The sequence below is a fragment of the Shewanella sp. Koi 1 genome (genome assembly GCF_052907445.1).
Map to the genome: position 1 here is coordinate 459,005 of NZ_JBREJM010000001.1, position 461,373 is coordinate 920,377.

At 48.7% G+C, this 461,373-nt stretch carries 374 protein-coding genes, 3 tRNA genes, 7 rRNA genes, 1 other RNA gene, 8 pseudogenes and 2 riboswitches; of the genes and pseudogenes, 223 read left to right on the plus strand and 170 right to left on the minus strand.

What is annotated here, in order from left to right; genetic code table 11:
• Positions 1-126: 126 nt before the first annotated feature.
• A complete protein-coding gene (locus ACUZ8J_RS02170) occupies positions 127-1,473 on the plus strand; it encodes an outer membrane protein transport protein (protein ID WP_374916443.1) in 1,347 nt (448 codons plus the stop codon).
• A 188-nt stretch (positions 1,474-1,661) separates the two neighbouring features.
• Positions 1,662-3,146 carry a glycerol kinase GlpK gene (gene glpK / locus ACUZ8J_RS02175; RefSeq protein ID WP_446692932.1) on the plus strand — a complete coding sequence of 495 codons (1,485 nt, stop codon included), beginning with the start codon at positions 1,662-1,664 and terminating at the stop codon, positions 3,144-3,146.
• 67 nt (positions 3,147-3,213) lie between these two features.
• On the opposite strand, the gene ACUZ8J_RS02180 is transcribed toward glpK, so the two are convergent.
• The 3 genes from ACUZ8J_RS02180 to ACUZ8J_RS02190 all read right to left on the minus strand — a co-directional run bounded on the left by ACUZ8J_RS02180 (position 3,214) and on the right by ACUZ8J_RS02190 (position 5,410).
• Positions 3,214-3,534 carry a hypothetical protein gene (locus ACUZ8J_RS02180; protein ID WP_086903071.1) on the minus strand — a complete coding sequence of 107 codons (321 nt, stop codon included), beginning with the start codon at positions 3,532-3,534 and terminating at the stop codon, positions 3,214-3,216.
• Between the two features lie 95 nt (positions 3,535-3,629).
• A complete protein-coding gene (locus ACUZ8J_RS02185; protein WP_446692933.1) occupies positions 3,630-4,709 on the minus strand; it encodes a PepSY domain-containing protein in 1,080 nt (359 codons plus the stop codon).
• Positions 4,706-5,410, minus strand: coding sequence for a peptidase (locus ACUZ8J_RS02190; protein ID WP_446692934.1), 705 nt, complete (start codon positions 5,408-5,410; stop codon positions 4,706-4,708). The genes ACUZ8J_RS02185 and ACUZ8J_RS02190 overlap by 4 nt, the downstream gene beginning before the upstream one ends.
• Positions 5,411-5,927: 517 nt before the next feature.
• On the opposite strand from ACUZ8J_RS02190, the pseudogene mraZ reads away from it, so the two are divergent.
• From mraZ to lpxC, 15 genes and pseudogenes are all read left to right on the plus strand, one after another.
• Positions 5,928-6,385: pseudogene (mraZ, locus tag ACUZ8J_RS02195) on the plus strand (division/cell wall cluster transcriptional repressor MraZ).
• A 30-nt stretch (positions 6,386-6,415) separates the two neighbouring features.
• The gene (rsmH, locus tag ACUZ8J_RS02200; protein ID WP_011624305.1) at positions 6,416-7,357 is read left to right on the plus strand and encodes a 16S rRNA (cytosine(1402)-N(4))-methyltransferase RsmH; all 942 of its coding nucleotides are present in this window, start codon (positions 6,416-6,418) and stop codon (positions 7,355-7,357) included.
• A gap of 12 nt (positions 7,358-7,369) precedes the next feature.
• Entirely contained in the window at positions 7,370-7,684 is a 315-nt protein-coding gene (gene ftsL, locus ACUZ8J_RS02205) for a cell division protein FtsL (RefSeq protein ID WP_011624304.1), read from the plus strand.
• Between the two features lie 13 nt (positions 7,685-7,697).
• Positions 7,698-9,449, plus strand: coding sequence for a peptidoglycan D,D-transpeptidase FtsI family protein (locus tag ACUZ8J_RS02210; RefSeq protein ID WP_089066795.1), 1,752 nt, complete (start codon positions 7,698-7,700; stop codon positions 9,447-9,449).
• Positions 9,446-10,927 carry a UDP-N-acetylmuramoyl-L-alanyl-D-glutamate--2,6-diaminopimelate ligase gene (gene murE, locus ACUZ8J_RS02215; protein WP_446692935.1) on the plus strand — a complete coding sequence of 494 codons (1,482 nt, stop codon included), beginning with the start codon at positions 9,446-9,448 and terminating at the stop codon, positions 10,925-10,927. Before ACUZ8J_RS02210 ends, murE begins: the two co-directional genes overlap by 4 nt.
• Positions 10,924-12,306 (plus strand): UDP-N-acetylmuramoyl-tripeptide--D-alanyl-D-alanine ligase, encoded by a 1,383-nt coding sequence (locus ACUZ8J_RS02220; RefSeq protein WP_446692936.1) that lies wholly within the window; start codon positions 10,924-10,926, stop codon positions 12,304-12,306. The genes murE and ACUZ8J_RS02220 overlap by 4 nt, the downstream gene beginning before the upstream one ends.
• A complete protein-coding gene (gene mraY, locus ACUZ8J_RS02225) occupies positions 12,307-13,389 on the plus strand; it encodes a phospho-N-acetylmuramoyl-pentapeptide-transferase (RefSeq protein ID WP_011624300.1) in 1,083 nt (360 codons plus the stop codon).
• A gap of 6 nt (positions 13,390-13,395) precedes the next feature.
• Positions 13,396-14,715 carry a UDP-N-acetylmuramoyl-L-alanine--D-glutamate ligase gene (murD, locus tag ACUZ8J_RS02230; protein WP_446692937.1) on the plus strand — a complete coding sequence of 440 codons (1,320 nt, stop codon included), beginning with the start codon at positions 13,396-13,398 and terminating at the stop codon, positions 14,713-14,715.
• Positions 14,705-15,916, plus strand: coding sequence for a cell division protein FtsW (gene ftsW, locus ACUZ8J_RS02235; protein ID WP_011624927.1), 1,212 nt, complete (start codon positions 14,705-14,707; stop codon positions 15,914-15,916). Before murD ends, ftsW begins: the two co-directional genes overlap by 11 nt.
• Positions 15,916-17,004: an undecaprenyldiphospho-muramoylpentapeptide beta-N-acetylglucosaminyltransferase gene (gene murG / locus ACUZ8J_RS02240; RefSeq protein ID WP_011624928.1), complete on the plus strand. Its 1,089-nt coding sequence runs from the start codon at positions 15,916-15,918 to the stop codon at positions 17,002-17,004. Before ftsW ends, murG begins: the two co-directional genes overlap by 1 nt.
• Positions 17,005-17,006: 2 nt before the next feature.
• Positions 17,007-18,473: a UDP-N-acetylmuramate--L-alanine ligase gene (gene murC, locus ACUZ8J_RS02245; protein WP_011624929.1), complete on the plus strand. Its 1,467-nt coding sequence runs from the start codon at positions 17,007-17,009 to the stop codon at positions 18,471-18,473.
• A gap of 151 nt (positions 18,474-18,624) precedes the next feature.
• Positions 18,625-19,374 (plus strand): cell division protein FtsQ/DivIB, encoded by a 750-nt coding sequence (locus ACUZ8J_RS02250; RefSeq protein WP_446692938.1) that lies wholly within the window; start codon positions 18,625-18,627, stop codon positions 19,372-19,374.
• Entirely contained in the window at positions 19,355-20,590 is a 1,236-nt protein-coding gene (ftsA, locus tag ACUZ8J_RS02255; RefSeq protein WP_011073897.1) for a cell division protein FtsA, read from the plus strand. Before ACUZ8J_RS02250 ends, ftsA begins: the two co-directional genes overlap by 20 nt.
• Before the next feature lie 27 nt (positions 20,591-20,617).
• The gene (gene ftsZ / locus ACUZ8J_RS02260; protein ID WP_086903078.1) at positions 20,618-21,805 is read left to right on the plus strand and encodes a cell division protein FtsZ; all 1,188 of its coding nucleotides are present in this window, start codon (positions 20,618-20,620) and stop codon (positions 21,803-21,805) included.
• Between the two features lie 180 nt (positions 21,806-21,985).
• Entirely contained in the window at positions 21,986-22,906 is a 921-nt protein-coding gene (lpxC, locus tag ACUZ8J_RS02265; protein ID WP_011624293.1) for a UDP-3-O-acyl-N-acetylglucosamine deacetylase, read from the plus strand.
• Between the two features lie 13 nt (positions 22,907-22,919).
• Here lpxC and ACUZ8J_RS02270 read toward each other — a convergent pair whose 3' ends face one another.
• The gene (locus ACUZ8J_RS02270; protein ID WP_011624931.1) at positions 22,920-23,366 is read right to left on the minus strand and encodes a DUF721 domain-containing protein; all 447 of its coding nucleotides are present in this window, start codon (positions 23,364-23,366) and stop codon (positions 22,920-22,922) included.
• A gap of 27 nt (positions 23,367-23,393) precedes the next feature.
• Here ACUZ8J_RS02270 and ACUZ8J_RS02275 point away from each other — a divergent pair, with 27 nt between their 5' ends.
• The 12 genes from ACUZ8J_RS02275 (at position 23,394) to rrf (ACUZ8J_RS02330) (ending at position 39,268) form a co-directional block, all read left to right on the plus strand.
• Entirely contained in the window at positions 23,394-24,293 is a 900-nt protein-coding gene (locus ACUZ8J_RS02275) for a M23 family metallopeptidase (protein ID WP_446692939.1), read from the plus strand.
• Positions 24,294-24,353: 60 nt separating this feature from the next.
• The gene (secA, locus tag ACUZ8J_RS02280; protein ID WP_011624291.1) at positions 24,354-27,080 is read left to right on the plus strand and encodes a preprotein translocase subunit SecA; all 2,727 of its coding nucleotides are present in this window, start codon (positions 24,354-24,356) and stop codon (positions 27,078-27,080) included.
• Positions 27,081-27,720: 640 nt separating this feature from the next.
• Positions 27,721-29,263, plus strand: a 16S ribosomal RNA gene (locus tag ACUZ8J_RS02285).
• Positions 29,264-29,333: 70 nt separating this feature from the next.
• Positions 29,334-29,410 (plus strand) — tRNA-Ile (locus ACUZ8J_RS02290).
• A 45-nt stretch (positions 29,411-29,455) separates the two neighbouring features.
• Positions 29,456-29,531 (plus strand) — tRNA-Ala (locus tag ACUZ8J_RS02295).
• Between the two features lie 274 nt (positions 29,532-29,805).
• Positions 29,806-32,699, plus strand: a 23S ribosomal RNA gene (locus ACUZ8J_RS02300).
• A 131-nt stretch (positions 32,700-32,830) separates the two neighbouring features.
• Positions 32,831-32,946, plus strand: a 5S ribosomal RNA gene (gene rrf / locus ACUZ8J_RS02305).
• Positions 32,947-32,979: 33 nt separating this feature from the next.
• Positions 32,980-33,055 (plus strand) — tRNA-Thr (locus ACUZ8J_RS02310).
• 34 nt (positions 33,056-33,089) lie between these two features.
• Positions 33,090-33,205: ribosomal RNA gene (rrf, locus tag ACUZ8J_RS02315) — 5S ribosomal RNA — on the plus strand.
• A 1,022-nt stretch (positions 33,206-34,227) separates the two neighbouring features.
• A 16S ribosomal RNA gene (locus ACUZ8J_RS02320) occupies positions 34,228-35,770 on the plus strand.
• 357 nt (positions 35,771-36,127) lie between these two features.
• Positions 36,128-39,021: ribosomal RNA gene (locus ACUZ8J_RS02325) — 23S ribosomal RNA — on the plus strand.
• Between the two features lie 131 nt (positions 39,022-39,152).
• Positions 39,153-39,268: ribosomal RNA gene (gene rrf / locus ACUZ8J_RS02330) — 5S ribosomal RNA — on the plus strand.
• The 16S, 23S and 5S rRNA genes sit together here with 3 tRNA genes alongside, the layout of an rRNA operon.
• 221 nt (positions 39,269-39,489) lie before the next feature.
• Here the strand turns inward: rrf (ACUZ8J_RS02330) and hemB are convergent.
• The 12 genes from hemB to rraA form a co-directional block, all read right to left on the minus strand.
• Positions 39,490-40,500, minus strand: coding sequence for a porphobilinogen synthase (gene hemB, locus ACUZ8J_RS02335; RefSeq protein ID WP_011624289.1), 1,011 nt, complete (start codon positions 40,498-40,500; stop codon positions 39,490-39,492).
• Positions 40,501-40,509: 9 nt separating this feature from the next.
• Positions 40,510-42,387 (minus strand): sensor domain-containing diguanylate cyclase, encoded by a 1,878-nt coding sequence (locus ACUZ8J_RS02340; protein WP_446692940.1) that lies wholly within the window; start codon positions 42,385-42,387, stop codon positions 40,510-40,512.
• The gene (locus ACUZ8J_RS02345) at positions 42,380-43,183 is read right to left on the minus strand and encodes a TatD family hydrolase (RefSeq protein ID WP_086902293.1); all 804 of its coding nucleotides are present in this window, start codon (positions 43,181-43,183) and stop codon (positions 42,380-42,382) included. Before ACUZ8J_RS02345 ends, ACUZ8J_RS02340 begins: the two co-directional genes overlap by 8 nt.
• Positions 43,183-43,713, minus strand: coding sequence for a hypothetical protein (locus ACUZ8J_RS02350; RefSeq protein ID WP_446692941.1), 531 nt, complete (start codon positions 43,711-43,713; stop codon positions 43,183-43,185). Before ACUZ8J_RS02350 ends, ACUZ8J_RS02345 begins: the two co-directional genes overlap by 1 nt.
• A 44-nt stretch (positions 43,714-43,757) precedes the next feature.
• A complete protein-coding gene (gene tatC, locus ACUZ8J_RS02355; protein ID WP_086902292.1) occupies positions 43,758-44,507 on the minus strand; it encodes a twin-arginine translocase subunit TatC in 750 nt (249 codons plus the stop codon).
• 3 nt (positions 44,508-44,510) lie between these two features.
• Entirely contained in the window at positions 44,511-44,954 is a 444-nt protein-coding gene (gene tatB, locus ACUZ8J_RS02360; RefSeq protein WP_086902291.1) for a Sec-independent protein translocase protein TatB, read from the minus strand.
• Between the two features lie 6 nt (positions 44,955-44,960).
• Positions 44,961-45,218 carry a Sec-independent protein translocase subunit TatA gene (gene tatA / locus ACUZ8J_RS02365; protein ID WP_086902290.1) on the minus strand — a complete coding sequence of 86 codons (258 nt, stop codon included), beginning with the start codon at positions 45,216-45,218 and terminating at the stop codon, positions 44,961-44,963.
• A 59-nt stretch (positions 45,219-45,277) separates the two neighbouring features.
• On the minus strand, positions 45,278-46,927 hold the full coding sequence (gene ubiB, locus ACUZ8J_RS02370) for a ubiquinone biosynthesis regulatory protein kinase UbiB (protein WP_086902289.1): 1,650 nt from the start codon (positions 46,925-46,927) through the stop codon (positions 45,278-45,280).
• Positions 46,924-47,544 (minus strand): ubiquinone biosynthesis accessory factor UbiJ, encoded by a 621-nt coding sequence (locus ACUZ8J_RS02375; protein WP_446692942.1) that lies wholly within the window; start codon positions 47,542-47,544, stop codon positions 46,924-46,926. Before ACUZ8J_RS02375 ends, ubiB begins: the two co-directional genes overlap by 4 nt.
• Positions 47,544-48,299, minus strand: coding sequence for a bifunctional demethylmenaquinone methyltransferase/2-methoxy-6-polyprenyl-1,4-benzoquinol methylase UbiE (ubiE, locus tag ACUZ8J_RS02380; RefSeq protein WP_086902287.1), 756 nt, complete (start codon positions 48,297-48,299; stop codon positions 47,544-47,546). Before ubiE ends, ACUZ8J_RS02375 begins: the two co-directional genes overlap by 1 nt.
• A 241-nt stretch (positions 48,300-48,540) precedes the next feature.
• The gene (locus ACUZ8J_RS02385) at positions 48,541-49,593 is read right to left on the minus strand and encodes a formimidoylglutamase (RefSeq protein WP_446692943.1); all 1,053 of its coding nucleotides are present in this window, start codon (positions 49,591-49,593) and stop codon (positions 48,541-48,543) included.
• Between the two features lie 129 nt (positions 49,594-49,722).
• Positions 49,723-50,208 carry a ribonuclease E activity regulator RraA gene (gene rraA / locus ACUZ8J_RS02390; protein WP_011624278.1) on the minus strand — a complete coding sequence of 162 codons (486 nt, stop codon included), beginning with the start codon at positions 50,206-50,208 and terminating at the stop codon, positions 49,723-49,725.
• A gap of 323 nt (positions 50,209-50,531) precedes the next feature.
• On the opposite strand from rraA, the gene ACUZ8J_RS02395 reads away from it, so the two are divergent.
• The 4 genes from ACUZ8J_RS02395 to ACUZ8J_RS02410 all read left to right on the plus strand — a co-directional run bounded on the left by ACUZ8J_RS02395 (position 50,532) and on the right by ACUZ8J_RS02410 (position 54,471).
• Positions 50,532-50,780, plus strand: coding sequence for a YgjV family protein (locus ACUZ8J_RS02395; protein ID WP_011073879.1), 249 nt, complete (start codon positions 50,532-50,534; stop codon positions 50,778-50,780).
• 355 nt (positions 50,781-51,135) lie between these two features.
• Positions 51,136-51,648, plus strand: coding sequence for a phosphatase PAP2 family protein (locus tag ACUZ8J_RS02400; protein WP_446692944.1), 513 nt, complete (start codon positions 51,136-51,138; stop codon positions 51,646-51,648).
• 73 nt (positions 51,649-51,721) lie between these two features.
• Positions 51,722-52,762 (plus strand): MJ1255/VC2487 family glycosyltransferase, encoded by a 1,041-nt coding sequence (locus tag ACUZ8J_RS02405; RefSeq protein ID WP_086902284.1) that lies wholly within the window; start codon positions 51,722-51,724, stop codon positions 52,760-52,762.
• A gap of 140 nt (positions 52,763-52,902) precedes the next feature.
• On the plus strand, positions 52,903-54,471 hold the full coding sequence (locus tag ACUZ8J_RS02410; RefSeq protein WP_446692945.1) for a thioesterase: 1,569 nt from the start codon (positions 52,903-52,905) through the stop codon (positions 54,469-54,471).
• Positions 54,472-54,534: 63 nt separating this feature from the next.
• Here the strand turns inward: ACUZ8J_RS02410 and ACUZ8J_RS02415 are convergent, their stop codons facing one another.
• The 4 genes from ACUZ8J_RS02415 to ACUZ8J_RS02430 all read right to left on the minus strand — a co-directional run bounded on the left by ACUZ8J_RS02415 (position 54,535) and on the right by ACUZ8J_RS02430 (position 59,364).
• Complete coding sequence (locus tag ACUZ8J_RS02415) at positions 54,535-55,146, minus strand: DedA family protein (protein WP_446692946.1); 612 nt, start codon at positions 55,144-55,146, stop codon at positions 54,535-54,537.
• Between the two features lie 171 nt (positions 55,147-55,317).
• Positions 55,318-56,238 (minus strand): manganese-dependent inorganic pyrophosphatase, encoded by a 921-nt coding sequence (locus tag ACUZ8J_RS02420; RefSeq protein ID WP_446692947.1) that lies wholly within the window; start codon positions 56,236-56,238, stop codon positions 55,318-55,320.
• 143 nt (positions 56,239-56,381) lie between these two features.
• Entirely contained in the window at positions 56,382-56,843 is a 462-nt protein-coding gene (locus tag ACUZ8J_RS02425) for a YhcH/YjgK/YiaL family protein (protein ID WP_011624946.1), read from the minus strand.
• 127 nt (positions 56,844-56,970) lie between these two features.
• Positions 56,971-59,364: a TonB-dependent receptor plug domain-containing protein gene (locus ACUZ8J_RS02430; protein ID WP_374918789.1), complete on the minus strand. Its 2,394-nt coding sequence runs from the start codon at positions 59,362-59,364 to the stop codon at positions 56,971-56,973.
• Between the two features lie 307 nt (positions 59,365-59,671).
• On the opposite strand from ACUZ8J_RS02430, the gene ACUZ8J_RS02435 reads away from it, so the two are divergent.
• The 4 genes from ACUZ8J_RS02435 to ACUZ8J_RS02450 all read left to right on the plus strand — a co-directional run bounded on the left by ACUZ8J_RS02435 (position 59,672) and on the right by ACUZ8J_RS02450 (position 62,921).
• Positions 59,672-60,730, plus strand: coding sequence for an alpha/beta hydrolase (locus ACUZ8J_RS02435; protein ID WP_446692948.1), 1,059 nt, complete (start codon positions 59,672-59,674; stop codon positions 60,728-60,730).
• A gap of 141 nt (positions 60,731-60,871) precedes the next feature.
• Complete coding sequence (locus tag ACUZ8J_RS02440; RefSeq protein WP_279751577.1) at positions 60,872-61,447, plus strand: LON peptidase substrate-binding domain-containing protein; 576 nt, start codon at positions 60,872-60,874, stop codon at positions 61,445-61,447.
• A 52-nt stretch (positions 61,448-61,499) separates the two neighbouring features.
• Entirely contained in the window at positions 61,500-62,417 is a 918-nt protein-coding gene (locus ACUZ8J_RS02445) for a pseudouridine synthase (protein ID WP_446692949.1), read from the plus strand.
• Positions 62,418-62,564: 147 nt separating this feature from the next.
• On the plus strand, positions 62,565-62,921 hold the full coding sequence (locus ACUZ8J_RS02450; RefSeq protein ID WP_140907884.1) for a hypothetical protein: 357 nt from the start codon (positions 62,565-62,567) through the stop codon (positions 62,919-62,921).
• A gap of 1 nt (position 62,922) precedes the next feature.
• Here ACUZ8J_RS02450 and ACUZ8J_RS02455 read toward each other — a convergent pair whose 3' ends face one another.
• A complete protein-coding gene (locus ACUZ8J_RS02455; RefSeq protein ID WP_446694892.1) occupies positions 62,923-64,770 on the minus strand; it encodes an alkaline phosphatase D family protein in 1,848 nt (615 codons plus the stop codon).
• A 180-nt stretch (positions 64,771-64,950) separates the two neighbouring features.
• Here ACUZ8J_RS02455 and ACUZ8J_RS02460 point away from each other — a divergent pair, with 180 nt between their 5' ends.
• From ACUZ8J_RS02460 to ACUZ8J_RS02475, 4 genes are read left to right on the plus strand one after another with little or no spacing between them, the layout of a single operon-like run.
• Positions 64,951-65,871 carry a dTDP-4-dehydrorhamnose reductase family protein gene (locus ACUZ8J_RS02460; RefSeq protein ID WP_446692950.1) on the plus strand — a complete coding sequence of 307 codons (921 nt, stop codon included), beginning with the start codon at positions 64,951-64,953 and terminating at the stop codon, positions 65,869-65,871.
• A 2-nt stretch (positions 65,872-65,873) separates the two neighbouring features.
• Entirely contained in the window at positions 65,874-67,157 is a 1,284-nt protein-coding gene (locus ACUZ8J_RS02465) for a sensor histidine kinase (RefSeq protein WP_037428971.1), read from the plus strand.
• A complete protein-coding gene (locus ACUZ8J_RS02470; RefSeq protein ID WP_446692951.1) occupies positions 67,154-67,705 on the plus strand; it encodes a response regulator transcription factor in 552 nt (183 codons plus the stop codon). The genes ACUZ8J_RS02465 and ACUZ8J_RS02470 overlap by 4 nt, the downstream gene beginning before the upstream one ends.
• Before the next feature lie 30 nt (positions 67,706-67,735).
• A complete protein-coding gene (locus ACUZ8J_RS02475; RefSeq protein WP_446692952.1) occupies positions 67,736-68,212 on the plus strand; it encodes a hypothetical protein in 477 nt (158 codons plus the stop codon).
• Positions 68,213-68,304: 92 nt separating this feature from the next.
• Here the strand turns inward: ACUZ8J_RS02475 and ACUZ8J_RS02480 are convergent, their stop codons facing one another.
• The 11 genes from ACUZ8J_RS02480 to ACUZ8J_RS02530 form a co-directional block, all read right to left on the minus strand.
• On the minus strand, positions 68,305-69,015 hold the full coding sequence (locus ACUZ8J_RS02480; protein ID WP_446692953.1) for an SDR family oxidoreductase: 711 nt from the start codon (positions 69,013-69,015) through the stop codon (positions 68,305-68,307).
• 25 nt (positions 69,016-69,040) lie between these two features.
• Positions 69,041-70,606, minus strand: a complete 1,566-nt coding sequence (locus ACUZ8J_RS02485) for a cryptochrome/photolyase family protein (protein WP_446692954.1) — start codon at positions 70,604-70,606, stop codon at positions 69,041-69,043.
• Positions 70,607-70,879: 273 nt separating this feature from the next.
• Complete coding sequence (locus tag ACUZ8J_RS02490; RefSeq protein WP_446692955.1) at positions 70,880-71,467, minus strand: DMP19 family protein; 588 nt, start codon at positions 71,465-71,467, stop codon at positions 70,880-70,882.
• 372 nt (positions 71,468-71,839) lie between these two features.
• Positions 71,840-72,226 (minus strand): gamma-butyrobetaine hydroxylase-like domain-containing protein, encoded by a 387-nt coding sequence (locus ACUZ8J_RS02495; protein WP_011624252.1) that lies wholly within the window; start codon positions 72,224-72,226, stop codon positions 71,840-71,842.
• A gap of 154 nt (positions 72,227-72,380) precedes the next feature.
• Positions 72,381-73,709 (minus strand): ATP-dependent protease ATPase subunit HslU, encoded by a 1,329-nt coding sequence (gene hslU, locus ACUZ8J_RS02500; protein ID WP_446692956.1) that lies wholly within the window; start codon positions 73,707-73,709, stop codon positions 72,381-72,383.
• An 18-nt stretch (positions 73,710-73,727) separates the two neighbouring features.
• Positions 73,728-74,252 (minus strand): ATP-dependent protease subunit HslV, encoded by a 525-nt coding sequence (gene hslV, locus ACUZ8J_RS02505; protein WP_011073856.1) that lies wholly within the window; start codon positions 74,250-74,252, stop codon positions 73,728-73,730.
• A 144-nt stretch (positions 74,253-74,396) separates the two neighbouring features.
• On the minus strand, positions 74,397-74,975 hold the full coding sequence (locus tag ACUZ8J_RS02510; protein WP_446692957.1) for a type II secretion system protein: 579 nt from the start codon (positions 74,973-74,975) through the stop codon (positions 74,397-74,399).
• 177 nt (positions 74,976-75,152) lie between these two features.
• Complete coding sequence (locus ACUZ8J_RS02515) at positions 75,153-75,563, minus strand: hypothetical protein (RefSeq protein ID WP_446692958.1); 411 nt, start codon at positions 75,561-75,563, stop codon at positions 75,153-75,155.
• 28 nt (positions 75,564-75,591) lie between these two features.
• Positions 75,592-75,972, minus strand: coding sequence for a hypothetical protein (locus tag ACUZ8J_RS02520; RefSeq protein WP_446692959.1), 381 nt, complete (start codon positions 75,970-75,972; stop codon positions 75,592-75,594).
• A gap of 186 nt (positions 75,973-76,158) precedes the next feature.
• Positions 76,159-76,704: a dihydrofolate reductase family protein gene (locus ACUZ8J_RS02525; RefSeq protein ID WP_446694893.1), complete on the minus strand. Its 546-nt coding sequence runs from the start codon at positions 76,702-76,704 to the stop codon at positions 76,159-76,161.
• A gap of 15 nt (positions 76,705-76,719) precedes the next feature.
• Positions 76,720-77,001: a hypothetical protein gene (locus ACUZ8J_RS02530; RefSeq protein ID WP_446692960.1), complete on the minus strand. Its 282-nt coding sequence runs from the start codon at positions 76,999-77,001 to the stop codon at positions 76,720-76,722.
• Positions 77,002-77,524: 523 nt separating this feature from the next.
• Between ACUZ8J_RS02530 and ACUZ8J_RS02535 the strand changes: the two genes are divergently transcribed.
• Positions 77,525-78,565 (plus strand): IS481-like element ISShes15 family transposase, encoded by a 1,041-nt coding sequence (locus tag ACUZ8J_RS02535; RefSeq protein WP_011625997.1) that lies wholly within the window; start codon positions 77,525-77,527, stop codon positions 78,563-78,565.
• A gap of 59 nt (positions 78,566-78,624) precedes the next feature.
• Here ACUZ8J_RS02535 and ACUZ8J_RS02540 read toward each other — a convergent pair whose 3' ends face one another.
• Entirely contained in the window at positions 78,625-79,230 is a 606-nt protein-coding gene (locus tag ACUZ8J_RS02540; protein ID WP_446692961.1) for a response regulator transcription factor, read from the minus strand.
• A gap of 206 nt (positions 79,231-79,436) precedes the next feature.
• Between ACUZ8J_RS02540 and ACUZ8J_RS02545 the strand changes: the two genes are divergently transcribed.
• Complete coding sequence (locus ACUZ8J_RS02545) at positions 79,437-81,242, plus strand: sensor histidine kinase (protein ID WP_446692962.1); 1,806 nt, start codon at positions 79,437-79,439, stop codon at positions 81,240-81,242.
• Between the two features lie 78 nt (positions 81,243-81,320).
• Here ACUZ8J_RS02545 and ACUZ8J_RS02550 read toward each other — a convergent pair whose 3' ends face one another.
• Positions 81,321-82,232: a LysR family transcriptional regulator gene (locus ACUZ8J_RS02550; RefSeq protein WP_446692963.1), complete on the minus strand. Its 912-nt coding sequence runs from the start codon at positions 82,230-82,232 to the stop codon at positions 81,321-81,323.
• A 110-nt stretch (positions 82,233-82,342) separates the two neighbouring features.
• Between ACUZ8J_RS02550 and ACUZ8J_RS02555 the strand changes: the two genes are divergently transcribed.
• The 3 genes and pseudogenes from ACUZ8J_RS02555 to ACUZ8J_RS02565 all read left to right on the plus strand — a co-directional run bounded on the left by ACUZ8J_RS02555 (position 82,343) and on the right by ACUZ8J_RS02565 (position 85,123).
• Positions 82,343-83,479 carry an alkene reductase gene (locus ACUZ8J_RS02555; RefSeq protein WP_446692964.1) on the plus strand — a complete coding sequence of 379 codons (1,137 nt, stop codon included), beginning with the start codon at positions 82,343-82,345 and terminating at the stop codon, positions 83,477-83,479.
• Positions 83,479-84,123: an ester cyclase gene (locus ACUZ8J_RS02560; RefSeq protein WP_023266899.1), complete on the plus strand. Its 645-nt coding sequence runs from the start codon at positions 83,479-83,481 to the stop codon at positions 84,121-84,123. The genes ACUZ8J_RS02555 and ACUZ8J_RS02560 overlap by 1 nt, the downstream gene beginning before the upstream one ends.
• Positions 84,120-85,123, plus strand: a pseudogene (locus ACUZ8J_RS02565) (polysaccharide deacetylase family protein). Before ACUZ8J_RS02560 ends, ACUZ8J_RS02565 begins: the two are co-directional and overlap by 4 nt.
• 60 nt (positions 85,124-85,183) lie before the next feature.
• On the opposite strand, the gene ACUZ8J_RS02570 reads toward ACUZ8J_RS02565, so the two are convergent.
• The 5 genes from ACUZ8J_RS02570 to ACUZ8J_RS02590 all read right to left on the minus strand — a co-directional run bounded on the left by ACUZ8J_RS02570 (position 85,184) and on the right by ACUZ8J_RS02590 (position 91,520).
• Positions 85,184-86,344, minus strand: coding sequence for a putative sulfate/molybdate transporter (locus ACUZ8J_RS02570; protein WP_446694894.1), 1,161 nt, complete (start codon positions 86,342-86,344; stop codon positions 85,184-85,186).
• A 277-nt stretch (positions 86,345-86,621) separates the two neighbouring features.
• Entirely contained in the window at positions 86,622-88,010 is a 1,389-nt protein-coding gene (locus ACUZ8J_RS02575) for a tetrathionate reductase family octaheme c-type cytochrome (protein WP_446692965.1), read from the minus strand.
• Between the two features lie 47 nt (positions 88,011-88,057).
• The gene (locus ACUZ8J_RS02580) at positions 88,058-89,788 is read right to left on the minus strand and encodes a DUF3373 domain-containing protein (protein WP_446692966.1); all 1,731 of its coding nucleotides are present in this window, start codon (positions 89,786-89,788) and stop codon (positions 88,058-88,060) included.
• A 178-nt stretch (positions 89,789-89,966) separates the two neighbouring features.
• Positions 89,967-90,296 (minus strand): c-type cytochrome, encoded by a 330-nt coding sequence (locus ACUZ8J_RS02585; RefSeq protein WP_446692967.1) that lies wholly within the window; start codon positions 90,294-90,296, stop codon positions 89,967-89,969.
• A 492-nt stretch (positions 90,297-90,788) separates the two neighbouring features.
• On the minus strand, positions 90,789-91,520 hold the full coding sequence (locus ACUZ8J_RS02590) for an SDR family oxidoreductase (protein ID WP_023266904.1): 732 nt from the start codon (positions 91,518-91,520) through the stop codon (positions 90,789-90,791).
• Between the two features lie 161 nt (positions 91,521-91,681).
• Between ACUZ8J_RS02590 and ACUZ8J_RS02595 the strand changes: the two genes are divergently transcribed.
• Entirely contained in the window at positions 91,682-92,521 is an 840-nt protein-coding gene (locus tag ACUZ8J_RS02595; protein WP_023266905.1) for a LysR family transcriptional regulator, read from the plus strand.
• A 64-nt stretch (positions 92,522-92,585) separates the two neighbouring features.
• Here the strand turns inward: ACUZ8J_RS02595 and ACUZ8J_RS02600 are convergent, their stop codons facing one another.
• Together ACUZ8J_RS02600 and ACUZ8J_RS02605 are read right to left on the minus strand one after the other, a co-directional pair.
• A complete protein-coding gene (locus ACUZ8J_RS02600; protein ID WP_446692968.1) occupies positions 92,586-94,124 on the minus strand; it encodes a tetratricopeptide repeat protein in 1,539 nt (512 codons plus the stop codon).
• A gap of 117 nt (positions 94,125-94,241) precedes the next feature.
• Positions 94,242-95,078 carry a mechanosensitive ion channel family protein gene (locus ACUZ8J_RS02605; RefSeq protein ID WP_446692969.1) on the minus strand — a complete coding sequence of 279 codons (837 nt, stop codon included), beginning with the start codon at positions 95,076-95,078 and terminating at the stop codon, positions 94,242-94,244.
• A gap of 167 nt (positions 95,079-95,245) precedes the next feature.
• Between ACUZ8J_RS02605 and ACUZ8J_RS02610 the strand changes: the two genes are divergently transcribed.
• Positions 95,246-95,728 (plus strand): hypothetical protein, encoded by a 483-nt coding sequence (locus tag ACUZ8J_RS02610; RefSeq protein ID WP_446692970.1) that lies wholly within the window; start codon positions 95,246-95,248, stop codon positions 95,726-95,728.
• Between the two features lie 411 nt (positions 95,729-96,139).
• The gene (locus ACUZ8J_RS02615) at positions 96,140-97,315 is read left to right on the plus strand and encodes a type III PLP-dependent enzyme (protein WP_208660275.1); all 1,176 of its coding nucleotides are present in this window, start codon (positions 96,140-96,142) and stop codon (positions 97,313-97,315) included.
• A 62-nt stretch (positions 97,316-97,377) separates the two neighbouring features.
• Here ACUZ8J_RS02615 and ACUZ8J_RS02620 read toward each other — a convergent pair whose 3' ends face one another.
• The gene (locus ACUZ8J_RS02620; protein ID WP_023266910.1) at positions 97,378-97,590 is read right to left on the minus strand and encodes a YdcH family protein; all 213 of its coding nucleotides are present in this window, start codon (positions 97,588-97,590) and stop codon (positions 97,378-97,380) included.
• A 412-nt stretch (positions 97,591-98,002) separates the two neighbouring features.
• Here ACUZ8J_RS02620 and udp point away from each other — a divergent pair, with 412 nt between their 5' ends.
• Positions 98,003-98,761: a uridine phosphorylase gene (udp, locus tag ACUZ8J_RS02625; protein ID WP_011073831.1), complete on the plus strand. Its 759-nt coding sequence runs from the start codon at positions 98,003-98,005 to the stop codon at positions 98,759-98,761.
• Positions 98,762-98,867: 106 nt separating this feature from the next.
• On the opposite strand, the gene ACUZ8J_RS02630 is transcribed toward udp, so the two are convergent.
• Positions 98,868-99,620 (minus strand): outer membrane protein OmpK, encoded by a 753-nt coding sequence (locus ACUZ8J_RS02630; RefSeq protein WP_011624235.1) that lies wholly within the window; start codon positions 99,618-99,620, stop codon positions 98,868-98,870.
• A gap of 487 nt (positions 99,621-100,107) precedes the next feature.
• Between ACUZ8J_RS02630 and ACUZ8J_RS02635 the strand changes: the two genes are divergently transcribed.
• The 3 genes and pseudogenes from ACUZ8J_RS02635 to ACUZ8J_RS02645 all read left to right on the plus strand — a co-directional run bounded on the left by ACUZ8J_RS02635 (position 100,108) and on the right by ACUZ8J_RS02645 (position 102,455).
• Complete coding sequence (locus ACUZ8J_RS02635; protein ID WP_446692971.1) at positions 100,108-100,578, plus strand: NfeD family protein; 471 nt, start codon at positions 100,108-100,110, stop codon at positions 100,576-100,578.
• Positions 100,579-100,589: 11 nt separating this feature from the next.
• Positions 100,590-101,523, plus strand: a pseudogene (locus tag ACUZ8J_RS02640) (SPFH domain-containing protein).
• The gene (locus tag ACUZ8J_RS02645) at positions 101,523-102,455 is read left to right on the plus strand and encodes an SPFH domain-containing protein (protein WP_023266914.1); all 933 of its coding nucleotides are present in this window, start codon (positions 101,523-101,525) and stop codon (positions 102,453-102,455) included. The pseudogene ACUZ8J_RS02640 and the gene ACUZ8J_RS02645 overlap by 1 nt, the downstream one beginning before the upstream one ends.
• Positions 102,456-102,662: 207 nt before the next feature.
• Here the strand turns inward: ACUZ8J_RS02645 and ACUZ8J_RS02650 are convergent, their stop codons facing one another.
• The 4 genes from ACUZ8J_RS02650 to priA all read right to left on the minus strand — a co-directional run bounded on the left by ACUZ8J_RS02650 (position 102,663) and on the right by priA (position 108,219).
• Entirely contained in the window at positions 102,663-102,887 is a 225-nt protein-coding gene (locus tag ACUZ8J_RS02650) for a hypothetical protein (RefSeq protein ID WP_446692972.1), read from the minus strand.
• Between the two features lie 565 nt (positions 102,888-103,452).
• Entirely contained in the window at positions 103,453-104,148 is a 696-nt protein-coding gene (locus ACUZ8J_RS02655; protein ID WP_446692973.1) for an SPOR domain-containing protein, read from the minus strand.
• A gap of 3 nt (positions 104,149-104,151) precedes the next feature.
• Positions 104,152-105,897, minus strand: coding sequence for an arginine--tRNA ligase (gene argS / locus ACUZ8J_RS02660; RefSeq protein WP_446692974.1), 1,746 nt, complete (start codon positions 105,895-105,897; stop codon positions 104,152-104,154).
• 111 nt (positions 105,898-106,008) lie between these two features.
• Positions 106,009-108,219 carry a primosomal protein N' gene (priA, locus tag ACUZ8J_RS02665; RefSeq protein ID WP_446692975.1) on the minus strand — a complete coding sequence of 737 codons (2,211 nt, stop codon included), beginning with the start codon at positions 108,217-108,219 and terminating at the stop codon, positions 106,009-106,011.
• Between the two features lie 103 nt (positions 108,220-108,322).
• Between priA and ACUZ8J_RS02670 the strand changes: the two genes are divergently transcribed.
• The 36 genes and pseudogenes from ACUZ8J_RS02670 to ACUZ8J_RS02845 all read left to right on the plus strand — a co-directional run bounded on the left by ACUZ8J_RS02670 (position 108,323) and on the right by ACUZ8J_RS02845 (position 154,867).
• Entirely contained in the window at positions 108,323-109,405 is a 1,083-nt protein-coding gene (locus tag ACUZ8J_RS02670; RefSeq protein ID WP_446692976.1) for a FimV/HubP family polar landmark protein, read from the plus strand.
• Between the two features lie 165 nt (positions 109,406-109,570).
• A complete protein-coding gene (gene rpmE / locus ACUZ8J_RS02675; protein ID WP_011073821.1) occupies positions 109,571-109,783 on the plus strand; it encodes a 50S ribosomal protein L31 in 213 nt (70 codons plus the stop codon).
• Positions 109,784-110,830: 1,047 nt separating this feature from the next.
• On the plus strand, positions 110,831-112,528 hold the full coding sequence (ltrA, locus tag ACUZ8J_RS02680; RefSeq protein ID WP_446692977.1) for a group II intron reverse transcriptase/maturase: 1,698 nt from the start codon (positions 110,831-110,833) through the stop codon (positions 112,526-112,528).
• A 1,128-nt stretch (positions 112,529-113,656) separates the two neighbouring features.
• Positions 113,657-114,901, plus strand: a complete 1,245-nt coding sequence (locus ACUZ8J_RS02685) for a malic enzyme-like NAD(P)-binding protein (RefSeq protein WP_446692978.1) — start codon at positions 113,657-113,659, stop codon at positions 114,899-114,901.
• A gap of 214 nt (positions 114,902-115,115) precedes the next feature.
• Entirely contained in the window at positions 115,116-117,026 is a 1,911-nt protein-coding gene (gene csrD / locus ACUZ8J_RS02690) for an RNase E specificity factor CsrD (RefSeq protein ID WP_446692979.1), read from the plus strand.
• A 234-nt stretch (positions 117,027-117,260) separates the two neighbouring features.
• Positions 117,261-118,139, plus strand: a complete 879-nt coding sequence (locus ACUZ8J_RS02695) for an MSHA biogenesis protein MshI (protein ID WP_446692980.1) — start codon at positions 117,261-117,263, stop codon at positions 118,137-118,139.
• Positions 118,136-118,738, plus strand: coding sequence for a PilN domain-containing protein (locus ACUZ8J_RS02700; protein WP_446692981.1), 603 nt, complete (start codon positions 118,136-118,138; stop codon positions 118,736-118,738). The genes ACUZ8J_RS02695 and ACUZ8J_RS02700 overlap by 4 nt, the downstream gene beginning before the upstream one ends.
• Positions 118,735-119,385, plus strand: coding sequence for an MSHA biogenesis protein MshJ (locus tag ACUZ8J_RS02705; protein WP_446692983.1), 651 nt, complete (start codon positions 118,735-118,737; stop codon positions 119,383-119,385). Before ACUZ8J_RS02700 ends, ACUZ8J_RS02705 begins: the two co-directional genes overlap by 4 nt.
• Positions 119,372-119,689, plus strand: coding sequence for an MSHA biogenesis protein MshK (locus ACUZ8J_RS02710; RefSeq protein ID WP_446692984.1), 318 nt, complete (start codon positions 119,372-119,374; stop codon positions 119,687-119,689). Before ACUZ8J_RS02705 ends, ACUZ8J_RS02710 begins: the two co-directional genes overlap by 14 nt.
• 14 nt (positions 119,690-119,703) lie before the next feature.
• Positions 119,704-121,389, plus strand: a complete 1,686-nt coding sequence (mshL, locus tag ACUZ8J_RS02715; protein ID WP_446692985.1) for a pilus (MSHA type) biogenesis protein MshL — start codon at positions 119,704-119,706, stop codon at positions 121,387-121,389.
• Positions 121,390-121,395: 6 nt separating this feature from the next.
• Positions 121,396-122,325, plus strand: a complete 930-nt coding sequence (locus ACUZ8J_RS02720) for an ExeA family protein (RefSeq protein WP_086902244.1) — start codon at positions 121,396-121,398, stop codon at positions 122,323-122,325.
• Complete coding sequence (locus ACUZ8J_RS02725; protein ID WP_446692986.1) at positions 122,322-123,656, plus strand: tetratricopeptide repeat protein; 1,335 nt, start codon at positions 122,322-122,324, stop codon at positions 123,654-123,656. Before ACUZ8J_RS02720 ends, ACUZ8J_RS02725 begins: the two co-directional genes overlap by 4 nt.
• The gene (locus ACUZ8J_RS02730; protein ID WP_446692987.1) at positions 123,653-125,413 is read left to right on the plus strand and encodes a GspE/PulE family protein; all 1,761 of its coding nucleotides are present in this window, start codon (positions 123,653-123,655) and stop codon (positions 125,411-125,413) included. Before ACUZ8J_RS02725 ends, ACUZ8J_RS02730 begins: the two co-directional genes overlap by 4 nt.
• A 2-nt stretch (positions 125,414-125,415) precedes the next feature.
• On the plus strand, positions 125,416-126,636 hold the full coding sequence (locus ACUZ8J_RS02735; RefSeq protein ID WP_446692989.1) for a type II secretion system F family protein: 1,221 nt from the start codon (positions 125,416-125,418) through the stop codon (positions 126,634-126,636).
• A gap of 38 nt (positions 126,637-126,674) precedes the next feature.
• Positions 126,675-127,169, plus strand: coding sequence for an MSHA biogenesis protein MshF (locus ACUZ8J_RS02740; RefSeq protein WP_446692990.1), 495 nt, complete (start codon positions 126,675-126,677; stop codon positions 127,167-127,169).
• Positions 127,170-127,245: 76 nt separating this feature from the next.
• On the plus strand, positions 127,246-127,863 hold the full coding sequence (locus ACUZ8J_RS02745) for a pilin (RefSeq protein ID WP_446692991.1): 618 nt from the start codon (positions 127,246-127,248) through the stop codon (positions 127,861-127,863).
• Positions 127,864-127,947: 84 nt separating this feature from the next.
• Positions 127,948-128,463 (plus strand): type II secretion system protein, encoded by a 516-nt coding sequence (locus tag ACUZ8J_RS02750; RefSeq protein WP_446692992.1) that lies wholly within the window; start codon positions 127,948-127,950, stop codon positions 128,461-128,463.
• A 306-nt stretch (positions 128,464-128,769) separates the two neighbouring features.
• Positions 128,770-129,258, plus strand: a complete 489-nt coding sequence (locus ACUZ8J_RS02755; protein WP_446692993.1) for a type II secretion system protein — start codon at positions 128,770-128,772, stop codon at positions 129,256-129,258.
• On the plus strand, positions 129,248-129,799 hold the full coding sequence (locus ACUZ8J_RS02760) for a type IV pilus modification PilV family protein (protein ID WP_446692994.1): 552 nt from the start codon (positions 129,248-129,250) through the stop codon (positions 129,797-129,799). The genes ACUZ8J_RS02755 and ACUZ8J_RS02760 overlap by 11 nt, the downstream gene beginning before the upstream one ends.
• Complete coding sequence (locus ACUZ8J_RS02765; RefSeq protein WP_446692995.1) at positions 129,799-130,662, plus strand: PilW family protein; 864 nt, start codon at positions 129,799-129,801, stop codon at positions 130,660-130,662. The genes ACUZ8J_RS02760 and ACUZ8J_RS02765 overlap by 1 nt, the downstream gene beginning before the upstream one ends.
• The gene (locus tag ACUZ8J_RS02770) at positions 130,652-131,107 is read left to right on the plus strand and encodes an MSHA biogenesis protein MshP (RefSeq protein ID WP_446692996.1); all 456 of its coding nucleotides are present in this window, start codon (positions 130,652-130,654) and stop codon (positions 131,105-131,107) included. The genes ACUZ8J_RS02765 and ACUZ8J_RS02770 overlap by 11 nt, the downstream gene beginning before the upstream one ends.
• A 1,096-nt stretch (positions 131,108-132,203) precedes the next feature.
• Positions 132,204-135,701 carry a DUF6701 domain-containing protein gene (locus tag ACUZ8J_RS02775; protein WP_446692997.1) on the plus strand — a complete coding sequence of 1,166 codons (3,498 nt, stop codon included), beginning with the start codon at positions 132,204-132,206 and terminating at the stop codon, positions 135,699-135,701.
• A gap of 342 nt (positions 135,702-136,043) precedes the next feature.
• Positions 136,044-137,093, plus strand: a complete 1,050-nt coding sequence (locus tag ACUZ8J_RS02780) for a rod shape-determining protein (protein WP_011624203.1) — start codon at positions 136,044-136,046, stop codon at positions 137,091-137,093.
• Between the two features lie 44 nt (positions 137,094-137,137).
• Positions 137,138-138,212 (plus strand): annotated as a pseudogene (gene mreC, locus ACUZ8J_RS02785) (rod shape-determining protein MreC).
• Positions 138,212-138,700 (plus strand): rod shape-determining protein MreD, encoded by a 489-nt coding sequence (mreD, locus tag ACUZ8J_RS02790; protein WP_446692998.1) that lies wholly within the window; start codon positions 138,212-138,214, stop codon positions 138,698-138,700. The pseudogene mreC and the gene mreD overlap by 1 nt, the downstream one beginning before the upstream one ends.
• Positions 138,701-138,702: 2 nt before the next feature.
• A complete protein-coding gene (locus ACUZ8J_RS02795) occupies positions 138,703-139,287 on the plus strand; it encodes a Maf family protein (protein WP_446692999.1) in 585 nt (194 codons plus the stop codon).
• A 177-nt stretch (positions 139,288-139,464) separates the two neighbouring features.
• Positions 139,465-140,931 (plus strand): ribonuclease G, encoded by a 1,467-nt coding sequence (rng, locus tag ACUZ8J_RS02800; protein ID WP_049764552.1) that lies wholly within the window; start codon positions 139,465-139,467, stop codon positions 140,929-140,931.
• Positions 140,931-145,184: a YhdP family protein gene (locus ACUZ8J_RS02805; RefSeq protein WP_446693000.1), complete on the plus strand. Its 4,254-nt coding sequence runs from the start codon at positions 140,931-140,933 to the stop codon at positions 145,182-145,184. The genes rng and ACUZ8J_RS02805 overlap by 1 nt, the downstream gene beginning before the upstream one ends.
• Positions 145,108-145,953 carry a carbon-nitrogen hydrolase family protein gene (locus ACUZ8J_RS02810; RefSeq protein ID WP_446693001.1) on the plus strand — a complete coding sequence of 282 codons (846 nt, stop codon included), beginning with the start codon at positions 145,108-145,110 and terminating at the stop codon, positions 145,951-145,953. The genes ACUZ8J_RS02805 and ACUZ8J_RS02810 overlap by 77 nt, the downstream gene beginning before the upstream one ends.
• A gap of 109 nt (positions 145,954-146,062) precedes the next feature.
• Positions 146,063-147,511 (plus strand): metalloprotease TldD, encoded by a 1,449-nt coding sequence (gene tldD, locus ACUZ8J_RS02815; RefSeq protein ID WP_446693002.1) that lies wholly within the window; start codon positions 146,063-146,065, stop codon positions 147,509-147,511.
• Between the two features lie 110 nt (positions 147,512-147,621).
• Complete coding sequence (locus tag ACUZ8J_RS02820) at positions 147,622-149,043, plus strand: TolC family protein (RefSeq protein ID WP_041416706.1); 1,422 nt, start codon at positions 147,622-147,624, stop codon at positions 149,041-149,043.
• Positions 149,033-150,007, plus strand: coding sequence for an HlyD family secretion protein (locus tag ACUZ8J_RS02825; RefSeq protein WP_446693003.1), 975 nt, complete (start codon positions 149,033-149,035; stop codon positions 150,005-150,007). The genes ACUZ8J_RS02820 and ACUZ8J_RS02825 overlap by 11 nt, the downstream gene beginning before the upstream one ends.
• Before the next feature lie 98 nt (positions 150,008-150,105).
• Positions 150,106-151,320 (plus strand): ABC transporter permease, encoded by a 1,215-nt coding sequence (locus ACUZ8J_RS02830; RefSeq protein ID WP_446694895.1) that lies wholly within the window; start codon positions 150,106-150,108, stop codon positions 151,318-151,320.
• 1 nt (position 151,321) lies between these two features.
• Positions 151,322-152,473: an ABC transporter permease gene (locus tag ACUZ8J_RS02835; RefSeq protein WP_446693004.1), complete on the plus strand. Its 1,152-nt coding sequence runs from the start codon at positions 151,322-151,324 to the stop codon at positions 152,471-152,473.
• Between the two features lie 167 nt (positions 152,474-152,640).
• Positions 152,641-153,042: a hypothetical protein gene (locus ACUZ8J_RS02840; protein ID WP_086902227.1), complete on the plus strand. Its 402-nt coding sequence runs from the start codon at positions 152,641-152,643 to the stop codon at positions 153,040-153,042.
• Positions 153,043-153,535: 493 nt separating this feature from the next.
• Positions 153,536-154,867 (plus strand): APC family permease, encoded by a 1,332-nt coding sequence (locus ACUZ8J_RS02845; protein WP_086902225.1) that lies wholly within the window; start codon positions 153,536-153,538, stop codon positions 154,865-154,867.
• Positions 154,868-154,920: 53 nt separating this feature from the next.
• On the opposite strand, the gene ACUZ8J_RS02850 is transcribed toward ACUZ8J_RS02845, so the two are convergent.
• Complete coding sequence (locus tag ACUZ8J_RS02850; RefSeq protein WP_446693005.1) at positions 154,921-157,434, minus strand: Ig-like domain-containing protein; 2,514 nt, start codon at positions 157,432-157,434, stop codon at positions 154,921-154,923.
• Positions 157,435-157,464: 30 nt separating this feature from the next.
• Positions 157,465-157,998, minus strand: a complete 534-nt coding sequence (gene yjgA / locus ACUZ8J_RS02855; RefSeq protein ID WP_011625015.1) for a ribosome biogenesis factor YjgA — start codon at positions 157,996-157,998, stop codon at positions 157,465-157,467.
• 175 nt (positions 157,999-158,173) lie between these two features.
• On the opposite strand from yjgA, the gene pmbA reads away from it, so the two are divergent.
• Entirely contained in the window at positions 158,174-159,517 is a 1,344-nt protein-coding gene (pmbA, locus tag ACUZ8J_RS02860; RefSeq protein ID WP_446693006.1) for a metalloprotease PmbA, read from the plus strand.
• 136 nt (positions 159,518-159,653) lie between these two features.
• Here pmbA and ACUZ8J_RS02865 read toward each other — a convergent pair whose 3' ends face one another.
• Positions 159,654-161,795: a TonB-dependent receptor plug domain-containing protein gene (locus ACUZ8J_RS02865; protein ID WP_446693007.1), complete on the minus strand. Its 2,142-nt coding sequence runs from the start codon at positions 161,793-161,795 to the stop codon at positions 159,654-159,656.
• Between the two features lie 204 nt (positions 161,796-161,999).
• The gene (locus ACUZ8J_RS02870) at positions 162,000-162,845 is read right to left on the minus strand and encodes a substrate-binding periplasmic protein (RefSeq protein ID WP_446693008.1); all 846 of its coding nucleotides are present in this window, start codon (positions 162,843-162,845) and stop codon (positions 162,000-162,002) included.
• A gap of 254 nt (positions 162,846-163,099) precedes the next feature.
• Between ACUZ8J_RS02870 and ACUZ8J_RS02875 the strand changes: the two genes are divergently transcribed.
• The gene (locus ACUZ8J_RS02875; RefSeq protein ID WP_086902221.1) at positions 163,100-163,327 is read left to right on the plus strand and encodes a ribosome alternative rescue factor ArfA; all 228 of its coding nucleotides are present in this window, start codon (positions 163,100-163,102) and stop codon (positions 163,325-163,327) included.
• 308 nt (positions 163,328-163,635) lie between these two features.
• On the opposite strand, the gene rimO is transcribed toward ACUZ8J_RS02875, so the two are convergent.
• Positions 163,636-165,066 (minus strand): 30S ribosomal protein S12 methylthiotransferase RimO, encoded by a 1,431-nt coding sequence (gene rimO / locus ACUZ8J_RS02880; protein ID WP_011624182.1) that lies wholly within the window; start codon positions 165,064-165,066, stop codon positions 163,636-163,638.
• A 434-nt stretch (positions 165,067-165,500) separates the two neighbouring features.
• Between rimO and ACUZ8J_RS02885 the strand changes: the two genes are divergently transcribed.
• A complete protein-coding gene (locus tag ACUZ8J_RS02885) occupies positions 165,501-166,211 on the plus strand; it encodes an oxidative stress defense protein (RefSeq protein ID WP_011624181.1) in 711 nt (236 codons plus the stop codon).
• A gap of 202 nt (positions 166,212-166,413) precedes the next feature.
• A complete protein-coding gene (locus ACUZ8J_RS02890) occupies positions 166,414-167,199 on the plus strand; it encodes a class I SAM-dependent DNA methyltransferase (protein ID WP_446693009.1) in 786 nt (261 codons plus the stop codon).
• Between the two features lie 617 nt (positions 167,200-167,816).
• Here the strand turns inward: ACUZ8J_RS02890 and ACUZ8J_RS02895 are convergent.
• The gene (locus ACUZ8J_RS02895; RefSeq protein ID WP_446693010.1) at positions 167,817-168,530 is read right to left on the minus strand and encodes a hypothetical protein; all 714 of its coding nucleotides are present in this window, start codon (positions 168,528-168,530) and stop codon (positions 167,817-167,819) included.
• A 505-nt stretch (positions 168,531-169,035) separates the two neighbouring features.
• Positions 169,036-170,139 carry a phosphoribosylaminoimidazolesuccinocarboxamide synthase gene (locus tag ACUZ8J_RS02900; protein WP_011625022.1) on the minus strand — a complete coding sequence of 368 codons (1,104 nt, stop codon included), beginning with the start codon at positions 170,137-170,139 and terminating at the stop codon, positions 169,036-169,038.
• A gap of 703 nt (positions 170,140-170,842) precedes the next feature.
• On the opposite strand from ACUZ8J_RS02900, the gene ACUZ8J_RS02905 reads away from it, so the two are divergent.
• The 4 genes from ACUZ8J_RS02905 (at position 170,843) to nrfD (ending at position 175,780) form a co-directional block, all read left to right on the plus strand.
• On the plus strand, positions 170,843-171,469 hold the full coding sequence (locus ACUZ8J_RS02905; RefSeq protein WP_446693011.1) for a pentapeptide repeat-containing protein: 627 nt from the start codon (positions 170,843-170,845) through the stop codon (positions 171,467-171,469).
• 502 nt (positions 171,470-171,971) lie between these two features.
• Entirely contained in the window at positions 171,972-174,254 is a 2,283-nt protein-coding gene (phsA, locus tag ACUZ8J_RS02910) for a thiosulfate reductase PhsA (RefSeq protein WP_224021578.1), read from the plus strand.
• A gap of 12 nt (positions 174,255-174,266) precedes the next feature.
• Positions 174,267-174,833 carry a 4Fe-4S dicluster domain-containing protein gene (locus ACUZ8J_RS02915; RefSeq protein WP_011073773.1) on the plus strand — a complete coding sequence of 189 codons (567 nt, stop codon included), beginning with the start codon at positions 174,267-174,269 and terminating at the stop codon, positions 174,831-174,833.
• Positions 174,834-174,835: 2 nt separating this feature from the next.
• Entirely contained in the window at positions 174,836-175,780 is a 945-nt protein-coding gene (gene nrfD, locus ACUZ8J_RS02920; protein WP_446693012.1) for an NrfD/PsrC family molybdoenzyme membrane anchor subunit, read from the plus strand.
• A 142-nt stretch (positions 175,781-175,922) separates the two neighbouring features.
• Here the strand turns inward: nrfD and ACUZ8J_RS02925 are convergent, their stop codons facing one another.
• Positions 175,923-176,666: a sulfite exporter TauE/SafE family protein gene (locus tag ACUZ8J_RS02925; RefSeq protein WP_047536325.1), complete on the minus strand. Its 744-nt coding sequence runs from the start codon at positions 176,664-176,666 to the stop codon at positions 175,923-175,925.
• 107 nt (positions 176,667-176,773) lie between these two features.
• Complete coding sequence (gene metJ / locus ACUZ8J_RS02930) at positions 176,774-177,088, minus strand: met regulon transcriptional regulator MetJ (RefSeq protein ID WP_011073770.1); 315 nt, start codon at positions 177,086-177,088, stop codon at positions 176,774-176,776.
• Between the two features lie 222 nt (positions 177,089-177,310).
• On the opposite strand from metJ, the gene metB reads away from it, so the two are divergent.
• The 10 genes from metB to ACUZ8J_RS02980 all read left to right on the plus strand — a co-directional run bounded on the left by metB (position 177,311) and on the right by ACUZ8J_RS02980 (position 188,891).
• Positions 177,311-178,474, plus strand: a complete 1,164-nt coding sequence (gene metB / locus ACUZ8J_RS02935) for a cystathionine gamma-synthase (protein ID WP_446694896.1) — start codon at positions 177,311-177,313, stop codon at positions 178,472-178,474.
• A gap of 11 nt (positions 178,475-178,485) precedes the next feature.
• On the plus strand, positions 178,486-180,879 hold the full coding sequence (locus ACUZ8J_RS02940) for a bifunctional aspartate kinase/homoserine dehydrogenase II (RefSeq protein WP_446693013.1): 2,394 nt from the start codon (positions 178,486-178,488) through the stop codon (positions 180,877-180,879).
• Between the two features lie 216 nt (positions 180,880-181,095).
• Positions 181,096-181,530 (plus strand): IS200/IS605-like element ISShes8 family transposase, encoded by a 435-nt coding sequence (tnpA, locus tag ACUZ8J_RS02945; RefSeq protein ID WP_039978090.1) that lies wholly within the window; start codon positions 181,096-181,098, stop codon positions 181,528-181,530.
• A gap of 262 nt (positions 181,531-181,792) precedes the next feature.
• Positions 181,793-182,686 carry a methylenetetrahydrofolate reductase gene (metF, locus tag ACUZ8J_RS02950; protein WP_011624168.1) on the plus strand — a complete coding sequence of 298 codons (894 nt, stop codon included), beginning with the start codon at positions 181,793-181,795 and terminating at the stop codon, positions 182,684-182,686.
• Between the two features lie 372 nt (positions 182,687-183,058).
• Positions 183,059-183,532, plus strand: coding sequence for a transcriptional regulator SlyA (slyA, locus tag ACUZ8J_RS02955; protein WP_086902296.1), 474 nt, complete (start codon positions 183,059-183,061; stop codon positions 183,530-183,532).
• A gap of 8 nt (positions 183,533-183,540) precedes the next feature.
• A complete protein-coding gene (locus ACUZ8J_RS02960; RefSeq protein WP_446693014.1) occupies positions 183,541-184,599 on the plus strand; it encodes an HlyD family secretion protein in 1,059 nt (352 codons plus the stop codon).
• A gap of 16 nt (positions 184,600-184,615) precedes the next feature.
• Complete coding sequence (locus ACUZ8J_RS02965) at positions 184,616-185,644, plus strand: DUF2955 domain-containing protein (RefSeq protein ID WP_086902211.1); 1,029 nt, start codon at positions 184,616-184,618, stop codon at positions 185,642-185,644.
• Positions 185,645-185,831: 187 nt separating this feature from the next.
• Positions 185,832-186,458, plus strand: a complete 627-nt coding sequence (locus tag ACUZ8J_RS02970) for a c-type cytochrome (protein WP_446693015.1) — start codon at positions 185,832-185,834, stop codon at positions 186,456-186,458.
• 10 nt (positions 186,459-186,468) lie between these two features.
• Positions 186,469-187,524, plus strand: coding sequence for a c-type cytochrome (locus tag ACUZ8J_RS02975; protein WP_446693016.1), 1,056 nt, complete (start codon positions 186,469-186,471; stop codon positions 187,522-187,524).
• Positions 187,525-188,111: 587 nt separating this feature from the next.
• Positions 188,112-188,891: a DUF2971 domain-containing protein gene (locus tag ACUZ8J_RS02980; RefSeq protein WP_446694897.1), complete on the plus strand. Its 780-nt coding sequence runs from the start codon at positions 188,112-188,114 to the stop codon at positions 188,889-188,891.
• A gap of 49 nt (positions 188,892-188,940) precedes the next feature.
• Here the strand turns inward: ACUZ8J_RS02980 and ACUZ8J_RS02985 are convergent, their stop codons facing one another.
• Together ACUZ8J_RS02985 and ACUZ8J_RS02990 are read right to left on the minus strand one after the other, a co-directional pair.
• Positions 188,941-189,981: an IS481-like element ISShes15 family transposase gene (locus tag ACUZ8J_RS02985; protein ID WP_011625997.1), complete on the minus strand. Its 1,041-nt coding sequence runs from the start codon at positions 189,979-189,981 to the stop codon at positions 188,941-188,943.
• A gap of 205 nt (positions 189,982-190,186) precedes the next feature.
• Positions 190,187-191,346, minus strand: a protein-coding gene (locus ACUZ8J_RS02990) for an IS3 family transposase (protein WP_446693017.1) whose coding sequence is annotated in 2 segments (ribosomal slippage) — positions 190,187-191,097 and positions 191,097-191,346 — 1,161 coding nt in all. Because the reading frame shifts where the segments join, the coding sequence is not laid out codon by codon here.
• Positions 191,347-191,676: 330 nt separating this feature from the next.
• Here ACUZ8J_RS02990 and ACUZ8J_RS02995 point away from each other — a divergent pair.
• The gene (locus ACUZ8J_RS02995; RefSeq protein ID WP_446693018.1) at positions 191,677-192,036 is read left to right on the plus strand and encodes a cysteine-rich CWC family protein; all 360 of its coding nucleotides are present in this window, start codon (positions 191,677-191,679) and stop codon (positions 192,034-192,036) included.
• A 4-nt stretch (positions 192,037-192,040) separates the two neighbouring features.
• Here ACUZ8J_RS02995 and ACUZ8J_RS03000 read toward each other — a convergent pair whose 3' ends face one another.
• Positions 192,041-193,156, minus strand: a complete 1,116-nt coding sequence (locus ACUZ8J_RS03000) for an energy transducer TonB (RefSeq protein WP_446693019.1) — start codon at positions 193,154-193,156, stop codon at positions 192,041-192,043.
• 157 nt (positions 193,157-193,313) lie between these two features.
• Positions 193,314-194,123 (minus strand): hydratase, encoded by an 810-nt coding sequence (locus ACUZ8J_RS03005; RefSeq protein WP_446693020.1) that lies wholly within the window; start codon positions 194,121-194,123, stop codon positions 193,314-193,316.
• 319 nt (positions 194,124-194,442) lie between these two features.
• Between ACUZ8J_RS03005 and ACUZ8J_RS03010 the strand changes: the two genes are divergently transcribed.
• Entirely contained in the window at positions 194,443-195,432 is a 990-nt protein-coding gene (locus ACUZ8J_RS03010; protein WP_446693021.1) for a DMT family transporter, read from the plus strand.
• Between the two features lie 8 nt (positions 195,433-195,440).
• Positions 195,441-196,061, plus strand: a complete 621-nt coding sequence (locus ACUZ8J_RS03015; RefSeq protein WP_446693022.1) for an HAD family hydrolase — start codon at positions 195,441-195,443, stop codon at positions 196,059-196,061.
• Between the two features lie 16 nt (positions 196,062-196,077).
• Here ACUZ8J_RS03015 and dkgB read toward each other — a convergent pair whose 3' ends face one another.
• Both dkgB and ACUZ8J_RS03025 read right to left on the minus strand, forming a co-directional pair.
• The gene (gene dkgB / locus ACUZ8J_RS03020) at positions 196,078-196,920 is read right to left on the minus strand and encodes a 2,5-didehydrogluconate reductase DkgB (protein ID WP_446693023.1); all 843 of its coding nucleotides are present in this window, start codon (positions 196,918-196,920) and stop codon (positions 196,078-196,080) included.
• A 132-nt stretch (positions 196,921-197,052) separates the two neighbouring features.
• On the minus strand, positions 197,053-197,934 hold the full coding sequence (locus tag ACUZ8J_RS03025) for a LysR substrate-binding domain-containing protein (protein ID WP_446693024.1): 882 nt from the start codon (positions 197,932-197,934) through the stop codon (positions 197,053-197,055).
• 182 nt (positions 197,935-198,116) lie between these two features.
• On the opposite strand from ACUZ8J_RS03025, the gene ACUZ8J_RS03030 reads away from it, so the two are divergent.
• Positions 198,117-199,313, plus strand: coding sequence for an MFS transporter (locus tag ACUZ8J_RS03030; RefSeq protein ID WP_446693025.1), 1,197 nt, complete (start codon positions 198,117-198,119; stop codon positions 199,311-199,313).
• A 60-nt stretch (positions 199,314-199,373) separates the two neighbouring features.
• Here the strand turns inward: ACUZ8J_RS03030 and ACUZ8J_RS03035 are convergent, their stop codons facing one another.
• The 6 genes from ACUZ8J_RS03035 to uvrA form a co-directional block, all read right to left on the minus strand.
• Positions 199,374-199,745, minus strand: a complete 372-nt coding sequence (locus ACUZ8J_RS03035; protein WP_446693026.1) for a hypothetical protein — start codon at positions 199,743-199,745, stop codon at positions 199,374-199,376.
• A 67-nt stretch (positions 199,746-199,812) separates the two neighbouring features.
• On the minus strand, positions 199,813-199,968 hold the full coding sequence (locus tag ACUZ8J_RS03040) for a hypothetical protein (RefSeq protein WP_023268736.1): 156 nt from the start codon (positions 199,966-199,968) through the stop codon (positions 199,813-199,815).
• Between the two features lie 168 nt (positions 199,969-200,136).
• Entirely contained in the window at positions 200,137-201,996 is a 1,860-nt protein-coding gene (locus ACUZ8J_RS03045) for a DEAD/DEAH box helicase (RefSeq protein WP_011718375.1), read from the minus strand.
• Between the two features lie 197 nt (positions 201,997-202,193).
• Positions 202,194-203,234 (minus strand): M28 family peptidase, encoded by a 1,041-nt coding sequence (locus tag ACUZ8J_RS03050; protein WP_446693027.1) that lies wholly within the window; start codon positions 203,232-203,234, stop codon positions 202,194-202,196.
• 83 nt (positions 203,235-203,317) lie between these two features.
• Positions 203,318-203,659 carry a hypothetical protein gene (locus ACUZ8J_RS03055; RefSeq protein WP_446693028.1) on the minus strand — a complete coding sequence of 114 codons (342 nt, stop codon included), beginning with the start codon at positions 203,657-203,659 and terminating at the stop codon, positions 203,318-203,320.
• A 109-nt stretch (positions 203,660-203,768) separates the two neighbouring features.
• Entirely contained in the window at positions 203,769-206,621 is a 2,853-nt protein-coding gene (gene uvrA / locus ACUZ8J_RS03060) for an excinuclease ABC subunit UvrA (protein WP_011718372.1), read from the minus strand.
• A gap of 409 nt (positions 206,622-207,030) precedes the next feature.
• On the opposite strand from uvrA, the gene ACUZ8J_RS03065 reads away from it, so the two are divergent.
• The 5 genes from ACUZ8J_RS03065 (at position 207,031) to ACUZ8J_RS03085 (ending at position 214,985) form a co-directional block, all read left to right on the plus strand.
• Positions 207,031-208,398, plus strand: a complete 1,368-nt coding sequence (locus ACUZ8J_RS03065; RefSeq protein WP_011624151.1) for an MFS transporter — start codon at positions 207,031-207,033, stop codon at positions 208,396-208,398.
• A 107-nt stretch (positions 208,399-208,505) separates the two neighbouring features.
• The gene (ssb, locus tag ACUZ8J_RS03070) at positions 208,506-209,207 is read left to right on the plus strand and encodes a single-stranded DNA-binding protein (protein WP_374918856.1); all 702 of its coding nucleotides are present in this window, start codon (positions 208,506-208,508) and stop codon (positions 209,205-209,207) included.
• A 221-nt stretch (positions 209,208-209,428) separates the two neighbouring features.
• Complete coding sequence (locus ACUZ8J_RS03075; RefSeq protein ID WP_126511988.1) at positions 209,429-210,022, plus strand: hypothetical protein; 594 nt, start codon at positions 209,429-209,431, stop codon at positions 210,020-210,022.
• Between the two features lie 289 nt (positions 210,023-210,311).
• The gene (locus ACUZ8J_RS03080; protein ID WP_446693029.1) at positions 210,312-213,143 is read left to right on the plus strand and encodes a M16 family metallopeptidase; all 2,832 of its coding nucleotides are present in this window, start codon (positions 210,312-210,314) and stop codon (positions 213,141-213,143) included.
• Between the two features lie 468 nt (positions 213,144-213,611).
• On the plus strand, positions 213,612-214,985 hold the full coding sequence (locus tag ACUZ8J_RS03085; protein ID WP_126511959.1) for a DUF4397 domain-containing protein: 1,374 nt from the start codon (positions 213,612-213,614) through the stop codon (positions 214,983-214,985).
• Positions 214,986-215,050: 65 nt separating this feature from the next.
• Here ACUZ8J_RS03085 and ACUZ8J_RS03090 read toward each other — a convergent pair whose 3' ends face one another.
• Positions 215,051-216,475 carry a LysM peptidoglycan-binding domain-containing protein gene (locus tag ACUZ8J_RS03090; protein ID WP_446693030.1) on the minus strand — a complete coding sequence of 475 codons (1,425 nt, stop codon included), beginning with the start codon at positions 216,473-216,475 and terminating at the stop codon, positions 215,051-215,053.
• A gap of 168 nt (positions 216,476-216,643) precedes the next feature.
• On the opposite strand from ACUZ8J_RS03090, the gene ACUZ8J_RS03095 reads away from it, so the two are divergent.
• The 4 genes from ACUZ8J_RS03095 to ACUZ8J_RS03110 all read left to right on the plus strand — a co-directional run bounded on the left by ACUZ8J_RS03095 (position 216,644) and on the right by ACUZ8J_RS03110 (position 221,773).
• On the plus strand, positions 216,644-217,972 hold the full coding sequence (locus tag ACUZ8J_RS03095) for a leucine-rich repeat-containing protein kinase family protein (protein WP_446693031.1): 1,329 nt from the start codon (positions 216,644-216,646) through the stop codon (positions 217,970-217,972).
• Between the two features lie 113 nt (positions 217,973-218,085).
• Positions 218,086-219,885 carry a tetratricopeptide repeat protein gene (locus tag ACUZ8J_RS03100; RefSeq protein ID WP_446693032.1) on the plus strand — a complete coding sequence of 600 codons (1,800 nt, stop codon included), beginning with the start codon at positions 218,086-218,088 and terminating at the stop codon, positions 219,883-219,885.
• A 162-nt stretch (positions 219,886-220,047) separates the two neighbouring features.
• Entirely contained in the window at positions 220,048-221,046 is a 999-nt protein-coding gene (locus tag ACUZ8J_RS03105; protein ID WP_446693033.1) for an NAD(P)H-quinone oxidoreductase, read from the plus strand.
• A gap of 322 nt (positions 221,047-221,368) precedes the next feature.
• Positions 221,369-221,773, plus strand: coding sequence for a hypothetical protein (locus ACUZ8J_RS03110; RefSeq protein ID WP_011718360.1), 405 nt, complete (start codon positions 221,369-221,371; stop codon positions 221,771-221,773).
• A gap of 109 nt (positions 221,774-221,882) precedes the next feature.
• Here the strand turns inward: ACUZ8J_RS03110 and ACUZ8J_RS03115 are convergent, their stop codons facing one another.
• The 5 genes from ACUZ8J_RS03115 to cutA all read right to left on the minus strand — a co-directional run bounded on the left by ACUZ8J_RS03115 (position 221,883) and on the right by cutA (position 228,440).
• A complete protein-coding gene (locus ACUZ8J_RS03115) occupies positions 221,883-222,914 on the minus strand; it encodes an aldose epimerase family protein (RefSeq protein ID WP_446693034.1) in 1,032 nt (343 codons plus the stop codon).
• Positions 222,915-223,039: 125 nt separating this feature from the next.
• Positions 223,040-224,185 (minus strand): galactokinase, encoded by a 1,146-nt coding sequence (gene galK / locus ACUZ8J_RS03120; RefSeq protein WP_011625059.1) that lies wholly within the window; start codon positions 224,183-224,185, stop codon positions 223,040-223,042.
• Positions 224,186-224,470: 285 nt separating this feature from the next.
• On the minus strand, positions 224,471-226,126 hold the full coding sequence (locus tag ACUZ8J_RS03125; RefSeq protein ID WP_086902167.1) for a cation:proton antiporter family protein: 1,656 nt from the start codon (positions 226,124-226,126) through the stop codon (positions 224,471-224,473).
• Between the two features lie 152 nt (positions 226,127-226,278).
• The gene (locus ACUZ8J_RS03130) at positions 226,279-228,120 is read right to left on the minus strand and encodes a protein-disulfide reductase DsbD (protein ID WP_446693035.1); all 1,842 of its coding nucleotides are present in this window, start codon (positions 228,118-228,120) and stop codon (positions 226,279-226,281) included.
• Positions 228,117-228,440 (minus strand): divalent-cation tolerance protein CutA, encoded by a 324-nt coding sequence (cutA, locus tag ACUZ8J_RS03135; RefSeq protein ID WP_088210103.1) that lies wholly within the window; start codon positions 228,438-228,440, stop codon positions 228,117-228,119. The genes ACUZ8J_RS03130 and cutA overlap by 4 nt, the downstream gene beginning before the upstream one ends.
• A 223-nt stretch (positions 228,441-228,663) precedes the next feature.
• On the opposite strand from cutA, the gene ACUZ8J_RS03140 reads away from it, so the two are divergent.
• Together ACUZ8J_RS03140 and ACUZ8J_RS03145 are read left to right on the plus strand one after the other, a co-directional pair.
• Positions 228,664-229,284, plus strand: coding sequence for an FxsA family protein (locus ACUZ8J_RS03140; RefSeq protein ID WP_109287670.1), 621 nt, complete (start codon positions 228,664-228,666; stop codon positions 229,282-229,284).
• Between the two features lie 187 nt (positions 229,285-229,471).
• Positions 229,472-229,924 (plus strand): hypothetical protein, encoded by a 453-nt coding sequence (locus tag ACUZ8J_RS03145; protein WP_446693036.1) that lies wholly within the window; start codon positions 229,472-229,474, stop codon positions 229,922-229,924.
• A 175-nt stretch (positions 229,925-230,099) separates the two neighbouring features.
• Here the strand turns inward: ACUZ8J_RS03145 and ACUZ8J_RS03150 are convergent, their stop codons facing one another.
• Positions 230,100-233,180, minus strand: coding sequence for an efflux RND transporter permease subunit (locus tag ACUZ8J_RS03150; RefSeq protein WP_446693037.1), 3,081 nt, complete (start codon positions 233,178-233,180; stop codon positions 230,100-230,102).
• 3 nt (positions 233,181-233,183) lie between these two features.
• The gene (locus ACUZ8J_RS03155) at positions 233,184-234,266 is read right to left on the minus strand and encodes an efflux RND transporter periplasmic adaptor subunit (RefSeq protein ID WP_446693038.1); all 1,083 of its coding nucleotides are present in this window, start codon (positions 234,264-234,266) and stop codon (positions 233,184-233,186) included.
• 129 nt (positions 234,267-234,395) lie between these two features.
• On the opposite strand from ACUZ8J_RS03155, the gene ACUZ8J_RS03160 reads away from it, so the two are divergent.
• The gene (locus ACUZ8J_RS03160; RefSeq protein ID WP_023268751.1) at positions 234,396-235,385 is read left to right on the plus strand and encodes a LysR family transcriptional regulator; all 990 of its coding nucleotides are present in this window, start codon (positions 234,396-234,398) and stop codon (positions 235,383-235,385) included.
• Here ACUZ8J_RS03160 and ACUZ8J_RS03165 read toward each other — a convergent pair.
• The gene (locus ACUZ8J_RS03165; RefSeq protein ID WP_446693039.1) at positions 235,382-236,740 is read right to left on the minus strand and encodes an MATE family efflux transporter; all 1,359 of its coding nucleotides are present in this window, start codon (positions 236,738-236,740) and stop codon (positions 235,382-235,384) included. The two genes, ACUZ8J_RS03160 and ACUZ8J_RS03165, sit on opposite strands and share 4 nt — an antisense overlap.
• Before the next feature lie 227 nt (positions 236,741-236,967).
• Here ACUZ8J_RS03165 and ACUZ8J_RS03170 point away from each other — a divergent pair, with 227 nt between their 5' ends.
• Both ACUZ8J_RS03170 and groL read left to right on the plus strand, forming a co-directional pair.
• Complete coding sequence (locus ACUZ8J_RS03170) at positions 236,968-237,258, plus strand: co-chaperone GroES (RefSeq protein WP_011071021.1); 291 nt, start codon at positions 236,968-236,970, stop codon at positions 237,256-237,258.
• Positions 237,259-237,315: 57 nt separating this feature from the next.
• Positions 237,316-238,953 (plus strand): chaperonin GroEL, encoded by a 1,638-nt coding sequence (groL, locus tag ACUZ8J_RS03175; RefSeq protein ID WP_011718348.1) that lies wholly within the window; start codon positions 237,316-237,318, stop codon positions 238,951-238,953.
• 554 nt (positions 238,954-239,507) lie between these two features.
• On the opposite strand, the gene ACUZ8J_RS03180 is transcribed toward groL, so the two are convergent.
• Complete coding sequence (locus tag ACUZ8J_RS03180) at positions 239,508-240,794, minus strand: hypothetical protein (RefSeq protein ID WP_446693040.1); 1,287 nt, start codon at positions 240,792-240,794, stop codon at positions 239,508-239,510.
• A 342-nt stretch (positions 240,795-241,136) separates the two neighbouring features.
• Complete coding sequence (locus ACUZ8J_RS03185) at positions 241,137-241,982, minus strand: LysR family transcriptional regulator (RefSeq protein WP_248967088.1); 846 nt, start codon at positions 241,980-241,982, stop codon at positions 241,137-241,139.
• Between the two features lie 154 nt (positions 241,983-242,136).
• Here ACUZ8J_RS03185 and ACUZ8J_RS03190 point away from each other — a divergent pair, with 154 nt between their 5' ends.
• The 10 genes from ACUZ8J_RS03190 (at position 242,137) to ACUZ8J_RS03235 (ending at position 253,271) form a co-directional block, all read left to right on the plus strand.
• Positions 242,137-243,654: an arylsulfatase gene (locus ACUZ8J_RS03190; RefSeq protein WP_446693041.1), complete on the plus strand. Its 1,518-nt coding sequence runs from the start codon at positions 242,137-242,139 to the stop codon at positions 243,652-243,654.
• Positions 243,655-243,722: 68 nt separating this feature from the next.
• Entirely contained in the window at positions 243,723-245,030 is a 1,308-nt protein-coding gene (locus tag ACUZ8J_RS03195) for an anaerobic sulfatase maturase (RefSeq protein WP_446693042.1), read from the plus strand.
• Positions 245,014-246,015 (plus strand): AAA family ATPase, encoded by a 1,002-nt coding sequence (locus ACUZ8J_RS03200; RefSeq protein ID WP_446693043.1) that lies wholly within the window; start codon positions 245,014-245,016, stop codon positions 246,013-246,015. Before ACUZ8J_RS03195 ends, ACUZ8J_RS03200 begins: the two co-directional genes overlap by 17 nt.
• A gap of 5 nt (positions 246,016-246,020) precedes the next feature.
• The gene (locus ACUZ8J_RS03205; protein WP_446693044.1) at positions 246,021-247,016 is read left to right on the plus strand and encodes a DUF58 domain-containing protein; all 996 of its coding nucleotides are present in this window, start codon (positions 246,021-246,023) and stop codon (positions 247,014-247,016) included.
• Positions 247,013-247,531 carry a DUF4381 domain-containing protein gene (locus ACUZ8J_RS03210; RefSeq protein WP_446693045.1) on the plus strand — a complete coding sequence of 173 codons (519 nt, stop codon included), beginning with the start codon at positions 247,013-247,015 and terminating at the stop codon, positions 247,529-247,531. The genes ACUZ8J_RS03205 and ACUZ8J_RS03210 overlap by 4 nt, the downstream gene beginning before the upstream one ends.
• On the plus strand, positions 247,518-248,525 hold the full coding sequence (locus ACUZ8J_RS03215; RefSeq protein WP_011624118.1) for a VWA domain-containing protein: 1,008 nt from the start codon (positions 247,518-247,520) through the stop codon (positions 248,523-248,525). Before ACUZ8J_RS03210 ends, ACUZ8J_RS03215 begins: the two co-directional genes overlap by 14 nt.
• A complete protein-coding gene (locus tag ACUZ8J_RS03220) occupies positions 248,518-250,239 on the plus strand; it encodes a VWA domain-containing protein (RefSeq protein ID WP_446693046.1) in 1,722 nt (573 codons plus the stop codon). Before ACUZ8J_RS03215 ends, ACUZ8J_RS03220 begins: the two co-directional genes overlap by 8 nt.
• On the plus strand, positions 250,236-251,660 hold the full coding sequence (locus ACUZ8J_RS03225) for a BatD family protein (RefSeq protein WP_446693047.1): 1,425 nt from the start codon (positions 250,236-250,238) through the stop codon (positions 251,658-251,660). Before ACUZ8J_RS03220 ends, ACUZ8J_RS03225 begins: the two co-directional genes overlap by 4 nt.
• A gap of 34 nt (positions 251,661-251,694) precedes the next feature.
• Complete coding sequence (locus ACUZ8J_RS03230) at positions 251,695-252,678, plus strand: HAD family hydrolase (protein WP_279770250.1); 984 nt, start codon at positions 251,695-251,697, stop codon at positions 252,676-252,678.
• A 188-nt stretch (positions 252,679-252,866) separates the two neighbouring features.
• A complete protein-coding gene (locus tag ACUZ8J_RS03235) occupies positions 252,867-253,271 on the plus strand; it encodes a carboxymuconolactone decarboxylase family protein (protein ID WP_089066927.1) in 405 nt (134 codons plus the stop codon).
• 204 nt (positions 253,272-253,475) lie between these two features.
• On the opposite strand, the gene ACUZ8J_RS03240 is transcribed toward ACUZ8J_RS03235, so the two are convergent.
• Positions 253,476-254,009: a hypothetical protein gene (locus tag ACUZ8J_RS03240; RefSeq protein WP_446693048.1), complete on the minus strand. Its 534-nt coding sequence runs from the start codon at positions 254,007-254,009 to the stop codon at positions 253,476-253,478.
• Between the two features lie 155 nt (positions 254,010-254,164).
• The gene (locus ACUZ8J_RS03245; protein WP_007650566.1) at positions 254,165-254,416 is read right to left on the minus strand and encodes a DUF2999 family protein; all 252 of its coding nucleotides are present in this window, start codon (positions 254,414-254,416) and stop codon (positions 254,165-254,167) included.
• A gap of 368 nt (positions 254,417-254,784) precedes the next feature.
• Between ACUZ8J_RS03245 and katG the strand changes: the two genes are divergently transcribed.
• From katG to ACUZ8J_RS03275, 6 genes are all read left to right on the plus strand, one after another.
• The gene (gene katG, locus ACUZ8J_RS03250) at positions 254,785-257,004 is read left to right on the plus strand and encodes a catalase/peroxidase HPI (RefSeq protein WP_086904760.1); all 2,220 of its coding nucleotides are present in this window, start codon (positions 254,785-254,787) and stop codon (positions 257,002-257,004) included.
• A gap of 205 nt (positions 257,005-257,209) precedes the next feature.
• Positions 257,210-257,950: an arginine N-succinyltransferase gene (locus ACUZ8J_RS03255; RefSeq protein WP_446693049.1), complete on the plus strand. Its 741-nt coding sequence runs from the start codon at positions 257,210-257,212 to the stop codon at positions 257,948-257,950.
• A 96-nt stretch (positions 257,951-258,046) separates the two neighbouring features.
• Positions 258,047-259,537, plus strand: coding sequence for an ATP-binding cassette domain-containing protein (locus ACUZ8J_RS03260; protein WP_446693050.1), 1,491 nt, complete (start codon positions 258,047-258,049; stop codon positions 259,535-259,537).
• A gap of 176 nt (positions 259,538-259,713) precedes the next feature.
• On the plus strand, positions 259,714-260,010 hold the full coding sequence (locus ACUZ8J_RS03265) for a DUF134 domain-containing protein (RefSeq protein ID WP_109286212.1): 297 nt from the start codon (positions 259,714-259,716) through the stop codon (positions 260,008-260,010).
• The gene (locus ACUZ8J_RS03270; RefSeq protein WP_446693051.1) at positions 260,007-260,510 is read left to right on the plus strand and encodes a NifB/NifX family molybdenum-iron cluster-binding protein; all 504 of its coding nucleotides are present in this window, start codon (positions 260,007-260,009) and stop codon (positions 260,508-260,510) included. The genes ACUZ8J_RS03265 and ACUZ8J_RS03270 overlap by 4 nt, the downstream gene beginning before the upstream one ends.
• A gap of 586 nt (positions 260,511-261,096) precedes the next feature.
• Positions 261,097-262,038, plus strand: coding sequence for an NYN domain-containing protein (locus tag ACUZ8J_RS03275; protein WP_243578441.1), 942 nt, complete (start codon positions 261,097-261,099; stop codon positions 262,036-262,038).
• Between the two features lie 271 nt (positions 262,039-262,309).
• Here the strand turns inward: ACUZ8J_RS03275 and ACUZ8J_RS03280 are convergent, their stop codons facing one another.
• From ACUZ8J_RS03280 to ACUZ8J_RS03300, 5 genes are all read right to left on the minus strand, one after another.
• Positions 262,310-263,287 (minus strand): transposase, encoded by a 978-nt coding sequence (locus tag ACUZ8J_RS03280; protein WP_446693052.1) that lies wholly within the window; start codon positions 263,285-263,287, stop codon positions 262,310-262,312.
• A 205-nt stretch (positions 263,288-263,492) separates the two neighbouring features.
• Positions 263,493-263,840: a thioredoxin family protein gene (locus ACUZ8J_RS03285; RefSeq protein ID WP_446693053.1), complete on the minus strand. Its 348-nt coding sequence runs from the start codon at positions 263,838-263,840 to the stop codon at positions 263,493-263,495.
• 185 nt (positions 263,841-264,025) lie between these two features.
• On the minus strand, positions 264,026-264,613 hold the full coding sequence (locus tag ACUZ8J_RS03290; RefSeq protein WP_446693054.1) for an excalibur calcium-binding domain-containing protein: 588 nt from the start codon (positions 264,611-264,613) through the stop codon (positions 264,026-264,028).
• Between the two features lie 73 nt (positions 264,614-264,686).
• Positions 264,687-266,678 carry a diguanylate cyclase domain-containing protein gene (locus ACUZ8J_RS03295; RefSeq protein WP_446693055.1) on the minus strand — a complete coding sequence of 664 codons (1,992 nt, stop codon included), beginning with the start codon at positions 266,676-266,678 and terminating at the stop codon, positions 264,687-264,689.
• A gap of 237 nt (positions 266,679-266,915) precedes the next feature.
• Entirely contained in the window at positions 266,916-267,764 is an 849-nt protein-coding gene (locus ACUZ8J_RS03300) for a hypothetical protein (RefSeq protein WP_446693056.1), read from the minus strand.
• A gap of 292 nt (positions 267,765-268,056) precedes the next feature.
• Between ACUZ8J_RS03300 and ACUZ8J_RS03305 the strand changes: the two genes are divergently transcribed.
• From ACUZ8J_RS03305 to ACUZ8J_RS03340, 8 genes are all read left to right on the plus strand, one after another.
• Positions 268,057-270,135, plus strand: a complete 2,079-nt coding sequence (locus ACUZ8J_RS03305) for a TonB-dependent receptor (RefSeq protein ID WP_446693057.1) — start codon at positions 268,057-268,059, stop codon at positions 270,133-270,135.
• 235 nt (positions 270,136-270,370) lie between these two features.
• Entirely contained in the window at positions 270,371-271,867 is a 1,497-nt protein-coding gene (locus ACUZ8J_RS03310; protein WP_086902838.1) for an alkaline phosphatase, read from the plus strand.
• A gap of 42 nt (positions 271,868-271,909) precedes the next feature.
• A complete protein-coding gene (locus ACUZ8J_RS03315; RefSeq protein WP_011624102.1) occupies positions 271,910-273,550 on the plus strand; it encodes an alkaline phosphatase in 1,641 nt (546 codons plus the stop codon).
• A gap of 108 nt (positions 273,551-273,658) precedes the next feature.
• A complete protein-coding gene (locus tag ACUZ8J_RS03320) occupies positions 273,659-274,405 on the plus strand; it encodes a hypothetical protein (RefSeq protein ID WP_446693058.1) in 747 nt (248 codons plus the stop codon).
• 153 nt (positions 274,406-274,558) lie between these two features.
• On the plus strand, positions 274,559-275,389 hold the full coding sequence (locus ACUZ8J_RS03325; protein ID WP_446693059.1) for an AraC family transcriptional regulator: 831 nt from the start codon (positions 274,559-274,561) through the stop codon (positions 275,387-275,389).
• A gap of 90 nt (positions 275,390-275,479) precedes the next feature.
• Complete coding sequence (locus ACUZ8J_RS03330; RefSeq protein ID WP_446693060.1) at positions 275,480-276,184, plus strand: LysE family translocator; 705 nt, start codon at positions 275,480-275,482, stop codon at positions 276,182-276,184.
• Between the two features lie 133 nt (positions 276,185-276,317).
• Positions 276,318-277,127, plus strand: coding sequence for a hypothetical protein (locus ACUZ8J_RS03335; protein WP_446693061.1), 810 nt, complete (start codon positions 276,318-276,320; stop codon positions 277,125-277,127).
• A 99-nt stretch (positions 277,128-277,226) separates the two neighbouring features.
• Positions 277,227-277,961 carry an Lcl domain-containing protein gene (locus ACUZ8J_RS03340; protein ID WP_446693062.1) on the plus strand — a complete coding sequence of 245 codons (735 nt, stop codon included), beginning with the start codon at positions 277,227-277,229 and terminating at the stop codon, positions 277,959-277,961.
• Between the two features lie 50 nt (positions 277,962-278,011).
• Here ACUZ8J_RS03340 and ACUZ8J_RS03345 read toward each other — a convergent pair whose 3' ends face one another.
• The gene (locus ACUZ8J_RS03345; protein ID WP_446693063.1) at positions 278,012-278,554 is read right to left on the minus strand and encodes a hydrolase; all 543 of its coding nucleotides are present in this window, start codon (positions 278,552-278,554) and stop codon (positions 278,012-278,014) included.
• A 324-nt stretch (positions 278,555-278,878) separates the two neighbouring features.
• Between ACUZ8J_RS03345 and ACUZ8J_RS03350 the strand changes: the two genes are divergently transcribed.
• The 5 genes from ACUZ8J_RS03350 to aroG all read left to right on the plus strand — a co-directional run bounded on the left by ACUZ8J_RS03350 (position 278,879) and on the right by aroG (position 283,613).
• On the plus strand, positions 278,879-279,217 hold the full coding sequence (locus tag ACUZ8J_RS03350; RefSeq protein ID WP_011624095.1) for a P-II family nitrogen regulator: 339 nt from the start codon (positions 278,879-278,881) through the stop codon (positions 279,215-279,217).
• 10 nt (positions 279,218-279,227) lie between these two features.
• Positions 279,228-280,478 carry an ammonium transporter gene (locus ACUZ8J_RS03355; protein WP_011624094.1) on the plus strand — a complete coding sequence of 417 codons (1,251 nt, stop codon included), beginning with the start codon at positions 279,228-279,230 and terminating at the stop codon, positions 280,476-280,478.
• A gap of 116 nt (positions 280,479-280,594) precedes the next feature.
• The gene (locus ACUZ8J_RS03360; RefSeq protein ID WP_109286224.1) at positions 280,595-280,942 is read left to right on the plus strand and encodes a hypothetical protein; all 348 of its coding nucleotides are present in this window, start codon (positions 280,595-280,597) and stop codon (positions 280,940-280,942) included.
• A gap of 117 nt (positions 280,943-281,059) precedes the next feature.
• Positions 281,060-282,247 (plus strand): tetratricopeptide repeat protein, encoded by a 1,188-nt coding sequence (locus tag ACUZ8J_RS03365; protein ID WP_446693064.1) that lies wholly within the window; start codon positions 281,060-281,062, stop codon positions 282,245-282,247.
• Between the two features lie 307 nt (positions 282,248-282,554).
• Complete coding sequence (aroG, locus tag ACUZ8J_RS03370; protein WP_446693065.1) at positions 282,555-283,613, plus strand: 3-deoxy-7-phosphoheptulonate synthase AroG; 1,059 nt, start codon at positions 282,555-282,557, stop codon at positions 283,611-283,613.
• Positions 283,614-283,663: 50 nt separating this feature from the next.
• On the opposite strand, the gene ACUZ8J_RS03375 is transcribed toward aroG, so the two are convergent.
• On the minus strand, positions 283,664-283,840 hold the full coding sequence (locus ACUZ8J_RS03375) for a hypothetical protein (RefSeq protein ID WP_011624090.1): 177 nt from the start codon (positions 283,838-283,840) through the stop codon (positions 283,664-283,666).
• 447 nt (positions 283,841-284,287) lie between these two features.
• Here ACUZ8J_RS03375 and ACUZ8J_RS03380 point away from each other — a divergent pair, with 447 nt between their 5' ends.
• Together ACUZ8J_RS03380 and ACUZ8J_RS03385 are read left to right on the plus strand one after the other, a co-directional pair.
• Positions 284,288-286,084 carry an ABCB family ABC transporter ATP-binding protein/permease gene (locus ACUZ8J_RS03380; RefSeq protein ID WP_086902749.1) on the plus strand — a complete coding sequence of 599 codons (1,797 nt, stop codon included), beginning with the start codon at positions 284,288-284,290 and terminating at the stop codon, positions 286,082-286,084.
• Between the two features lie 82 nt (positions 286,085-286,166).
• The gene (locus tag ACUZ8J_RS03385) at positions 286,167-286,424 is read left to right on the plus strand and encodes a hypothetical protein (protein ID WP_086902750.1); all 258 of its coding nucleotides are present in this window, start codon (positions 286,167-286,169) and stop codon (positions 286,422-286,424) included.
• A gap of 40 nt (positions 286,425-286,464) precedes the next feature.
• Here the strand turns inward: ACUZ8J_RS03385 and ACUZ8J_RS03390 are convergent, their stop codons facing one another.
• The 3 genes from ACUZ8J_RS03390 to ACUZ8J_RS03400 all read right to left on the minus strand — a co-directional run bounded on the left by ACUZ8J_RS03390 (position 286,465) and on the right by ACUZ8J_RS03400 (position 288,911).
• Positions 286,465-286,671, minus strand: coding sequence for a hypothetical protein (locus ACUZ8J_RS03390; protein ID WP_086902751.1), 207 nt, complete (start codon positions 286,669-286,671; stop codon positions 286,465-286,467).
• A gap of 144 nt (positions 286,672-286,815) precedes the next feature.
• Entirely contained in the window at positions 286,816-288,306 is a 1,491-nt protein-coding gene (locus ACUZ8J_RS03395; protein WP_089066948.1) for an FMN-binding glutamate synthase family protein, read from the minus strand.
• Positions 288,307-288,317: 11 nt separating this feature from the next.
• Positions 288,318-288,911 (minus strand): histidine phosphatase family protein, encoded by a 594-nt coding sequence (locus tag ACUZ8J_RS03400; RefSeq protein WP_446693066.1) that lies wholly within the window; start codon positions 288,909-288,911, stop codon positions 288,318-288,320.
• A gap of 169 nt (positions 288,912-289,080) precedes the next feature.
• Between ACUZ8J_RS03400 and ACUZ8J_RS03405 the strand changes: the two genes are divergently transcribed.
• The 3 genes from ACUZ8J_RS03405 (at position 289,081) to ACUZ8J_RS03415 (ending at position 291,235) form a co-directional block, all read left to right on the plus strand.
• Positions 289,081-289,689 carry a DUF5610 domain-containing protein gene (locus ACUZ8J_RS03405; RefSeq protein WP_374917405.1) on the plus strand — a complete coding sequence of 203 codons (609 nt, stop codon included), beginning with the start codon at positions 289,081-289,083 and terminating at the stop codon, positions 289,687-289,689.
• A gap of 129 nt (positions 289,690-289,818) precedes the next feature.
• On the plus strand, positions 289,819-290,568 hold the full coding sequence (locus tag ACUZ8J_RS03410; protein ID WP_446693067.1) for a ferredoxin--NADP reductase: 750 nt from the start codon (positions 289,819-289,821) through the stop codon (positions 290,566-290,568).
• Positions 290,569-290,638: 70 nt separating this feature from the next.
• Complete coding sequence (locus ACUZ8J_RS03415; RefSeq protein WP_446693068.1) at positions 290,639-291,235, plus strand: glutathione S-transferase; 597 nt, start codon at positions 290,639-290,641, stop codon at positions 291,233-291,235.
• Positions 291,236-291,242: 7 nt separating this feature from the next.
• Here ACUZ8J_RS03415 and ACUZ8J_RS03420 read toward each other — a convergent pair whose 3' ends face one another.
• Positions 291,243-291,665, minus strand: coding sequence for a hypothetical protein (locus tag ACUZ8J_RS03420; protein ID WP_446693069.1), 423 nt, complete (start codon positions 291,663-291,665; stop codon positions 291,243-291,245).
• A 218-nt stretch (positions 291,666-291,883) separates the two neighbouring features.
• Between ACUZ8J_RS03420 and ACUZ8J_RS03425 the strand changes: the two genes are divergently transcribed.
• From ACUZ8J_RS03425 to ACUZ8J_RS03445, 5 genes are all read left to right on the plus strand, one after another.
• The gene (locus tag ACUZ8J_RS03425) at positions 291,884-292,891 is read left to right on the plus strand and encodes a Fe(3+) ABC transporter substrate-binding protein (protein ID WP_109286235.1); all 1,008 of its coding nucleotides are present in this window, start codon (positions 291,884-291,886) and stop codon (positions 292,889-292,891) included.
• Between the two features lie 77 nt (positions 292,892-292,968).
• Positions 292,969-294,603, plus strand: a complete 1,635-nt coding sequence (locus ACUZ8J_RS03430; protein ID WP_109286236.1) for an ABC transporter permease — start codon at positions 292,969-292,971, stop codon at positions 294,601-294,603.
• A complete protein-coding gene (locus ACUZ8J_RS03435; RefSeq protein WP_109286237.1) occupies positions 294,600-295,649 on the plus strand; it encodes an ABC transporter ATP-binding protein in 1,050 nt (349 codons plus the stop codon). The genes ACUZ8J_RS03430 and ACUZ8J_RS03435 overlap by 4 nt, the downstream gene beginning before the upstream one ends.
• Positions 295,650-295,788: 139 nt before the next feature.
• The gene (gene ggt / locus ACUZ8J_RS03440) at positions 295,789-297,501 is read left to right on the plus strand and encodes a gamma-glutamyltransferase (RefSeq protein WP_446693070.1); all 1,713 of its coding nucleotides are present in this window, start codon (positions 295,789-295,791) and stop codon (positions 297,499-297,501) included.
• 206 nt (positions 297,502-297,707) lie between these two features.
• A complete protein-coding gene (locus tag ACUZ8J_RS03445) occupies positions 297,708-298,649 on the plus strand; it encodes a Dyp-type peroxidase (protein WP_011624076.1) in 942 nt (313 codons plus the stop codon).
• A gap of 64 nt (positions 298,650-298,713) precedes the next feature.
• Here ACUZ8J_RS03445 and ACUZ8J_RS03450 read toward each other — a convergent pair whose 3' ends face one another.
• On the minus strand, positions 298,714-299,616 hold the full coding sequence (locus ACUZ8J_RS03450; protein ID WP_446693071.1) for a LysR substrate-binding domain-containing protein: 903 nt from the start codon (positions 299,614-299,616) through the stop codon (positions 298,714-298,716).
• Positions 299,617-299,719: 103 nt separating this feature from the next.
• Between ACUZ8J_RS03450 and ACUZ8J_RS03455 the strand changes: the two genes are divergently transcribed.
• Positions 299,720-300,352 carry an NAD(P)-dependent oxidoreductase gene (locus ACUZ8J_RS03455; protein ID WP_446693072.1) on the plus strand — a complete coding sequence of 211 codons (633 nt, stop codon included), beginning with the start codon at positions 299,720-299,722 and terminating at the stop codon, positions 300,350-300,352.
• Positions 300,353-300,577: 225 nt separating this feature from the next.
• Here ACUZ8J_RS03455 and argR read toward each other — a convergent pair whose 3' ends face one another.
• Positions 300,578-301,048: a transcriptional regulator ArgR gene (gene argR, locus ACUZ8J_RS03460; RefSeq protein ID WP_011624073.1), complete on the minus strand. Its 471-nt coding sequence runs from the start codon at positions 301,046-301,048 to the stop codon at positions 300,578-300,580.
• A gap of 290 nt (positions 301,049-301,338) precedes the next feature.
• Here argR and mdh point away from each other — a divergent pair, with 290 nt between their 5' ends.
• Positions 301,339-302,274 (plus strand): malate dehydrogenase, encoded by a 936-nt coding sequence (mdh, locus tag ACUZ8J_RS03465; protein WP_446693073.1) that lies wholly within the window; start codon positions 301,339-301,341, stop codon positions 302,272-302,274.
• Between the two features lie 79 nt (positions 302,275-302,353).
• Here the strand turns inward: mdh and ACUZ8J_RS03470 are convergent, their stop codons facing one another.
• Entirely contained in the window at positions 302,354-302,743 is a 390-nt protein-coding gene (locus ACUZ8J_RS03470; protein WP_126511937.1) for a thiol-disulfide oxidoreductase DCC family protein, read from the minus strand.
• Positions 302,744-302,952: 209 nt separating this feature from the next.
• On the opposite strand from ACUZ8J_RS03470, the gene folM reads away from it, so the two are divergent.
• A complete protein-coding gene (gene folM / locus ACUZ8J_RS03475) occupies positions 302,953-303,672 on the plus strand; it encodes a dihydromonapterin reductase (protein ID WP_446693074.1) in 720 nt (239 codons plus the stop codon).
• 73 nt (positions 303,673-303,745) lie between these two features.
• On the opposite strand, the gene ACUZ8J_RS03480 is transcribed toward folM, so the two are convergent.
• The 3 genes from ACUZ8J_RS03480 to ACUZ8J_RS03490 form a co-directional block, all read right to left on the minus strand.
• Positions 303,746-304,423 carry a 5-formyltetrahydrofolate cyclo-ligase gene (locus ACUZ8J_RS03480; RefSeq protein WP_446693075.1) on the minus strand — a complete coding sequence of 226 codons (678 nt, stop codon included), beginning with the start codon at positions 304,421-304,423 and terminating at the stop codon, positions 303,746-303,748.
• Positions 304,424-304,430: 7 nt separating this feature from the next.
• A non-coding RNA gene (gene ssrS, locus ACUZ8J_RS03485) (6S RNA) lies at positions 304,431-304,611 on the minus strand.
• Between the two features lie 115 nt (positions 304,612-304,726).
• Positions 304,727-305,029, minus strand: a complete 303-nt coding sequence (locus tag ACUZ8J_RS03490) for a cell division protein ZapA (RefSeq protein ID WP_089066961.1) — start codon at positions 305,027-305,029, stop codon at positions 304,727-304,729.
• 225 nt (positions 305,030-305,254) lie between these two features.
• Here ACUZ8J_RS03490 and ACUZ8J_RS03495 point away from each other — a divergent pair, with 225 nt between their 5' ends.
• The 6 genes from ACUZ8J_RS03495 to gcvP all read left to right on the plus strand — a co-directional run bounded on the left by ACUZ8J_RS03495 (position 305,255) and on the right by gcvP (position 313,357).
• Positions 305,255-305,830, plus strand: coding sequence for a UPF0149 family protein (locus ACUZ8J_RS03495; RefSeq protein ID WP_089066962.1), 576 nt, complete (start codon positions 305,255-305,257; stop codon positions 305,828-305,830).
• Positions 305,831-305,952: 122 nt separating this feature from the next.
• On the plus strand, positions 305,953-307,176 hold the full coding sequence (gene ubiH / locus ACUZ8J_RS03500; protein WP_446693076.1) for a 2-octaprenyl-6-methoxyphenyl hydroxylase: 1,224 nt from the start codon (positions 305,953-305,955) through the stop codon (positions 307,174-307,176).
• Between the two features lie 36 nt (positions 307,177-307,212).
• A complete protein-coding gene (locus ACUZ8J_RS03505) occupies positions 307,213-308,436 on the plus strand; it encodes an FAD-dependent oxidoreductase (RefSeq protein ID WP_089066964.1) in 1,224 nt (407 codons plus the stop codon).
• Between the two features lie 400 nt (positions 308,437-308,836).
• Positions 308,837-309,931: a glycine cleavage system aminomethyltransferase GcvT gene (gcvT, locus tag ACUZ8J_RS03510; protein WP_088210157.1), complete on the plus strand. Its 1,095-nt coding sequence runs from the start codon at positions 308,837-308,839 to the stop codon at positions 309,929-309,931.
• Between the two features lie 25 nt (positions 309,932-309,956).
• Positions 309,957-310,346, plus strand: coding sequence for a glycine cleavage system protein GcvH (gene gcvH, locus ACUZ8J_RS03515; protein ID WP_011071083.1), 390 nt, complete (start codon positions 309,957-309,959; stop codon positions 310,344-310,346).
• Positions 310,347-310,468: 122 nt separating this feature from the next.
• Positions 310,469-313,357: an aminomethyl-transferring glycine dehydrogenase gene (gcvP, locus tag ACUZ8J_RS03520; RefSeq protein WP_446693077.1), complete on the plus strand. Its 2,889-nt coding sequence runs from the start codon at positions 310,469-310,471 to the stop codon at positions 313,355-313,357.
• Positions 313,358-313,762: 405 nt separating this feature from the next.
• Here gcvP and ACUZ8J_RS03525 read toward each other — a convergent pair whose 3' ends face one another.
• From ACUZ8J_RS03525 to ACUZ8J_RS03540, 4 genes are all read right to left on the minus strand, one after another.
• The gene (locus ACUZ8J_RS03525; RefSeq protein WP_446693078.1) at positions 313,763-315,898 is read right to left on the minus strand and encodes a UvrD-helicase domain-containing protein; all 2,136 of its coding nucleotides are present in this window, start codon (positions 315,896-315,898) and stop codon (positions 313,763-313,765) included.
• Positions 315,888-318,206 (minus strand): AAA family ATPase, encoded by a 2,319-nt coding sequence (locus ACUZ8J_RS03530; protein ID WP_446693079.1) that lies wholly within the window; start codon positions 318,204-318,206, stop codon positions 315,888-315,890. Before ACUZ8J_RS03530 ends, ACUZ8J_RS03525 begins: the two co-directional genes overlap by 11 nt.
• 49 nt (positions 318,207-318,255) lie before the next feature.
• Complete coding sequence (locus ACUZ8J_RS03535; RefSeq protein ID WP_446693080.1) at positions 318,256-319,182, minus strand: nuclease-related domain-containing protein; 927 nt, start codon at positions 319,180-319,182, stop codon at positions 318,256-318,258.
• A gap of 363 nt (positions 319,183-319,545) precedes the next feature.
• Entirely contained in the window at positions 319,546-319,791 is a 246-nt protein-coding gene (locus ACUZ8J_RS03540) for a DUF3297 family protein (protein WP_011624059.1), read from the minus strand.
• 396 nt (positions 319,792-320,187) lie between these two features.
• Here ACUZ8J_RS03540 and ACUZ8J_RS03545 point away from each other — a divergent pair, with 396 nt between their 5' ends.
• The gene (locus ACUZ8J_RS03545) at positions 320,188-320,577 is read left to right on the plus strand and encodes a ribosome recycling factor family protein (protein WP_446693081.1); all 390 of its coding nucleotides are present in this window, start codon (positions 320,188-320,190) and stop codon (positions 320,575-320,577) included.
• A gap of 224 nt (positions 320,578-320,801) precedes the next feature.
• Here the strand turns inward: ACUZ8J_RS03545 and ACUZ8J_RS03550 are convergent, their stop codons facing one another.
• The gene (locus ACUZ8J_RS03550) at positions 320,802-322,466 is read right to left on the minus strand and encodes a methyl-accepting chemotaxis protein (protein WP_011624057.1); all 1,665 of its coding nucleotides are present in this window, start codon (positions 322,464-322,466) and stop codon (positions 320,802-320,804) included.
• A 584-nt stretch (positions 322,467-323,050) separates the two neighbouring features.
• On the opposite strand from ACUZ8J_RS03550, the gene ACUZ8J_RS03555 reads away from it, so the two are divergent.
• Positions 323,051-323,248 carry a hypothetical protein gene (locus tag ACUZ8J_RS03555; RefSeq protein WP_446693082.1) on the plus strand — a complete coding sequence of 66 codons (198 nt, stop codon included), beginning with the start codon at positions 323,051-323,053 and terminating at the stop codon, positions 323,246-323,248.
• Between the two features lie 218 nt (positions 323,249-323,466).
• Positions 323,467-325,653 (plus strand): OsmC domain/YcaO domain-containing protein, encoded by a 2,187-nt coding sequence (locus ACUZ8J_RS03560; RefSeq protein WP_446693083.1) that lies wholly within the window; start codon positions 323,467-323,469, stop codon positions 325,651-325,653.
• Between the two features lie 83 nt (positions 325,654-325,736).
• Here the strand turns inward: ACUZ8J_RS03560 and ACUZ8J_RS03565 are convergent, their stop codons facing one another.
• The 3 genes from ACUZ8J_RS03565 to ACUZ8J_RS03575 all read right to left on the minus strand — a co-directional run bounded on the left by ACUZ8J_RS03565 (position 325,737) and on the right by ACUZ8J_RS03575 (position 329,565).
• Positions 325,737-326,645, minus strand: coding sequence for a GGDEF domain-containing protein (locus ACUZ8J_RS03565; RefSeq protein WP_446694898.1), 909 nt, complete (start codon positions 326,643-326,645; stop codon positions 325,737-325,739).
• A gap of 296 nt (positions 326,646-326,941) precedes the next feature.
• On the minus strand, positions 326,942-327,403 hold the full coding sequence (locus ACUZ8J_RS03570) for a TlpA family protein disulfide reductase (RefSeq protein WP_446693084.1): 462 nt from the start codon (positions 327,401-327,403) through the stop codon (positions 326,942-326,944).
• Positions 327,403-329,565 carry a TonB-dependent receptor plug domain-containing protein gene (locus tag ACUZ8J_RS03575; protein WP_446693085.1) on the minus strand — a complete coding sequence of 721 codons (2,163 nt, stop codon included), beginning with the start codon at positions 329,563-329,565 and terminating at the stop codon, positions 327,403-327,405. Before ACUZ8J_RS03575 ends, ACUZ8J_RS03570 begins: the two co-directional genes overlap by 1 nt.
• A 144-nt stretch (positions 329,566-329,709) precedes the next feature.
• Here ACUZ8J_RS03575 and ACUZ8J_RS03580 point away from each other — a divergent pair, with 144 nt between their 5' ends.
• Positions 329,710-330,192 (plus strand): cupin domain-containing protein, encoded by a 483-nt coding sequence (locus ACUZ8J_RS03580; RefSeq protein WP_446693086.1) that lies wholly within the window; start codon positions 329,710-329,712, stop codon positions 330,190-330,192.
• A gap of 93 nt (positions 330,193-330,285) precedes the next feature.
• Here the strand turns inward: ACUZ8J_RS03580 and ACUZ8J_RS03585 are convergent, their stop codons facing one another.
• On the minus strand, positions 330,286-331,200 hold the full coding sequence (locus ACUZ8J_RS03585) for an alpha/beta hydrolase (RefSeq protein ID WP_446693087.1): 915 nt from the start codon (positions 331,198-331,200) through the stop codon (positions 330,286-330,288).
• Between the two features lie 303 nt (positions 331,201-331,503).
• Here ACUZ8J_RS03585 and ACUZ8J_RS03590 point away from each other — a divergent pair, with 303 nt between their 5' ends.
• Positions 331,504-332,874, plus strand: coding sequence for an MATE family efflux transporter (locus ACUZ8J_RS03590; RefSeq protein WP_446693088.1), 1,371 nt, complete (start codon positions 331,504-331,506; stop codon positions 332,872-332,874).
• 44 nt (positions 332,875-332,918) lie between these two features.
• On the opposite strand, the gene ACUZ8J_RS03595 is transcribed toward ACUZ8J_RS03590, so the two are convergent.
• Together ACUZ8J_RS03595 and ACUZ8J_RS03600 are read right to left on the minus strand one after the other, a co-directional pair.
• Positions 332,919-333,521, minus strand: coding sequence for a DUF4274 domain-containing protein (locus ACUZ8J_RS03595; RefSeq protein WP_446693089.1), 603 nt, complete (start codon positions 333,519-333,521; stop codon positions 332,919-332,921).
• A gap of 83 nt (positions 333,522-333,604) precedes the next feature.
• Positions 333,605-334,030 carry a CBS domain-containing protein gene (locus ACUZ8J_RS03600; protein ID WP_446693090.1) on the minus strand — a complete coding sequence of 142 codons (426 nt, stop codon included), beginning with the start codon at positions 334,028-334,030 and terminating at the stop codon, positions 333,605-333,607.
• A gap of 270 nt (positions 334,031-334,300) precedes the next feature.
• Here ACUZ8J_RS03600 and ACUZ8J_RS03605 point away from each other — a divergent pair, with 270 nt between their 5' ends.
• Together ACUZ8J_RS03605 and ACUZ8J_RS03610 are read left to right on the plus strand one after the other, a co-directional pair.
• Entirely contained in the window at positions 334,301-336,067 is a 1,767-nt protein-coding gene (locus tag ACUZ8J_RS03605) for an alkaline phosphatase D family protein (RefSeq protein WP_446693091.1), read from the plus strand.
• 333 nt (positions 336,068-336,400) lie between these two features.
• Positions 336,401-336,967 carry a phosphoribosyltransferase gene (locus ACUZ8J_RS03610; protein WP_011624046.1) on the plus strand — a complete coding sequence of 189 codons (567 nt, stop codon included), beginning with the start codon at positions 336,401-336,403 and terminating at the stop codon, positions 336,965-336,967.
• 85 nt (positions 336,968-337,052) lie between these two features.
• Here ACUZ8J_RS03610 and ACUZ8J_RS03615 read toward each other — a convergent pair whose 3' ends face one another.
• Complete coding sequence (locus ACUZ8J_RS03615; RefSeq protein ID WP_446693092.1) at positions 337,053-338,321, minus strand: glycerophosphodiester phosphodiesterase family protein; 1,269 nt, start codon at positions 338,319-338,321, stop codon at positions 337,053-337,055.
• 352 nt (positions 338,322-338,673) lie between these two features.
• Between ACUZ8J_RS03615 and ACUZ8J_RS03620 the strand changes: the two genes are divergently transcribed.
• Positions 338,674-338,979, plus strand: a complete 306-nt coding sequence (locus ACUZ8J_RS03620; protein ID WP_011625141.1) for a DUF3622 domain-containing protein — start codon at positions 338,674-338,676, stop codon at positions 338,977-338,979.
• 148 nt (positions 338,980-339,127) lie between these two features.
• Here ACUZ8J_RS03620 and azu read toward each other — a convergent pair whose 3' ends face one another.
• The 3 genes from azu to rihA all read right to left on the minus strand — a co-directional run bounded on the left by azu (position 339,128) and on the right by rihA (position 341,662).
• A complete protein-coding gene (gene azu / locus ACUZ8J_RS03625) occupies positions 339,128-339,604 on the minus strand; it encodes an azurin (RefSeq protein ID WP_126511915.1) in 477 nt (158 codons plus the stop codon).
• 171 nt (positions 339,605-339,775) lie between these two features.
• Positions 339,776-340,687 carry a ribokinase gene (gene rbsK, locus ACUZ8J_RS03630; protein WP_446693093.1) on the minus strand — a complete coding sequence of 304 codons (912 nt, stop codon included), beginning with the start codon at positions 340,685-340,687 and terminating at the stop codon, positions 339,776-339,778.
• An 18-nt stretch (positions 340,688-340,705) separates the two neighbouring features.
• Positions 340,706-341,662: a pyrimidine-specific ribonucleoside hydrolase RihA gene (gene rihA / locus ACUZ8J_RS03635; RefSeq protein ID WP_446693094.1), complete on the minus strand. Its 957-nt coding sequence runs from the start codon at positions 341,660-341,662 to the stop codon at positions 340,706-340,708.
• 207 nt (positions 341,663-341,869) lie between these two features.
• Between rihA and ACUZ8J_RS03640 the strand changes: the two genes are divergently transcribed.
• The 5 genes from ACUZ8J_RS03640 to ACUZ8J_RS03660 all read left to right on the plus strand — a co-directional run bounded on the left by ACUZ8J_RS03640 (position 341,870) and on the right by ACUZ8J_RS03660 (position 349,013).
• Positions 341,870-343,231 (plus strand): hypothetical protein, encoded by a 1,362-nt coding sequence (locus ACUZ8J_RS03640; RefSeq protein WP_446693095.1) that lies wholly within the window; start codon positions 341,870-341,872, stop codon positions 343,229-343,231.
• 3 nt (positions 343,232-343,234) lie between these two features.
• A complete protein-coding gene (locus ACUZ8J_RS03645; RefSeq protein ID WP_446693096.1) occupies positions 343,235-344,671 on the plus strand; it encodes a hypothetical protein in 1,437 nt (478 codons plus the stop codon).
• Between the two features lie 237 nt (positions 344,672-344,908).
• The gene (locus ACUZ8J_RS03650) at positions 344,909-345,577 is read left to right on the plus strand and encodes a hypothetical protein (protein ID WP_446693097.1); all 669 of its coding nucleotides are present in this window, start codon (positions 344,909-344,911) and stop codon (positions 345,575-345,577) included.
• A 125-nt stretch (positions 345,578-345,702) separates the two neighbouring features.
• Positions 345,703-345,936: riboswitch (cobalamin riboswitch) on the plus strand.
• A 109-nt stretch (positions 345,937-346,045) separates the two neighbouring features.
• On the plus strand, positions 346,046-348,004 hold the full coding sequence (locus ACUZ8J_RS03655) for a TonB-dependent receptor (protein ID WP_446693098.1): 1,959 nt from the start codon (positions 346,046-346,048) through the stop codon (positions 348,002-348,004).
• A gap of 280 nt (positions 348,005-348,284) precedes the next feature.
• Positions 348,285-349,013: an HDOD domain-containing protein gene (locus ACUZ8J_RS03660; RefSeq protein ID WP_011624036.1), complete on the plus strand. Its 729-nt coding sequence runs from the start codon at positions 348,285-348,287 to the stop codon at positions 349,011-349,013.
• Between the two features lie 56 nt (positions 349,014-349,069).
• Here the strand turns inward: ACUZ8J_RS03660 and ACUZ8J_RS03665 are convergent, their stop codons facing one another.
• Complete coding sequence (locus ACUZ8J_RS03665) at positions 349,070-349,975, minus strand: LysR family transcriptional regulator (RefSeq protein ID WP_011624035.1); 906 nt, start codon at positions 349,973-349,975, stop codon at positions 349,070-349,072.
• Positions 349,976-350,175: 200 nt separating this feature from the next.
• On the opposite strand from ACUZ8J_RS03665, the gene metE reads away from it, so the two are divergent.
• Positions 350,176-352,446 carry a 5-methyltetrahydropteroyltriglutamate--homocysteine S-methyltransferase gene (gene metE, locus ACUZ8J_RS03670; RefSeq protein ID WP_446693099.1) on the plus strand — a complete coding sequence of 757 codons (2,271 nt, stop codon included), beginning with the start codon at positions 350,176-350,178 and terminating at the stop codon, positions 352,444-352,446.
• A 97-nt stretch (positions 352,447-352,543) separates the two neighbouring features.
• Here metE and ACUZ8J_RS03675 read toward each other — a convergent pair whose 3' ends face one another.
• Together ACUZ8J_RS03675 and ACUZ8J_RS03680 are read right to left on the minus strand one after the other, a co-directional pair.
• Entirely contained in the window at positions 352,544-353,290 is a 747-nt protein-coding gene (locus ACUZ8J_RS03675; RefSeq protein ID WP_446693100.1) for a CPBP family intramembrane glutamic endopeptidase, read from the minus strand.
• 31 nt (positions 353,291-353,321) lie between these two features.
• Positions 353,322-354,185 (minus strand): hypothetical protein, encoded by an 864-nt coding sequence (locus tag ACUZ8J_RS03680; RefSeq protein ID WP_446693101.1) that lies wholly within the window; start codon positions 354,183-354,185, stop codon positions 353,322-353,324.
• A gap of 326 nt (positions 354,186-354,511) precedes the next feature.
• Here ACUZ8J_RS03680 and ACUZ8J_RS03685 point away from each other — a divergent pair, with 326 nt between their 5' ends.
• From ACUZ8J_RS03685 to ACUZ8J_RS03705, 5 genes are all read left to right on the plus strand, one after another.
• Entirely contained in the window at positions 354,512-355,033 is a 522-nt protein-coding gene (locus ACUZ8J_RS03685) for a type II secretion system protein (protein WP_446693102.1), read from the plus strand.
• Positions 355,034-355,190: 157 nt separating this feature from the next.
• Positions 355,191-355,901, plus strand: a complete 711-nt coding sequence (locus ACUZ8J_RS03690; protein ID WP_446693103.1) for a hypothetical protein — start codon at positions 355,191-355,193, stop codon at positions 355,899-355,901.
• 530 nt (positions 355,902-356,431) lie between these two features.
• Complete coding sequence (locus ACUZ8J_RS03695; RefSeq protein ID WP_446693104.1) at positions 356,432-356,839, plus strand: hypothetical protein; 408 nt, start codon at positions 356,432-356,434, stop codon at positions 356,837-356,839.
• Between the two features lie 9 nt (positions 356,840-356,848).
• Complete coding sequence (locus ACUZ8J_RS03700; RefSeq protein ID WP_109286272.1) at positions 356,849-357,283, plus strand: hypothetical protein; 435 nt, start codon at positions 356,849-356,851, stop codon at positions 357,281-357,283.
• A gap of 146 nt (positions 357,284-357,429) precedes the next feature.
• The gene (locus ACUZ8J_RS03705) at positions 357,430-358,470 is read left to right on the plus strand and encodes an IS481-like element ISShes15 family transposase (RefSeq protein WP_011625997.1); all 1,041 of its coding nucleotides are present in this window, start codon (positions 357,430-357,432) and stop codon (positions 358,468-358,470) included.
• A 214-nt stretch (positions 358,471-358,684) separates the two neighbouring features.
• On the opposite strand, the gene ACUZ8J_RS03710 is transcribed toward ACUZ8J_RS03705, so the two are convergent.
• Both ACUZ8J_RS03710 and ACUZ8J_RS03715 read right to left on the minus strand, forming a co-directional pair.
• Positions 358,685-359,344 carry a 3-oxoacid CoA-transferase subunit B gene (locus tag ACUZ8J_RS03710; RefSeq protein WP_446693105.1) on the minus strand — a complete coding sequence of 220 codons (660 nt, stop codon included), beginning with the start codon at positions 359,342-359,344 and terminating at the stop codon, positions 358,685-358,687.
• 9 nt (positions 359,345-359,353) lie between these two features.
• Positions 359,354-360,061 (minus strand): CoA transferase subunit A, encoded by a 708-nt coding sequence (locus ACUZ8J_RS03715; RefSeq protein ID WP_089066992.1) that lies wholly within the window; start codon positions 360,059-360,061, stop codon positions 359,354-359,356.
• A gap of 28 nt (positions 360,062-360,089) precedes the next feature.
• Between ACUZ8J_RS03715 and ACUZ8J_RS03720 the strand changes: the two genes are divergently transcribed.
• From ACUZ8J_RS03720 to ACUZ8J_RS03740, 5 genes are all read left to right on the plus strand, one after another.
• A complete protein-coding gene (locus ACUZ8J_RS03720; RefSeq protein ID WP_446694974.1) occupies positions 360,090-360,248 on the plus strand; it encodes a hypothetical protein in 159 nt (52 codons plus the stop codon).
• Entirely contained in the window at positions 360,202-361,080 is an 879-nt protein-coding gene (locus ACUZ8J_RS03725; RefSeq protein ID WP_446693106.1) for a 3-hydroxybutyrate dehydrogenase, read from the plus strand. Before ACUZ8J_RS03720 ends, ACUZ8J_RS03725 begins: the two co-directional genes overlap by 47 nt.
• Positions 361,081-361,476: 396 nt before the next feature.
• Positions 361,477-362,589, plus strand: coding sequence for an agmatine deiminase (gene aguA, locus ACUZ8J_RS03730; RefSeq protein ID WP_446693107.1), 1,113 nt, complete (start codon positions 361,477-361,479; stop codon positions 362,587-362,589).
• A 77-nt stretch (positions 362,590-362,666) separates the two neighbouring features.
• Complete coding sequence (locus tag ACUZ8J_RS03735; RefSeq protein ID WP_446693108.1) at positions 362,667-364,373, plus strand: amidase; 1,707 nt, start codon at positions 362,667-362,669, stop codon at positions 364,371-364,373.
• A 127-nt stretch (positions 364,374-364,500) separates the two neighbouring features.
• On the plus strand, positions 364,501-364,956 hold the full coding sequence (locus ACUZ8J_RS03740) for a hypothetical protein (protein WP_446693109.1): 456 nt from the start codon (positions 364,501-364,503) through the stop codon (positions 364,954-364,956).
• A 117-nt stretch (positions 364,957-365,073) separates the two neighbouring features.
• On the opposite strand, the gene ACUZ8J_RS03745 is transcribed toward ACUZ8J_RS03740, so the two are convergent.
• A complete protein-coding gene (locus ACUZ8J_RS03745) occupies positions 365,074-366,063 on the minus strand; it encodes an alpha/beta hydrolase fold domain-containing protein (RefSeq protein ID WP_446693110.1) in 990 nt (329 codons plus the stop codon).
• 2 nt (positions 366,064-366,065) lie between these two features.
• Positions 366,066-367,241, minus strand: a complete 1,176-nt coding sequence (locus tag ACUZ8J_RS03750; protein ID WP_446693111.1) for an MFS transporter — start codon at positions 367,239-367,241, stop codon at positions 366,066-366,068.
• 157 nt (positions 367,242-367,398) lie between these two features.
• Here ACUZ8J_RS03750 and ACUZ8J_RS03755 point away from each other — a divergent pair, with 157 nt between their 5' ends.
• Positions 367,399-370,923 (plus strand): hybrid sensor histidine kinase/response regulator, encoded by a 3,525-nt coding sequence (locus ACUZ8J_RS03755; protein ID WP_446693112.1) that lies wholly within the window; start codon positions 367,399-367,401, stop codon positions 370,921-370,923.
• A 102-nt stretch (positions 370,924-371,025) separates the two neighbouring features.
• Here ACUZ8J_RS03755 and ACUZ8J_RS03760 read toward each other — a convergent pair whose 3' ends face one another.
• From ACUZ8J_RS03760 to ACUZ8J_RS03770, 3 genes are all read right to left on the minus strand, one after another.
• On the minus strand, positions 371,026-371,697 hold the full coding sequence (locus tag ACUZ8J_RS03760) for a response regulator transcription factor (protein ID WP_011718251.1): 672 nt from the start codon (positions 371,695-371,697) through the stop codon (positions 371,026-371,028).
• Positions 371,698-371,827: 130 nt separating this feature from the next.
• Positions 371,828-374,104 carry a TonB-dependent receptor gene (locus tag ACUZ8J_RS03765; RefSeq protein ID WP_011718250.1) on the minus strand — a complete coding sequence of 759 codons (2,277 nt, stop codon included), beginning with the start codon at positions 374,102-374,104 and terminating at the stop codon, positions 371,828-371,830.
• A gap of 192 nt (positions 374,105-374,296) precedes the next feature.
• Positions 374,297-375,223, minus strand: a complete 927-nt coding sequence (locus ACUZ8J_RS03770) for an extracellular catalytic domain type 1 short-chain-length polyhydroxyalkanoate depolymerase (protein ID WP_279775540.1) — start codon at positions 375,221-375,223, stop codon at positions 374,297-374,299.
• Between the two features lie 356 nt (positions 375,224-375,579).
• On the opposite strand from ACUZ8J_RS03770, the gene ACUZ8J_RS03775 reads away from it, so the two are divergent.
• From ACUZ8J_RS03775 to ACUZ8J_RS03785, 3 genes are read left to right on the plus strand one after another with little or no spacing between them, the layout of a single operon-like run.
• Positions 375,580-376,791 carry an efflux RND transporter periplasmic adaptor subunit gene (locus ACUZ8J_RS03775; protein WP_446693113.1) on the plus strand — a complete coding sequence of 404 codons (1,212 nt, stop codon included), beginning with the start codon at positions 375,580-375,582 and terminating at the stop codon, positions 376,789-376,791.
• Between the two features lie 2 nt (positions 376,792-376,793).
• Positions 376,794-378,764: a MacB family efflux pump subunit gene (locus tag ACUZ8J_RS03780; protein ID WP_446693114.1), complete on the plus strand. Its 1,971-nt coding sequence runs from the start codon at positions 376,794-376,796 to the stop codon at positions 378,762-378,764.
• 4 nt (positions 378,765-378,768) lie between these two features.
• The gene (locus ACUZ8J_RS03785) at positions 378,769-380,202 is read left to right on the plus strand and encodes an efflux transporter outer membrane subunit (protein ID WP_446693115.1); all 1,434 of its coding nucleotides are present in this window, start codon (positions 378,769-378,771) and stop codon (positions 380,200-380,202) included.
• A gap of 86 nt (positions 380,203-380,288) precedes the next feature.
• On the opposite strand, the gene ACUZ8J_RS03790 is transcribed toward ACUZ8J_RS03785, so the two are convergent.
• From ACUZ8J_RS03790 to ACUZ8J_RS03850, 13 genes and pseudogenes are all read right to left on the minus strand, one after another.
• On the minus strand, positions 380,289-381,413 hold the full coding sequence (locus ACUZ8J_RS03790; RefSeq protein WP_011718245.1) for a site-2 protease family protein: 1,125 nt from the start codon (positions 381,411-381,413) through the stop codon (positions 380,289-380,291).
• A gap of 189 nt (positions 381,414-381,602) precedes the next feature.
• Positions 381,603-381,980: a DUF4144 domain-containing protein gene (locus ACUZ8J_RS03795; RefSeq protein WP_011624010.1), complete on the minus strand. Its 378-nt coding sequence runs from the start codon at positions 381,978-381,980 to the stop codon at positions 381,603-381,605.
• A gap of 329 nt (positions 381,981-382,309) precedes the next feature.
• Entirely contained in the window at positions 382,310-384,001 is a 1,692-nt protein-coding gene (locus ACUZ8J_RS03800; RefSeq protein ID WP_249556192.1) for a DUF342 domain-containing protein, read from the minus strand.
• A gap of 585 nt (positions 384,002-384,586) precedes the next feature.
• Positions 384,587-384,985 (minus strand): hypothetical protein, encoded by a 399-nt coding sequence (locus ACUZ8J_RS03805; RefSeq protein WP_446693116.1) that lies wholly within the window; start codon positions 384,983-384,985, stop codon positions 384,587-384,589.
• An 87-nt stretch (positions 384,986-385,072) separates the two neighbouring features.
• On the minus strand, positions 385,073-385,555 hold the full coding sequence (locus ACUZ8J_RS03810) for a hypothetical protein (RefSeq protein ID WP_446693117.1): 483 nt from the start codon (positions 385,553-385,555) through the stop codon (positions 385,073-385,075).
• Between the two features lie 94 nt (positions 385,556-385,649).
• On the minus strand, positions 385,650-385,961 hold the full coding sequence (locus ACUZ8J_RS03815) for an SMI1/KNR4 family protein (RefSeq protein WP_446693118.1): 312 nt from the start codon (positions 385,959-385,961) through the stop codon (positions 385,650-385,652).
• Positions 385,962-386,584: 623 nt separating this feature from the next.
• On the minus strand, positions 386,585-387,613 hold the full coding sequence (locus ACUZ8J_RS03820; RefSeq protein WP_126513247.1) for a methyltransferase: 1,029 nt from the start codon (positions 387,611-387,613) through the stop codon (positions 386,585-386,587).
• 188 nt (positions 387,614-387,801) lie between these two features.
• A pseudogene (locus ACUZ8J_RS03825) lies at positions 387,802-389,197 on the minus strand (alkaline phosphatase).
• 73 nt (positions 389,198-389,270) lie between these two features.
• Positions 389,271-390,218, minus strand: a complete 948-nt coding sequence (gshB, locus tag ACUZ8J_RS03830; protein ID WP_023266854.1) for a glutathione synthase — start codon at positions 390,216-390,218, stop codon at positions 389,271-389,273.
• Positions 390,219-390,303: 85 nt separating this feature from the next.
• Entirely contained in the window at positions 390,304-391,035 is a 732-nt protein-coding gene (rsmE, locus tag ACUZ8J_RS03835) for a 16S rRNA (uracil(1498)-N(3))-methyltransferase (RefSeq protein ID WP_446693119.1), read from the minus strand.
• Between the two features lie 8 nt (positions 391,036-391,043).
• Positions 391,044-391,751 carry an endonuclease EndA gene (gene endA, locus ACUZ8J_RS03840; RefSeq protein ID WP_446694899.1) on the minus strand — a complete coding sequence of 236 codons (708 nt, stop codon included), beginning with the start codon at positions 391,749-391,751 and terminating at the stop codon, positions 391,044-391,046.
• 205 nt (positions 391,752-391,956) lie between these two features.
• Entirely contained in the window at positions 391,957-392,490 is a 534-nt protein-coding gene (locus ACUZ8J_RS03845; protein ID WP_446694900.1) for a SprT family zinc-dependent metalloprotease, read from the minus strand.
• A gap of 268 nt (positions 392,491-392,758) precedes the next feature.
• Positions 392,759-393,916 carry a pyroglutamyl-peptidase I family protein gene (locus ACUZ8J_RS03850; protein ID WP_446693120.1) on the minus strand — a complete coding sequence of 386 codons (1,158 nt, stop codon included), beginning with the start codon at positions 393,914-393,916 and terminating at the stop codon, positions 392,759-392,761.
• A gap of 349 nt (positions 393,917-394,265) precedes the next feature.
• Between ACUZ8J_RS03850 and blaOXA the strand changes: the two genes are divergently transcribed.
• A complete protein-coding gene (gene blaOXA / locus ACUZ8J_RS03855; protein WP_446693121.1) occupies positions 394,266-395,063 on the plus strand; it encodes an OXA-48 family class D beta-lactamase in 798 nt (265 codons plus the stop codon).
• 289 nt (positions 395,064-395,352) lie between these two features.
• Here blaOXA and ACUZ8J_RS03860 read toward each other — a convergent pair whose 3' ends face one another.
• Positions 395,353-396,264 carry a LysR family transcriptional regulator gene (locus ACUZ8J_RS03860; RefSeq protein WP_011621492.1) on the minus strand — a complete coding sequence of 304 codons (912 nt, stop codon included), beginning with the start codon at positions 396,262-396,264 and terminating at the stop codon, positions 395,353-395,355.
• 122 nt (positions 396,265-396,386) lie between these two features.
• On the opposite strand from ACUZ8J_RS03860, the gene ACUZ8J_RS03865 reads away from it, so the two are divergent.
• The 3 genes from ACUZ8J_RS03865 to fusA all read left to right on the plus strand — a co-directional run bounded on the left by ACUZ8J_RS03865 (position 396,387) and on the right by fusA (position 405,167).
• On the plus strand, positions 396,387-400,940 hold the full coding sequence (locus tag ACUZ8J_RS03865) for an ATP-binding protein (protein ID WP_446693122.1): 4,554 nt from the start codon (positions 396,387-396,389) through the stop codon (positions 400,938-400,940).
• 191 nt (positions 400,941-401,131) lie between these two features.
• Positions 401,132-402,583 carry a diguanylate cyclase gene (locus ACUZ8J_RS03870; protein WP_446693123.1) on the plus strand — a complete coding sequence of 484 codons (1,452 nt, stop codon included), beginning with the start codon at positions 401,132-401,134 and terminating at the stop codon, positions 402,581-402,583.
• 490 nt (positions 402,584-403,073) lie between these two features.
• Positions 403,074-405,167 carry an elongation factor G gene (fusA, locus tag ACUZ8J_RS03875; RefSeq protein ID WP_011718229.1) on the plus strand — a complete coding sequence of 698 codons (2,094 nt, stop codon included), beginning with the start codon at positions 403,074-403,076 and terminating at the stop codon, positions 405,165-405,167.
• A gap of 134 nt (positions 405,168-405,301) precedes the next feature.
• On the opposite strand, the gene ACUZ8J_RS03880 is transcribed toward fusA, so the two are convergent.
• Positions 405,302-406,189 carry a LysR family transcriptional regulator gene (locus ACUZ8J_RS03880; protein WP_374918964.1) on the minus strand — a complete coding sequence of 296 codons (888 nt, stop codon included), beginning with the start codon at positions 406,187-406,189 and terminating at the stop codon, positions 405,302-405,304.
• A gap of 94 nt (positions 406,190-406,283) precedes the next feature.
• Between ACUZ8J_RS03880 and ACUZ8J_RS03885 the strand changes: the two genes are divergently transcribed.
• On the plus strand, positions 406,284-406,436 hold the full coding sequence (locus ACUZ8J_RS03885) for a hypothetical protein (protein ID WP_011627178.1): 153 nt from the start codon (positions 406,284-406,286) through the stop codon (positions 406,434-406,436).
• Between the two features lie 234 nt (positions 406,437-406,670).
• On the opposite strand, the gene napB is transcribed toward ACUZ8J_RS03885, so the two are convergent.
• The 13 genes and pseudogenes from napB to ACUZ8J_RS03950 all read right to left on the minus strand — a co-directional run.
• On the minus strand, positions 406,671-407,102 hold the full coding sequence (napB, locus tag ACUZ8J_RS03890) for a nitrate reductase cytochrome c-type subunit NapB (protein ID WP_089067017.1): 432 nt from the start codon (positions 407,100-407,102) through the stop codon (positions 406,671-406,673).
• A complete protein-coding gene (gene napH, locus ACUZ8J_RS03895) occupies positions 407,099-408,082 on the minus strand; it encodes a quinol dehydrogenase ferredoxin subunit NapH (RefSeq protein ID WP_446693124.1) in 984 nt (327 codons plus the stop codon). The genes napB and napH overlap by 4 nt, the downstream gene beginning before the upstream one ends.
• The gene (gene napG / locus ACUZ8J_RS03900; protein WP_088210212.1) at positions 408,079-408,813 is read right to left on the minus strand and encodes a ferredoxin-type protein NapG; all 735 of its coding nucleotides are present in this window, start codon (positions 408,811-408,813) and stop codon (positions 408,079-408,081) included. The genes napH and napG overlap by 4 nt, the downstream gene beginning before the upstream one ends.
• A 51-nt stretch (positions 408,814-408,864) precedes the next feature.
• Positions 408,865-411,345, minus strand: coding sequence for a nitrate reductase catalytic subunit NapA (napA, locus tag ACUZ8J_RS03905; RefSeq protein ID WP_126511885.1), 2,481 nt, complete (start codon positions 411,343-411,345; stop codon positions 408,865-408,867).
• Entirely contained in the window at positions 411,342-411,611 is a 270-nt protein-coding gene (locus ACUZ8J_RS03910) for a chaperone NapD (protein ID WP_011718223.1), read from the minus strand. The genes napA and ACUZ8J_RS03910 overlap by 4 nt, the downstream gene beginning before the upstream one ends.
• A 241-nt stretch (positions 411,612-411,852) precedes the next feature.
• Positions 411,853-413,478 (minus strand): DUF7305 domain-containing protein, encoded by a 1,626-nt coding sequence (locus ACUZ8J_RS03915; RefSeq protein ID WP_446693125.1) that lies wholly within the window; start codon positions 413,476-413,478, stop codon positions 411,853-411,855.
• A gap of 15 nt (positions 413,479-413,493) precedes the next feature.
• Positions 413,494-414,036, minus strand: coding sequence for a PilW family protein (locus tag ACUZ8J_RS03920; protein WP_446693126.1), 543 nt, complete (start codon positions 414,034-414,036; stop codon positions 413,494-413,496).
• Between the two features lie 2 nt (positions 414,037-414,038).
• Positions 414,039-414,446, minus strand: coding sequence for a type IV pilus modification PilV family protein (locus tag ACUZ8J_RS03925; protein WP_446693127.1), 408 nt, complete (start codon positions 414,444-414,446; stop codon positions 414,039-414,041).
• Positions 414,437-414,868, minus strand: coding sequence for a GspH/FimT family pseudopilin (locus ACUZ8J_RS03930; protein WP_446693128.1), 432 nt, complete (start codon positions 414,866-414,868; stop codon positions 414,437-414,439). The genes ACUZ8J_RS03925 and ACUZ8J_RS03930 overlap by 10 nt, the downstream gene beginning before the upstream one ends.
• Position 414,869: 1 nt before the next feature.
• Entirely contained in the window at positions 414,870-415,241 is a 372-nt protein-coding gene (locus ACUZ8J_RS03935; RefSeq protein ID WP_446693129.1) for a type IV pilin protein, read from the minus strand.
• Between the two features lie 221 nt (positions 415,242-415,462).
• Positions 415,463-416,719 (minus strand): lipocalin-like domain-containing protein, encoded by a 1,257-nt coding sequence (locus ACUZ8J_RS03940; protein WP_446693130.1) that lies wholly within the window; start codon positions 416,717-416,719, stop codon positions 415,463-415,465.
• Positions 416,716-419,379 (minus strand): FtsX-like permease family protein, encoded by a 2,664-nt coding sequence (locus ACUZ8J_RS03945; protein WP_446693131.1) that lies wholly within the window; start codon positions 419,377-419,379, stop codon positions 416,716-416,718. The genes ACUZ8J_RS03940 and ACUZ8J_RS03945 overlap by 4 nt, the downstream gene beginning before the upstream one ends.
• A 154-nt stretch (positions 419,380-419,533) precedes the next feature.
• A pseudogene (locus ACUZ8J_RS03950) lies at positions 419,534-420,055 on the minus strand (ABC transporter ATP-binding protein); the annotation flags it as partial.
• A 368-nt stretch (positions 420,056-420,423) separates the two neighbouring features.
• Positions 420,424-420,549, plus strand: a riboswitch (glycine riboswitch).
• A gap of 150 nt (positions 420,550-420,699) precedes the next feature.
• Here ACUZ8J_RS03950 and ACUZ8J_RS03955 point away from each other — a divergent pair.
• The 3 genes from ACUZ8J_RS03955 to ACUZ8J_RS03965 all read left to right on the plus strand — a co-directional run bounded on the left by ACUZ8J_RS03955 (position 420,700) and on the right by ACUZ8J_RS03965 (position 428,572).
• Positions 420,700-422,058, plus strand: a complete 1,359-nt coding sequence (locus ACUZ8J_RS03955) for an alanine/glycine:cation symporter family protein (protein ID WP_446693132.1) — start codon at positions 420,700-420,702, stop codon at positions 422,056-422,058.
• Between the two features lie 129 nt (positions 422,059-422,187).
• Positions 422,188-427,491 (plus strand): PAS domain S-box protein, encoded by a 5,304-nt coding sequence (locus ACUZ8J_RS03960; RefSeq protein ID WP_446693133.1) that lies wholly within the window; start codon positions 422,188-422,190, stop codon positions 427,489-427,491.
• A 64-nt stretch (positions 427,492-427,555) separates the two neighbouring features.
• Positions 427,556-428,572 (plus strand): response regulator, encoded by a 1,017-nt coding sequence (locus ACUZ8J_RS03965; protein ID WP_011718212.1) that lies wholly within the window; start codon positions 427,556-427,558, stop codon positions 428,570-428,572.
• 59 nt (positions 428,573-428,631) lie between these two features.
• On the opposite strand, the gene ygfZ is transcribed toward ACUZ8J_RS03965, so the two are convergent.
• Both ygfZ and serA read right to left on the minus strand, forming a co-directional pair.
• Complete coding sequence (gene ygfZ, locus ACUZ8J_RS03970) at positions 428,632-429,588, minus strand: tRNA-modifying protein YgfZ (RefSeq protein WP_446693134.1); 957 nt, start codon at positions 429,586-429,588, stop codon at positions 428,632-428,634.
• Positions 429,589-429,725: 137 nt separating this feature from the next.
• Positions 429,726-430,955 carry a phosphoglycerate dehydrogenase gene (serA, locus tag ACUZ8J_RS03975; RefSeq protein WP_086903786.1) on the minus strand — a complete coding sequence of 410 codons (1,230 nt, stop codon included), beginning with the start codon at positions 430,953-430,955 and terminating at the stop codon, positions 429,726-429,728.
• Between the two features lie 155 nt (positions 430,956-431,110).
• Here serA and ACUZ8J_RS03980 point away from each other — a divergent pair, with 155 nt between their 5' ends.
• On the plus strand, positions 431,111-431,719 hold the full coding sequence (locus tag ACUZ8J_RS03980; protein ID WP_446693135.1) for a DUF2238 domain-containing protein: 609 nt from the start codon (positions 431,111-431,113) through the stop codon (positions 431,717-431,719).
• A gap of 370 nt (positions 431,720-432,089) precedes the next feature.
• On the plus strand, positions 432,090-432,755 hold the full coding sequence (locus tag ACUZ8J_RS03985; RefSeq protein WP_011621517.1) for a helix-turn-helix transcriptional regulator: 666 nt from the start codon (positions 432,090-432,092) through the stop codon (positions 432,753-432,755).
• A gap of 184 nt (positions 432,756-432,939) precedes the next feature.
• On the opposite strand, the gene ACUZ8J_RS03990 is transcribed toward ACUZ8J_RS03985, so the two are convergent.
• Together ACUZ8J_RS03990 and ACUZ8J_RS03995 are read right to left on the minus strand one after the other, a co-directional pair.
• Positions 432,940-434,448 (minus strand): curlin, encoded by a 1,509-nt coding sequence (locus ACUZ8J_RS03990; RefSeq protein WP_446693136.1) that lies wholly within the window; start codon positions 434,446-434,448, stop codon positions 432,940-432,942.
• A 14-nt stretch (positions 434,449-434,462) separates the two neighbouring features.
• Positions 434,463-434,882: a curlin gene (locus ACUZ8J_RS03995; protein ID WP_011718206.1), complete on the minus strand. Its 420-nt coding sequence runs from the start codon at positions 434,880-434,882 to the stop codon at positions 434,463-434,465.
• 401 nt (positions 434,883-435,283) lie between these two features.
• On the opposite strand from ACUZ8J_RS03995, the gene ACUZ8J_RS04000 reads away from it, so the two are divergent.
• A complete protein-coding gene (locus ACUZ8J_RS04000) occupies positions 435,284-437,791 on the plus strand; it encodes a S8 family serine peptidase (RefSeq protein ID WP_446693137.1) in 2,508 nt (835 codons plus the stop codon).
• A gap of 61 nt (positions 437,792-437,852) precedes the next feature.
• Here the strand turns inward: ACUZ8J_RS04000 and ACUZ8J_RS04005 are convergent, their stop codons facing one another.
• From ACUZ8J_RS04005 to sfsA, 8 genes are all read right to left on the minus strand, one after another.
• Complete coding sequence (locus ACUZ8J_RS04005) at positions 437,853-438,374, minus strand: DUF4124 domain-containing protein (protein WP_446693138.1); 522 nt, start codon at positions 438,372-438,374, stop codon at positions 437,853-437,855.
• 290 nt (positions 438,375-438,664) lie between these two features.
• Positions 438,665-439,510, minus strand: coding sequence for a pantoate--beta-alanine ligase (panC, locus tag ACUZ8J_RS04010; protein ID WP_446693139.1), 846 nt, complete (start codon positions 439,508-439,510; stop codon positions 438,665-438,667).
• Between the two features lie 76 nt (positions 439,511-439,586).
• Complete coding sequence (gene panB, locus ACUZ8J_RS04015; RefSeq protein WP_416920002.1) at positions 439,587-440,381, minus strand: 3-methyl-2-oxobutanoate hydroxymethyltransferase; 795 nt, start codon at positions 440,379-440,381, stop codon at positions 439,587-439,589.
• A 56-nt stretch (positions 440,382-440,437) separates the two neighbouring features.
• Positions 440,438-440,926, minus strand: coding sequence for a 2-amino-4-hydroxy-6-hydroxymethyldihydropteridine diphosphokinase (gene folK / locus ACUZ8J_RS04020; protein WP_446693140.1), 489 nt, complete (start codon positions 440,924-440,926; stop codon positions 440,438-440,440).
• Positions 440,926-442,233 (minus strand): polynucleotide adenylyltransferase PcnB, encoded by a 1,308-nt coding sequence (locus ACUZ8J_RS04025; protein ID WP_446694901.1) that lies wholly within the window; start codon positions 442,231-442,233, stop codon positions 440,926-440,928. The genes folK and ACUZ8J_RS04025 overlap by 1 nt, the downstream gene beginning before the upstream one ends.
• Positions 442,234-442,514: 281 nt before the next feature.
• Positions 442,515-443,411: a tRNA glutamyl-Q(34) synthetase GluQRS gene (gene gluQRS / locus ACUZ8J_RS04030; RefSeq protein WP_446694902.1), complete on the minus strand. Its 897-nt coding sequence runs from the start codon at positions 443,409-443,411 to the stop codon at positions 442,515-442,517.
• Positions 443,412-443,550: 139 nt separating this feature from the next.
• Entirely contained in the window at positions 443,551-443,994 is a 444-nt protein-coding gene (gene dksA / locus ACUZ8J_RS04035) for an RNA polymerase-binding protein DksA (protein ID WP_011718198.1), read from the minus strand.
• Positions 443,995-444,156: 162 nt separating this feature from the next.
• The gene (sfsA, locus tag ACUZ8J_RS04040; protein WP_446693141.1) at positions 444,157-444,861 is read right to left on the minus strand and encodes a DNA/RNA nuclease SfsA; all 705 of its coding nucleotides are present in this window, start codon (positions 444,859-444,861) and stop codon (positions 444,157-444,159) included.
• Positions 444,862-445,091: 230 nt separating this feature from the next.
• Between sfsA and pepB the strand changes: the two genes are divergently transcribed.
• Together pepB and ACUZ8J_RS04050 are read left to right on the plus strand one after the other, a co-directional pair.
• A complete protein-coding gene (gene pepB / locus ACUZ8J_RS04045; protein WP_133179911.1) occupies positions 445,092-446,384 on the plus strand; it encodes an aminopeptidase PepB in 1,293 nt (430 codons plus the stop codon).
• A 223-nt stretch (positions 446,385-446,607) separates the two neighbouring features.
• Positions 446,608-447,120 (plus strand): GNAT family N-acetyltransferase, encoded by a 513-nt coding sequence (locus ACUZ8J_RS04050; RefSeq protein WP_446693142.1) that lies wholly within the window; start codon positions 446,608-446,610, stop codon positions 447,118-447,120.
• 486 nt (positions 447,121-447,606) lie between these two features.
• On the opposite strand, the gene ACUZ8J_RS04055 is transcribed toward ACUZ8J_RS04050, so the two are convergent.
• The 3 genes from ACUZ8J_RS04055 to ACUZ8J_RS04065 form a co-directional block, all read right to left on the minus strand.
• Complete coding sequence (locus ACUZ8J_RS04055; protein ID WP_011621530.1) at positions 447,607-448,494, minus strand: phosphoribulokinase; 888 nt, start codon at positions 448,492-448,494, stop codon at positions 447,607-447,609.
• Positions 448,495-448,582: 88 nt separating this feature from the next.
• Positions 448,583-448,828, minus strand: coding sequence for a YheU family protein (locus tag ACUZ8J_RS04060; protein ID WP_011627147.1), 246 nt, complete (start codon positions 448,826-448,828; stop codon positions 448,583-448,585).
• A gap of 9 nt (positions 448,829-448,837) precedes the next feature.
• On the minus strand, positions 448,838-449,821 hold the full coding sequence (locus ACUZ8J_RS04065) for a hydrolase (RefSeq protein WP_446693143.1): 984 nt from the start codon (positions 449,819-449,821) through the stop codon (positions 448,838-448,840).
• A gap of 111 nt (positions 449,822-449,932) precedes the next feature.
• Between ACUZ8J_RS04065 and ACUZ8J_RS04070 the strand changes: the two genes are divergently transcribed.
• Together ACUZ8J_RS04070 and ACUZ8J_RS04075 are read left to right on the plus strand one after the other, a co-directional pair.
• Positions 449,933-450,439, plus strand: a complete 507-nt coding sequence (locus tag ACUZ8J_RS04070; protein WP_446693144.1) for a TAT leader-containing periplasmic protein — start codon at positions 449,933-449,935, stop codon at positions 450,437-450,439.
• Between the two features lie 46 nt (positions 450,440-450,485).
• Positions 450,486-452,080 (plus strand): annotated as a pseudogene (locus ACUZ8J_RS04075) (GMC family oxidoreductase N-terminal domain-containing protein).
• Positions 452,081-452,167: 87 nt separating this feature from the next.
• Here the strand turns inward: ACUZ8J_RS04075 and ACUZ8J_RS04080 are convergent.
• A pseudogene (locus tag ACUZ8J_RS04080) lies at positions 452,168-452,828 on the minus strand (cupin domain-containing protein).
• Positions 452,829-452,900: 72 nt separating this feature from the next.
• On the minus strand, positions 452,901-453,683 hold the full coding sequence (locus tag ACUZ8J_RS04085) for an SDR family NAD(P)-dependent oxidoreductase (RefSeq protein ID WP_446693145.1): 783 nt from the start codon (positions 453,681-453,683) through the stop codon (positions 452,901-452,903).
• A 102-nt stretch (positions 453,684-453,785) separates the two neighbouring features.
• On the opposite strand from ACUZ8J_RS04085, the gene ACUZ8J_RS04090 reads away from it, so the two are divergent.
• Both ACUZ8J_RS04090 and ACUZ8J_RS04095 read left to right on the plus strand, forming a co-directional pair.
• The gene (locus ACUZ8J_RS04090) at positions 453,786-454,121 is read left to right on the plus strand and encodes a winged helix-turn-helix transcriptional regulator (RefSeq protein ID WP_023266941.1); all 336 of its coding nucleotides are present in this window, start codon (positions 453,786-453,788) and stop codon (positions 454,119-454,121) included.
• A gap of 97 nt (positions 454,122-454,218) precedes the next feature.
• Positions 454,219-454,629 carry a GFA family protein gene (locus ACUZ8J_RS04095; RefSeq protein WP_446693146.1) on the plus strand — a complete coding sequence of 137 codons (411 nt, stop codon included), beginning with the start codon at positions 454,219-454,221 and terminating at the stop codon, positions 454,627-454,629.
• Positions 454,630-454,646: 17 nt separating this feature from the next.
• Here the strand turns inward: ACUZ8J_RS04095 and ACUZ8J_RS04100 are convergent, their stop codons facing one another.
• Positions 454,647-455,108 carry a DUF2390 domain-containing protein gene (locus ACUZ8J_RS04100; RefSeq protein WP_446693147.1) on the minus strand — a complete coding sequence of 154 codons (462 nt, stop codon included), beginning with the start codon at positions 455,106-455,108 and terminating at the stop codon, positions 454,647-454,649.
• A gap of 34 nt (positions 455,109-455,142) precedes the next feature.
• The gene (locus ACUZ8J_RS04105; protein WP_446693148.1) at positions 455,143-457,056 is read right to left on the minus strand and encodes an ABC transporter ATP-binding protein; all 1,914 of its coding nucleotides are present in this window, start codon (positions 457,054-457,056) and stop codon (positions 455,143-455,145) included.
• A gap of 391 nt (positions 457,057-457,447) precedes the next feature.
• Here ACUZ8J_RS04105 and ACUZ8J_RS04110 point away from each other — a divergent pair, with 391 nt between their 5' ends.
• The 5 genes from ACUZ8J_RS04110 to ACUZ8J_RS04130 all read left to right on the plus strand — a co-directional run bounded on the left by ACUZ8J_RS04110 (position 457,448) and on the right by ACUZ8J_RS04130 (position 461,168).
• A complete protein-coding gene (locus ACUZ8J_RS04110) occupies positions 457,448-457,648 on the plus strand; it encodes a YheV family putative zinc ribbon protein (protein ID WP_446693149.1) in 201 nt (66 codons plus the stop codon).
• Positions 457,649-458,284: 636 nt separating this feature from the next.
• The gene (locus tag ACUZ8J_RS04115) at positions 458,285-458,569 is read left to right on the plus strand and encodes a hypothetical protein (protein WP_446693150.1); all 285 of its coding nucleotides are present in this window, start codon (positions 458,285-458,287) and stop codon (positions 458,567-458,569) included.
• 110 nt (positions 458,570-458,679) lie between these two features.
• Positions 458,680-459,024 (plus strand): hypothetical protein, encoded by a 345-nt coding sequence (locus ACUZ8J_RS04120; protein ID WP_446693151.1) that lies wholly within the window; start codon positions 458,680-458,682, stop codon positions 459,022-459,024.
• 119 nt (positions 459,025-459,143) lie between these two features.
• Positions 459,144-459,863 (plus strand): hypothetical protein, encoded by a 720-nt coding sequence (locus ACUZ8J_RS04125; RefSeq protein WP_446693152.1) that lies wholly within the window; start codon positions 459,144-459,146, stop codon positions 459,861-459,863.
• A gap of 447 nt (positions 459,864-460,310) precedes the next feature.
• Positions 460,311-461,168, plus strand: coding sequence for a pirin family protein (locus ACUZ8J_RS04130; protein WP_446693153.1), 858 nt, complete (start codon positions 460,311-460,313; stop codon positions 461,166-461,168).
• Positions 461,169-461,373 lie beyond the last annotated feature (205 nt).

The window sequence follows — 461,373 nt, forward strand, 5'->3', positions numbered from 1 at the left end:
TTGCAAACATCTTCTGCATCGGTAAACTCCCCAGCATTCAATCTGGAGTGTTTGCTCTATTTTGTGTGAACGCCATTGTGACCAAGTTACAGGCACAGATAACAATAATATTTTCTGAGAATAACAATGCAAAAACGTCTTCTGACTTTGGCTGTGACTGCAGCCTTATTAAGCACAACGACTCAAGTCCATGCAGCGGGTTTCCAACTAGCCGAATACTCAGCGACTGGCTTAGGCCGCGCCTTCGCCGGTGAAGCCGCAATTGCCGATAACGCTTCAGTTCAGGGGCGCAACCCAGCGATGCTGACCTATTTAGAAGGCCGTCAGCTATCTGCTGGTGGTATCTATGTTATGCCTAACGTGGATGTTAAAGGTGATGTGAGCCTAAGCTCGCCATTACTTGGCCCAAATCCAATCGTGATGAACGGTGATGCCATCGATGTGGCTGATGATGCATTAGTGCCTAACTTCTACTATTCCAATCAGTTAAATGACCAATGGACTTGGGGTCTGGCCGTTAACTCTAACTATGGTCTGTCAACCGAGTTACCTAAAACCCACGCCGCGGCGATTTTTGGTAATAAAACTGCCGTTACTACAGTTGAGTTCAACCCTAACATCGCTTACCGCGTGAATGATGCTGTCAGCGTCGGTGGTGGTGTGCGTATCGTTTACGGTGAAGGTGAAATCGGTGCTTCGTTACCTGGCTGGGTTGATAGCATCAAACCCGGTTTGCCTGCACAAGTATCTGCAATGTTACCGCCGGGTGGCACTGAGCTGAAAAGCATGAAGGGCGACGACATTGGCTACGGTTGGCAACTCGGGACTAGCTGGCAAATCAATCCTGCCAACCGCGTGGGTTTAGCATATCACAGTGGTGTAAAGTTTGAGTTAGATGGTCACGCTTCTGGTGTGATTTACGATGGTGGCCAAAATCTGTCGATTGAAGGTTATATTCCCCTCGAATTGCCTGCGTTTGCCGAACTGTCGTCTTATCACCAATTAACGGATAACTGGGCAATGCATGCCAGCGTTAACTGGACCGATTGGAGCGTATTCGATCAGTTAGTGGCTTACTTCCCTGGTGAAGTTAAACCAAAGGGCGGCTTAGAATCTGACTTAGTTAAAGAAGAAAACTTTGAAGATAACTGGCGCTTTGCCTTAGGTACGACCTACCAAGTGAACAATGAATGGTTAGTGCGTGCGGGTGTGGCCTTAGACAAAACGGCTGCGGCCGATGAGTGGCGTACCACGACTATCCCTGACTCAGACCGTCTGTGGTTCTCTGTCGGTGCTGGTTATCAGGCGACTAAAAACCTGAATGTTGATTTCGCACTGACTTATATCCGTGCCACGGGTGATGCGCCAATCAACGAGCAGCAAAATCTGCTGAACCTCGCCACAGTAAGCTTCAATGGTGAAGCGAGCGGTGATGTTTGGTTAGCCGGTATCCAAATGAGCTACAAGATGTAAGCATCCAGCTTGATGAAAAAGCCCTGAATCTTCAGGGCTTTTTTGTGCCTAAAAGAACGTGGCCGGATACGCATTTGCCAGATGTTGGCTGGTCATAGCCGCCAATTGCGAATATATTCAGAGCATAATCAATGGAGCGTTACCTTCTGCGCCATATCAATTGGGTGCAGGGTAAATAGGATAGGCGTGTGAAAAAAAAATATGTAGTGGCTTTAGACCAAGGCACAACCAGCTCAAGGGCGATTGTGTTTGACCACGATGCCAATATTGTCAGTGTTTCACAGCGGGAGTTTACCCAGCTTTATCCAAATCCCGGCTGGGTGGAGCATGATCCAATGGAGATCTGGGCGAGCCAAAGTTCGGTGTTAATCGAATCCCTCGCCAGAGCGGGTATTCACAGCGATGAAGTGGCGGCCATTGGTATCACCAATCAGCGCGAAACCACCATTATCTGGGAAAAGGCCACAGGCAAGCCCGTCTACAATGCCATTGTGTGGCAGTGTCGCCGCAGCTCAGAAATCTGTGAGCAACTCAAGGCGCAAGGCTTAGAAGATTATGTGCGGGAGAATACGGGGCTTCTGCTCGACCCTTATTTTTCAGGCACTAAGATCAAATGGATCCTCGATAATGTGCCGGATGCGCGCGCGAAGGCCAAACGAGGCGAACTCTTATTCGGCACGGTCGATACTTGGTTGCTGTGGAAACTCACCGAAGGCAAGGTGCATGTGACCGATCCCACCAATGCCGCCCGTACGCTGCTGTTTAATATCCACAGCCTAAGTTGGGACACAACACTGCTCGAGGCGCTCGATATTCCTGCGGCTATGTTGCCCGAAGTGAAACCTTCCTGGAGTGTCTATGGTACAACCCGTATTGCCGGTGAGGGCAGTGAAATTCCACTCGCGGGGATCGCGGGCGATCAACAGGCGGCGCTCTTTGGCCAGCTTTGTGTTGAGCCGGGAATGGCCAAAAACACCTATGGCACAGGCTGCTTTTTATTAATGAATACAGGCAACAAAGCCGTGCGTTCATCCCATGGTTTATTAACCACAGTGGCGGTAGGTGCCCAAGGCGAAGTGAACTACGCCCTCGAAGGCTCAGTATTTATGGGCGGCGCGACGATTCAATGGCTGCGGGATGAGCTGGGGTTGATTCGCGATGCCAGCGACACCGAATATTTTGCCTCTAAAGTTGCGGATACCAATGGTGTGTATTTAGTGCCAGCTTTTGTCGGGCTTGGCGCTCCCTATTGGGATCCTAATGCCCGCGGCGCGCTGTTTGGGTTAACGCGCGGCGCCAACCGTAATCATATTATCCGTGCGGCATTAGAGTCGATTGCCTACCAGAGTAAGGATTTGCTCGATGCCATGATTAAGGACAGCGGTGAGCGGCTTAAATCCCTTAAGGTCGATGGCGGTGCGGTTGCTAATGACTTCCTCATGCAATTTCAAGCGGATATCACTGACGTTGAAGTCTTAAGGCCAAACGTGTGTGAGACCACTGCGCTTGGCGCAGCCTTTTTAGCGGGTCTTGCGGTTGGCTTTTGGACTTCAGTGACCGAACTTGAGCATAAGGCCTGTATCGATAAGCACTTCAAACCGAATATAGATGCGTGTCAAAGGGAGTTGTTATATGCGGGTTGGCAAGATGCGGTGGCTAGAACCCGTTCTTAGTTTCTTTTAGGCTCGAAACACATAAGGCGCACCTGAGGTTGCGCCTTATTCATTTAATCGCCGTAAGTTAAACTTCGATGTCGATGATGTGCTTGCTTGACGATTGTGCTGTGTCAGCGGTATCGTCGGTAACTTCGAGCACCACACCTTCTTTTAAATCCTGTTGTTTGTCCGATGCGCGGCGTTTTTTATTGCGACTGGCGTTGTCGTTTTTGCGCCTTTCCCTGACTTTAACATCTAGCGTTGGGGGCAATTGTGACTGCGGGGTTTCATGGCTATCGGGCGCATTAGCAGTCGCACCGCTCACCTGATCGACGACCCGTTTGGGGGTTAATACGGGTTTTACTGGCTGTGCCAGCATAGCGTAAAGACTGTCCAATCCACTCATAGCGCCTCCTTGGTTTATGACCGCTTAACCTTTTATCGGCGGGAACTGCTTAATATTTAGACTATACGCCGATTTAAGCCTGTACGCGACACTCTCTAGTGCTTGGACTGTGGCCAATATCTGTGCTGGGCTTTGGTGGCTAACTCCAGTTTGCCAGGATGCGCCTCGTGTTGGCAGCTCAGGCGAATACCTTGTGCTAGCTCAGCGGCGGTGAGTTTATCCAGATCATAATCATTGGGGCTGGGCGCCTGCTCGACAAACCTGAGTTTACACAGGCCGCAGCGTCCGCCACCACCGCATTGGGTTCTTAATCTTTCGCTCTCTCGATTAATACTTTCTAAATAGCTGCCACTAAGGTCAGACAATTCGGTAAGAAGCTGAGCGTCTTGAGTAAAAAGTGTCAGTTTTCCGCTGGTGTTTTTGCGCCTCAAGAACGGCAGCGATAACTGACCTTGATGGAATTTATGCCCAAGGATGTAAATCCCCGAAAGACCTAACAACAGCGTGGCAATGCTGACAAGTTGTAGTAATAAGTGATTAAAACCAATGCCATTATCGGGAGCGTAGTCCATAAAATGCAGCATAAACAGCAGATCCTTGAGATCCGATTGGCGATTTTGGTGGGCCAGAACCGCACCCGAAGCGGTATCGATATAAATCCGCGTTCCAACTTCGTCCGCGGCTGTCAGCATTGCAACTGGGCCACTGGCGTCGAATGGCGTTTCGTGGGTGAGGATTTGCGGTGCGCTGAGTTCACTAGGGCCTGAGTAACTCTGTTTGGCAATAGCGAGTATCTCGGCATCACTTAAGGATAGTGGTTGGAGTGAGTCCGCCCAAAACCAGCGAGTTTGTTGAGTTGTGGTGAGCGCATATACGTCGCGTTCGAGCACAGAGGTTAGCTTAAGTTCGATAATGCCTTCTGCTTGATATTGTTGCAGTAGGTCTGCCGTGGGGGCGGGTGCAGTAGTGGGACTCGCGGTTTGATGCGTGGTGCGATATGGGTTCGCATCGAAAAAACGCTCGTCAATCAGGTTAAAGGCGAGTCCTGTCACGACCCAAATTAATAATTGCAGGCCAACGATAAGCCCCAGCCATTTATGTATAGTTTGCAACACTAGGCTGATGGGATGTTTGGTGGCAGTCATGCTAGTATGGCGAAGTGTCGAGAGGCTCATATTAGTTCCTCACGATTTTGGTTTCTAAAACTGATATAGGTCAAGGCGATACCAAAGAGTGCCGTCAACAAGGCGAGACTGCTCATGAGTGTGAGTAAAGGATTGTTTACGTTCTCTCGGGTTTCGTAGTCCATAATGTGCAGCATCCACATCACATCGAAGAGTCGCCAATAATCATGGCGGACTGTGACGAGCTGTCCGGTTATTGCTGAAACATAAAGCGTCGAATGCATGGCATCGTCTAACGTCAGTTGCCAAACGGGGAGTGCGCGGGCTGGGATTTCACTCGGAGCGTTCTGCTCAATGAGGGTCGAGCCGATAAATTTAGCCTGACCCGTATAGACTCGCTGTGCGGCGTCGAGCGCCTGTTGTTTATCGAGCAGCGGTAATACTTCTCCCGTCTCACTGCTAAAGCGCTGCAATTTTCCCGCGACATAGGCGCGATAGTAGAGTGCGCCTTGATTAGCGTACAAACTAATATCCGTCGCGTCGGGATGTGCTTTGACTAAGTCCGTAAAGCTGAAGGCGGGCGCATCTACTTGATACATAGCCATGTTTGCTTTGTTTACCAGTGGCTTACCGCGAATAAATTCGATATCCATCCACACCATATAAGCGCCGGTGGCTAACCAAAGCAGCAATTGAATCGCGGTAAGTAGCGCAAACCACTTGTGCCAGGTTCGGATTTGAGTAGCTGTCATAGCGTTATTCTTTGAGTTAGTCCCGCGGGAGTTTTGATCTTCCTCGCAATCGTGAAATAAAGGCATCCCTAAATTGCAGAATAAATCCGCAACTGAAAATAAAATTTCAGCGATTTATGCTAGAAATTGACGCTCTATAAGCCAATGCGAATGTAAAAAATGAGTCTATTTTGTTGCCTCTTGTGAGTCCAGTGTGATTTTTCACACGGGAAAATCCCATATTTACAGAAACCCTGTGGCAAATATTTCATTGCAACTCCCTGAAAGCAAAAGGCTGCTGCTTTTTTGTTCGCTTTATATTCCCGTGGTTTTCGCCGTTTAGCCGATTTTCCGCTGATCTTTTTGTCAAAACTTTGTCGCTAAGTGATGGGCTCAACATGCTGCTAACCCGCTTGCCGACTGGCTTTATAAAAGGATCCCATCCCTTGACAATGCTTGTCTACTATCCCTAAACTTAGCATTTGTGGGAAATAGTGGATATTTGTGGATCAAAAATCAAAGGATAGGATGAATTAGCGTGTTTCGTGGAGCCAGTGCTATCAACTTAGATACAAAGGGACGGATCGCTATTCCGTGCGATACCGCGAACCTTTGCAGCTAGAGCACCAAGGCCGCATCGTCATCACAGTCGATATTCAATCTGCGTGTTTACTCCTTTATCCCATCCATGAGTGGGAATTGATCGAAGCTAAGTTACTCAAGCTTTCAGATACCGACAAAACCCAACGGTCCCTTAAGCGCATGTTGCTGGGTTATGCCCATGAGGTAGAACTCGATAGCAACGGACGCATATTACTGCCACCGCCGCTAAGGCAATACGCCAATTTAGATAAGCGCATCATGCTGGTGGGACAGTTAAACAAGTTTGAGCTGTGGGATGAGCAAGCTTGGCTGCAGCAAATTGATGAGTGTCAGGAAACGATTCGAAGCGAGGAGCTCGCGAATAACGAGCGTCTGGCGGATTTTTCACTCTAACGAGTCGCATAACTAAATAAGAAGAGAGTAATGAGTCAAGAATTTGCCCATTTATCCGTTCTGCTCGAAGAAACGGTCGGCGGTTTGAACATCAAAGACGATGGCATCTATATCGATGGCACGTTCGGCCGCGGTGGTCATTCAAGACAAGTGCTGCAAAGACTGGGTGAAAACGGACGTCTGATTGCGATCGATCGTGATCCTCAAGCCATTGAAGCGGCTAAACAATTCGCCGATGATCCCCGTTTTCAAATCGTACATGGTGGTTTTGGCCAGTTAGCAGATTACGTCGAAGAGCTTGGTCTGGTTGGCAAGATTGATGGCGTGTTACTCGACTTAGGCGTGTCTTCTCCGCAGCTCGATGATGCCGAACGTGGCTTTAGTTTCCTGCGCGATGGTCCGCTCGATATGCGCATGGACAATAGCCAAGGCGAAACGGCGGCTCAGTGGTTAGCGCGCGCCGAAATTGAAGACATGGCGTGGGTATTCAAAACCTATGGTGAAGAGAAAAATGCGCGCCATATTGCCCGTTGTATTGCGGCTGACCGTGATAAAACCCCGTTTTTACGCACCAAGGATTTAGCCGATTTAATTGCGCGGATCACCAAAAATAAAGAGCGTAACAAACACCCTGCAACTCGGGTGTTTCAGGCGATCCGTATTTATATCAACAGTGAATTAGATCAAATTGATCAAGCGCTTGAAGGTGCATTAACCGTACTGGCGCCACAGGGACGTTTATCGATTATCAGCTTCCACTCTCTGGAAGATCGCATCGTAAAACGTTTTATTCGTCGCCATAGCCAAGGTGAGAGCGTGCCTCACGGTCTGCCAATCACCGAAGATCAGATTAACAAGTCGCGTAAATTGCGCGCCATAGGTAAGGCGATTATGCCTTCCGATGAGGAAATTGAACGCAATGCCAGAGCGCGCAGCTCAGTGTTACGCATTGCCGAGCGATTAGATTACTAGAGGGCAAACAAAGTGAGTAAGCCCTCATTAAATCTGCCACGGATAGTATTAAACGACCTGTGGCAACACAAATGGATCTTGTTACTCGCACTGCTCGTGCTCAGTAATGCTGTGGCTGTGGTGTATACCAGCCATGTGAGCCGTAAGCTCACCACCCAATGGGATCAGCTACTGCAGGAGCGTGACAGATTAGATATCGAGTGGCGCAATTTATTATTGGAAGAGCAATCCCAGACCGAGCACAGCCGGATCACGCGGATTGCATCAAAGGATCTCAACATGAGTCGACCCTTACCCAGCGAAGAAGTTGTGGTAAAGGTGCCGTGAACATAGGGAAGATATGACTAGGCAAGCAAAAACCAAACAGGCCAGCAAAAAGCAAAAGCCACAACTGATCCACTGGCGTTTATACGTCGTGGTTGGCTTTGTATTTGCGATGTTTTCGAGCCTTGTGGGTCGTGCTGCTTATATTCAAATTATCGAGCCCGATAAGCTGCGTCACGAGAGTGACATGCGTACATTACGTACCACCAGTCGTGAGGTGCAGCGTGGCTTAATCACCGACCGTAACGGCGATATGCTGGCGGTGAGTGTGCCGGTGCGTGCCGTGTGGGCCGACCCTAAACAAGTCAATGATAACAATGGTTTTACCGATATGCGCCGCTGGCAAGCCTTGGCAGACGTATTGCACGAACCCGTGGAAGATGTGCTCGAAAAGGTGCGCAGCAATCCAACCAAACGTTTTACCTACCTTAAACGCCAAGTCACGCCTGCGGTGGCGGACTATATCACTCAGCTTAAATTGCCAGGGGTGTTTTTAAAGTCCGAGTCACGCCGCTACTACCCCGGTGGTGAGATCACCGCCCAGCTTATCGGCATTACCAATATCGACGATGTCGGTATTGAAGGTGTCGAAAACGCTTACAACAGTTGGCTTACTGGTACACCATCTAAACAAAAAGTGCGTAAATCCCGCGATGGTCATGTGGTTGAGCGCCTCGATATCGTTCAGGAGGGCGAGAGCCCGAATGATCTAGTCTTGAGTATCGATCAACGTATTCAACAGCTTGCCTACCGTGAGTTAAAGCGCACGACTGAGATGAACCAAGCGACCTCTGGCTCGATTGTGGTGCTTGATATCCACACTGGCGAAGTCTTAGCCATGGTGAATACGCCATCCTATAACCCCAACTCGCGCGACAATCTGCAAACCTTCAGAATGCGTAACCGCGCGATGACGGATACCTTCGAGCCGGGTTCGACTATTAAACCTTTTGTGGTTGCCGCGGCGTTAGAGGCGGGTACGGTCAAGTCTACCGATGTGATCCCAACGTCTCCGGGCTGGATGCGTTTAGGCGGCCGCCAAGTACGGGATGCGGCGAACTACGGCGATATGACACTGGCACGTATTCTGGCGAAATCCAGTAACGTGGGGATCAGTAAACTCGCCCTGTCGATTCCTGTGCAGCAGTTATTAGGCACTTATCAATCCATGGGCTTAGGCAGTTTCTCGGGGATTAACCTCACGGGTGAGAGTGCGGGTTTGATCCAAGACCGCCACCGTTGGTCTGATTTCGAGCGTGCGACCTTATCTTTCGGCTACGGCCTAACGGCAACCACGCTACAACTCGCGCGGATGTACGCCACTTTAGGCAATGGCGGCACTTTATATCCTGTATCGATTTTAAAACTGAAAAAGCCGCCCGAAGGTGAGCGAGTGATCTCACAAGAGGTCGCTCACGATGTGCTGCAAATGATGGTGGGTGTGACCGAAAAAGGCGGTACAGGTACGCTTGCGCATATCGATGGCTACCCCGTTGCGGGTAAGTCGGGCACCAGCCGTAAGGCGGTAGCTGGCGGTTATGGTGATGATTATGTTGCGTTATTTGCTGGTGTCGCGCCGGTGAATAATCCCAAACTCGCGATTGTTGTCGTGGTGAACGAGCCGAAAGGCGATCTCTATTATGGTGGTTCAGTGGCAGGGCCGGCATTCGCTAAGGTGATGTCAGGCGCACTGCAAATGTTAAATGTCGAACCCATTTCCGATAAAGAACAGGTGCAATTGGCGGGACTCGCCGGGAGAACTGAATGATGTTGTTAAGGGATCTATTAGCGCCTTGGTTCCCCTACGCGGGCGAACAAACCTTCTTAGATTTGACTTTAGATAGCCGCGCAATACGTCGCGGCGATGTGTTTTTAGCGTTGCCCGGCCATAAGGTCGATGGTCGTCAATTTATCGATAAGGCCTTAGCCCAAGGTGCGACTGCGGTGTTAGTGCATACGGATAGCATTGAAGAGCAGGGCAAGGTGATTGCGACTGAGCAAGGCGTGCAGATTTATTTCTATCAGTTAGCGAAGCAAGTGTCAGCGGTCGCCGCAGTGCGTTATCCCGTTGTCCAAGGTCAGTCCATGGGCATTGTGGCAATTACCGGAACCAATGGTAAAACCTCGACTAGCCAACTGTGCGCGCAATTAGTGACGCTGCTTGAGGGTAGAGCGGCGGTGATGGGCACGCTCGGCAATGGCCTGTGGGGCGAGTTAGTCGATAGCGGCAATACGACCGCCGATGCCATTACTCTGATGCGCCAACTACATGAGTTTGCAGATAAAGGTGTTAATACCTGCGCGATGGAAGTCTCAAGTCATGGCTTAGTACAAGGTCGAGTTGATGCCGTGCCCTTCGATGTGGCGGTATTCACTAATTTGACCCGTGATCATTTGGACTACCACGGCGATATGGAAAATTATGCCGCGGCCAAGCAAATGCTGTTTCGCTTCGACGCCCTGCGTCACGGCTTAGTAAATCTTGATGACCCCGTGGGTGCCGCTTGGTTATCTGAGCTGGCAAATGTCCCCGCGAAGATATGGGGCTTTAGCATTGAAGCGCATCCCGAGGCAGCGTTTTACACTAAGAATGCCCAATTTAACGATCAAGGCGTGCAGGCGACATTAGTCTGGCCTGAGGGGGAAATCGACATTCGCTCTCCTTTATTAGGCGCCTTTAACCTCTCGAATTTACTCGCTGCTTTATCTGCCTTGTATTTGCAGGGCGTGGATATGCGTGCGCTGGCCGCCAAGGTGCCTTATTTAGTGCCCGTGGCTGGCCGCATGGAACGTTTTACCACTGCGGACAACATCACCTTAGTCGTCGATTATGCCCACACCCCAGATGCGATTGAACAGGCGCTGAATGCCCTGCGTCGTCACTGCGCGGGCGAGTTGTGGTGCCTGTTTGGCTGTGGTGGCGACCGTGATACGGGTAAGCGCCCGCTGATGGGACAAGCGGCGGAGCAATGCGCCGATCGCATTATGGTGACTAGCGATAATGCCCGTAGCGAAGATCCTAACCAAATTATTACCGATATTATCCAAGGGCTGACTCACCCAGAGCGTGCGCTGACCGAGGTTGACCGTGTGGCGGCGATTAAGCATGTCGTGGCACAGGCTAAACCTGGGGATGTGATTTTGCTTGCGGGCAAAGGCCATGAAACTTACCAAGAGGCGGCAGGTGTGCGTCATGACTATGATGAGCGCGCCCTGGCACGTCAGTTATCGGAGCAAAGCCAATGATCCCAATTTCCCTCGAGGCGCTGAGCCAACACTTAAGTGCGCATCGAGTCGGTGACGATGTCACCATCCAAGCATTAAGCAGCGATAGCCGCAAAATCGGCCCTGCGACCCTGTTTGTCGCCTTAAAGGGCGAGCGTTTCGACGGCCATGATTTTGCGGCCACGGCAATTGAAAATGGTGCCGTTGCACTAATGGTCGAGCGTCAATTGGCCTTCGATGTGCCGCAGCTTATTGTTGCCGATTGCCAAAAGGCCATGGGCGCGATTGGCGCCTATGTGCGCGACCAAGTAGATCCCATTTGTGTGGCCTTAACCGGCTCCAATGGCAAAACCAGCGTGAAAGAAATGATCGCCACAATTTTATCGGCTAAGCATCAAGTGCTTTACACCGCCGGTAATTTTAATAATGAAATCGGTGTGCCACTCACTTTGCTGCGTTTAACGCCTGAGGATAAGTATGGGGTGTTTGAGCTTGGCGCTAACCATAAAGGTGAGATTGATTACACCTCGAGTTTGGTGCGTCCTCACGTAGCCTTAGTCAATAACGTTGGCAGCGCCCACTTAGAAGGCTTTGGTTCACAGGCGGGTGTCGCCCAGGCCAAATCGGAAATCTACAATCATCTGCAACCCGGTGGCACGGCGATTATCAATGCCGATGACGCCTTTGCCGATGTGATGCGGGTGAAAGCGAAACAATATAAGCAGTTAAGCTTCTCCCAACAGGAAGGCGCGGCTAAACGTCAAATCGATGTGATTGCCACTGGCCACAAAACCAATAGCGAAGGTTGCTATCGTTTTATCCTCAATTATGCGGGAGAGTCCTGCGGAGTGACTCTGCCCCTCGCAGGTCGTCATCAAGTCAGTAACGCGCTAGCTGCGGCAAGTGTTTGTATTGCTTTGGGATTGAGCCTGAAGGAAATCGCTGAAGGCTTGAGCCAGTTGACCCCTGTAAAGGGGCGTATGCAACCAACTCAATTAGGCCGAGTCCGTTTAATCGATGATAGCTATAACGCTAACCCTGTATCCGTGGGGGCGGCTATCGCTTGGTTAAAGGAAATTTCTGAAAATCGTTGTTTGGTACTGGGAGATTTGGGCGAATTAGGCGACAATGCGCCCCTTTTACACGCTGAACTGGGACAACTGGCTAAGCAACAGGGCATTGATGCTCTGTTCTGTACCGGCACCTTAACTCAGCACACTAGCCAAGCTTTCGGGGTGGAGCACCATGACAGCGTGGCGACGTTAGTAGAAAAACTCATAAAACACATCAACCAGTTGCCGGGACAGGTGACGGTTTTAGTTAAAGGTTCACGTAGTGCCGCAATGGAGCGGGTCGTGGATGGCCTAACAGTAGCCTTCGGGCGTGGGGAGTTAGTGTAGATGCTGGTGTATCTGGCCGAGTATTTAACCCGTTTTCATACTGGGTTTAACGTATTTTCCTATGTGACATTTCGAGCCATTTTAGGCTTGTTAACCGCATTAATGTTTAGTTTATGGTGGGGTCCTAAACTGATTGAGCGTTTGCAGTTAATGCAGATTGGTCAAGTTGTGCGTAACGACGGGCCAGAGTCGCATTTCAGTAAACGTGGTACGCCGACCATGGGTGGCCTGATGATTTTAGGCGCCATCTTTATCAGTGTGCTGTTGTGGGGCGATCTCGGTAGCCGTTATGTGTGGGTGATGCTGTTTGTATTGGGCAGCTTCGGCATGATCGGTTTTATTGATGATTACCGCAAAGTGGTGCGTAAAGATACTAAAGGACTGATCGCGCGTTGGAAGTATATTCTGCAATCCTTAGCGGCGTTGATCATTGCTTTCTTCCTCTACACCACAGCGTCTAACCCGGGGGAAACCCAGTTAGTCGTGCCTTTCTTTAAGGATGTGATGCCACAGCTTGGCGCTGTGTTTATCGTATTGGCCTACTTTACTATCGTGGGCTCGAGCAACGCGGTGAACCTAACCGATGGCCTCGACGGTTTGGCGATTATGCCAACGGTAATGGTGGCCGCGGCATTCGCCTTGATTGCGTATCTGTCAGGCCATGCTCAATTTGCCAATTACCTGCACATTCCGCATTTACCTGGTTCTGGTGAGCTAGTGATCGTTTGTACTGCGATTGTGGGCGCAGGCTTAGGCTTTTTATGGTTTAACACTTATCCAGCACAGGTCTTTATGGGCGATGTGGGCTCGCTGTCTTTAGGCGCAGCCTTAGGCGCGATTGCGGTTCTGGTTCGCCAAGAAATCCTATTAGTGATTATGGGCGGTGTGTTTGTGATGGAAACTGTGTCTGTGATCCTGCAGGTCGGTTCTTACAAGTTACGTGGTCAGCGCATTTTCCGCATGGCGCCTATCCATCACCACTATGAGTTAAAAGGTTGGCCTGAACCACGCGTGATTGTCCGTTTTTGGATTATCTCGATTTTCTTAGTGTTACTCGGCTTAGCCACGTTGAAGTTAAGGTAATCGCTCATGCAAAGTCAGTACTCACACATAGTGTTAGGTTTGGGCGCCACCGGGCTCTCGGTGGTTCGCTATTTGTGTGGAAAAGGCATAACGCCCTTGGTGATGGATAGCCGTCGCCAACCTCCAGGTGCGAGCACCCTTGCCAGCGCATTCCCTGAGGTGCAGCTGATTGCCGGTGGATTTGATTGCCGTTACTTAGTGCAAGCCACGCAAATCATTATTAGTCCAGGCATTGCGATTGATACACCCGAGGTGCGCGCGGCACTGGATATGGGCATTGAAGTGATTGGCGATGTGGAGCTATTTGCCCGTGAGATTGCCGACCGTAAACCTTGTGTAATTGGGATTACAGGCTCTAACGGCAAGACTACCGTCACTACCTTAGTGGGTGAAATGTTACGTCAAGCGGGCATGGCTGTGGCCGTGGGGGGCAACATTGGCATTCCGGCGCTCGATCTGCTGACCGAAAATGCCGATATTTTTGTGCTTGAGTTATCGAGCTTCCAGCTCGAAACCACCCACAGCTTGAACTGCGTGGCATCGACCTGTTTGAACGTGACCGAAGATCATATGGACAGATACAGCGATATGGATGCCTATCGCAAGGCCAAGCTGCGTCTGTACCATCAAAGCCGCTCCATCATCTTTAACCGTGATGATGCACTGACTATCCCGACTGAGCCGATGAATCAAAACAGCTTTGGTTTAGCGCCGCCAGAGGGCGACGAGTGGGGCATTTGTGATAGCAAGATTTACCATGGTCACAGTGAAATTATGCCTATCACCGAAGTATCGCTGATAGGCAGTCATAACCATGCCAACTTACTCGCAGCTATGGCACTGGTTGATGCCGTAGGCGTAGACAAGCAAGTGATGGCCAAAGTGGCTCGCACCTTTACTGGTCTTTCCCATCGCTGTGAAGTGGTCGGTGTGAAAGCGGGCGTGACCTATGTTAACGACTCTAAGGCGACCAATGTGGGCGCCACAGTCGCGGCGCTCGATGGGTTAAGCGATCACTTAGGCGATATTATTTTGATTGCCGGTGGTGATGGTAAGGGCGCGGATTTCAGCCCGCTGGCCGAGCCGTTAACGAAAGTGACGCACCTCATCACCTTAGGTCGCGATGGCAATAAGATTGCCGCACTGAAGGAAGGGGCCATCAAGGTGGACTCTATGGCTGCTGCAGTGGCTAAGGCCGCCGAATTGGCTACCTCGGGCGATATTGTACTCCTATCGCCAGCCTGTGCGAGCCTAGATATGTACAGCAACTTTATGGCCCGTGGGGATGACTTTAGAAGCCAAGTGGAGCAACTCGATGGCGAGTGATGCAAGACAGCTCAGCCTGTTTGGGCGAGTGCTAAACGCACTGCCTAACTGGCAACGTGATAACGAGGTGCCGGGAGTGCAATTGTACGACCGGGCTTTGCTCACGGCTGTTTTGTCTTTGATTGGCTTTGGTTTTGTCATGGTGATGTCAGCCTCTATGCCCGAGGCGCAAACGCTGACGGGCAATCCTTTCCACTTTATGACCCGTCATGTGGGTTATTTGTTGGGATGCTTAGTGATTGCCGCTTTTGTGCTGAGGGTTGAGATGCAAACTTGGCAGCGCATGAGCCCTATCATGCTGCTAGGCGTGTTTTTGATGTTACTAGCAGTGCTGGTTGTCGGTACCACAGTCAACGGTGCGACCCGTTGGTTATCCATAGGTCCTATCCGTATTCAGGTGGCCGAGGTCGCTAAGTTTGCGTTCTCTGTATACATGGCGGGTTATCTGGTGCGTCGGCATCAGGAAGTGCGTGAAAATGCAAAGGGCTTCTATAAGCCGATTGCGGTATTTGCAATCTATGCGATTTTGATTCTGATGCAGCCCGACTTAGGGACTGTAGTAGTGTTGTTCGTCGGTACCGTGGGGCTATTGTTCCTCGCCGGGGCGCGTTTGCTGGACTTCTTCGCGCTGATTTTTGCCGGGGTGTTGGCATTCGTGGCGCTGGTTCTGCTCGAGCCTTACCGTATGCGCCGGGTGACCTCATTTTTAGATCCTTGGCAGGACCCGTTCGGTAGTGGCTATCAGTTAACGCAGTCGCTAATGGCCTATGGTCGGGGTGATTGGTTTGGTCAGGGCCTAGGTAACAGTATTCAAAAGTTGGAGTACCTCCCTGAGGCGCATACCGACTTTATCTTTGCCGTGATCGGTGAAGAGTTAGGTTTTATCGGCATTATCGCTGTGTTATCCGTGCTGCTGTTTGTGGCATTGAGGGCCATTCGCCTCGGCAATTTATGTTTGGCGATGGACAAAGCCTTCGAAGGTTATCTGGCCTATGCCATCGGGATTTGGATCTGTTTCCAGACCGTCGTTAATGTGGGCGCAAGCATTGGTATGTTACCAACTAAAGGGTTAACACTGCCCTTTGTGAGTTACGGCGGTAGTAGTCTATGGGTCATGACGGCGGCGGCAATGACATTGCTGCGCATCGATTATGAGCGGCGCATGAGTTTAGTTCAGGCCGTGCAAGGGAGATTGAAGTAATGACCGACGCGGGTAAACGTATTTTAGTCATGGCAGGCGGCACGGGCGGACATGTGTTCCCGGCGCTCGCGGTGGCAAAATATTTAGCGCAGCAAGGTTGGCAAGTACGTTGGTTAGGCACCGCCGACCGCATGGAGGCGCGTTTAGTGCCTCAGTATGGCTTTGATATCGATTTTATCGACATTAAGGGCGTGCGTGGCAATGGCTTAGTACGTAAATTGGCGGCGCCTTTTAAAGTGGTGCGCTCGATTCTGCAAGCCAAGGCCGTTATTGCCGAGTTCAAGCCCGATGTGGTGCTGGGCATGGGCGGATTTGCCAGTGGCCCGGGCGGTGTGGCGGCGAAATTAGCGGGCGTGCCCTTAGTGCTGCATGAGCAAAATGCCATTCCGGGAATGACCAACAAGTTACTCTCGCGAATTGCGAATCAGGTACTGTGCGCCTTTAAAAATACCTTCACTCAGGTGAAGGCCAAGGTAGTGGGTAACCCCATCCGTCGCGAGCTTATTGCCTTAGGTGCCGAACCTAAGCAAGCCGCAGATGATGCCTTAAAAGTCTTAGTGGTGGGCGGCAGTTTAGGCGCCAAAGTCTTTAACGACTTAATGCCAGAAGTGGTTGCCGCGCTGAGTAAGCAGCAGTCTATTACGGTTTGGCATCAAGTGGGTAAGGATAATCTGACGGGCGTTAAGTCGGCTTATCAACAGCAAGGACAAGAAGGCGGCGTTAACGTTGCCGAATTTATTGATGACATGGAAGCCGCCTATCGCTGGGCGGATGTGGTATTGTGCCGTGCCGGCGCGCTGACGGTATCCGAGTTAGCGGCGGTGGGACTACCGAGTATTCTGGTGCCTTATCCCCATGCTGTGGATGATCATCAGACCCGTAACGCCCAAGTATTGGTTGAGGCTGGCGCCGCTTTCCTATTGCCGCAGGCCATCTTGGACGTGAATAAGCTGGTGAGTAAATTGCAGTTACTCGCCAATGACAGAGCAGAATTAGCCCAAATGGGCCAAAGAGCGAGAGATGTTGCCGTGTTGGATGCGACCGAGCAGGTGGCCCAAGTGTGTATCGCTCTCGCCGAGAAAGGATAGGTATGACTAAGACAGAAAGATACTTACAGCTAAGAAGTATGATCCCAGAAATGCGCCGGATTAAGCGTATTCATTTCGTCGGCATTGGCGGCGCGGGCATGGGCGGGATCGCTGAAGTATTAGTAAACGAAGGTTATGTCGTCAGCGGTTCTGATATCGCGCAAAACGCCGTGACTGACAGGCTTTGCCTGCTGGGCGCGAAAATCCATATCGGCCATGGTGCCGATAACGTGCAGCAAGCCGATGTGGTGGTAGTCTCGACCGCGATTAATCCTGAGAACCCAGAGATTATTGCGGCGAAGGAATTGCGTATTCCTATCGTGCGCCGCGCCGAGATGTTGGCCGAGTTGATGCGTTATCGCCATGGTGTGGCGATTGCGGGGACTCACGGTAAAACCACAACTACCAGTTTGATTGCCAGTTTGTATGGTCAAGCGGGTCGCGATCCGACCTTCGTGATCGGTGGCTTGCTCAACAGCGCAGGCACTAACGCTCGCTTAGGCACGAGTCGTTATCTGATTGCCGAAGCCGACGAGAGTGATGCCAGCTTCCTGCACCTGCAACCTATGGTCAGCGTGGTGACGAATATCGAAGCCGACCACATGGACACCTACGGTGGGGATTTTGAAAAGCTCAAATCGACCTTCGTGGACTTTCTGCATAACCTGCCATTCTATGGCGTGGCGGTAGTGTGTATCGACGATGCGGTCGTGCGCGAGATTATGCCGCGTATTGGTCGCCATATGATCACCTATGGTTTCAGTGATGATGCTGACGTGCAGGCGCTGAACTTCCATCAGCAGGGTCACCAATGCCGCTTTACCGTCAGACGTAAAGGCAAAGAAGATTTAGATCTGCTGCTTAACCTGCCAGGCCAGCACAATGTATTAAATGCGCTCGCGGCGATTGCCGTGGCGACAGAAGATGAAATTGATGATAGCGCCATCATTCAAGCCTTGGCTGAGTTCCAAGGTATTGGCCGTCGTTTCCAACACTTAGGTAAGTTCGCAACGCCAAAGGGCGAAGTGATGTTAGTAGACGACTATGGTCATCACCCCAGTGAAGTGGCGGCGACCATTAAAGCGGCGCGTGCAGGTTGGCCTGACAAACGCTTAGTGATGGCCTATCAGCCACACAGATATACTCGTACCCGTGACTTATACGAAGACTTTATTGAAGTGTTATCTCAAGTGGATTGCTTGTTGTTGCTCGAGGTGTATAGCGCGGGTGAAGCGCCGATCCCCGGTGCCGATGGCCGTGCACTGTGCCGCTCGATTCGTTTGCGCGGACAGTTAGATCCCATCTTTATCGCCAGCCCAGATCAGTTAGCCGAAGTGCTACCCGATGTGTTGCAGGAGGGGGATTTATTGTTGACCCAAGGTGCGGGTAATATAGGCGCCCTGTCGCGCCAGCTAGCCGCCTCTGAATTGGGCTTTAGCACTGCGGCGACAACCGAGGTAAAACCTTGATGTATTGCGGGACAACTCGGGTTTAAAGGAAATTTTGACCCGAGGCTTTAGCTCTATATAATGGCCGATTTTCTGTGGTTTTTAGTAGTGTCGTTGAAAGGTGGAAACAAACGTGTCTTGGAGTGATAAGAGGCGACACTGGTGGGCGAGGATGTCACAGGTTAATTGGTACCTGTGGAGCGGAATTGGGTTTTTATGTTTAGTCATTGGGAGTTTTGTCTTTGGTGGCTACCAACTGCATAAGTTTTTAAATGATGCCAGCACGCTGCCCATTGAGGCGGTGGCCATCAAAGGTGAACGGACTTACACCACAGATAGAGATATACAAATTGCACTACAGGATTTAATGCAGCGGAGTTTTTTCAGCGCAGATATCACCTTAGTGCAACAGGCATTAGAAGCCTTACCTTGGGTGTATCGCGCGTCAGTGAGGCGTGAATGGCCAGCGAAACTCAGGGTGTATTTACAGGAGCAACAACCGGTCGCCCATTGGAATGGTACCGCTTGGCTCAATGTGCATGGTGAGGTGTTTGAAGCGCCATCGCATCCTGAGCTAGAGCATCTGCCTTATTTATCCGGGCCAGATGATATGGGGACCGAAGTGTTAACTGCCTACGCGCAGGTTAACTCGCTACTGAAGATTAATGGCTTTACCTTGGCCAATTTGAGTTTGACGCCACGTCATGCGTGGCACGCGACACTGGGTAACGGTATTGTTTTAGACCTAGGTCGAGAAGATAAAATGGCAAGGATACAAAGGTTTATCACTGTTTATCCGTTACTGGCGAAACAAGATAAACCGATTGCCAGAGTGGATTTGCGCTACGACACAGGGTTGGCCGTAGGCTGGGGCGATGCACAAACAAGAGAGCCGATAATTAATGACCAAAAACCAAGATAGAAATCTGATCGTCGGATTGGACATAGGAACCTCTAAAGTCGCAGTGATCATAGGCGAAGTTCTGCCCGATGGCGAAATCAGCATAGTCGGCCTTGGTAACCACCCTTCAAGGGGCATGGATAAGGGTGGCGTTAACGATTTAGACTCCATCGTGCGCAGTGTGCAACGCGCGCTCGATCAAGCGGAATTAATGGCAGACTGCCAAGTATCATCGGTTTACCTGAGCATTTCCGGTAAACATATCGCCTGCCAAAACGAAAATGGCATGGTGTCGATTAACGATGAGGAAGTGACACAGGAAGACGTGGACAACGTGATCCACACCGCTCGCTCGGTGAAGATCCCGACCGAACGTCGCATTCTGCATGTGTTACCACAGGAATATGCGATTGACGTACAAGACGGCATTCGCAGCCCTATCGGCATGTCAGGCATGCGGATGGAAGCCAAGGTACACATAGTGACCTGCGCCAATGATATGGCGAAGAACATCACTAAGAGTGTTGAACGCTGTGGCTTGAAGGTTGATGACTTAGTGTTCTCCGGTATTGCGTCGGCGGATGCGGTATTAACCTTCGATGAAAAAGACTTAGGTGTGTGTATCGTCGATATCGGCGGTGGCACGACGGATATCGCCGTGTACACCAATGGTGCACTGCGTCATTGCGCGGTTGTGCCAGTTGCGGGTAACCAAGTGACCAACGATATTGCGAAGATTTTCCGCACACCTTCGTCACATGCTGAACAAATTAAAGTGCAGTTCGCCTGTGCGCGCAGCTCAATGGTGAGCCGCGAAGACAGTATCGAAGTGCCTTCGGTTGGTGGTCGCCCATCGCGCAGCATGTCGCGCCACACTTTGGCCGAGGTGGTTGAGCCTAGATATCAAGAGCTGTTTGAGCTAGTGCTCAAGGAGCTGAAAGACAGTGGTTTAGAAGATCAAATCGCCGCAGGTATCGTGTTAACAGGCGGTACTGCGTCGATTCAAGGCGTGGTGGACATTGCGGAGGCAACCTTTGGGATGCCAGTTCGCGTCGCCTCACCATTGCCAGTTAAAGGGTTATACGAATACGTGGATCAGTCTATTTACTCCACTGGAGTTGGATTGCTCCATTACGGTGCAAGACGGGTGCTTGAGCGTCAATTCGAGCGTCCTGAGCGTCAAGGGGTTACCAGTGCTTGGAATCGGGTCCAAAGCTGGTTTAAGGGTGAATTTTAATAACGCAGGCAACACGGAGATCAGACAATGTTTGAGATCATGGACACTCACTCAGACGACGCGGTGATTAAAGTCATCGGCGTTGGCGGCGGCGGCGGTAATGCTGTCGAACATATGGTCAAACACAACATTGAAGGTGTTGAGTTTGTCGTTACCAACACAGACGCACAGGCGCTACGTAAATCAGGCGCTGGCTCAACGATTCAATTAGGTCGCGATGTCACTAAAGGTCTTGGCGCTGGCGCCAACCCAGAAGTGGGTCGTGCCGCAGCGGAAGAAGACCGCGAAAACATTCGTGCAGCGATCAAAGGCTCAGACATGATCTTTATCGCCGCCGGTATGGGCGGTGGTACTGGTACAGGTGCTGCGCCAGTCGTTGCGCAAATCGCTCGCGAAGAAGGCATCTTAACGGTTGCCGTCGTGACTAAGCCTTTTCCTTTCGAAGGCAAGAAGCGTATGGCTTATGCCGAGCAAGGTATTAGCGAGCTGGCCAAGCACGTGGATTCGTTAATCACTATCCCTAACGAAAAATTATTAAAAGTATTGGGCCGTGGTACGTCATTACTCGATGCGTTTGCCGCAGCGAATAACGTGTTACTCGGTGCAGTACAAGGTATTGCCGAGCTTATCACTCGCCCAGGTCTGATTAACGTCGACTTTGCGGACGTGAAAACCGTTATGTCTGAAATGGGTAATGCCATGATGGGTACTGGTGTTGCGCGTGGTGAAGACCGTGCGGAAGAAGCGGCCGAAGCGGCAGTTGCCAGCCCATTATTAGAAGACATCGACTTAGCCGGTGCCCGTGGTGTGTTAGTTAACATTACCGCAGGTATGGACATGAGCATCGAAGAATTCGAAACCGTGGGTAACCATGTTAAAGCTTATGCTTCTGACAACGCGACAGTCGTTGTGGGCGCGGTGATCGACCCAGAAATGAGCGACGAGCTGCGTGTTACTGTGGTTGCTACTGGTATCGGCGCTGAAAAGCGTCCTGATATTCAACTGGTTTCTAAGCCAGCACCACGTCCAGAGCCAGTGGTTGTGGAACCAAAAGTAGAAGCCTATGTCGAAGAAGCAACTCATGTGAGCTATGCGGCGCCAAAGGGTAACGTGTTACCTGCATCGCCAGCACCAGCTCCTGCGCCAGCACCTTCAACAAAGCATGAATTGGATTACTTAGATATCCCAGCGTTTTTGCGTAAGCAAGCTGACTAAAACAGGTATTTGAGTCCAGCGTGTCGGGTGGTGCCTTGCTCTGTGAGGCTGTACCACCCAATGACTACATTTGTATGACATGGTCAACTTATGTTACCATGTAGCACCTATGTGGTCGTTTTGCCGCCGCTGTGTGTGCAAATATTAGGCTTAATTATAGAAATCTAAACGGGTAACTGAATGATATTTCAAAGAACTGTTCAAAAAATGGTGAAGGCTACTGGAGTCGGTTTGCACTCTGGGAATAAGGTCACCTTGAGCATTATGCCCGCACCAGTCAATACAGGGATCGTACTCGTGCGTACCGACATGAATCCTGCCGTTGCTATTCCAGCAAAGGCGGAACAAGTTCGCGAAACCACTATGTGCACGGCACTTGTCAATGACGAAGGTATTCGTATTTCGACTATTGAGCATTTATTTGCAGCCTTAGCGGGTTTAGGCATTGATAACGCCGTAATCGAAGTGGACGCGCCTGAAATCCCAATCATGGATGGCAGTGCGAGCCCATTTGTCTTCTTACTTCAGTCTGCAGGTATTAAAGAGCAGGCTGCGCCTAAGAAGTACTTAAAGATTAAACGCCCTGTGCGTGTGGAAGACGGTGATAAATGGGCCGAGCTGAAGCCATTCAAAGGCTTTAGAGTCAACTTCAAAATTGACTTTGCTCACCCTGAAATTGCTCGTAGTCAGCAGCACGTGGTGATGGACTTCTCTACTTCTGCTTTTGTTAAAGACATTAGCCGTGCCCGTACTTTTGGTTTTATGCGTGATATTGAGTATCTGCGTGCGAACAACCTAGCATTAGGTGGCAGCATGGAAAACGCGGTTGTACTTGATGAATATCGCGTCCTCAACCCCGACGGCCTGCGTTATGAGGATGAGTTCGTTAAGCACAAAATTTTAGATGCGTTTGGTGATCTCTACGTGGCAGGACACGCCATTCTTGGTGAGTTTACTGCCTATAAAACGGGTCATGCACTGAATAACCAATTAGTGCGAGCCTTATTGGCGCAGCAGGATGCGTGGGAGCTGGTGAGCTTTGAGAAAGAAGCCGATGTTCCCGTCAGCTTTACTGTGCCAGGTGGCGCGGTTTACGCTTAATAGCGGTTGATCTTTACTTATTACGGCTGGCCAATGTGGCCAGCCGTTTTAGTTTTTCGCCTAGTGTTCCGCTCACATTTTCTGCAAGCGCAGCAATATGTTCTGCCGCCGCTGGACTGAGTTGCTTGTGCGCCTGTTTCGGCTTTGCGTCATACAATGCTAATCTCGGGTTGACTTTAACTTCAATTGCGGTAAGGATTGGGAGCGTTTCTGCTTGAAGCTGCGCTAGTAGTTTCGGCTTTTGGAAATTAATTCGTGCGGCCCATGCTGCCGAAGTGGTTTCAACCACAAGAACACCCTGGCGGAAATTAGCGACTTTCAGCTGCTCCGCAACAGGACCTGCGACAATCTGCTTCACATGCTGATCCAGATATAAAAGTAGTTCCGCTTTCTCAGCTATATCGGGCAATGTGCCTGACAGATGTAGTAATTGGCTGAGATCCTGAGGGGGCTTTTTCATATGATAATAAGATGGCTGAATTAGGCTATGAGTGTAACAGTATTTATTCAAGGTCGGAATGGCGTCACGCGCTGGCAACCCAGTAAACGCTGGTTGCTCCTTCCCATGCTATTGTTGGCTACTGGTGCAGGTATTTATCAACACAACTCTGCTAAATTTGAAAATCAGCAAGCCAGTGTCGATAACGATCGGATCCAACGCGAACAACAAAAGAAGCAAGTCTTAGAACTAAAGAGTGCCACAGAGTCACAGCTAGCCATGCTGGCGACCCATGTCGCGCGCATGCAAGCTAAAATCACCCGTCTCGAGGCTTTAGGTCAACAAGTCGCTAAACAAAATAAATTGGATGAAGACTTTGATTTCTCCTCTGAAGTGGGTGTGGGTGGCTTGAGCGAATTAGGCTCGAATATCGAACTTGGTCAGCTTATCGATGATATGGATAAACTGGCGTCACAAATTGACAACAATAATGTTCAACTATCACTACTTGAAACAGTGTCATCTAACCACCATATAGATGCTGAACGTTATGTATCAGGGCTCCCACTCGATAAAGGTTGGTTATCGTCGCCCTACGGATTACGTAATGACCCTTTTAACGGTCGTCGAACCATGCATAAAGGGATCGATTTTACCGGTCGAGAAGGGGCTAAAGTTGTCGCGACTGCTGCAGGCGTGGTGACTTGGGCTGGGAATATGTTTGGCTATGGCGAATTGGTCGAAATCGACCATGGTAACGGTTTACGTACACGCTATGGTCATAATAAAGCTTTGTCAGTAGCTGTAGGTGATGTGGTCGCGAAAGGCGAAACCATCGCCAGTATGGGAAGCACTGGGCGCTCAACAGGGGCTCATGTGCATTATGAAGTGTTGCGTGGCGGACAGCAGATAGATCCACAGAAGTTTGTCTACCGCAAGGCAGGTTAATTGAAACATTGGCTTCTAGTTTCCATCATGGACTTGGCCTACAGAAAATAAGTGATTCAGATGTTTGGTAAATTACTGACAAAAGTATTTGGTAGTCGCAACGACCGTACCCTCAAAGGGTTACAAAAAGTAGTTAATAAGATTAATGCGCTTGAAGCCGATTATGAAAAATTAACCGATGAACAGCTTAAGGCGAAAACCGCCGAGTTCCGCGAGCGTTTAGCGGCCGGAGCTTCGTTAGAGAGCATTATGGCGGAAGCCTTCGCGACAGTGCGTGAAGCATCGAAGCGAGTGTTCGAGATGCGTCACTTCGACGTACAGTTACTCGGTGGTATGGTGCTCGACAGTAACCGCATCGCTGAAATGCGCACCGGTGAAGGTAAAACTTTAACCGCAACTCTGCCAGCCTATTTAAATGCCTTAACTGGCAAAGGCGTTCACGTTATTACCGTCAACGATTACTTAGCCCGTCGTGACGCGGAAAATAACCGCCCACTGTTCGAATTCTTAGGCTTAACTGTCGGCATTAACGTCGCAGGTTTGGGGCAGCAGGCGAAAAAAGACGCCTACAACGCCGATATTACTTACGGCACCAACAACGAATTTGGTTTCGACTATCTGCGCGATAACATGGCGTTCTCGCCACAAGAGCGTGTTCAACGTCCATTGCACTATGCACTGATCGACGAAGTCGACTCAATCCTTATCGACGAAGCTCGTACGCCATTGATTATCTCTGGTGCTGCGGAAGACAGCTCTGAGCTATACATCAAGATCAACACGCTTATCCCGAATCTTATCCGTCAAGATAAGGAAGACTCTGAAGAGTATGTGGGTGAGGGTGACTACAGCATCGATGAAAAAGCCAAACAAGTGCACTTCACCGAGCGTGGCCAAGAGAAGGTTGAGAACCTATTGATTGAGCGCGGCATGTTAGCCGAAGGCGACTCACTCTACTCAGCGGCAAACATTTCTCTGCTACACCATGTGAACGCGGCGCTGCGTGCTCATACTCTGTTTGAACGCGATGTCGACTATATCGTTCAAGATGGCGAAGTGATCATCGTTGACGAACACACTGGTCGTACTATGCCTGGTCGTCGTTGGTCAGAAGGCTTACACCAAGCCGTTGAAGCCAAAGAAGGCGTGCGTATCCAAAACGAAAACCAAACCTTGGCATCGATTACCTTCCAAAACTACTTCCGTTTATATGAGAAGTTAGCGGGTATGACAGGTACAGCCGATACTGAGGCGTTCGAGTTCCAACACATCTATGGTTTAGATACTGTGGTTGTGCCTACGAACCGTCCAATGGTACGTAAGGATATGGCCGATCTGGTTTACCTCACCGCCAATGAAAAATACCAAGCGATCATCAAAGACATTAAAGACTGCCGTGAACGTGGCCAGCCAGTATTGGTGGGTACGGTTTCCATCGAACAGTCTGAACTGTTAGCGCGTTTGATGGTGAAGGAGAAGATCCCGCACCAAGTGCTTAACGCTAAGTTCCACGAAAAAGAAGCCGAAATTGTTGCTCAAGCGGGTCGTACTGGCGCCGTGACAATTGCGACTAACATGGCGGGTCGTGGTACCGACATCGTGTTAGGCGGCAACTGGAATATGGAAATCGAAGCCCTCGAGAATCCAACTGCTGAGCAAAAAGCTAAAATCAAGGCCGACTGGCAAGAGCGCCACGATGCCGTAGTCGCCGCCGGTGGTTTACACATTTTAGGTACTGAGCGTCACGAATCTCGCCGTATCGACAACCAGCTACGTGGTCGTGCGGGTCGTCAAGGTGACGCGGGGTCTTCACGTTTCTACCTTTCTATGGAAGATAGCTTAATGCGCATCTTCGCCTCGGATCGTGTCTCTGGCATGATGAAGAAACTGGGGATGGAAGAGGGCGAAGCAATCGAGCATCCATGGGTTTCCCGTGCGATTGAAAACGCTCAGCGTAAAGTGGAAGCGCGTAACTTTGATATTCGTAAGCAACTGCTCGAATTTGACGACGTCGCAAACGACCAACGTCAAGTGGTTTATGCACAGCGCAACGAGTTGATGGATGCCGAAAGTATCGAAGACACCATCAAAAACATCCAAGACGATGTGATCAGTGCGGTGATCGATCAATACATTCCACCACAATCAGTGGAAGAGTTATGGGATGTGCCAGGATTAGAGCAACGTTTACAGCAAGAATTTATGCTGAAACTGCCAATCCAAGAATGGCTAGATAAAGAAGACGACTTACACGAAGAAACATTGCGTGAGCGTATCATCACTTCTTGGTCTGATGCGTATAAAGCAAAAGAAGAAATGGTCGGTGCGCCAGTACTGCGCCAGTTTGAAAAAGCCGTGATGCTACAAACCCTCGATGGTCTGTGGAAAGAACACTTAGCGGCAATGGATCACTTACGCCAAGGTATCCATTTACGTGGTTACGCACAGAAGAATCCAAAGCAGGAATATAAGCGCGAGTCTTTCGAGCTGTTCCAGCAATTACTGTCGACCTTAAAGCATGACGTCATTAGTGTGCTATCTAAGGTACAAGTACAAGCACAGTCAGACGTAGAAGAGATGGAAGCTCGTCGTCGTGAAGAAGATGCTAAGATCCAACGCGACTATCAGCACGCAGCTGCCGAAGCCTTAGTAGGTGGGGATGATGGTAGCGATGAGATGATGGCTCACACGCCAATGATCCGCGATGGCGATAAAGTGGGACGTAACGATCCTTGTCCTTGTGGCTCAGGCCGTAAGTATAAGCAGTGTCACGGCAAGCTAAGCTAATTCAATACGCGAACTCATTTTAAAAGGCGACTGTAATAGTCGCCTTTTTCATACCTGCTGCTTTATAAGTGCTTTAACTCTTTACCGACCATAAAACCCTTCGGCGATAAATCCTAACCAGTATCACTGCACTAAAACTAACCACTTTTATCTGATTTGTGGATAAGTTTGAGGATAAATAGTGGGTATTTTGTGACTAACTGAAACTATTGAAAAAAGAATCAAAAAAACCGAAAAAAGCCCTTGCGTAAAAAGTTCTGCTGCCTATAATGCGCATCCACTGACACGGCAGACAGCGATACGCAGTTTCAAGTGCCAGTTCATCGAGTGATTCACTCCTTGATGAGCGAAAAGAAAGTTGCAAAAACTACTTGACGCAAAAACGGGAATGCGTAGAATACGCAGCCCTGACCCGCTGAAATCACTTGCGATAAGGCGATGGTCAACGCTCTTTAACAATTTATCAAGCAAATCTGTGTGGACACTCACAGGTGTTGAGTTAATCGAAATTACTCTGCCGTTTGGCGAGTAATCAAAATTTACATCAATGAATGAGTGTTCATAGCAATATGTACAACGACTTATTAAGTTAAGTCGATTCAGAATTCATTGAGCCGAATCTTCGGATTCACAAAACTTTTAATTGAAGAGTTTGATCATGGCTCAGATTGAACGCTGGCGGCAGGCCTAACACATGCAAGTCGAGCGGCAGCACAAGGGAGTTTACTCCTGAGGTGGCGAGCGGCGGACGGGTGAGTAATGCCTAGGGATCTGCCCAGTCGAGGGGGATAACAGTTGGAAACGACTGCTAATACCGCATACGCCCTACGGGGGAAAGAGGGGGACTTTCGGGCCTCTCGCGATTGGATGAACCTAGGTGGGATTAGCTAGTTGGTGAGGTAATGGCTCACCAAGGCGACGATCCCTAGCTGTTCTGAGAGGATGATCAGCCACACTGGGACTGAGACACGGCCCAGACTCCTACGGGAGGCAGCAGTGGGGAATATTGCACAATGGGGGAAACCCTGATGCAGCCATGCCGCGTGTGTGAAGAAGGCCTTCGGGTTGTAAAGCACTTTCAGTAGGGAGGAAAGGTTGTAAGTTAATACCTTGCAGCTGTGACGTTACCTACAGAAGAAGGACCGGCTAACTCCGTGCCAGCAGCCGCGGTAATACGGAGGGTCCAAGCGTTAATCGGAATTACTGGGCGTAAAGCGTGCGCAGGCGGTTTGTTAAGCGAGATGTGAAAGCCCCGGGCTCAACCTGGGAATTGCATTTCGAACTGGCAAACTAGAGTCTTGTAGAGGGGGGTAGAATTCCAGGTGTAGCGGTGAAATGCGTAGAGATCTGGAGGAATACCGGTGGCGAAGGCGGCCCCCTGGACAAAGACTGACGCTCAGGCACGAAAGCGTGGGGAGCAAACAGGATTAGATACCCTGGTAGTCCACGCCGTAAACGATGTCTACTCGGAGTTTGGTGTCTTGAACACTGGGCTCTCAAGCTAACGCATTAAGTAGACCGCCTGGGGAGTACGGCCGCAAGGTTAAAACTCAAATGAATTGACGGGGGCCCGCACAAGCGGTGGAGCATGTGGTTTAATTCGATGCAACGCGAAGAACCTTACCTACTCTTGACATCCAGAGAATTCGCTAGAGATAGCTTAGTGCCTTCGGGAACTCTGAGACAGGTGCTGCATGGCTGTCGTCAGCTCGTGTTGTGAAATGTTGGGTTAAGTCCCGCAACGAGCGCAACCCCTATCCTTATTTGCCAGCACGTAATGGTGGGAACTCTAGGGAGACTGCCGGTGATAAACCGGAGGAAGGTGGGGACGACGTCAAGTCATCATGGCCCTTACGAGTAGGGCTACACACGTGCTACAATGGCGAGTACAGAGGGTTGCAAAGCCGCGAGGTGGAGCTAATCTCACAAAGCTCGTCGTAGTCCGGATTGGAGTCTGCAACTCGACTCCATGAAGTCGGAATCGCTAGTAATCGTGGATCAGAATGCCACGGTGAATACGTTCCCGGGCCTTGTACACACCGCCCGTCACACCATGGGAGTGGGCTGCAAAAGAAGTGGGTAGCTTAACCTTCGGGAGGGCGCTCACCACTTTGTGGTTCATGACTGGGGTGAAGTCGTAACAAGGTAGCCCTAGGGGAACCTGGGGCTGGATCACCTCCTTACCTATACGACTAACTCGATGTTTGTTGAGTGTTCACACAGATTTGCTTGATAGAAGATAGAGTAAAAGATGGGTCTGTAGCTCAGCTGGTTAGAGCGCACCCCTGATAAGGGTGAGGTCGGTGGTTCAAGTCCACTCTGACCCACCAATCCTTTGAGGGTTGGGACATCTGATACTCGCACTGCATGTAAATGGGGCTATAGCTCAGCTGGGAGAGCGCCTGCCTTGCACGCAGGAGGTCTGCGGTTCGATCCCGCATAGCTCCACCACTTACTGCAATCTGGTTAGAGATGCCAAAGATAAACTGAAAAATTATCTTTGGCTTTTTTAAGCCCGCTCTTTAACAATTTGGAAAGCTGATAGTAATTAATACAATGATGTCTGTCGTTGTGTTAATACGAAAAAAATTGAGTTCTTAAAACACTTTTTAAGTGTCTTGAATATTCAAGTCTAAGGCGAGTCCATTTCCTTGGTCGGAAATGAGACAAGTAAAACCAGCTGGTCGCAACAGCGCAAGTGATGTGAAACTCATTTGGGTTGTATGGTTAAGCGACTAAGCGTATACGGTGGATGCCTTGGCAGTCAGAGGCGATGAAGGACGTAGTAACTTGCGAAAAGCGTTGGCGAGCTAGTAACAAGCATTTGAGCTAACGATGTCCGAATGGGGGAACCCAGCAGCATAAGCTGTTATCACTGCATGAATACATAGTGTAGTGAGGCAAACGAGGGGAACTGAAACATCTAAGTACCCTTAGGAAAAGAAATCAACCGAGATTCCCCTAGTAGCGGCGAGCGAACGGGGATTAGCCCTTAAGTCAGAGGGGTGTTAGTGGAATGGTCTGGAAAGTCCAGCGGCACAGGGTGATAGCCCCGTACACGAAAACTAACCTTTGATGAAAACGAGTAAGGCGGGACACGTGATATCCTGTTTGAATATGGGGGGACCATCCTCCAAGGCTAAATACTCCTGACTGACCGATAGTGAACCAGTACCGTGAGGGAAAGGCGAAAAGAACCCCTGTGAGGGGAGTGAAATAGAACCTGAAACCGTATACGTACAAGCAGTGGGAGCGGTACTTGAGACCGTGACTGCGTACCTTTTGTATAATGGGTCAGCGACTTACGTTTTGTAGCGAGGTTAAGCGAATAGCGGAGCCGTAGGGAAACCGAGTGTTAACTGCGCGTTTAGTTGCAAGGCGTAGACCCGAAACCCGGTGATCTAGCCATGGGCAGGTTGAAGGTTGAGTAACATCAACTGGAGGACCGAACCGACTAATGTTGAAAAATTAGCGGATGACTTGTGGCTGGGGGTGAAAGGCCAATCAAACCGGGAGATATCTGGTTCTCCTCGAAAGCTATTTAGGTAGCGCCTCGGACGAACACCTTTGGGGGTAGAGCACTGTTAAGGCTAGGGGGTCATCCCGACTTACCAACCCTTTGCAAACTCCGAATACCAAAGAGTGCTATCCGGGAGACAGACGGCGGGTGCTAACGTCCGTCGTCAAAAGGGAAACAACCCAGACCGTCAGCTAAGGTCCCAAAGTGTATGTTAAGTGGGAAACGATGTGGGAAGGCTTAGACAGCTAGGATGTTGGCTTAGAAGCAGCCATCATTTAAAGAAAGCGTAATAGCTCACTAGTCGAGTCGGCCTGCGCGGAAGATGTAACGGGGCTAAACATACCACCGAAGCTACGGGTGCAATCCATTAGGGTTGCGCGGTAGAGGAGCGTTCTGTAAGCCGTTGAAGGTGAAGGGGTAACCCACGCTGGAGGTATCAGAAGTGCGAATGCTGACATGAGTAACGATAAAGGGGGTGAAAAACCCCCTCGCCGAAAGACCAAGGGTTCCTGTCCAACGTTAATCGGGGCAGGGTGAGTCGACCCCTAAGGCGAGGCCGAAAGGCGTAGTCGATGGGAAACAGATTAATATTTCTGTACTTCCGCTAACTGCGATGGAGAGACGGAGAAGGCTAGGCTAGCGCGGCGTTGGTAGTCCGCGTTTAAGGTGGTAGGTGGAACGCTTAGGCAAATCCGGGCGTTCTTAACACTGAGAGCTGATGACGAGTCCCCAAGGGGATGAAGTAGTTGATGCCATGCTTCCAGGAAAATCTTCTAAGCTTCAGGTTAGCGGGAATCGTACCCCAAACCGACACAGGTGGTCGGGTAGAGAATACCAAGGCGCTTGAGAGAACTCGGCTGAAGGAACTAGGCAAAATGGTACCGTAACTTCGGGAGAAGGTACGCTGCTGTTGGTGATGGGACTTGCTCCCTAAGCTGACGGCAGTCGCAGATACCAGGTGGCTGCAACTGTTTATCAAAAACACAGCACTGTGCAAAATCGCAAGATGACGTATACGGTGTGACGCCTGCCCGGTGCCGGAAGGTTAATTGATTGGGTTATCGCAAGAGAAGCTCATGATCGAAGCCCCGGTAAACGGCGGCCGTAACTATAACGGTCCTAAGGTAGCGAAATTCCTTGTCGGGTAAGTTCCGACCTGCACGAATGGCGTAATGATGGCCACGCTGTCTCCAGCCGAGACTCAGTGAAGTTGAAATTGCGGTGAAGATGCCGTATACCCGCGGCTAGACGGAAAGACCCCGTGAACCTTTACTATAGCTTGGCACTGAACATTGACCCTACATGTGTAGGATAGGTGGGAGACTTTGAAGCGGGAACGCTAGTTCTCGTGGAGTCGTCCTTGAAATACCACCCTTGTAGTGTTGATGTTCTAACTTGGGCCCCTAATCGGGGTTAAGGACAGTGCCTGGTGGGTAGTTTGACTGGGGCGGTCTCCTCCCAAAGAGTAACGGAGGAGCACGAAGGTTGGCTAAGTACGGTCGGACATCGTACGGTTAGTGCAATGGCATAAGCCAGCTTAACTGCGAGACAGACACGTCGAGCAGGTACGAAAGTAGGTCATAGTGATCCGGTGGTTCTGAATGGAAGGGCCATCGCTCAACGGATAAAAGGTACTCCGGGGATAACAGGCTGATACCGCCCAAGAGTTCATATCGACGGCGGTGTTTGGCACCTCGATGTCGGCTCATCACATCCTGGGGCTGAAGTCGGTCCCAAGGGTATGGCTGTTCGCCATTTAAAGTGGTACGCGAGCTGGGTTCAGAACGTCGTGAGACAGTTCGGTCCCTATCTGCCGTGGGCGTTGGATGATTGAGGGGAGTTGCTCCTAGTACGAGAGGACCGGAGTGAACGAACCGCTGGTGTTCGGGTTGTCATGCCAATGGCATTGCCCGGTAGCTATGTTCGGAATCGATAACCGCTGAAAGCATCTAAGCGGGAAGCGAGCCCCAAGATGAGTCATCCCTTGGACTATAAGTCCACTAAAGAGCCGTTCGAGACTAGGACGTTGATAGGTCAGGTGTGTAAGCGTTGTGAGGCGTTGAGCTAACTGATACTAATGACTCGAGAGGCTTAACCATACAACCCAGATGGGTTTTACTAAGTAATACTTAGACGAATACAAACACTTAAGAAGTGGCACTCAATCCAGCTTTCCGAATTTAATTTACTGCCTGCATGAGATAAGACGGGTAAGTAAATACCAAATTTGCTTGGTGACAATAGCATTGTGGTCCCACCTGATCCCATCCCGAACTCAGAAGTGAAACGCAATCGCGCCGATGGTAGTGTGGGGTCTCCCCATGTGAGAGTAGGTCATCGCCAAGCGCCTAATTAAATCATCATTGATGATAAAGAATTGCTGATATGGCTCAGTCGGTAGAGCGCATCCTTGGTAAGGATGAGGTCCCCAGTTCGATTCTGGGTATCAGCACCATACAATCTAGTGTGTTGTCCTAGAGCAAAATTTGTTTGGTGACAATAGCATTGTGGTCCCACCTGATCCCATCCCGAACTCAGAAGTGAAACGCAATCGCGCCGATGGTAGTGTGGGGTCTCCCCATGTGAGAGTAGGTCATCGCCAAACGCTAAATTAAGAAAGGCCACCTTGTTAGGTGGCCTTTTTGCTTTTCAAAATTCCTTTTACTACGCCCCTTTACAACGTATTTAGTTCGTGGACCTCTGTGCGGACGAGTACACTTTCATTTCGCGATTCATAATGATTTGAGCTCTTAATCAGGTCTAACATTACTCTTTCTCTTTGCCCAATGTCGCTATGTACTCTTGTCCTGTCAATTTGCTCCATCTTATAGGAGCAAGCGCTAGCTTTAGGCTGCTTCTCCTCGATAGAGCTTGCTATAAAGACTAGATGTGTATCGTTCTATTTTATGCAATGCGAAGGGGTTGAGGTTTAACAAGAGCATGTGTAACTCCATTGAACAGGGCTTTGTTGTAAACGACATAATTAGTCTGCCTTATTCATAGAAGTCCTATTTCGACATTACAGTATTATTTAAAGCATCGATGCTTTAATTCACTTTAGATAACCTTTATTACAAGCGACCCTCTACCCGAATTGCGGCTTACCACGATAGTTAAAATTTCAGAATGTGGATAACTTTGGGAATAAGTGGTGGGTAGCTTGTGCCTAGTTTGGGTGTAAAAAGTGATTTGAAAAATAATGCAAAAAACCTGAAAAAAGCACTTGCGTAAAAAGTTCTGCTGCCTATAATGCGCATCCACTGACACGGCAGACAGCGAAAGCAAGCGCGGTGGACAGTGCGAATCGAATGCAAAATGTGCAGTTGATTCGAAAGCGCCAAGAAGTTTGTAAAAACGCCTTGACGCGACAAGGGAAATGCGTAGAATACGCAGCCCTGACCCGCTGAGCGGTAACGCGAAAGCTGAGGTCAAATGCTCTTTAACAATCTAAACAAGAAATCTGTGTGGACACTCACAGGTGTTGAGTTAATCGAAATTGCTCTGCCGTTTGGCGAGTAATCAAAATTTAAATCAATGAATGAGTGTTCATAGCAATATGTACAACGACTTATTAAGTTAAGTCGATTCAGAATTCATTGAGCCGAATCTTCGGATTCACAAAACTTTTAATTGAAGAGTTTGATCATGGCTCAGATTGAACGCTGGCGGCAGGCCTAACACATGCAAGTCGAGCGGCAGCACAAGGGAGTTTACTCCTGAGGTGGCGAGCGGCGGACGGGTGAGTAATGCCTAGGGATCTGCCCAGTCGAGGGGGATAACAGTTGGAAACGACTGCTAATACCGCATACGCCCTACGGGGGAAAGAGGGGGACTTTCGGGCCTCTCGCGATTGGATGAACCTAGGTGGGATTAGCTAGTTGGTGAGGTAATGGCTCACCAAGGCGACGATCCCTAGCTGTTCTGAGAGGATGATCAGCCACACTGGGACTGAGACACGGCCCAGACTCCTACGGGAGGCAGCAGTGGGGAATATTGCACAATGGGGGAAACCCTGATGCAGCCATGCCGCGTGTGTGAAGAAGGCCTTCGGGTTGTAAAGCACTTTCAGTAGGGAGGAAAGGTTGTAAGTTAATACCTTGCAGCTGTGACGTTACCTACAGAAGAAGGACCGGCTAACTCCGTGCCAGCAGCCGCGGTAATACGGAGGGTCCAAGCGTTAATCGGAATTACTGGGCGTAAAGCGTGCGCAGGCGGTTTGTTAAGCGAGATGTGAAAGCCCCGGGCTCAACCTGGGAATTGCATTTAGAACTGGCAAACTAGAGTCTTGTAGAGGGGGGTAGAATTCCAGGTGTAGCGGTGAAATGCGTAGAGATCTGGAGGAATACCGGTGGCGAAGGCGGCCCCCTGGACAAAGACTGACGCTCAGGCACGAAAGCGTGGGGAGCAAACAGGATTAGATACCCTGGTAGTCCACGCCGTAAACGATGTCTACTCGGAGTTTGGTGTCTTGAACACTGGGCTCTCAAGCTAACGCATTAAGTAGACCGCCTGGGGAGTACGGCCGCAAGGTTAAAACTCAAATGAATTGACGGGGGCCCGCACAAGCGGTGGAGCATGTGGTTTAATTCGATGCAACGCGAAGAACCTTACCTACTCTTGACATCCAGAGAATTCGCTAGAGATAGCTTAGTGCCTTCGGGAACTCTGAGACAGGTGCTGCATGGCTGTCGTCAGCTCGTGTTGTGAAATGTTGGGTTAAGTCCCGCAACGAGCGCAACCCCTATCCTTATTTGCCAGCGCGTAATGGCGGGAACTCTAGGGAGACTGCCGGTGATAAACCGGAGGAAGGTGGGGACGACGTCAAGTCATCATGGCCCTTACGAGTAGGGCTACACACGTGCTACAATGGCGAGTACAGAGGGTTGCAAAGCCGCGAGGTGGAGCTAATCTCACAAAGCTCGTCGTAGTCCGGATTGGAGTCTGCAACTCGACTCCATGAAGTCGGAATCGCTAGTAATCGTGGATCAGAATGCCACGGTGAATACGTTCCCGGGCCTTGTACACACCGCCCGTCACACCATGGGAGTGGGCTGCAAAAGAAGTGGGTAGCTTAACCTTCGGGAGGGCGCTCACCACTTTGTGGTTCATGACTGGGGTGAAGTCGTAACAAGGTAGCCCTAGGGGAACCTGGGGCTGGATCACCTCCTTACCTATACGACTAACTCGATGTTTGGTTGGTAAGAAACTGCTCCATGCGTTTCTTACACACGGCACATCCATGTGCCTGAGTGTTCACACAGATGGCTTGTTGAACTTCTCGAAAGAGGAGGGAGAGCGAAATGTGCCGCGAGCCGGTAAGCATTGTTCTTTAACAATTTGGAAAGCTGATAGTAATTAATACAATGATGTCTGTCGTTGTGTTAATACGAAAAAAATTGAGTTCTTAAAACACTTTTTAAGTGTCTTGAATATTCAAGTCTAAGGCGAGTCCATCTTCTTGGTCGAAGATGAGACAAGTAAAACCAGCTGGTCGCAACAATTCAAGTGAAACTCATTTGGGTTGTATGGTTAAGCGACTAAGCGTATACGGTGGATGCCTTGGCAGTCAGAGGCGATGAAGGACGTAGTAACTTGCGAAAAGCGTTGGCGAGCTAGTAACAAGCATTTGAGCTAACGATGTCCGAATGGGGGAACCCGGCCGCATAAGCGGTCATCATGTAGTGAATACATAGCTACATGAGGCAAACGAGGGGAACTGAAACATCTAAGTACCCTTAGGAAAAGAAATCAACCGAGATTCCCCTAGTAGCGGCGAGCGAACGGGGATTAGCCCTTAAGTCAGAGGGGTGTTAGTGGAATGGTCTGGAAAGTCCAGCGGCACAGGGTGATAGCCCCGTACACGAAAACTAACCTTTGATGAAAACGAGTAAGGCGGGACACGTGATATCCTGTTTGAATATGGGGGGACCATCCTCCAAGGCTAAATACTCCTGACTGACCGATAGTGAACCAGTACCGTGAGGGAAAGGCGAAAAGAACCCCTGTGAGGGGAGTGAAATAGAACCTGAAACCGTATACGTACAAGCAGTGGGAGCGGTACTTGAGACCGTGACTGCGTACCTTTTGTATAATGGGTCAGCGACTTACGTTTTGTAGCGAGGTTAAGCGAATAGCGGAGCCGTAGGGAAACCGAGTGTTAACTGCGCGTTTAGTTGCAAGGCGTAGACCCGAAACCCGGTGATCTAGCCATGGGCAGGTTGAAGGTTGAGTAACATCAACTGGAGGACCGAACCGACTAATGTTGAAAAATTAGCGGATGACTTGTGGCTGGGGGTGAAAGGCCAATCAAACCGGGAGATATCTGGTTCTCCTCGAAAGCTATTTAGGTAGCGCCTCGGACGAACACCTTTGGGGGTAGAGCACTGTTAAGGCTAGGGGGTCATCCCGACTTACCAACCCTTTGCAAACTCCGAATACCAAAGAGTGCTATCCGGGAGACAGACGGCGGGTGCTAACGTCCGTCGTCAAAAGGGAAACAACCCAGACCGTCAGCTAAGGTCCCAAAGTGTATGTTAAGTGGGAAACGATGTGGGAAGGCTTAGACAGCTAGGATGTTGGCTTAGAAGCAGCCATCATTTAAAGAAAGCGTAATAGCTCACTAGTCGAGTCGGCCTGCGCGGAAGATGTAACGGGGCTAAACATACCACCGAAGCTACGGGTGCAATCCATTAGGGTTGCGCGGTAGAGGAGCGTTCTGTAAGCCGTTGAAGGTGAAGGGGTAACCCACGCTGGAGGTATCAGAAGTGCGAATGCTGACATGAGTAACGATAAAGGGGGTGAAAAACCCCCTCGCCGAAAGACCAAGGGTTCCTGTCCAACGTTAATCGGGGCAGGGTGAGTCGACCCCTAAGGCGAGGCCGAAAGGCGTAGTCGATGGGAAACAGATTAATATTTCTGTACTTCCGCTAACTGCGATGGAGAGACGGAGAAGGCTAGGCTAGCGCGGCGTTGGTAGTCCGCGTTTAAGGTGGTAGGTGGAACGCTTAGGCAAATCCGGGCGTTCTTAACACTGAGAGCTGATGACGAGTCCCCAAGGGGATGAAGTAGTTGATGCCATGCTTCCAGGAAAATCTTCTAAGCTTCAGGTTAGCGGGAATCGTACCCCAAACCGACACAGGTGGTCGGGTAGAGAATACCAAGGCGCTTGAGAGAACTCGGCTGAAGGAACTAGGCAAAATGGTACCGTAACTTCGGGAGAAGGTACGCTGCTGTTGGTGATGGGACTTGCTCCCTAAGCTGACGGCAGTCGCAGATACCAGGTGGCTGCAACTGTTTATCAAAAACACAGCACTGTGCAAAATCGCAAGATGACGTATACGGTGTGACGCCTGCCCGGTGCCGGAAGGTTAATTGATTGGGTTATCGCAAGAGAAGCTCATGATCGAAGCCCCGGTAAACGGCGGCCGTAACTATAACGGTCCTAAGGTAGCGAAATTCCTTGTCGGGTAAGTTCCGACCTGCACGAATGGCGTAATGATGGCCACGCTGTCTCCAGCCGAGACTCAGTGAAGTTGAAATTGCGGTGAAGATGCCGTATACCCGCGGCTAGACGGAAAGACCCCGTGAACCTTTACTATAGCTTGGCACTGAACATTGACCCTACATGTGTAGGATAGGTGGGAGACTTTGAAGCGGGAACGCTAGTTCTCGTGGAGTCGTCCTTGAAATACCACCCTTGTAGTGTTGATGTTCTAACTTGGGCCCCTAATCGGGGTTAAGGACAGTGCCTGGTGGGTAGTTTGACTGGGGCGGTCTCCTCCCAAAGAGTAACGGAGGAGCACGAAGGTTGGCTAAGTACGGTCGGACATCGTACGGTTAGTGCAATGGCATAAGCCAGCTTAACTGCGAGACAGACACGTCGAGCAGGTACGAAAGTAGGTCATAGTGATCCGGTGGTTCTGAATGGAAGGGCCATCGCTCAACGGATAAAAGGTACTCCGGGGATAACAGGCTGATACCGCCCAAGAGTTCATATCGACGGCGGTGTTTGGCACCTCGATGTCGGCTCATCACATCCTGGGGCTGAAGTCGGTCCCAAGGGTATGGCTGTTCGCCATTTAAAGTGGTACGCGAGCTGGGTTCAGAACGTCGTGAGACAGTTCGGTCCCTATCTGCCGTGGGCGTTGGATGATTGAGGGGAGTTGCTCCTAGTACGAGAGGACCGGAGTGAACGAACCGCTGGTGTTCGGGTTGTCATGCCAATGGCATTGCCCGGTAGCTATGTTCGGAATCGATAACCGCTGAAAGCATCTAAGCGGGAAGCGAGCCCCAAGATGAGTCATCCCTTGGACTTTAAGTCCACTAAAGAGCCGTTCGAGACTAGGACGTTGATAGGTCAGGTGTGTAAGCGTTGTGAGGCGTTGAGCTAACTGATACTAATGACTCGAGAGGCTTAACCATACAACCCAGATGGGTTTTACTAAGTGATACTTAGACGAATACAAACACTTAAGAAGTGCAACTCAATCCAGCTTTCCGAATTTAATTTACTGCCTGCATGAGATAAGACGGGTAAGTAAATACCAAATTTGCTTGGTGACAATAGCATTGTGGTCCCACCTGATCCCATCCCGAACTCAGAAGTGAAACGCAATCGCGCCGATGGTAGTGTGGGGTCTCCCCATGTGAGAGTAGGTCATCGCCAAGCGCCTAATTAAACGATGAAGCCAGCTGAATAAGCTGGCTTTTTTGTTTTCGGATTTTCCATTTTATTATCTCTATTCCTTCTATTCGCCTCTGTGAGGATGATATTCATTGCCTGCTTATCGATTTGAACAATAAAGCTGTAGATCCGAGTGCTTTGTTCGGGCCAATAAAAAGGGCAGCGTATGGCTGCCCTTTATACTTAGAATTGGTTTCTAAGCCCGATTATTTAGCTTCTTTTAGCCACTGTGCTGCACGTTTGGCGAAGTAGGTAAGGATGCCATCAGCGCCAGCGCGTTTGAAGCATAGCAGCGATTCCATGACGATGGCCTTTTCCGCTAACCAACCATTTTGAATGGCTGCCATATGCATAGCATATTCGCCACTGACTTGGTAAGCGAAGGTAGGCACGGCTAATTCGGTTTTTACGCGGTGAACGATATCTAGGTATGGCATACCAGGCTTCACCATTACCATATCTGCGCCTTCTTGGATGTCTAGTGCCACTTCATGCAAGGCTTCATCGCTATTGGCTGGATCCATTTGATAGCTATGTTTATTGCCACCTTTTAAGTTGCCTGCTGAGCCGACGGCATCACGGAAGGGACCATAGTAGCTTGAGGAGTATTTGGCTGAGTAGGCCATGATTTGAGTGTTTACATGCCCAGCTGCTTCGAGCGCTTGGCGAATCGCCCCAATGCGACCATCCATCATGTCCGACGGGGCAACAATGTCTGCACCCGCTTCAGCATGGGAGAGTGCTTGTTTAACTAAAATCTCAGTAGTGATGTCATTCAGGATATAGCCTGTTTCATCGATAATGCCGTCTTGACCGTGGGTGGTGAAAGGATCTAAGGCCACGTCAGTCATGATTCCTAGTTGTGGGAAGGCCTTTTTCAGTTCACGCACGGCGCGTTGCACTAAAGCATCGGCATTGTAGGCTTCTTCTGCCATTAGCGATTTCTTCTCGGCAGGGGTAACTGGGAACAGGGCAATTAATGGAATACCGAGTTCAACTAGCTCTTCGGCTTCTTTTAATAGTAAGTCGATAGAGTAGCGTTCAACCCCAGGCATAGAAGCGACTTTTTCGCTGCGATTAGTGCCTTCAAGCACAAACATGGGGTAGATCAAGTCATTGACTGTTAGGTGATTCTCAGCCATTAGGCGACGGCTAAAGTCATGTTTGCGCATGCGGCGCATTCTGCGCTGAGGGAAGGCACTGGTAATGATGTTCACATTAGACTCCTAAGTAGGTTCTGTTTGTGCTGGCGCATACAATTTAACTTGATTGCGTCCGCTATTTTTTGCCTGATAGAGCGCCTTGTCGGCTTGCTCTAATAATTCGGTACTGTGTTGGTCGTTACTGATGACGTCGGCACTGACACCGATACTCACGGTCAAGGGAATGGGCTTGCCTTCCCATGCTAGGCCGATGCTAGTCACTGCATCTCTTATATTTTCAGCGACTTGAAGAGCGCCATCCGCAGTCGTATTGGGGAGAATAATAGCAAACTCTTCACCACCAAAACGTGATACTAGATCGGTTGGTCGTTTTAAATGTTGCTGCAAGGTTGTCGCTATCACTTTTAATGCCTGATCCCCTGCTAGGTGACCGAATTGATCGTTGATGGATTTAAATCGGTCGATATCCAGCATTAATAAGGCAATAGGGGTTTCTTGGCGACGGCTGATTCTACTTTCGGCGAGCAGTCGTTTATCGAAGGCGCTGCGGTTTTTCACGCCGGTTAAGCTATCGATAGTGCTCTGCTCGGTAAGTTTTTGGTTAACTTCATGCAATTCGCGCAGGGTAATCTCAAGCTCTAGCGTGCGCTCCTGCACCATCTGTTCGAGTCTTTCATTGGTTTCCGCTTCCACTTTTAAGGCTTCCTCGCGCGCACTACGGATCTTTTGCGCTTGCTTGAGGGCCTCCTGTTGAATACGGAGCTTAGATTTACGTTCATCGTTATAGCGGATGGCGAGGACCAGCGACATAAAGATGATTTCGAAGGTGAGCCCAAGCATCACCGGCGTTTGCGGCTTGATATTGAATTCGATAACACTCAAATAGAGTAGGCTGCTGATGCATGCGCCAGTAAGCATACTCACCCAGCCAATGGTATAGAGCTTTGCCAGCTTTTGGCCGTTAATGGCTTGTATGATGGCGAGTATCATCATGATGATGCTGAGTATCGCTACCGAGATTATCTCGATATACAGCACGGTTCCGTAGCGCAAAAAGGGGACTAAAAGCCCAACAAGAATAATGTAGACCGCACTGTAGCGGCACATTAATAACATCCGGCGGTTATAGTATTTCAGTTGCAGGATTTTCTCGGTGAACATTAAGGCAAAGGCCATCACCAGAGGTAACAGCACGGGAACCATAAGTTGCTGTAACGCGGGCCAATTAGGCCAGAGAAAACGGAATGCATAACCATTGATAGTGGCCACTAATAACGTCATACACAGGACATAACCTGAGTAATAACTATAGCTAAATGAACCTGAAGCTAACGCGATAAACAGGCTGAAGATCCCTATCGCGGCGAGCACACCGAGCTGGAAGCCATGCTCAACGGCTGTCGATTCGGCAATTTGAGCTAAATCATTGGCTGACCAGAGGCTCAGAGGGACAGCGGCGCTGCCTTCGGTAACGATATGCAGATAGAAGGTGTGTTGCTCATTGGTGCTCAGTTTAAAGGGATACAGAAAGATATTGCTCGGCAGTGGGCGGTTCTTATAGAGCAGTGTGTCACCCATCTCAGTGGTGTTGATGAGCTGATTATTCACCAGATGAAAAACGGTCACTCTATCCAATAACGGATTATCGAGGGCGAGAATGCGTGCAAGACTTCCATCACCACTTGTAAGGTTTACTCTCAGCCAAAAATCATGTTGGCTGAGGCGTTGAATATCATCACTGGTAAACTTGTGCCATTGCGACTTGGGCAACGCCTGAATATCGCCTAGCTGACTGTTAGCATTGGCGTGCGTCACCATCAACCAAGGAGTTAGGTTGAGTGGTGTAGGTGTGTGTTCATCTATGCTCATCGTATTGGCATAGCTGCCAAATGATATGAGCATACCGAGTAACAACACCCATAAGTTGCCGAACTTAGCCATTCGCTTGACTCAAATTAAAAAAGGCTAGGCTATTTTGATAGCACTGTTTGGCAAATTCAGCCGCATTTTCACCCCGTAGATTGGCAATATATTGCGCGATATAGGGCAAGTACTCGGGTTTATTTTTACTGGACTTAGGTTTAGGCCGCATACTGCGTGGTAGCAGGTAAGGACTGTCCGTTTCAATCAATAAACGCTCTTTGGGAATAAACGGGACGAGCTCGGCAAGTTCTAGGCCGCGCCTCTCGTCACATACCCATCCCGTAATGCCTAAATGTAGATCGAGCTCGATATAGGCTTCCATTTGAGCCCGGGTGCCAGTAAAGCAGTGTAGTAATGCTCCGCTGAGATGGGGGCGGTATTCTTTAACAATACTCAAAAAATCATCGTGGGCATCTCGTTCATGCATGAGTACCGGTTTTTTGAGTTCAACTGCGAGTTCGAGTTGGTCGATAAACGCTTGGCGCTGGGCTGGGCGAGGGGAGAAGTCTCGGTTGTAGTCGAGTCCACATTCACCGACAGCAACAACTTGTGGCGCTTGGCAGAGTGTGGCTTGTAACTGTTTGGAGTCTGCTTGCCATTCGCTAGCATGGTGGGGATGTACGCCTGCGGTGCAGTAAAGCTGTTTGGGATACTGTTGGCATAATTGAATGGCGGCGGCGCTTTCAGTTAAATCGCTGCCAATAACAATTAACGGCGAAACCCCTTGGTCCGCCGCTGCTTGTACGATTTGCGCTATGTCTGGTTCGAGTGCGCTGCCAAGCAAGTTGACAGCGATATCTATATAAGATGGCATTATTTTAGGCGTTTTACCCTCACCTTAGCATTACGACTTTCAGTGCCCATTAAGAAAGAGCCAAGCGCGGCTTTTTCGATAAATACTTTTTCACCGACTTTTAGATTGAATTTACGGTTTTCGGTTTGTTTCCAAACTTGGCCATTGGTAAAGGTAATCTTTAAGGCGCCGTATGCATCTTCTGTTATCGACTCCACATCGAGATAAATTTTGTCGGTTGTATTCTCTTGGACGCGTTTAACTTCCATACCGAAATTATCTTCGACATTGGTCGCGACAGCTGCAACAGGAGCTGCAGTCGCCACAGCTACAGGGGCTGCTGCGGGAGTGACAACGGGGGCTACTGCTATCGGGGCCGTGGTGTTATTGGCCACTGTGGTGACTTGAATGCTTGCTGCGAGGTTGTCATAGCATACCAAGCGCTCGAGCTTGTCCGTTATCCCTGCACATTGAGTTAATTGCTGCTCAATCGCGGCATTAGCCTGTGCAGATATCAGTAACACTGCACCAGTCAGTAAAGTAAAACGCATCCCAGTTTCCTTATTATTATTTTCCTCTAATGCCGATTGAGGCATTAGTCGTTCGTTGATTCTTCTTCGTCGGTCTCGTCATCAGGTTTACTGTAAAAACGAGCCGCAAATAATCCGCCTTCGAACAATAACAGCATTGGTACGGCAAGCATAGTCTGGGAGATAACATCCGGTGGCGTTAACAGCATGCCCACTACGAATGCGCCGACAATGATATAAGGGCGTTTTTGTTTGAGATCTTCAGGAGTGGTTACACCCGCCCAGCAAAGCAGGACTACGGCAACCGGGATTTCAAAGGAGAGGCCAAAGGCAAAAAACAATTTAAGCACAAAGTCGAGATAGCTGCTGATATCCGTTGCTACCTGTACTCCTTCGGGGGCCGTGTTGGCGAAAAAGCCAAATACCACTGGGAATACAACGAAATAAGCAAAGGCGATCCCTAAGTAAAACAGTACTGTGCTACTGAAAAGTAGCGGCATGACTAAGCGTTTTTCATGCTTATACAAACCGGGCGCCACGAAGGACCAAATTTGATAGAGCACGTAGGGAACTGCCACAAAAAATGACAGGACTAACGTCAGTTTGAAAGGGGCGAAGAAAGGTGCGGCGACATCGGTCGCAATCATGCTGCCACCTAAGGGCAAAGACTGCATTAAAGGGATTGCCATGTAGTGGTAAATATCATTTGCCCAATACACGCTACAAATGAACACGATTAACACACTGGCAATTGATTTAAGCAGCTTGGACCTGAGTTCAAGCAAATGGCTGATAAGTGGCTGCTGTTGCGACATGAATTATCCGTTAGCTTTCGGGTTGGAACGGGTATCCTCGCCCTGATTGGATTCGCTAGTGGGGGCGGAGGAAGCCGAAGGACTCGCCTCTGTAGAAACACTCTGGCTCGCAGGGTTGTGGATCTGGTTTTCCGGTGCGGGAACATCTTGCACTTGGTAAGGACGATTCACAGACTGTGCTGCTTGCTTTAACTGGTCGATCGACTCTTGCAGTTCGGGTGAGAGGTTAGATAGACCTTTACTCTCTGCTTTTTTGAGGTCGGCGTGCAACTGCTCGATCTTTAGCTCTTGCTCAAGTTCTTCTTTGACTGAGTTGGCCATGCGTTTCATCGCGCGGATCCAACCTGTTACTGAACGTACTGCAACCGGTAGACGTTCGGGGCCAAGTACCACAAGCCCCAGAACCCCGATCAGCAGCAGCTCCATAAAGCCGATACCGTCAAACATAAAGAGTTACGCCTGTTCTTTGTTAGACTCAGGTTTCTTTTCAGTCGCCTGTTGGGTTGGTTGTGCAGATTGTGCTGTTTGCACTGATTTTGCTGCTTCTGCATCTTCTAACGCTTTTTTATCTTCGTCTGAAGACATAGCGTTTTTAAAGCCCTTAACAGCACCACCTAAATCACCACCCAAAGAGCGTAATTTCTTTGTTCCAAACAATAAGACAACGATTAACGCGATGATAAGAAGTTGCCAAATACTAATGCCACCCATGAAGGTATCCTCTTAATTGATATCGGTTCTATTATGAACCTCTGATTAATTAGTGCTAGCTAAAATTTACGATTCTTTGGCCTAGATCGCCATCCGATAATCCACAACACCGCGCCTGAAATCAGACACACGTAAGGGCTCCACAGTGTAGCGTCTTGGTTGAACAATAACGTGCCGCAGATCAATAAAATTGCAGAAGTGATGAGCAAGTAATTACTCTTGTGTGCTTGCTGCTGATATTTCAGATACTTATCTAGCATTTGTTGCTGAGAACTCAGCAATTTCCTGCCTAATTTAAGGTTATCGTAAATTAGCTCAGGGAATTCCGGAAGCTTATCAGACCAATATGGCAGTTTTGTGGATACCTTTTTAAACATTGCCTTAGGGCCCACTTGCTCGGCCATCCACTGTTCTAAAAAGGGTTTCGCCGTTTGCCAGAGATCCAGCTGCGGATAGAGCTGACGTCCTAAGCCTTCGATGTAGAGTAATGTCTTCTCGAGCAGCACTAGCTGAGGCTGCACGACGATATCGAAGTGGCGTGCGGTGCGGAACAGTTCTAATAACACGTGGCCGAAGGAGATTTCATCTAAGGGCTTGTTAAACATGGGTTCACAAACGACCTTGATGGCTTGCTCGAAAGCCTGTAGATCGGTTTTTTCCGATACCCAACCCGACTCGATATACAGCTGCGCGATACGGTGGTAATCACGGTTGAAAAACGCGAGGAAGTTTTCCGCTAAATAGCGCTTATCGACTTCGCTGAGTGTGCCCATAATGCCGCAATCTAGGCCGATATAATAAGGATTCTCGGGATGATCGCGGGAGATAAAAATATTCCCTGGATGCATATCGGCATGGAAAAAGTTATCGCGGAACACTTGGGTGAAAAACAGTTCTACGCCACGCTCGGCCAAGAGTTTAAAGTTAGTTCCCTGTGCCTTCAGCGCGGCGATATCCGACACCGGAATACCGTAAATGCGCTCCATCACCATTAAACGTGGATAGCAAAACTCTTCGTAGACATACGGAATATAGAGCGCGTCTGAGTCGAGGAAGTTATTGCGCAGCTTAATGGCATTGAGGGCCTCAAGCTTAAGATTGAGCTCACCTAGAATGGTCACACGGTAATCTTCAATCACCTCAGAAGGGCGCAGACGATTCCCTTCACCGAGGAGATAATCGATGACCTTAGCCGTTTGCGACATCAACAATAGGTCAGCTTGGATTTTAGCTTCCACATTCGGGCGCAGCACTTTTAATACCACGGCCTTGCCGTTGGATTTGAGCGTGGCGGTATGCACCTGAGAAATCGAAGCCGAAGCTAAGGGTGTTTCGTCAAAGTCGTCGAAGTAGCTCTCGATGGGGGCTTTAAGTTCGGCTTCAATCGCTTGACGTGCCAAGGCGCCATCGAAGGGCGGGACTTTATCCTGCAACATGGCCAGCTCAGTCGCCCATTCATCGCTGAGTAAGTCACGGCGGGTTGACAGCATTTGCCCGAGCTTAATATACACGGGGCCAAGCTCTTGCATCGCCAGCTTTAAACGCTCGCCACCAGATTTACCTTTGTGCTTATTGCGGATCCAAAACAGGCTGTTGCGGGCGAGTTTAAAGTACCAAGGGGTCATCTTTGGCGGTAATACGTCATCTAACCCATATTGCAGTAGGGTTTTAATGACATGATAACCGCGGCGGATACTGGCAAGGGTCATGGCTTAATTTGGTCTCTTAATTTGGCAATCCGTTGTTCGAGCGCACGAGTATCGTCAACTAAGTCATCCATTTCATCGCGAAAATGAATGAGTTCAATCCGGTGTGGCGCAAGGCGATATTCTTCGATAGCGAGTTGCCCCAAATGCGAGCGGGTCTTACGCAGCACTTCAAATGCTAAGGTTTTGGCCTGTAGTCCAGTGCTCAGCAGTTTATGGGTTGGCCCATCGCCTAAGTAACGTGACAGAGGCTCGGCAAAATCAAACTCTATGCTACGCAGATAATGGCTGAAGCTTTGTAACAGATTGAGGTCACCTTCGAGGCTGAGCTTATCCTGTTTGATGAGTTCGGTGAGGTTAGCACCTTCTGTCACGCGGTAGAGCGTCGTGGCATCGGCATGCAGGCTGACATCCACATCGCCTTCATAGCGACTCAGTACTTGGATTTCTTTGGCGAAGACCAAGTAAATTGGCCAGCTGAGTTGTGATAATTGAATGCGAAAGACTTTGCCATGTAACTGACGCTGGCGAGCATAGGCGTCGCCGGCTTGGGTCTGAAGTTGCTTCAGACCCGTCTCAATGGCGGCGCAGGCAAGTAACACCACTTCTTGCGGCATCATTAGAATTTATAACCGCGGTGCAGGGCAACAATGCCGTCGGTCATGTTGGTGTAATCGACCTGTTCAAAGCCCGCATCGACCATCATTTGCTTGAGGGTCTCTTGGTCTGGATGCATGCGAATCGACTCGGCTAGATACTCATAGCTGTCGGCGTCTTTCGTAATGATTTCACCCATTTTCGGCAGCACTTTAAAGCTGTATAAGTCGTAGACTTTACGCATCAGCTCATGTTGCGGCTTAGAAAACTCTAACACCAACAATTTACCGCCCGGCTTAAGCACGCGGTTCATTGAACGCAGCGCCGCGTCTTTATCGGTCACGTTACGCAGACCAAAGGCGATAGTGATGATATCGAAGTGGTTATCGGGGAAAGGCAGTGCTTCGGCGTTGGCTTGCACATAGCTCACATTGCCAACGATGCCGCGGTCACGCAGTTTAGTGCGGCCCACTTTCAGCATAGAATCGTTGATATCCGCTAATACCACTTCGCCTTTATCGCCCACCAAATGGGAGAACTTAGCGGTTAAATCGCCAGTACCACCTGCAAGGTCGAGCACTTTCATACCAGGGCGCGCACCAGAGACTTCAATGGTGTAACGCTTCCAAAAACGGTGAATACCGAAGGACATAACGTCATTCATGATATCGTACTTGGCGGCAACCGAATGAAACACGCCGGCAACGAGATCGGCCTTTTTATCCGCCTCTACGGTTTTATAACCAAAGTGGGTATTTTTAGATTCGCCCTCAGACATCAATGTATTCCTATTGTTTTGCAAAGTATTAGTGGCGAGTGTAAGCCATCGCCTGCATTTGCTGAATCTTTGATCTATCACTCTGTGATCGAGTTAGTAAACTCTCCTCAAGGCGTTGGCTTGAGGCGTTTGGCATTGGCCAATGTTGAGTGCGCCGACCCGATAAAATGGATTGGCATTAGACCACAATATCAGGATTTGGTGAATAGCTTAGCGCCCACAAGGGCGCAAGCTTAACATGCTATTGGGCTAAAAAATGACGCCTTGCCTGCACATAGGCATAGATTAACTCGCTGATACTCTGGCCGACATCTCTAAATCCGGCTTCAATACCTGCCTCATGACAACTCGGCGCGGCTTCGGCCAAGTGCAAATAAGCACAGGGACAATGGCTGGCGATATAACTGATATAGTGCGCGGCATCGAGCAGGGGAATACCCGCCGCCGTTGAGGCGCTGCTGGGCATTTTTGCAATCGCATCGACGTCAAGCTCTAATCCAACAGGCAGGGCGGTATGATTGAGTTTGCCAGCAATCTCCTGCAGCGCCTCAGTGAGGCTCACTTCGCGGCGAATCCAAATCTGTTGCAGGCTATGCCAAGTGCCACCAAAATCAGACAGTTGTTGTAAATTGGCCTCGCTGTTTTTGAGTTCGTGTAAGCCGAGCACATGGTAATAACCCAGTGCGCCGCGATCGGCGGCATAACTAAAGCCATTTCCGCTGTGGCGCCCTTCGAGTAGGCGAAAATCACTGTGCGGATCTAAATTCACCGCGGCAACTTGGCGTTGATAATGGGCCGAAGTCGCCATTAACAGACCGTAGGCATTGTTGTGGCCACCGCCAATCACTATGGGTTCAAGTCCTGCGGCTTGTATGGCGCTAACGATACTAATCACCCGTTCATCGAGTTGCTCAACCGCTTGGCGTAAATGGGGTAGGCTCGCGCCTTCGCCGTCCTGTGCCTGTAATTGCAGATCCGCCGTATGAACTTGCCCTAAAATCAGGCATTCGGCGCCCGAAAGAAAACGATTCGACTGTAAATTGAGCCACTGGCGCATGCTGGTGGTAAAGGCATCGGTGGCGCCGCCTCTGCCTAAGTTTGCCCGAGGGCCGATATCTTCCCCTACGCCTAAAATGGCAAATTGAGCGCCATGGGCTTTGGCTGTGGCGAGTATCGCCTCGAGCGGATGTTCGTGATTGGCCAAATGTACACATTGACCAATTTTGGTTTCACCCGCCCTCGGGCTCACTAGACTGGCCATATCGGCTTGGGTAAATGGAATAAATTCAGACATGGATTCGTATTCTTATCGGTAGGGACAGGGATATTGTGGCGTACCCAAGGACGAATATTCAATGGGACTAAGCGAAAACAGCCAATAAAAAAGCCAGCTTAGCTGGCTTTCTTGATAGGCAATTTGTGATTACTCAATGTCGAGTGGTTCTGGCGACAGGATAATGCCGGTGTTATCGGCATAGATATGATCGCCTGGGAGGAAGGTCACGCCGCCAAAGTTGACCGGAATTTCCACTTCGCCCACTGAATTGCCATCGGCACCTACTGGAATCGAGGCAAGGGCTTGAATGCCGATGTCTAATTCTTCCAGCGCATCCACATCGCGTACTGAACCGTAAACGATAATGCCTTCCCAGTTGTTGTTGACTGCGATTTCAGCGATAGAAGCATCGATCAGGGCGCGGCGTAATGAGCCTCCACCGTCAACCAGTAAGACTTTACCTTGGCCATCTTCTTGTAAGACCTCGGTGATTAGGCCGTTGTCTTCAAAGCACTTAATCGTGCTGATAGAACCGCCAAAAGAGCTACAACCACCGTAGTTACTGAACATGGGCTCGACTACATCTACGACATCTAAGTACATGTCACATAGTTCTGAGGTGTTGTATTCCATATTTACACTCCTATTGATCCGCGTTGCGTACAGTTTAGCGAGTTTACGCCAGTATAAAAGGGATTACTGAAAAGAAAAGTGTTATCAATCACGGTATTGTTGCACTTGGGGGTTAACACTTCTGTTGTAAACTTTCGTCACTTAACAGGGGTTTGTCCTCAAAACTTGATATCGGTCATTAAATAACGGTTTTTTATTACAACTCTGTTGCGTGTTTTGGTATTATATCCCAAGTTTAAATTAACTTACTTAACTTAATTTGCTTTAGGGGCAAGGACCCCCCGGTACGCTTATGGACGGTAGAGGGCCTTCGAGAGGTGCCTATGGAAGCTGTAAACACAATTGAAATTATTGGTTATTTTGCCTCAGTAATGGTGGCAATTTCACTTATGATGAAGAACATCATCTGGTTAAGATGGTTAAACTTTGTCGGCTGTACCCTGTTTGTTATCTACGGCGTATTTATTTCAGCCTGGCCAGTTGCAGGTATGAACGCTTTCGTAGCCTGTATCAATATTTATCATCTGACGAAAATTTACCGCGCCAAAGCGTTGGAACAAGCCGTCGCTTGAAGGTTTTCTGACAGTGTTGCCCGCTCCTAGCATCAGGGCAGCACTGTATCTCCCCGCACGTTTTCCTCTCTTTGCAGTCATTACTTCATTCATCGCGATTTATTTCATCTGTGCGAATGTCATAAAACTTTAGGCCTGATGTCACTTTGCCGTCATCGGGAGTTCTTAGTCTCACCTTAACACTAAGTACTTAAGCAATATCTGTTTAAGTCGCCATAGGGTTTAGCGTGGGGTTCTATCGTGAAATAGTCGTCTGACAGGGCGTTAAAACATGCAGACGCTAACGGTTGTCGAGAGAATGCACTCATTAACATCGCCATGATACTCGCTGGCATGCCAGCAAGGAGCCTGTTTTATGTTGAGTTACATTACAGACTTAGATAAGCGCATGTTTTATCGCATTGTGGGTTTGAGCCAACGTCATGGTGTTTATGATTGGGCGAAACGGATATCGGCAACTGGTGATGGGCATGTATATCTGTATCTTGCCGTAGGGTTGATGCTGACACACGCCCAAGGACAGAGCCTATTCAATCTACTGTTAGCGAGCTTTTTGGTTGAATTGCAGCTGTACTTATTACTCAAAAATAGCATTCGCCGCACTCGGCCCTGCCACGCCTTGGTTGGGTTTGAGAAGGGATTCGAACCTTCAGACAGATTCAGTCTACCTTCGGGGCACACGGCGGCCGCCTTTGTGATGGCCACAAGTGTGGCACAGGTATATCCCATGGCAGCCCCCCTTGCCTACGCCTGGGCGCTCTGTATTGGTGCTTCACGTATTGCGCTTGGAGTGCATTACCCTTCAGATATTGCCGCTGGCGCCCTGTTAGGTACTGGGGCTGTATTGCTGGTACATCCCGTGATTTAACCCAAATCAGGCGCTTATTCGTTAGGTACCTCCTTGATTCACCACTCTTTCATTCACAGTTAAAGGATAAGCAATGCGAATACTCTACGGAGTTCAAGGCACAGGGAATGGCCACCTAAGTCGTGCTCGAGTGATGGCAAAAGCCTTAATTGAGCACAATATTCAAGTCGACTTTTTGTTTTCGGGGCGCAAGCCTGAACATTTTTTCGATATGGAGTGTTTTGGGGAGTATCGCGTACAGGCGGGGATGACCTTTGCGACTCACTCAGGGCGAGTGAATGTGTCACAAACGGTGAGACAGAATTGCTCCTTGTCATTGCTTAAGGATATCCAAGCATTAGATTTGAGTTGCTATGACCTAGTGCTGAATGATTTTGAACCCGTATCCGCATGGGCGGCGAGGCGCCAAGGCGTTCCCTCCATTGGCATAAGTCATCAAGCGGCTTTGACTCACCCAGTGCCTAAGTTGGGGAGCACTTGGTTTAATGAGTTGCTACTCAACTATTTTGCGCCAGTGGATGTGGCACTGGGTTGCCATTGGCATCATTTTGGTTTTCCGATCCTACCTCCCTTTGTCGAGGTCGATGCCAGTCCGATTGAACATACCCATCAAATTTTGGTGTATTTACCCTTCGAAGAGGCGGATGCGATCGCCGAATTTTTTAAGCCTTTTACGGATTATCAGTTTTTGGTGTATCACGCTAAGCAGCCGACTGCACCGCTCGCTGACCATATTCAATGGCATGGTTTTAATCGTGACGGATTTAAACAGCACTTAGCGAGCTGCGGTGGAGTGATTGGTAATGCCGGATTTGAGTTGGCGAGCGAGGCGCTGACCTTAGGTAAGAAGTTGTTGGTCAAGCCGCTGATTGGTCAATTCGAGCAGCTATCGAATGTGGCAGCGCTGCAATTATTGGGCGCGGGTGACAGTATGATGAGTCTGGACATGGGCGTGGTCAAACGTTGGCTCAAGGCAGCATCGCCAAATCCCATCGCCTATCCACAGGTGGGCGATGCCTTAGTGAAATGGATTTGCAGCGGTCAGTGGCAACATACAGCGCCATTGTGCGATGACCTTTGGAGCCAAGTGAAGCTGCCCGACACCTGGCGCTAACTCGAGCTAAGCTTGATGATAAAAGGCATCGTCGGCTCTAGCTGGAAATTTGGGGTTAGCGTATAATTTGGCCAATTTTGCTGTTAGCCCCAGCAGCGTGTCTATATTGGCCTAGTCTGGCCACAATTTAGTTGTCATAAATGAGCCTTAAGAAGTTTACTCAGTACAAGTTACTGTTTTTAATGTTGTTGTCCCTCGGTATTTTACTTCCTTTTATTCCTGACCAAGCCTATCACATCCCCGGCCCTGATATTGCTACGCAAAATCTGCATGTGATTGAATTTAATGATCAAGGTCAGCCACACAACGATGGACAATGGCAAGGACTCAAGGCGCGGATTTTACAGCCCAATAATGGCACGGCTCCCGAGTTGCTGATTTTTGTCCACGGTTGGCACCATAGCGCTAATCCAACGGACGAAAACTTTGTCGCGTTTGAACAGTTTTATCAGCAGATGGCGGCATCCGACTCCCAGCGTAACCTATTGGGTTTATACATAGGTTGGCGTGGTGACAAGCTGGATCCCTTCTGGCTCGATGGCTCAGAAGATGCTACCAGTTGGATTGAGCCGCTGGATTTCCCGACTATTTTACAGCGTAAAGCCGTGGCCAAACGCATTGGGCAAACCGGGCTATCGCAGCTGCTGGATAAGCTGGATGGGTTAGTGGCTGAACATCAATTACTGCGTTATACCGTGATTGGCCACAGTCTTGGCGGCTTAGTGGTGCTGCACGCCAGTAAAGATAGAATCAAGGCGGCCATCGATAATGAGCAGGATAATCCGAATCTTTTCTTACTGTTAAACCCCGCTGCGCCGGCGCAGGATTTTAAACCGCTCGATACGCTGATGAGCTTAGATAGGCAAAAACCGAGTATGGTGGTGCTGCAATCTAAGGGCGATTTTGCGGTAAAAGAGGCCTTTAATTACATCAAGGACGGCGAGCGGGCGCTGGGTAACTCTTGGGCTATTACCCATGATATTGATAAATGTTCTGGCGGTAATTGTTCGACGCCGATGAAGATGCCTTCGGCATTAATGGCTCACGATCAAATCCCAGGTTGCATGATGACCTTGCCGCATTCTGGCTGGAAAATCCGTGCTCGCCTGCAGGCGCGGCGCAGCGTGCAAACCTGTCCAGACGCCAATATGCAGGCTGTATGGGTGCTGGCCGTGTCCGATGAAATTGTCTCTGGGCATAATGGGATCTTAACGCCGGACCACGCCAAGGCGCTGTCCGAGGTGATGGGGATGATTGATTTGTATCGAAATCAATTGCCTAAACATGCGGTCGAAAGCCCAGCGAATGAAGATTTAGCCACGTTGGCGCCCGACTCGGAAGCGGCAAGCTCGTCGGATACGCAAACAAATACCCCAGCAGAGCCCGTGGTGTTAGTCGAGCCATTACCTGAAGGCGAACAACCTAAGCCACAAGATTCAAAAGATTCACAAGAGGCGCCAGAGAAGCAAACACCGATTGAGGAAGGTTTGCCGATAGTGCCGCCATCAGATGATCGCACCCCGCCGCAAGCGATGGATGGCAAGTCGAATGAAGTGAGTGGGGACACTAAACAAGAGGAAGCCGAGACCACGGTAAAGCCGCCAGCCATTAATGCTGAGTCTCAAACTAATGCGGAACCTCAAATTAATACAGAGCCCCAAACCGAGATAAATAACACTAAGGATACTCAACCTAATGAACCAACTTAGCCTCAACCTAAGGTTGAGACTGAGTAACTTAGGAATTGCTTACCGAATGTAAGCGTATGAGCTTTACTGATTTTTAACCTGAAATTTACGCCAACTAAAATGAAGTAAAAGGACTAAAAGCAGGCTAACGATTGCCCATGTAGGGTATTTATGTTGATGATAAAACGTGAGAATAGGGGCGATTTCATCGCGGATTAACACTGGGCCTAAGCCAAAAAGCGTTACCCAAATGCTGGTGGCGAGTAGGTTTCCCAGCACGAATTGCTTAAAGGGCATTTTGGCTAGCCCACAGCCAATAAACATAAACTGCTTAAGCCCTTCGACAAAGCGGCTGAGCACTAAGGCGGCAATGCCATACTGGCCAATCACACTGTGGATCTTGTCCTCAAGCTGCGGCTTTATCCAACCTTTTCGCAGCAATACCTCACCAAAACGGCGACCGATAAAGTAGCCTAAACTGTTGCCACTCAGGGCCGCGGCGCAGGCAACGATGAGGACTAATGGCAGCGACATTTGCCCCGTAGCGGCCAGTAAACTGGCGACAATCAGTAAGGATTGTCCCGGTGCAGGAATACCAAATCCCTCGACGGCGATGGCCACAAAGAGCAGCAGATAACCGTATTGCTGCAACCAAGGTGTCATTTCGGTGATAAGGTGTTGTAAGGCTTCTGGCATGATTAAAACAGAGTGCGAGAATGAATCATCCCATCTTACTCGGCACAGCCAAATTTAGGATAGCTTTATGAGCAAAGTTTCATGCCGATTTTATGGAATGGCGCATATTCAAGGCACAAAAAAGCCGAACTGAGTTCGGCTTTTTATGCATGACAACTGAATGGTCGCTTCTTAAGCGAAAGCGGCCTGCAGTTGTGGCACAACTTGCTTCTTACGGCTTAATACGCCTTCTAACCACACTTTACCATCGACTGGGGTTTTACCGTAGGCACGGTTAACCAGATCGGCATCGTCAGAAACCACTAACAACTCTGAGCCTTCTTTCATAATGTCAGTCAGCAGTAACAGTACGCTGTGACGGTTGCCTTCAACCTTCAGTGCTTTGATATCGGCTTCCAGCTCGGCTTTGATTGAATCAAATACAGACAGATCAATTACTTCTAACTGGCCGATACCCACTAAGTTACCGTTCATGTTGAAGTCTTTAAAGTCGCGCATCACGAGATCGCGTGCTGGCGTGCCTTCAACTGCCGATTTTACCTTGAACATTTCCATGCCCAGCGCCTTAAAGTCTTCAACGCCCGCGATTTCGGCCAAGGCTTCAACGCAGCGAATGTCGGCTGTAGTGCAGGTCGGTGATTTGAAGATCACAGTGTCGCTCAGGATGGCGCACATCATGATGCCAGCGATATTTTTAGGGATGGCAACTTGGTGGAAGTCGTACATCATCTTAATGACTGTGTTGCTGCAACCAACAGGGCGGATCCAGCACTCTAAAGGCGTATCAGTGGTCAGATCGCCTAATTTGTGGTGATCCACAATACCTACGATAGTCGCTTGAGCGATATCGTCCGGTGCTTGAGTCAGTTCAGAGTGGTCAACAATGTAGACCTGCTCGCCAGCATAGCTGGTTTTGTATTCTGGCGCTTCAAAGCCAAAACGCTCCAGAATAAAAGCGGTTTCGGGTGATAACTCACCTAAACGTGCGGCAACGGCTTCTTCACCGATTTGGTTTTTTAAATAAGCTAACGCGATAGCACCGCAGATTGAATCAGAATCGGGGATTTTGTGACCGACAACGTACATAGGCATTTCAGGGACTCTCCTTTAAATTTGTGGCAATTTTAACAATATTTCGCCCGATTCGGAAATAGCCAAAGCGCATATCGCTGCGCCCTTAAGTCGCTATTCCACTAAAAACCGACCGCTGGCAGTGGCCATTATTCACACAGGTGTTAGATCTTCACTTTTATCACGACTTTACGCACCGCTGTCGGTGTATCACTCGTGCCGGGCATATGCATGTCGCCAGGGAAAAAGAGCGCGAACATCCCCGCCTTTAGTTGAATGTAGGAGGCGTTAGCTTTATTCGACTCGTAATCGAACTCGGCGTAATCGTGCTTTTCAAAATAAGGTTTTGAGGGTGTTTGGTCGGCCAATGGTAGATAGCCAAACTCTTCTTCGCCGCTGACCACATACTGCACATCGATGTATTTTTGATGTACTTCAAAGGGTTCGGTCGATTGTGGCTTAGTGTGGTAGTCGTTGACTATCACGAAAATATCCTCGCCATCGAGGGGATAATTGCCAACGGGCAGTTGGCTAAAGTCAGTGCTGGCGAGATGCGCTAATGCCGTGGCAATGCGTGGACTGAGTGATTGATAAATATGGCGATTAGCTAAGGTATCGACAATCATGGGGTACTCGATATGGCGTAAGTAAATGAGTGAATTGTAAAGATTATAATCAGTTCACCGCCGTTAGAACATAAGCGATAGACATAAAAAAACAGGCCATAAATGGCCTGTTTTGATGGTTTGCGGCTTAGTAAGTGTACTTAGCCTCGAGGAAGTAGTATCCCCCATTAAATCCAAACGGTGTATTGGTTAATGGATAGACGAAAATACCATTGAAGTTATTGTCATCAGGGCGTTTTTCAGGATACACATCAAACAAGTTTTGTACGCCAGCGGTGAAGCTTAAGGCATCGGTTGCGGCGTAGCGCACGGATAAATCCATCACCCATTGATCGCTGTAATTCACATCACCCGTTGAGTAACCCACTGTATAATCGCCAAAATAGCTGAGGCGAATGTTAGTCTTAAAGTCACCTAATTCATGGGTCAGTCCTAGGTTACCCGTATTGTGCGGCGTGGCCGAGGTCATGCGGGTTTGTTCGATATTATCGAAGAGTTTAGGGCCGAGTCCGTCCAAAATTTCAGGGAAATGAATATCTTGGATTTCTGTTTTGTTATAGGCGTACGCCAAGTTAGCGCGTAAATCGCCCCAGTTGCCGAGATCAAAATCTTGGCTCACCACTAAATCGACGCCGCGAGTACGGGTATCTACGGCATTAATAAAGAAGCGCGCCGATTCTGCATTGGTATTGGCTAGCGCCGCCGCAACAGCGGGTGAGTCGTTTGGCGTCACTGAGCTTGAGAGGATAATCCTGTCATCGATTGAAATCTGATAGGCATCCAAGGTCAGGGCGAGACCCGTATCATTGGTATAGACCAAGCCTAAGCTGAAGGATTGCGATAGCTCTGGGTCGAGCTCGTTAATGCCTAGGGCTTTAGTCACTGGCGATAAGGTGTTGAAGGTGCCTGATTCTGTTGGCACTAATTGGCCCGTAGTCGGATCAGGATTGAACAGGGTCGAGATATTGCTGAAGTACAGCTGTTGTACGCTCGGCGCTCTAAAGCCTGTGTTCACTGTGCCGCGCAGCGCTAAATGGTCGGTGAAGTCGTAGCGGCCCGCGAGCTTCCAACTGGTGTTACCGCCAAAGTCAGAATAGTTTTCGTAACGCAGCGCCGCCGCCCAATAAAACTCAGTGGTTAATTGGTTTTCAAGCTCGACATAAACACCGGTATTGTCGCGAGTTTCATCGACTTCTGATTCGGGCGTAAAGCCAGTAAAGCCTTGGCTCCCCGCAGCACGGTTATCATAACCGCCATTGATATAAGAGTTGGGTTCGCCCGCCTCAATCTGATAACCGTTTTGGCGCCAAGAGACACCCGTTGCCACTAAGATCTCTGAATCATTGGCAAAGTTATAGTAGCGCGAGGCATCGATATTCAGGTTTGCTTCGCTGGTGGACAGGGTGCCCGCATCGAATTCCGTCGGGCTATCAGGGCCGAGTGATGCGTTTAGGGTGTTCACAATATTGTATTCGAACGAGTTACCGCCATAGCCCGCTGAGGTATCGATATTCCATTCACCGAGGGTGAACTCATAGCCTAGGACTAATGATGAATCGATGATCTTAGGATTGATCTGCGGTAAAAAGCCGTCGGGATACAGCTCGGTCAAGTTACGGGCATCGAGCGCGCGGCGATAAAATGCGCCGGATTTGGTTTCACGCTGGCTAATGCCACCGAAGGCATAGAGTTTACTGTCGTTTGAGAAAGGCTGCGCTGCGTTGATAAATAAGCCTAAGTTATCGTATTCGGCGTCGCCCACTTGGTGGCTCTTGCGGTTGAAAGTCGCTTCACGCGGATCATCCGAACCGTCTGGCAGCTTAGGATATTGTTGGCGTGGATCTAAGCCTGCGCGGTTGGTGCTGTCTTTATGGTGAGCTTCAACGCCAATATTCACAAAACCGTCGTTGTTTAGGCTGATCCCGTGGTTCACACCAACGCGCCATTGTTCACCGTCACCCAGATAGGTTTGTCCGGCTTGAGCCGACACGCTACCGCCTTGGTCGTTGTCTTTTAAGACTACGTTAATAACACCAGCAATTGCATCTGAGCCGTATTGTGCCGAAGCGCCATCACGCAGGATTTCGATGCGTTTAATTGATGTCATCGGGATTGCGTTCAAATCAACGTTAGATGAGCCCTTGCCGACAGTGCCACTTAAATGCACCAGCGCCGAACCATGGCGGCGTTTACCGTTTACCAGTACGAGCGTGTGGTCTGGCGACAGGCCGCGTAAGCTAGCAGGACGCACCGCATCTGAGCCATCGGTGACCGATGAAAAGGGGAAACTGTAACTTGGCGCGGCAAATTGCAGCGCCTTAGCCGTTTCGGTCATACCGGTGGATTCGAGTTGTTCCGCGGTAATGATATCGACGGGGGCAACGCTGTCGGTTGCAGTGCGCAGGGCGATCCGCGAGCCGACCACTTCAATTTTCTCAAAGCTGCTGGCCTGCTCTTCTGCGTGTACGACAGGAAAAACCAAAGTTGAAGATACTGCTAATGCGATAACGGCTGGACGCATAAAACCTCTCAATGTGGAGTAACCTTTAGGCTGGAACGAAAACATTGAACCAACGAAAGTAACAATTCGATAGGGCGAAGGTTATCACTGTAACAATTGTTACATCTAGACAGAAAAGAACTAACTCAGAGCTTACTGTTCTAGATAATCATTTAAAGCTAGTCGAATATGTCGCCACAGCTCATGTGATTGGCTAAGTGAATAAAATCATCTAGATCCATTAGGTTTGCTGAAGGTTTATCGCGCTTTGCGGCTGTGTTTTAATGGCCGTAAACCTCAGGTTTGAGGCACTTTAAGGAGTTAAGTTTTGCCCGCATTACGCTTTCTTGCAGGTCCTACGGCCTTTAACATTATCAGGGAGCAAGGTCTGCATCCCGATGCTTTTACACAACTATTGGCGGCATCCGGTGGACCTAAATGGTTAGGGATTGCGGGTCTTGATAAGTATCTTTTTGCTGAATTTTTTAAAGATAGACAAACGCCGCTATACACCTTAGGGGCATCCTCTGGCGCTTGGCGTTTAGCCTGTTTGGCGCAGCAGGATCCACTACAAGCCTACGCACGTTTAGAGGATTACTACATTGGCCAGCAGTATGAAACGATACCGACACCGCATGAGGTGAGCGAGCAGGTGAAGGGCATAGTCCAAGGAATTCTTGGCGAGACGGGTGGTCGCGAGATAGTCAATCATCCCTTTATTCACAGTCACTTAATTGCCTGCCGCGCTAAACACATCAATCGTCTTAGCCATAAATTGCCATTAGCGGCTGGGCTGGCGATGGCGGCTGCGACCAACCTCATTAGCCGCAAAACCTTGGGCTGGCATTTCGAGCGTGTGGTGTTTAGTCAGCAAGTGGCAGCATCACCTTTTAAGCAACTTGACGATTTACCCAGCCAGCAGGCGAGGCTCACCGAGGCCAATATGGATGCTGTGATGTTGGCAACGGGATCTATTCCATTAGTGCTTGCGTCAGTCTCACGGATTGATGGCGCGCCCGCGGGGCAATACTATGATGGCGGCATCACCGACTATCACTTCGATTTGCCCTTATCCCATACTATTATGGGATTGACCCTGTACCCGCATTTTTATCCCCATATGAGCCCTGGATGGTTCGATAAATCCTTGACCTGGCGCCGAGCGCGCACCAATTACCATAACGCCTTGGTGCTGGCGCCTTCGGCGGAGTTTGTGGCGTCACTGCCTTTTGGTAAGGTGCCCGACCGTGAAGACTTTAAACAACTGGATACTGCGCAGCGGATGCAGTATTGGCGCCGTTCTGTTGCCTTAAGCGAGCGCCTTGCTGACGAATTTGCCGAAGTGTATGCAAAGGGCAATGTCGCAGCACACTTAGCGCCGCTGTAGGGGGAAAGGGGTAAACTCGGCCTAAATGCTTTTTACCGTCAGCGACTTTAGGAAGGAAATTATTTCTCCTGCTACACTCTAAATTAATAAGGTGTGGCTGATTTTTGAGCACATTCTTGTATCAGTGGGCAGGAGGTTGCTATGCAAACACGAGAAATGGCGTTAATTATGCGCGATGCCTTGTTGCTGCCACAGGGAAGGATTGAGGTCCGCGTGGTCGAGCCGGGCCAATTGCGCATGGTCGCGGATGTGTTAAAAGGCAAATACAATTTGGCGTTTGCGGCGAGTAAGCCCAGTGGCAATCCGCCCTGTTATCCGACTGCGACACAGTGCGAGATTATCGATTTTAATCAGTTAGAAGATGATACCCTCAGCATAGTGTTAGAGGGGCGCCAAAGGGTTAGCATTCTCTCAGCGGCGCAAGCAAAAGATAAGCTGTGGATGTCCCGCACTTTGCCTTGCCAAAATTGGCAAGAAGAGCCGATAAAAGGGGAGTTCGAACTGATCAGTGCTGCCCTTGAACAATTCTATGAGGTGAACCCTGACTTACTGGAGTTGTATTCCCAAGTGCATTTAGAGGATGCGGCCTGGGTGAGCCAACGTTGGTTAGAAGTGCTGCCCATGTATAACCGCGATAAGCTAGTGCTGGTGAATCAACCCGACTGCCATAAAACCATGGATTTTGTATTGCAACTTATCAAGTCCCATGTGGACTGAAAAACCACACCAAGGCTAAAATAGCGGCTCATTATCGCCGCTAGTTGTTTCTATGACTCAAACCGCCCGTGCCGCCCAGCCTTCTTTTGTGGTTCTCCCCCTAGAAGTGGTTGATAAACCAACCGTATTTTCTTTTTTGATCGAGCATTATGCCCATATTGGCGAAGCGGTTTGGCGCCAGCGGATCCTCGATGGTAAAGTGCATTGGCAAGACGGCAGCTTGATTGGATTAGATACCGCCTATCGCCCGACGGCGAGGGCATATTACTACCGTGAAGTCCCAGTGGAAGCGAAAGTCCCCTTCGAGTCGCCGATTTTATTTCAAGATGACAACCTCATCTTGGCCTACAAACCGCATTTTTTACCCGTCACCCCCAGCGGCGATTACGTGAATGAGTGTCTAGTACACCGTTTACGTTTAAGCACTGGGATAGACACTATCGCCCCAGCCCACAGGTTAGACCGGGAAACCGCTGGCGTAATCCTGATGACGACTCGCCCAGAGACGCGGCATATTTATCATCAGCTATTTATCGATGATGCGATTCGTAAAGATTATCAAGCGATTGCCAAACTCACCCCAGAGATAATGGCGCAATATGCCAGTGGCGAATTAACCCTGCCATTGCATTGGACGGTCAAAAATCGCATGCAACGCAGCGAACCCAGTTTTACCATGAAAATAGTTGAAGGCATGGCAAATACTCACTCGGAGATAAGCTTGGTTGCGATTAAAGGCGAGTTTGGTTTATTTCATTTAAGCCCTATTACCGGTAAAACTCACCAATTGCGGGTGCATATGCAAAGTCTTGGTATGCCATTATTAAATGATCGCTTTTATCCGACATTATTACCTAAAGGGCCGGATGATTTTACCAAGCCACTACAACTCTTAGCGCAGCGATTACGTTTTGTCGATCCAATCAGTGGTCGCACGCACGATATTCAATGTGATGGATTAACGCTTTAGTCAGCGGAAAGCATTATTGCCACAATGAAAAAAGTGGGCTAGTGCAATATGATTGTGTGGTTTTCTCAGCGATGATAAGAATACAGACGGAATTACGCTCGCTAGCAGTAAGGAGTCTTGTATTGGTTGTTTGAGGGAAGTAATAGCATGACCAAATCTGCAATCATTTCAATTTTGCTCTGTCTCGCAGTGCTTTTAGGCGCCATGTATGTTGGTAACTGGACGAAACATCCTTATGTTCATGAGTTGACAACAGAGATCCGTAAAGCGAGTGCGGTAATCGAACCCAAAAAGCCAAGTGCAGAAATCATGCAGGAGGATGAGAGTAAAGCCGGATCGTCATCCTCACCAAAGGTCATTTGGGATCAGATGTTAGATAATACCTCGCCGCCAAAGCGCCCCGAGTCACAGCTATTTAATCAAAGCTTGCCCAAGCAAGAAGATAGCATGATAACGCCAGCTAATTCGGCAGTGGTTGAAAAGCGTGTTGAACCGTTGCAATAAACTATTCTTGCCTCGGTGGTTCGAACCGAGTTTCGCTCATATCCCCATGTAATACGGCAATTTTTGTAGGCTCGCCATTATCGGCTAATACCAAAATGCCAATGCCGCTGCGGTTGACTAAGCGCTTGCTCCGTTCGCCATTAGGCCGTCTGCCCCGTAATGACATCCGTTTGCGCTTAGTGAACAGGTTGAGCGGCGAGAAGTGGCCATAGAGCCAACCATTGAATTTGTCGAAAAGCGGCAGCAGTTTTTCGGGGAACTGGTTTTTAATCCCGCTACAGGTAATTTGGTAAATATTTGGGCTGCTACGGCGGAAGCGAATGCTGATGTCATAGGCAAAGGAGTAGTGCACATCCCCCGAGAGGATAACGAATTGCTCTGGGGTCTTGCGGTGCATAAAGATGCTTAGCAAAGCATTGGCTGCGCCCGGATGCGCCATCCAGTTTTCCGCATCAACCAGCAGCGAAGCGCCCATAAAAGTGGCCATGCGTTGCACTGCCTCAATCACTTTGACCCCAAACATCGGCGCGGGCGAGACGATAATGACCTTAGATTGACCAAGTAGCGCCTGTTGTAAATCCATTAAGGCTTCCCAATCCATCAAGCCCGAGGGTTTGGCGAGATTCGATTCACTGCGCCAACGGCGGGTGCGAGTATCGAGTACAACCAGCTTGGGTGAGGTATCTAAGGTGTAATGCCATTGCTCAAATGTCAGTAAGAGATCAATCAAGGTATCCTGAGTGTTAGGGTCGGGGCGATTGAAAAATGCATCTAACTTTGGGCGAACCTCGGCATTAAATTTATCCGGCGCATTACCTAATCCTTGGAATAAGATATAGGCAATCAAGGCATTACCAATGATTCGTTTAGAAAATGCATGACCGTAGGCGGCCTGTTCCCACTTGGCGGTGAGATTCCAATCATCGGTAATATCATGGTCATCAAACATCATATACACGGGAATATGCGCCATAAGGCGCCTAACCTGAGTGAGTCCCGCTTTAAAGGCCAGTAAGTTTTGCCATTCTTTTTGCCACCGCAGCTTGTTGGCGGCAGAGAGACCGTCGACATCCTTGGGTAAATCAACCAACTCCCATAGTTCGGGCGACCAAGTGAGTAGGTATAGGGCGATCATTTCACTCAGGCTAACTAAATGGTTTTCTGCGATGGATGAGGTAAATATCGGATGGTTGACATACCAGCGCCAAAGCGCAGTTTTGGCGGGATATTCGGTACGTGGCAGCAGCGTTTTATGGCGTAAGTACAAGCTATCGGCTTGATAACGGATTGCCTCGCTTCCCGCAATAGTGGCGCCGTGAAAGGCTTCATGGTGCAGGCCGAGTTTTTCGATCACCTGACCAATGGCGCATAACATGGGGCCAGCCACATCATCCACATAAACTTGATCGCCACTGAGCATTAACAGGGCTGGGCGCTGCTGCGAATCCTTATCGATAAGCTGTGCTAGCCTGGTATCGGCGGCGACTAAGGCATCCTCGCTATGGTGGTGGGGGTTGCGGCATGAGCCATGCCATACCTGTTTGAGTTCGGTGCAAAAGTAAACCTGGGGTGAGTCGGCACCGCTATAGTGCAATCCATTGACACCATTGAAAATATCGCCAATCCCCTTAGCCGAAACGCGGTATGGAATAGCCGTTTCAGGCGTAAGCAGTGTAGGTCGCGACACACTAATCAAATATTGAAAGGCGTGCTTGCCGAGTGGTATGCAATGGACTTCTTCCTCTGCTAACCCATAACTTTGCTCCCCTAAGGCCAGTTGTAACTCAGTCAATGGCTCGCGGCTCACAAACCAGAGGGTAAAGTGCGAGGCATCGCAGTGGCGCAGCATCGGGCCTGCGAGGATAAGGGGAAGTGCTTGAGTCAAATTCAGCCTTTTGTTGTTAATCAGGTCGAGTGGGATAAACCCAAATCAGCTTAAGTACGGGCAAATAAGAGTAAACAAGTGCGTTGAATATGAAAAGCTTTTAGAATTATCCGCCAAATGGGTGGCTAAGGAGTTTGGGGCAATATGGCAAATATTATGGTGACGGGCGCAACCGGATTGCTCGGCAGGGCGGTCGTTAAACAGTTAACTGCCGCAGGGCATAAGGTGATTGCCACCGGTTTTAGCCGCGCCGAAGCGAATATCCATAAACTCGATTTAACCCAAGCTATTACAGTAGAAGCCTTTATTGCCCACGAACGGCCAGAGATTATCGTGCACTGCGCCGCAGAGCGTCGCCCCGATGTATCTGAGCACTCGCCTGAGCAGGCTTTGGCGCTGAATCTGAGCGCTAGCCAAACCCTTGCTAAGGCCGCTAAACAGCATGGAGCTTGGCTGCTGTATATCTCAACCGACTATGTGTTTGATGGCACAACGCCGCCCTATGCCGAAGATGCCGCACCCAATCCAGTCAACTTTTATGGTGAGTCTAAATTACAGGGCGAAACCTGTGTGCTGAATACAGACAGCCGTTTTGCGGTATTACGTTTACCGATCCTCTACGGCGAAGTGACTCAACTGAGCGAATCTGCGGTATTAGTGTTAATCAATCAATTGTTAGATAGCAGGCCGCAGCGGGTCGATGCTTGGGCTATTCGCTCGCCGACCTCGACGGCGGATATTGCTGGCGCCATCGCTAAGTTGATCAAGCGGCAGTTACATGTTGCCGATGTGTCTGGGATTTATCATTTTAGTGCGTCGCAAACCATGACTAAGTACCAAATGCTACTGAGTTTAGGTGAGTTATTGGCAATTGACACCGCGCATTTAGTCCCTGAACTCACACCGATGGATAGCGCTAAAAGGCCGCAGAACTGCACCTTAAGTTGCGGGCGTTTAGCGGCGCTGGGCATTTATTCTGAGTTGGAATTTAGCGCAGGGCTTAATCAGGCGCTCGCTCAATCCAGTGCAGCACTTGCGGCTGCTGGCCTTAAGCTTAAGGAATAATGATGGTTAAAATTTTAGGAGCGAATCTGCAAGCGGCCGACCAAGTCGCGCTGCTGCGCACCTTAGGTTTATTGCTGCAAATTGGTTTGACGTTGTTTGCCGCCGATACCTTTGGCCTGAGTTTGCAAATGGAGCCGCTCATGCACGTGTTTGTGCTGGAGGTGCTCTATCTTTCGCTCACATTAGCATTACGTAAACCCTTGTTTGCGAAAGAGCGCGGCCTGTTTATTGCCCTGAGTCTGGATACCTTGTTTTGGATTTCTTGGCTGTATTTTTCGGGCGGGGCGACCAATGCGTTTATTTCGCTATTATTGTTACCTATCGCCTTGGCTGCGGTCACATTGCCTATTTGGGCGCCTTGGAGCTTGACCGCGATATCAACGCTTGCCTATAGCCTGATGATTTTTACCGTGCCAGAGTCGCAGATGCAGCACCATGGCATGGATATGAGTTCCCACTATTTAGGCATGTGGTTTAACTTTGTGATTTCAGCCTTAGTGCTGACCACCAGTGTGGCACTGATCGCCAAACGGATGCGCCGTCAGGATGCGCAGCTTGCCTATATGCGCGAAGGACAACTGCGGCAGGAGCAGTTAGTGGCGCTCGGTACTGTGTCGGCGCAAATGGCCCATCAATTAGCTACACCACTCTCAACACTGCATTTATTGCTCGATGAGTTAAGGGAAGAAACCCCTGAACCCTCAATAACCTTAGTTGAAATGGAAACCGCACTGGGGCGTTGTGAGCACACCTTGGCGGAGCTGCGATTGGCGACCGAGTCGATTCGTGACCGTCGTCAGCGGCCTCAAAATATCACTGAGCTGGTGGCTGGATTAAAGCAGAAAACCCAGTTATTGATGCCGCAAACAGAACTCAATTGGTTGATAACCTGTGAGCCTAAGCTGCTAGAAGAAAAGCAGATCTTAACCGATATGAGCTTAACCCCCGCGATTATGGCCTTGATTGAAAATGCCGCCCGCGCCAGTGTCGAAACCATAGGTACTTCGCAGGTGGATATTAGCGTCGATTGTTCGCCAAGCGAGGGGCAGGCTTATTTGCAGATCCGTGATTATGGCGCGGGTATCGCCCCTTCATTATTGCCACAATTAGGCACCTTATTAATCGAAAGCCCTAAAGGCTTAGGCGTAGCCTTGTTACTGAGCCATGCTAGCTTGGAGCGTTTAGGCGCGGAGCTTATTCTGGCAAATCATCCCCAAGGCGGCACAGTGGCGCAAATTCGTTTTACACTCTTGGCGCCTAAAGTACCAACTGGAGAAACCGTATGAAACGGCTATTGATTATTGAAGATGATCAAGCGCTTGCAGGTATTTTAGCGCGGCGTTTGACTCGCCATGGGTTTGAATGTCGTTTAAGTCACGATGCCAGTAGTGCCCTGCTGGTGGCGCGTGAGTGTTGCCCAACCCATATCCTGCTGGATATGAAATTGGCCGAGGCCAATGGCCTGAGTTTGATTGTGCCTCTGCGTAACCTATTGCCTAAGGTGATCATGGTGTTGCTAACGGGCTACGCCAGCATTGCTACTGCGGTAGAGGCGATTCGACTCGGCGCGGATAATTATCTTGCCAAACCCGTCGATACCCAAACCTTGTTGGCGGCCTTTGAGGTGAACAGTCAGGCGAGCGCACTGCCCGAGGATGAAATCGATGACTCGCCGCTCAGCCCTAAACGGCTGGAATGGGAGCATATTCAGCAAGTACTCAATGCCAATCAAGGCAATGTGTCGGCTACCGCCCGCCAACTGGGTATGCACCGTCGTACCTTGCAGCGTAAGTTATTAAAGAAACCCGTGAGTGAAACCGGGCCGCTCAAATAAGGGCAATGCACTTAAGGAAGGAGTCGTCGCATGCGTGAGTATGATGGTATTGAGGTACGTTATCGCAGGCCCGATGCCGATTTAGCCAAAAGCTTGCAAGTGATTGAAAACCTATTGGGCTTTGCCCCCGAATCGCAGCGGTTAGACTTTGATTTATCCTTTTGGGCTGGCGGTGCTGGGGTGCTTGATAAGCTGGCTATCTCCTGCAATGTTTCGCCCGCGCAGTGGCAAACACTCAAGCAACAGCTGGACTTATATTCACCCGAAGAGATGGTTGCTAGGGAAGATTGTCGCGAAGACTTTATCTGGTTAGTTGCCGACGATGAGGCATGCAGTGATATTTTGGCGGCTGCGGCGCAGTTTATTAATGACAACAAGGCGCCGTTTCAAGGGGAGTGTGACACATCACAGGCAATCCACTTTGGTTATATGAGCGATGTGAATACTTGGACGGCTGTATGGGGGCAAGGTAGCCGAATAAACTATGCCTATTTTTGTGAAGGTTAAGAGGTGCCAAGGCTAAGAGTTGTCAGGGTTAAGCACTGTCATTACTGAAAGCTGCCAAGGTTAATCCGTATCTGTGCTAAACGCTTTTATCGCTACCAAGGCAGCTCAGCACCATCGTAGGCCAAAAATTGCCCTGTTTGTACTGGTGTGGCATTGGCGATAATACTGACTAAACATTGGGCGACATACTCTGGTGTAAACAGCTTTTGTTTAGGCACGTTCTGCTGAAAAGGTTTGGATAATGGCGTATCCGTAGTGCCGGGATGCAGTGCTAGCACCACGCAGTGTTTCATGCTTCTTTGCCATTCAATCGATAAGGTTTTAAGGAACATATTCAGCGCCGCTTTCGAGGCGCGATAGCTGTACCAACCACCTAATCTGTTATCGCTAATGCTGCCGACTTTGGCCGATACCACGGCAAACCTTGCCGACGCACTGCGTTTTAAAGTGGGTTCAAAGTGTTTTGCCAGCATCATACTCGGCAGCGTATTGAGCTGGATATTGTGCATGAAAAAATCTCCATCGAGTGCCTGCAGGCTTTTTTCTGGCCCCTTATCCTCTGTGTGCAGCATGCCAATACAGTTGATTAGCCAATCTAATTGGGGGATGTTTTGACTCAGTTGCTTAATTTCCTCCTCAAGGGTGATATCCAGTTGATGCCAAATCACGCCATCGTCTCGCCCAGTATCGGGCCTATGATGTTTATAGGTCGTATGGATAGTGGCCTCGGGATAGATTTCGCGCAGCTTACTCACCATGGCGTGACCTATGCCACCGCTACCGCCTAACACTAAAATATTCATAGCGTTTCTCCCATGCGAAGAGCCTCTATAGCCGTTCAAGTTGCGCGAGATGTTGTTCGGCAGTAGCCAGAATGGCCTGCCTTGCTGCCTCATCGGTTTTATCCCAAGTGCGGTACAGCATGGCGATGCGTGGATTATGGGTAAGCTGTGCGCGGTGTTTATTCATAAAGCGCCAATATAGGCTGTTTAACGGGCAGGCGAGTGCGCCACTACGTTCTTTTATCTTGTAATGACAACTGCTGCAGTAATCACTCATTTTATTGATATAACTGCCGCTCGCGGCATAGGGTTTAGTGCCGACGATACCGCCATCGGCGAATAGCGCCATGCCGCGAGTGTTGGGCATTTCGACCCATTCAATCGCATCCACATACACGCCTAAGTACCACTTATCCACCTCATCGGGAGTGATTTCGGTTAATAGACAAAAGTTGCCAATCACCATTAAGCGTTGAATATGATGGGCATAGGCATAATCGAGTGACTGAGATAAGGCATGGTGTAGGCAATTCATTCGAGTCTTGCCACTCCAAAAATAGTCGGGCAGCTTACGCGTGGCCTCGAGGGCATTAATGCTGGCGTACTGCGGCATATTTGCCCAATAGATACCGCGCACATATTCACGCCAGCCGAGAATTTGCCGAACAAAGCCTTCGACTTGGGCTATCTCAATAAAAGGATTGGCATGATAGTGCTCAATCACCGCATTGATTACTTCTAATGGGCTGATTAATTTGGCGTTTAGGCTAAAGGACAGCCGACTGTGATACAGGCTCCACTGCGCTGGATGCTGCTGGGTCATTGCATCTTGAAACCGGCCAAAGGCGGGCAGGCAGTATTCACAAAAATACTGAAGTAATTCGAGGCTTTGCGCGCGGTTTATCGGCCAGAGTAAACGCGTATCCGCCTTGCCCATAGTATTAATCCCATGGCGTTGAAGACGCTCGAGAATGTCTTCCACATTGTGGCCAAACATCAAGGGGGTTGGGAGCGATTTGATATCTTGGGATTTAAGCTTTTGCCTGTTGTTGGCATCAAAATTCCACTGTCCGCCAACGGGCTTGCCATCCGTCATCAAGATATTGAATCTTTTGCGCATTCGCCGATAAAAATGCTCCATCAGCCTGTGTTGCCCTTGGGGAAATTCCCTATCAAGTTCATCAAAGGGCAATAAAAAGTGCTCGGTATCGACGCAATTCACAACCGCATTGGCCAACTTCAACTGGCTTAATTGCGCGAGGAGTCGATATTCGTCAGGCCGTTGATATTCAAACTTAATCGCCCCCGTTTCGGCGACAAAATACTCTAGCAATGCGTTGAGATCGGCAAAATCTTGGGTATCGTCGAGGGTGAGGTAACGCACTTGATGCCCTGCAGCACCAAGCTCGCTGGCAAACTGCGCCATGGCACCAAAGAACGCGCAAATCTTTTGCACATGGTGCGTCACATAGGTGTTTTCTTGATGCAATTCTGCGATTAAATACAGCACTTTGGGATCGACTTGCTGATACCAAGTATGCTGGGCATTAAGCTGATCGCCTAAAACCAGCCTAACCGTATGGAAGTGTTGTAATTGCTGCCGTAATTGCATTAGCTGGACTCTGATGGATGACTGTCGCGGTTACATCTTTCGCGATGGGATATTGCTGAACATTACGGATTGCAGCACTGTGAGGATCACAGGGCGAGGTATTTGTCGGGATTCCGACAATAAGGTTTATTTGTAAACTTCGTTTATTGCGTTTAAAAGGCTTTTAAAGCAAAGTCAACGTCGTGGGGTGAAGCCCCACGACTTTAAACTTAAAAAAACTACTGAAACGTATTGCTTAATTACTTGCGTAAAGTACTCTCAATAAACCCGCAATCATTCGATTGCGTTAACCAACCCAGTTTGTATTGCATAGCTCTCTAGCTTGATATCAAGATTATCCAAATCTTTATAAAACTCATCATCGAGTTGATTGAGTCGGGCTTCGGCGACTGGATTATCGGTTGCGGCGAGGCGTTGGTCTCTGTCGATAGGGACGGGATGGCCGCCAAATACCGCCTGTTTAGCCTGTTGTAACAGGGCCAACGAGTGCAAAGCGCCAATTTGCTCAAGGCCGCGCTCGGCAACAGCATAATGCTCGCCCGATGAGTTATCGAAGTACTGGATAAAGCCGCCGTTGTAGACTTCACCAGAGAGACAATTGATGGCGTAATATTGCTGCGCCGCTTCGCTTAACGTGTGAAAGCCCTGTTTATCGTTGTGCACCTGCACCACAATATCTCGCCACAGCGCTCTAAAAGGGCAGGTTTTATCTAATTCCCGCTCTTTTTGGTAATAGACTTTTGCCTGTTCGATATTTTCACGATTGCCGTTTTTGCAGGGCATACATAAGCCTGCGTTTCGCTCGGCAGTGCTGGGCATGATTAAGGTTTGGCAAGCTGTGCAGGGGACTTTTTCCGACATTATCTTTCCTTAGATACACAGGTCAGCAAGAGAAGTAACAGATTCACAAACTACCCATGGAATTTATCGAGACACCCATTGTTAAATTTTACAATGTTGATGGCTCTTGGTATTAACAGCTTACGCCGAAGTTACAGAATACACATCCCCTCGGAGTTGCCGCAGGGCATTTGCGTTCGTTGCGTGAGCGAGGCATGGATGCCGAGATAGCGTCAGTCGAATCAGGGACGAGCGTCTGACGCGATAGCATAAGAACGCTTAATGCCCAAGGGGCTTTCAACTTCGTTGGGGCGTCTTGGAGCATCCAAGGAGGATAGGACGAGCAGTCCTCCTTGGTCAGGTGTGGGGTGAAGCCCCACGACTTTAATTCGATTAGTTGTACTTTATATTCATCGCGATCAGCGGTTCGCGGGAAGCCTTTTCGGCTCGTAGGCGTGCTAAGTACTTTTCCCATAATTCCACTTGGTGAGTGGCGAGATCGTAAAGCACCTGCCAGGAAAACAGCCCGGTATCGTGGCCATCGTCGAAGACGATTTTTACCGCGTAGTTACCTACGGGTTCGATGCTGGTGATATTCACATTCTTCTTATGGGTGACCAGCTTAGGGTTACCGTGACCATGTACTTCGGCGGAGGGAGAATAGACGCGTAACATCTCACAGCTGAGTTGATACTGCTCGCCGTTATCGAAGCTGATTTCTAAAATGCGCGATTTACGCTTGAGCTTAAGATCGGTGACATTGGGTGTGCTAGTGGTCATAGGTAGTGCCAAGAAAATACGGGGAATGGACAAGCTGTAACATAACAATTTGTGGCTAAGGTTACAAAGTGTAAGCCTTAGCCCCAGTCACAATTTTGCACAAATGTTCGGTATCTTGGATACCGCACATTGCAAGCTTGGATAACAGCCCTAGTTACAGGATAAAGCGGCTTAGGTCTTCGTCTTGAACCAGATTATCTAAGTGCGCACTCACATAATCGGCATCAATCACAAATGAGCTGCCAGACTTGTCGGACGCCTCATAGGAGATATCTTCCATCAGCTTTTCCATCACGGTATGTAGACGACGGGCACCAATGTTTTCGGTGCGCTCGTTCACTTGCCATGCCGCCTTGGCAATGCTCTCGATACCCGACTCGGCAAACTCAATTGTCACGCCTTCGGTGGCCATCAGCGCGATATATTGCTCGGTCAGTGAGGCGTGTGGCTCAGTTAAAATGCGTTTAAAATCATCGGCTGATAACGCATCTAGCTCAACGCGGATCGGTAAACGGCCCTGTAACTCTGGGATTAAATCCGAAGGTTTTGCCATTTGGAACGCGCCCGAAGCGATAAACAGAATATGGTCGGTTTTTACCATGCCGTGTTTAGTGGTGACAGTGCAGCCTTCGACTAAAGGTAACAGGTCGCGCTGTACGCCTTCACGGGATACGTCTGGGCCTGAGGTTTCACCACGTTTACAGATTTTGTCGATTTCGTCGAGGAACACGATACCGTGCTGCTCAACCAATTCAATGGCTTGCTCTTTTAAATCTTCTTGATTAACCAGTTTGGCCGCTTCTTCTTCGATCAACAGCTTAATGGCTTCTTTGATCTTCATCTTGCGACGTTTGGCTGGTGCTTGGCCCATGTTTTTAAACAGGCTTTGCAGTTGGTTGGTCATTTCTTCCATGCCCGGTGGCGACATGATTTCGATCCCCACCCGTGGCTGGGCCACATCGATATCGATTTCTTTGTCGTCTAACTGGCCTTCGCGCAGCTTCTTGCGGAAGATTTGACGAGTATTAGAGCTGGTATCGCTGTCCGTGTTGTCCCACTCGTTTTTCGGCTTGGGCAGCAGGGCATCAAGAATACGCTCTTCAGCGTGTTCTTCGGCGCGTTGACGGCATTTGCCCATTTGTTGCTCGCGGGTCAGCTTGATGGCGATGTCGGTTAAATCACGGATGATTTGCTCGACTTCTTTACCCACGTAACCCACTTCGGTGAACTTAGTGGCTTCAACCTTGATGAACGGCGCATTGGCGAGCTTTGCCAAACGGCGGGCGATTTCGGTTTTACCTACGCCGGTTGGGCCAATCATCAGAATGTTTTTTGGGGTGACTTCTTGACGGAAATCGGCATCTAATTGCATGCGGCGCCAGCGGTTACGCAGGGCGACGGCGACAGAACGTTTGGCCTTTTTCTGGCCGATAATATGGGCATCCAGCTCGTGGACAATCTCACGGGGGGTCATTTCAGACATAATATTCCTCACGGGCTGTTAGTAGTTAAGTTCTTCAATTGTCTTGAATTGATTGGTGAATACGCAGATATCGCCTGCAATAGTCAACGACTTTTCTGCAATTTCCAGCGCCGATAATTCGGTATTTTGTAACAGGGCTAACGCCGCGGCTTGGGCATAGTTTCCGCCCGAGCCAATGGCGACTAAATCATGTTCTGGCTGCACTACGTCACCATTACCTGTGATGATCAGTGACGCTTCGGCATCGGCGACCACAAGCATGGCCTCGAGTTTGCGCAGCATACGGTCGGTACGCCAATCTTTGGCCAGTTCAACGGCCGATCGTAATAGATGGCCTTGGTGCATCTCGAGCTTGGACTCGAAACGCTCAAATAGGGTAAAAGCGTCGGCTGTGCCGCCAGCAAAACCTGCCAACACTTTGTTGTGATATAAGCGACGCACTTTCTTGGCGTTACCTTTCATGACGGTATTGCCTAGGGAGACTTGGCCATCGCCGGCGATGACAACTTGGTTATTACGGCGTACTGATACGATAGTGGTCACTTTTGAATCCTCTTCTCTTGCCCGCAATGAAAATCCTGCGGTGGATGATGGAATAGATATGGGGATGGATGGTTAGATTTCAAGTGAAAGCGGAAAAAGCCACAGGGCGTTGGGGATTTTATGCTCTGTGGCTGATATCGGTTATTACTGCGATAAGGTAGAGCGACCGACAACGGTGCGGCCATCGAGGGGATAGTATTTTAGCTCCCAATTTTCGCTGCCAAGGCGGCGATCATCCGACACATAGTTAAAGTAACAATAAGTGTTAGAGTCGGTTATCGCGCCGCCGCTGTACCAATAGACGATATCGACATCGGGGGTTGTTTGCCAATCGAAGTGAGTGGCGAGGACTGTGTCCGGATTATCGAGTAAGGATTGCCACAGCTCACCGCAGAAAGCGCCTTGCAATTGCGTGCCTTGGTTGCCGCTTTGGGCTGTGTCTTTTCCGAGGGGAAAGCCGGTAGTGGTGGAGTCGACTGTGCCATCACCATAACAGGTAAGATTTTGGGTGTAGCCCGAGTGTCCGCCCGTCAGCCAACAACTGTGATACAGCTTTACGCCAGAGGTAAAGGCGGCGAAGGCGGCCTTTGCCCGCGCATCGTGGGCATCTTGGCTGAGATTCATAAAACGAGGCGCAGCGACCACGGCAAGAATGCCTAAGATGATAATCACCACCACCAGTTCAATTAGGGTAAATCCTTTTGATGTGTGTAGACGGCTCATACTGCTCACCTGTTGCTAAGATGGCGTTATTCTAACGTATCTTTGATAGATGATCATTAAGCTATTGATATCAAATGTTTTGATAACATTATCATTACACTGATTGCGAGGGTGAATACAACCGAAATACTTAGAGATAACAGCGCCCTTCGGGATGAAATGAAGGGCGCCTCGGGTTTACTTTATGCTTTCGAGTCCCTTAGTGTTAACTCCTTTTAAGGCATTTTTCTCTAGCTGTTCTTTCTGTTTCTGATCGTTGAGTTTCTTCTGTTGATTGAGTTGTTGCTGTTCAATGCTGAGTTGAGTTTGCCTTTGTATGGCGAGCTGCTGTGACTCACATTGCTTATATGCATCGGACCAGCCCTGAGCATATTCTTTATCGGTTTCAAAACGTCTGACGTCTTTCTTGAATTGCTCGAATAAGCTACCACCTGCATTGTTACCGCTGTGGCAACCATCGTCGAATCCCTCGGCATAGGCTTGTGGGTAACCTTGGCTGATCATGGTATCCCGCTGTGATACACATCCAGTCAGCAATATATGCCCTAAGGCAACGACAGACAGTAAAGCGAGTGTTGATTTGTTCATAGTCGAACCTCTACCTAGTTGAGATTAATTATTGGTTTTTGCTCAGTGCTTTAGTGGCATTTTCAATGAGCAATGGCAGTAAATCTTCCCGAGCACTGTTTCCGGATAAAGGGGCTGTGCCTGAGTTAGTCACACTGAAGGAATATCTTTCTTTCCCTTCAGGGATGGCTTCTACGCTAATGTGGTCATGGTCGATGGCCCACCATACGCTGAAGATATAGCCAATACGTTTATCTGGTAGCGGTTTGAGTTGTTTATCTGGCCACTGCTGTTTGATAGGAGTGACGATAACGCTATCTGCCTGTTGAGGTGTGAGGGTGAATATGCCATTGGGCATACTTTGGGTTGAGTTAGTTGATGAGCATCCTGCTAACATGAGTCCAGTGAATAAACTGAGTAATAGTTTCACTTTGTCTGACCTCGTGGATTGAATTGACTAAAGTCTAGTCGGCGTCGAACAATACGCATGTTAGCCATTGCTGATATTGTCTGGAGTTAGATTTAACAGGAAATAAAATCCAATTCGAGTAATTACTCTAAATTTGGTGTGTTGTTCACAATTTGAGCTAAAAAGGTTTGGGATGGATAAAGTTGGTCAGATTTTAGCTTGTACGCGATAACGAGTTTGCACATAGCCATTGTCATATTGCTGAGTGTGTAAGGCTTCTAGCTGAATCGCGTGGGTCAAGCCGCCAAAGAGAGGGATGCCACAACCAAGCAAGCTTGGGATGCGCGTGAGCGTTAACTCCAGTATCAGTCCTGCCGCGAGAAATCCCTGAATAGTTTGCCCGCCATCGATATAGAGATGTTTAAAACCGCGCTTTTTTAATTGTCCACTAATGCTCGTTGCATCCCCGTTAAGCACTTCGACCCGAGGGCTTAATGCTGCGGGAATTAAAATGCCATGTTTGCTTAAAATAAACACGGGCAGCGATTCATAGGGCCAATCGCAGTTAAATGACATGACTTTTTCAAAGCTCTTGCGCCCCATCACAATGGCATCAACCGTTTTGATAAAGGCGTAGTAACCAAAATCTTCTTCGGGATTACTGCTCGGATGCTGATTTAAAAAATCGATATCCCCATCGGGCGAGGCAATAAACCCATCAAGCGAAACGGCAATAAAAACCGAGGCTTGTATTTATCTTCCTTGAGACTATTTGCGAGAGTGCTTATCGAGCGATTCTCTTAGTGCTTGTTGTTGAGCTAAGCAATCCTCTTTCGCTTTGCCTGACATATCGGCGCAGCTTTGGCCTTTATCTGAGTCTTTTAATAATGCTGAAGCGGTATAGATGGCGGCGTCTGTTTTGTCACATTCTTGCTGATCAGCCGGATATGTTTGGTTGCATCTATCACTGACCAGTGTGTTTGTTAGGCATCCGCTTAGGGAGCCAAGTATAAAAAGACTAAAAGAGAGGTGAATGAGGATCTTAGACATAAATTCTTCCTTGATTATATTTTGAGTCTGCTAATTATGTTGTTGATTATGACCTCAAATCATCATGAATGTTCTGAGTCTATGAATGAATTTACTTTGTTGGCGGCTGAGGGGCGAGCATTGAGGACAAAACAGGAGAGATAAAAAAGCCCCGAGAACACTGGCCGTTCTCGGGGGAAGGTTCTAAAGCAGTGGATCTTTAATGCCTACGGGACATAAAGGAGAGAACCTGAGCTGAGTGTGGCAGTTTATTGCTTAAGCGACAAAGCTAAACTGACAAACTGCGACAGCTTGTCGCAGGGCAACTTTTGCCAGGGCAAGCAAGGGAAAGTGATCAAGTCAGGATATCTGAGCAGGGTTAGCAGAGACCTTGTGGCTAAGACTATAGGGCACTAAGGCACTAAGGCATTAAGACATTAAGTGTATTAGTTCAGACTAGATCTGACACATCATCTTGAAAAGATGAGAGTTACCCGTTTTGATAAAGGTGTCGAAACTTAATCAAAGCAAAAAGGTAACTCTCATGCTTCATACTAACAATCCCATCATTAAACACAAAGCTGGTTTACTCAATCTCGCTGAAGAATTGGGAAACGTGTCTAGAGCTTGTAAAGTCATGGGGCTTTCCCGTGATACTTTCTATCGCTATCAAGAGCTGGTTGAAAACGGCGGTGTTGAGTCGTTGATTAATCAGTCCAGAAGAACACCTAACCTCAAGAATCGTGTTGATGATGTAACTGAAAATGCCGTCTTAACACATGCTATCGCATTTCCTGCCCATGGGCAGTCTCGCTCTAGTAACGAGCTTCGAAAACAAGGGATATTTGTCTCCGCCAGTGGCGTGCGCTCCATTTGGTTACGGCATGGCTTAGAGAACTTCAAAAAGCGATTAAAAGCCCTCGAAGCCAAAGTCGAGCTAGAAGGGATAATCCTTTCGGATGAACAAGTTGCCGCCCTTGAGCGTAAGCAGCAAGACGATGAAGCATGTGGTGAAATTGAAACGCATCATCCAGGTTATCTCGGCTCACAAGATACCTTTTACGTTGGTAGTCTTAAGGGCGTAGGCAGGATTTATCAGCAAACCTTTGTCGATACTTACAGCAAAGTTGCTTTCGCGAAACTGTATACCACGAAAACCCCAATCACCTCGGCCGATTTACTCAACGACAGAGTATTACCGTTCTTTGAAACACAGGCGCTGCCCATGTTGCGCATTTTAACTGACAGAGGAACCGAATACTGTGGCAAAGTGGAACAGCACGACTATCAGCTGTATTTAGCAATTAACGATATAGAACACACTAAGACGAAGGCGCGACACCCGCAAACGAATGGGATCTGCGAACGGTTCCATAAAACTATTTTGAATGAGTTTTATCAGGTTACTTTCCGAAAAAAACTGTACGCTAACATGGAGGAACTACAAAAAGATCTGGACGAATGGCTGGCTTATTACAACAATGAACGAACCCATCAAGGTAAAATGTGCTGCGGCAGAACACCACTGGCCACATTAATAGATGGGAAACGGTTTTGGGCTGAAAAGAATTTAGCTCAAATCTAAGCTGACAGTAGCACCCTAAAAAATGGGTAACTGTCAGATCAGGTCTGAGCTAGTACACATTAAGGCAGTATGGCATTGAGGTGAGCTAAATGCTGGACTAATTCGGCCATATTGCTGACCTCGAGCTTTTTCATAATCTTAGCGCGATGGACTTCGATGGTTCTTAAGGATAAATACATGGCTTCGGAGATCTGTTTATTGGTCATGCCTTGAACCACATGGGCTAAAACTTGTTGTTCGCGCTCAGTCAGTTGGGCAAATTTTTGCTGCAGATACAGTTGCTCAAAACTGGCTTGGCTTTCTTTATGCGCTTTTTCAATCGCTTGAACTAAAGCTTTGCCGGACACGGGCTTTTGAAAAAAGTCGCAGGCGCCCTTACGGAAGGCGCTTAATGCCATAGGTAAATCGCCGTGGCCCGTGAGAAATATCACCCCTAGCGGGCTTTGGGTTTCAAGCAATTTTTGCTGGACTTCTTGGCCGGTAATCTCCGGCATTCTGCTATCTAAAATCACGCAGCCCGCCTGCGTTAAGGGGCATTGAGCTAAAAAATCCCGTCCACGGCTAAAGGTTTGTACTTGATAGCCAAATTGTCTGAGCATAAAGCCTAAGGAATCGAGAATCGCCTCATCATCATCGACTAAGTACAACGGGAGCTTGGTGGACATGGTTTTCCTTGCAATGGTTTTGGTGTTATCAGCTTAAGCCTGCAGTGTAACTGGCTTAATTTTAAGCCGAGGTCTTGGGAGGTGTATCACTAAATTAGCCGAATCCTATCGGCCATGCGCCAGAGTTTGGGGCGATTCACAGCTTAGTTGAAGCGGTAAAGATAAAGTGAACCGATAACAAGGGCATAGTGGAAAAGGCGAGCGCAATGGGGTTGTGGTGTCGGGTAATACTCGTGAGTGTTATCTTGAGTCTGACAGGGCTTACCCTGTGTTATGCCGATGACGATGTGCCCGTCAATGAATTTAAGGTGGGTGTGCTGGCCAATCATGGTGTGTTGCAGGCGAAACAGCGCTGGCAGCCTATGATGGATTACCTTAGCGAAAACGTCCCTAATAGCCGTTTTGAAGTGGTGCCCGTCGACTTTAATGGCATGCGTAGCCAGTTACTGAGCAATGAATTGCAGTTTATTGTAACTAACCCCGGCCAGTATCTGCACTTGAGTAATAATTTCCCCCTCTCTTGGCTCGCGACCATGAAAAGCCGTAAACATCAGGGCAGCACTTTCACCATAGGCGCGACCATTATTGTGCGTGCCGATAGCCCTATACGTAGCTTGCAGGATTTACGCGGTAAGAATGTGGTTGCTAGCGATCCGCAGGCACTTGGCGGCTATCAGGCTGCGATGGGATTACTGCATAAAATGGGTTATTTACCGGAGCAATTCTTTGGCCAAGTGCGATTTTTAGGATTTCCCCTCGCGCCGCTGATCTATCAAGTGCGCGATGGGAGTGCCGATGCCGCCATTGCGCCTTTTTGTACCCTAGAGGAAATGATTGAAACAGGGCTTATCAATAAGACGGACTATCGTGTCATTCATCCAACCCATCCTCCTGGATATGACTGCGAGGTGAGCACCCAACTCTATCCTAATTGGTCATTTGCGGCGGCGGATACGGTTTCGCCACGGATCACCATGCAAATCACCCGCGCCTTGTTTGACCTGCCCCCAGACCATGTGGCAGCCATTACCGCCGATACTTTAGGTTGGACTGCGCCGGTGAGTCAGCTAAAGGTGATTGAATTATTTAAAGAATTACAGCTGCAAGGTGCATCACCTCCCTTATATCAAACCGTGTATAAATGGATGGAGAAAAATAAAGAGTGGGGTGGGGTATTACTGCTGATCTTTATTGTGTCGACCATTTATCACCTGTGGCTCGAATATAAATTCCGCCAAAAGAGCGAGTTTTTAGTCAGTACTGAGCGGCAATTAAAAGACAAGGCATTGCAGTTAGAACGCTTACAAAGTGCGGCGATCCTTGGGGAAATTGGCGCAGGTCTGGCCCATGAGTTAAATCAACCGATTGCGGCGATAACTCAATACAGTGAGGGCGCCATGATACAGCTAGAAAGGCTGGGACAGGACAACCCAGAACTCTATGATATTTTGGGTAAAATCAACGCACAATCGATACGGGCTGGGGCGGTTGTGCACCGTATTCGTGGCTTGCTTAAACGCCGTCAGTCGAAGGCTGAACCGCTGGATGTGACGTTAGTCGTCAAAGAGGCACTGGCCTTATTACGCCGAGAATTAGACCGAGCGGGGGTACAAGTTGACGTACAGGTGCAAGGTCGTCCCTATGAGTTGATGGGGGATAGTGTTGGCTTAAGTCAAATGTGGGTCAATTTGGTGAAAAATAGCCTCGATGCGCTGGAAGCATGTGAGGATAACCGTGCACGTAAGTTAAGGATTGAGATCCACTATCAACCCACTGAAATCAAAGTATTGGTAATTGATAATGGCCAAGGTTTACAGGGGCAAGCTAATGAGTTGATGGCCTCTTTTGCCTCTACCAAAGATGCAGGGCTCGGATTAGGTTTAGCGATTTGTAAGGATGTCGTTAGCCGTCACCACGGCAGTATTGAGATTGAAAACTGCAAGCAATCGACACAAACGCCATTGCCTTGGCAGCAAGGCTGTGTAGTGACGGTGATATTGCCTCGGGGCTAGAATGAATCGCCGCAGAGTTTTTAAGTATCTATCTTCAGTTGCGGGTGCAAGCTACTTTTTATCAGGCCCAATTATCGTTTAAGGCGCTGGATATTCTTGGCTAAATTGCTGCAGTTTTTGCGCTAAAAACTCAATGGTGCGGCGAATTTTATGGCTTGGATAGTCGGTTTGCAGATAGACCAATTGCAGTGGCACCGGAGGTGCGAGTTTATCGGCTAAGATAAGCTTTAGCCTGCCTTCGGTGACATCCTGCGCCACATCGAGCCAACTTTTATAGGCGATACCTCGCCCCGCCAGTGCCCAATCGCGCACAACGGCACCATCATTACAAAAGCGTTTTCCTCTCACTTCAATCTCTACGGCTTCATCATTGTGGCTGAATTTCCACTTCTGCCATGGCTCGCCGCCACGATTTAAGATCAACACTTGGTGTTGACTCAGTTCGTTCAGTGTTTGTGGTTCTCCATGTCGAGCAAGATAAGCGGGGGAGGCAACGAGCACTCTTGGCGTCATCGACAGTTGGCGTCGTTTTAGATTGGAATCTTCAAGCTGACCATAGCGTAGGGCTAAATGGATATTTTGATCGATAAGATCCGCCATATGGTCGCCAAAATAAAGTTGTATCGAGAGATCTGGCGCACTATCCATTAGTTCATCTAACCAACCGCGGATCCGCGTGCGGCCAATATCAGAGGGGAGAGCTATACGTATTTCACCTTTGAGTTCGCCCCTATGTTCGGCCAAATTGGCGGAAGCGGTTTCGAGTAAAACTAGGGCAGGCTTGGCGGCATCGAGAAATATTCGCCCTTCTTCCGTGAGTTGCAATCGCCGAGTGGAGCGAGCAAACAGCTGACAACCTAACTTTTTTTCAAGCCGTTGTAGGGCGGCGCTAGCGGCGGCGGGCGTCATACCAACCTCTTTACTGGCAGCGGACAGGCTTTCGAGCGCAGCGATACGAAGAGCGAGTTGCAGATCATTTATATGGTACATATCAAATTATTTTTGAAAATGATTTAAATATTTGGCCGATTATCAATATAGATTAATTAATGCACTATTGCACTCAGATATTCAAACTTCATTTATGGTTCGGAGTGCATATGAGTTTATTTACAGCCTATGAGTCAGCGGCGCTGACACTGCAAAATCGTATCGTGATGGCGCCGATGACTCGGGCGCGTACCACACAGCCTGGGAATATTCCCAACGACTTAATGGCGCAATATTACGCCCAGCGTGCTTCGGCAGGTTTGATCATTACCGAAGCGACCCAAATTTCGGACGACAGCCAAGGCTACTCTTTTACCCCCGGCGTTTATACCGAGGCACAAATTGACGGCTGGAAAAAAGTCACCGCGGCGGTTCATCAAGCGGGTGGCAAAATCTTTAATCAAATCTGGCATGTGGGCCGAGTGTCCCATCCCATTTTTCAGCAGGGAGCTGCGCCCATTGCACCTTCGGCGATAACCCCTGTTGGTACTAAGGTGTGGATTGTTGATGAGCAGCATCCTGAGGGACAAATGGTAGATTGCCCCGAGCCGAGGGAAATGACCCAAGCGGATATCGACCGCGTAGTGGCCGACTTTGCCAAGGCAGGGGCAAATGCCGTTGCCGCAGGTTTCGATGGCATCGAAATCCACGGTGGTAATGGTTATCTCCTCGACCAATTCCTACGAACTAACTCTAACCACAGAACCGATGCCTATGGCGGCACGCCTGAAAAACGTATTCGCTTTTTATTGGAAGTGGTTGAAGCGGTAAGTGCCCAGATTGGTGCCGATAAAGTAGGCGTTCGCCTCGCACCCTATGTGACTTTTAAAGACATGGCTTGCCCTGAGATAGTCGATACTATCCTGTTAGCCGCTAAGCATTTATCGGCGTTGGGCGTAGCATATTTGCACTTGTCGGAAGCCGATTGGGACGATGCGCCACAGGTGCCTGAGTCTTTCAGAATCGAGCTTCGCAAAGTATTTAAAGGCAGCATTATTGTGGCGGGTCGCTACGATGTCGAGCGTGGCAATGAGGTTATCGAAAAAGGTTATGCCGATTTAGTGGCCTTTGGTCGCGCCTTTATCGCTAACCCCGATCTGCCCTATCGTTTAGCCAATCAATTACCCCTATCACCCTTCGATAAGGGGCCATTATTTGGTGGCAGTGCGGCTGGATATACGGATTATCCAAGTTATCAAACGGCGCTGCGAGCTGTGATCCGCTCTAGTGATGATGAGGTGGCATAATGCAACATCGTACTTATTGCGCCGTTGCGCCTTGGATAAAAGTCGGTTTATGGAGCTCAGGATTACTCGGCTTAGCCATTATAGGCTTTGCGCTTGCGAGTCTAAGCATGACGGCATTTGCCGCTCAAGGGGGTTCAACCCAAGCCAGTGTTGATGTCAAAACCGCTCTTACTCCTAAGGTAACGGCAATGGAGCTGATCAGCGATGGTTCACCACAGGCTGAATCTATTGCCCACGCCGCTTTGCTATACGCTAGTTTTTGGGATACTGGCGACCCAACATTTGCCCACTGGGCATTAGCGACCAGTTTTATCGATCGCACCTTGCCAGAAGGTCGTGCACAGGGGATTACTGGTCCGCTCGACGCTTCTAAGCACTTCAGGGCGGCGGTGCCCGATCTCTCGGTAACCGTTGAGCACCTGCTGGTGGTCGGTGACCGTGCGGTTGTGCGTCTCCGCTTTAATGGCCATTTTACTGGTGTCTTTGGTGAACAGCGTGGACAAGGGCAAAAAATTGATTTTCGCGCCGTAGATATGTACCGAGTGCGTGATGGTTTTATCACAGACAACTGGCACCTTGAGGATTATCAGACGCTATTTAGCCAGCTTGCCGCTAAAGCTGTGACCACAGGAGCCAAGTCATGAACCCACGTCGACAATTTTTAAAGACCAGTCTACAGGCGGGCGGTGCTTTGGTGGCGGGTGTAGGGCTAAGTCAATCAGCCTTTTCCATGGGGTTACCAGGTTTAGTGGCACTCGATGATCAAACACAAACTTCTGTTGGAGGCAGTATGAATAAGCGTTTTTGGCCTAATGGCGAACAACTAGTGATTTCTATCTCCATGCAGTTTGAGGCTGGCGCGCAGGATAAAAACGCCGAAGGTCCGTTTCCACCAATGGAGCAGGGTTATCCAGATACTATTACCCCCAGTTGGTACGACTACGGGATGAATGAGGGGATACCGCGTTTGCTACGTTTATGGCGTAAGCACAATATTCAGGTGACATCCCACATGGTGGGCCGCGCCGCCGAATTACATCCACAACTTGCCAAACAAGTGGCGGATGAAGGCCATGAGATTTCAGGCCATGGGCAGACGTGGACGCCGCAATACAGTATGTCGCCAGCGCAGGAGCGTGATTCTTATATCCAGAGTATCAATACCTTAGAAAAGATTACCGGCCAGCGTCCCATAGGGTTTAATGCGTTTTGGATGCGCCACAGCACCCAAACCTTAAATATCCTGCAGGATTTAGGCTTTATCTATCATATTGATGATCTATCAAGGGATGAACCTTCAATTATCCCTGTGCAGGGTAAGCCATTTGCCGTGGTGCCTTATACCTTACGTAACAATGATATAGGTCGCTTTGGTGGCAATACTGCGATGACGGCTGCCGCTTTCTTGCAGGAGCTTAAAGACGAATTCGATATGCTTTATCAGGAAGGCGCATCCCAGCGGCGGATGATGTCAATTAGTGTGCACGACCGTATCGGGGGGACGCCAGTCTTGCCAATGCCTTAGACAAGTTTATTCAATATGCTAAGGAACACGCAAAAGTAGGTTTTATGCGTAAGGATGCGATAGCGAAATGGGCGCTGGCACAAAAGGATACGCCCACCAATCCTGCAAGAACATTTTAAGAGATAAAAACACAGCACAGGGAGGTGCTGTGTTTTTTACTTTCTTGGAGATATTGGTGCTTAACGCATGGCGAGCATGACCCAAGTGCGGCGCCCTTGCTCGAGAAGAATACCAACAGCCAGCCCAGCGGCGGCGTTGACAGCCAAGCAAGTGACTGCGGTTGCGAGGATCACAAAGATACAGAAGGGCTTACCATCAATAAGGCGTTTTGACCAGGCTAATTGCAATCCGCCGATAGAAAGTAAGCTGCCGAGAATCGCTACAGGAATAAGCCCGAGTAACCACGCCATTTGGCTATCCCAAAACAGGGCGATGACAAGACAAGTGCCGCCAAAAATCAGTGGCGCAAGGTGAGTTCGCGCGCCAAAGTGATACTGCACCGCCAACCCTCCCGCACCGTGACACATGGCTGCAGCGCCAAAAGGCGCGAGTAACAAATTGGCAAGCCCAGAGCTAATCGCTAAGTTCTTAGGGGTGAGTTTGGCGGCATCTTCAGGGAATTTTTCCTGCGCCATCACCGAGGTGGCAATCACCGCATTGGTTAAGGTGAGGGCGAGCTGTGGCAACACCAGTAAAATCGCCGCTGAACTCCACTCATTTAATGTCGGCCAAGCCAGATGCAAAGGTGCACTCAAGGCGGGAATGCTCAGGCTGGTAGCCATATCGGTTTGGCTATTGGCTTGCCACAACATGCCTGCTGCGATCACCAGTGGCATGGCAAGGTAGCGTAACGGTAAGAATTTACTCGCAAATAGCAAGGCAAACGCGCTGAGTCCGAGCAACCAAAAGTCGCTCATCATCTTGGCGCCCATCCACATCAATTGCAGACCAATCGCTAATTGAATCCCCACACTCACGGCTTGGGATAATTGCTTGGCAAGCCAAGTGATGGCGCCGCTAAAGGCCAAGATTAACAGGATAATGCCCATCAACATGGCGCTCGCCTGCAACATGCCAGGGGTAAAGCCTTGGGCGATGACGAGGGCGGCGATGACCTTCATGGGCTGAACGGGAATAGGGAGGCGATAAAATAAGGCGCTAAAGATGGCGAATGCGCCAAAGCCTAAAAATATCCCTTGGGGCGAAAATTGGTTTAGGGCAATTAAGCCCAAGACTAACGGTAAAAAAGTGCCTAGGTCGGCGAATGCACCACTGGTTTCACCGAGTACACGGTTTAACGGTTGAGTCGTAAAATAGGTTGGGATTTTGCCCGCGGTCATAGAGGTTGCCACAATTGAACATTGCCTGATTAGGCAAAATAAATGCCATAAAAATCAGTTGATTTGACTTATAAACAGAGCAAAAGTCCCTTTTATACCTATAGATTGAGACAAACTGGGACAGTATTGTTTTTCTCTGTGCCGATTTGTCTTTGTTGGCAGAGATAGCTGATAAAAAAGAGAGCTTAGCCAACGGGTACTAAGCTCTCAAAGGTTTGCAGGGGAGCGATACTCGCTATGCCATCAGGCTTGGTTAGGCGATAGCGAGTGGAACAGCTTATGGTTGCTTATGTTTAGGGCCTTGCTTGTTTTTCATTGGGTCGCCTTGATAGCCCAAGGCTTGCCAATCGAGGCGAGTGCCTTTGTTATGGCAATCATTACAGTTAAGCGCTTGCTCTTTAGGTGACACCATGTGGTTGATCCGCCACCACATTTCAGTGGCAGCAAAGTCATATTCACCACTGTATTTGATGCCTTTTTCCAACATGGTTGGATTGGCTTCCATACCCAGTTTCGCCGCTAAATTCCAATCAAACTCGCTCCAATATCCGCCTTTGCCATAGGTTTTTGGGGTGATAAAGATGTTGAGTTTTTTGTCGTAAATTTGCTTACCAGTATGCACCTTAAATGGATAAATCTTGGCTTTAGCGTCGTTAATGTCGCCCATAGGGTAGGTCAGCTTAGTGACGACTTTCGGGTCCATCTTGTCCCCCGCCATATAAGCGTTAGCCGTGCCGTTGTACCAAGCGTACTGGGGCTTGACCATTTTCTCCCACACAAAGTCACCCTTTTTCTTTTGATAGGTGTGTTTACCATATTGATCTACGGTTTCAGGCTTATCATCCCCTGCGGTTGACCAATCCCAGTGCATCTTGGTGGGTTCATTCTTAGCGAAGAAGGAAATATGGCAGGTTTGGCAAGCCACGGTTGCTGTATGGGTATTGAGCTTTTTGTTGCTATGCGGTGCACTCTCGTGGCAGTTCTCACAACCTATATGGTCAATACCGCCAGGGGATACGCCCATCGCATTACCTGATATTTGATGTTTTTCAGTGGTATGGCAGTTTTGGCATTGGAAGTTATTGCCGTCGCTGTCCATGTGTACATCAGTGGCTTTATCGGGATAGGCCATGGAGGAGTCTAGATCCCCATGTTTGACCGCATCACCACCGCCACCATAGAAGTGGCAGCTACCGCAGTTATCCCGCACGGGTTCACCCACGTTTTGCGCGATCTTCGCCAGATCGAGTTTTGCCATGGGTTCACCTGCACCAGCAGGGTCTTTTACATAGGTGCCTGTAGTGTCGTGGCAGACTAAGCAGTCCACTTTGGTTTTATCTTTAAAATCAAAGTTGCTGTCCTTCCAACCATAACCAGCGTGGCAGCTAGTGCAGCGAGGCTCGTTGCTGGAAATCGACACACAGAAGTTATTGATACTGTTTTTCTTACCGCGTAATACGGTTCTATCGGGGAGCTTTTGTTCTAATTCCCATGTCCAGTGGGAGGTTTTCATCATGTCCGTGGCTTGTTCTTCGTGGCAGGTTAAGCACTGAGTCGTGACCTCAGAACCTGTTGCGAAGGGGCCTTTGAGAACGTCTTTATGGGGATTGGCAGCCTGCGCTTGCAACGCCATACCCGCTAAGGCAATAACAATGAGTTTTTTCATTCTGTACTCCTGCCCTCGGCGATACCGAGGGCTGAATGGCGTCTAGGTTAGAAGTTAATGGTCAGCGAGGCGTTAACATCGAAGGCCTTATCGACTACCGGTAGCATCGAGTAGGCTGAGCCCGCTAGCACCTCATCGATTTTTTGTGGTGCGCCCACAGGTGTGCCGCTACCTGTGTATTCGTAGTCGTAGTAGAGTCCAGCCAGTTTGATAAACATTTTGGGATTGATATCAAAGATGTAATAGGCCTCGCCGACGTGGCCACGGGTGGCTAACTTGCTACCGATTGGGTCATCTTGGGCTTGGGTAAAGGGCGTCCAATATTTAGAACCGTAGTTATATTCCAAGCCAAACTTGCCGTAGGGCGCAGGGATTTGGATACCTACATAGATGCCATAACCATCTTTGGTCTCAGTATCATCGCTGGTTTTCGGCACCATGATGATTTCGGTCCCTGTGCTATTGAGCTCAGCTTCAAACACCGCATCGGATAACATGCCGCCGAACATGCCAGCATTGCCATTTGGCTCTGCGCGTGTCCAACCCAGTGATGCAAACCATTTAATATCGTTAGCTTCTTCCCGCGCAAAGCCAATGCCGCCAAGGTACATATCACCAATGACGCCGCTAGGTTGCACTCGGGTGACAAAGTTAAAGTTGTCAAACTTTTGCATATCCTGGTACATGGTGGGGGCGAAAATTCCCGCCAGTTGGGTCGGGAAGGCCATAGTGCCTTTAAAGCCGTCGTTCACGTCTTTGGCACCAAACAGGGTAAATTGCAGGAAGTTAGTACCGTCGTTGATGGCATCGATATTAAAGCCGCCGAGGTGAGTATCCTTGGTGACGATATCACCAAACATTTCGCCATTACCCCATTGGGATTCAAAGCCTTGGCCATAACAGAAGCGAACCACTTGCCCCTCAACTCCAGTGATTTTCCCTAGGTTGTAGCCTAAGGTTGCACCGTCGAAGTTAAAGTTAACTAAATGGCCCGAAGGTGTGCCGCCACGCAGTTCGTTTTCACGGTAGTGGCTTGGTGGGCCATAGGTGGATGGGCGGCGGCCAATCGAGAGGTAAAACTCGGAGCCGTTGATTTTTTTCCAGTCGAAATAGGCGCGCTCTACCCGCAGCCAGTCACCGCTGGTGTTACCGCTGCTGGTGCCATCCATAGTAAATGAGCGCCAAGAGTCGAACACTTGCACGCCTGTGGAGTCGCCCCAGTTTTTGTACATGCTAAGACGACCGGCAAAGCTGACGTTATCCCATACCTTGGCCTTAAGATTTAACCGCAGGCGAGTGGTGTAAAAGATATCGTTATCAATATCTTGGATATGTTGCTGCGCGAGTACATAGGGCATCACGCCCTGTAACATGCCATTTTGAAAGGCGGCCGCAAGGTCTGGGTTGGCTTGCATCATCTGTCCGAGAGGTGAATTAGGATCGTTTGGCATCCCAAAGGCGCCGGACATGGCCTTGGCGCCAAAGTCATTAAAGTTAACCTTAATGGCGGGGTCCCAAACGACATCGCGGTAATGCAGTGAGTGAGCCTTGGTTCTAAAGTCGCCGGTGATTTCAAGGCGATCTAACGAGGTGTGGCGTTCGGTTTTATCGACACGACTATTGAGTTCATCGAGCTGTTCGGTGATATCGGCAAGCTGTTGTTTCAGCTCTGCCATTTTTTGGGTGTCTGCTTGTGCTTCGTTCGCTGCGGCAAAGGCTTGGCCGGACATAAACAGCGCATTAGCAACCAATATCGAAATGAGTGTACGTGTACGCATAGGGTTTCTCCCTGAGTGTTCCGCTGGCACTGGCTCAAGGCTCTGTGCCAAATTTACCCAACAGGAGGCCCTGAGGTGTGCTCCCCATTTTTCTCTTATTGGGCTTGGATTTTATTTCAATGGGTTAACTTGCAGTTGCAGGCCTGCGGTTATCCCTTTGATTTAGGCTTAGCAGCAATTAACCGCAGGTTTGCGGTTGCTCCGAGTCGGCAGCATGGTCATACAGAAATTGCTGTATATCTTTGAGCTCTTGCTCAGTGAGGCCATTGAATACCTCAGGTTTGAGTTTGTGTTTATCTTTGTCGAAAAAGCGATCCCATTGGCTCATGGTTTTGCTCATTGGGGTTAGCTCGCCACCTTCACCACCTTGGCTATGGCAGGCTTTACATTCTTTTTTATAGAGGTGCTTTCCTTTTTTAGGATTACCCCCTTCGGCGGCATAGGCTTGAAGGCCTAAGCTACTAATCAGCGCGACGGCGATTGCGATCTTAGTTGAAGTTTTCATCATCTCATCCTTTCTTAATTGTCATTCACATGACTTTGTTGGTGGAATGTGGCTATTGCTTCCACCTTGTGAATAAATTTATCAAAGGTGATGGGATGTTTATTTGAGGTATATCACTTCCATTAAAAAAATCTAATTGATAAAAATTTCATTGATAAAAATCTAATTGATTGGTGGTGGAATGATTTGGGTGGGAATTTACATTTTCAAAAACAATGATTTGTTTTTATTGCTAAATTAGCCTGTTGTGTCGCAGCTAGGGTTTTAAGTCGGATAGGGCGGAAAATGAGAGTGATCGAGTTAGCACTTTGTAAAATTTGCGATCGCTAAAGTAGTCGTTCGGAATGATTTAGCTCCATTTTTGCTGTGTGGAGGGGGAGGTTTTTGCCGCTAGGCGTTGAGCACACTCGGTCGATTTTTATATTTTTAAACGCAGTGGCACTCGCACACTGCGTTTTACCCATGACTATAGCGAGGTCGTGCCAAGCACGTTGCTTAAGGTTGCTGGCGTGTTGGCGCTAACACTATCTCACGCACACAGACATTTTGCGGTTGTTGCCAAGCAAATAATGCTGCTGCGGCAACGTTTTCCGGGGCGATCACACCGCCCATTTGTACTTTCCAATCTTGGTAGCCAGCTTTGATAGCATCATCCGTGGTGTGGCTTAATAGTTCTGTCTCGACCGCTCCTGGCGCAATGGTGATTAGGCGTACATCGTCCATTGCGACTTCTTCGCGGATGTTTTCGGTTAAGGCATGCACGGCAAATTTTGTCGCGCAATAAGCCGCATGGTTGGGGAAGGTCTTACGTCCCGCCACTGAGCTGATATTGATAATGGTGCCGGTTTTGCGCGCCTTCATTCCGGCTAAAACCGCATGGATACCATTGAGCACGCCCATCACATTGATATTGAGCATGCGGCTCCATTCGTTGGGATCTTGAGTATCAATTTGCCCAAGCAGCATGACGCCAGCGTTGTTGATAAGGCAACCGACTGGGCCAAACTGTGCTTCCGCTTGGTTAATGGCGGCCTTAATGGCGTCTGCATCGGTTACATCAACGCTGATGGACAAACTGTTTGGTAAAGCAAGAGCTTGCATTGCCTCGACTCGGCGCGCTAACAGTAAGAGTGGGTGTCCTGCAGCGCTAAATTGTTTGGCGATGGCGGCTCCTATGCCCGATGAGGCGCCAGTGATCACAACGAGGGGCTGAGTAGTATTTGTCATTTGTCATTCCTATCTTTATAAGCGTTAAATGGGGTTGATTGATGAATCTCTAACTTGGACGTTAGTATAAGTGGCGGTTTTTGGACTGAAAAATACTTATTTTCACTGAATATGATAGGCTTTACCTATGACAGCATGCTGAGAAGGTAAGGTGACGGCAAATGGTTGATTTACGCCTATTAAGGTTTTTTATCGCAATTTATGAAGAAAACAATATTACCGCGGCGGCAACACGTTGTTATGTCAGCCAGCCCTCGCTCTCTGCTGGGCTTAAACAGTTAGAGGAAGAGCTTGGCGGCGCCTTATTCGAGCGCAGTAAAAAGGGCGTAAAAGCTTTGGATAGTGCCCACTATCTTTATCCACTGGCAGTTAAGTTGGTGGAGGAAGCCAGTAAATTACCCGCTCTATTTATGGCAAAAGCGAGTCGACAAAAGTTGCGCTTAGCCGTGATGCCCGATCTGAGTCAGCGTCGTCTTGCAGGGTTATTAACTCAAATCAATCAGGCGATTAGCCATTTAGATTTAGAGCTGGTGGATTATCAAAGCCCTGCGGATTGCAGGTTAACCTTAGACAGTTTACGCCATGAGGATGAAGTGTTTTTTCCGTTATGGGAGGAGGACTATGTGCTGTGTGTGCCGAGTGAGCATAGGCTTGCGCAGCTCAGCAGTATTCGCCCCGAAGAGTTAAGCCAGTATGACTTTATTGAGTGCCCACCCTGCGAGGCGCATCAGCAAACCATCGGCTTACTCGCCTGCAGCAATTTGTCGCTCAATTTGGTGGCGAAGGCGGAATCTAAGTCTTTAGTGATGTCGCTGGTTCTGGCGGGATTTGGGGTGAGTTTTCTCCCCGATGGATTAATCGAAGACGAGCCTCGGCTTAAACAGATTAAATTCGATGGGCCTAGGATGTTTCGCCGTATTGGCTTGTGTTATCCATCCCATCAAACCGTTGCGCCAACGTTGGCAACATTGCTGCGGCATTTGAGCAAAACCACGGCTTAAGCCGTGGTTTTTAATCATAGGGTTTGGCCAAACAGCTAAACCCCAGTATTCAGCAACTTAATCCTTATTCATTACTCTGTAAGTAAGGTGCTAGCTGAGTTTCAATCCTCTCGATTTCATCTTGGGCATACAACAGCTCGGACTCCGTTAAGCGGGATAGGGCCTGTTGTTGATACAAGAGTTGATCGCTATTCATCCCGTATTTACCAAAGTTGCGCAGTAATATACTCGACCAAATATATGTTTGTACTGGTTTATCAATCGACTCATGGCGGTTGATATCAACGAGGGCTTGCATACCATCTTGGCTGCCCAAGTCGGCAGCTTTACGGTACCAAGTCTCTGCGGTTTGCAGCGCTTCGCGGCTCGGATGCTCACCCTTGCGGTAGATTTCTGCTTGGTTAAGATGGTAATAAGCCTGCTGCTCATCGGGGATAGGATGTTGATGCAGAAAGTTATTACACAGGCTTTGGGCTTCGCGGATCTCTAGGGTGCCCAAGCGCTTACTGAGCTTCTCATATGCGTCTTGATAATCACTGATATGGCTCATGGCTGCCAGTTGGTAATACATTAAGGCTTTAATCGGTTGGCGCGAGACGCCTAAGCCTTCCTCGTAGATTTTACCTAGGCCGAATAGGGCTTCTTCTTGCCACTGGGACGCCAGCGTTTCAAATTCTGTTCTTGCCTGCTGGTAGTCATTATCCGTTTGTGGGTCGAGTAGTTTAAGGTGTGCCAGCGCTAACTTAGCAAAAATATTGCCAGCAGCGCAGGATTTTTCTAACCAATAGCGAGCCTTACCGTAGTCGACGGCAAAATCTTCACCATAGAGGAAACGTTTGCCTAGGTAAAACTGACGAAAATCATTTTCTGCGGCATATTCGCTGAGTAAAGCTTCGGCGCGGACGAGGTCCTTAGGGCCGCCTTGGCCTGAGGCCAGCATATGGCCTAAGTTATCTTTTGCAAGTTCATCACCAGCGGCGACGGCTTTCTCAAAGTATTCCCGCGCTTTGCTATAGTCTGGCGTGACACGTTCATCGTGCCAATACAAGGTGCCTAGGTGGTAATAGGCATCTTGGTTGCCTTGGGCGGCCGCCTTTTCGAACCAATAAATGGCTTGGCTAGCATCGGGATCGAGAAAGGGTTGTCTAAGATACAAATAGGCGAGCTCATATTGAAACTCGACTTGCCCCGCTTCTGCACTGGCTTTGAGCTGTTCTACCTGTTCGCCTAACTGCTCGGGTGTTTGCGCCTCAGAGGCGACCAAGCTAGTCAGGGTGAGCATGGGTAAATATTGCGGATCGATCTCGGCGGCTTTTCGATACCAATCATTAGACGCTTTGATATCGGCCGGAACCTGCGGGAAACGGCCCGAATATAGTTCGGCCATGGCAATGGCTGCCACAGCGAAGCCTTTATCGACGGCCTGCTGAATATAGTCTAGGCCTGAATTGACTTCGCCTTGATTGATTAATGTCAGTCCGTGATTGAGTAACGCTGAGGGTTCTCCTGCGGCAAGTGCTTCGGCTTGAATCTTCTTTTTTTGGTACTTTGCGAAAAAAACAAAGAGTACGATAAAAGCTATAATGATAAGTATCAACAACATAGTATTCCGTCACTATCGATATTTGGGCTGCACAGTAAACGCGTATCCCGAAAAAATTGCAAGTTAACTGTGTTAGATGGGGCGAATGGTATAGGCCATTCGCCTCGGCGGATGCGCTTACTTTTCTTGCAAATGAATTTCTCGCACTGGGCAAGCCATTTCAATTCCCGCCTGTTTGAGGGCGTTATAAATTGCTAGGTTAATCTTATATTTATGCTGGAAGTAGTTTTGAGTTGGCACCCAGTAACGCACACCAACCTCAATACCGATGGCATTAAAACCATTAATACCAATATTTGGCGTAGTGTCCTGACTGACATTGGGGTTTTGGCTCAGCAGCTCAGTGATTAGGCTTATTGCCGCTTCTGGATTGTTGTTATAACTCAGGTTAAATTGGGTTTCGACCAGCTTATTACTGAAGGAGTTATGCAATATCTCGCCGACAATATGCTTGTTGGGAATGCTAATTTGCTCGCCTTCTTCATTGGTTAAAATCGTCATCCCTAAATTAATCCGTGTGACGACACCACTTTCACCTTTGATTTCGATGGTATTTCCGACTACAAAAGGCCGAGTCACAATAATAGTTACCCCTGCGGCATAGTTCGACAGCATGCCCTGTAGGGCCAAACCCGCGCCGAGGGAGGCTGCACCAATCGCTGCTACCATTGGAGTGACGCTAATGCCTATCTTGCCTAGGGCAATAATGGCCACCATGACAATGATCAGGATGCGGATCAGGTTGCTGACAAAGTTACTGAGGGTGATGTCGATTTGGTGCTTTTCGCACTGCTTGGCCACTAAGCGCGAGACTTTGCTAGCCACCCATAGACCCAATAAAAAGACCAGCGCCGCGCCGATTAACTGGAAACTATAATTAACTAAAAATTCGGTAATAAGTTGGTAAACGCCCTGCAGCTGCTGCAATTCTTGATCAAGTCCTGGTGTTATCATTATGATATCCTTGCAATTAATTTTACCGCCCTAGTATAACGTACAATTGTGTTGAAAGGCGTATTTGTCATGCATTGTGAAGCGTATCATGTAATGGGTCGGATTAAATGAGCGGGTTGCGAGACTCGGGTATGCTATTGCCCGTATTAAAAATGGAGTAAGTGTTTATGAGAAAGCTGTTGTTGTGCCTGTCCTTCCTTTTCACTCCCATGATGGCCTTAGCGGCGAGTTATGTTGCTGGTGATGCGATCAATCCTATTACTTTACAGGATCAAAATGAGCAAGTGGTCAGTGTGACCAATGAAACCAAAGTGCTACTCTTTAGCCGCAGTATGAAAGGCGGCGATATTATTAAAGAAACGCTTACACCATTGGCGGGAGATAAGTTTCCGTTGCATTTAGTCTATGTGGCGGATATCAGTGGTATGCCATCATTGATTGCTAAGTTTGTCGCTGTGCCGCAAATGCAGGAATTGCCCTTTGCCATTGGCTTGGACCGGGAAGGTGAAATCAGCCGCCTGTTACCCGATACTAAAGATATGGCAACAATGATTTTGCTCAATAACTTTAGTATTCAAGATATTGCCTACTTTGATTCGAGTGAAGCTCTAGGCCAAGCCTTAGCGAAACTAAACGAGTCGCAGCAATAATATTTATGCCGTTAAAGTTGGGGAGGAGGACTCCTCAACTCTATTATTCGTTCTTTAGCTGTATGACTTTGGGTTTGCTAAGATTGGGTTGATCTCTTCAATCGGGCGTTTGGTTTTACTTCCTTTTTCTCCTCGGTTAATCCTTCGCTGTATAAGCTTGGATTGACGTCGCAAAAAATTCATTTTTCCTGACTTAAAAACGTCAACATTCCCTGTTGTGCTCTTATGCATAATTATCTGTTTTAATGATAATTTTTTATCTTCAATTTTGTCTTCAAATTCTGGGGAATAAAAAGTTAGTTATTAAGCATAAAAATTCGTTGCGTTAAGTAAAAAAATAGCGTTTACTGCGCACGTTTTTACGACACATAGTGACTTTTTACCATCTGACCCAAAGGAGACTCTGGCCCAATGAGCCAATTTCAATCTATTGATGTTGCTGACTATTATGATGCCGAAACCTTCAAGCGTATTGAAGAGTTTGCCAAAGATAAAGCGACCCCGTTCGTGGTGATTGATACCAGTATCATTGCGAAACAATACGATGACATGGTTAATAGTTTTCCTTATGCCGATGTTTATTATGCAGTTAAGGCAAACCCTGCGGCTGAGATCCTGACGTTACTCAAAGACAAAGGGTCAAACTTTGATATTGCCTCGATTTATGAGCTAGATATGGTCACTAACGTGGGTGTAACACCTGACCGTGTGAGCTATGGCAACACCATCAAAAAGCGTCAAGATGTGCGTGCGTTTTATGAGCGTGGCGTGCGTATGTATGCATCGGATTCAGAAGCCGACTTACGTATGATCGCCGAAGAAGCGCCAGGTTCACGCATCTATGTGCGTATCCTGACTGAAGGTACAGACACCGCCGATTGGCCACTGTCCCGTAAGTTTGGTTGCCAAAATGAGATGGCTTATGAGCTGTTAGTTCTGGCGAAGGAATTAGGTTTAGAGCCCTTTGGTATTTCATTCCACGTGGGTTCACAGCAGCGTGATATCGGCGCTTGGGATTCGGCGATTGGTAAAGTGAAGAGCATCTTCGACCGTCTGCGAGATGAGCACAACATCGTACTGAAGATGATCAACATGGGTGGCGGTTTCCCTGCAAACTATATCGACAAAACCAATCAACTCGGTGTGTATGCCGAGCAAATCACCCACTTCCTGAAGGAAGATTTTGGTGATGAGTTGCCACAGATAATTCTCGAGCCTGGACGTTCGCTGATCTCAAATGCGGGGGTGCTGGTGTCTGAGGTGGTGTTGATCAGTAAGAAATCCTACACCGCATTAGAGCGTTGGGTATTTACCGATGTGGGTAAGTTCTCTGGTTTAATCGAAACCATGGATGAGGCGATTAAATTCCCAATCTTCACTCACAAACAAGGTGAATTGGATAAATGTGTTATCGCTGGCCCAACCTGCGACAGCGCCGACATTATGTATGAGCACTACAGCTATGGTTTACCCAATGACCTTGCGATTGGAGACCGTATGTACTGGTTAACCGCCGGTGCTTACACCACCACTTATTCTGCGGTGTGCTTTAATGGTTTCCCACCCCTGAAGGATTACTATCTGTAATCTTGACCGCAAGGCAACAAAAAGGGCGCTCAGGTGCCCTTCGTTTTTCCGCGATGAAAAGCTTAGCTGTGGGATTTGAGAATTTGATAGATCTCTTCTTTTAAATGCAGTTTTTTGCTTTTGAGTTCTTTCACCGTGGGATTGAAATCACTACCGACGCGTTTTTCCAGTTGTTTGATTTCCTCATCTAATTGATTGTGCTCGTTGAATTTACGTTGGAAATGAGCATCTTGAGTCTTTAACGTGCTAATCAGATCTCGATATTCTGGAAACATTGGCGTTCTCCTTGTCGTCTTTTATCATGCTTTGGTTTCGTCTTAACCCTAACCCTAGGCACGATGATGAAACGTGATATGGATCAATATTTGTCCTTCTACAGATTAATACTAAAGGGTGATTTCAGCAAACTAGCTATAAATCAATAACCTATATCTTTTATATTGCTGGGTGTGGCGAGTGTGTCTGATCTGGCTCACACTTACATCCACGAAATTGATACAAGCCGACAGAAGCATCACAGATTTGCTATCTTTGTGATCAGGCTGTAATAGATTTGGTAATTACATTACGAATGAACAATTCTTCTTGCCGATAATTCTGTGATCAAGTTAACCTTCACCGCTTCGATACTAGGTTAAAGTCGATTATATAAGAATTTTACTATCAAAAATGAAAGGGGTTTTCATGATGGCTGATGTATTTCATTTAGGTTTGACCAAAGCGATGCTCGATGGCGCAACTTTGGCGATTGTGCCTGGCGACCCAGAGCGCGTAAAACGTATTGCTGAATTAATGGACAATGCCACATTCCTTGCAAGTCACCGCGAGTACACCAGCTACTTAGCGTATGCTGATGGTAAGCCTGTGGTGATTTGCTCTACTGGTATTGGTGGTCCATCGACTTCTATTGCGGTTGAAGAATTAGCACAATTAGGCGTGAATACCTTCCTGCGTGTGGGTACTACGGGTGCGATTCAACCCCATGTGAATGTAGGTGATGTGATTGTGACTCAAGCGTCAGTGCGTTTAGATGGCGCGAGCTTACATTTTGCCCCTATGGAGTTCCCTGCGGTTGCTAACTTCGAATGTACCACAGCTATGGTTGCTGCGTGCCGCGATGCGGGCGTAGAACCTCATATCGGTGTTACCGCATCTTCAGATACCTTCTACCCAGGTCAAGAGCGTTATGACACTGTGACTGGGCGTGTGACCCGTCGTTTCGCTGGCTCAATGAAAGAGTGGCAGGATATGGGCGTGCTGAACTATGAAATGGAATCAGCGACCTTATTCACTATGTGTGCGACTCAAGGTTGGCGTGCGGCGTGTGTGGCAGGTGTTATTGTAAACCGCACTCAGCAAGAAATTCCTGATGAAGCAACAATGAAGAAAACTGAAGTCAGTGCAGTTTCTATTGTCGTGGCTGCTGCTAAGAAGCTACTGGCTTAATTTAGCTAAACACTCCCCTGCAAAGTGAGTGATTTGAATAATAAAAAAGGTGCCTAGGCACCTTTTTTATTGGCTATATCCGCTAAGGCTGACAGTATCACTTAGATTAGAAGTGGTACTGAGCAATCACAGAATAGGTGTCTTGGTCGACCCCTTTTACACCGTATTTATTGGTCCACAGATCGTACTCGATACCGACAAGCAATTTATTTGCCTTATGGTCACCAAATAGGCTCTTACCTAAATCGTATTTAAGCTGAGGGTTAAAGTGGAAGTTTTCTTCATAACCACTGTTGTCCGTTGCAAATACCCAATCGATAAAGCCATCAAGAACTATGTTGGCTGACCCAACTGGAATATCGATTCTGAAGACTGGTGTAAATTGCCAACCATCACTGATATTACCTGAGCTCATCGCATCGCGGCGATAGGTGTTAAAGTTAAGGTAGGTAAAGTAAGGTACGGCAACATCGACCCCTAAGCCATAGAGCAGGCTATGAACAGGGCCTTCACCTTCTTCATAGGTGAGGGCTAATGAAAGATCGGTAATAGGGCCGAAGGCAATCTTTTCGCCGAGGATTTTGCTTGCGCTAAAGCGAGGTGAAATCTCTCCGTAGGTGGTGCTATCCATGCCCGTGTGGTCGCCTTTGAAATAGATAAAATCTTGGAAGGCAAACCAATCACCGTATTTCCATGCACCAGCGGTTTCGAGTGTGACTGTTGTTTGCTTGTCCGAAGGAGCCAAGTCGTAGTCTTCGCCATAAAGGGCGGTTGCACTGAAATCCCACCACTGTACTAAGTCACCAGCAAATGCTTGAGGTGAAAGCATTAATGCTAGACATAGGCATGTCTTTTTCATTGTTATTTCCTATTGTAGGGGTAGACGCAATATAAAGTTGTACTCAGTTCCTGCTCCGAGGGCAGAACCTACAAACGGCTAGGGTGGTGCGGCTTGTATGGGTACTGGCTGAGGGCTAGGTAAAAAGTGCGGGCAATATATGCAAAAATTTACAATTATTCAAAGTTTTTTATCGAATGTTGTTGTGAAAATCACATAATCAAATTGTGGATTTTATGATGTTTAATTTATTGATTTTTAGTGTTTATTTTGTAGTTTAATACATTGATGATGATATTTTAAGCTAACTTTTTGAATTGATTGTGCTTAATTTTAGAACAACTTAAGTCAGCTTTTGGTGCCGAGTAAATTCACTCCCTGATTATCCTCGGTGAATTGTCTTGCCGTGCTTTTTAAATCGGCGTATAAATTTATGACATATTATGTCGCATATCTGTCACTCTGCTGCTATAGTGCTGCACAGGATGCTCTCATTTCAGGGGGGAATATGGAGTTTTCGAATCTGATTTTAGTCTGGTCTATTATCGGGATTATCTTGATGCTAGCCGAACTGGTGATACCTGGTGGTATTGTCGTGCTACTCGGCGCTGCCTGCTTAGTGGTGGCTGGCGCCTTAGGGATTGGCCTAGTGGAAGGTGTGGTGCAGAGCCTGACACTGTGGTTTATTTCTGCCATCGTCTTATTACTCGCCTTTCGGCAAGTCACTCAAAAATTGGTTGGTGGAGACTCCCATGTGGATAACACCGATGAAGAACTTGATATCTACAACCAAACCGCCCGTGTGAAACAAACCATAGGTCCAGGACAAACGACGGGAAGAGTCGAGTTCCAAGGGAGCGAATGGCCCGCATTGGGGGATGGTAGTATCATTGCTGCGGGCTCTGTGGTCAGGATTATATGCCGTGAAAACATTGCCCTAGTGGTTGAGCCTGTTGATCAGGCAACGTCTCAAAACTAAAGGATGAGTCTATGTTTGTGTTTACCTTAGTCATTTTATTTGTCTTGTTTATTCTCTATAAGCTGATGCTGATAGTGCCAATGCGTGAGGTGCATGTCATTGAGCGTTTAGGGAAATTTCGCACGGTGCTACAACCGGGATTCCATTTCTTAATCCCTTTTTTCGATCGCGTCGCATACAAACACGATACCCGTGAGCAAGTGCTCGACGTGCCGCCACAAAGCTGTATCTCAAAGGACAACACTCAGCTTGAAGTGGACGGTTTAGTGTATCTCAAGGTTATGGATGGAAAACTAGCGAGCTACGGTATTGAAAACTATCGTAAAGCTGCCGTGAATCTGGCACAAACCACTATGCGTTCTGAAATCGGTAAGCTGACACTCAGTGAGACCTTTTCCGAGCGTGACCTTAAATGAATCCATAGTGCGCGAGATTGATAAGGCGTCAGAGCCTTGGGGGATCAAAGTCTTACGTTATGAGATCCGTAATATCACCCCATCGCGCCATGTGATCCATACCCTTGAAAAACAAATGGAAGCCGAGCGTCGTAAGCGCGCCGAAATCACCTTAGCCAATGCCGAAAAGGCCGCAATGATCAATATGTCAGAGGGTGAACGCCAAGAGGCGATTAACATTTCTGAAGGCCAAAAACAGAAACGTATCAACGAAGCTAAAGGTACGGGGCAAGAAATTGCCATTATCGCTAAGGCCAAGTCCGAAGGCATGGCGATGATTTCCCAAGCGTTAGCGGTTAATGGCGGTAACGATGCGATGAATATGCTGTTAAAAGAGCAGTTTATTGCTCAGGTCGGTAAGATCCTTAACGATTCGCAAGTGTCGGTTGTCCCCGCGGAAATGGCAAAACTCGAAGGATTCTTCGAAGGAATGGAACAAGTCACCCAAACTGTGGGTGGCCATAATGCAACTAGCAAAGGAGCACGCTAATGGAAATCCCATTGAATACTGATGTTGCGGTAATGGTCATTTGGGGACTGATTTTCGCCATATTTGTGATTAAGCTGTTCCAATCCATCCGCTTAGTTCCGACTAAATCCGCTTACATTGTTGAGCGTTTGGGTAAGTACCACTCGACGCTAGATGCGGGTTTCCACACTTTAATTCCTTTTGTCGATAAAGTGGCTTATATCCATGACTTAAAAGAGGAAACGATCGACGTACCACCACAGGAGTGTTTCTCAAGTGACGAAGTGAATGTGGAGGTCGACGGAGTGATTTATATCTCTGTTACCGATCCTGTGAAGGCAAGCTATGGCATTACCGACTATCGTTATGCAGCGATTCAATTAGCGCAAACCACTACGCGCTCAGTGATCGGGACCTTAGATCTTGACCGCACCTTCGAAGAGAGGGATGTGATTTCGGCTAAGGTAGTGGAAGTGCTCGACCAAGCGGGCGCCATGTGGGGTATTCGCGTACACCGCTATGAGATTAAGAACATCACGCCGCCCGAGACAGTGAAAAATGCCATGGAAATGCAAGTGAATGCCGAGCGTGAGCGCCGTGCATTACTGGCAAAGAGTGAGGGTGATAAGCAGAGTAAGATCAATCGCTCCGAAGGGATTAAAGCTGAAACCGTAAACCGCTCTGAAGGTGAAATGCAGCGCCGTATCAACGAGGCCGAAGGTAAAGCGGAGGAAATTTTAACCCTGTCGCGAGCTACTGCAGAATCGATTGAGCGTTTAGCGGCGGTGATTGCGGCGCCAGGTGGTCATAACGCACTGCGGATGCAGCTCGGTGAGCAGTACTTTAAGCAGCTCGATGGCTTAAGCCAGAAGTCCAGCCGTGTGGTGTTGCCAGGTAATATGGTCGATTTCGATTACTGGATGAATAGCATAGGCTTAAAAGAGAAAGCTTAATGCGCGTAAACCATGTTGCGGCTTAAATATTCATCAGCTTAAGCCCCATAAACCTAAGGCCAAATAGTGATATTTGGCCTTATTTTTTTGTGGTTTAGCATGGGATTTATGATAAGAAAGCAGGTTAAAAATATTAGTTAACTGGCGCGGCGTATAGGGAACTCAATGCAGCCATCCATTGGCGTATCGCGTCGTCTTCAGCCGTGATTAATAGGCCAAGCGTTCAGAAATTTCAGAGTGGGAATGGGTTTCGATAAGGCGCGCTATGGTGTCTTGTTCGAGTACCGCTAAGGCCGAAATCTCGTTGTAAATCTTATCCTGCACATCTAGAGGCATGTGCACATGCTCCATAAACATCCGGATACTTAAGGTATCACCACTTTTGAACAGTTGGCTAAATTCAGAGGCTTCAATCTCGATTAATGCATTCATAATACTTCACCCTGAGGTTGGTTTTTGAAGAGTAGACAACAGGTTTTGCTGTTAATTAAGAGATACGCCTAAGTTTGATCTAGGTCAATTAAACGCCATATTAATCTTTCTTAATAAACAAATTTACTGTTTAAAAATAGATGGTTATAAATTTCATAAATGAAATTGTGAATTATACCAATCACATTAAATATCTAATCAGTTCAGAGCCTCACAGGTATCTCAATCCAAGGCACATTGACGAAGAAATGGTTATTCCCTTTTAAGTCAATGTAACACGGGAGTGAGATACCTGTGAGGCTCCCGAAGGGCGGGGTTGAACGGGCTTTATACTGCGTTTAAGGCTTTCGACAGAGCGCCACTATGCCTTCAAGCCTTCGCCTTGTCTAAAGCCCGTTTAACTCCCGCTGAATGAACAGATATTTAATACGATTGGTATTAGCTCAATGTTTGAAACGGGCGAAAAGGGTTGTTGGGAGCGGACTTCAGTTGGCAAGAAGATAAAAAAATCGCGGCGCGTGATGGGTCACGCGCCGCGATGCTTTGACTGATTTTGCGAGCGGAATTACTTTGGAACGGCTAACAGCTGACAGCCATTGATCCCTGCATTTTGTAAGGTGTGACGCTTACGCTCGGCATCACGTTTGCGCTCATAAGGCCCGAGGATGACTTTGTACCAAGTGCCTGAGGTGCCCTCAATTTGCCTAACCTGCGCCTCTAATCCTTGGAAGGCAATCACAGCTTTCATCTGATTCGCCTGTGACTCTTGGCGAAACGAGGCGCACTGCAATTGATATTGCTGTGGTGCTCGGGTTGCTACAACGTCTGGAATATCTACTTCGACGTGCTTATTCTCAAGCTCGTCAAGATAGGTCCATTCTTCCTTTGGCTTGGGGGGCAAGGCGTTCGGATCTTTCTTAGGCGCTTCAACAACGGGTTGTTCCTGTACCGGCGCAGTGACTTCCACGGCTTGACGCTCGGCCTCTTTCACCTTAGGCGTCAGAATCGTTGCCGGTTCTTTTGCCTTAGTCGGCTTCTCGGTTTTCACCTCGACAGGCGCTTCCTGCTTGGCGGTATCTTTAATGCTAAACAGAAAATAGCCAAAACTGCCGACGGCAATAAAGGCGAACAGGATCAACGGGATTGGGAGCTTACGGCGAGGCGCAGCCTTTTTAGCCGCAGGCCTAGCTCGTGTTGCGCGCATTGGGCGCTGTTTCGCGCCCGCTTGCGGTCTTCTGTTGGCATAGTCACGATTGCTCATGGCTTACATCCGTTCTAGGGTTTCGATACCTAGTAGATTAAGGCCTTTTTGCAGCGTGTTGGCCGTCAGTTGTGACAGCAGTAAACGGCTATGCTTTTGCTCGTCGTTATCGGCGGCAAGCACTGGGCAGGCCTCGTAGAAGCTAGAGAAAGCCCCCGCTAATTCATAGAGGTAACCACAAAGTACATGTGGTTGGCCCTTGTCGACCACGCGGCTGAGGATTTCACCAAACTGCGCCAGTTTGTTACCTAAATCTTTCTCTTTTTCGTGTTCGAGTACGATCTTGGCTTGGCTTAAGTCAATATCGGTTGCACGCTTGAAGATACCAGCAACGCGGGTGTAGGCGTATAGCAGGTAAGGCGCGGTATTGCCTTCAAAGCTCAGCATTTGCTCGAAGCTGAAGATGTAATCGCTGGTACGGTTTTTGGACAGATCGGCGTATTTGACAGCGCTGATCCCCACTACGCGGGCAATTTCAGCTAAGGTCGCTTCATCCATATCTGGGTTTTTGCTGCGAACCAGCTCAAGTGCGCGAGTATTGGCTTCATCCAGTAGATCAACCAGTTTCACTACGCCACCGGTACGGGTTTTGAACGGACGACCATCTTCGCCATTCATGGTTCCGAAGCCTAAGTGCTCCAGTGACATATCGTTACGGACAAACTTGGCCAGCTTGGCAAGGCTAAACACTTGTTGGAAGTGCAGCGCTTGGCGTAAATCGACAAAGTAAAGTACGCGGTCGGCTTTTAGCACGCTCGAACGGTAACGCATAGCCGCTAAGTCGGTGGTGGCATAGAGGTAACCACCATCGGCCTTTTGAATGATAACAGGCAGCGCTTCGCCTTCTTTATTACGGAATTCTTCTTGGAAGACCACTTTGGCGCCGTTGCTTTGGGTCAGTAAACCTTGGGCATCTAAATCTTTGACTACTTGCTCTAAGTCAGCGTTATAGGCGCTTTCACCGTGCACATCGGCGCGGGTTAAGCTCACCCCTAAGCGCTCGTACACTTCGTGGCAGTGACTTAAGGAAATGTCGTTAAATTCACGCCACAGTTTGTTGCAGTATTCGTCACCTGATTGCAGTTCAACCACGAGTTGACGGGCACGGGTAGCGAACTCTACCGATTCGTCAAAACGCAGTTTGGCGGCACGGTAGAAGGTTTCGAGATCCGATAATTCTAATTGGGCTTGTTCGCCATTTTGCGCGCGCAATTCTTCCATGTAGGCCAGCAGCATACCAAATTGGGTGCCCCAGTCGCCTACGTGGTTTTGGCGGATAACTTTATGGCCTAAAAACTCGAGGGTACGCACCACGCTGTCACCAATGATGGTCGAGCGCAGGTGGCCGACGTGCATCTCTTTGGCGAGGTTAGGTGAAGAGTAGTCCACGACAATAGTTTGTGGCCTTGGTAGCTTAATCCCTAAATGCTCATCGCTAATGGCTGCCTGTAATTGGTTCGCTAAGGCGCTGTCATCAATGAAGAAGTTGATAAAACCAGGGCCTGCGATTTCAACTTTCGCCACATAGGCTGAGGCGGGTAGGTTGTCGATGATCAGCTGCGCCAATTCGCGGGGATTTTTACCCGCCGCTTTGGTTAGCATCATGGCTAAGTTGGTTGCCAGATCGCCATGGCTCTTATCCTTGGTTCGATCTACTTGAATTCGAGCCTCAAAATCCGCAGGCAAAATACCTTGTTGTTTAAAGGATTCGATAGTTTGTTCAAGTAATGATTGGATATGTGATTTCATGGATTAATTAGCTACTAACTTTAAGAATGAATACAGGGAATAACCGCGTATTTTAGCCGTTTGTGATGACTAATTGCTATCTTCCCGATGATTTTTTATCAAATTATTGAATCACAACAGATCCTGCGGATCCCTATCTAGGCTCCAGCGACAACGTTTGGCCGCTGGTAGCTGTTCGACGAGGGGATAAATACGCTCAAACTCCTGCTGTAATCTATGTCTGTGCTTGGCTTGAAACATCAATTGGCGGCGAAACTTGCCGGCTTTTCTGTCGAGTGGTGCTGGCATTGGGCCTATGATTTCAAACTCTTTATCTTGGGGCAGTAGCGCTGCAAACGCATTAAGAAAGTTATCGGCATCTACAGCGGAGTGGGCTTCGGCGCGCACCAGCACCATGTGCCAAGCGGGAGGCAGCAGCGCCATTTGCCGCTCCTTTAATTGGCTGCGGGCAAACTCGCCATAACCCCGGTGGAGTAAATCCCTCAGTATCGGGTTATCACTCTGATGAGTTTGCAGCAATACAGTACCGGGTTTATTGGCGCGACCAGCACGGCCAGCGACTTGAGTATAGAGCTGGCCGAAGCGCTCTGGCGCCCTAAAGTCGGCGCTAAAGAGCGCGCCATCGACATCCAGTAATCCCACAAGGGTCACATCTGGAAAGTGGTGTCCTTTGGCAAGCATTTGGGTGCCGACCAAGATCTTGTACTCGCCCTTATGAATTGCGCTTAAGTGGCTTTCGAGCGAACCCTTAAGGCGGGTGGTATCACGATCGATTCGAACCACGGGATACTTGGGGAACTCCTGCTGCAGTGCTTCGGCGAGTTGTTCTGTACCTATACCTTGGCCCATCAACATAGTACTGCCGCAATTGTGGCACTGCCTTGGAATGGCGTATTGGTTGCCACAGTGGTGGCAGCGGATTTCCCCAAGGGATTGATGTACTGTAAAAAACGCATCGCAGCGATCACACTCGTGTAAGTGCCCACACTCGTGGCACAGCAGTGCTGGTGCAAAGCCACGGCGGTTCAAAAATAGTAATACCTGATTCCCAGCCTCTAAATGGCTGCGGATTTCGTTAATGAGCGGCGCCGACATTCCCGCCTTGAGGGGCAGGTTTTTGATATCGATAATCCCTTGGCGCACTTTTTTCGCATTACCCGCACGCTCCCCGAGTTGTAGGTGATGATATCGACCACTGAGGGCATTCTGCAGAGTTTCTAACGAGGGCGTCGCCGAACCTAAAATCACCGGGATCGATTCTAAATGTCCGCGCATCACTGCGAGGTCGCGGGCGTGATAGCCAACGCCTTCCTGCTGTTTAAAGCTGCTGTCATGCTCTTCGTCGAGGATAATCACGCCGGGAAAAGCCATGGGCGTAAACAGGGCAGAGCGGGTGCCAATGATGATGGCAGCTTGGCCGCAGCGAGCCTGTCGCCAAGCTTCGAGGCGCTGGTTATCGGTCAGGCCTGAATGCAGCACGGCCACATTGACTTTAAAGCGGCGCTTAAAACGGTTGATGGTTTGCGGTGTTAAGCCAATCTCTGGTACGAGGATCAGCGCTTGCTTACCCTGCTTAAGGATATGTTCGAGTACGGCTAAATAGACCTCGGTTTTACCCGAACCGGTAATGCCCTCGAGCAGAGTGCAATGGTATCCTTGCTGCTGCGTTAATACTGTTACGGCAATAGCTTGTTCTTTATTTAGCCTGTGGGGTGTTTCATCGAGTTCGAGTTGGCTGCGCCAATCGAGATTGAGCTCGGCGAGTTTCTCGTGTCTGGCAATCCAGCCCTTTTCCTCTAAGGTTTTGAGTGCGGCTTTATTCAGTTCTAAACTGATGACGTCTTCCTGCGTCAGGCTGGTTTGCTGTAAGCGTTCGAGTAAGCGTTTTTGCGCCGGGGCGCGTTTTAATGTCTCAGGCGCAATATTGCTGCCCAGCTCTGTGATTTGCCAGTACTGAATTTTTTGCGGCGCGGCATCAAGCCCTTTACGCAGCGCCACGGGGAGCGCCTGTGTCAGCATTTGCCCTTGGCTGCAAAAGTAATATCTTGCGGCCCTGAGGGTTAATTTATAAAGCGATTCTGGCAATAAGGGCGCCTCATCAATAAACTCTATGACAGATTTGAGTTGCGCAGGGGCTAGTTCACAACTGTCGGTGATGGCGGTAACAAGGCCAATCAGTTGCTGGCGTCCAAAGGGGACTTTTACTCTTATACCAATCTGAGGCTGTTGGGGGCTTTGATTAGCGTGTTCATCGGTATCGACTCGATAGGTAAAGTTTTGCCGCATAGGCACAGGTAACGCAACTTCAACAAACAGTGACATATGCAGGTCGAGTCTTAAGGGAAATGAGGTTTAGTGTACTCAGCACGGCTAGCGAGGGCTAGTCCTAATGACAGTTTATCCAAGGATAGTTGAGAGTAAGTAAATGACTAAAATAGCGAAATCATTAGGACTATTCGCCTTAGTGTGTAGCGCTTGTGTGCAGGCGCAAGTTTCCCATGTGAGCATCAACAGCCGCATGTTTGAATTGGGCGCTTACCCTAAAATGCGCGTCAATGTGATCGCCGATAATCAGGATATGACCCGGCTCGAATTTGCGGTGCAGCAGTCAGGCGGTGAAGAAAAACTTATGGCCGAGCAGCTTAACCGTTTCTTGGTTTTGCTGACGGGCGTGGAGGATGTGACCGACCCTAAGGCGCGGCTGTTAGTGCGTGAATATCGTGTCGACCGTTGGTATGAAGTGAAAAACCTGCCACTGTTTGATAATGCTTCCTCTGCGGAGTCATCAGTATCGCAAGCAAAAGCGGCGGTTGTTAAATCAAGCAAAGCGGCCAAAGCCGAAACTACTCAGTTGGTGGCAAGCGCTGCTAAAAGTGACAAAACCCCAGTTAAATCAACTAAGGTGGTGCAAGAGGTGAATTTAGTTACCGCAGAAGCCGATGTTGCGCCTGTTGTGTCCGTTGCTTCCGTTGTTGTAGCAGCTGTGACAGTAAACGATGCTGCTGCGCCCCGCGCTTCTGGATTTACCTTCCCAGAGGATAAGCCTGACGCGAAAGCATCCTCAGCTTCGAGTTCGTCTACAGAACCTTCTTTAGCTAAGCCATCTACCGAACCATCGGCTGCCCAAGTCTCATCTGCAAACGCCGATATGGTAAAAGCTGATACGAGTATAAATGGGATTGATGTGTCTGAAGCTAAGACCGCCGAAGTGACTAAGGTTGCTAGCTCGACAAATGCCAATGCAACAAACTCGGGTGAGTGTATGTTGGATTATCACAACGAAACGTTATGGCGCATTGCCAATCGTTATGCCCCTGAATGGAAAGTGAGTGTCTATGGTGCCATGTTGGCGATTCACGATGCCAATCCTAAGGCCTTTTCGAAGAATCGGATTAACGCGTTGAAGAAAGATGCCACGCTTTATTGCCCATCGGCCGAGATACTTTCGCGTTATCCCGATGCGCAGGCGGCTAAGACAAGTTTTGAAGATCGGGAAGCGGGAAGGTAAGCGTCAGCGAACGAGTAGATTATCGTAAAAATGCTCAGATAATCTACTTGTGTCTGCGTTGGCGATACTGTAGTATTCTGCGCCCTAACATATCGTTATTAACTGCATGTGGTGTCCGACTTCGGGTTGGAAGAGCGACATGGCCTTACATTTGAGGTAATCCCAATGAAACCAGGTATCCACCCAGAATACGCAGAAATCACTGCAAACTGTACTTGTGGCAACGTAATTAAAGTAAACTCTACTGTAGGTAAAGACCTGCACTTAGACGTTTGTGGTGCATGTCACCCATTCTACACAGGTACACAAAAAGTTGTTGATACAGGCGGTCGTATCGACAAATTCAACAAGCGTTTCGGTATGCTTGGCAAGAAATAGTGCGACGAGAGCCGCATAGGTCGCTAACCTAGCAGGCTATTTCGGAGGTTGTAAGCATAAGATTTACAACCTCTTTCCTGCAAAAATAGTAGTCGAAAATCCGTTGGTCGGATGAACCCAATCTGATCAGCGGCATTCCCGAAGGGAATGTTTCGCCTGATTGCATTGGAAGTAATCAGCTTGATCAAATTAGGCGCTAGTATGCTGCCTTCAACAGGCTAAGCCACTGTCACCGGTCGGTGACCATTAACAAAACAGGCGACCTCGGTCTGCCTTCAACACGTAATGAGGCTTACGCCGTCAAGTTTGCCATTTCTGGCACATCTAAACGGTCTTTAACACTACTGAGCGACGCTTTTGGCGTAAGCTGTTGTAGTTATTGTCTCAATTTATCTAGCCTTCATGGTGGGTGAATAGGAGACCTGTTATACGGCTAACAGTAGCCTAGGGATAGCGCGTCACTGGCAACGGTGGGGTGTAAAGCTTCCTGACAATGTACCTTTGCGTAAGCAATACCCCAACTCGTGAGAGTAGGTATAGTTCATGAACAATACATGAGCTGAGGGCTAGGCTGGGTAATATGGTTAACGCAAGTGAACTGTTGATAAACATCGTGAACCAAAATGAGCGAAAGATTGTTGTTACGCTCAAACCAAAAGGTATGTGGTTGGTTATTCCTTTTATTTCTGGGAATACGCCGTTATGTGGCCACCGGTGGATAGACAGAACCTAAGTTACTCGTGTAACTGCAACGGAACTCGGTAAGCCCGATTGTTCGCCCTCGCGAGAGGGCAGGCGATTCGTAAGAAAAGCTGTTGAACAAGCGGGTAAAGGATGTCTGACCAAGCGAATGCTGGGCTGTAATGGCTCGGATAGGGGTTCAAACTTTGCCCTAACCCGAAAGGGTGCAAAATTCAGACTGGTCTTTAATCGTGTGAAGACGTGGTAAACCGTCTTGAGCATTATCCCATTGGGAAGAGAACATTCTTCCCCTTGGGGAGGTGCGTTTTTCTTCTGCATAGGGGTATGCAACAGGAGAAAAGCAAGATGAGTACGGATGTAACATTATCGGTACCTGCGTTCTCCCACCCAGCGCTGAGCTGGCACACCATTGATTGGTATGCCGTTCAACGACAGGTGAGGAGGTTACAGGTACGGATCGCGAAGGCGACTAGGGAAAAGCACTGGCGTAAGGTCAAATCTTTACAACGGATGCTGACCCGCTCGTTCGCAGCCAAGGCATTGGCCGTGAGGCGAGTTACAGAGAACCGAGGCAAGAGGACGCCCGGTGTAGATAGGGAGTTGTGGAACACGCCTGAACTGAAATGGCTGGCTATTATGCGATTGCAGCGGCAAGGGTATCAGCCTAAGCCTTTGCGCCGAGTTTATATTCCGAAATCGAACGGCAAACGTCGTCCATTAGGGATACCAACTATGCTGGATAGAGCTATGCAGGCACTTTACCTGCTGGCACTAGAACCTGTATCGGAAACTACGGCAGACCGTAATAGCTATGGCTTTCGCCCCGTCAGATCTACGGCAGATGCGATAGAGCAATGCTTTGTCAATTTAAGCCGTAAAAACTCGGCAGAGTGGATACTCGAAGGGGATATTAAAGGGTGTTTCGACAACATCAGCCACGAATGGTTGCTTGCCAATATTCCTTTGGATAAACAAGTACTCAGGCGTTGGTTGAAGGCGGGTTACATGGAGTCTGGTAGCCTTCACGCTACCGAAGCTGGTACACCGCAAGGGGGCATTATTTCTCCTGTGTTGGCTAATATGGCGCTCGACGGTTTAGAAACTGTTCTGGAATCTCTTTACGGAGAAAAAGGACATCCTAAATGCGGCAGAACCAAGGTCAACTATGTGCGCTATGCGGATGACTTCATCATCACAGGCATCTCGAAAGAGTTACTTGAGGATGAAGTTAAACCTTTAGTTGAGGCCTTTATGGCAGAACGAGGGTTAGCGCTATCGCCGGAAAAGACGGTAATCACCCATGTGGATGATGGCTTTGACTTTCTGGGGCAACATATTCGTAAGTACAGAGGCAAGCTGTTAATTAAGCCTAGTCCTAAGAACTTGCGTAATTTGCTCCAAAAGGTGAAGGACATAATTGTGAGTCATAAGACAGTGAAAGCTAGTCTGCTGATAATGAAACTGAACCCTGTACTTCGGGGCTGGGCGAACTATCACAGGCACGTTGTAGCTAAAGAGACTTTTAATTATGTGGACTATCGGGTTTGGAAAATGCTCTGGAAGTGGTGCTGCAGACGTCACGCCAACAGGCGTAAACGCTGGGTTAAAGCTAAATACTTTAAATCCAACGGCACTCGTAACTGGGTATTCTCAGGTGAAGGGGTTGATAAAGTAGTACGTCGACTCATTTATTGCATGGATACGCCTATTAAGCGACACATTAAGGTTAAAGGTGAGGCAAATCCCTATGACCCTATGTATGAGGAGTATTTCGAGAAACGCCTTGAGCGTCACTGGAGAGAAACCATGCAAGGGCAGAAGAAGGTGCTAAGCCTATGGTTCAGACAGCAGAAATGTTGTCCTATATGTCGATTCAAAATTACCAAGGAAACGGAGTGGAATATTCACCATATCGTTGAACGGGTAAATGGTGGGTCGGATGAGCTAGACAACTTGGTGTTGCTGCACCCTAACTGTCATCGGCAATTCCACTCCACTGGTTCAAGTGGTCAGAAAAGGTCAGATAATAGTCTAGTTACATAGTCTGATCTTAATCTGTCGGCTAAGACCCAGTTGGGACTGTTAGGATATTTTATCTCAGTGCATCTCCATGCATTGTTTCTTGTATTGCCTCTCATTGAATTTATGAGACGGCTTACAGAATGATAAACCTCTCCGTTCCATAGGAGTTTTCCGTCAATTATGTCAGCGACGAGATGCTCTTGATAATAAGTTGTTCGAAGCTGGGTTCCATTAGGAAGAGATAATGGAGACCATGAAAAATGGAGTTCATTTGTGCTCACACTTTTCGAATCTGTTTCTACGCTTGTTAGAAGATGATCGCTCAGTATCTTTATGATGTTGGACGAAACATTTGGAGCATACTGTTTAGCCAATTCAAGATAGAGTTGTTCAGGAATAGGCACTGATAAGTATTGATGGGAATGTAACATATAGTCTCTCCATGCTCTGTGGAGCGCTCTATAGCGCTCCCTATTTGAATTGTAGCGCTCTATAGTGCTCTGTCAAGTAACTCGGAGTAAAGTCGCTGGTCGTGTATATTACTGCCGACTTTTAAAGGCTTGAGCCGTATGCGGGGAAACTCGCACGTACGGTTCTTAGGGGAGGGACAACCAGTAATGGTTGTTCCTTACCCGACATTGCGTAAGCAATGTTTCTAAAAAAGGCGCCTATGGCGCCTTTTTGCTTTCTGGCCTTCTGGCACAAAATCGCTACTTTCCTGCCTTTCTGGTACGACTTCACTTAAAAAAGCATCAAAGTCATTCAATAGGTGCTTAAAACCGTAAAAATCGACTTATTTATAGCAATTAACTATAAGATAACTGAGTTACTTATCTCTATTGTAATTTAGCCAACATTTTTTGTTTTTGTGGGCTATTTATCATTGCTTTAGCGGGTTATGTTCGTTTGTTTCCTACAAAATTAAACGGGTAATCATCCTTTATCGGCAGAGATAAGTTTATAAAACTTGGCTTAGGGCGATGATTCTGTCGCAAAGGCGAAAATTCTCAATATCTTATTTAAAATTTGAGCTAATTGGCGTATCTTACCCCGACCTGCCACACTGTTTAAATCGCCCGTAAATGAGGTGATCTTGGGTTGGTCGGCCTTACTTCCATACTTATAAATGTCGCATTTCAGGATGTTAAAATGTCAGATATTCGTCAACAAGCACTCGATTATCATGAATTCCCCGTTCCCGGTAAAACCGCAGTCTGCCTCACTAAACCTGCTGAAACGAGCCATGACCTCGCGCTAGCCTATAGCCCTGGAGTGGCTGAGCCGGTACGTGAAATTGCTGCTAATCCTGACAATGCCTATCGTTATACCAATAAAGGTAACACTGTCGCTGTTATCACTAACGGCACAGCGATTCTGGGGTTAGGTAACTTAGGCCCATTGGCATCAAAACCCGTGATGGAAGGTAAGGCTTTGTTGTTTAAGCACTTTGCAAATATCGACTCGACCGATATCGAAGTGACCCACAACACCCCTGAAGAGTTTATTAACACTGTTGCGGCTATTGCTGGCACCTTTGGTGGTATTAACCTCGAAGACATCAAGGCGCCAGAGTGCTTTGTTATCGAGCGCGAATTAATTGAGCGTTGTAATGTGCCTGTGTTCCACGATGACCAGCACGGCACTGCGATTGTGACGGCTGCGGGTATGATCAACGCCTTAGAAATCCAAGGCAAACTGATCAGCGATGCGACCTTTGTGTGTATGGGGGCTGGCGCTGCGGCGATCGCCTGTATGACTATGCTGGTAAAATGTGGTGCAAACCGCGCCAACATCTATATGTTAGATACCAAAGGTGTCATCCATGCGGGTCGTTCTGATCTGAATGAATATAAAGCATTATTTGCGAACGATACTGATAAACGTACTTTGCAAGATGTGATTAAAGGTGCCGACGTATTCTTAGGTTTATCTGGCCCGAACGTAATTGGCGCTGAAGAAGTGGCCATGATGGCGGATAAGCCGGTGATTTTTGCCTGTTCAAACCCAGATCCTGAAATCAAACCTGAGCTTGCCCACGCGACGCGCAGCGATTTAATCATGGGTACTGGCCGCAGCGATTATCCAAACCAAGTGAACAACGTACTGTGTTTCCCATTCATTTTCCGCGGTGCCTTGGATGTACGTGCATCTTGCATTAACGACGAGATGAAAGTGGCCGCGGTTCACGCGATTGCTGCATTAGCAAAAGAAGAAGTCCCCGCGAGCGTATTGAAGGCCTATCCAAAGGTGAGTTCATTAAGTTTTGGCCCTGAATATGTGCTGCCAAAACCAATGGATCCACGCTTGTTACCTCGTGTTGCCCGTGCGGTCGCGCAAGCTGCGATTGATTCGGGTGTTGCGGCAATCACCACGCTGCCACACTATGCGGATTAAGCGCTAGCTCAACTAATCTAAAAGAGGCTAATTAGCCTCTTTTTTGTTTTATCCTCGGATGAAATTTCTGCAATTTGCGCTATTTTCAGCGTCTTTGAAGCAAAATCCTTGGTTGCCTTTTGGCTTATGCTACTGAATAATCTTGAGTAGCATTTGTTTAACTCGTGTTAATAGTGCTCCAATAATTATAATAATCCTGCAGGATAGCGGCTCGATGAAATTCACTCGAATGTTAACAACTAAATTGACCAGTTTTTGGTTAATGTCTTTGGCTGCTATCGCCTTTGTCTTTTTACTCAGCGCCATGATGAGCTTTGTGCAGTTGACCTATAAATTTCAACAGCAAAAAGTGTCTGAACTTGAATCCCTTTTGATTGAACATTATCAAACTCAACCCGATTGGGAGTTAGAGTCTTGGTTGCCGCCGATGTTGCTGGCGTATAACGCGGTCGAATTTCGCTTAACCATGAAGAGCGAAGTGCTTTTTGCCTATCAGGGCAATGTGAATACGCAAAATGCCATGGTGTATAACCATTTACTTGATCCCAAATCGGGACTGAATATGACCCTCACACTGCCACAACCCTTCGAGCATTACAGTGTCAGTTGGTATGAGCTGCTTATTTTAGGCGTGGGGCTGTTGGCTGTTATTGCTTTGGTGCGTTTTGGCCATGTATGGTTTTCGCAGCAGTTGGATGGTATCGAAGAGCTAGCTGAGCGCAGCCGGCTTATTTTGCAAGGCAAGCATGAGCAAGCCCTCGCCTCTCCTGGTAATGGTAAGCCAAGGCTGATCAATAGAGCCTTAACCAAGCTGCTTGAGGAACTGCAGGATGCCCATAAGGAACGTGGTCGTTTCGATAAGTTTATTCGTTCCAACACTTTTTTAGACGCGCAAACTCGTATCGGTAATCGGCTATTTTTAAATAACCGTCTCGATGCCATGAGCCATGATCAAGGTATGGTGGCCCACGGCGTGATTTATCTGTTGGAGATGGACGACCTCGACTTACTGCAACAGACAAAAGGAGAGAGTGCCGTTAAAGAGTTGCTCCATGCAACAGTTAACAGCATTAACTCCATTTTGCAGACCTTACCCAACAGTATCTTTGCACGTCGCTCCCATAACCAATTTGCGATTGTCGTACCCCATGTGTCTTTAATTGAGGCCGATCAGCTCGCCAGTAAATTACTCAAAGTCTGTTTGAGTCAACCTTTGCCCAATGATGTAGAGAATCAAGATAACTTTTACCATTTAGGCTGCGCTTACTTTACCGCGGGAGATAATGTTAATCAGCTGCTCGATGAAGCCGATATGGCATTACGCGCCGCGCAGTTACAAGGTAACAGTAATTGGTTTATGTACGATAAGGGGGCGATTGATGAGGAGTTTGCCAAAGGCTCGGTGCGTTGGCGCAGCTTCCTCGAAAATGCCTTAGTCCAGAGACGTTTTTATCCCTTTAGCCAACCTGTGATGGATTCCGACGGCGTTGAACATCATAAGGAAATCTTTACCCGGGCTCGGGATAACCAAGGAGCGTTAGTGCGAGCGACGCTCTTTATTCCTATGGCAAATAAATGTGGTTTGATGCCTCAGATTGAGCGGCAAATGATTGAGCGAGTGCTGGGGTTATTGGCTAAGGAACAACATAAAGATCAAGTCTATAGTGTGAATTTGAGCCTCGATACCTTAATGAGTCGTGCCTTTACCCAATGGCTTAAAACCACCTTGCTTGAATATCGCCACCTGACGCCACAACTGATTTTTGAGGTGTCTGAGGATATCGTTATCCAGCACCAAGATAAGCTTAAGCCTAAGCTGGATATGATCCGTAAGATGGGTGCGCGTCTGTGCGTCGACCATGTGGGTCAGCAGGTGGTGGGCACTTACTATATTCGTGAATGCCATTTCGACATGATAAAACTGCATAGATCGATTGTGCGTCATATTCATTTACGACCTGAAAATCAATTATTTATCCGCAGTCTTATTGGCGGTTTATATCGTACTGAAGTGCAAGTATGTGCAGAGGGCGTTGAAGTATTTGAAGAGTGGCAAACCTTGCAAATCCTCGGTGTCGGGATGGCTCAGGGCATGTATTTTAGTGACCCAATTGAGGTGCAATAGCGAGGAAATTTTCCCTCATTGTATGTGATCACTGTGGAAGAATAGGGCCGAATTGTCGGATTTCTCTATAAAATTCACAGATTAGCGGCTAAACTAGCCTGTGCCAAAATTATGACGCTTAATATGCGGTTTTCATTCCAAACTCGGTTGGATTTTATTCCTCGCATTTTGGATATTGCTCTATTGATGGGCTTATGACTCAAGCTTTAACTTTATCGGAAGACAGGCATTTTTATGGATAAAGGACTTTTTGCTCGGTTGGCCTTTTGGCGAGCCAAACAGGCTGGCGCGATGCTCGGTGTCTATGTCTGTGCCGATAGGTTGTGGGTCTATGCACCTGCGACAGGAAGTCATGCGGAGCAATGGGTTTCCTTTGCACTGCAACAAGACCAATGGCAACAGACCTTTGCAGAACTTGCCCGCGCATTTCCCCACGCATCCTTACAAATCGTCCTCGGCAGTGGCCGCTACCAGTTGCTCGTAGCCGACAAACCCAATGTCGACAGTGATGAATTATCCCAAGCTTTACTCTGGTCTATCAAAGACATGGTCACTATTCCTGTGCCGCAAATTTACTTGGATTATTTTGAATCGCCCCTACCGAGCAATAAGCTCAGTGTGGTTGTCGTCGATAAAGATAAATTACGTGCTATGGTGCAGGCTATCAGTGAGCATGGTTTAAGCGTGCTCGGCATTAGCATCGAAGAATTAGCCATGACTAACCTGTTTGATCAGGATAATCAGGCGAGATTGGTGGTAAGCCATCACTCAGGGCAAGAGTTATTGTTGACTGTGGTCAAGCAGGGTCAGCTTTATATGCAACGCCGAGTACGTGGTTTTAGTGGGCTGGATAAAGCGGAAGTGGACGAGCTTAATTACGGGTTGGCAGATAACTTAAGCCTAGAAATTCAGCGGTCTATGGATTATTTTGAGAGCCAATTGCGCCAGCCTCCGGTTGCCTCAATTGAATTATTCGCCGACGGCGCCGTCGATGCCTTGGCTAAGTTAGTATCAGCCAACTTTAACCAAGCCGTTAATGTAGTTAATAAGCGTGCCGTAGGCGCGAGCATGGCGGGATTAGCCTTTAGTGAACTTTCACGAGGTGCCGAGTGATCAAATCGAGAGTCAATCTATATTCTGCGGCATTATTACCTCCAAAGCAGAGCCTAACCTTCGCGAAATTAATGGGTTATGCATTGAGCTTAGTGCTGGTTTGCGCGATTCTCGCGGCCTTTAGCTATTGGCAATTAGCCGAGTCTCAGCGGGCGTTAAGCCAAGCCTCTGCGCAAAAACAGCAATTCGATCAGCAAAAGGCAGAGCTTGAAGCACAAATCGCCGCACGTAAACCCGATCCTGAGTTAGTCGCGCGGGTCGAGCTAGAGTCACAGCAGATCGAGTTAAAACAATTATTAATGAATGAGTTGGCACTGCACTCCTCGCTCACCAGCCGAGGCTTTGCGCCCGTGCTGAAGGATTTAGCTATGGTGGCCGATGCGAGTGTTTGGCTGAATCATATTGTGATTAACGAGCAGCACTTTATGTTTGAAGGCTTTGCCGAACATCCGCAGAGCATTCCGCAATGGGTGGGCAAGTTAAAAACAACCAACACCTTAAAAGGTCAGGCTTTTTCGTCTATGACCATGGATCGCGGTGAGGATAAACCACTGGCTTTCACGTTGACGAGTGAGACCCCAGAGGAGCAAGCGCGATGAAAGCCCAATTTGAACAGTTAGCGCAAAAGTTTGATGCTCTTAGTCAGCGTGAGCGCGGGCTTATCGCTCTCGCCGTGTTAGTGCTGGTCGCTATGTCTGCCTATATGCCTATCGAGTCGCTGTGGAAACAACAGCATTCGACAGCGCAGCAGTTAAATGCCATAGAGCAAGAAAATCAGGTTTCGGTGCAGCAGCTTGAGTTATATCAGCAGCGATTGGCTATGGATCCCAATCAGGACTATCGCCAGCGTTTAACCTTGCTACAGCAACAAAATCAACAGATTGATGCTCAGCTAGGCGAGCAGATGGTGGATATGGTACCCGCCGATTATATGCCTGAGCTATTAGGTAATCTGCTTGGGCAGGTTCAAGGCATTAAATTACTTAAGTTTACCTCGGTTGCGCCCGTGCCGCTTCTTGCCGTTGGCGATGAGAAAAAGCTGAATCTCTACAGCCATGGAATACGCATGAGCTTGGAGGGGGATTATTTTTCTGTGCTGCGTTTTGTTGAAGCGGTAGAGGCCATGCCCGACAAACTTTACTGGAAACGACTCGACTATAAAGTGGCCGATTATCCTAAGGGGAAAATCGATATTGAGCTTTATACCTTGAGTATCAATAAGGACTTTATCAGTGTCGCTAAATAAGCCTTATATTTTGATCGCATTATTGGGGTTGTCGGCCCAAGTATCGGCCGAAGCCTTAAGGGACCCGACCTTGCCAGGCAAAGGCTACTCGGCCGCCGGCGCCGTGACTCAGAACCAAAACAAAGCCCTAGTGCTTAACAGCATTGTCAGCTCGGGCAACACGGCTTATGCCGTGATCAACAATAAGATAGTATCCGTGGGAGACAGCATCCAAGGGGTCAAAGTGGTGCGTATCACCCCCTCGTCGGTCTCCTTGTCTGACGGACGGAAATTAGCATTATTTCAAGCAATAATAGAGAGATAGGGAATAACACTCAGATGACAGCCATTAAATATATCACGCCTCTACTCTCGCTTTGCCTTATGGCCTGCCAAACCACGGATAGACCGCAGCCCGTTGCCTCAAAAGAAGCGCTGGCCACCTCGATGCAAACCGCGAGTCAGCCAACGCCTCCACCACCGGCTGCAATGCCCGATGCGGTGCAGCGTGAACTAAACGCCAATACCATGATGGGGGGGTTAACCCCGCCAATGGAGACAGAGCGTCGTATCGATGTGTCAGCCCATGATGTGGATGCGAGGGTGTTTTTCCCAAGCCTTGTGCAGGGCACTCCCTTTAGCGTGGCAGTGCATCCCGATGTGCAGGGCACGATTTCATTGTCACTCAAAGGCGTGACACTGAGTGAAGCCATTCAAGTGGTGGAAGATATTTATGGTTATGAGGTGAGCCGTGAAGGGCGCATCCTGCGCGTGTTCCCTGCGGGCATGCGGACTGAGACTTTCCCTTTAAATTACTTATACATGGAGCGTGATGGTCTATCGTTGACCTCTGTGAGTTCTGGCCGGATCTCCGACAATAACAACTCGAATAACAATAACTCCAATAACAACAATTCGAACAACGGCAATTTTGGCAATAACAGCAACAATAACAATTCCAACAACGGTAATTACGGCAACAATAACAGCAGCGATAGCACTAACGGCACCTTTATTCGCTCGCGCACTAAGACCGATTTTTGGGGCGAATTGAAAGAAACCTTGAGTGCCATTATTGGTGACACTGGTGGTGGTCGTCAGGTGGTGGTGACGCCACAGGCGGGATTAGTAACTATTCGTGCCTATCCTAATGAGTTACGTCAGGTGCGTGCCTTTTTAAATTCCGCCGAGAGCCATCTGCAACGCCAAGTGATCCTCGAAGCGAAGATCCTCGAAGTCACTTTGTCTGATGGTTATCAGCAAGGTATTCAATGGGATAACGTATTGGGCCACGTAGGTAATACCAATATCAATTTTGGTACCTCTGCGGGCGCAGGCTTGAGCGATAAAATCACCGCTTCCCTCGGAGGCGTGACGTCCTTAAGCATTAAAGGCTCAGATTTCAATACCATGATTAGCCTGCTCGACACCCAAGGCGATGTGGACGTGTTATCTAGCCCAAGGGTGACGGCATCGAACAACCAAAAGGCAGTGATTAAAGTCGGTACCGACGAGTATTTTGTGACTGACGTGTCATCGACCACAGTGGCGGGCACCACGCCTGTGACCACGCCTCAGGTAGAGTTAACGCCGTTCTTCTCGGGCATTGCGTTGGATGTGACGCCGCAAATCGACAAAGACGGTAATGTGTTGCTCCATGTTCACCCATCGGTTATCGATGTTAAAGAACAAACCAAGGACATTAAGGTCAGCAGTGAATCCTTAGAGCTGCCGTTGGCGCAGAGCGAGATCCGCGAATCCGATACCGTTATCCGCGCAGCCTCAGGCGATGTGGTGGTGATCGGTGGTTTGATGAAGAGCGAAAATACCGAAGTGGTTTCTCAAGTGCCGCTGCTCGGTGATATTCCGCTCGTGGGCGAATTATTTAAAAACCGCAGCAAGCAGAAGAAGAAAACCGAGCTGATTATTATGTTAAAACCGACCGTCGTGGGCGGGGATACGTGGAAAAACGAGTTAGAGCGTTCTAAGACCTTACTCGACCGTTGGTATCCAGAAAATAAGTAAGCTTCCATGTATTTGAAGCACTTTGGACTCAGCCAAACGCCATTTTCGTTAACACCTAATACCGGATTTTTTTTCGGGTTATCCCCGCACGTAGAGGCGCTGCAAGTGTTGCAGACCGCCCTACAAACCGGGGAGGGTTTTATCAAAGTCACCGGCGAAGTGGGCACGGGCAAAACCTTAATCTGCCGTAAGTTGATTAATGAGCTGCCGCAGGGCTTCCATTGTGCATATCTTCCTAATCCTTATCTCACCCCCGCCGAGCTGCGCTGGGCGGTGGCCAATGAACTTGGATTAAAATACACCAGCGAAATCGATCAGCAGCAACTTACCGGACTTATCCAGCAGCAATTACTCGCCTTAAGTGCCCATGGTCACGCCATCGTATTAGTGTTGGATGAAGCGCAGGCCTTGCCCGATGAGAGCCTCGAAGCGCTACGGCTGTTTACCAATCTTGAAACCGAAAGCCGTAAGCTGCTGCAAGTGGTGCTCTTTGGTCAGCCCGAATTGGATGAGCGATTAAAGCGCCAAGCCTTTAGACAATTGCGGCAGCGCATCACCTTTAGCTACAGTCTGCGGCCGTTAACCTGGGATGAAACCGATGCCTACATCCGTTACCGCTTAGCGGTGGCAGGCTATGCGGGACAAGCCTTATTTGGCCCCAAACTCACCCGTAAGATCGCCGAGGCATCACGTGGCATTCCAAGATTGATCAATATATTGGCCCATAAAGCTCTAATGCTCAGTTTTGGCGAAGGCGCAACTCAGGTGCGTATGGCCCACATTAAGGGCGCGATACAGGATACCGAAGATGCTAGTCGCGGCTCACAAAGGTGGCCAGCGTATATGGCGATCGCACTGATAGCATGTGCAGCGGCAATTGGGGCATTACTGCTCTCTGGCGTTAACCTGCAACAATTGTGGGGAGGCGTCGCATGAGCGTGATCAACAAGATGCTGCAGGATCTCGAAAAGCGCCAGCAGGGCCATGCTCTCAGCAATGTTGCTGTGCATCAGGCGCAGTATGTAGGGCGCCCCAATCCATCACGCAAATGGTTAGTAATCAGCTTAGTGTCGCTGCTAGTGGGCGGCTTATCGGTTTATGCTTTTCAGGCGAGTTACGGCGTAAAGAGCGTCGCGGATAGTGCAAATCCTGTGATGAGTTCGCAAACTCAAGTGGATAACGCCAGCCCACAGACTGATAAGAGTCCTCTGGAAACAGAAACGACTAAATCAACATATACGACGATACCAACCGAGCCAACTGCCGAGATGGTACAAGTGAGTCCGTTATCGACAGAGGTTCCTGCAAAGGATATGTCAGCGTCAGCGGAATCTTCCCTAAGTGTTGCTCAATCTACCCGTGTAAACGCGGCGCAAGTAGAACCAACAAGTGAACCGAGAACCGAACCCGTTGCGGCAAGCCCCTCAACCGATACGCCTAACAATGCGGCATTAGCCCAAGAGCAGGCGCAAACACAGGCTGAGCCACAACAGGTTACTGCGAAAGTAAATCAAGCAGACGTTAACGCAAATCAGAGCGAAGTAAAAATAACTCAAACAGACCCTAAGGCGAGTGAGCCCGTCGTGCCTGCTGCGACTCAAGTTTCGAGCCAAACTTCGCCTCAGGCTTCAAGCCAAACTGCGGCTCAGGCAGCGGGGCAAATGGCGATTAGAGAAGTGAAGTTATCCCCAAGCCAACTCGCGCAAAAGCAGTTAGTGTTGGCGGCGGATGCCGAAAAGCAGGGGCAGCTGGTTAAGGCGATGGATTACTACGCTAAAGCACTCAAGCTCGATCCAAGTTTGCACGAGTCGCGCAAACAACTGGCGGCGCTGCATTATGGTCAAGGTGAGCTGGCGCAAGCAGCCGAAGTGTTGGCGCAGGGACGATTGCTTTATCCGCAAGAGTTTGAATTTGCTTTGCTATTGGCAAGGGTGCAACATGCTATGGGCGAGACAGATTCGGCTCTTGCTAGCCTTGCTCAAATCCCCGATAGCCATAGCTTGGCGAGGCAAAAGTGGTTAGCGCAAACGGATTTGGCCCAAAAACAGGGCCAATATCCGTTAGTCGAGCAGGCTTACCGCAAGTTATTGCAGCAGGAGCCGCAGCAGGGGAAATGGTGGATGGGATTAGCCTATGCCCTCGATTCACAGCAGCAATTCGGCCCCGCCAGTCAGGCCTATCGCACCGCCTTAAGTTATTCAGGCCTGTCGACCCAAGCCACGGCTTTTATTGAACAACGTTTACAACAACTAGGAGATAGCCAATGAAACCCAGATTAAAGATGCGTTTGGGCGATCTGTTAGTTCAAGAATCGATTATTACCGAAGAGCAGCTACAACAAGCTTTGGGTGAGCAGCGCAAGACTGGGCATAAGCTCGGCCGAACCCTGATTGAGTTGCGCTCTATTACCGAAACCCAACTATTGCAATTTTTGTCGCAGCAGCTCAATCTGCCGCTGCTGGATATCAGCAAACGCCCCATCCCCGCCGAAGTGGTGAGCCTTATTCCCGAGGTACAAGCGCGGCGTTTTCGCGCCCTCGCGGTGGAAGATCGGGGTGATACGGTATTAGTGGCCATGAGCGACCCGGCGGACTTGCAGGCGCTCGACCATTTAGAAATTTTAATCGCACCGAAAAAGCTCAGTGTTGCGGTCGCCCCCGAGCAGCAATTACTGCAAGCCTTCGATAACCTGTATCGTCGCACCGATCAAATCGCGCAAATCGCCGGTAAGCTCGAAGAGGAATATGCCGCAGACCAAATGTTTGATCTGGCGAGCCTGACCTCAAGCGATAGCGATAATGAAACCACAGTCGTTAAGCTGCTGCAGTCGATTTTTGAAGATGCGGTGCAAATGCGCGCCTCGGATATTCATATTGAGCCTGGCGAAAAAGCCCTGCGGATCCGCCAACGTATCGATGGCCAGTTACACGAGACCATTCTAAATGAAGTCAATATCGCGGCGGCCTTAGTCTTGCGTCTTAAGCTTATGGCTGGGCTAGATATTTCTGAAAAACGTCTGCCGCAGGATGGACGTTTCCATATGGAAATTAAGGGCCACAAGATTGACGTGCGTATGTCGACTATGCCGATTTACCACGGTGAATCTGTGGTGATGCGTTTACTCGACCAATCCGCAGGCTTGTTGACCTTAAATGAGACTGGGATGCCGCCGCATATTTTGGCGCGTATCCGTAAGCAAATTAAACGTCCCCACGGCATGTTGTTGGTGACTGGGCCTACGGGTAGCGGTAAAACCACCACCTTGTATGGCATCTTAAGTGAGCTCAATACTGCGGATCGCAAAATTATCACGGTAGAAGATCCGGTCGAATACCAATTGCCAAGGATCAACCAAGTTCAAGTTAACCATAAGATTGGACTCGATTTTTCGAACGTGCTGCGCACTACTTTGCGTCAAGACCCGGACATTATCATGGTCGGTGAGATGCGTGACCAAGAAACGGTGGAGATTGGTCTTAGGGGCGCACTTACGGGTCACTTTGTGTTGTCCACCTTGCACACTAACGATGCGGTGACCAGCGCGCTACGTTTGCTCGATATGGGCGCGGCCAGTTACTTAGTGGCGAGTGCGCTAAGGGTGATTATCGCCCAGCGCCTAGTGCGCCGCGTGTGCCATAACTGCGGGATGGAATATCAGCCTACGGCGCAGGAAAAAGCCTGGCTGAATAGTGTGAGTCGTCAGGACTTTTCATCGGCTAAGTTTCGCATTGGCACTGGCTGCCAAAGCTGTAACGGCAGTGGTTATCGCGGCCGTATCGGTATTTTTGAGATCCTCGAATTGGATGAAAAGATGATCGATGCGATGCGTACCGGTAACCCACAGGATTTTGCCCGTGCAGCCCTGCAAAGCCCTAACTTTACCCCGCTCGCCGAGTCGGCGCTGCAATATTTGAGCGAAGGAATGACGACCATTGAAGAGGTGGCTAAGCTTGTTGAGGACGTGAGTGAGTCACAGGTGCCACTCTCGCGGGATATTATCAGTCAGCAAGGCGTTGAGGCGTAATTATGCCGGTTTATCAATACCGTGGACGCAGTGGACAAGGTCAGGCCGTAACGGGTCAGCTCGATGCTGCCTCCGAGGGGGCGGCGGCCGATATGCTGTTAGCCCGCGGCATTATCCCGTTAGAAGTCAAAGTCGCTAAAGAAGCTAAGTCCTTTACCTTGGCGCAGTTGTTTAAGCGCAAAGTCGGCTTGGATGAACTGCAAATTTTTACCCGGCAAATGTACTCGTTAACGCGCTCGGGGATCCCTATCCTGCGCGCCATTGCAGGTTTATCCGAAACCGCTCATTCCCAACGAATGAAAGATGCGCTGAATGATATTTCAGAGCAGTTAACTGCGGGGCGCCCACTGTCATCGGCCATGAACCAACATCCAGATGTGTTTGATTCTCTGTTTGTTTCTATGGTGCACGTGGGGGAAAACACGGGTAAGTTAGAGGACGCTTTTATTCAGCTCTCGGGTTATATCGAGCGTGAGCAGGAAACTCGTCGCCGAATTAAAGCCGCGATGCGTTATCCCATATTTGTATTGATTGCCATCGCGCTGGCGATGGTGATTTTAAATATCATGGTGATCCCGAAATTCGCCGAGATGTTTGCCCGCTTTGGTGCCGACTTGCCTTGGGCGACTAAGGTGTTAATCGGCACATCAAACCTGTTTGTAAACTACTGGCCCCTGATGCTGATAATACTGCTCGGAACCATTATTGGGATCCGCTACTGGCACCATACGGAAAAAGGCGAAAAACAATGGGACCAGTGGAAGTTACATATTCCCGCCGTGGGTTCGATTATTGAGCGCTCGACCCTCTCCCGTTATTGCCGCAGTTTTTCGATGATGTTGAGCGCGGGTGTGCCGATGACGCAGGCGCTCAGTCTGGTGGCCGATGCGGTGGATAATGCATATATGCACGACAAAATTGTCGGGATGCGCCGTGGCATTGAGTCTGGCGAATCTATGCTGAGGGCTTCCAACCAGAGTAAATTGTTTACGCCACTGGTGTTGCAAATGGTCGCGGTAGGCGAAGAAACCGGACAAATTGACCAACTATTAAATGATGCCGCCGATTTTTACGAAGGTGAGGTCGATTACGATCTTAAAAATCTCACCGCTAAGTTAGAACCGATTCTGATCGGAATTGTGGCTGCGATTGTATTGGTGCTGGCGCTGGGTATTTACCTGCCGATGTGGGACATGCTCAACGTAGTCAAAGGCGGGAAATAATGCCGAATCGAGAATTTAACTCAATTAGGATCAAATAGATGCAGAGCCAACAGAAGGCCGAAAGCGATCTATTACGTGTGTATGGGCGGCTCGTTAGCCTGACCTTGATCTTGATTATTCTCGCGGTGATTGGATTTAAATATTTTGCGACTATGCCACAACTGGCCGCCCGCAATGTGGAGTTAGAGCATACGCGCTTCTTAAACGTGTTGGCTATGGTGCGTTCTCAATGGTTGTCCCTTGGCAAACCGCCGCAAATGCGACTAGATTGGGAAGTGTTTAGCGAACAAAGCACAAATAATGAACAAACCTTTGTGATGATGAATGCGCAGGGTTGGCCACAACCTAGCCAGTTGGATGACCAAGCGTGTCAGCGATTGTGGCAACAATTAATGGGGCAGGAGCAGGGGGACGAATCTCTTATCGGCTCGTATTTTGCTAAGGATAATTGCTGCCGTTACCGCGCGCAAAATGGGGACAGTATCGGCTATCAGCTCAACTCTGGCAGGGTCATTTTTTTGACGTTTCCGTAAAATATTGTTAAGTAACGGGCTTTTTTAAACTGATTTAGCTGTTAGAATGGACTTTCATCAAGATAGGGAGAGACGAATGAAGACTAAGCAAGATGGTTTTTCATTGATTGAACTGGTCATTGTGATCGTAATTTTGGGTCTGTTGGCCGCAACCGCGATCCCTCGTTTTTTAAATGTCACCGATGATGCTGAAGATGCCAGTGTGGACGGAGTCGCGGGTGGTTTATCCACCGCAGTGAGTTTTGTGCGTTCACAATGGGAAGTCGATGGTCGCCAAAATAGCAGTGTGATCTTAGACGGTACCTCAGTGTCCCTCGACCCGCGTTTTGGTTATCCAACGGGCACCTCTGGTACCGATGCGACGGCGATGACCGATGCAAGCTGTCAGCAGGTATTTAATACTGTGTTGCAAAGTGCACCGCGTAACGTGCTTTATTCGCAAGATGCGCGCAATCAACGTTATACAGTGCGCGTTATCGATGGTGCGGGCGGAAGCTCAAATGCGATTAATGGCACGTCCGTAAGCGGTTTAGATCTATGTGTGTATCACCAAGTGGCTTCACTGGTGCTAAACCAAACCACAGGTGTACCGACGCCAGCGCCAGATTTATCGACTGCGGGTGCTAAAGGGGTGGTGTATAACCCTGGTACGGGCAAAGTATTAAGTTTCACTCAAACACCATTTAAGCCTTAATTAAATGTTTTAATTGGTTTATCTTTTAAGTAGTTTATTTTTAACTGACTAAGTTACTTGGTTCTCAAATAAGGGTAGTTTTATATGAAAAGACAACAAGGTTTTACCTTAATCGAATTAGTTGTTGTGATCATCATCTTAGGTATTCTTGCTGTCACAGCGGCACCTAAGTTTATTAATCTGCAAGGTGATGCGCGTACATCTGCATTACAAGGACTAAAAGGAGCTATTCAAGGGGCGAATAGTCTTGTGTACTCAAAAGCTGCATTAGCTGGTAAAGAAAAGGGTTCACAGCCGAGCGTTTCGCTGGGAGACACTGGAACAATCGCAATTCTTGATGGTTATATGCTTGCAACAAAAGCATCATTAGAAGCTGGTATGGATATTACTTTCGATGTTAAAGCGGATCCTCAGCTTGTTACTGCAGATTGGATTATAGAGCCAACAGCTGGCACACCTGGCACTGCTAAGATTTATCAACATGGAGCTCCTGCCAATTGTTTTCTAACCTACACAGAAGCAAAAGCGGCTAATACTTCAGCAAATCCAGCCACCCCAGGTGAACTGCCTAAGTATGTTATTACAGATAGTGGTTGTTAATTTGAATTACGGAAAAAGGCCTGCCTAGCAGGCCTTTTTTTTAGGTCAGCAATCAATCGGAGTGTTGGCTGTAATAAAATGAATTTGCTAATTATTTCTTTTGTTTAGGCGAAATATTTGCCTTACGAATCAAGTTGGCAGAAACTGAACCTAGAACCTAGAACCTAGAACCTAGAACCTAGAACCTAGAACCTAGAACCTAGAACCTAGAACCTAGAACCTAGAACCTAGAACCTAGAACCTAGAACCTAGAACCTAGAACCTAGAACCTAGAACCTAGAACCTAGCATCACGGCAAAGCGGACAATGCGTAGATTTTCCAGCGGTAGACAGTTTGGGTTTACCTTAGTCGAACTCGTGACCACTATTATCCTGATTGGGATACTATCGGTGACGGTATTGCCGCGCTTATTTAGCCAGTCATCCTACAGCGCCTTTAGCCTGCGCAATGAATTTATGGCCGAGCTGCGCCAGGTTCAGCAAAAAGCCCTGAATAATACCGATAGATGTTACCGCGTTGTTGCGTCGGCGACGGGTTACCAAGTGAGTCAGTTTGCCAGTCGAAATACCACTGGTTGTACGGGCTCGCCATTGTCTCCTAACCCTTTATCCAGCCAAGCTTTTCAAGGTGGCGCGCAGTTAGTGCTTATCAGTAACAATGCCAAGAGCTTTTACCTTGATTTTGATATCAATGGTCGAGCATCGCTTGCGTGTAATGGGCCATGTATCAATGTGATTGCCAATGATACTGTGGCGATTAATATCTCCAGCGAGGGCTATATTTATGCGAATTAATCCTCGGCTGTTTTCGATAAGCACATCAGTAAAAGCATCCTCAAAAGCTAAACAACAGGGGTTTACCTTAATTGAATTAGTGGTTGGCATGTTAGTCATTGCCATTGCTATCGTGATGCTCAGTAGTATGTTATTTCCGCAGGCGGATCGCGCTGCCAAGACCTTGCATCGAGTCAAGAGTGCCGAACTTGCCCACTCGGTGATGAATGAGATTTGGGGTAAGCGTTATGATCAAAATACCAATGCCAATGGCGGTGTGCCTGCTTGCGGGAGTCCATTAGGCAGTAGCTGCTCAGTCGTATTAGGGCCTGAAGCGGGTGAGGGGCGTAACGATTTTAACGATGTGGATGACTATCACGGCTTAACTCAAAACGCCACAATGCTCAATTCCAGCCAAACTTATGCGCAGGCGTACCCGAACTATCAATTAAGTGTCTCTGTGGCCTATGGTTCTGCACCCAATACCAAGTTAGTGACCATTAATGTGACTACCCCAGATAACGAAGTGATCACTTACAATCTGGTGAGGAGCAATTACTAATGGTCGCGTTATCCGCAAAGCGCATGGCGCGCTCCAAACGGGGTTTTACCTTAGTCGAAATGGTCACTGTGATCCTTATCCTAGGCATTCTGGTGGTGGGCGTGAGTAGCTTTATTATTTTCGGCACGCGGATTTTTGTGGAGTCGAGCTCGGTTGATCAAGTGCTAAGCCAGAGTCGTTTCGCTGTCGAGCGTATGACCCGTGAGCTGCGCAGTGCCGTGCCTAACAGTGTGCGGCTCAATGGTAATGGCTTAACCTATCAGTGCGTTGAATTTGTCCCTATTGAGGCGAGTACCACCTATTTAGCTATGCCGATTGTGCCGAGTGCCGCAGCTTTAACGGGAACAGTAATTCTCAATGCGACCGATAACATTAAGGACAACCAATATATTTGGATTTATCCTTTGACTGATAGCGATGTCTATAACAGTGCCAGACAAAAACGGGCACAGATTAAGACTTTTACCTCCCCAGGTGAGCCGCCTAATCCGGCTAATCAAGTCACTCTTACCTTTATGGCATCAACACGCTTTGCCGAAGCATCAACGCGGCAGCGGATCTATTTTGGTTCGAGTCCTGTGAGTTATTGTTTTGAAAAATCGGCCTCCAGCAATGAGTTAACCTTAAAGCGTTATACTGGTTATGGGTTGAATGTTAGCCAACCCATGCCTAGCAGCATGAGCGCTGGGGTGTTAATGGCGCAGAATGTGGCCAATGCATTGAACGACAGTGCCGATTTACCGCTGATATTAACGCCATCGAGTCTAGTCAATAATGCTATGGTGCATTTACAACCGCGATTTAATGTCAACGGCGAGACATTTCAATATCGACATCAAGTGCAGGTGATTAATGTCCCCTAACTTATTTAGCCTATCGCGCTCAGCATATCGTCAGTGTTCGGCTCACCGCCAAGGTGGCAGCGCCTTAATCATAGGTATTTTTGTCATTACCGTGATGTTTTTATTGGCCGCCGCCTTAATCAATATAGTGGAAGATGCCGATACCGGATTAACTCAAGAAGTGTGGGGAACTCGCGCCTTAGCGGCGGCGAACAGCGGTGCCGATGCGGCACTGGCGCAATTATTTCCATTAAATGCCCCCGCCAATGCGACGGCGACATGTACTAGTGTTGCAAGCTCTTGGACGCCGCCCAATGTGGTGGGGTTTCATGCCTGTAGCGTGAGTTTAAGTTGTGCATCCTATTCCGTCGGCGCGGTCACTCAGTTTCGGATTAATAGCAAAGCGGTATGTGAGAGTGGGGATACCCGCGTGAGCCGTCAAGTCGAGGTAGAAGCCCGTGGTTAGATTTGTATTGATACTGTCTATTTTACTCTATAGCTATGCTACTCAAGCTTTTGAGAATGTGGACTATGACAAATACTTTCCCGCAGTAGTGCAAGGGCATCATGGCACCGCAAGTGGTTGTGCGAGTCCCTCATCGAACTTGACCATGTATCGTGGTTTTATTGATGGAACCCAAGGCCAAGATTTAGCTTATTGTCGTAGCAATAAAGCGGGGACTAGCATGCCTAATAATGTCTGTGATGATGGCTCAGGGGGCGTACGTTATTGTGATATTACAGGGCAAGATATTGCCGGACTAAATTTAACCAAAACAGAGAATCTATTTCAGGCAAGTAATGGTAACACCAGTATTGATTATGGTCAGTGCCAGCCTGATGTGACTCTCGGTGCTGATAATACGACCGAATTTAATACCTTAATTCTAGATAGAAATGGTTGTAATCTAACATTCTCACCTGCTCATACAACCTATAAGATTAAGAATTTAATTTTGAATAACTCTATTGTTCTTAATTTGCACGCTGGGGATTATTGGGTCGAGAATTTTTCTGTTACAGGTGGTACTCCCGTTATTAACACTACGGGCAAAGTACGCTTTTTTGTCAAAAACTCTGTTTATATGTCTGGTTCACTAAAATTTAATAAAAAAAATACAGGTGACTTGCTGTTTCTTGTCTACAAAGATATTGAGTTCAATACAGCCAATATTGAGATTAATGGATATATCTACAGTGACGCGAATATCACTATAAATCATGAAAATATTATTCGAGGTAGAATTACATCAAGATCATTAACCATTAATGGTGCTACCAATATTGTCGGTAATGCGAGCCTTCAGCTTGAGTATGGAAAGGCAACCACAAACACCGTTATTTTTGATAATCCATTCCCTTCTGGAGTTAGACCGTTAGTATTTTTAATGCCAACGATAGATACTTCTAACCCAAATAACGATGGACCATCTGCAGTTTTCATCAATTCAATCACATCTACAGGTTTTACTTGGGCTCAGAGACAACCCCCAGGAAGCGCTCAATCTTCCTCAAATATGCCTGAAATACATTGGATTGCGGTTACGCCAGGTGAACACGTTTTGTCTGATGGAACTCCATTAAGGGCTGGCAGAATTGATACCTATAATGCCCTAGGTATGGCTGAAGATAACTGGTCAAATGTCACTTTGGACAATAGTTATGATGTAGTTCTTAACCAAATTCAAACCAATAATAATAATTGTTGGTTAACGAGTGTTGCAGAGCCTACTGCCGCAGGCATTCGACTAAACATGGATGTGTCTGAGGTATTTAAAAATTCAAATAATCCCCATTGTCAGCCGGATAACATCAAATATTTAGAATACGAATCCATAGGATATCTTGCAGTTCCTAGTTCGTTAGGGATTATCAGTTTGAATGGTGAAGATGTTCGTTATCAATTTAAATCAAGCCTTACGAATTCGAGCGCAGGTGGATCTAGTTTGGCATCTCAGTGTGCATTTAATACTGCATTAACGGGTTTTATCAATGCACCGACCTTAGTTGCTGGGAAAAACTCTCGAAATGGGGGGGATGGTGGCTGGTTAAGGCGCTGTAATTTAACTCCGACACAAGTCAGCATGGTTAACGATGAAGATACCTATCAGGACTCTGAGCGAAATCATATGGCTGAGAGTTATGGTTTTGTCGCTCTTGAGAAAGTAGCGCCTGTTTTGCAATGTTTTAACGATAATTTCTCCCAGAGTGCCTTAAGTAACGACTGGGTAGTATCCCGTAGTAGTGGTTCTTTTACTCCTGCTATTGTCAGTGGTCGTATGCGCTTAACCGAGGCAAAATCCAATCAATCCACGGCCTCGACCTATCAAAGATTATTCCCCGCAGCCAATAACTTAGTTGAGATCCAATTTGACCACTATGCCTATGGTGGCAATGGTGCCGACGGTATCGCGTTGGTGTTATCAGATGCTGCTATCACCCCCCAGCCCGGCGCCTTTGGTGGGCCTTTAGGTTATGGATTTAAACCCGGTATCAATGGTTTTGCTGGTGGATGGTTGGGTATCGGGATCGATGAATTTGGTAACTTCTCCGGCGAAGGCGGTAGTTACAATATTGGCCAGCGCCGTCAGTCGGTTGCAGTACGCGGCTCTGGTGCTGGCACCTCGGGATACCGCTATTTACGGGGCACCTGTAATAACGGTACCAGTAATACCAGTGGCAACTGTTTATCACCCACGGTCGATGGCAATAATGTCTCGCCTGCGCACCGCTATAAAATCACTATCGACTCGCAGGTATCCGGTCAGTCGATGGTGAAGATTGAGCGTAATACGGGGTCAGGATTTGTCACCTTAATCCCTGCTTTTAATGCTATCGCGCAAACGGGGCAAGCGGCGACACCGAGTGATTTCTTGTTGTCGCTCACTGGGTCAACCGGTGGCTCGAATAACAACCATGAAATTGATAACGTTCAAATTTGTGCCTTGAGGTCTAATCCAATTGGCGCGCAAATCGATCATTTTGAGTTTGACCATACGGGGCAGGGATTAACCTGTAACCCCGAAACTGTGACGATTCGAGCCTGCGCCAACGCCAGTTGTAGCCAGCTTTTTACCGATCCTTTAGCGGCGACCTTGTTACCCGAATCGGCCTCCGAAGGCATATGGATTGGTGGCAATCAGGTGAGCTTTAGCAATGGCAGCACTCAGTTGCAGCTAAGACGTAACACCCCTGGCGTTGTGACCTTGGGGGTGAAAGGTTCAAGCCCGACAACCAAACCTTTAAGTAAAACCCTTTGCCGTATTGGGAATGGGGGCCTGAGTGAAAACAATTGTTCACTTACCTTCGCCGACAGTGGTTTTGTCTTCGATGTGCCCGATAAGCGTGCGAATCGTCCCGAGCAGGTGTTAGTCAAAGCGGTGAAAAAATCCGATGTGACAAAGCAGTGTGTTCCAAGCTTTCAGAGCCAGACCAAGACATTGAATTTCTGGAGCAGTTATCACACTCCGAGTGCGCCTATCTCGCCAAAAGCCGTCACTATCAACAATACGGCCATTGGCACTTCAAGCGCCTCGCCTACGGCGCTGAATCTATTGTTTGATACTAACGGGCAGGCAAGCATTTCAGTGAATTATCCCGATGCGGGCAAATTACAACTCGATGCCCAATATATCGGCAGTGGCAACGAGCAAGGCTTAGTAATGATAGGTTCGGACCAATTTGTCAGTGTGCCAGCGGGTTTGTGCGTCAAACCCGTGGATGCTAGCGCCAGTTGCCCAAGTGCAGATATGAGCTGTAATGCCTACCGTAAAGCGGGGCAGAATTTCGGAATGACGGTCCAAGCAATGGCTTGGGAGAAAGACGGCGATACGGACTTTTGTTCGGGCAACTTATCTACGCCTAATTTTAGTGACCAGGCCATGACACTAACCAGTAAGGTCGTGGCGCCAAACATTGCCAGTGGTGGCCATGATGGCGCATTAGGTGTGGCATCCTATAGTCATGCTATCCAAGCTAATAACCTTAATAGCATCACCAATCAGACGATTAGCGAAGTAGGGGTATTCCAAATCGCGGCGCAGGCAAGCCCTAACTATCTCGGTGCCGCCAGCAGCTTAAATATTCCGATTGGCTATTCAGCCAATATTGGCCGCTTTGTGCCCGACAGATTCTTAGTGGGTGATATTTCTGTCGTGCCTGCCTGTGGCAGTTTTAGCTATATGGATCAACCCTTCCCGATGTCGATGAGCCTCAAAGCCTTAAATATCGGTGGCGCGGTGACGCAGAACTATTTCCCACCATACTCCCTCGCGACCGCCAAATTGGTGGGGGAGAACAATAACAATGGTATCGACTTACAGAGTCGCTTAAGTGCCTTGCCCGTCAACGCGGCGAGTTGGGTTCAAGGTGTGGCGACGGTCGATGGCGCTTACCGCGCTAACTTGAGCCGAGTCACCCCGAATGTGACGACGAATCTATATCAAGATGGTCCCTTCGAGCTGCTCGATATTGGTATGCAGTTGATGGATAACGATCCTCGGCCAAATGGACTTTTCAGCTATGTGGCATCACCTGATATGGATGCGGCAACCACAGGTAATTGCACAAACTGTAATGCCAAGAAAATTACTACACAGATCCTGCGTCACGGCAGGGTGGTGATGGACAATACCTATGGTCCAGAAACTGAAATCCTCAGGATGCCGACCCGAGCCGAATATTGGAATGGGGCTAATTGGGTATTAAATGGCGATGATAGCTGCACTATTGCTACCTACGGCCTTGGGTCGCAGGTGGATAATGCAGGGCTGGGTTATCACTTTGATCCGGATTTGACCACAGGGCAGAGTATTAATCGCTCTGGCGCTACAGCAGCATTCCAAGCAGGGCAATTTGATTTGCTGTGGCGAGCACTCACCTCAAGTGGCAATTTATATCGCGGCCAAGTGACCGCGCCTTTAGATGTACCGACTTGGTTAGAATGGTATTGGAACTGGAATGGGGTCTCCCCAACTAGCTTATCCGATCCCCGTGCGAGTGCATTTTTTGGTCGTTACCGTGGTCATGACAGAATCATCTACTGGCGAGAGGTCAATTAAAGCGGTTTTCAATTTGATTTTGCTGAATTGGGTTTCCGCTTTGGTGATTGATCATGAGGCGATGGTTTTTGAGGCGACGTTGCAAAGTGTGATACAGAGGAAAAATGCAAGAAACAGGTTTTACTAATGTTGCGAACTTGTATTGAGAGTGGTTTTTAACTGTTGGATTTTTCATCAATAAAGCGCTTTTTTCGATTAAATAGTGTTTTTGAGCGGCACATTTGAAAAAAAATCACTCCATTAGCGATTGTTAACCTCAACGGTCTTGTGGAATCAGGGTGGCATTGATAAAGTTAGCTGATTTTTCTTTTCTTCTGACTCCACAGAATACAGGCTAGTTACATGTTCAAGAAGCTGCGTGGCATTTTTTCTAATGATCTATCGATCGATTTGGGTACAGCTAACACCTTAATTTATGTTCGTGATGAAGGCATAGTCCTCAATGAGCCTTCTGTTGTTGCTATACGTGGTGAGCGTAGTAGTTCTGGTCAGAAGTCTGTTGCCGCTGTCGGTACAGAAGCCAAACAAATGTTAGGCCGTACCCCTGGCAATATCCAAGCAATCCGTCCGATGAAAGACGGTGTGATTGCCGACTTTTATGTGACAGAGAAAATGTTGCAGCACTTTATTAAACAAGTGCATAACAACAGCTTTTTTCGTCCAAGCCCACGTGTTTTAGTCTGTGTTCCTGTTGGCGCAACCCAAGTTGAACGCCGTGCGATTCGCGAGTCAGCCATGGGCGCAGGTGCCCGTGAAGTCTATTTGATTGAAGAGCCAATGGCCGCAGCGATTGGTGCGGGTTTACCTGTATCTGAAGCCACAGGTTCTATGGTTGTGGACATCGGTGGTGGTACCACTGAAGTCGCGATTATCTCCTTGAACGGTGTGGTGTATTCCTCTTCTGTCCGTATCGGCGGTGACAAGTTTGATGATGCCATCATCAACTATGTACGTCGTAACTACGGCAGCTTGATTGGTGAAGCAACGGCTGAGCGCATCAAGCACACTATCGGTACTGCTTACCCAGGCGATGAAGTATTAGAGATTGAAGTCCGCGGTCGTAACTTGGCCGAAGGTGTACCTCGTAGCTTCACGCTGAACAGCAACGAAATTTTAGAAGCACTGCAAGAGCCATTATCAGGCATTGTGAGTGCAGTCATGGTGGCATTAGAGCAATCGCCGCCAGAATTAGCGTCTGATATCTCTGAGCGCGGCATGGTATTAACCGGTGGTGGTGCCTTACTGCGTGATTTAGACCGTTTATTGATGCAAGAAACTGGAATTCCAGTCATGGTGGCGGACGATCCTCTGACCTGCGTAGCGCGTGGTGGTGGTAAAGCCCTTGAAATGATTGATATGCACGGCGGCGATCTGTTCTCCGAAGAAACCTAATCTAACTTCGGTATGGGGCGGTTAATCACCGCCTTAGCTTTCCTATGAAGCCTATTTTTGTTCGTGGTATTTCGAACCAGTTCCGTTTAACACTGGCAATTATCCTGTCGGTGATTTTGCTCGCCGCAAATCACCGTCTCGAGCCTGCCCGTGAATCCCTTTCATCAGCCTTAAGTCCCATCCAATACCTTGCGAGTGTGCCCAGTGCGATCCTCGATTGGTCATCGGAGAGTTTTGCTACCCGTAATATGCTGGCATTGCAAAATAAAGAGTTGTTAAGGCAGCAATTATTAATGAGTGAGCGTCTGCAGCGTTTCGAGCATCTGCGTCAGGAAAACGAGCGTTTACGGGCCTTGTTGGGGTCGCCTGCCTATCAGGATTCCCGCAAGATGGTCCGAAGTGATGGAGGTGGCTAGCGATCCTTCCCATCATTATGTGGTGCTGAACCACGGTTCGCGCAGTGGGGTATTTGTTGGTCAACCCGTTGTTGATGCCCAGGGCGTCGTCGGTCAAGTTGTACAGGTCAGTGAGATGACGAGCCGTGTGCTCTTGCTCTCCGATGTGTCCCACGGTTTACCCGTGCGAATTACCCGTAACGATGTGCGCTTAGTGGCTAACGGTACTGGTGAGCTCGATGAGATTGAACTGCGCCATGTGGCCAAGAGTACCGATATTCGCGTTGGCGATTTATTAGTGACCTCGGGCCTTGGTAATCGTTTCCCCGAAGGTTATCCGGTGGCGCGGGTCATGGAAGTCTTAACCGAAGATGGTCAGAGCTACGCGCGTGTCACGGCTCAGCCGTTAGCGGCGCTCGATAGGATTCGTTATCTGCTGTTGATTTGGCCATCCCCAGATTCTGGCGTGACTTTACCGAACCAACTCCCTGTGCCTGCGGCGGATCATCCTGCGGAAGAAGTTAAGCCCGATGCCGGCACTGGCAGTGCTAATTCTCAAGGCGCGGCAGCTAATGCGAGCGCGCCTAGCAATGCAGCACCTAATACCACTGCTCCTAATAGCACCACTCCTAATACGACAGCGCCGAACGCCGCTGCGACACCAAGCAATGCTAATGGTGCATCGAATGCAGCCACCACTCAACCGCCAGCCGAGGTGCACTAATGAGTTTACAAGCTGCTAATGGCAGACTCGTGGTATGGTTGACCCTCTTTGTCGGGCTCCTGAGCCAGATTATGCCGCTGCCTTCGATTGTCGATGCCTGGCGTCCCGATTGGCTATTGATGGTCTTAATTTATTGGTCTATTGCGCTGCCCCACAGATATAACATTCTCACCGCCTGGCTGATGGGATTGGCCCTCGATATTCTACTCGGCGCCACCTTAGGCGTGCGCTCGCTGGCCATGTCGCTGGTGATTTATATTGCGATTTTGCATTGCCAGCGTTTACGTAACTTCCCTAAGTGGCAACAGTCGCTGGTGGTGATGGTGCTGATCGTTATCTATCACCTAATTATCTACTGGGTCGAGTTTGTGATGGATGGCGCTAAGTTCCATACGGATCTGTTCTTACCCGCACTATCGGGGCTGGCATTCTGGCCATGGATTTTTTGGATTTTACGTCGTGTTCGACGTCATTATAAGGTTCGTTAGTCGTGAATTTAGTCTTAGCCTCAACCTCGCCGCGCCGTAAAGAGTTATTGACTCATATTGGTTTAGGCCGCGCCGAGTTTCGTTTTACCCAAGTGGCACCGGATATCGACGAAACCCCTAGGGCAGGTGAGTTACCTCGCGACTATGTACAGCGACTCGCGGCCGAAAAAGCCCAGGCAGGGCTTGCATTATGCTCAGGCATGTCACAGCCTGCCGTATTAGGTTCTGATACTATCGTCGTGCTTGAAAACGAAATATTAGGTAAGCCTGTAGATGAGGCCGATGCCAAGCGGGTACTGCGCGCACTTTCGGGTAAGGCGCACACTGTGATGACAGCTGTCGCCTTAGCTATGACTGACCAAACCTCTGTACGTTTAGTCGAAACATTAGTGCGTTTTTGCGTGCTGTCGGACGCCGACATCGATGCCTACGTTGCCTCACTGGAGCCAATGGATAAGGCGGGCAGCTATGGGATCCAAGGTTTGGGCGGTTGTTTTGTCGAATCCATTGAGGGGAGTTACTCCTGCGTCGTGGGCCTGCCCTTAGTGGAAACCCGCGAGCTGTTATCCGAGGCGGGCATAGGCTAATCCATGGATTAAGCGACTCGTTAACGGGCGCAATATGAGGCCTTAGTTGAGTATCCGCTAGACAAACTTCTGTGATATAGGTTTTCAGGCTTAACACATACTGAGATTAATTTAATTTCCCTAATGGGGTGAGTCGTGAATACCGGTCGCTTAAATCCGAATAAAGTTCAGCGCAAGATGGGTTCAGAATTACTGATTAACGTAACCCCATCTGAGGCACGTGTGGCTCTGGTTGAGCATGGCGTGCTGCAAGAAGTCCATATCGAGAGGCGCATGAAGCGCGGTCTAGTGGGCAATATTTACAAGGGCAAAATCAGCCGTGTGTTGCCCGGCATGCAAGCCGCCTTTGTGGATATTGGCTTAGATAAAGCCGCGTTTTTACATGCCTCCGACATAGTGCCGCACACCGAATGCGTGGCCGATGTGGAAAAAGGCCATTTTGTGGTCCGTGATATCGCCGAGTTGGTTCGCCAAGGGCAAGATATTATGGTGCAGGTGGTAAAAGATCCGCTCGGCACTAAAGGTGCGCGCCTGACCACAGATATCACACTGCCTTCCCGTTATCTAGTATTTATGCCCGGCTCAAGCCATGTTGGGGTCTCCCAGCGGATTGAGCAGGAAGAAGAGCGCAGTCGTCTTAAGAAAATCACTCTGCCTTTCGTCGATGAAGACGGCGGCTTTATTATCCGCACCGCCGCCGAAGGCGTAGGTGAGGACGAACTTGCTCAGGATGCGGCTTTTTTGCGCCGAGTATGGTCTAAGGTCTCCGAGCGGCGTCAGCGCCGCGGTGTGGCACTCTTGTATCAAGACCTCGCCCTGCCGGTGCGCATTGTGCGCGACTTTGTCGGAACCGAGCTCGACAGAATTCAAGTCGATTCGCGCCGCACCTTTGCCGAGTTGCAAGCTTTCGCTCAAGAGTTTATGCCGGAAATCGCCGACAAGATTGAGCACTATTCAGGGCCTGCACCAATTTTCGATCTCTACGATGTGGAGAATGAAATCCAGCGCGCACTGGGTCGCAAGGTCGAACTCAAATCGGGTGGTTATCTGATTATCGATCAGACCGAGGCCATGACCACGGTCGATATCAACACAGGTGCCTTTGTCGGCCACCGTAATCTTGAAGAAACCATCTTCAACACTAATCTCGAAGCCACCCAAGCGATTGCGCGGCAACTGCGGCTACGTAATCTCGGCGGCATCATCATTATCGACTTTATCGATATGCTGAGTGACGAACATAAAACGCGGGTACTCAATAGCTTAAATAGCGCGCTCGCTAAAGACAGAGTCAAGACGAATGTCAGTGGCTTCTCGGGTCTGGGGTTAGTCGAAATGACCCGTAAGCGCACCCGAGAAAGCTTGGAGCACGTGCTGTGCGGTGAATGCCCTGCCTGTCAGAGCACGGGCAGTATGAAGACGGTTGAAACGGTTTCCTACGAAATCTTCCGTGAAATCATTCGCTTGAATCGAGCCTATGATGCCGATGAGTTTTTGCTTTACTGCTCGCCCGCTGTGTATAACAGCTTAAGTGGTGATGAAAGTCATCTGGTCGCTGAGCTTGAGGTCTACATAGGTAAACGCATTCGTCTGCAAAATGAGCCCATGTATTCCCAGCACAAATACGACGTGGTGATGATGTAGTGGCAACGCTTTTTACTGCGAAAAAACTAAGCCGTTTTTGCTGGCAATTACTGGCGCTGATCTTAGTCTTGTTTGCCCTGACGGTAAGCTTGATCCGCGGATTATTGCCCCAAGTCGACGGTGTGCGTCAGCAGTTAGTTGAGTATGTAAAAAGCGAATATCAAATTGATGTGCAAGTCGGCGAGTTATCCGCCCAGTGGCAGGCCTTTGGCCCGGCCGTGACGGTCGATAATCTGGTGATCCCACCGCAGGAAAAACTCCCCGTTACCGTGCTGGTTAAGAACGTCCAAATTAAATTGGATTTTTGGCAATCACTGCTAACGACCAGCCCACGCATCGAAGATGTGAATTTTGATGGTGTTCATATTGCCCTCGATATCGATAAATTATCGGGTAATAAAGCGCCGGGCGCGGCCAATCAAACGGCGCAAACCGATTGGCTATATAAGTTACTGTTAAAGCAGCTCGAGCGCTTCTCGCTGACGGATGCCTCGGTGCAACTGTTGAGTTTGCAGCATGAATATCGGCCCATCCATATTCGCCACCTTAACTGGCATAATAGTGGTGAGCGCCACCGTGGCGCGGGGGAAATTTACCTCGATAATAATGTTTCGGTAAAAGAGTCCCTTAACTTGCAGCTTGATATTCAAGGTGATGCGACTGCGCCAGATACCCTGAAGGGGCAAATCTATCTCGCGGCTCAGTCCTTAGATTTGGGGGAATGGGCATCGCGCCAACCTAATCCCTATGATCCCAGCCAAAAGTTACCCTTAGAAGGGGTGATCAATTTAAAGGCATGGTTTGATTTTGCCCACCGCAGTTTAAGCGCTGGACTGGTGCAGTTTGAACCCAGTTGGTTGCAGTGGTCGATGGAAGATGCACCACAAAAGTTTGAAATCCAGTCTGGCAGTATTAGCTGGGCCCCCAAGGACACCGGCTGGGAAATTAGTAGTACCGATCTGGACTTTGTCACTAACGGCGAGCATTGGCCCGATCTTAAGCTCGCGGCCAAGCAGCAAGATGATGCCTTTTATGCCTATGTGAGCCGCATAGATTTATCGACCTTATTTCCACTCTTGCCATTATTTCCGGGTGTCGATTTAGCTGTACTTGAGCAATGGTTCCATCTCGCGCCCGAAGGTAGTGTTGGGCCGATCCGTCTCTATCAAAGCGCTAAGCAACCCTTGCTTGCCAGTACGCATATCAAGCAATTACATTGGCAGAAAGTTGAAGACATACCTAACACCAATCCTTTAGATTTAGCATTGCAGTGGCAGAATGACAGCTTAGTATTTTCGCTGCCAGAGCAGACCTATACCCTCGATTTTGGCGATCAGTTTTCAGCGCCTTTAGTGCTGCATGGCGCTGAGTTAACCGGCGCCTTTGATACTCAAAGGGCGACCTTATTCGTGCCTGAAGTACTTCTCGAAAACGACGATATTGGCGTGTCTGCCGCCCTAAAACTGGATTTTAGCGCCGAAGCCAGCATGTCACTCGCCGCTAATGTGGCCGTTAAAAATGCCGCTAATGCGGATAGATACTTCCCTGTCAAAGCCATGGGCGAGGCGCTGGTGGAGTATTTGGATGGTGCTATCAAGGCGGGTCAGAGCCAAAATGCCCAGGTGTTATGGCAGGGCGCCCTAGCGCATTTTCCCTTTGAGGATAATAGCGGAGTATTCCAAGCGGCCTTTACCTTAGATAACGCCGAGTACCAATTTCAACCCGATTGGCCCGCAGTCACTGAGCTTTCCCTCGATGCCTTATTTGAAAATGCCCGTATGGATATCTGGGTTAACCAAGGCAAATTGATGAATGTGGTGGCCGATGGCGCCCATGTGTTTATCCCCGAGTTAGGCGAGCATTCGCTGTTAAAAATTCAGGCCGATCTCGCCACCAATGGTAGCGCCGCCACCCAAGTGCTGCAGGCATCACCACTCGCCGATACTGTGGGCAAGACCTTGAGCGTTGTGCAAGTGCAGGGCGCGGTGACGGGGAATTTGGATATCAGCATCCCCTTGTATGAAGGCGAGGCCGAGGATATCCGTGGGCAAATTGCCTTTGATAATACGCCCGTATTTATTGCCCAGCCCGGGTTACAGCTGAAGGCTGTGACGGGCACAGTGCAGTTTGCGAATGAGATTGTTGAAGGCAAAGGCATTAAATCCCGCTTATTTGAGCAGCCCTTCGAGTTTAGTTTTGCCACTAAACCCGGAGGCAAAGACTTTGCGCTCAATGTGGATATGAAGAGCCGTTGGGATCTCAGCCGATTACCACCAGAGCTGCACAATCCCTTAAGTGAATTTTACCAAGGTAAAGTCGCTTGGGGCGGCAACTTGAATATGGTGTTCGACGATCAAGGCTATCAAATTCAGGCCAATGTCGGCTCCGATCTCGTCGGCGCGACTCTGACATTGCCCGGTGCCTTTGCTAAACCCGAAGATGAGCCTAGACCCTTAATGGCGATATTTTCTGGCGATCAACAAACGGCGACCCTAAGGGTAAAACTGGATAAACAGGCCGAGTTTATCGGTGGCTTCGAGGCGGAAAAGGGCACTCAATTTAGCTATTTTGACTTGTTATTGGGCCGACTCTTCGATGCGGCCGAGGTGCCTAATACCGAGCTTGGGCATATCAAGATTGATGTGACCAGCGGCAAGCTCGCCAATTGGCTGCCTGTGATTAATGCTTTTGTCGGCACAGACAACAAGCCTCCCCGCGCAGGCATTTTAGTCGAAGAGGCTAGCCACTCGGCTTTGTTTCCGTCCGTGGTTGGGATAGACGCCAATATCGGTAAGTTTGATTTATTAGGGCAAGGGCTGACAGAACTCAGATTAAATGCTAAGCCGAACGAACATGGTTGGCGCTTCGATGCTAAGGCCAGCGAGTTTGAAGGCTGGGTCGATTTTTATCCCAACTGGATGACCCAAGGATTAAAAGTCACCGCCAGTAAGTTTTATTTCTCCCCCGAAGTGAAACCCGAGGGGGAAGGCGATTTCGCCGCGGACGAGGTGCTGACCAATTTACCGCCGGTTGCCGTGAATGTGGATGATTTTCGCTTCTTCGACAAACCCTTCGGCAAGTTGGTGCTACAGGCGAGCCCACAAGCATCGGGCTATCGTATCCAAACCCTGTCATTGACGACGCCTGAAGTGTCCTTACAGGGGAACGGCATTTGGCAGCAGCAGAATGGTCAAAACCAAACAGAATTAACGGTGAGTTTAAACGCCAGTCAGTTCAATTATTTGAGTCAGCAATTGGGCATCGACCCGGGTGTGAATGAGGCGCCTTTGAAGGTGAATGCCGAGCTTAAGTGGCAAGGTGCACCCTACGCTTTCTCCCTCAATACCTTAAACGGCAAGGTGAAGTTTGAGCTGGGTAAGGGGCATTTATCCCAAGTTAGCGATAAGGGCGCGCGGATTTTCTCCCTGTTCAGCCTCGACTCCTTGGTGCGTAAGTTATCCTTAGATTTCAGTGATGTATTTGGCCAGGGCATGTACTTCAATTCCTTTAGCGGCAATCTGCAAATCGATAATGGCGTGGTTAAAACCACGGATACTGAAATGGATGCGATTGCGGGCAATATGAAGGTGCGCGGCTATACGGATCTCACCAGCGAAAGCTTAAATTACGATATCCGTTTTGTGCCGCAATTGGCGTCGAGTGTACCAACCGTGGTGCTGCTGAGTACCAGTGCGTGGACGTTGGGGCTTGGCGCGTTTGCACTGACCAAAGTGCTCGAACCTGTGATTGAGGTGATTTCGGAAATCCGCTTCCGAGTGACTGGCACCATGTCCGACCCTGTGGTGGAGGAACTCGAGCGGAAGAGCAAAGAGATTGAGATCCCCGAGTCGATTCTGCCTATGGTGGGAGGCGAATTGCCAGTGCCTACCGAGGGCGCTGAGCCTAAGGCTGATGCGGTGCCCATCAAGAATAGCGCTCCAACTAAAACAGAGGCTACACCGCCCGTCGAGCCTGAAAAAAACAATGAGCAGCCTGCGCCAGATGCTGATAAACCTAAAGTGGAACCAGTAAAAGCGGTTGAGGAAGAAGCATCGCCGCAAGCGCCAACGCTCCCCAAGGTAGAGCCTGCTGAGCCGCCCCAAGTCGAACCAAATCAGCCTAAGCCTTTGAGTGCCAAGGTGGTATTGTCGATAAACACAATTCAAGGAGATAGTCATGCGCATCAGCCTGTTGCAATGTCAGAGCAGTCGCGAAGTCAGCGCGAATCTGTTGTTTATCGAATCGCAGCTTGAGGAATTAACCCGTCAGCGTCTGCAATGGGATAAAGATGCCCCTCATTTAGTGGTGCTGCCAGAATGCAGCCTGCTGTTTGGTGGGCATGAGAGCCAGCAACTCGCCTATGCCGGCGACAGTCATCTTAGCCCGTTAAAATCTGCCTTAAGTGCCTTAGCCGCCCGTTACTGCGTGTATATGGTGGCGGGAACCATCCCCGCGCTGGCGGAGGATGGGCGCGTCTACAGCCGTTGTTATCTGTTTGATGATAAAGGTGATACCTTAGGGCAATACGATAAACTGCATCTGTTTGACGTGGATGTTGACGGCACTAAGCAATACCGCGAGAGTGAAACCTTCTGCCCCGGCAATCATATCAGCGTCATCGATACCCCGTTTGGCAAAATTGGCTTGACCATCTGTTATGATTTACGCTTTCCGGATTTATTCAGGGCGCTACGCCTCGCGGGGGCTGAGATTATTACCGTGCCTTCGGCCTTTACTAAGGTCACGGGAGAAGCCCATTGGCAGGTGTTATTACAGGCCAGAGCCATTGAAACCCAATGCTTTATTTTAGCCGCAGCCCAATGGGGCGCCCATAACGAAGGCAGTCGCGAGACCTGGGGGCAGAGCATAGTAATAGGCCCTTGGGGCGAGGTGATTGCCGAGCAGAAAACCGGTACAGGTTGGGTGCATGCTGATATCGATGTGGCCGAGGTGCACAGCATCCGCAGTAAAATGCCCGTGGCGCAACATAATCGCTTTACTGCACCGAACCTTAAGCCTTGAACAGATTAAGCCTTCAACAGATTAAGATGAAATAGACTCACAGCGAATTTAAGTTATTTTAAAAATGAGTGAGTTGCCAATTTTAGCCAAGCTTTCAGAGAGAACCGCGATGCCTTTTTTAGCACAAGTAGAGCAAAGTTTATTAAAGGGCGGCTTAGCCCTCGATGGGTTACAGAGTTATTTAAACACCATACATCAACATAAAGTCGATTTTTCCGATCTCTATTTCCAAGGTAGTCGCCACGAATCTTGGGTGCTCGAAGATGGCATTATTAAAGATGGTAGCTTCCATATCGAACGCGGCGTCGGTGTGCGTGCCATCAGCGGCGAGAAAACCGGTTTTGCCTATGCAGATGATATTACGCCAGCAGCATTAAGCGCAGCGGCCGAGGCGGCGCGTGGTATTGCTGGGGCGGGTGAGCAGGCCAAGGTGCAGGCTTTCAAACGCCAACAAGCCTTAGCGCTGTACGATAGTCTCGACCCTATCGCCGCCATGGAAGAAGTGAAAAAAATCAATCTACTGAAAGAGGCCGATGCCTATATCCGTAGCCTAGACAGCCGCATTATCCAAGTGGTGATTAGCCTAGCGGGCGTGCACGAAGAAATTCTGGTTGCCGCCAGTGACGGTACTTTGGCCGCCGATATTCGCCCGTTAGTGCGCTTTAATTGCAGCGTTATTTTAGAAGAAAATGGCAAGCGTGAACGTGGCAGCGCCGGTGGCGGTGGTCGTCACGATTACAGCGTGTTTATGGTGACGGATGAAACCGGTTTACCTATGTGTTTTGCCTTCGCCCGCGAAGCGGTGCGTCAGGCGCAAGTGAACCTCAATGCCATCGATGCGCCAGCCGGAGAGATGCCTGTGGTGCTCGGTAATGGTTGGCCGGGCGTGTTATTGCACGAGGCCGTGGGTCATGGCCTAGAAGGTGACTTTAACCGCAAGGGTAGCAGCGCCTTCAGTGGCATGGTCGGCGAGCAAGTCGCTTCGAAACTGGTGACTGTGGTGGACGATGGCACGCTTGCGAATCGCCGTGGCTCACTGAGCATCGACGATGAAGGCGTACAAACCCAGAGAACCGTGTTAATCGAAGACGGTATTCTCAAAGGCTATATGCAGGATAAATTAAATGCGCGCCTGATGGGCGTGGCACCAACGGGGAATGGCCGCCGCGAATCCTATGCGCATCTGCCTATGCCTCGGATGACCAACACTTATATGACGGCGGGCGAGTCTGAACCGAGCGAGATCATCAAGTCGGTGAAGAAGGGCATTTATGCGCCTAACTTTGGCGGCGGTCAGGTGGATATCACCTCGGGCAAGTTCGTGTTCTCCGCTTCTGAAGCCTATCTGATTGAAAATGGTGAAGTGACTCAAGCGATTAAGGGCGCTACCCTGATTGGTAATGGCCCAGAAGCCATGAGCCAGATTTCCATGGTGGGTAACGACATGGCGCTAGATAAGGGCGTTGGTGTGTGTGGTAAGGATGGTCAAAGCGTGCCTGTGGGTGTCGGTCAACCGACCCTCAAACTTGACCGTTTAACCGTTGGGGGTACGGCATAACCCGCTTGTTTACTGTCTAGGCAGCACTTAAGGCGGTGGGTTCTAGCCGCCTTCCATGATGGATGTTATCATTTGCAAAGGAAATTAGAGTAACTACTCTAGAGGTGTTAATGAAACTATCACGTTTGGCATGGCTGTGTTTATTGCCTTTGCCCTCGCTATTGCCGTTAGCGGCCAATGCCCAGCCCAGTAGCTTTACTGAGGCTTGGCAGCAAGTGCTTAAGGTGAGCGATAAACTCCAGGCCCAATCCCAAGAGGTTAATCGCGCCAAGGGCGAGCAAGAGGCGGGCGAGAGTTTAAATCTGCCGTCCCTCAGCCTGAATGGCAGTTATACCCACCTCGAAAAACCAATCGAATTAGATTTAAGGGATCTTAATCCCTTAGCCTCGCTTGATCCCGCAACCTTACCACCCGCACTTGGCGGCGCCTTGGCGAGTATTCCGGGTTCATTATTTGTCACGCCCTTTACCGAGCAAGATATTTTCCGCGCCAGCTTACAGGCGATGTGGCCAATTTATACTGGCGGCCAGATCACCGCGGCTCAAGGCATTCATGCCGCCATGGTGGCCGAGAAGCAACAGGAATTACAGTTAGCGACCCGCGACTTATTCACTCAGTTGGTTGACCGTTATTATGCCGTCGATGTGACTCAATCCCTTGTTAGCACCCAAACCGAGCTGGTGGCCTCCTTAACTAAGCACGTTGACCACGCGCTAGCGCTGGAGCGCGAAGGGCAAATTGCTAAGGTCGAGCGCCTGAATGCTCAAGTGGCCTTAGACAACGCTAAGGTCAATTTAGGCAGCGCCCGCCGTCAACATGAAATGGCCGTAATCGCCCTATCACGCATGTTGCAGCAGAGCGATGTCAGCACTAACTCACCCCTATTTGTGTTGCCACAGGCGCCTTCATTGGGGGATTTGACCCAAGTGACCCTGAGCCAGCATCCCGCACTTAAACTGCTCGAGGCTAAAGAAGCGCAGGCGAATGGCTTGGTTTCCTTAGAGAAAGGCAAATATCACCCGACTGTGTTCCTCTTTGGTAATTACACCTTATACGAAGATGACAGCTTATTTTCTAAGGTGGAGCCGGACTGGATGGTGGGGGTCGGCGTAAAAGTGCCCTTGCTGAGCCGTGATGGCCGCAGCGGTAAAGTGGAAGCGGCTAAGAGTGCCTTGCTGCAAGCCCGTTACACTAAGGCGCAGACCCGCCAAGACTTAAGTTTGCTGCTTGACCAAAGTTATCGCCAGTTATTGCAGGCTGAGGAAGAGGTCAAGGCACTGAATACCTCACTCGAACTGGCGAGTGAAAACCTGCGTTTAAGGGAAATTGCCTTTAATCAAGGGCTTTCGACTTCTATCGACAGGGTCGATGCCGAATTAAAACTGAGCGCCGTTAAAACCCAGCAGCTTGGCGCCAGTTATCGCTATGTGCAAGCCTATGCCAGATTAATGGCCATCAGTGGTCAATTAGATGAATTTATCGGTCGCAGTGCCACTGGCGCTCAATCGCAGGAGACTATCAATGCGCGCTAACAGAATCCTTGCCCTAACGGCGTTGGTCGCATTAGGCCTTATCTTAGCCTATGGGCTCAAACTGGCTTACAGCCCAGCGCCGAGCCTGTTACAGGGGCAAATTGAAGCCCGTGAATATAACGTATCATCCAAAGTGCCAGGGCGTGTCGAGCAGGTCCTTGTGCGCCGTGGCGATAGCGTCAGCGAAGGTGATTTGTTATTTGCCATTCATAGCCCAGAGTTAGATGCCAAGTTGATGCAGGCCGAAGGCGGCCGAGATGCGGCCAAAGCCCTGCAACAGGAGGCGAATAACGGCGCCCGCACCCAAGAGGTAATGGCGGCTAAGGAACAATGGCTCAAGGCGCAAGCGGCGGCAACGCTGGCGAAAACCACCTATACCCGAGTGGAAAATCTCTTCAACGAAGGGGTTGCCGCAAGACAAAAACGCGATGAAGCCTTTACTCAGTGGCAAGCGGCCAAGTACACAGAGCAAGCTGCTTTAGCCATGTATCAAATGGCCGAAGAAGGTGCGCGGGTCGAAACCAAAGCCGCAGCGGCGGGTAATGCTCGTATGGCTGAAGGGGCGGTGAAAGAAGTCAGTGCCATCATGGCCGATAGCCAAATGCGTGCGCCTAAGTCTGGGGAAATCAGCGAAGTATTATTGCAAGCGGGAGAGTTAGCACCGAGTGGCTTCCCTGTGGTCAGCCTTATCGACATGCAGGACGCTTGGGCAGTATTCCAAGTGCGTGAAGATCAACTCAAACGCTTTAAAAAGGGCGATAAACTGTCATTAACTATTCCTGCGCTGGATAAAACCGTGGAGTTCACCGTCGCCCATATTAGCGTGATGGGCGACTTTGCGACTTGGCGTTCAACCGAAAGTGGCCACGATTTTGATATGCGCACCTTCGAGGTGGAGCTGCGCCCAACTGCGCCGATCCCCGATCTGCGTGTCGGTATGTCTGTGCTGCTCAGTGCTGAGTAACCATTGTGGCCAAGTCACCGAGCGAGCAAACGCATGTGAGCGAGCCTAAGCCGTTGAATGGGGCTCAGAATGCGGCGCATCCTGCATCCTCTGGGTTTCTGGCGCTGCTAGTGGCACTCGTGCGCCGCGAGCTTAGGGCGCTATGGCGCGATCCTTGGCAACTGGCCCTGATCAGTTACATCCCGCTGCTGGGCATCTTGTGTCTCTGGTGGCTATTTAGTGCTGGATTACCACGGCAATTACCCGTGGCGATTGTTGACCAAGACCACAGCCAGCTGAGCCGAATGTTGACCCGTCAACTCAAAGCCAACCCTGTCACCGAGCCGCGAAGTTTTACCGATCTCCCCTCGGCCGTTGCGGCGATGCAGCAGGCGCAGGTCTATGCCGTAGTGGTGTTTCCCCATGATATGAAAAAGGATTTACTCACTGGCCATAAACCAACAATCGATGTGCGTTACAACAGTCAGTTTTTACTGGTGGGTAAGCTGTTGTCGAGTCAAATTCAGTTGAGTCTAGGCGATGGGTTGTTGCAGGTCGCAGGCCTTAAGCAGCTGATGACGGGCACGCCAAAATCCCAAGTGGCGGTGAACTTAAGCCCAGTGAAAAGCCAAACGACCGCACTGTTTAACCGTAACAATAACTACATAGGTTTTTTAGTGCCGCCGGTATTGGTCGCACTCTGGCAGTTGTTATCCATGTTGGTGATGGCCAACAGCTTAAATCGCGAGTTGCACCTTAATGCCGCGCAGTCAGAGGAGGGGATCTCCAATCGATTGACTGAGCATTTTTGGCCTAAAGTGTTGGCTAAAATCCTGTTGTTTACCCCGATATTGATGCTCCAAGGTGGGTTTATCCTCGCTTGGTTGTATCTGTATTTGGCTTTGCCTTTTGCGGGCAGTTTAGCGCTGCTGCTATTTGCCCAGTTGTTCATGCTGCTGGCGGTGTGGAGCCTTGTGTTGTTTATCTTTGTGCTGATGCGTGATAGCGCGCGGGTCATCAGTTTTTGTACTGCGCTGTTTGCACCAGCCTTTGCCTTTATGGGGATCACTTTCCCCACCCATGAAATGCCGCAACTCGCCCAGTGGTGGCGACTCATCATGCCATCGAGCCATTATATTGAGTCCCATGTGAGCGTGGTGAGTTATGGCGCGGCGTGGCCGACGGTGGCGCAGCAATTGAGTAGTTATTGGGGTTTTATCGGTTTATTGCCGCTGATTTATCTTTTGGCGACTAAATTACTGCCGATGACGGTAAAGGCTCAGGCTGAAGCTGCGGAACACGACGCGGCGCCTCTGCCTGCGAAGGGGCAATAACATGAATTTATGGCAGCTTGTGCTGACAGAATTAAAGGCGATTGTGAGCGACAAGGCGATTGCCGTGACCCTATTCGGCGGAGTGCTGTTTTATTCAGTGCTCTATCCTTTGCCTTACTTGCACCAAGTCCCAACAGAACAACAGCTTATCGTGGTGGATTTAGACCACTCTTCCCTGAGTCGTCAACTTATTCGCCATGCGGATGCCAGCGCTAAAATCCAAGTCATAGGCCAAGTGGGCTCCATCACCGAGGCGAAGCGTTTTATCGAAACCGGCAAAGCCCATGGTTTATTGGTGATCCCCGAAGGATTTCGCCGCGACTTGCTGCTGGGCAAAGGCGTGACCTTAAGCTACGGCGGTGATGCCAGTTACTTCTTGATTTATTCGGCGGTGGCCGAGGGGCTTGTCAGCGCGGGAATGGATGCGGGTAAACAAGTGCAATTAATTGGGATGCTCGCGCAGGGGAAAAATCCAAAAGAAGCCGAGCAGAACCTGAACTCGCTGCATTTAAACAGTGTGCCTGCCTTTAACCCTAGCCTAGGTTATACCCCCTACGTGGTGCCTGGGCTGTTCTTACTTATCCTGCATCAAACCTTGTTGATTGGAACCGGGATCCTCGGGGCGGGTCAGTGGCGCAGCCGTGGCTATTGGCAACAGGTGTCACCGTTGCAATTGGTCTGCGGTCGTATTCTCGCCTTTATGTTGATTTATATGGTGTTTACCAGCTTTTATGTGGGGTATTGCTACCACTGGTATAAGGTGAGTATTCAGGCGAGTCTTGGTTTAGTAGCGCTATGGTTGCTGCCGTTTTTATTGGCGACGGCCGCGGCTGGGGTTGCGATGAGCACGCTGTTTAGCCGCCGCGACCTACCGACTCAAGTATTGCTGCTGATTTCTATGCCGATTCTTTTTGTCTCCGGCTTTGTCTGGCCGATTGCATTAATTCCCGAGCCTTTGGTGCTGGGCTCGCAGATAATCCCTGCGGTGCCCGCTATTATGGGGATGTTGGAGCTGAACCAAATGGGCGCAAGCTGGGCGAGTGTGCTGCCAAAATGGTTACAGCTTTGGGGCTTGTTTGTGCTGTTTTTTGGTCTTGCGATTCTAGGGATCAAACGTCGTGCGCGGGCATTGGCTGAACCCAGTACATCTTAGGCGGCGCTGTTATTCGTACCGACAGAATACTGATTTTTATGTTTGTATTAAATTTGTTATTGGATATTAGGCAGATATAGATATAATCGTCCGGCAAAAAATTAAACAGGGGCCGTTTAATTTCGAAGCAGTTGCTTCATTTTTTATCGCATCAAAAGGAAGATGAAATGCGTAAAATTACTTTACTCTCTTTGGCCATGGGTACTTGTCTGTTGGCCGCCTGCGCCGCTAAACCTCCCATCGTTGCACAAGAAAAAACCGTTGAAGTCGATGGTATCAACCTCGTTTTTGGCGGTAGCTACGATACTGAACGCAAAAATATTTCACTGTCGGTGAATGGCGACTCAGTGATGAAAGGCACTTTCCCACCTTACACGCCAACCCAAAACCTCAGCGGTAAATACAAGGGTTACACCATCTCTAGCCAATGTTATTTCGGCTCAGTGCTGAGCAGCCAAGGTGGCGCATTTGGTGCGATTGCTGGGGTGATCCAATCGACGAAATCCAGCTCGGGCGATAAATGCGACATGCTGGTTAACGGTAAAATCGTCGAAAGCCTTTACTTCTAAGCATTCCTCATATCGCTACATGGCCCCTGTATCTTGTATTTGCCCCATGGTCATCACAATGACCATGCCGGGGTAAGTCTCTTTGCTAAAGTCTCAAGAAAATAAGTCCTCCTCACGCGCCACTAGGGTTGAGTTTATTCACGCTGTTCGACTCAACACGCGGGCCTTTTTTACATATCTTTGCTCCCTTTACCGTACAGACGACACAGATAGGCAACTTAATGCCCTTATTGGGTTGTCTTCGACTCTGTTTTGGGGGAGAATGCGCGCCGCAAAAATAACCGGGGTATTCAGTATCCCGGTTATTTTCTTTTTGTGTGTATAGGTTTTAAACCAATTGAGGCCGGTAAACATCCGGAAATGATATGAGGTTCGTTTGAACCTACTTTACTGAGGACAATTCAATGGGGCTGTTGTTTACCGGATGTTCGGTAGTTGCCGTAAATCAATCTGTTGCGTTTGTAATTCCACCTGCTGCAAAAGGAGGTTGGATATGAGCCAACAAAATCCAGGCTTAAAGCAAAGCCTTAGTCTGTGGCAAGTGGTTGTGATGGGATTAGCCTATCTCACGCCTATGGCCGTGTTTGACACCTTTGGCATTGTCTCCGAGATCACCTCAGGCCATGTGGCCACCTCTTACCTGCTCGCGTTAGCGGGGATCCTGTTTACCGCCTTTAGCTACGGTCACTTAGTACGTAAATATCCCTATGCGGGCTCGGCCTATACCTATGCGCAAAAAACCTTTAGCCCGAATGTCGGCTTTATGGTGGGCTGGTCATCGCTGCTCGATTATATGTTTATGCCGATGATCAATATGTTGCTGGCAAAGATTTACCTCACGGCCATGTTCCCTAACGTCGAGCCGTGGATTTTTATCTTTGGTTTAGTCGCTGTGATGACGGTATTAAACCTGAGGGGCATAGATTTAGTGGCGAATTTTAATGGCGTTATCGTATTCGCCCAGATTGCCATTATCTTAGTGTTTATCGGTCTAATGGCCCACAGCCTGTCCCTTGGCGAAGGCGAAGGTGTGATTGCCAGTGTACGTCCATTCTATTCCGAAGAGATAAGCCTTGCGCCGCTGTTTACTGGCGCGACCATTCTGTGTTTCTCCTTCTTAGGTTTCGATGGCTTAAGTTCGTTGAGTGAAGAAACCAAGGACGCTAAGCGAGTCATCCCCCGCGCTATCGTGCTAACTGCTTTGATTGGCGGCGTGATTTTTGTCAGCGTGTCCTATTTCTTGCAGCTGTTTTTCCCAGATATTTCTCGCTTCCAGCAGTTAGATGCTGTGCTGCCTGAGATTGCCCTGTATGTGGGCGGTAATTTATTCCAGTCAGTGGTGCTGGTGGCAACCACCATTGCGGTGTTGGCCTCGGGCATGGCCGCCCATGCGGGTGTGGCACGTATTCTCTACGTGATGGGGCGCGACAATATGCTGCCCAATAAAGGCTTTGGCTATATTCACCCCAAATGGCGCACGCCAGCATTTAACGTGATTCTGGTGGGATTACTGGCGCTTTCTGCGGTGTCCTTCGATCTCGAAATGGCATTGGCGCTTGTCAACTTCGGGGCGCTGGTGGCTTTTACCTTTGTGAACCTGTCGGTAATAGTGCAGTTTTATATCAAAGAGAAACGTAACCAATCCTTGAAAGAGCACTTGCAGTACTTCGTCTTACCCTTGTGCGGCGCGGCGACGATTGGCGTACTGTGGCTTAATCTTGAACCTCAGTCCTTAGAGCTTGGCTTGATTTGGGCAGCAGTTGGGGTCTTGTACTTAGCGCTGCGAAGCCTGCGTTTACGCAAGGCGGTAGAGTTACAGAATTAACTCGCAAATTGAGCTAGAAAGTAAAAGACCCGCAGTTGCGGGTCTTTTGGTTTTTACAGTGTCGGCACGGTAAAGTTGAGGGTCGTCTTAACTTGCTTAGGCGTAGTGGTCACTACACTGATTTGACTCCCCGCAGAGGCGGTGAAACTGATTGGTGTGCCTAAGCCATTCTTGCCAGTGAGAGTATTGGCTACCTCAATGATATCTGGCGTACCGTTACAATCGACGCAGAGCTCTATTTGGGTCTTAGCAGGCATAATTTGTTTGGCACTGTCATGTACAAACACAACAAACTCAGACTCGCTACCTGCGGCAACGGGTTTAATATCATTAACGCTTGCGAGTAACACACCGTCTTGCTGCACACTGATATAAGCTTGCGAACCAGACATGCTTAGCACCAATGCCTTACGAATGTAGATTTTATTCGCTTGACCAGTGCCACAGAGGCTGCCTTCACATTGAGGGCCGTTAAACTTGCCATCGGCGGCAAGGTAAGTCCCACTGTTTTGAGTATTTAAATATTTTTCGCCTGAATTCCAGATACCATCTTCATTATCATCCCTGAAGGCATCTCCTAAATCACTGAAGCCTTTAGGCAGATAGGTTTCGATGTCCATCCCGTTGCCAGTACATTTTGTGGCAATGCCAGCACGATTTAAACAAGCCAAATCTGTCACTGGCGCGCCATTGATATCTTTGCTGATATCTGCATCATCAAAGATGTTATTGCCATTGGTATCGAAGAAGGTCTCGTGACCTAAGGCATACGCAAGAATAGTACTACGGTGGTCGGTGAGGCGTGCGTTTTTAGACGTCCAAATAACACTACAAGCACCATCTAGTGTTAAGCATGAAGATGTAATACCACCGCCTTCAGTCGTAAAGTTAACCGTAGTATTGTCGGACGCTGGGTTACCAAAGCTGTCCGACAGTCTGGCGGTAATAGTCGCGGTTTCACCGTCATAATCGCCCCCTTCGGGGTTAAATATCGTCGTCGAAAGACTAAAGCCAAGTTGCTGTGGCAGGCCAGTATTAACCGTTAATTGCTCAGATTGGCTAGTGATCACTTCCTTGGTATCGGCATCCACTGCGCTGGCGACCACACGAACTGGGGTCGGCACAGTGCCTGAGAGCACACGCACACTGGCGATACCTTGGGCGTTTGTTTGCCCCTCGGCATTGGCGCTGCCATTGGCAAAACTTAAACCGCCGACCACAGTATCTAAACTAAAACTAACCTTTTGCTGTGCTGCTGGCTGGCCATTGGCGCTGGTGACTTTAAAGCTCACCAGTGATGATTCGCTCGACCCAGTTCCGCCAGCGCCTTTAATGCGAATTTGGTTGGGCTCGGCCGCTTCAAAGCTCAGACTGGCTAAGGTTTGACGTTGAAGTGTAAAGGGGAAGTTCGCCGTCAGCGTTTGATTACCCACGACTGTGGTCGCGACGATTTGATCGTTACGTTCGCTATTCCCGCTGCAACTGGTGTCTTGGAAGGTCGAGCTGGCATTGCCCGATAGCGTCGTGACAGGCGAGTCTAAGCTCGCATTATTGCTGGCAGTACAGTCAGAGCTGAAACTGATGGATGACGGCGTCTGTACGCGAGTGACAGTGCCATCGCTGGCCTCTAATACTAAGCTTGCGGTCACGCCAAAGCTGCCGCCCGCGCTGATTTTATAGCTGCCATCGGCCTGCGCCGTTAACGTACTCGCCAGTTTTCCTTCCGTAAAACTGCTGCCATTAAATGAGCCTAATTTTAAGGTGCCGGCTTCGTTAACCGCATCTTTGCTGAGTACTTCATACAAGCTGCTGCTTTGTAGCGATTGCCCTTGATACTCCACTGTTACCGTTAAGGCGTTGGCGCCTAATTCGGTGGCACTTGGGGTATAAGTGACTTGGGCAATACCTTGCTCATCGGTTAGCGTGCTGGCCGGGGTTAAGGTCGCTGACCCCGCACTGAAGCTGACCTTAGCGTCGGTAATACCTTTACTCTCGGCATCGAGGAAAATGGCTTGCAGTTGTACGGCTTCATCAACTTTAAAGCGAGTCACTACATTCGCACCGCTTAGAATGCTGGCGCTCAGTTTTGGGGCGATGGATGCGCCAGTGCCGTCGATAGTGCCTGTAAATTCAAAGTTGCGAGTCGCCGATAGCGCTGTGCTGGAATCACTTGGGGTGATGGTTGCCGTAATCGTTCCTGCATTGATCAGCAAATCTGGATTACTCACAATAACAACGGCTTCACCATTGTTATCCGTGAGTTTGCTTTCCGGTGTTAGCGCCCCAAGGTCGGTCGTAAAGTTAACTCTCTGGTTACTGACCTTTGCAGAACCTTTGTTTAACTTGGCGACAGCACAAAAACCTGCGTCTTTAGGGAAACTTTGAAGTGAGGTAAAACTGCCGCATTGACTACCCGATAAGGTTTTAAAGTCGATAGACAGTTTGTAAATACCATCGCTGGCATCTGTGCCACCGTTGTCTTCGTCAGAGGGGCCGTTACAGCCCCAAAGTCCAAATAAACCAATAGAAAGCAAAGTAAGATTGCAAAACGTGTTGCTAAATCGCATAAGCAAACATCCTTGTTGGTGCTGAGTTAATTAGTCTTGGATTTCGCTGCGTAGGTATTTAAACAGCTCTTTTGATGATTTGGACTCAGGGCCTTTTGCCAACTCTTTTGTGGCTTGGCGCACTAAGGTACGCAGCTTCTGTCTGTCCAACTGTGGGTAATGTTCCACTAAGGTTTGAATTTCGCTGTCGCCTTGGCTCAGTAAACGCTCGCGCATTTTCTCGAACATTTGCAGCTTAGCGGTTTCGTTGTTGTTTTTGTTCAGTACGATAGCGAGCGCGGCTTTAATCGGCTCCACATCGACGTTACGCATCAACTTACCGATATATTGCATATGGCGGCGATAGGCTTCGGTCTTCGGCTTAATCTTATGAGCTTGCTGGATGCTGTCGTACAAGTGCTCGTCCAGCTCGATTTTATCTAGCTGGGTCTTACTGAGCGACACCAATTCCATACCGACTTTTTGAGCAGCTTCGCAGTCACGCTTGTCCTCGGTTTTGCTGACATACTCTTCGTCACTGTCATAGGGTTGTTTAAAATGCTCTGAATCACCAACAATCTTCATATAGATAAAACCTCAGTTAAATAACGGCCTAATAATAACATCTCCCGCCAAAAATCGCCTAACGAAAGCGCGTGCGCCATGGCTGAGATTGACGAAATAAGCGCGCAATAAATAATGAGAATGGCATGGGTGTTTGTTATGCTAACGCCATTGCCGACAACGAAAGAGTAGCTTTGTGTCTTTGAACAGAATCGATAGTGAATTGGCCGCGCTGAAAGATGCGGTTGCCGTGGCCCTCGAATATGCCAATAAATTAGGGACAAATGCCGCCGAAGTGGCGATCAGTAAACAACAGGGATTATCGGTTTCAACCCGCTTAAAAGAAGTGGAAACAGTTGAATTTAATAAAGATGGCGCCCTAGGAATTACGGTTTATCGCGATGGTTGCAAGGGCAGTTCATCGACTTCCGATCTCAGCCCAGAAGCCATTGCCTTGGCGGTGAAAGCGGCCGACGATATCGCCCGTTACACCTCGGCCGACCCCTTTAGCGGTTTAGCCGACAAAGCCTTAATGGCGACCGAGATCCGCGATCTTAAGCTCTATTATCCTGAAGATATTTCTCCCGACGAATTAGCCCAATTGGCGATTCGTGCCGAAACTGCGGCGCTCGATGCCGATCCGCGCATCAATAACTCCGATGGTGCCAGCGCAAACGCCCACACTTCGGTCAAAGTTTACGGCAATAGCCACGGCTTCTTAAACGGTTATTGCAGCTCGCGCTACAGCTTAAGTTGCAGCGTGATCGGTGAAGACTCAGATGGCAGCATGCAGCGGGATTACGATTACACTATCGCCCGTAAATTCAGTGAGATGTTATCTCCCGAATCCGTTGGCTTGAAAACCGCACAAAAGACAGTGAGCCGTTTAGGCGCACGTAAGATTGCGACTTCGCGTTTACCTATTCTGCTTTCGCCTGAAATCGCCACAGGGCTCATCGGCCATTTAGTCGGCGCGATCAGCGGTGGCAGCCTGTACCGTAAATCCAGCTTCCTGTTGGATGCGATTCACACCCAAATCTTCCCCGATTGGTTCAACATTGAAGAACAGCCGCATCTGCTGGGCGCGCTTGCCAGTGCCAACTACGATAGCGAAGGTGTAGCGACGCAAGATAGACGCATCATCGACCGTGGTATGTTAGAAAGCTATCTGCTGACCAGTTATTCGGCGCGCAAACTAGGCTTAACCAACACAGGCCATGCGGGCGGCATCTATAACTGGACGCTGGCGCACACCGGCCAAAGTTTCGATGAGCTAGTCAAAGGCATGGGCACTGGCCTGATTGTCTCTGAGGTGATGGGCCAAGGCGTGAATATGGTAACGGGGGACTATTCCCGCGGCGCTGCCGGTTTTTACGTAGAAAATGGCGAAGTGCAGTTCCCCGTCGAAGAGATCACTATCGCGGGCAACTTGAAGGATATGTTCCGTGGGATTCAGGCGGTCAGTAAGGACTTCGATTTACGTTCGTCTATCCGCACCGGCGGGATCTTATTATCCGAGATGAAGGTTGCGGGTAACTGATTGAGTTAACCCAATTGAGCCATTCAGTCTAACGGTTCGGCGTTAACGGAATGAGCTTTAAACAAAAGGGCAAATGCAACTGCATTTGCCCTTTTTGATTTTATGTCGTTCTACTTTTTAGAAGCGATAGCTAGCATTAGAAGCGATAGCTAGCGCCTAATTCAAATGAGCGACCCGATCCTGCGACTTGGCTAAAGCCACCACTGCTATCAGCCTTAAATTCGGCAAGGTTGACACCACCCAGCGGTAGTTCGTAGTAAGTATCAAACAGGTTGTTGATCACAAAGGTTAAACTCAGCTCTTGCCATTTGATACTGCTGCTTAGATTTAACAGCGAATAGCTGTCGGTCTCATTTTCTAAGCGGCGATCATCGACCTTATCCTTAGTCGCTACCCATTGCCATGACAGGCGGTTTTCCCAATCACCTAGTTGATGGCTAAGGGCTAACTCGGTTTGTAGCGGTTTGATTTGATAAAGCGGCTTGTTACCCTCATCTCGCTCGCCTCGGGTGATATTCAGCTTGCCCTGCATCTGCCATTTACCGCTGTCGGTATCGGCTAATAGGTAGTTCGCACTCAACTTAGCGCCATATAAATGGGCATCTTCGTTGGTAAATTTAAGGATATTGCGTTTACCGTTGGCAAGGCCACTACGGTTAAAGCTGCCAATCACCTCGGCATCAATATAGTCGGTCACTGCGCTATACCAAGCCGTGGTCGAGAATTGCCATTCATCGCCCGTAAACTTGTAGGCCGCGCTCAGGGTGTGGGCTGTTTCGGGCTTTAGATCGGGATTGCCCACATAACCGTTACCGTCGCCATACCAGCCGATCATTGTCGTTGCCATCACGCCACGGCCCCAGCTGTAACGCTCATACAGGTTTGGCGCGCGGTTTTTACGGGCTAAGCCAAATTCAAGTTGTTGCTTGGCCGATAGCTGATAACGCGCCAGCAGCGTAGCGTCGATAAGGTTATCATCTCGGCTTCTATCCATAGCATTAAAGGTTCTTGCTGCCTCGGCATCCATATTCGGCATGCCCATCATGGGCATATTGCTGTAGGCCTGCACTTCGCCCGTATCTGTGGTGACATATTCATAACGCACCCCGGCAGACAACCACCAGAGTGGCGTGAGGTTTTGCTGCCACTCGCCATAAACTGCGGCGCGGCGGCGTTCACCGTCGTTGATATTGATATAGTCATTGGGTGCCATCATAGTGCCGGGCACGGCTGGCCAAGTATCATCGAGCTGATAGCGATAATATTCCTGACCGACGAGTAACGTGCTGTCATCGCCCATGGGTAAGCGCCAATGCAGTTGATAGCTGTAATCGCTGCCTTCAGTGTTCATCGGCATCTTGCCGGTTTTTTCTGGAGTGAAGAAGCCCATTTCATGCTTCACACTGTGCCAGTTCAACTGGGCGCTAAATTCGCCGTCGTTGTCTAAATCCCGTAGATAACGGACTAGGGCACCGTAACTCTTGTTATCCGTCATATCCATGTATTGGTTAGGAAAACCTTGGAATGGGATCGCCTGGTGCGTTAGCTTAATTGCCAGTTGTTGTTTGTCATCGCGCCATGCCGCTGTTAACGCATGGTTTTGGGCGCGATAGAGGGTATCGAGCACTTTATCGCCGTGACCATCGTGGTAGCTATTGGCATCTTCATAGGCGCCTTGATAGCTGAAACTTAAGTCCTTACTGGCGATTCCAGCCTTAGCACCGAGTAAGAAGGCATCGCTGGTGCTGCGGTATCCCGATGAAATCTCGCCGCTTTCGAAGCTGAGGTCTTCGCTGTCGCTAAATTTAGGATTCAGGCTATTAACCTTAATCACCCCGGCGATATTGTCGCCGCCCGCACTGACAGGGGACACGCCTGCGACCACTTCTACCGAGCTGATTTGATTAGCGGAAACGTAGGAAAGTGGTGGGTTCATTTGGTTGGCACAGGCGGCAGTGATATCCGCGCCATCGACTAACACTTTAATGCGATCGCCCATCATGCCATTAAGCACGGGCAAGGCGGAAACGCCGCCCGCTTCGGAGAAATCGACGCCTTGGTCTTTGAGCAAAGCATCGGCCGAGCCTAAGGCATTACGGCCAATACTCTGTTCGCCATGGACTTGAATACGTTCAATTTGAGTCTGATTTGTCTCGTCGGCCATGGCCTGTGAGGTAACCGAAGCGCCTAATGCTAAGGTCAGCGCGCTGGCGATTGCGGAGCATTTAAAGCCGTGGGGAATAGTTGAAGCGTTTGCAGCCATCTTATTGTCTTCCATTCACTTAGATAAATTGCGCTGCATTATAAAGATCATCACAGTGTGACAGGTGCGGCATATTGTCGCAGAGCTTATAAAGACAAAGCTGAAATAACGGCCTGAAGTGCTCGCTAGCACCAAGATGAGGATAAGCTAGCGCCAAAGTGAGGATAAGCTAGCGCCAAAGTGAGGATTACAAGCGGCGCGGTTTAACACGCCCTTGGATTAACCGAAGTGATTGAAGTAGATACGCTGGGTTTCCCCTTCGGCGTCCATGGCGGCGAGTGCCTTGGCAAACTCATAGGCCTTTGAATCTTCGGCGAGTCTGTTGGGGCTGTTATCTGCGCTGACGGGTAAGTCTGCTCGGTAATTGGGGTTATGTTGCCCGCGAAAATGGCGGCTTTTTTTCGAAAAGCCGAGATACATGGCCTGAGGCTGCTGGCAGCAATTCGGGTGCAGCTTAAATTGGTTCATGTCCCGTTGCTTAAGGTAGTAGCTGATGGTGGCCTGATCGTAGATAAAAAAATCCCCTTGGCTGGCAAGCAAGTAATCTAAGGCCTTAGGCACATCGAGTTCTGGCGGTTTACGTACCGACATGGTTTCGGGGAGGCCGTTAAAGTCGTAGCTACCGGGGGCGATTAACAGTGTCATCCCGCTCTGGGACAACTGCTCTAACGAACGTATATCGGCGGCTCCCGCACGGCTTATGCCGATGGCGCGCTCCGACAGGCCATTAGGAATAAAAAAGGCAAATTGAGCGCGCTCCTCACTGAAACTCAGGCCTGGGTAAAAGTCGATATTACCGAGTTTGAGATCCCGCAAAATCCGCATCTTAGGCGCGCGTGTGATCCTGAGTTTGCAACCAATCCGCTCGGCGGCGGCTTGGTAGATATCGCGGTAAAACCCTTGATTACTCGGGTCAGGCTCAATAAAGGGGCGGCGCTCACTGGTGCGATAACCCATGGTAAAGACGCACTCAGAGCTTGAAAAAGCCTGCGCTAGACTAGGGAAGAGGCTGAGTAATAGGAAAACGAGGCTAAGTAAGGGCCGATAAATAACTGCAAATTGCAAAATGATCTCCTTATCCCGTGATTACAAAGGGTAATCTTGCCGCCAATGGGCGAGCTAAAAGTACAACTAAGGCGAAGGCTTGTTAGCCTAATGTATTATTTTTATTGAATTAATCTATCATACTTTTTGATAATAAAAAGCGTGATTCTTTGCACTACTGCACAAACTCTGTACATCCTGTCATATTGCGCTATAGTGTCGCCGCAGGTCGAGTGAGGCGCATTGGCCTGCATGAAATTAATTGAGGAGTTCCTATGGCAAAGCTTAAAGAGACTAGCGTGCTCGAACATGAAAATGGTCGCGGCACTATTACCGACAACGCACTCAAGGCAGTGGTGACTAGCTCATTGTTTAGAATGCGCACCGAAAAGCCGAAAAAGGGCAAAGGGTCTTACAACCGTAAAGCAGCAAACCGAAAGGGGTATCAGCACAGGGGCGATACCCCTTTCGACTTTATGGGAGTTTGCCTTGCTGGAGCCTAGCGTTGAAGCCTTAACTTTGCTCGCGCTGATTTGTTTATCCCTTATCTCTGCTCGATTTCTCTTTGATTCTTATCCTGTAAACCTTTAACGCGCCATTCTCGAACTTATTCCTCGACTTATCTGCTCTGCCATTTGCTGCCGATATCCTTCAATGCCTATCACTAGGTCGGTAACGTTTGCCCATAAAAAAGCGAGCCCCTTGACTATTAATATCAAGGGCTCGCTATTGATGCTTTTAATCCGGCGAATCGAATGCCGAGGACAAGCGCTTAGAGCGAATGCCTAAGCCTAGTGTTTAAGTCGAGTGCTTAAGCTTCGATATCATCTTCTGCATCGGCGTCGACTAACTCGGCCCACAGATCGTGCTCGTCCGAGTGAGTGATCACCGCGCGAACTAACATGCCGGGTTCGAGTTCGGTTTCACCGTTGATAAAGACCATGCCGTCGATTTCTGGAGCATCGGCGAAGCTGCGGCCAATCGCGCCTTCTTCGTCTACGTCATCGATCAGAATATCCATAGTGCGGCCAACGAAACGGGCTAAACGCTCGGCGCTGATCTCGGCTTGGACTTCCATAAATCTGTGGTATCTGTCTTCCTTCACGTCTTCGCTGATAAGTTCAGCGATGGTGTTGGCTACAGCGCCTTCTACTTCTGAGTACTTGAAGCAGCCTACGCGGTCGAGGCGCGCTTCACGCAGGAAGTCGAGTAGCATTTCGAAGTCTTCTTCGGTTTCGCCAGGGAAGCCCACGATGAAGGTTGAGCGGATCACCAAGTCTGGGCAGATTTCGCGCCAGCGTTGGATGGCTTCTAACTGACGGTCAACACGGCCTGGACGCTTCATCATCTTCAGGATGCGAGGGCTCGCGTGCTGCATTGGAATATCTAGGTATGGTAGGATTAAACCTTCGGCCATCAAGGGGATCAGATCGTCAACCCATGGGTATGGGTAGATGTAGTGTAAACGTACCCAAGCGCCCATCTTGCCTAATTGGCGGGCAAGGCTAGTGATGTCTTGCTTCACTGGCATACCGTTCCAGAAGTCGGTGCGGCCGCCCTTGTCTTTACCGTAGGCAGAGGTGTCTTGGCTAACGACTAAAATTTCTTGCACGCCTGATTCAACTAAGCGTTTCGCTTCATCTAAAACGCTACCTGCTGGGCGGCTGTCTAAATCGCCACGCAGTGCTGGGATAATGCAGAAGGTACAACGGTTATCACAACCCTCTGAAATCTTTAAATAAGCATAATGCTTAGGCGTTAACTTAACCCCAGTTTGTGGGATTAACGAGGTAAATGGGTTGTGCTCTGGTTTTGGCACGTACTTGTGTACATGCTTTAACACGGCTTCGTAGCTGTGTGGGCCCGTGATTTCGAGCACGTCAGGGTGCACTTCACGGATTTGGTTTTCCTTGGCGCCTAAACAGCCGGTCACGATCACTTTGCCGTTTTCTTCTAGGGCTTCGCGCACCGCATCTAAGGATTCTTCAACCGCCGCATCGATAAAGCCACAGGTGTTGACGATAACCAGATCGGCATTGTCGTAGCTGTTGGTGACTTCATAGCCGTCGATGCGTAATTGGGTCAGAATGCGCTCTGAGTCCACTAGGTTTTTTGGGCAACCCAAAGACACGAAACCGATGCGATTCCCTGTAGCAGTAGAATCAGCACTCGCTGCTTCTAATGTCTTGGCTGGGGTCTCAAGCGTGGTTGTTTGCTTAGGATTAAAAGTTTCAACTGTCATGGTGTCTCGCTGATGCTGATAAAAGAGCGCCGTAAAAAGAGCGCGGATTATACCTGAAGTGATTAAAAGGTACAGTGTCTTTGGGTGAAAAGTGTACAGCCAAGAGAGCGTTTCTACCAGTTGCGGCGCGGCAGAGTCCGTAGCTTAGTTATCCCGCCGCATTTCATCTTGAGTGAATGGCTTTACGGTTTGAATGGCGCAGTGCACAGCCGCTCGGCGCCGATTTAAAAAATTTTCAAAAAAATTAACCCTTTTTATTTTTGCCTGCGTTTATAGGGGTAGTTTGCATGATGCGTGGCTATCGCAACGGACGATAAATGGTGCTGTTACATATTGGTACTTACACCTTGGGATAGGGAGTCGTACTTTTAGTCGATAGCCGCCGCGTCAGAACCACGGCAGTCTCGCCTTAAATGATTTAGTTGGAGTTAACAATGAAGCATTCTCTTTTAGCTGTATTAGTGGCTGGTGGTCTTTTTTCAGGTGTGTTTACCGCGAAGGCGATGGCCGCCGACGTAGATTTTCCCCATATCGAAACCATGGGCGTGAGCCAAATTCAGGTTGAGCCGGATATGGCAGAGCTTAATGTCGAAGTCGCCGTTACTGAGAAAGAGGCCAAGGCCGCCAAGGATAATTCGGATGCCGCAGTGGCGAAATTTATCGCCCGTTTAACCGCCGCGGGCATTACCAAGGAACAAATCCAAAGCGCTAACTTAAATCTGCAGCCGCAATATGTGTATGCCCAAGATAAGGCGCCAGAGCTAAGTGGTTATACCGCGAGTCGCCAAATCACAGTCACCATTAGTGATTTAGCCCGCTTAAATACGATTTTGGACTCCGCCTTAGAGGAGGGGATCAACAGGGTCAATAATATCGCCCTTAAGTCGAGCAAAGAGGCCGAGTATGTGGCCAAGGCGCGCCAAGCGGCCATTGTCGATGCTAAACAAAAAGCCGAAAGCTTAGCCAAGGGATTTGGGGAGAACTTAGGTAAGGTGTGGCAAATTCGTTATTACGATCAACGCCCTGTGCAGCCCGTGATGTTACGTATGAATGCCAAGGCCGATGCCATGGGCGCCGCCGAAAGCTATCAATATGGCCAAGTGACTATCGAAGATAGAGTCGAAGTGGTTTATAAACTCAAATAAAACCGCGATGTGAGTATGACTCTCAATCACTCTGGGCTGCTCAACTGAGCAGCCCATTTTTTATCCTAGTTTGCTGTTTTATTGAATAAAATGGATTCTCGCGTTTTACTCTCGACTCTAGGGCGGAATTGCGTGTATCGGTTCTTAGCCAACTGATATATGATGCGCCACCCTTAATTGCCTATGGCTCCTGTTTGCCGCTATGTCTTCTAACGCGCTTTATACCGATCTCTCTGGTTATTACGATCTCATGTGCTCCGATATCAACTATCAACAACAGAGTGCGAGCATCCATCGATTGCATCAGTTCTTAGGCAATAATGGCAAGCAACACCTCGATTTAGCCTGTGGCACTGGCCCGCATGTAAGGCATTTTATCGATCTAGGTTATCAGTGTCGTGGCCTTGATATTAATCAACCCATGCTCGATATGGCCATGCGTCGCTGCCCTGAAGCGCAGTTTAATCTACAGGATATGACCGCCTTTTATCTCGAGCAGCCAGTGGATTTAATTACCTGTTTTTTATATTCCATCCATTACAGTGCGGGTATCGAGCGCCTTAAAAGTTGTATCGCCAGTGTGCACCGCGCCCTGAATGACGGCGGGATATTTTGTTTTAACTCGGTTGATAAGCACCGCATCGATAACCGCTTATCGATTAAGCATTTTGCCGAGTTTGAGGGACACCATTTTGCCTTTGAATCTGGCTGGCATTACAGTGGTCAAGGCGAAAACCAGTCATTAAACCTGAGTATTGCAAAGAGTCAGCAACCTTTTACTCAACTCACTGATTTCGAAGGCGATACTTCTCTGCATCAGACTGAGTTATGGCAAGACCAACATACTATGGTCGCGACCAGTTTCGCAGAGCTGCAAGCGTTACTCGCGCCATATTTTGAAGTACATATTTTTGAACACGATTATGAAAAAATCGTCCCATGGGATTTAAGCTCAGGTAATGCGCTGTTTGTCTGTGTGAAGATTTAACCTTAGGTTGAAGGTGGCAACTTTTTTACTTTCATCAGTCTTCTTTAGCTTATTTAGACTGTTGATGGTTTCTTTATAAAGTCAAAGTCAAAGTCAAAGTCAAAGTCGTGGGGCTTCATCTCACACTTGTTTATGTCGATGTATTGTCATAGCGGCCTAACGGCCGAGGTGAATCAAACTCGTGGGGCTTCATTTCACACTTGTTTATGTAGATGTATCGTCATAGCGGCCTAACGGCCGAGGTGAATCAAAGTCGTGGGGCTTCATTTCACACTTGTTTATGTAGATATATCGTCATAGCGGCCTCACGGCCGAGGTGAATCAAAATCGTGGGGCTTCACCCCACACCCGACCAAGGAGGACTGCTCGTCCTATCCTCCTTGGATTCTCCAAGACGCCCCAACGGAGTTGAAAGCCCCTTGTGCTCATAGCCAAATTTGCTATCGCTTCCGAAGGATGCGTCCCTGCACCTGCGAAAGCTAGCTTGCCATCCATGGCAAGACTCACGCAATTTGTCTATTCGCCCTGCGGCAACTCCGAGGGGAGGGTGAACTTCTCTGAACTCGGCGTTTGCCGTTAATCCCAAAAGAGTTATGCCTGTCCAATCTTTTAATGTGCTATTTTCGACTAAACTTTTGCAACATCTTATTAAAGTCGACTACAGAAGTTCCTCCAGATGTTCGAGATAGACTCATAGACTTTGCTGACTGGCTTACAACCCAATTAGCACAACCTTTTGGCAGTTGACTTGAATAAAATTCATACAGCGTGTTGTGACCAAATTTACTTTCAAGCTCTGATATAACAGCCATTATATGGTTGTAAACAACTTTGCCAAATTCTAGAGCTTCATCCACTGATGGAATATAACCTTTATGAATTACATTGTTTCTAAAGCCTCGATCTTTGCTACTTAGTTCAGGTGGTAATTCACCTAGCGATGATAAATAGAGGTAAGTAAAAGCCCCTAGTTGCCTTTCAGATTGATTTGAAACTGTTTTCCAAGCCTGATCTGCCAGCTTTGAAGTAACGCCAGTGTTTACCATTTGAAATTTAATGAAGAATTCATAAAACCGCTCCAATGAGCTAGAAAACGATGAAACGGACTCGCGCGTATAGCCATCTCCCAAAGCATTCATGCCTAAGTCGTATAAGATTTCATATTTAGCCGCACTTAATACAACTGAATAATCATGACCTTGAGGACATTTAATTTCATGTACTCCGCTATCGTGAAGCATGTGAGGTGTAAGTCTAAAACTTAAGGTTTGAGTACTACTTTTATCAAATGCTTCTCGCATACAATAAGGGCAAGTGTGATTAATCCTCATGGGATGCCTCTAAATTTATAACGATTGTCTAGTGCGCACGCGTACAATGTCTGCTCGTTTATTTTGTGCATTTTTCATAATTATTTGAATATATAAGATAGAATATGCATATTGTTTTTTCAGTCAATCGAAGACCACACCAAAGCCTCAGAAGTACACCTTCCCCTGCGAAGTTGCCGCGGGGCGTTGGAATAAATTGCGTGAGTCCGGTCATGGATGACCGGCTAGCTTTCGGGGTACAGGATGTACCATCGGAAGCGATAGCAATTTATCCATAAGACCAAGGCTAGTCTCTAATGCATGTAACTTCGCTAGGGGCGGCAAGGGAGATCCAAGAGGGAATTGCTGTTGATCCCCTCTTGGTCGGGTGTGGGTTGAAGACCCACGACTTTGATTTTGTTTTTTAAAATAATCAAACGAAGTTTGATGAAAACAAAAAAGGCGCCTAAGCGCCTTTTCTACATTCTGGGGTTAAGGAAAAACTCCCTACCTCATCGAAATCTGATTAAACAATCAGATCATACTCTTCACGTAGGATCTTAATAATATCTGCCTTTGGATTGGCTGGCAGCGGAATTGCCGCGCCAGTTACCTTCTCGGCGATGCCGGTGTAAGTGCGTGACACATCCATCATGGCCTCTAATGGCAGGGCATTATCACGGGCGAGGGCTTCGCGCTCTGGCATTCTGTCTTTGTTGAGCAGAATATCCGGATCGGGGAAGTGGTTCAGCAGGAACTGACGGAAGCCTTCCTTAGAGTTTTCAAGGATTTTACCATCGCGGTAGGCGGCGCCGTCCCAAATGCGGGATGAATCTGGGGTGCCTACTTCATCCATATAGATCAGTTTTGAGTTGCCGTTTTTATCAGTCACATAACCAAACTCGAACTTGGTATCCACAAACACTTGGTCAAGGTCGGCCAGCGCTTTAGCGATCACCTTAAAGCCATCTTTTAACAGCTTCTCGTACAGGTCGATATCTTCTACCTTTTCAAAACCAAAGGCTTGATAGTTGGCTTCGATATCGCTGCGACTGATGTTCACATCGTCCTGCGCGGGCACACCGGGAATACCGGTTAAGATGCCTTTGGTCGAAGGAGTGATCAGCAAATCTGGCAGCTTTTGATCTTTCTCTAAGCCTTCTGGCAGTGTGATACCGCAGAATACGCGCTCGCCCTTAGAGTAGGCGCGCCACATTGAGCCAGTAATGTATTGGCGGCAAATGGCCTCGACTTTAATCGGACGGGCTTTTTGGACTATCCAAACGAAGGGATGCGGAATATCTAAAATGTGGCTGTCGGCTAAACCGTTTTCGGCAAATAACTTAAACCAATGATTAGAAATGGCATTTAATGCCGCGCCTTTACCAGGAATGCCTTTTAATCCGCCTTCACCGTGGAAGATGCAGTCGAAGGCTGAGATACGGTCGCTAATCACCATAATGGCAAGTGGCGTATCTTCGGGCACATTGTAGCCCTTGGTTTGAATTAAACGGCGGCTGTCGGCGTCGGTTAGCCAGTAAACGCTACGTACCTTGCCGCTATGGACTGGGCTGTCGGTGCGGATGGGTAAATCGTTGTTTACGGCTAATACGGAATCAGCAAGACTCATGACGAGTATTCCTTTGGATAGAGAGTGTAGGGACGAGTTTTTTATTCGTTGCGGTGTGCTTAAGCTGTAAATGCTTTGCCACCTTTTTATTATTGACCAACAGCTTATCGCTAAGTGCGCACAAGAGATTGGTGAGGTTAAAACGTAAAGCGAATAGGATATTTTCGGGCGATAGGCAGGAGAGAGAAGGTCGGGATAAGGGGTAAAAATAGCACGCAGAGCAAGGTTGGCGCCAGAGAGAATCTGGTCTGTTCAAGCGGGGAAACCCCGTGCCATTTTGCTCGAAAAGGCTAACCATTAATCCGAGAGAACCTTGTTAGACAGCCGCGAAAAGTGGCGCCATTTTACCTTTATTCGCAAAATTTTCCACGGCTATTTATGCACATCTGTGCGGCGTGTCGGGGGAAATTGGGGAGGGGAGCAATGCGGCGGCTGAAAATACTTTCCATGAAACCCGAGTAGAGGAATCGCGAAGCTTGAGTTTATAGTGTGACTCGCTAAGCCTTAGAATGGTATTAATCCCAATATAGGCATGCAGTTAGCTCTGTAAATCGGGTTAGCATAGGCGGTCTGAATAAAGGTCGTGGCTAAGCACGATATACAGCGTTGCCTTTGCGTTAACGCCCATTTTTTGTGAATTGAAAAACACAGTTTGCCCATCAGCCCTTAGCCTAAGGCAGGGGGGGCACAGTAGGGGTAGTCAATGACAGATGTAAAAACGCCGATGATGGCGCGCGCCGCATCCGAGGGGCGATATTTTTTCTCGCAGCAATTTATCGCCTTGGCAGAAAGCCAAACCCAGTGGCAGGAGTTGGAGTTTGAAGAGTGCGAGTTCCACGATTGCCAGTTTAGCGATAGCACATTCCGTAACTGTAAGTTTATCGATTGCCGTTTTGTGGGCTGTAATTTGAGCCTGCTCAAGGTGCCCTTAAGCCAATTTAACGGCGTGCGTTTTGAAGAATGTAAGTTGGTCGGCATAGATTGGACCCGCGCCGCTTGGCCGAGATTATCCTTTGCGGCGCCTTTTAGCTTTAGCACCTGCATCCTAAACGACTGCTCTTTTATGGGGCTTCAGCTCGATGAAATGGTGCTCGAGGGTTGTAAGGCGCAGGATGTGGATTTCCGTGAGGGCAAGTTTAATCGCGCCAACTTTAGTTACAGCGATTTTCGCCACAGCTTATTTGGCCGCACCGAGTTGATGGAGGCGGATTTCTCCGAGGCGACCGATTACGATATCGATATTTTTAACAATAAAATCAAGGGCGCTAAGTTTAGTCGCGACGAAGCGATTCGCTTATTAAATGGCTTAGAGATCACCTTGGTTGACTAACTCCCTTAGGCATTGGCCTTGCTTATGCCTTACTCCCTTTCCACCTTTCCCCTGTGACGACTGGGCGAAACACTTATCTCAAACTCTCTGCGCACGCGGCCATTCTAAATATGGGAGTGGCTTTTGAGGGTTTTTGAGAACTTTTTAGCTTATCAAAGCCGCGAGCCTGTGCGCAGGCTTAGTACAGGCTTAGTACAGGCTTAGTACAGGTTTAGGCAAAACAGGCTTATTGATCTTATTCACGATTTTTTAGAACAATTTTAACTTTTAGTTGCCGCAGATCACACTCAACTTGGCCATGTGGTTTACCACAATATCCGCCTCTCCCTTTCGGGATAACAATCACCCTGAAACAGCAAAATGCCAGCGTTTCTTAAGGCATTGGCACTAATAACTAAAAACCTGTGAGCGAATTTAGTCTTTAACCGCAGTGGTAAGTCAAAGCCTAAGTTTGCGTGTGCCAAGTGGTGCATTAGGGTGGATGAGTGTGATGGAGGTAACCATGATTGAGCTTAATAGGCGAACCTTTTTAAAGGGCGCAGGGGCCAGCGGTGCAACATGTGCATTGGCTAGCCTGTTGCCGGGCAGCTTAGCGGCATTAGAGAGCAAGCAGCTAAAGGGAATGGGCAAAGACATTGCCAGTATCTGTGAGATGTGTTCGACCCGTTGCCCGATTTCAGCGCGGGTGATTGAAGGTAAAAACGTCTTTATCAGCGGTAATAAGGCGGCTAAATCCTTTGGCGGTAAAGTCTGTGCCCGCGGTGGTGCTGGTCATAGTTTGCTGTACGATCCACAGCGGATTGTTAAACCGCTAAAACGGGTTGGCGAGCGTGGCGAGGGTAAATGGGCTGAAATCAGTTGGGATGAAGCCTATCAACTGATTGCCGATAATCTCACTAAAATCAAGCAAGCTCACGGCCCAGAGGCGGTAGCGTTTTCCTCAAAATCTGGCTCGCAAGAAAAACACTTATTCCACCTCGCCACGGCGTTTGGTAGCCCAAATACCTTTACCCATGCATCTACTTGCCCCGGCGGTTATGAAATTGCTGCTATGGCCATGTTTGGCACTAAGGTGAAACGCGATTTAAGTAACTCAAAATACATTATTAACTTCGGCCATAACCTGTACGAAGGTATCAACATGTCCGAAACCCGTGGCATGATGGCGGCGCAAATGGATAAAGGCGCCAAGCTGGTGGTGTTCGAGCCAAGATTCTCAGTAGTTGCCGATAAAGCCGATGAATGGTACGCGATTCGTCCTGGTACCGACGTGGCCGTCGCTTTAGCCTTATGCCATGTATTGATTGAAGAAAACCTTTACGACAAAGCCTTTGTTGAGCGTTATGTCGAAGGCTTTGACACCTTTGCCGCTGAAGTAAAAGCCTATACTCCTGAGTGGGCCGAAACGATCTCCGATGTGCCCGCTAAAGATATTCGTCGTATTGCCCGTGAATATGCGGCTAAAGCGCCCCATGCTGTGGTGGATTTTGGTCACAGAGCCACCTTTACCACCGAAGAGTTTGAAATGCGCCGCGCGCTTTACGCTGCCAACATCTTGATTGGTAACATCGAACGTAAAGGCGGGATCTACCTAGGGCAAAAGCCTAGTGATTATAACAAGCTCGCCGGTGAAAATGTGGCCCCCGTGCTGGGTAAGCCCGGCGTAAAAGATATGCCAAAGCCTGCGGCAAAACGTATCGACCAAGTGGAAGAACAGTACGCCATGATGTGGTCTGCGGGCGGGATTTATCAAACCGTCCTCGATGCGACCTTAAGCGCGGTGCCTTATCAGTTACATGGCTGGGTGATGTCCCGTACTAACCCAATGCAAACCATGACCGACAGAGCGCGAGTGGTCGAAGCCTTGAAAAAGCTCGACTTTGTTGCCGTGTGCGATGTGTATATCAGTGAAACCGCGGCCTATGCCGATGTGATTTTACCTGAGTCTACCTACCTTGAGCGTGATGAGGAAATCGCTGACAAGTCCGGTAAAAACCCTGCCTACTATGTGCGCCAACGGGTGGTTGAAACCCTAGGCGACACTCGTCCGTCATGGCAAATATTTAAGGATATTGGCCACAAACTGGGGCTAAGTGAATTCTATCCATGGGAAAACATGGAGACCCTGCAACTGTTGCAGGTAAACCGCGACACAGAGCTGCTGCGCCGGATCAAAGACGAAGGTTTTGTCAGCTTCGGTAAGCCGATTATGTTGCGTGAACCTAAAATGGTGGCCGAATTTACCAAGGCCTATGCCAATGCCAAACCTGCGGATGAAGACGGCACCTACGGCAGTTTACTCAGCTTTAAAACCCCAAGCGGCAAGATTGAATTGACCTCCGCCAAGGTTGAAGCCATGGCGCCAGGACGCGGCGTCATTAAGTTCCGCGAAGTGCAGCTTAAAAAGCCAAATGAACTCTACTTTATCCAAGGTAAGGTGGCGGTGCATACCAATGGCGCGACCCACAATGTGCCCATGCTGGCGAATTTGATGTCGGATAACGCTGTATGGGTTCATCCAGATACTGCGAGTAAATTAGGCATCAGCAATGGTGACCCTATCCGCTTAACCAGCAGCGTAGGTACAGAAGAAGGCCATGCGTTAGTCACCCCGGGCATTCGCCCCGATACCGTGTTTGCTTATATGGGCTTTGGCTCTAAAAACAAAGAGTTGGTTAGAGCGACAGGCAAAGGTATCCACTGCGGAAACTTACTGCCCCACGTTACCGCACCTGTGTGTGGCATGACGGTACATACCACTGGCGTCACGCTGGCAAAACGCTAATTGGAGGCTCAAATGACGAAAAGATATGTGATGGTGCACGATGAGAACAAGTGCATCGGCTGCCAAGCCTGTAACGTGGCTTGCCGCAGTGAAAACGGCGTTCCAGAAGGGGTGACCCGTTTGCAGGTGAGAGTCGAAGGGCCCTATGGCGAAATGCCCAATCTGCATTTTAAGTACCACAGAGTGTCTTGCCAGCAGTGTGAAGATGCGCCCTGTGTGAAGGTGTGTCCAACGGGCGCGGCCTATGTGGGCGAAGATGGCATTGTCTCCATCCACGGCGACAAGTGTGTGGGTTGTATGTACTGCGTGGCGGCGTGTCCCTACAAAGTGCGTTTTATGAATCCCGAAACCAAAGTGGCTGACAAGTGTAACTTCTGTAAGGACACGCGTTTGGCCCGGGGTGAAGAGCCTGCCTGTGTGACGGTGTGCCCGACTGATGCCTTGGTGTTTGGCGATGCTAACGATCCACAAAGTGAAGTGGCCACATTGCTCAACACTAAGATCACTTACCAAGATAAGACCCATTTAGGCACTAAACCTAGGGTATATCGCGTTCCTACCAAAAGAGGGGGGATTTGATTATGAACAATACTTGGGGCGATATGGCGCAATATGATCCCGTCACTTGGCACTGGGTCATCGCCGTGTATCTGTTTATGGCGGGTTTATCCGCCGGAAGTTTGCTGATTGGTATCGGTTTGCGTTGGTTTAATCAAGAAAAAATGCAAGTTGAGAGCAATATCCTCAAGGCCGCGGCGATTATTGGCCCTGTGGCAATCAGCTTAGGCTTGGCTTGTTTAGTGTTTGATTTAACTAAGCCTTTCCACTTCTGGTTGATCTTAATTAACTACAACTTCCAGTCCGTTATGGCGATTGGGGTATTAGCGCTGCTGGCTTACTCACCCTTGGCATTTGCCTACGCGATTTTAGTACTGCGTGACGATTTGCCAAAGTGGGGCTTAGGTTTCCTCGCGCCTATCGCTAAGCTGCTGATGCCCTTTAGAAAGCTGATTGAAGTGCTATTGTTTGTCCTCGCCATTGGTGTGGGCGCTTACACAGGCTTCTTAATCTCGGCGATGAATGCCTATCCGATGCTAAACACTGCTGTATTGCCTGCACTGTTCTTGGTATCTGGTTTATCAGCGGGTGCGGCGGCCAATGCGGTGCTGGCGCTGGTGATGTTCAAAACCGATAGCCACGACAAGACCTTAGCTAAAATGCATGGCTTAGAATTGCCTGTGATGGCAATCGAAATCATGTTCCTGTTTATGTTGTTCTGCGCCTTGTACTTTAAGGGCGGAGCGGCGGCTGCGGCGCTGGCATCACTCACCTCTGGCGTGTGGGCAAGCGTATTCTGGATTGGTGTCGTGGGGATTGGCTTTGGTGTGCCATTGCTATTTATGCTGCTTCCCGCAGCGACTCGCCACACTAAGGGCGCAATGATTATGGTGGCCTGTGCCAGCTTAACCGGCGTGCTCGCCCTGAGACACTTTATTGTGTATGCAGGCCAAAGTTACTTAAGCTAACGTATTGATGCTAGCGCAATAAGTATCACTTAAATGCGATTAAGTGATGCTCGAATGGATGACAGCTCGTATCCACAGCAACAAAAAGCACCGTTAAACGGTGCTTTTTTTATGGCTGCGATTGGCTGCAATTGGCATGAGGTTATTGCGGTAATAACTCAATCACTGATTTGACCGTGAGCACTAAGGCGCTGATAGCACAGAGCGCTAAGGTCGCCATCTTGGTCTTATGTTTATCCACATTTCCCACCAGTTTGCCCGCCACGAGATAGCCTAAAAAGACCGAGGGCAATAGCATTAGCGACAGCCAAAAGTGCTTGATTTCGAGTAGGCCCGTCACACCAAGAATCGCCAAGGCAATGGTCGAACTAAAGATAAAGAAGGCCGATAACGCCGCGCGAAACTGCGAAGCATCCTTACCCGCCAATAAAATCGCCATCGGCGGACCACCAATGGCGGCGATATTGCCAAAGATCCCCGAGACGACTCCCGCGCCAAACAGAGTCGCTTTGTTCACCGGCAGGCTGAATTTATACAAACTGAGCACCACGGCAACCGTCACAATCGCGGCAATTGCTAAACCAAGAATCGGCTGCGGCGCAAACAGTAATAGGCTGGCACCGATAAAGCCACCGGGCACCCGACCGATGAGCGCGTATTGCAAGCCATTGAATTCTAAATGGCCGCGTTCACGCAATAGGGTGAGTAGCGCGATGGAAAATCCCATCACAATCACGGGGGCGGGCACTAATTGGGGATCGACGATATACAGCAACGGACTGGCGACCACGGCTAAGCCAAACCCAATCAGACTCTGGGTGAGGGCACCTAAAAACACAATCACAGACGCAATAGCAAGCGTTTGTGGATCGATCAAGGAGAACATAGGATTCCATCAAAACAAAATAGGGATCGTTACTTTAACCCACCACGCCGGATGAGTATTAACGATCCCTAATAATTAGTTACGGCAGGATTATGGACGCTTAAGCGTTATTCCATGTCTTCCCACTCGATCCCCATTTCGTCCATCAACCGCTTCGCTTCAGCGGGGATGCTGTCTGGGCACTCTTTCGACAGATCGGCATCATCAGGCAGAGGCTGGCCGGTGTAGGCATGCAAAAATGCTTCGCACAACAGTTCGCTATTCGTTGCGTGGCGCAGGTTGTTGACCTGACGACGCGTACGTTCATCCGTGAGGACTTTTAGCACTTTGAGCGGAATAGACACAGTAATTTTCTTTACTTGTTCATTCTTCTTGCCATGTTCAGCATAGGGGCTGATGTATTCCCCATTCCATTCAGTCATTGACTCACCTGTTATAACGCTAAATTCGGGGCAGATTTTAAACCCTTACAGATTACAGTCAAATTATTGCTACTATTTCTTAGCGATTGCAAACAGATTTCTTTATGTTTAGACGTCTAAACGTCTTAACGCCTATTGACGATACCACTGGGCTTAGGTACATTTAGACGTCCAGACATCTCTTTGCGAACTTAGGAGTTCCCGATGACCGCAGGCAAATTAGTGACCGAGCGTCAATTAGCCACATTGGCAGTGCGTCAGGGTATCGAAAGCGATACTCAATATGGCGCCGTGGTGCCGCCAATTTACCTGTCGACGAATTACGCCTTCGATGGTCATAAAAATCCTCGCGAATTTGACTACAGCCGTTCCGGCAATCCTACTCGCAGCATCTTAGGCGATGCCTTAGCTAAGCTGGAAAAGGGCGCAACCGGTGTAGTGACTTGTACTGGCATGGCAGCCATTACCTTAGTGACCACTTTACTGGGACCAGATGATTTACTGGTGGTGCCCCACGATTGTTACGGTGGCTCTTACCGTTTATTCACCAACCTCGCGAAAAAAGGCCAATTTAAACTGCTGGTGGTCGATCAAACCGACAGCCAAGCACTTGAGCAAGCGATTGCCCGGCAACCTAAGATAGTGTGGATTGAAACCCCATCCAACCCATTACTGCGGGTGGTTGATATCGAAGCTATTGCCAAGGCAAGTCATGGTGTGGGCGCGTTAGTGATAGTGGACAATACTTTCCTGTCGCCGATTTTGCAGCAACCGCTATTGCTCGGCGCCGATATCGTTATCCACTCCACCACTAAGTACATTAATGGCCATAGCGATGTGGTGGGCGGCGCGGTGATCGCCAAAGACCTTCAACTCGGTGAGACCTTACATTGGTGGTCGAACACCTTAGGCTTAACCGGTTCTGCCTTTGACAGTTATCAAACCCTGCGCGGCCTGCGTACTTTAGCTGTGCGCATTCGTGAGCACCAACGCAATGCCGAGCGTATTGTGGAGTTACTGAGTAACAGCCCAGTCGTGAGTAAAGTGTATTACCCAGGTCTTGCTGATCATCCAGGCCATGCCATTGCCGCCAAGCAACAAAAAGGTTTTGGCGCTATGCTGAGTTTTGAGCTTAAGGGCGGCGAGGCCGAAGTGGTCGCCTTTTTAGATGCGTTAAGTTTATTCAGCGTGGCGGAAAGTTTAGGCGGCGTCGAGAGTCTCGTAGCCGTGCCCGCGACCATGACCCACAGAGCGATGGAGCCGCAGGCACGTTTTGAAGCTGGTATTAAAGACACCCTATTACGTTTGTCGGTTGGTATTGAAGATGCCGACGACTTAGTTGCAGATATTCAAGCAGGATTGGCCGCCGTAGCGGCTTGTCAGTAGAGGAATTCGAGATGGCACGTTGTCACTTACATAAATTTGGTGGTTCCAGCTTAGCCGATGCCGATTGTTATCGCCGAGTCGCCCATATTCTGTTAACCCATGGTCATAGTGATGATCTGGTGGTGGTGTCTGCTGCGGGTAAAACCACAAACTTTTTATATAAATTATTGTCCCTGCGCGATAGTAATCAATTATGGCAAGAAGAGTTACAAGTCCTTATCAGCTATCAGCAAGGCTTGATTGAGCAGCTGTTATCCAATGAGCAAGCGCGGGATCTGCGTGAGCGTTTAACCACGGATAAAGCCCAGTTAATCAGTCTATTATCTTTAGATTCCCGTAACGACTACCAAATTAGCCATGTGGTGAGCTTTGGTGAGCGTTGGTCGGCGCGCCTGATGGCGGCGCTGCTGCGTGAATCGGGTGTGGCCGCAAGCCACGTGGATGCCTGTTCGATTCTTGTGGCCGACGAGGCCGCCGTACCGCAAATCCGTGTGCAAGAATCCCGCGCCAAAGTGCAAGCCTTACTGGCCGCGCATCCTAACGAGCGTTTAGTGATCACAGGTTTTATCTGTGCCAACGAGCGTGGTGATACCTTGCTATTGGGTCGCAATGGCTCTGACTTTAGCGCCAGCTTAATTGCCAGCCTTGCCGACATTGAGCGCGTGACCATTTGGACTGACGTTGAAGGGGTATTTAACGCCGATCCGAATAAGATCAACGATGCGAAATTACTCAAGAGCATGTCCCTCGCCGAAGCAGACCGCTTGGCGCGTTTAGGCTCGCCTGTTTTGCATTCGCGCACTTTGCAGCCGCTGTTTAACACTGAGGTGAGCCTAGCCGTACGTTCAAGCTACGCCTCCCATACCGATTTTACCCTGATTGCTCCCCACAGCTCCTCGGCGAGTGCGCCTGTGGTGACTAACCTGAATGCCGTGGTGTTATTTGGCTTTAAGATCGCGGGCGATGTAGCCTGTCTGCTCGAGCAATTAGTCGAAGCAGGGTTAACGCCACTGGCCCATTGGGTATCGGCGCATCAACGACTCGAGCTTGCTTATACCGCTGAAAACCAAAAACAAGTACAAAAGTTATTGGATGCGCAGGCCGAAGCCCTCGGCATTAAAGATCTGCAAATTAATACCGAACTCGGTTTAGTAGCGCTTGTGAGTGCCGATGCCGAGCATTATCGCCGCAGCTTTGCCCGTTTACTGAGCCGTGACGCTAAGCCCTTGTTCAGTGGTGATTTAAGTCTGGTGACCTTAGTGCCACAGTCGCAGGTTAATCTGCTGACGCAAAAAGTGCATCGCCGCTGCGCCGGTCCACGTAAACGCATTGGCGTATTGCTGCTGGGTGTTGGCAATATTGGCGAGGCGTGGGTGAAGCTGTTTAAGTCAGTTTCTCCCTCGCTGAATCAAGAGCTTGAAGCGCGTGTCGAGCTTGTCGGCTTGGTGAGTTCCAGCAAAGCCCTGATCAAGTCTACGGCTGTGGATTTGGAAAACTGGCAGCAGGAATTTGATGCCCAGGCAACACCTTGGCAATATGAGCACTTATTCGAACAATTAGAACAACTTAACTGCGACGAACTGATTGCATTAGATATCAGTGCTAGCGCCAGTTTAACCCTACAATACCCAGAGTTTTTCGAGCGCGGCATCCATATGGTCAGCGCAAACAAACTGGCGGGTTCTGGCCCGCTGCCGTTCTACCGCGAGCTGAAGGAGCAACTCGGTTATCGCCGTCTATTCTGGCGCTATAACGCCAGCTGCGGCGCGGGTTTACCTATCCAGCACGCCTTAAACGATTTGCGTAACAGCGGCGATACTGTTGAGGCCGTCGGCGGGATTTTCTCTGGTACCCTGTGTTGGTTATTCGAGAAATACGATACCAGCAAACCCTTCTCGGAATTAGTGGTTGAAGCGCGTGGCCTCGGCATTACTGAACCCGATCCCCGCGACGATCTTTCTGGGCGCGATATGCAGCGCAAGTTGCTGATTTTAGCCCGTGAAATCGGTCTGGAAATCGAGCTTGAAGATATTGAGCTGCGCTCCCTAGTGCCTGCCCATTTAGCGGATATTCCGTTGGAGCAATTCCTTGCCCGTATCGGTGAGCTAGATGATGAATTATTGCAGCAATATGGCGCAGCAGCGGAACAAAACAAAGTGCTGAGATATGTCGCCTCCTTGGATAATAGCGGCGCAGTCCTTAAAGCCGAGGTGGGATTACAGTGGATTGATGCGAGCCACCCCTACGCCAACCTCACGCCCGGTGACAATGTGTTTGTGATCCGCTCAGCTTTCTACCAAGGTAATCCGCTGATTATCCGTGGACCGGGTGCGGGCCGTGAGGTGACGGCCGCGGCGGTGCAATCGGATCTGACGCAGATCTGCCGCGATCTGCTGCAAGAGTAGTCATAAACCCCGACACTTGAAGAACTTAACCCCGTATCTTCAAGCTGATTCGGGCAATATTCATAGACGTAAAGGACTCATTCGAGTCCTTTTTTTATTTTTAGCCTAAAACCACCTACTTCAGTAGGTGGTTATCATCATTTGAGGCTTTGCCTGTATACCTACCCATGTTAAATGCATCTTTGATTTTTAGCGAAGTCAAAAGAGGCAAATAACATGAGTAGATACGAGCAAGCATCGCATGTGTTCTGGCGATGTCAATATCATATAGTCTGGACACCAAAGTACCGCTTTCGGATATTGAAAGGTAATGTCGGAAAAGAGGTTTATCGATGCATTCAGGTTTATTGCCATCAAATGGGATGCATAGTCATGGAGCTAAATGTTCAAGTTGACCATGTCCATTTAGTGGTGAAGGTACCTCCGAAGATATCTATATCGAATTTAATGGGGGCGTTAAAAGGTAAGATAGCGTTGAAAATATTCAGTAAATTTCCTTACCTACGTAAGAATAAACTTTGGGGAAATCATTTTTGGCAGAGAGGATACTTCGTCGATTCGATTGGAATTAACGAGGAAATAATCCGTAGATACGTTAGGCATCAAGAGAAAGTAGAGCGGCAAGAGCAGGGTCAACTTGCTCTTGAATAAAGGCCCCCTTTTAGGGGGTTAAAACAAAGCCACCTTCTTCAGAAGGTGGATTCTTTACTGGCGAGGATCAGAACTAAAATCAAGGTGGTCAACAAGGGATAAGAAAATGCCAAAAAGGGGGATTTTTTGGCTTGACTTAACGGCCAGTTTCTCTAGTATATGGACATATAGACGTCCAAACGTCCATATGGATTAAATTACTGCATTTATAAGTCGTACCAGCGCGATGGAGCGTCGCACTCGGGCGGTTGAGGAAATACACATGGCTTTTCATCACGCACAACATTCACATTCGCTAAACCAAAGTTTGTCTGAACTTAATGGCGATATTAATGTTTCTTTTGAGTTTTTCCCGCCATCAACCCCCGAAATGGAACAGATCCTGTGGAACTCTATCCGTCGTTTAGAGCCGCTGAATCCTAAGTTTGTTTCAGTGACCTATGGTGCCAACTCGGGCGTGCGTGACCGCACCCATGGTGTGATTGAACGTATTCAAAAAGAAACCAATCTGGTTGCTGCGCCGCATTTAACCTTAGTGGATGCCAGCGACGAAGAATTGTTAGATCTGGCGAAGCATTACTGGAAATCGGGGATCCGCGACATAGTGGCACTGCGTGGCGATTTACCAGCAGGTAGCCCGAAACCGACTCGCTTTGCGGCGGATTTAGTGCGCTTACTGCGCTCTGTGGCCGACTTTGATATTTCGGTTGCCGCATACCCAGAAGTGCATCCAGATGCGGCTAATGCTCAGGCCGATTTGATTAACCTCAAGCGTAAAATCGATGCCGGTGCGAGCCGTGCTATTACCCAGTTTTTCTTCGATGTGGAATCTTACCTGCGTTTTCGCGACCGCTGCGTTGCGGCGGGAATTGATGTCGAAATCGTGCCCGGCATTTTACCCGTGACTAACTTTACCCAGTTAAAACGCTTCGCGGGCATGACCAATGTGAGTCTACCGAGCTGGTTGCATAAGCAGTTCGATGGCCTAGAGAATGATGCGGGCACGCGTCAGCTGGTGGGGGCTAACGTAGCGATCGATATGGTCAAAGTATTATCCCGTGAAGGTGTTAAAGATTTCCACTTCTACACCCTTAACCGCGCAGAGCTGACCTATGCGATTTGCCATACCTTAGGGGTTCGCCCAAAGGCGGTATAACGCAGTAAACATCCATAAAAAACGCCGCTATTTAGCGGCGTTTTGTTTTTGGCTAGTGACTAATTCCTAAATCTTAAATTGGGAGAGCAGAGTCGTTAAGCGCATGGAAAGCTGCGCGAGTTCATCACCCGTCCGCGCGGTTTGCAGTGAAGTTACATTCGGAAAAATTGTTTTTAATCTCATAGGTTAATGAGATTAATGCCACTATCTTCTGCGTCTATTTCCCCCACACAAAGTGATATTACTACCGCCGTTTCATACCGTTTTGCGGATTTCGTGGCAGCGTGCACAGATCTTTTTTTCGTGGCGAATATTTACTTAGCCTGCTAACTAAGTATAATGCTTAGCAGGCTAAGTAAATGAGTAAGCATGATGCAGAAAGAATTAGAGCGATTAAAGGAGTTATCCCTAGCGGAACATTTAGGCCGCTTGCACCGACTATGGCGCACAGTGGCGGATGTGGAATTAGCGCCACTCGGGTTGACTCATCCTCGTTGGACGGCATTGTGGAAGTTATTGCGTCTGGGCGACAACGTGAGCCAGAAGGTGTTGGCGGATGCGCTGGAAATTGAATTAGCTTCTTTGATGCGCACGTTAGGGCAGCTTGAGGAGCAAGGTTTAGTCGAGCGTCACTGTTGCACTAAAGATAAGCGCGCCCGAATCGTATCGCTAACGCCCGCGGGAAAGGATGTATTAAAGCAAGTCGAAGCGCGGATTATTCAAGTGCGCGCAGAATTGTTGGCTGGGATCAGCGCCAGCGAGCTTGGTGAGTTTGAACGCATCATTAGCCTAATCAGTGATAACGCCTTAGCCAAGTTGGCTAAGAGCACAGAAATTCTTGAGTGAGAAATAAGATGACACCGGATCAACAATTTGCCCGCCTCGTAAAAATCGCCATGCTCGGTTTTGTGGCTGTGTTTGGCTATTTTATGTTTGCCGACGCAATGATGCCCTTGACCCCACAGGCCATGGCAACCCGTGTGGTGACTAAGGTGACCCCGCAGATCAGCGGCAAGATTCAAACCATTAATGTGAAGAATAACCAAGTGGTCGCCAAGGGCGATTTACTGTTTCAAGTTGACCCAGCACCCTTTGAGTTAGCCGTGTCTCAGGCAAAATTGGCCCTAGAGCAAGTGCGTCAGGACAATGCCGAGTTAGATGCTTCGTTGTTAGCCGCCAAGGCGGAAGTAAATGCCAGTACCACTACGGCTCAACTAAAACGTCGCGAAGCCAAACGTTTAGATGCACTGTATGCCACCCATGGTGTGTCGCAGCAGCAACGGGATCAGGCCGATAGTGATGCGGACGCCGCCGAGGCGAATTTGTTAGCCGCTAATGCTCGCCTCGATAAACTCAAAGTCAGTCGTGGCCTCTATGGCGAAGAAAACCTAAGGGTGCGCCAAGCGAAAAATGCCTTAGAGCAAGCTGAGCTGAACCTGTCTTACACCCAAATTCGTACCGACCAAGATGGGGTGGTGACCAACCTGCAACTCGAAGTGGGCAGTTTTGCCGCAGTAGGCCAGCCGCTACTCGCCTTAGTCTCTGATAAATTAGATATTATTGCCGACTTTCGTGAAAAGACCTTACGTGGCGTTAACGCATCTTACCCTGCATTAATCGCCTTCGATGGTGAGCCAGGCCGGTTATATCGCGCCCAAGTGAGCAGTGTCGATGCCGGTGTGAGTGCGGGGCAGTTTGATGCCAATGGCCGCTTAGCGGCGCCGCAGGAGTCGGACCGTTGGGTGCGCGATGCGCAGCGCTTAAGACTACATTTAGTGTTAGACGATGATGCGATGAATAATCTGCCAGCAGGTGCGCGTGCCACTGTGCAATTACTGCCTGACAATACGCTGTTTAGCCTGCTAGCCAAGGTGCAGATTAAGGTCATTAGCCTGCTCCATTACATCTATTAATCTCAAGGCCATTCGCATGTTGTTACGCCACAACCCTTTAACCACCAATGATTTACGCCAGTGTTTGCGGATTGCCACTGGCGGCACCATTGGCTTTACCCTCTGTAAGCTCTTTGGGTGGAGTAATGGGGTGTTTTTTACGGTAACCCCAATGTTATTGCTGGGACTCGTCCCTGTGATGAGTGGCCATGCGATGCGGCAGTTGCTGGCTTCATCAGCCATGGCTGGGCTTGAAGTCGGTTTACTCGGAGGTTTCTTCGGTAGTCACCCCGGATTGATGACGCCGATTGTCTTTTTACTGTTTTTATATCGTTTTGCGGCTATGTCCCGCGGTAGTCTATTTCTGTTTGGTGCCAATGGCGTGCTGAGTTTGAGCATTATGCTGCACTTTGCCAGCTATCCGGGCACAGATCTCAATGACTTAATCTTCAGTAATTTCTGGGCGACAGGCTTGTCCGTGGTTATTGCCTATCTGATGACGGCACTCTGGCCGGATGTCGAGCCTCGTCCAGCCTACAAACCCGGTCCTAAGGCACCGCACCGTATGCGCCACGAGGCTTTACTCGGCGCCAGCATTGCCACGCTCTCTTTCTTAGTGTTTCAGATTTTCGATTTGCGCGACTCCATGTCAGCACAGGCGACCACGCTGTTACTCCTGTTCCCCATGCATTGGAACGGGGCGCTGGATTATGCCCGTAAACGCGCGCTGGGCACCCTGCTTGGGGTGTCGTTTGGGGTAATGGTGCAACTCTTCCTCTACGATTGGTCTGGATTGTTGATCCTGATTGTGCCGCTGCTGTGGGTTGGGCTTATGTTGTTTGCGCAGGCCCATGTGAAGGAGGCTAGTGGCTCAGGTGTGGGGTTTGGTGCCATGACCACCTTAGGGATTTTGTTTGGCCAATACTTAACCCCTGGCAACGACCTGATTTTTAGTGCGCTGTACCGGGTGAGCAGCATTTTTGTGGCGATAGTCGCGACGTTATTCCTCTGTTATCTGCTACATAAGTTATTGAATAGCTTTGAAGCGACCCGATTTGGTTATTAAGAACTTAATATTAGATTTTTTTAATGCTTGTTCAGTGGAGATTCGAGGAGTAAGGTACAAACTCGTTTAGTGTGGGCTAAACGTGCGAACGCACCACTCAATTATCTCTTTATAACGACCTAGGTTTAGGACTTGGCTATCACTAGAGCCGCTTAAGTTCTACTCAAGGTATGTTCAAGGATAGAAAATGAATATTAAAATTAGAACATTAGCCAAAGGCATCGCGCTGATCTACGGCTGTGCCTTGACCTCTGTAGCCATAGCCAATCCAACCGCAGTCCCGCCAGCGGGACAAATCTGCGTGACCTGTCACGGCGCCGAAGGCGAGGGCATAGAACCCCTCGGCCCCCGTCTCGCTGGACTCTCGAAAGAATATATCACCACCCAATTACAACATTTTCAGGCGGGTGTGCGCCAAAACGCGACCATGATGCCGATGGCGATGACATTGCAAGGTGATGGCATCGAGCAAGTGGCGAGTTACTTCTCCGCCAAATCACCTAAGACTGAGGTCAAGCCAGTGATCCGTGGTGAGCAGGTGACCTTTAGCGACGATACCGCGCGCTTAGCCTATCAAGGTGATTGGTCTCGCGGCTTACCGGCCTGTGTGACTTGCCATGGCCCCTCGGGTTTAGGTGGCGGCATGTTCCCACGTTTAGCGGGTCAGCAGGCCAGTTATATCAAGACGCAACTGTTGGCGTGGCAAGCTGGCACTCGTAAGGGAGATGTGGACGGCATGATGGCCAATGTGGCTAACAAGCTGACCGCCGCCGAGGTGGATGCCTTAGCGAACTACTTTGCGAATTTGAAATAAGGAGCCGGCCATGAAATCTTCTGCCATCTTACTATTGGCCGCAATGGGCGTGCTGACTGCTCAAGTGCAGGCTGCGAATGAGTTACCCGATAAACAAGCGCCATTGCCCTCAGTCCCTAAAAATCCTGAGCAAAGTTATTTAACCCCAAGACCCTTAAGTGCGATTCCCGAAGGGGCCTTCGGCGATAAAGTACTCTTGGGTTATCAGTTATTTGTGAATACCCAGCAGCTGAGAGATAAGTATGTAGGTAACGAGCTTAACTGTGCCAACTGCCATATGGATGCGGGCCGTAAGGCGAATGCGTCACCGCTTTGGGGCGCCTATTTTGCGTATCCCGCGTATCGTAAAAAAGACGATAAAGTAAATACCTTTGAAGAAAGGGTACAAGGCTGTTTTAACTATTCCATGAACGGTAAAGCCCCCGCTGCGGGCAGCCCCGAGCTGGTCGCGCTATCGGCCTATGCCTACTGGTTAGGGATGAGTGGTTTAATGGATGCGGCTAACCTTGATGGCCCAGTACCAGAACTCAGCGATGCCGAATTGGTAAAAGGCGCCAAACGTGAGGATTTCCCGCTGCCTGACACGCTAGCCAAAGCCATGACAGTGGATCAACGCGCAAATCTGCCTGGCCGTGGTTATCCTGAGATCCCCAAACCTGAGCTCGCGTTCTCACCCGAGCGCGGCAAAACCGTGTATGCCGCTCACTGCCAAGCGTGCCATGGCGCAGATGGTCAAGGCCAAGCGATTGCGGGTGTTTACTCTCTGCCGCCATTATGGGGTCCTAAGAGCTACAACTGGGGCGCAGGCATGCACAGGGTCAATACGGCCGCATTCTTCATTTATGAAAACATGCCCTTCGCTAAGAGTATTCAGCTGACTAACCAACAGGCTTGGGACGTTGCGGCTTACATTAACTCCCATGAACGGCCACAGGACCCACGCAATAAGGGCGATGTGAAACAAGCTCAGGAGAAATACCATAACGACAATGACTACTACGGTGTCGAAGTCGATGGCAAAGTGCTTGGCACCGCCTCTTATCCGGTGTTTCCGAAAAAGTCTTAGTTGAGTCGCTTTGATTGACTGTTCTCGCGGTGAAATAAAGCGAGTGAATTAGTTAGGCAAAAAGCCAGCAAGTTTAAAGTGTGCTGGCTTTTTTATTTGTCAATTGTACCGAGTCATTTGGGTTTTACGTTGAAGGGGTCTTAGTATTTGCAGGCATTAACGTATAGGCTTGTCATGGCATTGGCTCGTCGACACGCAGCGAGTCCATCCGTGGATGCTCGACCGTCCCGTCCTTGGGGCGGACGGTCGTCTCGCTAATCACCATGACTCGCCTTTCGGGTATCAGTGTGGTCTGTTGATTTCAACACCGATCTTGAATGCATGAAACGTATCGAGGGAGTTGAACCCTCGCTACGTTTTCTAAGAAGCTGATTTACGTTGGTTTTTGGTCAAAGGAAACAAAGTATTGTTACACCTTACTGTATTTCTCTATTGATATAAACGATCCCGTGTGTTCATTGAGTCTAAAAACACCGTTTATGGTCTTAGCGCTACGTGTTGTAAGCGTATAATAAACAAAGTTCGTATCGCCTTTAGTACACGTTTCTATGGACGTTATGAGTAATCATAGAACAGGAGTAACCTTGATGATTCTTCAAAGATATATGGATCTGCCTAAATTTGTGAGTTTACTGCAAACTAAGTCTATCTATTTAGCTAAGATGGCGGCATTTGATGACGCTTTGGAAGGCGGGTTAACAGTATCAGATTTTTTCAAAGTATCTAATGCTCCGATACTATTTGATTTGGCGCTTAATTTAGCATGTCCAGTTGATAACGAATCCCAAGCAGATAGAGAAGAAAGAGCGACTGCTGCCCGTAAAGCTCAAAATGAAATCCGTGAGAAAACATTCGTAACGCCATTTGGTGTTTATCAATGTGACAAAGCTGAACAACTTTTTCCAATATGTAAACAATGGCTATACGTTAGTTGCTGGCATCAATCACCACATGAATGCTCTGCCATGTGGAAAATATACGGCAGTGACAAAAATTCAGTTTGCATCTTTACAACAGTGGAAAAATTAAAGGCTTCTATATCACCAAATAACTTATTTAAAAACATAGGTTTTCGTCAAGTTAACTACATTAGTCATATAGAGCATGAATTCTCTAGTGATCCTATATCTCCTTTCATTGCCAAATCAAAACCGTACACTTTTGAAAACGAATTTAGAGTTGTTGCTTGGAATGAGAATGTCGATTTGACAGAGAACAGCGTCAACAGTGAGACTGGAGCATTGTTAGGTGTAAAACTAGAAACACTTATCGATAAAATCGTAATTTCGCCATATTCAGATCCATGGTTCAAGAACTCTGTAGAAAACCTATGTAATGGATTTGGTATATCGGTTGACGTGTACTAGCTCAGACCTGATCTGACAGTTACCCATTTTTTAGGGTGCTACTGTCAGCTTAGATTTGAGCTAAATTCTTTTCAGCCCAAAACCGTTTCCCATCTATTAATGTGGCCAGTGGTGTTCTGCCGCAGCACATTTTACCTTGATGGGTTCGTTCATTGTTGTAATAAGCCAGCCATTCGTCCAGATCTTTTTGTAGTTCCTCCATGTTAGCGTACAGTTTTTTTCGGAAAGTAACCTGATAAAACTCATTCAAAATAGTTTTATGGAACCGTTCGCAGATCCCATTCGTTTGCGGGTGTCGCGCCTTCGTCTTAGTGTGTTCTATATCGTTAATTGCTAAATACAGCTGATAGTCGTGCTGTTCCACTTTGCCACAGTATTCGGTTCCTCTGTCAGTTAAAATGCGCAACATGGGCAGCGCCTGTGTTTCAAAGAACGGTAATACTCTGTCGTTGAGTAAATCGGCCGAGGTGATTGGGGTTTTCGTGGTATACAGTTTCGCGAAAGCAACTTTGCTGTAAGTATCGACAAAGGTTTGCTGATAAATCCTGCCTACGCCCTTAAGACTACCAACGTAAAAGGTATCTTGTGAGCCGAGATAACCTGGATGATGCGTTTCAATTTCACCACATGCTTCATCGTCTTGCTGCTTACGCTCAAGGGCGGCAACTTGTTCATCCGAAAGGATTATCCCTTCTAGCTCGACTTTGGCTTCGAGGGCTTTTAATCGCTTTTTGAAGTTCTCTAAGCCATGCCGTAACCAAATGGAGCGCACGCCACTGGCGGAGACAAATATCCCTTGTTTTCGAAGCTCGTTACTAGAGCGAGACTGCCCATGGGCAGGAAATGCGATAGCATGTGTTAAGACGGCATTTTCAGTTACATCATCAACACGATTCTTGAGGTTAGGTGTTCTTCTGGACTGATTAATCAACGACTCAACACCGCCGTTTTCAACCAGCTCTTGATAGCGATAGAAAGTATCACGGGAAAGCCCCATGACTTTACAAGCTCTAGACACGTTTCCCAATTCTTCAGCGAGATTGAGTAAACCAGCTTTGTGTTTAATGATGGGATTGTTAGTATGAAGCATGAGAGTTACCTTTTTGCTTTGATTAAGTTTCGACACCTTTATCAAAACGGGTAACTCTCATCTTTTCAAGATGATGTGTCAGATCTAGTCTGAACTAATACAGTTGACGTCATTGACTCTGAAATAAGAATGCAGCCTCTTAAGGGTTTCTATGATGCATTGTCTCATTTAGATAAATTAGTTTGATAGCTAAAGTTTGTACTGGTCAATCCAAACTGGACACTTTTACTTGAGAATTTTCAAACTCTACAGGTGACATATCGTCATTAGCAGAATGCAGTCGCTCCAAGTTGTAATATTTCATGTAAGCAGTCACATCTTGCTTCATAAACTCCCTTGTTGGTTGATTAACTTTAAAAATCCAATCGTGTTTTAAGCTGCCAAAAAATCGCTCAACAACGGCATTATCCCAACACGCCCCCACATCACCCATGCTGGCTCGGATACCATAACTCGATAGCAGCCTACCGAATTGCTTACTGGTATATTGCGAGCCTCGGTCACTGTGAAATACCAGCCCTCGCGCTGGTTGTCGCAGGTTGTAGGCTTTTATTAATGCCTTAGATATCAAATCTGTGGTCATGCGTTTGTTTATGTGCCATCCCACAATCCGGCGTGAATATAAATCCATCACCACTGCTAAATACATCCAGCCTTCACCCGTCTTTAAATAGGTCACGTCACCCGCCCAGACCTGATTAGCCGATACTGGATTAAAGTTCATATTTAACAGGTTATCAGCCACTGCATCTGAGTGTTTTCGCTGCGTAGTCACCTTGTAAGCGCGTCGCTGGGTTCCTTTAAGTCGAAGGCGGTGCATAATTTTACGAACGAGATAGCGACCAACCTGGTAGCCTTCCTTGCGCAATTTCTTCACCATTTCACGATTCCCTAAGCTGCCTCGACTTTGCTTAAATAGCTGTCGAACAAGGCGATAAAGCTTCAGTGTTTCAAGGCTTATCACGTTTGCAGGGCGTTTATGCCAATCGTAATAGCCTGACTTACTGACACTCATTACTCGACATAACAGTGCTATGGGAAACAGGTGAGATTGCAGTTTGATGAAACGAAATCTTACTTCATTTCTTTCGCAAAGAAGGCGCTTGCCTTTTTTAGAATTTCTTTCTCCATGCGCAATTCTTTGTTTTCTCTACGCAATCGCTTCAACTCATCCCGCTCAGACTCTTCTAAGGTGATACCTTGTTTCAGGGCTTCGTGTTTTTCTTTCCAGTTGTAAAGCAGGCTCGTGCTAACTCCAAGAGACTTTGCCGCATCGGCAACGCTATAACCTTGCTCTAGCACCATCAAGACGGCTTCATCTTTAAATGCCTGCGGATAACTTTTATGTGATTTCTTCAGACTCATATAGACCTCTTAATTTATTGACCATACTGTCTCAAAATTAAGTGTCCGATGGGATTAGACCAGAACAGTTGGCAATGTGTAAAGCATTATAATTGATAGACGAAAAACAAAATCACCATGTATGAATCGATGAATACATTTTCCATAATGCAGGAATCCGGCTTACTGAGCTAAATGAATACGGTCAACTAAAGGGCAATAAATACCTAGATGTTTATTTGCACGATTAATCGATATGATGAGTGCCTTGATGTTGGAATGATTATTCCAACATTAATGAAAAAACCATTATTATTTCTGCATTATCACTCCGATACCATAAGGATTAGCGTGCCTAAGCACTTACCAGAATCTCAGTTCGATGCCGTGCAGCTGTGCCCTTTATGCCAAGGGGCGAATCAGTGTGCAATGACTCTTGGGGCTGATATCAGTGACTGTTGGTGTGCTAAGCAGGCGTTTCCGAAGTTGACTCAATTGCTATCTGGCGATTTGGCGGCAGGCTTATCGACAGGCGATACAGCGGGGCTGAGTGCCGATAAGTTAGCGCAACTATTATCGCTGCCTGCGACGGCTTGTATTTGTGAGACTTGTTTAAGCCGGATAAAGCGCGAGCTAACTGCTTCAGTTACTTCAGAAAATAAAAACAGCCCACCGGGATTAGGCGATGGGCTGGGATATGAAGTGAAGTAACCGATTAAGACTTATCTGTGAAATAGTCTATACGCACAGTCGTTTGAGCTGCTACGGGCTTGCCATGTTCAAACTTAGGCGCATAGCGCCATTCTTCGATCATTTTCAGTGTGGATTTTTCAAATAGCACACCGCCTTTTGATTCGAGCACTTCAGGATTTTTCACAAATCCCATCTCATCAACAGTGAAGTTAAGGGTCACATAACCGCTTTTACGTTGCATAAGGTAGGACTTAGGGTATTTGGGTTCCGTGCGAAATAGCGGTTGTTGCTCCTGCATGTCCGCCCAAGGGCGCATTTTGCCGATAGCGATACAGTGGGCGGTCGATTCGTCACGCTTTCCTTGGCGCTCATAGAGTTCGACTAGATAAGCATGGGCGCTTAACGCATAAGGGTGAGTATAGTTAAGGACTTCAAATTGCTTAACCACCTCTAACAGTAATGGAATCGCCTTATTATCATGCCTTTCGGCATATTCAACGGTGCCGACTACATAGGTAGCTTTGACTCTGTCAAGGGCATTTTCGGGCAGAATTTCTTTGTAAGTTTCATAGGCCTCGAAGGCATAGTCTCTTACCTTAGCCGTGTACAATTCTGTTTTGCTGAGGCGAGCAACGGTTGCCATTTTTACATCCGCTAACAGCTTTTTATTTGCTGTTTTTTCAGCAATTTCAATAGCATTTTCAAAAAGCCCTTTCGCCACGGTCAGATTAGATGAGGTTTCCGCTGCGCCGAGTATCGGGTCGATAAGCTCAGCTGCATGCTCGCCGTAATGCTTTTTATAATTGCTTAATGCGAGTTGATATAACTCATTCGCCTTCGCTGTTTGTGGCAAATTCTTTTCTTCAAATGGGTAAGGGGCGACTTGCTTCTCTATTGCACCAGCCCAGTTCATGGCGAGGTTAGCTAAGTCGACACTGTCCTTCGCATATTGAGCTTCCCCCAGTTCGAAGGCTCTTTTGGCGCTGGCTTCTATTTGGGCGTTATCACCTTGTTTGAGTGCGGTTTGGTAGTCACTGTAGGCTTGGGAAAATGTGTTTTCCGAGGCATTTATGGGTAACGAAGTACTTAAGGTTAAAGCAAATAGACTGGCTAAGGGTAATATTTTTCCGTCTAACATCTTGTATATCCTTATATTTAGTTCTATCGGATAGTACAAATGTTTCACTCTTGATACAAGCTTGTTTTCGCGCTGTTGGTCAGTAGGGGATTAGGAAGGTAAGCATTTGCCTACCTTCTGACTTTGCCGATTGGTTTGGTACTCTTTAGTGCGTGACTTATTTAGTTACGAACTGCAAACCAAATTGACCTAACTCGCCGTAGTGGAATTGGCAATGCTGATTGAGCGGCAGATCTAACACCCCTGCATAGGAGCCTGTGATCACATACTGTCCTCGGGTTAAGCCAATCCCTTGGGCAGATAAGAAGTTGACCAACCAGTAGAGTCCGGCCTTAGGGAAACCATTTGGATGAACCGCGGCTTTTTGCAGCGTTTCACTTGCTTGCTGTCCGCCAGTGGCGATTTCAACACTCAGGGCGAAATGGCCTGTTTCAGCCGAGGTTGAGATTTCTGGCCCTAACCACAAGCCTTGATTGACTAAACCATCGGCGAGGGCATCGAAGTGGTTGGCTTCGCTTGGGTTTTGATAACGACTTTTGATCAGTTCTAAGGCGAGGCGCGTTTTACCTAGGGCGGCGTCGATTTCGGCTTCCGAATAAGGCGTGGCTCGTGGTGGTAAATCGCTGCCAATTTCAAAGGCGAGCTCGGGTTCGACACGGGCAAGCCCTTTGCTCGAAGGGTAAAGCGGACACTCAGCGGTTTCGATATACACATCATGTTGATAGATAGGCGCTACCACGGTTTTTTCGGCGGTTGGCAGTAGGCACTTCCACCCAGCAATCGGGTTGTCTTGGGCGCTAAACTGCTGCGCAATGGTCTGCTGGATGGCAAAAGCCTGAGGGAAATCTTTCGGTCTTAGCGCTTCTTGCAACAGCGCGCCCGCTTCACCTTTGGCGCGTCGCTGCGCGAGTTCTTGTGCTGCTGCGTTAATGCACTCAAGCTGTGCTTTAGCGTCTGTCTGTGGCATGTTTAATCCTAACTAACTTATTTAAAAGGACTTATGCAGAGTCGTTTATGTCGCAATTACTGAGCGCATAAGGCATAACTCGACTCTGTAAATCCAATTTGAGCTAAAAGAGAAATTGCGCTCAATATACCTTTTTGTGCTGCTAAAGGCTTGATAAAACTTCTCTTGAAATGCTCTGCATTTATCGCCAGTCAAGATTGATTTAGTGTCAGCTTAACTATCCAATCCGGCTGAAAAGTTAATCGTTTTTTAGGCTAGATCTTAGCGCGCCGTGGTGCCAGAATGGCGTTCCTTTCTGCGGTACTACTGGGACTTTTCCGTGAATCAAAGCCACTCTGGAGCCTTGGCAACTAATCATGCTCAATTAGGATTGTTGTTTATTTCTGTCGCCGTGTTGTTTTGGGGCATGTTACCCATAGCGCTTAAGCTGTCGGGGAGTTTTATCGATCCTGTAACTTTGACTTGGTTCCGTTTTTTAGTGGCGCTCATCGTCAGTATTTTGGTGCAGTGGAGCGCGGGCAGTTTAAAGCAGTTTGTGGCGCTCGATGCCAAGGTTTGGCTCAGGCTTATCCTCGCTGGGCTGTTTTTAATGCTTAACTATGTGTCATTCGTGTATTCCCTCGACTATCTGGCACCGGGGGCCGCGCAGCTTAATTTTCAAACCTCGCCATTTTTCCTCGCCTTTGGCGGCGTATTGTTTTTTAAAGAACGCTTGAATGCGGTGCAGCTCAGTTGTTTTGCCAGCTTAGCTTTAGGGATGTTGATGTTTTTCCATCCCTATTTAGATTTTTCCGCCACCGATAACCATGAGATCTGGCTTGGAGTGATGATAGTGCAGTTTTCCGCATTGTCATGGACTACCTATGCGTTGCTGCAAAAGTCACTGTTGAACCGTTTGTCCCCCGCCAACGTACTCTTAGTCATCTACGCCTTAGGGATCTTTGCGATGGCGCCCTTTAGCGATTTTAGTCAGTTTGCACAAATGGATAGCTTCGACTGGCAAGTGGCGCTGTTTTGCGCCGCCAATACCTTAATTGCCTACGGCTGCTTCGGACAATCGATGAAATACTGGCCGACGGCACAGGTCAGCGCCATGCTGGCGTTAACGCCGGTATTTAGCTTTAGCGCCACGGCATTAGTGGTGAGTATCGGTTGGTGGCCTGATGTATTTAAGGCCGATAAATTAGATGCGCTATCGCTCTTTGGCATAGGTGTGATTATTGTGTCAGTGATGGTGGTGCAGTTACTGCCCCTGTATCGCCAGCGCCGCGCACGACGTTTGCAACCCGCTTCACAAACTACTGAATAGGTATCCGAGTGATAACACGCCTGACCGATATTCAACTTGAACAGATCCGCGGGGTGATCTTCGACCTCGACGGCACGCTTGCCCATTCAAACCCAGATTTTAAAGGCTTAAGGGCGGCATTAGGTATTGGCTCGGGGACCGATATTCTCGAGCATATACATAGCCTCGACACCACAATGGCTAAGATGGAGGCGCTGGAAATTGTCCATGACTACGAGCTGGAAAGTTCGCGTCAGGCGAGCTGGATTGAAGGGGCGCAGGCGCTGATTGCCTTTTTAAAGACGCGGCAACTGCCTCTGGCGATTTTGACCCGCAATATGCCCGAGGCGGCCAAAATCACCATCGAAAAACTCGGTATTGATATTCCTTTAGTGCTGACCCGTTACGATGCCGAGCCTAAACCTCACCCGCAGGGGATCCACTTAATTTGCGAGCAATGGCAGTTGAATCCGGCGGATATCTTGTATGTGGGGGATTATCTATTCGATCTGCAAACCGCGCAAAATGCCGGTAGTCGCTGCGCCCTCTACTGCCCAGAAGAGGTGCCCGACTATGCTCAAGCGGCGGATTTGCTCATCGCTAATTATCAGAGCTTTATCGACGCTTGGGTATTAGAAGCTAAAGGCTAACTCAAGCGCGGACGGACTAATCCCAATCGGGGGCAAAGTCAGGATCTGCGACCCTGTGATTGCGATCCAGTTGATTGATTTGCTCGATTTCTGCTGGCGTTAAGCTAATCCTTGCTGCGGCAAGGTTGCTGCGAACATTCTCTCTTTGGGTTGAGGAGGGAATGGTGGCAAAACCTAATTGTCGCAGCCATGCCAACACAATTTGTGCGGGAGTGGCTCGATGCGCCATGGCTAAGTTGACAATGGTTGCATCCTGCAACACTGCGCCATAGGCAAATGGCATGTATCCCGTTACTAATACATTGTGTTGTTTACAAAAATCCGTCACTTTGCGATTGATGAGATAGGGATGCACTTCTACTTGATTGGTATAAATAACGCCTTCGCCTAAGATGGCAATCGCTTGCGCGAGTTGTACATTGGTAAAGTTTGATACGCCAATGCGACGGGTCAGGCCTTTATCGAATACTGCTTTGAGTTCTGAAAGATACTCGACCATATTGGGTTCATCGCTGTTTAACGGCCAATGGATGAGTAACAGGTCAAGATACTCGGTTTGCAGCGCCGTTAGACTGTCGATAACGCTAGTCTCAAAGCGTTCCTTCGTCAGGTTTTCAGTCCAAACTTTGGTCGTGATAAACAGTTCTTGGCGTGGGATCCCTGAGGCGTTAATCGCATCCCCGACCGCCGATTCATTACCATAAATTTGTGCCGTATCGATATGGCGTGAACCTTCTTCGAGTGCCATCAACACTGCATCGAACGCAGCTTTATCTTTCAGCCTGAATGTTCCTGTGCCCAGCATCGGCATCGCTGTCAGAGGCGTTTGGTTAAATGCTGTCGCATTGGTGTGAGTCATATTCTTCCCCTTATTCTGTGGATGGAGTAACTGTCACCGATCACGCTTTGTTGATAAAGAGGCTAAAGCACAAATGATTTTTGCTATTACCGCAACAATCTATGGTACTTAACGCTCTAATCACCTCTAAATTTAAAGGGTTAGCCGAGGTTGAATAAAATCAATAAAGGCGGAGATCCGCCGAGCAACGGTTGAGGTCTTGTAATAGACGGCATTGACTTGTTCCCGCTCTATATTCACGATTCGCTCGTTTTCTAGTAAAGGCAATAAACGACCGTGGGCAATATCATCGCTGACCATAAAGCCAGACAGGCAGGCTATGCCGTTACCCGCGAGGGCTAATTGACGTACGGTTTCGCCATTGCTTGCCCGCATTGTGGGAGCAATGGGTTCCAGTCCTTTAAGTGGCCATTGATTCAAGACCTTAGCGCCCGTAAAACCGATAAGACTGTGGTGGCTTAGTTCGCTGACGCTTTTAGGTAAACCGCGTTTGGCGAGGTATTCCTTAGAGGCGACAATATGCAGTTTACTCTTACCTAAGGGTCTAGCGTGCAGGGTTGAATCGGTGAGTTTTCCGATACGAATCGCCACATCGGTGCGCTTTTCAATCAAGTCGACAAAGCCTTCGTTCGAGGTCAGTTCTAGCTCTATCTCGGGGTAAAGCTGTTTAAACTCATGCACTAAGGGGACTATCTGGTGTAGCACAAAAGGGCTGGCAGCATCGACTCTAAGCTTACCCTTAGGTTGCTCCCCTCTACTCATAAGTTCTTCTTCCGCTAACTGTATGGTTTGCAGCCCAAGCCTAACTGCATCGACAAACAGACGTCCCTCATTGGTTAATTCGACTCGTCGAGTCGTGCGGTTGAGCAGGGTGACTTGCAACTGACTCTCAAGTTTGGTCACAGCTCTTGAAACCCTAGCGACTTGAATATCGAGCGCTTCGGCCGCTGCGGAAAATCCGCCACTATCGACCACAGTGAGTAGTATCTGTAAGTCATCTGAGCGAGTCAGCATGTCAGTCTCCAATGAGGTAATTAGTTACGTTTATAGCAAAAATCATTTGTAAAAATCACTCTTTTTGACAATAAACTTTATCGTCAAGATAGCGCCATCTGAAGTTAAGCGAGTAGGTTTAACTTCAGCTCTATTAGCCCTTATCGAGCTTGTCGCTCGTTTAATACAGGATGGACGCCATCATGCCTTTAGCTTTACTCGCATTGACGCTAAGCGCCTTTGCTATTGGAACAACTGAGTTTGTCATCGTGGGATTAATTCCCACTATGGCGCAGGACTTACAGGTTTCTCTCCCCTCGGCGGGATTATTAGTCAGCCTCTATGCCCTTGGGGTAGCCGTTGGCGCCCCAGTATTAACGGCGTTAACGGGGCATTGGAATCGTAAACATGTGTTATTAGCGGTAATGACGCTATTCGTTGCGGGGAATGTGCTCGCGTGGCAAGCCCCGAGTTATGAAACTCTGATTGCAGCGCGGGTGATCACTGGTTTAGCCCATGGGGTGTTCTTTTCGATTGGCTCAACCATTGCCACGGGACTGGTACCAAAGGAAAAAGCGGCCAGCGCCATTGCGATTATGTTTACAGGACTGACCGTCGCACTGGTAACAGGAGTGCCCCTAGGGACTTATATCGGCCAGAGTTTTGGTTGGCAATCGACCTTTTTAGCCGTTGCTCTGCTTGGTCTTATCGCTTTGATAGGCAGTACATTCTTAGTGCCGAACAATCTTAAGCAGACCCGTGCTGCCAGTTTACTGACCCAAGCTAAAGTGTTGACCGAGCCAAGGCTGCTACTGGTATTTGCCATTACAGCAATTGGGTATGGCGGTACTTTTGTCGCCTTTACCTTTCTTGCGCCGATTTTACAGCAGATCAGTGGCTTCGATGCGAGTGCGATAGGGATTATCATGTTGGTGTATGGTGTCTCGGTTGCCATAGGTAACATCTGGGGCGGTAAGATGGCCGATAACATGGGGCCAATCAAAGCCCTCAGTTATATTTTTACTGGTTTAGCTGCGGTGTTGTTTATCTTCCATTTTACGGCGTTAAACCCTATTACCGCTGTGTTAACCATACTCGTTTGGGGCGCTTTCGCCTTTGGCAATGTTCCTGGATTACAGGTCTATGTTGTCAAACTGGCTGAAACCTATGCTCCAACCGCAGTAGATGTAGCGTCGGGATTAAATATCGCCGCCTTCAACATTGGAATTGCCTTAGGTGCTTGGGGCGGCGGACTCATTGTCGAGCAGATGGGATTAATGCAAACCCCATTGATTGGTGCGCTAGTGGTGATTGCGGCGCTGCTATTAACTCGCCTGAGTGGTTATTTGGATACTCGAACTGAGCCTGTTGATGCCTCAGTCGATGGTGTTAAGCAATAGGTTGCTGTTGCAATATGGGCTTGCTAACCACAGTGTTTGCAAGCCTATTAAAGTCTAAATTTAGTGCCCAGCTGTATTCGTGGTTAAGGCATCTTGCTTATCTTGCTTAAGCCCAAGCCGAATACTGTCGAGCAATGCCACTAACCAGCAGAGCAAAAAGCCATAGAGCAGTTCATTGGCATTGGCCATGGTGGTTTGGGTTTGTTGAGTGATTTCGGCGGATATCACGCCGACATCTAAGGGTAAGGTGCCATTTTGGATCTCTAAGGCGATCACTTGTGCCACTTGATAGATTTGCATGAGGAGCAGCATAAGGCTGATGACAGCTAAGCTGAAAAACACCAGCGCCGAACGTTTATGTTTAAGGTAAAAGTGGCCGCTGCCGGGGGCGATAAAAGCGGATAACAGGCCTGCGGTAAGGGCTTTTTTCATCGAAATACATTAATTGTGTTGCCAAAGACTAAGGCGACACTAATAGACATGTCAGCTTAAGTGCAAGTTAATTTGCCATGGCGACTAACAATCCAATAAAGCCTGCAAACAGAGTACAACCGACAAGTACCATGATTAATAAGGTTTTATCTTCGCTGCATGACTTAGCTAGCTCGGGCAGTGATGAGATAAATGGGTAAATGATCAGCGCTAAAAAATCCATTTAGCGTCCTTAAGTTAAGCATCCTGCTATTGACTATACCTGCTCGAAATATCAACTGGCCAGTGAAGTTTGAGCGGGAGCTATTTTAAGATAACAAAAAAGGAGCCTAGGCTCCTTTTTTAATGCGTTTGTTTAAATCTGCTTAACCTAACGACTTAGGTTTGGCGATTACTCTTCGCGTGGTTTACGTGGTCTACGCTCGCCTGCTGGCTTGTCTGAACGTGGTTTGCGATCAGCAAATGGCTTGTCACCAGAGGCTGAACGTGGTTTACGCTCGCCCATTGGACGGTCACCACGTGGACGACGGTCGCTACGTGCGCCACGGCCTGAATCTACGAAAACTTGATCGCCAGCTTCACGGATGTTCAGTGGCTTGCCACATACGCGCACTTTCTTCAGGTGCTGCAGCACTTCTTTTGGCATGCCGTCTGGCAGGTCAACGGTAGTCACTGCATCATATAGCTGGATGGCACCGATGTAACGGCTGTCGATGTTCGCTTCGTTTGCAATAGCGCCAACGATGTTGCCCACACCCACGCCATTGTCACGACCCACGTCGATAACATAACGGCACATCTTCAGATCTGGGTTATCTTTTAATGCTTCTGCGCTACCAAGGCTTGCTGGCATTGGACGCGATTCACGGCTACGACGTTCACCGCGCTCGCCACGTTCAGCACCACGTTCGCTGCGCTCATCGCGAGTACGTTCTTGAATCGCGGGTAATTGCAGTGGGCGCTCTTGCTGAACTTGGTGCAGCAGGGCTGCGGCCAGCAGATCGGTATCCACTTCCAGTTGTTGACATAACTGGGCAACCGCTTCGCGCATAAAGTCCAGATCTTGTGTCATGGTTTGCGCTAACTGCTCACCTAGGCGAGATAGACGACGTTCTGCAACTGTCTCTGGGCTTGGCACTTTCATTGGCGAAATACGGCTGTTCGTTGCGCGCTCGATGGTGCGCAGCATACGCATTTCACGGCTGGTCACGAACAGAATCGCCATACCCGTACGGCCAGCACGGCCAGTACGACCGATACGGTGTACGTAAGCTTCAGTATCGTAAGGGATATCGTAGTTCACTACGTGGCCGATACGCTCAACGTCCAGACCACGGGCCGCAACGTCGGTCGCGATCAGAATGTCTAGCTTGCCGCTTTTCAGTTGTTCAACCGCACGCTCACGGGCTTGCTGGTTCATATCACCGTGCAGTGGTGATGAAGCGTAGCCGCGGGCTTCGAGTTTTTCTGCTAATTCAACGCATGAGTTACGGGTACGAACGAAGATGATGATACCTTCGGTATTTTCAACTTCTAATACGCGTACTAAGGCTTCTAACTTGTTGTGCTGAGACACTTGCACGAAACGTTGCTCGATAGAGTCAACAGTAGTGTGGCTCGCAGCGATGCTGATGTTAGTCGCATCTTTTAAGTGCTTGTTAGCAACACGCTTGATTTGTTCTGGCATAGTGGCCGAGAACAGTGCCAGTTGGCGCTGCTCTGGTGTGTGCTCCAGAATCCATTCGATATCGTCGATAAAGCCCATTTTTAACATTTCGTCGGCTTCGTCGAGTACCAGCGCTTGCAGGGTTTCCAGCTTTAAGGTGCCACGGCGCATATGGTCCATAACACGGCCCGGTGTACCCACGATAACCTGTGGGCCACGCTTCAGGGCGTTTAATTGCTGATGCATGCTCTGACCGCCATAGATTGGCAGTACATGGAAACCTTTCATAAATTTCGCGTAGCTGCTGAAAGCTTCTGCTACTTGCACCGCTAATTCGCGGGTTGGCGCTAATACTAAAATTTGTGGAACAGCTTGGCTGGTCACTTTGTTGAGCAGAGGCAGGGCGAAGGCGCCAGTTTTACCTGTACCTGTTTGTGCCTGACCTAAAATATCTTTGCCAGCCATTAATGGGTCGATACTGGCTGATTGGATTGGCGTTGGGTTTTCGTAACCTAGCTCGTCAAGAGCACGCAACAAATTCTCGGACAAGCCGAGTTCACGGAAAGTTCTTTCACTGGATGACATTGGGTTGTAGCCTTGTGGATGCGCCCGGATTGGCGCTTAAGTTTCACAGACAGAAAATCAACCCCGTGTCGATTTCCCGCACCGAAAACGCCAGATTATAGCAGCATTTTAGCCGCTTTACCAAGTGACTCTCGGATAAATACAGGGTTTTGCGTGGATTTTTTTGCCAAAACTGAGCAAGAAACGCGCCACTTCGATTAATTTTTCAAAAAGTCGCCATGGAGTCGTAGGATTTCGAAGGCGGATTCCGTCACCGCCGCGAGAAACACATAGTCCAAAGTGTCGGGAGTATCCTCCGGGGTATGATATTGCGGATGAGTCGGGACGCCAAAGTAGAGCCAAGGGATCTTAGCTTTATGGAAAGGATAATGATCCGAGGCCCTGAGCCAATCAGTGCTCTGGATGCTTCGTCCCACGGGTTTGGGATGACTCAACTTAATACAGAGGCGATTATTCGCGTTTAGCATGGGCCTAAATTGTGGAAACTGATAAAAGTTGCGGCTGCCTTCGAGGTAAATAGCGTAGGGGCGACTCGGGTGGCCAATCATATCGAGGTTGAGCATCAGTTCAAATTGCGCCTCGGGCATGCGTTGTTTGAGTTGCTCGACGAGGGCCGTACTGCCATACAGCCCCGGCTCTTCGGCATCGGTGGCGACAAACATTAAGTTAATGTTGGGCAGCAAATCGGGGGCGGCGCTTAGCTGCGTTTGCCAGTGGGCGGCCAGAGCCAACAGGGCGGCAACACCTGAGGCATTATCATCGGCGCCGTGGTAAATCTTGCTGCCACTCATGCCGAGATGATCGTAGTGAGCCACCACAATGCGCCATCGATGAGTGGGTTGGCGTGCGGGGATTAACGCCATCATATTGCTTCCCGTCTCTTGGCTAAAAAGCGTGGCATAGTCAAAGGGCGCCTCGAAAGTCTCTGCCCAAGGAGTTAGCCCAAGTTGTTGATACTGGCTGTACAGATAGTCGCGTGTCTTGGCGGCGCCTTCCGTTTGGGTTTTACGCCCCATTAATTCTGCGGCGCTGAGTGTTGCTACTGTTTGCTTAAGAGCTTCAGGTTCGGCCCAATTCAATCGAATTGCCTCAGGTGAGCAAGTATATTCGGCGGGTTGATTGGCGCAGGCCGTAAGGCCCAAACACAAGCTAAGGATAGACAAGCGCAATATGCTCAAGCCTATGCGGTGAGACTGGGGGCGAGTGATTGCTATGAGTGGGTGCGCCAGATTGCCCATGGCTATCCTTAAGGTTGGCAATAGGATGATCAATCCTAAGCCTAACAGGGATTTAGCTTGGCTGCATTGGCCGTAATGCTGAATTAGTCTAAGACACGGATCTCGGGGGAGAGTGTCGCCTCTTGATGACGGCTCAAGTTAAAGTGCTCCAAGCCAGAGACTAAATGGGTACGTGAGCAAATGGTAACTTGGGCGTTTTTGGTGAGTCCGCCTTGATCTAAAGTGGTGATCCGGCCATCGGGTAAGGCGAGCAGGCTACTATTGGCTGAGCTGTCTAATACTGTTACCTGTAAACGTGTGGGTTGACCGATAAGCGGATCGACAGCGGCGACAACCAACGCCACAAGCGTTAACCCTAGGCAGGCGATGAGTAATAGATTGGCGCGACTTAAGCTCGTCAAACTCGGGCGATGTGTTGGCAACATGTTCTCCTCGATTGATAACGGCGAATGGCTTGCCTGAGAGGTTTTTTATATCGCGATAGGGTGTAATTACAGCGCCTTGGAGATACCAAGGCGCTGCTGACACTTAATATTATGACTGCTTGGCTAGCTTAGCATCCCGCTCTAACAGTGGTTTTAAGAAGCGCGCGGTATGGGATGTAGGATGCTGCGCCACATCTTCTGGCGTACCCGTTGCTAGGATAGTACCGCCGCCACCGCCGCCTTCTGGGCCTAAGTCGATAATCCAGTCTGCGGTTTTAATCACATCCAGATTATGCTCAATCACCACGATAGTATTGCCGTGGGATTTGAGGCGATGCAGTACATCGAGCAGTAATTGGATATCGGCAAAGTGCAAGCCCGTTGTCGGTTCATCCAGAATATACAAGGTCTTACCCGTATCGCGCTTAGAGAGCTCTTTCGCAAGTTTCACCCTTTGGGCTTCACCGCCCGACAGCGTGGTCGCGCTCTGGCCTAAACGTACGTAGGACAAACCTACATCCATTAGGGTTTGCAGTTTGCGAGCAATGGCTGGCACTGCATCGAAAAACTCCCGCGCATCTTCCACTGTCATTTGCAGCACTTCGTGGATGTTCTTACCCTTGTAGCGCACCTCTAAGGTTTCGCGGTTATAGCGTTTACCCTTACAGGCATCGCAGGGCACATACACATCGGGCAGGAAGTGCATTTCGACCTTAATTAAGCCATCGCCTTGGCAGGCCTCACAGCGACCGCCTTTCACGTTAAAGGAGAAACGGCCCACCTGATAACCGCGGGTACGGGATTCCTGCGTCGCGGCAAAAATCTCCCGAATAGGCGTAAAGATGCCAGTATAAGTGGCGGGGTTAGAGCGCGGAGTTCTACCAATCGGGCTTTGGTCGATATCGACCACTTTATCGCATTGTTCCATGCCGACGATGCGATCGTAGGGTGCGGGCTCATCGACTGTGGCACCGTTGAGTTGCTTATGGGCAATTCTAAAGAAGGTGTCGTTAATGAGTGTCGATTTACCCGAACCCGATACTCCGGTCACGCAGGTGAACAGGCCTACGGGAACCGTTAAGTCGACGTTGCGCAGGTTATTGCCACGGGCGCCATAAAGCTCAATCACTTGTTTGGGATCGTAAGGCGTACGTGGGGTGCTGATATGGATATTGCGTTTGCCCGAAATGTATTGGCCAGTGACGGACTCGTCGCAGGCGACAATTTTCTCAATCGGACCGTCGCAAATCACTTCGCCGCCGTGTACACCAGCGCCAGGGCCGATATCGATAATATGATCCGCAATACGAATCGCATCTTCATCGTGCTCCACCACAATCACTGTATTACCTAAATCCCGCAAGTGGATTAAGGTCTGCAATAACCGCTCGTTATCCCGTTGGTGCAAGCCGATAGATGGCTCGTCGAGCACGTACATCACACCAACCAGTCCTGCGCCGATTTGGCTGGCGAGGCGAATACGCTGCGCTTCACCACCTGAGAGGGTTTCGGCCGAACGCGATAGACTTAAATAGTTGAGGCCGACATTAACGAGGAAGCCTAAGCGATCGCGTACTTCCTTCAATACCTTCTCGGCGATCTGCGCCTTTTGGCCGCTGAACTCGAGTTTGTCAAAGTATTCGAGGGCTTCACCTATCGACCAAACAGTGAGTTTGGGCAGGTTAAGATCGCCAATAAACACGTTACGGGCTTCTTCACGCAGGCGCGAGCCGCCACAGCTTTGGCAGGCTTGAGTGTTGATAAACTTGGCTAATTCTTCGCGTACCGCGTTGCTTTCGGTCTCGCGGTAGCGCCGGTCCATATTATTTAAGATGCCTTCGAAGGGGTGATTACGCACCACCACATCGCCACGGTCGTTGATGTATTTGAAGGCGATACTGTCTTTGCCTGAGCCGTAGAGGACGATTTTTCTCACCTTATCCGACAGCTGTTCGAAGGGCACTTCGACATCGAACTTATAGTGGTCGGCGAGTGAACTCAGCATCTGAAAATAATAGAAGTTACGTCTATCCCAGCCACGAATCGCGCCGCCCGCAAGTGATAACTCAGGATTAGTGATTACTCTGTCGGGGTCGAAAAATTGTTGTACCCCTAAACCATCACAGGTTGGGCAAGCGCCCGCCGGATTGTTAAAGGAGAAAATCCGTGGCTCAAGTTCGGCCATCGAATAACCACAGTGCGGACAGGCAAAATTTGCCGAGAAGATTAATTCTTCAGTGGTGCCTTCATCCATGCTGGCGACCACGGCAATTCCGCCGGAGAGTTCGAGCGCGGTTTCAAAGGATTCGGCGAGACGTTGCTGAATATCGCTGCGGACTTTAAAGCGGTCGACCACCACTTCGATGGTGTGTTTAACGTGTAAATCGAGTGCTGGTGGATCGGTTAAGTCGCAGACTTCACCGTCGATACGGGCGCGGATATAGCCCTGCGCGGATAAGCCTTCGAGCAATTTTACGTGCTCACCCTTACGACCGTTGACTACGGGCGCCAGCAGCATCAAGCGGCTGTCTTCGGGCATTTCTAGCACTTTATCGACCATCTGACTCACGGTTTGCGCCGCAAGCGGTTGGCCGTGAGTTGGGCAGCGTGGTTCGCCCACACGGGCAAACAACAGACGCAGATAGTCGTAAATTTCGGTAATAGTCCCGACGGTGGAGCGCGGGTTATGGGACGTCGATTTTTGTTCGATGGAAATCGCCGGGCTCAAGCCTTCGATATGGTCGACATCGGGCTTTTCCATCAAGCTTAAGAATTGGCGGGCATAGGCAGAAAGAGACTCAACGTAACGTCGTTGGCCTTCGGCATATAAGGTATCAAATGCTAGGGAAGATTTGCCTGAACCCGATAACCCTGTGATAACGATTAACTTATCCCTTGGGATAGTCAGGTTGATATTTTTGAGATTGTGGGTCCGTGCGCCGCGTATTTCAATCTTATCCATCTATCGCTCAAGTCTTATGCTTAAAAAAATGAGCCTAAGTATCGCACAGTTCGGCGGCCGAGTTTAGTCGATTCTGTGATCTTGCTGACACGCCCAATGGGCGCGGTTGTGGGGCAGGTATTGCTGATAAAGGAGATGTAGTTAGCGGATTAACGAAGATTAATCCGTCTATCGGCGGTGAACTTAGCCAAGTTCTGTAAGCATTGAGTTAACTATTTGTAGCCAATGGGCTTTTAGATAAGCCTTAAAAATAAAGGCCTAAGCGTACGCTAACGTGCGAGCATCAGCATTGGCGCGGGGCAAAACTCGCTGTTTTACACTCTCGGCGTGGGCGGTTTTTCCTTTTGAGCAAACGCTTTTGGGTGTGTTAACATGCGCCCCCTAAAAGACTTCAATCCAGGGCAAAATCATGGGTAACAACGGACTTTCAGGAACCGAGAAAAAAGTCGCGTTTTCTTTAGCCAGCGTATTTGGTTTACGTATGATGGGCTTGTTTATGATCATGCCCGTCTTTGCACTCTATGGTCAGCATTTAGAAGGTTTTTCTCCCCTTTGGGTGGGGATTGCCATTGGTGCCTATGGCTTGACTCAGGCCGTTTTGCAGATCCCGATGGGGATTTTATCCGACAAGTATGGTCGTAAACCTGTCATCCTCGCTGGCCTAGTATTGTTCGCCATCGGCAGCTTAATTGCCGCCAATGCCGATACGATTTACGGGGTGGTATTTGGCCGTGCCGTGCAAGGTATGGGGGCGATTGCCGCCGCCGTGTTGGCCTTAGCGGCGGACTTAACCCGAGATGAGCAGCGCACTAAGGTGATGGCCATTATCGGCATGTGTATCGGCGGCTCCTTTGCTTTGTCGTTACTCGTAGGCCCAATTGTGGCGCAGCATTTAGGCTTATCGGGTTTATTCCTGTTAACCGCTGGCCTTGCGGTACTTGGCATGTTGATTGTGCAGTTATTAGTGCCGAATCCGATTTCCCATGCACCTAAGGGCGATACCTTAGCCGCGCCCGCCAAGCTCAAGCGTATGTTGACCGATCCGCAGCTGTTTAGGCTCGATGCGGGTATTTTTATTCTGCACTTAGTGTTAACCGCGGTGTTTGTCGCCTTGCCACTCGATTTAGTCGATGCGGGTCTGGTGAAAGAAAAACATTGGATGCTGTATTTCCCCGCGTTTGTGGGCGCATTCTTCTTGATGGTGCCGTTAATCATCATCGGGGTGAAGCGTAAGAATACTAAGGCAATGTTCCAAATTGCTTTAGTGATCATGATGTTTGCCCTTGCGGCGATGGCGATGTTTTCGAACAACCTCTGGGTATTGAGCGTAGCGGTATTGCTGTTTTTTACCGGCTTTAACTATCTTGAGGCGTCGCTGCCGAGTTTGATTGCGAAATTCTGCCCCGTTGGTGAAAAAGGCTCGGCCATGGGGGTTTATTCAACTAGCCAATTCTTAGGCGCATTCTGTGGCGGTATGCTCGGCGGGGGGGCGTTCCAATTAGTTGGCGCCGTGGGCGTGTTTATCGTCGCGCTGGTATTGATGGGCGTTTGGTTATTATTGACCCTAGGGATGAAAAATCCTGTGCTGCTTAAGAGTTACACCTTAGAAGCTGCCGTGAAAGATAAGGCCCAAGCGCGGGATATGGCGTCGCAGCTGTCACAATTGATGGGTGTGGTCGAAGCGATTGTGGTGCTAGACGAGAAAGTTGCTTACCTCAAAGTTGATGAGCATTTCGATTTAAGAGAAGCCCGAGCTGTGTTAGGCTCTGCTCAATAATATGTGTTATTGCCGCGAGTTTTAGGGAAGCGGATTTTCCCTTGCGGCAACAATTATAAACAACATACTGAATTAATAGATTATTTAAAGAATCGCAGGAGATTTCAATGGCCAGTCGTGGTGTTAACAAGGTAATTTTGGTTGGCAATTTGGGACAAGATCCAGAAGTACGTTACATGCCAAACGGTAACGCAGTCGCTAACATCACAGTAGCGACCAGCGAATCGTGGAAAGACCAACAAGGTCAACAGCAAGAGCGTACTGAATGGCACCGTGTGGTTCTGTTTGGCAAGTTGGCTGAAATTACGGGTGAGTACCTGCGTAAAGGTTCACAGGTTTACCTCGAAGGTAAACTGCAGACGCGTAAGTGGAAAGACCAAAGCGGTCAAGATCGTTACAGCACTGAAGTGGTTATCGACCAAAGCGGTAGCATGCAAATGTTAGGTGGTCGCAACCAAGGCCAAAGTCAAGGCCAAGGTGCACCTATGGGTGGCATGCAACAAAACGCGGGTTACCAAGCGGCACCGGCTCAAACTGCGCCAGCGCAAAACCAATACGCGCCAGCACAGCAAAGTTACCAAGCACCTGCACAGCAGCCACAATCTGGCTACAATCAGCAGCCAGCTCAGCAAAGCTATGGCCAGCAACAGCAATCCCATGCTCAGCCACAGCAAGGTGGTTACGCGCCTAAGCCTGCTGCACCAGCGTATCAAGCACCAGCGGCACCTGCACAACGTCCTGCGCCACAGCCACAGCAAAACTTTACCCCAGATTTGGATGATGGTTGGGACGACGATATCCCGTTCTAATTTTCCTACTTTTACAGTGTAAATAATCGTTTTTTAAAAGCCCTGCCATGTTGTGCAGGGCTTTTTGTTTATATATGGCTTGTCTGTCCTTGAATAATTTTCTTTACGTAGTTGTTAACAGTTGTTGCGGTTTAGGGTAGATTGTTTGGGGCCACTAAAGGGCTTGAACTTTTGAAAATAAATTAACGTTATGACGACTACTAAAAGAAAGGAATTCTTCCATGGAAGATGTAATAAGTCAGGAAAATAATCCATTAAAAAGTGATGAAAAACAAATAACAGTAGATAGCAATATTCAGAGAATACCACTGTTTCACGTTTCTCTTGCTAAATTGACAATTATGTTTGTTGCCACCTTTGGTCTATATCAAATTTATTGGTTTTATAAGCAATGGCAGGCATTAAAAGCGTATTATGATTTAGATGCATGGCCTATTGCTCGATGCATTTTTACGGTATTTTTTACACACTCTTTGTTCGTTTATGTTGATGAATATATTAAAGAAGATAATAGAAGCTATCGTTGGAGTCATTCAGCTTTAGCGACAGTTTACGTTTTACTTATCGTAGTCTCTAGTATTCTTAATAACATTGAAGTTTTACCAACATTTTTTATTTTAATTTCTATTTTTATACCTTTAGCAGTTTTGTATCCATTGTATGAAGCTCAAAAAGCAATTAACTTTGCGCTTGAACCTTTAGACTATGAGGATAATTCAAGTTTAACTTGGTTGAATTGGATATGGATTGCTCTTTTTGGTTTCTATTGGGCTATGGTTATCTATGCATTAACTGTGTTAGTCAGACTTGCTTAATTTAGAATAGAACAGGCTTTAATTAAGCCTGTTCTGAATTGCCAATGTGTGACAGTGTGGCAGAGGAATATTTTATAAAGTTAACAACGAGTTTTTCCTCATATACTTTCAAGTACTAATATTATTTTTTCTTATTAATTCATGGTTTTGATATTTTTGGTACGGTGTAAGGTATTGATTTTGTGACTTAAAGCCTTTTAGCGGCTATAGTAAAAAGTCAATTTATCAGTACTGAGGTTAGCATTTTCTCCGGTTAATGAACCCAATTGGGGGGAGAAAATGAATTTTTATGAATCATTTCAAGCGAATCCAGTTTAAACACCTGTGGCTATGGCTGCTATTTATCAGCGTGGCCTTGCCCTTAAGAGCGGTTGAAGCGCCTTTGTGGCCAGAGTCGGCCGATTTACCCTTAAGTCAACGGGTGCACACAGGCACCCTGACTAATGGGTTGCACTACCTGTTGGTAAACAACAAAACTCCCGAACAGGCGGTTATCGTTCGTATGCGGGTCGATGTGGGATCTGTGATGGAAACGGATGCCGAGCAAGGTCTGGTGCATTTTTTAGAGCATATGGCATTTAAAGGCTCTACCGGGCTCGCGGCGGGGGAGATGATCCCGACATTGCAGCGTTTAGGCTTAAGTTTTGGGGCCGATACCAATGCGGTGACTGAATTTCAGCAGACGGTTTATCAGTTTAATCTACCGAGCAATAGCCAAGATAAAGTCGATACAGCCTTGTTTTTAATGCGCGAAATCGCCGGTAATCTATTGCTTGATCCCGCGCTTATCGAGCGTGAAAAGGCGGTGGTCTTGTCTGAACTGCGTGAGCGCAGCAGCGCCGATTTAGAAAACTATCGTCACCAGTTAGCCTTTTTAATGCCGCAAACAGTGCTATCGCAGCGCTTCCCCGTGGGGGAGGCGACGAGCATTAAAAATGCGAACCGTGAAAAGTTATTATCCCTCTATCAACGTTTTTACACGCCGTCCCGCACCACCTTAATTGTGGTGGGCGATATTGATGTCGGCCGTATCGAGCAAAAGATCAAACAGCAATTTACCGACTGGCAAGCTGCGCCGCAGGCCGCAGGGGGAAAGGCGCAATCTATCGGTGTGGTACAAGCCAAATCTAAGATAGAGGCGAGCGCCTTCTTCGATCCAAGCCTGCAAACCTCGGTTTCTCTGGGGTTGTTAAAGCCTCAACAGCCTAAAGCCGATACCATTGCCCAGCGAGAGCAGGAGATTTTATTAGAGCTTGCCCATGGCATTTTATACCGCCGCCTAGAATCGCAATTACTCCACAGCCAAGGCCTGTACGGCGTTAATCTGCAAATCGGTCCCGAGTATGATATCGCCTACGGCACTCAAATGACGCTGGGCACGCAGGAAAACAACTGGCAACAGGGTATTGCGCTATTGGAGCAAACCCTGCGTCAGGCGCTTGAATTTGGCTTTAGCCAACAGGAAATCGACCAACAACTTAAACGAATGCATAAGGGCTATCAGCTCAATGCTGCTGGTAGCAACACTATTCACAGCGTGAACATTGCCGAAAGCCTAGTGAATGCCGTAGCGAGCAGACGGGTGCCCGTCGAGCCTGAGTGGCAATTGGCATTGTTTGAGACACTGATGCCGAGTATCACGCCGCAAAAACTGCAGCAGTTGTTTCAACAGACTTGGAATGGCACGCCTTATTTGTATTTAACCAGTAATAAGCCCATTGATAATGCTGAAAAACAACTATTAGCCGCCTACAACGCGAGTCAAAAGCAAGCAGTAAAAGCGCCTGAAACCAAAGCTATTGCCGAGTTTGCCTATAGTCAATTTGGTGAGCCGGGGCAGATTGTTGCCGATCAGCGTGATGCCACAACTGGGATCCGTAAGATACAGTTTGCCAATGGTGTACGCCTTAATATCAAGCCAACGGATTTTAATCAGGGCGTGGCGTTAGTGAGCTTAAACATCGGCTTTGGCGAGGTGCCATTCCCCGAGTTAGACGGTTTGTCCTATCTGTTTAACAGCGCCTTTGTGCAGGGCGGCTTAGGCTTACATGACTGGGACAGCATGCGCGATATTTTTGCTGGCCAAGATATCTCGGTGAGTTTGAGTCTGCGTGAGCAGAGTTTTGGTGGCGAGATCAGCACCAATGCTGCCGAGCTTCGCACTCAATTAGGCGTGCTGACGGCATACTTAGTCGACCCCGGTATGGATAAGCAAGCCGAGCAGTTATTCCGTGAGCAAGTGATTGCCGAGCAACAGAGTATTCATAGCAATCCACAATTGGAGTTTTCGAACCAGTTTGCCCGTATTGCCCATAATGGTGATAAACGCTATGGCTATGGTAATCCAGAGGACATCCTCAAACGTCAGTTCGCAGAGCTCGCGCCTAGCTTCCATTCTGCCGTTCAGCAGGGGGCGATTGAACTGGCAATTGTGGGCGATGTGAATGAAGACAAAGCGATTGCTGAAGTGGCGCAAACCTTAGGGGCCATTGCCCGTCAGCCTATCCCTAAGGGGCAGACGATTGTGCCCGTGTTTCCCAAAGTGCCCGCACACATGAGCCTGATGCATTATGGTCAGGTCGATATGGCGGCGCTGGCGCAGGTGTGGCCCACCACGGATATGAGCAATCTTCGTGAACAGATCGGTTTAGGCTTACTCGAACAGGTTTTGAGTATTTTGCTGACCGAAAATGTGCGTGAAAAAGCTGGCGCGAGTTATTCCCCTTCGGCATTCTCATATAATGATTTAAATCCAACGGGTTATGGCTACCTTGGCTTGTTTAGCGTGACAACTAAGAGCATGTTGCCTGAGGTGGCTCAGTATTACGCCGCCGCAGTGAAGCAAGTCCAAGCGCCTGCTGGGATCAGTGAGGATTTACTCAATCGCGCCCGCCAACCTGTGCTGGAGTGGATGCAGATGGCGCCGCAAAATAACAACTTTTGGCTCGATTTAGCCTCAACCGCTCAAAGCCAACCGGAGCGTTTTAGCGCCTTTAATCAAAGGCTGGCGCTGGTGCAACAAATTACGCCTGCGGAGCTAAGCCAGTTGGCGCAGAAATACCTCAAGGATGATAAACGCTTAACCATCGAAACCTTACCTGCACCCGCCACGGCGCAGTAATGAGTCAAGGTTTGGCGCCATAAAGCGTTATGATTTTTAGGCGCTAAGCCGTGGCATCTTGTGGTTATCGAATCTAAGTCGCTTCTTAAACCAAACGGCCCCCGTCATCTCAGTATCACGGGGGCTTTTTTATTGAGTCGGTTTTAGCATCTGCAATATCGATTTGTGTAATTAACATGTCGATGAGCAATGCGAGGTGTAGGACAACCTCTTGTGGGGATTTTCGCCTAAATGCGACTCTCGCCAGCCGATGCGATGGAGGTGAGCTGCAGTGGCGACAGGGCAATTTGTATCAAAAAATCCTGCTAAAAATGCGATTTGTATCAACTTTGATGTTGTTGCTGAAATGTTTGTTAAGTGTTTGAGTTTGTGAAATATTTGTTTGAGTTTTAAGTGGAAATTGCCGTTGTTGTCATTGTATAACTGCGTAGACTGAACTGAATTTTTTGTCTGCTAATGAGGGATACGATGCTCAACAATAAACTAAAAGGATTCGCGGTTTTAACCTTCGCCTGTTTGGGCGTGACCGCTTGTGGTGGCTCCGATAACAATAAAGACGAGGATACCTCGAAGACCGATACCTATGTGCAATTTTACAATGCCTCTGTGGGGAGCACGGCAACTGCACTGAAGATTGGAGATAAAACCTACGAGAGTGTGAATTACGCCGATGCCATGCCAAGGTTCACGTCGACACCCGGCGTGAGTGCCGTCGAGGTAATGGGTAAGGATGCGTCGAACAAAGATATTTCGCTCTATAAAGAGGATATCGATCTAAAAACCGCAACGGATCACTTCTTTGTCTTACATGGGGATTTTGCCTCGCCATCGCTGCTGAATATCAATTACTCCCGCACTGAGTTAGATAAGCAAAATGCCGAAGCGGACAAGAGTAAAATGCAATTATTGATCGCCCATACGGCGATGGATGCGCCGGCCTACGATGCCTATATTGCCAAAGCCGATCAAAGCTTTGCCGATGCTGTGATGCTAGGCAGTGTCGCCTACGGTGAAGTTTCGACACCGCAGATTTTAGACACTGGGGATTACAAGGTTTACCTCGCCCCCGCGGGAACGACCAACGTGAGCTACACCACGGCAAGCATTAACTTTAAGACTAAGGTGCCCTATAAGTTGATTTTACGGGAAAGTTTTGGCGCTTCGGATGCCAAAATCAGCTTAGATAGCGTGGATTCGACCACCAATGTGCGAAACCATGTAGCCCTCGAAAGCAGTGTCGATTTTAGGGTATTCAATGGCTTGGCTGAACATAATGTCGATGTCAAAGTCGTGAGCAACAAGCAAGAAGCCCTATTTAGCAATGTGGCTCCCTTTGGCGTGACGGCTTATCAAGGCGCTGAGTTTAATGACTTTGGCGTGAGCGTGTTTGACCATACTAGCCAAGCTAAACTGCTCGATAATGTGCTGATAACCCTTAATCAGGACGAAATCAAAACCATCTTTATCTACGAGCAAGCCACCGAAGAAGGTAGCCAAGTGAAGGCGATGGAGATGAAGCAAACGCAAACGCCGAGTCCCTACAGCTTCAAGTTTGATATCGTCAGTTTTGCCGACAAGAGTAACCTGACGCTGTACTTCTTAAAGGCGAACGACACCATTGAAACCGCAGCCTATAAGATCAGTGCGGTTAACCCTACTGCGCCGCAGTCGTTAGTGGTGCCAAAAGGTGAGTATTCTATCAAGGTGATTGCGGTAGAAAATGGCACTAAAACAGTAGTTTATGCATCAGAGATGATGGATTTTAATAACGAAGATAATGTCACTATGGTGCTGAATAAGGACGCTTCAACCAGCTTTGGCTATAACCTCGTTAAGCTTTAATCGCTAAATAGATTAGGGGAATAAAAAAGCACTACCTAGGTAGTGCTTTTTCATCTTAACCGTCTTTATTCCGACAGTTTTAGCTCTTGGCCAGGCTTAATAATGCTCTTGGCATTGAGCTGGTTCCACTTCATTAAATCCGCGAGCTTCACTTTGTTTTTGCGCGCGATTTTATCTAACGAGTCACCGGACTTTACCTTATAAGTGCTGGCTTTCGCGGCGGGCTTGTCAGCGGTTTTACTGCTGGTTTTAGCCTTAGTCGATTGAGACGTTGTTTGAACTTTGCTCTGTTTTGGCGTCTCGGTCGAGGCGTTATCTTCGCTTGTCATCGGCGTTAACAGGGTTAACTCTTGGCCGATTTTAATTCTATCGGAGCTGAGGTTGTTTGCCTGCTTTAACTCTTTGACTGAAATGTCAAATTTCGCGGCAATTGTGCCTAGGCTATCGCCGGATTTCACAATATAGCTTTGGCTGTCGTAATGTTTTTGCGCGGACAGCTGGTGCTGATTCTCTTGATATTGGCCGATGTTTTCAATCGGCAGGGCGATTTGATATTTGCCCTTACTTGGGATCACGCTTTGGCGATAACCAGGGTTATAGGTTTTAAACTCCGCCTTAGTGAGTCCCGCAGCATTGGCGATTTGGCTGAGTTCAACGCCGTTAGGTGCAGGTAAACGCTCCAAAAATGGGCGGTTGGCAATCGGCATTACTTTGAGATTGTAATGGCTAGGTGCGCGGATAATTTGAATAAAGGCCAGCCATTTAGGTACGGTTTGCACTTGGCGAGCCGGAATATTCAGCGACCAGAAATCCGTGGGTTTGCCTTTAGCTTTGTTTCTATCGATAGCGGCTTTGATCACTAGCTCGCCACTGTTATAACCCGCAACGGCGTTGATCCAGTCGTTACCTAAGGTGTCGTGTAAGTGCTGTAAATAGTCGAGCACGGCATCGGTCGAGGCCAGTGCATCTTTACGGCCATCGTAGGCCGAGTTGATGGTCAGGCCAAAATTACGTCCCGTCGCAGGGATCATTTGCCAGAGCCCTGCGGGGCCATTTGCCTGAGCGAGCGGGTTATAACCACTCTCAACAATCGGCAGGAGTGCCAGCTCGAGCGGCATGTTGCGGGCTTCGAGTTGGCTGACAATATAGTATAAAAATGGCTCGGCGCGCTGGGTCACCTGAGTCATAAACTTTTGCTTATCATCGAAAAAGTTACGCTGTTTGCGGACTTCGGCATCGTCATGCACATCAATGGTGCGGGCGTGTTGAATTTTTTCCCACACATCGGCGTAACGCTCGTCGATAACTTTCGTTTCAACATGCTGAGGTTGTGCTGTCTCTTCACTATTGCCCTGGGCGTCAGGCAAGGTTGCAGCGTATTCCGTAGGCGACGTTTGCGCCGACGTGGTTGCGCAGCCGCTGAGCTGGCCCATCAAGATGGCGACCACGAGCGCAGCTAAGGCATGGGGTTGGCGAAAGGTTTTCCGCATGATTGTCCTGTAATCTGTGATGACTTGGTATTCCATGATTTGGCACATGCTAATCTGTTTTCGCATTTGTGAATAGCTTTGCTTAAAATTTGACCGCATTGGTTACGTTTAGCTTTGGCGCTAAATACGCTAAGATAGCGGCGGTTTTTTATTGCAGTGGATGAGAGAGTGCAGACGTTAGCGCAGTTAAAAGCGGGACAATTACAAGGGGTTACCCGTTTACAGTTGGTTGAAAATTTAACCGAGTTCCCGCGGGAGATCTTCGATTTAGCCGATACCCTTGAGATCCTCGACTTATCCAATAACCAGCTCAGTTCACTGCCTGAAGATTTACATCGCTTAACTCATTTGAAGATCTTGTTTGCTTCCAATAACCGCTTTGAAGTGCTGCCCGAAGTGTTAAGTCAGTGCCCCAAACTGGAGATGATTGGCTTTAAGGCGAATCAAATTCGTTCGGTTCCTGAGGCGTCATTGCCCTTGCATACCCGCTGGTTGATCTTAACGGATAACCAAATAACCGCCTTGCCCGAACGTATGGGGCAATTGTATCGCCTGCAAAAATTAGCCTTAGCGGGCAATCGGTTAACCTCGTTGCCAGCATCCATGGCCCAATGCCATAACCTAGAGCTAGTGCGTTTGTCGGCAAATGCTTTAGCCGCGCTGCCGAATTGGTTGCTTAAGCTGCCTAAACTCACTTGGCTAGCGTTTGCGGGCAATCCCTTTAGCCATACGCTAGTCGACCCCCATGCCGATGTGGCTAGTGTGCCCAATGTGTCATTAGCGGATATCGCCCTCGGTGACAAATTGGGTGAGGGCGCCTCGGGTATTATTTATCAGGGGCGTTGGTTAAATTCTGCGATGGTTGCAGCCACGGGGACTGAGCCGATCGCGGTGAAGCTATTTAAGGGTGAGGTGACCAGTGACGGTTACCCTGCCGATGAATTGGATTGTTGTTTAACCACGGGGGAGCATCCAAATCTCATCAAGGTTTTAGCGCATATCAGCCAGAAGGATCAGCTAGGGCTAGTGATGGCGTTAATCCCCCAAGGTTTTTATAACTTAGGCTTACCGCCCTCCCTCGAAACCTGCACCCGCGATACCTTTAAGGCGGGCACAGAATTCAGCCTTAAGGGCATAGTTAAGATAGCCTTGCAGTTGGCCGAGACTCTCGCGCATATGCACGCCCAGCAAATCAGCCATGGGGATGTGTATGCGCACAATATGATGATTAATCCGCAGATGGCGCTATTGTTCGGTGACTTTGGTGCTGCTTCAAACTTGGCCAAGCTATCACAATCAGAGCGAGAGGCGATGGAGGCCATAGAGGTGCGGGCTCTAGGTTGTTTGATTGATGATTTGTTGCCCTTCGCTAATCGCTTGGAGGACGAGAGGCTGCACGCACAGCTGCTGCAGTTAAAAGAGCAATGTATGCAGGCCGACTTCGCCAGTCGCCCACGTTTTAGTGAGGCGGCCAAGGCATTAGCGGCACTGAGCTAAGCTCACACGGCTGTTATGCCTAAAACAACAAGGGTGGTTCCATTGGTGAAAACCGATGTAGAGACATTAAAGCAAGGGCGATGGTATCTCATCAGCAATGGAGAGCTGGCATTATGAGGTTGATTCCTAAAGTAGCAGTGCTCTGGCTGGGCCTTACCCTGAGTCTCATCTTGAGTTTAAGCCTAATGAACTCAGCGCCAGTTTGGGCGGGCTGGTGGGATAACCTGTGGCTACAGGAGTTACCCGTTGACCAAACTAAGCCGCCAAAGACTGCGCAACGCTTCGAGTTTACGGGAACCTTACCCGCCCACACCCAGCTCGAATTAGTTGGTTATTACACTTCCTCTACATGTACCCGCAAAGAAATCCGTTTCCCAAATGGTGATATTGCCAACCCCTATCGCGCCACGCTGAATAAGAGTTCGGTTCTGCGACAATCCCTCGATACGACCGACAATGCCAAACCTTTCAATCTGACGTTAGCCCTGCAAGGGGGTGGAGATTGCGATTGGCAATTAGAGGATTTAGTCCTCGACCTTACCCTGCAGCCAAGTCATCCCATCTGGCAAAAGGTTAAGTCATTAAAAGATGACTATTTACATACGTCACCGCTATTAACATCGAGCGAACCTGCGACCAAAGCCTCGCCCCATGATGGCTTTTATTTGAGTCAGGAGCTGACTATCGAGCCCGTGCTTGCTGGCAGCGAAGAAGATACCAATCTGGTTGCGGCTTTGCCGCTTAGCCTCAATCCCGTGTATTACCCTGTGGTGATTTACAGCCCCAGGACCGACAGCCCCTTTGAGGTGAAGCTTAAGAGTAATCTGCAATCGAGCAGCCGTTTATGGTCAAGCGCGGCGACACAAATGGTGCGTTTTGATAAACAGCCAGTGCTGCGGGTGCAGTTTAATCCCGAAATTCTGCCAGATTATCAAGTGAATGTGTGGCGTCAGCCTGAGCATATCTCGGTTCATTATCCCGATGGCACTGAGTATCGTTATCCGCGCGGGGACGTTCATCTCTATGCCTATGGTAAGCCTGAATCTATGCTCAATACCTTAAGTGAGAGCAGTAAGGCCGAAGATAAGCGATTGTTAGCACATATCTATTGGGCTGGTCATGCGCTGGCGAAGGATGAAGAAAAAGCGCGCAAATACTACCGAGAGGCGGCCGAGGGCGATGACTTGATTGCTATTCAGTGGATGCAATCACAGGCAGCCTATGCGGGCGAGGTTGAGCAGAGCCGTTATTGGCTACAACGCGCGGCAAGGCTTGGGGATGTCGAGGCCAAATTGGAACTTATTCGTCAGCCATTTGAGACCATACTGCAAGGTAAACCGAATACGGCCGAGGCGAAAAGCGTCCAAGCCAGCGCTTGGGAGCAGTTAAATCAGCTGGTTAATCAAGGTGTTCCCGAGGCCATGAGTATGATAGCGCTGTACCAAGCATTGCCTTGGTCGCCCTACCATGATGCAACGGCAGCATTAACTCACTATCGTATGAGTGTGCAGGCTGATCCGGCCTTAGCCCATAGCGCCGCCAGTGATTACTATTATTTGCTCGAGGATTTTGAACAAAGCCAAGAGTTTTGGCAGATTGCCGCCGAGCGCGACCTCTATGTTGCCGCTGAATATGCGGATATTCTGTTAAAACCCGACACGCGTGATGTGCACCAAGCGCGCATCTGGCTCGAAAAAGTGGTTTCGCAGGGCGATAAACAAGGCATGCAGCGGGATGTGTTGGGGCGTGCCTATTTTCAGCTTGCGAGCCTACTCGATACGGGCGAAGGTGGCAGCGTTGAGCCAGAGCGCGCCCTTGCGCTCTATCAGCACAGCATTGAACTGGCTAAATCCTTTACGAATGATTACGAAGCTAAGGCCAAGGCAAGAGTACAAGCGCTTGAAAAGCTTTGAGAGTCATGCCAGTTTTAGTGTTTGAACTTGGGATAGTCTAGCCCTATCGTCGCTATGATTATCGATTTATCCCCATATCCAGCTATGCCTTAAATAGCTGCTAACGAGCAATGAAGACTGCCTTGTTAGCGGCAGTACTCTGTATTCTCCTAGGAGCACGTTATGTCCGAATTACCCCATGATTACACGCATATTTATCTTGAGCAGCCCGGCGAGCCTGAGGTGATGCAGCTGACTCGTTCGCCATTGCCCGTACCGAGTGCTGGCCAAGTCTTAATTCGTAACCGCGCTGCCGGGGTGAATGGACCCGATATCAAACAAAGGATGGGAATGTATCCACCACCACCTGGGGCCTCGCCGATTATTGGGCTGGAAGTTGCGGGGGAGATTTGCGCCGTAGGCGACGGCGTGACCCAATGGCAGTTAGGAGATAAGGTTTGCGCCTTAGTGCCCGGCGGTGGCTACGGCGAGTACACCTTAACCTATGCCGAGCATTGTTTACCTATCCCACAGGGCTTTTCTGAGGTGCAAGCGGCGGCGCTGCCCGAAACCTTTTTCACTGTGTGGGGCAACCTCTTTATGCGCGCGGGACTCAAGGCGGGTGAAACCGTGTTGATCCACGGTGGCTCGGGTGGCATTGGCAGCACGGCGATTTCCCTCGCTAAGCATCTTGGTGCGACCGTGATTGCGACCACGGGGCAGGATGCCAAGCGCGACTATTGCGCCGGATTAGGCGCCCATCTGGTGGTGAACTACAACACCCAGAACTTCGTGGAAGAAGTCATGGCCTTTACCCAAGGCAAGGGCGTCAATGTGGTGTTTGATATTGCTGGTGGCGACTTTATCAACTTGAATCTTCAAGCATTAGCGCTAGATGGCCGCATGGTGTCAGTGTCGACCCAACGTAGCGGTAAGGCAGAGGTGAACATTCTGCAGTTGATGGCCAAACGTATTGTGTGGACGGGATCGACCTTAAGACCGCAGAGCGTTGCGGCAAAAGCCGAAATCGCCAAGCAATTACGTGAGCAGGTTTGGCCTTTGCTCGATAGCCAGCAAATCGTGCCGCATATCTGTGCCACCTTTCCACTGGCCGAGGCGGCCAAGGCCCATGCGCTGATGCAGTCGGGAGAACATAGAGGCAAAGTCGTATTAACCTTGTGATCCCGTCCGGCTACATCTGTGTAAACGCACTCGCCTCAATCCTTTGATGGAGGCGGGCTGCCGAATTAAAACTTGCTGTGATGTTTTTTTAGACTAAAGTCGTTAATGACAAAATTTTTTAGAGACTTTGGCCGAAATTAATGCGTAATAAGTGAAAATTTCATGGTATGAGGCATTGATTATCGGAAATATTCTGTAAAAATACCCAGTTGAAAACGTCAGAGACTTTCCGGCGCGATTCGTGGATCAAAGCAAGCGACGCTTCGCTTATTCAGACTAAAAAACTCATAGTGTATGTGTTGATTTAAGGGTATTGGCATATATGTATAACACAGCAAAGAAACAGGTTTGGTATGGTGAGCTGAGAACATCGAAGGGCACCGCGATTGTCGTCCATGACAACCAGCTGCCAGAGGCTTCCCCTGGACGAATCTACCTCTACAATACCGAACGTGATGCTATTGTTGAGTATGTAGAAGACATCGTAAAAGTGAACCTACATGACTTAGATGATGCAGCGGTAAAAGCGGCTGAAGCTAAGTTTAGCGGCGCATGGAAAGCAGCTCGAGCTCAATTTATGGGCAAGCATCAAGCTCGTATCGACCTGAACAATGTCAAAGATTCAGGCCCAGTCCGTAAGGCTAAAGCTGAAGTTGAGCCTGAAATTGAAACCGATGCCATTGGTGCCGATTTTGATGAAGATTGGGGCGATGATTTCGACGATTAATACTGAGTTTGCCTAGGGCAAATTTGGTTAGGGTAAGGAATAAATCACTTTATTCCTTACCAGCTTTTCCTTCCTTTATTCGACAAGCTTATCCCCAAATGCACTCATTTTAGCCTTCAATATCAAATTGATAGCGGCTGATATGATGGTAGATTTTCCCTGGTATTAACCAAGCGTCATCACCCAGTTGGGGTTGATTCGGCGAGTCAGGCAATTTTTGCGGCTCAATACACACGCCCTGATAGGCGTTCAAACTTTGTTGATTTCGCCCTAGGGTTCCCGCTAAAAAGTTAGCGCAGTAGAGCTGCACGCCGGGCTGATTGGTAAAGACTGTCATGGCGCGACCACTGACGGGGCTCGATAGGCAGCCAAAGCGGCGCAGTGAATTATCGGGATTGTCCAAGAGATAACAATGATCATAACCTTGGGTGCTGGCCAGCGCCGGATCTTGGAGTTTGTCCCCTAGAGTAACGCCTTGAGTTAAATCAAAAATACTGTTTTTGACCTCGGCAATTCCCGTAGGCACGCCCACCTCATTCATGGTGAGGTAGCGCGTCGCATCGATTTGCATCCGATGTTGATGATTGTTCGGCAATCCATCGAGGTTGAAGTAGGAATGCTGCGTCAGACTGACGGGGCAAGGTTTATCCACCGAGGCGAGGATTTCCACATAGAGATTATTGGCTGCGAGGCGATAGTCTAACTGGACAGTGCAATTGCCGGGGAAACCCATGTCACCATCTGGGCTGACTAGCGATAAACGCACACCATCGGGAAGTTGGCCTAAGTGCCAGTTTTTTCGATTAAAACCTTCGCGGCCACCGTGTAAGCAGTTGCTGGCCTGATTGATATCCAGTTGGTACTCTTGCCCTTGATATTGCATCTTGCCCATCGCAATACGGTTGGCAAAGCGCCCTGCAATAGCGCCAAGGTGGGCGTTTTGGGTTAGATAATCTTCGGCACTGTCGCAGCCAAGCACGATATTGGCGCGTTGCCCCTGTTTATCGGGCGTCCAAAGTGAGCGAATAATGCCACCTAAGCTGAGCACTTCTAAGGCGATGATGCCATTGTCTATCCGCACACGTTCGATTTCACCGCCGCGGGGATCGGTCCAAGGATCTAGTACACTGAAACGCACCATTTAGCTTCCCTCTAATGTGATTTAACCGCTTGATTTTGCCTCTTAAAAACAACAAATACCATAGGATTCAAGGTTGAATTCGTATGGTATTTGTTTGGAAGAATGGATTGAGCGTGTTTGACGGACTAGCTGTCGATGCGCCCAGCGCCCGCACTCGCCGAGCAGAGATACACAGTGGCATCGATTCCAGTCTGCTCATAAAATGCATGCTCGACCGCCGAGACTACGGCATCGGTGAGTTCGTGATCCACTAGGGCGACAACACAACCGTCGGTCATGCGAATGCCGCCACGCTCTCCAATCACTTGGCCGACTATGTCCACCAAAGTGTCAAATTCGGGCAGTGTCACCTCAAAATCATCCCGCAGAGATTGATGGGACTGTGCCATTAACAAACTGAATTTAGATAGATTATTTTGCTCTAGCGCCCGAGCAGCACTCTGAGTGCGTTTGTTTTCGGTGACGACGTGTTTGGCACGGCGATACAGGGTGTCATCCAATTGATCTTTAGCACTTTCGAGCTGGCGCAGGTCGAGGTGGCGCAGGGCATCGAGACCAAAAAAGTCGGCAGCCTGTGCGCATTCTTCGCGGCGTTGTTGATTTATTGCCGCCAGACGTTGTTTCTCGATATGGGCATCGATAATGATAAGGCTGAGGTTTTCAGGGATCGCAATAGGCTCGCTATCCAAATCCAGACAATCGATGAGCAGGGCATGATCCGGTTCGCCCATGGCGCAGATCATATGGTCCATAATGCTGCAAGCCGATGAGACATAACGATATTCACCGCGCTGTGCGAGTTGTGCTACCGCCATAGGTGATAAATGCAGTTGGCTGCTGTCGCTGATGGCGGTGCCAAAGGCGACAACTAAGGCGCCGGAGGAAGACAGACCCGCGGCTAATGGCACATCGCCAACAACCGCTAAGTCTAACCCTTTGGCGATAAGCCCTGTGTTGGCCATGGCCACCGTTAGGCCTTTGAGATAATTGACCCAACCATCTTCGGGATTGATTTCGGTGTCTTTACCGAAACTCCATTCCTTGATTTGTCCCGGAAAGGCGTCGGCAACGGCGCGAAACTTATTGTCCTCTCGGCGTTTAACTGCAATCACAGTATGAAAATTAATGGCGGCGGGCAACACGAAGCCGTCGTTGTAATCCGTATATTCACCGATCAAATTAACCCGACCTGGGGCTTGGTATAAATCATCGGCTTTAGTGCCAAAGGTTTGGACAAATAACTTAGTGGCGCGCTGCGCAGGGTTCGACATGCTGAGAAGACTTCCAAAAAAGCTGAGCTAAATTGCGTTCTTGTCTTCGATTTATATCACGACTAACTCGGCCTTGTAACTGAGATTTTGTAGGGTATAGACGATAGTCTCGTTAGGGAAAATCGATACAGAACAAGCAACCGATTAGTTCTGCCTAGCGAATCACTGCAATTATTTGATTTTGATTGTTTTTAACATTTTAAGGGGAGAGGTAAGTTGGCTCAGGAGGTTTGATTTCCTGAGCCAACATTAGCCTAAATAAGATGATTTTTATTCAAGGCTAGATTAGACCGAGCCAGAGGTCGCGTTAGCGTTGATTGGTGACTTGTCGGCATTGGCTTCGGCCTCTGCGCGGGTTTCTGAATCGGGTAATAACTCATGGATCACATGGTCGACAAAACCCGCCCCCGCCGCTTCGTACAAGTTATACACGCTGTGTACGCCAGAGGTTCTCAGCGAGGCGGCATCATCGCCGTATTGTACGATGGCGCTGAGTTTACCCTGATAGTTCAGCTTCTTAAGCTGCTCAACAGCGAACAGATTTCCCGCATGGTGCGGCATGGCCAGTAGCACTAACTCAAGATTTGGCGCTCTGTCGAGCTTTTCCCAAAAGTCGGTATCTGCGGCATCGCCTTGCACGACGTTGCGGCCATTGGCACGGTGCAAATCCACCAGTTCCTGCTTGTGTTCAATCCCGAGGATTTCACCATCGAAACGCGCGCGCAGTTCATCGTAGGCACCGCTACCAATGCGGCCCATACCTAAGATCAAGAAGCGGGGATTACCAATGGCAATCGGTCTGTCTTCTGGGTGTAGCGGGGGCTTCTCGAGTCGAATCAGACGTTGTTGGAAGCGTTGATAAATATTGCCTACGGTAGCGTTGAGTGGCGCCGCAAATAAGAAGCTGAAGCTTAAGGCGACCGCGATAATTACCAGCCATTGTGGTGGTAGCCAACCTTTGCTGGTGGCAACGGCGGCCACGATAAGGCCGAACTCAGAGAAGTTACCTAAGTTGAATGAGGCCAGCATAGAGGTGCGTGAACGCAGCTTGAATCGTGTCAGTAAATAGACGAATAACAGGATTTTTAACGGCACTAACAGCACTAATAAGGCCGCGAGTACCACATCGGATACCGTGGGTAAGCCGTTGAGGCCAATGGTTAAGAAGAAGGCGACAAGGAAGAGTTCTTTAAAGTAGAACAAGGATTTAGCCAGCTCAGAGGCCTTTTTATGCCCCGCGAGTAAAATCCCGATGATCAGCGCGCCGAGATCCGGTTTGAGGCCGACGGATTCAAATAACCAAGCGCCGACAACCAGCGCCATCACTAATCCAAATAGCACTAAGAGTTCGCCGTGACCGACACGGTCGAAGGCTTTGTAAATTAGCGGTTTTGCCAGAGGCAACAGCAATAATGCCAGCGCCCAGACAGACGGAATGGCGCCCTTAGAAATAGTTAAGAAAACGACGGCAAAAATATCCTGCATAATCAGGATACCAATGGCGACACGGCCATAGAGGGACTGCACATCGCCTTTATCTTCCAATACCTTAATCGCGAATACCGTACTGGAGAAGCTGAGCGCGAAGGCGATTAATGACAGCTGTGCCACGCTCAAACCATCGAGTTGGCTTAGACCAATCAGGCCGAGGATTTTGAGGATGGGAATAAACAGCACCATGGATAGCACTAAATGTATGCTCGAGCCCGCCCAGACTTCGGCCTTAAAGAGGCTACGAATATCGAGTTTAAGACCAATGGCAAACAATAATAAGGTGACACCAAGGTTAGCGAGTTCTTGCAGTAGAGGCAGGCTTTCTTTCTCAATACCAAAAACAAAGAGTACAAAGCCTGCCACTAAGTAGCCGATCAGGGGAGGCAGCCCTATGCGGCTAACCAGCATGCCGCAGATAAGTGTAATGATGAGAATAGCCGGTTCCATAATGCTCCAATCTAAAAAGTCCACGTTAAACAGGGATTGTATAAGAAATCGATGACAGCGTGATAAAAAAGCGGACTTTTAATGAAAAAAGTCCGCTTTTTATTGGTTTTACGCTAAAACGGCGCAGTGATAAATTGGCGTTTTAGCTGAGATTATTTCACTAAGTGATCTAAATGGGCGGCAAATTCTTTCGGTCCCATAAAGCCAGTCACTCTTAGATCTTCCCTCTGCTCACCTTGCTCGTTAAACATCAGCAGTGTAGGTAGGCCCAGCACGTTGTATTTCTCTAGCAATGCGACATCAATGGCATCGCTCTTAGTCACGTCGGCCTGCAATAACACTATCTTGTTCATCCGAGTTAATACTTCTGCGTCCTTAAAGGTGATGGCCTCAAACTCTTTACAGGCCACACACCAATCGGCATAAAGATCCAGCATCACAGGTTTGCCCGCCGCTGTTGCGGCGGCGATTTCACGGTCTAAATCCTCAATGGATTTAATGCGTTTAAAGCCGTGCTCCTGCTCGGTTGTCGCCACTGTGCCCATTGACGTATGGGTAAAGCCAAAGTGGCCCATGACCGCTTGGAAACCGTAGGAGAAACTGGCCAACAGCGTGAGCGTTAGTAGCACTGAGCGCACGGTTTGTTTCCAGTTGAAGGCGCTGAGTTTGTTTTGGTGCATTAGGTAACCGGTGAAGCTAATGCCCCAGAGTGACCAGAGCACATCGGAAACCACACCAGTCCAAATGCGGCCAAGCATCACAATCGATACCGCAATCAGGAGGAAACCGAACACGGTTTTAATGATGTTCATCCAAGCGCCAGCGCGTGGCAGTAACTTACCACCCGAGGTACCAATGATGAGTAGCGGCACACCCATACCCATGCTTAGCACGTAGAGCGCGAGGAAACCTTGCAATAAATCGCCAGTTTGCGCCACATAGACTAAGGCGCCTGAGAGTGGGGCCGTTGTGCAAGGTGAGGCCACTAATCCTGAGAGCACCCCCATCAAAAACACGCCAACTAAATTGCCGCCCTTTTGATTGTTGGAAATCGAGTTCATCTTCTCCTGCCAGCTAGAAGGCAGTTTGAGATCGTATAAACCAAACATGGATAAACTGAGTACAAAGAACAGGATAGCTAAAAAGATCAGCACGGCGGGATGCTGTAGCGCCGCTTGGTATTTCATCCCCGCAGAGGCAACCACTAGACCTAAAATCGAGTAGGTGATCGCCATACCTTGCACATAGGCCATCGACAGGGTGAAGGCTTTGGCGGTCGAGAGTTTTTGCCCTTGGCCAACAATAATGCCCGATAGGATAGGGTACATAGGGAAGACGCAAGGCGTGAGCGCCAGACCAATCCCTAGGCCGAAGAAAATCACTAAGGTCCAGAGTAAACTGTCGTTAGACAGCATCTGGCTTAGGCTGTCCTGCTGAGTAATAGGTTGGCTTGGGGCGCTGCTAGTTTGCTTGGCGTCAGCAGGGGCGGCAGGTTCAGTCGTTTCGTTGCTGTCTGCGCCAGTTGCAATATTCCCATCATTGGCCGCGACAGCCTTTAGGGTCACGTCCCGCTTGGTCGGTGGATAACAGAGTTTACCCTCGGCGCAGCCCATAAAGGTCACGGTTAAGGTGCCGTTATCATCGGCTTGTTTCAGGCCAACGGGAATATCGATATAGGTGTAGTAAACCTCTTGCTCACCGAAATATTCGTCGTTGTGGGGCTTACCCTTTGGCAGGTCGATGGTGCCAAGTTCGGCGCCATTAACGCTAAATTTGAGCTTATCCCGATACATATAGTAGCCGTCGGCAATGACCCAATTGAGGGTGACCTTATTACCTTCTTGCTTAAAATCGAAGGCAAAGGCTTGATCGACAGGCATTAACTCGGGTTCGCTTTTTAGAAAACCAAAGCTATTGGCGAAGGCGTTGCCACTTAGGGTGAGAGGCGTAAAGAGCAGTAACGCGGTGAAAACAAGGCTAAGTAGTTTTTTCATGGCTGAGTGTTATCTTTTATCCAATCTAAGTAGGCTGGTAGCCCGTGAGTCACGGGTACGGCAATAATTTCAGGCACTTGATAAGGGTGGAGTTGAAGCACAAGCTGTTCTAACTCGGCATAGCGGCTTTGTAAACATTTAATGTGTAAGCTAATTTCTTGCTCCTCACAGATTTTTCCTTCCCATGCATAAATGGAGCGGATCGGCGCCGAAATATGTACGCAGGCGGCGATGCGCGCTTCCACTAAGGCACGTGCAATGCGCTTTGCTTGAACTTCATCTGGGCAACTGGTGCTGACCACAAGATATTGAGCTTGCATGGTGTGAGGTATCGTCCCTTAACAATCTTAAACTTCGCTTAAGCCTATTAGGCTAAGCTACTTTACGTGTTTTTATGGTCTCATACATTAACCGGGTAATAAAAGAGTGAGCTAAATATCAGAAGTTTCACTCCCTTACCGACAGCGCCAGCCAAGAGACTTGAATTAAGACCGGATAGCCCCCATTTAGTTTTCAAGTAAGCGAGATAAATCTGAGGTCGGTATGTTTTTAATCCTGTTTTTATTATTTGTGCTGATCCCAGTTATCGAACTGTCAGTGTTAATTCGTGTGGGCGAGGTGCTTGGCACTTGGACCACTATTGGTCTGGTGTTATTTACCGCCGTGTTGGGTGTGTCGCTCGTGCGTAGCCAAGGGTTGAGCACGCTGATGCAAGTGCAGCAAAAACTCACCCGAGGCGAGGCGCCAGGGCAGGAAATTGTCGAAGGCATGATGTTAGCCATGGCGGGTGTATTGCTGGTTATCCCAGGCTTTGTGACTGATTTTATTGGCCTATTATTACTCACACCCTTAACGCGCCGCCCGATTGCCGCCTTAGTGTTTAAGCGTATGCAGCTGCGCGTGGTGTCTGGTTTACAGGGCGGAATGCACGGCGGTTTTGGTGCGGGTCCATTTGGACCTCATTCTGGTTCGCAGTCGAATCCATTTGGCCAATCCCCCTTTGAGCAACATACTCACTCCGACGGCAATGTGTATGAAGGGGACTTTGAGCATAAGGCCGATCCGAGCGATAAACGCCCCGAGAGTCATCAATTGACCGACCAAGATCTTGATACGAAAGCGAATGAGCCAAAAGACGCTCAGCCAAAGGATCCAAAACCTTAGTTACATATCCCGACAGCTAAACTGTACTCAGGCACTATTCTGCAAGCTCCCATAGGTAACTCTCTGGGAGCTTGTTTTTATGTGGGCTTTGTCGCAATTGTCTGCGGTGGATCACTTGCCTCACCTTTGCTTCGATTTAGGGGCGTACTATAGTAAACCTCGAACATATTATTCATGGAGGTTGAATATGCACTTAACTAAGTTAAAGCTGATGTCGGGATTGTTGTCTGTCGTAACTTGCTCGCTGATCACCTATAGCGCCGTGGCAGGGCCTTTAGATCCAAATTGCGACCCTGAAAAAGTTGCCAAGAATGCCGCGGTCAAGGCTACTACTGGCGTGAGTGGTCGCTGTACTCCCGAGAAAGCCGCCGAGCGTACGGCGAAAGATGCCAAGGATGCCGTTGGGGATGCTAAGGATAAAGTGACGGATTCGGTCAGTGATAAGGTCGATGATATTAAACCCGACGATAAGCTATCCGACAAAGCCTCCGATGCGCTAAAGCAAGATAAGCACGAACACGACAAGCACGATAAAAAAGAGGGTGTCGATGCGCTAAAGCAAGATAAGCACGAACACGACAAGCACGATAAAAAAGAGGGTGTCGATGCTAAGAAAGTCGTGAAAAAGGTCATCAATTAACGCCGGGCTCGATAGTCATTCACTCTTACCGCGCCTAGATTTTATGCTAACCCAGCTGAAATCTAGGCGTTTTTGTATTCGGCTTAAGTGGATAATCGATAAAAGGAAAGGGCCAATCGATGAGCAATACTACATCGATCGGCCACGCCGGGAAGCGTTTAGGGAGAGTGGCGTGCTAGTTGGTGCTCGCCACTGCATTCGGTTTGATGTTAAAGGCCAAGCTGTACATCACTGGTAGCACTATCAGGGTCAGTAATGAGGCAAAACCTAAACCAAAGATGATAGTGATCGCCATCGAGCCGAAAAAGGCGTCGGGGATCAGCGGGATCATCCCGAGCATAGTAGTGATCGCCGCCATTAATACGGGGCGCACACGACTCACACTCGAATCGACAAGGGCGGCATAGGCGGGTTTACCTTCACCGAGCTCGAGGTTGATTTGATCAACCAACACAATGCCGTTTTTAATCACCATGCCCGAGAGGCTCAGCAGGCCTAGCAGCGCCATAAAGCTAAAGGGGGCATCGAAAATCAATAATCCCGCCGAGACACCAATCAAGGCCAGTGGCACGGTAAACCAAATCACTAAGGGCTGACGCACAGAGTTAAACAGGAACACTGTGATTAAAAACATCGCCAAGTAACCCATAGGAATCGAGCTAAATACCGCAGTTTGGGCTTCGCCTGCAGTCTCATACTCGCCGCCCCATTCGAGGTGGTAACCAGCGGGAAGACTGATGGCTTCAACCTTATCCTTCACTTTACGCAGCACAGAATCGGCTGTCTCATCGCTGCCAAGCTTTGGATCGGCCAGAACCGCTAACATCCGCATCCGGTCGCGACGCTTCACCAACGGGTTTTCCCACTGGGTTTCGAACTGGCTCACCACTTGGGTGGCTGGCACGAAGGTGTTGTGCTCGGTACTCCAAATTTGCAGTTTCCACAGGCTGTCGGCTTGTAAGCGTTCTTCGGCGGGCGCACGGGCAACGATAGGCAGCAAATGGCTGGTTTCACGGTACAGACCAATCTGTTTGCCGCTAAAGTTGATGAGCAGTGCGTTATCCAGATCTTGCTTGCTGATCCCGGTTTCCCTCGCCTGAGCATTTTGCAGCTGCGGGCGGATCAACGGCACTTGATTACGCCAGTCATGGCGAACACCGTCCATCGTTGGCTCAGCTTGGAAAATCGCCTCGGCCTGCGCGCCTAATGCACGCAGCACTTCGGGGTCATCACCGTAGAAACGTGCCTCAATCTTCGCGGCGGGAGACGGGCCGTTTTCCATATTCTTGAAGCGATATTGCGCCTGCGGGAATCGTTGATTTAACTGTCCTTCTAACTCAGACATATAGACTTTCAGCGACGCTAAATCCTCCATCTCGATGATCAACTGGGCAAAGGCGGGGTAGCCTTTCTCGGGTTGATAGGGCAGGACGAAACGCTGCGCACCTTGGCCAATCACTGTGGTTAAGTGTTTTAGGCCGCTGTGTTGTTCCTCCGCTTGCTTGAGTAGCATCTGCTCAATATCGGCGGTAAAGCGTTCTGTACCTTTGATATCCGTGCCTTCTGGCATCCAAATATCCACAAAGAAGATTGGCGTATTTGACGCAGGGAAGAACACATTTTTGATATGCCCAAAGCCAATTACCGCAGTAACGAGCATGGCACCGACCAAGAGAATACTGGCGAGCCTAAAACGCAGGGCAAAGGTTAAACTCGCGCGGTATAAGCTAAAGAACCAGCCCTTGTAAGGATCCTGCTCCTCCTCATCTGCGGGGGCATCTTTAAAGAGCAAGTGGCAGAAGAAAGGTGTCAGGGTGATTGCAGTAATCCAACTGATAAATAAAGAGATCATTAACACTTGGAACAGGGAGCGACAAAACTCACCGGCGGCATTTTGTGATAAACCAATCGGCGCAAAGGCGATAATCGCGATCACTGTGGCGCCAAGTAGCGGCCACTGGGTTTGCGACACAATTTGCTTGGCGGCTTCGAGGCGAGTCTTACCACGACGTAGGCCAATCAGAATGCCTTCCGTCACCACAATGGCGTTATCGACCAGCATACCAAGCGCGATAATCAATGCGCCGAGGGAGATAAGTTGCAGCTCAATGCCCAGCACTTTCATCACGATAAAGGTGCCGAGAATGGTCAGCAGCAGGATTAAGCCCATCAATAAGCCAGAGCGTAAACCCATAAACAGCAGGAGTACGGCAATAACGATGGCGATGGATTCTAATAGGTTGATTAAAAAGCCATTAACAGTGTCATCTACCGCCAGACTCTGGTTATAAACCGTGTCTAGGTTCATCCCAATCGGCCGCTGTGATTCTAGCTCGGCAAGGCGCTGGCTAACGCTTTTACCCACTTCAACCACGTTGACACCGCTTGAGAAGGAAATCCCCAGTGATAAAGCCGTCTCGCCACGGTTGTGATAGAGCACATCCGGGGTTTCATCGTAATCTTTTTCTATATTGGCAATATCCCCTAAATAGATGAGTTCGGTGCTACCCGGTGGGCTCACAATCAGACGCGCCAGATCCTGCACACTGCTGAATTCACCCGTAGGGTGGATACGAATGCGATTATCGCCAACCACTAAACTCCCGGCGTTGGATACTACGTTTTGGTTGTTGATAAGACCGTAGATATAGCTTTGATCTAGCCCCAGTGCCGAGAGTTTTTGTTGTGATATTTCAATCACCACTTGCTCGGTCACACTGCCCGCGACTGAGACTTTTTTCACCCCAGGCACTAGCACTAATTCTCGGCGCAAATAGTCGGCGTAGTTGGTTAATTCGCGGTTGCTATAATCCGGGCCAGAAAGGTTAAACAAAATCCCATAGACGTCGCCAAAGTCGTCATAGACCTTGGGCGAGGTGCTGCCGGGGGGCAATTGTCCTGTGGTATCGTTCACCTTACGGCGTACTTCATCCCACACCTGTGGCAGGCTGGTTTTGTCGTAGGTTTCTTTAATCTCAATTTGGATCTGCGACAGGCCTGCACTGTTGATTGAGGTCACGTGCTTAACCGCATCGAGCTGCTGTAATGCATCTTCGAGGGGCAGGGTCACCTCCTCTTCGACTTGCTCGGGCGATGCGCCCGGGTAAGCGGTGATCACTAGGGCTTCTTTAATGGTAAATTCGGGAAATTCTAATTGCCCAAGGCCCGTAAAACTGACGCCGCCACCCACGAGTAGCAGCAACACAAACATCCAGCTGATGACTTTGTGGCGGATGGAATACTCAGCAATATTCATGAATTACACTCCGCGCTGCCAGCGTAGTGGTTTGACTTTCATCCCGTCGGCTAATTGGGAAACTCCTGCACTCACAATCAAGTCACCCTTGTTGATGCCGCCTAAGACTTCGATGCCTTGAGTAGTGACACGCCCTAAGGTGACGGCTGTGGGTTTCACTTCACCCGACTGAGACTGATACACCCACACTTGAACTTGGCCGTCTTGGTCGCGTTTATCGATGGCGGTGACTGGCACTATGGCCGAAGCGGTTTGGTCTGGGGTTTTTACTAAGGCAAGGGTTAACTCGGCGCTCATTCCTGGAAGTAATTGAATATCCTTAGGTTGAGGTAAGGAAAACACTACTTCATAGGCCTGAGTTCCAGGAGTGACTTGGGTTGAGTATTCCTTGAATTTCGCATCAAACTCCATTCCCGCTAGCGCGCTAAAACGCACCTTAGCGGTAAAGTTTTGCTGCTGCACATAGGTATTTAAGCTCGCGGCCATCGCCTCGGGAACTTGAATACTAACATCGAGCAGATTGTTGTTTTGCAGGGTTAAAATCCCTTGGTTGGCCTGCACGATTTGGTGGTTATCCACTAAACGTTTCGCCACTGTGCCGCTAAAGGGCGCGATCAGTTGGGTGTAACTTAATTGGTCGCGGGCGGCCGCTAAGGCGGCTTTGGCCGATTTAAGTTGCGCTTGGGCGCTATCAAACTCGGCTTGAGAGATTAATTTGCGTTTGAGGAGTTCGGTTTTACGCTGAAAATCCGCCTCTAAGAGTTCATGATCCGCTTCGCGGGTCATTAAATTGTTATAGGCATCCCTGTCATCGAGTTTAGCCAACAGGCCACCTTGACGGATCTGTTGTCCTTCCACTAATGCCAGATCCGTCAGTTCGCCGGAAATTCTAAAGGATAATTCAGCGCGGCTATTAGCACTGACGCGCGCCGGAAACGTCCTTAAATTTCCCCCTTCGAGTTGCTCAACTTCAAAGAGTTTTACTGGACGAATGGCACTCGCCTGTACCGAGCTTTCCGCTGGAGTGCAAGCAGTGAGCACGGCTGGCAATAAAGCCGCTAGGGGAAGCAGTCGATATGATTTCATGGTCAGGGAGTCCTCGATAACAATTTATCAGCATTTTAGGGACGCGAAGATAACAGCTAAATTTGTTGCAATAAACGGGATACTTTGGGATTATGAGTCCCACATAATGAGATTGAAATTAAGTTAAAAATGAAGACAGAGGACTTAGCGTTATTTCACCGCATAGCCGAAACCGGTAGTTTGATCGAAGCTGCTGATTTGCTTAACTTACCTAAATCGACCGTGAGCCGCCGTTTACAGGCGTTGGAAGATGAGCTGAATATCAAGCTATTCCACCGCCAGAGTCGCTCGATGACGCTGACCTCAGCGGGAAGCCATTTTTACCATAGATCGCAAAACATTTTGGCGCAGCTCGACGAAACCCTGTTTGAGATGACTAACGAAGACGCTGAGATCAGTGGCCATCTCCGCATTCAAATGTTTCCTATCCACAGTATGAATGTACTGATGCACGCCATTTTCCGCTTTATGGATTTACATCCAAAACTGACGGTAGAAGTGATTAGTAGCGCTGAATCTGTTGATATGGTTAAGAATAATCTCGACGTAGCCTTCGTGGTGGAACCTGCACTAGATACCTTAGATCTAGTCGTGCGGCCTATCTTCACCACGGATTTGCGTTTTTATGCCAGCCCCGACTACTTAGCGCAATACGGTACTCCAACAACACCAAAAGAAATTGAATCCCATAATGTGTCCTTATTTCGACTCTCAAATGGCAAGATCTTTAATGAGTTATGGATTGGTGCCGAACAGGAAGTGAGAGTGAGAGGCAATTTTTGCTCTAACAGTGTCGAGGTCGCGGTAGAATTTGCCTTGCAAGGACGCGGCATTGTCTATGCGCCCGCAGAAGTGGTGGCTGATTACCTTGCTTCTGGGCAGTTAATTACCCTATTACCCGAGATAGAGTCCCATCCTGGCGAATGCTATTTGGCTTATCCATCAAGACGTTATGTAAGTTTGGCCTGTAGACGCTTTATCGACTTTATTATGCAAGAGCTGGCTCCGAATGGTATTCCAACCAATCTTAGCACTCAAAATGTGCGCCGAGTCTGTAAAGCATCGGAAGAGCCATTCCCGCCTAATGATGTGCGTTTTAGCCTAAAAAGCACAACCTAAATAGCGTCGGCGGTCGTGACCTTGGTCGGCTCGCAAATGCGCTGCGCCAGATAATAACAAGCAATCCCCATCAAGAGGTTGGTGATGGGGAGCGCGAGCAACAAGCCTTTCACCCCATCGATATAAGACCCCAGCGCCGCCAGCGGCAGCATCAGCAGCACTAAGCGGCACAGGTTAATCACTAACGAGCTCATGGGTCTGTGGTACGCATTCAGCGCCGTGGCAAAGATAATCACTATGCCGAGCGGGCCATAGGCGCAGGGCAGCACCAGAATATAAAAACTTAACCACTCTAGCACCTGTGGATCGGTACTGAATAAACTCGCGAGTGGCTGGGCGAAAAATGCCAGTGGAATATAGAGTAAGGTTTGGAATACAAAGATAAATTTAAGCGATAACAGCAGCGCCTGTTTCGCCCTTTGGGGTTGGCCTGCACCGAGGTTTTGCGCGATAAACGGCATCAGGCTCGACGAGAGTGCCATCACCACGATTAACAGCACCGACTCTAAACGGGTGCCCGCACCAAAGGCTGCGACGGCACTGTGGTCGATATGCGCCAGCATCGCCATAATCACCGCATTGGCGAGTGGGTTGATTAAATTCATCAGGGCTGCGGGTTGGGCTATATGGGCGAGTTTACTCCAGTTGGCGCGCATTCTATCGATATCAAATGCCGCCCGCTCAAGCATCCGCCGCTTAATAATCAGCAAATAACCCGAGAGTGACAACGCAACCAGCCAAGAGAACAGGGTGGCAATCGCTGCGCCTTGGATCTCTAAGCGTGGGAAAGGCCCGATGCCGAAGATTAATAAAGGGTCGAGGATTAAGTTAATGATCGCCGCCAACGACATAATCATCGCCGGGGAGCGAGTATCCCCCGTCGAGCGCAGGCCTTGATTTCCCACCATCAATAGCACCAACAGCGGCGCGCCCACATACCAATACATCATATAGTCATGAATGAGCGGCAAGCTGGAGTTATTGGCGCCAAGCAAGCTAAACAGTGGTTCAATAAAAATACTACCAAGGGCGGATAAGCTGGCGATAAGGATAAAGGTCAGCAGCAGCGCATCGTGTAAAAACACCTTTGCCTGTGGTGCGTTACCTGAACCAATCAGTCGTCCAAGATTGGTCGATACCCCTGCACCCACGCCAATGGCAATGCTGGAAATAATCAAAGTCACCGGAAAGGTAAAACTGATCGCCGCTAAGGCTTCTGTCCCTAACTGACTGATAAAAAAAGTATCAGCAAGGCTAAAACCTAGAATGGTCATAATGCCAATCAAGTTGGGGAGGCTCATGTTGAGCAGTACACGACCAATTGGCGCGCTAAGCAGCCCGTGTCTGTCTTTCATGGGGGAAATGGTGCCTTGTTTGCGAGCGGAGGCGGAATTCTAGCAGGATTGTGCTCGCTTGAAAAAACTGACATCAAAAAAATGAATTTTTTTTTGTAAAGGCACTTGGATCTGGCAGGGGCTAACCCCATATCACAAACATCAAAGGGGACGGCGAATACGCTTCCTCTTTTTCATCACAAAATCGCCTCGATTGTTGGGCATTAAATCATTAGGAGAGTTCATAGATGAATATTCGTCCATTACATGACCGCGTAATCGTTAAGCGTTTAGAAGTTGAATCAACTTCAGCGGGTGGCATTGTATTAACTGGTAGCGCCGCTGAAAAATCGACTCGCGGAGAAGTACTGGCAGTAGGCAACGGCCGTATTCTCGAAAATGGCACTGTAAGACCACTGGATGTGAAAGTAGGTGATGTAGTGATCTTCAATGAAGGTTACGGTGTGAAGAAAGAAAAAATCGACGGTCAAGAAGTCTTGATCCTGTCAGAAGCTGACCTGATGGCCATCGTAGGTTAATCCACGACATCAATTCGACATTCCAATTAATCATCAAAAATTTAAAGGATACTCAATATGGCAGCTAAAGAAGTTGTATTTGGTAATGACGCACGCGTAAAAATGCTGGCTGGTGTAAACATTCTGGCTAACGCAGTGAAAGTGACCTTAGGCCCTAAAGGCCGTAACGTGGTATTAGACAAGAGCTTTGGCTCACCACTGATCACTAAAGACGGTGTGTCTGTTGCAAAAGAAATCGAATTAGAAGACAAGTTCGAAAACATGGGCGCGCAAATGGTGAAAGAAGTTGCTTCTAAAGCCAACGACGCCGCCGGTGACGGTACCACAACTGCAACCGTTCTGGCACAAGCCATTGTAACTGAAGGCTTAAAAGCCGTTGCAGCGGGCATGAACCCAATGGACTTAAAGCGCGGTATCGATAAAGCCGTTGCTGCAGCCGTTATCGAGCTGAAAAACCTTTCTCAAGATTGCGCCGACTCAAAAGCTATCGCTCAAGTAGGTACTATCTCTGCTAACTCTGACGAGTCAATCGGCCAAATCATTGCGACTGCAATGGAAAAAGTCGGTAAAGAAGGCGTGATCACCGTTGAAGAAGGTCAAGCACTGGAAAACGAACTGGACGTAGTAGAAGGTATGCAGTTCGACCGTGGCTACCTGTCTCCATACTTCATTAACAAGCCAGAAACTGGCAGCGTTGAATTAGATCACCCATTCGTACTGTTAGTAGATAAGAAAATCTCTAACATTCGCGAACTGTTGCCAATCCTTGAAGGTCTGGCAAAAACAGGTAAGCCATTATTGATCGTTGCTGAAGATGTTGAAGGCGAAGCCTTAGCAACGCTAGTTGTGAACAACATGCGCGGTATCGTAAAAGTGGCTGCGGTTAAAGCCCCTGGCTTTGGTGACCGTCGTAAGGCAATGCTGCAAGACGTGGCGATTTTAACTGGCGGTACTGTAATTGCTGAAGAAATCGGCTTAGAGCTTGAAAAAGCAACCTTAGAAGATTTAGGTACTGCTAAGCGTGTTGTGATCACTAAAGACAACACCACCATCATCGATGGTAACGGCGAACAAGCGCAAATCGAAGCGCGCGTAAGCCAAATCAAGCAACAAATCGAAGAATCAACCTCAGACTACGACAAAGAAAAACTGCAAGAGCGTATGGCTAAATTAGCTGGCGGTGTTGCGGTAATCAAAGTCGGTGCAGCGACCGAAGTTGAAATGAAAGAGAAAAAAGCTCGCGTAGAAGACGCGCTGCACGCAACCCGTGCTGCGGTTGAAGAAGGCGTGGTACCTGGCGGCGGTGTTGCTCTGGTACGTGTAGCTTCTAAGATTGCTGACGTTGAAGTGGCAAACGAAGACCAAAAACACGGTGTGGTTATCGCACTGCGTGCAATGGAAGCGCCACTGCGTCAAATCGCGACCAACGCAGGCGAAGAAGCCTCTGTTGTGGCTAACACAGTGAAGAACGGCAGCGGTAACTACGGTTACAACGCGGGCAACGACACCTACGGTGACATGTTAGAAATGGGTATCCTTGACCCAACTAAAGTGACCCGTAGCGCACTGCAATTCGCAGCGTCTATCGCAGGCTTGATGATCACCACCGAAGCTATGGTAGCTGAACTGCCAAAGGCTGATGCGCCAGATATGGGCGGTATGGGTGGTATGGGCGGAATGGGCGGCATGATGTGATCCTAGCTGGTTAAAATCGTTTATAGCTGCGTTACTTTGTTACTCGTGTAGAAAAACACTACACGTCGCAACAAAAAGCCTTGCTCAAAACGATTTTTCCTGCGCAAAAACATCTGCGGTCTTTAGCTTAATCGCTTAACACCCAAATAGTTATAAAAGAAAATGAAAACCCCGATACTGGCAACAGTATCGGGGTTTTGTTTTTGGCGCTGACTGCGTCAGAGTGTTGATGTTATCTCGGCAGAGATAGATGCTGCGAATGGACTACAGCAGCGCTTTAAGGATTTGGATTCCCTAATTGCTTGCCGCAGGCTCTCGCACTGTTACACCAGTGACTCGCCGTAGATACATCCCTGTAGGCTCTACTAAAACATCCATGTTTTAGAAGGTCACTGGTGCAACAATACCAGTTTTGGGGTAACCATTGAGTGAAGAGTTACGCCGGTCTTAGGTGTTCGCATTTGAAGTGGATATAAATTTAGGCTTATATCCACTGATAAACAAAACTGCACGATTTAAGTTCACCCGCCCTAGATGATGACTAACACTCGCTTCTATAGCTCATAGTGATTCATTGGTACTTGGCTTAGGTTGTCTAGTCGCCATGCGCCTTGTTCATAAATAAAGCTTAGGCTCTGTAGATCATCTTTAAAGTCATAGCGCTCGTTGGAAGGACTGAGTCTGTCCTTAAACTCAATTTGGATATTTTTATAACCATCGGCCAATTTCTGCTGACCTAAGTGATTGGGGAGTGTGATAAGGCGAGAGAGGGCGCTATCCAGTTCCTTATCTTGTATTGGCAACTGTTCTTGTTTAAAGCGCTCGGTAAAAAGGGCGGAGAACTTTTGTTTATCTTGGCTATGACTGTAGGCGGCTAGTGTCCAGTTGGCGAGCACGAGTTCAAACGTGGTGTCGGCTTGGTTAAGCGCTGCAAAGGGAGTTTTATCCTTGTTTGACAAATAATCTTGGAAGCGAGGGGATGCATTTCGGTAGCTGTCTTTAAGGATTTTGCTGATTTCGTCGAGTTTCGGCTGATTGTAGGTTTTAAACTGTGCGGCCAGCGCGTTGATAGCCTCACCTTTTTGCTCCCAGCTTAAGCCGCCTTCACCAATTACGCTTAAATCTTTCTTGTGGGGTGTGACTAGTGGGTTGAGATCGGGGTTTTGATTCATGATGTTGCGGATCTTGTCACCAATCCCTTCCATAAAGGCTGTGGATTGTAAGTTGGCTTTACTATCAAAGAATAATCCCGCGCCGCTATAAGGGTCGACCCAGAGATCTGGATTGTTGATTTCGGTCATGCGGTTTGCATCGAGCGCTTTTATATCTGCCACCTTGGTATACAGCTGGCCGAGCGCTGCTTGATGTTTAAGGGTGAAAGCGGAGCGTTCGGCTTTGGCTTTAGCATCAATTTGGCTGTATTGCTGAGCGAGTGATATTAGCTCTGCATCATCTTGGATCCTTTGGTGCGAGTAGTAACCGCAGCGACTATCGCAGGCATAGTTAGCTAGTGTTGAAATGCTGTCTAACTCTATTTGCTTGGTTTGCACAAACACTAGGCTGCTATAAAGGTAAAGTGGTGTATCCGTACTCTTATCGACCAGATAAACCTTATTATTGGGGTTATGTTGGCCTGTGACATTGAGATCTTTCTTGGTAGCACAGACACTAAATTGATGTGCAGTTACGGGAATATTCCGCTGATAGACTGAGACAAACAGTTTATCTAGGCTGATGTGAGCCGGAACTTCGCCTTTGATCTCGACATCGCATGTCTGTGCGAGGGCCAAGTGAGAAGAACAGCCAAGGAGTATGGCTGTGAGAATCAGTCCTTTGTTCATAGAAAGCATCCTTATTTCTACCAATTTACTGTGTATCGGCGAGTGTAATGTCGCGTTGTTAAAAATGGTTCGTATCTTGTTAATCGCATCCCAATCAAGACCGAGACTAGGTGGAAACTGAGGCTATTGTGCGGGGGCGTTATCAGCAGAATCCATTCATAACTTGATAATAAACAAACCCATAGTACCTAAGTAACAGCAAAAAGTTAAACTTGAGATTGAATTTAGGTAAACGGTAGCGTGATAGATTCACCCGTGACGGTGATATTGCGGCGGTATTCTGGGAAGAGTTACGGGTGCAATGGTTACATTGATACCCATTGTTGAAGTTCGGATTAGCGACTAATGCCTATCCAAGGCCTTTATCTTGGCTTTTATTTCTTCTCTGATTTTTTTGTGGTAGGGATTTTTAATTTCCCGTTTGTGATAGACCAAATGATAGGGAATAAAGTCGGTCTTAAAGGGGCAGGTTAATATTTGCAGATTTAATTTATCGGCCCATTGCTCGGCAAATGTGCGCGCGATAACGGCGATAGAATCACTCTGAGCAATATTGAGCGCAATGCTGGCGATGGAGTGACAAATTAATGCAATTTTGCGTTCTTCAATCGGTTCATTGGCAAAGAGTTCGAAGGCGCGAATTTTATCCCAAGTACCACTATAAAGTGCATGTTCTTCGTTATAAAAAGCCTCTTTAGTAATGCTGTGCTGAATTCGTGGATGGTCACGACGGCAAATAACAACCAAGGGTTCTAAGTAAATTTCCTCCACCATAAAGGCACTATCTCGGGTCAGAAAACTGTCGACTATGATGTCGGTTTTCTCGTGGCGAAGGTGTTCAAACAGATGGTTTTTCTCTGGTGGCGATTCTTGCAAGCTAATGTTTTCAATTGGAAATAGTGCGCTTATCAGCGACTCGTTGCAGCAAACATTAAATTGGGTACGCATGTTCATCGCATTTTCGATGATGCTGAGGGCTTGGCGAAATGCGGGTATCAGTTGTTGCCCTTTACTGGAGAGTTCGATTCCTCGTCCTTGCTTGATAAAAAGGTTTTCGCCATAGCGATTTTCTAAGCGTTTAATTGCGGCGCTGATTGCGGGTTGCGTTAATTGTAAATGTTCAGCGGCTTTAGTGTAGGACTGGCATTCGGCCACGACTAAAAAGGTGCGCACTAAATTTAAATCCATAAATTTCAACCCATAATCTTTAATTCATAAATTTGATTTATGTATCTTAAAGCATTTTGGTGATTGTTTCTTGTACAAATTGGGTCTAGCCTGAGTGGGATGTTTATTTTTTGTGAGAGATGAGATAACCCCCCACCGTAAAAATGGAGTCTTTATGAGTACAGGAAAAAAACCGCGCTCAAATAAGTTTGTGCTAAATGCCTGCACACTTGCCTTGGGCGCCGCGTCAGTGACAGCCTATGCTGCAGATAAACCAAATATTCTGGTAATTTTTGGTGATGATGTGGGTTACTGGAACTTAAGTACCTACAACAATGGAATGTTGGCATATAGCACGCCCAATATTGACAGTATTGCCGCAGAAGGAACCAAGTTTACTAACTTTTATGCTCAGCAGAGTTCTACCGCGGGTCGTAGTGCCTTTATTACTGGCCAGATGCCTAAGCGTACAGGTCTATCTAAAGTCGGTATGCCAGGCGCCCCCGAAGGGATTAGCGAAAAAGATCCCACGATTGCCACTATGTTAAAAAATTTAGGTTATGCAACGGGTCAATTTGGTAAAAACCACTTAGGCGACCGCGACGAGCATTTACCGACTAACCATGGTTTCGACGAATTCTTTGGTAACTTGTACCACCTCAATGCCGAAGAAGAGCCTGAAAACGTCGATTATCCTAAAGATCCTGCCTTCCGTAAGAAGTTTGGCCCACGTGGCGTCATCCATTCCTATGCCGATGGCAAAATCGAAGATACAGGTCCATTGACCCGTAAGCGTATGGAAACCGTCGATGGTGAGTTCCTCGATGCGGCTGAAACCTTTATCGAGAAGCAAGTTAAGGCGGACAAACCCTTCTTCACTTGGTTTAACACCACGCGTATGCACAACTATACCCACGTGCCTGACTCCTATGCCGGTAAAACCGGTGCCGGATTCTATGCCGATGGTATGAAGCAGCACGACGATGAGGTGGGTAAGTTACTGAAGAAGATCAAAGATCTGGGTATTGATGATAACACTATCATCATCTACACCTCGGATAACGGTCCAATGGTCGACATGTGGCCTGATGCGGGTATGACGCCCTTCCGCAGTGAGAAAAACACCGGCTGGGAAGGTGCATTCCGTGTGCCTGGCATGATCAAATGGCCTGGACACATTAAGCCTGGAACCACTAAAAACGGTATGGTCTCTTTGGAAGACTTTTTCCCAACCTTAGTCGCCGCAGCAGGCGGTGAAGGAGTTGAGAAAGAATTACTCAAGGGTAAAAAGGTCGGTAAACAAACCTACAAAGTGCACCTCGATGGTTACAACCAACTGCCTTACTTCACCGATAAGACCCAAGAGTCGGCTCGTAAAGAGTTCGTCTACTGGAGTGACGACGGTGACTTATTGGCATTGCGTTACAACCAATTTAAGTTCCACTTCATGATCCAAGAACATGAAACGGGCTTTGCGGTTTGGCAATATCCATTCACTAAGCTGCGTGTACCTTTGATTTTCGACCTCAGTGTCGATCCATTCGAGAAGGGTGACAAAGGTATGGGCTACAACACTTGGATGTACGAACGTGCATTCTTGTTAGGCCCTGCCATGGCTAAGGTCGGTGAAGTCATGGAAAGCTTTAAAGAGTTCCCACCGCGGATGGAAGCTGGTACGTTTGTTCCTAGATAAACAAGCTGTTTTTTAAATAGAAATTGGCTGACGTTCATGTGAACGTCAGCCAATACAAGGAAGTCTGCATGGCGAAAACTTCAATGCGAGCATCAACGATACTCGATGTTGTACCGTTAAAATCAGCTGCAAAAGCACTTGGAGAGCATCCCGATTACCAACGTCGTTTCCACGTGATGGCAAAACCCGGTGGGGCGAAATGTAACATCGATTGCCAATATTGTTTTTATCTGCACAAAGAAGGCTTATTGCATCAACCTAAGCAACCAGAGATGGATGATGCGACCCTCGAAGCCTTTGTTAAAGGTTATATCGAAAGCCAAGATGGCGACGAAATCGTATTCTCATGGCAGGGTGGCGAGCCGACCCTGTTAGGCGTGGACTACTATCGCAAGGTAGTTCAGCTACAGAAAAAATATCAGCCCGTGGGCGTTAACATTGAAAACGATCTGCAAACCAACGGCATTCTATTAAACGATGAGTGGTGCCAGTTTCTTGCCGAACATAATTTCCTCGTGGGTTTATCCATCGACGGTCCCGAAGAACTCCATAACAAATATCGTGTGACCCGCAGTGGCAAGCCAACCTTTCATTTAGTGATGGCCGCGGTCGAAAAGCTCAAACAATACAAGGTGCGTTTTAACGCCTTAGTGACGGTTAACCGCCACAACGTAAAGTACCCGCTCGAAGTTTATCGCTTTGTCACCAAAGAGTTGGGCGCGACCTATATCCAGTTCAATCCTGTGGTCGAACCTAGCGATTTTAAAACCACGGCGCCACAGTTTTGGAACAGCAGCATGGTCCCCACGGTTGGCAGCGAGCTGGCAAAGCCTGGGCATCCTATGTCGGTGGTGACGGATTGGTCAGTCGATGCCGATGACTGGGGCAAGTTCCTTATCGTTACCTTTGAAGAGTGGATCAACAACGATCTTGGCCGAGTACTGGTTAACCTGTTTGAGACGGCGGTCGCCCAAGTGATGGGCAAACCGGCGCAGCTTTGTATTACCGCTGAGTTTTGCGGTAAGGGCTTAGCCATTGAGCATAATGGCGATGTCTTTAGCTGTGACCATTATGTTTACCCCGAATATAAGATTGCCAATGTGCGCGAGCGTCCTTTAAATGAAATGGCGTTCTCAACCCGGCAATTAACCTTTGGTATGGCGAAGCGCGACTCGTTACCCCAATACTGTAAAGACTGCCCTTATCTCAAACTCTGTTGGGGCGAATGCCCTAAAAATCGCCTGCTGAAAACCCCAGATGGGGAAGAAGGGCTTAATTATCTGTGTCCAGGGATTAAAGCATTTTTCGATTATTCGTTGCCAATTCTGACGGGATTGGCCGTATTGCTAGGACAACCACATGGAACCAATGGCTAACACACAAACGCGTGCCCACGGGGATATTCTCGCCTTAATTGAACAGGTTGAATCTCAAGTCGTAGGGCAACGCACAGTGATCCGCAGTCTGATTTTGGGCTTACTGTGTAGCGGCCATGTGCTGCTCGAAGGTTTGCCCGGAACGGCAAAAACCCGCTCGGTTAAAGCCTTGGCAAATGCCTTGGCGATTTCTTTTGGCCGGATCCAGTTTACGCCGGATCTCTTGCCCTCTGATGTGACGGGCACTGAGGTGCTTCACGAGGCTGAGGGTAAATCGACACTCAGGTTTCAACCGGGGCCTGTGTTTAACCAAATCGTGCTGGCCGATGAAATTAACCGTGCCCCGGCCAAGGTGCAGGCGGCGCTGTTAGAGGCCATGGCCGAAGGCACCATTACCGTGGCGGGGCAAACCCATGTGCTGCCCGAACTCTTTATGGTGCTGGCGACACAAAACCCTATCGAGCAGGAAGGCACCTATCCGCTGCCCGAAGCGCAGATGGATCGTTTTCTGATCAAAGCTTCGGTGGAATACCCCACAAAAGAAGCCGAGCGTGACATAGTGCGCCTCGTCCGCAGTGAGGAAAACGGCGTGTTTAGTGCCGAAAAACCGCAAACCATCACCATAGATCCCGCCAGTATTCTCAAGGCGCGGCAGCAAATTGCGGCCGTGACGCTATCGGATATGGTGGAGAACTATATTATCGATTTAGTGATGGCGACGCGCCAGCCCGAGCAATATCCCCAGTCCAAGTTAGCCAGCTGGCTGATGATTGGTGCCAGCCCACGGGCATCCATTGCGCTGGACAAATGTGCCCGCGCATTGGCTTGGCTAAATGGCCGCGATCATGTGCTGGTGGACGATGTGCGTGAGGTGACGATTTTAGTGTTGGGCCATAGGTTGAGCCTCTCCTACGAGGCATTAGCGGATGGAGTCAATCAGCGCGATCTGGTGCATGAACTGCTCGATGTGGTCAGTATTGGATAACGGCTATGGCGCTCGCATCTCTGGCCGCATCCGCTCGAACTCAGTCGTCCATGTCCGCTGCCGCTAAGCAACAGGACCCCCGTATCTATGCCAGTTTGCCGCAACTGGTGCGATTGCAGGGACAGACGACGCAAATCAAAATGCTTAGCCTGCGTTACTCTCGGGCGCACCTGTCTGGCCGTTATCAATCGCATCAACGGGGGCGTGGGCTGAACTTTGAGGAGCTTCGCCACTACCAACTGGGTGATGATATTCGTCAAATGGATTGGAAGGTCACCCAGCGCACGGGTAAGCCCCATGTGCGCAGTTACACCGAAGAGAAAGATCGCCAAGTGATCCTCTGCGTTGACCAACGTAGCTCCATGTATTTTGGTTCGGTGAGCCATATGAAATCCGTCGTGGCCGCCGAGATTGCCGCCTTAATGGGCTGGCTGGCGCTGGCCAATAATGACAGGGTTGGGCTGTTGATATCCGCGACTCAGCAGCTGCATTGGTGCTCGGCAAAGCGTGGTACGGCGCATTTTTTAATGGGATTAGATAGGCTTATCCAAGCCAATCATTCCTTGAGCGCGGCGAGCCGAGATAGCAAACGGGTAAGTTTCGCCCAGTGGATGCAAATCTTAAGTCAGCGCAGCCTCAAAGCCGCAACGCTAGTGATTGTCAGCGACTTTGCCGATGCCGATAACCAATCCCTCAAACAGTTAAAGTACCTGCAGCAGCATAATGATGTGCTGTGTATTTTTATCTCAGATCCGATGGAAACCCATGTGCCCGAGGATAGTGTTAGCAGCACTTGGGTGGTCGGTGATGGCCAATATCAGTTGGCATTACAGAAGGGGCTGCAAACGGCTGAGGTGAATAAGGCGCTGCAAAAACAATATCTTGAGAAACAAACCCAACTCAAAAATCTGATGGCAATGCAGCGTATGCCCTTTATTGAAATCGGCACACAAGGCGATCATCTGCTGCAACTGGCTCGTACCCTGAGTGATATCCAATGACGGCCGCTTTACTATTTGGCGCAACTCAGTCTCCTCCTAGCAGCTACATGCTGAGGGAGTTAAGAGACGTGGCTCAGCCCGATCCTGTGAGCTGGTGGCCACAGACTCTGGGCTGGCAAATATTGCTGCTGGCATTGCTGCTGTATCTGGGTTATCGCCTGTATCTTAAGGGGATTTTCTGGTGGCGAAACCGTTACCGCCAGGAGGCGATAACGGCCTTGTTGAGTCTGTCGGCGGAGGACCCGCATTGGCCGACGCAGATGATGAAGATTATTAAAATCGTGATGGTCTACTTAGAGCCGAAAAACGCCTCTCTCTACGGTGCTCCCTTGCTCGAGCAGATGGGGCGTTACCATACGAAGGCTCACCTCGCGAACGAGGAATCGTTTCAGCAGTGGCTAAAATGCCTTGAAGATCCTAATGCCGCTCGCCCCGACTTTAGCGCTGTGCGCCAAGGGCTAAGCCAGTGGTTAAGCGGGCATCAATTGCCGGAGGCTCGCCATGGATCAGCTTGAGTTTGCTTATCCTTGGGCGTTTATCCTGTTGCCGCTGCCCGTGCTGGTGTACTGGTTTGTGCCCGCGTACCGCAGCCGCGAAGACGCGATCAAAGTGCCGTTCTTTACCGAAATCCTTCGGGCATTGAACGAAACTCCCAAAGTTGCCGCTGGCCTGCTCAGCCCGAAACATTGGCAGCGGGGCATGCTGATCCTCTCTTGGCTGTTGATTGTCACCGCATTGGCTAAACCTAGCATCTTAGGTGAAGTGCAAACCCGCGAAGCCTTCGGGCGTGACGTCCTGATGTTGGTGGACTTGTCTGGCTCCATGGATGAGGCGGATTTTACCACCGCCGATGGCAGTACCTTAACCCGCTTAAACGCAGCGAAAAACGTCTTGAAAACATTTATCGCCAAACGCAGTGGCGATCGGTTTGGACTGATCTTGTTTGGGGATGCCGCCTTTATCCAAACGCCATTTACCGCCGATCAGCAGGTGTGGTTAAGCTTGCTAGAGGAGGCGCAAACGGGGATGGCGGGGCAGAGCACCCATCTTGGCGATGCGATTGGTCTTGGCATTAAAGTGTTCGAGCAAAATCCGCAGCCATCGGAGCAGCAGGTGATGATAGTGCTGACCGATGGTAACGATACTGGTAGCTTTGTCGAACCCGTGGATGCCGCCAAGATTGCGGCTGCCAGAGGCATCAAGATTTACATTATCGCCATGGGCGATCCCACCCATGTGGGCGAGCAGCCAATGGATATGGAGGTGGTCCAAAGGGTGTCGCAGCTCACTCAGGCGCGCGCCTTTATCGCTATCGACCAAGCGGAATTGGATAAGGCGTATCAGCTGATCGATAAGCTGGAACCGCAGCAATACAGCAGCGCCAGTTTCCGCCCGAAAATTACCCTGCATTACTATCTGATTGCCATTGTACTCGCCTTACACTTGTTGATTTTCAGTTGGATGACGCTGCGGCAAATGTTCAGCCGCACCGAGGTGGCCAATGAGTGATTGGCATTTAGAACTGCAAATGTTGGCGCAGTTTCATTTTATACGGCCACTCTGGTTATTGACCCTCATTCCACTCGCCATTGTGCTGATGCTGCGTTGGCGCCGGGATGATGTGCAGCAACGTCTGGTGTTTTTCCCCAACCATTTACGCAATGCGCTCACGCTGAATCAAGGCGGTTGGCGCAGTCAATTACCGTTGAAAATCTTAATGTTATTGCTGTTATTGGCAGTGATTATCTGTGCGGGACCGACCTGGGAGCGTGAAGCGTCGCCCTTCGGCGAGGACGATGCTGCGCTGATGGTGTTGCTCGACAGCAGCGAGAGCATGAAACAGCAGGACGTGGCGCCGGATAGACTCAGCCGCGCTAAACATAAGATCTTAGATTTAATCGCGGCGCGAAGCGGCGGTAAGACGGGGTTGATGGTGTTTGCGGGCAGCGCCCATGTGGCTATGCCCGTCACCAGCGATGCTAAGGTGCTGCAGCCTTACCTTGAGGCGATCAGCCCTGAGGTGATGCCGTTATCGGGCAAGGCGGCGCAAACTGCACTGAGTCAGCTCGCTGAGCAATTACCCGCCAATGCGGGCAACAGTGTCTTACTGCTTACCGACGGCGTTGACCAACTCACTATCGATGCCTTTGAGCGGTATTTTACCGAGCAGTTTGAACATCCTCCCTATCAATTGTTGATCTTAGTGATTGGCGATCCCGATGTTCAATCGCAGGTGCCAGTGGATGTTGACTCCCTTGCCAACTTGGCCGATAGCACGGGCGGCAGTCTGTATCGCATGACAATCGATGATGCGGATATTGAGGCGCTTGAGCGCAAAATTGAGCGCTTTAGCATGCTCAATAATGATTCCAGCATGCCTTGGTTAGATGAGGGCTATTGGTTGCTCTGGCCCTTAGCCTTGCTCAGTTTGCTGTGGTTCCGCCGGGGCTGGTTGGTGAAGTGGAGCCTAGTGTTAGCGTTAACGCTACCGAGTATTGCGCCGCAACAGGCCTATGCCGAAATCACCGTTTCTAAGGCGGCCACCGAGACCCAAGTGACACAAGTCAGCTTTGCCGAGCGGAGTTGGCAATGGTGGTTGGATCTGTGGCTAACGCCGGATCAACAAGGCGCACTCTGGTTTAATAAGGGCGAATTTGCCAAGGCGGCTGCGGCTTACCATTCGGTGCTCAACAAGGGCATCGCCTACTACTATGGCGGCGAGTATAAGCTCGCCCATTCGGCCTTTATGCAGGTACAAACCGATCTTGGTGCCTATTACGCCGCCAGCGCATTAGCGCGGCAGCGGGAATATATCGCGGCGCGTAAGCTATTGAGGACGCTGGCGAAAAAACAGGATATAGCTCCCGAGCTCAAAGCCGATATCGAGCATAATCTTAAGGTTATCCAAGGGCTTATTGATGAAATCAATCAAGCGAGCGCCTCCCAAGCCAACAGTATGGGCGATCAGGAAACCTCTATCGAATTGCCGGACGATCAGCCGCAGACCGCCGAAGGCGCCGATGAACAAACCTCACAGGATAAAATGCAGTCGCAAAACCTGACAGCGGAGCAGATGTTAGGCGATCCTAAATTGGCCGAAGTCTGGCTTAAGCGAGTCGAGGCTAATCCCGAACAATTTTTGCGGGCGAAGTTTCAGCTGCAAAATCTGCAACCTAAGGGCGCACAGAGCACTGATAACGCCAAGGGAGGGTTGCAGCCATGAGTAATGCAAACAGTGCACTGAGCTTCGACAAAACGCTATCTGGCAGCAGAGTGCGAGTGCCGATAAAGCCAGTCATCGGCGGTGCGAGATTGATGGCCATAAGAGTCATCGCTTTGATGTTCATCACTTTGATACTGAATGGTTTGTTGCTCGCAACCCATGCGCAGGCGGGCGATGCCCTACCAACCGAGCCCGCCACCGCGGTCAAAGTGAAGGCGTGGTTGGGTGAAAAACCGGATGGAAGTCCCGATGGAACTGAAAAGCTATGGGCGCCGACGGAGCAGATATTGTTGCAGATTGAGGTGTCGACCAACCGCTGGTTTACCTCGGGCACTCAGATAAAGGGCATTGAAATCCCCAATGTGTTAGTGAAGCAACGCAATACCTTTGCCGTTAACTATACCGAGCAGGAAGACGGCCAGACTTGGTCGCGGCAGCGCTGGGAAATTGCCCTCTATCCACAAACCAGTGGTGACTTTAGCGTGCCAGAAGCTACAGTCATCACTCAGGTGGCTGGCGTCAATGGCGACAAACAAGCTGTCACGCTCACAACCCCTGCGATGGGATTTCGGGTGGCTCTGCCCAGTGCCGAGCTTGCCAGCACAAAGGCTTGGTTTGCGGCATCGGACGTCAAAGTGCAGCAGGAGTGGAGCCCAAATGAGGCTGAGGTGCTCAAGGTGGGGGATAGCCTAGTGCGCACCATTCATATTGAGGCCAATGATTCCCTATCTGTGTTGCTGCCCAATCTTATGCCAGCGCAAGCTTCTTCCGATTGGAAGCTGTATCCCACTTCGCCCGAGCTGGTGGATAAACAAAGCCGTGAAGGTTATGTGTCGAGCCGAATCGATAGCCAAACCTATGTGCTGCAACATGGTGGCGATGTGAGCTGGCCCGAGTATCGACTCTGGTGGTGGAACACCCAAAGCGGCCAGTTAGAGCAGATAGTGTTGGAAGGGAAGACTGTTAAGGTCAAGCATACCCTGAGTTCTTGGTTGAAGTACCACGCATGGACACTGTTCACCCTGCTGTTAAGCGCGGCGATATTGGGGTTATTGATACGCTGGGGGAAAGTGTATTACCAAACCCATCCTATTCCTGTGTGGTTAGTGTTTTACCGCGCCCTGCGCCGCGGTGAGTGGCAAACCTGTCGAGCACTCTTGTACCGACGCTTGCGTCGGCGCAAACAATTACTGTCGATGACAGCGGCATCCACTGAGCCCGATTGGCAAGCTGCTGCCCTGAGGTTACAAACCCATTCGACTCATCGGGCGGATTTTATCTACCTCTGGAAGCGCATTAAGCGAGTCCGAATGGGGTTGGCTTTACCTAAGGCGCTGGTCGCATTAGAGACGCAACCCTTACTAACCGAAAAAGTAGCCGCTGGAAAAGTGTTATCCGAACCCAAAGCCTCTGAGTCATAGAGGGACATTACAGATAGTAATAAGGAGATACCCTGTGAGAATCATACGACTATACCGCAATTGGATGTTGTTACTCGTTAGTATGTTGCTGGTGGGGCAAGCTTACGCGGCCCAGAGTGACCCTTTGGCATCTTGGAACGATGGTAAGGCCAAGGCGGCCATTACACAGTTTGTGCAGCAAGTGACGGATAAGAACTCCCAATATTTTGTGCCAGAAGCCGAGCGGATCGCGACCTTCGACAACGACGGCACCCTATGGTCAGAACAGCCCATGTACTTTCAGGTGTTGTTTGCCCTCGACCGCCTCAAAACCCTGGCTCCAAGCCATCCCGAATGGAAAACCGAGGAACCCTTCGCCAGCGTGCTTAAGGGCGATGTGAGCAAGCTGCATACCGAAGACTTAGTGAAAGTGATTTATGCGACCCATTCCGGCATGAGCACCGATGAGTTCGATGCCATAGTGAAGGATTGGATTGCCACGGCTAAGCACCCCACCACAGGGAAAAAGTACACCGAAATGGTGTTCCAGCCTATGTTAGAGCTGCTGGATTACCTACGTGCTAATGGCTTTAAGACCTTTATCGTCTCCGGCGGCGGCACGGGTTTTATGCGGGCTTGGGTGGAAGGCGTTTACCATATTCCCCCAGAGCAAGTGGTGGGCAGTACCTTTGAGACCGAGTTCAGCTTAGTTGACGGTAAGCCGACATTAAAACGCATGCCCAATTTCCTAGTGAACGACGATAAAGAAATGAAAGTGCAGGAAATATATGAACGTATAGGCCGCAGACCCATAGCCGCTTTTGGTAATTCGGATGGCGACTTGGCCATGTTGCAATGGACCGCGGCGGGTGACGGCCTACGCTTACCTATGTACATTCACCATACCGATGATAAGCGTGAGTGGAAATATGATCGCGACTCCCATATCGGTCAGTTAAACAAAGGCTTAGATGAGGCAACGGCCAAAGGCTGGCCCATGGTCGATATGAAAGCCGATTGGAAGCGTATTTATCCCTAAGGCTTCAGATTGGCAGATGAGCTTTTAAGATCATCGTTTGAAAACAGTTCGTCGTGAATGGGTTTATCCAATCGGGATAAACCCATTGTTATTTTTGCGCCCTAGCATCCACCTAAGGAGTATGGCGCGAGCAAGCTATCTTCCCTAGAGTAGGCTAACTGAGATTGGATAACACAGGGATTGAATAAATGAATGATGAACAATACGAGAAGGGGCTGGAAGTGCGCCGCGCCGTGATGGGCGATAGTTTTGTCGATAAGGCCTTGAGCAGTGCCACGGATTTTACGCGTCCATTACAGGAGTTGGTGACGGCGAACTGCTGGGGCGAGGTTTGGGTGCGTGAGGGGCTTTCTCGGCAAACTCGCAGTCTTGTGACCATAGCGACGCTTGCCGCGTTAAAGGCATCGACCGAATTAAAAGGCCATGTGCGCGGCGCGTTGCGTAATGGTTGCACTGTGGAAGAAATCCAAGAAGTGCTTTTACATTCAACCATGTATTGCGGCATGCCATCGGGCATTGAGGCTTTTAGGGCGGCAAAAGAAGTGATTGAAGAGTGGCAGGCTGAGCAGGCAAAAGTGTCGGGGCAGTCTTAATGTTTGCCCCCTGTGGCATGTATCCTTGAGTCATCGGGTGTCGAACCATCAACTGATGTGCGCGTACTTAGGATATTGCCAGAACGAGGGGATGTTATTCGCTCGATGTTCGATGTTCGATGTTCGATGTTCGATGTTCAATGTTCAATAAGTGTGGCCTGAGTTTTTGCCTGTAGCTGCGGCTTACACTCAGGCCAAGGCTTGTTAGAGTTGCGGATCCGCCGATTGACTCTCGACTTGGCCGATAACCGTGATGTCACTTAAACTCGAGAGTGTGCCCCACTGCTGAATGGTCATCATGCCAGTGATTTCCTGCGCGGTGAAACTCAAGCGCAGCCCGTCTTTGCGGTAATCCTGCGGCAGATTTTTAGGCAATATTTTTTGGCCGTTGTCGGCGATAATGCCCCAGAATCCACCTTCTAAATTCATATACCTCACAGTGCCTTGCAGCATTACGCCTTCTCCTTGGGGTGAAATACTTGGCTTGATAAAACCTTTATCAGTCGACGTGTGAAGCTGCGGAGTGTCGCGCTTATCCACAGTGACCGTTTTTCCCTCGCTCGTCTCTTTTTGGGGCGTGTCAGTTTGAGCTGCGCTTGTTTGTGCGGTGTCCGTTTGGGCAGAGCTTTGTGCGGCGGTTTTGTCCACATTGGATGGATTTTGCGCCTGAGTCTGCTCTTGGCAACCCAACAACAATACGGGCAATAGTAGTGCTAATAGGGGAGTATGTGGGCGCATCTTGCTTCCTTGTTGTCACTGATGTCACAACACTCTAGCAAATATTATTCGCGAGGGGGGATAAGGTTTTTATATCTTTATGTAACAGCGTGGAACAGGAGATAAAGGTAAAGCGAACGTCGCTTTACCTTTTTAAGCCATGGGCTGGAGCAGCATTACTTTTGTAGCTGTGCCTTGGCGGCTTCAACCTTAGCGAAATCAAGACCTAACTCGAGTACGGCTTCTTTGATTAACGCCGGATTTTGCATTACCAACGCCATCAGTTGCTGCAGTTTTTCGGGTGGGATCCCAAGCTGACCAATAATGCCCATCGCCATGAGAGGATTATCGGTTAATGCTTGAAAAAGCTCGTTAATTTTTGCATCAGTGACATTGTGTTCTTTTAAGATGGCAATAATGGGATTCATTGCAATACCTTGTCGAAGTTAACAGAAAACGGCGGCCATTTTATCACAGTTACGCCTAAGTGGTGGTACGGCCGTGAAGTAACGGCTTAATCGCTGTTTACTCCGATACCGCATGGATTGCCGTAAGTCGGAATTTTGATAATCCTTTCATAAATTAACAATCGTTAATCTATTTTGGCGATTCCAATCATCGATTTTAATCATTTCATATAGTTAGCTCGCATCACTACACTTTCTGGCATCGATTGTGGTGACGGTTTCATGCATTACCCGAGAATTACACAACGAGACATGGGGTTGAGCAGCAAACAAACGACACACATCTGTGCAGGCAGATATGTCCTTACTAGAAGAAATAGGTAATCATCATGAAGAAAACTACTATTCCTACCTTGTCAGCGCTGACCTTAGCGATGTCGTTGGCATTTGGTGGGGCTGCTATCGCACAAGAGCAAGTCACGGGCAATCAATTTTGGTGGCCTGAACAGCTAAATTTAAGCCCACTACGTCAAAATGCAGTTGAATCAAATCCTTATGGTAGCGACTACCACTACGCCGAAGCTTTTAAATCCTTAGATCTCGACGCCGTTAAAAAAGACATCAAAGCCCTGATGACTGAGTCTCAGGATTGGTGGCCAGCGGACTACGGTCATTATGGTCCTTTCTTTATTCGTATGGCGTGGCACAGCGCGGGTGTTTATCGGATTTTTGATGGTCGTGGTGGTGCCGCCGGTGGTCAGCAACGTTTCGAGCCATTAAACAGCTGGCCAGATAACGTGAACTTAGATAAGGCGCGTCGTCTGCTGTGGCCTATCAAACAAAAATACGGCAGCAAGATTTCGTGGGGCGACTTAATGGTGCTCACGGGTAACGTGGCGCTGGAGTCTATGGGCTTTAAAACCTTTGGTTTCGCTGGTGGTCGTGTCGACGACTGGGAAGCGGAACAGGTGAACTGGGGTTCAGAAAAAGCCTGGCTCGATAGCAAGCGCCGTAACGAAAAAGGCGAATTGGCTAAGCCGATGGGCGCGACCCAAATGGGCTTAATTTACGTTAACCCAGAAGGCCCTAATGGTGTGCCAGATCCATTAGCCTCGGCGAAGGAAATTCGTGACACCTTTGGCCGTATGGCGATGAATGATGAAGAAACCGTTGCGTTGATCGCGGGTGGCCACACCTTTGGCAAGGCGCATGGCGCGCATGACCCCTCTAAATGTGTCGGTGCCGATCCCGCCGCCTCTGGTGTTGAGGCACAAGGTTTAGGCTGGAAAAACAAATGCGGCAAAGGCCACTCGGAAGACACTGTTACCAGTGGTTTAGAAGGGGCTTGGTCATCTAACCCAACCAAATGGACCATGGAATACTTAACTTGGCTGTATACCTTTGATTGGGTACAAACCAAGAGTCCAGCAGGCCATATTCAGTGGATTCCTGCCGACGGTAAGGCGGCTAATCTGATCCCCGATGCGCATATAGCGGATAAGCGCCATGCGCCTATGATGTTTACCAGTGATATCGCGCTGAAGGAAGATCCTATTTACCGCGAGATCACGACCCGTTTCCTTAAAAATCCACAGGAGTTTGAGCTGGCCTTCGCTAAGGCATGGTTTAAGTTAACTCACCGCGATATGGGACCCAAGGCAAGATACTTAGGCGCCGATGTACCAGCGGAAATGTTGATTTGGCAGGATCCAATACCTGCCCTAGATCACCCTGTAATCGATAACGCCGATATCAAAGCCTTAGGTAACAAAATCTTGGCTTCTGGCTTAACGGTTCCCGAATTGGTGAGAACGGCATGGGCTTCGGCCAGCAGTTTCCGGGGTACCGATATGCGTGGTGGTGCAAACGGCGCGCGTATTCGTTTAGAGCCCATGATGAATTGGCAGGCGAACAATCCTAAAGAGTTAGCTAAGGTGCTGGCTAAATTGGAAAAAGTCCAAAAAGACTTCAACGGTTCACTGAAAGGTGGCAAGAAGGTTTCGCTGGCCGATGTGATTGTGCTTGGTGGTAGCGTGGCGGTTGAGAAGGCTGCGAAAGAGGCGGGTGTGACTGTCTCTGTGCCATTCACTCCAGGACGTATGGATGCGACTCAGGCACAAACCGATGTGTCATCCTTCGCGGTTCTTGAGCCAACTGCCGATGGTTTCCGTAACTACTACTCCAAGGACAGCAGCCATTCTCCCGCCGAGATGCTGATTGAACGTGCGAACATGCTTAATCTGACTGTGCCGGAAATGACCGTGCTGGTTGGTGGTCTGCGTGCCTTAGATGCCAACAGCGCTGGCGTGAAACATGGGGTGTTTACCGATAAACCTGGCACCTTAAGCAATGACTTCTTCGTTAACTTGCTCGATATGTCGACCAAGTGGAGCAAGTCAGAGAAGCAAGAAGGTATCTACGAAGGGCAAGATCGTAAGAGTGGTAAACTGAAATGGACCGCGACTCCCGTCGATTTAGTCTTCGGTTCGCACTCTGAATTGCGCGCCGTGTCTGAAGTGTACGGCGCCCAAGATGGACAAGACAGATTCGTGCAGGACTTTATCAAAGCCTGGAATAAGGTGATGAACGCCGATCGCTTCGATATCTAAGCGACATAGACTCAGGGTTTTATCACCCGTGAGTTCAACTATCATAAGTCCATCCGTGCCCTGTGCATGGGTGGACTTTTCTCTTTCTATCCTCACTTAACTTGAATTGAGTTTTCGCTTAAGACCTCGCTTGTTGGCCTTAGACGTTTCCTTATGCCGCTTAGCCAAGTAGTATCGGGGGAAATCTCTTTGCAGCGAAACGAATATGCTCTCAACATCTCGCCTCCATTTAGCAAGGCCGCAGCGCCGCTCACGTAAGCCCTTTAATATGGGGCTGCGGCAACAGGGTTTTACCGGTGTTCAAGTCTTGTTGATGATACTGGTGACCATAGTGCTCACCGTGGGGATTACCTTTTTTGTGGTTCGCAGTTATATCTTCCCTAAGCCGTTGACGCCTGTGAGTTTATCAACCAAAGAAGAGGCAAAGCTTGAGGATAAACTGAGTCAGTTAGGTTGGCAGCCAGAGCGCAAGGCCTCAACTCATACCAAGGATTCGGCTCAGTCGTCCTCGAGTGACGATTTACAACCCGAGCCCTACCGCGAGCGGCCTGAAGATAGGCTAGTGAGTTTTAGCGAGCGCGAAGTCAATGCCATCATTGGCCGTAATCCCGACTTTGCGCAGCGTATTGCCATTGATTTTTCAGATAATTTAGCCAGTGCCAAAATCCTAGTGCCGATCCCTCGGGATTTTCCTGTGATGGCGGGGGAGATTTTACGGGTCAACGCCGGACTCGATATCCATCTCGATGCTAATCGCCGCCCGAGTGTGTCTTTGGTGGGCGTTAGCTTGATGGGCGTGCCTATTCCTAACGCTTGGCTAGGCAATATGAAGAATGTCAATCTTGTCAGTGAGTTCGGCGACAGAGGCTTTTGGAATGCCTTTGCCGACGGCGTCGAAGATATTCAAATTCGCGAGGGCGAGTTGTATATCAAATTACGCCCTTGATCCCTGTTTGTATCTGCCCTTTGCATAAAGTCGAAGGGACAAAAACGATAACAGCTTGTTAGACTTGGATAAAAATCACCCCAAAGGACGTACTCAATGCAGCATCACACCACAGACTCTCAGGCGATAGCCGTTAAGGGATTACGCTACGGCCGCGGTAATGAACTGTTAGTGGTTGAAGATTGGCAGCTAATGCCTGCGCAGCATTGGGCGATTTTTGCGACCGACAGTTATAGCGGTTCACTGCTTGGGCGAATATTAGCGGGGGATATTGAGCCCGATGCGGGGCAAATTACGGGGTTGCCCGCGCGAATTGGCTGGGTGTCTCTCGGTTTGCAACAGGCGCTGCTGGAGCGGGAATTAGAAAAGGACGAACTCGATTACGGCTCGACGGTCGAGTCATTGGTGCAGGAATGCTGCCTAAACGATGAACACTTGGCGGCCATTTTACAGAAAGTCGAATTAACCCATTTAAAGCATCGTGGATTTCGGCAGTTATCGACCGGTGAAACCCGGCGGGTGATGTTAGCGCGGGCGCTGGCAACGGAGCCCAACTTGCTGATTTTAGATGACCCTTATGCAGGGCTGGATATCGAGCATCAGCTTAGCCTGTCGCAGTTACTGGTGGAGGTTGCCGAACATACGCAGCTGCTAATCATTACCTCACGCCAAGAAGAATTACCGCCCTGTATTAGCCATGTGGCGCTGTTTAATAGCGATATGCTCAAATCGGGTCAGCATGTGCATCAACTAAGCGCGCCCATGTCGATTGAGCAGTGGCATACACATCCTGTGATGGCGCAGCTTAATGCGCTTTCGGCCAGCCGCAGCGCCGAACTCTTGGCATTGATGGCGCGTCAACGCCACAATGCCGAGGCGTTTGACCCGATAGTCGACATTAAAAACGGCAAGGTCGAATATGTGAGCGGCTTGATTTTTAAAGGGGTGAATTGGCGGATTAGTGCTGGCCAGCATTGGCAAGTACGAGGGCCCAATGGTTGTGGCAAGAGTACTCTGCTCGGACTGATTTTGGGCGACCATCCCCAGTGTTACAGCAATGACATTACCCTCTTTGGCCGACCGCGTGGCAGCGGCGAGAGTATTTGGCAGATTAAACAACGGATTGGCATAGTGTCGTCGGCATTGCATTTACAGTATCGCGTCAGTTGTTCGGCGCTCGATGTCTTGCTGTCTGGCTTTTATGATTCCATCGGCTTGTATCACAAGCCCACTAAACCCCAATTGGATCTGGCCAAGGAATGGTTGGCTATTTTGCACATGAGTGAGTTTGCTAGCACGGGCTTTAAAAAACTGGATTACGGTCAACAGCGGCTATTGCTCATAGGCAGGGCCTTGATTAAACAGCCGTTATTATTGATTTTGGATGAGCCATATCAAGGGCTCGACTTTATCAATCGCACCTTAGTGATGCGGGCTTTGGATATGATTGCCGAGCACCATCTTAGCCAATTGTTGTATGTCTCCCACCATAGGGAAGATGCCTTGCCCGCCATCAAAAACTTTGTCGATTTTATCAAGCAGGATGAAGGTTATTCGGTAGAGGTGAGTTACGCTACTGATTTATAAACGCTTTCATCTATCGAACTAAAACTTATCATTTCTATAAACAAAACTGTGATGACTCCCTCGGTTTAGATGCTCTAAATGACAATAATAGTTTTTGGCGTATGCCAGAAACTATTTGAGGTGAACAGAATATTATTTTCTGTGCACCGACATTTGCCCCTGAGGTGCAATCACAGATGCCAAGACCCAAAAAGTGCCGCCAATTATCGAGCTGTGTGCCCTGTAGCTTATTTAAACCCAATGGCATACCTGCGGCTAACTTACCCCAGATCCTTTTAGCTGCTGATGAGTTTGAAGCCTTAGAGCTTGGTGATGTCCAGCGTTTGAGTCAGCTTGAGGCTGCCGCGCAAATGGGGATCTCACGGCAAACTTTTGGTTATTTACTCGCTAGTGCCCGTAAAAAAGTGGCAACAGCTGTCACTCAAGGGTTGGTACTGAAGTTACCTGTTTCAAACGAAAAGGACCCAATATGATTATCGCCCTTCCTATTAGTCGTGGACGGCTTGCCAGCCATTTTACTAAGGCGCAGCAAGTGAGCTTTTACGATGAGAATCATCAGCTTTTACTCTCTATCCCTAATCCCGCCCTTGGTGGTCATTGCCAAGATAAAAAGGCCTTGTTAGATGCCATTCGCGCCCAAAACACCAGCATTGTGGTGGTGCAACATATTGGGGAGCGTATGTTAGGTAAATTGCTCGATGCAGGGATTAGTGTGGGTCGAGGGGATAATCAACTCTCAATAGCGGCTCTGCTTGCCCAGAGTCAGGATCTGAACTTGCGTCTAACTGCTGCATCACAGGGGCGTGCATCCCTTAAACATTTAGCCAAGGGCGGATGCTGTGGTGCTAAAGGAAGTTGTGGCTGCGGTGGTAAGGCAAAGACAACTCAAACCTTGTTGAGCCTGACTCAAGCGCAGCCAAGCTTAACCTTAAGTAAGCCCATTCAATACAGTGGTTTTAGATTATCAAAATAGTCATGGCGTAATAGTAGGAGAGGAATAAAGTCTCATACTAAACAATCAATTACCCCTGCGAGTACCGCTTTATATTAAACATGACCAAAAATAAAGATTCATACTAATTGCTACAACTCAGTCCGAATCGAGCTACAACCGAGTTTTAAAGTATCATACCCGTTGTAGCTCACTTCGAGACAAAACCAGCTAAGAGTAATAACTAAAATTAGAAGATGCGGATGACTTTTAGTATTGAAAAGTCGCTTGATTGGATATCCAGCCTTATTGGTACTGATCTGTCTGGTGACAAACACTCTAAATAAAGTTGCAAAAAGGTCAGCGGTTCGCTACCATCTAAATACAACTTACCCTTCTTCCACGCGCGGCGACATACAGACCCCTGGAGCTGGGCGAAAAAACCGACCTTTGAGTCGGTTTTTTCAATTTTAAGCTATTGATTTCATTTGTTGCGTACCGATTGCGACTCTTGTATACTCGCCTTACAACTTACCCTTCTTCCACGCGTGGCGACATACAGACCCCTGGAGCTGGGCGAAAAAACCGACCTTTGAGTCGGTTTTTTCAATTGAGGGCAAAAATAAACGTGAAAACAAGAATATATATCGACGGTTATAACCTCTACTTTGGGTGTCTCAAAGGTACCCCTCACAAATGGCTAGACCCAATTTCTTTATCAGAACGACTGTTAGCACGCTCTGGGGAACGAGGTTCTATCCTAGATGAGAAGATTGGAGTTAAATTCTTCACAGCTGAGATATCCGAAAAAGCGGCATCTGACAACACTTCTCTCAACGACCAGCGTGCCTATCACCTAGCTCTGCATATCCACTGCGCATCACGCCTTGAAATTATCAAGGGTAGCTATGCAATTGATAAGACAAAGTTTCCTTGCGTCGAACAAGACGATAATGGAAATGAAAAACAACCTAGGGACTCACAGCGCGTAAAGATCTGGAAGCTAGAAGAGAAGCAAAGTGATGTGAATGTCGCGATTGAAGCGGTTTATGACGCAATCACTGAACCGGATCTAAAACAGGTTGTATTCGTAACCAATGATACCGATATAGCACCGGCACTAAGTAAAATACGCACGTACAATAAGTTACAGATTCGAGATGAAGTGAAAATAGGTCTTATCGTACCAATCAAAAGCAACGATGATTCCAGACGAGCGAATAAAAGCTTGAGTGCACTTGCTGATTGGACAATTCATCATATTACAGATGAAGAACTTGCTGCATCTCAACTACCTTGCAGGCTACCAGCGAAGAAAAAATCGGCCTTTAAGCCTAGTGGCTGGTTCAAATACCCAGATAGAGTACAAGAGATACTGGAAATTCTTAGTGACAAACACGTCGCTAAGAGCATTCCTGCTGCTTGGAACTGGCTAAGCAAGCCTCTACAACAGGTCGAAGGTCTGCCCAATTTGGAAAATCTACCTTGCAACTGCATGGACGACGAGGTAGCCCTTGAAACCATTCGTCAGCATGCTATTGCCTACGCGAAATTTAAAGAGCCACTCTAACACTGAGCACCTATCCTACTAAGCTTGGTTTTTCAATAAATAAATCGAGCCACCCATTTTAAATCAATAACATAATGCACTTTCCGTTTACCTACAACTTGTAAAGTTAATATTGTTCAAAAAAGAACCATTAAAAGTCACAGGGATAGCATCTGAGGTAATAAATTGAGCTAATTCCTTCAAAAATAGTGTATTTCAGACGAGGTAAGTCATCCCATAGTGCTTGGGAAGTTTTAGGCAATGATTGCTGTCGAAGGGATATAAGCAGTTGTCAGTTACTGTAAAAGTGCTGGCAGCTTGCGACAAAGTGCCGTCGTCGCTTTTCTAAGTGTTCGCAGTAATGAGTCAGTTCTTGTAATGTGCCTACTGGACCATGAAATAGCTTGCCAAACTCGGTAGTCAATTTGAGCCAATTGTCATGGGGGATATTTAATCTGGTCAGTAACTTACCACTATTTTCACTGATGCTTCCACGTTTATCATTGCGAATAATTCGGCCTGTATCTTCCACCAATTGAAGGTAATCGGTTAAGGAAAACGCAATGCCATTGGGTTGGTTGTCACACTCGTTACCAATAAACGGTAATAGATTACTAGGCTGCTCACCTTTTAATGCCGCCCGAATACGTAGCTGAATACTGGTATGGTCGGATTGTTCTGGTGTCTCAGCGAGTTGCGCTCTAATGGGATTCAAATCAACATAGGCCATACAGGCTAACACGGCGGCTTCATCGAGTAGGGCTTGGGATTTAAACCGCCCTTCCCAGAACCTGCCAGTGCAGTTATCTTCTTGATTTGCTTGCCTTGCAATCGGTTCGTTGAGGCAGCGCATAAACCAGCTAATGTCGCATAATCGACTGCGATAAAGAGCGATTGAGTGCTTTAATCTGCTCACCTCATGGGCTTCAACTAACTCACCTTTCACGAATTTTTGCGTTAATTCATTGCCTTTAAACAACTTATGCCACTGCTCTAGTACTTCACGGTCAGTCCAACGATTGACCGTCTCGATGTCGACTCGCAGCACCACATGCAGATGATTGGACATCACCGCAAACGCTGCCACATCAATAGCAAAAACTGCTTCAAGTTCAAACAGTAGCGATTCTACCCAACCACGGCGATGGTCACAGTTTTTACCCGAGTAACTATCATCACCACATAAAAATGCTCGCCGAACCACGCGGCTACAGCAATGGTAATAGGGTGTGTCTTCAAGGCTTATCTGGGTTCTGCGAGGGCGCGGCATACAAACCTCCATGTTTAATGCTTAACCAAAGCATAGTCGGAGGTTAGCTACCTCGCCTATTAAGGTTGGGTGTCCATGTTTTGTTTTTTTAAGGCTGGGTGTCCATGTTTTATTGATGTTTTATTGGGGCACAAAGTTTTAGAAAAGGCAGTACACCGATGTGATCGCTGCCTTTTCAGTATGACTCTTTATTACTTGGTGACAGTTATTCTGCATTCAGTAATTCATAGGGGCGAGCAATCGCCTCTTTGAGATCGCCAAGGGAAAACACCTTCGAGAAACGCCCAAAGGTTTTGCCATAAAACACGGTTTCGACTACTGGCAAACTAAAGACCTGGTAGCTGGCGGCAATCTCGCTTTGGGCCTCACAATCGATATATGCCAGCGCCATTTGGGGAAACTCCCTCGCCAACAAATCCGCAATCTGAGGCTTAAGGGCCTGACACACACCACAGCTTGGTGCGCCAAAGAGGAGTAATACCGCTGGAAATTGCTTTAGTACGGCATCCAGTTGCTCTGGCGTTTCTATGGTATGGATTTGGGCGTTAGGCATGGCGCGTCCTGTGGAATGCGGCTCAAATAAACTGGGTAAGATAACTATCGTTCCAAGGTTACTACACAACCCAAGCTAAATGTACTTAGTTCAGATTGGTAAAGCATAAGCGTCGCTTGGTCGTTCGCTAGAATATCGCGTATTAGCGTCGTTTGAGTTCGATTCAAAATTGAATGGTGTAACATTTAAAACAAAGACTTACTACACCACTGGCGCTCGCAGGGGATGCCGTCACCATCGCCATCCATTTGGGTATTTGGGCAATGATTGATGTAAAACGTTGCTTCGGCGCAGGAACTCATATGGCTGCAATGGGTTTTACCAGCTTCGCAGCGAAACTGAGCCTGAGGTGCTGACTGAGGCTGAGTTTGAGGCTCATACAGGGGCGTTGTCTCAATCTCTGCGTTATTAGGCACCTGAGCAATCTCGAACTCGGTATATTTCTTAAAACCAAATATTCCAATGCCAAAGATTAATAACAGCGGTAGCAGCGTATTTGAGAGGGAGCGACTCGGGGGATTCGCATTGCGTCGTGGGTTTTTACTTGTGTTCGCTAACACGGCGACGCCTTCGATAGAGGCCTTGATGGCCTTCACTTTGCCATCGTTTTGTATTTCGGTTCGATACAAAATACTATCGCCGACTTGGGGTTTTCTAGCCATGTGCTTAAGAACAGTGATATGGATAAAAACGTCTTTACCCTTTGAATCTTCTGGTTGAATAAACCCGAATCCTTTCTCATCGTTCCAACGAACTAAAATGCCTCTTTCCATGAGTTTGCTCTAAGTGCTTAATTTATGTTCTTTATATGTGGGATTGACCTTAAGGTCAATGGCGTTAATCGGATTATGACTGGGATGGCTGCATCAACTTGTTGGCTTTTTTGACCGCGTACATGGCTTGATCCGCATAGTTGATCAGGGTCTTAGCATCGGTGCCGTGGCAGGGGAAAATTGCCGAGCCAATGCTCACTCCGATGCGCAACTTGTGTTCATGGATAATATAAGGCGCGGTGACCGCTTGAGTGATTTTTTGAGTCAACACGGGCACGCTTTCTTCGTTGGGTAAGTGTTCCAGCAAAATCACAAATTCATCCCCGCCGAGGCGGGTAATAGTATCGATTTGTCGAATGTTGCCCGTGAGTCGTTTTGCGACTTCCTGCAATAACTTATCGCCGACATCGTGGCCAAATTCATCGTTGACCGGTTTGAAGTTGTCCAAATCGAGAAACAAAATGGCAAAGATCCCGTCTGAACGCTGCGCATGGACGATCGCTTGCTCTAGTTTGGTATGGAATAGCACCCGATTGGGAAGGTTGGTGAGGGCATCATGGTGAGCTATGTGGCGTAAATGTTCTTCTTCGGCTTTACGCTCAGAAATATCGGTGATGACAATCACGAAGTGAGTTAGTCGGTTATCTTGATTACGCACAGTGTTTATCCGCACGCTAAGGGGCAGATAACCCGAGGCGGTTTCTTTAATCAGCTCACCTTGCCATTGCTCTCCCTGTTGGAGCAGATTGAGCATGGCTTGATAGGCATCTTCGCTCGGATGCCCAGTATTGATAAAGCGTGAGGCGTCTTGATGTAAATCCTGATCGGTTAAGCCAGTGATATCGGTAAAAGCTTGATTTATAGAGATAATGCTCAGTAGGGGATCGGTAATGATAATGCCGTCTGTGCTGGCATTAAACACGGTTGCGGCGAGCCGCAGTTTATCTTCTGCCTGCTTGCTGCTGGTTAAATCCATAAAGTAGGCGACCCCTTCATGGGTGCTACTATTTAAAAAGCTCGCGCCTAGCATCACGGATACATATTCGCCCGTTTTACTAATGAGTTGTTTTTCATACTGATTGCAATGGCCTAATTCGATGAGTTCGGCGATGGCGATTTGATCTCTGGCCTCAAACTCTGGTGGTGTGAGCGAGCGCCAATTGACTCGGCCTGAGGCGAGATCCTCACGGTCAAATCCCAACATTTTGAGAAAGTGATCGTTAGCATCGTGTATGGTGCCATCGAGCTGCCATGAAATAATGCCTATGGTGTCGGAGTCTTTCAGGCTATTAAATCGTGACTCACTGATAAGTAGGAGTTTTTCTGATTTGGCAATGTTGCGGATAATCTGCCTACTGGCCAACACGCCAATGCTGATAAACAACAGCAACACGCTTAGGCTGATTAACCAAGTGATTCGTTTCACCCAGCGGGCGCCTTCACTGAGTACGGCGGAGAATTCAATCTCTAAACTGAGTAACTCTTCGCTCAGTTTGATGATTTGTTCTCGATATTGACTAAGGTCTGCCGCGTTGCCCCCTGACAGGTTGATTTCTTGGTGCATCGCGCTGGCGAGAGACATCATGGTACTGAATTTATCGTCGGCGAGGCCCCAAATCTTGACGGCCTGCTGCATATAGTGGGTACGGTTAAAATGGCGGAAAAACCAGATTAAGGACTCTGTATCCCTGTCGTCATTTAATCCCTGGATAAAGCCTTCCTTTGCTTTACGCTGATTAATCGGTGAGGAGAGTAGGGCCTCGCGAGCTTGTTTGTCGCCCTGCATAACGGCGGTTGCCGCCAAGTAGCGTTGATAATCTACTTCATTTTTATTGTAGGAATATTGGATCAGATAAAAAGTGGCATCCTTTTGCGCCTTCGCCCACAGTCCTTCACCTCTAACATAGGTACGAACGCCATCGAAAATATTGCCCTGAACATAGACGAGGGCAACCTGCACGACACAGATAGTGATAAACATGCCAATAATCAACAGTACCTTAGCGACGGTTGAACCGGACTGTTGCTGCAATATGTTGATGAATTGCCTTAATTTACTACCCATCCTTCCTCCCTAACGCCATGGGAGTGCCGATGAGTAAAGGCGAGTCAGTTTGGCCTATGAGGTCGTTAACCTGTGGGTTTCTCATCTGTTCCTTGGAAAATGTGTCGTGATACGCGATGTATGCCTCTGTAATGAGCGTGCTCGGCCTCCAAGTTGGTTAGGAAGTATGTATGACTGTAGCAAAGGCTAAAGTGCTTTCAAGTTAACCGAATGAAATACCGTCAATTAGAGCGGATTTCAGTCCTTAGACTCTGACCGTTCGTTTGGGGAAAGACTTGGGTCGAGTTCACTATGGGCTTGCTGCCGGTATTGTTCGAATAAGCCTTCCTGTTTCATTTGCTTAAGGGTGGTGCTGAGTTTGGCCGCCAGTGCTTTATGGCGTTTATGCAGGTAGCCGAAGCTAATGAGGTCGTCCAATTCGCCCACGGGATGGATTTTACTGTGTTGAAATTCAGTGTATTTAAGGACTTGTTCCCCAATGGCTTCGGTATCTATGTAGATATCAATCCTATCGCGCAGCATACGGCGAAAGGAGTTTACGGGGGAAGACGAGGTGGTGATACGGTCCTGAGGCACTAGCCCTTCAAGTTTTTGTTCGATATAAAAAATCCCTCGATAATATTCAATACGATATGGATGACTCAGCAGTGAAGCCCAGTCCTGAATCAGCATATCGGGATGGATACCATAGGCGATGAGTTTAGTCTCGATCACGGGTTCTTCGATTCGGATTAAATTCTTAAATTTCAGTCCATAGGAAAATACCCGCGCCGGTTCACCATCGATTTTGCCCGAATCGGCCATTAGGCTGGCACGCATCGGCGGAACCAGTTGATAACTAAATCGATAACCAAGGCGAGCAAATGCCTCGGTGTAAATCAGCTCACCCAATCGAAAGTAAAGGTTGTCCTTAGGATCCTCATAAAACGCCATAGAAATAACGGGCATATCGGCTGTGGTGGGCGTTGGGGATATGGGGGAGGGATTGGCGCTGAGTGTCTGGCATAACAGTGGATTAAATAGTAAGCCTAAGCAGATGCTCAAGAAAAAAGCCTTTATTCCGTTGGGACGACAGGGGGCTTGCATAGGGTATCCTTAACCTTTTTAAGTGCTTAAAGTATAGACACTCTCGCAAAAGTGGGGGGATTTTGAGGTTGGTAATGTGAGCTGCCTTAGTTTGTTTATCGCGCAATAAAATGTGATCTTGAGGAGGACAATTTGTCCTTTTGCGGATAAAAACGTGCGATACAGCACGTAAAATAGAAAGATAACTGTCATTGGTGATTTTTTCCTCAGCAGAGTTTGAGCTTGCTCCGCTTTTTAACCGTGAAGACAGCGTTAAATCCGTGTCACTCATTCGTTGATGCGGGAAGGAAAAATGAAGTTATTCCATACGGTTGCAGGATGGCGAACCAAGGCTTATTTATCTGGAGTCTGGTTATTGCCGCTCTATGGTTTATCGGGTGTAAGCTTGGCCGACAGCGCAGATAATATTGAACGCTTAGAAGTGCGTGGCAGGCAAATTAATACCTTAGGCCATAGTACTTCGGCATCGGAAGGGATAGTGGGTGCGGCGGAAATCGAAAGTCGCCCGCTGCTGCGCACGGGGGAGATCCTCGAGTTTGTCCCCGGGATGATAGTCACTCAGCACAGTGGCTCGGGTAAGGCGAATCAGTATTTTCTACGCGGCTTTAACTTAGACCATGGCACAGATTTTAATACCCGTGTCGAAGGTATGCCGGTCAATATGCGGACACACGGCCATGGTCAAGGTTATACGGATCTTAATTTTTTAATCCCCGAGCTGTTAGGAGAAATCCGTTACGCCAAAGGAGCTTATTATCCTGAAGTGGCAGACTTTTCTGGCGCGGGTGCGGCGCAAATTCTGCTCGCCGATGAACTCGCTTATCGCCAAGTTGGGGTGACCATAGGGGAATACGGTTATCAACGGCTGGTGGCGACTCAGGATATGAAGACCGAGGTCGGCCGATTTATTTTAGGAACAGAGTTGCAGGCTTACGATGGCCCTTGGAGTGATATTAAGGAAGATGTCAGCAAGATCAATGTGGTAAGCCGTTATCTTACCAAACTTAATGGCGGGGACTTTAGCCTCACTATGATGGCCTACGACAATAGCTGGAATTCGGCGGATCAAATTCCGGCGCGGGCGGTGGAGTCTGGGCTGATTGATTTTTACGGTTCACTCGATACCGATGTGGGCGGTGATGCCAGTCGTTACAGCATTTCGGCGAATTATGACGCTGGCAACTGGCAGGCCAATGCCTATGCCATTCGCTCGACCATGGATCTGTTTTCAAACTTTACTTACTTCTTAAACGATCCCATCAATGGCGATGAATTTGAGCAGGTCGATGAGCGCACCATTTGGGGCGGCGATATTAAACGCGACTGGCAGATGAGTCTGGCGGGGACACAAGTCAATTACAGCCTAGGTGCCGATGTGCGCTACGACGATATTGGTGCCGTAGGCTTATACAACACTAAAGCACGGGAACGTCTCAGCACTGTGAGGCTCGATGAAGTGCAGGAACTCTCCACGGGATTATTTGGCAAGCTGGAGTGGTTGCCTGCTGATCAATGGCGTTTGAATTTAGGCTTGAGATACGACTATTTCGATGTGCAGGTCGATAGTGATAATCCCCTCAATAGCGGCGATGCTTCCGATGGCATGTTGAGTTTAAAGGCGGGCGCTTCCTACCTAGTGAACGATAATCTGGAACTCTATATGAATGCGGGGCAGGGATTGCATTCTAACGATGCCCGCGGTGCAACCATTAAGGTCGACCCTGTTACGGGCGATCCGGTTGAAAAGGTCGATTTGTTAGTCCGCTCCAATGGCGGCGAGTTTGGCGTCAAATACTATGATCGCGACTTTATTAACTTTTCGGCGGCGCTTTGGTATTTGGAACTCGACTCTGAACTACTCTTCGTCGGCGATGCGGGCAATACCGAACCAAGCCGCGCCTCTGAGCGTTACGGGGTTGAAGTCACAGCCTATTATTGGCTTAACGATGATTTGAGTTTAGATATGGAACTGGCCTGGACCCGTGCCCGTTTTACTGAGAATGAGCTCGATGAAGGCAAATATGTCGATGGTGCAGTGCCCTTTGTTGGCAGTGCGGGCATAACCTACCGTCCCGATGGCGATGGTTGGTATACCAGTGTCAGGCTGAGATATTTAGGCGAGCGGATCCTCGATAGTTTTGATGAGCATAAAGCCGATGACACGACTTTAGTGAACCTTGCCTTGGGTTATCAGATATCTGGCTTCGATACTAAGCTCGAGCTATTGAATATATTTGATAGCAAAGACCACGATATCGATTATTTCTACGAGTCTCGTCTAGCGGGTGAGCCAGCAGAAGGCGTGGAAGATTTGCATTATCATCCTGTTGAGCCGCGCATGGTGCGGGTGAGTGTCAGTTATCGTTTCTAATTTGAGTGACCATTCTTGAGTGACCATTGCTAGCGCCAATCGATACGCTAAGTTTGTTTCGCACCTAGGATAAACTTAGCGTTTTCTATTCTGTTTACTGCAATTATTCCGACATCTAGTTGCAATAAAAACGCCATTAAAATCACGCCAGTTCGTCATATATAGCATTGAAAATGTGGGCGCCTCTTAAGGGAATACCCTCATACACTCAATAATAAAATCGGTGATGAACGTGATGAATATTAAACGGATCGCTGCAGCTATCTCCTGCAGTTTAATGACGGTTGTAGCCCACGCTGCAGTCTTACCCGCAACCCAAACTGACAGTCAGTGGTTTAAAGACAGTGCAGCCAATGTTGCGGCTAAAGCGCAGCTTGAAACCAAGAAAACAGCTAAAAACGTAATTCTTTTTGTCGGCGACGGCATGAGTATCTCAACCTTAACTGCCGCCCGTATTCTGCAAGGACAGCAGCAAACTGGTAACCAAGGCGGTGAAGAAAACTTCTTAAGTTTCGAGCAGTTTCCCCACACGGCGTTAGTGAAAACCTATAACACTAACCAGCAAACGCCCGACTCGGCAGGTACCATGACTGCCATGGCGACCGGGGTAAAAACCAAAGCCGGTATCATCTCGATTTCAGACACCAGTTTACGTGGTAACTGTTTGTCTTCTAAAGGTAATGAACTAGTTTCTCTGGTTGACTTAGCCAATGCAAAAGGCTTATCGACCGGGATTGTCACGACCGCCCGTTTAACTCACGCGACGCCTGCCGCGACTTACGCTAAATCACCAGAGCGTGATTGGGAAGGCGATTTTAATCTGCCTGCCGAAGCCGTTGCGAATGGCTGTACCGATATCGCCAGCCAACTGGTGATGCGCGATGAAGCCAACTCACTTAGCGTTGCCTTGGGTGGCGGTCGCAGCTATTTCTTACCAAAAGAAGTCACTGACGGTGAGAACAAAGCCGGTAAACGTAAAGACGGTAAAGATCTGACCAAAGCTTGGGTCGAAAACTTTAGCAAAGCGGCTTACGTGTGGGACAAAAAAGGCTTCGATGCCATCGATGTCGCCAATACTGATCACTTACTCGGCCTCTTTAACCCATCCCATATGGAATACGAAGCTGACCGTGCCGATGACGTTGGTGGTGAGCCATCACTTTCAGAAATGACCGCGAAATCCCTCGAGATTTTAAAGAAAAACGATAAAGGCTTCCTGCTGATCGTGGAGTCGGGTCGTATCGACCATGGCCACCATGCGGGCAACGCTAACCGCGCCTTGACCGATGCGGTTGAGTTATCTAACGCAGTGAAAGCCGCAGTAGATGCAACCAGCAGCGACGACACCCTGATCATGGTAACGGCGGACCACAGCCATGTATTTACCATTGCAGGCTACCCAAAACGCGGTAACCCGATTTTAGGTTTAGTCCACGATGTGGATGGTTCGTTAGCCCTCGCTAACGACGGCAAGCCTTACACCACGCTGGCCTACACTAACGGCCCAGGCGCTGTGGTTGGCGTGCGTGACGACTTAACCTCGGTCGATACTCAAGACAAAGACTTCATGCAACAAGCACTTATCCCAATGGAAAGTGAGACTCACGCCGGTGAAGACATCAGCTTACACGCAATGGGCCCAGGTTCGAATCTGGTGCAGGGCGTGATTGAGCAGAACGTGATCTTCCACATTATCAACCAAGCCCAGCAGCTTGGCGGCACTAAGTACTAATAGGTCGGCTGCGACCTACAGTTCTCACTTTTGGAGTTAAAAATGAATAAGAAATTACTGGTACTCGCAATCTCTGCCATGCTGGGTTTAGCCGCATGCGGTAGCGATGGTGACAACGGCGCGGCAGGTACGCCGGGTTCGAATGGTTCTAACGGTTCCAATGGCAGCGACGGTAAAGACTGGACCGCAGTCAACCAATGGTATGTCGATGCTCAAGCGCGTGTGACTAAGGCCGATGGCCTGAGCGTGAACAACGATGTGGGCGCGGCGAAAAACGTGATCCTGTTTGTCGGCGATGGCATGGGTGTCTCGACTATCACTGCGGCGCGTATTTTAGAAGGCCAATTAAAGGGCAAGACGGGCGAAGAAAACTCTTTATCCTTCGAAACTCTGCCTTACGTCGGTTTATCTAAGACCTATAACGTCGATGGGCAAACACCAGATTCTGCGGGCACTATGTCGGCGATGATGACTGGGGTGAAAACCGATGTGGGCGTGATTTCACAGGCCGAAGGCGTAGTGCGTGCTAACTGCGCATCGACTAAAGATCAAAACTTAGTGACATCACTGGAACTGGCCGCCATGGCGGGTATGTCTACTGGTGTGGTCACCACAGCGCGTTTAACCCACGCAACACCTGCGGCAACCTATGCCCACGTGCCTGAGCGTGACTGGGAAGCCGACTCAAACCTGCCAGCCGAAGCCGTGACCAATGGCTGTAAAGATATCGCCGCGCAAATGCTCGACTTTAACTATGGCAATGGCTTAAACGTGATGATGGGCGGTGGTCGCCGCAGCTTTATTCCAAAAACCTTAATTGATCCAGAAGGTAAAGCGGGTAAGCGTAACGATGGTCGCGATCTGACTGCCGAATGGTTAGCTAAGTACACTAATGCGGCCTACGTTCAGGACAGAGATGGTTTCCTCAATGTGGATGTTGCCAGCACTGACCATTTATTGGGCCTGTTCAACTCATCCCATATGGAATACGACTACGACCGCACCGAAGCGGGCGTGAAGGGCGAGCCATCACTTGCTGAGATGACAGCCAAGTCGATTGATATTCTGAAGAAAAACACCAAAGGCTATGTGCTGATTGTCGAAGCGGGTCGTATCGACCATGCGCACCATGCGGGTAACGCCGCTCGTGCCCTGTACGACACAGTGGCGCTTTCAGAAGCAGTCCGTGTTGCGATGGAAAAAACCTCGGCAAACGACACTCTGTTAATGGTGACGGCTGACCACAGCCATGTGTTCACCATCGCAGGTTATCCAACCCGTGGTAACCCAATCTTAGGTCTGGTGAAGAGTAACGATGCGAACGGTATCGCCGAAGTGACTAACTCAACCGACGCTAACGGTTTGCCTTACACAACAGTAGGTTATGCCAACGGCATGGGTTATGCGTCATTAGCAACGGGTGGTGATGAGCGTTATAACTTCCCAGTGGATGCTGGCCGTAAGGACTTGAACTTTGTAGATACCCAAGATGTTGGATTCCATCAAGAAGCCCTAGTGCCATTAAGCGATGAAACCCATGCGGGTGAAGACGTGGCGATTTTTGCCCGTGGCCCAAGCTCGGATCTGGTTCAAGGTACGGTTGAACAAAACCATATCTTCCACGTGATGAACCGTGCGGCGAACTTGGTCGCGAAAGCGGAAGCTGCAATGGCGGCGAAGTAAGCCAAATGCCGATGGCGGGCTGTCCTGCCATCGGCTTTTATCTAACTGTCTGTAGAGACGTTAGTCTGTAATGCGAGTTATACAATTAGCGTGTAAGTGAGAAATAACATGAGCAAACTCCTCTTAGTCACTCTGGTATCGACGTTAGCCTCCCCTGTGATGGCCTTAGCCACTCCCGTTAGCGCTGCTTCTGCCAATCAGGCCAATGCACAATGCGCAACACTTGAGGCCAGCCATTTAAAAGCCCAGTACCAAGTCACCAATGCTAAGGGGCAAAGCTGGCAGATGACCCTGCTAAGAGATGGACAAGATTTTATTATTCAACGGGATAATACCACCTTCGAACAATGGGCACCCAATGGCGAATATGTGCGTTATTTCCCCGTTGAAAAACGCTCAGTCACCTATCGCAAGGGCGACTTAAGGGCGCTAAACATTCAGCACGACCGCGATCAGTTGTACCATGTAGTGTCTCCTGCATTGCCTGCCCATATGGCTAAAACTGAGCTAAAACAATTGCCTTGTTTTGTGGCTCAAGGCTTTGCGGGTAAGGTGAATGGCATGGACAGCCAGCTCGACTGGATTGCCAGCATTGAACTGCCACAGCAATTTAACTTAGGCGATGTATTAAGTTACCAGTTGCTCAAGGTTGAACCTTACAGCCACGAAGCGTTTGCCGCTTTAACCCAGAATTATCAAGATATTGATTTTGCCGATGTGGGCGACAGTGAGTCCGACCCCTTTATCGCCAAGATGATCAACCAAGGCTTTATCGAACACGGTAGCAGTGGTTTTTATAACAGCGAAGGCCATGCCATTGAGGCACAAGGCGGCCACGGCAGTCATTCGCACTAATCCAGTATTTGGGATCTCACAAAACGCCCGCATTCGGGCGTTTTGTATTTTTGGGGAGGGCACTGCAATAATTTACTATTCGAGCCAAGTTCTCGGCGGCTAGAATGAGTAGTATCTAAAGTTGTGTTTGCCCTGTGAGATTAAGCTTGCCCTATGAGCCGTGTGACTCCCGCTGAAAATATCAATTACTGGCGCCATCCCAGCCTCTCGGGCATTGAACTGAGTCAGGCGGAATTTACCCATTTCAGTTTTGATAAACACGTGCATCTGGATTACCACTTAGGGGTTGTGACTCAAGGGGCGCAGCAATTTATCAATAAGGGCAGTCGTTATCAGCTAGGGCAACATGGACTGTCGACCCTTAATCCCGATGAAACCCACGATGGACAAAGCCGCGACGCCGAAGGTTATCGGGTTAAGGTGATGTCGATCCCCGTGGAGTATATGAACAGCATTAGCCAAGAAATGGGGCTCAAGGCCCATTTCTTTAATGCGCCTATGGTGGATGACCCCGCGTTATATCAATACTTTATCCAGTTGCATGATGTACTCATCCAAGGCCAATGCTCTGAGCTGGCGGCCGAGTCGCACCTGTTGAATTTTATGCAGTTGTTATTGATGCGCCATCCCACGGGAATGCTGAATTTACGGCAGGATAGGGGGTTATCATGGCAGCAGTTAAATCGCATCAAACAGAAAATTCATGATGAGCCGTGGCAAAACACTCAACTTGAGGCGTTGGCCGATGAGGTTAACCTGAGTAAGTTTCAGTTTTTACGCCAATTTAAACTGGCGACCGGGATGACACCCCATGCCTATCTAAAGCGGGTGCGATTAGAGTTAGCGAAAAAGTCCTTAACCCATGGCGCACTGGTGGCAGATGTGGCGCAGCAGTTAGGCTTTTTCGACCAGAGTCATCTAAATAAGGCGTTTAAGCAGGCCTTTTTACTCTCACCCGTCCAATTTCAGCGGCGCATGCTTTAAGGTAAATTAGCCGCGTGCAATTTCTTACAATGCAGGTGCTGCAGGCTTGGGCATACTGGCGTTCTTACATGTATTTGCGGAGCCCTATTGATGGATGTATCCCTGTTAGTCACCTTAGCCGTTATTCACTGCGTAGCCTTAGTCAGCCCCGGGCCGGATTTCGCCATTATGGTGAAGATTGCTACCTCGCAGCCGCGAAACACCGCAATTGCCACGGCGGCGGGAATATCGGTAGCGATTTTAGCCCATACCATTTTGAGTTTAACTGGCGTCAGCTTAGTGATTAAAAGCTCCCATAGCTTGTATCTCTTAGTGCAATTGCTAGGCGCTTCGTATTTGGCGTGGATGGGATTTGGCGCGCTTAAGGCTGCGGTCGCCTTTTTCAGTAAACCCAAAACCGTATTAAACGGCGAGGGCACAGATCCCTCTGTATTTACAACAACCTCGGAAACCAGCCTTGATATGCCTACGGCGGGCGCGGTAAACGCCTTATCACCTAAACAGGGGTTTATGCGAGGGCTTTATACCAATTTATTGAATCCTAAAGCCTTAGTGTTTTTCTTAACCCTATTCTCTGCCCTGATCACCCCGAGCGTGACTCCGGTGACTAAATTCGCCGCCGCGTTGATGTTATTTGTGTTGTCACTGCTCTGGTTTGGCTTTCTGGCGCTGATGCTCTCAAAAGCCAAGGTACAGCAAAAGCTGCAACGACTCACACCTATCATCGATGGGGTGATTGGGTTGATCTTTATGTCGGTGGCGGTAGCGATAGTGTCTAATTTGCTGCTGGCCTAACGGGGTGACTGTGGGGCTGTGATGCGGCTTACAGCACATAAGCTTGGGGGGATTATGTGTGTTTATCCCTTCTTAGCTATGGTATCCTTGCGAAGTCTTAATTTGGATGTTTTTGACTTTAAAGGAAAAAATCATGTCTAGTCGCCCGTTTTTTCAAGTTTTTTCAGCGATTAATCGACTCTCGCGTTTAGGGCTTTATACGGGTTTGTTGCTGGGGAGTCTTAGCGCAACGCCACAGGCTTTGGCTGCCCTAGAGGCGGAGTACGTGCCGCAGGTGCAAGCCTTGATTGATGCGGCCAAGGCGGGTGATCGTCAGGCGATTGCCGAGCAAATTTCTTATCCCCTCCAGCGGGAATACCCGCTCCCCGATGTGCAAAATCCACAACAATTGCTGACGAGATTTCAGCAAGTCTTTGATAGCAAGTTGCTGAGTCAAATCGCCAATTCGACCACAGAGAACAACTGGGAGACTATGGGCTGGCGCGGCATTATGCTCGACCACGGCAGTGTCTGGTTGGATTTCGATGGCAAAATCTCGGGCATTAATTATCAAAGCCCAGAGGAAGCTAAGCTAAGGGATGAACTGATCGCCCAGCAAAAAGCGATGTTACACGAGAGTGTGCGCGAGTTTGCTAGCCCTGAGCTGGCGTGGGAAACCGAGCGATTTATCATACGTGTCGATGCCCTCGATCGTCAGCAATACCGTTATGCCGCTTGGGCAAAGGGTAAATCCCTGAGCGAGAAACCTGATTTAGTCCTCAAAAAGGGGAAGTTAGTCCTCGATGGTAACGGCGGCAATCATTCCTTCCAGTTTAAAAGCGGTCCCTATCTCTATGTTTGCGATGTGATTGTGCTCAGCGCCGAAGAAAGACCCATAGGTGAGCTGTTGGTTTACAAGAACGACCAATTACTGGTGCAGGAGCCTGTGATTAAGGCGTTATAGCTTAATTGGCCATTCGCTTAAGGCTAATTCCCTGAAGCGAATGCCATCAAGCTTGTCTGTAACTGTCTTTTTACCACCACTGGATTAAGGTTTGTTGTCATGATTAATCCCACTAAAATCGCCATATTCAGCAGTGCCATAGTGCTGTTGTTTTTACTGACAGAATGTCGCCCAAAAGAGCAAATTCCCCTGTGTGGCCACGTCGAAGGGACGCCAATCGATACCAGCTTTGATGGCGGCCTCGATAATAACGACCGCACCCTAGCATCAACCAACTGCCTAAAAATCAAAGCGCTTTACGATAAAAGCGATCGCCAGACGAAATGGTTTAGCAGTTCGCCCTCCATCGCCGTGATGAATGCCTTGGGTTATCTTGAACAAGATGATGCCAACAACCGTGGCGATAGCTATGCGATGACGTTTAACGTACAGGAGGAGTTTGTATTTGGCCCGAGCCGAGGCGAATATGCCCTGTTTCGTCAGGACGGTAAAGGGGTCATCTTACCCGGCACCGAAGCGGCCAAGGGCAATGAGGCCAAGATTGGTGTCGATGGACAGTTTGACCGCTGGTGCCAAAAAATGGCTTCACTCGAGTTTGCAGGTAAAGACAATTGGCGCAGGCCAACAGAGCAGGAGTTAAACACTCTCTATGGGTACGGCGAGAGTCGTGCAGCCTATCAACGTGCGCAGTGGAGTTCGACGATTGACTCTTGGTCTAGCACTGTCAATGAGACCGAATTCGTGGCCGGCATTATCTCTGTTGCCCCCAGCGGCTATAGTTCGCGCAGTTATGCCAATAGTGCTAACTACGCCGTTTGTGTCGCCGCGTTTTGAATACTAAAGAGAGCTTGAATAAGCTCTCTTCTCGTCTCATTTAATCAGCCTTATTTAATCAACTTAATCAGCGCCTTAAATCGGTCGCCTTGGGCTTCGTGTTGCAGTTCAAATAACAGTGACTCCACATTGGTGAGAGTGGCTCCCTTGGCGGTCATCATTTGAATGCCCAGCTGTTTATTGTCAACGCTGCGGGAAGACACCGCATCAGCGACAAGATGCACAGAGTAGTGTTGGTCGAGCAGATCCCGGCAAGTTTGGTACACGCAGACGTGGGTTTCTATCCCCGCAAGCAACACCTGTTTGCGTCGAGATTTCGTGAGTGCATTGGCAAATTCATCACAATACCAACCGCTAAAGTGCTGCTTGGCAATGGGCGAGCCAGTTCTTTCGAGCAAGGATTTTAACTCTTCGGTGGTCGAGCCAAGTTTGGCGGGCAATTGCTCGAGCCAGAGGATGGGGATTTCAAACAGCTGTGCACCTTGGATAAGTGTACTCAACTGCTGATGAAGCTTGGCTGAGTTATCCATGATCTGAGCAAGCTTTCCCTGCACATCGACGATAACGAGTACACATTCTTCGGGTTTTAACATCGGGCGTTCCTTCTGCGCGGGTGGATAAAGGCATCGTTTAGCGATTGCTCTGCTTATTTTGTGAATTGTGTGTTTTTTGCACTGTTAGTAAACCCTAATTGGGCAGCCTCACCAATAGGGCAAAGGTCGAATATGGCGTGCACTTAAATTGCTCACTAAAAGAGTGCGTCGCCCCCACGCTTGCACAAGTCTGGTGCATTTTTAATCGAACTATTCCTGACTAATCTTTTTTATTTCTTTTAAATCAATAAATTAAAATTCTGGCCTGATGATTGAATTATCTTGGCTACAAGTTAATAACAATCGCGTTTTTTGGAGGTCAGGATGAAACTAGTCAGCGCTATCATCAAGCCATTTAAATTGGATGATGTCCGTGAAGCTATCGCCGGTATTGGTATTGAGGGGATGACGGTGACCGAGGTTAAAGGTTTTGGCCGTCAAAAGGGGCACACGGAGTTGTATCGTGGCGCCGAGTATCAGGTGGATTTTTTGCCAAAAGTAAAACTAGAAATTGCCACTAAAGCAGAAAATCTCGACATGCTGATTGAGGCGATTACCAGTGCGGCTCATACGGGAAAAATTGGTGACGGAAAGATTTTCGTTATCGACTTAGAACATGCCATCCGTATTCGTACGGGTGAACTCGACACTGAAGCGCTATAGGGGGCGGAAGATGGAAGAACTAACAAAATTAGGCGTGACAGTCTCTGAACTGCGCTTTGCACTCGACACCTTTTATTTTTTGATTTCAGGCGCTTTGGTTATGTGGATGGCGGCGGGTTTTGCCATGCTCGAAGCCGGCCTAGTGCGCTCTAAAAACACCACCGAAATTTTAACTAAAAACGTGGTGTTATACGCGATTGCCTGTGTGATGTACCTATTGGTTGGCTACAACATTATGTACGTCGACAATGCCGAAGGCGGTTGGTTGCCTTCACTCGGTACGCTGATTGGCTCACAAGCCGAAGATGCAAACCATGCCTTAGAATCTGACTTCTTCTTCCAAGTGGTGTTTGTGGCAACGGCGATGTCGATTGTCTCTGGCGCCGTGGCGGAGCGGATGAAGTTATGGGCTTTCCTGTTCTTCTCCGTGGTGATGACAGGCATTATCTATCCTGTTGAAGGCTACTGGACTTGGGGTAAAGGCTTTATCTCTAGCTTAGGTTTTGTGGACTTTGCGGGTAGCGGTATTGTGCATATGACAGGTGCTGCGGCGGCTATCGCTGGGGTGTTATTGCTCGGTGCTCGTAAGGGCAAATACGGCCCTAACGGCCAAGTGAATCCGATTCCAGGCTCTAACCTACCAATGGCAACCTTAGGGATGTTTATCCTGTGGATGGGCTGGTTTGGTTTCAACGGTGGCTCACAATTAATGGTTTCAGATGCGGCCAACGCTAGCTCTGTCGCTAAAGTCTTCGTGAACACCAACACCGCGGCCGCTTTTGGTGCTATCTCTGCCCTAGTTGTGTGCAAAATGATTTGGGGTAAAGCGGACTTAACTATGATCTTAAACGGCATTCTGGCAGGCTTAGTGGCGATTACTGCCGATCCGCTGTCGCCTTCGCTGCTGATGGCAGGGGTGATTGGTGTGGTTGCTGGTGGTTTAGTGGTGTTCTCTATCGTGGGTCTGGACAGAATCAAGATCGACGACCCAGTGGGCGCGATTTCTGTGCACGGCGTTGCGGGTTTCCTCGGTTTGATGTGTGTACCCTTATCAAATGCCGACGCCACTATCACAGCGCAATTAACTGGCGCAGCGATAATCTTCGCATGGGTATTTAGCGCGTCGTTTGCGGTGTGGTTTGTACTGAAGATGACTATGGGCATCCGTGTTTCTGAGGAAGAAGAATATAACGGTATGGATGCATCTGACTGTGGTATCGACGCTTACCCAGAGTTTGTGACTGTCAAAAGTGCAGGCTAACAGGTATTGATATCACTTGATGCCTCTAAGGGATAAGAGGATAGTAAAGCAGAGCCAAGTGCTCTGCTTTTTTTATGGGTCTTCGACTGCCATGCTGATACCACAAGGAGTGAACAATGCGCTTATTCTTTGATTCCACTGGACAACTCAGACGCACCTGTTTGCTTGGGGGCATTCTGAGTGCACTCATAACCTTGCCCGCTTTTGCAGGGCAAGTCGTAGTGACTCGCTCGGATGAGCCTTTCGATGCTTTTGCCGTGCGCGATCAAGTGTTGAAAGACTATGAATGGCAGGAATCTTTGCGAAGACAGGAGCAAATTCAAATTCTGCAGGCCTTGCCACTCGGTTGTATCGCGCAGGTAAAGCCTTACCCTTACTTCACTTGTGGTCAGGATAACTACCGTCCCTATCGTTATCAGCAGCAGGATGTGTATATCAAGGTTGACCCTCCGGCGCAGCGTTAACCTTTAAGCTGCCGCAATCCTTTGGGCAGGCCGTTATTTTTTGTAACCATTTTATGACGTCTTTTTGGCCAAGTGTAATAAGCTCAAATAGGAGCCTTATGGTCTGGGGGACGTATTATGATACAACTGCGCACCATCTCTAGCGGTATATTCTGCTCATTATTATTTTTATTATTATGGGGTTGTAGCTCGACAGCCCCAAAACCTAGTGATGATGAGATAGATGCCCTATTTGCAGATTCGTTATTTAAATCTGTCAGCAATATTCCTAGCGTCGAGGATATTTTCAGCCTTCCGCCCTCGGTCGCAGCCGATGTCCGGCGAGCCTACGACCGCTACAGCTTATCGACTAAAAACCCCGTCGCGGTGCATGAATGGTTAGCCAGTTATATCAATGCCAATCAGCTCGGCGGCCACAGCGATTTTCACTATCAAGATAATTTGACTCAAACCGCCAGCGAAACCTACGCCCAGCGCGCGGGGAATTGTATGTCGCTGGTGGTGATGACATCGGCACTCGCGGATGTGTTTAAAATTGGCACTGAATTTCAGGATATTGCGATTGAACCCGTATGGGACAAACAGGGCGAGTTTTATTTGATTAACGGCCATGTCAATCTACGCTTGCTACCCGCCGAGAGCGTGCACACTGTGTATGTGTCGGCCCATGCAATTCTGGTCGACTTTATGCCCGAGCGCGCCCTGCGAGGCTACAACAAAGTGCAAATCAATCGCCAGACCTTAACCAGTATGTTCTATAACAATATGGCCGCCGAATCCTTGGTCGAAGGGGATTTAGACCGCGCCTATGCGCTGATTAAAGCGGGCTTAAAATCAGGACACTTTATTCCTGCTCTCAACACCTTAGCCGTGATTTATCGCCACAAGGGCGATGAAACGCGGGCCGAGCAAGTCTATCGCTATGCACTCAAATATGATGCCGATGATATGACGACGCTTTATAACTTGGCGGTGATTTTAGGTGAGCAGGGCCGTTTGGAAGAGTGGGCGCAGGTCAATAAAGTGCTGGAGTTAGCGCGTATTCGTAATCCTTATTACTACTACGATATGGGTGAACAGGCCTATGACGAGCACCAATACAGCGAGGCGCTCGCTTGGTATCAAAGGGCCGTAGATAAAGCCGATTATCGCCATGAGTTTTTCTTTGGCCTGTCACGCACCTATTGGGCGCTGGGGGATGAAAAACGCGCCAAACTCAATATGGAAAAAGCCATGGCTCTAAGCCGCGAAGCCACAGATAAACATCGCTATCAGGCAAAACTGCAGGCCATGCAGCAACATTAATCCTTTACTCAACCTCCTTTGTTTGCGTTTAACTACTGGCAAAGGAGGTTTTTTATTTCCGCTTTCACCACCGTTTGCTTCCAGCCCCAACACTCGTTTGGCTTTAGTTTGCATATCACATTGAAATATTTGAATTTGTATTTTTTAAAAATATGTTAAAACAATACGTTATATTTGATTTCTTGAAATGGAGACAACTTGGTTGCATTAGCGGCGCAGACTGGATAAATTGAACTCAGTATTGCAGTTGAGATCCCCTATTGCAGCGATAAAAATAGCCTAAACACGAGAGTTGGAGCAGTAAATTATGTATTACCAAAATGATGACGTTCGCATTAATGAAGTCAAAGAGTTACTTCCACCGATTGCGATTCTAGAACGATTTCCTGCCTCCGAAAACGCTGCTGCAACTGTGTTTAACGCCCGCCAAAGCATTCATAACATTCTTGCCCGCCAAGACGATCGTTTGTTAGTGGTCATTGGTCCTTGCTCAATTCACGATCCTAAGGCTGCATTGGAATATGGCCAGCGACTGGTTGCGCTCAGAGAACGTTATCAAGATCAGCTCGAAGTGGTGATGCGTGTTTATTTTGAAAAGCCGCGTACTACAGTGGGTTGGAAGGGGCTCATCAACGATCCTTATATGGATAACAGCTTCAAGCTGAACGATGGTTTACGTACCGCGCGTAAACTTTTAGTCGATTTGAATGACTCTGGCATGCCTACCGCAGGTGAGTTTCTCGATATGATCACTCCGCAATATGTGGCGGATATGATGTGCTGGGGCGCGATTGGTGCGCGCACCACAGAATCGCAGGTGCATCGTGAATTAGCTTCTGGGTTATCTTGCCCTGTAGGCTTTAAAAATGGCACTGACGGCACGATCAAGGTGGCGATTGATGCCATCGGCGCCGCGAATGCGCCGCACCACTTTTTATCGGTAACCAAATTTGGCCATTCGGCGATTGTGTCGACCAAAGGTAATCCTGATTGCCATATCATTTTGCGTGGCGGCCGTGAGCCTAATTACAGTGCCAGCCATGTTGCGCAGATCAGCGAACAACTGAAAAAAGCCAAGCTTGTCGATAACATTATGATCGACTTTAGCCATGCCAACAGCAGCAAACAATATCAACGCCAGATGGACGTCGCGAACGATGTGGCCGAGCAAGTGGCCGCGGGTAATAAGGCGATTTTTGGTGTGATGGTTGAAAGCCACTTAGTGGAAGGTCGCCAAGATCTGATTGAAGGCCAGGCGCTATGTTATGGCCAGAGTATTACGGATGCCTGTATTGGCTGGGATGATACCGAGCATCTGTTAGATGTGTTAAATCAGAGCGTTATTGCACGCCGCCAGCGGGTCTAAGTCCTGAAAAGCTCAAAAATAAAGGCGCTATCCTGGCGCCTTTATTTTTATTATTTCTTGCTCATTTCAGCTAAGTATTCGTTAGCTTTGGCCAAGCTACCAAAAGCTGCAATGAGGTTATTTCTGCCTTTGTCCTGAATTTCTGGATTGCCTGATTCGATCATCATCCACACCCAAGTTTGGATCAGTGGTAATGGCGGGTATTGAACTTTAGCGGAATCCAACATAAAGCTTCCTTCGATCTTAATTTATTAGAATTATCGTTAGTGTTATCGCAGAACGAGTGCTGCACGGCATTTACACACGGATCTACGGCCAGAGATTTGCAAATCCTGCTGCTAGCGATCTTAAGTCCATAGGGCATTTTGGGTAAAACCGACAAAATAATCAACAGTAGAACCCTTGATGTTAGGCCTATTTTAACGGTTACTGTTCTGATAAAGCCAAGCTTGATTCAGAATTTTTTCACCTTAATATTCGCGTTGCGAACTCTCTGAGCGTAAGTCGTTAGCATGACATTTTTATTTCGATAAGCCAGAGAGATTTTGCCAAGATGGCCGCTTTTTGTCTGTCAGAAAAATCTGATTGATTTTATTCAAACTTTCCATGTTTGGTTTCGCCTTAACATGCGCCATGCTGCTACAATTGAGCGACTTTGGCAAAGGTTTAGACATATGCGCCCAACACTGTATTTTGAAGGTCCCATCGATAAGCTCAATTGGCACGTAGTTAAGTTGCTCTGGCCTTATTTGCTCGAGTACAAGGGCCGAGTGGCATTGGCCATGTCTTGCCTTATCGTCGCTAAGCTTGCCAGCGTGGGCTTGCCCTTTATTCTTAAAGATTTAGTCGATACTTTGGATGCCAATAAGACCGCGCAGGCCTTGAGTGTGCCCATCGGGTTGGTATTAGCCTATGGCGCGGTACGACTGTTAACTGTGATCACGGGTGAAATCCGCGACACACTCTTTGGCCGTGTCACTGAGCGGGCCATTCGCCGTTTAGGTTTGGCGGTGTTCGATCACCTACATCGACTCGATTTGGATTTTCACTTAGAGCGGCGCACGGGCGGCTTGTCGAGGGATATTGAGCGCGGCACCAGTGGCGTGAGCTTCTTGATGCGCTTTATGGTGTTTAACATAGTGCCGACCCTGCTAGAAATCGCCATGGTTATTGGTATTTTCTTTTTTAATTATGGCATTGCCTTCGCCGCGATCACTTTTACCTCTGTGATGGCCTACATCTGGTTTTCGGTGGTGGCGACTGAGTGGCGCACCGAATACGTCCGCGATGCAGCCAAAGCCGACTCCCTCTCCAATACCCGCGCCATCGACAGCCTGCTCAACTATGAAACCGTGAAGTATTTTAATAATGAAAAGTATGAATCGGATCGATATGACCAAGCTTTAGATCAATGGGAAGTGGCTAAACGTAAGAATCGTCTATCGCTATTTGCCCTCAACGGTGGGCAGGCGCTGATTATTGCGTTGGCGATGACGGCGATGATGGCGTTAGCCGCCTATAAAGTGACCAATAATGAGATGACCCTAGGTGACTTTGTATTGATCAATGCCTTTATGATGCAGCTCTTTATGCCGCTCAACTTTTTGGGATTTGTCTACCGTGAAATCCGTGGCGCCTTAGCCAATATCGAACGGATGTTCAGTCTGCTCGATAAGCACCCGCGCATAGTGGATAAACCCGATGCCTTAGATTTTGAGCCTAAGCGCGGCGAGCTTAGTTTTGAACATGTGAGTTTTAGCTACGATGACAGGCCCATACTACGCAACGTCAGCTTTAAGGTGGCGGCGGGGAAAAAAGTCGCGGTTGTTGGGGATAGTGGCGCCGGGAAATCAACACTCATCAAGTTACTGTTCCGTTTTTACGATGTGGAGCAAGGGCGCATTTTGATTGACGGGCAAGATATTCGTCACTTAACCCAAGATGCACTGCGCCGAGCTATTGCCATAGTGCCGCAGGATACTGTGTTATTTAATGATTCCTTAGTGGAGAACATTCGTTATGGCCGCCCCGATGCAACGGATGAAGAAGTGCGCCATGCCATCAAACTCGCACATTTAGAGCATTTTATCGCGTCGCTCTCCCAAGGTTGGGATACCAAAGTGGGTGAGCGGGGCTTAAAGCTCTCGGGCGGGGAGAAACAGCGTGTGGCCATTGCGCGGGCGATTCTAAAAGGCTCTCCTGTGTTAGTGTTTGATGAGGCCACATCCTCCCTCGATAGCCGTTCGGAGCAGGCGATTCTGTCGGCACTGCGCGAGGTCGCGAAAGGGCATACCAGCTTAGTCGTGGCGCATAGGTTATCGACCATAGTCGATGCCGACCAGATCGTGGTCTTAAGCCAAGGGGAAATTGTTGAGCAGGGGAATCATCAGTCTTTACTGGCTCAGGATGGTTTATACGCTAAGTTGTGGCGCATACAAAATGAGCAACAACAGCTTTCGGTAGAAGTGTAACAGCGTTGGGACAATTCAGTTTTTATTCAGGTTCGGCTCTCTATACTCAAATCCAAGCAAATAATGATAAGAGGTGCTTGGCATGGAAAATATGGCATTAAGAGTCAATATTGAAGGCAGAGAAGAGAAAGTAAGCACAGACTGGTTTGCGATTATGGCAACCCTTAAAAAACGCGGTGTGGATTATGATTCGCTACAACGCATTCACGCAGAGTTAAATGCAGGCCTTAAAGTGACCACAAGACGTTTAACTCTGGCAAAATTGAATCAAGAACTTGAATTAGCTGGGATTATCCGTAAAACCAATGAATATAATGCAGATATTCGTGGTGGGTATTAGAGAGTATCACTGCTGAAACAAAACAAGGGAATATAAGAAATTATATTCCCTTTGGTTTTTCTGCCTTCCAACCTTCACACAACAGATTGAATTTGGTGGTCGATTCATCGATTCGCGTGAGCCGAATGACTTGGCCTTCACGAAAACACACTAGTTCGCCTTCGATCTCGGTCAAGCGATTACAGCTCTTACAGCTTGTGCTGGCAGTCTTACTGTCGGGCATATGGCTTACAAAGCTTGCTTTCACAGTGTTTCCTTAACTTAATATGCAGTTGTTTAATCTCATGCGTGCATCACGGATCTTACCCCTTTTGTGATACGCATTCAAATTACCTCTTGCTAAATTAACTTTAGACGAAAGTCGTACAAAATGCATACAGAGTTAGATTACTTATTGATTGATATGGGAATAGTACTTATCCAATGAAACCGACAAACCGCTCTCGAGCACAATCCTCACATGGGATGGCTTGAGTTGTCTTGGCTCTGTCACCCCGCAGGAGTGGGCTATCAAGGCTAAATCGTGGTGTAGGTTATGGTTATAGTTGGCAACACGCGTCGATTTATCTCTAGGATCAAGACCTTGCTGGAGTTTCTTGTTGTGAGTCGTGATACCCGTCGGACAGGTATCTTTGTTGCATTGCAGCGCTTGAATACATCCGAGGGCAAACATATTGCCACGGGCCGAGGCGATAAAGTCCGCACCCAAGGCGAGCGCCCAAGCCACCCTCGATGGCACTATGAGTTTGCCCGAGGCGATCACTTTAATGCGTTTACGTAGCCCACGCTGAATTAAGATATTCACCAGTATGGGCAGGCTTTCTTTGAGTGGCAGCCCCACGTAATCCATTAAGGGCTGAGGTGCGGCGCCCGTGCCGCCGTCAGCGCTGTCTAAGGTAAAAAAGTCCGGGGCGGATGCTTCGCCACGGCGCTCAATTTCATCGCAAAAATCTTCAAGCCACTGCACGTCCCCAAGTACGGCCTTAATGCCAGTGGGTTTACCCGTGACCTCACGCACTCTGGCAATCATATCCAGAATGTCAGCCACATTTTTAAACTCGATATGACCATTGGGGCTTATGGAATCATGGCCCTGCGGGATACCGCGAATTTTGGCGATCTCCTCGGTGACTTTGACTCCTGGTAAGATACCGCCCTTGCCTGGTTTGGCGCCTTGGCTCATTTTGATTTCAAACATTTTAACTTCAGGGTGTGCGGCTATCTCTTTGAGCTTGTCATCGTCTAAATGGCCGTGCTCATTACGTACACCATATTTAGCGGTACCAATTTGAAAGACTAAGTCGCAGCCGCCTTTTAAATGGTAAGGGCTTAAGCCACCTTCACCGGTATTTAACCAACATCCCGCCTGCGCTGCGCCGTGGGATAAGGCGGTGACGGCAGGGCGTGATAGGGCGCCGAAGCTCATGGCGGAGATATGGCAAATAGCCTTAGTGGTGTAGGGCTCACGGCAATGGGGGCCAATGGTTTGAGGCAGAATTGGAGTGATATCTTCATCTTGAGTAGGAAAGGCGGTATTCATAAACATGATGGCGCCCGTGCTGTCTAGCGGGCGTGTCGACCCAAAGGCGATGGTTCTGTCGACGTTTTTCGCGGCGCGATATACCCAGCTCCGCTCGGCGCGGTTAAAGGGTAATTCTTCCCTGTCCTGTGCGAAAAAGTATTGTCTAAAAAACTCACCTTGTTTCTCAAATAAATACCGAAAGCGACCTATCACAGGGTAGTTGTGGCGTACAGCCTGTTTGGTTTGTAGCTTGTCGGCGATGTACATATAGACGACAGCGAGGGCGCCTAAGCCAATGAGAATTAAAAAGAGTCCTGAGAAGAGGTCCAGTCCCCACATAAACCAATTGAGTTCTTGCATCTTGTTATCCTCTATTTGTGTCCATAACGGGTGGAGATAAGGCTCGCTGGCTGTCCATCATGGATGGAGAGTAAAAACAGCTGGCTGTAATCATCTTCTGCGATAGTGGGAATATCCGGGCCGCCAAGGGCCTTAATGATCAGTGGGACGGTATTGGAATGCCCCGCGATTAAGCTGTTACCTTTAACGGCATGTACTTGTTCAACAATCTGCTGAATATGGGCTTCGAGTGGTTTTTCTGCAGCAACCACGGTAATGGGTAAATGCCGCTCTGAAGACATAGGCAATAAGGTTTGCTGGGTTCTTTGATATTGGGTCGCGATCAGTTGCGAGATCTGCGTCCTTTGCAAGGCGCTAACCAGCGCGATGGCGCGTGCATGGCCATCATCTGAAAGTGTAGGATCGCCCGCTGGAGCTTCGGCTTTTTCGGCATGTCTCACCAAAATAATCAATCGATTATCGGCAAAAGCTTGATTGATGGGGCTGAGTCCAATGCCGGTAAAGAGTAACAGGCCTAACAGCAGAGTGTGCAATAGCCGAGGGGCATTGAAGCAGGTGATGCGCAAGGAGTGGCTGACCACTGTTAACCATTGGGGAATTGCCATGCCGTATATCCTTATCTAATGGGCGTATGCAAGTGTGACGCTGAGGCGAGTCGATTCATCATGGGTATCATTGCCTTAGATTGTGATGGTACTGCAATTTATAAAATTACTAAAGTTGCTCAATTTTTGGTCGATAATAAAGTCGTCCCAAATTGAATGGATTAGCATCATGGAAATCAACAACCCTGCACAGGTACAGACGCCTTCTACGCCCCATAAGAAGTATGCTGACAATGCCGCTGCTAATAGTGAAAAGACGAAAAATGTGGAAGCGCCCGGAAAACAAACTGCATACCAAACCAGTAAGCAGCTAATGAACCAGGCTATTTTGTCGGCACAGGAAGAAGTGAGTCTAAAATCCGGTGATCAATCCATGGCGTTACTTTATCGCGCGGCAATTGAAGCGATAGATAAAGAATTAGCGCCTTCGATGGGGCCAAATGCGACTCAAACTAACTATGACAATCAGGTCGATTATTCTCCCGAGGCGACGGCCGATAGGATAGTGAGTTTTGCGACGCAATTTTTTAGCATTCACCAACAGCAAAATTCGAATATGAGTCTAAATGATCAGCTTGACAGTTTTATGAGCATCATAGGTGGCGCTATCGATAATGGCTTTAAGGAGGCGCGGGATATTTTGTCCGGCCTTAAAGTGCTGCAAGGGGATATCGCCGATGGCGTCGATAAAACCTATGGATTAGTGCAAGAGGGATTGCAGGCCTTCCGAGATAGCTTCAATAAGAAACCAGATGAGACACAAACGGCTAGCGCATAATGTCCCGCGCTTAGCACTCAATGTTGTAGCCATTTCCCTTGTCTTAAGCCCCTTGCAATAAGGGGTTTTTGTTGCGCAGAGAACAGTCTATGCTAGGGGTCTATTTAACGTTTTGCTTGAGGGCGAGTTATGTGGACTAGGGGACGTGTTATTGAACGTATTGATTGGAGTGATAAATTATTTTCGCTGCGGATAGCGGCCGAACTGGTGCCCTTTATTCCGGGTCAATTTATTAAACTCAGTCAGCTGCAAGATGATAAGCGTGTCGCTAGAGCCTATTCCCTGGTTAATTCCCCCGATAAACCCTATGCCGAAATCTTGGCTGTCGCCGTAGAAGAGGGCCAGTTATCCCCACAATTACAAAATCTTGCTATCGGGGATGAAATCGAGATCACTCCCACAGCCACAGGCTTTATGACTTTAGATGAGATCCCTAAGGGTGCAGGGCAAGGCTGTCACTTATGGTTGTTAGCCACGGGCACGGCCGTGGGGCCATTTTTATCTATGCTCGATACGCCAGAGCCTTGGCAGCGTTTCGAAAAAGTCGTACTTGTCTATGGTGTCCGCGAAGCTAAAGATTTAGCTTACCTCGATAAATTAAAGGCTTATTCGGTGCAATATCCTGATCAGTTTATCCTGTGTTTAACCGTCACCCGTGAAAAGCTTGACGATGCACTGCAATGTCGTATCCCCGATGGCTTAGTCTCGGGAGAGATTGAGGCTAAAGTCGGTTTAGCGCTCAGCGCGGCGGATTCACAGGTAATGATTTGTGGTAATCCGGGGATGATCAGTGGCGCACAGGCCGCGTTGCTCGACAAGGGACTCGCAAAGAATTTACGCCGCGCTCCGGGACAAATTACCGTCGAGAAGTATTGGTAATTGGTTGAGTGTTAATGACAAATAATTAGTCTTAATCGTTTTAATGTCAGTCATATAGAAGGATTTTTTGATGAAGTTGCTCTGCTCCCTCGCTTCACCCTATGCTCGCTGTGTTCGCACATTAATCCGTTATTTAGGGATTAATGATATCGAAGAAGTGTTAGTCAATCCGATGGAAAACACCGCCGAGCTGCTCGATGTTAACCCGCTTGGGCAGATCCCTTGCCTCATCACCAACGATGGTGTGCCTATCTTCGATAGCGAAGTGATTATGCGCTATTTAGACGCCGAATTAGGTGAGCAGCAGATGTTCGGTGGCCAAGTGAATAATTGGGTATTACAGTGCCAATATTCGATGATCAAAGGTCTGATTGATAGCGCAGTAAAATTGCGCCAAGAACAAATGCGTGAAGAGGAGGGGGTGAGATCGGCCTTTTGGACATCGCGTTTTGAGCAAGCGCTGCTGCGTGGTTTGATGCAAATGGAACATCAGAGTGTGATCACTCAGGCAACGATTCAGGCGCCACAATTAGCCTTAATTTGCTTATTAGATTATGTGGATTTCAGACATCCAGAACTCGATTGGCGTAAAGTGGCTCCCGCGACCTCGCTCTGGTTTAGTGAGATGCGCGATCTCCCAGCGTTTGTGGAAACTCGCCCAGCGTAAAAGGTGTTTAATGGTCTGACGAGCGGCGGCCTCTATGGGTCTCACGGCGATTATGTTCACCAAACGCGCCGTAGAGATCCTTGGTTATGCCGTAATCTACCCTACGATCATTACCGGTTTGGCGTCTATCATCATAGTGTTGATAGCGGCACTGGCAATTGGCAATAGTACATTCTTCCATGGGAAGCTCAGGGGCTTCCTTTGATAGAAAACGTTTCCCTTTGAGCTCATCTACCTGATCACAACAACTACCGTCATTTTCGATACTGACACAGTGGAAGCGGCGATCTTGCTCTGCATGTCGTTGATTTTTATTTTTTGCGGTTTCCATGAGTTTGACAAAGTGCTTGCGCTTTTTAGGGCCTCGCTTGAGTGTCAGCAATGCGAGTAGCGCTACCGCGATGACCAGCAGTAGTAAAACGCCCAACATACCGCCTCCTCATGTATTTTAAGCGAATTAAGGTTCAGTTTAGTTTGGTTTGAGATAATCACCAGTTTTAAGTTTTATTTCATTAAAAACAAAAAGTTAATCAACCTATTGCCCTGCTTCACTTGATCTATTACTCTTGCGCAACTGATAACTATTATCATTAATAGTCTTAAGAATTGACTCACGCTTGCTGTCATCATTTTGGGGAGAAATCGCGAATGAAATGGGTAACTTGTGCCGCTTTACTTGGGTTAATGTCGGTTGCGAATTCGGCTAGCGCTGATGAGACATTAACCGTTTACTCCTACCGTCAGCCGTTTCTGGTTGAGCCTATTCTGAAGCGCTTTACGGAGGAAACGGGCATTGGGGTAAATTTTGTCTTTGCGAAAGATGGTATTGCCGAGCGTATCGCCCGTGAAGGCCATTTATCCCCTGCGGATTTAGTGTTAACTTCAGATTTCTCTCGCTTGGTTGAATTGGTCGACAAAGACCTGACGGCTCCCGTGAAAAGTGAGCAGCTCGATAGCAATATCCCCGCGCAATACCGCGATCCCGATGGACAATGGTATGCCTTAACGATGCGTGTGCGTAATCTCTATACGGCAAAAGATCGTCTCGGCCCACAAGCGATCAGCTACGAAGAGTTGGCCGATCCTAAGTACAAAGGCAAGATCTGTACGCGCAGTGGCAAGCATCCTTATAACATCGCCTTAGTGGCGTCTATGATCGCCCACCACGGTGAGGCCGAGACTAAGACTTGGTTGCAAGGTGTGAAAACCAACTTAGCACGCAAGCCTCAAGGTAACGATAGAGCGCAGGTGAAGGCGGTTAAAGAGGGCTTGTGTGATATCGCCATCGGTAACAGCTACTACTACGGCAATATGCTGCAAGATCCAGAGCAAAAGAGCTGGGCAGAGGCTGTGGTGATTAACTTTCCGAACCAAGCCGATCGCGGTGCCCATGTGAACGTTTCTGGTATGGTGCTCACTCGCCATGCGCCGAATAAAGACAATGCAATCAAGTTGATGGAGTTCCTGTCTGCGGATGTGGCACAAAAAGCCTATGCCGAAGTAAACATGGAATATCCGGTCAAAGCCGATGTCGCGCCTTCAACCTTGGTCGCCTCTTGGGGCGAGTTTAAATCCGACCAATTACCGATTTTCAAACTGGCGGAATACCATCAAGCGGCGGTGAAATTGTTAGATGAAGTTCAGTTCGATCTCTAGTTGAGCGGTTATAACGACTAGAAATAGTAAAAGTAAAAAGTGCGCCTTGATTGGCGCACTTAGGTTAAAGGATCCACATGATTTTAGGATTAGCCAGAAGCTGGTCGCTTACTGGTTATGCCATAGCCGCGCTACTGGTGTTACCCCTCTTTGCGTTAATTCTTCAGGCGGCGCAGCCCGATGAGGCTGTTTTTGGTCACCTGCTCTCCACCGTATTACCTACTTATATCTCCAACAGCCTATGGTTGATCCTGTGGGTGAGTATTGGCTCACTCTTGTTGGCACTGCCCTGCGCTTGGTTAATGGCGCGCTGTGAGTTTGTTGCTAGGCGTTATCTGCAATGGGCCTTATTGCTCCCCTTGGCCATGCCAGCCTACATTGTTGCCTACGTATATACCGATTTGCTCGATTACGCCGGCCCAGTACAAACTGGGCTTCGTTCTGTGTTTGGTTGGAATTCACCGCAGGATTACTTTTTCCCCGATATTCGTACCTTAGGCGGTGCGGCGTGTGTGTTGTCGCTGGTGCTCTTTCCCTATATTTATCTGTTGGCGCGCACCGCGTTTATGGAGCAATCCCTAAGCTTGGCCCACGCCTCGAGGATTATGGGCTGCTCGCCGTGGCAGAGTTTTTGGCGTTTATCTTTACCTATGGCAAGGCCCGCCTTAGCCGTGGGCGTGGCTTTAGTGGCGATGGAGACCGCGGCGGATTTTGCCACGGTCAACTACTTTGCCGTACCAACCCTGACCACCGCCGTGTACGACACTTGGCTAGGTTATGGCAATTTGACTGCGGCGGCTAAGCTCTCGGCCATTATCCTCTTGGTAGTGTTTAGTCTGATTGGAATGGAACGTTTTGCTCGCCGTAAACAGCAGTTATTCCAAAAGCAGTCCCGTATTCAAGCGAGCGATTTATATCGGCTCTCACCGCTGCAAACCCTATGTGCTCTCGGCTATTGCATCACCTTGTTAGTGCTAGCCTTTGTGCTGCCAAGCGGGATTTTACTCTCCTATGCCATTGATTATTTTGCGCAGAGCTGGGATCCGATTTTCTGGCAATTGAGCGTGAATAGTTTGAGCCTCGCACTCATCACTAGCCTAGTGTGCTGCACGATTGCATTGATATTGATGTTTATTCGCCGCGTGAGCCCGAGATCGAGCGATGCGCTGCCATCACGCTTGGCATCGACTGGCTATGCCTTGCCTGGCACAGTGCTCGCCATTGGCGTACTGGTGCCATTAACGCTGCTCGATTTTGCGATCAACGACTTAGCCGATTGGTTGGGAATGACAGGCCCTGGGCTTCTGTTTACGGGCAGTGCGGCCGCGCTGGTTTTTGCTTTTTGTGTGCGCTTTGTGGCTATCGCCATCGGCAGCGTAGAGACTAGCTATAAACGCATTTCGCCGTCACTGGACATGGTGAGCCTAACCCTAGGACAGAGCCCAAGACGACTATTGCAAAGAGTGCATCTACCGCTGCTCACTAAGGGGTTATTTGCCGGGGCATTGCTGGTGTTTATCGAAAGCATGAAAGAATTACCGGCGGCATTGTTACTGCGGCCCATAGGGTTTGAGAATCTCGCCACCTATGTCTTCCAGTTTGTCTCAGACGAAAAGCTTGAACATGGCGCCTTGCCCGCCATTGTGATTGTACTCGTGGGTTTAGTCCCGCTGATTTATTTAAACCGTTCCTTGGAGCAAGATAGCCGATGACCAGTACCCTCAATCTTCATCAAGTTCATAGCGATTATCAGGGCCAACAGGTACTCAAAGGCTTGGATTTAACCCTAGCTCAAGGGGAAATCCTTGCGCTGTTAGGCCCAAGTGGCTGCGGCAAAACCACTTTGCTCAGGGCGGTTGCAGGATTGCAGGCCATCAGCCAAGGTGAAATCCAAATTAATGGCAAGACGGTTAGCGGCGCAGGGCAATTTGTGCCGAGTGAGCAACGGGGCATAGGGATGATTTTCCAAGACTATGCCTTGTTCCCCCATTTGACCGTCGCCGAAAATATTCTCTTTGGTGTGGCAAAATTAACACCAGCGCAGCGCAAGGCGCGGTTAGATGACATGCTCGCCCTAGTGAAACTCGAAGGGTTAGCCAAACGCTATCCCCATGAGCTATCCGGTGGGCAGCAGCAGCGGGTGTCGATTGCGCGCGCACTAGCCTATGAGCCGCAATTGCTGTTACTCGATGAGCCTTTTTCAAATATCGATGCTCAAGTGCGCCACAGCATGATGGCGGAGATCCGCAGCATTCTCAAACAGCGTAATGTCAGCGCGGTATTTGTGACCCACAGTAAGGACGAGGCCTTCGTCTTTGCCGATACCTTGGCTATTTTCAACCAAGGCGTGATAGTGCAGCATGGCCGCGCCGAGGACTTATATGCCGCGCCCAATAGTCGCTATGTGGCGGATTTTCTCGGCAGTGGTAACTACTTACCCGCCGAAGTGCTCGATGGCCATAGTGTTGCTACCCCGATTGGTGAGCTGCGCAGCCTGACGCCCTTGTCGCAATCCCATGCTTTCAATGGACAAGTGTTTTTGCGGCCACAGCAATTGGCGCTTAGCGCCGATGATGCGGGGGTGGGGACCATTACCGAGCGGCGCTTCCTCGGGGCATTTTGCCATTATTGGGTGAAAGTCGAGGCGGCGTCCCACGCCCATTATGTTGAAGTGCGCAGTCAAATCATGCAGTTGAATGTCGGGCAGCGAGTGGGATTAAGCACTGAGCCGCATTCTCTGGTGCTATTTGAGTCTTAAGCAGGCCGCAGAGGATATGTCACTGTATCAGCATAAAGTATGACATCTTTGCTTACGTTTAACTTGGGCAAAAAAACGCTAGATTGCTGATATTTTCAGCCTTCCTTGTTACCTTAATTCCTCCAGAGTGGGAGGAATTATGATAAAAACAATAAAATCAATTTGTACCTTAGTCACAGTGGCGACAGCAATGTCGTCATCGGGAGTATTGGCCATGGATAGGATCACGGGTAAAGCCTTTGCGACGCGCTCAGAAGTGTATGCCACCCATGGGATGGCGGCTACCAGCCAACCGCTAGCGACACAGGTGGCGATTGATGTATTAAAACAGGGTGGCAGTGCTGTAGATGCGGCGATTGCCGCCAATGCCATGCTGGGCTTAGTCGAGCCTACAGGTGCCGGGGTTGGCGGCGATTTATTTGCCATTGTCTGGAGCGCTAAAGATAAAAAGCTCTATGGCCTCAATGCCTCCGGTCGTAGTCCCAAATCCTTAACCCTAGAGAAGCTCAAATCCCTCGGCTTAGATTACTTACCGCCCTTTGGGCCGCTGCCCGTGTCGGTTCCCGGCGCGGTGGATGGATGGTTCGAGTTGCACGATAAGTTCGGCAAACTGCCGATGGCCGATAATTTAGCGCCTGCGATTCGTTATGCCCGCGAAGGCTTTCCCGTTTCTGAGCTGATTGCTTATTATCTTAATGGCAGTGGTAAAAAACTCGGTCAATTCCCCGGTTTTAAAGAAACCTATATGCCCAATGGCAAAATGCCTGCGGTAGGGGAAATCTTTAAAAATCCCGCATTAGCAAACACCTACGAGAAAATTGCCAAGGGCGGTCGCGACGCATTCTATAAGGGCGACATTGCCAAGAGCATAGATAAATACATTAAGGCTCAAGGCGGTTACCTCAGTTATGAAGACCTAGCCAGCCATACTAGCGACTGGGTTGAACCCGTATCGGCCAACTACCGTGGCTACGATGTGTGGGAATTACCGCCCAATGGGCAGGGGATTGCTGCACTACAGATCTTAAAAACCATGGAGCCCTTCGATGTCGCGGCCATGGGCTTTAACAGCCCCGAATATGTGCATTTATTCGTAGAGGCTAAAAAACTCGCCTTTGCCGACCGCGCGAAATTCTATGCCGATATGGCCTTTAACAAAGTACCAGTTAACGATCTGATTTCGCAGCAATACAACTACGATCGCGCTAAGCTCATCGACTTAAACAAGGCGGCTAAGAGTGTCGATGCGGGTAATCCTGCGCTGCAACATGGGGATACTGTGTATCTCACTACCGCGGATAAGGACGGCAATATGGTATCGCTTATCCAGAGTAACTACCGCGGCATGGGCTCAGGTATGACGCCACCGGATCTCGGTTTCGTGCTGCAGGATCGCGGGCAGATGTTCGATCTCACCGAAGGTCGTTTCAACACCTACGCGCCGGGTAAGCGCCCCTTCCATACCATTATTCCCGCCTTTGTAACCAAAGACGGTAAACCTTGGCTAAGTTTTGGGGTGATGGGCGGTGCAACGCAGCCGCAAATGCACGCGCAGATCATTGTTAATCTGATTGATTTTAAAATGAACTTGCAAGAAGCGGGCGATGCCCCCAGAATTTTGCACACAGGTTCGACCGAGCCTACGGGTGAGGTGATGAATGACGGTGGTTATGTGAGCTTGGAATCAGGCTTCCCCGTTGAAACTCGCCGTGAGCTGATTAAGAAAGGCCATGTGCTCCGCGATGGGCTTGGTGATTTTGGCGGATATCAAGCCATTGGTTTTAATGCTGAAACGGGCGTTTACCGCGGCGCCTCCGAAAGCCGTAAAGACGGTTATGCCGCAGGTTACTAAGGCATAATTTGCTTGCGGCGTAATGAGCGCCGAAGCTTGCGTAACACTGATTGACGAGGCGTAATGGCCTCGTCAATTTTTATATTGCAGTCTACAAACGTGTTTACATTACAAAGACGGACAAACTGTGCGTTACTTAATGTCATTTTCAGGTAAAGTTGCGGATAATATTGCCGAAAATGAATCGACAAAAGGGTGATAACCAGATGGATATTCAAAATATGCCGCGTGAACAGTTGGGTGTGTGTGCAGAGGGAAACTTACATAGCGTCTATTTGATGTTTAATGCGAGCGACAACGATAACGTTGAATCGCAATTGCGTCCCTGTATTGCCAACGTTGCGCAGTATATTTATGAGTTGACGGATCAATATTCCGACAGCGCATTCAATGGTTTTGTGGGCATAGGAGCCAACTATTGGGACAGCCTCTATCCCGATGCTCGCCCCGAAATGCTCAAACCATTCCCAGCGATGCAAGCGGGTAACCGTGAGGCGCCTGCGATCGAATACGATCTGTTTGTGCATATTCGCTGCGACCGCTACGACATTTTGCATTTAGTCGCCAACGAAATCAGCCAAATGTTCGAAGACTTAGTCGAGTTAGTCGAAGAGGAACGCGGCTTTAGATTTATGGATAGCCGCGACTTAACAGGCTTTGTCGATGGCACCGAAAACCCTAAAGGACGCCATCGTCAAGAGGTCGCCTTAGTCGGGGATGAAGATCCTGAATTTAAAGGTGGCAGCTACATTCACGTGCAAAAGTACGCCCACAACTTGAGTAAGTGGCATAGATTACCGCTTAAAAAGCAAGAAGATATTATTGGTCGCACCAAGCAAGACAACATTGAATACGAGTCGGAAGATAAGCCATTAACTAGCCATATCAAGCGGGTAAACCTCAAGGATGACAACGGCAAGTCGATTGAGATTTTGCGCCAGAGCATGCCTTACGGTTCGCTCAAGGAGCAGGGGTTGATGTTTATTTCAACCTGCCGTACGCCAGAGCACTTCGAGAAGATGCTCCATAGCATGGTGTTTGGCGATGGTGCGGGTAATCACGACCACCTGATGCACTTCACCAGTGCATTGACGGGCTCTTCTTTCTTCGCCCCAAGCTTAGATTTTTTGATGCAGTTCGATAATTAAGCCTGCGTAAAATCTTAGATAACGCACTGAGCCTTAAAGCCTCAGTGCGTTTTTGTTTGTGGCCTTAACTTGATGCTGTCCACTTACTGAGATCCTGCTGCCATTGCTGGGCGGTAAAATCGATAAAGGCGCGCACCAGCGCTTGTTGATAACTGCGGGAGAGATACACAGCCCAAAGGGTTTGCCCTGGCGCCGTGTATTCGGGGAGCACTTCTTGTAGTTGGCCGCTGGCCAGATAGGGATTGGCTAAGTCGCAGGGCAAGTAGGCAATCCCATGCCCGCGCAATGCGGCGCTGACTAGCACTCCCATTTCATTTGCCATCAGATTCCCCATAGGTTTAATCAGCTCACTCTGTTGCTCCTTGAGGAGCTGCCAATGTTGCTGCGAACTATGGATAAGGCAATTATGGCTGAGCAAATCGTTAGGGACGGTTAGCGGCTCCGCTTGAGCCAAGTAACTGGGCGCGGCGCACAGCACGGCATCTATGTTCATCAGTTTGCGGGCAATCAAATTCTCATCGGGCTGCTCGGTATAGCGCAGTGCAACGTCCACCCGCTCATCCACTAATTGAGCAAAACTGTCCGACATTAACAGCTGAATATTGACCTTAGGGTGTAATTTTATAAAGCGATCGACCACATCAAACAGACTGTGTTGCCCAAGTCCGACGGGCGTGGCAATACGAATACTGCCAACTAATTCGGTGTTATGACTATGGGCGCGGCTTTCCATTGCGGCGACTTCGCTCAGCACTCGCTGACAATATTGCAGGGCTTCTTCACCCTGTAGAGTGAGGCTCACGCTGCGGGTCGTGCGGTGCAGTAAACGTAAACTCAGCCACTGCTCAATTTCTTGAATATGACGTGAAACCTGGAGGCGACTCAGATCGAGGTGTTCTGCGGCCTTAGTAAAGCTGCCACAGTTGGCCACTTCGATAAAGCTACGCATGGCGGCGATTTTATCCATTAGTATCTCAATCTGAAACAATGATGCTCATTTATCGATATTTATCACGTGAAGTGTCGCAAGTAAACTGGTCTCAATTTAAATCAGTAGCGAGACTTATCAAATGAAAATTGCAGTATTAGGTGCATCAGGTTGGATTGGCGGAACCATTTTTAACGAGGCGCTGAGCCGTGGTCATGACGTGGTTGCCTTAGTGCGTGACCCAAGCAAGCTTGGCGAAACAGCGGCAGAAGTGCGTAGTGTCGACCTGACTCAGCCATTGAAAGCCGACACATTTGCAGGTGTCGATGTAGTGATTGCCGCAGTGGGTGCGCGCGCCGAGCAGAACCATGGCATAGTCGCGAAGACGGTCAATAATCTGTTAGCCGTGTTGCCACAGGCAAAAGTGCCTCGCCTACTTTGGGTCGGTGGTGCAGGTAGTTTAGAAGTCGCGCCGGGAGTGACCTTAGTGTCTACGCCAGATTTCCCGCCCGCCTATAAGGATGAAGCCTTGGCTCAAGGTGAAGCTTTGAAGGCATTTCGCGCCGCTAGCACCAATGTTAACTGGACTTTTGTTAGCCCAGCGGCAGAAATCTACCCAGGTGCCAGTGAAGGCCCATACCGTTTAGGTGGCGATAGCTTCTTTACCGATGCGAATGGCCAGAGCAAGATTTCTGTGGCCGACTACGCCAAAGCGATGCTCGATGAAGCAGAAAAAGCGGCGCATCTTAATCAAAGGATCAGTGTGGCCTACTAAGGCTGACGATCTTAGAACTACGGGCTAAAGTCGACGAACTAAGGTTTGTGAACTCAGGTTTGTAAGCTTGGGGTGACGAGTGTTTGTTCTCGGTGTGCGTCATCCAAACCAACAGATAGGTCTTGTGCTGTAACGTAATCGGGACACCAGCCCTGAAACGAGGGCAATGTTGGACTGAAAAGCGTACAGATAAAACAGAACAGGTCAGCAAGCTGACCTGTTTTTTTATTCTGCGTAGTTGAATAAAGATTTGATGGTTTCCAAGGTATCGGCGATATCTTGGATGCTGGATGGACAGATAAAGATAGTGTCGTCTCCGGCAATGGTCCCCAAAATCCCTTCTGGTTTACCGATGGAATCCAATAAACGGGCAATTAATTGCGCGGCGCCAGGGCTGGTGCGAACGACAATCATGGCTTGGTTATGGTCAACATCGAGTACTAAGTTCTTTAACGGGCTGCCAGCGGTAGGCACGCCGAGTTCGGCGGGTAAGCAATAAACCATCTCCTGCTTAGCGTTACGGGTGCGTACGGCACCGAACTTGCTCAGCATCCGAGACACTTTCGATTGGTTAATATTGCTAAAGCCTTCTGCTTGTAAAGCGGCGACAATTTCACTCTGGGAGCCAAAGCGCTCCTCTTTTAAAATCGCCTTAAAAATTCTAACAAGGTCATCCTGATTCTTGGTCGTTTGCATAGTCTTATTCTTTATTCAAAAAAACAGGCGTATTTTGAATAGTTTTGGTCAAAGTGTCAACAAATAACCATTATGACTGAATAAAAATGCAATTTATGGATGGCTAGATAGCCGTATTGTCGGTATTGATATTGAACTAGAGTAAATATTCAACATTGGAATGCTCAGTTTCGCTAAAACTTTGTCTCCACGACTAAGGGATAATTGAAATTAACGTGACATTCCAGTAATGTGACGCCAACGGAAATTAGATCCATGTCACACATATCCGAGAAATAACGGAGATAACTATGAAAGTTGCTGTACTTGGTGCTGCTGGTGGTATCGGCCAGGCTCTCGCCCTACTGTTAAAAACTCAATTACCTGCGGGTTCTAAACTGTCTCTATACGATATCGCACCGGTTACTCCGGGTGTTGCGGTTGACTTGAGCCACATCCCTACTGCGGTAGAAATCAAAGGTTTTGCTGGTGAAGATCCAACGCCTGCACTGGAAGGTGCTGACGTTGTTCTAATTTCTGCTGGTGTTGCGCGTAAGCCTGGTATGGATCGTTCAGATCTGTTCAACATCAACGCAGGTATCGTTCGTAACCTGATCGAAAAAGTGGCTGTGACTTGCCCTAAAGCGTTAGTGGGTATCATCACTAACCCAGTAAACACTACTGTTGCTATCGCGGCTGAAGTGTTGAAGAAAGCGGGTGTTTACGACAAGAACCGTCTGTTCGGTGTGACTACTCTGGACGTTATCCGTTCTGAAACTTTCATCGCTGAATTAAAAGGCTTAAACGTTGCTGACGTTAAAGTGAACGTTATCGGCGGCCACAGCGGTGTGACTATTCTGCCATTACTGTCTCAAGTTGAAGGCGTGACTTTCTCTGATGAAGAAGTGGCTTCTCTGACCAAGCGTATCCAAAACGCAGGTACTGAAGTGGTTGAAGCTAAAGCCGGTGGCGGAAGCGCGACTCTGTCTATGGGTCAAGCGGCTTGCCGTTTCGGTATGTCTCTGGTTCGTGGTCTGCAAGGCGAAGCTAACATCGTTGAATGTGCTTACGTTGACGGCGGTAGCGAGCACGCTGAATTCTTCGCTCAACCAGTGCTGTTAGGCAAAAACGGTATCGAAAAAGTACTGCCTTACGGTGAAGTGAGCGCATTCGAAGCTAGCGCCCGTGATTCTATGTTAGATACGCTGAAAGGCGATATCAAACTAGGCGTTGATTTCGTTAAGTAATCCATCTGGATTATCAAAAAACGGAGCACAATGGCTCCGTTTTTTTATGGGCTAAATGTGAGTATTTACTTGAGGTTCGTTACTTAGGTAGTTGGCATTGATTGTCGCAGCGCGCCTTGCCCGTCAGTAAGTAAGAGATGCGGTATCTGTGCTTGGCAAATCTCAGGTAGCACCAGTCCGCGATAGGTTTGATAAGAGGCAGCCGTAGCATCTGCACCCAAGGGCGTGTACCCGTTAATCCCCAAGCTTTGCAGGTGACATCGAGCCCAAGCAAAATCTCCCCCGACGCCGTTTCACCATGCAGAATGGTATTGGCGTACTCTTTATCGATATAGCCGAATCGAGCGCCAAAATGCTCGGCATTAAGATCCACAAGTTCGATGCGATCATCGGGATCGCGCGCTTTAAGTTGGCGCATTTCTGCGCTACATAAAGGGCAATTGCCGTCGTAAAAAATCCTCAGTTCCATAGGGCTTCCTCGATTAAGCTGGCCTTGAGTATACGCGGGCGCCATCATTTTAGATCTAAATTATGCAGCCTTTAATGTCTTTATGATTAGGCGCAGGATGATAAAGACAGTAACATTCTGCGATTACACTGTTTTATTGATGATTTGGCTAACTAGATTTGCCCTACATTGAACCCATAAGCACGTATTCGGCAAATAACAGGATGAATATGACAGCTCCCATTATTATCACAGGTGTGGGTAAACGCATTGGCTACGCCCTCGCGAAACACTTGCTCGCCCAAGGGCACAAGGTGATTGGCACCTATCGCAGCCATTATCCCAGCATCGATGAGTTGCAGTCTTTGGGCGCGATTCTAATCCAATGCGACTTCTACGATAATGCGCAGCTTCAAACCCTGATTGAGCAATTGAGCCAATATCCTAAAATCCGCGCCATTATCCATAACGCCTCTGACTGGCTGCCAGATAACAACCCAAGCCTTGCCGCCCATGAAGTCATGCAACGCATGATGCAGGTGCATGTGAGCGTGCCCTATCAAATGAACTTGGCCTTAGCCTCACAGCTGCGAGCGGGAGCCGAGGGCGAGATTGGCGCCAGCGATATTATCCATTTCACCGATTATGTGGCCGAAAAGGGCAGTGCCAAGCACATGGCTTACGCGGCCAGCAAGGCGGCACTGGATAACTTAACCTTATCCTTTGCGGCGCAATTGGCACCCGAGGTTAAAGTGAATGCGATTGCGCCGGCGATGATCCTCTTTAATCCAAGCGATGATGAAGCCTATCGGCAAAAGACCTTGGCTAAGGCCATCTTGCCAAAAGAAGCTGGAAATCAGGAGATTATCGCCTTAGTGGATTATCTATTGGCGAGCCGCTACGTCACAGGGCGTAGCCATAATGTCGATGGTGGGCGGCATTTAAAGTAAAGCGGCGTGATAGCCGTGAACTTAATCAAGTACTGGGTTTAAACGAATAACTGGGCTGATTCAACTAAACGACCTAGTCGAACCGCCATTCGCGGCTTGGGGTGATAATAGTCGGTAAGGGCACATCCCAATGCTCGCAGGGCAGGGCCGTGACTTGCTGGCAATCATGGGCGTAACCCATGGGTAGAGGTTTACCTTTGTTGTGCCAATTGGCAAGCGTTCTGTCGTAATAGCCGCCACCCATGCCCATGCGATTACCTTTGATATCAAAGGCAACCAGCGGGGTGATCACCACATCGAGCCGTTCAATCGGCATCACGGCACGCACATCCAACTTAGGCTCTAAAATGCCAAATTGATTCGGCAGCATTGGCGAGTCGGTGTGGTAATGCAAAAACAATAATTGCCCAGCATTAAAGGGGTGGAGCCGTGGCAGATAGGTGTGAATCCCCTGTCGCCAAAGCGCTTCGATAAGCGGAGCGGTTGCCAGTTCACCATCGTGGGTGAGGTAAAGTGCGACATGCTGGGCATTCAGCGTGCTCAGTTTTTCGAGTATCCGCTGACCTGCGGCAAGGCTTGCCTCTGCCTGCTGCTCTGTCGAAAGGGAGCGGCGAGCTAAGCGGATCTGTTTGCGCAATTCGGCGCGGCTTAGCGTTGGGCTTAGCGACTGGGTATCAATTGCAGACTGATTGCCGTGTGGCCCATTGACTGTTGGGGCCGAAGTGTTCGAGACAGGTGAAGTGATAGACATAAATAAGATGCTCCCCAGAATGCCGCTACCGGTGTAGCCCTTGAACCGTAGGTTCAAGGCGGGTAAATGATTACCTCCTAAGGCTTCTCGGTACGAGCCGAGCATGCTCAATGTCAGTAAAGCATTCACCCTGAGATCAAAATTATCGGCACAGGGACATTACCAGTTGGCCTGCACCCCAGGGAGCAAAAACGGTATTGAATCGCTAATCGTTTGGCTTAAAAAGTATAGGCCAGTTTAGCCATTCACTGTGCAACTCTTCTCAGATAGATGGTGCTTGGCACCGAGTGGCACAGTCTAAATCTATTTGGTTGAACGCTCAACTAAGGCGTTTTCCAAGGTTGACTGCAACAGGCTGATGCGGTCATCCATTTGTTTCATATAGTGCTTATTCTTTTGCTTTTCTTGGTACAACTCGTGTCCAATATTCAGCGCCGCCATAATGGCAATTTCTTCGCGGCTTAAGCTGTTGGTGCGATTTTTCATCGAGATGAGCTGTTGCTCAACACCTTGCGCCACAACGCGTAGGGCATCTTCCTGACCTTTCGGGCAGGCGATAGAGTAGGTGCGTCCCAGTAGGGTGATTTCAACTGCACTATTACTCATTCGAAGATGATCCTTTCGTTGGCATCGATAGGGCGGACTATATAGGGCTGATATTAAAAGTGCAAGGTGAGCCGCCGATGGATTGCACATTCGCCGTTTTGTTTGCTGCTTGTGTGAGCAGTTGCCGGAATTTTTATCTTCGCCCCCAAGAATGCCGGATCAGAGTTGGTTCAAGTCTTTATCTCTGCTAGCATTGCTGCTGGAAAATTCTGATTGGAACCTGATATGGCGACCCCTCCTTCGTTACGTATCGACAGCTTAAAAATCGCCCTCGATGCGGCTGAAATTGGTCAGCATCCCGTGGAAGTGCACGGTGCCCTTGTGGGGTTAATCTGCGGTGGCGTAGATCAAACTGGCGATCTGTGGATTAAACCTTTATTTGACCTGATGAATGATGGTCAACCTTTACCAGCGCCTCTGCATCAATTGGTGTGTGAGCTATTCCAAGACTCGGTTGCCCGTTTAGGCGACTTTGAGTTTGGCTTTATGCCACTGCTTCCCGAAGAGGAAGAGCCGTTAAGTCAACGCGTTGAAGCGTTATCCCTGTGGACACAAAGCTTCTTAACCGGCATCGCGATTATCCAGCCAAAGCTGAATAAAGCCTCGGCCGAAGTGCGTGAAGTGATCAAAGATCTGGCGGAGATTGCTCAGGTCGAGTTTGACGTGACCGAAGATGAAGAATCGGAAACGGCTTACACAGAGTTGCTGGAGTTTGTCCGCATTGCCGCCATTTTGTGTTACTCCGAGTTTGGCCCAGAGCCGAGCCACGGAGAGGGCGACGATCCTGCGGTTATCCACTAATCGTAGAAAGAGAAAGGTCGTAGAAAGAGAAAGGCGGAACGATTCCGCCTTTAATGAGTTTCAAATCTAACATCCTGATGGCGAAACGCTTTTAGCCATGCCATAGCTTGAATGAGAACCCCATGACGGTAGCAGAGCACATGGATAATTCAGTTCAAAATGTCGATATTGCCATTGTTGGTGGCGCCATGGCGGGGGCGACCCTCGCGCTGGCCTTAGCGCGTTTGTCTGGCACTGAAAAACCTTTATCTATTGCCTTAATCGAGGCGCATCTTCCCGATAATAGCCACCCCGGCTTTGACGCCCGCGCCATCGCCATTGCCCATGGTTCCATCTTCGAGTTATCCCGTTTAGGTTTATGGCCGAAACTGGCGCATTTAGGCACGGCAATTAAGGATATCCACGTATCCGATCGCGGCCATTTTGGGATGACGGAACTCAACGCCAGTCAGTTTCACTTAGATGCGCTGGGCCAAGTCGTTGAGCTGGAAAGAGTCGGCCAAGTGCTGTTTAGCGAGCTTCATAAAACTCAGGTTAAGCTCTTTTGCCCTGCCAAACTGTCAGAGTTAATTCCGGCTAACGAGAGTCACACCCTAGTGCTCGATTCCGGCGAGCGGATTTGCGCCAAGCTGGTGGTCGCCGCCGATGGCTTGCAGTCTAAGGTGCGCAGCAGTTTTAATCTGCCCATTACCCAAGTGGCGTTTGAGCAAACCGCGATTATCGCCAATCTGCAAACCGATAAGCCGCATCAGCATTGGGCTTATGAACGCTTTACCGAGACTGGCCCACTGGCGTTATTGCCGATGGCAGATAGTCAAGGACAGCCGCGTTTATCCCTCGTCTGGGCGCTTGACGATAACCGCGCCCAAGCGATGCTCACTACGCCCAAAGCCGAGTTTTTAGCTGCGTTGCAGCAAGCCTTTGGCTATCGCGCTGGGCGGTTTATCGACGTTAGTGAGCGCCATGCTTATCCGTTAAATCTGTCCTACATGCCAAGGCCGATTCACCATAGATGCGTGTTTATCGGTAATGCGGCGCAGACTCTGCACCCGATTGCGGGGCAGGGGTTTAACTTGGGCCTTCGGGATGTCGTCAGCCTGCTCGATGTGCTGCAACGCGCGCTGGCGCAGGGTGAGGATATCGGCGGTGTCGTCGTTACCCATGGCTATTTGCAGGCCCGCGAGGCGGATAGAAACAGCACTATTCGCAATATTGAATTTTTAGTCCGTGGCTTCTCTAACCAATACTGGCCCTTGGCCCTTGGGCGTAATCTGGGATTGCGTCTGTTATCTTGGTTCCCGCCACTGAAAACCCCCGTCGCGCAGAAGGCGATGGGCTGGAAATAATCATTACTGGTATCGCAACGCGAAAAGGATGTACCCATGTTAAGTTCACAAGCCTATGACATTGCCATTGTGGGTGGCGGCATGGTGGGACTCGCCACCGCGATAGGATTGGCGCAGGCCAACTTGAATGTCGTCGTGATCGATGCCCAAAGCACCCAAGCCGTGAGCGGTGAGCCAAGGCTTAGGGTCAGCGCCATCAACAAGGCGAGTCAACGTTTGCTCGAGCACCTCGGCGCTTGGCACTATGTCGATGCCAGCCGCGCGACGCCCTATCAAAAAATGGCGGTATGGGATAAAGACGGCTTTGGTAAAATTGCCTTCGATGCCAGCAGCATCAGTGAACCTAGCCTTGGCGCCATTATCGAAAATGATGCCATCAGCTACGCCCTCGCCAAGCGTGCTAGTGAATTTGACAATATCACCCATATCGAAAACCAACGCATAGAGCGTATCGCCTTTGGTGAGCGCGAAGCTTGGTTGACCTTAGCCAATGGCGCCGATGCTGACATTGAGAGTGTCAGCGCCGCACTGGTGATTGCCGCCGATGGTGCTAATTCTTGGGTGCGCGAACAATGTAAGATCCCGTTAACCTTCTGGGATTATGGTCACCATGCGATCGTGGCGACTATTCGCAGCGAAATGCCGCACCTTGCCACTGCCCGCCAAGTCTTTTTGCAGGACGGCCCGCTGGCCTTCTTGCCCTTATATGAAGACAACCTCTGCTCCATCGTCTGGTCAGTGCCGCCAGAGCGCGCCACCGAGTTACTCGAGATGGCGCCAGAGCAGTTCGAGCGCAATCTCACCGCCGCCTTCGATGGCCGCCTCGGCATTTGTAAGCTTGAGAGTGAACGCCAAGCCTTTCCACTGCGGATGCGCTACGCCCGCCATTTTGCCCGCCACCGTTTAGTGCTCGCGGGGGATGCGGCCCACACCATTCATCCATTAGCTGGCCAAGGGGTAAACCTAGGCTTCCTCGATGCCGCCAGCATTATCGAAGTCATCGGCGAGCTACACGAGGCGGGTAAAGATATCGGTGATTATGCCCAGCTGCGCGCCCTTGAGCGTTGGCGCAAGGCGGATGCGATGGAGATGATTGCGGCGATGGAAGGCTTTAAGCGCCTGTTCGAGGGGAGCAATCCTCTTAAAAAAGCCATTCGCGATCTGGGACTCAACCTCGTTGATAATGTCGCTGGGCTGAAAACAGTGTTCATGCAACAGGCCATGGGCAATAAGTCCTCACTCCCCAAGTTATGTCGCTAGCCTCGGTTGCGCTAATGTAATCATAATTGCTGATAATATCAGCGATTTGATTGCAGGCTGCGCAAATCTCGCTTTCGTATGTAAAAAAATTACATGTTAAAGATGAGAAAATCTAATGACACTGGCTTCGGATTAGAAAAATCTCCTGTATACAAATTTGTGACGCAAGGTATAATTTCGCCGCATTTTAGACCCTAGTACTTATACCAATCACGATAAATATCTGATTAATTCAGAGCGAAATCAGGCGTTGCAGTGACAGACGCATTGATACAGAAAGAATCACCTTTCAAATTGATGCATCGTGGAAGTGAAATGCCGATTAGCCAGATATTTAGCCGGATTTGTATCACCCTACGCTAGGCAGAGACCTGAAAAAGGCCGCAAAAAAGGGATAACAATGGCTAATAAAACTGTTCTGTTTAACAAGCACTTAGAATCAAACGCTAAGATGGTCGACTTCCACGGTTGGGATATGCCCCTCAACTATGGTTCACAAATCGAAGAACACCACGCCGTGCGTCAAGACGCAGGTATGTTCGACGTGTCCCACATGACTGTGGTTGATGTGACTGGAACCGACGCTTGTGCATTCCTCCGTAAGTTGCTGGCAAACGATGTGGCCAAACTTAAAGTTCCTGGTAAAGCCTTATACGGCGGCATGTTAGATGACAATGCCGGCATCATCGACGACCTGATCACTTACTATCTGACCGACACTTTCTACCGTGTTGTCGTCAACAGCGCGACCCGCGAAAAAGACTTAGCGTGGATCGCCAAACAATCCCAAGGTTTTGATGTCACTGTGACTGAGCGTCCTGAGCTGGCGATGATCGCCGTTCAAGGTCCTAACGCTAAGGCCAAAGCCGCCGCCGTGTTCAGTAGCGAGCAAAATGCCGCCATCGAAGGCATGAAACCTTTCTTCGGTAAGCAAACCGGTTCTCTGTTTATTGCCACCACAGGTTACACAGGTGAAGTGGGTTACGAGATCATCGTGCCAGAAACTGAAGCCGAAGCCCTGTGGCAAGCTCTGTTAGATCAAGGCGTTAAACCATGTGGTTTAGGCGCTCGCGATACATTACGTCTCGAAGCTGGTATGAACCTCTACGGCTTAGATATGGACGAAACCATCAACCCGCTGGCCGCCAACATGGGCTGGACTATCGCATGGGAGCCAACTGACCGTGACTTTATCGGTCGTAAGGCGCTTGAAGCCCTGCGCGATGCGGGTACCGACAAATTAGTCGGTCTGGTGATGGAAGAAAAAGGCGTGTTACGCCATGATATGCCAGTATTTTTCACCGATGCAGCGGGTGTTGAGCAGCAAGGCGTGATCACTAGCGGTACTTTCTCGCCAACATTGGGCTATTCTATTGCGATGGCGCGTGTTCCTAACTCGATTGGGGATACGGCGGAAGTCGAAATGCGTAAAAAGCGCGTGGCTGTTAGAGTAGTAGCGCCAAACTTTGTGCGCAACGGTAAACAAGCATTTTAAAAAAACGGAACAAGGAACAAGAACAATGAGCAATATTCCGACAGAACTGAAATACGCCTCTTCACACGAATGGATCCGCAAGGAAGAAGACGGTAGCTACACTGTGGGTATCACTGAGCATGCTCAAGAGCTGTTAGGTGACATGGTTTTCGTTGAGCTGCCAGAAGTGGGCGACACTGTGACTGCAGGCGACGACTGTGCAGTGGCAGAATCAGTGAAAGCGGCTTCTGACATCTACGCGCCAATCTCTGGTGAAGTGATTGCCGTCAACGAAGCACTGGAAGATTCTCCAGAGCTCGTAAACAGCGACGCTTACGGCGAAGGCTGGTTCTTCCGCGTTATGCCTTCAGATGAATCTGAAGTTGACGCTCTGCTCGATGCAGAAGGTTACCAAGCTGTCATCGACGAGGAATAATCGTCGACGCTAACGAAGCCCCAAGGGGCTTCGTTTGTTTTAGCGCAAGTTTGACATAACAATAGCCCGTTTATCAGTACCCTACAGTTCTGAGCTACGGCAAATCTGGAACAAGGTTTATCATGACCAAGCAAACCCTCACTCAGTTAGAACAGCACGATTTATTCTTACGTCGCCATATCGGCCCGGATAGCAGCCAACAACAAGAAATGTTGAACTACGTTGGTGCTGAGTCTCTGGACGACCTGACTGCGCAAATCGTGCCTGAGTCGATCCGTTTAAGCCAAGAGTTGAGCATTGGTGATTCCTGCGGCGAAGCCGAAGGCATTGCTTACATTCGTGGTTTAGCCAAACAAAACCAAGTCTTCAAAAGCTACATTGGTATGGGTTACTACGGTACCCAAGTACCTAATGTGATTTTACGTAACGTCTTCGAAAATCCAGGTTGGTACACGGCGTACACGCCATATCAGCCAGAGATCGCCCAAGGCCGTTTAGAAGCCATTCTAAACTTCCAACAAGTGTCTATGGATTTAACTGGTTTAGATTTAGCCTCAGCTTCACTGCTGGACGAAGCGACTGCCGCCGCCGAAGCGATGGCGCTGGCTAAGCGTGTGTCTAAAGCCAAAAAAGCCAACATCTTCTTCGTAGCCGATGACGTATTCCCACAAACCTTAGACGTAGTGAAGACTCGCGCTGAGTGTTTTGGTTTTGAAGTGGTGGTAGGTCCTGCCCATGAAGCAGTAAACCACGAACTGTTTGGTGCCCTGTTCCAGTATTCAAACCGTTTCGGTCAAATCACTGACTTCACTGACTTATTCGCCGAATTACGTGCGAAGAACGTGATTGTGACTGTGGCTGCCGACATCATGGCATTAGTGTTACTCAAGTCACCGGGTGCCATGGGCGCCGACGTGGTCTTCGGTAGCGCGCAGCGTTTCGGTGTGCCGATGGGCTTTGGTGGTCCACACGCAGCCTTCTTCGTGGCCCGTGACGAGCACAAACGCTCTATGCCAGGCCGTATCATCGGTGTGTCAAAGGACACCCGTGGTAACCGCGCACTGCGTATGGCGATGCAAACTCGTGAGCAACATATTCGCCGCGAAAAAGCCAACTCAAACATCTGTACCGCGCAAATTCTGTTAGCGAACATGGCGTCTTTCTACGCCGTATTCCACGGCCCACAAGGCCTGAAAACCATCGCATCACGCATCAACCGCTTCACCGATATCTTAGCCGCTGGCTTACAAGCTAAAGGCGTGAGCTTAGTGAACAACACTTGGTTCGATACCATCAGCATCAAAGGCTTAGACGTTGCAGCAGTCAATGCTCGCGCGCTGGCCGCTGAAATGAACCTGCGTTTCGATGCTGACGGCATCGTCGGCGTGAGCTTAGACGAAACCACTATCCGCACCGATATCGAAGCCCTGTTCGATGTGATTTTAGGTGCTGGCCATGGCTTAGACGTTGCCGCATTAGATGCGCAAATCGTGGCGCAAGGTAGCCAATCGATTCCAGCGTCTTTAGTGCGTGAAGATGCCATCCTGAGCCACCCAACCTTCAATCGCTACCAAAGCGAAACCGAGATGATGCGTTATATCAAGCGTCTCGAAAGCAAAGACTTAGCACTGAACTACTCAATGATTTCATTGGGTTCATGCACCATGAAGTTAAACGCTGCGGTTGAAATGCTGCCGGTGAGCTGGCCAGAATTTGCTAACATGCACCCATTCTGCCCACTGGATCAAGCCAAGGGTTACACTCAACTGATTGAAGAACTGTCTTCATGGTTAGTGAATGTCACAGGTTACGATGCCGTGTGTATCCAACCTAACTCTGGCGCACAGGGTGAATACGCGGGTCTGCTGGCGATTCGTAAATACCACGAGTCTCGCGGCGAAGCCCACAGAAACATCTGCTTAATCCCACAATCTGCCCACGGCACTAACCCTGCATCGGCGCAATTAGCGGGTATGCAAGTGGTTGTGACTGCCTGTGACAAGCAAGGTAACGTGGATTTAGAAGATCTGAAGGCCAAAGCGGCTGAAGTGGCAGAAAACCTGTCATGTATCATGATCACTTACCCATCGACCCACGGTGTGTACGAAGAATCTATCCGCGAAATCTGCAACATAGTGCACCAACACGGTGGTCAAGTGTACTTGGACGGCGCCAACATGAACGCCCAAGTTGGCTTAACCTCACCAGGCTTTATCGGTGCCGACGTATCGCACCTTAACCTGCACAAAACCTTCGCGATTCCACACGGCGGCGGTGGTCCAGGTATGGGCCCAATCGGCGTGAAAGCGCACTTAGCGCCGTTCGTAGCGGGTCACGTAGTAGTGAAACCAGGCCGCGAAAGCGATAACAACGGTGCAGTTTCTGCCGCGCCATACGGCAGTGCTGGCATTCTGCCAATCAGCTGGATGTACATTAAGCTGCTCGGTTCAAACGGCCTGAAAAAGTCGACTCAAACTGCGCTGTTAAACGCTAACTACGTGATGAAGAAGCTGTCTGAACACTACCCAGTACTGTTCCGTGGCCGTAACGATCGCGTCGCGCACGAATGTATTATCGACCTGCGTCCAATCAAAGAAGCCTCTGGCGTGACCGAAATGGATATCGCTAAGCGTCTGAATGACTACGGTTTCCACGCGCCAACCATGAGCTTCCCTGTTGCGGGCACGCTGATGATTGAGCCAACCGAATCTGAGTCTAAGGTTGAACTGGACCGCTTTATCGACGCTATGGTGTCAATCCGCGCCGAAATCGCTAAGGTTGAAGCAGGTGAGTGGCCAGCGGACAACAACCCGCTGCACAACGCGCCACACACTATGGCCGATATTATGGATCCAGCGTTCGATTCACGCCCATACAGCCGTGAAGTTGCCGTGTTCCCAAGTGCCGCAGTGCGTACTAACAAGTTCTGGCCAACCGTGAACCGTATTGATGACGTGTACGGCGACCGGAATTTGTTCTGTGCATGTGTGCCGTTATCAGACTACGAGTAATAATTGCTGCTTAGGCTCGCTACTGCGGCGTTGAATCTCAGCTTTCGTGCTCATTGACAGAAGTCAACTCCGCGCGAAAGCTTTCAATCCGCCTTGCATTAGCTTCGCCAGCAACGCAATTATGGACATACAAAAGCGAACCCTTAGCGGTTCGCTTTTTTATTGGTTAGTTTTCATTCTGCTGAGATTGAGCTGCTAATTAGCTTTAAAAGTCGCTGATAATGCAGTGTTGCTAATTACCTGCCGCAGGCTCTTGCACTGTTACACCAGTGACTCGCTGTAAATACATCCCTGTAAGCTCTGCTAAAACATTCATGTTTTAGAAGGTCACTGGTGCAACAATGCCAGTACTGGTGTAACCGTTGAGTGACGCGTAATGTCTACCCTATTTTTCATGCGTAAAAATCACGCAGGTTTTCTATTTTCAACTACGGGCCAAGCTTGTAACTCGCCAAAAATAGACTTAATACCCTCTTGTATTTCCGATATATCATCTAAGTACAGAACTCTGAGATTTTTTATTGCTCTAGAGCAAGCAACATAAAGCAAATTTTGCGTATTAATATGCTTTTCTTCCTCAACAGGGTTTGTAAATAAGAATTGTGTTTCTTCCGTGCTTTGCTGTAAAACTAGAAAATAATCTTTAAACTTATCTCTATTCTTATTACCAAAGCTATGTTCAAGGATGATGGCAACATTATTATACTCTTCCCCCTTAGTGCCATGATACGTATGATAACTAATATCATCAGCTTCAATACCATCTATAAAATTAACCCAGTTTACTAATGACTTGATTGGTAGATTTAAAATACTTAATATTTTTTCTTTTGCTTTATCATCTTCCTCAGAATCATCACTCATTAAACTATTAATCCTACTCATCAACGTGTCGCGGAATATATCAGATGAAGTAACCTTATCTTGTTCATAATGAACTCGATTTATTAATATTTTAGATAGAGTCTCTTTAGCTGTACTATTTTTAAGCCGATCAGTAATCAAATCTATCCAGTCACCAAATGATGTCAGTTTATCTGTTTCTAATTCTCGTATGATCAAACTTGCCTTCGCGAAAGTTAGATTTTTACTTGATGATCCAAAAATATCGAAGTAGGATACCGTTCTCTTCTGTAAGTCTTGGTAAAGACTAATCAGATAGTAGATCGTTAAAATTGTTGGATGTAACTTTTCTAATTGCTGGGATAACACTTGAGTATTTAGATTTTCGAAATAAATTGATGAATTTTGATATATATCATAAACATCACCAAAACCATTAAAACTTGCCATCAGTTTGTTTGTTAATACCAAGCAATGAATTTTTTTACTTTCAGTATTTATTACTTCTGTTTCACTATCGACATTAAAAAGATCAGTTTGATACTCAGATAAGAATTGTTGAGCAATTGTCTGCTTGTTTTCTGAGTCATGGTAATAAAATTTTACTGAGCCTTCATTTCGTTTTTCAAAGATAGGTTTTTGAACTATATTGTCGGCACGAATTTTATTGGCAATATCAATGATCTGCTGATGCGAACGACGATTGAATATTTTTTGGATATTAATCAGCCCGCTATGAAGTTCTTCAATTTTTCGACCAACTCCATCATTATAAATATTCTGTGCTGTATCTCCAAAATATCCTACCATCCAGTTTTTATTTTTTTTATTAGCATATTCATTGATGGTTTTAAAAAAACTAATTACATTACAATGTGTATCCTGATATTCATCAATGAATATATAAGGATAGGTATCAATAATGATGCGGCATAAAGTAGGGTAGGTATTAATTAACTTTAATCCATACTCAAGAAGTGTATCATGACTAAACTTCATGTAATGAAGTCTATCCAAGTTTACCTTGCTGTCATAATTTACACGATTTTCTATACCTGTGGAAATTCTTTCCAAACAGGCTTCTAATTTTTCAATTTTATAAATAATCTTGATGATTTTTTTAAAGTTTTCTATGTTTTTTAGATGTATATCTAAAAGTTTGTATTTATTCTCTTCAATATTTTTTTTGTAATAATCCCTAAATGCTGTCGCATTTAACTTTTCTGATTTATAGAACAAGTCTTTAGTTTTTATTGCAAGTGCAATGAACTCTAGTTTTTCTTCGGTAGTTAATTTTGCAAAGGTTTTTGTGTTTTTGTTATTAATGTTATTTAATTCATTATTATGTTGGTCTAAAACAGATATGATTTTTTCTTTATGACATATCAATAGCTCTGGCTGAGCATTTTTTATTATATCCCATAATCTTTCATGAATAGTTGAAACTTGTACAATATCTGAATTTCCCAATCGACTTTTTATTTCATTCACTGCTACATTAGTATAGGTAATACATGCTACTTTTTGTGGGCTTTTGGTAGTCACTATTTTATTGGTTGTGACATATCTCAGAGTTTCTATTAGTGCATAAGTTTTACCAGCTCCAGCTCCAGCATTGAAACGAAAGCTTTTAAAATTATCAATACTATTATTTATAGCTTTCTGTACTTCTAGCTCAGCAATTTCATTATGCGTCATGATCAATTGCCTCCAGATCCTCAATTATACCACTTAGTACTTCGGCATTGGCATTAATAGGCATAGATAAAGCGCTATCATTAGTTTGTAGCTTAGTAGCTAACCAATCTAAACCATCATTTAAGTACTTGGGTAATTTTGGTGAAAGGTCGCTATTTTCTGAGGAGAGCAAACTAAAAAGTAACTTATTGGAAAACTCACTTTTACTGTCTGAAAGTTTCTTTTGTAGTTTATAAGAGTTATTGAGTATATTTTTTCGTGATTCATTTCCTCCATCATTTATAATATCAGCATATATTTCTGGCCTGCATTGTCTAATTACTTCATTGATCATATCATTTTGATAATTGGTTAAGATTAAAGCTTCTTCTAAACTAGTTGCGTACTGTTCTTCAATAGGGTCTTTTTGGAAAACAACATAAAAATTAGTTCCTTCTATAAATTTTATGCCATCAAGAAAATCGGCTTTTTCTGATATGCCGTTAAGCCTAAAGTTTAACTCTTTAATCGTCGAATTAGTTGTTGTGCGCCCTTTAAGGTTAGTAATTTGAACGTACTTTGGTTCAGTTCCTTCTATATATGGGTTATCGCCATCTTTAGGTCTTTGACCACATATACTACATGATTTATTATTTTTATGCTTTATGCCTTTCTCGCACTCTTCGCGCTTAATATCCAAATCAGTCACAATTAAGCTGGGAACACTAAGCTTTTCAGCCAGAGGTAGATACAATTTACCGTGAGCACCATTTATGTTGAATACCGAAATGTAATAGTTACTAAGAACTGGATGCTTTTCCAAAAAATAATTTAGTAAAGTCTCTTCGGTAATTCCCTCAACAAATATAATGGCATCAGAGAAGAATAACTCTGAAACTTTATATTTTATATGTTTTTTTATGAAGTTAAGATCTTTTGTTGAATCAATATTATCAAAAGCTACTATGGTATTATCCGTAAGATTAATAGCTTTTGTACATTTGTTTATTGTGGTTAAGTAATTAAGATTGTTGAAAGTATTGCTACTGTGGATCTTACTGTTGACGATATGAGATGAATGAGTAGTGATAACAATCTGGCATTGTAATGTTTTTGCTAATTTTGAAGATTTATTTGCGATTTCAAGTGCTTTCATTACCGCATTATCAATACGCTTTATGAAGAATTCTTGCATTTGAGGATGCATAAATGCTTCTGGTTCTTCAATAAAAAGTAAATTAATGTGACTTAAATGACTTTTATCTTCATAACTATCAACGAAGTGGATAATCTCCCCGATAATATTTAAAAGATTGATATAACCTAAGCCAAATTGATCTTCAGGAATGTAATCATCACCATCCATAAAATTATATTTAATTAGTCCTTTAATTAGCGTAGAATAAGTAACATTACCTGAAAGATCCATATCAACTTTGTTACGACTTTCAACTTCACCTAATACTTTAGATATTTCGGTACTTTTAGAACCTACATTGTTAGATATAACTTGATTTATATCTTGAACGCTAGCTTCCAAATTTGAGCGAGAACTTGCATCATTGTTGAACTGAAATTCAACTATCTTACTAAAAACAGTGCTTAACACATTTTCTTTAAGATGACGGTTGGCTTTGATTTCTTTAACACTTATCAGATGATTAATGGAAAACTTTTCTGCAACATTACCAATGCAATCAATAAAATCAACTTTGTAAAGATTTCCTTCAGTTTTAATCACACTAGTCGCTTTCGAAAGTAGCGCATAGAATTTATCTCTACGCTGATTATCCGACAGCTTATTTCCATTTGAATCGGTTGCTTTAAAAATATTACTAACTTCTTCTTTAAATGTTGACTCTTCGGCAAGTGATATTTTAACCATGATACGTATGCTAATCGCTTCACCATTATCTATTTCACTAATTGATATAAAAGGTGCAAGATGAGTCATTAGATCTTGATCATTGAAGTCAATTTTAATAATTAATGTAAATTCTAAATTAGGAGTTTCTAGGTGTTCGAATTTTGTGCTTTCATCAGCTTCAAATTTTCTTATGTATTTACTGAATAATTCGTTTAGATAAGAGAGATTAAAATCTGAGGTTGATGGCTGCTTATTCTGACATAGCATTGTTAATGCATTAACTACCGTAGTTTTACCAGCATTATTTTTACCAATGATTAAGGTTGTAGAGGGCGATATCACTGGCTTCGGTTGTTCTTCTTCAGTTCTCTTATCGATGGGCTTCGGCTTTACGAAGCATATAGTATTATCTGTAGAGCTAAATTTTCGGTAATTTTTTATAGTTAGACTTTCTAAATACACGGTATTTGCCTCTTCAATATATTTTTAATAAACAGTCAGAGTAAAATTTTTATTTCCCTACTTCGCTTTTGCTTAGGCATCTTTGGGCGACTTGGTAGATGATGGAGTCGACTTGTTGCTGGCTAAGATCTTGGGTTTTCAGTTTCGGGATCGTGCCGACTAATTGTTTGTGGTTAAGGATCGGGAACGGTGGTTTTGATTGGCTTGTGACATACCAGCCGGGGAATACTAGGGCTGGGGTGGCTGCGACGGGGGAGCCTGTGGCTTTGGTTAACCATTGGCTGACCCACTTAGCCTGACGTTCGGCTTGTTCTATGGGTTTGGTTTCGGTCCACGAGGGGAAGTTTAAGCGCCCGTCTTTGTAAAATACTTGATAGCCTTTCTTACCAGAACTAGAGCCAGAGCCTCCGCCATTGCCATTGGTTTGGCGTAGGTCTTTATTGCGCTTATGGCGGCCTTTAGTTTCAATCGCGAATACGCCATTTTTGCCGATGACGAGGTGGTCGATATTAAAGCCGTCGGCTTGCACATCGTGAAACACTTGATAACCCAAGGCTTGTAGGCCGATTAGTTCATTGGCGGTGGCGATTTCGGCCGTATGCCCTAGGCGTAATTTGGTAAGTTTGGAAAAGTTTTTCCACGTTTTAAAGCTGCAATAGCTTAAGCCCATTAACGCAGAAATACTTAACATCCAAGGGAATTTGCCTGCTGCGATATGTGCTTGAATGCTGTTGAGTGCAAAGGGGAAGCAAAAAATCATGGCTCCCATCATCATGTAACCCATTAAATCTAATTGCAGATCTTGGATTTGCTTTTGTAAGCCATAGGCGGGAATGCGGATTAGCTGCTCACGGTCAACGGGCAGGGTTAGCGTTGCATCGCGGTATCGAAGAAACACATGCAACACTCCTGCTCCGACAAATAGGCTGGATAGAATAATTACAACGGATAATAGATTGCTGCCGAAATCTGCCATTTACATCCTTGAAATAGAAAGGTTTATCGTTAATTCCATAACGCACACATGTTGAATGTGCTTGATACCTTGGTGGCAGAGGGGGCTGTTAAGAGTGGGGCGGCATGGTACAGATTGGCTGCTTTGTCCTTAAATAGCGTGCTCGATAGTGACGTTCGAGTGTGGCTCTGCATTTCCCTTAGTGGTCACACTTTAACCCGCGCTATGCGGTTTAATCAATGCGTTTTATCACAAAAGCTTATTTTAAATAACAACTTGTGAATACTTGGGGAGAAGATTTGCTGGGCGTTTTGGGGTTATACAGGGCAAATAAAAACGGCCAATCGAATTGGCCGTTTTTATTATCCATTAAGCTGCGGGTGCTTAACGGTAAAATGCTTCTACTGTGCCTTTGATGGTTAACAGCAGAGGTTGACCGCGACGGTCTAAAGATTTGCTTGGTACTTTAACCCAGCCTTCGCTGATGCAGTATTCTTCGACATCGAAACGCTCTTTACCGTTCACGCGGATACCCACATCGTATTGGAAGACTTCAGCTACATGGTGGCGGCTGCGTGGGTTAACCGAAAGACGATCCGGTAATGCGGGTTGTGAAGTTGTGTCAGTCATGGTCGTTATCTGTAGTGAACAAAAAGTGCGTTATTGTAGGCAATCCCGCCGCCTTGCTCAAGGACTGTTGTTGTCAGTCTGTGACGCCTGAGCCGCTATCTTGGGCGAGCGGCGCTTAGCGTGAGTTGATGCGTGAGTTGTTGTATGAGGCTGTATCGTCTTTTGTTCGCACCCGCCGCAGGGTAAACTCTGGCGGCGTTGGCTATAGGTTTCGCGCCTAAGGCATCGCACATAAGGCGTTACGCTTAAAGCTTAGTGCTCTTAGCGCTTACAACTTAGCACTTATGACTTATGACTTATGACTTATGACTTATGACTTATGACTTATGACTTGTGACTTAGCGCCGCGCTCCGTTATTCACCCATATTCGACCCAAGGCCAATAGTTAACTTGCCATGCACGATGATATTAGTATTCCCTTGCCATCCCTTATCCATCGCATCGGCCGCGAGGCGGTTAAGCGGGCGCAGGCGATTGCTGTGCAAAAGGGCTGCGAGCTTAAGCGGGTGCGCCGCTCCCGTAATTGGAGCATCACAGGGCAGGCTATCGCGATTCAAAGTTGCTGTGTCGAGTTAAAAGCGCAGACTGATACTGCCGAATTTGCCTTTCTGATCAAAAAGATCGACAGCGGCTTATTAGAACACGTCGATAAGCTTGAACCACTCGGCGCAAAGTTGGTTCGCCTGATCAACCAAAACCCCGCCATTACCTTGGGCGAACTGATGCAGCAAACCCAATGCACGATGAGCGAGGCGCGCCTTGCCCGCTTCGAGGCCGAGCTTTAATGTCGAGCGTCGATGCCGAACTTTGAGGCTGAGTTCTCATACCGAGCTTTGAGCTTATGTAGGGTCATTAGCTGGCAGCCACCAAGAAAAAGGCCTCAATTGCTTGAGGCCTTAGGTGGTTAAAGATAACTATTGATACAGCATCGACTATCACTGAATCGACGTACGCCGAGGTGATGAACAACTAATCGACTAACAGCGAGAGCCGATATCACGCCTTAGCGTTAAATCTTAAATTGGCCCACGAGTTTACCGAGGTTAAGTCCTTCCTGCGACACGGTTTGGCTCACGCTCGCCGCCTCTTCGCTGGAGTGCAGCAGCTCGTTCACAATCTCTTGAATAGCAAACACATTGCGGTTGATTTCTTCGGTCACTGAGCTTTGCTCGGTCGCCGCCGTGGCAATTTGGGTACTCATATCATTGATGGCGGTTACTGCCGAGGTCACTGAGCCTAAGCTTTCGGAGATGGCGCGGGACGAATCCACCGAGCGTATACAACTCTGCTGACTCTCTTCCATGGTTTTAACCGCTAAGCTCACCAGCTTGTGCAGCTCAGATAGCATCTCGTTGATTTCTAATGTGCTTGATTGAGTGCGGCTGGCTAAGTTACGTACCTCATCGGCCACCACGGCAAAGCCGCGACCCTGCTCGCCAGCGCGGGCGGCTTCAATCGCGGCATTTAATGCCAACAGGTTGGTTTGCTCGGCAATACCGCCGATCACCGAGAGCACGCTATTAATTTTTTGCGACTGTTCACTCAAGGATTGAATGTTGCTGGCGGCATTGTTGATTTGCGCCATCAGCGCCGAAATCTCCTCTAACGAGGCATCGACGCAGCGCTGGGCATTGGCCACATCGCCCGTGGCGGCGTGGGTCGCTTCGGCCACTTGGGTGGTGTTTTGCGCCACTTCACTTGCGGTGGCAGACATCTCAGTAATGGCGGTAACCACTTGATCAGTCTCATTGTTATGGCTGATAAGCTGGCGCGACATCACCTTGGTTTGGTCATGAATCGCATTGGCTGCGGTTTTAACCTTAGCGGTGGCATGGGCCACATCGCCGATAATGGTTTGCAGTTTATCGACAAACAGGTTGAAGGAGCGGCCAAGTTGAGCGATTTCATCGTCGCCCTTCACCGCAAGGCGCTTGGTTAAATCGCCTTCGCCTTTGGCGATATCGTTTAAGTTATCGGCCATGTTTTTAATCGGTGTGACCATGCGCTGGGCGGTCACTAAGATCACGGCGGCGGTAATGGCCGCTAATAGCAGTGCAATCAATAAAATCGCGTAGGACTTATCGATCATCTGCTCGGTCACTGTGGTGCGGTAATCCTCAACCACGGCATCGATATCGTCGATATAGGCGCCGGTGCCGAGCATCCAATCAGTGCCTGGGATCATCATGGAGTAGCCGATTTTTTCGATTTGCTCGTTGGTATTGGGTTTTTGGAAATAGAACGAGAAATTACCGTCACCGTTTTTGGCGGCATTGAGCAGGCCGACAATGATCTTGGTGCCGCGGGGGTCGGTCATATCGATTTTATTCTGCCCCTCGAGGTTGGGCATGACCGCATGGAATAGGTTTTTACCTTGGGAATCGTAAATAAAGAAGTAGCCCGAACTGCCAAAGCGAATATCACGTAGGGCTTGGTTAACATTGCCCTGTTCTTTTAACGATAGCTGGTATTGCACTATGCCTGCGGCGATTTGGGTGGCTTCTTTGATTTGGGTTTTACGCTCACCGATTAACTTTTCTCTAAATGTGGTGACTTCATCGGCAAGCGCCGATTGCTCGACATGGTAGGAAACTGTCATCAGCACTATGAGGGTCAGAATCAACGGGAACAGTGCGAGTAGGAGCAATTTGTTACGTAAACTGAAATTAGACATGTTCAACAACTCCGGAATAAGCCGCTTTATTATTGCAGGGCAGTATAACGAATCCCCAATATTCTTAAGTGCTTAAGTTAACAAAAATCTAATGTAACCGACAAAAGTGCAAAGTGGTATTTGACTTAAGGATGAGGGCGAAAGGCTGAGTCACTTCGTTGATCTTAATCAAAGCCTAAATAAGCCAATGCGCTCATTATATTAGCTAATCTTTATGCATAGGCGGCGCTTGTTTGTTTGAGCTTAATCAAGGCGCGCGACTAAAGGCAGGACTGTGACTAATCAAAGGCTGATAACGCTGTTAAAAATCTGCATTGGCCTTGGGCTATGCCTGATTATGCTTGGGATTTATCTGCATAATGTAGGGCGTGTTGACGTTTCAGGGTTATTTTTGCAGCAATTTGGCTGGCTTTTATGCAAGGCAAAGTCCGTGCTGTGTAGTTATTCTACATAAACGGACGATAACGCAGCAGAAACGTCAGCCAAATGCTGCCCGAAGGGTTCGTCTGGCAAGCCCTTGCTCTTTGTCACTCGTCATTTGAGTAGAATAACTACACATCATTCCTCGTTTCGCGAGCACGAGCTTGCCAGAGCGAACAAAATTTAATCTCGAAACGTCAACACGCCCTAATGAGACCGTCGAAGCCATGGGCGTAAAAGGCATAATTATCAGCGCCCTTTGCGTTGCCGTTGGCATGGCGTTATCCCTGCCGACAAAGATGTACCTCACCTTTTTACTGGTTAAGCGCGAGGCGGATAAGCAAGGCAGTGCTGAGCATTAAGCCTTTGCTAACCCACAGTGGATGCCGCAATAAATCCTACTCTGCTGCTTGCAACCCATGGCATAAAAATCCCGCTGGTGTTTTTTTAACATAATTAACCCAAGACTAATGGGCGAAAAACACCGATAATTCCCCCCAAGACGATAGCGCCCAAGGGCAATGCTGTGCGGTAACGAATGTGATTATCGCGTTTGAGCATATTGAGTGGAAAAATTCTAATGGAAATCAAAGTTAATTTTCTCGACAACCTGAGACTCGAAGCCAAGTTCGACGATTTTACGGTAACGGCCGATCAGCCCATCCGTTATAAGGGCGACGGCTCGGCGCCGAGTCCCTTCGACTACTTCTTAGCTTCTTCGGCATTGTGCGCCGCCTACTTTGTGAAGGTATATTGTAAATCCCGTGATATTCCGACGGACAATATCCGCCTGTCGCAAAACAATATTGTCGACCCAGAAGATCGCTACAACCAGATTTTCCAGATCAATGTCGAATTGCCCGATGATATTTCGGATAAAGATCGCGAAGGTATTTTGCGCTCTATCGACCGCTGCACAGTGAAGAAAGTCGTGCAGACTGGCCCAGAATTTAGAATCGAAACCGTTGAAAACCTCGATGCCGACGCCAATGCCATGCTGATGGGCCACCCAGGCGACGACAGCAGCACCTATATTTTGGGTAAAGACTTACCGCTAGAGCAGACCATTGCCAATATGACCGGTATTTTGGCTGAGCTGGGGATGAAGATTGAGATTTCCTCATGGCGTAATATTGTGCCCAATGTGTGGTCACTGCATATCCGTGACGCCGCATCACCCATGTGTTTTACCAATGGTAAAGGTGCAACCAAAGAGAGCGCGCTGTGCTCGGCCCTCGGTGAGTTTATCGAGCGTTTAAACAATAACTTCTTCTATAACGACCAATTCTTTGGGGTTGAAATCGCTAACAGCGAGTTTGTGCATTACCCGAATGAAAAATGGTTCGCCTTAGAAGAGGATGATTCGCTGCCAGCGGGCCTGTTAGACGACTACTGCCTAGAGATTTATAACCCCGATGAGGAGCTGTGCGGCTCGCATCTTATCGACACTAACTCGGGCAATCGTGAACGCGGTATTTGTGCGATTCCGTACAAGCGTAAATCCGATGGCGAGACTGTGTACTTCCCATCGAATCTGATTGAAAACCTGTTCTTAAGCAATGGCATGAGCGCGGGTAACAACATCAAAGAAGCCGAAGTACAGTGTCTGTCTGAAATCTTCGAGCGCGCGGTGAAACGCCAAATTATCGAGCAAGAAATCGTCCTACCAGACGTGCCTATGTCGGTATTAGAAAAATACCCAAGCATTCTTGCGGGCATTAAGGGCTTAGAAGAGCAAGGCTTCCCTGTGGTGGTGAAAGACGCCTCCTTAGGCGGCCAGTTCCCAGTCATGTGCGTGACGCTGATGAACCCGAAAACCGGCGGGGTATTTGCCTCCTTCGGTGCCCACCCAAGCTTTGAAGTGGCATTGGAGCGCAGTCTGACCGAATTGCTCCAAGGTCGCAGTTTTGAAGGCTTAAACGATGTACCAAAACCGACCTTTAACAGCATGGCGGTGAGCGAGCCTGAAAACTTTGTTGAGCACTTTATCGACTCAACGGGGGTGATCTCATGGCGCTTCTTTAGTAGCAAGCATGACTATGAGTTCTGCGAATGGGATTTCTCCGGCACTAACCAAGAGGAAGCGGACCGCTTATTCGGCATTTTAGAAGAGCTAGGTAAAGAGGTGTATGTCGCCGAGTTTACCGAGTTAGGCGCATCGGCTTGTCGTATTTTAGTGCCTGATTACTCAGAAGTTTATCCAGTAGAAGACCTGATTTGGGATAACACCAACAAGGCGCTGGATTACCGTGAAGATATTCTGAATCTGCATTCTTTAAGCACTAAGCAGTTGGTCAACCTAGTCAATCGTTTAGAAGAAAGTCAGCTCGATAACTACACCGATATTCGTACCCTGATTGGTATCGTCTTCGATGAAAATACCGTCTGGGGTAAGTTGACGATTATCGAACTTAAGATCCTGATTTATCTGGCACTCGGCGCGCATGAAGAGGCATTGGAATTAGTCGGTGAGTTCCTGCAATTTAACGACAATACCGTGAAGCGTAATCTGTTCTTCCAAGCCATGAGCGCGGTACTGGAAGTGACGCTGGATGAAGACCTTGAACTCGAAGACTTTAGCCATAACTTTACCCGCATGTTTGGCGCGGAAGTGATGGAACAAGTGGTCGGTAGCGTTACGGGTAAAGTCCGTTTCAGCGGTTTAACTAAGACCAGCATGCAGCTCGAAGGGATTGAGCCACATTTACGCTTAATCGAGAGCTATAAGAAACTGCACGCCGCCCGCAAGGCCAAAGCGGCGCAATAATCGCGACGCTAAGTGTGTGAAGTACATAAAAAAGCGAACCTAGGTTCGCTTTTTTATTGGTGATTTGTCGAGGGGATGCGGCATCAAGCACTATTGGCGATAACGCGATTCTTACCATCCCGCTTGGCTTGATAGAGCGCGGCATCGGCGCGTTTTAGGGTATCTTCATAGGATTTATCGCCCGCCTCTATGCTGGCGACACCAATGCTGACGGTGGCAAATAATCCCTTTACCGAGAGTTGCTGCAATGCCTTGAAGCAGCAGTCACAGAGATATTCGGCAAACACTATGGCTTGGTCATGGTCAACCCCGGGCAGGGCAATCACAAATTCATCGCCACCAAAACGGTAGGCGCTGTCAGTTTTGCGAAATTGCTGTTGGCAGGCTTCGGCAACCGCCATGATGACGCGATCGCCCGCTTGGTGCCCCAGTTGATCGTTAATAAGCTTCAGGTGATCCAGATCGAGCACTAAGATCGAGGCCGGAATATGGTGGCGGCTAAAGGTGTCGAAGAGAAAATGTAAGTCACGGTCTAAGCGGCGGCGGTTATAGAGTCCAGTCAGTTGGTCGGTATCGCTTAATTGCCGCAGTTGTATTTCTAGCTTATGGCGCTTGGAAATATTACTGGCGACCCAGAGGACGACGGGTTCGTTATCCACCAGAAAATCTAACGCCTGAATGCGCCCTTCAAACCAGATGGGTTCTGAAGGACCTTGATCGGATAAGCCTTTGACATCCTTGTTACTGAGCTCATATTCCTCAATCAGTAATTTACCGCTATCTAAGGCTTGCTGAATAATCTTGAGGTAGTAAGTGGTCTTTTCGTGGTTGAGTACATCGCTCAGGTAAAGGCCGACTAATCCACTGCCGTCGTGGTAATAACGCGCATCTTTACCGCCAAATACGGCAACATAGCGGCCGCTTTGGGACAGGATAAACGCCGGATCGGGTAGCGCGTCCAGCACTAAAGCCATTTGCTCAACACTGACCATCAAACAAGCTCCCTATTCGTTAAAGGGTCTAATAGATAGAAGCGCTTTTGTTTGGCTTCTAGTCTGTTATCACACCTGTTACTGCGATTACTCCAAATCATCTACCCATGTGGTTTTTTTCGAGCCTAGGCATGAGCCGGAGTAACACTCTAAGTGTATCTGATGTTGGTAATGAACAGCGTAGATTAATGTAGGTTTTATTGGCAAAAACCTATTGTTCTCAATCAGAATAGCGTGCCCTTTAATAGCATAAAACAACACTCTGATTGAAAACAATAGATTAAATTATGCTGATATTAACTCGAGCGGCAGAGTTGAGCCTTCAGCTCTGCTTCATTGGTAAAACCGCGATAGCCTTTGATTAACTCTCCCTTGGTATTGAGCAGCAGCAGGATTGGCGTGGCAGGAATACCGCCCATATCCTTTAGCAAAGCGGGCGGTGCGCGGTAGGCTTCAAAGGGGAAATTCAGCCTAAACAGGGCACGTTTTAAGGCTAAGTTATCTCCATTGACCCCAAGCGCCACGGGGTGCACGCCTTGACGACAGCTTTGATGCAGCTGCTTGAGTACACTGGCCTGCTTGATACACCAAGGGCACTCAGGTTCAAAGAACATCAATGCCATTGCTTGCCCCTCGAGATGTGACAAGTCAGTCACTTGCTGACCCCGCAAAGCTTGAAACTGATAGTCGCGGGTGAGCTGCGCCGCCGATAACGGCAGGGCGCAGCACAACAGCATAGGGAGAAGAATACGCAGCATTAGAAGCTCAACTTCATGCCAGCATAGATTTCTCTGCCACGCAGTGGGCCATAGATATAGCCCACGTCGAAGGCGCCCTCGGCATCGTAAAACAGAGGCGTGTCTTCATCCCCCGCTTGGGTATAGTCAAACAGATTGCTGACCCCAGTGTAGAGTGACAGGGTATCGTTGAGCTGATAACTGACCTTTAAATCTAAAGTCACGTAAGCGGGCGCATCCGTGGTCTTTTTCGAGCTAGGGTCGACTTGGCCATTGGCATCGAGGCGGTTATAGCCTTCGTAACCAAATTCGGCGAGATCGCGACTACCGATCCATACTAGGTTGGCAAAGATTTCCCAGTCATTCATGTCCCAATCCATGCTGAGCGTGACCCGTTTTTCAACAGGCGCAATGGCATAGGAAGATTTAAAGACAGAGTCATAATCAAAATGCTCGGCGGTTAGGCTAAGGCTCATATCGTCGGTCAAGCGATAACCTAAGGCGATATCGCTGGTGATAACCCGCGCTTTTTCATCGAGTTGGGTCAGTAATGGAATGCCATGGTTGTTAGTGGTTAATGCCGCTAAATGCTCGACTTCGGTCCAAGCAATCGAGGCGGTAGAGGTGAGGCGTTCACCTTCGTAACTCAGGGCATAGTTGACTGAGTTGGAGCGCTCTAGCTCGTCGATATCGATGTCAAAGCCCAGAGAGCCATCTAAAATGCCGTGGTCGGTTTCAAAGAAGGATAATGGCGCGCGGTAGCCGCGACCTGCGGATAGGCGTGAAGTCCATTCATCATTATGGCGCAGACGAATGTCGACCCTAGGAGACAGAATCGACTCATCGAGTTCAGTGCCGGGTTTGTTGGGGTCGGTAAAATCGGCGCTGATAGTATCGTAACGCAGTGCCATTGCGACTTCTAACGACTCAGTGGCTTGCCAAGTGTCCTGTAGATAAACGCCTTTTACATCATAGTCAAAGGAGTCGGAAACATAATCTGGGTTGGCACTGCCAGAGCGGGAATGGGAACGCATTTCCTCTGTGCGTAAGTCGGCGCCGAAGGTCAGTAGTTGGCTCTCGCTCAACAGATAATTAAAGCGTGCATCGAAAAACCACATTTTGTCATCGGCGCTGTAATCGAAGCCTTCGTAGAAGGAGTCCTGTTTATGATCGGCGTAGCTGGCGGCAAGGTGCATGTTCCAGTCGTCGTTAAACTCCCTCAGCCAAGCGAGTGAGGCTTCGTTACGTTCGGTCTTAATCCATTCGGTGGTTTCCCAGGCTTTTCCTGTGTAGCGCTTACGCACATCACCATCTTCAAACAGCTGTTGTGGCTCGCTCGGTTGGCCATCGTAGCCGGATAACACGTTCCCCGTGCTAGACGCTACGCCATCGGCGAAGGTGCTGCCTATCATAGGGCCGCCGAAAATTTCCGATTGGATATTGGCGACGCGCATCACTAGGTTATCGGTATCGGTAATATCGTGGGAGACTCGAGCGGTCAGGCTGCGGTTTTCCTGCATCGGTGCTTCGTTGACTTTATTATTGTCCGCATCGGCTTGATCTCTATCGTCATATTGGGCAACGAGTGTCGCGCGGGTGCGGCCATCTTGGGTCACACCTTTACCGAGAAAACCCAGTTTACGGTAGCCATTTTCACCGGCGGACAAATCCAGTTCTGCGCCGTTTTCAGTGGGCTCATTGCTAACAATATTAATGGTGCCGCCAATGGCCTCGGGGGCGATTAGGGAGGCGCCCGCGCCACGGGCGACTTCGATACGTTCGACCCCAGTTGTTGGGATCGCATCGACCGCATAATAGCCCGAAATCATAGTGTGTACGGGTAAACCATCGACCAGAATCGTGGTTTGCTCGCCTTTCATGCCGTTGAGCATAATGCGCTTCACGCCACACATGGAGCATTCGTTGGAGACTTTAACGCCGGGGGAATTATCAATCGCCTCGGAGAGGTTAACGGCATTTTTGTTCTCAATCACGCTGGCGTCGATGACTTCAGTTTTCATGATAGTGTTAGCCAAGGTTCCGGCTTGCTCTAATCGTTGTCTTACGCCGACAACACTCACGCGCTCGATTTTATCCAGTTCAGGTTGGTTTACTTCGTCTGCGCTGGCCAAGGGGGGATGTAGTAGGGCTGCTAACAGGATGGCAAGGTAAGTAGGCTTCACTCTCATTTCTCCGTAAAATTACAAGTGGCAGCATTATATGTAAATGAGAATAATTATTATTTGATTTTAGTCATGGTTCTAACATCTTCTTAAAAAAGGTATTAGCCAAGATACAGGTGCGAAAAAATGAATGGAGTAGTAAAGATGCAGAATGCAGATGATTTTATTCAGTATTTAGAACTTGAGCAGCATGTTGAAGGCGGATATTACCGTTCTTCCTATCGCTCAGAATCGGCTTTTGATCCGAGTCGTCAGCTGTGGAGCAGCATTTATTTCTTACTGCGAACCGGCGAAGTGTCGCATTTTCATCGACTCACGGCCGATGAAATGTGGTATTTCCATGCGGGTCAATCGCTGACAATTTATATGATTTCCCCCGAGGGCGAGCTGACCATGGCGCAGTTGGGGCTGGATTTAGCTGCGGGCGAAAGGCCACAGTTTTTAGTGCCTAAGGGCTGTATTTTTGGCTCGGCCATGAATCAACCAGGGTTTTCGCTGGTGGGCTGTATGGTGTCACCGGGTTTTACCTTCGATGACTTTGAGTTATTTAGCCAAGAAGCTTTGCTGGCCATGTATCCGCAGCATCAAGATGTGATCCACAAACTGAGTCGGCCAGAGGCGAAATAGCGTCGTTAGATCATTGCGTTATCATGCAATGAGTTGTTCGTTGAATAGATTCGGTAGCCGCATGCCCGCATTAAGGCATGCGGCTTAATCAGGTTAAGCGCGAATAATATGGGTTACCTGCACCATGGCATCCCGCGCCGATTGACTGACTCCAGCGAGTTGGAAGAAGCCGTGGATCACCCCTAAATAGCGGCGGCAATGGGCATTTACGCCCGCATCTAATAGGTTACGGAATAGCTGTTCACCCTCATCTAGCAAGGGATCGAACTCGGCGGTAATGATATGGGTTTCGGGTAAACCTTCTAACTCTTGGCTGCGAAGTGGGCTGGCTTCGACATCGGTTCTGGGGTGCCAATCGAGGTACATGTCAAAGCCCGTGAGCAGGGTGTCGCGGGTGATAATGTACTTGTCGCCATTGTCTATATAGCTCTGACTCTTGGCGGTCGCATCCAACATAGGATAGATAAGCACTTGTTTTTTAGGTAACCATTGCCCTTTTGATTTTAACCGCAGGCAAGTGACTAGGGCTAAATGACCACCGGCGCTGTCGCCCATCAGGGTGATATTGGTGTTATCGCCGCCCCATTGCTGGCAATGTTGCTGCACGAGATTGGCGGCATTGAAGGCATCGTCATGGGCGGCGGGGTATACATGCTCAGGGGCGAGGCGATAGCTGACCGCCACCACTAACGCGCCAGAATCATTGGCGATTTTACGCAGTTGTTGGTTATGAGTAGCGATGCCACCACTGACAAAACAGCCGCCGTGATAGTAAATGACTACGGGTAAGTTGTTGTCCATCGAGGGCTTAAATAGGGTTAATTCTATGCCCTCAAGGGATAAGGTTTTGACCTCAAACACCGCTTCCGGCTCGCCAGCCAATACCGTGCTGGCGATGTACCCTTGACGACGTTCCTCAAGGCTTTGCTCGCGCACCGAAGGGCAACCTGCGGCGATAAACTCGCTCACCAATTGTTTAATTCCGTCTTCTAAATAGAGTTGGCTCATGTGCAATTTCCCTGAATATATTCGGTGAGCGCTTATCGCCCCTTGTGGTCGGCAAAGTGTATCGGCTCAATATTGAAAAGGGTAGTACGTATTAGTGATATGGCATTAATTCCATCGATTTCAGTTGATTAGCACTTGTTGGTAAAACTTGTTGATGGAAGCGTCGCGAATGAATACGGTTGCAGCGGTCGGTTTGGTTGTAATGAAAGATTGAGCACAATCTAAAAATGTAAGAAAATTACCGTTCGCCAACCTTGGCGTGTTATTGCTATTTCACTTGTCTTCCAGCGGTAAGGATAGAACGTGGCCAAATCAGCTAAAACCCTGCAACAACGCATGGGCATTGTCGCCCTCACTTGGCCGATTTTTATCGAAACCTTGCTGCAATCCTTACTCGGGATCAGCGATATTTTTATGCTGAGCCATTATTCCGATAATGCCGTCGCCGCCGTGGGGCTCACTACTCAATTGATGTTTTTTATGATGGTGATGTCCATGATGGTCAGCACGGGCGCCAGCATTCTGATCAGCCAAAATAATGGTGCCGGGCAGACGCAGCAAGCAACCGATATTGGTGTCGCCAGTGTGGCCTTAAGCTTAGGCTTAGCCGTGATTATGGGGGCATCGATGTTTTGCGGTGCCCACGGCATTATCGGTTTGTTTGCCCTAGAGCCTGAGGTCGCAGGCTATGGTTATGACTATCTGCTGATCTGCGGCAGTTTAAGTATTGGGCTGGTGATGAACATCGCCTTTGCCGCCATCTTACGTAGCTACGGTTTTACCCGCTCGGCCATGTTAGTCACCTCCAGCACGGGATTGATGAATGTGCTGGGTAACTATATTGCCCTCTATTCTCCCTTTGGTTTGCCGGTTTATGGGGTGACAGGCGTGGCGATTTCGACTGTGACCAGCCAGATTATCGGTGCCTTGATTATGCTGGCGGTGATCCACCGTAAAGGTATCCCACTGCCGATGCCAAGGTTGAAGCTATTGCCGCGCAGCACCTATTGGAGTGTGATGCGCATAGGTTTGCTCAATGCGGGCGAAATGCTGTCCTACAACGTGGCACAGATGACCATCATCTATTTTATTAGTCAGATGGGCACACTCTCGCTGACCGCCTATACCTATGGTTTGAATATCAGCCGCTTTATTTACTGTTTTGCGGTGGCGCTTGGGCAGGCATCGCAAATTCAAACCGGCTACTACGTCGGTAAACAATGGTTCGATGAGATAACTGTGCGGGTGCAGAAGTATTGCCTGGTGGGCTTTATTGCTTCCCTCGCCATAGTGTTAGCCTTTTATTGGCAGCGTTTTACCATTGTGGGCTGGCTGAGTGAAAATCCTGAGGTCATTCAACTTACCGCACTCTTGCTATTAGGTTCCATTGCGCTCGAAACTGGCCGAGTCTTTAATCTGGTGATTATTTCGGCATTAAAAGGAGCTGGGGATGTGGCGTTTCCGGTGCGCGTTGGCCTGTTTAGCATGTGGGGAATTGGCGTGCTATTGGCTTGGTTCTTTGGGCTGCATTTAGGTTATGGCGTGCTGGCCGCTTGGCTTGCTGTTGCGGCCGATGAATGGGTGCGAGGCTTGATTATGGTGCACCGTTGGCGCTCGGGTCGCTGGCAGCGTTTTACCCGTATTCCGCCAGCAACGCCTGTTTCATCACGTTAATCGCTTGGTTTTAAGCGCTCTATTTAAAGACTGCTCGGGGCTTATTACTGGCCCCATTTGCCCGATTTCAGCTGCTCATTTTTAAATTGTAGATACCTTGGATGCCCTGCATCGGTTTCGATTTCCATGGTGCTGTAGGGGGCAAAAATGGCCCCTGGAATTTGGCATCCATTCGTGAGGACGTCCTCTAATGAGGGCATAAAACATTCTTTAAACGGATCAAAATGGATTCTATAACTGGCATAGCCGCGCGCAACAAAGCGTTCGGTGATGGTTTTGAATAGCTGTCCAAAAGGTGTGTCTAGCCTCTGTGGCGTGGAGTAATAAAAGCCTTGTCCGTACCAGTAGAGCAATAAAGCGGTACCCGCATCGCAGAGTGGGTGTTCGATAATCGCTCTCACCATATCGGGATCATGGTCATCCCAATTCAAGTTTCCCGCGACAAAATGCAATTCCTCCATACTTTGTAAGTCACTGATACAGATGATTTGTTTCGCCGCTTTGCCAAAGTAGGCGCTGTATTCATGTAAAGCGTCATAATCGGGATCGGCGAGCAATTGGGCGAGGCGATCATGGTTGGTGATACAGCCTAATTCGGCGCATTCATAGGCGCGGATAAATTGTTCTTGGGTTAATAACTTGGCCACGGGCGTCCTTGGAGTTTTTAGATAATGACTCTCGCCAGCCCTGATAACCGAGGGCCAGCGAGAAAGAGTGAGGATGTTAGGCGTTAAGCTTGCTGTTGCAGCAGGGTGCGACAGAGCTTAATAAAGTCGGAAGAGGTGACAATCCCTAATACTTTCTTATCGTTATCTACTACGGGTAAGCAGCCGAGTTTGTTGTCGATAAAATATTCCACTACCACGCTTAAGGGCTCATCGGCGGTTAAGTGCTGGCAGTCTTTGTCTATCACAGTCGCTATGGGTGTGTAGCGTTCCTTGCGATCCAATGCGCCTTGGCCGTATTTGTTCAACATAGACAATACGCTGGCGATCATCTTCTTATGGGTGAGTACGCCGACTAAGGTGCCGTCGGTTTCAGATATCACAGGTAAATGGCGCACGCCGCGGGTTTGCATTAAATGGTGGGCATCTTTCAGGCTAGCACCATCGCTGATGCAGATGACCTCAGTGCTCATAATATCGCTGACTTTCATCCTATAAATTCCTTTTTTAACAAGGCTCAGGTTTGATGCTCGACGAGCCAAAATCTGAGCGATTTGCCACTGATCCGATGTTAGCAGCTTACTCATGGCTTGTGCCAGTGCTGTACAAATAAAGTACGCTATCCAGTATAAGCTTATGAATTAAAAGAAATCATAAAATGCTGACAAAGATGTCACAAATGTGTAACAGTGATGTCTCACAATCGGGGCCTCATTAGACCTCATACCAGTGAAACCTCATCTTATAAGGGAATAATAATAATGAAACGAACCGTGACTCGTCGTGATTTTTTAGCCATGTCGGCCAAAGGCATTGGTGCAGCAGTGATCTCCTACGGCCTAATGGGGTGTAGTGACAGTGATGATGATAAATCTGTTCCTGCGCAGTTTTTACATGGGGTAGCCAGTGGTGACCCTGCGCAAGACGCGGTGATCCTCTGGACCCGTGTGACGCCTGATTCTGCTGGGGATGTCAAAGTCAGCTGGCAAGTGGCCAGTGATGCGGCATTCTCACAATTAGTGACCACAGGGGAGATGGTCACCAACGCTAACCGTGATTACACGGTTAAAATCGATGCCCGTGGTTTACGTGCGGGACAAACCTATTTTTACCGCTTTATGACTAGCGGAAAAACCTCTGAGGTGGGTAAGACCCGCACTCTACCCGAGGGTGATGTGAGTTCGGTAAAACTTGCCGTTATGTCATGCGCTAACTTTCCTGCCGGCTATTTTAACGTGTATGAACTGGCTGCGGCGCAGGATGACCTCGATGCCGTGGTGCATCTGGGTGACTATATCTACGAATATGCTCGCGGCGGCTATGCCAGCGAACATGCGACAGAGCTTGGCCGTGAAGTGTTACCCGCCAATGAGTTGCTGTCATTAAGCGATTACCGTACTCGTTATGGCCAGTATCGTTCAGATACTAGCCTGCAAAAATTGCACGCGAAAGTGCCTTTTATTACGGTATGGGACGACCACGAAGTGGCAAACGACACCTGGCGTGATGGCGCCGAGAACCACAACGAAGGCGAAGGGGACTTTGCGGTCCGTAAAGAAGCCGCGCTACAGGCCTACTTCGAGTGGCTGCCAATTCGCCCATGGCGCGAGGGTAACCATGAGGAAATTTACCGTAGCTTCAGTTACGGTAACTTAGTCGACTTACATATGCTGGACACGCGCGTTTTGGCCCGCGATAAGCAGCTCGACTATGCCGACTATATGGATGCCAGCACGGGCGCCTTCGATGGTGAGCGTTTCCGCGCCGATGTGACATCGACCACGCGCACTATGCTAGGCTTAACCCAATTACTCTGGCTGCAGGGCACTTTATTGCAAGCCACGGGCACTTGGCAGGTGTTAGGGCAACAGATCCTCATGGGCAAGATGTCCCTGCCTGCGGCGATCGCTACCCAGCAAATGAGCATTCCACAATATGCCATGCTTGGTGCGCTGGCGAAGTTAGCTGCTCGTGCGGCGGCAAATGATCCAACCCTAACGGCAGCGGAATTACAGTATTTACAGGCTAATCAAGCCCTGTTAACGCCAGAGGTGATTGCCCTGCTGCAACTGCCATCTATTCCCTATAACTTGGATGCATGGGATGGTTATGCCTATGAAAGGGAAGTAATTTTAGGTACGGCTAAATCGAAAAATCACAACCTAGTCGTGATTGCCGGTGACACCCATAATGCCTGGGCGAATGAGCTTAAAGATGTCAACGGTGATACCGTTGGGGTCGAGTTTGCTACAAGCTCAGTGTCATCACCTGGTTTGGAATATTACTTAAATCTCCCTGCGGAACAGATCCCCGCGACCGAGGCGGCGATCGTCGACTTGGTGCCAGATCTTAAATACACCAACCTCAAAGATCGCGGCTTTATGACCTTAACCTTCACCAAGGAAGCGGTGCGTAGCGATTGGCATTATGTCAGCACGATTCTGTCGAAGGAGTTTGAAGAGTCGAGTAGCCGCAGCTACAGCGCCATGACTAAGGTCGGTGAACCTATTATCAACCCTGTGAGCTAACTTAAGCGTCAAACTTAAGCGTCACACTTTGCTTTGAGCCTGTGCTCGTTCCTTGTTGGCCACCTTTGGGTGGCCTTTTTTGTCCGCTTTTTGTTAGTTCCGTCCTAAAAATGCAAAATAAACGGCCGTTCACCTGCAACTTATGACTATAACTGCAGCACGGCGGTTTTTTTTGGTATAAAATTCGCTCCCAAAATTCGGCGGCTGCCTACACTTGCTAGGACTCTTTTGAAGAGAATGCTGTTCTCGTGTTTTGGACGCCGAACAGACCTTACAGGGTAAAAGCTCGCGCTTTAACACCTAAAATCAATAATTAAGATGGGGATCGGTGTCATGTCAGAAAAATATTTCGTTACCGCACAACAACTGCTCGAAGATTCATTTCTATTAGCTTCACAGGTTTATGAGAGTGGATTCCGTCCGCAGTTTATCGTGGGTATTTGGCGTGGCGGTGCTCCAATCGGGATCGCGGTACAAGAGTTTTTCGACTTTAAGAAGGTTGAAACCGACCATATCGCTGTGCGTACCTCGTCTTACTACGGTATTGGTACCGACAAGCAAAGCAAAGAAATCAAAGTACATGGCCTGCATTACATTGTTGAAAATGCGAATGCTAGCGACAGCTTACTGATTGTTGACGATGTGTTTGACTCTGGCCGCAGCATCCACGCGCTGAAGGAAAAGTTAAGCCAACTGATGCGCTTAAACATGCCGCAGGATATTCGTATCGCTTGTCCTTATTACAAGCCAAAAAATACCGCAGTGCCTTTAAAGCCTGATTACTATATCCATGCCTCTGAAGACTGGTTAGTGTTCCCACACGAAGTGACGGGTTTAACGCCGGAAGAAATTGCCGAAGGTAAGGGCGATTTAAAAAATATTCAGCATCTTTTTAAGTAAAAAGAATCTGTTAATTAAAAGCGTTAGCAGTTTTTGCTAACGCTTTTTTGTTTCTCGGTTTTGAAATAGAGCCTATTGTTTTGGCCTATAAATCCATGCAGTTGGCATAGTAAGTGACAGTCGCCGGCCAGTCCGAAAACACGCCAATCACGCCCACATCTTTGGCGAGCACATCGAGCAGCTCATAGGTATCGCCTTCATTATCAATGGCATCTGTGATGCTTTGATAATACCAACCGCCGCCATCTTTCAATAATCCTGAGCGCTCTAAACTCCAAGTGATGATCTTAAGTCCCGCTGCTTTCGCGGCTTTGGCATATTCCGATGGAATGATTTTTTTATCCGCATCTAAGGTCACTAGCACCCAGAGTGGTGGCGCGATAATCTCTACGCCCTGGGCTTTAAGTTCCGCCATTGAGGGCGACCAGCTGGAGGAGTCCAGTGGGTCAAAGCCTGTGTGAATATCATATCTATCATCAAGATATACCGCTTGTTTTCCAAACTCGGGGGCGTTAGCAATCCAGTATTTTACATCTTCTAAATTAAAGGATTGGGGAAAGACTTGAGAGGCATCGACACCCGCTGCGGTATATTCATCGAGCATCTTCTGGGCGTACTCCTGCTGAGTAAAACCATCGAAGGGCATGGCGACGCTGGCGGCTTTTAGCTCAGGCGTCATTTTCACGCCAGCCTTTTTAAACATCTCAATACTCTCGGCGTGGGTCATTAGGGTGCCATTGCCCGCATATAAATCCGTGCGCCACTTAGGCGTACCATTCATAAACTCTTCGGCAGTGGCGGCCTTGGGGTTCTCGCCCTCCATCTTGCCCTTTAAGGTTTTAAATTCGGCGAGGGTGATATCGCTGGTACAGCAGGTTGCAGTGGCGGCAACGCCATTGGCTGCATCGGCGGGGGTAAAGGGGACTGAGCATTTGTTGGCAAGTTCGGGAATGGCCAAAATATTGGTCGTGCTGGCGAGATCGCACTGGGAGTGGCGACAGACTAAGGCTTTATCCGCGGTAAAAGTCACATCGCACTCGACAATACCCGCACCAGAGTCGATGGCGGCTTGGTAGGATTCTTTGGTGTGTTCAGGGAATTGCATCGCCGCGCCGCGGTGACCAATGGAAAAATCACTACGGTAGAAATGATCGGTTTCGCACTGGGCTAAGCGGGTCTTTAAGCTGCTGTCCTGCATTTGGCGCACTAAAAACAGTGGTCGCTCACCGACTTGGGCGGGCACCATTTTCGCTGGTGGCGGTGTAGTCTCGCTATCTTTGTTATCGCTGTTACAGCCTGCTAGCAGGGCCGTGCTTGCCAACAGCATGCAGAGTGTTACTGAGGAGGTATTCATCATCTTTCCTAAATTATGAATGACTTATTAATAGGGTCCCTCACACTCTAAAATTGCTATATGACTAAATTTACTTATTTTTATGACCAAAACAAGAAAAGATACCGTCCGCCAGCCGCTTTTGCGCTAGCTTGATACAGAGCTTAGGACTAAGATTAGGGCGAAAAATCATCTGGCAGGCGGGGTTATATTGGGATGCCGCGACTCACTGAGCCTGCAGAGCATGAAAATTTTCTCGTAAGCGATCTTTCTTTGCCGAAATCAAGTAAACTGCGCTCCTTTTGTTTTATGATGGCGTTTGTATCGCTTGATAAGACAAACGTGGCAAGCATCATTTAGGAAATAGAGCAGAATGAGCAAGGGTAAAAAATACGATTTTCGCGTCACTCAAGCTGAAAATGGTTGGAAGACGGAAATCACCCGTCGTATGACGTCGACTAAGACGGTAGTGTCGAAAAGCCATGACGGTTTTGCGACCGAGGCCGAGGCACAAGCTTGGGGTCAAGCCGAGCTGCAAGTGTTTTTAGGCACGCTGGCTGAGCGCAACAAGCGTCGCTCAGAGAAACAGGCTAAGGCCAAATTAGCGGCGGCTTTAGCGGCTGAAGCGGCAACCGATGCCGATGATTTTGATGATGAAGACGAGTTCGGCGAAGAATAACTCGCTCGAAGAAGACATCTCGAAACAAAATCCTCGAAGGCAAACTGGCTTGTGAGCCAATCAGCATTCAACAAAAAAGCGGACCCGAGGTCCGCTTTTTTGTTGTCTCACTTAAGGGAATACCTAAAGTGAGCATTAGGCAATGGAATTAGCCTTGGATCTTAAAGCTACCTTGCATAATCGCCCAGTGGCCTGGGAAGCTGCAGAAGAACTGGTAAGCTTCAGTCGCGCTCATGCCCGCAGTGCTAAATTTTACAGAAGTTGATTCACCGCCACCCACTAATGCAGTGTGAGCGATAACACGGGTATCACCGGCTTTAACGTAAGCAGCATCGGCGCCAGCGCTCATACCATCGGTCGCAACGGCAGACATATCAGCGGCTTTAGTTAACACCCAGTTGTGGCCCATCGCCGCTTTTGGCAGTGTGCCAGTGTGCGTTAGCGTCAGGGTCACTTCTTTACAAGTAGCGGGAACAGACAGCTCTTTAGTGTCAAATTGCATAGCGTCAGTCGCAGCAATTTTGAGTTCACATTCGTTAGCACTCGCTTGGCTGGCGACTAATAATCCTAGGCCAAGTAAGCTAGCGCTAGTCATATTACGGAAAGTGGTGCTTTTCGCTTTCATCTGGTACTTCCTTATTCTGAACAAGGTGGATCGAGCCGATGTGACTCGAGTATTCGCTTGCCAGCATAGGCTTAATTCATTAAATGGGAATGAATTCGATATGTAAATTATGTATATACAACTTTAGGGTGAAATAGGCTGAGTGCGACAATTTGCCGCACTCGTGGGGAGTTAGCGTGGCAGTTCGTGGCGGTAGGGAATGGCACGCTGAGCGCCGGCGCGGGTCACAGTGATCGCGGATGCGGCGTTGGCAAAGCCGACGGCAGCGGCTATCGACATGCCCTCACTCAAGCCCACCACTAGGGCGCCATTGAAGGTATCACCAGCGGCAACCGTATCTATGGCTTGTACTGCAAGTGCCGGAATTAACCCGGTAAAGCCTGCGCTACTGATAAACGCACCTTTACTGCCTAAGGTAATCACCACAGTCGTCACCCCTTGTTGATGCAGCAGTTGGGCGGCTAAGTTGGCATCTTCTTCACTATTGACCTCAATGCCCGTTAACGCTTCGGCCTCGGTTTCATTCGGGGTAATAATGTCGACCCACTTGAGGTAATCCAGTTGCGAACTCACGGCAGGCGCGGGATTCAGCACTGTGGTAATGCCTAGGCGTTTGGCGGTTTGCAATGCATGGCTCACCGTATCCATGGGCGTTTCGAGCTGGATCAGCATAAATTGGGCATTGGCAAACAGGGCATAATGTTTGTCTAGCTCCAAAGGCGTGAGATGGGCATTGGCGCCAGCGGCAATGCCGATGGAATTTTCGCCATTTTCGGCGACAAAAATCATCGCCGTGCCGCTATTCATATTGGCGACTTGCGTGATGCCATCGGCTTTTATCCCATCCTTGAGCCAATTGGCGCGCATCTCGTTTCCAGCGCTGTCTTGACCTAAGTGACAAATAAAATCCACTCGCGAATCGGCCTGACATAAGCGGGCGCAGGCCACCGCCTGATTCGCTCCTTTGCCACCATGCTCTAGTCGGTAGCTTTGACTCACTAAGGTCTGCCCCGGTGCGGGCAAATACTCAAAATTCATAACATGGTCGGCGTTGGCACTGCCTATAACGAGTATGTGACTCATGGAAGCGTTACCTTAAGTTCATCTGCGATTGAGATAGGTTGGTGTGTAGACCGCTAAACTGTCAACTAACAAGTCAACAAAGCCCTGTCTATCAATCCCGAATAGCACAGTGGCATTCGCGGGTTTACCCGTAAGCTGATAGCGATCGACGACTGTCATCCCCTGTGTGAGTGCGCTTTGGGTTTCAATGCCGACCCAGCAGTCTTGGGCATCAAACAATGCGGGGTTGAGTAACCAAGCGATAGTGCAAGGGTCGTGCAGCGGCGCGCCGACAAATCCCCACTTGGGATCTCTATGGTAAATCATAAAGAAATCTAGCAATTCGGCGACGCACTTAGCCACGGGATTAGGAATGGCGCGAATGCGCTCGATATCTTCATCCATAATTTGTGCCTGATGGGTTACATCGAGGCCGCACATGGTAATGGGAATGCCGGATTTAAAGACGATATCGGCCGCCTCGGGGTCGACAAAAATATTAAACTCGGCGGCGGGCGTCCAGTTACCCACACCCGCAGCGCCGCCCATTAATACAATGCGCTCAATCTTGGCGTGCAATTCGCCGTGGCTGGCGAGTAGCAGCGCGATATTGGTGAGCGGCCCCGTTGGCACCAAGGTTACTGGCTTATCGCTTTGGCGGATTTTCTCGGCCATCAACTCGACCGCATTTACGGCTTGAGGTTGAAAACTCGGAGCAGGTAGAGCTGGACCATCGAGTCCCGTTTCACCATGGACGTTGTCGGCAATCATCAATTCACGACTTAAGGGTTTAACCGCGCCGCCCGCGACTGGAATATCGCTGCGATTGAGCAGGGTTAAGATCCGCAGGGCATTATTGAGGGTTTTATCTGGGGTTTGGTTGCCGGCGCTGGTGGTCACGGCCAGTGGATTTAGCTCGGGATGGGCGAGGGCTAAAATGAGTGCGATGGCATCGTCATGGCCGGGATCGCAATCCAAAATAATTGGGCGACTCATACTGTTACTCCTTTAAACAGCGGGAATGGAGGCTAAGAATAGCACGCCCACGTTTGCAGGCTAGGATGTGGCCGAGTCTTTAAGGCAAACTGTGAGCTTTTTCTGATTTCTATCAATAAGCTGCTACAATAGCGCCCCGCTTTAGGCAGAATCAAGTTCTCTTATGCCTTACCGATCATGGAATGATAAGGAAGTTCTGGCGTGTTGATGAATCGCAGTCAATTAACCTCGGGTGCACCCGCACGTTTTTGGGGTTGGTTAGAAATACTCTTGACCAGTGTCCCTCTCTTTTTGGCTGGTGTTGCCGCGCTGTTTCTCTGGGAGGGGGCGCAAAAGTGGTTTCTGGTCAATCAGTTACTAGAGCGTGGCGATGTAGCCATAGGTCGAGTGGTTGAGACGGCCTATCGTAGTGAGCGCAGTTCGACGGGCGTATATAACCAAAGATTGATTTGCTTGGTTGAGTATCGCACCGCAGAGGGCAACCTCGTTCGCCAATGGGAGCTCGATGGCGTGAATTGCCAAGCGACCTATCAATTACGGCCGCCGCAGGGCGACACTCCTGGCGCATTAGTGCCCAACTACGGGCAAAGTTTTGTGCATTATCTTCCCGAGGCGCCAACACGGGCGAGCGCCGATCTTGAGTTAACCCGCGATCGCGCCAAACTGGACTTCGGCTTTGGCATCGCAGGCATATTAGGCTGTTTGCTTGTCGGTTATTTCTGTTTGACGCTATTAAGGATCCGCTGGGCCGAGTTCCGTTATGTGCCAATACTCAAGCGCTTAGGACAGCAACAGGATTACACTGGGATTATCCGTTTGCTTGAAACCTATCGGCAGCATCCCGCCGCGAATATTTTGGTCTGGGAAGCGGCTGAACATTTAGGCCATTCCCCCGAGCACTATCCGCGTTTGGTCGATTTATTCGAGCAAATGCAAACCTCACCGAGCAAAAAAAAGCTGGAATCGGTAGATGAATCTATTGTGATGATAAGCTTTTATCGTTTGAGTTCATTAGGATTTCACGACTTAGCGCTGGCGATGCTCGCCCGTAGTAAACAGGCATTGTCAGCTAAAACCTTAGCCAGCTTTGTGTTGATGACGCGCACTAAGCAGTTGCCTTTTGCATTGGAATTAACCGCAGAAAAGTTAGCGGCATTGAAGGCACTGTGTGAGGCCAAAGTACTAAGGTTCGGCTTGGCGGATGAAAAGCAATGCTCCGTCGATTTTGCGGTGCACCTCGATTATTTACTCTGCTTGGTGACATTAGTGCTCGACAATACCGCACTGAACCGCCAAGCGGTGCAGGCTATCGGCCCAGTTCAACGGCTGCTCTTAACAGCCTTAGTACAGGCGAAGGCGTTCGACACCCTAAGCCAAAACAGTGCGCAGGCGCTGGATAAACAAATTCAAGTTCTCCTAACCCGTATCGATTCGCGTCAGGGCTTTGAATACCAACTCAAACCGTTACTCGAGTCGATATCAGCCAAATTAGCACAACCCAATCAGCAACCCGCGTTGTCAGTAACCAAAGTTTCAGCAACCAAAGTTTCAGCAAATACAGGGAAATAAGTAATGCAGTCTTATCCTATCTCACGCCCCTTGGCACTGGTGGCCGCCTTAGTGGCGTTACAATTAACCGCCTGTAGCCAACCTAAACCCGTAGCCGTAGTCGAAAATGAAAAGGAATCCTTGCTGCAATTTGATAACGGCAAGCTTATCCAGTTTCAGGAAAAGGCGAATCCGAATTATCGCCATATTCCCTGCGATTTACCCGCAGTCGAGACTGTGGTGACCAACAGTACGGCCTTCGCCGCATTAACTCAGTCGGGTGAGGTGATCACTTGGGGTGACAGTTTTGCCGGTGGCGATAGCCGTGAAGTGACAGAACAACTTAAGCAAGTGAAGCAAATTGTCCCGGTTAAAGATGGGTTTGCTGCGCTGCGACAAGATGGCACTGTGGTCTATTGGGGCAATGCGGGGAAATTAAGTCTGGACAAGGCATTGCAAGCGCGCATGACCAATATCACTAAGCTCTTCGCCAACCGAGAAGCCCTAGCCGCGCTCGATGCCAATGGTAAGGTACATACTTGGGGCTATGGGCCTTACGGCGGCAATAGTTTGCAGGTGCAAAATGACTTAGTCGATGTGGTCGATATCTTTGCTAAAGGGCGCAGTTTTATTGCCCTGAAAAAAGACGCCAGCGCTGTAGTGTGGGGTGAGGTTGAAAGTTCGACCAATATGAAGAAGTTGCAGTCGCAGCTGACGGATATTAAACATATCGAATATTTTCAAAACACCTATGCCGCTTTGAAAAAAGATGGCTCAGTGGTGAGTTGGGGCTGGCGCAGTGATGCTTATCCGATCCGCAGTGCCCTTGAGGATGTGGCGAGTCTCACGGCAAACAGTTGCGCGTTTGCGGTGTTAAGTCCAACGGGGGATGCCCATTTCTGGGGCGATGGCATTAACTGTGGCGTCGATTGGATCAAGAAAACCGATATCACAGGCGTGAAGGAGATTATCAGCGTCGGCCCGGGATTCTTGCTACTGCGTGACAATGCTACGCCGCAAATTCTCGCCGACGATACGGATTACGCCTATCTGTTTGGCTTTCATCATGCTCAAGCGATCCTCGACAAATATTGGCAGCAAGGCAGCAAAATTACCCTAGGTAAGTCCTCCTTTGCCTTTACGCGCCCCGACGGCAAAGTGGTACCCGTCGGTTATCGGGCAGACCTTAAAAATGTCGAGCAACTGATTGAGCGCATTCCACGCCTCACTTGGCTAGCACCGGCAAATGATGGTTTTGTGGGGATCAGTGAAAAGGGAGAATGGGTCTCTTGGTCGATGAATCTCGGAATGTTTGATAAACCGTCGGTACAACCTGCCGATTCCTTGGTGGTTAAGCCGCTGGAATTCACCCCCGCTGCCCAATGTGAGACCCCAGAGCAACGGCAGGCGATTTTGAGTCAGGCAAGGCCGCAGCGGAAAATCAATTGGTCATTTGACTAACTCATTGTAGGGCATTTCTCTGCTGGTGAAAGTTCATTCACCAGCTTTTTAAATCCATCATCGACCCTATCTTTGGCTGCTATTTGCTGTTTTACAGTTGTTGTGACTGTATAAGTATCATTTTGTTTAGCTTTTTAACTGTTATCTTATTTACATCTTCGCTAGAATGCTGGATGTTTTCTATGCAATTTCATATGTCGTATTAACCCATAACAATGCGATACAAGGATGATAATAATGAAATGTATACCCCATATGCAGATGAGGTTATGGCAGGGCGCGAGCGTATTAATGCTGTGCAGCCTAATCGGCTCTGAATCCGTCGAGGCGAAATTGGATATGCCTCGCAGCGTAAGTGGCGCGTCGCATACCCATGTGTTGCCTGTCTTTAGTCAGCAATTAGGATTTAATCTGCCAAAGGGTTGGCGTCAAGCCTACCATGAGGAACGTGCGGGTATGTTTATGGCGGAATTTGTGCCGGAGCAGGAGGCGCTCAATCAATGGAGTGCGCTGTTTTGTGTGCAAGGCTTTAAGGACATGGCCGAAAGCGTGAGCCCCGAGCAGTTTTTAGATGCGATGGCTGAAACTTACCAAGCCGCCTGTGACGGTGAAGTAGTGTATCAAAAGCTAGGGGATACCCAAGTAGACGGTCACGAAGGTTTTCAAGCTATTCTCGGTTGTACCACAATGCCGAATGTCCATAGCGCGACTCAGTTTAATCCCAGTGCTTTTACCTCTCATCCCCAGGGCGAAATTGGTTACTATACCGTGGTAAGTGGTAACAAAGACTTGTATTTACTGCATAAATCGATGCGTGGCGATGTGTTTTCTGCCGACAAACCTCCCTTGCAGGCGGCCAACAGTGCTGACTTTATTTCTGGCTTAGCGCCCTATTCATTAAAGTAGTTGTCAGTCGAGAGACGGATGAGCATGGACTTTCATCCGTATAGACGTCTATAATGCGCGCGCTCAGGCTTGATATGCCACGAGCCTTATTGGGCGTTAACTGGTTTTTCGCCCTCTGAACCTATTTTTAGTCAACCTTCTGTGGTGCTTGCGATGCATTCGTCGCGAGATAATCGGGAAGCCAGTGAAATTCTGGCACTGCCCCCGCAACGGTAAAAGGTGAGAGACGACCGCATTCGCTAGGTAGCTCAAGGTGAGCCAGAGAATCGAGTGTGCAAAGGTCTGTTTCGCGTTAGTCCTTCTATTGCTTGGATTAACATAGCCTAAGTCCGGAGACCGGCCCTAAAGGTGTTTTTGAGATTTCGGTGGGCAGATCTCAAAATGCGATAGTGACTGTCAGTATTTGTTACTGAATCAACGGTATCGTGGCGCCAATGCCCCGTTTTCCTTGCAGGAGTTAAAGGTAAAATGGGAACACATCCAACTAAAATCGCGCTGCTGATCGGCAGCCTTTGCAGCTTTTCTGTTATCGCCCCCGCCGTGGCGGCCGATGATGCCAGCGTCGCCAAAGTCGATGAGCATATCGTCGTAATTGGCCGTTCAGACAAGACCCCCTTAAATATTGCCGCCAATGTGAATGTGATTGATGCCGCTGCGATTGAGCAGAGTGGCGCAACCAGCTTGACCGAAGTGTTACGTGGTCAAAGTGGTATTCAGCTGTCCGACAATAACATTGGTACTAGCTTCGCGATGCGCGGCTTTAGCGCCAGCACCGCCGTTAACAACACGCTGATTTTGCTCGATGGTCGTCGCTTAAATAACATCGATATCGCAGCCCCTAGCCTGAATGCCATTCCACTCAATTTAATTGAGCGCGTGGAGATTTTATCGGGCAGCGCGGGCGTGCTCTATGGCGATCAAGCTGTCGGCGGGGTGATTAACATTGTGACTAAGTCGCCAGAGAATACGGGCGGCAGCGTGCAATTATCCGGCGGCAGCTTTAATACCTACGAAGGTCGCGGCGATGTGTCGGGCGCCATCAATAAAGATTGGCACTATTTCCTGACCGGTAGCTACAACCAAGGCGATAACTATCGCAAGCACAATGCCAATGAAACGGGCTCTATCCTTGGCCGTATTCAATATAAAACCGCCACAGATTCTTTCTTTGTTGAAACCAGCTATTACGATGATGACCGCGAAAACCCAGGGGCGTTGACCCCTGAGCAGTTCAAAGAAAACCCACGCCAGTCTTTCAATTCCAATCAATATGTCCATGAAATGACCACAGCGGCGCGCAGCGGTTATCAGCATCAGCTTAACCAAAACTGGGCATTGGCGGCGGATCTGGATTACAGCGATACCTTAGTCAGTTCGCTCAATTGGGGTCAGAGCCATAATACTCGCTCACTGCTGATGTTTAGCCCTAAAGCGCTAGCCACCTACAGCACTCGTCAAGGTGAGCTAAACCTAGTCACTGGTTTAGACATCAGCCGCGGTAAGGCCGAGTTTGACTCTATGGCGCGCAGCAACGTGCAGGAAATGCAAAGTGCTTACCTGCAAGCCACTGTGCCATTAAGCCACACCTTAAGCTATGTAGTGGGCGGCCGTTATGCGCGGGTGACCGACGATCTGGTCGATGGCAATGTGTATCCAAACGGCATCGATTTAGATGAAGATGCGACCGCATTCGAGTTCGGTTTAAATTACCGTCCGAGCGCCGAGCACAGATTCTATCTACGTGGCGATGAAAACTTCCGCTTTGCTAAGGTCGATGAGCAAGCTTACACCCCGAAAGATGTCTATGGCTTAAAGCCACAGACAGGCCGTTCCTATGAGGCGGGTTGGGATTGGACTGTGGCCAGCCAAAGCCTACGCGTTAGCCTATATCGCCTCGATTTAGAAGATGAAATTGTCTTCGACCCAAGTGCTGAAAAACCTGTTGGCGGCAGCTTCCAAGGTGCCAACGTCAATGCCGATGCATCACGCCGCTATGGCGCGAGTGCCGATTGGGATTGGCAGGTTACTCAAGCCCTCACCTTAGGCTTGGAATATAACTATATTGATGCCGAATTTACCGACGGGGTGAATGATGGCAAGCAATTGTCTTGGGTGGCTGAGCATACGGGACGCGGTTATGTCAGCATGGATTTTGCCGAGCATTTCCAAGTGTTTGCTGAGGCAATTTACACGGGCGATCGTTTTATTGAAGGCGATAACGGCAACGAAGGCGATAAATTATCTAGCTATGTTTTAGGTAATCTAGCCCTTAACTATACCCGTGATGCTTGGTTAGCGAGCCTGCGTATCGATAACCTGTTTGATAAAGAGTATGTTAGCTCGGGTTACTACGGTGGCATTTGGGGTGATAGCTATTACTCAGGCCGAGGCCGTGATATTCGCTTGACTGTGGGTTACCGCTTCTAAGTTTGAAATTAATGCTTAACCGAATAAAGCCAGACTCAGTCTGGCTTTATTATTTCTGTTGTTTGGCTATGCGCAGAGAAAAATCCATTTTCTCGGTGTATTCTTTATAAGTTCAGCCTATTTTGAGATGGCCTAAGTCGTTGCTTGTGCTATAGATCACTTCATCTAAAGCATAGTCACAATTATTCTGCGACTTAGGGCTGAAATTCTCAGTAGTTTGGGTATGATGTGAGCGGTATTCGAATCATCTTATAGCTAATTAACAGGTGTAAAGTGTCTTATGACAGATCTTGAGCAACAGGTTTTTACTCAAGTGAGAGCCATCATAGCGAATGAAGAGCAAGTGATCGGTCGCCGTGGGATCTTAATTCCACTCAAAAAAGCGATCCTTGCCGAAGGCGACATTCGTAATGTGATCGATATTATTTCGAGCGATCCCGCATTAGCTGCCCACATGTTGATGCGCAGTAATTCGGCGCAGGCTTCAGGTGTAGTAAATCCTAAATCTCGCTCCTTAAAAGACGCCCTAATCCGTTTAGGCCAGGTCAATATTTATCGTTATGCCTTCACCTTCTATTTGAAAGAACGCCTCGATGAATTACCCCAACCCTATAAGAAGTTGGTACAAGGTTATTGGAAACTCACGGAAAATATCGCTACCGATGCGGTCGACAGCCTAGTCGATATGCCGGATGTCGATGTCGACCCCGATGAAGTACAAACCTTGGCGCTGTTTAGTGTGTTCGGGCAAATCATTGCCCTAACGGCCTTTGCTTACTTAAATGCCAGCTCTGAGCAATCTTTCCCGTTAAGCGTGATTAAGTCATTGATTGATAATCAGCAGCAGACCTTAACCATCGAAGCCTTTGAGGCCTTAGATCTCGATCAGGATCTGCGCCAAGAGTTTATGATCGCCCATAATCTGCGCCAGACCCGCAATCAAAATTCTCCCGGGTTAATCCTGCGCCGCGTGCTCTCGATGCGCGGCATGTTACTCAACCCGCTCTAAGCACTGCTCATAAAAAAGCCTGCAATTGCAGGCTTTTTTATGCTGTTTTTACGGTACTAATTGGATTTTTGCTGACGCGCTAAACCTTCGCTTGCTACCAGTTGCAGCCAGTTTTGCACTAAGGCCGAGTTCGCGCTGTGGCGGCGATAGGCCCCAAATAGTGGGCGCTTTAAGCCTTCTTGGCCGAGTTTGACTGAAGCTAAACTCAAGCCATGTCCCTCATTGATTGACCAGTTGGGTAGGGCGGCGATACCGTCCTTACAGGCGATGCGTTGCAATAACATCATGGTCAAATCGCAGGTCTTTTGCTCGCCGGCTTCAACGCCTGCGGGTTCTAAAAAGTGGCGATAAATATCTAAACGCGCCAGTGGCACTGGGTAGCTGATAATGGGTAAGCGGGCCAATTGCTTAGGCGTAACATAGGCTTCTTTCGCTAAGGGATGATCCTTGGCAACCACTAACTTCACTTCAAAATCAAACAAATGCTGATAGGCGAGCGAGTGTCCCGGTACGGGATCTGAGGTCAGTACTATATCGAGTTCGCCCATCTCCAAGGCATTGAGCGAATCGAATAGATGACGGCTCGACAGATCTAACTCGGCCTGCGGATGATCTTGCCTAAATTGCTCCATCACTGGCATTAACCAGCGAAAACAGCTGTGGCATTCAATCCCCACTCTGAGCTGATTGGTCTCTGTCTCTAGGCCATTTTTTAGATCCGTTTCCGTTTCTAACACCTTAGGCAGGATCTCTTCGGCGAGGTGCAACAGCCGTGCGCCTTCCTGAGTAAAGGAGAGGGGTTTGCTTTTACGCACAAAAATGGGCGAATTAATTCGTTGCTCTAACTCCTTAATTTGATGGGAGAGAGCCGATTGAGTGACAAAACGTTTTTTGGCTGCGCCCGCCAAGCTGCCACTTTCCTTCAGGGCCATTAAGGTTCGCAGATGTCTTAGTTCGATCATGATCACTCCAAGTGAATTTCGCTCATGTTGTGCTTGAAATCAATTCGGTTGCTGGCATAGAGACTATCACAATAAACTTCTAGACGTCCAGACGCCCATTGTGATTTATCTAGGCTTAAATGCGAAAAGTTGCCAAGAAAACACCATCAGCTGGGTGCAAGTGCCGAATATGGCTTATCTCAAATAAAGGAAGATATGGTATGCAATTAAACAGTCTAGGTTTTCCCCGTATCGGGCGTCGTCGTGAATTAAAGTTTGCCCTTGAAAAATACTGGCGTGGTGAGAGCACTCAAGCTGAACTGCATGAGGTGGCTAAGGAGTTGCGCCGCACCCATTGGCAATGGCAGGTGGCTGCGGGGATTGAGCAAGTGCCAGTAGGGGATTTTGCCTTTTACGATCAAGTGTTAACCCTGAGTGCGACCTTAAACGCTATCCCCGCTCGCCACCGTGGTGAGGGTGCTATCGATCTTGATACCTTATTCCGCGTTGCCCGTGGCCGCGCACCAAGTGGCACCGATGCGCCAGCCTCGGAAATGACTAAGTATTTCAACACTAACTATCACTACTTAGTGCCAGAGCTTAAGCAAGACCAAGAGTTCACTATCGCCTATGAGCAGTTTTTTGATGAAGTGGCCGAGGCGCAGTCCTTAGGTTATCAAGCCAAGCCGGTGCTGTTAGGCCCTGTGAGTTACTTGTATCTGGCAAAAACCGTGGGTCAGGATTTCGATAAACTCAGTTTATTGCCCAATTTATTAAAGGCCTATGCCGAAATACTTGCGCGTTTTGCTGCGCAGGGCGTGACTTGGGTGCAACTTGAAGAGCCTATACTGGCACTCGAATTAGCCGCCGATTGGCAAGCGTCAATTAGCCAAGCTTATCAAGCGCTTAAAACGGATCAAGTAAATATTTTACTCACCAGCTACTATGGCAGTATCAGTCATCATCAGACGCTGGTTTCCGCGCTGCCTGTGGCGGGTTTGCACCTCGATTTAGTGACTGCACCTGAGCAATTGGCCTTGTTTGCTAATGCATTAAGACCAGATCAAATTCTGTCAGCTGGCGTAGTTAATGGCCGTAACGTGTGGGCGGCGGAGGTTGACCTGATTGTTGAGCGTATCGGCGGTGTTGCCCGAGACTTAGGCCAGCGTTTATGGATTGGCACTTCGTGTTCATTGCTGCACAGCCCTGTGGATTTAGAGGTGGAGACAACCCTAGCTCCCGCACTGCGTCAGCAGCTTGCGTTTGCTAAGCAAAAGCTGTTGGAACTGGCGAATGTGCGCCAATTGTTGCAGGCCCCTGAGTCTGTCGCGGCCAAAGCGATAGTTAACACCTGTTTGGCACGCCGTGAGGCTAAAGCACAGGCGGCGGATGCTAAAGTGATCGCCCGTGTGAATGCGCTGACCCCAGCCGACTATGAACGTGTGAGCGAATTTACTGAGCGCCAAGTGGTGCAGCAGCGTAAGTATCGTTTGCCATTGCTGCCAACGACCACGATTGGTTCATTCCCACAAACACCCGCCATCCGCGGACTACGTAGCCGCTGGCGCAAGGGTGAGCTAAGCGATGCCCAATATACTGAGCAGTTGCAGCAAGTGACCCGCGATACTATCGACCGCCAGCTTAAGCTCGGTATCGATGTGCTGGTGCACGGTGAAGCCGAGCGTAATGACATGGTGGAATACTTCGGCGAGCAGCTCGAAGGCGTGGGCTTTACCAAAAATGGGTGGGTGCAGAGTTATGGTTCTCGCTGCGTGAAGCCGCCATTAATTTATGGCGATGTGAGTCGCCCGAAAGCCATGACGGTTGATTGGGCGGTATTTGCCCAGAGCCTGACGGACAAACCTGTCAAAGGCATGCTAACGGGGCCGGTGACGATTCTACATTGGTCGTTCGCCCGTGAAGATATCAGCCGCGATACCATTGCCACCCAATTGGCGCTGGCTATTCGTGATGAAGTGGTGGATTTACAAAATGCGGGTATTGGCATTATTCAAATTGATGAGCCAGCCTTCCGCGAAGGATTGCCATTAAAGCAAAGCGAGTGGCAAGCTTACTTAGATTGGGCGGTGAATGCCTTTAAACTGAGTGCGGCGGGTGTGATTGATGAAACCCAAATCCACACCCATATGTGTTACAGCGAGTTTAACGATACGATTGCCGCGATTGCCGCCATGGATGCGGACGTGATCACCATCGAGACTTCGCGCTCACGCATGGAACTGCTCAACGCCTTTGAAGATTTTGAATATCCAAATGAAATTGGCCCTGGCGTTTACGATATCCACTCGCCCAATACACCAAGTGTTGAGGCCATGGTGCACCTTATCGAAAAAGCGGCGCAAAAAGTGCCAGTGCGCCAACTGTGGGTTAACCCCGATTGCGGCCTTAAGACACGCACTTGGGCTGAAGTCGAACCCGCGCTGAAAAACATGGTCGATGCGACCCGTGAACTACGTCGCCGCCTTGGCTAAGCACTGTAAAATCTGCAATGAATGCCTCTTTGGCATAGCGTAAAAAAAGGGATACCTTAGGTATCCCTGTTTTTATTAGGTAATGAGCTTGGATGCATTAACCGATAAGCAGTACAACACTTAACATTGTCCAATCGTTGATGATGTGGGCACCTGTCGATATTAAGATATTTTTTGTTTTCAAGTAGGCGAGTAACAGCACCATTCTTGCTGCACCTATCACTATTAGGCATTGAACCCAATTCCATTGATACGTAGGTAAGTGTGCCATGCCAAACAATATGGCTGATCCTATCCAAGCGATAATAATGGCGGTTCTGCGTTGGATACCAAAATGAGAATGAAGCAGCCACATCAAGGCTAAAAATGGAATGACTGTGATGAGCTCTTCACCAAACAGTTGTGGAATCGTTCGTAAAAAGAACAGTAGCTTTTCCCATATGTCCTGATGACGGAGCATTTCGAAGGCGGGATTGGCTGTTGCGCCAACAGTGTCAGACACTATTTTTCCTATGGTGACACTGATGATAATGTTGAGGAGGGCGATTAAAAACATCCACCCAACCGCTTTTAAGTCAAGCTTGTCAAAAATTAATCGCCAATGCTCACCAACAATAAGGTAAAACATACAGAGCGGAATACCAGGAAAGAGAATGGTACTTACCCAATCTCGTCCTGGATATGCTCCAAAAGGGTAAGGAGATACCAAGCTAATAAAGCCTAGTATCGCCCCTAAGATTAACAGCGCCCACTGACCAGCGGTTAAGCTTATCGGCTTGCCATTATAAAATGGGAAGTCAGTCATCGCTCTCATACTTTGCTCTTGCTTGCCAGTTAATATCATTTGTTACCCTTTATTTAGTGACTGTAGTCGCTTATTTACGACCACAATCGAAAGCGGGGGAATCCGTGATTGTTTCGTATTTACCATCAAAAGTGACTACCGTGAGACACTTATGCTGTGACTTATTCCACCAGAAGCCCCAGATACGATCTGGACCTTTTTGAGACTTGATGAACTCATAGCCATGGCTTTCCAGTACTCTTTCACCTCCGCTAGCCCTTCCTCCCACAAGATTTTGAATATCATTTGAGTTGTTACTATTGTTGTTTACATGGTGGCGATCACTGTGATGTCTTGCTTCATCAGTATTCTCGTCATCACAAAACTTATTGTTTTGGTGATTCGCATAGGAGGCGTATTTTCCATCCTTGGTGGTGACAGCAATACAGTTTTGCTTATTTGGATTCCACCAATAGCTGACTTTACTGTGATTAAGCGTTTTGGTGCTGCGGTGGAAATAGCCTAGGTCTTGGAGTTCACTCTCTCCCGAACTAGCACGCAGGCCAACAATGCTATCCAAGCTATTTGAGTGCCTGTTGTGTTCATGCTTATCCTGTTCATGTCTATTATCGTGATCGTGCTTATTATCACGACTGTGGTTATTAGATGATGAATGACCACATACCTCTGACGGTTGATTCATAATGGCACTATAACGTCCCTCCTTTGTGGTGACTGCAATACACTGTTCCCTGTCTGCACTCCACCAATAAGTAATAGAGCTGCTCGAGATTTTTACCGTGTTTTTATAGGTATAGCCTCGCTCTTCTAGCTGATGCTCACCACTGCTTGCTCTCATATCGATAAGATCATTTAAGTGTGTGGTTGAAGCTGCTTGAGCTCCGAGTGAGAGTAAGAATAAACCACCGAAGCCTATGTTCTTAAAATGTTTCATTTTCTGGTCCTATGTCATTCCAAAATATTTTGTGAAAACTGATGTACTAGCCTACGGCGGAAAACCTTTGCTTTTGTGCTCACTGGTATATGAGTTTTCAAAAATATCAGGGTTAGTCAGTTTGATTGAATGTCTATGCGTAATTATCGATTAATTACCAAATAACTTTAGTCCTTAAAAAACTTTTTTGTAGTTTAATTTCACAAAAATCAGCGTTTGTTCACAATTTGAACTGATTTGTGTGATTTTGAAACAATTTAGCTTGAGCAGTTTAAAAAGTGTACGTATGGTTTGTTTGGTTAGCTATTCAATGAAGGTAATTTATCATGCAAAAACAAACTGGATTTACCCTGATAGAGTTGGTCGTTGTGATTATTATTCTTGGGATCTTAGCTGTTACGGCTGCACCAAAGTTTATAAATCTACAATCCGATGCGAGGGAATCTACACTTCAAGGGATGAAGGGATCATTGCAAGGAGCAAATTCATTAGTGTATTCAAAAGCAGTAATAGCGGGGCTCGAAAAGGCTAAAGCCCAGATCGTGACATTGGAGCCTGGGGTTATTGTCATCGCCGATTATGGTTACATGACGAGCAATACTTCTGTTGGAATTGTTGCAGAAGACTTAAAGGACATATTAGATGTGAGCTTGCAGGAGTTAAGTGATGATACCACTTCAGTGTCCTCTGAAGATTGGGGGATCCGCATTATTAACGGGACGAGTTTTAAACTGGTTCCAAAGGGAAAAACTGCAGATAGCACGGCATCTAATGCTTGTTATTTAGTCTATGAGGCTGCAACTGCAACCACTTTACCTCAGTATTCGACAGTGGATAGCGGTTGTTAACATCTTACCGTTGTTAAAAGTTTGTTTGAATATTTATGCAAATTGACGTGTTTGGTGAAGCCTTTAGGGGAAGTCAGTTTGTTGATGGTCATTTCGGCAATTTCGAGGGATGGAAATGAGTTAACTATGGGATGTTATTCCGCATTTGGGGTTCTAAATGAAAACACAGTATTTATCTATCCTGCTGATATCCATTGGCATCTTATTAGGAGGATGTGGAAGTGAAGCAGACGCTGGCACCGTTAAGCCAGCATTACAGAAAGTTGCATATGTTGTTGCTGGTGTAGCCCAAAATGTGGGGGATGTATGGACAGTTGGAGAGGCGGCTCTGAGTGCACCTCAAGAGTTGGCCAAGCGTATCAACATAGGTTTATCACTCTATGCTGCATTTGGTCCATCAATCAAAGAGCACAATGGTAAAGCGATTCTAGATCAAGCTCCCTATGACCGTGGTTTAAAGCCTCCAGTCATTTACAACACAAATGGCATCAAAGCGCTAACTGGAATGGAGTTGCCATGTGCGCGAGTGATTGAAGATTGGGGGGACGGCAGTAACATCATCACCTGCCTAGACAGTAAAGATAACGATATTGGTCGGTTAGTTGTCGATGGTCAGTGGGGGAAAATCTGGGCCTCAATAGAAGGCGCTCAAATTGTGCAAGACTTTCAATTTGTGACAGACATTGAGTGGGTTGCTGACACCCTTGAAGACCACTCCCAGGTTGTCTTCACCGTTGATTTAGGCGGAATTATTCTCACGGGTGATGAGATTCCACAAGTCAGTGAATTATACGGCCGGATCATCAATCTAAAAGATGGCCAGCAAACAGAGAAGTTCGACGAGAAGTTTGAGTTCCAAAAGACTTAACTCACCCAGTTTTCGCGTGACGCTAAACTATTGTTATCCCCAATTCACCGGTGGCTGATATTGAGGGGGGATAATCTAAAGACAGTATCTAGGTGGTTAGCTGGACCCAATCCTATCGGCCATGTCTTTAAACGTTAAATTCAAGCTAGATAACAAAACCATTTTTTCGATATGTAGTGCATTTTCACCGTTAATCAGTCACTTGTTAGCCGGATATGAAGCTGACTTCCATGAAGAAGTTAGGATTCTCAGTGGCAAACCATTCCTCGTTCAGGGGCTGCAAGATGCATCAACTTAAACCAAATAGGAAGCCACCACTAAGCGATTTTCGGCCGGCTAACCCCAATCATTCTCCAGAATGATAACCAGAGATAGCCTGGCCAATACGAACAACCAATAGAGAGTTAACCATCCATGAAACATAAAACTAAATTTGCATTACTTGAATTAGCTAACTTATTCCTCATTCTCGGATATGCCCTTGTGTTCGCTTGGGTAGCGCTAAAGCTTTTCTGATGAGGAGATAACTAATGATATCGGTAAGAATCATTTTGCTACGTATAGTCGCAATAGCATTCCTCCTAGGCTTTATCCAACTATCGGTAAGGGCGGAGGTTGAGCCATCGGATGACACTACGAACTTCCTCAACACTTGTGCGGCTTTAGCTCAGTCAATCAGTGACTTGTCTGTAGGAGATGAGAGTGAGTTTTATGCTGAAGCACGAGTTGTACTTGCTGAGCAGGCAAGAGTCAGGCAGTTTGGATTTAAATCAGCTAGTTATATCAATGTAACAGCCGAGAGACTTATTAATGAGAATGCTCAATTCGATGAGAAAGCCTACACCAAAGAGCAATTAACCCGTTATTTCCAAGATGTAACCAGAGCCGCGACCAACATGACGTGTGAGAGTTATGTCGCTCGGTTTATCAACAAATAGAAAACCATTATGAAAACATCAATCAAAAGCCTCGCTGTCGGCTTAGCTATCGCTTGTTCGTTTGTTGGCTCATTTATAGTCAATGCTCAGGAGCCTGAACCATCAAAAGAGATCGGAGAATGCATTCTCTTAGCTGCGGCTTTGGGAATGGAGATAGATGATCAAACAGAATCAGACTCTTATGGCGTTATGGTGGGTGAGTTGGTCTATCTACACTACTACTTTGAAACGGGTCGGACATTAACCCAGTCATACAATGATAACCAGTACTATAAAGAGACGATCCAAGGGGCCATTAAAGTCGGTGCAGATATCTCTGCTCGTACATCTGAGGAGTTATTGCTCAAGATGTTTTATCAAGATATTAAATCAAATATTAATAGTACATGTTGGGACTTAGCCATTAAGACACACAAACAATTTTTGCCCGTAAATCGGAGTTAGTTATGGCTAGAGATTCTCGAGGTAATCTAATTGTAATGATGAAGTGTATTAGTTCAGACTAGATCTGACACATCATCTTGAAAAGATGAGAGTTACCCGTTTTGATAAAGGTGTCGAAACTTAATCAAAGCAAAAAGGTAACTCTCATGCTTCATACTAACAATCCCATCATTAAACACAAAGCTGGTTTACTCAATCTCGCTGAAGAATTGGGAAACGTGTCTAGAGCTTGTAAAGTCATGGGGCTTTCCCGTGATACTTTCTATCGCTATCAAGAGCTGGTTGAAAACGGCGGTGTTGAGTCGTTGATTAATCAGTCCAGAAGAACACCTAACCTCAAGAATCGTGTTGATGATGTAACTGAAAATGCCGTCTTAACACATGCTATCGCATTTCCTGCCCATGGGCAGTCTCGCTCTAGTAACGAGCTTCGAAAACAAGGGATATTTGTCTCCGCCAGTGGCGTGCGCTCCATTTGGTTACGGCATGGCTTAGAGAACTTCAAAAAGCGATTAAAAGCCCTCGAAGCCAAAGTCGAGCTAGAAGGGATAATCCTTTCGGATGAACAAGTTGCCGCCCTTGAGCGTAAGCAGCAAGACGATGAAGCATGTGGTGAAATTGAAACGCATCATCCAGGTTATCTCGGCTCACAAGATACCTTTTACGTTGGTAGTCTTAAGGGCGTAGGCAGGATTTATCAGCAAACCTTTGTCGATACTTACAGCAAAGTTGCTTTCGCGAAACTGTATACCACGAAAACCCCAATCACCTCGGCCGATTTACTCAACGACAGAGTATTACCGTTCTTTGAAACACAGGCGCTGCCCATGTTGCGCATTTTAACTGACAGAGGAACCGAATACTGTGGCAAAGTGGAACAGCACGACTATCAGCTGTATTTAGCAATTAACGATATAGAACACACTAAGACGAAGGCGCGACACCCGCAAACGAATGGGATCTGCGAACGGTTCCATAAAACTATTTTGAATGAGTTTTATCAGGTTACTTTCCGAAAAAAACTGTACGCTAACATGGAGGAACTACAAAAAGATCTGGACGAATGGCTGGCTTATTACAACAATGAACGAACCCATCAAGGTAAAATGTGCTGCGGCAGAACACCACTGGCCACATTAATAGATGGGAAACGGTTTTGGGCTGAAAAGAATTTAGCTCAAATCTAAGCTGACAGTAGCACCCTAAAAAATGGGTAACTGTCAGATCAGGTCTGAGCTAGTACAGATGAAGATTGTAGAGATGGACATCGCTAAGCAATTTCCCTCTCTACTTTGACCGCTTCATATGCAAGCAGTGACAGATTTAATGGTTAAGGAATCCGTGTTCACTCCCATTAACCTTCTGTCTTCCTCCTCTGTAACATACCTTATTCGAAGATGGTTAGTTAAACATCATTTCGGGGACATGCTCTGGCACTATAAGTTCACCAGCAGTGAGCTTAATAATCTCCTCGACACTCACGCCGGGGGCGCGTTCGAGTAGATGAAACTTGCCTTCTTTTATTTCGATAAAAGCTAGATCTGTCAGTACCTTTTTGATGCAGCCCTTACCCGTTAGCGGCAGAGTACACTCGGTTAATAGCTTAGACTCACCGTGCTTTGAGGCGTGGGTCATGGTCACAATAATATTGTCGGCGCCGGCGACAAGATCCATAGCGCCGCCCATGCCCTTAATTAATTTGCCCGGGATCATATAGGAGGCGATATTGCCCTGTGTATCGACCTCAAAGGCGCCTAATACGGTGAGGTCCACATGGCCGCCGCGGATCATGGCAAAGGACTCGGCCGAGTCGAAGATGGCGGCGCCCCTTGCCATAGTCACTGTCTGCTTGCCGGCATTGATTAAGTCGGCATCGACCTCTTCCATCGTCGGAAAAGGCCCCATCCCTAACAGACCGTTTTCGGATTGCAGCATCACTTCAATGCCTTCGGGAATATAGTTGGCCACCAGTGTGGGGATACCAATGCCAAGATTCACGTAATAGCCATCTTTGAGTTCTTGGGCGACGCGCTGGGCGAGTTGTTCTCTTGAAAGTGCCATAACCAAATCCTATTTGCTGGAGGGGCGGGTAGTCAGTTGCTCGATACGTTTCTCGAAGCTGCCTTGGATAAGCCTATCGACATAGATGCCGGGCGTATGGATTTCATTGGGATCTAATTGACCCGGTTCGACAATTTCCTCCACCTCCACCACGGTTATCTTGCCCGCGGTGGCGGCAAGGGGATTGAAGTTACGGGCGGTTTTGCGAAAGACTAAATTGCCGAAGGTGTCGGCCTTCCAGGCTTTGACTATGGCAAAGTCGCCTGTAATAGATTCTTCAAGAATGTAATGGCGACCATTGAATTCTTTGACTTCTTTACCTATTGCCACGTCAGTGCCATAGCCAGTCGCGGTATAAAAAGCCGGAATGCCCGCGCCCGCCGCACGCATTTTTTCCGCCAGCGTACCCTGCGGCGTGAGTTCGACTTCCAGTTCGCCAGACATCATCTGCGCTTCAAAGTTGGCATTTTCGCCCACATAGGAGGCGATCATTTTTTTGATCTGTTTATCGAGCAATAAGATCCCAAGTCCGTATTCCGTAGTGCCGCAGTTATTGGAGACGACGGTCAGGTTTTTGGTGCCCTTGTGTTTGATTTCTTTGATTAGATTTTCAGGAATACCGCAAAGGCCAAAGCCGCCCGCAATCACCGTCATCCCATCTTCGAGTCCCGCTAACGCATCGCTGTAGCTGGTAACCACCTTATTCAATCCAGACATGGAGTGCTCTCTTACGCTTGCTGAAAGTGTGGCGCTTACTATTACCCAATTTTTCGAACGCTCCTATGGTACTAAGGTGCCAAATAAAACCGCGGCCAATTGCCATATTCTAATGGCATTGAGTCTGGGGCGTTGGGGATATGCGCCCCGCCATGCCTGTGTTCAGGGCATGGATAAAGGACTGTGACTGGATTTTAAAGCATCGGGAGATAAGCAATATGGCGGTTGAACACTCAAGCTTAAAGGGTAAGGTAGGGCTGATCACCGGTTCCACCAGTGGAATTGGTTTAGCAACGGCCCATGTGCTGGCGGAGCAAGGTTGCCATCTTATCCTGCACGGCTTAATGCCCGAAGCCGAGGGGCAGCGCCTGGCGGCGGAGTTTGCCGAGCAATATCACATTCGCACTTTCTTCAGTAACGCCGATCTGCGGGATCCCGAGAGCATTCATGCCTTTATGGACGCGGGTGTTAAGGCTCTGGGCAGTATTGATATTTTGGTGAATAACGCCGGTATTCAACATACTGAAAATGTTGTTCATTTCCCGATTGATAAATGGAACGACATTATCGCCATTAACCTGTCCTCGGCCTTTCATACCATTCAACAAGCCGTGCCTGCGATGGCCGAAAAGCGTTGGGGCCGCATTATCAATATCGCCTCGGTGCATGGTTTAGTAGCCTCGGTCAACAAGGTGGCCTACTGTGCGGCTAAACACGGGATTGTCGGCTTAACCAAAGTCGTGGCTATCGAGTGCGCCGAGCAGGGGATTACCGTCAATGCTATTTGCCCTGGCTGGGTGGATACGCCGCTGATCAACAAGCAGATTGAGGCTATCGCCAGCAATAAGGGCTTAAGTTACGACGAGGCTAAGTATCAACTCGTCACGGCAAAACAACCCCTGCCAGAGATGCTCGACCCGCGTCAGATTGGTGAATTTGTACTGTTTTTATGTAGCAGCGCGGCGCGGGGGATTACCGGCGCATCGCTGGCCATGGACGGCGCCTGGACCGCGCAATAGGTTTGGTATTGACTGCGACAGTCCAACATTCATTTTCACTTGCTTGTTAAGATGTTAATAACAAAGGCGAACCTTATGGTTCGCCTTTTTGCATTGGCTTGGGATGGATATCGGGCGCGACTACTGACAGCAAATAGCGCATTATCCTGTAAATTCTCACCAATGCCCTGCATAGCACTATTCAGCGAAAGCCGTCTTAAATGATAAGATATGCGCCAGAATTTTTATGAGGTGAAAACTCACCTAGTGAAGACGTGGCAATTTTGACCTAACGCGCCGCGTGAAGAATGCGGTTATTCGATTTATTTATTTGATTATGTTAGGTGTATTTCTATTCTGTCGTCCTAAATGGGGCGTACACCCTTATAGATTTGAGCATTACTGGAGACAAAACTCATGACAAACGCGAATGTGGATGCCACGCAGTTAACGACTAAGCCATCACAAGATGGTTTTTATATGCCCGCCGAATGGGCGGCGCAGCAAGCCGTATGGATGATTTGGCCATATCGTCCTGATAACTGGCGCTCTGCAGGTGCTTATGCTCAAGCAACCTTTGCTAAGGTGGCCGATGCCATTGGTGGTGCAACTCCCGTTTATATGGGTGTACCTCAGGCCTTTTTAGCCGAAGCGCAAAAAGTGATGCCTTCCCACGTGACTCTGGTCGAAATCGACAGCAACGACTGCTGGGCTCGCGACACTGGACCTACTGTGGTGGTTAATGCCAAGGGCGAATGCCGTGGCGTGGATTGGGGCTTTAATGCTTGGGGTGGTCACAACGGTGGTCTGTATTTCCCATGGGATAAGGACGAACAGGTTGCCGCACAAATGCTCAAGCAACATGGTTTTGCCCGTTATAGTGCACCGTTGATCCTCGAAGGTGGTTCTATCCATGTCGATGGTGAAGGCACCTGTATGACTACGGCCGAATGTTTACTGAACGCCAACCGTAACCCTGACCTGACGAAAGAGCAGATCGAAGCCTTACTGCGTGACTATTTGAATGTTAAGCAGTTTATCTGGTTGGAAGAGGGCGTTTATATGGACGAAACCGACGGCCATATCGACAACATGTGCTGTTTTGCGCGTCCAGGTGAAGTGATCCTGCACTGGACTGACGATGAAACCGATCCACAATACCCACGCTCGAAGGCCGCGCTGGATGTGTTGCAAAACACAGTTGACGCCCAAGGCCGTAAGTTAAAAATTCACCTGCTGCCACAACCGGGTCCGCTGTATTGCACCGAAGAAGAATCAAAAGGCGTAACAGAAGGCACTGGCGTACCGCGCACTGCGGGCGAGCGCTTAGCGGGCTCTTATGTGAACTTTTTAATCACTAACGACCGCATCGTATTCCCACTGCTTGACCCAGCCACCGACGATATCGCTGCGCAAAAACTGCAGGACATTTTCCCTGAGCACAAGATTGTGGGTGTGCCCGCGCGGGAGATTTTATTAGGTGGCGGCAATATCCACTGTATTACCCAGCAGATCCCTTCTGGAAAGTAAGTACACCAAGGAGAACAGTATGACGCTTGATGTCACTGTTATTGCACCACAATTGGTTTTCTGCGGGAGGGCGTAAGATGTTTGAAGTAACTGAAGTTTCCATTGCCGAGCTGCGTGAAGCACTCGAATCTGGCCGCACGACTGCGGTTGAGTTGGTGAAATCCTATTTGGCTCGAGTGGCGGCTTACGATGGCCCTGCCACTGAGACTAAGTTGAATGCGTTAGTGGTGCACAATCCCGATGCGCTCAAAGAAGCCGAGGCTTCCGATGCGCGCCGTGCCCGTGGCGAAACCTTAAGCCCGCTCGATGGTATTCCTTACACCGCTAAGGACAGCTATTTAGTGAAGGGACTGACGGCGGCATCAGGCAGCCCTGCATTTAAAGATTTAGTGGCCCAGTACGATGCCTTCGCCGTCGAGCGCCTACGCGCTGCGGGTGCTATTTGCTTAGGCAAAACCAATATGCCACCCATGGCGAATGGCGGCATGCAGCGTGGTCACTATGGCCGCGCCGAAAGCCCCTACAATGCGAACTATCTGACGGCGCCCTTTGCTTCGGGCTCTTCCAACGGTGCGGGCACTGGAACGGCGGCAAGCTACTCGGCGTTCGGTCTTGCCGAAGAGACTTGGTCGAGTGGCCGTGGCCCTGCGTCCAACAACGGTTTGTGTGCCTATACACCGTCTCGCGGCGTGATTTCGGTGCGCGGCAACTGGCCATTAACTCCAACCATGGATGTGGTCGTGCCTTATACCCGCACTATGGCGGATATGCTCGAAGTGCTCGATGTAATTGTGGCCGATGACCCTATCACCCGTGGCGATCTCTGGCGTCTGCAACCTTGGGTTCAAATCCCTAAAGCTTCTAGCGTTCGCCCAGAATCCTATCTGGCGCTCGCCGCTAGCGCCGACACCCTGAAGGGGAAGCGTTTTGGCGTACCACGCATGTACATCAACAAAGATGAACTTGCAGGAACCAGCGAAAACCCAGGTATCGGTGGACCAACGGGACAACGCATCCATACTCGCCAATCGGTGATCGATTTGTGGGAAGCGGCGCGTAAAGCCTTGGAAGCCTCTGGTGCGGAAGTGATTGAAGTCGATTTTCCGCTGGTATCAAATTGCGAAGGTGATCGCCCCGGCGCGCCGACCGTGTTTAACCGTGGCATAGTCACGCCGCAATTCCTCCATGATGAATTATGGGAACTGTCGGGTTGGGCGTTCGATGAATTCCTGCGGGCGAACAACGACCCTAAACTCAACAAGCTTGAAGATGTGGTGGGACATTTGATATTCCCCCATGATCTCGGCACCTTGCCAAACCGTGAGGGTGACTTAGCGGCGGGCATGGAAGAGTATGTCAACATGGCCAAACGCGGCCTGAAATCCTATGACCAGATCGACAGTATTCCCGATGGTCTGCGTGGTTTAGAGAAGACCCGTAAGCTGGATCTCGAAGACTGGATGGACGGACTTAAGCTTGATGCCGTGCTGTTCCCAACCGTGGCCGATGTCGGCCCCGCCGATGCCCATGTGAATCCGGCCTCAGCCGATATCGCTTGGAGCAACGGGGTTTGGGTAGCAAACGGTAACCTTGCGATTCGCCATTTAGGCGTGCCGACTGTGACTGTGCCTATGGGCGTGATGGCCGATATTGGCATGCCAGTGGGATTAACCTTCGCGGGCCGTGCCTACGATGATAACAATCTGCTGAAGTTTGCTGGCGCGTTCGAGTCAACGGGCAATAAGCGTATGGTTCCGCCGCGTACACCGCCGCTGAGTCAATAAGCTTTACGCCGTAAGACTGAGAAATACAAAACGGGATGGGTAACAATACCCATCCCGTTTTTTTCGCGTTAATCTCTCATGCGTTATTTATCAAACCTATTCCAGCGTTAGGATTCTACATTTAACTATGTACCGCACTATCGAACTCACGCCTTTTGGTGTACTCAGAGCTAAGGGTAAGTCCAAAGTTTGGCAAACCTCACTGCCAATTCCCTACCTCGGGGGAGACTTTCAGCTGGTTATTCATGGTGATGTTAATGGGCCTTCGGCCAGTCAACGCACGGCTCTCACACTACTCATTGAGCCAAGCGAGGCGCTGCGCGATGAAATAGCGACTAAAGTGGTCGAGTTTATTCATGCATGTAATATCGTGCCAGCTGAGTTCAAGGTTGATGTTGCCACTGTATGGTCATTGCTCACACCTGAGCTGATTGAGGTTCACACTAGTCACGAGTACGCCTATGGTGCGTGCGAATTGGGAAATAACGCTATATCAATTGGTTACCTTACACCTTGGACGAATGAACAATTAATCCAAGTGCCATTTTTAAATGGGAAAATTGGTGTGATTTATAGCGAGTAAGTTTGGCTATAGCTGTATTTTTTAATGATGGTCTCCCGCTAATTGCGACTTAAAAAATAAGCACCTACAAGCATATCTTGGGTGTAGGTGCTTCGAGGGAGAGTTTGAATAGGCGAGCTAGCGAGTAGCTGCGGTTACGGGCTCTGCTAAAAATGCGGCAATCATGCGGTAGGTCGTAAGGCATTCTTGCGAAACCAAATCCTGCAGCAGCATATAGGCGTGGATCATGTCTTCAAATTGATGGTGCTGCACCTGCACGCCAGCCGCCGTTAAGGCGTTGGCATAGGCAATGCCTTCATCCCGCAGAGGGTCGCAGCCCGCGGTAAATATCAAGGTGCTGGGCAGTTTGGCGTTGAACTCGCCATGTAAGGGGGAAGCTTGTTTGACTCGCTCGGCATCCTTAGCCATCTCTTGAAAATATTGCTCGAAGTACCATTGCACCCTCGGGGTTTCGAGCAAGAAACCCGCACCATTACTCTGATAGGAAGCGCTCGCCATAGTGTAATCCACGCTGGGATACACCAAGATCTGTTTGCTGATGTTAAGTGTGTTGTCACTCAGGCTGCGTTGGCTAAGGCTAGTGCATAGCGCGCCACCGGCACTGTCACCCATGATGCTCACCCCTTGTTGGTATTGCACCTCAGTCAGCACGCTTTGATAGTGACGCAGGGCATATTCGCAGTCTTCAAGTCCCGCCGGATAGGGATGTTCGGGCGCGAGGCGATACTCAACACTGATCACCACACATTGAGCGATACTGGCCAGGTGACGACAGATAGGGTCGTATAGCTCCACATTGCCGCACATATGGCCTCCGCCGTGAAAATGTAATACCACGGGCAGCGCTGTGCTGGGCGCAGGGCTATAAACACGGCAGCCAATTTCCCTGTCGCCATGCTGCGCATCCTTAACTTGCCATGCCTTATCGGCGATATAACTCACCTCAGGCTTAGCACTCATCAGGGCCGCGAGTTTGTTCAAGTTTTCCCGCAGCAGTTGTGGGCTGTATTGAATGTTCTGCTGTTTCGCGAGAGCGATATTCTGATTCGCTAACTCAAGAAAATCCGTCAGCTTTGCTGAAGCGGTACCGCGTGGGGAAACTTGCATGCTTACTCCTTAGCTTGTCCGGTTTCGGGGAGAAAATAGCTGCCAACAAACACTGTTGCGCTTAATAGGGTGATCAGCACAAACGAGGCGAAGTAACTGCCTTGGTTGATATCCACGAGCTTGCCAAACAGCCATAGCACTAAGGTCGAAATCAGATAGCTGATGGACCAAAACAGGCTAAAAATCACCGTGATTTTTTGACTGGTCATCTTAGGTAACTCGTGGGGAATCGAGACTAAAGCGGTGACGGGTAAAAAGATGCAAAAGCCTAAGACGATAGCGCACAGGGTTTGCAGCCAAGGCGCCGAGCCGAAGGAGAGCCCTAACACGGTTAAGAAAATAAGCAGGCCGCTGAGGCGAATAATCGGCAGGCGCAGGGGCTGTTTACGGCTGTAGAGTATCCCCGCTATGGTGCCGACAATCCCAAAACCAATCACCCACTTACTCTGGCTGATGCCCGCCTGCGGATAAAAGGTGAATAGGCAAATATAAAAGGATAATAATCCCGAGTAGGTGAGGGCATAGGCCCAGTTAAAGCCGTCTTTTAAGCCATCGAGATAGGAGTATGAGTGGGTGTTATCTTGTTGTGCATTGGCTTGATGGCTAGGGGCTTGTTCAAACTTCACCAATAACCACAGTAGCGCCAGTACCAGACTGGCCAGGGAAAACACCAACAGGCTTTGTTGCCAACCGCCGCTGATGGCGTTGATGCTCGGCATACCCCAAAGCACGATAGCCGTGCCCACATTAAAGGCCACCGCGTTTAATCCATTGATCACAGGGCGTTCTTCCGGGGCGAACCAGTGCATCACAATCGGGTTGAAATAGACAATCATAAAGGCGCCGCCCAGTCCCATTAAAAAGCGGCTCACCAGCAGTAACTCATAGTTTGGGGCGAAGGGTGTCATGATGCCCGTGACTATCAATAATGCAGCGACTAAAAACGCATACTTCACCCCAAATTTGAGGGTGAGATAGGCCGCAGCAAAGGTGCCGACAATTTTGGCTAAGGTGACAGCGCCGCTCAGTAAACTGGCGGAGGCATAACTCTCGATATGCATCGAGGCCATGATGTTATTCATACTCGCGGTGCCGCCGACCCATGCCATTGCAAATAAGACGTAACTGGTAAAAACCAAGCCTTCTACGAGATATTTATGGGTAATTTTTATCGGCATAGTTGTTTAAAACCTCGAGTCAATATTGGCCGTAGGTTAGCCGATGGGGGGGGATAAATAAGTACTACCTTAGTGCACCGTGCTGTTATCAAGTGTTTAACAATTTGTTTGTCTAGTGTAGTTTGGCTGGGTGTATACAGGTTGATTGGGGAATATCTTGCTGGCGTGGTTGTCTGTTGATACTTGGTGGATCAGCGTTATATCGATTACCTATTTGGCTGTGCTGTTTATTGTCGCCCAGTGGGGGCAAAATCAGGCGATAGATCAATGGCGTAAACGGCCTTGGGTGTACAGCTTATCCTTGGGAGTATGTTGCACTTCGTGGGCGTTTTACGGCACGGTTGGGCAAGCGGCTACCACGGGCGCTTGGTTAGCGCCCATCTACATAGGTTCGATAATCTGCCTAGTATTGGCGTGGCCTATGTTGATGCGCACATTGCAGATCATCAAAAACCAAAACCTGACCTCGATTGCCGACTTTATCGCCTGCCGCTTCGACCGCTCGCCTAAAATTGCCGCCAGCGTTGCCATGGTGTCGCTCTTTGGCACTATTCCCTATATCGCGCTGCAACTGAGGGCGATAAGCACCAGCTTTGACCTCTTAACTGGTACCTTTCAGTCAGGGATCAGCACGGCATTTATCGTTACTATCGTGTTGATTATCTTTAGTATCTTATTCGGTACTCGGCAGCTTTCGGCCAGTAAACAAAATCAAGGCTTGGTACTGGCGATTGCCTTTAGCTCAATCGTAAAGCTGTTTGCGCTCACCACGGTTGGGTTGTTCGCGACTTTCTATGTGTTTGATGGTTTTAGTGATTTGCTCGCTCGAGGTCAGCATTTACCGCCGAGTTCTGAGGGGAATTCACTCTATTTTGTGCTGTCACAAATTCTGCTGGGCGCCATTACCATCTATGCGCTGCCTCAGGAATTCCACATGATGATGATTGAAAATCATCATGCCAAAGAGTTAAAAGCCGCCCGTTGGATGGTGCCACTATATCTGCTGTTGATTAATGCCTTTGTATTGCCTATCGCGCTTGCGGGGCAGATTAGCTTTCCCGGTGGCAGTGTCGATGCCGACACCTATGTGCTGACTTTACCACTCTTCTATCAGCAGGCTTGGCTTGGGGTCTTGGTGTATATTGGCGGCCTTGCGGCGGCAACGGCCATGGTCATTGTGGCGGCGATTGTACTCAGCACCATGATTTCGACCGAGATTTTGACTCCATTGCTGCTGAGATTACCGAAATTTAGCTCGCAGCAGACGCCGCAGCTCGCGGGGATATTGCTCAATTTACGGCGGATATCAATAGCGGCGATTCTGCTATCGGCCTTTGCCTTCGAGCGTTATATCGATCAGCAGAATCACTTGGCCAGCATTGGCTTGTTATCCTTTGTGCTGTTGTCGCAGTTTTTTCCCGCCGCCGTGGGCGCGCTCTATTGGCGCCGCGCCACCACCCAAGGTGCCTTTTGGGGCATGTTGATGGGCAGTTTAGTCTGGCTCTATACCTTGCTGTTGCCCGCGACCTTTCCCGATGCACTCTGGGTCACCCAAGGCTTGTTGAATATTTCATGGTTAACTCCAACCGCGCTATTTGGCCTGACGGGGCTGGATAATATCAGCCACGGCCTACTGTATAGTTTGCTCGCGAACATCGGTTGTTTTGTGCTGATTTCGTTGCTGAAAGAGCAAAGTGTGGGGGAAGTGCTTCAAGCCGATGTGTTTGTAAACCGTAAGCAGGTGGCGCTGGAAAGGCACCTCTCGGTTGAGGATCTGGCGAGCCTATTACACCGCTTTATCAATAAGGAAGAAGCCGATGCCTTGCAGGCTAGGGCGAAAGTACTTGGTTCTGAATTGCAATTAGCCACACGGCGCGAGGAGCTGGTGGATTACACCCGCCTGAAGCTGTCGGGGGTGCTAGGGTCTGCCTCGACGCGGATGGTGATGAATGCCGCCTCACGCTCGCAGCAAGTGCCGCTGGAGGATGTGGTCAGCATAGTCGATGAGGCCAACCAGATCTTCGAGTTTAACCGCGAGCTGCTGCAATCAGGGGTCGAAAACATCGAGCAGGGGATCAGCGTGGTCGATGCCGATATGCGCCTAGTTGCATGGAACAAACGCTATATTGAATTGCTTGATTATCCTAAAGATTACGTTAAAGCAGGCATACCGATAGAGACGCTGCTGAGGTTTAATATCGAGCGCGGCATTATTGTGGGCGATGAGGCCCATGAGCTGGTGGAAAAGCGCCTTGCCCATATGCGTAGCGGTAGCCCACATCATTTTCTGCGCACTATGCTTGATGGCAAGGTGCTGGAGATCCGTGGACAAGCCATGCCGGGTGGCGGCTTTGTCAGCACATTTACCGATATTACCGCCCATATTCAGGCCGAAAAAGCCCTACAACTGGCTAACGAAACCCTTGAAAAGCGTGTCGAAAGTCGCACAAGGGAACTCGCGAAAGCCAAGGCCGAAGCCGAGGCGGCTAATAGCAGTAAGACACGCTTCTTAGCGGCGGCGAGCCACGATTTAATGCAGCCCTTTAACGCGCTCACTCTGTTTACCGAGATGCTCAAACAGCGGGTGACGTCGACCGAACTCAAGGATCTCGCCACCCATATTGAAGCCTCCCTAAATGTGGTGGAGAGCCTGTTATCCGATCTGGTGGAAATCTCCCGCCTCGATAGCAGCAGCCTTAAAACCGAGCAGAGCCAGTTTGCGCTCAATGACTTACTCTCGACCTTAGTGAATGAGTTTAAAGTGCTTTCTGCCGAGCAGGGAATAGATTTTTCCTATCAGTTTTCCTCTTGCCTAGTGCAGAGCGACCAACGTTTGCTGCGACGGATTATTCAAAACTTCCTCTCCAATGCGTTCCATTATTCCCCAGCTGGCGCGGTGAATCGGCAAACGCCGCTGTCGCTCAATGCCAGCGCGGCTTTGCCTAAGCTATCACAAGCCGATTTTGTGCCTAAGGTGCTGCTGGGTGTGAGGCGACTCGAACATAGTCTGCTTATCCAAGTGTGGGACAATGGCCCGGGCATTCCTCAAGATAAACAGCAGGCGATTTTCGGCGAGTTTGAGCGCCTCGAACAAACGCGGGAGATCCCAGGGCTTGGGCTGGGACTAGCGATTTGCGATCGCATCGCTAAGTTACTCGGGCTTAAGATTGCGTTGCACTCCGTGGTGGGTAAGGGCACCTGTTTTAGTGTTGAAGTGCCGCGCGTATTCGCCCAGGCTAAACCCAGTAATCCCAGTAATCCCAGTAATCTGGTTAAGCTACGCAGCGAAGAGGAAGGCGTAAACGATAGCTTTAATATCAGCGTGTTAGTCATAGATAACGATGAGTTAATGCTAAAGGCCATCTCCTCATTACTGTTAGGCTGGGGCTGCCATGTACTCACTGCACGGGATAAAGCCAGTGCCGAGCAGCAACTGGCGCAGCAGGTGTTGCCTAAACTTATCATTGCCGATTACCACTTGGATGATGACCAAAACGGTGTCGATCTGGTGCAAAGCTTGCTTACTCATCCTGTGTTTAGCCGTCAGCGTCCGACCTGCATTATCTGCTCGGCAGATCCGTCTGAATCCGTGCGACAACACACCAGCAGTGCACAGTTCAGTTTTGTGCGTAAACCCGTTAAAGCCACCGCCTTAAAACGATTAATTAAGCAATTGTCTTAACTCTGCACTATCGTGGTTCTGGCATTAATAAATGCGGATAAAAAAAACAGTGGCTTAGTGCCACTGTTTTTCTTTAGGTTTGAATTCTGGAGCCTAGGTTAGTTAGGCGCTGATCGGCGGTTTATCGTTGCTGGTTATCATCAACTGTTGGAAGACTAAGCCTGCCTGAGTGCGGTTGTAGACTTCGAGTTTAACCAGTATCGCCGACACGTGTTTTTTAACCGTGGTCTCTTTAATATCAAGATCATAGGCGATCTGCTTGTTTAAGCGTCCATTGGCAATGCTGGCCAGCACTGTGTACTGCTGCGGGGTTAATTGCGCCAGTTGCTTCGCTAAACGTTGATGCTCGGCAGCGGTTTGCTGATCGACATTGATATCCGTGTGTTCCGGTAGCCAGACTTCCCCTTCGAGCACAGTAGCAATCGCGGTGGAGATCTGGGTTAAGCTGGCGGATTTGGGGATAAACGCACTGGCGCCAAAGTTAATGGCCTTACGGATAATCTCGGGCTGATCATCGGAGGACACCATGATCACCGCGATATCAGGAAAATGATTCTGTAGTAGGGTTAAGCCGGTAAAGCCCTCATTGCCAGGCATATGCAAATCGAGAAAGATCAGTTCAATATCAGGATTATTCTCAACGAGCGTAATTAATTCTTGAAAGTTTTCCGCTTCCAATACTTCCGCTGTATTCACATTCTTGAGAACAGCTTGCGTTAAGGCTGTACGAAATAATGGATGATCATCAGCAATGGCGACTTTTATCTGAGACATAATCCGTTCCCTTTATTTTTTAACCCAGTTTAATCCTATTGGAAATTAATGCTAGATAATATTTAAATCCGTTAAATTAATAACCGACTCATGGGAGTCGGTTATTATTATGCGTCAATAACATTATATTCTAGAAATTATAGCCAACGGTGAGAGAGATAGTCTCTGGATCGCCATAATAACCAATTAATGTATTGTCACCACCTAAACCTGGAATATATCCGCCATTACCATCTGGGGTGACGAAGGCGTAGTTACCGACCAGATATTCTTCGTTAGTGACGTTTTTCCAATGCAGACCCGCTTGCCAGTGACCGTCGTTGCTGTACCAGTTCAAGCCGAGGTTTAACAGGCCATAGCCGTCTTGGCTCAACAGGTTATTTACTACGGCTAAGTCGTAGTCGCTGCGATAGTAGTAGTTACCATTGGCCACAAAGCTGCCGATATCCGTGTCGATATTGTAGCTAAATCCAACGTTTGCCGTGGTATCAGGGGTGTTGGTGATAGTGTAAGTGTCGCTGATATCGATGCGGTTTCCATCGCTATCGTAGGAGATCACTTCCTCGAAGCTGGCATCGATTAAGCCCAGAGTCGCGAACAGATTCAATGACTCAGTCGCGGCGTATTCCACTTCGAGTTCTAGACCCGTGGCCGTCGATTTACCAATGTTGCCTAGACGTTGGTTAAGATCGGACGCGTTTTCACCGGGTAATACGGTCACGAACTGTCTGTCTTTATGGTCTAAGTAGAAGGCGGTTGCGTTAACTCGCAGCCTGTCAAACCATTCACTCTTCATACCCAGTTCATAGGAGTCAACGACTTCTGGGTCTACTGCGGGTTCTGGTCCCGTTGCCCTTGGGTTAAAGGTGCCCGACTTGAAGCCCTGTGAATAGCTGGTAAAGAGCATCATATCGTCGCTGAGTTGGTACTCTAAACCTAAGCGTGGATTGAGTTTCGACCAGGTTTCCTCATCATCTAACACCTTAGGAATACTGGCGTTGATGGCATCTTCATCGCGAACATATCCTGGGATCCAACCTGTTTCGGGATAAAGCGTCGTAAACATGATGCCGTTATAGACAGTGGCATCCTTCGTTTCGCGGGTATAACGCAAACCTGCGGTCATCGACAATTTATCCGTGATGTCGTAAGAGCCCTGAGCGTAGGCGGCATAGCTTTCACTGTTGTTGCAACCACGAACTTCACGAGTAAGACCACCATAAGCTTTGTAATATTCATACAGGATGGAATCGAACATCCCGCAGGAATCGCCTTTAAAGTAATAAAGGCCTGATACGAGTTTCAAATTATCGCCGTCGTAGTTAGCTTGGAATTCCTGACTAAATTGCTCGTCATCGTAGATGGCTGGAACGTCCAAAATACGCAGGCTGGTGTTGTCAAAGTCGATGTTGGTGGGCGAATAGCTTTCGCGGGATGAGGTCACGGATTTCAGTGTCCAATCATCGTTCAAGCCGTATTCAATGGTCAGCCCCCAACCTTCGGTTTCCACTTTGTTCCAGGTTGGCATACTGGTGTAAGAGTCGTATTTGCTGTCTGGTACTGGGGCATCGGTCAGGACACTGGGGAGCATGCGGTAGCCCCCCTTTGAATTCGACTCATCTGTGGTTTTATCGTAGTTGAGGCGCATAAACAGATCGTCGGTTGGCGTGTATTCTAAGCTCACACGGCCCGCCATAACATCTTTGTTATAGTTTTCAGTATCTTGATCTGGTAATGCTGAGGTGATGAAGTCACCATAACCATCGCGATTTAAGCTTGCGAAGGCGCCACCAATATACAGCTTGTTATCAATTAAAGGTAATTGACCTGCTATTTTGTAGTCTTGCTGGTTGTAGCTGCCGATGGTGGCATTGAGGTTTAACTCAGCGTCACCGCTCATCTTCTTGGTCACGTATTTGACCGCGCCGCCGATGGTATTTTTACCATAGAGGGTGCCCTGTGGGCCACGCAGTACTTCGATACGTTGCACATCGAGGATATCGAGCACCGCGCCCTGTGGGCGGGCGATATACACATCGTCGATATAGATACCGACGCCGGGCTCATAGCCCCAGAGCGGATCTTCTTGGCCGACACCGCGAATAAAGGCCGTGAGGGTAGAGTTAGTGCCGCGACTGGATTGCAGCGTGGTGTTGGGTGAAAATTGCTGGATTTCAGTCATCACGCTGATGCCATTTTCCGCTAAATCGTCAGCACTGACCGAGGTCACTGCAACGGGTACGTTTTGCAGGCTCTCAATGGACTTACGAGCGGTGACTTCAATGCGTTCTAAGGTGGCTTGCTTCTCCCCGGTGCTATTTTCATCCTCGGCAACAGCATATTGTGCTGCCAATGCAGATGAGATAGCTAAAGCAATGCAACTCATTTTGATAGTATTCTGTTTCATACAGATTTCCCGTTGTAGTATTTATTTTTTAAAGGTTGGTACTTACTACTATTTTTCTGATTCACATTGACTCTATAGTAATTATTTAAAATTTAAATCGGTACTATAGTAGTATGTGTTTTTAACTCATTGTTTTTATTTTTATACCGATACGTTGAATATCGATACTCAGGGTTTATTTATTATTAAACCCTATATTCCCCAAAGATTGATTATTTCTGGCATGCTGCTGATAGGTGCTTTTAGTAAAAAGTCTCCCGTGTTCCCGCCATTTTTAATATCTGGATTAACGGCAATGCCATGGCCCATATTATTTATTTCGACTAACGAAATAAGGTTATTGCCACTCGTATCGGACCAAGTGCTAACACTATAGTCGGCATATTGTTCGACTCTTGGTGTTTTATTCGCTTGGGTCAGTGCGACCCACTGGGCCGAGAGTTGTTTGGCATTTTCAGGATTCACCACCACATCATTTTGCCCTGTCCACACGGTTAAGGCGGGCCAGTGTTGTTGGTTCGGATGCACCTGTTTGGCAAAACTCACTAATTCTTCAACAGACTCTGCTGGGCCCTTTTTCATGCAGGAAATGGCTTTGGTCAGGTTGTCAGCGCAGGGGTAAGGCAGGCCTGCGATCACCGCGCCTGCGGTGAATAAATCGGGATAATTCACCAGTGCGGCACTGGCCATGGCGCCACCGGCGGACAGGCCAATCACATAGACGCGCTTCGCGCCGGATTGGGATTGGGCTTTGGCTATCATGTTTTTCAGCGATAGCATCTCGCCGCTATCCACCTGAGTATCCTGCGCTGAAAACCAGTTATAACAACGCTTTACATTGTTCTCAAAACTCTGTTGTGGCACCAGTAAGCTAAACTTTTTCTCTTGGGCAAGGGCGGTTAAACCGCTATTGTTGGCCAGTTCCACGCCATCCTGCACACAGCCGTGCAGTAGCACTACGAGCGCATCTTGGCTTGGGCCTTCGGGCGATAAATAGGAGGCGGTTAACTCACCGGGATTGGCGCCAAATTCGCTAAATGCCTGATATTCACTCTGGGCATAGGCTGGGGTGAATAACAGTGCGCTGAGGCAAGTGGCAATGAGTGTCAATTTGCGCATAGGAGTGCTTCCAAGTCCATGATAGTGAGAACTTGCTGAATTTTACGGCGCCTGACAATGGCACTTTAGTTCCAGAGCCTGATGCTGCCCTGCCCTGCGCTGGTTGGTGCGCTGTAGCGAATGCCAATAAGGTTGAGGCAATAACCCATCGCAAACGAAGCAGGACTCGTTTGCGGGAATTGTTACGGCCGTGATCTTTGTTTCAAACTTCTACACAGATATTTGCAAATCTTTACCTGATATCGACATTTCCTTCGTCTACTGCGCTGAGCTAACTCTATATACTGACTGCACTATTTTTCCTCCCGCAAGATATACGCTTGCGCCCATTGGCATTGATGGACACCCAGATTCAGATGAAAAAATCCTCAAAGCGTAAACTGATATTGATCTTAAGCGGCTTAGTCCTCCTCGGGGGCGGCGCTTATTTTCTGCTGCATAAACCCGAGGCTGCCCCAAGCTATGTGACTGAACCCGTTAAGCGCGGCGACATTGAAAACTCGGTGCTCGCTAATGGCATGTTGCAGGCCTCCAAGTTGGTGAGTGTGGGCGCGCAAGTCTCGGGGCAAATTCAGAGTCTGCCTGTGGATCTTGGCCAAGAGGTGAAAAAGGGCGACCTTATCGCGCAAATCGACAGCCTTGCCCAGCAAAACAACCTGCAAAATGCGCTGGCTTCCCTTAAAAGTATCAATGCCCAGTACCGCGCTAAGCAGGCGCAAATTCGTCAGGCAAAACTCGAATATACCCGTCAGCAGGAAATGCTCGCCGATAAGGCCAGCTCCCGCGCAGACTTTGAAGCCGCCGAAGCCACGCTGACGGTTTATCAAGCCGAGCTTGAGCAGTTACAGGCGCAAAAACAACAAGCTGAGATTAATGTCGACAGTGCCAGAATCGATTTAGGTTATACCAAGATCACCGCGCCGATGGATGGCACGGTCGTTTACTCTGCGGTTGAAGTGGGTCAAACCGTTAACGCCAATCAAACTACGCCAACCATAGTCGAGATGGCGCAGCTCGATACCATGACGGTCAAGGCACAGATCTCCGAGGCGGATATAGTTAATGTGCATCCGGGGCAGGCGGTGTACTTTACGATTCTAGGTCGTCCCAACCATCCATATCTCGGCACCCTAAGGGCGATTGAACCCGGTCCCACCTCCATGGATGGTGATGATAGCAATATGAGTTCCAGCGATTCAGACGCCATTTATTACCATGGCCTGTTCGATGTCGAAAACCCCGACCGTACCCTACGCATTGGGATGACGGCGCAGATTTCGATTGTGCTTGCCAAGTCTGATGATGCGCTGTTAGTACCATCGCAAGTGCTGAGGGTAAAACCAAGGGATAAAGCGGCTCCGCCAGCGGAAGGCAAGTCCCGTGGGCCGCAATATCAAGTGCCTGTATTGGTGAATAACCAAGTGCAATATGTGGATGTAACTGTTGGTATTAATAACAAAATCAATGCCGAAATCCTGTCTGGCCTGAACGAAGGAGACCAAGTGGTGCTCGGAATGCCCGCCGACGGCTCGACCATGAAGTTCCGTGGCCCACCAATGAGGTTTTAAGCGTGACTAAGCCATTACTGGAAGTGTCAGCTTGCTACCGCAGTTTTCAGGCGGGTGAGCAACAACTGACTGTACTCAAAGATGTTAATCTTTCCATCGCCCGTGGTGAGATGGTCGCGATTGTCGGCGCCTCGGGTTCGGGTAAGTCGACCCTGATGAATATCTTGGGCTGTTTAGATAAACCCTCAAAGGGCGCGTACTTTATCGATGGCCAAGATACCTCGCAGATGGATGTGGATGAACTGGCAAAGCTGAGGCGCGAGCATTTTGGCTTTATTTTCCAGCGATATCATTTGCTTGGCGATCTGAATGCCGTGGGTAACGTCGAAGTGCCCGCCGTGTATGCGGGGAAAGATCGTCTCGAGCGTCGGGAGCGCGCAGAAAGCTTGTTATCGCGCTTGGGTTTAGGTGAGCGTCTCGATCATAAGCCGAATCAGCTCAGTGGCGGCCAGCAGCAGAGGGTGAGTGTGGCGCGGGCGCTGATGAATGGCGGTGATGTGATCCTTGCCGACGAACCGACGGGCGCTTTAGATAGTCACAGCGGCGAAGAAATGATGCGGTTATTACAGGAACTGCACCGCGAAGGCCACACCATTATCATCGTGACCCACGATATGCATGTGGCGCAGCATGCCGACCGTATTATTGAGATTAAGGACGGGGTGATTATCAGCGATGAGCCTAATCCCGCCTCAAACGTTGCTGCTGCGCCTAAGACTGAAGTGATCCCCGCCAAGACTAAGGTGCGCGCCCGCGTGGCGGCATGGGACAGATATGCCGAAGCCCTGAAAATGGCGCTGCTGGCGATGTCGACCCATAGATTGCGCACCTTTTTAACTATGCTCGGGATTATTATCGGTATCGCTTCAGTCGTGTCTGTGGTGGCGCTGGGTGAAGGCTCGCAGCGGGAAATCTTAAAGAGCATTAGTTCGATGGGCACCAATACCATAGACATTCGCCCCGGCTCAGGCTTTGGTGATAGGCGCTCGGCAAAGGTACGAACTTTGACTGCAAGCGATGCTAATGCACTGAAAAACTTACCCTATGTCGATAGCGTCACCCCGAGCATTGGTTCGAGTGCGACGGTGCGTTATGGCAATAAGGCGGTGACGGCGACTGTGAATGGTGTGGGGCCAGAGTTCTTCCGGGTTAGAGGCTATGAGCTCGCCCAAGGGCAGTTTTGGGACGATGACAGTGTTAATGCGTTAGCCCAAGATGCGGTGATCGACGAGAACACCCGTAAACAGCTGTTCCCTAACAGTAGCGGCGTCATGGGCTCTGCCATCGGGGAAGTCATCTTTCTCGGGGATTTGCCGGTGCGGATTATTGGTGTCACTCAGCCTAAGGAAAGCGCCTTTGGTAACAGTGATGCCCTCAATGTGTGGGTGCCTTACACCACGGTATCAGGCCGAATGGTAGGCAAGAAATACTTAGATGGGATTACCGTGCGGCTCGATGAATCCGTACCGAGCAATGCGGCGGAGCAGGGCATTATTAGCCTGCTGAAGATGCGCCACGGTACACAGGATTTCTTCACCATTAACACGGATACCATTCGCCAGAATATCGAGAAAACCACCGCGACCATGACGCTATTAATCTCGGCTATTGCGGTGATTTCCCTCGTGGTGGGCGGCATTGGGGTAATGAATATTATGCTAGTGTCGGTGACCGAGCGCACCCGCGAGATTGGGGTTCGCATGGCGGTCGGGGCGCGCCAGAGCGATATTCTGCGGCAGTTTTTAATTGAGGCCGTGTTGGTTTGTCTGTGTGGCGGCGCGCTTGGGGTGGCCTTGGCCTATCTGATTGGCGTGGTGTTTGCCCAAGCGGGAGGCAGTTTCCAGATGATTTATTCGACGACTTCCATTGTTGCCGCCTTCGCCTGCTCTACCTTAATCGGGGTGTTGTTTGGCTTCCTGCCCGCTCGTAATGCGGCGCGTTTAGACCCTGTTGATGCCCTAGCGAGAGAGTAACTGAATGAATAATCGAGTTTTAACGCATCAAAACGAATTAAGCCGCCATGTCGGTTCAACGCTCAAGGTCAGCGTGATCGCCATTAGTATAGCGCTGCTCTCGGGTTGTGGCGCGCTAATGCGCTCCGACTTTGAGCCGCCTGCTTTACAGGTGCCAGAGCAGTGGCAGCACACCCAAGTAAATGGTCAAGTCAGCCTAGACCCTTGGTGGCAGAAGTTTAATCAACCCGAATTGGATCAGCTGATTAGCCAAGTGCTCAGCAGCAATAATGACCTGACGCTCGCTACCTTAACCTTGCAAAAGGCGCGTTTACAGGCGGGGTTAGCGCGGGATGATCTGTATCCACAGCTCAGCTCCAATAATACGGCGTCTGTGAATAAACCGCTGGATGGCGGCAGTTCGAGCAAGGCATTTCAGGCGAACCTGTCGGTAAGCTATGAGGTGGATTTGTGGGGTAAAGTGTCGGCGAATATCGACCAAGCCCAGTGGACGGCGCTGGCAAGTCTCGAAGATAGGGAGAGCACGGCGCAGAGTCTCGCTGCGACGACGGCGTCGCTCTATTGGCAGATTGGCTATTTGCATGAGCGGATTGAACTGAGCAATAAGAGTATTGAACACAGTCGGCAAACGCTGGCGTTAACCCAGCGCCAATATGCTTCGGGCGCCGTGACAGAGCTGAATGTGCTCGAATCCCAACGCAGTTTAGCGGGGCAAGAGGCCTCCCACAGCCAACTGCTGCAACAGTTGGTTGAAGCCGAAAATGCTCTGGCGATCTTACTCAATCGCGCACCGGGGCAAGTGGCGGTTGAGATCAAGCAATTGCCGGACAGTGCGGTGCCTGAGGTTGGCGTCGGCATTCCCGCCGACTTGGTCGGCCGTCGTCCCGATGTGAAGGCGGCACTGTATCAATTGCGCTCGGCGCTCGCCAGTAAAGATGCGACCTATGCCAGTTACTTCCCAAGCTTGAGTTTGACTGGCAGCGTAGGGGAGTCGACCTCAGAGCTAAAAGAGCTATTGCGTAATCCCGTGGGGAGTTTAGGTGCGGGCTTAGTGCTGCCTTTTTTGCAATGGAATCAAATGCAAATCAACAATGATATTGCCGATATCGACTATCAATCGGCCATCGTCAGCTATCGTAAAACCCTCTACAGCGCCTTCGAGGATGTGGATAACGCCATCTCGGCCAAGCAGCAATACGCTTACCAAGGTGAGAAGCTTGAGCTGCAATTTAGCGCCGCCGCCCAGGCCGAAGCCATTTATGAGAGCCAATATCGCCATGGTGCTATCGGCATTCAAAATTGGATCGATGCGCAGGAGAATCGCCGCAGCGCCGAAGCCGCATTGTTGGAGAATCGCTATAACCAATTAACGGCTCAAGCGACGCTCTACCAAGCCTTAGGTGGAAGCGATATCGCGCCGCCATTATCGGATAACTAATTGAATAGTTAATAAATAAAAAACCGCGATGCCTGAGGCTATCGCGGTTTTTTATTATCTCGCTTTTATCTTAATGCGAGTCGTGATTAGCTGCGCAGAATATGCAGTGGCAGGCTTAACATATCATCGCCTGTGCCCGCTAAGTGCCAAATGATACCAACTAGGGCGGCAACAGTGACCAGATACCAAATGGTCGAGAAAATCTGCCCATATCTATCTAGCGGCAATAGGTGGCTTTGATGGCGGGTACGCCACTCGAACACTATCTCTAAGCTACCGATAAGCAATAGGAAACCGAGCAGGGCAAGGCCCAAGGTATAGCTGATATACACCCCAAAGGCGGCGCCAATCACACAGGCGATTAAGCCCATGATGCTGTTCATCGAGAAGCTAATGCTCTTTAAAATATGGCCGCCATCGAGAGGTAAAATCGGCAATAAATTAAACAGGTTAAGTAGCGCGTTAAAGGCCGCAAGCCCCGCAAAGAAGACATTGTCCGTCATGTGGTAAGCGATAAGCGAGCCTATAGACATCAATAGGCCGAAGGTTGGCCCCATAATCGAGATGACCACATCCTGCCAGCGGGTGTTAATCTTTTCATCGCTCAGCGCGAGTCCGCCCATAAAGGGGATGAGATAAATCCCTTTGGTTTTCATCCCAAAATACTTCATCGCGCGGATATGGCCGTATTCGTGGAAGACCAAACAGGCGATAAGCGCCAAGGCAAATTGGAAGGAAAACAGCCAAGAATAGGCCGCCACACTCGCGCCTGCGAGCACCACTTTAATTACTTTGGCACTCTTGAGCAGCTTAAAGCCGAGGGAGGCTAAGCCGACAAAACTGATTTTTTGTGGATTAGTCACGGGGACTTCAGGGGTTTGACGCTCGATATCTTTCTCGGTGCGAGTGCCTTGGGCTATCACTTCCTCATCGACCAACAGGCGGTAATCGAATCGAAATGGCTGCCACACCACGTCGGTCTCGAGGCGTACTTGGATTTTGTGCTCTAAAACCTGTGTTTCGCCGGTATCGCTGGCCAATTGGCTCTGGTGCTGGGTGAGTTCAAATTCATGGACTTTGAGGCCGCCATTTTCGACCGATGCGGCTTTTTGTGAGACTAAGGTATTGTCCCAAAAGAGTTGTTGCCAACCTGCGAGTGAGCCTTCCAAACGCAGCGATTTGCCTAAGCAGTCAATCTTAAGTAGTTCCAATTTAGGGTCCGTTTGTATGTGTATCCGAATGATGCCCAGCGATAATTTGGCATATAAATATCAATCGCTTTGGGCAAAACGACCTGAGCCGTGTGTGACAAATTATGCCTGTGAAATGTGACTGAGGATATTAGCTTTTTGGATCATCTTAATTTTTATTGTGATCGCTCGCGATTTCTTTGAGTAGGGTTAGTCATCTAAGCTGCGAACGATTTCCATCCCTTGGGCCAAAGTGGTGAAGGCTAACTTAGCAACGCAGCACTGGCCTATGGCATTGGCGTGCTTTTGTACCCATTTGATAAAGTCGGTAAGCGGCAATTTTTGCTCTTGTTTGAGGAGCTTAGGTAGCTCGCCTATGGGATCTTCATGAATGGTGCTTGGGGTCGCGCGGATCAGATATTGATTACCGAGACTGTCGAGTAACAAATCCGTGTCGATAAATTGGTGCTGATACAGGCAGGCAAGTTCTAACCAATCCCGTTGATGGGCGAGGTAGAGTAGTTCGTCATTTTGAGTGAGTTTGACTACCGCAGGCCATTCAATGTCTGCCATTTTCACTTGAGTCATGCGCAATCCCGTAGGCTTTTTATTTGCTTAGCCTTTTAGCCGACAGAGTCTGCGCTAAAGGGCTGTATTGAGGTCAGTATGCCACCGACCTAGGCGAAGATGAAAGGCGTTGGGGGATTTTCTATGGCAAGTTGGCCTAAATGGGGGAGCTTGGCGAGCAGCAAAGCATTCAGGCTAAACATTCACGCTAAGAGCTCACTCAATGGAATGAACCCTTAGCGGGGGGTGATGATTGCCCCGTTATGAGTGGCAAAGCATTCAGGCTAAGCATTCACGCTAAGAATTCACTCACTGGAATGAACCCTTAGCGGGGGTTGATGATTGCCCTGTTAATGGCTTGCCGCTTGCGCCTTAGGTTTGGCGTTGTAATCGAAGTTAATCTCTTGATTAAGATTGGTGATTGAGCAAGTACCGTGTTCGCGGGTGGTTCTGTGATTGGCTTGACCAATATGGAACTCGGCATTGAGGAATACGTGCTTAATCACATCGATACGGTACTTGTCGTAATAGGTTTCGACTTCTTGCTTGAGGCTATCGAACTCTAATTCTTCGCGGGAACGTTCGCCTAAGATGCGATTCTTCTCATCGAGCATCATCTTGATCTGTTCGATCATGATAGGGTCGCTCTGCCATTCGGATTTCGGCGGCAGTTTTTTCAGGCGAGCCTCGATATCCAGCGTCGCTACCACCATTGCATGCACGCTCTCCTCCAGCTGCTTGAGGTTTTGTTTGAGCTCGCCCTGTTCCATGGCGCAGTACACTTCGGTTTTGGTGCCTGCGGTTGCGCCTATCACGACGGCGGTGAGGCCCTTTTCGGCATGCACTACACCACCCACTAAGTCACCACGGCGGCCGCTTTGATCGCTTACAGTGAGCGTGCCTGCGGTTTTGGTATTACTGTGGAGTAATTGCTTAGTGATCAGAATATTACCCTTTGCTGTTAACTGGGAATATTGCACGAACTGGGCGCTGATCTGCCCCTGAGCCGTGATATTGGTGGAGAACTCATTCACTCTGACTTGGCGACCAATCACGCCCTTGCTCACCGTAATATCGCCATCGGCCTCGAGAGTTGCCGAATCGACAAAGCCCATCACGGTAATATCGCCTGAGCTTTTAACCATCATACCTTCATGCACATCGCCCGTGATTAAAATACTGCCTTTAAAGTTGATATGGCCGGTACTGATATCCACATCTTTAAGCTGCAACACATCGTCGACATTCATGCCCGTGCGGGTTTCAACGGGTTGGCCTGCCACTGTGGCGATGAGTTTATTGGGATCTTTCGGGTGGAAGTCGGTACCAGTACCGGGTTGTAATACCAGATCTTTCCCCGGTTTTTGCTTAAGGACTTCGCCTTTAATGTTGTAGCCGGGAGACCCTTCGGTCGCGGGATGCTTAATCATTAGCAGATCGTTGGGCTTGACCATGATCATCGCCCCGAGATTACGCATATCCACAGTGCCGTCCTCCCGCTCCTGCGGCTGTAATAGGCGTTCACGGGCGAGGGAAACCTTACGCTCCAGCACCGCATTTTGACCATTGATCGCGGCCTTACCTTGAGCGATTTCACTCTGGCAGCTTTCACCCGGTTTTAACTTGGTCATTTTTTGCAGCAAGGTTTGGATCTTAAGCTTACTTAAGCCCATGCAAACATTGTCTTTTTTTAGCTGTGTGAGGATTTCGGGTAAATCGACGGCTTTACCTCCCCAAGGGGCGGTTAAGATCATGGTGGCTTGCATTTTATCTTGGCTGAGCTCGATTTTTACGCTGCCATCGCGGCGCTCTGCCAATACGGCAAATAGCTCGTATTTACCATCTTCTTGATGGCATAGGGAATTGGTTTGCGCGATAACTTTATCTATCGCAGGCTCGAGGGGGAATAGGGTGGCGAACTCTGGCACGGACAATAAACGCATAACATCATCACGGGTAATGGGACCGTGTTCATTCGGAATTAAGCGTAATTCCGCCTTGGTTTTATCGCTGCTTAGCTCAAGAAGTTCAGGGGCCAACATAGAGCACTTCCTATCCATTTGTTTTATTTTTGTTTTAGTAGCTAACCTGAGTATAACAGTAGAAACTTTGCTCAAAGAAGCCTTTTCGGCACGAAAAGATGTAAATGTTGGCGTTTTGTTGCTTATAGTCTATGTGTTGATTTTTAAATAGATTTTTATCTGAGCTATAGGCGGTAACTTAGTGTTATCTTTGGTTTTTTGCCTGTGTGCCAGCATGAGCCTAAAACTGCGCAATGTTTGCATGTAACAAAAAATTAAACTTTACAACGCTGCCCCGTATGTTAGGGACAACACCACAGGGGTAAAACCCTCGATAATTTAGCGCTTACTGCATTTGATAGCGTTCACAAAACCATGAAAATCTTATCTAGGTAGCCGCTAGTGTTCGGCTTGGGAGCGCGACTTTATTGTGGTGTTCTTAAGGGGGGAAGGTTTCTATCCAGATGGGGCGGCGCGTTAAAATCTTCGAGTAATCTAACTTAGAGGTAAAGTGGGCAAGGTGCTTTGTTTCAATTTGTGGGGTTAGGATTAAATCGCAGGGTTAGGATTCAAAACTCTATGGTGTAACATTTGACTCCCCCTTTTTTATTCTTGTGTTACACCCCCATGAGTCAGTTCAAATAGGGGGGCTTTATTGCTTGGCCATGTCGGCTTTTCTATGGGAGATTCAAAAGTTGTCAGCCAAACTTCAAGCTCACCGGAGCCTGATAAACATCCCATGTAGGAGAAACACATGCCGCTATCTATCATGTTATTGGCAAATTGAATTGCCTCTTCAAGGGAGCCTTCTTCCTTGTTATGGCTGAAGGTTTCGTCGTCCCACACCCAGTTGATAGGTGCTCCATCTTCATCACAAGCAAGGTATCTTACGTTCTCATAACCTTCGCTTGCTGCTGTTAATGAATCCAGAAAGGATTCTCTGATTTCTGAGAATCTCTTTTTAAATTCTTCAATGCCGATATTTTTACTAATAATGTGCTTCATACTTGCCTTAGAGGTTAACTATGCGCGCACGCGCGCGAACCTTGGTGAGCGTCGCTGCGGTCGCAGGCCGCGCTTTGTTAACCGTACCTACCACAATTGCCACCAAGGCTTTTTCACACCATTGTGAGTTACTTTTAAATATTGTGGCTCGCTTCGGCCTCCGTCTTTGGAGATTGCGACTATTTTAACGGTTATGTCTATAGGCTCTTGCTCGGTAGTACTGCCATCATTCCATATAAAAAAGTATTCATCCGATCTGGTGTGGCCGCTCTCTAAAATCATCGGTTCAGGATAAAAAAGTTGGTCTTCAAATTGGCCTTCTTCAATGGCAAATATAAAGCCAGTGTCTTTCTCGGCAGAGGTTGTAACTAAAGTAAGCACTCCTGCATCAGCACAGGAACCGGCACTACCGCTCTCTCCACGTGAAATAGACTTCACTGAGAACGATGGTGTTTTGGGAATGGTATTGCCTTCATTGGTGTGTTCAAAATCAATAAACGGTCTGTCAAACGAACAAGCAAACGCATTCCCATAAAATAAAACCGCTGAAATAGTTACAAAAAACTTCATGGAGTTTCCTAGTACAGTTAACGCCTGCAGTTGCGGCTGGTTTGGAGCGCAGCGGAAAACCAGTCCGCCAACCTGCGCTTGTTAAATGGTTTGTTCATTGCTGCATGTAGCCTTTAAATTCTTTCAGGCTATTCGCAATTTTAATTGCCGTATCTGGTGCCATACCAACACACGGCATATAAAACACTTCTTCGGATTCATTCACGACCAAAAGCTCACCGCCACCATTGCCACCGAATGTTAAAAAGCCAGGAGCAAATTCGGCGATCTGGTAGTCGCGATTAAATTCTTCTAGTTCTTCTGGCCGCCACAATACATACCATTCTGGCTCTACTACGAGCTCACCTTCGAGGTAGCCTTCTTCTAACCACGACTTCAGAACTTGTTTGAGAGCTTCGATATTCATGATTGCCATTTAACATTTTATTCATGCGCATGCGCGTTTACCTCGTTGGACCAGTGAAAACGCGCACAGTTAACTATCTGTATGCAAAGAACTTATCAGCTTTCTGCCGCTTTTCATATAAGTAATCCATCTGGAAAAACGCGCATGCGCGTTTTCCAAACCTGTTAGCTAAAAGCCAGCTACTATAGTCAATTGATTTTATAGCGTTTTATTTGTTACAAATGGAGTTAATGCGCACTGATATTGTCTTCAAATCATTCAAAAATACCTAAATTTAAATGTGATTGTATACCCATACATTGTTAGTCGATTTATCGCAGGGCTAAACATAGGTAACTAGATAAGAATTTGTATCGCAGGAGGAGTGGGAATTTTCGATTGAGCTAACGAGCCGAAGCACGGAATGGAGCATTAGCTTTTTAGTCAGATGAAAAGTTCAATGGCAATAAATGCTATTTAAGAGATGGCTGCGTTAATTTGTTTGTGGGGGTATTTTTGATTTCAAAATGGGCGTATTTGATAGGGACGGCGTTATCTTCTTAATTCTTAACGAGTCTTTATTCCTTGGTGCATCCTAGAGTCAAATTAAGGATGCCCCACTCACAATTGAGTGGGGCGAAAGATTAGGCCTGTTGGAAGGAATAGAGTTTGTACTTGTTGTTCTCTGCTGGCACGGTTAATTGGCCGAACTCGGCGGCGATGGTGTCCGAATAGGGTAGGTGGCGGTTAGCGACGATTTGCCAAATCCCTTTAGATTGTAATTGCTTGGCGCTATCGGCGACAAAACCTTGGGCAATGCTGGTCGTGCTGGCAAGGCCATCGTGGAACGGTGGGTTGGAGATAATACCGTCGAATTTGCCACTGGTTTGCGCCAGTCCATCGGAGGGATAGACCTTGGCCGTCATGCCGTTTGCCGCCAGCGTAAGTTCGCAGGAGGCCAGCGCCATGGCATTGATATCAATACATTCTAGCGACAGTGTCGGTTGTGCCTTTAACAGCGCAGCGGCAATCACACCGGCGCCGCAGCCAAAATCCAGTACTCGCCCAGAGAGCGTTGGCAGATGCGACAGCAATAGCTCTGTGCCTTGGTCTAAATGCTTCTCGCTGAACACGCCGACTAAGTTGCAGATGGTGATATTGCCCTGCGGGGTGGCGAGTTGATACTGGCTAGTCCAATCGCTGAGTTTAATCTCGGGCGCAGTATCGATTAGGCTGCTGCCAAAGAGTAGGCAATGGCGCGCGTTATCGAGTTTGACGCCAGTGGCAAAGTATTTCGGCAACAGTTTGACTAAGGATTTAACCCCGCCTTTGTTCTCTCCCACGACTAAGAGTTGACCATCTGCCACTAAATGCTGAGCGGCCAGATTAAACAAGTAGGGCGCTAACGGCTTAGCCTTAGGAAAGTACACAATCACAGTGTCGTACTTATCCTGGTGGGGCAGTTGATGGCCAAAATAGCAGCGCAGTTTGGCATTAGCCTGCGGCGCTAAATGCAGGTAATGGTGATAATCCAAGGCGAGGGCATCGACGGACTGGGCGACATCGAGCAGTGCTTTGGGCAGTGAGTCTGCCTCATGGTTTAGCACTAAGACTTTATGTTGGCTCAGGGTTTCCTGATTGCGGATAATGACTTGCGATGGATTTGTTAACACTGCATGGCTACCGTAAAAAATAAGTGCGGGCATTATACCCCTTATTCGGCTACGAGCCAGCCTGCAAGCCGCCGACTTAAGGGATGTAGCAAAACAGCGCTCACTCGAAACGGTGCGGAATGAAAGCCAATAAAAAAGGCAACTGTGTTAACACTGTTGCCTTTCATCTATTAGCTAATCGCAGCAAATTAGCCCTGAGACTGCACTGGTGCTAGTTCTGGTGCTGGAGCTGGAGTCGATACCTGTGCGGTGGCTTTTGGCTTTTTAGGCTTAGGTAACAGGCTAAAAATCTTATTGGCGATATCTGTGTTGTCTTGATGACCGTTAAACAACTCAGAGGCTGGGCCTGCGGCAAAGACTTGCACGTCGGTCCCTGTGTGGCCGCCGGTTGTCCAACCTGTATCGGTACGTTTATCAATTATATGGCGAATCGCAACGGCCATGGTTTCTAAGCCCTGCATTCTGGCAACATTTAACTTAGTTACTTCTTCTTCGGTCAATTCAAAGCCTAGCCCACGGGATAGGTCGGCTTGCCAAGTGTCACCACCAAGGGCGGCTTGGGCTAAGGTATCTGAGCTTGCCGAGATATTACGTAGGATCTCTGGATTCCAGTTGTAGTTGCCATCGGCGCCAATCGATAACCCGCCAGTATTATGGTCGGCGGTGATCACCATTAAGGTATCGGGATTTTGGCGTACGAATTGTTCGACGACTTCAATTGCATTGGCAAATTCATCCATTTCGCCCATGGCGGCGGCGATATCATTGTTGTGTCCCGCCCAGTCGATAAGGCTACCTTCGACCAGCAGCACAAAGCCTTGCTCATTTTGCGACAGTAAACTCAGGGCTTTTTGAGTCAAGGTGCTGAGTTTTTTTAGCATCTTTTTCATCAATCGCCCAAGGCAGTTGCACTTCGGCAAATAGACCCAAGACTTTAGGCTGGGTAATGCTGGCCAGATCGTCAAAGCGGGTAATGTGTTGATAACCCTTGGCGGTAAACTGGGCTAACAGCTCTGGAGGAAAGTACTTTTGCCCGCCACCTAAAAACACATCGGCGTTGGTTTCGAGATAACTTAATGCCAGTGCATCGTAGTTTTTACGGCTCTCGTTATGGGATAAAAAGGCCGCTGGCGTGGCATGGTTGATTTGCGACGTGACCGCCACACCCGTGCTCAAGCCTAAGGTTTTGGCCTTTTCAAAAATGGTAGGCAGTGGCTGTTTTTGGGTATCGACCGAGATGGCGCCGTTATAGGATTTGACTCCTGTCGCGAGGGCCGTCGCGGCGGCGGCCGAGTCGGTCACATAACCACTGACGCTGGCGGGATAAGTGCTCGCCATGCCAACCAATAAACGGTCGAAGACGGTTTGTTCGACTTCTTCGGTATCTGGATTGTCCTTGTAATAACGATAGGCACTGGTATAGGAAGGCCCCATGCCATCGCCAATCATGATCACAATATTTTTCGGGCGTGAGGGGGCTTTTACTGGGCCAGTCTCATTCGCTCCTGCTTCGACTGCCAATGCGGAGGTGGAGAGCCATAAACTCATACCAAGCAATAACAGTGGCGCTTTGGTGAAACTCATATCAGATCCCTAGAAGTCGTAGGCGCTCTGTGGGCGCCTTCAATGAATAATATTATCTTGTAGGTGTACAAGCTTACTGGGCAAGACGGGCTTCGATGGCATCGAACAGCATGCCAGTAATGTCCACATCGAATGCCGCTTGGATTTCACGGATACAGGTTGGGCTAGTGACGTTAATCTCGGTCAGCTTGTCACCAATTACATCCAGACCCACAAATATCAGGCCGCGTTTTTTCAGCTCTGGGCCAATGGCGCGGGCGATTTTCCAATCTGAGTCCGATAACGGCTGAGCAACACCGCTGCCGCCTGCGGCCAAGTTACCGCGGGTTTCGCCTTTTTTCGGAATGCGCGCTAAGGCGTAGGGCACGGGCTCACCGTCCACCACCAGAATACGTTTGTCGCCCTTGGTGATTTCAGGAATAAAGGCCTGTGCCATGGCGTATTGGTTGCCATATTGGGTCAAGGTTTCGATGATCACCCCAAGGTTAGGGTCGTCCTGTTTCACGCGGAAAATTGAGGTGCCGCCCATGCCGTCTAATGGCTTGAGGATAATGTCGCCCTTGGCTTGGTGGAATGCGCGGATGCGATTAGCATCGCGGGTCACTATGGTCTCTGGCGTAAATTCGCTAAACCATGCGGTGAATAGTTTTTCGTTGGCATCGCGCAAGCTTTGCGGTTTATTCACAATCAGTACGCCTTGCTCTTCGGCGCGCTCTAGCATGTAAGTGGCGTAGATAAATTCGGTATCGAACGGTGGGTCTTTACGCATTAACACCACGTTCAACTCGCTCAGCGGCGTATCTTGGGCGTCGCCCAGTTCGAACCATTTATTGGCATCGTTGATAACCTTTAATGGACGCATATTGCCCATGGCAACACCGTTGACCATGGCGAGGTCGGCCATTTCCATATAAAACAGTTGGTAACCCCTTTCCTGCGCCGCCATTAGCATGGCAAAACTGGAGTCTTTCTTAATGTTGATCTCACTGATGGGGTCCATCACTATGCCGAGTTTTATCATTAATCTGTTCCTTATTGATTGCCGTTGCAGGCAAAAAGCATTTATGGATTAGCCAGTAATCGATTCGCTAGTTAGCGGTTAACCTTTACCCTAAGTCACCAAATCTAAGTTGCAGCGCGGTAATCGCCGTGAGTGAGGCGGTTTCGGTGCGCAGCACTCGGGGGCCGAGTAACACATAGGTAAACTGGTAGGTTTCCGTCATGGCGATTTCTTCCGCCGATAATCCCCCTTCGGGGCCGATCAGCAGGCGTACACGGGTATGGGATAAGTCTAAGCCATTGATACCGTGCGCCGCCCTTGGGTGCAAGTTGAGTTTGAGCGCGCTGGTCGGTTCGCTGCACCATTCCTGTAATTCCATGGCGGGGCGAACGATGGGCACTTGGCTACGGCCGGATTGCTCACAGGCGCTGATCACAATCTTTTGCCATTGCTGGATTTTCTTTTCGAGACGCTCACCAGTGAGCTTGACGCCGCAGCGGTCAGAAAATAGTGGCGTAATGGTATTAACCCCTAGTTCAACGGATTTTTGAATGGTGAACTCCATCCGATCGCCACGGGAAATCACTTGGCCTAAATGCAGGTTGAGGGGCGATTCCGATGGATTAGCCTCACAGGACAGCACTTTTACCGTGACCGATTTTTTACCCGCATCGACAATTTCGGCAAGATAATCATTACCATCGCCATTAAACAGGCTAATGTGTTCGCCACTGCCCATACGCAACACTTTGCCAATATGGGCTGCGCCATCCTCATCTAAATTCAGCTGTTGATTTACGGCTAATGGTTGAGGTTGATAAATTCTTGGAACTCTCATTGTCGACCTTATTCGGCTAATTGTTGGCGCAGTGGCGGCGCATTGCAGGCATTCTGCACAAAGGGATTATGATTACCTTGGATTTGCGCTATGGCGTTATCGCGTTTGCATTCAATAGTATCAACTGGATAGCTTTTATCCCATGCTTTGAACAATTTTAATTGCTGCGAGGCGATTTTAAGGCCGTAGGTTTGCTGCATATACAGGTAAGTGCGGGCTATTTTACCGCGGGCGTTAGCGGGCGGCTGGGCTTGTCGATTCTTAAAGTCGATGACCATAGCGCATTGACCATATTGGTCGGCCTTACCGTTCCATTGGCTAAAACGGAAGTTGCTGCGATCGCCGTTCACTTCACCAATCGCGGGCACCAGATTGTGCATGTCCGCTTCCATTTTATTGAATTCTTTGCTGTTACTGGCACAGTTTTTACGCCCGCCCTGTTGCCAGCATTGCAGTTGATGGCCAAATTCCCACGCGGGGACGATATGCTCCCACTCGATACGGTTGGCACGGGTTTGTTGTTTGCGGACTTGGTAACCGCAACCGGCTAAATCCGGCTGCCATGATTTGCCCTTGATCTGGATATCACAGCCACAGTAAAAACTCACGGCGGGTAGGGTGTCCTGGCGGCTGCCTTGATATAAGGATTGGGACAATACCTTGGCTTGGCTAAAGCTGCTGGGGTGTGAAGAAGATGCATTGGCGGCGGAGGTCATCGCCAGCCAGCTGAATAGGCACAGCAAGGCTTGCCGAGACCTTAAGGTTATCGTGGTGTTGTTCACTGTTGTTCCCAAAAAAATCACTACTACGCGAGCCTTTGGCTCGTCTTTTATGGCTGAATGGTAAGGGAAATGCCGCGTCTTATGCAAATCGCTCGTACTTTAAGTGGGGATGTAACTTAATTGCTCATCAATTGTTCGATTAGGCTAGGGTGAGATGGCTATGGCAGCGTTTACACAAATAGCGGGTTTCCCCACGTAACACCTTATTATGGCGACGAATACTCAGCCGAATGGGGCCGCAGGCACAGCGGTATTCAACGTCTTTACCCTTAACCGACTGGGTATCGAAATTGTGGGTCGTATTAGGGCTTATCTTAAACAGTGTTAGCATCATCGATTGCCATTCGCGGCCATGGGGTTTGGTTTTACCAAACAGCTGAAAGCACAACAAATGGCTTATCTCGTGGGGGACGACCTCGGCTAAAAATGATGCACTGTTTTCCTGCAGTAATACGGGATTAAAGCGCAGGCGATTTTGCTGCAAATGCGCCGTGCCGGCACTGCGCCCCCTTAAGGTAAATTGCGTGATTGGCCTTGGAAACGTGCGTTTGAAATAGGCTTCAGCCTGCTGATAACAGTCTTCAATACGAGCAAGAATTTGCTGTTGTAACGGTGTTAGTGAGCTTAGCTGCTGTTGGGGATCGTTGGCTTGGTGAGTGTGAGACGCCAGCATATTAGGCAATCTAGGCCCTGTGCCACCGGGAGTAGACATCGCTTTGCTGCGCAGGGTATTGAGTATGGATCTGGGGTTAAACATAGACTTAGGTGTTAACTCTGTTTCGGCAAAATATTGATTGCGACTCGGCGAGCTAAGCTGGGCTCATCTAATCCTTAATAACGCTTGCCGGATTGCCACTCGGTGCACGAGGCAAGCGTTGGCATCATAACCAACGCTTGCTCACAATACCAGTGTTGTGGCGAGACCAGTATGCTGTGGCGAGTTAACGGCTAGCAGCGGCCTGCATCACCATGGTGCGGACTTGTTCAACTATCGCTTGCTCGGTAACAGCGTCATAGCCTGTTACCTTTGGGGTGTGGATATGGCCAACCTGAGCGCGGCTATTGAACTTTTGCTGTAACACGATAGCGCGATAGGAAATCTCATTGGAGAGATAACCGCCACCCGAACCTTCGACCGAGGTTTCATTTTGCAACTCGCTTAAGGAACTGGCATTAAACTCACCGCGGGCTAGGGTGGTCACTGTATGGTTATCATTGACTTTCCACTGGCCGTCTTTAAGTTGCATCGCGGCTACGGGCAGTGAAAACTCAACAAACTCAGGGCCAATGAAGTCTTTACCGTTGAGTTTGGGGGCAACAGGCGCGGTTTTGCTTCCGCCAGTGTACAGATTTTGGTTATCCGGCGCGGCGGCGCTACGGTTACGTCCGGGGAAGCGTTCAATATCAAAGTCACTGCGGCCCATGCTGACGGTAAAGACAAACTGGGTTTTAGGATCGCGATAAATCGGGCTGAGTAAGGATTCGATAATGCCTTGGTCAAAATCCTCGAAGCGCACTGGGATCATTGCGGTTTCGATTTGGGCTTTTTTGCCGTTGATATCAAACCTAAAACCATCGAGGGCGAGGGCGACCAAGCCTGAAGGATTGCTCTGGCTGGTGTCTTTATCGAGGAAGAAAGGGTCGAATCCTGTCAGGAAGATTTTTATCTGCACATCGTCGCCGTATTGGATATCGCTAAAACCGCGAGATGCCTTCTCTACGGCGCTGGCTAAAATATTCTGTTGCCAATCGGCCATTTTGAAATTGGCGCTATTGCTCTTGATGCTATTTAACATTGAGAGCCGAGCCCAGTAGAGGGATCTGTCGTCAAAGTGCCCTGACTGCACATCACGCACAGCCTGTTGCCACAGTCTATGCCCCTGACGAGCGGCAAGTTGGGTTGCATCGCGTTCATTCTTCTGTGCGGAAAGCTGAGTCGCCAAGCCTTCGTCCAAGGCTTGATAGCGGTTGACCACTTCTGCCATGGTTTTTTCTGCAGTGGGAATGCGGGACACTTCCACATCTCCTAGGAGTTGTACTGCACCTGCGGTTTGCGCCACTGTGCTGGCGAGGATAAAAACGAGGCTGGGCTTTAACATTGGCGTTTCCTTTTTATTTTAATCACTTATTTTGCTGGAAAAGGGCGATGTTCCTAAGGCGTTTGGGTTTGCTTCATCCTAGAGAGGATGTAACTTATGCCAAAAAGTCACAATGATTGTTTTGAGTATAAGAGTTTACCTAGAGTGATTCGAGGATCTTATTCCTGTTTTGCATATTGAGGTCAGTGTACGGGCGCTAATGAGTGCTGAGTGGCGAGACACGCGAGGATAAGTATCTGCCTTATTTTTGCCACAATTGGTCAGCAGTTTGCTAGGGAAAGCCCGCCAAGACGGTGCTACTCTTAGCGCCTCATTTTTATGGATTTATTGCATTAGGCAAGGGGACATTATGCGTGCGTTAGCCTTATCGGCTGTGTTGATGGTAACAACGATGATTGGCATGCCTGCGGTGGCAAAGGAGTGGCAAGAGAACAAGAGTTGGAATACTCTCTTTAGCGAACATAAAACCCAAGGCGTGGTTGTGCTCTGGAACGAGAATACACAGCAGGGGTTTACCAACGATCTTAAACGGGCAAACCAAGCATTTTTACCGGCATCGACTTTTAAGATCCCAAACAGTTTAATTGCCTTGGACTTAGGTGTGGTTAAGGATGAGCATCAAGTCTTTAAATGGGATGGACAGACGCGAGATATCGCCGCATGGAATCGTGACCATGATTTAATCACCGCGATGAAGTACTCGGTTGTGCCTGTTTATCAAGAATTTGCCCGCCAAATTGGTGAGGCACGTATGAGTAAAATGCTGCACGCCTTCGATTATGGCAATGAGGATATCTCGGGCAATTTAGACAGCTTTTGGCTCGATGGTGGTATTCGAATTTCGGCTACCCAGCAAATCGCTTTTTTACGCAAGCTGTACCACAACAAGCTGCACGTTTCTGAGCGTAGTCAGCGCATCGTTAAGCAAGCCATGCTGACCGAGGCAAATGCCGACTATATCATCCGGGCGAAAACTGGCTATTCGGTCAGAATTGAGCCGAAAATTGGTTGGTGGGTTGGCTGGGTCGAACTCGATGACAATGTGTGGTTCTTCGCGACTAATATGGATATGCCTTCCGCTGAGGGCTTAGGGTTGCGTCAAAGCATTACGAAAGCAGTGCTGAAACAGGAAAAAATTATTCCTTAGAAATGGTTAGCGGCGCATTTGTGTGAAATAGCAGTCATATAAGGTGTAAAGATATATGGACAAAATGCTGATGCGCTCATAGCTAATGGCTCATACAGAATTGGCCAGACACAATAGACTTATACTCAGCGTGTTACCCGTTAGTCTGAGCATTTGCACCTCATTCCTAAACGCAAAAAGCCTAGTCAATTCGCTAGGCTTTTTTGTTATCTCAATGGTCACTTAACATAGGGATGTGAATCAAGGAGAGGCGATATAGGCAAAGGAGAAGACCGCTGCGATAAAGTGCTTAGCCCATCAAGGATTGCAGGCTTTCTTGACTACTAAAGCGTTTGACGAAAAAGTCCAAGAAGGCACTGATATTAGTGGCTAATTGGCGACGGCTCGAATACACCCCATAGACCTTAAAGGGTTCGATTGGCCATTCTTGTAGTATGGGAACCAGTTGACCATTCGCCAATTCCGTCTTGCAGGCGGAGTTAGACAGCATGGCAATGCCAAAGTCATCGAGGGCTAATTGCTTGACCATAATAGGGCTATTAACCCTAACCTTACGTTGAAAATTCACCATGGTCTTACGCGCGCCTTTACCGAGGGGCCAAATGGGCGCTGAGCGTGATGTCCCGAGTAGGATGCCACTGTGTTCACTTAATTCCTTTGGCGTAGCAGGCGTGCCTCGGGCTTTTAGATAAGCCGGGCTTGCGACGAGAATGGGTTGGCGTTCGAACAGTAATCTTGCAACAAGATCAGAGGATTGCAGTGGCCCATATTTGATAGCTATGTCATATCCTTCACCCACTAAACCGATATCGTTGTCGGTAAACTGGACATCTAATTCCACATTGGGATATAAACGCATGAATCCGCTACAGAGGTTAGCGATTAATTCTTGGCTAAAAGAGACTGGAATAGCTATCCGTAATGATCCTGACACATCATCATGGGTACTCTCGATAACAGCCTTGGCCGCTTCCACCTCATTGCGAATGGAATCACAGTGTTGATAAAAGAGGGCCCCGACTTGAGTAAGGCTTAAGTTGCGGGTGTCGCGTTGTAATAATCGCACGCCAAGTTCTTCTTCGAGCTGCGCGATTTTGCGACTTATGGTGGATTTAGGGTGGCCGGTTTCACGTGCAGCTTGGGAGAATCCCTTCGCTCTAACTACGGCTGCAAATAGCATCATACCGTTTAAATCTGGCATGTTTTTCCCACTGTCTCATATTTGGAACATAGCGTCTTATGCAGTTTAATGGCATTTGGCGGGATAACAAAGTTATATTTATTGGCTAAAAATTTTCAGAGGCTAAAGCAGAGGATCTTTTGATGACCAGCAATAATCAGCCCACACACATGACTCAAGCCCAAACGCCCGATCCGCTTTTTTTACAAGCCGAGCATTTGGCAAAAGATTTTTCTCTGTTTCCTAAACACAGTAAACAGAGCTTATCAGATGAAATTAAAGGTCTTTTAAACGATGACGCCATTCAGGCAAATTTAAAAGACTTGGCATCGTTAGATGTCGATGGTTACGTCGCAAAAGTGATCCAGCCGACCCAAGATAAAGGTCGTCCTGGTGCAAAACGTATCATTGCTGACCTAAAAGGTCGCTTGATTACCGAAACTCACTTGGGTTCTTTCTACAGCGCTGAGGTCGAGCTGAATTTCGGTTCACGCACTCGTCGTATCGGTTTTATTGCCCAAGAGCGTACCACGGCTAACGGCGCGTGGATGCCTGAACATCACTATGCGGCCTGTAAAGCGATTCGTCATTTCGCCGAATTGTCTATGCCTATCGTTTACCTCATCGATACCCCTGGGGCCGATGCGGGCGAAGTGGCTAACAGCCAAAACCAAGCACATTCTATTTCTAAGGCGATTGCTGAGAGTGCCAACGTTGACGTGCCAACAGTCGGTATCGTTATCGGTGCGGGTTACTCGGGCGGTGCGATTCCATTAGCGGCGGCCAACATCCTGTTATCGCTGCGCGATGGTATTTTCAACACGATTCAGCCACAAGGTCTGCAGAGTATTGCGCGTAAGTACAACCTGTCATGGCAGGAATGTGCTAAGTCTGTGGGCGTGTCTCCAGAAGAGCTTTACACCGCGGGTTGTATCGATGGCATCATCGATTTCTCTCCAGGTGACCGTGACGAGCGTCAGCACAATTTACGCCGCGCTATCATCAGCAGTATCGAAGCTGTTGAACGTGCAGCGATCAACTTTGTGCGTGAATCTAAAGATTTACGTGAACATTATGACCGCAGTTTAGCGCGTTTCCTCAGCCCATCTAAAAACCTGATGGCGTTAGAGTTAAACGCGGAATTGGCCGTGGCAACTAGCCCAACCAACCACCACAACCTGTTTGGTAGTGCTTACCGTTACCTGCGTTATTTAACGCTGCGTAGCCGCATTCATTCAATCTCTCAGGAGCAATACGGACGTCTGTCACGTGTTAGCGTGCCTGAAGGTGACTTGTTAGCTCGTATCCAACAAGAGCAAGACCGTGTATTCCAAGCTTGGTTATCAAGCCCTGATAAGCTGGTTTACGATGAAGATCTAAACAAGCTGTGGGCGAACTTTATTGCTAAGCGTGATGAAGTGTCTACCGAGCGTAACATGCTGACTCGTTTGATTTTGGGTGAACCAAAAGAGAACTACAAAAAAGCACGCAAGGCGCTGTTATTTAACATCGGTTGGTCTTTATATCATCGCTGGAAGAGCAACGCGGCAAACAACTTCAAGGGCTTAATCCAGCACCTTGAAAATCTGCCAAAGTCAGTGACTCAAGCCAAGTGGCCTGAACTGAATCAACTGACTGTGCTCGATGTGGTTGTGAACGACGAACTGCGTGAAGACTTCATTTGGCAATGTCATAACATCCTGATCTTTAACTCACTGTACGACAACGTTGTGGGCAGCTTAGCGTCTATCGCGAAAGAAGCCATGATGTCTAAGAGCCTGTCTCGTAACTCTGTGAACAACCTGCTGCACAAGTCAATTGACCATGCGCTGTCAACTCAGGATACCGCTAACGACAAGGCGAAATTCTACAAGTGGCTTAAGTACTTTATGGGCCAGTCTAACCGTGCCGATCTCTTGGTGCGTGTAGAGCAGTGGAAGAGTGTGGGCTTCCCACAACTTAACGACAGTTTATTCGTTATCCTGACTTATTTCTTCGAGCGTTTACTGCCTGAATACTTCGACAGTGAAAGCGATAACAGCAAGTACACTGGCGCGATTAACCCTGTGCGTATCGGTCGTCGTAAGGACTTCTGGAACCGCTTGACCATGGGTTATCAGGACTTACTGATCCAAAAAGTATTACGTGACGAAAAACGTACCGGCAAGATGACCTGGGAAAATGTGATTAAGCAATTCTTCACTCATTTTGAAGAGATCAATGGCGACAAGATGTCGGCCAACTTGCTTAACTTCCCTGGTTTCCGCCTCTCAATCGAAGATGCGTTAGACAAAGGCATTCGCCCTTGCGGTCTGATCACAGGTATTGCTGACTTTAAAGAAAAAGGTCAAAAAGTCCGTGTGGGTGTAGCTGTGTCTAACACTGCATTCCAAGCGGGTGCCTTCGATATGGCGAGTGCTGAGAAATTCTCTGCGCTGCTGATCGAGTGTGCTAAGCGTAAGCTACCTGTTGTTTGCTTTATCAGCTCAGGCGGTATGCAAACTAAAGAAGGTGCTGCGGCACTGTTCTCAATGGCTGTTGTGAACGACCGTATTACTCGTTTCATCCGTGATAACGAATTGCCAGTACTGATGTTTGGTTTTGGTGACTGTACCGGTGGTGCGCAGGCGAGTTTCGTGACTCACCCATTAGTGCAAACCTATTACCTGTCTGGTACTAACATGCCATTCGCGGGTCAAATGGTGGTTCCAGCTTACTTGCCTTCGACTTCGACACTGTCTAACTACTTGTCGAAAGTACCAGGTGCAATGGCGGGCCTAGTCCACAACCCATTCAGCGAAACCTTAGATAATCAATTGGCGAGCATCGATCCTCTGATGCCAATGCCAACGGCGAAGATCAATGACGTGATCATCAACGCCCTTTCAACTCTGGTTGTTGAAGCGCCTGTTGAAGAAGAAGTGATTGTTCAAAACGATCCGCGTAAGTTAATGAAACCAATTAACAAAGTATTGGTTCATGCCCGTGGTTGTACCGCTGTTAAGTTGATCCGTAAGGCTCACGATAACGATATCAACGTGGTATTAGTGGCGTCAGATCCTGACATGACCGCAGTACCTGCGGATATGCTGAAAGACTCAGACAAGTTAGTCTGCTTAGGTGGTAACACCTCTGACGAAAGTTACCTGAACGCTTACTCTGTGCTCAAAGTTGCCGAATACGAGCAAGTTGATGCACTGCACCCAGGTATCGGCTTCCTGTCTGAAAGCCCACAATTTGCGGCGTTGTGTGTGAACAATGGGGTTAACTTCGTTGGTCCTAGCGTACATTCAATGACGACTATGGGTAACAAGTCGAACGCGATTAAGACGTCACAAAGCCAAAACGTGCCAGTAGTACCAGGTTCGCACGGTATTCTGACGAACGCTGAGCAAGCGGTGAACGTGGCCAACGAAATTGGTTACCCAGTGCTGCTCAAAGCGGTACAAGGTGGTGGCGGTAAAGGTATCCAGGTCGTTAAACGCCCTGAGGATATGATTGGTCTATTCCAAAAGACCTCTACCGAAGCGGCTGCGGCCTTTGGTAACGGCGACTTGTACTTAGAGAAATATGTAACCTCACTACGTCATATCGAAGTGCAGTTACTGCGTGACAAGTTTGGTAACGCTAAGGTTCTGGGTTTACGTGACTGTTCTGTACAACGTAACAACCAGAAAGTGGTCGAAGAGTCTGGCTCAACCATGCTGCCAGAAGAACTGAAGAAACAAGTGCTGGATTACACCCGTGCTTTAGGTGATGCGACCGATTACATGGGCGCTGGTACAGTTGAGTTCATCTATAACTTAGATGCCAACGAAGTGTACTTCATGGAAATGAACACCCGTCTGCAGGTAGAACATCCAGTTACTGAAGCGACTTCAGGTATCGATATCGTGAGCGCGCAGTTTGATATCGCTGCGGGTCGTTCAATCGAAAACCTCGAGCCAAAAGAAATCGGTTATGCAATGGAAGTGCGTGTGACTGCCGAAAAAGCAGCACTCGACAGCCATGGTGTACTCCAACTGATCCCAAATCCTGGCAAGATCACCGAATGTGTATTCCCAGATCATCCAGATGTGGAAATCATCTCGATTGCCGCTGCGGGTAAAGAAGTATCACCATACTACGACAGTTTAATCGCTCAGGTGATTATGCGTGGTGAAAACCGTGAAGACGTTATCGCGAAACTGCACGCTTACTTAGATAGCGTAGTACTCAAAGGTATCGCGACTAACATTCCATTGCTGAAACTGATCCTAAGCGATGGCACCTTCAAAGAAGGCGTATACGACACTAACTACCTGCCACGTTTCATGGCTGAGCTCGACATTCCAGCACTGATCGCTGAAATGGAAGCCGCTGCCGAAACCGTGGGTGTAGATACTGAGTCACTGCGTGTGGGTGAAAGTAACGAACTGAAAGTATTAGCCCAAGGTGCAGGTATCTTCTATACCTCGCCAGCCCCAGGCGAACCTGACTTCGTGAAAGAAGGCGATATAGTGACTGCAGATCAGACGCTTGCGTTAACTGAAGCGATGAAGATGTTCTCTCAGGTCAACTTAGCCGGCTTTAACCGTCAAGGCGCAGTGTTGTACCCAGAAGACAAGAAGTACCGCATCGAGCGTATTCTGAACAGCAATGGTCAGCAAGTATCGCAAGGTGACTTACTCTTCGTTGTGTCGCCAGTTGAAGATTAATCTTGCTTAAGCGATGACTGAATCGAAATACCCGCCAATCGGCGGGTATTTTTTTATCTGAGTAACAGTGATGTATCCATCACTGCGTATATTTCCATAATCAATTTAGGGTTTATTGGTATTATCTTAATATCGCGTATACACTTTTTTTACCTTGTAAGACGAATTGCTGAGTGTATTAGAGAAGCGACATGGGTTGCAGATTCTGGGTTTTACTCCTTTGTTTATGCTCACCTTTATGTGTCAATGCCGAGCGCTTGGCCTCATACCTTAATGCTGCAGACGATGAATTTGCCAATGCCACCCAGTTGGTGCGTTATTGCGTCGACCCCGATTGGTTACCCTATGAAGCGATTCGTGACGGTCAACATGTGGGGATTTCGTCGGATTATATTCGCTATATCGAAGCCCATTCGTCATTAAAGTTTAGTCTTGTGCCCACCACCTCTTGGACACAAACCTTAGATTTTCTGCAAACGGGGCGCTGTGATTTAACCCCACTCCTCAATAAGACGGCGACTCGGGAGCAGTTTTTACATTTCAGCCATGTGTATTTTCGTTCCCCCAATGTATTAGTGTCTCTCAAGGACGAACCCTTTTTGCAAGGGTTTGAAAACATCGGTCCGCGCACCTTGGCGGTGCCTGATGGCTATCGTCTCGCCGAATATATTCAGCATTACTATCCCAAGGTTCACACCATTAAAGTGGCGAGTGAGCCTGCAGGGCTTGAAGCCGTGCTCGAGAAAAAGGTCGACCTCTTTGTGGGGTCGATGTTTTCCGTTAATGCCTATATTCAGCAGACAGGATTCAATCACCTTAAAATTGCCGGTTGGGGTGGCCCGGAGGATGAACTGCGGGTGGGGGTGAGCGCTGGACATGACGCGCTGCTGCCATTAATCAATCAAGTGCTAGACAATGTAGATGAGCTGGAGCGGATCAGGATTTACCAGAAATGGAACAACATCACTATCATCGATGAAACCAACTACTTACTTATCTATCAAGTGATTGCGGCGACACTGTTAGTCGTGTGCCTACTGGTAACGCGCACTTATATGATCAGTCGTTACAATCGCCGACTAACCGATAAAAACCAGCAGCTTGAAGAATTGCGTTTGCAATTAGAGCAAAGCAATACCGAGCTTGAGTTTTTATCCACCCATGATCCGCTCACGAAACTCTACAATCGGCATTACTTTAATCGACAATTTGTCCATGAACACCGCGCCGCCGCTTCCACGCAAGGGGCCATTTGCTTGGTGATGTTAGATATCGATTTCTTTAAAGAGATCAATGACACCTTAGGCCATTTCGTTGGGGATACTATTTTGATGGAGTTGTCCTCGGTATTGCAGCACTGTGTGCGTGAAAGTGATGTGGTTGCACGCTGGGGCGGGGAAGAGTTTGTGATCCTCTGCCATAACACTTCACTCGAGGCCGTGAAGTCGCTGTGTCAGCGGATCACAACCGCCATCAGTGAGTACCATTTTAGTGGTGATGTTCAGCTCACTTGTAGTTTCGGGATTGCCAAACTCGCGGCCAATGAGCCGATGCAATCATGTTTTGAGCGGGCAGATAAGGCGCTATATCAGGCAAAAGCGCTGGGGCGGGATCAGATTTGTGTCGATGACACTCATCTGTAGCTGCCTTGCTTGGTAAGATTTAAGTCCATTCCTAAGCTCGTAGCGGTTTTTATTCAGAAATCCGCCATTTATCTTAGAAAACCTTCCCAGTTCGCACGATTTTTACTGAGTTGCGCACACAGTGAGTCAACTCAAGGTTGTTGATTGACTGGCTCAAGGCTATTTGTTGACAGGCTTAGAGCGGGTTTATGGTTGTTTGTTAACAGCTAAAGCATGGAAAAACATCAGTCTTGAGGAAAATCGGCTTATTTTTAGGGTTTTTACTAATTGATTGAATATTGAGCTAAATTTTTTTATTTAATTGTTTTCACATATTTTTCTTATTTTTTTTTAATTTTTTCCGCGACTTTATCGTGAAAAATTGCAAGAGCCATTTGCGCATAGCGGGGTTCCAATTTACAATATGCGCCTAAAATAATCTGATGTGCGGTGTGTCGGTGGTTTGTCGCATACTCCGTCTACTTCTTAAACTAATCATTAAAGTTGAATCATGACCGAATTATCCAAATACAGAAACATTGGTATCTTCGCTCACGTTGACGCGGGTAAAACCACGACCACCGAGCGTATTCTTAAGCTAACCGGTAAAATCCATAAGTTAGGTGAAGTTCACGACGGTGAATCAACAACAGACTTCATGGTTCAGGAAGCTGAGCGCGGTATTACCATTCAATCAGCTGCTGTAAGCTGTTTCTGGAAAGACCACCGTTTCAACGTTATTGACACACCAGGACACGTTGACTTCACAGTTGAAGTTTACCGTTCTCTGAAGGTTCTTGACGGCGGTATCGCTGTATTCTGTGGTTCTGGTGGTGTTGAGCCTCAATCAGAAACTAACTGGCGTTATGCTAACGAATCTGAAGTTGCTCGTATCATCTTCGTAAACAAGTTAGACCGTATGGGTGCTGACTTCTTACGTGTTGTTAAGCAAACTAAAGACGTTTTAGCTGCTAACCCACTGGTTATGGTTCTGCCAATCGGTATCGAAGATGAGTTCACTGGTGTTGTTGACCTGTTAACTCGTAAAGCTTACGTGTGGGATGATTCTGGTATTCCAGAAAACTTCACTGTAACTGACGTTCCAGCAGACATGGTTGACCAAGTTGAAGAATACCGTGAAATGCTGATCGAATCTGCTGTTGAGCAAGATGACGACCTGTTAGAAGCTTACATGGAAGGCGAAGAGCCATCTATTGAAGACCTGAAGCGTTGTATCCGTAAGGGTACTCGTACTATGGCATTCTTCCCAACATTCTGTGGTTCTGCGTTCAAGAACAAAGGTATGCAACTGGTTCTAGACGCTGTTGTTGACTACCTGCCAGCACCAGACGAAGTTGATCCACAACCTTTAACTGACGAAGAAGGTAACGAAACTGGCGAATACGCTATCGTTTCTGCTGACGAGTCATTAAAAGCATTAGCGTTCAAGATCATGGACGACCGTTTCGGCGCCCTGACTTTCGTACGTATCTATGCTGGCCGCCTGAAGAAAGGTGACACCATTCTTAACAGTGCAACTGGTAAGACTGAGCGTATCGGCCGTATGTGCGAAATGTATGCAAACGATCGTATCGAAATTGAATCAGCAGAAGCTGGTGACATTATCGCTATCGTGGGTATGAAGAACGTACAAACTGGTCACACTCTGTGTGATGTTAAACACCCATGTACTCTGGAAGCGATGGTGTTCCCAGAGCCAGTTATCTCTATCGCAGTAGCGCCAAAAGATAAAGGCGGCAGCGAGAAGATGGCTATCGCTATCGGTAAGATGATCGCAGAAGATCCATCATTCCGCGTAGAAACTGACGAAGATTCAGGTGAAACCATCCTTAAAGGTATGGGTGAACTGCACTTAGACATTAAAGTGGACATCCTGAAGCGTACTTACGGTGTTGAGCTGATCGTGGGTGAACCACAAGTAGCATACCGTGAAACCATTACTCAAATGGTTGAAGACCAATACACCCACAAGAAACAATCTGGTGGTTCTGGTCAATTCGGTAAGATCGAATACATCATCCGTCCAGGTGAGCCAAACTCTGGCTTCGTGTTCAAGTCTTCAGTTGTTGGTGGTAACGTTCCTAAGGAATACTGGCCAGCAGTTGAGAAAGGCTTCGCGAGCATGATGAACACTGGTACTATCGCTGGCTTCCCAGTGTTAGACGTTGAGTTCGAACTGACTGACGGTGCTTACCACGCAGTTGACTCTTCAGCAATCGCGTTCGAAATCGCTGCTAAAGCGGCATTCCGTCAGTCTATTGCTAAAGCTAAACCACAACTGCTTGAGCCAATCATGAAAGTTGACGTGTTCAGCCCAGAAGACAACGTAGGTGACGTAATCGGTGACTTAAACCGTCGTCGCGGTATGATCAAAGACCAAGTTGCTGGTGTAACTGGTGTTCGCGTTAAGGCTGACGTTCCGTTATCAGAAATGTTCGGTTACATCGGTTCTCTACGTACAATGACTTCAGGCCGTGGTCAGTTCTCTATGGAGTTCTCACACTACAGTCCATGTCCAAACAGCGTTTCGGACAAAGTTGTTGAGCAAGTTAAAGAGCGTAAAGCTGCTGAAGCTAAGAAGTAATTCTTAACTTCCTCTAATAGAAACCGCTGCTAAGCCAAGGCTAGCAGCGGTTTTTTATGGGTGAAATTTAAGGTAAAACAGCATGAGTGGTGCAGCTTAAGGCTTAGTCCAAGCCCAAGCCTTGAAGGAGCTGTTTAACGCAGTGCTTTCTGTTTACTCAGTTCCAGTAACGCATTGGCCGCAGGGGTTAAAGGTAGATTTTGCCGCCAGATGAGGGCTAAATCCCAGGTCATAGCCGGTTGCATAGGTCTAAACACTAGCTTGCTGGTGCTGAGTTTTTGGCAAATAGGTTCGGGTAAAATCGCTAGGCCCATATCGGCCTCGACCATGGCGGCGAGAAAATCCCATTGGCCGCTTCGAAACGCGATATTGAGTTGCACTCCCGCCTTACGACTCAGGCGATTGATTAGTTTCGCCAAGGAAAAATCTTCGTTATAAAGAATAAAGGGATAGGGCTCAAAATCCTGCCAGCTGAGGTGAGATTGAGTGGCGAGCGGATGCCCATCGGGTAAGCAAGCTAAGAGCGGGTATTTGGTTAGTGGTTGATTCACCAGCTCGGTCTCATGGGTGGTTGGCAGTGCGGTAAAGGCGATGTCTAAGCTGTTATTCAGCAGCGCCTGTTCACAACCAAATCCGCCGTATTCATACATTTGCAGCTCAACGCCGGGATAACGTTTCCGGTAACTGGTCAGTAGCCCGATAATTAGACTGCTCATCATAGGGCAGACGCCTAATCTTAACCGTCCTGTCTTAAGTCCGCTTAAGTTGCTCATGTCCTCCTGCAATCTATGCCATTGTCCGAGTATTTCCCGCGCGCTGTGTTCAAACAGCTGCCCTGCTTGGGTCAACTCGACCTTCTGATTGTTACGGATAAGCAGCGTCTCGCCTAAACTCTCTTCGAGCCTTTGGATGATCTTGCTGAGCGTAGGCTGGGTGATAAAGCATTTTTCCGCGGCACGGGTGAAGTTTTCTGTTTCGACTAAGGTCAGAAAACATTGCAAGGTCTTGATTGGGATATTCATGCTTAAATGGAATCCATGGTATGGCGTTAATTCATTTTACTGATGATGGCCTAAGTATTACTTTGAGCTCGTTAACAGAACAGGGGAATAACCAATGAAGTCCACATCAAGTTTATGGGTCGGTGCTTTGTGGCAGGCAGCTATGCCTGAAGCAAAGAATGTGCAAACAGCTAAAGCGGTGCAAACCAGATTAACGGCTCCAGCGGGTGATTTGCATAAAGCAAAACAACAAGTAAACCCAGCCTAGGCTGGGTTTTTACTTTTCAATAGTTTGCGCTTTCTTCCCACCCGTTTTCTTTCCTGATCTCTTACCTTTATTGCACGCTTGTTTAACGCTCTGTATTTCATTTTCTGCGCCTGAATCTTCAGTTTTTACAGTGCTCTTAACACGGTACTAGCAAGGCTTAGCGCTGAGATTTTATTGCAGAAAATAAAAAGCCACTGGGTTTGCAGTGGCTTTTGTGGGCAGGGAAGTGCTGTGTTATTGATTTGAGAACTTGTTCTCGACTAAAGGCGCCTTGTTTTCTGCCTGTGCAACGTGGCACTGGGTGCAGAAATAGTTATGGCCATTGAGTGTGCCTTTATCGTCGATTACGTGGGACTTCGCCACTGGCGTGGCCTTCATCCGTGGAGCTTTATCCCAGCTGTGACAAGTTAAACAGCCATTCTTATCCAAGGTGATTTTGTAATCATCCTTATGGGGAATGAGTGGCGGTTGGTCGGTAAAGCTGCGCTCTAGCGCCTTGCCACGGCTTGGGTAGACGGGCATGGCATCGGCTGGGCGAATATCCGTTACCGCGCTATCGCCAGCGAGGGATTTGATGTTTACGGGTGTGGCTTGAGAGTCTGCCTGTTGGCCTGAGCAGCCGCCGATGGCTAATACAATCGCAGCTAAGGTGAGTATTTTTTTCATTGGTCATTCTCCGCCTTGGGGGCAATGTGTTGACGAATTGGTGAAGTGGTTGATAGCGACTGACAATCGGTCGAATCGCCTTTATTAAGTTGAGCCTGAGTGGCCGTAAAGCGTGTTTGATAGCGAAATACGCGTTGAGCGCAGACATCGATACAGCGGCCGCATTGGGTGCAGTCTGGGCTAGTGATCACCGGGTTTTGCCCTTTTAACGCCTGCTTTAATACTTGGCGTTCAGGGCAAACACTAAAGCAGTCCATGCAGTTATCACAGGCACTGGCTTTGCTGGCAACGATTTTGATGGGGCTCCATTTGCCGATAAAGCCAAACAGGGCGCCTGTCGGACACAGGTGACCACACCAAGCGCGCTCGGCGATAAACAGATCCAGCAGAAATATCGCCGCTAAGATCCATAAACCACTGAGACTGCCAAATAACACGGCGCGATAGACTAAGGGTACTGGGTTAACCCATTCCCAAATCAAGTTGCCTGTGAGCAGTGGCAATAACAGCACGAGTGCCAGCAGGTAATAACGTAAATTGCGTGGTAACTCGCTGGTGCGAGGAAGGTTCAATTTACGTCTGAGCCAGCTTGCGGCATCGGTAACCAGATTGACTGGACACACCCAACTGCAAAACACCCGTCCACCGGCGAGGGCATAAAACAGTATGACCAAGGCGGCGCCTATCAGTAGGCTAAGCTCGGGAATATGCCCGCTAATGAGCATTTGTAAGCTCACTAGCGGATCGGCAAAGGGAATGGTATCGAGCAGTAAACTGGCCGATAAATTACCCTTAAATAGCCAAATTCCCAGTAATGGCCCAAGTGCAAATAAGCCTAATAAGCCGAATTGCACCGCGCGGCGTAGTAGCAAATATTTGTGTGCGCCAAACCAACCGAGTTCTGCAATGGCTGCGGCATGCTCGCCTTGCATGCGGGCTTTTGAGTTCATGGTCTGGTTATTCATAGACTTGTTACTCATAGCGTTAGCCCCTTATTCAACATCTCTAAGGTGGTTTCCTCGGTGTTGATATAAGTGTCATGCGCCGCCGCTTTACCGAGTGCCAGAGCGGTCGGTAACACCTTAATCGCGGCCGTGTCGAGCACGCAGGCATGTTCGCATTTACCGCACCCCGTGCAGGTATCGCTGTTGACTGTGGGTAAAAACATGGCGTGGTGATCGCTATGTTGATTGCGTTGGCGTTCTAAGGTGATGGCATTGTCGATTAACGGACAAACCCGATAACAGACGTCACAACGTAATCCCTTAAAGTTTAGGCAGTTTTTCTCATCTATCAGTACCGCAACACCCATCTTAGCATCGCTAATTTGCTCAAGTTGAGGGTCAAGCGCGCCCGAAGGGCAGGCTTTAATGCAGGGAATATCCTCACACATTTCGCAGGGAATGCGTCTTGCGGTAAAGAATGGCGTGCCAGTGGCGGCGCCATCGAACCAACGTGCCAGCGATAGGGTGTCGTAGGGACAAGCCTCGACACACAAACCGCAACGCACACAGGCGGAGAGAAAATCGCTTTCTTCAAGGGCGCCCGGCGGTCTGCAAGCTTGGGGGGCGAGCTGGCCTTGGCTTTTTGCCGTGGCCGTCAAGCCTAATCCCACGAGCCCCATCACGCAGCCAGCCTTAGCCGTCGTTGCCAAAAACTGGCGACGGTTGACTTGCTTGACTGTGAATGGACTCTTCACTTGCTGACTCACCTTAGCACTCCTTAATCGCTTTCAAATACGCTTATCGCTATCAAATGAGGCTTAGGCCTTCATCACTTTTACGGGACACTTCTTAAAGTCAGTTTCTTTTGACAGTGGATCGGTCGCATCCAAAATCAACTTGTTAACTAACTGACGCGCATCGAAGAAGGGCATAAACACGACGCCGCGTGGAGGTTTGTTACGGCCTTTGGTTTCGACACGGGTTTTGACCTCACCACGGGGGGATGCGACTAGCACTTCATCACCACGTTGCAGACCACGGGCTTTAGCGTCTTCAGGATGCATAAAGATTTGTGCATCGGGGTAAGCGCGGTACAGCTCAGGTACACGGGCGGTCATCGAACCTGTATGCCAGTGTTCGAGTACACGGCCGGTAGACATCCACAGATCGTATTCTTCATTTGGCTCTTCTGCCGCAGGTTCGTAGGGCAGGGCGAAAATCACCGCTTTGCCATCGGGTTTGCCGTAGAACTTGTAGCCTTCACCCGCCTTCACATAAGGATCGCTACCTTCGACGAAGCGGCGTAGGGTTTCTTTGCCCTCAACCACTGGCCAGCGTAGGCCGCGGGTTTCGTGGTAACGGTCAAAGTCGGCTAAGTCATGGCCATGGCCGCGACCAAAGGCAGCGTATTCTTCGAAAATGCCTTTTTGTAGATAGAAGCCAAAGTGCGCGCTTTCATCGTTTAAGTCGCCCTTACAATCTGTGGTTGGGAACTTGTTGATGACGCCGTTGGCAAACAGCACTTCATAAAGCGTTTTGTCAGCATATTCAGGCTGTTTAGCGATAAGCTCAGCCGGCCATACTTCAGACACTTTAAAGCGTTTTGAGAACTCGACTAATTGCCACAGATCCGACTTAGCCCCTTCTGGCGCTTTGACCTGTTGATGCCACATATGGGTGCGGCGCTCGGCGTTACCGTAGGCACCTTCTTTCTCAACCCACATGGCGGTGGGCAGAATTAAGTCGGCGGCCATGGCGGTGACGGTTGGGTATGGATCGGATACCACGATAAAGTTTTCAGGGTTACGGAAACCGGGGTAGATTTCATCGTTGATATTCGGACCCGCCTGCATATTGTTGGTACACATGGTCCAATAGCAGTTGAGTTTACCGTCTTTGAGCATGCGGCTTTGCAGCACGGCATGGAAGCCGGGTTTTGGCGGAATGGTGCCTTCTGGTACCTGCCACACTTTTTCTGTGATGGCGCGGTGTTTATCGTTGGCCACTTCCATATCCGCAGGTAAGCGGTGGGCGAAGGTGCCGACTTCACGGGCAGTACCACAGGCCGAAGGTTGACCCGTTAATGAGAATGGGCTGTTACCTGGGGTAGCGATTTTACCTGTGAGTAAGTGGATGTTGTAGAGCATGTTGTTTGCCCACACACCACGTACGTGCTGGTTGATCCCCATGGTCCACAGACTCATGACTTTGACCTTAGGATCAGCGTAGGCCTTAGCTAAGGTTTCTAATTTTTCAGGCTCTACACCACTCATTTTCGCCGCATATTCCAGCGTATAAGTGCTGACGAACTTAGCGTATTCTTCGAAGCTGATAGGGCTGGATTTACCATTGCCTGGGTTTTTGGCTTTCTTCTCTAACGGATGATCTGGACGTAGACCATAACCGATATCATCCACACCGAGAGCAAACTTAGTATGTTTAGTCACAAAGTCGGTATTCACGGCTTTGTTTTGAATGATGTAGTTAGCGATAAAGTTGAGGATCACTAAGTCTGACTGTGGACGGAACACCATAGGGTTGTCCGCTAAGTCGAAACTGCGATTCTCGAAGGTGGATAGCACATGTACGCGGCAGTCTTTGTGGCTTAAACGACGGTCGGATAAGCGTGCCCACAGAATAGGGTGCATCTCGGCCATGTTAGCGCCCCAGAGCACAAATTGGTCGGCGGCTTCTAAGTCATCGTAACACCCCATAGGCTCGTCGATACCGAAGGTACGCATAAAGCCACCTACGGCCGATGCCATGCAGTGGCGGGCGTTAGGGTCGATATTGTTGGTTAAGAATCCGGCCTTATGTAATTTAGAGGCGGCATAACCTTCCCAGATGGTCCATTGGCCCGAGCCAAACATACCGACTGAGGTTGGGCCCTTAGTGGCGATGCTGTTTTTCCACTTAGCGGCCATAGTATCGAAGGCGACATCCCAGCTTACAGGGGTAAACTCGCCTTCTTTGTGGTATTTGCCGTCTTTCATCCGCAGCAGCGGCGTGGTTAATCTGTCCTTGCCGTACATGATTTTCGACAGGAAGTAACCCTTAATACAGTTCAAACCACGGTTAACTGGGCTTTCGGGATCGCCCTTAGTAGCGACGACTTTACCGGCTTTGGTACCGACTAATACGCTACAACCCACACCGCAAAAACGGCAGGGGGCTTTATCCCACTTAATGCTATCTGACTCGGCGGCTTCGACCATTTTCACGGGAAGCGTGACGCCAACGGCCGTGGCAGCGGCAACCGCTGCGTTAGCCTTGAGAAACTCGCGGCGGCTAATGCTCATAGTGTTTCCTCACTCTCTTGTTCTAAGGGTTCTACTTGGTGGTAAATCAAACTGGCGGATAACACGCCGGACAGGGCATTGATGGCTTCAACATTGTCGAGAATGGCTTTTTGGCTATTGCCTTCGAGGGTAATAACGAACTTGCCCTCGGGGGAAATGGCGTGGATATCGCAGCCCTTTAATGCAGCAATATCGGCCTCAACCTGTTGTAAGGCATAAGGGGCGGCATGTACCACAAGACTGGTGACATGGTATTCCTGACTCATAGCGGTACCTTTATCTTGAGATTCATTCAGTTGTTTTCGATAAACATCGCGACAACTCAATGTGGATAACTGTGAGTCTAGACCTGATAAAAAATGTGGGTATACCTCGCAAGAGGTATTGGCGGGGATAGTCGATCGGGATCAAAGTTTTGCGCGTGATCTAACTCTCAGTTTGAAATTTACACAATCCCTATCCCTTTGGAGAGGGAGCAAGCGAGTGAGTTAAACGTGGGAATTAGCTCTATAAATATTGCCATTGCTTGAGCAGGATGACCGCGGGATTCGCATTACCTTCGCCTAAGTCGGCTGCGCCTAAGGCATTGTCATAGTGGATTTTTCCATTTCCAGTCGCAGTGATGGATTTGCCCCTCACCGAGCCGAAAATCTCAGGGCCGCCGGGGAGATTAACCTTAGATTTGGGGGCGTAGAGCGCGGCATAAATCGGCACATTACCGCTGACGGTGACATCCTTATCCGAGCCAGAAAAAATAGACAGTGGCGGCTTGTTGCTGTCGGTCAGGGTTTGCCCCTTAATGTTGTTACCGTTGTTTGTCCCCGCCGTAAAGGCGACTTCACCGCCCACAAATAGCGTAAGGCTTGAGCCCGGGGCAATATTTAGCTGATTCGAGCCACTCATCTTAAAGTCACCATTAACTATCAGGGTGACATCGCCGCCACTGATATTGAGCACACCATCGGCACTCATGACTAAGCTGTCGAGGTTAAATACAGGGGTGTCACTGCCGAAGATGTTTTCTGACGTGGGGGTAAGGCTCGGGAAATAATCACCTTTCCAGCCGAGTTCGGTCTTACTCGACCCCGATGGCGTGATAGTGACATTAGCGTTGGAATCAATCCTGCGCGCGCCGTTATTTGGCATCTTAAAGCCGCCCATCACAGCGCCAATATCCAATGGATCGCAGGATTTTGTCGGCACGGGTGGCACATTCGGGCGCGCGTTGACTAGGTTGCCAATCTGGCTGTCCTGATGAAAGTTACCGTCGCCACCATATTGCAGTGCGCCATTCACTTGGGCTTTGGGCGCCGTGGCGGCATTATTATTGGCTTTGACCGAACCTTCCACCGTGCCGCTATTCGCCAAGTTAAAGTTATTGCCCGCCGCGACATTCCCGCTTATGGTCCCTGTGCCCAGGGTGACATCATTATTGGCTTGAATGCTGCCGTGGATATCCGACGAGCCAGTGAGGGTGACGCTGCCCGTGGCGCTAACATCGCCGTAAATTGGCGCGTTGCCCGTGAGCGTAATATTGGCATTGGGCTCTATGGTGGTGACATTGCCTTTGCCATGTTGATTAAGCTCACTGCCACCTTGGCTGTTACTGATGCTATCGCCATAGGCGCCTTTACGGGAATCGTAGCCATCGATGCTACTGCTGCCGGTAAGGTTTAAGCTTTCGCAGGACACAATCGCATCATTGAAAATCGTATTTCCGTGACTGCCCTGCAGTGTGAACTGGGCGTTGAGTTTGGCCTCACCCTCTAAATGATTGCCACGACTGTCGAGGCTAAGATCGGCCCCGGCGATTTGGCCGTTTTCGAGGGCATAGCTGCTGCCTTCGAGGCTGCCATCGGCTTCGGCGGGGAGTTGCTCATAAAGGGTTTGCAGGCCTTGATTGGGCGCACGCTGCAGCTGAGTTTTGAGTTGGTTGTAACTCTCGTGCATTCCCTGTTCGGCGAGTAGCTGCGCATTGACCTGCTTTTGAAAGTTACCACTCAGTCGCTCTTGCACTAGATTATCCCTGAGGGACGTGACCACCAGCAAACTCGCTAACAGACTGAAGACTAAGACGATAAGCAGTACCGCGCCATGTTCCTTATTGCCTAGAGCTGGTCTTAGATTGTCCATTATGGCTTCCTTGCTTTATGGGTTCTGTTGGCTGTTGAGGGCTTGTTGCCATAGGGGTTTACGCAGGGCGATATCGAGCTGGATCCCTTGGCCATATTGCGCGGGGAGTTTTTCGGGCTTGAGTACTACAGTCACCAGTTCGCCATTCAGTGCAAAACGGGTCGATTCTAGCCCTGTGAGTAACACCTGAGCGCCATCGCCGTCGTCGCAGCTCAGATTGGGGGCGTCAAAACGGTAGGTTTCGTTGTAATCGCTGGTTTTGCTGGTTCCTAGGCAAGTTAAACTCGGCTGGGCTGGGGATGCTGCAACTGCGAGCACTAACTCATTAGCGCTGAGGGATACGATACTTGATGCACGTTTAACACTTTTGCTGAGGCTAAGGGTGGCGTACCTCAGCGCATCGGCGGCGTCTTCTAGGCGTTTACTTTCTTCCACTGTGGCTTTGAGCGGGGCGAAAAAATTGACCACGGCCAGCATAATAATCAGCCCAAGCACCATAGCGATCATTAGCTCAGATAAGCTAAAACCCGCTTGCCGTTGCTTCGCGCTTAAGGACATAACTACACCTGGCATAAGTGCGGAAAACTGGCGTTGAGGCTTACACTGTTATTGTCCTCAATGCGGCCGTCCTGCCAAGTGACAGTGATGGGCATAGTGTCTTGATAAGTGTTCGGTAGCACTAAGCTGAAGCCGCTGGGCATATCTTGGCTGAGGCTGGCCCTAAAATTGACATCTTCAAAGCGTGCGGGTTGGCGCTGAATATCGCAGATCCTCGGCCAGATCCTTTCAATGGCATTCTGTGCTTGAATGGTGGCGACCGTATACTGGAAGCTGTTGGTCGCATGCTGCAATGAAGATAGCTGCGCTTTGCCTAGCGCTAGTAGCGAAGTGACCGACACCACTAACGAAATCAGCACTTCGGTCATGGTAAAGCCTTGTTGTTTATTACTCAGTGCCACTATGCGCATGCCGCCTCCTGTAGATAACTTTGCCCGCTTGGCAAGATGCACAGATTGAGCGTTTCACCTTGGGTGTTTTCGAGGCTCATCTGGGTTTTAGTGGTGTTGCCTGTAGCATTGATATTGAGGGTGTTAAAGCCATCGATACTGACGCCGCGGTTCGATGGGCTAAAGACCTTGAGTTGTTCCTGATTGCTGATGACCAGCCAGCGCCCATCTTCAGTCGCTTCGAGTGTCACCGCCTGATTGCGCTTGATGGCTTCGCCGCGGGCGAATTTGTAACAGGAAATCAATTCATTTGCGGTGGTGGTGAGGCTTTCTCTGGCGATCAGATCCCGATAGGAAGGTAGGGCGAGGCTCGCCAAGATACCTATGATGGCGATAGTGACCAGCAATTCAACTAAGGTGAACCCAGCAGTAGTTCGTATCATCTTAGTGGGTCCAGCAATGGGTTGCGGGGGTGCGTACGCCTTTGTGGTCGAGGCTTAAGGTGCCGCAGGAGTCAGACTGACGGCTTGTGGGCACGGCCTTGAGGCTAAAACCTAATTTATCTGTCGTGGGCGTATAGCTGAAACTGTAATAGGCACTGTTGGTTAAACTCTGCGAATCGGGATAAAAACCGTTGCGGGAATAATGGCGCTCTAGCGCTTGGGCACTACTGACGAGATATTGCTGTGCATCGAAGCGTCGACCTTGTTTTAAGTACTCATTAAACGATGGGATAGCAATGGCGGCAAGAATGCCGATAATGGCGAGGGCGATCATCAGTTCAATCAGGGTAAACCCTTTACGTAAAGCGCTCATCCACCCCTCCCTGTGTTATTGAACTGAATAGAATCGTCCGTGATTATGATGATTATCTTGTTGTTTTAATTGTTTTGACAGCGTTGTCACATTAATTTATTGGGATTTTCATCGAAATGCAATCACTGAGTGAAAATTCAACAGCATTTGCAATCGATAGTATGAGAATAATGCGTGTTAAGTCGCTGTATTTGATATGGAGATCACATTTGAACTGGAGATTAATAGCCCGTCAGCTCCATATAACCTGTGCCGCTATGGCTGCCTTTAAGTCCAATCGGCCCTTCCCAATACTGGGTGGATAACGCCATGGCACTATTGGGATTTAAAGGGGAAATGAGGATGTCGATTTGTTCGCTTGGGATTTGCACTTGCCAGCGAATTGGGTATTTACCCGTGCTGGTGGTTTGCCACTCGAGTGGGGTCATTTTTATCCCATCGGGGGTATCGCGGGAATTGATGTTGCGTCCGGTGCCATCGGCAAACATTCGTCTGGCGCTGTAAAAGGCTGACTGTGTTTGCACTTTATCGGAGGATTGTTCCCTGAGCTGAAATAGCATCAGCGCCGAACCATCATCTAACCTAAGGGCAAACCAATCCCAGCCCTGCTGGCTCTTGGTTAAAAACTGCGAGCTCCATTCTCTATCTAGCCAGCCTTGGCCTGTGACTTTCTCGACGCGGTTGTCCATTCGGCCATTGATCTTGATATGGCGGGTGATTTCGCCATGAATCGTGATAAAGGGTTGGCTGTAGTAGTAAGAGGCGACTTTGCCGTCGCGACTCTTAATGCTGTAACCCTTATCCCCTTGATATTGCAGTGGCGCTTGGCTGTTAAGCTCGAGTTGATAACTAAAGTCGTCGGTTGCAACGCTCAAAGTTGCAGGGAATAACTCATTTGACTGACTATGCCATTGCCAATTATCGAGGCGAATTTGGTAGGGATCTGCGCTCACTCCAGCAAGTGATGGATGCGCCCGCGACCATTTCTCATGGGCGAGGTGAGAAGTGCTGGAGGTGAGTGCGCTATGGGCAAAATAGAGCTGTTCAGTCGCCCAAGTGGACTTAGGATTAGGTTCCACGTTTTGCGATTCAGTGTGCTTAGGTTTTAGCGCTACCCTAAATTGCGTCCATTGGGCACCAAGTTGCTCACCATTCTCTGTGGTTAAATTGGCGGTGAGATACCACCATTCTTGACGAAAATCCTGATGGGCGAGGTGATCTTGAGGAAATTGAAAGTGGTTTCCTGGCGTCACCTTAGCAAAACTTTGGCTATCTGCGCTTGCTTGCCCAAGCATAGAACCCATGGATTGAGGCTCGGTCGTTGCAGGCGCGTGATCGCAGCCGCTTATTGTCGCAAGCAGTAAGCCACCTATGACACTCTTCAAGATAAAGCCTGCGCTTGTGCTGATCTTAAATCGCGTTGCAGACGCTGATTGATTAACTCGCCAAACCTTGGTTTGATGTACGCGTGCGCTCATAGGGTTTCCTGCTGCAAACTGGCGATTAAGGGCCTGCGGGTTTGCCAGTAAAGCGGTAAGAGTACGGCTAAGGTGCAGGTCACTAGGGCAATGAGGATGGCTTTTCCATAGGCAAACCAATCCCAGATCATCTTGATTGTCCAGCCGAAGGCCTGCAGGGTGATTTTATCAATTAATAAATACCCGAGCAGTGCGCCCGTAGGCATGGCCATCAGGCAGGTGATGACCACGACCAGCAGCATTTGGCTGAACACCATAGTTCGTAGCTTACTGCGACTCACCCCGAGGGAATACAGTCTTGCCAATGGCGCTTGTCGAGCTTGAGTTAACATCAAGCAGGCGCTAAATAGCCCTATGGCAGCCACCAGCAAAGTTAAGCTATTGAGCACTAAGGTGATTGAGAAGGTGCGTTTAAACATGGCAATGGCCTGAGCCTTAATCTTGGCTTGGCTGTAAATTTGCGCCTGCGCTAAGCCCAATGTAACGGCCAATTGCCCTTGCAGTTCATCTAGCTCTGCCTCGCTGAGTTTGCGCGGAGTCGCTGTTGTTTGAACTCCCGGCTCGACAGAGTGGAAACTGGCCGCAAGGCTAATGGGTAACACGGGTAGCTGCGCCTGTTGCCATAGCTTATGGCTGATGATGAGCTCATTGCGGGTATTGCCATGGTCGTAATAAATCCCCGCGATCACAACGGGATTATTGGCGGTTTTGTCCAACACGTTTAGCGCCACAGTATCCCCGAGTTGCAGCTGATACTTAATGGCCATAGGTTCGCTGACTAACACGTAATGTCCGTCAAAGTAGGTTTGCCAGAGATCCGGCAAGCTTTCTTTGAGTGTGCTGGTGTGTTGAATAGATGCATCATCTCGGCTAATTAGGTTGACTGGGATAGTTTGCGCCGCCCCTTGGGGTGAGACTTCGGCCTCCACTTGCCATTGCTGATACAGGCCACTTAGGCGAGGATCTTGGCTTAATTTATCGCGCACTTCGGCCATATGGTTGGCGCTGGGGCGCAGGTATAAATCGGCATGCAGACGGGTTTCTAACCAGCTTCTTAAGGTTTGCTCGAAGCTACCGACCAAGGTGTTCATCGACACATTGGCGCTCAGTGCCAGCAGTATCGCCATCATGGCGAGGGACAGTGGCGCGATAAGCTCGCGGGTTTCGGCGAGGAGATATTGCTTAAGTCCGGGGCGAGTCAATGGCAGCAGCAAGCTAACGCCCCAATGCAAGACTTGTGGTAATAACAATGGAATCGCAACGGCAACCATGCCCAACAATACCAAACTGGTGTTATAGCTTTGGCTGAAGGGCATGAGTATTGCGGCGAGCATGAGCAGGCTGCAGGCTAAGATAAACTGCCTGCCATGGGTTTTGTTGTGGGCCTGCGTTTGTTGATAACGATTAGCGCCTTGGGCAAGGGATTGGCGGGTTAAGTCAAAATACAAGGGTAAACAGGCGGCTAGGGCGGCGACTAAGGTGAGGGTTATCGCTTCGGCCAACCAACGCCATTGCCAAATCCCCGGCAACAAGTGGGCGCCGTAGAGCTGCTCTAAGGTCATAGCAACCATAGGTTGCAACCAGTGACTGAGCTGTAATCCTAAGATAAATCCCATTAGCGAGCCTAGCACCACCAACAGCAGCAACTCGCCAAGTAGGGCAAGCATGACTTCGCGCCGTGCTAAGCCCTGTTGCAGCAATTGGATTAATAGACGTTGGCGTTTCATCAGGCTGTAACGCACACCGTTATAGGCAATAAACAGTCCGACCACAAAGGCTAACATGCTCATCGCATTGAGGTTTAAATGAAAGCTGCGGGTAAGCGCCATCAAGGCTTGGCCTTGATCCTGTTGACTGTAACTGGCGCGAAGCGGCGTAATACCTAAGGTTTCGAGCCGCTGCTTTAAGGTGGGGAGCTTATCCCTGTCACTGAATAGGGCGATATAGCTGAGTTTGCCTTGCATCCCGAGCAACGTTTGGGCGAGGGATATATCGGTCAGAATCGCACTGCCTAGCCCCCAGCTATCATCGATACTAATGACCTTAAGCTTGTCTGGTGCAAAAGACACGGGCGCGAGGGCGAGTTGGCCATTGGGCGCGATCTTATTGGCAAGGCTCTGACTCATAACCACTATCGGCTCACCACTCATTAACTCGGCGAGCGGCAGTGCTCCCATCGACATCCTAGGATTGGCTGCTTGCTTTGTGCTGGTTTTGTGCTTTTGTCCCTCTTTTGAGCTTAGGCTCGCCGTCAGCGCGGCGACGATATCGCTGCCTTCAATTTGCCAGAACTGGCCGTTCAGGCCCGCCACTCTGCCACTGACAACCGCAAGGCTTTGGCTTATGCCCGCTTGGCGCAGGCTGAAATACACGGATTCGTCGAGGGTTTCTTGGCCAATCGGCGCGCTTAAGAGCACATCGGCTCGCTGGCTCAAGAGTTCTGTGGCCTCACTGTAGCTGCGAATGGCATTATCATTGGTGGCTTTAACCCCGATAAGCAAAGTCACGGCGAGGGCAAGGCCAAGCAAAATGGCACCCGCTTGCAGCGGCGCGTGGCGATAGTGGGCGACAAAGACCTTTAGTACCCAATAGATCCGCAGCCATGGGCGGTTTCTGGTTTGGCTGTGATTGGCCTTAGGGGTTAATGCTGGATTCATCATCTAGTTAACCGGAGATAGACACAGCGGCGTGGGAAAGATGCCAGCGTTTGTGCATAAAGGCGGCGCATTCTTCACTGTGGGTGACCATAAGTATGCTGGTTTGGCTTTCTTTGGCCAGTTCGCACAGCAGCGACATCACCTGTTTACCCGATTCATCATCGAGGTTGCCCGTGGGTTCGTCGGCCAGCAGTAAACTCGGGTTGTGGGCTAAGGCTCTGGCGATAGCAACCCTTTGCTGTTGCCCGCCTGAAAGTGCCTCGACCTGCCGATTGAGCAGTGAAGCCAGCCCCAATTTGTCGACGAGATAATCGCACCAAGGATTCCAACTGGCGCCGTTGAGATTGAGTGAAAAACCTATGTTGTTTCTCACATTGAGCGGCGTCAGCAGATTAAATTGTTGAAACACCACGCCCAAATGGTTGCGTCTGAACTCGCTCCAGTGTTTGTCTTGCCAATCTTGGGTGGATTGATGATTCAACACTATCTGGCCGTTGTCTGGCGTTTCAAAGCCTGCGATTAAATTTAGCAGTGTGCTTTTACCGCTGCCGCTGGGGCCCGTGAGTGCGATGGTCTCACCGCGATGCAAGGTTAAATCGACGGCTTGCAGTACGGTATGGCGCTGCTCGCCGTCGCGAAAACTTTTACTCACTTGGATAAGTTTGGCTACTTCTGACATTTATCCTTCCACCCTGGCAACATTTAGCCCGACTAAAGATAAAACATTTTATCTTCTGATAGATACTGCTATTTGGCCCTTAAGGTTCACTTTGCATCGATTCAGACTTAGGTTTTATGCTGTTTAAATTTTCTGCAATTGTGGCGTTTAGCTCGCATTCTGTGAGCGAATGGGCTTGAGCTATTTTTGTGTTTGTTGCATGCTGTGCGCCCTGTTAAATCGATAGCGGACTATCGATTTAACAATCCGTTCGGATGAAGGTAGCAGGAGAGTGGGGAATTAACCCCACACCGACGAGGCAACTTTGTTTTGGGATCTTTCCCGATACAAAGCACTCTTTCAGGTGCCGCAAGGCGTGGACTGTTACTGGACGAGCCTCTGGAGAGACTACCGATTGCGTTAAATCGCGATAATAGGTGGCGCCGAAGGCGAAAGTAGGTGCGTCGATGGATGCATTCTGCGAAACGCTCAGGCAAAAGGACAGAGGAGAGGATGACTGCACGGTCCCTGTCGTTTGTCTTTTGGACTTTACCCTGCCTTTATTGGCTGGGTGATAGTCTTTCTTTAGGCTGGCAGCGGTGTGTCACAGCCATTTCTTTTCCTCCTCCTTTATTAATTTAGTTGTTTAATAATTGAGGAATATCATGAGTTTTCAAGCTTTACTCAGCAGCCTGAACGGTATCGTTTGGGGGCCCGTTACCCTATGTTTACTTGTGGGCACGGGCATCTATCTCACCTTGCGTTTGCGGTTTATCCAAGTATTTCGTCTGCCAATGGCCCTTGGTTTATTGTTTAAACCCGCCAAAGGGCATGGGGATCTATCTTCCTTCGCCGCCTTATGCACGGCGCTGTCCGCCACCATTGGTACGGGCAATATTGTTGGGGTGGCAACCGCAATTAAGATGGGCGGCCCAGGAGCATTATTTTGGATGTGGTTGGCGGCCTTCTTTGGCATGGCGACTAAGTATGCCGAATGTATGTTGGCGGTAAAATATCGCACTACCGATGCGCGCGGGCAAATTGCGGGCGGCCCCATGTATTACATCGAGCGTGGTCTGGGCATACATTGGATGGCGAAGTTGTTTGCCCTGTTTGGCGTAGGGGTAGCGTTTTTCGGGATTGGGACTTTTGCCCAAGTGAATGCAATTAGCGATGCCCTGACCATTGCCTTTGAGGTGCCCACTTGGGCGACGGCACTGGTGCTCACCCTGTTAGTCGCGGCGGTGACCTTAGGTGGGGTGAAGCGTATTTCCAACGTGGCGCAAAAGTTAGTACCAGCGATGTCGATTGGTTATGTGCTGGCTTGTATATGGATTTTAGTGAGTTTTGCCGAATCGATTTTACCCGCATTGCAGTTAGTGGTGGAGTCGGCCTTTACGCCAGTCTCGGCGGCGGGCGGATTCTTAGGCGCGACTGTGGCGCAGGCGATTCAAATGGGGATTGCCCGCGGGGTGTTTTCGAACGAATCAGGCCTCGGTAGCGCGCCAATTGCCGCCGCGGCGGCGAAAACCAATGAGCCAGTTGAACAGGGTTTAGTCAGTATGACGGGCACCTTTTTCGACACTATCATCATCTGCACTATGACGGGATTGGTGCTGATTATCACTGGTGTCTGGAGCGGCGATACTGCAGGCGCAGCCATGACTAGCGCGGCCTTTAGCTTAGGCGGCTCGGCGGCCATCGGTCAGTATTTAGTCACCATCGCCTTGGTCTGCTTTGCGTTTACGACCATTTTAGGCTGGCACTACTATGGTGAACGTTGCTGGTACTATTTAGTGGGCGAACGTGGGCTGCGGGCCTATCAAATGCTGTTTTTAGGCCTGATTGCGGTCGGCGCCTTTATCAAGCTTGATGTGATCTGGTTATTGGCCGACACGGTCAACGGCTTAATGGCGATCCCGAATTTGATTGCGATTATTGGGTTAAGGCACGTCATCATTGCCGAAACCCAAAGCTATTTTGTTCGGACACTCTCAAACCGTACATTAGACCCAATTTATTAATGTTGTGAAAACAATATATTAGTTCACATTATTTTAACTTTGACATTGTCGCCGCAAGGTTCTTCGTTTACTTTAATAGGTGCTGTTCAAAAAATAGCACTTTAAAAACGAGAACTTTGAGGCGACGCCATGGACAGAAGTAAACTCCGCACCTTTCGCAGCAAGATCCTATCCCATATCGCACTGCCACTGATCTTAATCATGGCCGGCGTATATGGCATTAATTCTTGGTTTAATTACCTTTCTGCCGAGCGCAAGCTATACGACTCCTTAGCGCAGGAGTCGAATCATTCCGCCTATCGCTTACAGCTACTGCTTGAGCATGCACAGGCCAATACACAAGGTGTTGCGGATTTTATTGGTTTCATCTCCAATAAGGAGGGCATCAATAATAGTGAGAAAATCAAACGAGTGCTCACTAATCGCCTCGAACGTAACCCCGATTTCTACGGCTCCGCCGTCGCCTTTAAACCTTATACCTTCCCCGATAAAAAACTCTTTTCCCCCTATGTTTACCGCGATGGTGACAGTTTCCATTATCTAGATATTGGCGCCGAAGGTTATGACTACACAGACGGCTCTTGGGATTGGTGGTCTAAGGCCATTAATCAACCGGGGGGCTATTGGTCTAAAGCCTACTTTGACGAAGGTGCCGGTAACACCCTGATGGTGACTTACTCAGTCCCTTTTGGTCCTGAAAACGATTACTTTGGGGTGGCGACAGTCGACTTAGCCCTCGATAAGTTGCCCGAACAATTGGGAGTTCAGCCTAGTGAATTAGTGGTGCTGGATGATCAAGGGCGGCTTATCTTCCACAACGATAAAGAGAAAGTGCTCGCCGTGACCTCAGCCGAATGGCTCGATAGAAACACCCGCCGCAATAGTGACTTTTGGGCGCTATTGGATAAGGGGGTCAATGGCCAAGCCCGGTTTGTGGATGACAAGAACATAGTCTACCTCGCCAGTGTGGCTTCGGTCGCTAAGCTCAAATGGCGCGTCATTGTCATGGTGCCAGAGCATCAGTTGTTTACGACGCTATTAGATGATGTGGCTGCGGTGGTGCTTAACCTCAGCTTGCTCACGTTGCTATTGATATTGACCTGTTATATCGCCGCTAAACGTTTGACTCGGCCGCTTGAGGCGTTGGAGTCGGGCATTTTGGCCTTCGGTCAGGGTAAGGCCCAACAGTTAGCGATCCCCAAAGGCGCTGTGAGTGAGATAGTCACCTTAAGCAGTACCTTTAACCAGATGGCAGAGCTTCTCGCCGAGCGTGAGCAGGCGATTTTAGACTCCCGGGGTAACCGCTTCGCTCGGCTGATTGATGGCATGAGCGATAAGTCCTTCTACTGCTCGCTCGACCCTTCAGGGCAATTGGCGCAGGTGAGTGAGGGTGTCACTAAGGTCTTAGGCATGTCGCCCGAGCTGCTCAAGCGTAAGTACCAACGACTCTTTACCGCCAATCCCTTAAATGAAAAGAATTGGGAATACACAGACTTGGCCCTGAAGGGACAAAACGTCCCCTCCCACCAAGTGGAATTGCAGGATGCCAATGGCCATCCACGTATGCTCGACCTCTTTATGCAACCCTTGGTTTCTGATACGGGCGAGTTGATGTCGGTGGAGATGTTATTTACCGATGTGACGGAGCAGTTCTCCGCCGCCGCTTGGTCTAATGCCGTGCTTGAAGCGGCGCCAGAGGCCATGCTAATCGTGGACCAAATGGGGGTTATTGTCTTCAGTAACACTCGTTGCCAGCTCCTCTTTGGTTATGATGCTAACAGCATGTTGGGGTTACAGGTTGAGTCGCTTTTGCCCGAAACCATGCGCAGCAACCACGCTCGCGACCGCCTGCAATTTTTACGAGAAGGTCGCGATCGCCCTATGGCCAATGCGCGCCATGTTCGGGCGCTCAAAGCCGATGGCGGGGAGTTTGTCGCTGAAATCGCCTTAAGTATTTTACCTGCCGATCATGAAGGCCGCCGCCAAGTGGCAGCATCGATTAGGGATATGACCCAGAAGTTAGCGGTGGAGCAAAAAATTCGTGACAGCGAATTAAGGTTCCGCGGCTTGGTGACCAATATTCCCGGCGCCGTCTACCGCACTCGCATCGGTGATGTGTGGGTGATGGAATATGTCAGTGAAAACATTGCTGAAATTACAGGTTATGCCGCAAGCCAGTTTATTGAGAGCCGCCAACGAACCTTCGCCTCGTTGATCTTGGAAGAAGACCGTGAGCTCTGCCATCAGCATATCGATAGGGCGCTGGCGCAGCAGGAAACCTTTGAGGTGGAATACCGCATTCGCCACCGCGATGGCAGCGTGCGCTGGGTACATGAAAAGGGTAAGGCAAGTTACACCGATGAGGGCTTCCCACTGTGGTTCGACGGTAGTATCGATGATATTACCGAGAGTAAGCTGGCACTGGTTGAGCTTGAGAGTTCGCGTCAGCAGTTGACTAACATCACCGAATCCATCCCTTGTACCGTGTACCAATTGCGTTGGGTTTCCCCCGCGGATCGCACTTTTACCTTCCTCTCTGGTGCGGCGTTCCATATGTTAGGGCTGCACCGCGAAGATTTACTGAACGACTTTAATATTATCGCAGAGCGGATTTTTGAAGAAGAACGCCCCGAAGTTGTACGCGCCTTAGCGGGCAAGAGTGAGGACAAATTGCAATGGGTACGCGAGTTCCGTTATCGCCACCCTAATGGCAGCGTTCGTTGGATGGAGGCGGGGGCGAGCGGCCATATCAGCGACGACGGCGCCATTATCTGGAATGGCTATGTGATGGACATTACCGAGCGTAAGGCCATCGAGGAAGAGCTTGCGGTCAGCGAAGCGCACTTTAAGGCGCTATTCGATGGTTCTACCATAGGTATTGTGAACGTCGATGCCAAAGGGGTGATCCTCGACTGTAACGACCAATATTGTGAAGACATGGGCCAATCCCGAGAGTCCCTCTGTGGCATGTCGATTTTCGAGGTCTTAAGCCTACAGGATAAAGAAGCGGCTAAGGCGCAATTTAAGGAGTTAGCCGAAGGTCGAGTCGACCATTATCGTGGCGAGCGCAGCTTTATTCGCCCCAATGGTGAGCCGCTGTGGATGACGGTCAATGTGTCGGCACTGTTCAATAGCCAGAAACAGTTTGAATCGGCCGTGGTCAGTATGGTCGATATGACCGAGTTAAAACTCTTATCTAACGAGCTGCTAGTCGCTAAGGAAGAGGCGGATGCAGCGAGTAAAGCCAAGGGTGACTTCCTCGCCAACATGTCCCACGAAATCCGTACGCCAATGAATGCGATTATCGGTATGTCGCAGCTTTGTTTGCAGACGGAACTCGATAAGAAGCAGAAAAATTATGTGGAGAAAATTGAGCGCGCCTCAAAATCCTTGCTCTCCATCATTAACGACATCCTCGACTTCTCCAAAATTGAAGCCGGTAAGTTAGATATCGAATCGGTTCCCTTCCAGCTCGATACTATGTTGGAAGATCTCAGCGATATGTTCTCCGAGAAGGCGGCCCATAAACAGCTTGAACTGCTGTTTGCAGTGGCGCCGAATGTGCCTAGGCACTTATTTGGTGATTCGCTGCGCCTTGGACAAGTGCTGATCAACTTGATGAACAACGCGATTAAGTTTACCGAGCGGGGCGAAGTGTTGTTATCGCTCAACTTGGTTGAGCAGCAAAATGATGATGTGGTGCTGCGCTTTAGTGTGCGCGACAGCGGTATCGGCTTAACCGCCGAGCAGCAGGCCAAACTGTTTAAATCCTTCAGTCAGGCCGACACCTCGACCACTCGTAAATATGGTGGCACAGGCTTAGGGTTGGCGATTTGTAAGCAGTTAGTCGAACTGATGGGCGGCACTATTGGGGTTGAAAGCCAGTTCGGCCACGGTAGTACCTTCTACTTTACCGTTAAGTTGCAGATTTCTAGCGGTCAAAAGCTGACGGTTGCGCAAGAACTCGAAGGTATGTCAATTCTGGTTGCCGATGATAATGCTACCGCCCGTGACATCATGCGCACCACATTAGAGAGCATGGGCTTTAGGGTGGATACGGTGCGCTCCGGTGAAGAGGCTGTAACGCGTTGTAGCCAGCAGGAATATGCCGTCGCCCTGATCGACTGGAAAATGCCGAATCTTGACGGAATAGAAACGGCCAAACAGATCAAACAACTGGCGAAGAACGCGCCGCGGATCTTGATGGTGTCGGCCCATGCTACCCAAGAGTTCTTAAGCCAAATTGAAGCGTTGGGCTTAGCGGGCTATATCAGTAAACCCATCAGTGCCTCGCGGTTGCTCGATGGTATTATGAATTCCCTTGGTCGAGCTGGCGTCCTGCCTGTCAGACGTAACAGTGAGAGCATAGATCCTAAACTTCTGCTGCCGCTTAAGGGCAAACGTATCCTCTTGGTGGAGGATAACGAGATGAACCTTGAGGTGGCCACCGAGTTTTTAGAACAGGTGGGGATTATTTTATCTATCGCCACCAACGGTCAGATTGCGCTCGATAAGCTGGCGCAGCAGAGTTTCGATCTGGTGTTGATGGATTGCCAGATGCCAGTGATGGACGGTTATCAGGCCACTCAGGCGATTAGAAAACGGCCAGAACTTGCCGAGTTGCCCGTGATTGCGATGACGGCTAATGCGATGGCGGGTGATAAGGAAATGTGTTTAAAAGCAGGGATGAATGATCATATCGCTAAGCCGATAGAGGTCAACTTGCTGTATCAAACCCTGCTTAAATACTTAGGTGGCGGTGTGCCACCAGCCGAGGGTGATGCACCGAGTCAATTAGTTGAAATCCCTGTTAAACCTATCAACTTAGATTCAGATTCAGTAGTGAAATGGCCCGAACATCCTGAGCTGGATATCGATAGGGGGCTACAGTTAGTTCAAAACTCGACTCGCCTTTATCAACGGATATTCGATCGTTTTGTGACCAGTCAACGTAATGTGGTTGAACAGATTAATAAAGCGATCGCCAGCGATAAACGTGACGATGCCGTGCGAATGGCGCATACCTTGAAGGGGCTCGCGGGGAACTTAAGCTCTAGTAAGCTGGTGGAATTGGCCCGCCAACTAGAACTGCACCTTAGTGAGAAGAGCGAATATCAAACTGAGTTAGACCAAATCCAAACCTTAGTGGCGTCGATTTGTGATGCCATTGAGCGGGTCAGGCCGCAGTTTGAAGAGTCCACTCCCTCGACGGCGGAGCATCTGTCGCAGGAGGCGCTGGTGAACGCCTTAACTCAGTTGCGCCAAAGCTTAGAGGATGCCGATTCCGATGCGGTGACACAAATCGATGCATTAAAACCTCAAGTGAGTAGCAAGTTATGGCAGCAGCTCAGTCCTGCGCTGACTATGATTAATCAATACCAATTTGATGAAGCCGTGGATTTGATAGATGACGTGCTTGCGGAATTAGCGTGACAACCGGTCAATGAGGTGCGGTAGTTGACCATAAATAAAGCCACAGGATAAGGTGAAAGTGTTGATGGATAAGGCAACGATATTGGTCGTCGATGATACACCGGAGAATATTGATATTTTAGTGGGTATCCTCGGTGAGGATTATAAGGTCAAGGTGGCGATTGATGGACCAAGAGCGCTCGCCCTTGTAGCCAAAACCCTACCGGATTTGATTTTACTCGACGTAATGATGCCCGGCATGAATGGCTATGAAGTGTGTAAGTTGCTTAAGCAGGAACCCTTAACTTGCCATATTCCGGTGATTTTTGTGACCGCCTTGTCTGAGGTGGCCGACGAGACTCAAGGGTTTGAGTTAGGCGCCGTCGATTACATTACTAAGCCTGTGAGTGCTCCCGTGGTAAAAGCGCGGGTGCGAACCCATCTAGCGCTGTACGATCAAAAGCGCCTACTAGAGCAACAGGTTAAAGAGCGCACCCAAGAGTTAGAAGAAACCCGCTTCGAAATTATCCGCCGCTTAGGCCGCGCCGCCGAATACAAAGACAACGAGACGGGCCTGCACGTGGTGCGAATGAGCCACTATGCACGGATGCTGGCCGTGAAATTAGGCTTGCCTAGTACCTTCTGCGAGCTGTTGTATAACGCCGCGCCGATGCACGACATTGGGAAAATCGGCACTCCCGATGCGGTGCTTAAAAAGCCCGGTAAGCTTGATGCCGATGAGTGGGAAATCATGCAGCAACATGCCGCCATTGGCGCTGAGATCATTGGCGAACATGGCGATCCACTGCTGCAAATGGCGCGGCGCATCGCCTTAACTCACCACGAAAAATGGGATGGTTCGGGTTATCCTAATGGCTTGTCTGGGGAAAATATTCCGATTGAAGGCCGAATTGTGGCGATAGCGGACGTCTTCGATGCGCTGACTTCGCGCCGTCCTTACAAGGAGCCGTGGACAATCGAAGCCACAGTCGAGTTACTCGAAAGCCAAGCGGGAAAACACTTTGACCCTAAGCTGGTGGAGGAGTTTAAACAAATTCTGCCGGAAGTCGTGGCTATTCGAGACACTTACATCGAGCATTAAACAAAAAAGGCGCCTAGGGCGCCTTTTTCAATAGCAACTCTTTGTTCGCTCGCGGCCAACTATTCCTCTTCGAGCGAGTAGGGCAGCGCTTGGATCCCTAAGCTGGATTGCTCGTCATCAGCGAAACGCAGCTTGGCATCATTCGCGGTATCGTTAGCGAGAACGGCAGTCAGTAGGACTTGATTGCCACGCTGCACGAACTCAATAATTTGTCCGCCCTTGCGATAGCCATCTTCTAATGCAATCTCGATAACGCTTTCTAAATTAATCGTTAACGCCGTCGTGCCCTGAAGAATATAGAGTGCGCGCTTGTTACCGCCACGGTATTTAGTGCGGGCAACGGTTTCTTGACCCATATAGCAGCCTTTGTTGAAGCTAATGCCATTTATGGCCTGCAGGTTACACATCTGCGGCACATATTGGTTAGCATGGCTAGGGGCTAGATTAGGGTAGCCTGCTGCAATTTCTAAGGCTTGCCAAGCGCTGGCATCAAACACTGTATGCTCGCCCACTAAGGCCGTTACCGCTTCTGGCTGCAGCACCAGAATAAAACGGTCCGCATCCTTTAGAATGGCGCCATGTTCAACCAGTGTGAGTTCTTCAGTGATTTCACCGAAGTGTTGCGTCACAAACGGTACTGCTTGTTCGCCCGCCACACCGAGTAATGTCCACTCAGCAGTCGCATTTGTGAGGGTTGCCTTGCTAAATACGGCATATTTTTGCAGTTGCGGCAGGTCGAGCTCTAGGGTGTCCTTTGGCATCAGCATCAACAGCGCATCTTGGATGGCGAAGGTGCGGAAGCTGGCGAGCATCTTACCCTTAGGATCGCAATGTGCGCCCCAGCGCCATTGGTTGGCTTCGAGTGAGCTGATATCCGTGGTGACTTGACCATGGATAAAACTGCGACCCTGTTCGCCGACCACTTTGATGAGGCCGAGGTGGGATAGGTTGGCGAGCATAAGTGGAGGCATTGAGGCGTCCAGATCCCAAGTGGGTGTCGAAACTGCAATAGTCATAGCGGAGATCCTGAAAATGAAGACGATGCAAGAGGCTAGATTGTAGCGGAATTAAGCGGCGCTCAAAAGCATAAGGCGCACATATCTTGAATGAAATGTGCGCCTTATAAATACACTCAAACTGAGTGCGAAATGCCTTAGAACAATACGCGGGTGCGCAGAGTGCCTTCAATGGCCTTAAGTTCGACCAGTGCTTCCTCGGCTTGGTGAGTATCGACTTCCATCACCACATAACCGATTTCAGCTGTGGTTTGCAGATACTGAGCGGCAATGTTGATGCCTTTTTCAGAGAAAGCTTTGTTGATTTTGATCAGCACGCCAGGACGGTTTTGGTGAATGTGCAGTAAGCGCGAAATGCCTTTGTGCATTGGCAGCGACACTTCAGGGAAGTTAACCGCAGAAACGGTCGAACCGTTGTCTGAGTATTTGGCTAACTTACCAGCTACTTCGATACCGATGTTTTCCTGAGCTTCGGCAGTACTGCCGCCCACGTGCGGGGTCAACAGCACATTGTCTAAGCCACGTAATGGGCTGATAAACTCATCATCATTCGATTGTGGCTCGACTGGGAATACGTCGATTGCCGCGCCTGCAAGGTGACGCTCTTTAAGAGCAACTGTCAGGGCATCGATATCAACCACAGTGCCGCGTGAGGCGTTGATAAAGATGCTGCCTTTACGCATAGCGGCAAATTCCGCGGTGCTGATCATATCTTTGGTTTGCGCTGTCTCAGGAACGTGCAAACTGATCACATCGGACTGTGCCAGTAATTGTTCCATCGAATGGATTTGTTGGGCATTGCCTAATGGTAGTTTGTCTTCGATATCGAAAAACACTACGCGCATGCCTAAGGTTTCAGCCAAGATCCCAAGCTGTGTACCAATATGGCCATAACCTATCACACCTAAGGTTTTGCCACGGACTTCGTAACTGCCGGCGGCCGTTTTCATCCAGCCACCACGGTGGGCGATGGCATTACGTTCAGGAATGCCGCGCATCAACATGATGATTTCGCCTAATACCAGTTCAGCCACGCTGCGGGTATTGGAAAACGGTGCGTTAAACACGGGGATACCGAGTAATTCGGCAGTCGCCAGATCCACTTGGTTAGTACCGATACAGAAACAACCAATCGCAATCAGTTTTTCGGCACGCTTCAATACATCAGCCGTTAATTGGGTACGGGAACGAATACCAACAAAGTGAGCATCTTTGATGGACTCGAGCAGGGCTTCATCACCTAAGGAGGCTTTGTGATACTCGATATTGGTGTATCCAGCACGTTCAAATACATCGACCGCAGATTGGTGGACGCCTTCCAACAACAGGATCTTGATCTTATCCTTGTCCAGCGAATGTTTCGCCATGATATGGGTACCCTCTAATTAATTGAAATTGTTCTGTGTGATATGCTGACAGCCTTGGCCTTCCAAAGTAGCACTTTTTTTGCTCACTGTGGAGGGCTAGATGGCTAAAGTTAATATTCTAGAATTAGAACAATATCGCATAAGAGGAAGGAACATTGAATAACAAAATCATTTGGTGCGGTATTTACCTCTCAGTTTTAATATGGTCGGCGATAAAACCCGCAGATCCATTCACTTGGTGGCTCGAAGCCTTGCCCGCATTAGTGGCCGTGCCCTTGCTCTTTTTTACCCGTAAGGGGTTTCCGCTGACGCCCTTAGTGTATTTTTTGGTGCTGGTGCATTGCTGTGTGTTGTTTGTTGGCGCGCACTATACCTATGCCGAAGTGCCACTGTTCGATACGATTGCCCAGTGGATGGGCACTGAACGCAACAACTACGACAAGGTCGGGCATTTCGCCCAAGGTTTTATTCCTGCCATGTTAGCCCGTGAGATTATGTTACGTAATCAAGCCGTAAAATCTGGTGCTTGGTGTGCCTTTTTAGTCACCTGCTTTGTGTTGGCCTTTAGTGCCTTCTACGAACTGATTGAATGGTGGGTGGCCGCTGCGACGGGTGAAGGCGCCGAGGCTTTTTTAGGCACTCAGGGTTATGTGTGGGATACCCAATCGGATATGTTTTTAGCCTTGATAGGTGCGATTGTCGCGCTAATTAGTTTATCCCGTGTGCAGGATAAGCAAATCGCGAAACTTACCGGCCACGCGTAAGCGCGATATTTCACCGCTCACTGCTCACTCCTAAGACTGCCTTAGGAGGGATTTTTTATTCCTTAAACTGTCATCTTTCGTTGTTAGTTTTTTGTTTAAACTTTCGATTGAGAACCCTATAGACTAAGGTGTAGACCTGACATACTGAGCTCAAGCCCTAGGATTAATCACTATTTATCGATAACGTTATGGTCTGTTAGTCGAACTTACACCATAAAAAGAGTGATTATTTAGTACATTTGGGTGATGGCATTCATGCGGTAACTAGTCAAAATGGGTTATGTTAATTAATTGTACTTTGTGTACATTTGCCCTCTTCAGTTCAGCATTAGGCTATAAAAACTAAATACTTTTCAGGGAGAAGAGTAAAGTGAATACTATCAACGAGTTAGTTTTTCTGCATCAAGTGGCTGCGCCTTGCCATTTGGCGATACTCGCAGAATCTATCGGATTAAAAACACGGATTGTTAAACAGGCTTCCGAACTAAATTTAGATAAAGGGCAACGCAGTTTTTGCCTTATCGCCCAAAAAGGCGCTGCCTTAGATAATAAAGGCATTCCGCTGTTGGCCTCACGTCTGGTGCCCCATGTTCCCGTCGCTTTGTATCAAGTCGAGCGTAATTCCTTAGACCAAGAGTCAGCCATGTTGCTGGGGATCCGCGGTTTGTTATTTGCGGATCAGCGCATGGATTTGATGCTAACAGGGCTGCGCAAAATGGTGGCCGATGAGCTTTGGTACGATAGAACCTTACTCAGTAAGATGTTTCGCCGGGTGGTGCAAAAGTTGGATGGGCAAAATGATATGCCCGCCGATACTGTTGCCATGTTGCAAGCGCTTACGTCGAGGGAGCGAACCATTATTCAGTTCGTCTCTAGCGGCGCGCGTAATAAGGAAATCGCCCATCGACTCTGCATCAGTGAGCATACGGTGAAGGCGCATATTTCCTCTATTTTCCGCAAGACCCAGTCCCGAAATCGTGTCGAGCTATTGCGTTGGGCTCAGACCTATCAAACACATTTTGAGTTTTGCAGTTAAGTTCAAAGCTTACGCCTTAAATGCACTAAGGTGAGTTGCGAGTGAATTGGGCCGGTGATTTACATCGGTAAGATAAGACGAGCGGCAACTCACTTTTGCGCTTTATATGCAAACAAAAACGGGAACATGATTCATGTTCCCGTTTTTATTGGGCCGCCTACAGCAGACGGCCTATCGATAGAGATTAGTACTGAACAACGGTCGCAACGTTCATATCACCAGTTTGGTTAACGCTGATGCTGTTGCTGTTGCCTGCTTGCGAACCAACAACTAAGTTGTCATTACCTGTTTGGGTAATCATTAGGCTGTTGTTATCACCACGCACACCAAATGAGCTTGATGCGAATGAAGTGCCGCTATCGCCACCTACCCAGTTACCGTTACCCGCTTGAGTGATTTGAGCTGAGTTTTCATCACCTTCGATGATTAAATCGATAAGGTTCAGATCGCCACGGTGTTGCAGTGCAGTCACATCGGCGTTGTTGTTACCCGTTACACTGATGATAGTCTCGTTTTGATCACCATCTTGCTCAACATCTACTTCGTTATCGTTACCCACGGCATCCACATAAGCGAAGTTTGTATCACCTTCTTGGCTGATTTCGATGCTGTTGTCTTCACCTGTTGCGAAGGCAACCAGTTCGTTGTTATCACCCTTAGAAGATAGGTCGAAATCGTTGTCAGTACCGTAAGCACCAAAGGTTGCGAAGTTAGCATCACCACGTTGTTTTAAGTCAACGTCGTTGCTATCGCCCCATACTTGGAACTCTGCACCGTTGCTGTCGCCACGTTGTTTGATAGTGATATCGTTGTCGTTACCTTGGATGTCGGCAACTAAAGTATCGCCTACAGTGTTGCGGTTGCCGTCTTGAGCGATATCGATGCTGTTGTCATCACCCGTGGTCATTGACAGGTAAGCAGTGTTGCTGCTGCCTTCTTGTTTCATGGTGATGTCGTTCTCGCTACCCGCTAAGGCGTAAACGAAGCCAGTATGGCTTTCACCCTTTTGATAGATATCGACGCTGTTGTCGTTACCCGCGATGCCTTTAGCCGCACCAAAGTTGTTGTTACCAATCTGTTCAACCGATACGTCGTTGTTATTGCCCACGTTAGCGGTCAGGTCGAGTGCGATTAAACCCGCTTGGTTGTTGCTACCGTATTGCTTGATGTCGCCATCGTTGTTATCGCCTTGAACGCGGAATACTGCGAGGTTGGCATCACCTTCTTGTTCTACGAAGGCGCTGTTTTCGTTGCCAGTGATTTCAACGTAGCTTTCGTTCACTTCACCTAATTGGTTCACAGAAACCAGGTTGTCGTTACCAGTGATGTCGTTGCTGCTTTGGTTGAAGAAACCATCCTGCGCTACTTCAGCTTCGTTGTTATTGCCAGTGACGTTAACTGATGCAACATGCCAATCCGTTTGTTGAGTCACAGTGACTTGGTTGGCATCACCCGTTGAGTTAACTTGCGCTTCATGCCACACACCGTCTTGTAATACGGTGGCAACTTGGTCGTTACCCGTTTGAGTAACTGCAGCAGCGTTAATTAACCCAGTTTGCGCCACTAAGGTGTCTTGACCTTGGCCAGTTTGTTCAACGCTGATGTCGTTAATGAGACTGGCTGCAAATGCCTGGCCACTTAAGCCAGTCGCAATAGCTAGCGCAATGAGTGATTTTTTCGCTTGTGATTTCATGTGACTCTCCCTGTTTAATACTGAGTTATTGAGATTGCAGCACCATCTGCAATCTGCTGGATCGAAAAATTGCCGCTTCCTAGTTGGTTCAATTGCACCAAATTGTCATTGCCAATCTGGGTGATTGAAGCCGTGTTTTGAGTGCCGACTTGCAGTAGTTGGACTTCATTGTTGGAACCAATCTGTGTCACAAGTGAAACGTTGTCGTTACCTGCTTGCGTCGCATAGGCGCTGTTATCGCTGCCCGATTGGATCACTATCGCTTGGTTTGCCGTACCTTGCTGCACTAGGTCGATAAGGTTATCGCGCCCAGAACGCTCAATGAGCGCCTGCAGGGTAATGGGCAGTTCACTGACATCTGCCGCTTGGCTGGGTGTCAGACAACTACATAACAAGATGAGCAGTACCAAAAAGCGTGTTAATAGACTTGGCACAAGTGACTCCTTGTATGTATAGGTGTTTTGGCTGGCTGAAAAACACACCAACCAATTCAGGCATCAAGGTACGAGTCATAGGGCCGAGAGACAATTGGCCGAAAGGGTATTTATTTGTTGGGGAGTAATTGCCAGCTAGGTTGGATTAACTTTTGTTAATCCTATGATAAATCAGTTTATTGTCTATTTACGCGCCGTACGTCTTCCCTTTTAACCTACCAAGTCGGTCTAGTAGTTAAGTCGTATTTCGCTGTGGGCGGCTTTTTTAAGTTGAAACATTATGGCAACAATTTACCGGCAAACATGCTGGATGTTCGTCGCTATTATCCAATCAATTTTGAGCGGAGGCTGCGTAATTGCGGTTCCAGAATTTCAACGTAAAGGACTATAGGAAGCTCAATATGTCGATAAAACTCTCACCACTGGCGTTAGCAATTGCAGGAGCGATGACACTGTCAGCCGTGCCCGCTATGGCAAAAGATGCCCCTGTCTATGAAAAAGATGCCATTCTCGTGGTGTATAAAGACAATGCGACGAAGGCGGAGCGCTCAGCGGCTCAGCGTTTAATTCGTGGCACCTTAACCGATGCCAATGCGGATGGTGTCGATGATAAGTTCCAGCATTTACTCAATGGCAAACTGGCACGTTTAGCCCTGCGTAAGGGCGCCAATATTGAAGATGCGATTAAGGTAATTAGTCGTCATCCGGCGGTGAAATATGCCGAACCTAACTATATTCTCAAGGCGATAGGCACGCCTGATGATCCAAGCTTTGCTAGCCTGTGGGGCATGAATAACACGGGACAAAACGGTGGCACCGTCGATGCGGATATCGATGCACCAGAAGCGTGGGAAATCACTACCGGCAGTTCGGATGTGGTGATTGGGGTGATTGACACTGGGGTGGATTACAATCATCCCGATCTACAGGCCAACATGTGGGTGAATGCTGGCGAGATCCCAGGTAACGGCATCGACGATGACGGCAACGGCGTGATCGACGATGTTCACGGTTACAGCGCGGTCAATAATAACGGTAACCCAATGGACGGCAACGGCCACGGTACCCATGTGTCTGGCACTATTGGCGCTAAAGGCAATAACGGCGTGGGTGTTGTTGGGGTGAACTGGGACGTTAAAATTGCCGCCTGTCAGTTCTTGGATGCCGATGGTTATGGTTCTACCGCAGGCGCGATTGCCTGTCTGGACTACTTTACCGATCTTAAGGTTAATCATGGCGTTGATATCAAAGCTACCAATAACTCTTGGGGCGGCGGCAGCTTTAGCCAAGCCTTAAAAGATGCGATTGAAGCGGGTGGTGAAGCAGGCATTTTATTCGTTGCAGCAGCGGGTAATGACGCGGTGGACAATGATGCCAGTCCACATTATCCCTCAAGCTATGACTCGGATGTGGTGTTGTCTATTGCCAGTACCGACCGTAATGACCGTATGTCAGATTTCTCACAGTGGGGCTTAACCAGTGTTGATATGGGCGCGCCTGGCACGGCGATTCTGTCAACCATCCCAGGCGGTGGCTATGCCACTTACTCTGGTACCTCAATGGCGACGCCCCATGTGACAGGTGCGGCGGCACTCGTATGGTCATTAAATCCAGATCTCTCGCCAGTAGAAATGAAATCCTTACTGATGGCGTCGGGTGATGCGAATGCGGACCTCACTGGTAAAACCGTGGCAGGGACTCGCCTCAATGTGGCAAATGCCTTAGAGCAGGCAAATCCATCTCCTAGCTATAAGTTTACCGTATCGCCAGCATCGCAATCGGTCGAAGCGGGTAACACGGCAAGTTATAACTTTAGTGTCGGTAGTGTGGCAGGGTGGGAAGGTGATGTGGCTCTTAGCGTAGCCGTGTCTCCAGCGCTTGAAGGCGTATCCTTATCAGCCTCAACTGTTTCTGCTGGTGGTTCATTTACCTTAGATGTTGCGACAACGGCGCAAACTGCTTGGGGTGATTACAGCATCACAGTAACAGGTTCCGATGGCACCATTGAAAAGTCTAAAGTTGTTTCACTGAATGTATTCCCTCAGGGATTAAATGACTTTAGCTATGGCAATGAAAACGCTGTTGCTATCCCTGATAACAACGCTAATGGTGTGGTGAGCACTATCGACGTGACCGACGATGTGCAGATTTTTGGTGTGACCGCCGATGTGAATATCAGCCACACTTGGATTGGTGACTTACGTGTCGTGTTAACCTCTCCAGCGGGCACCGAAGTGGTTCTGCATAACCGTGAGGGCGGCAGCGCCGACAACATCGTTAAGAGTTGGGACTTAAGCGCGTTTGACGGTGAAAATGCACAAGGTACTTGGTCATTATCTGTTGACGACAATGCGGGCGCGGACACGGGCACTCTGAATAACTGGGGCTTAGTTATCAGCGGTTTAGGTGAAGCGTCTCCTGCGGCACCTGTTGCAGGTTTCGAGTATGCGGTTGAAGGTTTAAGCGTTGCCTTCACTAACACCAGTACCGATGCAAATGATGATATCGTGAGCTATAGCTGGGACTTTGGTGATGACACAAACTCTAGCGAAATGAACCCAAGCCATGTGTTTGCTGCCGCTGGTACCTACAGAGTGTCGCTTACCGTGACTGACGCCATGGAGCATAGCAACACTGTGACCATGGAAGTACAAGTGTATGAGCATAGCATCAGTGCCGCTGTGACTCGTGCGTTAGTCTCTCGCCGTGGCAGTGCTATGGTTGACCTCACATGGGATAGCGCCTTAGGTGAAAGCGTCGCCCTGTACCGTGATGGCGAGTTAGTGGCCACGACTGAAAACGATGGTAACTACCGCGATCGCTTCACAACGACGGCATCGAGTGTGACGTACCAAGTGTGTGAAACCACAGGCTCACTCTGCTCTGCGGCGGTTGTCGCGCAGTTCTAATGAAGCTATAAATTAACAAGGCGACCCTAGGGTCGCCTTTTTTTGTTCTCTAGACTCAAAACTAAGGTTTTTCTTTCGCTTCCTCAGGTTCGGTTTCGGCGGAAATTTGTGTTTTCCTGTCGGATAACTGCTGTATTGCCTGGGTGTTATTTGAGGTTAAGCCATTAAAATGGTCGTTAATTTTATTGAGCTGGCTGATGTATTCAGGGTCATCCTTTTCCTTATGTTGCCAGTAACGCTGCCGCTCCAATTTTTGTAATTCACTGGCCCTTAGGATTTCGAAATAGCTGTTTTCCTGCTTTAGCCGATACAGCTCGGCATCGAGTAATTGCAGCAATTTTTCCTTAGAAATCGTTTGGCTATTGAGCAAGGATTGCAGTGGGTCGACAGGCGTCTCACGTTTGTCTGAATCGGTTTCCGTGGTGATCCCTAGCTGATACTCAATCTTATGTTGGCTATATTCCTGCGGGCAGGCGGTTTGGCTAAAGACGACCTTATCGTCCTTGCGACATTTATAGACGGTATTCGCCAGCGCCGCTGTTGGCAGTGCCATACAAATAAGAGTCACTATGAGTCTTGCCATTCGACGACAGATCCTTTGTATCCGCGATGATGAATAAAATACGTATTGCTACTGCGTCAGATTGAAGCTGAGTCTGCGTGTTCTTTAAACTCTAGCAGCTATATATCCGAGGGGCAGAAATACTTGTTACTTAGCATTAACAACCGTGAATACTATGGCGTAACTCAAAGAATAAAACCAGTTTTTTGACGATGGAATTTTTTTGACACTCAATAGATTGAGACGCGTCTGCGCAGAACCGCACAAACAAAAAAGGAGCCTAAGCTCCTTTTTGATGATGCTAAAAAACCTTAGCGGTCGAAGCGCAGATTATCGATAAGACGCGCCTTACCTAAGTAAGCGGCGGCCAGAATCACTAGCGCTTGATCCGCAGCTTCCGCATGGGCCAGGGTGGTGGCATGGCGAACTTCTAAGTAATCCGGGATGAAGCCTGCGGCGATAAGGCTCGTTTTAGCTTCCGCGGTGACTTGTTCGATGCTCACGCCTTGCTTAATGCCTTGCGCCATGGCATCGATGGCTTTTTTCAGCGCCGGCGCCGCGGCTTTTTCTTCCGCCGTCAGGTAGCCATTGCGTGAACTCATGGCTAAGCCCGAGGCTTCACGAATGGTATCCACACCAATAATTTCAATCGGCAGTGACAAGTCTTCAACCATAGTGTGGATCACTAAGAGTTGCTGATAATCCTTGTTGCCAAAGAAAGCGACATCGGGCTGCACTATGTTGAACAGTTTGCAGACGACAGTAGCAACGCCACGGAAGTGGCCGGGGCGACTGGCGCCGCAGAGTATATCGGAAATTCCCGGTACTTCGACATAGGTTTGCTGCGCCAAGCCTTTAGGATAAATAATCGCAGGCGTTGGGGTGAACAGCAGCTCGGCGCCCGCGGCGGTCAGCGCTTGGCTGTCGGCCTCTAAGGTGCGCGGGTAGGCATCGAGATCTTCGTTCTGCCCGAACTGCATAGGATTCACGAAGATTGATACGACCACATGGTCGCATTTCTTCGTCGCTTCTTTCACTAAGGTGATGTGTCCCTGATGGAGATTGCCCATGGTAGGCACAAAGGCGACGGTCTCGCCCTTGGCACGCCATGCTCGCACTTGAGTACGAATATCATCGATATGGGCGCTAGTGATCATTAACTCTTACCTTGCTAAAACTTGAAATAGTCGTCTGTGTGCTTAGCACTATTTAGCTCAATGAGTGCTAGCACGCTTAGTTAAACGTGTGATCAGCACTTGGGAAGGTGCCATTGGCCACTTCTTCAATATAAGCGCGTACCGCCGAGCGGATTTCACCGGTTTGCTTAAGGTAGTTCTTTGAAAAACGTGGAATATAACCACTCGAAATACCGAGCACGTCGTGCATTACCAGGATCTGACCATCTGTCGTGGCGCCTGCGCCGATGCCGATCACAGGGATAGTTAATGCTTGAGTGATGGCGGTGGCGAGTGATGCCGGAATACATTCAACTACTAACAGCTGCGCACCAGCGGCTTCTAAGGCCTTGGCTTCATCGAGAATGCGCTGGGCATTTTCAGCATCGCGGCCTTGTACCTTAAAACCACCAAAAACGTGTACCGATTGTGGGGTGAGGCCCAAGTGGGCGCAGACAGGAATGCCGCGCTCGGTCAGTTTAGTCACGGTTTCGAGTAACCAGTGACCGCCTTCCAGCTTGACCATATTAGCACCCGCCTGCATCAGTGCAGTGGCGTTTTCCATGGCTTGTTCTGGTGTGGCGTAACTCATAAATGGCATGTCGGCGATCAGCAGTGAACGCTCGATACCGCGACGCACACAACGGGTGTGATAGGCGATGTCGGCTGTCGTGACGGGCAGCGTATCATCATGGCCTTGCAGAACCATTCCCAAAGAATCGCCGACCAGTAGCACATCGATGCCTTCGCCGTCGAACGCACTGGCAAAGCTGGCATCATAGGCTGTCAGAGCGGTGAATTTTCTACCTTCCTGTTTGTATTTCAACAGGGTTGAGCTAGTAACTTTAGACATATGGGTGATCTTCAAACCAAATAGAAGTGGTGTTATAAGCTAACTGGGGGCTGACTTCAATGATCATTGCCCAGTAGTTGTAACTCGGCCAAGAATTTTTCACTGATAAGACTGCGTAGCGGCGTTTTACAAGGTAACACCAGATCCGGTGCTATGGCCGCCAAGGGCACTAGCACAAAACTACGCTCCTTCATGCCGTAGTGTGGCACTTTGAGTCTGGGCTCATCGATAATGGCATCGCCATATAAGAGTAAGTCGAGATCTAAGGTTCTGGGGCCCCAACGTTCTTTACGAACACGGCCCTGAGTGTTTTCAATCTCTTGTAGTGCATCTAACAGGGCGATGGGTGCCAGAGAGGTCTCAAAGCTGGCAACGGCATTGATATAGTCGGGTTGCACTACGTCCCCCATGGGGGCGGAGCCGTAATAGGGCGATACCTTAAGACTTTGATTTTCAGCTAAGGCGGACAAGGCCGCAACGGCATTGTCCAACTGGGTTTTAGGATCTTCAAGATTAGCCCCGAGGGCGACAAAAACCTGAGTCATTATTCGGCGGCTTTGGCTTTAGCGGCACTCGGGCGACGGCGACGGCGCTGTGGTGAATTGCGGTTACGGTTACCCGCCGCTTTGTTACCACTGCGGGCGATATTCATACGCTCGGTTTCATCCGCTTCAACAAATTGTTGCCACCAAGCGGCACTCTTGGCGACATTGCCACCTTCTACTTCGCCGCGTAGTAACAGCAAGTCATAGGCCGCCCTAAATTTAGGGTGCTCTAACAGTTTAAAGGCGCGAGTGCCTTGGCTGCGATCGAAGCGTAATTGCAATTGCCAAATGTCTTTGGCAGGCGTACTAAACCGGCGCGGAATACTGATGGTTTGACATTGCTGCTCAATCACATCACCCATGGCGGCAAAAAACGCATCGTATAAGGTCAGGCCGCTTTCAACCGCGATATCTTCGGCGCGTTGGCGCAGGGGATACCAGAGGATCGCCGCATAGAAGAAGGACGGGGTAACTGGTTTATCTTCGTTCACGCGCGCGTCCGTGCTCTTCATGATGGCTTGCACCATCTTCATCGCAGGGCCCTTAGGCGCATCTTTTAATTGGGCATCGACTTGCGGGAAGAGCGGCGCGAACAGCTTATATTCCTGCATCATCTCAAAGTTGGCCATGGCTTTGCCGGCGAAGAAGAGTTTGAGCACTTCTTCATACATGCGGGCGGCTGGAATGTCCTTGAGCAGTGGCGCTAACTGTTTGATAGGTTTAGCGGTTACTTCTTCAATCGCCATGCTGAGCTTAGTGGCAAAACGCACAGCTCTGAGCATACGCACTGGATCTTCACGGTAACGAGTTTCGGGATCGCCAATCAGCCTTAAGGTGCCAGCCTTAAGATCTTCCATGCCGCCGCCATAGCTGCGGATAGAGTAGTCGCTGATATCGTAGTAAAGGGCGTTGACGGTAAAATCGCGGCGCTCTGCGTCTTCATCAATTTCGCCGTACACGTTATCCCTGAGCAAACGCCCTTCGGCATTGGCTTTAGAAATCTTTTCATTGCTGTCGCCGTGGTGGCCACGGAAGGTGGCAACTTCAATCACATCGCGGCCAAACACAATATGGGCGAGGCGGAAGCGGCGTCCGACTACGCGACAATTGCGAAACAGCTTTTTAATTTCTTCCGGCGTCGCATTGGTCACAACGTCGAAGTCTTTCGGTTCGAGTCCGAGGAGTAAATCCCGTACGCCCCCACCGACTAAATAGGCCTGAAAACCTGATTTATTCAATCGGTATAATACCTTAAGTGCGTTTTCGCTGATCTGCTTGCGGGAAATCGAATGCGCATCCCGAGGCACGAGCGACAAGCTTAAGCCGCCTGAAGTGAGTTCTGGCGTTTGGGGTTCAATCTGAGCTGGAGTCGGAGCGGTCGTTTTAGGCGCGTCTTCAAATAGCTGCTTGCAGAATTGGCTGATACGGCGAAAAATGGGACACCTCGGAATGTATCTGTTATGTGATTAAAAATCTGGCGGCTATGATATACCAATTGCGCACCGATGGGTATATCGCGATTTTTGAGCTATGCCACGACTTAGCACAGCTAAAATGATGCTTTTTGGCCGCAACTCGCTCAACGGGGTTAAGGTGCTATCAAGATTTCCCGCTGCTTCGGAATGGCCGACAGTTGAAACTGCGCCACCGCTTGGGCCAGCATTTGCGGCGCCGTTGTTGGCTCCACTGGTGCTTGGCCTAAAAAGGTGAGGGCAGCATTAAGGCTCGCCTGCGGATGCTGTTTATCGATAGCCTGCGCATGGTTTTGTTTCGACAGCTTAAATCCCGGCGTTAAACAGGCTAAGGGTAAGTGCAGCCACTGCGGCGCGCTTAGGTCAAAGGTTTGATACAGGCTTAATTGGCGGCAACTGGCTTCGATTAAATCATAGCCCCGCACCACTTCGGTAATGCCTTGATAGGCATCATCTAGCACCACGGCGAGTTGATAGGCGTACAGGCCATCGCTGCGTTTGATAATAAAATCTTCCGCGGCAAAGGCATGGTCCACGACGACTTTTCCCATCAGGTTATCGCTAAATTCGGCGACTTGTTGTCGATTGACAATGCGGATTGCACCCGATTGATGTGGTGTGGCTAACTGATGGCAGCGACCATCGTAAATCCCGCCCATGGCTTGGATCTGTTTACGACTACACTGGCAAAAGTAGGCATTATCTTCGGCGAGTAACTCGTCGAGCTTGGCTTGATAGGCCTCGGTGCGCGCACTCTGGTACAGCACAGTGTTATCCCATTCGAAACCGTAGGCTTCTAAGGTACGTAAAATATCATCGGCTGCGCCCGCAACTTCCCGCGGTGGATCAATATCTTCAACGCGAATTAACCACTTTCCCCCTAATGAGCGCGCCCGCAGATAACTGCCAAGGGCGGCGATCAGTGAGCCAAAATGCAGTGCGCCCGAGGGCGAAGGGGCAAAACGGCCAACATAGGGTTGCAAAGTAGAAGTGTTGGAAGAGTGAGTCGCCATCATAGGAATGTGCAGGAATAACCAGTCAAAGTGGCTGTATTTTAGGGGGATACGAACAAAAAAGCGAAGTGAAACGAGAGGATGTTAATGCAAGACGCACAAACAAGTAGGCGGGGAAATCCCCGCCCGAGATGGCCGATTAACCCGCCATTTGCTTCTCTTTGATCTCTGCAAGCGTTTTACAGTCGATACATTGATCGGCCGTTGGACGCGCTTCGAGACGGCGAATACCGATTTCGATACCGCAGGTTTCACAGAAGCCAAAATCGTCTTCTTCGATTTTTTGTAGGGTTTTCTCGATCTTCTTGATCAGTTTACGTTCTCTGTCACGGGCACGCAGTTCGAGACTGAACTCTTCTTCTTGCGCTGCACGGTCTACAGGATCAGGAAAGTTTGCTGCTTCGTCCTGCATGTGACTCAGAGTACGGTCGACTTCCTCACGCAACTGATTGCGCCAAGCTTCAAGAATGATCTTGAAGTGACCCAGTTGCTTAGCGTTCATATACTCCTCACCCGGCTTTTCCTGGTAGGGACTTACACCTGCGATAGCGAGTACGCCAAGTTTTTTGGTGCCTTCAGGCATAACGCATCTCCTGTCATCATTTGCGTTGTAGGGCGTCCTTAAGAACGGCCGCTATCTATATCAGAATCTTCACATTGAGGCAAATTTTTCATTTCACCTTGGCAGAATTTTTTGATTGCCTTCGCTAATTGAAATGAAAATGCATTTTACTGAATCTTAACATCATACTCGGACTGGACAAGCGTGGGCTAGATGTATCTCACTCGCAGAAATCTCACAGCGATAAGCTAGGACTTCTACTCCCGATAAAACAGCCTTTTTCAACAGGTTAGCATATTCTGAGTCGATATGTGCCGCGGGGGCCACGCTGTGGATGTCTGTGTGCTGCACCACAAATAGCAAGACGGCTCTATGCCCAAGGCTGGCCATGTGCATTAATTCCCGCAGATGTTTTTGGCCGCGAAGACTCACCGCATCGGGGAAATAACCTTGGCCATCCTCGAGCAAAGTACAACTTTTGACTTCAATATAACAGGCGGGTTTTTGAGCAGCCTCAAGCAAGATATCGATGCGGCTGTTTTCATCGCCGTACTTCACTTCGCGGCTTAAGCTGTCGTAGCCTGTAAGTTCGGTGATGACACCTTTATTAAGCGCTTCCTCGACTAGGGCGTTGGCATTGCCCGAATGGATGCCGATAAGGCCACCCGTTGGCGTGGTCATTAACTCCCATGTATGGGCACATTTACGTTTAGGATTGTTAGAAGTCGAAAACCATACGGTTTCACCGGGGAACAGGCAGTTACGCATTGAACCGGTATTGGGGCAATGCAGGGTGATTTCAGTGCCGTCTTCGAGTTGAACATCGGCGAGAAAACGTTTGTAGCGCTGGAGCAACTTTCCCGATTTCAGTGCTGGACTAAAGTGCATGCTATAACCTGTAGCGAGGTGATTTGGGCGCCCAAGACTAACAAATTTCGCAAATGTTTACAGATTTTACCTCGGTAACTTAGGCCGATGGCTTTCAGTCCTTGCCTGCTAGCAGTAAACTGCCGCCAACCCCGTTGTACTTTGTATACCCCAAAAGCCTGAGGATGCAGGAGCTCTCACCTCAAGTTGCATGGGTATAGCGCAAGAACAAATTAAAATAAGGACCCCTCATGAGTGAACTTAAAGTGACTGAAGTGATGAGAGTTGAGTTAACCAAAGATACCCCTGCTGCCCATTGGGGCAAAGCCGATGTGACCTTCAATGCCGAAGGCGCATTAGTCCACTTAGGTGGTGGCGATGAGCTGCGTCAAATTCAAATGGCGGCGCGTAAGTTACGCAATCAGGGGATCAGCACTGTTGCCTTAGCAGGCGCTCTTTGGGATCTGAATAGCCAATGGGTATTCGCCCAAGGTTTTGCCACAGCCAAACCCGGTTACAAGATCCAATGGTGCGGCGATGACGCAGTACAAGCCGAGTTACAACGTCGCTTAGAAGTGGCGACATTTGCCCGTCAATTGATCAACGACACCCCTGAAAATCTGTCTCCGGTGAAACTGGCGCAGCAAGCAGCCAAGTGGTTAGCCGAACTCGGTGGCGCTAAGGTGAGCTACCGTATTATTGAAGGCGAAGCATTATTAGAAGAGCAGTGGATTGGGATCCATGCCGTAGGCCGTGGCAGTGAGCGTCCACCAGCGATGTTAGAGCTAGACTTTAACCCGCTGTCAGCCGATGCCCCTGTATCTGTTGCCTTAGTGGGTAAAGGGATTACCTTCGACTCAGGCGGTTACAGCATTAAAGCCTCTGAAGGCATGCTGGGGATGAAGTGCGATATGGGCGGCGCCGCCACTGTGACGGCCGCTTTAGGTTTAGCGATTAAATCGGGTCTGAACAAACGCGTTAAGTTATTCCTCTGCTGCGCTGAAAACCTGATCAGCGGCCGTGCCTATAAGCTGGGCGATATCCTCACCTACAAAAATGGCGTGACAGTTGAAGTGGTTAACACCGATGCCGAAGGGCGCTTAGTGCTGGCCGATGGTCTGCAAGCGGCTTCTGCGACGGGTGCTCCTTTTATTATTGATGCGGCAACCTTAACTGGCGCAGCTGTGATGGCGGTGGGCTCTAACTACAACGCGATTTTCTCGCCACAGACCGAAGTGTTACAACTGGCGCAGCAAAAAGCCTCGACAGTGGCCGAGCGTGTATGGCCATTGCCACTGGACCCTTGGCACAAAGACATGTGTCCATCGGCCTATGCTGACACCGCAAACAGCCGCCCGGTAAAAGGCGGTGGTGCTGGTGGCGCTTCTAATGCGGCGGGCTTCCTGTGGCGTTTCGTTTCGCCAGAAGCCAAGTGGTTACACGTGGATTTAGCGGCGGCCTTCGAAGATTCGGCTTCTGCACTATGGGGCGCTGGCGCGACTACCCACGGCGTGCTGACCATCAGTGAGCTGATTAAAGGCTAAGTTTGCTTTCCGAGTGAGTTTGCCTTTACAGCTAAGCTTGCGAGTGAAGCTTCTTATTGTATTAAAACCGCCTTCGGGCGGTTTTTTTATTGCATAAAATTAATGGGTGGGCAGTATGAGTCTTTATATGTTTATTTTTATGATTCAGCGTATTAGCGGTTGGCTATTACTATGGCCATAGCTAGGGCTAGGGCTAGGGCTAGGGCAATTTATCGGGATGACTATGCTAAGGATACGTAAAGCGACGCAATTAGATGCCAAGGCCTGCTGGGATATCCGCAATGCGGCGATTAATAAAGGCTGCGCCGGATTTTATACTCAAGATGACTTACAGATTTGGACCCAGGGTGAATTGACTGAATCTTTTCGTCGTATGGTGGGCGCGCATTTTTATGTGGCTGAAATCCTTAATGAAACAACCCAAGAACCAGCTGTGGTGGGCACCATCATGTTGGATGAACCCTATGCTCAAGTTGAGGCGCTGTTTGTCTCCCCCGAGGCGATGGGCTTAGGTGTTGGTAAGTCGTTACTGCAATTTATTGAAACCAAGGCTTTTAATCTCGGCCTTGCCCAATTGCGATTAGAGTCGACCTTAAATGCGGTCGAATTTTATCGTCGCTGCGGTTTTGGTGGTGAAGGCCTAGAGGAAGACGCCGTCTATTGCTCACCCCGCGGTATCGCCTTGGATTGTCGGGTGATGTACAAAAACTTAGGGCGCTTAACTTCACGCCGTTAACTGGGCACAGATTGAAAATCTGGGCTGATAAAGCAGGATGTGGAATTAACTGCTAAGACTTAACGCAAGATGGGCTTGCTGGCATAGCCAAGGGAATCAACAGATCAAGCATTGAAGTGGAACACTTCTAATACTTGTTTTGAAGGGTTGCTGGCATAGCCAAGGGAATCAGCAGATCAAGCATTGATGTGGAATTAACTGCTAAGACTTAATGCAAGATGGGGTTGCTGGGATAGCCAAGGGAATCAACAGATCAAGCATTTAAGTGGAATTCACTTCTAGAATTTGTTTTGAAGGGTTGTTGGCACACCCAAGGGAATCAACAGATCAAGATGGGGGAATTAACTCCCAAGAGTATGCCAACTATCGTTCTTTCGCCTGAAATCCCGATGCCAACAAGATTAACTTCAATGGCTTAAATCAAGCTTAATCTATTGCTCAAAAAGGCTTTATTTCATTAGCCTTTAGTCAAACGTTAACTCTATCTCAGTTCGCCTGCGGGCTATTAAGCTGCTGGCGTTTTTCCATTAAATCTTTAATCAAGGGTGTGAGGATCAGCTCCATTGCGAGGGACATTTTGCCGCCCGGCACCACTAAAGTGTTGACCCGTGACATAAAGGAGCCTTGGATCATGCTCAAATAATAGGGGAAGTCGACGTTGTTGATGCCGCGAAAACGGATCACCACAAAGCTTTCATCTAGGCTTGGAATATCTTTGGCGCTAAAGGGGTTAGAAGTATCTACCGTCGGCACCCGTTGGAAGTTGATATGGGTACGGGAAAACTGCGGCGTCATATGCTTAATATAATCGTCCATGCTGCGCACGATTGAGCCCATGACTTTTTCGCGGCTATGACCTCGCTCCGAGGTGTCACGAATGATCTTTTGGATCCACTCCAAGTTAACAATAGGCACCATGCCGATCAGCAAATCCACATGCTGGGCCACATTGGCATCACCCGTGACTACGCCACCATGTAAGCCTTCGTAATACAACATATCGGTGTTTTCAGGCAGTGGACGCCATTGAGTGAAGGTGCCCGGCATTTGGTTAAAAGGCACAGCCTCATCGAAGGTATGTAAATAGCTGCGGGTTTCGCCTTGGCCCGTGGCACCGTAATCGCGAAAGCACTGCTCTAGGCGGGCAAAGTTATTGGCCTCGGGGCCAAAGTAACTCAGATTGCGATTCTCAGCCTGGGATTTACGGATCATCACTTCCATCTCTGCACGGGTAAAGTGATGAAAACTATCGCCTTCTACGAAGGCGGCGTTGATCCCAAGTTGGCGAAAGATATGACTAAAGGCGGTAGTAGTAGTGGTGGTTCCTGCGCCGGATGAGCCTGTAACTGCAATAATCGGATGTTTTGCTGACATTTTTTCTACCTAGCTAGGAACCTAAAGAGCCGCTCATTGGGAGCGATAAACCGTATAAGCTATTTATACGGCACAGGGATACTGGTGGTCAATCTTGCCGTTTTGCCACTTGGTCGGCATGGCGAATGGCAAAGGATTCATCGTCCTCGCTGTATTCCAAGACGAGTTTGCCTTGTTTAAGTGCTTGTTGGCATTGCACTATTGCCACTGATAGTTCTTGCTCATCTAGGCTAGTAAAACTACCATCCTCCACTTGGCCTAAAAGATATTCGCGGATCAAATTGGCTAACGTCTCTTTGGGGAGCTGGAGTAAAGCATCGTAGGGGATAAGCATTCGGGTTCCTTAAGGTGCCGATGAAGCATCATTGGCGAGTAAAAAGTCTAAAATACGCCGCTCTAGATAATAGCGTGGCTTCCAAGGTGTACCACCCTCAATAAAACCGACATGGCCACCATGGGCATGTAATTCATATTCCACATGATCCGAAAGCTGGCTGGAATGCGGGATAACGGCATCCGTCATAAAGGGATCGTCCTTGGCGTGCAAGATCAGCGTTGGCTTAGTGATGCACTTGATAAAGGGGAGGCCGCTGGCGCGGGTGTAGTAATCTTCAACGCCCAAAAATCCATGGAGTGGTGCGGTGACTTTATCGTCAAAGTCATAAAAAGTATTGAGATTAGCAACTTGCATAGGGCTCAATGCCATCGTACCCGCCAGTTCGGGGTCAGCGAGCTTTTGATTGACCTTATGCTGTAACTGTTTGATTAAATGGCTTTGATACACCTTTGAAAAACCATTTTCTAAGCGTTTGGCGCAGGCCGATAATTGCAGCGGCGCCGACACGACTACCGCGCGACTCAACAGGCTATGCTCTTGATATTCGCCTTGATATTTGGTCAGCACATTGCCGCCTAAGCTGTAACCCACGGCTAATAAAGGTGATTGCGGGTACGTTTGTTGCAGCAGGCTTAGGCTAAACTGCAGGTCGTCAGTATCGCCACTGTGGTAGCTACGGGCGAGGCGATTGGTTTCCCCTGAGCAGCTTCTGTGATGGTGAACTACTGCCGCTAACCCTTGCTCTTTACAGGCTTGCAGAATGCGTCTGGCATAATGGGACTGGGCACTGCCCTCTAATCCATGAATGATGACCACAATCGGTTTGCCGACTTGGGGCCTTGCTTGCCAATCTAAATCGATAAAATCGCCGTCGGGAAGCTCGAGTCGTTGTCGCTCAAGCACAGGTTTGGCCACTTTAGTGAAAACGGGCAGAATAGTTTGTACATGGGGACTTTTGGCCCACCAAGGCGGATTAAAAACGTTTGGCATGGGATCTTATCTTGATATCAACTATTGCTGAAAATTAAAACGTGTGTTTAATTTAGATTCGCGGTCATTGTAGCACAATAATTTAACACTTAGCGTCTTGGGGAGACATCGATGAATAGACGAACCTTTTTACTGGGCGCGTTTGCCGGTACGGCGGCGATTGCCTTGGGGGTGAATCTCTACTCTCCCGAATTCAGCCTGCCCGATGAAGGCGAAGGTAAAGACTATCGTTTGTTATTCGGTGTGCTGCTACCAGTGATGCTTGATGGCGCCTTACCCGATGTGGCATCCCATAAACAGGCGGCACAAAATCGCACCTTAGATACCATTAAGCAATCGATTGATGTACTGCCCGACGAGCAGCAGGCAGAGCTGTTCGAGCTGCTGGATATGCTGGAAAATCGTCTCGGCTTACTGCTGCTAACCTCGAGTATGACGCCACTGTTGATGCGCTCACTCGGCGAATTAACCCAAATGTTGGAAACCTGGCGCCACAGCTACTTTGCGTTATTGCAAACGGCTTATTTAGGCCTGCGGGAATTAGTGATGGCCAGCTATTACGCCTGTCCCGAGCATTGGAGCCGACTTCACTACGCCAAGCCTGAATTGTTTAAATAGGCTGAATTTCTAATAATAACAATAGTATGAAGATGGAGTATTCCAAGTGGCAATCATAGATCCCATAGTGACAGGCTTAAATTCCGGTTGGTTACATACCGATGCCAGTCAATTGCAAGAGAACCAGCAATTTGAAGCCGATGTGGTGATTGTGGGTACGGGCGCTGGCGGCGGTGTGGCGGCGGAGATCCTCACTCAAGCAGGGCTCAGTGTGATCATGATTGAAGCGGGGCCGCTTAAATCCTCCAGCGATTTTAATATGGAGGAGCGAGTCGCGTACCCGAATTTGTACCAACAGGCTGCGGCGATGAAAACCGCCGATAAGGCGATTGGTATTTTCCAAGGTCGCGCCGTGGGGGGGCGACCACCATCAATTGGACCACTTCCATCCGTACGCCAAAGGAAGCCTTAGCCTTTTGGGCGCAGCATAAATCCGTTGCGGGGCTTGACTCCGAAGCCCTCGCGCCTTGGTTCGAGCAGATGGAGCAGCGGCTCAATATTCACGAATGGAATTATGAACCTAACCGCAATAACGGCGCGCTTAAGCAAGGCTGTATCAATCTAGGTTGGGAATATACCGTCATCAAGCGCAATGTGGCGGGCTGTTGGAATACTGGCTATTGCGGTATGGGCTGCCCAGTTAATGCCAAGCAATCGATGTTAATCACGACAATTCCGAGCGCATTAGAGAAGGGAGCACAGCTGATTAGTCGCGCCAAAGTCGTTAAGATTGAACACCATAATGGCCAGGTCTTTGCCCTCAAGGCGCAGGCGCTCGATGTTAATTTACGGCCGACGTCGGTCGAACTGCTGTTTAAAGCCAAACACTATATTTTAAGCGCTGGCGCTATTCACACGCCGACTCTAATGATGCGCTCCGAGGTGCCCGATCCCTATCAGCTGTTGGGCAAACGTACTTTTTTACATCCCACAGTGCTTTCTGGCGGCGTATTTGCCGATACGATAAATGCCCACAGCGGTGCGCCGCAATCTATCTATTCCGATGAATTTGTTTGGAAAAACGGCGCCGATGGCGAGTTAGGCTACAAGCTTGAGGTGCCGCCGGTGCATCCGATTTTGATTGCCTCTAAGACCATAGGTTACGGCATAAGCCATGCTGAGCTGATGGCACAGTTTAATCAGCTACAGGTCACCATTGCCTTGGTTCGTGACGGCTATCATCCCGACAGCCAAGGTGGGCAAGTGCATTTAACCCCTACGGGCTTTACATTAGATTACCCGCTCACAGAGGCTTTTTGGCGGGCGGCGCGGCGAGCCTACGCCAGCATGGCCGAATTGCAATTTTCGGCGGGGGCATTAAAAGTGCTACCCATCAGCGATGGTATGCCCTATCTGTCGTCATGGAAGGAGGCAAAAGAGAGCATAGCCCAAATGGATTTAGCGCCGCTAAAGACGGTGGTGGCCTCGGCTCACGTGATGGGCGGTTGTCCCTTTGGTGAGGATGAAAAGCTCTCTATGGTCAATAGCTATGGTCAGTCACATTATCTGGATAATCTGTCGGTGATGGACGGCTCTATCTTTCCGACCAGCCTTGGGGCCAATCCGCAGCTGTCGATTTATGGCATTACCGCGCGCAATGCCACTGCGCTGGCGCAAAAGCTGACCGATGGTAAAGGCTGATATTTCCTCTGCATCGGGTGGCATATTGCCGTATAAGTCTGTCGCTACGACTTATGCGGTATAAACCCAAGGAGCCGTCTACTTGAGTTACATGGCGCTAATGGGTAAATGGCCTGTTTTTACTAAGATAATGGTTTCCTCTTCAACAAAAGGAAAATGGCCGCTCATATGAGGGCTGCGTATCCAAGTGTGGCGTGGATATTCGCCAAATTCATCTTGAAACTTGCCGGATAACACTAAGATTTCCTCACCACCAAAATGCCGATGTGGCTGAAATCTCTCACCTTTAGGCCATTTTACTAGCGCGGTATGTTGATGCTCAAACTCGTGTAGTGGCATGACTTGTAAGCCACCAATACCCGGTAACCATTGGGTCTGTTGGGTATTCATTCTGATAAGCTCAAGATCGCGGCGGATCGAATTGGTTAAGTTTTACGAAAATCACGCAACCTGTTTGGCTAAAAGGGGCATGTTGGCTCCCTGGTGGATGGCGAAGATAAGTACCCGCGGGATAATCACCGTTTTCATCGGAAAATACGCCCTCAAGCACAAAGATTTCTTCGCCCAATGGATGCTTATGAGTCGCAAACTGCGAGCCTGCTTCATATTTCACTATGCTGGTGGTGTGCCCTGACTCCTTAGCCTCCCGTTCCAGAGGTTTACGCCACACCCCTTGAGCCGGGCTTGGCAACCAAGGTTGTGGCTGCGTATGGATAACGATACGCTGGTTAAAGTTCATATTAAGCATAGTGTTAGACCTGATTTAATCTTATGAAATGATTTATGTTTTGCCTTTAGTGCTCGTCTATTGAGTCATCTATCAGTTACGTCCTGCCATCACACCACCATCAATATCCCAAATTGCGCCAGTTACCCAACTCGTATCATCGGATAACAAAAAGCATACGCTATTTGCCACATCGGCAGGGGTGCCGACTCGTCCAATTGGATGAAAAGCATCAAAGCTTGCAAGCACTTGGTCTCGCTCTTCCTTTGGAATAAAGGCGTTATAGATTGGCGTATTCACTACCGCGGGTGAAACCGCATTGACTCGAATATGCTTGTCCGCCAGTTCCATCGCTAAGTGTTGGGTTAATGCGTGTAGCCCGGCTTTTGCCATTGAATATGCCGACGAAGGCGTGGCTTTAACCGCTTGTTTTGCCCACATAGAACCTATGTTCACTATACTACCACCGCCCACATCGATCATCTTGAGGGTGACAGCCTGCGTGATGGTAAATAGCGCTTTATTTAACCCCATATACAGTTCGTAATCCGCTTCAGTGTGGTCAATAAAGGATTTGGGATTGAAATAACCCGCCGCATTGACTAGGTAGCCGACCTTATGCTCAAGTTGGTTAATGTGTGTAATGAGCCGATTAAGATCCGCAGCTTGGTAAAGGTTGGCTTGAAAACCTTCTATCTGTAATTCAGGCGTTGCACATGCCTGTTTAAGTGCCGAGACGGCGGCGGTGAGTTTTTCTTGCTGATTACCCACGATAAGCACTGATACGCCTTGCTTGGTCAGTTGTTTTGCGGTTTCAAAACCGATGCCGCTGCTACCACCGATAATAATGGCGAGATTTGAGGTATTAAATTGCATTTGCTACTCCTAAGTATTATCAAGGTGGTAATCTTAGGGATTTAATAACTATATGAACAGTAAGTACAAATTGGTTAGGCAGGTACTTTTTGGTACATCTTTATGAATAACAATGAAAAAATAATTTCACGCAAATCGCCCCCAGAGCGCTCAGCCCGAATGGTCGAGACGATTTATGGCTGTAAATGGTCATTAACGGTTTATCAGTTGTTGGCAAATGGGATCCAAAGGCCTGGAGAAATGGTGCGTTCGGTTGAGGGACTCTCCACTAAGGTATTGAATCAATGTTTAAAAAAGAACATTGAATTTGGCATCTTAGATAAAATTATTTATAACGAATTACCACCGCGGGTCGAATATCAAGTGACGGAGTTTGGCCAAAAATTCCTGCATATTTTGGATGAACTCGAAAAATTGCAGCAAGAAATCGATGGATAATGCGTGGGATTTCAGTTTGGCTGTGTCGATACGCTAAATTAAGGTCATTAACGATATTCTGATCCCGCGCTATTTGATGGGCGGTGATGGGGGCGATATGTTTACTCAGATAGGACGAGAAGGCGGCTGTTTATGCGGAGCAATTCGTTATCGGATTGAGGGTAAGCCCTTCGATGCCGATTATTGCCACTGCCGCATGTGCCAAAAAAGCATTGGGGCCGTGTTTGGTGCTTGGATGGATTTTAAGGTGCAGCAAGTGACTTGGCTTAAGGGCAAAGTGACTGAGTTTGCCTCATCAGAATATGTAAGACGTGGTTTTTGTGCCCACTGCGGCTGCTCACTGACTTTTAGGCACACTGAGTATCCCGATTATCTCACCCTAACGATTGCCAGCTTAGATGATCCTAATTCAGTACAGCCAAATTACCATATTTATACTGAGCAGCAGCCGAGCTGGCTTAAGATTGAGGATAACTGCCAGCGTTACCCTCAAGCCCGCACTAAGTAAGTTGTGCGTGAGGCCAGTTAGGGGGCAATCAAATCCAATGCGTTAACATCCGCAGCGGATAAACCAAATAGCGCGAGATAACTCACCAGATTGGTTCGTTCGCCAGTTGGCGATAACCCATTGACGGCATTTAGAATTGTGCGCTGCGCCTTACGTTCCATCATCAGCTCAACATCGAGCATTTGCTGGTATTCTTCTTCATTCAGGCTGGCCTTGGCGAGACGGCGCAAACGGCGATAGGGCGTAAGAAACTTTTCGTCCCACTCCCAAACAGCATTCACCAGCTGTTGCCATTGTTCGGTCGTATACTGTCGCGGACCCGCCACATCAAGCGTGAGATCTAAATATTGCGCCAGCAATAGTAAATTCACGTTCACATGATTGTTATCCTGTAGCTCAAGGCAAAGCTGTTTATTTTGCCCGTAGCTCATATCACACCAATGCCAAATTTGGCTGTCTAGCGGGGTTGCATCCGACATACGGCTTCCTTGTATGTTAGGCGATAGAGGGCAATTACTGCCCCATTAGCTCAAGTTCCATTGCATCTATTTCTTCTTGTAACTCAAGCCATTGCATTTCACTTTCTTCTAGCGCCTGTGTCAAGCTGGTACGCTCACTGAGTACCGAAGTGAGCTTGGCTTTGTTGTCTTGATCATATAATTCGCTATCGGCCAGCAAATGCTCCAGCTCGGCGAGACGCTCACTGAGCTTTTGTTGATCGGTTTCAAGCTTCGCCTGTTTGCGTTTAAGGGGTGACACCTTTTGGCGTAGCTCGGCTTCTAATCGCTTTTGCTGTTTCTTATCGACCGCAGGTTTGGCATCGTCACCGTTGCTTGCAGGGTTAATACTCGCGGCCTTAGCGGCATCGAGTAACCATTGGTGGTAATCCTCTAAATCGCCATCGAACGCCTGCACTTGGCCTTGATCGACCAGATAGTAATCGCTACAGGTTAAGCGCAATAAATGGCGGTCGTGCGATACGATAACCATTGCGCCTTCAAAGGCTTGCAATGCCATGGTAAGCGCATGGCGCATCTCTAGATCTAAGTGGTTGGTCGGTTCGTCGAGCAGCAATAGGTTAGGGCGCTGCCACACTAATAGGGCCAATACTAAACGTGCTTTCTCACCACCGGAGAAGGGGCGAACCGGCGAGAGCGCCATATCGCCATGGAAGCCAAAACCACCGAGGAAGTTACGTAATTCCTGCTCACGGGCATTGGGCGCAAGGCGCACCAAATGTTGCAGCGGCGTATCGTCTAGGCGTAAAAATTCGATTTGGTGCTGGGCAAAGTAACCGATATTCAGGCCGGGATTGGGCTCATACAATCCGGTCATCGGTGATAACTGGCCCGATAACAGCTTGATTAGGGTTGATTTACCCGCACCGTTGCGGCCTAAGAGGCCGATACGGGCACCGGGGACTAGGTTCAAATGCACTTTGCTAAGGATTTGCTTGTCGCCATAACCCACCGCCACTTGCTCCATTTTAATCAATGGGTTGGGTAGGGCTTCTGGCGGGCGAAACTCCATATAAAACGGGCTATCGGCCTGGGATGGCAACAGCTCAGTCATCCGCTCCAGCGCTTTTAAGCGGCTCTGCGCTTGCTTGGCTTTACTGGCCTTGTAGCGGAAGCGGTCGACGAAGGACTGCATATGCGCCCGTTCTTTTTGCTGGCGCTCATAGGCGACCTGTTGCTGCGCCATACGTTCGGCACGGATGCGCTCAAAGGCACTGTAGTTGCCTTTGTAATAATTGAGTTTTTGATTCTCGACATGGACGATTTCATCGACAATCTCGTCGATAAAATCCCTGTCGTGGCTAATTAAAATCAGCGTGCCTTGATAGGACTTAATCCACCCTTCGAGCCAGTACATGGTATCTAAGTCTAAGTGGTTGGTCGGTTCGTCAAGCAGCAGTAAGTCGGAGCGGCACAGCAGCGCTTGGGCAAGGTTGAGGCGCATCCGCCAACCACCCGAAAAGCTTTTCACTGGGTTATTTTGCTCGGCTTCGCTAAAACCTAAACCTGCCAGCAAGGCACCTGCGCGGGCGCGAATGGCGTAGCCGCCAATGGCATCGATTTTTCCGTGCAGGGTGGCAATGGCATGACCATCATTGTGTTCCTGCGCGATATGTAAATCGGCCTCAAGTTGGCGATATTCTTTATCACCATCAAGTACATACTCAAGTGCAGAGACTTCCAACGCGGGTGTTTCTTGAGCTACGGTGGCGATTTGCCAACCCGAAGGCATACTAAACTCGCCTTTGTCTAAGCTCAGGTGACCCATAATTAATGCCAGCAGTGAGGACTTACCCGTGCCATTGGCGCCGACTAGGCCGACCTTATGGCCGGGATAGATGGTCAAAGAGGCTTCGTCGAGCAGGGTTTTGCTGCCACGGATTAATTGCGCTTGGTTGATGCTGATCATTAACTACAACTTGGTCATATCATGAATGAGTAAGGGCTGTGATGATAACGTACAAGCCGATGGCAAACCACAACTTAGGCCGAGTTGCTGAGGATTTCTTACACTTTTTACAGCATCTTTTGGGCGAATGTGGTGGCGGCTTTTAGGGCGCTCTTAGGATGAGTGCGAATACGAGTGTGCGGCCGATTTGGCAAATCCTTCTTGAGTGAATCCCGCAAGATGCTAACGCCTGCTCATATCTTATGGCATCACAACTTGGTTTAAAGGCTGGCAATAGCTGGGCACTGTGGCAAAATAGCGGCCAATTTCAGGCTCACGCTTTGGGTTTCTCAAGCGAAGCGGAGTCATCTTCTGATCCAACTGAACTGGTCTGTGCATTAAAGGTATTAGCATGACAACCAAAATCAAAAAGCGCTTCGTAGCTGGCGCAAAATGCCCAAAATGTGGCGCCAAGGACAGCATTCTGCTGTTTAAAGAAAACGGTATCGAAACCGTAGAATGCACCGACTGTGATTACTGCGAACAACAAACCGATGTCAAAGTCACCGAAAAAGCCACTGGTGCCGTGATTGGAGTGTTTAAGCCTGACTAGGCTTGGTGTTGCTTTGCTTGTTCGTTTTAAAGCGAGAGTCTAAAAAATTCACCAGTGTGCAGTGTCGATTGGCAATATTACTCCAGTGACACGCCATAAACTCATCCCTGAGGGCTCGACGGTGGCATCCATGCCACCAACGGTCACTTCCGTAAAAATTGCCAATGCTAACTAGCCTTCTCGCAGCTCGTTCTACTAAAAGCTATTTGCCCATTCCGTGTTTCGGCTCGTTAGCTCAATCGACCATTCCTACTCCTGTTGCCATACAAATTCTTATCTATTTGCCTATGTTTGGCCTTACCAGAAATCGGCTAACAATGTATGGGTATACAGTCGTATTTAAATTTAGGTGTTTTGGTATGATTTTGAGACAAAATCAGTGCGCACTAATTCCATCCTTAATAAGCAAAACTCTATAAAATCAATTAACTATAGCGGCTAATTTTAAGTTAATATGTTTGAAAAACACGCATGCGCGTTTTTCCAGATAGTGTATTTAGCTGAAAGCTGATAAGTTCTTTACATACAGATAGTTAACCGTGCGCTTTTTCATCGCTCCAACGAGGCAAACAGCGCAGCGCAAAAATACTAAGACGTTAGATGTCAATGATAGTGTTTGAGCTAAAAGGAATTAAAATGAAAAAGTTAATATGTGTCAGCATAATTTTATTGCTGTCAGCTTGTGCGAACACCTCCGGAGTGGTGCCTCTTGGAGATGATTCCTATCTAATTTCAAGATCAGAGAAAGGGTTCGATGTAACAGGCTCAGCAGTTAAGGCTGATGCAATAAAAGAAGCTAATGAGTACTGTAATTCCAAAGGTAAAAATATAAAGATTTTGAAAGCTACTCAAAAAGATATGGTCCCATTTAAATCTGATGCTCAGGCAGAAATTGAATTTAAGTGTATTGTCAGCAGCTAATGCCACCTAACAAGCCAAGTAAGCAGGACAATAACACGTGTGCTCCCGTCACTTCGTTCCGTATTTTAGCTCACGTGTTATTGTCCCTTATTTTGGCGTTATAAGCCTTTATGAAAAACTTATTAATTCTAACTTTTTTGCTTTTACCTTGTTTTGCATTCGCAAAGAATGAAATCAAAGTGCAGGCTGATCTAGAGTTCCTTTTAGATACTGAAAAGGAATCTGGGAAACTATGCTTTGGTGAAAATGAATGCTCGACTTGGTCGACTTTCTATTTGTTCAAAGCGAATGTTAAAAAAGTCATCATTGGCATTGAACCTAGCGGTTCATTTAAAGTAATTTATGGTCGACATGCTTTGTTAAAACAGGATCTAAATGGTGCTGTAATAACACTTCGAGAACTAGAGAAAAACAATGGTTTTGGGGCAAAATACCAAGTTATTAATATAGAGTAAGCAGCTTGCAACAAGTTGCTTGATTTCGTTCCGGCCACAAAAAAGCGTGGCCTCCACTGGGCTGCCTACGTTACGCTGCTGCAGCCAATTAGCAAAGTGTTAGCTTTCAAGGAGAGTCTGTGAATCTTTTTAAACATACCATGGGTGGATTCTGTTTATTCATACTTTCGGCATGCCAATCAACTAGTTTAAAACACATAGAACAGATTCCTGATAATCAGAAAATACTTGTTGTATCAGCTCTAGGGAATAACCTTTCAATTAGGAATACAGGTGTATTTTCAGATGAACTTAATAAAGTTGATGTGAGGGAATGGGATGTAGACTCATTAATAGCGTACAACTTTATCAAGTTAGCTAAATCACGATTCCAATTTTTACCGTTCAAGTCAGATAAAGTGAACGAAGTTGGTGAGCTAGTAACTAGTCACTGGGATTTTTCATTAGATCTTGGAATCGCTAATAATGAAATATTTGAAATGGCTAAAAATTCAGGTGCATCATACGTTTTAGTATTTAGTACGCGTGACACAACTGATATCGCACCACATACGAAAGGGTATGGTAGGTATACTGCTTCAAAAGGGGAAACTTCTACAGTAATGAATTTTGCCTCTATGTGTTCAACATTGTTTAATGCTAAAACTCAAAAACAAATGATTCAAGCATGTCCTGTAGCGCGATTTGCAGGTAAGGAATTACCTGGCGATGATGGGGATTCATTTGAAGAACAAGTTAAACTTGTTTTAACTGAAAAAAAGGAGTTCATTCAAATTTTAGTAGAGGTAGCTTTGTTAGGCGCCAAAAATATTAATATTGTTCAAACCAATGAAAGCTAAAAGTTACTTAAAAGGATGCATAAGTAACGCGTTATCTCCATAGAAATTTTAATCCGAACTCCACGGATTAGAATAAAAAACCTAACTCGCTTTTGTCCCAAAGCGTGCTGCGTAAGGCTTTTAAATCTTCAGGTTACGCTAATGTCAAAAAGGTGAGCCATGGTGATTAGCGAGACGACCGTCCGCCCCATGGACGGGGCGGTCGAGCATCCACGGACGGACTCGCTGCGTGTCGGTGAGTGAACATCATGGCAAGCCTGCATGAGTGGGTATCAGCAAGCTACCGTTCCATTTTTTCGAATGTTTAGGCCGTGATTTCGCGTTATTCTTTTGCAAATTTCCTTGTTATTCTGCCTCCATCAGCATTGCCACTGTTTCACGCAGTCACTTCTAACATCAAGTGATCGTGAGTGCACGGGCTAATGCCTTACGAGTTAGGAGCATAAAATGAAAGTCTTAGGTCAGTTTTCTGCTAAACCTGCGATGGATGGCGACGGGGTGAATATTCGCCGTGTGGCGGACTTTATCACGACCCATTTTGATCCGTTTTTGATGATGGATGAGATTAAATCCGATGATAAACAGGATTTTATCGGTGGCTTTCCGCCGCATCCGCACCGTGGAATGGAGACCTTTACCTACATCCGGAAGGGCGGGTTTGAGCATCGCGATCAGATGGGTAACGTCAAAGCGATTCGTGCTGGCGATGTGCAGTGGATGAGCACGGGTTACGGCGTGGTGCATTCCGAAATGCCGCTGGCCGATGCGCTTAATGGTCTGCATGGCTTCCAAATTTGGGTCAATATGCCTGCTAAGGACAAACTGCGCACAGCGACTTATCAGGATACGGCTTCAACCCCAAGTGTTGAAACCACGAACGACACAGGCGCTACCCTTAAAGCCTTGGCGGGGGATTGGGCATTTGCGGGTAAAAGCGCGATCTGTGCCACCATCCAAGGATTAGCGGGCGAGGCGGCGATTGCCGACTTGATGATAAATGCTAATGGTGAGGCGCAGCTCGATTTATCTAAGCATGAGTTTGCCGCCCTCTATCTTTACCAAGGTGGCTTGAGTAAAGGTGTAGGCTCGCAGTGGTCATTCAATGAAGGCCAGTTTTTAGTGCTCGATAGCCAAACGCCATTGCAGCTCAAGGCCGATGAACGCGGTGCGGGCATGCTACTGTTTGTGGGTAAACCGATTCGCGAGAAAATTGTTCAAATGGGGCCGTTTGTGATGAACACCCAAGCGGAAATTCAGCAGGCGATTCGCGATTATCAAGAGGGCCGCTTTGGCAGCATTGCCTAAGTCTCCCTTGCTTTAAATCTTGACTCCTTGCTTGAAAAACACTGCTAGTACAAAGCTTGTTTTTCCGTAGTCACAGCCACCAAGCCCTGCCAATGCAGGGCTTTTTGTTAGCGCACTTCTTATTAATGACTCTCTTTAAAGCAGGCAATAAAGCCTGCTTTGGTGGTTAAGCGAAAGACTTCAGGAAAAGGGCGCGCTTTATTGC

Bases quoted from the DNA above. Each gene is read 5' to 3' on its own strand.
- ACUZ8J_RS02425 (WP_011624946.1), bottom strand. From the start codon at position 56,843: ATGATTGTCGATACCTTAGCTAATCGCCATATTTATCAATCACTCAGT.
- ACUZ8J_RS03185 (WP_248967088.1), bottom strand. From the start codon at position 241,982: ATGGATTTAAATTTAGTGCGCACCTTTTTAGTCGTGGCCGAATGCCAG.
- ACUZ8J_RS03930 (WP_446693128.1), bottom strand. From the start codon at position 414,868: ATGATACGAACTACTGCTGGGTTCACCTTAGTTGAATTGCTGGTCACT.
- ACUZ8J_RS03405 (WP_374917405.1), top strand. From the start codon at position 289,081: ATGGAAATCAACAACCCTGCACAGGTACAGACGCCTTCTACGCCCCAT.
- ACUZ8J_RS03145 (WP_446693036.1), top strand. From the start codon at position 229,472: ATGCACTTAACTAAGTTAAAGCTGATGTCGGGATTGTTGTCTGTCGTA.
- ACUZ8J_RS02695 (WP_446692980.1), top strand. From the start codon at position 117,261: ATGGATAAAGGACTTTTTGCTCGGTTGGCCTTTTGGCGAGCCAAACAG.
- ACUZ8J_RS04070 (WP_446693144.1), top strand. From the start codon at position 449,933: ATGAATAGACGAACCTTTTTACTGGGCGCGTTTGCCGGTACGGCGGCG.
- ACUZ8J_RS03885 (WP_011627178.1), top strand. From the start codon at position 406,284: ATGAAGTCCACATCAAGTTTATGGGTCGGTGCTTTGTGGCAGGCAGCT.
- tatC (WP_086902292.1), bottom strand. From the start codon at position 44,507: ATGTCGCAACAGCAGCCACTTATCAGCCATTTGCTTGAACTCAGGTCC.
- ACUZ8J_RS03765 (WP_011718250.1), bottom strand. From the start codon at position 374,104: ATGAAACAGAATACTATCAAAATGAGTTGCATTGCTTTAGCTATCTCA.
- azu (WP_126511915.1), bottom strand. From the start codon at position 339,604: ATGAAAGCGAAAAGCACCACTTTCCGTAATATGACTAGCGCTAGCTTA.
- ACUZ8J_RS03150 (WP_446693037.1), bottom strand. From the start codon at position 233,180: ATGAATATTGCTGAGTATTCCATCCGCCACAAAGTCATCAGCTGGATG.
- ACUZ8J_RS02460 (WP_446692950.1), top strand. From the start codon at position 64,951: ATGGCAAATATTATGGTGACGGGCGCAACCGGATTGCTCGGCAGGGCG.
- ACUZ8J_RS03470 (WP_126511937.1), bottom strand. From the start codon at position 302,743: ATGGAACTGAGGATTTTTTACGACGGCAATTGCCCTTTATGTAGCGCA.
- ACUZ8J_RS03235 (WP_089066927.1), top strand. From the start codon at position 252,867: ATGAATGATGAACAATACGAGAAGGGGCTGGAAGTGCGCCGCGCCGTG.
- ACUZ8J_RS03505 (WP_089066964.1), top strand. From the start codon at position 307,213: ATGTTAAGTTCACAAGCCTATGACATTGCCATTGTGGGTGGCGGCATG.
- ACUZ8J_RS03160 (WP_023268751.1), top strand. From the start codon at position 234,396: ATGAAGACAGAGGACTTAGCGTTATTTCACCGCATAGCCGAAACCGGT.
- ACUZ8J_RS02980 (WP_446694897.1), top strand. From the start codon at position 188,112: ATGATTCTTCAAAGATATATGGATCTGCCTAAATTTGTGAGTTTACTG.
- ACUZ8J_RS03025 (WP_446693024.1), bottom strand. From the start codon at position 197,934: ATGCTGACTCGCTCAGATGACTTACAGATACTACTCACTGTGGTCGAT.
- groL (WP_011718348.1), top strand. From the start codon at position 237,316: ATGGCAGCTAAAGAAGTTGTATTTGGTAATGACGCACGCGTAAAAATG.
- ACUZ8J_RS03920 (WP_446693126.1), bottom strand. From the start codon at position 414,036: ATGTCCTTAAGCGCGAAGCAACGGCAAGCGGGTTTTAGCTTATCTGAG.
- ACUZ8J_RS03490 (WP_089066961.1), bottom strand. From the start codon at position 305,029: ATGAGTAATAGTGCAGTTGAAATCACCCTACTGGGACGCACCTACTCT.
- ACUZ8J_RS03540 (WP_011624059.1), bottom strand. From the start codon at position 319,791: ATGACTGACACAACTTCACAACCCGCATTACCGGATCGTCTTTCGGTT.
- ftsW (WP_011624927.1), top strand. From the start codon at position 14,705: ATGGCGAGTGATGCAAGACAGCTCAGCCTGTTTGGGCGAGTGCTAAAC.
- ACUZ8J_RS03565 (WP_446694898.1), bottom strand. From the start codon at position 326,645: ATGGTCAGTGTTGAGCAAATGGCTTTAGTGCTGGACGCGCTACCCGAT.
- ACUZ8J_RS02185 (WP_446692933.1), bottom strand. From the start codon at position 4,709: ATGAGCCTCTCGACACTTCGCCATACTAGCATGACTGCCACCAAACAT.
- ACUZ8J_RS03700 (WP_109286272.1), top strand. From the start codon at position 356,849: ATGAAAACATCAATCAAAAGCCTCGCTGTCGGCTTAGCTATCGCTTGT.
- napH (WP_446693124.1), bottom strand. From the start codon at position 408,082: ATGAGTAACAAGTCTATGAATAACCAGACCATGAACTCAAAAGCCCGC.
- ACUZ8J_RS02405 (WP_086902284.1), top strand. From the start codon at position 51,722: ATGCGAATACTCTACGGAGTTCAAGGCACAGGGAATGGCCACCTAAGT.
- ACUZ8J_RS03040 (WP_023268736.1), bottom strand. From the start codon at position 199,968: ATGGATTTTTTAGCGCTGATCATTTACCCATTTATCTCATCACTGCCC.
- metE (WP_446693099.1), top strand. From the start codon at position 350,176: ATGCAATTAAACAGTCTAGGTTTTCCCCGTATCGGGCGTCGTCGTGAA.
- ACUZ8J_RS03605 (WP_446693091.1), top strand. From the start codon at position 334,301: ATGAAACGAACCGTGACTCGTCGTGATTTTTTAGCCATGTCGGCCAAA.
- ACUZ8J_RS03495 (WP_089066962.1), top strand. From the start codon at position 305,255: ATGGCGACCCCTCCTTCGTTACGTATCGACAGCTTAAAAATCGCCCTC.
- ACUZ8J_RS03090 (WP_446693030.1), bottom strand. From the start codon at position 216,475: ATGCGGAAAACCTTTCGCCAACCCCATGCCTTAGCTGCGCTCGTGGTC.
- ACUZ8J_RS02450 (WP_140907884.1), top strand. From the start codon at position 62,565: ATGACCAAATCTGCAATCATTTCAATTTTGCTCTGTCTCGCAGTGCTT.
- ACUZ8J_RS03960 (WP_446693133.1), top strand. From the start codon at position 422,188: ATGGACAGAAGTAAACTCCGCACCTTTCGCAGCAAGATCCTATCCCAT.
- ACUZ8J_RS03065 (WP_011624151.1), top strand. From the start codon at position 207,031: ATGGGTAACAACGGACTTTCAGGAACCGAGAAAAAAGTCGCGTTTTCT.
- ACUZ8J_RS03435 (WP_109286237.1), top strand. From the start codon at position 294,600: ATGACCAGTACCCTCAATCTTCATCAAGTTCATAGCGATTATCAGGGC.
- dkgB (WP_446693023.1), bottom strand. From the start codon at position 196,920: ATGACTCACACCAATGCGACAGCATTTAACCAAACGCCTCTGACAGCG.
- ACUZ8J_RS02865 (WP_446693007.1), bottom strand. From the start codon at position 161,795: ATGGAAGACAATAAGATGGCTGCAAACGCTTCAACTATTCCCCACGGC.
- ACUZ8J_RS03225 (WP_446693047.1), top strand. From the start codon at position 250,236: ATGAGTAATGCAAACAGTGCACTGAGCTTCGACAAAACGCTATCTGGC.
- ACUZ8J_RS02590 (WP_023266904.1), bottom strand. From the start codon at position 91,520: ATGACAAATACTACTCAGCCCCTCGTTGTGATCACTGGCGCCTCATCG.
- ACUZ8J_RS02650 (WP_446692972.1), bottom strand. From the start codon at position 102,887: ATGAATGCATTAATCGAGATTGAAGCCTCTGAATTTAGCCAACTGTTC.
- ubiH (WP_446693076.1), top strand. From the start codon at position 305,953: ATGACGGTAGCAGAGCACATGGATAATTCAGTTCAAAATGTCGATATT.
- ACUZ8J_RS03725 (WP_446693106.1), top strand. From the start codon at position 360,202: ATGCGCCCCGCCATGCCTGTGTTCAGGGCATGGATAAAGGACTGTGAC.
- ACUZ8J_RS02455 (WP_446694892.1), bottom strand. From the start codon at position 64,770: ATGCTGCGCCACTGCGATGCCTCGCACTTTACCCTCTGGTTTGTGAGC.
- ACUZ8J_RS03115 (WP_446693034.1), bottom strand. From the start codon at position 222,914: ATGGTGCGTTTCAGTGTACTAGATCCTTGGACCGATCCCCGCGGCGGT.
- hslU (WP_446692956.1), bottom strand. From the start codon at position 73,709: ATGTCTGAAATGACCCCCCGTGAGATTGTCCACGAGCTGGATGCCCAT.
- ACUZ8J_RS02250 (WP_446692938.1), top strand. From the start codon at position 18,625: ATGTCACAGGTTAATTGGTACCTGTGGAGCGGAATTGGGTTTTTATGT.
- ACUZ8J_RS02535 (WP_011625997.1), top strand. From the start codon at position 77,525: ATGCTTCATACTAACAATCCCATCATTAAACACAAAGCTGGTTTACTC.
- ACUZ8J_RS03775 (WP_446693113.1), top strand. From the start codon at position 375,580: ATGAAAAAATCCTCAAAGCGTAAACTGATATTGATCTTAAGCGGCTTA.
- ACUZ8J_RS02725 (WP_446692986.1), top strand. From the start codon at position 122,322: ATGAGCGTGATCAACAAGATGCTGCAGGATCTCGAAAAGCGCCAGCAG.
- ACUZ8J_RS02275 (WP_446692939.1), top strand. From the start codon at position 23,394: ATGAGTGTAACAGTATTTATTCAAGGTCGGAATGGCGTCACGCGCTGG.
- dksA (WP_011718198.1), bottom strand. From the start codon at position 443,994: ATGCCTGAAGGCACCAAAAAACTTGGCGTACTCGCTATCGCAGGTGTA.
- ACUZ8J_RS03155 (WP_446693038.1), bottom strand. From the start codon at position 234,266: ATGAAATCATATCGACTGCTTCCCCTAGCGGCTTTATTGCCAGCCGTG.
- argR (WP_011624073.1), bottom strand. From the start codon at position 301,048: ATGCAAACGACCAAGAATCAGGATGACCTTGTTAGAATTTTTAAGGCG.
- ACUZ8J_RS02445 (WP_446692949.1), top strand. From the start codon at position 61,500: ATGACTCAAACCGCCCGTGCCGCCCAGCCTTCTTTTGTGGTTCTCCCC.
- ACUZ8J_RS03360 (WP_109286224.1), top strand. From the start codon at position 280,595: ATGCGCTTATTCTTTGATTCCACTGGACAACTCAGACGCACCTGTTTG.
- ACUZ8J_RS03940 (WP_446693130.1), bottom strand. From the start codon at position 416,719: ATGAGCGCACGCGTACATCAAACCAAGGTTTGGCGAGTTAATCAATCA.
- cutA (WP_088210103.1), bottom strand. From the start codon at position 228,440: ATGCAAGCTCAATATCTTGTGGTCAGCACCAGTTGCCCAGATGAAGTT.
- ACUZ8J_RS03380 (WP_086902749.1), top strand. From the start codon at position 284,288: ATGCGCCCAACACTGTATTTTGAAGGTCCCATCGATAAGCTCAATTGG.
- ACUZ8J_RS03675 (WP_446693100.1), bottom strand. From the start codon at position 353,290: ATGATATTAACTGGCAAGCAAGAGCAAAGTATGAGAGCGATGACTGAC.
- gcvH (WP_011071083.1), top strand. From the start codon at position 309,957: ATGAGCAATATTCCGACAGAACTGAAATACGCCTCTTCACACGAATGG.
- ACUZ8J_RS04005 (WP_446693138.1), bottom strand. From the start codon at position 438,374: ATGGCAAGACTCATAGTGACTCTTATTTGTATGGCACTGCCAACAGCG.
- ACUZ8J_RS02890 (WP_446693009.1), top strand. From the start codon at position 166,414: ATGTCTTCTAACGCGCTTTATACCGATCTCTCTGGTTATTACGATCTC.
- ACUZ8J_RS02810 (WP_446693001.1), top strand. From the start codon at position 145,108: ATGCGCATCAGCCTGTTGCAATGTCAGAGCAGTCGCGAAGTCAGCGCG.
- ACUZ8J_RS02630 (WP_011624235.1), bottom strand. From the start codon at position 99,620: ATGAAAAAGACATGCCTATGTCTAGCATTAATGCTTTCACCTCAAGCA.
- ACUZ8J_RS02350 (WP_446692941.1), bottom strand. From the start codon at position 43,713: ATGCGTTTTACTTTACTGACTGGTGCAGTGTTACTGATATCTGCACAG.
- secA (WP_011624291.1), top strand. From the start codon at position 24,354: ATGTTTGGTAAATTACTGACAAAAGTATTTGGTAGTCGCAACGACCGT.
- ACUZ8J_RS03915 (WP_446693125.1), bottom strand. From the start codon at position 413,478: ATGGACAATCTAAGACCAGCTCTAGGCAATAAGGAACATGGCGCGGTA.
- phsA (WP_224021578.1), top strand. From the start codon at position 171,972: ATGATTGAGCTTAATAGGCGAACCTTTTTAAAGGGCGCAGGGGCCAGC.
- ACUZ8J_RS04100 (WP_446693147.1), bottom strand. From the start codon at position 455,108: ATGTCGGATGCAACCCCGCTAGACAGCCAAATTTGGCATTGGTGTGAT.
- aguA (WP_446693107.1), top strand. From the start codon at position 361,477: ATGACAAACGCGAATGTGGATGCCACGCAGTTAACGACTAAGCCATCA.
- ACUZ8J_RS02750 (WP_446692992.1), top strand. From the start codon at position 127,948: ATGAAAAGACAACAAGGTTTTACCTTAATCGAATTAGTTGTTGTGATC.
- ubiE (WP_086902287.1), bottom strand. From the start codon at position 48,299: ATGTCTGAGGGCGAATCTAAAAATACCCACTTTGGTTATAAAACCGTA.
- napB (WP_089067017.1), bottom strand. From the start codon at position 407,102: ATGAAAAAAATACTCACCTTAGCTGCGATTGTATTAGCCATCGGCGGC.
- ACUZ8J_RS03600 (WP_446693090.1), bottom strand. From the start codon at position 334,030: ATGAAAGTCAGCGATATTATGAGCACTGAGGTCATCTGCATCAGCGAT.
- ACUZ8J_RS02190 (WP_446692934.1), bottom strand. From the start codon at position 5,410: ATGACAGCTACTCAAATCCGAACCTGGCACAAGTGGTTTGCGCTACTT.
- ACUZ8J_RS03255 (WP_446693049.1), top strand. From the start codon at position 257,210: ATGCTCTCAACATCTCGCCTCCATTTAGCAAGGCCGCAGCGCCGCTCA.
- ACUZ8J_RS03190 (WP_446693041.1), top strand. From the start codon at position 242,137: ATGAGTACAGGAAAAAAACCGCGCTCAAATAAGTTTGTGCTAAATGCC.
- ACUZ8J_RS02960 (WP_446693014.1), top strand. From the start codon at position 183,541: ATGACACCGGATCAACAATTTGCCCGCCTCGTAAAAATCGCCATGCTC.
- priA (WP_446692975.1), bottom strand. From the start codon at position 108,219: ATGTCACTGTTTGTTGAAGTTGCGTTACCTGTGCCTATGCGGCAAAAC.
- ACUZ8J_RS04065 (WP_446693143.1), bottom strand. From the start codon at position 449,821: ATGCCAAACGTTTTTAATCCGCCTTGGTGGGCCAAAAGTCCCCATGTA.
- ACUZ8J_RS02585 (WP_446692967.1), bottom strand. From the start codon at position 90,296: ATGATGAAAACTTCAACTAAGATCGCAATCGCCGTCGCGCTGATTAGT.
- gcvP (WP_446693077.1), top strand. From the start codon at position 310,469: ATGACCAAGCAAACCCTCACTCAGTTAGAACAGCACGATTTATTCTTA.
- ACUZ8J_RS03880 (WP_374918964.1), bottom strand. From the start codon at position 406,189: ATGAATATCCCAATCAAGACCTTGCAATGTTTTCTGACCTTAGTCGAA.
- ACUZ8J_RS02735 (WP_446692989.1), top strand. From the start codon at position 125,416: ATGCCGGTTTATCAATACCGTGGACGCAGTGGACAAGGTCAGGCCGTA.
- ACUZ8J_RS02685 (WP_446692978.1), top strand. From the start codon at position 113,657: ATGTCAGATATTCGTCAACAAGCACTCGATTATCATGAATTCCCCGTT.
- ACUZ8J_RS03480 (WP_446693075.1), bottom strand. From the start codon at position 304,423: ATGTCTATCACTTCACCTGTCTCGAACACTTCGGCCCCAACAGTCAAT.
- folK (WP_446693140.1), bottom strand. From the start codon at position 440,926: ATGACTCAGGTTTTTGTCGCCCTCGGGGCTAATCTTGAAGATCCTAAA.
- ACUZ8J_RS03355 (WP_011624094.1), top strand. From the start codon at position 279,228: ATGGAAGAACTAACAAAATTAGGCGTGACAGTCTCTGAACTGCGCTTT.
- ACUZ8J_RS02340 (WP_446692940.1), bottom strand. From the start codon at position 42,387: ATGGCTAAGTTCGGCAACTTATGGGTGTTGTTACTCGGTATGCTCATA.
- ACUZ8J_RS03870 (WP_446693123.1), top strand. From the start codon at position 401,132: ATGGGTTGCAGATTCTGGGTTTTACTCCTTTGTTTATGCTCACCTTTA.
- rihA (WP_446693094.1), bottom strand. From the start codon at position 341,662: ATGAGTCGCCCAATTATTTTGGATTGCGATCCCGGCCATGACGATGCC.
- ACUZ8J_RS03415 (WP_446693068.1), top strand. From the start codon at position 290,639: ATGAAGTTGCTCTGCTCCCTCGCTTCACCCTATGCTCGCTGTGTTCGC.
- ACUZ8J_RS03710 (WP_446693105.1), bottom strand. From the start codon at position 359,344: ATGGCACTTTCAAGAGAACAACTCGCCCAGCGCGTCGCCCAAGAACTC.
- ACUZ8J_RS03800 (WP_249556192.1), bottom strand. From the start codon at position 384,001: ATGTTGGCCCCTGAACTTCTTGAGCTAAGCAGCGATAAAACCAAGGCG.
- endA (WP_446694899.1), bottom strand. From the start codon at position 391,751: ATGACCTCCGCCGCCAATGCATCTTCTTCACACCCCAGCAGCTTTAGC.
- ACUZ8J_RS02510 (WP_446692957.1), bottom strand. From the start codon at position 74,975: ATGAGCCGTCTACACACATCAAAAGGATTTACCCTAATTGAACTGGTG.
- blaOXA (WP_446693121.1), top strand. From the start codon at position 394,266: ATGCGTGCGTTAGCCTTATCGGCTGTGTTGATGGTAACAACGATGATT.
- ftsZ (WP_086903078.1), top strand. From the start codon at position 20,618: ATGTTTGAGATCATGGACACTCACTCAGACGACGCGGTGATTAAAGTC.
- ftsA (WP_011073897.1), top strand. From the start codon at position 19,355: ATGACCAAAAACCAAGATAGAAATCTGATCGTCGGATTGGACATAGGA.
- ACUZ8J_RS03205 (WP_446693044.1), top strand. From the start codon at position 246,021: ATGGCGCTCGCATCTCTGGCCGCATCCGCTCGAACTCAGTCGTCCATG.
- ACUZ8J_RS03620 (WP_011625141.1), top strand. From the start codon at position 338,674: ATGAGCAAGGGTAAAAAATACGATTTTCGCGTCACTCAAGCTGAAAAT.
- ACUZ8J_RS03785 (WP_446693115.1), top strand. From the start codon at position 378,769: ATGAATAATCGAGTTTTAACGCATCAAAACGAATTAAGCCGCCATGTC.
- ACUZ8J_RS03385 (WP_086902750.1), top strand. From the start codon at position 286,167: ATGGAAAATATGGCATTAAGAGTCAATATTGAAGGCAGAGAAGAGAAA.
- uvrA (WP_011718372.1), bottom strand. From the start codon at position 206,621: ATGGATAAGATTGAAATACGCGGCGCACGGACCCACAATCTCAAAAAT.
- ACUZ8J_RS03685 (WP_446693102.1), top strand. From the start codon at position 354,512: ATGCAAAAACAAACTGGATTTACCCTGATAGAGTTGGTCGTTGTGATT.
- ACUZ8J_RS03395 (WP_089066948.1), bottom strand. From the start codon at position 288,306: ATGCAAGAACTCAATTGGTTTATGTGGGGACTGGACCTCTTCTCAGGA.
- ACUZ8J_RS04105 (WP_446693148.1), bottom strand. From the start codon at position 457,056: ATGATCAGCATCAACCAAGCGCAATTAATCCGTGGCAGCAAAACCCTG.
- ACUZ8J_RS02430 (WP_374918789.1), bottom strand. From the start codon at position 59,364: ATGCGTCCAGCCGTTATCGCATTAGCAGTATCTTCAACTTTGGTTTTT.
- tldD (WP_446693002.1), top strand. From the start codon at position 146,063: ATGCCTTTTTTAGCACAAGTAGAGCAAAGTTTATTAAAGGGCGGCTTA.
- ACUZ8J_RS03325 (WP_446693059.1), top strand. From the start codon at position 274,559: ATGAGCCGTGTGACTCCCGCTGAAAATATCAATTACTGGCGCCATCCC.
- murG (WP_011624928.1), top strand. From the start codon at position 15,916: ATGACCGACGCGGGTAAACGTATTTTAGTCATGGCAGGCGGCACGGGC.
- ACUZ8J_RS02220 (WP_446692936.1), top strand. From the start codon at position 10,924: ATGATCCCAATTTCCCTCGAGGCGCTGAGCCAACACTTAAGTGCGCAT.
- ACUZ8J_RS02600 (WP_446692968.1), bottom strand. From the start codon at position 94,124: ATGTTGTTGATACTTATCATTATAGCTTTTATCGTACTCTTTGTTTTT.
- katG (WP_086904760.1), top strand. From the start codon at position 254,785: ATGAAGAAAACTACTATTCCTACCTTGTCAGCGCTGACCTTAGCGATG.
- tnpA (WP_039978090.1), top strand. From the start codon at position 181,096: ATGAGTAGATACGAGCAAGCATCGCATGTGTTCTGGCGATGTCAATAT.
- ACUZ8J_RS03320 (WP_446693058.1), top strand. From the start codon at position 273,659: ATGAGCAAACTCCTCTTAGTCACTCTGGTATCGACGTTAGCCTCCCCT.
- ACUZ8J_RS03735 (WP_446693108.1), top strand. From the start codon at position 362,667: ATGTTTGAAGTAACTGAAGTTTCCATTGCCGAGCTGCGTGAAGCACTC.
- ACUZ8J_RS03110 (WP_011718360.1), top strand. From the start codon at position 221,369: ATGTATAACACAGCAAAGAAACAGGTTTGGTATGGTGAGCTGAGAACA.
- sfsA (WP_446693141.1), bottom strand. From the start codon at position 444,861: ATGCACTTTAGTCCAGCACTGAAATCGGGAAAGTTGCTCCAGCGCTAC.
- ACUZ8J_RS03945 (WP_446693131.1), bottom strand. From the start codon at position 419,379: ATGATGAATCCAGCATTAACCCCTAAGGCCAATCACAGCCAAACCAGA.
- ACUZ8J_RS03290 (WP_446693054.1), bottom strand. From the start codon at position 264,613: ATGGAAAGAGGCATTTTAGTTCGTTGGAACGATGAGAAAGGATTCGGG.
- ACUZ8J_RS02720 (WP_086902244.1), top strand. From the start codon at position 121,396: ATGTATTTGAAGCACTTTGGACTCAGCCAAACGCCATTTTCGTTAACA.
- ACUZ8J_RS02845 (WP_086902225.1), top strand. From the start codon at position 153,536: ATGAGCCAACAAAATCCAGGCTTAAAGCAAAGCCTTAGTCTGTGGCAA.
- gcvT (WP_088210157.1), top strand. From the start codon at position 308,837: ATGGCTAATAAAACTGTTCTGTTTAACAAGCACTTAGAATCAAACGCT.
- ACUZ8J_RS02545 (WP_446692962.1), top strand. From the start codon at position 79,437: ATGGGGTTGTGGTGTCGGGTAATACTCGTGAGTGTTATCTTGAGTCTG.
- ACUZ8J_RS03245 (WP_007650566.1), bottom strand. From the start codon at position 254,416: ATGAATCCCATTATTGCCATCTTAAAAGAACACAATGTCACTGATGCA.
- ACUZ8J_RS03220 (WP_446693046.1), top strand. From the start codon at position 248,518: ATGAGTGATTGGCATTTAGAACTGCAAATGTTGGCGCAGTTTCATTTT.
- ACUZ8J_RS03335 (WP_446693061.1), top strand. From the start codon at position 276,318: ATGTCTAGTCGCCCGTTTTTTCAAGTTTTTTCAGCGATTAATCGACTC.
- ACUZ8J_RS02465 (WP_037428971.1), top strand. From the start codon at position 65,874: ATGGTTAAAATTTTAGGAGCGAATCTGCAAGCGGCCGACCAAGTCGCG.
- ACUZ8J_RS03705 (WP_011625997.1), top strand. From the start codon at position 357,430: ATGCTTCATACTAACAATCCCATCATTAAACACAAAGCTGGTTTACTC.
- pepB (WP_133179911.1), top strand. From the start codon at position 445,092: ATGAGTGAACTTAAAGTGACTGAAGTGATGAGAGTTGAGTTAACCAAA.
- ACUZ8J_RS02975 (WP_446693016.1), top strand. From the start codon at position 186,469: ATGAAATCTTCTGCCATCTTACTATTGGCCGCAATGGGCGTGCTGACT.
- ACUZ8J_RS02875 (WP_086902221.1), top strand. From the start codon at position 163,100: ATGGCAAAGCTTAAAGAGACTAGCGTGCTCGAACATGAAAATGGTCGC.
- ACUZ8J_RS03170 (WP_011071021.1), top strand. From the start codon at position 236,968: ATGAATATTCGTCCATTACATGACCGCGTAATCGTTAAGCGTTTAGAA.
- ACUZ8J_RS03180 (WP_446693040.1), bottom strand. From the start codon at position 240,794: ATGAACAAAGGACTGATTCTCACAGCCATACTCCTTGGCTGTTCTTCT.
- gshB (WP_023266854.1), bottom strand. From the start codon at position 390,218: ATGATAAAACTCGGCATAGTGATGGACCCCATCAGTGAGATCAACATT.
- ACUZ8J_RS03845 (WP_446694900.1), bottom strand. From the start codon at position 392,490: ATGCTGGCGTCTCACACTCACCAAGCCAACGATCCCCAACAGCAGCTA.
- ACUZ8J_RS03140 (WP_109287670.1), top strand. From the start codon at position 228,664: ATGTTTTTAATCCTGTTTTTATTATTTGTGCTGATCCCAGTTATCGAA.
- tatA (WP_086902290.1), bottom strand. From the start codon at position 45,218: ATGGGTGGCATTAGTATTTGGCAACTTCTTATCATCGCGTTAATCGTT.
- ACUZ8J_RS03770 (WP_279775540.1), bottom strand. From the start codon at position 375,223: ATGCGCAAATTGACACTCATTGCCACTTGCCTCAGCGCACTGTTATTC.
- ACUZ8J_RS02615 (WP_208660275.1), top strand. From the start codon at position 96,140: ATGAGCCAATTTCAATCTATTGATGTTGCTGACTATTATGATGCCGAA.
- ACUZ8J_RS03165 (WP_446693039.1), bottom strand. From the start codon at position 236,740: ATGAAAGACAGACACGGGCTGCTTAGCGCGCCAATTGGTCGTGTACTG.
- nrfD (WP_446693012.1), top strand. From the start codon at position 174,836: ATGAACAATACTTGGGGCGATATGGCGCAATATGATCCCGTCACTTGG.
- ACUZ8J_RS03330 (WP_446693060.1), top strand. From the start codon at position 275,480: ATGGATGTATCCCTGTTAGTCACCTTAGCCGTTATTCACTGCGTAGCC.
- ACUZ8J_RS04060 (WP_011627147.1), bottom strand. From the start codon at position 448,828: ATGCTTATCCCCTACGATGCTTTACTCCAGCTCCCCAAAGAGACGTTA.
- yjgA (WP_011625015.1), bottom strand. From the start codon at position 157,998: ATGAAGATTGTTGGTGATTCAGAGCATTTTAAACAACCCTATGACAGT.
- ACUZ8J_RS03240 (WP_446693048.1), bottom strand. From the start codon at position 254,009: ATGCGCCCACATACTCCCCTATTAGCACTACTATTGCCCGTATTGTTG.
- ACUZ8J_RS03655 (WP_446693098.1), top strand. From the start codon at position 346,046: ATGGGAACACATCCAACTAAAATCGCGCTGCTGATCGGCAGCCTTTGC.
- ACUZ8J_RS02475 (WP_446692952.1), top strand. From the start codon at position 67,736: ATGCGTGAGTATGATGGTATTGAGGTACGTTATCGCAGGCCCGATGCC.
- metF (WP_011624168.1), top strand. From the start codon at position 181,793: ATGGCTTTTCATCACGCACAACATTCACATTCGCTAAACCAAAGTTTG.
- ltrA (WP_446692977.1), top strand. From the start codon at position 110,831: ATGAGTACGGATGTAACATTATCGGTACCTGCGTTCTCCCACCCAGCG.
- galK (WP_011625059.1), bottom strand. From the start codon at position 224,185: ATGTCGAACCCTGCGCAGCGCGCCACTAAGTTATTTGTCCAAACCTTT.
- napA (WP_126511885.1), bottom strand. From the start codon at position 411,345: ATGAGCATTAGCCGCCGCGAGTTTCTCAAGGCTAACGCAGCGGTTGCC.
- ACUZ8J_RS03210 (WP_446693045.1), top strand. From the start codon at position 247,013: ATGACGGCCGCTTTACTATTTGGCGCAACTCAGTCTCCTCCTAGCAGC.
- ACUZ8J_RS02480 (WP_446692953.1), bottom strand. From the start codon at position 69,015: ATGAATATTTTAGTGTTAGGCGGTAGCGGTGGCATAGGTCACGCCATG.
- ACUZ8J_RS03715 (WP_089066992.1), bottom strand. From the start codon at position 360,061: ATGTCTGGATTGAATAAGGTGGTTACCAGCTACAGCGATGCGTTAGCG.
- ACUZ8J_RS03665 (WP_011624035.1), bottom strand. From the start codon at position 349,975: ATGATCGAACTAAGACATCTGCGAACCTTAATGGCCCTGAAGGAAAGT.
- ACUZ8J_RS03410 (WP_446693067.1), top strand. From the start codon at position 289,819: ATGTGGACTAGGGGACGTGTTATTGAACGTATTGATTGGAGTGATAAA.
- ACUZ8J_RS03340 (WP_446693062.1), top strand. From the start codon at position 277,227: ATGATTAATCCCACTAAAATCGCCATATTCAGCAGTGCCATAGTGCTG.
- ACUZ8J_RS03810 (WP_446693117.1), bottom strand. From the start codon at position 385,555: ATGAAGTTTTTTGTAACTATTTCAGCGGTTTTATTTTATGGGAATGCG.
- ACUZ8J_RS02595 (WP_023266905.1), top strand. From the start codon at position 91,682: ATGGTTGATTTACGCCTATTAAGGTTTTTTATCGCAATTTATGAAGAA.
- rbsK (WP_446693093.1), bottom strand. From the start codon at position 340,687: ATGAGTCACATACTCGTTATAGGCAGTGCCAACGCCGACCATGTTATG.
- ACUZ8J_RS04055 (WP_011621530.1), bottom strand. From the start codon at position 448,494: ATGTCAGCAAAACATCCGATTATTGCAGTTACAGGCTCATCCGGCGCA.
- ACUZ8J_RS02345 (WP_086902293.1), bottom strand. From the start codon at position 43,183: ATGCCATCTTATATAGATATCGCTGTCAACTTGCTTGGCAGCGCACTC.
- ACUZ8J_RS02835 (WP_446693004.1), top strand. From the start codon at position 151,322: ATGAATTTATGGCAGCTTGTGCTGACAGAATTAAAGGCGATTGTGAGC.
- ACUZ8J_RS03005 (WP_446693020.1), bottom strand. From the start codon at position 194,123: ATGCCACAGACAGACGCTAAAGCACAGCTTGAGTGCATTAACGCAGCA.
- ACUZ8J_RS03285 (WP_446693053.1), bottom strand. From the start codon at position 263,840: ATGCCTAACGCCCAAATCCATACCATAGAAACGCCAGAGCAACTGGAT.
- csrD (WP_446692979.1), top strand. From the start codon at position 115,116: ATGAAATTCACTCGAATGTTAACAACTAAATTGACCAGTTTTTGGTTA.
- ACUZ8J_RS02530 (WP_446692960.1), bottom strand. From the start codon at position 77,001: ATGTCTAAGATCCTCATTCACCTCTCTTTTAGTCTTTTTATACTTGGC.
- mreD (WP_446692998.1), top strand. From the start codon at position 138,212: ATGAGTTTACAAGCTGCTAATGGCAGACTCGTGGTATGGTTGACCCTC.
- ssb (WP_374918856.1), top strand. From the start codon at position 208,506: ATGGCCAGTCGTGGTGTTAACAAGGTAATTTTGGTTGGCAATTTGGGA.
- rpmE (WP_011073821.1), top strand. From the start codon at position 109,571: ATGAAACCAGGTATCCACCCAGAATACGCAGAAATCACTGCAAACTGT.
- rsmH (WP_011624305.1), top strand. From the start codon at position 6,416: ATGAGTCAAGAATTTGCCCATTTATCCGTTCTGCTCGAAGAAACGGTC.
- ACUZ8J_RS03640 (WP_446693095.1), top strand. From the start codon at position 341,870: ATGAATCGCAGTCAATTAACCTCGGGTGCACCCGCACGTTTTTGGGGT.
- ubiB (WP_086902289.1), bottom strand. From the start codon at position 46,927: ATGACCCTTGCCAGTATCCGCCGCGGTTATCATGTCATTAAAACCCTA.
- ACUZ8J_RS03375 (WP_011624090.1), bottom strand. From the start codon at position 283,840: ATGTTGGATTCCGCTAAAGTTCAATACCCGCCATTACCACTGATCCAA.
- ACUZ8J_RS02400 (WP_446692944.1), top strand. From the start codon at position 51,136: ATGTTGAGTTACATTACAGACTTAGATAAGCGCATGTTTTATCGCATT.
- ACUZ8J_RS03315 (WP_011624102.1), top strand. From the start codon at position 271,910: ATGAATAAGAAATTACTGGTACTCGCAATCTCTGCCATGCTGGGTTTA.
- ACUZ8J_RS02705 (WP_446692983.1), top strand. From the start codon at position 118,735: ATGAAAGCCCAATTTGAACAGTTAGCGCAAAAGTTTGATGCTCTTAGT.
- rsmE (WP_446693119.1), bottom strand. From the start codon at position 391,035: ATGAGAGTTCCAAGAATTTATCAACCTCAACCATTAGCCGTAAATCAA.
- ACUZ8J_RS04115 (WP_446693150.1), top strand. From the start codon at position 458,285: ATGAAAAAGTTAATATGTGTCAGCATAATTTTATTGCTGTCAGCTTGT.
- ACUZ8J_RS04110 (WP_446693149.1), top strand. From the start codon at position 457,448: ATGACAACCAAAATCAAAAAGCGCTTCGTAGCTGGCGCAAAATGCCCA.
- ACUZ8J_RS02385 (WP_446692943.1), bottom strand. From the start codon at position 49,593: ATGTCTGAATTTATTCCATTTACCCAAGCCGATATGGCCAGTCTAGTG.
- ACUZ8J_RS02985 (WP_011625997.1), bottom strand. From the start codon at position 189,981: ATGCTTCATACTAACAATCCCATCATTAAACACAAAGCTGGTTTACTC.
- ACUZ8J_RS02570 (WP_446694894.1), bottom strand. From the start codon at position 86,344: ATGACCGCGGGCAAAATCCCAACCTATTTTACGACTCAACCGTTAAAC.
- ACUZ8J_RS03080 (WP_446693029.1), top strand. From the start codon at position 210,312: ATGAATCATTTCAAGCGAATCCAGTTTAAACACCTGTGGCTATGGCTG.
- ACUZ8J_RS03745 (WP_446693110.1), bottom strand. From the start codon at position 366,063: ATGCAAGTTTCCCCACGCGGTACCGCTTCAGCAAAGCTGACGGATTTT.
- ACUZ8J_RS02765 (WP_446692995.1), top strand. From the start codon at position 129,799: ATGGTCGCGTTATCCGCAAAGCGCATGGCGCGCTCCAAACGGGGTTTT.
- slyA (WP_086902296.1), top strand. From the start codon at position 183,059: ATGCAGAAAGAATTAGAGCGATTAAAGGAGTTATCCCTAGCGGAACAT.
- ACUZ8J_RS03850 (WP_446693120.1), bottom strand. From the start codon at position 393,916: ATGTTAAAGCCCAGCCTCGTTTTTATCCTCGCCAGCACAGTGGCGCAA.
- ACUZ8J_RS02900 (WP_011625022.1), bottom strand. From the start codon at position 170,139: ATGAGTCTTGCTGATTCCGTATTAGCCGTAAACAACGATTTACCCATC.
- ACUZ8J_RS02770 (WP_446692996.1), top strand. From the start codon at position 130,652: ATGTCCCCTAACTTATTTAGCCTATCGCGCTCAGCATATCGTCAGTGT.
- panB (WP_416920002.1), bottom strand. From the start codon at position 440,381: ATGTCTAAAGTTACTAGCTCAACCCTGTTGAAATACAAACAGGAAGGT.
- ACUZ8J_RS03050 (WP_446693027.1), bottom strand. From the start codon at position 203,234: ATGGGCAATCTGGCGCACCCACTCATAGCAATCACTCGCCCCCAGTCT.
- ACUZ8J_RS03035 (WP_446693026.1), bottom strand. From the start codon at position 199,745: ATGAAAAAAGCCCTTACCGCAGGCCTGTTATCCGCTTTTATCGCCCCC.
- ACUZ8J_RS03455 (WP_446693072.1), top strand. From the start codon at position 299,720: ATGAAAATTGCAGTATTAGGTGCATCAGGTTGGATTGGCGGAACCATT.
- ACUZ8J_RS03105 (WP_446693033.1), top strand. From the start codon at position 220,048: ATGTCCGAATTACCCCATGATTACACGCATATTTATCTTGAGCAGCCC.
- ACUZ8J_RS03525 (WP_446693078.1), bottom strand. From the start codon at position 315,898: ATGACGCATAATGAAATTGCTGAGCTAGAAGTACAGAAAGCTATAAAT.
- ACUZ8J_RS03660 (WP_011624036.1), top strand. From the start codon at position 348,285: ATGACAGATCTTGAGCAACAGGTTTTTACTCAAGTGAGAGCCATCATA.
- aroG (WP_446693065.1), top strand. From the start codon at position 282,555: ATGTATTACCAAAATGATGACGTTCGCATTAATGAAGTCAAAGAGTTA.
- ACUZ8J_RS02820 (WP_041416706.1), top strand. From the start codon at position 147,622: ATGAAACTATCACGTTTGGCATGGCTGTGTTTATTGCCTTTGCCCTCG.
- mraY (WP_011624300.1), top strand. From the start codon at position 12,307: ATGCTGGTGTATCTGGCCGAGTATTTAACCCGTTTTCATACTGGGTTT.
- ACUZ8J_RS02395 (WP_011073879.1), top strand. From the start codon at position 50,532: ATGGAAGCTGTAAACACAATTGAAATTATTGGTTATTTTGCCTCAGTA.
- ACUZ8J_RS03450 (WP_446693071.1), bottom strand. From the start codon at position 299,616: ATGGATAAAATCGCCGCCATGCGTAGCTTTATCGAAGTGGCCAACTGT.
- ACUZ8J_RS03760 (WP_011718251.1), bottom strand. From the start codon at position 371,697: ATGTCTCAGATAAAAGTCGCCATTGCTGATGATCATCCATTATTTCGT.
- ACUZ8J_RS03815 (WP_446693118.1), bottom strand. From the start codon at position 385,961: ATGAATATCGAAGCTCTCAAACAAGTTCTGAAGTCGTGGTTAGAAGAA.
- ACUZ8J_RS02965 (WP_086902211.1), top strand. From the start codon at position 184,616: ATGTTGTTACGCCACAACCCTTTAACCACCAATGATTTACGCCAGTGT.
- ACUZ8J_RS02655 (WP_446692973.1), bottom strand. From the start codon at position 104,148: ATGAGCAATCGTGACTATGCCAACAGAAGACCGCAAGCGGGCGCGAAA.
- ACUZ8J_RS04095 (WP_446693146.1), top strand. From the start codon at position 454,219: ATGTTTACTCAGATAGGACGAGAAGGCGGCTGTTTATGCGGAGCAATT.
- ACUZ8J_RS02560 (WP_023266899.1), top strand. From the start codon at position 83,479: ATGCAACATCGTACTTATTGCGCCGTTGCGCCTTGGATAAAAGTCGGT.
- ACUZ8J_RS03805 (WP_446693116.1), bottom strand. From the start codon at position 384,985: ATGAAGCACATTATTAGTAAAAATATCGGCATTGAAGAATTTAAAAAG.
- ACUZ8J_RS03300 (WP_446693056.1), bottom strand. From the start codon at position 267,764: ATGCAAGCCCCCTGTCGTCCCAACGGAATAAAGGCTTTTTTCTTGAGC.
- ACUZ8J_RS03955 (WP_446693132.1), top strand. From the start codon at position 420,700: ATGAGTTTTCAAGCTTTACTCAGCAGCCTGAACGGTATCGTTTGGGGG.
- ACUZ8J_RS03350 (WP_011624095.1), top strand. From the start codon at position 278,879: ATGAAACTAGTCAGCGCTATCATCAAGCCATTTAAATTGGATGATGTC.
- ACUZ8J_RS02825 (WP_446693003.1), top strand. From the start codon at position 149,033: ATGCGCGCTAACAGAATCCTTGCCCTAACGGCGTTGGTCGCATTAGGC.
- ACUZ8J_RS03305 (WP_446693057.1), top strand. From the start codon at position 268,057: ATGAAGTTATTCCATACGGTTGCAGGATGGCGAACCAAGGCTTATTTA.
- ACUZ8J_RS02420 (WP_446692947.1), bottom strand. From the start codon at position 56,238: ATGCCTATGTACGTTGTCGGTCACAAAATCCCCGATTCTGATTCAATC.
- folM (WP_446693074.1), top strand. From the start codon at position 302,953: ATGACAGCTCCCATTATTATCACAGGTGTGGGTAAACGCATTGGCTAC.
- panC (WP_446693139.1), bottom strand. From the start codon at position 439,510: ATGATCACTAGCGCCCATATCGATGATATTCGTACTCAAGTGCGAGCA.
- ACUZ8J_RS03345 (WP_446693063.1), bottom strand. From the start codon at position 278,554: ATGTTAAAACCCGAAGAATGTGTACTCGTTATCGTCGATGTGCAGGGA.
- ACUZ8J_RS03400 (WP_446693066.1), bottom strand. From the start codon at position 288,911: ATGGCAATTCCCCAATGGTTAACAGTGGTCAGCCACTCCTTGCGCATC.
- ACUZ8J_RS02740 (WP_446692990.1), top strand. From the start codon at position 126,675: ATGCAGAGCCAACAGAAGGCCGAAAGCGATCTATTACGTGTGTATGGG.
- ACUZ8J_RS03545 (WP_446693081.1), top strand. From the start codon at position 320,188: ATGCACGATGATATTAGTATTCCCTTGCCATCCCTTATCCATCGCATC.
- ACUZ8J_RS02610 (WP_446692970.1), top strand. From the start codon at position 95,246: ATGAGAAAGCTGTTGTTGTGCCTGTCCTTCCTTTTCACTCCCATGATG.
- ACUZ8J_RS02915 (WP_011073773.1), top strand. From the start codon at position 174,267: ATGACGAAAAGATATGTGATGGTGCACGATGAGAACAAGTGCATCGGC.
- ACUZ8J_RS02885 (WP_011624181.1), top strand. From the start codon at position 165,501: ATGAAGCATTCTCTTTTAGCTGTATTAGTGGCTGGTGGTCTTTTTTCA.
- ACUZ8J_RS03295 (WP_446693055.1), bottom strand. From the start codon at position 266,678: ATGGGTAGTAAATTAAGGCAATTCATCAACATATTGCAGCAACAGTCC.
- ACUZ8J_RS03430 (WP_109286236.1), top strand. From the start codon at position 292,969: ATGATTTTAGGATTAGCCAGAAGCTGGTCGCTTACTGGTTATGCCATA.
- ACUZ8J_RS02180 (WP_086903071.1), bottom strand. From the start codon at position 3,534: ATGAGTGGATTGGACAGTCTTTACGCTATGCTGGCACAGCCAGTAAAA.
- ACUZ8J_RS02555 (WP_446692964.1), top strand. From the start codon at position 82,343: ATGAGTTTATTTACAGCCTATGAGTCAGCGGCGCTGACACTGCAAAAT.
- ACUZ8J_RS03420 (WP_446693069.1), bottom strand. From the start codon at position 291,665: ATGTTGGGCGTTTTACTACTGCTGGTCATCGCGGTAGCGCTACTCGCA.
- ACUZ8J_RS03445 (WP_011624076.1), top strand. From the start codon at position 297,708: ATGGATATTCAAAATATGCCGCGTGAACAGTTGGGTGTGTGTGCAGAG.
- ACUZ8J_RS03075 (WP_126511988.1), top strand. From the start codon at position 209,429: ATGGAAGATGTAATAAGTCAGGAAAATAATCCATTAAAAAGTGATGAA.
- ACUZ8J_RS02780 (WP_011624203.1), top strand. From the start codon at position 136,044: ATGTTCAAGAAGCTGCGTGGCATTTTTTCTAATGATCTATCGATCGAT.
- ACUZ8J_RS04000 (WP_446693137.1), top strand. From the start codon at position 435,284: ATGTCGATAAAACTCTCACCACTGGCGTTAGCAATTGCAGGAGCGATG.
- ACUZ8J_RS03100 (WP_446693032.1), top strand. From the start codon at position 218,086: ATGAGGTTGATTCCTAAAGTAGCAGTGCTCTGGCTGGGCCTTACCCTG.
- ACUZ8J_RS03195 (WP_446693042.1), top strand. From the start codon at position 243,723: ATGGCGAAAACTTCAATGCGAGCATCAACGATACTCGATGTTGTACCG.
- murE (WP_446692935.1), top strand. From the start codon at position 9,446: ATGATGTTGTTAAGGGATCTATTAGCGCCTTGGTTCCCCTACGCGGGC.
- ACUZ8J_RS02470 (WP_446692951.1), top strand. From the start codon at position 67,154: ATGAAACGGCTATTGATTATTGAAGATGATCAAGCGCTTGCAGGTATT.
- ACUZ8J_RS04050 (WP_446693142.1), top strand. From the start codon at position 446,608: ATGCTAAGGATACGTAAAGCGACGCAATTAGATGCCAAGGCCTGCTGG.
- ACUZ8J_RS03925 (WP_446693127.1), bottom strand. From the start codon at position 414,446: ATGCGCATAGTGGCACTGAGTAATAAACAACAAGGCTTTACCATGACC.
- ACUZ8J_RS03365 (WP_446693064.1), top strand. From the start codon at position 281,060: ATGATACAACTGCGCACCATCTCTAGCGGTATATTCTGCTCATTATTA.
- ACUZ8J_RS03265 (WP_109286212.1), top strand. From the start codon at position 259,714: ATGCCAAGACCCAAAAAGTGCCGCCAATTATCGAGCTGTGTGCCCTGT.
- ACUZ8J_RS02540 (WP_446692961.1), bottom strand. From the start codon at position 79,230: ATGTCCACCAAGCTCCCGTTGTACTTAGTCGATGATGATGAGGCGATT.
- mshL (WP_446692985.1), top strand. From the start codon at position 119,704: ATGACAGCCATTAAATATATCACGCCTCTACTCTCGCTTTGCCTTATG.
- ACUZ8J_RS03645 (WP_446693096.1), top strand. From the start codon at position 343,235: ATGCAGTCTTATCCTATCTCACGCCCCTTGGCACTGGTGGCCGCCTTA.
- ACUZ8J_RS04085 (WP_446693145.1), bottom strand. From the start codon at position 453,683: ATGCAATTTAATACCTCAAATCTCGCCATTATTATCGGTGGTAGCAGC.
- lpxC (WP_011624293.1), top strand. From the start codon at position 21,986: ATGATATTTCAAAGAACTGTTCAAAAAATGGTGAAGGCTACTGGAGTC.
- ACUZ8J_RS03310 (WP_086902838.1), top strand. From the start codon at position 270,371: ATGAATATTAAACGGATCGCTGCAGCTATCTCCTGCAGTTTAATGACG.
- metJ (WP_011073770.1), bottom strand. From the start codon at position 177,088: ATGACTGAATGGAATGGGGAATACATCAGCCCCTATGCTGAACATGGC.
- ACUZ8J_RS02895 (WP_446693010.1), bottom strand. From the start codon at position 168,530: ATGAGGATTAATCACACTTGCCCTTATTGTATGCGAGAAGCATTTGAT.
- ACUZ8J_RS02375 (WP_446692942.1), bottom strand. From the start codon at position 47,544: ATGATGCCGCAAGAAGTGGTGTTACTTGCCTGCGCCGCCATTGAGACG.
- murD (WP_446692937.1), top strand. From the start codon at position 13,396: ATGCAAAGTCAGTACTCACACATAGTGTTAGGTTTGGGCGCCACCGGG.
- rimO (WP_011624182.1), bottom strand. From the start codon at position 165,066: ATGACAGTTGAAACTTTTAATCCTAAGCAAACAACCACGCTTGAGACC.
- ACUZ8J_RS03615 (WP_446693092.1), bottom strand. From the start codon at position 338,321: ATGAATACCTCCTCAGTAACACTCTGCATGCTGTTGGCAAGCACGGCC.
- ACUZ8J_RS03965 (WP_011718212.1), top strand. From the start codon at position 427,556: ATGGATAAGGCAACGATATTGGTCGTCGATGATACACCGGAGAATATT.
- ACUZ8J_RS03535 (WP_446693080.1), bottom strand. From the start codon at position 319,182: ATGGCAGATTTCGGCAGCAATCTATTATCCGTTGTAATTATTCTATCC.
- ACUZ8J_RS03570 (WP_446693084.1), bottom strand. From the start codon at position 327,403: ATGCTGCGTATTCTTCTCCCTATGCTGTTGTGCTGCGCCCTGCCGTTA.
- ACUZ8J_RS03270 (WP_446693051.1), top strand. From the start codon at position 260,007: ATGATTATCGCCCTTCCTATTAGTCGTGGACGGCTTGCCAGCCATTTT.
- ACUZ8J_RS03200 (WP_446693043.1), top strand. From the start codon at position 245,014: ATGGAACCAATGGCTAACACACAAACGCGTGCCCACGGGGATATTCTC.
- ACUZ8J_RS02745 (WP_446692991.1), top strand. From the start codon at position 127,246: ATGAAGACTAAGCAAGATGGTTTTTCATTGATTGAACTGGTCATTGTG.
- ACUZ8J_RS03690 (WP_446693103.1), top strand. From the start codon at position 355,191: ATGAAAACACAGTATTTATCTATCCTGCTGATATCCATTGGCATCTTA.
- ACUZ8J_RS02755 (WP_446692993.1), top strand. From the start codon at position 128,770: ATGCGTAGATTTTCCAGCGGTAGACAGTTTGGGTTTACCTTAGTCGAA.
- ACUZ8J_RS03550 (WP_011624057.1), bottom strand. From the start codon at position 322,466: ATGTCTAATTTCAGTTTACGTAACAAATTGCTCCTACTCGCACTGTTC.
- ACUZ8J_RS03650 (WP_446693097.1), top strand. From the start codon at position 344,909: ATGAAATGTATACCCCATATGCAGATGAGGTTATGGCAGGGCGCGAGC.
- ACUZ8J_RS02940 (WP_446693013.1), top strand. From the start codon at position 178,486: ATGGCACGTTGTCACTTACATAAATTTGGTGGTTCCAGCTTAGCCGAT.
- rraA (WP_011624278.1), bottom strand. From the start codon at position 50,208: ATGGAATACAACACCTCAGAACTATGTGACATGTACTTAGATGTCGTA.
- ACUZ8J_RS03795 (WP_011624010.1), bottom strand. From the start codon at position 381,980: ATGACTCAAGTGAAAATGGCAGACATTGAATGGCCTGCGGTAGTCAAA.
- ACUZ8J_RS03750 (WP_446693111.1), bottom strand. From the start codon at position 367,241: ATGCCGATAAAAATTACCCATAAATATCTCGTAGAAGGCTTGGTTTTT.
- ACUZ8J_RS02925 (WP_047536325.1), bottom strand. From the start codon at position 176,666: ATGTTCTCCTTGATCGATCCACAAACGCTTGCTATTGCGTCTGTGATT.
- ACUZ8J_RS03935 (WP_446693129.1), bottom strand. From the start codon at position 415,241: ATGAGCGCTTTACGTAAAGGGTTTACCCTGATTGAACTGATGATCGCC.
- ACUZ8J_RS02210 (WP_089066795.1), top strand. From the start codon at position 7,698: ATGACTAGGCAAGCAAAAACCAAACAGGCCAGCAAAAAGCAAAAGCCA.
- ACUZ8J_RS02580 (WP_446692966.1), bottom strand. From the start codon at position 89,788: ATGCGTACACGTACACTCATTTCGATATTGGTTGCTAATGCGCTGTTT.
- ACUZ8J_RS03580 (WP_446693086.1), top strand. From the start codon at position 329,710: ATGCAGAATGCAGATGATTTTATTCAGTATTTAGAACTTGAGCAGCAT.
- ACUZ8J_RS02635 (WP_446692971.1), top strand. From the start codon at position 100,108: ATGGAGTTTTCGAATCTGATTTTAGTCTGGTCTATTATCGGGATTATC.
- ACUZ8J_RS02905 (WP_446693011.1), top strand. From the start codon at position 170,843: ATGACAGATGTAAAAACGCCGATGATGGCGCGCGCCGCATCCGAGGGG.
- mdh (WP_446693073.1), top strand. From the start codon at position 301,339: ATGAAAGTTGCTGTACTTGGTGCTGCTGGTGGTATCGGCCAGGCTCTC.
- serA (WP_086903786.1), bottom strand. From the start codon at position 430,955: ATGGCGAAACATTCGCTGGACAAGGATAAGATCAAGATCCTGTTGTTG.
- gluQRS (WP_446694902.1), bottom strand. From the start codon at position 443,411: ATGGCGACTCACTCTTCCAACACTTCTACTTTGCAACCCTATGTTGGC.
- ACUZ8J_RS03585 (WP_446693087.1), bottom strand. From the start codon at position 331,200: ATGAGCCAACTCTATTTAGAAGACGGAATTAAACAATTGGTGAGCGAG.
- ACUZ8J_RS03910 (WP_011718223.1), bottom strand. From the start codon at position 411,611: ATGAGTCAGGAATACCATGTCACCAGTCTTGTGGTACATGCCGCCCCT.
- ACUZ8J_RS02170 (WP_374916443.1), top strand. From the start codon at position 127: ATGCAAAAACGTCTTCTGACTTTGGCTGTGACTGCAGCCTTATTAAGC.
- argS (WP_446692974.1), bottom strand. From the start codon at position 105,897: ATGAAATCACATATCCAATCATTACTTGAACAAACTATCGAATCCTTT.
- ACUZ8J_RS03695 (WP_446693104.1), top strand. From the start codon at position 356,432: ATGATATCGGTAAGAATCATTTTGCTACGTATAGTCGCAATAGCATTC.
- ACUZ8J_RS03260 (WP_446693050.1), top strand. From the start codon at position 258,047: ATGCAGCATCACACCACAGACTCTCAGGCGATAGCCGTTAAGGGATTA.
- ACUZ8J_RS03610 (WP_011624046.1), top strand. From the start codon at position 336,401: ATGTCAGAAAAATATTTCGTTACCGCACAACAACTGCTCGAAGATTCA.
- tatB (WP_086902291.1), bottom strand. From the start codon at position 44,954: ATGTTTGACGGTATCGGCTTTATGGAGCTGCTGCTGATCGGGGTTCTG.
- ggt (WP_446693070.1), top strand. From the start codon at position 295,789: ATGATAAAAACAATAAAATCAATTTGTACCTTAGTCACAGTGGCGACA.
- ACUZ8J_RS02495 (WP_011624252.1), bottom strand. From the start codon at position 72,226: ATGACCACTAGCACACCCAATGTCACCGATCTTAAGCTCAAGCGTAAA.
- murC (WP_011624929.1), top strand. From the start codon at position 17,007: ATGACTAAGACAGAAAGATACTTACAGCTAAGAAGTATGATCCCAGAA.
- ACUZ8J_RS02410 (WP_446692945.1), top strand. From the start codon at position 52,903: ATGAGCCTTAAGAAGTTTACTCAGTACAAGTTACTGTTTTTAATGTTG.
- ACUZ8J_RS02850 (WP_446693005.1), bottom strand. From the start codon at position 157,434: ATGCGATTTAGCAACACGTTTTGCAATCTTACTTTGCTTTCTATTGGT.
- ACUZ8J_RS02515 (WP_446692958.1), bottom strand. From the start codon at position 75,563: ATGAACAAATCAACACTCGCTTTACTGTCTGTCGTTGCCTTAGGGCAT.
- ACUZ8J_RS02760 (WP_446692994.1), top strand. From the start codon at position 129,248: ATGCGAATTAATCCTCGGCTGTTTTCGATAAGCACATCAGTAAAAGCA.
- udp (WP_011073831.1), top strand. From the start codon at position 98,003: ATGGCTGATGTATTTCATTTAGGTTTGACCAAAGCGATGCTCGATGGC.
- ACUZ8J_RS02575 (WP_446692965.1), bottom strand. From the start codon at position 88,010: ATGAAAAAACTCATTGTTATTGCCTTAGCGGGTATGGCGTTGCAAGCG.
- ACUZ8J_RS03280 (WP_446693052.1), bottom strand. From the start codon at position 263,287: ATGCCGCGCCCTCGCAGAACCCAGATAAGCCTTGAAGACACACCCTAT.
- ACUZ8J_RS02550 (WP_446692963.1), bottom strand. From the start codon at position 82,232: ATGTACCATATAAATGATCTGCAACTCGCTCTTCGTATCGCTGCGCTC.
- ACUZ8J_RS03560 (WP_446693083.1), top strand. From the start codon at position 323,467: ATGGAAATCAAAGTTAATTTTCTCGACAACCTGAGACTCGAAGCCAAG.
- ACUZ8J_RS03000 (WP_446693019.1), bottom strand. From the start codon at position 193,156: ATGTTAGACGGAAAAATATTACCCTTAGCCAGTCTATTTGCTTTAACC.
- ACUZ8J_RS02440 (WP_279751577.1), top strand. From the start codon at position 60,872: ATGCAAACACGAGAAATGGCGTTAATTATGCGCGATGCCTTGTTGCTG.
- ACUZ8J_RS02670 (WP_446692976.1), top strand. From the start codon at position 108,323: ATGACTAAAATAGCGAAATCATTAGGACTATTCGCCTTAGTGTGTAGC.
- ACUZ8J_RS04120 (WP_446693151.1), top strand. From the start codon at position 458,680: ATGAAAAACTTATTAATTCTAACTTTTTTGCTTTTACCTTGTTTTGCA.
- ACUZ8J_RS02485 (WP_446692954.1), bottom strand. From the start codon at position 70,606: ATGCAATTACGGCAGCAATTACAACACTTCCATACGGTTAGGCTGGTT.
- ACUZ8J_RS02605 (WP_446692969.1), bottom strand. From the start codon at position 95,078: ATGATAACACCAGGACTTGATCAAGAATTGCAGCAGCTGCAGGGCGTT.
- ACUZ8J_RS03125 (WP_086902167.1), bottom strand. From the start codon at position 226,126: ATGGAACCGGCTATTCTCATCATTACACTTATCTGCGGCATGCTGGTT.
- ACUZ8J_RS03085 (WP_126511959.1), top strand. From the start codon at position 213,612: ATGCTCAACAATAAACTAAAAGGATTCGCGGTTTTAACCTTCGCCTGT.
- ACUZ8J_RS03865 (WP_446693122.1), top strand. From the start codon at position 396,387: ATGACCAGCAATAATCAGCCCACACACATGACTCAAGCCCAAACGCCC.
- ACUZ8J_RS03030 (WP_446693025.1), top strand. From the start codon at position 198,117: ATGCCTTTAGCTTTACTCGCATTGACGCTAAGCGCCTTTGCTATTGGA.
- ACUZ8J_RS02270 (WP_011624931.1), bottom strand. From the start codon at position 23,366: ATGAAAAAGCCCCCTCAGGATCTCAGCCAATTACTACATCTGTCAGGC.
- ACUZ8J_RS03055 (WP_446693028.1), bottom strand. From the start codon at position 203,659: ATGTTGCCAACACATCGCCCGAGTTTGACGAGCTTAAGTCGCGCCAAT.
- ACUZ8J_RS02620 (WP_023266910.1), bottom strand. From the start codon at position 97,590: ATGTTTCCAGAATATCGAGATCTGATTAGCACGTTAAAGACTCAAGAT.
- ACUZ8J_RS03990 (WP_446693136.1), bottom strand. From the start codon at position 434,448: ATGAAATCACAAGCGAAAAAATCACTCATTGCGCTAGCTATTGCGACT.
- ACUZ8J_RS03425 (WP_109286235.1), top strand. From the start codon at position 291,884: ATGAAATGGGTAACTTGTGCCGCTTTACTTGGGTTAATGTCGGTTGCG.
- ACUZ8J_RS03740 (WP_446693109.1), top strand. From the start codon at position 364,501: ATGTACCGCACTATCGAACTCACGCCTTTTGGTGTACTCAGAGCTAAG.
- ygfZ (WP_446693134.1), bottom strand. From the start codon at position 429,588: ATGACTATTGCAGTTTCGACACCCACTTGGGATCTGGACGCCTCAATG.
- ACUZ8J_RS03215 (WP_011624118.1), top strand. From the start codon at position 247,518: ATGGATCAGCTTGAGTTTGCTTATCCTTGGGCGTTTATCCTGTTGCCG.
- ACUZ8J_RS02645 (WP_023266914.1), top strand. From the start codon at position 101,523: ATGGAAATCCCATTGAATACTGATGTTGCGGTAATGGTCATTTGGGGA.
- ACUZ8J_RS03680 (WP_446693101.1), bottom strand. From the start codon at position 354,185: ATGAAACATTTTAAGAACATAGGCTTCGGTGGTTTATTCTTACTCTCA.
- ACUZ8J_RS02415 (WP_446692946.1), bottom strand. From the start codon at position 55,146: ATGCCAGAAGCCTTACAACACCTTATCACCGAAATGACACCTTGGTTG.
- rng (WP_049764552.1), top strand. From the start codon at position 139,465: ATGGGTTCAGAATTACTGATTAACGTAACCCCATCTGAGGCACGTGTG.
- ACUZ8J_RS02970 (WP_446693015.1), top strand. From the start codon at position 185,832: ATGAATATTAAAATTAGAACATTAGCCAAAGGCATCGCGCTGATCTAC.
- ACUZ8J_RS02840 (WP_086902227.1), top strand. From the start codon at position 152,641: ATGCGTAAAATTACTTTACTCTCTTTGGCCATGGGTACTTGTCTGTTG.
- ACUZ8J_RS03130 (WP_446693035.1), bottom strand. From the start codon at position 228,120: ATGAAAAAACTACTTAGCCTTGTTTTCACCGCGTTACTGCTCTTTACG.
- ACUZ8J_RS02490 (WP_446692955.1), bottom strand. From the start codon at position 71,467: ATGTCGGAAAAAGTCCCCTGCACAGCTTGCCAAACCTTAATCATGCCC.
- fusA (WP_011718229.1), top strand. From the start codon at position 403,074: ATGACCGAATTATCCAAATACAGAAACATTGGTATCTTCGCTCACGTT.
- ACUZ8J_RS03860 (WP_011621492.1), bottom strand. From the start codon at position 396,264: ATGCCAGATTTAAACGGTATGATGCTATTTGCAGCCGTAGTTAGAGCG.
- ACUZ8J_RS04090 (WP_023266941.1), top strand. From the start codon at position 453,786: ATGAATAACAATGAAAAAATAATTTCACGCAAATCGCCCCCAGAGCGC.
- ACUZ8J_RS04130 (WP_446693153.1), top strand. From the start codon at position 460,311: ATGAAAGTCTTAGGTCAGTTTTCTGCTAAACCTGCGATGGATGGCGAC.
- ACUZ8J_RS02730 (WP_446692987.1), top strand. From the start codon at position 123,653: ATGAAACCCAGATTAAAGATGCGTTTGGGCGATCTGTTAGTTCAAGAA.
- ACUZ8J_RS03045 (WP_011718375.1), bottom strand. From the start codon at position 201,996: ATGTCATCCAGTGAAAGAACTTTCCGTGAACTCGGCTTGTCCGAGAAT.